The 449,571-nt window shown below is 59.7% G+C and carries 421 protein-coding genes, 1 other RNA gene, 7 pseudogenes and 1 riboswitch (2 of these 430 only partly in view); of the genes and pseudogenes, 250 read left to right on the top strand and 179 right to left on the bottom strand.

Annotated features, from left to right (window positions below; all coding sequences use genetic code 11):
• On the bottom strand, positions 1–1,359 hold the 5' portion of the coding sequence (gene aspA, locus ACMXYJ_RS01755) for an aspartate ammonia-lyase (protein WP_046044988.1). 66 nt of this gene lie to the left of the window's left edge; only the first 1,359 of its 1,425 coding nucleotides appear in the window; the start codon lies at positions 1,357–1,359; the stop codon falls past the left edge of the window.
• 180 nt (positions 1,360–1,539) lie between these two features.
• Here aspA and ACMXYJ_RS01760 point away from each other — a divergent pair, with 180 nt between their 5' ends.
• The 5 genes from ACMXYJ_RS01760 to ACMXYJ_RS01780 all read left to right on the top strand — a co-directional run bounded on the left by ACMXYJ_RS01760 (position 1,540) and on the right by ACMXYJ_RS01780 (position 5,351).
• Positions 1,540–2,457: a LysR substrate-binding domain-containing protein gene (locus ACMXYJ_RS01760; RefSeq protein ID WP_415758580.1), complete on the top strand. Its 918-nt coding sequence runs from the start codon at positions 1,540–1,542 to the stop codon at positions 2,455–2,457.
• 331 nt (positions 2,458–2,788) lie between these two features.
• Positions 2,789–3,280, top strand: coding sequence for a 5-(carboxyamino)imidazole ribonucleotide mutase (gene purE / locus ACMXYJ_RS01765; protein WP_046044990.1), 492 nt, complete (start codon positions 2,789–2,791; stop codon positions 3,278–3,280).
• 11 nt (positions 3,281–3,291) lie between these two features.
• Positions 3,292–4,374 carry a 5-(carboxyamino)imidazole ribonucleotide synthase gene (locus tag ACMXYJ_RS01770; protein ID WP_033059270.1) on the top strand — a complete coding sequence of 361 codons (1,083 nt, stop codon included), beginning with the start codon at positions 3,292–3,294 and terminating at the stop codon, positions 4,372–4,374.
• 105 nt (positions 4,375–4,479) lie between these two features.
• Positions 4,480–4,725: a GlsB/YeaQ/YmgE family stress response membrane protein gene (locus ACMXYJ_RS01775; protein ID WP_010465333.1), complete on the top strand. Its 246-nt coding sequence runs from the start codon at positions 4,480–4,482 to the stop codon at positions 4,723–4,725.
• Positions 4,726–4,814: 89 nt separating this feature from the next.
• Positions 4,815–5,351 carry a DUF3299 domain-containing protein gene (locus tag ACMXYJ_RS01780; protein ID WP_415758581.1) on the top strand — a complete coding sequence of 179 codons (537 nt, stop codon included), beginning with the start codon at positions 4,815–4,817 and terminating at the stop codon, positions 5,349–5,351.
• 117 nt (positions 5,352–5,468) lie between these two features.
• On the opposite strand, the gene ACMXYJ_RS01785 is transcribed toward ACMXYJ_RS01780, so the two are convergent.
• Entirely contained in the window at positions 5,469–6,368 is a 900-nt protein-coding gene (locus ACMXYJ_RS01785; protein WP_415758582.1) for a D-hexose-6-phosphate mutarotase, read from the bottom strand.
• Positions 6,369–6,425: 57 nt separating this feature from the next.
• Positions 6,426–6,830, bottom strand: a complete 405-nt coding sequence (locus ACMXYJ_RS01790; protein ID WP_003177184.1) for an acyl-CoA thioesterase — start codon at positions 6,828–6,830, stop codon at positions 6,426–6,428.
• 363 nt (positions 6,831–7,193) lie between these two features.
• On the opposite strand from ACMXYJ_RS01790, the gene ACMXYJ_RS01795 reads away from it, so the two are divergent.
• The 8 genes from ACMXYJ_RS01795 (at position 7,194) to ACMXYJ_RS01830 (ending at position 17,953) form a co-directional block, all read left to right on the top strand.
• Complete coding sequence (locus ACMXYJ_RS01795; RefSeq protein WP_415758583.1) at positions 7,194–8,492, top strand: MFS transporter; 1,299 nt, start codon at positions 7,194–7,196, stop codon at positions 8,490–8,492.
• Positions 8,493–8,735: 243 nt separating this feature from the next.
• Positions 8,736–9,734 carry a phosphate ABC transporter substrate-binding protein PstS family protein gene (locus tag ACMXYJ_RS01800; RefSeq protein ID WP_415758584.1) on the top strand — a complete coding sequence of 333 codons (999 nt, stop codon included), beginning with the start codon at positions 8,736–8,738 and terminating at the stop codon, positions 9,732–9,734.
• Between the two features lie 230 nt (positions 9,735–9,964).
• Positions 9,965–12,247 (top strand): ABC transporter permease subunit, encoded by a 2,283-nt coding sequence (locus ACMXYJ_RS01805; RefSeq protein WP_415758585.1) that lies wholly within the window; start codon positions 9,965–9,967, stop codon positions 12,245–12,247.
• Positions 12,248–12,262: 15 nt separating this feature from the next.
• The gene (pstA, locus tag ACMXYJ_RS01810) at positions 12,263–13,933 is read left to right on the top strand and encodes a phosphate ABC transporter permease PstA (RefSeq protein WP_415758586.1); all 1,671 of its coding nucleotides are present in this window, start codon (positions 12,263–12,265) and stop codon (positions 13,931–13,933) included.
• A 130-nt stretch (positions 13,934–14,063) separates the two neighbouring features.
• Complete coding sequence (gene pstB / locus ACMXYJ_RS01815) at positions 14,064–14,897, top strand: phosphate ABC transporter ATP-binding protein PstB (protein ID WP_046044998.1); 834 nt, start codon at positions 14,064–14,066, stop codon at positions 14,895–14,897.
• A gap of 71 nt (positions 14,898–14,968) precedes the next feature.
• Positions 14,969–15,730: a phosphate signaling complex protein PhoU gene (gene phoU / locus ACMXYJ_RS01820; protein ID WP_008150055.1), complete on the top strand. Its 762-nt coding sequence runs from the start codon at positions 14,969–14,971 to the stop codon at positions 15,728–15,730.
• Between the two features lie 167 nt (positions 15,731–15,897).
• Positions 15,898–16,848: a response regulator gene (locus tag ACMXYJ_RS01825; RefSeq protein ID WP_415758587.1), complete on the top strand. Its 951-nt coding sequence runs from the start codon at positions 15,898–15,900 to the stop codon at positions 16,846–16,848.
• A gap of 208 nt (positions 16,849–17,056) precedes the next feature.
• Positions 17,057–17,953 carry a peptidoglycan DD-metalloendopeptidase family protein gene (locus ACMXYJ_RS01830; protein ID WP_415758588.1) on the top strand — a complete coding sequence of 299 codons (897 nt, stop codon included), beginning with the start codon at positions 17,057–17,059 and terminating at the stop codon, positions 17,951–17,953.
• A 116-nt stretch (positions 17,954–18,069) separates the two neighbouring features.
• Here ACMXYJ_RS01830 and ACMXYJ_RS01835 read toward each other — a convergent pair whose 3' ends face one another.
• The 3 genes from ACMXYJ_RS01835 to phoB all read right to left on the bottom strand — a co-directional run bounded on the left by ACMXYJ_RS01835 (position 18,070) and on the right by phoB (position 21,591).
• Entirely contained in the window at positions 18,070–19,410 is a 1,341-nt protein-coding gene (locus ACMXYJ_RS01835) for a hemolysin family protein (RefSeq protein ID WP_415758589.1), read from the bottom strand.
• A gap of 123 nt (positions 19,411–19,533) precedes the next feature.
• Positions 19,534–20,820, bottom strand: coding sequence for a phosphate regulon sensor histidine kinase PhoR (gene phoR, locus ACMXYJ_RS01840; RefSeq protein WP_415760666.1), 1,287 nt, complete (start codon positions 20,818–20,820; stop codon positions 19,534–19,536).
• Between the two features lie 81 nt (positions 20,821–20,901).
• Positions 20,902–21,591, bottom strand: coding sequence for a phosphate regulon transcriptional regulator PhoB (gene phoB, locus ACMXYJ_RS01845; protein WP_046045002.1), 690 nt, complete (start codon positions 21,589–21,591; stop codon positions 20,902–20,904).
• Between the two features lie 151 nt (positions 21,592–21,742).
• Between phoB and ACMXYJ_RS01850 the strand changes: the two genes are divergently transcribed.
• A complete protein-coding gene (locus ACMXYJ_RS01850) occupies positions 21,743–22,129 on the top strand; it encodes a COG4315 family predicted lipoprotein (protein WP_415758590.1) in 387 nt (128 codons plus the stop codon).
• An 83-nt stretch (positions 22,130–22,212) separates the two neighbouring features.
• On the opposite strand, the gene ubiA is transcribed toward ACMXYJ_RS01850, so the two are convergent.
• Complete coding sequence (ubiA, locus tag ACMXYJ_RS01855; protein ID WP_056738620.1) at positions 22,213–23,103, bottom strand: 4-hydroxybenzoate octaprenyltransferase; 891 nt, start codon at positions 23,101–23,103, stop codon at positions 22,213–22,215.
• The gene (locus tag ACMXYJ_RS01860; RefSeq protein ID WP_415758591.1) at positions 23,103–23,666 is read right to left on the bottom strand and encodes a chorismate--pyruvate lyase family protein; all 564 of its coding nucleotides are present in this window, start codon (positions 23,664–23,666) and stop codon (positions 23,103–23,105) included. Before ACMXYJ_RS01860 ends, ubiA begins: the two co-directional genes overlap by 1 nt.
• 200 nt (positions 23,667–23,866) lie before the next feature.
• On the opposite strand from ACMXYJ_RS01860, the gene ACMXYJ_RS01865 reads away from it, so the two are divergent.
• From ACMXYJ_RS01865 to ACMXYJ_RS01875, 3 genes are all read left to right on the top strand, one after another.
• A complete protein-coding gene (locus ACMXYJ_RS01865) occupies positions 23,867–24,034 on the top strand; it encodes a rubredoxin (RefSeq protein ID WP_007954349.1) in 168 nt (55 codons plus the stop codon).
• Between the two features lie 29 nt (positions 24,035–24,063).
• On the top strand, positions 24,064–25,212 hold the full coding sequence (locus ACMXYJ_RS01870; protein ID WP_415758592.1) for an NAD(P)/FAD-dependent oxidoreductase: 1,149 nt from the start codon (positions 24,064–24,066) through the stop codon (positions 25,210–25,212).
• Positions 25,213–25,404: 192 nt separating this feature from the next.
• A complete protein-coding gene (locus ACMXYJ_RS01875; protein WP_003213368.1) occupies positions 25,405–25,680 on the top strand; it encodes an HU family DNA-binding protein in 276 nt (91 codons plus the stop codon).
• Between the two features lie 89 nt (positions 25,681–25,769).
• On the opposite strand, the gene ACMXYJ_RS01880 is transcribed toward ACMXYJ_RS01875, so the two are convergent.
• Positions 25,770–26,165, bottom strand: coding sequence for a DUF6124 family protein (locus tag ACMXYJ_RS01880; RefSeq protein WP_415758593.1), 396 nt, complete (start codon positions 26,163–26,165; stop codon positions 25,770–25,772).
• A gap of 903 nt (positions 26,166–27,068) precedes the next feature.
• Here ACMXYJ_RS01880 and tssA point away from each other — a divergent pair.
• The 30 genes and pseudogenes from tssA to ACMXYJ_RS02030 all read left to right on the top strand — a co-directional run bounded on the left by tssA (position 27,069) and on the right by ACMXYJ_RS02030 (position 58,399).
• Complete coding sequence (tssA, locus tag ACMXYJ_RS01885) at positions 27,069–28,625, top strand: type VI secretion system protein TssA (RefSeq protein WP_415758594.1); 1,557 nt, start codon at positions 27,069–27,071, stop codon at positions 28,623–28,625.
• Between the two features lie 32 nt (positions 28,626–28,657).
• The gene (gene tssB, locus ACMXYJ_RS01890; RefSeq protein WP_415758595.1) at positions 28,658–29,173 is read left to right on the top strand and encodes a type VI secretion system contractile sheath small subunit; all 516 of its coding nucleotides are present in this window, start codon (positions 28,658–28,660) and stop codon (positions 29,171–29,173) included.
• A 26-nt stretch (positions 29,174–29,199) separates the two neighbouring features.
• Complete coding sequence (gene tssC / locus ACMXYJ_RS01895) at positions 29,200–30,675, top strand: type VI secretion system contractile sheath large subunit (RefSeq protein ID WP_046045013.1); 1,476 nt, start codon at positions 29,200–29,202, stop codon at positions 30,673–30,675.
• Positions 30,676–30,688: 13 nt separating this feature from the next.
• A complete protein-coding gene (gene tssE, locus ACMXYJ_RS01900; protein WP_415758596.1) occupies positions 30,689–31,096 on the top strand; it encodes a type VI secretion system baseplate subunit TssE in 408 nt (135 codons plus the stop codon).
• A 10-nt stretch (positions 31,097–31,106) separates the two neighbouring features.
• Positions 31,107–31,376 (top strand): annotated as a pseudogene (locus ACMXYJ_RS01905) (PAAR domain-containing protein); the annotation flags it as partial.
• Positions 31,377–31,523: 147 nt separating this feature from the next.
• A complete protein-coding gene (locus tag ACMXYJ_RS01910) occupies positions 31,524–32,309 on the top strand; it encodes a hypothetical protein (protein ID WP_415758597.1) in 786 nt (261 codons plus the stop codon).
• Complete coding sequence (locus ACMXYJ_RS01915) at positions 32,300–32,653, top strand: hypothetical protein (protein ID WP_415758598.1); 354 nt, start codon at positions 32,300–32,302, stop codon at positions 32,651–32,653. The genes ACMXYJ_RS01910 and ACMXYJ_RS01915 overlap by 10 nt, the downstream gene beginning before the upstream one ends.
• A complete protein-coding gene (locus ACMXYJ_RS01920; RefSeq protein WP_415758599.1) occupies positions 32,650–33,036 on the top strand; it encodes a hypothetical protein in 387 nt (128 codons plus the stop codon). Before ACMXYJ_RS01915 ends, ACMXYJ_RS01920 begins: the two co-directional genes overlap by 4 nt.
• The gene (locus tag ACMXYJ_RS01925; RefSeq protein ID WP_415758600.1) at positions 33,033–33,428 is read left to right on the top strand and encodes a hypothetical protein; all 396 of its coding nucleotides are present in this window, start codon (positions 33,033–33,035) and stop codon (positions 33,426–33,428) included. The genes ACMXYJ_RS01920 and ACMXYJ_RS01925 overlap by 4 nt, the downstream gene beginning before the upstream one ends.
• Positions 33,425–33,646 carry a hypothetical protein gene (locus ACMXYJ_RS01930; RefSeq protein ID WP_123720195.1) on the top strand — a complete coding sequence of 74 codons (222 nt, stop codon included), beginning with the start codon at positions 33,425–33,427 and terminating at the stop codon, positions 33,644–33,646. Before ACMXYJ_RS01925 ends, ACMXYJ_RS01930 begins: the two co-directional genes overlap by 4 nt.
• Positions 33,643–34,065 (top strand): hypothetical protein, encoded by a 423-nt coding sequence (locus tag ACMXYJ_RS01935; protein ID WP_415758601.1) that lies wholly within the window; start codon positions 33,643–33,645, stop codon positions 34,063–34,065. The genes ACMXYJ_RS01930 and ACMXYJ_RS01935 overlap by 4 nt, the downstream gene beginning before the upstream one ends.
• Positions 34,058–34,486: a hypothetical protein gene (locus ACMXYJ_RS01940; protein ID WP_415758602.1), complete on the top strand. Its 429-nt coding sequence runs from the start codon at positions 34,058–34,060 to the stop codon at positions 34,484–34,486. Before ACMXYJ_RS01935 ends, ACMXYJ_RS01940 begins: the two co-directional genes overlap by 8 nt.
• Positions 34,487–34,510: 24 nt before the next feature.
• A complete protein-coding gene (gene tssF / locus ACMXYJ_RS01945) occupies positions 34,511–36,298 on the top strand; it encodes a type VI secretion system baseplate subunit TssF (protein WP_415758603.1) in 1,788 nt (595 codons plus the stop codon).
• On the top strand, positions 36,262–37,269 hold the full coding sequence (tssG, locus tag ACMXYJ_RS01950) for a type VI secretion system baseplate subunit TssG (RefSeq protein WP_033059313.1): 1,008 nt from the start codon (positions 36,262–36,264) through the stop codon (positions 37,267–37,269). The genes tssF and tssG overlap by 37 nt, the downstream gene beginning before the upstream one ends.
• Positions 37,270–37,282: 13 nt before the next feature.
• The gene (tssH, locus tag ACMXYJ_RS01955; RefSeq protein ID WP_415758604.1) at positions 37,283–39,937 is read left to right on the top strand and encodes a type VI secretion system ATPase TssH; all 2,655 of its coding nucleotides are present in this window, start codon (positions 37,283–37,285) and stop codon (positions 39,935–39,937) included.
• 10 nt (positions 39,938–39,947) lie between these two features.
• Positions 39,948–41,468 carry a sigma-54 interaction domain-containing protein gene (locus tag ACMXYJ_RS01960; RefSeq protein ID WP_415758605.1) on the top strand — a complete coding sequence of 507 codons (1,521 nt, stop codon included), beginning with the start codon at positions 39,948–39,950 and terminating at the stop codon, positions 41,466–41,468.
• Between the two features lie 93 nt (positions 41,469–41,561).
• Positions 41,562–41,702 carry a hypothetical protein gene (locus tag ACMXYJ_RS01965; protein WP_008150087.1) on the top strand — a complete coding sequence of 47 codons (141 nt, stop codon included), beginning with the start codon at positions 41,562–41,564 and terminating at the stop codon, positions 41,700–41,702.
• A 17-nt stretch (positions 41,703–41,719) separates the two neighbouring features.
• Positions 41,720–42,916 (top strand): type VI secretion system-associated FHA domain protein TagH, encoded by a 1,197-nt coding sequence (gene tagH, locus ACMXYJ_RS01970; RefSeq protein ID WP_095126894.1) that lies wholly within the window; start codon positions 41,720–41,722, stop codon positions 42,914–42,916.
• A 5-nt stretch (positions 42,917–42,921) separates the two neighbouring features.
• The gene (gene tssJ / locus ACMXYJ_RS01975; protein ID WP_008150089.1) at positions 42,922–43,422 is read left to right on the top strand and encodes a type VI secretion system lipoprotein TssJ; all 501 of its coding nucleotides are present in this window, start codon (positions 42,922–42,924) and stop codon (positions 43,420–43,422) included.
• Between the two features lie 2 nt (positions 43,423–43,424).
• Positions 43,425–44,756 carry a type VI secretion system baseplate subunit TssK gene (gene tssK, locus ACMXYJ_RS01980; protein WP_415758606.1) on the top strand — a complete coding sequence of 444 codons (1,332 nt, stop codon included), beginning with the start codon at positions 43,425–43,427 and terminating at the stop codon, positions 44,754–44,756.
• Positions 44,757–44,761: 5 nt separating this feature from the next.
• Positions 44,762–45,637 (top strand): type IVB secretion system protein IcmH/DotU, encoded by an 876-nt coding sequence (gene icmH, locus ACMXYJ_RS01985; protein ID WP_046045023.1) that lies wholly within the window; start codon positions 44,762–44,764, stop codon positions 45,635–45,637.
• A gap of 13 nt (positions 45,638–45,650) precedes the next feature.
• Positions 45,651–49,190, top strand: coding sequence for a type VI secretion system membrane subunit TssM (gene tssM / locus ACMXYJ_RS01990; protein ID WP_415758607.1), 3,540 nt, complete (start codon positions 45,651–45,653; stop codon positions 49,188–49,190).
• Positions 49,190–49,918 carry a PP2C family protein-serine/threonine phosphatase gene (locus tag ACMXYJ_RS01995; RefSeq protein ID WP_309675623.1) on the top strand — a complete coding sequence of 243 codons (729 nt, stop codon included), beginning with the start codon at positions 49,190–49,192 and terminating at the stop codon, positions 49,916–49,918. The genes tssM and ACMXYJ_RS01995 overlap by 1 nt, the downstream gene beginning before the upstream one ends.
• Positions 49,915–50,916: a serine/threonine-protein kinase gene (locus ACMXYJ_RS02000; protein WP_415758608.1), complete on the top strand. Its 1,002-nt coding sequence runs from the start codon at positions 49,915–49,917 to the stop codon at positions 50,914–50,916. Before ACMXYJ_RS01995 ends, ACMXYJ_RS02000 begins: the two co-directional genes overlap by 4 nt.
• 28 nt (positions 50,917–50,944) lie before the next feature.
• Positions 50,945–53,305, top strand: coding sequence for a type VI secretion system tip protein TssI/VgrG (tssI, locus tag ACMXYJ_RS02005; RefSeq protein WP_415758609.1), 2,361 nt, complete (start codon positions 50,945–50,947; stop codon positions 53,303–53,305).
• A gap of 14 nt (positions 53,306–53,319) precedes the next feature.
• A complete protein-coding gene (locus ACMXYJ_RS02010) occupies positions 53,320–55,506 on the top strand; it encodes a phospholipase D-like domain-containing protein (protein ID WP_415758610.1) in 2,187 nt (728 codons plus the stop codon).
• On the top strand, positions 55,487–56,359 hold the full coding sequence (locus ACMXYJ_RS02015; protein ID WP_415758611.1) for a tetratricopeptide repeat protein: 873 nt from the start codon (positions 55,487–55,489) through the stop codon (positions 56,357–56,359). The genes ACMXYJ_RS02010 and ACMXYJ_RS02015 overlap by 20 nt, the downstream gene beginning before the upstream one ends.
• Positions 56,346–57,212 (top strand): tetratricopeptide repeat protein, encoded by an 867-nt coding sequence (locus ACMXYJ_RS02020; protein ID WP_415758612.1) that lies wholly within the window; start codon positions 56,346–56,348, stop codon positions 57,210–57,212. Before ACMXYJ_RS02015 ends, ACMXYJ_RS02020 begins: the two co-directional genes overlap by 14 nt.
• Positions 57,199–58,065 carry a tetratricopeptide repeat protein gene (locus ACMXYJ_RS02025; protein WP_415760667.1) on the top strand — a complete coding sequence of 289 codons (867 nt, stop codon included), beginning with the start codon at positions 57,199–57,201 and terminating at the stop codon, positions 58,063–58,065. Before ACMXYJ_RS02020 ends, ACMXYJ_RS02025 begins: the two co-directional genes overlap by 14 nt.
• Before the next feature lie 118 nt (positions 58,066–58,183).
• The gene (locus ACMXYJ_RS02030) at positions 58,184–58,399 is read left to right on the top strand and encodes a hypothetical protein (RefSeq protein WP_415758613.1); all 216 of its coding nucleotides are present in this window, start codon (positions 58,184–58,186) and stop codon (positions 58,397–58,399) included.
• A gap of 52 nt (positions 58,400–58,451) precedes the next feature.
• On the opposite strand, the gene ACMXYJ_RS02035 is transcribed toward ACMXYJ_RS02030, so the two are convergent.
• Positions 58,452–58,838 carry a DUF6124 family protein gene (locus ACMXYJ_RS02035; RefSeq protein WP_415758614.1) on the bottom strand — a complete coding sequence of 129 codons (387 nt, stop codon included), beginning with the start codon at positions 58,836–58,838 and terminating at the stop codon, positions 58,452–58,454.
• 560 nt (positions 58,839–59,398) lie between these two features.
• Here ACMXYJ_RS02035 and ACMXYJ_RS02040 point away from each other — a divergent pair.
• Positions 59,399–59,782 (top strand): hypothetical protein, encoded by a 384-nt coding sequence (locus ACMXYJ_RS02040; RefSeq protein ID WP_038980709.1) that lies wholly within the window; start codon positions 59,399–59,401, stop codon positions 59,780–59,782.
• Positions 59,783–59,860: 78 nt separating this feature from the next.
• On the opposite strand, the gene ACMXYJ_RS02045 is transcribed toward ACMXYJ_RS02040, so the two are convergent.
• From ACMXYJ_RS02045 to exbB, 6 genes are all read right to left on the bottom strand, one after another.
• Positions 59,861–61,261 carry an aminoacyl-tRNA deacylase and HDOD domain-containing protein gene (locus ACMXYJ_RS02045; protein WP_415758615.1) on the bottom strand — a complete coding sequence of 467 codons (1,401 nt, stop codon included), beginning with the start codon at positions 61,259–61,261 and terminating at the stop codon, positions 59,861–59,863.
• A gap of 78 nt (positions 61,262–61,339) precedes the next feature.
• Entirely contained in the window at positions 61,340–63,415 is a 2,076-nt protein-coding gene (recG, locus tag ACMXYJ_RS02050) for an ATP-dependent DNA helicase RecG (RefSeq protein ID WP_415758616.1), read from the bottom strand.
• Between the two features lie 9 nt (positions 63,416–63,424).
• A complete protein-coding gene (locus ACMXYJ_RS02055; RefSeq protein WP_008150125.1) occupies positions 63,425–64,354 on the bottom strand; it encodes a hydrogen peroxide-inducible genes activator in 930 nt (309 codons plus the stop codon).
• Positions 64,355–64,631: 277 nt separating this feature from the next.
• Entirely contained in the window at positions 64,632–65,381 is a 750-nt protein-coding gene (locus ACMXYJ_RS02060) for a TonB family protein (protein WP_415758617.1), read from the bottom strand.
• Positions 65,378–65,806, bottom strand: a complete 429-nt coding sequence (gene exbD, locus ACMXYJ_RS02065) for a TonB system transport protein ExbD (protein WP_008150131.1) — start codon at positions 65,804–65,806, stop codon at positions 65,378–65,380. Before exbD ends, ACMXYJ_RS02060 begins: the two co-directional genes overlap by 4 nt.
• A 6-nt stretch (positions 65,807–65,812) precedes the next feature.
• On the bottom strand, positions 65,813–66,787 hold the full coding sequence (exbB, locus tag ACMXYJ_RS02070) for a tonB-system energizer ExbB (RefSeq protein WP_415758618.1): 975 nt from the start codon (positions 66,785–66,787) through the stop codon (positions 65,813–65,815).
• Between the two features lie 189 nt (positions 66,788–66,976).
• On the opposite strand from exbB, the gene ACMXYJ_RS02075 reads away from it, so the two are divergent.
• Positions 66,977–67,846: an SDR family oxidoreductase gene (locus tag ACMXYJ_RS02075; RefSeq protein ID WP_415758619.1), complete on the top strand. Its 870-nt coding sequence runs from the start codon at positions 66,977–66,979 to the stop codon at positions 67,844–67,846.
• A 34-nt stretch (positions 67,847–67,880) separates the two neighbouring features.
• Here ACMXYJ_RS02075 and ACMXYJ_RS02080 read toward each other — a convergent pair whose 3' ends face one another.
• The 7 genes from ACMXYJ_RS02080 to ACMXYJ_RS02110 all read right to left on the bottom strand — a co-directional run bounded on the left by ACMXYJ_RS02080 (position 67,881) and on the right by ACMXYJ_RS02110 (position 73,986).
• Entirely contained in the window at positions 67,881–68,615 is a 735-nt protein-coding gene (locus tag ACMXYJ_RS02080; protein WP_415758620.1) for a hypothetical protein, read from the bottom strand.
• A gap of 80 nt (positions 68,616–68,695) precedes the next feature.
• Positions 68,696–69,436, bottom strand: coding sequence for a hypothetical protein (locus tag ACMXYJ_RS02085; protein ID WP_415758621.1), 741 nt, complete (start codon positions 69,434–69,436; stop codon positions 68,696–68,698).
• Between the two features lie 55 nt (positions 69,437–69,491).
• The gene (locus ACMXYJ_RS02090; RefSeq protein ID WP_003229509.1) at positions 69,492–69,872 is read right to left on the bottom strand and encodes a RidA family protein; all 381 of its coding nucleotides are present in this window, start codon (positions 69,870–69,872) and stop codon (positions 69,492–69,494) included.
• Positions 69,873–69,896: 24 nt separating this feature from the next.
• On the bottom strand, positions 69,897–72,002 hold the full coding sequence (spoT, locus tag ACMXYJ_RS02095) for a bifunctional GTP diphosphokinase/guanosine-3',5'-bis pyrophosphate 3'-pyrophosphohydrolase (RefSeq protein WP_033059343.1): 2,106 nt from the start codon (positions 72,000–72,002) through the stop codon (positions 69,897–69,899).
• Positions 72,003–72,058: 56 nt separating this feature from the next.
• Positions 72,059–72,322 (bottom strand): DNA-directed RNA polymerase subunit omega, encoded by a 264-nt coding sequence (gene rpoZ, locus ACMXYJ_RS02100; RefSeq protein ID WP_007894670.1) that lies wholly within the window; start codon positions 72,320–72,322, stop codon positions 72,059–72,061.
• A 167-nt stretch (positions 72,323–72,489) separates the two neighbouring features.
• On the bottom strand, positions 72,490–73,110 hold the full coding sequence (gmk, locus tag ACMXYJ_RS02105; protein ID WP_033059345.1) for a guanylate kinase: 621 nt from the start codon (positions 73,108–73,110) through the stop codon (positions 72,490–72,492).
• A 12-nt stretch (positions 73,111–73,122) separates the two neighbouring features.
• Positions 73,123–73,986: a YicC/YloC family endoribonuclease gene (locus ACMXYJ_RS02110; protein WP_033059347.1), complete on the bottom strand. Its 864-nt coding sequence runs from the start codon at positions 73,984–73,986 to the stop codon at positions 73,123–73,125.
• A 269-nt stretch (positions 73,987–74,255) separates the two neighbouring features.
• On the opposite strand from ACMXYJ_RS02110, the gene rph reads away from it, so the two are divergent.
• Both rph and ACMXYJ_RS02120 read left to right on the top strand, forming a co-directional pair.
• Positions 74,256–74,978, top strand: coding sequence for a ribonuclease PH (gene rph / locus ACMXYJ_RS02115; RefSeq protein WP_010465211.1), 723 nt, complete (start codon positions 74,256–74,258; stop codon positions 74,976–74,978).
• Between the two features lie 28 nt (positions 74,979–75,006).
• Positions 75,007–75,375: a DUF4870 domain-containing protein gene (locus tag ACMXYJ_RS02120; protein WP_415758622.1), complete on the top strand. Its 369-nt coding sequence runs from the start codon at positions 75,007–75,009 to the stop codon at positions 75,373–75,375.
• Between the two features lie 60 nt (positions 75,376–75,435).
• Here ACMXYJ_RS02120 and ACMXYJ_RS02125 read toward each other — a convergent pair whose 3' ends face one another.
• On the bottom strand, positions 75,436–76,215 hold the full coding sequence (locus ACMXYJ_RS02125) for an exodeoxyribonuclease III (RefSeq protein WP_007934608.1): 780 nt from the start codon (positions 76,213–76,215) through the stop codon (positions 75,436–75,438).
• 82 nt (positions 76,216–76,297) lie between these two features.
• On the opposite strand from ACMXYJ_RS02125, the gene pyrE reads away from it, so the two are divergent.
• A complete protein-coding gene (gene pyrE, locus ACMXYJ_RS02130; protein WP_007894680.1) occupies positions 76,298–76,942 on the top strand; it encodes an orotate phosphoribosyltransferase in 645 nt (214 codons plus the stop codon).
• Positions 76,943–77,014: 72 nt separating this feature from the next.
• Here pyrE and ACMXYJ_RS02135 read toward each other — a convergent pair whose 3' ends face one another.
• The 7 genes and pseudogenes from ACMXYJ_RS02135 to coaBC form a co-directional block, all read right to left on the bottom strand.
• Positions 77,015–77,398 carry a hypothetical protein gene (locus tag ACMXYJ_RS02135; RefSeq protein ID WP_415758623.1) on the bottom strand — a complete coding sequence of 128 codons (384 nt, stop codon included), beginning with the start codon at positions 77,396–77,398 and terminating at the stop codon, positions 77,015–77,017.
• On the bottom strand, positions 77,385–77,957 hold the full coding sequence (locus ACMXYJ_RS02140) for a hypothetical protein (protein WP_415758624.1): 573 nt from the start codon (positions 77,955–77,957) through the stop codon (positions 77,385–77,387). The genes ACMXYJ_RS02135 and ACMXYJ_RS02140 overlap by 14 nt, the downstream gene beginning before the upstream one ends.
• A gap of 17 nt (positions 77,958–77,974) precedes the next feature.
• Positions 77,975–78,187, bottom strand: a complete 213-nt coding sequence (locus ACMXYJ_RS02145) for a hypothetical protein (protein ID WP_074871958.1) — start codon at positions 78,185–78,187, stop codon at positions 77,975–77,977.
• 190 nt (positions 78,188–78,377) lie between these two features.
• Positions 78,378–79,283 (bottom strand): acetylglutamate kinase, encoded by a 906-nt coding sequence (gene argB, locus ACMXYJ_RS02150; protein ID WP_008007602.1) that lies wholly within the window; start codon positions 79,281–79,283, stop codon positions 78,378–78,380.
• A 25-nt stretch (positions 79,284–79,308) separates the two neighbouring features.
• Positions 79,309–80,685: pseudogene (locus tag ACMXYJ_RS02155) on the bottom strand (phosphomannomutase/phosphoglucomutase); the annotation flags it as partial.
• A 327-nt stretch (positions 80,686–81,012) separates the two neighbouring features.
• Complete coding sequence (gene dut / locus ACMXYJ_RS02160) at positions 81,013–81,468, bottom strand: dUTP diphosphatase (RefSeq protein ID WP_415758625.1); 456 nt, start codon at positions 81,466–81,468, stop codon at positions 81,013–81,015.
• 5 nt (positions 81,469–81,473) lie between these two features.
• Positions 81,474–82,682 (bottom strand): bifunctional phosphopantothenoylcysteine decarboxylase/phosphopantothenate--cysteine ligase CoaBC, encoded by a 1,209-nt coding sequence (coaBC, locus tag ACMXYJ_RS02165; RefSeq protein WP_008150165.1) that lies wholly within the window; start codon positions 82,680–82,682, stop codon positions 81,474–81,476.
• A 136-nt stretch (positions 82,683–82,818) separates the two neighbouring features.
• Between coaBC and radC the strand changes: the two genes are divergently transcribed.
• Positions 82,819–83,493 carry a RadC family protein gene (gene radC / locus ACMXYJ_RS02170; RefSeq protein ID WP_415758626.1) on the top strand — a complete coding sequence of 225 codons (675 nt, stop codon included), beginning with the start codon at positions 82,819–82,821 and terminating at the stop codon, positions 83,491–83,493.
• Positions 83,494–83,626: 133 nt separating this feature from the next.
• Here the strand turns inward: radC and ACMXYJ_RS02175 are convergent, their stop codons facing one another.
• Complete coding sequence (locus ACMXYJ_RS02175; RefSeq protein ID WP_415758627.1) at positions 83,627–85,213, bottom strand: ABC transporter substrate-binding protein; 1,587 nt, start codon at positions 85,211–85,213, stop codon at positions 83,627–83,629.
• 446 nt (positions 85,214–85,659) lie between these two features.
• Between ACMXYJ_RS02175 and rpmB the strand changes: the two genes are divergently transcribed.
• Both rpmB and rpmG read left to right on the top strand, forming a co-directional pair.
• Positions 85,660–85,893 (top strand): 50S ribosomal protein L28, encoded by a 234-nt coding sequence (gene rpmB, locus ACMXYJ_RS02180; RefSeq protein ID WP_007894701.1) that lies wholly within the window; start codon positions 85,660–85,662, stop codon positions 85,891–85,893.
• A gap of 11 nt (positions 85,894–85,904) precedes the next feature.
• Complete coding sequence (gene rpmG / locus ACMXYJ_RS02185) at positions 85,905–86,060, top strand: 50S ribosomal protein L33 (protein WP_008150173.1); 156 nt, start codon at positions 85,905–85,907, stop codon at positions 86,058–86,060.
• A 189-nt stretch (positions 86,061–86,249) separates the two neighbouring features.
• On the opposite strand, the gene ACMXYJ_RS02190 is transcribed toward rpmG, so the two are convergent.
• Positions 86,250–86,612 carry a cupin domain-containing protein gene (locus tag ACMXYJ_RS02190; RefSeq protein WP_415758628.1) on the bottom strand — a complete coding sequence of 121 codons (363 nt, stop codon included), beginning with the start codon at positions 86,610–86,612 and terminating at the stop codon, positions 86,250–86,252.
• Between the two features lie 238 nt (positions 86,613–86,850).
• Here ACMXYJ_RS02190 and ACMXYJ_RS02195 point away from each other — a divergent pair, with 238 nt between their 5' ends.
• The gene (locus ACMXYJ_RS02195) at positions 86,851–88,344 is read left to right on the top strand and encodes an aldehyde dehydrogenase (protein WP_415758629.1); all 1,494 of its coding nucleotides are present in this window, start codon (positions 86,851–86,853) and stop codon (positions 88,342–88,344) included.
• Positions 88,345–88,530: 186 nt separating this feature from the next.
• The gene (locus ACMXYJ_RS02200; protein WP_415758630.1) at positions 88,531–89,676 is read left to right on the top strand and encodes an MFS transporter; all 1,146 of its coding nucleotides are present in this window, start codon (positions 88,531–88,533) and stop codon (positions 89,674–89,676) included.
• Here the strand turns inward: ACMXYJ_RS02200 and ACMXYJ_RS02205 are convergent.
• Together ACMXYJ_RS02205 and ACMXYJ_RS02210 are read right to left on the bottom strand one after the other, a co-directional pair.
• Positions 89,673–91,241, bottom strand: a complete 1,569-nt coding sequence (locus ACMXYJ_RS02205) for a phospholipase D family protein (protein ID WP_415758631.1) — start codon at positions 91,239–91,241, stop codon at positions 89,673–89,675. The genes ACMXYJ_RS02200 and ACMXYJ_RS02205 overlap by 4 nt on opposite strands.
• A 60-nt stretch (positions 91,242–91,301) precedes the next feature.
• Positions 91,302–92,735, bottom strand: a complete 1,434-nt coding sequence (locus tag ACMXYJ_RS02210) for a PLP-dependent aminotransferase family protein (protein WP_415758632.1) — start codon at positions 92,733–92,735, stop codon at positions 91,302–91,304.
• A 179-nt stretch (positions 92,736–92,914) separates the two neighbouring features.
• Here ACMXYJ_RS02210 and ACMXYJ_RS02215 point away from each other — a divergent pair, with 179 nt between their 5' ends.
• Positions 92,915–93,160 (top strand): DUF1127 domain-containing protein, encoded by a 246-nt coding sequence (locus ACMXYJ_RS02215; RefSeq protein ID WP_415758633.1) that lies wholly within the window; start codon positions 92,915–92,917, stop codon positions 93,158–93,160.
• Positions 93,161–93,268: 108 nt separating this feature from the next.
• Here the strand turns inward: ACMXYJ_RS02215 and ACMXYJ_RS02220 are convergent, their stop codons facing one another.
• Positions 93,269–94,582 (bottom strand): NAD(P)/FAD-dependent oxidoreductase, encoded by a 1,314-nt coding sequence (locus ACMXYJ_RS02220; RefSeq protein WP_415758634.1) that lies wholly within the window; start codon positions 94,580–94,582, stop codon positions 93,269–93,271.
• 147 nt (positions 94,583–94,729) lie between these two features.
• On the opposite strand from ACMXYJ_RS02220, the gene ACMXYJ_RS02225 reads away from it, so the two are divergent.
• Positions 94,730–95,083 carry a YkgJ family cysteine cluster protein gene (locus ACMXYJ_RS02225; RefSeq protein ID WP_415758635.1) on the top strand — a complete coding sequence of 118 codons (354 nt, stop codon included), beginning with the start codon at positions 94,730–94,732 and terminating at the stop codon, positions 95,081–95,083.
• 64 nt (positions 95,084–95,147) lie between these two features.
• Here the strand turns inward: ACMXYJ_RS02225 and ACMXYJ_RS02230 are convergent, their stop codons facing one another.
• Entirely contained in the window at positions 95,148–95,636 is a 489-nt protein-coding gene (locus ACMXYJ_RS02230) for an Lrp/AsnC ligand binding domain-containing protein (protein WP_003206849.1), read from the bottom strand.
• 157 nt (positions 95,637–95,793) lie between these two features.
• On the opposite strand from ACMXYJ_RS02230, the gene dadA reads away from it, so the two are divergent.
• The 6 genes from dadA (at position 95,794) to ACMXYJ_RS02260 (ending at position 101,921) form a co-directional block, all read left to right on the top strand.
• Entirely contained in the window at positions 95,794–97,098 is a 1,305-nt protein-coding gene (dadA, locus tag ACMXYJ_RS02235; RefSeq protein WP_074880408.1) for a D-amino acid dehydrogenase, read from the top strand.
• Positions 97,070–97,423: a RidA family protein gene (locus tag ACMXYJ_RS02240; RefSeq protein ID WP_008150191.1), complete on the top strand. Its 354-nt coding sequence runs from the start codon at positions 97,070–97,072 to the stop codon at positions 97,421–97,423. Before dadA ends, ACMXYJ_RS02240 begins: the two co-directional genes overlap by 29 nt.
• A 96-nt stretch (positions 97,424–97,519) precedes the next feature.
• Positions 97,520–98,593: an alanine racemase gene (gene alr / locus ACMXYJ_RS02245; protein ID WP_415758636.1), complete on the top strand. Its 1,074-nt coding sequence runs from the start codon at positions 97,520–97,522 to the stop codon at positions 98,591–98,593.
• Between the two features lie 127 nt (positions 98,594–98,720).
• On the top strand, positions 98,721–99,269 hold the full coding sequence (locus tag ACMXYJ_RS02250) for a cupin domain-containing protein (RefSeq protein ID WP_008150195.1): 549 nt from the start codon (positions 98,721–98,723) through the stop codon (positions 99,267–99,269).
• A gap of 181 nt (positions 99,270–99,450) precedes the next feature.
• Positions 99,451–99,864: a c-type cytochrome gene (locus tag ACMXYJ_RS02255; protein ID WP_415760668.1), complete on the top strand. Its 414-nt coding sequence runs from the start codon at positions 99,451–99,453 to the stop codon at positions 99,862–99,864.
• A gap of 134 nt (positions 99,865–99,998) precedes the next feature.
• Complete coding sequence (locus tag ACMXYJ_RS02260; RefSeq protein WP_415758637.1) at positions 99,999–101,921, top strand: acetyl-CoA hydrolase/transferase C-terminal domain-containing protein; 1,923 nt, start codon at positions 99,999–100,001, stop codon at positions 101,919–101,921.
• 128 nt (positions 101,922–102,049) lie between these two features.
• On the opposite strand, the gene ACMXYJ_RS02265 is transcribed toward ACMXYJ_RS02260, so the two are convergent.
• Together ACMXYJ_RS02265 and rep are read right to left on the bottom strand one after the other, a co-directional pair.
• Positions 102,050–102,622 (bottom strand): xanthine phosphoribosyltransferase, encoded by a 573-nt coding sequence (locus ACMXYJ_RS02265; RefSeq protein WP_020799401.1) that lies wholly within the window; start codon positions 102,620–102,622, stop codon positions 102,050–102,052.
• 56 nt (positions 102,623–102,678) lie between these two features.
• The gene (gene rep, locus ACMXYJ_RS02270; RefSeq protein WP_201184711.1) at positions 102,679–104,688 is read right to left on the bottom strand and encodes a DNA helicase Rep; all 2,010 of its coding nucleotides are present in this window, start codon (positions 104,686–104,688) and stop codon (positions 102,679–102,681) included.
• A 263-nt stretch (positions 104,689–104,951) separates the two neighbouring features.
• Here rep and ACMXYJ_RS02275 point away from each other — a divergent pair, with 263 nt between their 5' ends.
• On the top strand, positions 104,952–106,625 hold the full coding sequence (locus tag ACMXYJ_RS02275; RefSeq protein ID WP_415758638.1) for a putative bifunctional diguanylate cyclase/phosphodiesterase: 1,674 nt from the start codon (positions 104,952–104,954) through the stop codon (positions 106,623–106,625).
• Positions 106,626–106,732: 107 nt separating this feature from the next.
• Here ACMXYJ_RS02275 and ACMXYJ_RS02280 read toward each other — a convergent pair whose 3' ends face one another.
• Positions 106,733–108,127 carry a NorM family multidrug efflux MATE transporter gene (locus tag ACMXYJ_RS02280; RefSeq protein WP_415758639.1) on the bottom strand — a complete coding sequence of 465 codons (1,395 nt, stop codon included), beginning with the start codon at positions 108,125–108,127 and terminating at the stop codon, positions 106,733–106,735.
• Between the two features lie 159 nt (positions 108,128–108,286).
• Here ACMXYJ_RS02280 and ACMXYJ_RS02285 point away from each other — a divergent pair, with 159 nt between their 5' ends.
• The 3 genes from ACMXYJ_RS02285 to ACMXYJ_RS02295 all read left to right on the top strand — a co-directional run bounded on the left by ACMXYJ_RS02285 (position 108,287) and on the right by ACMXYJ_RS02295 (position 112,844).
• Positions 108,287–109,207, top strand: a complete 921-nt coding sequence (locus ACMXYJ_RS02285; protein ID WP_046045061.1) for a LysR substrate-binding domain-containing protein — start codon at positions 108,287–108,289, stop codon at positions 109,205–109,207.
• Positions 109,208–109,390: 183 nt separating this feature from the next.
• Complete coding sequence (locus tag ACMXYJ_RS02290) at positions 109,391–111,367, top strand: methyl-accepting chemotaxis protein (RefSeq protein WP_415758640.1); 1,977 nt, start codon at positions 109,391–109,393, stop codon at positions 111,365–111,367.
• Between the two features lie 262 nt (positions 111,368–111,629).
• The gene (locus ACMXYJ_RS02295; RefSeq protein WP_415758641.1) at positions 111,630–112,844 is read left to right on the top strand and encodes an aldose 1-epimerase family protein; all 1,215 of its coding nucleotides are present in this window, start codon (positions 111,630–111,632) and stop codon (positions 112,842–112,844) included.
• Positions 112,845–112,849: 5 nt separating this feature from the next.
• Here ACMXYJ_RS02295 and ACMXYJ_RS02300 read toward each other — a convergent pair.
• Together ACMXYJ_RS02300 and ACMXYJ_RS02305 are read right to left on the bottom strand one after the other, a co-directional pair.
• Positions 112,850–114,333, bottom strand: a pseudogene (locus tag ACMXYJ_RS02300) (YifB family Mg chelatase-like AAA ATPase).
• A 150-nt stretch (positions 114,334–114,483) separates the two neighbouring features.
• Positions 114,484–114,678: a hypothetical protein gene (locus ACMXYJ_RS02305; RefSeq protein WP_046045075.1), complete on the bottom strand. Its 195-nt coding sequence runs from the start codon at positions 114,676–114,678 to the stop codon at positions 114,484–114,486.
• Positions 114,679–114,927: 249 nt separating this feature from the next.
• On the opposite strand from ACMXYJ_RS02305, the gene ACMXYJ_RS02310 reads away from it, so the two are divergent.
• On the top strand, positions 114,928–115,206 hold the full coding sequence (locus ACMXYJ_RS02310; RefSeq protein ID WP_080932510.1) for a type II toxin-antitoxin system RelE/ParE family toxin: 279 nt from the start codon (positions 114,928–114,930) through the stop codon (positions 115,204–115,206).
• Positions 115,207–115,214: 8 nt separating this feature from the next.
• Positions 115,215–115,520, top strand: a complete 306-nt coding sequence (locus ACMXYJ_RS02315) for a HigA family addiction module antitoxin (RefSeq protein WP_046045076.1) — start codon at positions 115,215–115,217, stop codon at positions 115,518–115,520.
• 51 nt (positions 115,521–115,571) lie between these two features.
• Here the strand turns inward: ACMXYJ_RS02315 and ACMXYJ_RS02320 are convergent, their stop codons facing one another.
• Positions 115,572–116,093, bottom strand: a complete 522-nt coding sequence (locus ACMXYJ_RS02320; protein WP_415758642.1) for a BRO-N domain-containing protein — start codon at positions 116,091–116,093, stop codon at positions 115,572–115,574.
• 437 nt (positions 116,094–116,530) lie between these two features.
• The gene (locus ACMXYJ_RS02325; protein ID WP_283182164.1) at positions 116,531–116,791 is read right to left on the bottom strand and encodes an accessory factor UbiK family protein; all 261 of its coding nucleotides are present in this window, start codon (positions 116,789–116,791) and stop codon (positions 116,531–116,533) included.
• Positions 116,792–117,210: 419 nt separating this feature from the next.
• Between ACMXYJ_RS02325 and glnK the strand changes: the two genes are divergently transcribed.
• The 4 genes from glnK to sutA all read left to right on the top strand — a co-directional run bounded on the left by glnK (position 117,211) and on the right by sutA (position 119,989).
• Positions 117,211–117,549, top strand: coding sequence for a P-II family nitrogen regulator (glnK, locus tag ACMXYJ_RS02330; protein ID WP_002555808.1), 339 nt, complete (start codon positions 117,211–117,213; stop codon positions 117,547–117,549).
• A 35-nt stretch (positions 117,550–117,584) separates the two neighbouring features.
• Positions 117,585–118,922, top strand: a complete 1,338-nt coding sequence (locus tag ACMXYJ_RS02335) for an ammonium transporter (RefSeq protein ID WP_415758643.1) — start codon at positions 117,585–117,587, stop codon at positions 118,920–118,922.
• A gap of 215 nt (positions 118,923–119,137) precedes the next feature.
• Positions 119,138–119,563 carry a secondary thiamine-phosphate synthase enzyme YjbQ gene (locus ACMXYJ_RS02340; protein ID WP_008030499.1) on the top strand — a complete coding sequence of 142 codons (426 nt, stop codon included), beginning with the start codon at positions 119,138–119,140 and terminating at the stop codon, positions 119,561–119,563.
• Between the two features lie 102 nt (positions 119,564–119,665).
• On the top strand, positions 119,666–119,989 hold the full coding sequence (sutA, locus tag ACMXYJ_RS02345) for a transcriptional regulator SutA (RefSeq protein ID WP_415758644.1): 324 nt from the start codon (positions 119,666–119,668) through the stop codon (positions 119,987–119,989).
• A 199-nt stretch (positions 119,990–120,188) separates the two neighbouring features.
• Here sutA and ACMXYJ_RS02350 read toward each other — a convergent pair whose 3' ends face one another.
• The 6 genes from ACMXYJ_RS02350 to lptM are packed head-to-tail and all read right to left on the bottom strand — an operon-like array spanning position 120,189 to position 124,793.
• Positions 120,189–120,893, bottom strand: a complete 705-nt coding sequence (locus tag ACMXYJ_RS02350) for an HAD family hydrolase (RefSeq protein WP_415758645.1) — start codon at positions 120,891–120,893, stop codon at positions 120,189–120,191.
• The gene (gene xerC / locus ACMXYJ_RS02355) at positions 120,890–121,789 is read right to left on the bottom strand and encodes a tyrosine recombinase XerC (RefSeq protein ID WP_008150257.1); all 900 of its coding nucleotides are present in this window, start codon (positions 121,787–121,789) and stop codon (positions 120,890–120,892) included. The genes ACMXYJ_RS02350 and xerC overlap by 4 nt, the downstream gene beginning before the upstream one ends.
• Positions 121,790–121,791: 2 nt before the next feature.
• Positions 121,792–122,517, bottom strand: coding sequence for a DUF484 family protein (locus ACMXYJ_RS02360; protein ID WP_415758646.1), 726 nt, complete (start codon positions 122,515–122,517; stop codon positions 121,792–121,794).
• Positions 122,518–122,530: 13 nt separating this feature from the next.
• Entirely contained in the window at positions 122,531–123,361 is an 831-nt protein-coding gene (dapF, locus tag ACMXYJ_RS02365; RefSeq protein WP_415758647.1) for a diaminopimelate epimerase, read from the bottom strand.
• A gap of 4 nt (positions 123,362–123,365) precedes the next feature.
• Positions 123,366–124,613, bottom strand: a complete 1,248-nt coding sequence (gene lysA, locus ACMXYJ_RS02370; RefSeq protein WP_046045084.1) for a diaminopimelate decarboxylase — start codon at positions 124,611–124,613, stop codon at positions 123,366–123,368.
• Between the two features lie 9 nt (positions 124,614–124,622).
• Positions 124,623–124,793: an LPS translocon maturation chaperone LptM gene (lptM, locus tag ACMXYJ_RS02375; protein WP_074871901.1), complete on the bottom strand. Its 171-nt coding sequence runs from the start codon at positions 124,791–124,793 to the stop codon at positions 124,623–124,625.
• Between the two features lie 345 nt (positions 124,794–125,138).
• Here lptM and cyaY point away from each other — a divergent pair, with 345 nt between their 5' ends.
• The 3 genes from cyaY to rnk all read left to right on the top strand — a co-directional run bounded on the left by cyaY (position 125,139) and on the right by rnk (position 126,271).
• Entirely contained in the window at positions 125,139–125,471 is a 333-nt protein-coding gene (gene cyaY, locus ACMXYJ_RS02380) for an iron donor protein CyaY (RefSeq protein ID WP_309676550.1), read from the top strand.
• A gap of 4 nt (positions 125,472–125,475) precedes the next feature.
• Positions 125,476–125,694: a DUF1289 domain-containing protein gene (locus ACMXYJ_RS02385; RefSeq protein ID WP_415758648.1), complete on the top strand. Its 219-nt coding sequence runs from the start codon at positions 125,476–125,478 to the stop codon at positions 125,692–125,694.
• Positions 125,695–125,860: 166 nt separating this feature from the next.
• Positions 125,861–126,271 carry a nucleoside diphosphate kinase regulator gene (gene rnk, locus ACMXYJ_RS02390; protein ID WP_415758649.1) on the top strand — a complete coding sequence of 137 codons (411 nt, stop codon included), beginning with the start codon at positions 125,861–125,863 and terminating at the stop codon, positions 126,269–126,271.
• 5 nt (positions 126,272–126,276) lie between these two features.
• On the opposite strand, the gene ACMXYJ_RS02395 is transcribed toward rnk, so the two are convergent.
• The 3 genes from ACMXYJ_RS02395 to ACMXYJ_RS02405 form a co-directional block, all read right to left on the bottom strand.
• Complete coding sequence (locus ACMXYJ_RS02395; RefSeq protein ID WP_415758650.1) at positions 126,277–129,123, bottom strand: class I adenylate cyclase; 2,847 nt, start codon at positions 129,121–129,123, stop codon at positions 126,277–126,279.
• A 205-nt stretch (positions 129,124–129,328) separates the two neighbouring features.
• Entirely contained in the window at positions 129,329–129,574 is a 246-nt protein-coding gene (locus ACMXYJ_RS02400; RefSeq protein ID WP_008150272.1) for a TIGR02647 family protein, read from the bottom strand.
• Positions 129,575–129,953: 379 nt separating this feature from the next.
• Positions 129,954–130,250 (bottom strand): hypothetical protein, encoded by a 297-nt coding sequence (locus tag ACMXYJ_RS02405; protein ID WP_415758651.1) that lies wholly within the window; start codon positions 130,248–130,250, stop codon positions 129,954–129,956.
• Positions 130,251–130,374: 124 nt separating this feature from the next.
• Here ACMXYJ_RS02405 and ACMXYJ_RS02410 point away from each other — a divergent pair, with 124 nt between their 5' ends.
• Positions 130,375–131,034, top strand: a complete 660-nt coding sequence (locus ACMXYJ_RS02410; protein ID WP_415758652.1) for a glutathione S-transferase family protein — start codon at positions 130,375–130,377, stop codon at positions 131,032–131,034.
• A gap of 127 nt (positions 131,035–131,161) precedes the next feature.
• Here the strand turns inward: ACMXYJ_RS02410 and argH are convergent, their stop codons facing one another.
• Positions 131,162–132,556, bottom strand: coding sequence for an argininosuccinate lyase (argH, locus tag ACMXYJ_RS02415; protein WP_010465079.1), 1,395 nt, complete (start codon positions 132,554–132,556; stop codon positions 131,162–131,164).
• A 459-nt stretch (positions 132,557–133,015) separates the two neighbouring features.
• On the opposite strand from argH, the gene ACMXYJ_RS02420 reads away from it, so the two are divergent.
• The 7 genes from ACMXYJ_RS02420 to ACMXYJ_RS02450 all read left to right on the top strand — a co-directional run bounded on the left by ACMXYJ_RS02420 (position 133,016) and on the right by ACMXYJ_RS02450 (position 139,553).
• The gene (locus tag ACMXYJ_RS02420) at positions 133,016–133,762 is read left to right on the top strand and encodes a LytR/AlgR family response regulator transcription factor (protein ID WP_046045093.1); all 747 of its coding nucleotides are present in this window, start codon (positions 133,016–133,018) and stop codon (positions 133,760–133,762) included.
• Positions 133,763–133,899: 137 nt separating this feature from the next.
• Entirely contained in the window at positions 133,900–134,841 is a 942-nt protein-coding gene (hemC, locus tag ACMXYJ_RS02425; protein WP_415758653.1) for a hydroxymethylbilane synthase, read from the top strand.
• The gene (locus ACMXYJ_RS02430) at positions 134,838–135,605 is read left to right on the top strand and encodes a uroporphyrinogen-III synthase (RefSeq protein ID WP_415758654.1); all 768 of its coding nucleotides are present in this window, start codon (positions 134,838–134,840) and stop codon (positions 135,603–135,605) included. The genes hemC and ACMXYJ_RS02430 overlap by 4 nt, the downstream gene beginning before the upstream one ends.
• A 16-nt stretch (positions 135,606–135,621) precedes the next feature.
• Positions 135,622–136,776: a uroporphyrinogen-III C-methyltransferase gene (locus ACMXYJ_RS02435; protein ID WP_415758655.1), complete on the top strand. Its 1,155-nt coding sequence runs from the start codon at positions 135,622–135,624 to the stop codon at positions 136,774–136,776.
• Positions 136,773–138,011 (top strand): heme biosynthesis protein HemY, encoded by a 1,239-nt coding sequence (locus tag ACMXYJ_RS02440; protein ID WP_415758656.1) that lies wholly within the window; start codon positions 136,773–136,775, stop codon positions 138,009–138,011. Before ACMXYJ_RS02435 ends, ACMXYJ_RS02440 begins: the two co-directional genes overlap by 4 nt.
• Positions 138,012–138,396: 385 nt before the next feature.
• On the top strand, positions 138,397–138,915 hold the full coding sequence (locus tag ACMXYJ_RS02445) for a disulfide bond formation protein B (RefSeq protein ID WP_415758657.1): 519 nt from the start codon (positions 138,397–138,399) through the stop codon (positions 138,913–138,915).
• 179 nt (positions 138,916–139,094) lie between these two features.
• Entirely contained in the window at positions 139,095–139,553 is a 459-nt protein-coding gene (locus ACMXYJ_RS02450; protein ID WP_046045098.1) for an Rsd/AlgQ family anti-sigma factor, read from the top strand.
• A 62-nt stretch (positions 139,554–139,615) separates the two neighbouring features.
• On the opposite strand, the gene ACMXYJ_RS02455 is transcribed toward ACMXYJ_RS02450, so the two are convergent.
• Positions 139,616–140,281, bottom strand: a complete 666-nt coding sequence (locus ACMXYJ_RS02455) for an FKBP-type peptidyl-prolyl cis-trans isomerase (protein ID WP_046045099.1) — start codon at positions 140,279–140,281, stop codon at positions 139,616–139,618.
• Positions 140,282–140,473: 192 nt separating this feature from the next.
• Between ACMXYJ_RS02455 and ACMXYJ_RS02460 the strand changes: the two genes are divergently transcribed.
• A complete protein-coding gene (locus tag ACMXYJ_RS02460) occupies positions 140,474–141,586 on the top strand; it encodes an AlgP family protein (protein ID WP_415758658.1) in 1,113 nt (370 codons plus the stop codon).
• Here ACMXYJ_RS02460 and ACMXYJ_RS02465 read toward each other — a convergent pair.
• Positions 141,583–142,047 carry a TIGR02444 family protein gene (locus ACMXYJ_RS02465; protein ID WP_415758659.1) on the bottom strand — a complete coding sequence of 155 codons (465 nt, stop codon included), beginning with the start codon at positions 142,045–142,047 and terminating at the stop codon, positions 141,583–141,585. The genes ACMXYJ_RS02460 and ACMXYJ_RS02465 overlap by 4 nt on opposite strands.
• A gap of 50 nt (positions 142,048–142,097) precedes the next feature.
• Between ACMXYJ_RS02465 and ACMXYJ_RS02470 the strand changes: the two genes are divergently transcribed.
• From ACMXYJ_RS02470 to ACMXYJ_RS02490, 5 genes are all read left to right on the top strand, one after another.
• Positions 142,098–144,008 carry an ATP-binding cassette domain-containing protein gene (locus ACMXYJ_RS02470; protein WP_415758660.1) on the top strand — a complete coding sequence of 637 codons (1,911 nt, stop codon included), beginning with the start codon at positions 142,098–142,100 and terminating at the stop codon, positions 144,006–144,008.
• Positions 144,008–144,589 (top strand): mechanosensitive ion channel domain-containing protein, encoded by a 582-nt coding sequence (locus ACMXYJ_RS02475; protein WP_415758661.1) that lies wholly within the window; start codon positions 144,008–144,010, stop codon positions 144,587–144,589. Before ACMXYJ_RS02470 ends, ACMXYJ_RS02475 begins: the two co-directional genes overlap by 1 nt.
• A gap of 252 nt (positions 144,590–144,841) precedes the next feature.
• Positions 144,842–145,474: a LysE family transporter gene (locus tag ACMXYJ_RS02480; protein ID WP_415758662.1), complete on the top strand. Its 633-nt coding sequence runs from the start codon at positions 144,842–144,844 to the stop codon at positions 145,472–145,474.
• Positions 145,475–145,624: 150 nt separating this feature from the next.
• Entirely contained in the window at positions 145,625–147,523 is a 1,899-nt protein-coding gene (locus ACMXYJ_RS02485) for an FTR1 family protein (RefSeq protein ID WP_415758663.1), read from the top strand.
• 106 nt (positions 147,524–147,629) lie between these two features.
• Positions 147,630–148,085, top strand: coding sequence for a YaiI/YqxD family protein (locus ACMXYJ_RS02490; protein WP_415758664.1), 456 nt, complete (start codon positions 147,630–147,632; stop codon positions 148,083–148,085).
• A gap of 117 nt (positions 148,086–148,202) precedes the next feature.
• On the opposite strand, the gene elbB is transcribed toward ACMXYJ_RS02490, so the two are convergent.
• A complete protein-coding gene (gene elbB, locus ACMXYJ_RS02495) occupies positions 148,203–148,871 on the bottom strand; it encodes an isoprenoid biosynthesis glyoxalase ElbB (RefSeq protein ID WP_415758665.1) in 669 nt (222 codons plus the stop codon).
• A gap of 115 nt (positions 148,872–148,986) precedes the next feature.
• Here elbB and ACMXYJ_RS02500 point away from each other — a divergent pair, with 115 nt between their 5' ends.
• Positions 148,987–150,222: a sterol desaturase family protein gene (locus ACMXYJ_RS02500; protein ID WP_415758666.1), complete on the top strand. Its 1,236-nt coding sequence runs from the start codon at positions 148,987–148,989 to the stop codon at positions 150,220–150,222.
• On the opposite strand, the gene ACMXYJ_RS02505 is transcribed toward ACMXYJ_RS02500, so the two are convergent.
• The gene (locus ACMXYJ_RS02505) at positions 150,203–150,826 is read right to left on the bottom strand and encodes a DedA family protein (protein WP_415758667.1); all 624 of its coding nucleotides are present in this window, start codon (positions 150,824–150,826) and stop codon (positions 150,203–150,205) included. The two genes, ACMXYJ_RS02500 and ACMXYJ_RS02505, sit on opposite strands and share 20 nt — an antisense overlap.
• Positions 150,827–151,034: 208 nt before the next feature.
• Between ACMXYJ_RS02505 and hemB the strand changes: the two genes are divergently transcribed.
• On the top strand, positions 151,035–152,048 hold the full coding sequence (gene hemB, locus ACMXYJ_RS02510) for a porphobilinogen synthase (RefSeq protein WP_008150323.1): 1,014 nt from the start codon (positions 151,035–151,037) through the stop codon (positions 152,046–152,048).
• Positions 152,049–152,066: 18 nt separating this feature from the next.
• Positions 152,067–154,289 carry a polyphosphate kinase 1 gene (ppk1, locus tag ACMXYJ_RS02515; protein WP_415758668.1) on the top strand — a complete coding sequence of 741 codons (2,223 nt, stop codon included), beginning with the start codon at positions 152,067–152,069 and terminating at the stop codon, positions 154,287–154,289.
• A 108-nt stretch (positions 154,290–154,397) separates the two neighbouring features.
• Here ppk1 and ppx read toward each other — a convergent pair whose 3' ends face one another.
• From ppx to ACMXYJ_RS02540, 5 genes are all read right to left on the bottom strand, one after another.
• Positions 154,398–155,900 (bottom strand): exopolyphosphatase, encoded by a 1,503-nt coding sequence (ppx, locus tag ACMXYJ_RS02520; RefSeq protein ID WP_415758669.1) that lies wholly within the window; start codon positions 155,898–155,900, stop codon positions 154,398–154,400.
• Between the two features lie 235 nt (positions 155,901–156,135).
• The gene (locus tag ACMXYJ_RS02525; protein ID WP_415758670.1) at positions 156,136–156,873 is read right to left on the bottom strand and encodes an amino acid ABC transporter ATP-binding protein; all 738 of its coding nucleotides are present in this window, start codon (positions 156,871–156,873) and stop codon (positions 156,136–156,138) included.
• Positions 156,860–157,510, bottom strand: a complete 651-nt coding sequence (locus ACMXYJ_RS02530; protein ID WP_134098563.1) for an amino acid ABC transporter permease — start codon at positions 157,508–157,510, stop codon at positions 156,860–156,862. The genes ACMXYJ_RS02525 and ACMXYJ_RS02530 overlap by 14 nt, the downstream gene beginning before the upstream one ends.
• The gene (locus tag ACMXYJ_RS02535; protein WP_415758671.1) at positions 157,507–158,175 is read right to left on the bottom strand and encodes an amino acid ABC transporter permease; all 669 of its coding nucleotides are present in this window, start codon (positions 158,173–158,175) and stop codon (positions 157,507–157,509) included. The genes ACMXYJ_RS02530 and ACMXYJ_RS02535 overlap by 4 nt, the downstream gene beginning before the upstream one ends.
• A 21-nt stretch (positions 158,176–158,196) precedes the next feature.
• Positions 158,197–158,982, bottom strand: coding sequence for a transporter substrate-binding domain-containing protein (locus ACMXYJ_RS02540; RefSeq protein ID WP_123365100.1), 786 nt, complete (start codon positions 158,980–158,982; stop codon positions 158,197–158,199).
• A gap of 256 nt (positions 158,983–159,238) precedes the next feature.
• Here ACMXYJ_RS02540 and ACMXYJ_RS02545 point away from each other — a divergent pair, with 256 nt between their 5' ends.
• From ACMXYJ_RS02545 to ACMXYJ_RS02570, 6 genes are all read left to right on the top strand, one after another.
• A complete protein-coding gene (locus tag ACMXYJ_RS02545; RefSeq protein ID WP_415758672.1) occupies positions 159,239–159,946 on the top strand; it encodes a FadR/GntR family transcriptional regulator in 708 nt (235 codons plus the stop codon).
• A 120-nt stretch (positions 159,947–160,066) separates the two neighbouring features.
• The gene (gene trxA, locus ACMXYJ_RS02550; RefSeq protein ID WP_008150340.1) at positions 160,067–160,396 is read left to right on the top strand and encodes a thioredoxin TrxA; all 330 of its coding nucleotides are present in this window, start codon (positions 160,067–160,069) and stop codon (positions 160,394–160,396) included.
• A 248-nt stretch (positions 160,397–160,644) separates the two neighbouring features.
• Complete coding sequence (rho, locus tag ACMXYJ_RS02555) at positions 160,645–161,904, top strand: transcription termination factor Rho (RefSeq protein WP_007942421.1); 1,260 nt, start codon at positions 160,645–160,647, stop codon at positions 161,902–161,904.
• A 142-nt stretch (positions 161,905–162,046) separates the two neighbouring features.
• Positions 162,047–163,513, top strand: coding sequence for a 4-hydroxy-3-polyprenylbenzoate decarboxylase (gene ubiD, locus ACMXYJ_RS02560; protein ID WP_046045118.1), 1,467 nt, complete (start codon positions 162,047–162,049; stop codon positions 163,511–163,513).
• Positions 163,513–164,481: a CDP-6-deoxy-delta-3,4-glucoseen reductase gene (locus ACMXYJ_RS02565; protein WP_415758673.1), complete on the top strand. Its 969-nt coding sequence runs from the start codon at positions 163,513–163,515 to the stop codon at positions 164,479–164,481. Before ubiD ends, ACMXYJ_RS02565 begins: the two co-directional genes overlap by 1 nt.
• A 234-nt stretch (positions 164,482–164,715) precedes the next feature.
• Entirely contained in the window at positions 164,716–165,384 is a 669-nt protein-coding gene (locus ACMXYJ_RS02570) for a gamma-glutamylcyclotransferase (RefSeq protein WP_095126985.1), read from the top strand.
• Here the strand turns inward: ACMXYJ_RS02570 and glpT are convergent.
• Positions 165,360–166,709 (bottom strand): glycerol-3-phosphate transporter, encoded by a 1,350-nt coding sequence (gene glpT, locus ACMXYJ_RS02575; protein ID WP_415758674.1) that lies wholly within the window; start codon positions 166,707–166,709, stop codon positions 165,360–165,362. The genes ACMXYJ_RS02570 and glpT overlap by 25 nt on opposite strands.
• A 328-nt stretch (positions 166,710–167,037) precedes the next feature.
• On the opposite strand from glpT, the gene ACMXYJ_RS02580 reads away from it, so the two are divergent.
• Positions 167,038–167,652: an energy transducer TonB gene (locus ACMXYJ_RS02580; protein WP_415758675.1), complete on the top strand. Its 615-nt coding sequence runs from the start codon at positions 167,038–167,040 to the stop codon at positions 167,650–167,652.
• Between the two features lie 61 nt (positions 167,653–167,713).
• Here ACMXYJ_RS02580 and ACMXYJ_RS02585 read toward each other — a convergent pair whose 3' ends face one another.
• Positions 167,714–168,691: an NADPH:quinone oxidoreductase family protein gene (locus tag ACMXYJ_RS02585; RefSeq protein ID WP_415758676.1), complete on the bottom strand. Its 978-nt coding sequence runs from the start codon at positions 168,689–168,691 to the stop codon at positions 167,714–167,716.
• Between the two features lie 150 nt (positions 168,692–168,841).
• Here ACMXYJ_RS02585 and ACMXYJ_RS02590 point away from each other — a divergent pair, with 150 nt between their 5' ends.
• Positions 168,842–169,249 carry a flagellar basal body-associated protein FliL gene (locus tag ACMXYJ_RS02590; RefSeq protein ID WP_415758677.1) on the top strand — a complete coding sequence of 136 codons (408 nt, stop codon included), beginning with the start codon at positions 168,842–168,844 and terminating at the stop codon, positions 169,247–169,249.
• 106 nt (positions 169,250–169,355) lie between these two features.
• Here ACMXYJ_RS02590 and ACMXYJ_RS02595 read toward each other — a convergent pair whose 3' ends face one another.
• Positions 169,356–169,805: an EVE domain-containing protein gene (locus tag ACMXYJ_RS02595; RefSeq protein WP_415758678.1), complete on the bottom strand. Its 450-nt coding sequence runs from the start codon at positions 169,803–169,805 to the stop codon at positions 169,356–169,358.
• A 201-nt stretch (positions 169,806–170,006) separates the two neighbouring features.
• On the opposite strand from ACMXYJ_RS02595, the gene ACMXYJ_RS02600 reads away from it, so the two are divergent.
• Positions 170,007–170,159 carry a hypothetical protein gene (locus ACMXYJ_RS02600; protein WP_008024268.1) on the top strand — a complete coding sequence of 51 codons (153 nt, stop codon included), beginning with the start codon at positions 170,007–170,009 and terminating at the stop codon, positions 170,157–170,159.
• A 34-nt stretch (positions 170,160–170,193) separates the two neighbouring features.
• On the opposite strand, the gene ACMXYJ_RS02605 is transcribed toward ACMXYJ_RS02600, so the two are convergent.
• From ACMXYJ_RS02605 to ACMXYJ_RS02620, 4 genes are all read right to left on the bottom strand, one after another.
• Positions 170,194–170,799: a 5-formyltetrahydrofolate cyclo-ligase gene (locus tag ACMXYJ_RS02605; protein WP_046045124.1), complete on the bottom strand. Its 606-nt coding sequence runs from the start codon at positions 170,797–170,799 to the stop codon at positions 170,194–170,196.
• An 86-nt stretch (positions 170,800–170,885) separates the two neighbouring features.
• A non-coding RNA gene (gene ssrS, locus ACMXYJ_RS02610) (6S RNA) lies at positions 170,886–171,064 on the bottom strand.
• A gap of 30 nt (positions 171,065–171,094) precedes the next feature.
• Positions 171,095–171,412: a cell division protein ZapA gene (locus ACMXYJ_RS02615; RefSeq protein ID WP_403143905.1), complete on the bottom strand. Its 318-nt coding sequence runs from the start codon at positions 171,410–171,412 to the stop codon at positions 171,095–171,097.
• Positions 171,409–171,618, bottom strand: coding sequence for a TIGR02449 family protein (locus ACMXYJ_RS02620; protein ID WP_415758679.1), 210 nt, complete (start codon positions 171,616–171,618; stop codon positions 171,409–171,411). Before ACMXYJ_RS02620 ends, ACMXYJ_RS02615 begins: the two co-directional genes overlap by 4 nt.
• 128 nt (positions 171,619–171,746) lie before the next feature.
• Between ACMXYJ_RS02620 and ACMXYJ_RS02625 the strand changes: the two genes are divergently transcribed.
• The 10 genes from ACMXYJ_RS02625 to gcvP all read left to right on the top strand — a co-directional run bounded on the left by ACMXYJ_RS02625 (position 171,747) and on the right by gcvP (position 185,775).
• A complete protein-coding gene (locus ACMXYJ_RS02625; RefSeq protein WP_056738790.1) occupies positions 171,747–172,307 on the top strand; it encodes a YecA family protein in 561 nt (186 codons plus the stop codon).
• 27 nt (positions 172,308–172,334) lie between these two features.
• Positions 172,335–173,669: a Xaa-Pro aminopeptidase gene (gene pepP / locus ACMXYJ_RS02630; RefSeq protein ID WP_415758680.1), complete on the top strand. Its 1,335-nt coding sequence runs from the start codon at positions 172,335–172,337 to the stop codon at positions 173,667–173,669.
• Positions 173,666–174,853 (top strand): 2-octaprenyl-6-methoxyphenyl hydroxylase, encoded by a 1,188-nt coding sequence (ubiH, locus tag ACMXYJ_RS02635; RefSeq protein WP_046045127.1) that lies wholly within the window; start codon positions 173,666–173,668, stop codon positions 174,851–174,853. The genes pepP and ubiH overlap by 4 nt, the downstream gene beginning before the upstream one ends.
• Before the next feature lie 66 nt (positions 174,854–174,919).
• On the top strand, positions 174,920–176,137 hold the full coding sequence (locus ACMXYJ_RS02640) for a 2-octaprenyl-3-methyl-6-methoxy-1,4-benzoquinol hydroxylase (protein WP_415760669.1): 1,218 nt from the start codon (positions 174,920–174,922) through the stop codon (positions 176,135–176,137).
• Positions 176,138–176,312: 175 nt separating this feature from the next.
• Positions 176,313–177,317: an extracellular solute-binding protein gene (locus ACMXYJ_RS02645; RefSeq protein WP_046053772.1), complete on the top strand. Its 1,005-nt coding sequence runs from the start codon at positions 176,313–176,315 to the stop codon at positions 177,315–177,317.
• Between the two features lie 139 nt (positions 177,318–177,456).
• Positions 177,457–179,073, top strand: coding sequence for an ABC transporter permease (locus tag ACMXYJ_RS02650; protein WP_415758681.1), 1,617 nt, complete (start codon positions 177,457–177,459; stop codon positions 179,071–179,073).
• Positions 179,074–179,229: 156 nt separating this feature from the next.
• Positions 179,230–180,312 (top strand): glycine cleavage system aminomethyltransferase GcvT, encoded by a 1,083-nt coding sequence (gene gcvT, locus ACMXYJ_RS02655; RefSeq protein WP_415758682.1) that lies wholly within the window; start codon positions 179,230–179,232, stop codon positions 180,310–180,312.
• A gap of 50 nt (positions 180,313–180,362) precedes the next feature.
• Positions 180,363–180,746: a glycine cleavage system protein GcvH gene (gene gcvH, locus ACMXYJ_RS02660; protein WP_074871817.1), complete on the top strand. Its 384-nt coding sequence runs from the start codon at positions 180,363–180,365 to the stop codon at positions 180,744–180,746.
• A gap of 476 nt (positions 180,747–181,222) precedes the next feature.
• Entirely contained in the window at positions 181,223–182,644 is a 1,422-nt protein-coding gene (ltrA, locus tag ACMXYJ_RS02665) for a group II intron reverse transcriptase/maturase (RefSeq protein ID WP_415756498.1), read from the top strand.
• A 257-nt stretch (positions 182,645–182,901) separates the two neighbouring features.
• Positions 182,902–185,775, top strand: coding sequence for an aminomethyl-transferring glycine dehydrogenase (gene gcvP, locus ACMXYJ_RS02670; protein ID WP_415758683.1), 2,874 nt, complete (start codon positions 182,902–182,904; stop codon positions 185,773–185,775).
• Between the two features lie 179 nt (positions 185,776–185,954).
• On the opposite strand, the gene ACMXYJ_RS02675 is transcribed toward gcvP, so the two are convergent.
• The 3 genes from ACMXYJ_RS02675 to ACMXYJ_RS02685 form a co-directional block, all read right to left on the bottom strand.
• Positions 185,955–186,272: a DUF2388 domain-containing protein gene (locus ACMXYJ_RS02675; protein WP_283182111.1), complete on the bottom strand. Its 318-nt coding sequence runs from the start codon at positions 186,270–186,272 to the stop codon at positions 185,955–185,957.
• Positions 186,273–186,340: 68 nt separating this feature from the next.
• A complete protein-coding gene (locus ACMXYJ_RS02680) occupies positions 186,341–186,790 on the bottom strand; it encodes an NfeD family protein (RefSeq protein ID WP_415758684.1) in 450 nt (149 codons plus the stop codon).
• An 8-nt stretch (positions 186,791–186,798) separates the two neighbouring features.
• Positions 186,799–187,719: an SPFH domain-containing protein gene (locus tag ACMXYJ_RS02685; protein ID WP_008150402.1), complete on the bottom strand. Its 921-nt coding sequence runs from the start codon at positions 187,717–187,719 to the stop codon at positions 186,799–186,801.
• 188 nt (positions 187,720–187,907) lie between these two features.
• On the opposite strand from ACMXYJ_RS02685, the gene ACMXYJ_RS02690 reads away from it, so the two are divergent.
• A complete protein-coding gene (locus ACMXYJ_RS02690; protein WP_415758685.1) occupies positions 187,908–188,888 on the top strand; it encodes a hypothetical protein in 981 nt (326 codons plus the stop codon).
• Positions 188,889–188,893: 5 nt separating this feature from the next.
• Here ACMXYJ_RS02690 and ACMXYJ_RS02695 read toward each other — a convergent pair whose 3' ends face one another.
• Entirely contained in the window at positions 188,894–190,678 is a 1,785-nt protein-coding gene (locus ACMXYJ_RS02695; RefSeq protein ID WP_415758686.1) for a GspE/PulE family protein, read from the bottom strand.
• Positions 190,679–190,768: 90 nt separating this feature from the next.
• Entirely contained in the window at positions 190,769–191,107 is a 339-nt protein-coding gene (locus ACMXYJ_RS02700; RefSeq protein WP_046045136.1) for a hypothetical protein, read from the bottom strand.
• 126 nt (positions 191,108–191,233) lie between these two features.
• On the opposite strand from ACMXYJ_RS02700, the gene ACMXYJ_RS02705 reads away from it, so the two are divergent.
• Positions 191,234–191,704: an Lrp/AsnC family transcriptional regulator gene (locus ACMXYJ_RS02705; RefSeq protein ID WP_415758687.1), complete on the top strand. Its 471-nt coding sequence runs from the start codon at positions 191,234–191,236 to the stop codon at positions 191,702–191,704.
• An 86-nt stretch (positions 191,705–191,790) separates the two neighbouring features.
• Here the strand turns inward: ACMXYJ_RS02705 and ACMXYJ_RS02710 are convergent, their stop codons facing one another.
• A complete protein-coding gene (locus ACMXYJ_RS02710; protein ID WP_415758688.1) occupies positions 191,791–193,158 on the bottom strand; it encodes an inorganic triphosphatase in 1,368 nt (455 codons plus the stop codon).
• A gap of 318 nt (positions 193,159–193,476) precedes the next feature.
• On the opposite strand from ACMXYJ_RS02710, the gene argE reads away from it, so the two are divergent.
• Positions 193,477–194,646, top strand: a complete 1,170-nt coding sequence (argE, locus tag ACMXYJ_RS02715) for an acetylornithine deacetylase (RefSeq protein ID WP_415758689.1) — start codon at positions 193,477–193,479, stop codon at positions 194,644–194,646.
• A 268-nt stretch (positions 194,647–194,914) separates the two neighbouring features.
• Entirely contained in the window at positions 194,915–196,213 is a 1,299-nt protein-coding gene (gene argA / locus ACMXYJ_RS02720) for an amino-acid N-acetyltransferase (protein WP_008150423.1), read from the top strand.
• A 48-nt stretch (positions 196,214–196,261) separates the two neighbouring features.
• Here argA and tauA read toward each other — a convergent pair whose 3' ends face one another.
• Positions 196,262–197,251, bottom strand: coding sequence for a taurine ABC transporter substrate-binding protein (gene tauA, locus ACMXYJ_RS02725; protein ID WP_415758690.1), 990 nt, complete (start codon positions 197,249–197,251; stop codon positions 196,262–196,264).
• Positions 197,252–197,600: 349 nt separating this feature from the next.
• Between tauA and ACMXYJ_RS02730 the strand changes: the two genes are divergently transcribed.
• From ACMXYJ_RS02730 to ACMXYJ_RS02770, 9 genes are all read left to right on the top strand, one after another.
• Positions 197,601–198,938: an OprD family porin gene (locus tag ACMXYJ_RS02730; protein WP_415758691.1), complete on the top strand. Its 1,338-nt coding sequence runs from the start codon at positions 197,601–197,603 to the stop codon at positions 198,936–198,938.
• A gap of 350 nt (positions 198,939–199,288) precedes the next feature.
• On the top strand, positions 199,289–200,659 hold the full coding sequence (locus ACMXYJ_RS02735; protein WP_415758692.1) for an OprD family porin: 1,371 nt from the start codon (positions 199,289–199,291) through the stop codon (positions 200,657–200,659).
• A 295-nt stretch (positions 200,660–200,954) separates the two neighbouring features.
• Positions 200,955–201,593: a peroxiredoxin gene (locus ACMXYJ_RS02740; RefSeq protein WP_415758693.1), complete on the top strand. Its 639-nt coding sequence runs from the start codon at positions 200,955–200,957 to the stop codon at positions 201,591–201,593.
• A gap of 303 nt (positions 201,594–201,896) precedes the next feature.
• A complete protein-coding gene (gene ssuE / locus ACMXYJ_RS02745; RefSeq protein ID WP_415758694.1) occupies positions 201,897–202,490 on the top strand; it encodes an NADPH-dependent FMN reductase in 594 nt (197 codons plus the stop codon).
• 89 nt (positions 202,491–202,579) lie between these two features.
• On the top strand, positions 202,580–203,545 hold the full coding sequence (locus ACMXYJ_RS02750) for a sulfonate ABC transporter substrate-binding protein (RefSeq protein WP_415758695.1): 966 nt from the start codon (positions 202,580–202,582) through the stop codon (positions 203,543–203,545).
• A gap of 25 nt (positions 203,546–203,570) precedes the next feature.
• Positions 203,571–204,719 (top strand): FMNH2-dependent alkanesulfonate monooxygenase, encoded by a 1,149-nt coding sequence (gene ssuD, locus ACMXYJ_RS02755; protein ID WP_415758696.1) that lies wholly within the window; start codon positions 203,571–203,573, stop codon positions 204,717–204,719.
• An 8-nt stretch (positions 204,720–204,727) separates the two neighbouring features.
• Complete coding sequence (gene ssuC, locus ACMXYJ_RS02760; protein ID WP_415758697.1) at positions 204,728–205,510, top strand: aliphatic sulfonate ABC transporter permease SsuC; 783 nt, start codon at positions 204,728–204,730, stop codon at positions 205,508–205,510.
• Positions 205,507–206,313, top strand: coding sequence for an aliphatic sulfonates ABC transporter ATP-binding protein (ssuB, locus tag ACMXYJ_RS02765; RefSeq protein WP_150657603.1), 807 nt, complete (start codon positions 205,507–205,509; stop codon positions 206,311–206,313). The genes ssuC and ssuB overlap by 4 nt, the downstream gene beginning before the upstream one ends.
• A gap of 33 nt (positions 206,314–206,346) precedes the next feature.
• Positions 206,347–206,562, top strand: coding sequence for a TOBE domain-containing protein (locus ACMXYJ_RS02770; protein WP_003229256.1), 216 nt, complete (start codon positions 206,347–206,349; stop codon positions 206,560–206,562).
• Positions 206,563–206,625: 63 nt separating this feature from the next.
• Here ACMXYJ_RS02770 and ACMXYJ_RS02775 read toward each other — a convergent pair whose 3' ends face one another.
• The 3 genes from ACMXYJ_RS02775 to ACMXYJ_RS02785 form a co-directional block, all read right to left on the bottom strand.
• Positions 206,626–207,390 (bottom strand): hypothetical protein, encoded by a 765-nt coding sequence (locus tag ACMXYJ_RS02775; protein WP_415758698.1) that lies wholly within the window; start codon positions 207,388–207,390, stop codon positions 206,626–206,628.
• 15 nt (positions 207,391–207,405) lie between these two features.
• Positions 207,406–208,038: a TetR/AcrR family transcriptional regulator gene (locus tag ACMXYJ_RS02780; RefSeq protein WP_415760670.1), complete on the bottom strand. Its 633-nt coding sequence runs from the start codon at positions 208,036–208,038 to the stop codon at positions 207,406–207,408.
• A gap of 241 nt (positions 208,039–208,279) precedes the next feature.
• Positions 208,280–209,656 (bottom strand): glutamine synthetase family protein, encoded by a 1,377-nt coding sequence (locus ACMXYJ_RS02785; protein ID WP_008150449.1) that lies wholly within the window; start codon positions 209,654–209,656, stop codon positions 208,280–208,282.
• Between the two features lie 278 nt (positions 209,657–209,934).
• Between ACMXYJ_RS02785 and ACMXYJ_RS02790 the strand changes: the two genes are divergently transcribed.
• The 8 genes from ACMXYJ_RS02790 to ACMXYJ_RS02825 all read left to right on the top strand — a co-directional run bounded on the left by ACMXYJ_RS02790 (position 209,935) and on the right by ACMXYJ_RS02825 (position 219,173).
• The gene (locus ACMXYJ_RS02790; protein WP_415758699.1) at positions 209,935–210,711 is read left to right on the top strand and encodes a gamma-glutamyl-gamma-aminobutyrate hydrolase family protein; all 777 of its coding nucleotides are present in this window, start codon (positions 209,935–209,937) and stop codon (positions 210,709–210,711) included.
• A 37-nt stretch (positions 210,712–210,748) separates the two neighbouring features.
• The gene (locus ACMXYJ_RS02795; RefSeq protein WP_134098607.1) at positions 210,749–212,107 is read left to right on the top strand and encodes a glutamine synthetase family protein; all 1,359 of its coding nucleotides are present in this window, start codon (positions 210,749–210,751) and stop codon (positions 212,105–212,107) included.
• 58 nt (positions 212,108–212,165) lie between these two features.
• The gene (locus tag ACMXYJ_RS02800; RefSeq protein WP_415758700.1) at positions 212,166–213,530 is read left to right on the top strand and encodes an aspartate aminotransferase family protein; all 1,365 of its coding nucleotides are present in this window, start codon (positions 212,166–212,168) and stop codon (positions 213,528–213,530) included.
• Positions 213,531–213,712: 182 nt separating this feature from the next.
• Positions 213,713–214,810 carry a polyamine ABC transporter substrate-binding protein gene (locus tag ACMXYJ_RS02805; protein ID WP_415760671.1) on the top strand — a complete coding sequence of 366 codons (1,098 nt, stop codon included), beginning with the start codon at positions 213,713–213,715 and terminating at the stop codon, positions 214,808–214,810.
• A gap of 242 nt (positions 214,811–215,052) precedes the next feature.
• Positions 215,053–216,150: a polyamine ABC transporter substrate-binding protein gene (locus ACMXYJ_RS02810; protein WP_415758701.1), complete on the top strand. Its 1,098-nt coding sequence runs from the start codon at positions 215,053–215,055 to the stop codon at positions 216,148–216,150.
• Positions 216,151–216,223: 73 nt separating this feature from the next.
• Positions 216,224–217,366, top strand: coding sequence for an ABC transporter ATP-binding protein (locus tag ACMXYJ_RS02815; RefSeq protein WP_309674364.1), 1,143 nt, complete (start codon positions 216,224–216,226; stop codon positions 217,364–217,366).
• A 35-nt stretch (positions 217,367–217,401) separates the two neighbouring features.
• Positions 217,402–218,283, top strand: a complete 882-nt coding sequence (locus tag ACMXYJ_RS02820) for an ABC transporter permease subunit (RefSeq protein WP_415760672.1) — start codon at positions 217,402–217,404, stop codon at positions 218,281–218,283.
• Entirely contained in the window at positions 218,280–219,173 is an 894-nt protein-coding gene (locus ACMXYJ_RS02825; RefSeq protein ID WP_415758702.1) for an ABC transporter permease subunit, read from the top strand. Before ACMXYJ_RS02820 ends, ACMXYJ_RS02825 begins: the two co-directional genes overlap by 4 nt.
• 142 nt (positions 219,174–219,315) lie before the next feature.
• Here the strand turns inward: ACMXYJ_RS02825 and ACMXYJ_RS02830 are convergent, their stop codons facing one another.
• On the bottom strand, positions 219,316–219,957 hold the full coding sequence (locus tag ACMXYJ_RS02830; protein WP_415758703.1) for an HD domain-containing protein: 642 nt from the start codon (positions 219,955–219,957) through the stop codon (positions 219,316–219,318).
• 214 nt (positions 219,958–220,171) lie between these two features.
• On the opposite strand from ACMXYJ_RS02830, the gene ACMXYJ_RS02835 reads away from it, so the two are divergent.
• The gene (locus tag ACMXYJ_RS02835) at positions 220,172–221,137 is read left to right on the top strand and encodes a GlxA family transcriptional regulator (protein ID WP_415758704.1); all 966 of its coding nucleotides are present in this window, start codon (positions 220,172–220,174) and stop codon (positions 221,135–221,137) included.
• A gap of 118 nt (positions 221,138–221,255) precedes the next feature.
• Here the strand turns inward: ACMXYJ_RS02835 and ACMXYJ_RS02840 are convergent, their stop codons facing one another.
• Positions 221,256–223,667 carry a penicillin acylase family protein gene (locus ACMXYJ_RS02840; RefSeq protein ID WP_415758705.1) on the bottom strand — a complete coding sequence of 804 codons (2,412 nt, stop codon included), beginning with the start codon at positions 223,665–223,667 and terminating at the stop codon, positions 221,256–221,258.
• Between the two features lie 108 nt (positions 223,668–223,775).
• Positions 223,776–224,357 (bottom strand): DUF6436 domain-containing protein, encoded by a 582-nt coding sequence (locus ACMXYJ_RS02845; protein ID WP_415758706.1) that lies wholly within the window; start codon positions 224,355–224,357, stop codon positions 223,776–223,778.
• A 97-nt stretch (positions 224,358–224,454) separates the two neighbouring features.
• Between ACMXYJ_RS02845 and ACMXYJ_RS02850 the strand changes: the two genes are divergently transcribed.
• Positions 224,455–225,402: an alpha/beta hydrolase gene (locus tag ACMXYJ_RS02850; protein ID WP_415758707.1), complete on the top strand. Its 948-nt coding sequence runs from the start codon at positions 224,455–224,457 to the stop codon at positions 225,400–225,402.
• A 117-nt stretch (positions 225,403–225,519) separates the two neighbouring features.
• Here the strand turns inward: ACMXYJ_RS02850 and ACMXYJ_RS02855 are convergent, their stop codons facing one another.
• On the bottom strand, positions 225,520–226,272 hold the full coding sequence (locus ACMXYJ_RS02855) for a DUF2059 domain-containing protein (RefSeq protein WP_201184836.1): 753 nt from the start codon (positions 226,270–226,272) through the stop codon (positions 225,520–225,522).
• A gap of 108 nt (positions 226,273–226,380) precedes the next feature.
• Between ACMXYJ_RS02855 and ACMXYJ_RS02860 the strand changes: the two genes are divergently transcribed.
• Complete coding sequence (locus tag ACMXYJ_RS02860) at positions 226,381–227,013, top strand: 2OG-Fe(II) oxygenase (protein WP_415758708.1); 633 nt, start codon at positions 226,381–226,383, stop codon at positions 227,011–227,013.
• Between the two features lie 2 nt (positions 227,014–227,015).
• Positions 227,016–227,501: a DUF523 domain-containing protein gene (locus tag ACMXYJ_RS02865; RefSeq protein WP_415758709.1), complete on the top strand. Its 486-nt coding sequence runs from the start codon at positions 227,016–227,018 to the stop codon at positions 227,499–227,501.
• Positions 227,502–227,638: 137 nt separating this feature from the next.
• Here ACMXYJ_RS02865 and ACMXYJ_RS02870 read toward each other — a convergent pair whose 3' ends face one another.
• Positions 227,639–228,223: a transporter substrate-binding domain-containing protein gene (locus tag ACMXYJ_RS02870; RefSeq protein WP_415758710.1), complete on the bottom strand. Its 585-nt coding sequence runs from the start codon at positions 228,221–228,223 to the stop codon at positions 227,639–227,641.
• A gap of 135 nt (positions 228,224–228,358) precedes the next feature.
• On the opposite strand from ACMXYJ_RS02870, the gene ACMXYJ_RS02875 reads away from it, so the two are divergent.
• Complete coding sequence (locus ACMXYJ_RS02875) at positions 228,359–228,784, top strand: DUF4399 domain-containing protein (RefSeq protein ID WP_056738851.1); 426 nt, start codon at positions 228,359–228,361, stop codon at positions 228,782–228,784.
• 63 nt (positions 228,785–228,847) lie between these two features.
• Here ACMXYJ_RS02875 and serA read toward each other — a convergent pair whose 3' ends face one another.
• Positions 228,848–230,077, bottom strand: a complete 1,230-nt coding sequence (gene serA, locus ACMXYJ_RS02880; protein WP_415758711.1) for a phosphoglycerate dehydrogenase — start codon at positions 230,075–230,077, stop codon at positions 228,848–228,850.
• A gap of 204 nt (positions 230,078–230,281) precedes the next feature.
• Between serA and ACMXYJ_RS02885 the strand changes: the two genes are divergently transcribed.
• The 4 genes from ACMXYJ_RS02885 to ACMXYJ_RS02900 all read left to right on the top strand — a co-directional run bounded on the left by ACMXYJ_RS02885 (position 230,282) and on the right by ACMXYJ_RS02900 (position 234,614).
• Positions 230,282–231,676, top strand: a complete 1,395-nt coding sequence (locus ACMXYJ_RS02885) for an FAD-binding oxidoreductase (protein ID WP_415758712.1) — start codon at positions 230,282–230,284, stop codon at positions 231,674–231,676.
• Between the two features lie 36 nt (positions 231,677–231,712).
• Positions 231,713–232,378, top strand: coding sequence for a fumarylacetoacetate hydrolase family protein (locus ACMXYJ_RS02890; protein WP_046053735.1), 666 nt, complete (start codon positions 231,713–231,715; stop codon positions 232,376–232,378).
• A 259-nt stretch (positions 232,379–232,637) separates the two neighbouring features.
• Positions 232,638–233,567 (top strand): SdiA-regulated domain-containing protein, encoded by a 930-nt coding sequence (locus ACMXYJ_RS02895; RefSeq protein WP_415758713.1) that lies wholly within the window; start codon positions 232,638–232,640, stop codon positions 233,565–233,567.
• Between the two features lie 129 nt (positions 233,568–233,696).
• Positions 233,697–234,614 (top strand): SdiA-regulated domain-containing protein, encoded by a 918-nt coding sequence (locus ACMXYJ_RS02900; protein ID WP_415758714.1) that lies wholly within the window; start codon positions 233,697–233,699, stop codon positions 234,612–234,614.
• Positions 234,615–234,742: 128 nt separating this feature from the next.
• On the opposite strand, the gene rpiA is transcribed toward ACMXYJ_RS02900, so the two are convergent.
• Entirely contained in the window at positions 234,743–235,417 is a 675-nt protein-coding gene (rpiA, locus tag ACMXYJ_RS02905; protein ID WP_415758715.1) for a ribose-5-phosphate isomerase RpiA, read from the bottom strand.
• A gap of 147 nt (positions 235,418–235,564) precedes the next feature.
• On the opposite strand from rpiA, the gene ilvA reads away from it, so the two are divergent.
• Together ilvA and ACMXYJ_RS02915 are read left to right on the top strand one after the other, a co-directional pair.
• Complete coding sequence (gene ilvA / locus ACMXYJ_RS02910; protein ID WP_008150508.1) at positions 235,565–237,079, top strand: threonine ammonia-lyase, biosynthetic; 1,515 nt, start codon at positions 235,565–235,567, stop codon at positions 237,077–237,079.
• Between the two features lie 39 nt (positions 237,080–237,118).
• Positions 237,119–237,544 carry a DUF2269 domain-containing protein gene (locus ACMXYJ_RS02915; RefSeq protein WP_415758716.1) on the top strand — a complete coding sequence of 142 codons (426 nt, stop codon included), beginning with the start codon at positions 237,119–237,121 and terminating at the stop codon, positions 237,542–237,544.
• Between the two features lie 103 nt (positions 237,545–237,647).
• On the opposite strand, the gene ACMXYJ_RS02920 is transcribed toward ACMXYJ_RS02915, so the two are convergent.
• Complete coding sequence (locus ACMXYJ_RS02920) at positions 237,648–238,304, bottom strand: HAD family hydrolase (protein ID WP_415758717.1); 657 nt, start codon at positions 238,302–238,304, stop codon at positions 237,648–237,650.
• A gap of 143 nt (positions 238,305–238,447) precedes the next feature.
• Here ACMXYJ_RS02920 and ACMXYJ_RS02925 point away from each other — a divergent pair, with 143 nt between their 5' ends.
• Together ACMXYJ_RS02925 and ptsP are read left to right on the top strand one after the other, a co-directional pair.
• Complete coding sequence (locus ACMXYJ_RS02925) at positions 238,448–238,927, top strand: RNA pyrophosphohydrolase (protein ID WP_008150514.1); 480 nt, start codon at positions 238,448–238,450, stop codon at positions 238,925–238,927.
• Between the two features lie 22 nt (positions 238,928–238,949).
• Entirely contained in the window at positions 238,950–241,229 is a 2,280-nt protein-coding gene (gene ptsP, locus ACMXYJ_RS02930; protein ID WP_415758718.1) for a phosphoenolpyruvate--protein phosphotransferase, read from the top strand.
• Positions 241,230–241,438: 209 nt separating this feature from the next.
• Here the strand turns inward: ptsP and ACMXYJ_RS02935 are convergent, their stop codons facing one another.
• Complete coding sequence (locus ACMXYJ_RS02935; RefSeq protein ID WP_415758719.1) at positions 241,439–242,185, bottom strand: NRDE family protein; 747 nt, start codon at positions 242,183–242,185, stop codon at positions 241,439–241,441.
• A gap of 120 nt (positions 242,186–242,305) precedes the next feature.
• Here ACMXYJ_RS02935 and ACMXYJ_RS02940 point away from each other — a divergent pair, with 120 nt between their 5' ends.
• The 3 genes from ACMXYJ_RS02940 to ACMXYJ_RS02950 all read left to right on the top strand — a co-directional run bounded on the left by ACMXYJ_RS02940 (position 242,306) and on the right by ACMXYJ_RS02950 (position 244,998).
• Positions 242,306–243,088 carry a sulfite exporter TauE/SafE family protein gene (locus ACMXYJ_RS02940; protein WP_415758720.1) on the top strand — a complete coding sequence of 261 codons (783 nt, stop codon included), beginning with the start codon at positions 242,306–242,308 and terminating at the stop codon, positions 243,086–243,088.
• Positions 243,089–243,171: 83 nt separating this feature from the next.
• Entirely contained in the window at positions 243,172–243,978 is an 807-nt protein-coding gene (gene lgt / locus ACMXYJ_RS02945; RefSeq protein WP_415758721.1) for a prolipoprotein diacylglyceryl transferase, read from the top strand.
• Positions 243,979–244,026: 48 nt separating this feature from the next.
• Positions 244,027–244,998, top strand: coding sequence for a thymidylate synthase (locus ACMXYJ_RS02950; RefSeq protein WP_415758722.1), 972 nt, complete (start codon positions 244,027–244,029; stop codon positions 244,996–244,998).
• A gap of 125 nt (positions 244,999–245,123) precedes the next feature.
• On the opposite strand, the gene cadR is transcribed toward ACMXYJ_RS02950, so the two are convergent.
• Complete coding sequence (cadR, locus tag ACMXYJ_RS02955; RefSeq protein WP_046045180.1) at positions 245,124–245,573, bottom strand: Cd(II)/Pb(II)-responsive transcriptional regulator; 450 nt, start codon at positions 245,571–245,573, stop codon at positions 245,124–245,126.
• 85 nt (positions 245,574–245,658) lie between these two features.
• On the opposite strand from cadR, the gene ACMXYJ_RS02960 reads away from it, so the two are divergent.
• The 8 genes from ACMXYJ_RS02960 (at position 245,659) to ACMXYJ_RS02995 (ending at position 255,224) form a co-directional block, all read left to right on the top strand.
• A complete protein-coding gene (locus ACMXYJ_RS02960; RefSeq protein ID WP_415758723.1) occupies positions 245,659–247,932 on the top strand; it encodes a heavy metal translocating P-type ATPase in 2,274 nt (757 codons plus the stop codon).
• A 16-nt stretch (positions 247,933–247,948) separates the two neighbouring features.
• On the top strand, positions 247,949–248,812 hold the full coding sequence (locus ACMXYJ_RS02965) for a LysR family transcriptional regulator (RefSeq protein ID WP_415758724.1): 864 nt from the start codon (positions 247,949–247,951) through the stop codon (positions 248,810–248,812).
• Positions 248,813–249,022: 210 nt separating this feature from the next.
• A complete protein-coding gene (locus tag ACMXYJ_RS02970; protein WP_415758725.1) occupies positions 249,023–250,099 on the top strand; it encodes a putative 2-aminoethylphosphonate ABC transporter ATP-binding protein in 1,077 nt (358 codons plus the stop codon).
• On the top strand, positions 250,099–251,823 hold the full coding sequence (locus ACMXYJ_RS02975; RefSeq protein ID WP_415758726.1) for a putative 2-aminoethylphosphonate ABC transporter permease subunit: 1,725 nt from the start codon (positions 250,099–250,101) through the stop codon (positions 251,821–251,823). The genes ACMXYJ_RS02970 and ACMXYJ_RS02975 overlap by 1 nt, the downstream gene beginning before the upstream one ends.
• 40 nt (positions 251,824–251,863) lie before the next feature.
• Positions 251,864–252,889, top strand: coding sequence for a putative 2-aminoethylphosphonate ABC transporter substrate-binding protein (locus ACMXYJ_RS02980; protein ID WP_415758727.1), 1,026 nt, complete (start codon positions 251,864–251,866; stop codon positions 252,887–252,889).
• 127 nt (positions 252,890–253,016) lie between these two features.
• Entirely contained in the window at positions 253,017–254,150 is a 1,134-nt protein-coding gene (locus tag ACMXYJ_RS02985) for a TIGR03364 family FAD-dependent oxidoreductase (RefSeq protein WP_415758728.1), read from the top strand.
• Positions 254,150–254,716, top strand: coding sequence for a phosphonate degradation HD-domain oxygenase (locus ACMXYJ_RS02990; RefSeq protein WP_415758729.1), 567 nt, complete (start codon positions 254,150–254,152; stop codon positions 254,714–254,716). The genes ACMXYJ_RS02985 and ACMXYJ_RS02990 overlap by 1 nt, the downstream gene beginning before the upstream one ends.
• 85 nt (positions 254,717–254,801) lie before the next feature.
• Positions 254,802–255,224, top strand: a complete 423-nt coding sequence (locus ACMXYJ_RS02995) for a hypothetical protein (RefSeq protein ID WP_415758730.1) — start codon at positions 254,802–254,804, stop codon at positions 255,222–255,224.
• Between the two features lie 128 nt (positions 255,225–255,352).
• Here ACMXYJ_RS02995 and ACMXYJ_RS03000 read toward each other — a convergent pair whose 3' ends face one another.
• Positions 255,353–256,729, bottom strand: a complete 1,377-nt coding sequence (locus ACMXYJ_RS03000; RefSeq protein WP_415758731.1) for a GTPase/DUF3482 domain-containing protein — start codon at positions 256,727–256,729, stop codon at positions 255,353–255,355.
• Complete coding sequence (locus ACMXYJ_RS03005; protein ID WP_415758732.1) at positions 256,722–258,101, bottom strand: DUF2868 domain-containing protein; 1,380 nt, start codon at positions 258,099–258,101, stop codon at positions 256,722–256,724. The genes ACMXYJ_RS03000 and ACMXYJ_RS03005 overlap by 8 nt, the downstream gene beginning before the upstream one ends.
• Before the next feature lie 85 nt (positions 258,102–258,186).
• On the opposite strand from ACMXYJ_RS03005, the gene ACMXYJ_RS03010 reads away from it, so the two are divergent.
• Entirely contained in the window at positions 258,187–258,699 is a 513-nt protein-coding gene (locus tag ACMXYJ_RS03010; protein WP_415758733.1) for a dihydrofolate reductase, read from the top strand.
• 122 nt (positions 258,700–258,821) lie between these two features.
• Here ACMXYJ_RS03010 and ACMXYJ_RS03015 read toward each other — a convergent pair whose 3' ends face one another.
• On the bottom strand, positions 258,822–260,213 hold the full coding sequence (locus ACMXYJ_RS03015) for an L-cystine transporter (RefSeq protein WP_046045195.1): 1,392 nt from the start codon (positions 260,211–260,213) through the stop codon (positions 258,822–258,824).
• 255 nt (positions 260,214–260,468) lie between these two features.
• Here ACMXYJ_RS03015 and ACMXYJ_RS03020 point away from each other — a divergent pair, with 255 nt between their 5' ends.
• Complete coding sequence (locus ACMXYJ_RS03020; RefSeq protein WP_415758734.1) at positions 260,469–261,524, top strand: haloacid dehalogenase-like hydrolase; 1,056 nt, start codon at positions 260,469–260,471, stop codon at positions 261,522–261,524.
• A gap of 190 nt (positions 261,525–261,714) precedes the next feature.
• On the opposite strand, the gene ilvD is transcribed toward ACMXYJ_RS03020, so the two are convergent.
• A complete protein-coding gene (ilvD, locus tag ACMXYJ_RS03025; protein WP_008150549.1) occupies positions 261,715–263,556 on the bottom strand; it encodes a dihydroxy-acid dehydratase in 1,842 nt (613 codons plus the stop codon).
• Positions 263,557–263,898: 342 nt separating this feature from the next.
• Here ilvD and ACMXYJ_RS03030 point away from each other — a divergent pair, with 342 nt between their 5' ends.
• Positions 263,899–265,596 carry a DUF4153 domain-containing protein gene (locus ACMXYJ_RS03030; RefSeq protein WP_415758735.1) on the top strand — a complete coding sequence of 566 codons (1,698 nt, stop codon included), beginning with the start codon at positions 263,899–263,901 and terminating at the stop codon, positions 265,594–265,596.
• A gap of 16 nt (positions 265,597–265,612) precedes the next feature.
• Here the strand turns inward: ACMXYJ_RS03030 and ACMXYJ_RS03035 are convergent, their stop codons facing one another.
• The 4 genes and pseudogenes from ACMXYJ_RS03035 to ACMXYJ_RS03050 all read right to left on the bottom strand — a co-directional run bounded on the left by ACMXYJ_RS03035 (position 265,613) and on the right by ACMXYJ_RS03050 (position 270,486).
• Positions 265,613–266,818: a multidrug effflux MFS transporter gene (locus ACMXYJ_RS03035; RefSeq protein WP_415758736.1), complete on the bottom strand. Its 1,206-nt coding sequence runs from the start codon at positions 266,816–266,818 to the stop codon at positions 265,613–265,615.
• The gene (locus ACMXYJ_RS03040) at positions 266,811–267,788 is read right to left on the bottom strand and encodes a diiron oxygenase (RefSeq protein WP_415758737.1); all 978 of its coding nucleotides are present in this window, start codon (positions 267,786–267,788) and stop codon (positions 266,811–266,813) included. The genes ACMXYJ_RS03035 and ACMXYJ_RS03040 overlap by 8 nt, the downstream gene beginning before the upstream one ends.
• Positions 267,785–268,865 (bottom strand): annotated as a pseudogene (locus ACMXYJ_RS03045) (SagB family peptide dehydrogenase). The gene ACMXYJ_RS03040 and the pseudogene ACMXYJ_RS03045 overlap by 4 nt, the downstream one beginning before the upstream one ends.
• 424 nt (positions 268,866–269,289) lie before the next feature.
• A complete protein-coding gene (locus ACMXYJ_RS03050) occupies positions 269,290–270,486 on the bottom strand; it encodes a class I SAM-dependent rRNA methyltransferase (RefSeq protein WP_046045202.1) in 1,197 nt (398 codons plus the stop codon).
• 234 nt (positions 270,487–270,720) lie between these two features.
• Here ACMXYJ_RS03050 and ACMXYJ_RS03055 point away from each other — a divergent pair, with 234 nt between their 5' ends.
• Genes ACMXYJ_RS03055 through ACMXYJ_RS03065 form a run of 3 tightly spaced genes read left to right on the top strand, consistent with a single transcriptional unit; the run spans position 270,721 to position 272,754 of the window.
• Complete coding sequence (locus tag ACMXYJ_RS03055) at positions 270,721–271,536, top strand: HDOD domain-containing protein (RefSeq protein WP_415760673.1); 816 nt, start codon at positions 270,721–270,723, stop codon at positions 271,534–271,536.
• A 28-nt stretch (positions 271,537–271,564) separates the two neighbouring features.
• Positions 271,565–272,377, top strand: coding sequence for a bifunctional DNA-formamidopyrimidine glycosylase/DNA-(apurinic or apyrimidinic site) lyase (mutM, locus tag ACMXYJ_RS03060; RefSeq protein WP_008150567.1), 813 nt, complete (start codon positions 271,565–271,567; stop codon positions 272,375–272,377).
• A gap of 53 nt (positions 272,378–272,430) precedes the next feature.
• Positions 272,431–272,754 (top strand): hypothetical protein, encoded by a 324-nt coding sequence (locus tag ACMXYJ_RS03065; protein ID WP_046045205.1) that lies wholly within the window; start codon positions 272,431–272,433, stop codon positions 272,752–272,754.
• A gap of 127 nt (positions 272,755–272,881) precedes the next feature.
• Here ACMXYJ_RS03065 and ACMXYJ_RS03070 read toward each other — a convergent pair whose 3' ends face one another.
• The 5 genes from ACMXYJ_RS03070 to ACMXYJ_RS03090 all read right to left on the bottom strand — a co-directional run bounded on the left by ACMXYJ_RS03070 (position 272,882) and on the right by ACMXYJ_RS03090 (position 277,559).
• The gene (locus ACMXYJ_RS03070; protein ID WP_010466792.1) at positions 272,882–273,133 is read right to left on the bottom strand and encodes a YfhL family 4Fe-4S dicluster ferredoxin; all 252 of its coding nucleotides are present in this window, start codon (positions 273,131–273,133) and stop codon (positions 272,882–272,884) included.
• A 102-nt stretch (positions 273,134–273,235) separates the two neighbouring features.
• Positions 273,236–273,715: a pantetheine-phosphate adenylyltransferase gene (gene coaD, locus ACMXYJ_RS03075; protein ID WP_008150570.1), complete on the bottom strand. Its 480-nt coding sequence runs from the start codon at positions 273,713–273,715 to the stop codon at positions 273,236–273,238.
• Between the two features lie 115 nt (positions 273,716–273,830).
• On the bottom strand, positions 273,831–275,426 hold the full coding sequence (locus ACMXYJ_RS03080) for a GMC family oxidoreductase (protein WP_415758738.1): 1,596 nt from the start codon (positions 275,424–275,426) through the stop codon (positions 273,831–273,833).
• A gap of 128 nt (positions 275,427–275,554) precedes the next feature.
• Entirely contained in the window at positions 275,555–276,100 is a 546-nt protein-coding gene (locus tag ACMXYJ_RS03085; protein WP_415758739.1) for a twin-arginine translocation pathway signal protein, read from the bottom strand.
• A gap of 28 nt (positions 276,101–276,128) precedes the next feature.
• Positions 276,129–277,559: a coniferyl aldehyde dehydrogenase gene (locus ACMXYJ_RS03090; protein WP_129440305.1), complete on the bottom strand. Its 1,431-nt coding sequence runs from the start codon at positions 277,557–277,559 to the stop codon at positions 276,129–276,131.
• A gap of 146 nt (positions 277,560–277,705) precedes the next feature.
• On the opposite strand from ACMXYJ_RS03090, the gene ACMXYJ_RS03095 reads away from it, so the two are divergent.
• Together ACMXYJ_RS03095 and ACMXYJ_RS03100 are read left to right on the top strand one after the other, a co-directional pair.
• A complete protein-coding gene (locus ACMXYJ_RS03095) occupies positions 277,706–278,377 on the top strand; it encodes a TetR/AcrR family transcriptional regulator (RefSeq protein WP_056738925.1) in 672 nt (223 codons plus the stop codon).
• 33 nt (positions 278,378–278,410) lie between these two features.
• Positions 278,411–279,265 carry a sulfurtransferase gene (locus ACMXYJ_RS03100; RefSeq protein ID WP_415758740.1) on the top strand — a complete coding sequence of 285 codons (855 nt, stop codon included), beginning with the start codon at positions 278,411–278,413 and terminating at the stop codon, positions 279,263–279,265.
• Positions 279,266–279,351: 86 nt separating this feature from the next.
• On the opposite strand, the gene ACMXYJ_RS03105 is transcribed toward ACMXYJ_RS03100, so the two are convergent.
• The 5 genes from ACMXYJ_RS03105 to ACMXYJ_RS03125 all read right to left on the bottom strand — a co-directional run bounded on the left by ACMXYJ_RS03105 (position 279,352) and on the right by ACMXYJ_RS03125 (position 284,695).
• Positions 279,352–280,179, bottom strand: coding sequence for an AraC family transcriptional regulator (locus tag ACMXYJ_RS03105; RefSeq protein ID WP_415758741.1), 828 nt, complete (start codon positions 280,177–280,179; stop codon positions 279,352–279,354).
• 4 nt (positions 280,180–280,183) lie between these two features.
• Entirely contained in the window at positions 280,184–281,182 is a 999-nt protein-coding gene (locus tag ACMXYJ_RS03110; RefSeq protein WP_415758742.1) for a hydrolase, read from the bottom strand.
• Positions 281,183–281,245: 63 nt separating this feature from the next.
• Positions 281,246–281,857, bottom strand: coding sequence for a 16S rRNA (guanine(966)-N(2))-methyltransferase RsmD (gene rsmD / locus ACMXYJ_RS03115; protein ID WP_415758743.1), 612 nt, complete (start codon positions 281,855–281,857; stop codon positions 281,246–281,248).
• Positions 281,857–283,347, bottom strand: coding sequence for a M16 family metallopeptidase (locus tag ACMXYJ_RS03120; RefSeq protein ID WP_415758744.1), 1,491 nt, complete (start codon positions 283,345–283,347; stop codon positions 281,857–281,859). The genes rsmD and ACMXYJ_RS03120 overlap by 1 nt, the downstream gene beginning before the upstream one ends.
• Positions 283,340–284,695, bottom strand: coding sequence for a M16 family metallopeptidase (locus tag ACMXYJ_RS03125; RefSeq protein WP_095127071.1), 1,356 nt, complete (start codon positions 284,693–284,695; stop codon positions 283,340–283,342). Before ACMXYJ_RS03125 ends, ACMXYJ_RS03120 begins: the two co-directional genes overlap by 8 nt.
• A 344-nt stretch (positions 284,696–285,039) precedes the next feature.
• On the opposite strand from ACMXYJ_RS03125, the gene ftsY reads away from it, so the two are divergent.
• The 4 genes from ftsY to rpoH all read left to right on the top strand — a co-directional run bounded on the left by ftsY (position 285,040) and on the right by rpoH (position 289,227).
• Positions 285,040–286,572: a signal recognition particle-docking protein FtsY gene (gene ftsY / locus ACMXYJ_RS03130; RefSeq protein ID WP_415758745.1), complete on the top strand. Its 1,533-nt coding sequence runs from the start codon at positions 285,040–285,042 to the stop codon at positions 286,570–286,572.
• Entirely contained in the window at positions 286,569–287,240 is a 672-nt protein-coding gene (gene ftsE / locus ACMXYJ_RS03135) for a cell division ATP-binding protein FtsE (protein WP_008152655.1), read from the top strand. The genes ftsY and ftsE overlap by 4 nt, the downstream gene beginning before the upstream one ends.
• Positions 287,237–288,259 (top strand): permease-like cell division protein FtsX, encoded by a 1,023-nt coding sequence (gene ftsX / locus ACMXYJ_RS03140; RefSeq protein WP_008152652.1) that lies wholly within the window; start codon positions 287,237–287,239, stop codon positions 288,257–288,259. Before ftsE ends, ftsX begins: the two co-directional genes overlap by 4 nt.
• A gap of 113 nt (positions 288,260–288,372) precedes the next feature.
• Complete coding sequence (rpoH, locus tag ACMXYJ_RS03145) at positions 288,373–289,227, top strand: RNA polymerase sigma factor RpoH (protein ID WP_033060492.1); 855 nt, start codon at positions 288,373–288,375, stop codon at positions 289,225–289,227.
• Between the two features lie 210 nt (positions 289,228–289,437).
• Here the strand turns inward: rpoH and mtgA are convergent, their stop codons facing one another.
• Positions 289,438–290,160 (bottom strand): monofunctional biosynthetic peptidoglycan transglycosylase, encoded by a 723-nt coding sequence (mtgA, locus tag ACMXYJ_RS03150; RefSeq protein WP_415758746.1) that lies wholly within the window; start codon positions 290,158–290,160, stop codon positions 289,438–289,440.
• A gap of 74 nt (positions 290,161–290,234) precedes the next feature.
• Here mtgA and ACMXYJ_RS03155 point away from each other — a divergent pair, with 74 nt between their 5' ends.
• From ACMXYJ_RS03155 to trmB, 4 genes are all read left to right on the top strand, one after another.
• Complete coding sequence (locus tag ACMXYJ_RS03155) at positions 290,235–290,606, top strand: DUF423 domain-containing protein (protein ID WP_415758747.1); 372 nt, start codon at positions 290,235–290,237, stop codon at positions 290,604–290,606.
• Positions 290,607–290,696: 90 nt separating this feature from the next.
• The gene (gene thiS / locus ACMXYJ_RS03160; RefSeq protein WP_008026157.1) at positions 290,697–290,897 is read left to right on the top strand and encodes a sulfur carrier protein ThiS; all 201 of its coding nucleotides are present in this window, start codon (positions 290,697–290,699) and stop codon (positions 290,895–290,897) included.
• A gap of 60 nt (positions 290,898–290,957) precedes the next feature.
• On the top strand, positions 290,958–291,752 hold the full coding sequence (locus ACMXYJ_RS03165) for a thiazole synthase (protein WP_008068101.1): 795 nt from the start codon (positions 290,958–290,960) through the stop codon (positions 291,750–291,752).
• A 9-nt stretch (positions 291,753–291,761) separates the two neighbouring features.
• The gene (gene trmB / locus ACMXYJ_RS03170; RefSeq protein WP_415758748.1) at positions 291,762–292,487 is read left to right on the top strand and encodes a tRNA (guanosine(46)-N7)-methyltransferase TrmB; all 726 of its coding nucleotides are present in this window, start codon (positions 291,762–291,764) and stop codon (positions 292,485–292,487) included.
• A 131-nt stretch (positions 292,488–292,618) separates the two neighbouring features.
• On the opposite strand, the gene ACMXYJ_RS03175 is transcribed toward trmB, so the two are convergent.
• The 10 genes from ACMXYJ_RS03175 to ACMXYJ_RS03220 form a co-directional block, all read right to left on the bottom strand.
• Complete coding sequence (locus tag ACMXYJ_RS03175; RefSeq protein WP_008152641.1) at positions 292,619–292,942, bottom strand: DUF3392 domain-containing protein; 324 nt, start codon at positions 292,940–292,942, stop codon at positions 292,619–292,621.
• Positions 292,943–292,964: 22 nt separating this feature from the next.
• A complete protein-coding gene (hemW, locus tag ACMXYJ_RS03180) occupies positions 292,965–294,170 on the bottom strand; it encodes a radical SAM family heme chaperone HemW (protein WP_415758749.1) in 1,206 nt (401 codons plus the stop codon).
• A complete protein-coding gene (rdgB, locus tag ACMXYJ_RS03185; RefSeq protein ID WP_056738946.1) occupies positions 294,167–294,763 on the bottom strand; it encodes an RdgB/HAM1 family non-canonical purine NTP pyrophosphatase in 597 nt (198 codons plus the stop codon). Before rdgB ends, hemW begins: the two co-directional genes overlap by 4 nt.
• The gene (locus ACMXYJ_RS03190; RefSeq protein WP_415758750.1) at positions 294,760–295,194 is read right to left on the bottom strand and encodes a DUF4426 domain-containing protein; all 435 of its coding nucleotides are present in this window, start codon (positions 295,192–295,194) and stop codon (positions 294,760–294,762) included. Before ACMXYJ_RS03190 ends, rdgB begins: the two co-directional genes overlap by 4 nt.
• 26 nt (positions 295,195–295,220) lie before the next feature.
• Positions 295,221–295,841: a methionine biosynthesis protein MetW gene (gene metW / locus ACMXYJ_RS03195; RefSeq protein ID WP_415758751.1), complete on the bottom strand. Its 621-nt coding sequence runs from the start codon at positions 295,839–295,841 to the stop codon at positions 295,221–295,223.
• 7 nt (positions 295,842–295,848) lie between these two features.
• A complete protein-coding gene (metX, locus tag ACMXYJ_RS03200) occupies positions 295,849–296,988 on the bottom strand; it encodes a homoserine O-succinyltransferase MetX (protein ID WP_415758752.1) in 1,140 nt (379 codons plus the stop codon).
• 181 nt (positions 296,989–297,169) lie between these two features.
• Positions 297,170–297,466 (bottom strand): DUF167 domain-containing protein, encoded by a 297-nt coding sequence (locus ACMXYJ_RS03205; RefSeq protein WP_415758753.1) that lies wholly within the window; start codon positions 297,464–297,466, stop codon positions 297,170–297,172.
• 4 nt (positions 297,467–297,470) lie between these two features.
• Positions 297,471–298,061, bottom strand: coding sequence for a YggT family protein (locus tag ACMXYJ_RS03210; RefSeq protein ID WP_415758754.1), 591 nt, complete (start codon positions 298,059–298,061; stop codon positions 297,471–297,473).
• 10 nt (positions 298,062–298,071) lie between these two features.
• Positions 298,072–298,890, bottom strand: a complete 819-nt coding sequence (gene proC, locus ACMXYJ_RS03215; RefSeq protein ID WP_415758755.1) for a pyrroline-5-carboxylate reductase — start codon at positions 298,888–298,890, stop codon at positions 298,072–298,074.
• A gap of 35 nt (positions 298,891–298,925) precedes the next feature.
• Positions 298,926–299,624 (bottom strand): YggS family pyridoxal phosphate-dependent enzyme, encoded by a 699-nt coding sequence (locus tag ACMXYJ_RS03220; protein WP_415758756.1) that lies wholly within the window; start codon positions 299,622–299,624, stop codon positions 298,926–298,928.
• A gap of 55 nt (positions 299,625–299,679) precedes the next feature.
• On the opposite strand from ACMXYJ_RS03220, the gene ACMXYJ_RS03225 reads away from it, so the two are divergent.
• Complete coding sequence (locus ACMXYJ_RS03225; RefSeq protein WP_056738953.1) at positions 299,680–300,714, top strand: type IV pilus twitching motility protein PilT; 1,035 nt, start codon at positions 299,680–299,682, stop codon at positions 300,712–300,714.
• A gap of 103 nt (positions 300,715–300,817) precedes the next feature.
• Here ACMXYJ_RS03225 and ACMXYJ_RS03230 read toward each other — a convergent pair whose 3' ends face one another.
• Positions 300,818–301,438 (bottom strand): C40 family peptidase, encoded by a 621-nt coding sequence (locus ACMXYJ_RS03230; protein WP_415758757.1) that lies wholly within the window; start codon positions 301,436–301,438, stop codon positions 300,818–300,820.
• Between the two features lie 250 nt (positions 301,439–301,688).
• Between ACMXYJ_RS03230 and ACMXYJ_RS03235 the strand changes: the two genes are divergently transcribed.
• The gene (locus ACMXYJ_RS03235; protein WP_415758758.1) at positions 301,689–302,108 is read left to right on the top strand and encodes an NINE protein; all 420 of its coding nucleotides are present in this window, start codon (positions 301,689–301,691) and stop codon (positions 302,106–302,108) included.
• A 91-nt stretch (positions 302,109–302,199) separates the two neighbouring features.
• On the opposite strand, the gene ACMXYJ_RS03240 is transcribed toward ACMXYJ_RS03235, so the two are convergent.
• From ACMXYJ_RS03240 to gshB, 7 genes are all read right to left on the bottom strand, one after another.
• Complete coding sequence (locus tag ACMXYJ_RS03240) at positions 302,200–303,471, bottom strand: dihydroorotase (protein ID WP_140675035.1); 1,272 nt, start codon at positions 303,469–303,471, stop codon at positions 302,200–302,202.
• Positions 303,468–304,472, bottom strand: coding sequence for an aspartate carbamoyltransferase catalytic subunit (locus ACMXYJ_RS03245; RefSeq protein ID WP_074871640.1), 1,005 nt, complete (start codon positions 304,470–304,472; stop codon positions 303,468–303,470). Before ACMXYJ_RS03245 ends, ACMXYJ_RS03240 begins: the two co-directional genes overlap by 4 nt.
• A gap of 27 nt (positions 304,473–304,499) precedes the next feature.
• Positions 304,500–305,003: a bifunctional pyr operon transcriptional regulator/uracil phosphoribosyltransferase PyrR gene (gene pyrR / locus ACMXYJ_RS03250; protein ID WP_008152613.1), complete on the bottom strand. Its 504-nt coding sequence runs from the start codon at positions 305,001–305,003 to the stop codon at positions 304,500–304,502.
• Between the two features lie 84 nt (positions 305,004–305,087).
• Positions 305,088–305,525: a Holliday junction resolvase RuvX gene (gene ruvX / locus ACMXYJ_RS03255; protein WP_005792259.1), complete on the bottom strand. Its 438-nt coding sequence runs from the start codon at positions 305,523–305,525 to the stop codon at positions 305,088–305,090.
• Positions 305,525–306,097 carry a YqgE/AlgH family protein gene (locus ACMXYJ_RS03260; RefSeq protein ID WP_046045231.1) on the bottom strand — a complete coding sequence of 191 codons (573 nt, stop codon included), beginning with the start codon at positions 306,095–306,097 and terminating at the stop codon, positions 305,525–305,527. Before ACMXYJ_RS03260 ends, ruvX begins: the two co-directional genes overlap by 1 nt.
• Positions 306,098–306,278: 181 nt before the next feature.
• A complete protein-coding gene (locus ACMXYJ_RS03265; protein WP_415758759.1) occupies positions 306,279–307,178 on the bottom strand; it encodes a TonB family protein in 900 nt (299 codons plus the stop codon).
• A 77-nt stretch (positions 307,179–307,255) separates the two neighbouring features.
• Positions 307,256–308,209 carry a glutathione synthase gene (gene gshB, locus ACMXYJ_RS03270; RefSeq protein ID WP_415758760.1) on the bottom strand — a complete coding sequence of 318 codons (954 nt, stop codon included), beginning with the start codon at positions 308,207–308,209 and terminating at the stop codon, positions 307,256–307,258.
• A 234-nt stretch (positions 308,210–308,443) separates the two neighbouring features.
• Here gshB and pilG point away from each other — a divergent pair, with 234 nt between their 5' ends.
• From pilG to ACMXYJ_RS03300, 6 genes are all read left to right on the top strand, one after another.
• Complete coding sequence (gene pilG, locus ACMXYJ_RS03275) at positions 308,444–308,848, top strand: twitching motility response regulator PilG (protein ID WP_008152601.1); 405 nt, start codon at positions 308,444–308,446, stop codon at positions 308,846–308,848.
• Between the two features lie 57 nt (positions 308,849–308,905).
• Entirely contained in the window at positions 308,906–309,271 is a 366-nt protein-coding gene (pilH, locus tag ACMXYJ_RS03280) for a twitching motility response regulator PilH (RefSeq protein ID WP_008068134.1), read from the top strand.
• A 10-nt stretch (positions 309,272–309,281) separates the two neighbouring features.
• On the top strand, positions 309,282–309,815 hold the full coding sequence (locus ACMXYJ_RS03285) for a chemotaxis protein CheW (RefSeq protein WP_415758761.1): 534 nt from the start codon (positions 309,282–309,284) through the stop codon (positions 309,813–309,815).
• A gap of 139 nt (positions 309,816–309,954) precedes the next feature.
• A complete protein-coding gene (locus tag ACMXYJ_RS03290; RefSeq protein ID WP_415758762.1) occupies positions 309,955–312,012 on the top strand; it encodes a methyl-accepting chemotaxis protein in 2,058 nt (685 codons plus the stop codon).
• Between the two features lie 52 nt (positions 312,013–312,064).
• Positions 312,065–317,971 carry an Hpt domain-containing protein gene (locus ACMXYJ_RS03295; protein ID WP_415758763.1) on the top strand — a complete coding sequence of 1,969 codons (5,907 nt, stop codon included), beginning with the start codon at positions 312,065–312,067 and terminating at the stop codon, positions 317,969–317,971.
• Entirely contained in the window at positions 317,964–318,419 is a 456-nt protein-coding gene (locus tag ACMXYJ_RS03300) for a chemotaxis protein CheW (RefSeq protein WP_046053659.1), read from the top strand. Before ACMXYJ_RS03295 ends, ACMXYJ_RS03300 begins: the two co-directional genes overlap by 8 nt.
• A gap of 114 nt (positions 318,420–318,533) precedes the next feature.
• On the opposite strand, the gene ACMXYJ_RS03305 is transcribed toward ACMXYJ_RS03300, so the two are convergent.
• Positions 318,534–318,908, bottom strand: a complete 375-nt coding sequence (locus ACMXYJ_RS03305; RefSeq protein ID WP_056738974.1) for a DUF6124 family protein — start codon at positions 318,906–318,908, stop codon at positions 318,534–318,536.
• Between the two features lie 261 nt (positions 318,909–319,169).
• Between ACMXYJ_RS03305 and ACMXYJ_RS03310 the strand changes: the two are divergent.
• From ACMXYJ_RS03310 to madM, 11 genes and pseudogenes are all read left to right on the top strand, one after another.
• Positions 319,170–319,768 (top strand): annotated as a pseudogene (locus tag ACMXYJ_RS03310) (transcriptional regulator); the annotation flags it as partial.
• A gap of 16 nt (positions 319,769–319,784) precedes the next feature.
• Positions 319,785–320,123, top strand: a complete 339-nt coding sequence (locus tag ACMXYJ_RS03315; RefSeq protein ID WP_415758764.1) for a hypothetical protein — start codon at positions 319,785–319,787, stop codon at positions 320,121–320,123.
• Positions 320,124–320,345: 222 nt separating this feature from the next.
• Positions 320,346–322,016: a malonate decarboxylase subunit alpha gene (gene mdcA, locus ACMXYJ_RS03320; protein WP_415758765.1), complete on the top strand. Its 1,671-nt coding sequence runs from the start codon at positions 320,346–320,348 to the stop codon at positions 322,014–322,016.
• The gene (locus tag ACMXYJ_RS03325; protein WP_415758766.1) at positions 322,016–322,891 is read left to right on the top strand and encodes a triphosphoribosyl-dephospho-CoA synthase; all 876 of its coding nucleotides are present in this window, start codon (positions 322,016–322,018) and stop codon (positions 322,889–322,891) included. The genes mdcA and ACMXYJ_RS03325 overlap by 1 nt, the downstream gene beginning before the upstream one ends.
• A complete protein-coding gene (locus ACMXYJ_RS03330) occupies positions 322,891–323,190 on the top strand; it encodes a malonate decarboxylase subunit delta (RefSeq protein WP_008026217.1) in 300 nt (99 codons plus the stop codon). The genes ACMXYJ_RS03325 and ACMXYJ_RS03330 overlap by 1 nt, the downstream gene beginning before the upstream one ends.
• Positions 323,183–324,025 carry a biotin-independent malonate decarboxylase subunit beta gene (locus ACMXYJ_RS03335; RefSeq protein WP_415758767.1) on the top strand — a complete coding sequence of 281 codons (843 nt, stop codon included), beginning with the start codon at positions 323,183–323,185 and terminating at the stop codon, positions 324,023–324,025. The genes ACMXYJ_RS03330 and ACMXYJ_RS03335 overlap by 8 nt, the downstream gene beginning before the upstream one ends.
• Positions 324,022–324,825, top strand: coding sequence for a biotin-independent malonate decarboxylase subunit gamma (mdcE, locus tag ACMXYJ_RS03340; RefSeq protein ID WP_415758768.1), 804 nt, complete (start codon positions 324,022–324,024; stop codon positions 324,823–324,825). The genes ACMXYJ_RS03335 and mdcE overlap by 4 nt, the downstream gene beginning before the upstream one ends.
• Positions 324,819–325,439 (top strand): malonate decarboxylase holo-ACP synthase, encoded by a 621-nt coding sequence (locus ACMXYJ_RS03345; protein WP_415758769.1) that lies wholly within the window; start codon positions 324,819–324,821, stop codon positions 325,437–325,439. The genes mdcE and ACMXYJ_RS03345 overlap by 7 nt, the downstream gene beginning before the upstream one ends.
• Complete coding sequence (mdcH, locus tag ACMXYJ_RS03350) at positions 325,436–326,347, top strand: malonate decarboxylase subunit epsilon (protein ID WP_415758770.1); 912 nt, start codon at positions 325,436–325,438, stop codon at positions 326,345–326,347. Before ACMXYJ_RS03345 ends, mdcH begins: the two co-directional genes overlap by 4 nt.
• Before the next feature lie 65 nt (positions 326,348–326,412).
• Positions 326,413–326,841 carry a malonate transporter subunit MadL gene (madL, locus tag ACMXYJ_RS03355; protein WP_415758771.1) on the top strand — a complete coding sequence of 143 codons (429 nt, stop codon included), beginning with the start codon at positions 326,413–326,415 and terminating at the stop codon, positions 326,839–326,841.
• Between the two features lies 1 nt (position 326,842).
• The gene (madM, locus tag ACMXYJ_RS03360; RefSeq protein ID WP_150658389.1) at positions 326,843–327,607 is read left to right on the top strand and encodes a malonate transporter subunit MadM; all 765 of its coding nucleotides are present in this window, start codon (positions 326,843–326,845) and stop codon (positions 327,605–327,607) included.
• A gap of 184 nt (positions 327,608–327,791) precedes the next feature.
• Here madM and ACMXYJ_RS03365 read toward each other — a convergent pair whose 3' ends face one another.
• Positions 327,792–328,712 (bottom strand): LysR family transcriptional regulator, encoded by a 921-nt coding sequence (locus ACMXYJ_RS03365; protein ID WP_415758772.1) that lies wholly within the window; start codon positions 328,710–328,712, stop codon positions 327,792–327,794.
• A gap of 232 nt (positions 328,713–328,944) precedes the next feature.
• On the opposite strand from ACMXYJ_RS03365, the gene trhA reads away from it, so the two are divergent.
• The gene (gene trhA / locus ACMXYJ_RS03370; RefSeq protein WP_415758773.1) at positions 328,945–329,562 is read left to right on the top strand and encodes a PAQR family membrane homeostasis protein TrhA; all 618 of its coding nucleotides are present in this window, start codon (positions 328,945–328,947) and stop codon (positions 329,560–329,562) included.
• 58 nt (positions 329,563–329,620) lie between these two features.
• Here trhA and ACMXYJ_RS03375 read toward each other — a convergent pair whose 3' ends face one another.
• A complete protein-coding gene (locus ACMXYJ_RS03375) occupies positions 329,621–330,583 on the bottom strand; it encodes a LysR family transcriptional regulator (RefSeq protein WP_415758774.1) in 963 nt (320 codons plus the stop codon).
• Positions 330,584–330,690: 107 nt separating this feature from the next.
• Here ACMXYJ_RS03375 and ACMXYJ_RS03380 point away from each other — a divergent pair, with 107 nt between their 5' ends.
• The 3 genes from ACMXYJ_RS03380 to ACMXYJ_RS03390 are packed head-to-tail and all read left to right on the top strand — an operon-like array spanning position 330,691 to position 333,231.
• Complete coding sequence (locus ACMXYJ_RS03380; protein WP_415758775.1) at positions 330,691–331,932, top strand: D-amino acid dehydrogenase; 1,242 nt, start codon at positions 330,691–330,693, stop codon at positions 331,930–331,932.
• An 18-nt stretch (positions 331,933–331,950) separates the two neighbouring features.
• Positions 331,951–332,301: a RidA family protein gene (locus ACMXYJ_RS03385; protein WP_415758776.1), complete on the top strand. Its 351-nt coding sequence runs from the start codon at positions 331,951–331,953 to the stop codon at positions 332,299–332,301.
• Positions 332,302–332,328: 27 nt separating this feature from the next.
• Entirely contained in the window at positions 332,329–333,231 is a 903-nt protein-coding gene (locus ACMXYJ_RS03390) for a transporter substrate-binding domain-containing protein (protein WP_095127106.1), read from the top strand.
• Positions 333,232–333,335: 104 nt separating this feature from the next.
• On the opposite strand, the gene ACMXYJ_RS03395 is transcribed toward ACMXYJ_RS03390, so the two are convergent.
• Positions 333,336–334,055 (bottom strand): 16S rRNA (uracil(1498)-N(3))-methyltransferase, encoded by a 720-nt coding sequence (locus ACMXYJ_RS03395; RefSeq protein ID WP_056738997.1) that lies wholly within the window; start codon positions 334,053–334,055, stop codon positions 333,336–333,338.
• A gap of 173 nt (positions 334,056–334,228) precedes the next feature.
• Complete coding sequence (locus ACMXYJ_RS03400; protein ID WP_033060427.1) at positions 334,229–335,635, bottom strand: adenosylmethionine--8-amino-7-oxononanoate transaminase; 1,407 nt, start codon at positions 335,633–335,635, stop codon at positions 334,229–334,231.
• Positions 335,636–335,858: 223 nt separating this feature from the next.
• Here ACMXYJ_RS03400 and ACMXYJ_RS03405 point away from each other — a divergent pair, with 223 nt between their 5' ends.
• From ACMXYJ_RS03405 to ACMXYJ_RS03415, 3 genes are all read left to right on the top strand, one after another.
• Complete coding sequence (locus tag ACMXYJ_RS03405) at positions 335,859–337,610, top strand: flavin monoamine oxidase family protein (RefSeq protein WP_415758777.1); 1,752 nt, start codon at positions 335,859–335,861, stop codon at positions 337,608–337,610.
• Positions 337,611–337,873: 263 nt separating this feature from the next.
• Positions 337,874–338,425, top strand: coding sequence for a cytochrome b (locus ACMXYJ_RS03410; RefSeq protein ID WP_415758778.1), 552 nt, complete (start codon positions 337,874–337,876; stop codon positions 338,423–338,425).
• Between the two features lie 32 nt (positions 338,426–338,457).
• A complete protein-coding gene (locus tag ACMXYJ_RS03415; protein ID WP_415758779.1) occupies positions 338,458–339,042 on the top strand; it encodes a YceI family protein in 585 nt (194 codons plus the stop codon).
• A 275-nt stretch (positions 339,043–339,317) separates the two neighbouring features.
• On the opposite strand, the gene ACMXYJ_RS03420 is transcribed toward ACMXYJ_RS03415, so the two are convergent.
• The 4 genes from ACMXYJ_RS03420 to ahcY all read right to left on the bottom strand — a co-directional run bounded on the left by ACMXYJ_RS03420 (position 339,318) and on the right by ahcY (position 344,780).
• Positions 339,318–341,201, bottom strand: coding sequence for a DEAD/DEAH box helicase (locus ACMXYJ_RS03420; RefSeq protein WP_415758780.1), 1,884 nt, complete (start codon positions 341,199–341,201; stop codon positions 339,318–339,320).
• Positions 341,202–341,424: 223 nt separating this feature from the next.
• Complete coding sequence (locus ACMXYJ_RS03425) at positions 341,425–342,240, bottom strand: substrate-binding periplasmic protein (RefSeq protein ID WP_415758781.1); 816 nt, start codon at positions 342,238–342,240, stop codon at positions 341,425–341,427.
• 195 nt (positions 342,241–342,435) lie between these two features.
• Positions 342,436–343,281, bottom strand: coding sequence for a methylenetetrahydrofolate reductase [NAD(P)H] (gene metF, locus ACMXYJ_RS03430; protein WP_415758782.1), 846 nt, complete (start codon positions 343,279–343,281; stop codon positions 342,436–342,438).
• An 89-nt stretch (positions 343,282–343,370) separates the two neighbouring features.
• Positions 343,371–344,780 carry an adenosylhomocysteinase gene (gene ahcY / locus ACMXYJ_RS03435; protein ID WP_046045260.1) on the bottom strand — a complete coding sequence of 470 codons (1,410 nt, stop codon included), beginning with the start codon at positions 344,778–344,780 and terminating at the stop codon, positions 343,371–343,373.
• A gap of 23 nt (positions 344,781–344,803) precedes the next feature.
• Positions 344,804–344,906, bottom strand: a riboswitch (S-adenosyl-L-homocysteine riboswitch).
• A 198-nt stretch (positions 344,907–345,104) separates the two neighbouring features.
• Between ahcY and ACMXYJ_RS03440 the strand changes: the two genes are divergently transcribed.
• Positions 345,105–345,506, top strand: a complete 402-nt coding sequence (locus ACMXYJ_RS03440) for an acyl-CoA thioesterase (RefSeq protein WP_415758783.1) — start codon at positions 345,105–345,107, stop codon at positions 345,504–345,506.
• 109 nt (positions 345,507–345,615) lie between these two features.
• Positions 345,616–346,503, top strand: a complete 888-nt coding sequence (locus ACMXYJ_RS03445) for a formate/nitrite transporter family protein (protein WP_415758784.1) — start codon at positions 345,616–345,618, stop codon at positions 346,501–346,503.
• On the opposite strand, the pseudogene ACMXYJ_RS03450 reads toward ACMXYJ_RS03445, so the two are convergent.
• Positions 346,504–347,766, bottom strand: a pseudogene (locus ACMXYJ_RS03450) (cation:proton antiporter). It lies immediately after the preceding gene.
• A gap of 176 nt (positions 347,767–347,942) precedes the next feature.
• Positions 347,943–349,112, bottom strand: coding sequence for an MFS transporter (locus ACMXYJ_RS03455; protein WP_415758785.1), 1,170 nt, complete (start codon positions 349,110–349,112; stop codon positions 347,943–347,945).
• A gap of 219 nt (positions 349,113–349,331) precedes the next feature.
• On the opposite strand from ACMXYJ_RS03455, the gene ACMXYJ_RS03460 reads away from it, so the two are divergent.
• Together ACMXYJ_RS03460 and ACMXYJ_RS03465 are read left to right on the top strand one after the other, a co-directional pair.
• On the top strand, positions 349,332–350,165 hold the full coding sequence (locus ACMXYJ_RS03460; RefSeq protein ID WP_415758786.1) for an EamA family transporter: 834 nt from the start codon (positions 349,332–349,334) through the stop codon (positions 350,163–350,165).
• Between the two features lie 40 nt (positions 350,166–350,205).
• The gene (locus tag ACMXYJ_RS03465) at positions 350,206–350,589 is read left to right on the top strand and encodes an MAPEG family protein (protein WP_415758787.1); all 384 of its coding nucleotides are present in this window, start codon (positions 350,206–350,208) and stop codon (positions 350,587–350,589) included.
• A 45-nt stretch (positions 350,590–350,634) separates the two neighbouring features.
• Here the strand turns inward: ACMXYJ_RS03465 and mltA are convergent, their stop codons facing one another.
• On the bottom strand, positions 350,635–351,810 hold the full coding sequence (gene mltA, locus ACMXYJ_RS03470; protein ID WP_415758788.1) for a murein transglycosylase A: 1,176 nt from the start codon (positions 351,808–351,810) through the stop codon (positions 350,635–350,637).
• A gap of 128 nt (positions 351,811–351,938) precedes the next feature.
• Here mltA and ACMXYJ_RS03475 point away from each other — a divergent pair, with 128 nt between their 5' ends.
• Complete coding sequence (locus tag ACMXYJ_RS03475; RefSeq protein WP_415758789.1) at positions 351,939–352,388, top strand: c-type cytochrome; 450 nt, start codon at positions 351,939–351,941, stop codon at positions 352,386–352,388.
• A 61-nt stretch (positions 352,389–352,449) separates the two neighbouring features.
• Here the strand turns inward: ACMXYJ_RS03475 and ACMXYJ_RS03480 are convergent, their stop codons facing one another.
• The 4 genes from ACMXYJ_RS03480 to ACMXYJ_RS03495 form a co-directional block, all read right to left on the bottom strand.
• A complete protein-coding gene (locus ACMXYJ_RS03480) occupies positions 352,450–352,845 on the bottom strand; it encodes a DUF1090 domain-containing protein (RefSeq protein WP_150658410.1) in 396 nt (131 codons plus the stop codon).
• A gap of 99 nt (positions 352,846–352,944) precedes the next feature.
• Positions 352,945–354,618, bottom strand: a complete 1,674-nt coding sequence (gene ligB, locus ACMXYJ_RS03485; protein WP_415758790.1) for an NAD-dependent DNA ligase LigB — start codon at positions 354,616–354,618, stop codon at positions 352,945–352,947.
• 252 nt (positions 354,619–354,870) lie between these two features.
• On the bottom strand, positions 354,871–356,061 hold the full coding sequence (gene metK, locus ACMXYJ_RS03490) for a methionine adenosyltransferase (protein WP_046045269.1): 1,191 nt from the start codon (positions 356,059–356,061) through the stop codon (positions 354,871–354,873).
• Between the two features lie 18 nt (positions 356,062–356,079).
• Complete coding sequence (locus ACMXYJ_RS03495) at positions 356,080–357,075, bottom strand: ArsR/SmtB family transcription factor (RefSeq protein ID WP_415758791.1); 996 nt, start codon at positions 357,073–357,075, stop codon at positions 356,080–356,082.
• A 273-nt stretch (positions 357,076–357,348) separates the two neighbouring features.
• Here ACMXYJ_RS03495 and tkt point away from each other — a divergent pair, with 273 nt between their 5' ends.
• The 9 genes and pseudogenes from tkt (at position 357,349) to ACMXYJ_RS03540 (ending at position 364,947) form a co-directional block, all read left to right on the top strand.
• The gene (gene tkt, locus ACMXYJ_RS03500; RefSeq protein WP_415758792.1) at positions 357,349–359,346 is read left to right on the top strand and encodes a transketolase; all 1,998 of its coding nucleotides are present in this window, start codon (positions 357,349–357,351) and stop codon (positions 359,344–359,346) included.
• 150 nt (positions 359,347–359,496) lie between these two features.
• On the top strand, positions 359,497–360,549 hold the full coding sequence (gene epd, locus ACMXYJ_RS03505; RefSeq protein WP_415758793.1) for an erythrose-4-phosphate dehydrogenase: 1,053 nt from the start codon (positions 359,497–359,499) through the stop codon (positions 360,547–360,549).
• A gap of 17 nt (positions 360,550–360,566) precedes the next feature.
• Entirely contained in the window at positions 360,567–361,730 is a 1,164-nt protein-coding gene (locus tag ACMXYJ_RS03510; RefSeq protein WP_008151980.1) for a phosphoglycerate kinase, read from the top strand.
• 34 nt (positions 361,731–361,764) lie between these two features.
• Positions 361,765–361,986: a hypothetical protein gene (locus tag ACMXYJ_RS03515; protein ID WP_046045274.1), complete on the top strand. Its 222-nt coding sequence runs from the start codon at positions 361,765–361,767 to the stop codon at positions 361,984–361,986.
• 56 nt (positions 361,987–362,042) lie between these two features.
• Entirely contained in the window at positions 362,043–362,375 is a 333-nt protein-coding gene (locus tag ACMXYJ_RS03520) for an MliC family protein (protein ID WP_008151977.1), read from the top strand.
• 129 nt (positions 362,376–362,504) lie between these two features.
• A complete protein-coding gene (fba, locus tag ACMXYJ_RS03525) occupies positions 362,505–363,569 on the top strand; it encodes a class II fructose-bisphosphate aldolase (RefSeq protein WP_046045276.1) in 1,065 nt (354 codons plus the stop codon).
• Between the two features lie 149 nt (positions 363,570–363,718).
• Positions 363,719–363,970, top strand: coding sequence for a helix-turn-helix transcriptional regulator (locus ACMXYJ_RS03530; protein ID WP_415758794.1), 252 nt, complete (start codon positions 363,719–363,721; stop codon positions 363,968–363,970).
• A gap of 366 nt (positions 363,971–364,336) precedes the next feature.
• Positions 364,337–364,420: pseudogene (locus ACMXYJ_RS03535) on the top strand (class II fructose-bisphosphate aldolase); the annotation flags it as partial.
• Positions 364,421–364,635: 215 nt separating this feature from the next.
• Positions 364,636–364,947: a hypothetical protein gene (locus tag ACMXYJ_RS03540; protein ID WP_415758795.1), complete on the top strand. Its 312-nt coding sequence runs from the start codon at positions 364,636–364,638 to the stop codon at positions 364,945–364,947.
• Positions 364,948–366,024: 1,077 nt separating this feature from the next.
• On the opposite strand, the gene ACMXYJ_RS03545 is transcribed toward ACMXYJ_RS03540, so the two are convergent.
• Both ACMXYJ_RS03545 and ACMXYJ_RS03550 read right to left on the bottom strand, forming a co-directional pair.
• Positions 366,025–366,318, bottom strand: a complete 294-nt coding sequence (locus tag ACMXYJ_RS03545; protein WP_415758796.1) for a fructose-bisphosphate aldolase — start codon at positions 366,316–366,318, stop codon at positions 366,025–366,027.
• 521 nt (positions 366,319–366,839) lie between these two features.
• Complete coding sequence (locus ACMXYJ_RS03550; protein WP_415758797.1) at positions 366,840–367,508, bottom strand: polysaccharide lyase family 7 protein; 669 nt, start codon at positions 367,506–367,508, stop codon at positions 366,840–366,842.
• Positions 367,509–367,833: 325 nt separating this feature from the next.
• Here ACMXYJ_RS03550 and ACMXYJ_RS03555 point away from each other — a divergent pair, with 325 nt between their 5' ends.
• The 3 genes from ACMXYJ_RS03555 to ACMXYJ_RS03565 are packed head-to-tail and all read left to right on the top strand — an operon-like array spanning position 367,834 to position 370,822.
• Complete coding sequence (locus ACMXYJ_RS03555) at positions 367,834–369,957, top strand: putative bifunctional diguanylate cyclase/phosphodiesterase (RefSeq protein ID WP_415758798.1); 2,124 nt, start codon at positions 367,834–367,836, stop codon at positions 369,955–369,957.
• 45 nt (positions 369,958–370,002) lie between these two features.
• A complete protein-coding gene (locus ACMXYJ_RS03560; RefSeq protein WP_008151965.1) occupies positions 370,003–370,494 on the top strand; it encodes a M48 metallopeptidase family protein in 492 nt (163 codons plus the stop codon).
• Positions 370,495–370,525: 31 nt separating this feature from the next.
• Positions 370,526–370,822 carry a winged helix-turn-helix domain-containing protein gene (locus ACMXYJ_RS03565; RefSeq protein ID WP_008151963.1) on the top strand — a complete coding sequence of 99 codons (297 nt, stop codon included), beginning with the start codon at positions 370,526–370,528 and terminating at the stop codon, positions 370,820–370,822.
• A gap of 108 nt (positions 370,823–370,930) precedes the next feature.
• Here ACMXYJ_RS03565 and ACMXYJ_RS03570 read toward each other — a convergent pair whose 3' ends face one another.
• Entirely contained in the window at positions 370,931–371,383 is a 453-nt protein-coding gene (locus ACMXYJ_RS03570) for a GNAT family N-acetyltransferase (RefSeq protein ID WP_415758799.1), read from the bottom strand.
• A gap of 257 nt (positions 371,384–371,640) precedes the next feature.
• Here ACMXYJ_RS03570 and ACMXYJ_RS03575 point away from each other — a divergent pair, with 257 nt between their 5' ends.
• Positions 371,641–372,378, top strand: coding sequence for a substrate-binding periplasmic protein (locus tag ACMXYJ_RS03575; protein ID WP_415758800.1), 738 nt, complete (start codon positions 371,641–371,643; stop codon positions 372,376–372,378).
• 125 nt (positions 372,379–372,503) lie between these two features.
• Here ACMXYJ_RS03575 and yccS read toward each other — a convergent pair whose 3' ends face one another.
• The 12 genes from yccS to betI all read right to left on the bottom strand — a co-directional run bounded on the left by yccS (position 372,504) and on the right by betI (position 388,571).
• Entirely contained in the window at positions 372,504–374,687 is a 2,184-nt protein-coding gene (gene yccS / locus ACMXYJ_RS03580) for a YccS family putative transporter (protein WP_415758801.1), read from the bottom strand.
• Positions 374,688–374,918: 231 nt separating this feature from the next.
• On the bottom strand, positions 374,919–376,097 hold the full coding sequence (locus tag ACMXYJ_RS03585; protein WP_415758802.1) for an NAD(P)/FAD-dependent oxidoreductase: 1,179 nt from the start codon (positions 376,095–376,097) through the stop codon (positions 374,919–374,921).
• A gap of 143 nt (positions 376,098–376,240) precedes the next feature.
• Positions 376,241–377,578, bottom strand: coding sequence for an ATP-dependent RNA helicase DbpA (gene dbpA / locus ACMXYJ_RS03590; RefSeq protein ID WP_409201442.1), 1,338 nt, complete (start codon positions 377,576–377,578; stop codon positions 376,241–376,243).
• A gap of 105 nt (positions 377,579–377,683) precedes the next feature.
• Positions 377,684–379,111 (bottom strand): multidrug transporter subunit MdtD, encoded by a 1,428-nt coding sequence (gene mdtD / locus ACMXYJ_RS03595; protein ID WP_415758803.1) that lies wholly within the window; start codon positions 379,109–379,111, stop codon positions 377,684–377,686.
• Between the two features lie 125 nt (positions 379,112–379,236).
• Positions 379,237–380,574, bottom strand: a complete 1,338-nt coding sequence (locus ACMXYJ_RS03600) for a TldD/PmbA family protein (RefSeq protein ID WP_415758804.1) — start codon at positions 380,572–380,574, stop codon at positions 379,237–379,239.
• Positions 380,574–382,016, bottom strand: coding sequence for a TldD/PmbA family protein (locus tag ACMXYJ_RS03605; RefSeq protein WP_415758805.1), 1,443 nt, complete (start codon positions 382,014–382,016; stop codon positions 380,574–380,576). The genes ACMXYJ_RS03600 and ACMXYJ_RS03605 overlap by 1 nt, the downstream gene beginning before the upstream one ends.
• A gap of 229 nt (positions 382,017–382,245) precedes the next feature.
• Entirely contained in the window at positions 382,246–382,590 is a 345-nt protein-coding gene (locus ACMXYJ_RS03610; protein WP_415758806.1) for an AzlD domain-containing protein, read from the bottom strand.
• Positions 382,587–383,312 (bottom strand): AzlC family ABC transporter permease, encoded by a 726-nt coding sequence (locus ACMXYJ_RS03615; RefSeq protein WP_415760674.1) that lies wholly within the window; start codon positions 383,310–383,312, stop codon positions 382,587–382,589. Before ACMXYJ_RS03615 ends, ACMXYJ_RS03610 begins: the two co-directional genes overlap by 4 nt.
• Positions 383,312–384,307 (bottom strand): hypothetical protein, encoded by a 996-nt coding sequence (locus ACMXYJ_RS03620; protein WP_415758807.1) that lies wholly within the window; start codon positions 384,305–384,307, stop codon positions 383,312–383,314. Before ACMXYJ_RS03620 ends, ACMXYJ_RS03615 begins: the two co-directional genes overlap by 1 nt.
• A 235-nt stretch (positions 384,308–384,542) precedes the next feature.
• Entirely contained in the window at positions 384,543–386,246 is a 1,704-nt protein-coding gene (gene betA / locus ACMXYJ_RS03625) for a choline dehydrogenase (protein ID WP_415758808.1), read from the bottom strand.
• A gap of 150 nt (positions 386,247–386,396) precedes the next feature.
• Entirely contained in the window at positions 386,397–387,869 is a 1,473-nt protein-coding gene (betB, locus tag ACMXYJ_RS03630) for a betaine-aldehyde dehydrogenase (RefSeq protein WP_415758809.1), read from the bottom strand.
• 108 nt (positions 387,870–387,977) lie between these two features.
• On the bottom strand, positions 387,978–388,571 hold the full coding sequence (gene betI / locus ACMXYJ_RS03635; RefSeq protein WP_092277012.1) for a transcriptional regulator BetI: 594 nt from the start codon (positions 388,569–388,571) through the stop codon (positions 387,978–387,980).
• Positions 388,572–388,950: 379 nt separating this feature from the next.
• On the opposite strand from betI, the gene ACMXYJ_RS03640 reads away from it, so the two are divergent.
• Complete coding sequence (locus tag ACMXYJ_RS03640; protein ID WP_415760675.1) at positions 388,951–390,900, top strand: BCCT family transporter; 1,950 nt, start codon at positions 388,951–388,953, stop codon at positions 390,898–390,900.
• A 212-nt stretch (positions 390,901–391,112) separates the two neighbouring features.
• Here the strand turns inward: ACMXYJ_RS03640 and choV are convergent, their stop codons facing one another.
• The 3 genes from choV to ACMXYJ_RS03655 form a co-directional block, all read right to left on the bottom strand.
• Positions 391,113–392,291, bottom strand: coding sequence for a choline ABC transporter ATP-binding protein (gene choV, locus ACMXYJ_RS03645; RefSeq protein WP_074871534.1), 1,179 nt, complete (start codon positions 392,289–392,291; stop codon positions 391,113–391,115).
• On the bottom strand, positions 392,288–393,133 hold the full coding sequence (gene choW / locus ACMXYJ_RS03650; protein ID WP_064680189.1) for a choline ABC transporter permease subunit: 846 nt from the start codon (positions 393,131–393,133) through the stop codon (positions 392,288–392,290). Before choW ends, choV begins: the two co-directional genes overlap by 4 nt.
• 77 nt (positions 393,134–393,210) lie before the next feature.
• Positions 393,211–394,161: a choline ABC transporter substrate-binding protein gene (locus tag ACMXYJ_RS03655; RefSeq protein ID WP_415758810.1), complete on the bottom strand. Its 951-nt coding sequence runs from the start codon at positions 394,159–394,161 to the stop codon at positions 393,211–393,213.
• Between the two features lie 435 nt (positions 394,162–394,596).
• Here ACMXYJ_RS03655 and ACMXYJ_RS03660 point away from each other — a divergent pair, with 435 nt between their 5' ends.
• Both ACMXYJ_RS03660 and ACMXYJ_RS03665 read left to right on the top strand, forming a co-directional pair.
• Positions 394,597–395,973: an L-serine ammonia-lyase gene (locus ACMXYJ_RS03660; RefSeq protein ID WP_415758811.1), complete on the top strand. Its 1,377-nt coding sequence runs from the start codon at positions 394,597–394,599 to the stop codon at positions 395,971–395,973.
• 546 nt (positions 395,974–396,519) lie between these two features.
• Positions 396,520–397,623 carry a GlxA family transcriptional regulator gene (locus tag ACMXYJ_RS03665; RefSeq protein ID WP_415758812.1) on the top strand — a complete coding sequence of 368 codons (1,104 nt, stop codon included), beginning with the start codon at positions 396,520–396,522 and terminating at the stop codon, positions 397,621–397,623.
• 86 nt (positions 397,624–397,709) lie between these two features.
• Here the strand turns inward: ACMXYJ_RS03665 and ACMXYJ_RS03670 are convergent, their stop codons facing one another.
• The 6 genes from ACMXYJ_RS03670 to choX form a co-directional block, all read right to left on the bottom strand.
• On the bottom strand, positions 397,710–397,973 hold the full coding sequence (locus tag ACMXYJ_RS03670) for a hypothetical protein (RefSeq protein WP_149416450.1): 264 nt from the start codon (positions 397,971–397,973) through the stop codon (positions 397,710–397,712).
• A 383-nt stretch (positions 397,974–398,356) separates the two neighbouring features.
• On the bottom strand, positions 398,357–399,520 hold the full coding sequence (locus ACMXYJ_RS03675) for a gamma-butyrobetaine dioxygenase (RefSeq protein ID WP_415758813.1): 1,164 nt from the start codon (positions 399,518–399,520) through the stop codon (positions 398,357–398,359).
• A gap of 14 nt (positions 399,521–399,534) precedes the next feature.
• On the bottom strand, positions 399,535–400,011 hold the full coding sequence (locus ACMXYJ_RS03680; protein WP_415758814.1) for a thioesterase family protein: 477 nt from the start codon (positions 400,009–400,011) through the stop codon (positions 399,535–399,537).
• A gap of 144 nt (positions 400,012–400,155) precedes the next feature.
• The gene (locus ACMXYJ_RS03685; RefSeq protein ID WP_415758815.1) at positions 400,156–401,121 is read right to left on the bottom strand and encodes an L-carnitine dehydrogenase; all 966 of its coding nucleotides are present in this window, start codon (positions 401,119–401,121) and stop codon (positions 400,156–400,158) included.
• 129 nt (positions 401,122–401,250) lie between these two features.
• Positions 401,251–402,138, bottom strand: coding sequence for a 3-keto-5-aminohexanoate cleavage protein (locus tag ACMXYJ_RS03690; RefSeq protein ID WP_415758816.1), 888 nt, complete (start codon positions 402,136–402,138; stop codon positions 401,251–401,253).
• Between the two features lie 74 nt (positions 402,139–402,212).
• The gene (choX, locus tag ACMXYJ_RS03695) at positions 402,213–403,157 is read right to left on the bottom strand and encodes a choline ABC transporter substrate-binding protein (RefSeq protein ID WP_309676000.1); all 945 of its coding nucleotides are present in this window, start codon (positions 403,155–403,157) and stop codon (positions 402,213–402,215) included.
• A gap of 208 nt (positions 403,158–403,365) precedes the next feature.
• Here choX and ACMXYJ_RS03700 point away from each other — a divergent pair, with 208 nt between their 5' ends.
• Positions 403,366–404,325, top strand: a complete 960-nt coding sequence (locus ACMXYJ_RS03700; RefSeq protein WP_415758817.1) for a GlxA family transcriptional regulator — start codon at positions 403,366–403,368, stop codon at positions 404,323–404,325.
• A 119-nt stretch (positions 404,326–404,444) separates the two neighbouring features.
• On the opposite strand, the gene ACMXYJ_RS03705 is transcribed toward ACMXYJ_RS03700, so the two are convergent.
• Positions 404,445–404,861: a DUF3010 family protein gene (locus ACMXYJ_RS03705; RefSeq protein ID WP_415758818.1), complete on the bottom strand. Its 417-nt coding sequence runs from the start codon at positions 404,859–404,861 to the stop codon at positions 404,445–404,447.
• 218 nt (positions 404,862–405,079) lie between these two features.
• Here ACMXYJ_RS03705 and ACMXYJ_RS03710 point away from each other — a divergent pair, with 218 nt between their 5' ends.
• On the top strand, positions 405,080–405,376 hold the full coding sequence (locus ACMXYJ_RS03710) for a helix-turn-helix domain-containing protein (RefSeq protein ID WP_415758819.1): 297 nt from the start codon (positions 405,080–405,082) through the stop codon (positions 405,374–405,376).
• Positions 405,373–406,611, top strand: a complete 1,239-nt coding sequence (locus ACMXYJ_RS03715) for a type II toxin-antitoxin system HipA family toxin (protein ID WP_415758820.1) — start codon at positions 405,373–405,375, stop codon at positions 406,609–406,611. Before ACMXYJ_RS03710 ends, ACMXYJ_RS03715 begins: the two co-directional genes overlap by 4 nt.
• A gap of 4 nt (positions 406,612–406,615) precedes the next feature.
• On the opposite strand, the gene ACMXYJ_RS03720 is transcribed toward ACMXYJ_RS03715, so the two are convergent.
• Positions 406,616–407,017 carry a lysozyme inhibitor LprI family protein gene (locus tag ACMXYJ_RS03720; protein WP_415758821.1) on the bottom strand — a complete coding sequence of 134 codons (402 nt, stop codon included), beginning with the start codon at positions 407,015–407,017 and terminating at the stop codon, positions 406,616–406,618.
• Between the two features lie 236 nt (positions 407,018–407,253).
• Between ACMXYJ_RS03720 and ACMXYJ_RS03725 the strand changes: the two genes are divergently transcribed.
• The 11 genes from ACMXYJ_RS03725 to ACMXYJ_RS03775 all read left to right on the top strand — a co-directional run bounded on the left by ACMXYJ_RS03725 (position 407,254) and on the right by ACMXYJ_RS03775 (position 424,700).
• On the top strand, positions 407,254–408,231 hold the full coding sequence (locus ACMXYJ_RS03725) for a dipeptidase (protein WP_008033250.1): 978 nt from the start codon (positions 407,254–407,256) through the stop codon (positions 408,229–408,231).
• 78 nt (positions 408,232–408,309) lie between these two features.
• The gene (locus ACMXYJ_RS03730) at positions 408,310–408,840 is read left to right on the top strand and encodes a DUF5943 domain-containing protein (RefSeq protein WP_008033249.1); all 531 of its coding nucleotides are present in this window, start codon (positions 408,310–408,312) and stop codon (positions 408,838–408,840) included.
• A gap of 15 nt (positions 408,841–408,855) precedes the next feature.
• Complete coding sequence (gene dgcA / locus ACMXYJ_RS03735; protein WP_415758822.1) at positions 408,856–410,916, top strand: dimethylglycine demethylation protein DgcA; 2,061 nt, start codon at positions 408,856–408,858, stop codon at positions 410,914–410,916.
• Positions 410,917–411,084: 168 nt separating this feature from the next.
• Entirely contained in the window at positions 411,085–413,034 is a 1,950-nt protein-coding gene (gene dgcB / locus ACMXYJ_RS03740; RefSeq protein WP_415758823.1) for a dimethylglycine demethylation protein DgcB, read from the top strand.
• The gene (locus tag ACMXYJ_RS03745) at positions 413,034–414,254 is read left to right on the top strand and encodes an electron transfer flavoprotein subunit alpha/FixB family protein (protein WP_415758824.1); all 1,221 of its coding nucleotides are present in this window, start codon (positions 413,034–413,036) and stop codon (positions 414,252–414,254) included. The genes dgcB and ACMXYJ_RS03745 overlap by 1 nt, the downstream gene beginning before the upstream one ends.
• Before the next feature lie 15 nt (positions 414,255–414,269).
• Entirely contained in the window at positions 414,270–415,040 is a 771-nt protein-coding gene (locus ACMXYJ_RS03750; RefSeq protein ID WP_415758825.1) for an electron transfer flavoprotein subunit beta, read from the top strand.
• Between the two features lie 99 nt (positions 415,041–415,139).
• The gene (locus ACMXYJ_RS03755; protein ID WP_415758826.1) at positions 415,140–415,706 is read left to right on the top strand and encodes a GNAT family N-acetyltransferase; all 567 of its coding nucleotides are present in this window, start codon (positions 415,140–415,142) and stop codon (positions 415,704–415,706) included.
• A gap of 79 nt (positions 415,707–415,785) precedes the next feature.
• Positions 415,786–416,985 (top strand): retropepsin-like aspartic protease, encoded by a 1,200-nt coding sequence (locus tag ACMXYJ_RS03760; RefSeq protein ID WP_415758827.1) that lies wholly within the window; start codon positions 415,786–415,788, stop codon positions 416,983–416,985.
• Between the two features lie 978 nt (positions 416,986–417,963).
• Complete coding sequence (locus ACMXYJ_RS03765; RefSeq protein ID WP_415758828.1) at positions 417,964–421,416, top strand: GMC oxidoreductase; 3,453 nt, start codon at positions 417,964–417,966, stop codon at positions 421,414–421,416.
• A gap of 143 nt (positions 421,417–421,559) precedes the next feature.
• Positions 421,560–423,428, top strand: coding sequence for a hypothetical protein (locus tag ACMXYJ_RS03770; RefSeq protein ID WP_415758829.1), 1,869 nt, complete (start codon positions 421,560–421,562; stop codon positions 423,426–423,428).
• A 27-nt stretch (positions 423,429–423,455) separates the two neighbouring features.
• Positions 423,456–424,700, top strand: a complete 1,245-nt coding sequence (locus ACMXYJ_RS03775) for a metallophosphoesterase family protein (protein ID WP_415758830.1) — start codon at positions 423,456–423,458, stop codon at positions 424,698–424,700.
• 107 nt (positions 424,701–424,807) lie between these two features.
• On the opposite strand, the gene gbcA is transcribed toward ACMXYJ_RS03775, so the two are convergent.
• Positions 424,808–426,103 (bottom strand): glycine-betaine demethylase subunit GbcA, encoded by a 1,296-nt coding sequence (gene gbcA / locus ACMXYJ_RS03780; RefSeq protein ID WP_046045311.1) that lies wholly within the window; start codon positions 426,101–426,103, stop codon positions 424,808–424,810.
• A gap of 296 nt (positions 426,104–426,399) precedes the next feature.
• Between gbcA and gbcB the strand changes: the two genes are divergently transcribed.
• Entirely contained in the window at positions 426,400–427,500 is a 1,101-nt protein-coding gene (gene gbcB / locus ACMXYJ_RS03785; protein WP_056739089.1) for a glycine-betaine demethylase subunit GbcB, read from the top strand.
• Positions 427,501–427,638: 138 nt separating this feature from the next.
• Here gbcB and ACMXYJ_RS03790 read toward each other — a convergent pair whose 3' ends face one another.
• Positions 427,639–428,463 carry an SDR family oxidoreductase gene (locus tag ACMXYJ_RS03790; protein WP_415758831.1) on the bottom strand — a complete coding sequence of 275 codons (825 nt, stop codon included), beginning with the start codon at positions 428,461–428,463 and terminating at the stop codon, positions 427,639–427,641.
• A gap of 123 nt (positions 428,464–428,586) precedes the next feature.
• The gene (locus ACMXYJ_RS03795) at positions 428,587–429,627 is read right to left on the bottom strand and encodes a low specificity L-threonine aldolase (RefSeq protein ID WP_415758832.1); all 1,041 of its coding nucleotides are present in this window, start codon (positions 429,625–429,627) and stop codon (positions 428,587–428,589) included.
• Between the two features lie 133 nt (positions 429,628–429,760).
• Between ACMXYJ_RS03795 and ACMXYJ_RS03800 the strand changes: the two genes are divergently transcribed.
• From ACMXYJ_RS03800 to fdhA, 8 genes are all read left to right on the top strand, one after another.
• The gene (locus ACMXYJ_RS03800) at positions 429,761–430,480 is read left to right on the top strand and encodes a TraX family protein (protein WP_415758833.1); all 720 of its coding nucleotides are present in this window, start codon (positions 429,761–429,763) and stop codon (positions 430,478–430,480) included.
• 283 nt (positions 430,481–430,763) lie between these two features.
• Entirely contained in the window at positions 430,764–432,017 is a 1,254-nt protein-coding gene (glyA, locus tag ACMXYJ_RS03805) for a serine hydroxymethyltransferase (protein WP_415758834.1), read from the top strand.
• A gap of 23 nt (positions 432,018–432,040) precedes the next feature.
• Positions 432,041–433,291 (top strand): sarcosine oxidase subunit beta, encoded by a 1,251-nt coding sequence (locus ACMXYJ_RS03810; protein WP_007947735.1) that lies wholly within the window; start codon positions 432,041–432,043, stop codon positions 433,289–433,291.
• Positions 433,292–433,305: 14 nt separating this feature from the next.
• Complete coding sequence (locus ACMXYJ_RS03815) at positions 433,306–433,635, top strand: sarcosine oxidase subunit delta (protein WP_123368610.1); 330 nt, start codon at positions 433,306–433,308, stop codon at positions 433,633–433,635.
• Positions 433,632–436,649: a sarcosine oxidase subunit alpha gene (locus tag ACMXYJ_RS03820; RefSeq protein ID WP_415758835.1), complete on the top strand. Its 3,018-nt coding sequence runs from the start codon at positions 433,632–433,634 to the stop codon at positions 436,647–436,649. The genes ACMXYJ_RS03815 and ACMXYJ_RS03820 overlap by 4 nt, the downstream gene beginning before the upstream one ends.
• 129 nt (positions 436,650–436,778) lie before the next feature.
• Entirely contained in the window at positions 436,779–437,411 is a 633-nt protein-coding gene (locus ACMXYJ_RS03825; RefSeq protein ID WP_415758836.1) for a sarcosine oxidase subunit gamma, read from the top strand.
• A gap of 126 nt (positions 437,412–437,537) precedes the next feature.
• On the top strand, positions 437,538–438,395 hold the full coding sequence (gene purU / locus ACMXYJ_RS03830; RefSeq protein ID WP_008147101.1) for a formyltetrahydrofolate deformylase: 858 nt from the start codon (positions 437,538–437,540) through the stop codon (positions 438,393–438,395).
• A gap of 208 nt (positions 438,396–438,603) precedes the next feature.
• Complete coding sequence (fdhA, locus tag ACMXYJ_RS03835; protein WP_007947729.1) at positions 438,604–439,803, top strand: formaldehyde dehydrogenase, glutathione-independent; 1,200 nt, start codon at positions 438,604–438,606, stop codon at positions 439,801–439,803.
• Positions 439,804–439,854: 51 nt separating this feature from the next.
• Here the strand turns inward: fdhA and ACMXYJ_RS03840 are convergent, their stop codons facing one another.
• Genes ACMXYJ_RS03840 through ACMXYJ_RS03850 form a run of 3 tightly spaced genes read right to left on the bottom strand, consistent with a single transcriptional unit; the run spans position 439,855 to position 441,804 of the window.
• The gene (locus ACMXYJ_RS03840) at positions 439,855–440,529 is read right to left on the bottom strand and encodes an anti-sigma factor (protein ID WP_415758837.1); all 675 of its coding nucleotides are present in this window, start codon (positions 440,527–440,529) and stop codon (positions 439,855–439,857) included.
• Positions 440,526–441,161: a sigma-70 family RNA polymerase sigma factor gene (locus tag ACMXYJ_RS03845; RefSeq protein ID WP_415758838.1), complete on the bottom strand. Its 636-nt coding sequence runs from the start codon at positions 441,159–441,161 to the stop codon at positions 440,526–440,528. The genes ACMXYJ_RS03840 and ACMXYJ_RS03845 overlap by 4 nt, the downstream gene beginning before the upstream one ends.
• Positions 441,162–441,213: 52 nt before the next feature.
• Positions 441,214–441,804: a fasciclin domain-containing protein gene (locus tag ACMXYJ_RS03850; RefSeq protein WP_415758839.1), complete on the bottom strand. Its 591-nt coding sequence runs from the start codon at positions 441,802–441,804 to the stop codon at positions 441,214–441,216.
• A 215-nt stretch (positions 441,805–442,019) separates the two neighbouring features.
• On the opposite strand from ACMXYJ_RS03850, the gene ACMXYJ_RS03855 reads away from it, so the two are divergent.
• Positions 442,020–442,580 (top strand): DUF2780 domain-containing protein, encoded by a 561-nt coding sequence (locus ACMXYJ_RS03855; RefSeq protein WP_415758840.1) that lies wholly within the window; start codon positions 442,020–442,022, stop codon positions 442,578–442,580.
• A 1-nt stretch (position 442,581) separates the two neighbouring features.
• Here ACMXYJ_RS03855 and ACMXYJ_RS03860 read toward each other — a convergent pair whose 3' ends face one another.
• Complete coding sequence (locus tag ACMXYJ_RS03860) at positions 442,582–443,469, bottom strand: acyltransferase (RefSeq protein WP_415758841.1); 888 nt, start codon at positions 443,467–443,469, stop codon at positions 442,582–442,584.
• A 314-nt stretch (positions 443,470–443,783) separates the two neighbouring features.
• Between ACMXYJ_RS03860 and ACMXYJ_RS03865 the strand changes: the two genes are divergently transcribed.
• From ACMXYJ_RS03865 to creD, 4 genes are all read left to right on the top strand, one after another.
• Positions 443,784–444,290 (top strand): ATP-dependent zinc protease family protein, encoded by a 507-nt coding sequence (locus ACMXYJ_RS03865; protein WP_095127169.1) that lies wholly within the window; start codon positions 443,784–443,786, stop codon positions 444,288–444,290.
• A 74-nt stretch (positions 444,291–444,364) separates the two neighbouring features.
• Positions 444,365–445,045: a two-component system response regulator CreB gene (gene creB, locus ACMXYJ_RS03870; RefSeq protein ID WP_008147111.1), complete on the top strand. Its 681-nt coding sequence runs from the start codon at positions 444,365–444,367 to the stop codon at positions 445,043–445,045.
• Entirely contained in the window at positions 445,045–446,463 is a 1,419-nt protein-coding gene (creC, locus tag ACMXYJ_RS03875) for a two-component system sensor histidine kinase CreC (protein ID WP_415758842.1), read from the top strand. Before creB ends, creC begins: the two co-directional genes overlap by 1 nt.
• A gap of 88 nt (positions 446,464–446,551) precedes the next feature.
• A complete protein-coding gene (gene creD, locus ACMXYJ_RS03880; RefSeq protein ID WP_415758843.1) occupies positions 446,552–447,922 on the top strand; it encodes a cell envelope integrity protein CreD in 1,371 nt (456 codons plus the stop codon).
• A 210-nt stretch (positions 447,923–448,132) separates the two neighbouring features.
• On the opposite strand, the gene ACMXYJ_RS03885 is transcribed toward creD, so the two are convergent.
• The 3 genes from ACMXYJ_RS03885 to ACMXYJ_RS03895 form a co-directional block, all read right to left on the bottom strand.
• Positions 448,133–448,762 carry a glutathione S-transferase gene (locus ACMXYJ_RS03885; protein ID WP_415758844.1) on the bottom strand — a complete coding sequence of 210 codons (630 nt, stop codon included), beginning with the start codon at positions 448,760–448,762 and terminating at the stop codon, positions 448,133–448,135.
• Positions 448,763–448,864: 102 nt separating this feature from the next.
• Positions 448,865–449,044 carry a hypothetical protein gene (locus ACMXYJ_RS03890; RefSeq protein ID WP_415758845.1) on the bottom strand — a complete coding sequence of 60 codons (180 nt, stop codon included), beginning with the start codon at positions 449,042–449,044 and terminating at the stop codon, positions 448,865–448,867.
• A protein-coding gene (locus ACMXYJ_RS03895; RefSeq protein ID WP_415758846.1) for a PepSY-associated TM helix domain-containing protein crosses the window boundary here: on the bottom strand, positions 449,041–449,571 show its 3' portion. The gene runs 600 nt beyond the window's last position; the window shows 531 of its 1,131 coding nt (coding positions 601–1,131); its start codon lies off the right edge, out of view — the gene reads right to left on this strand; the stop codon is at positions 449,041–449,043. Before ACMXYJ_RS03895 ends, ACMXYJ_RS03890 begins: the two co-directional genes overlap by 4 nt.

The raw sequence follows: 449,571 nt of genomic DNA on the forward strand, positions 1-449,571 counted from the left end.
TTCGTCGTCGAGCAAGCCTTCTTCGCGCACCAGTTCCAGCACGCCGCGGCCGCTTTCGAGGGCGATACGGGCGATGCGGGTAGCGTTTTCATAGCCGATGTACGGGTTCAGCGCGGTGACCAGACCGATCGAGTGTTCGACCAGTTCGCGGCAGCGCTCTTCGTTGGCGGTGATGCCGACGATGCAGTGCTCGCGCAGCATGTCCATGGCGCGTTGCAGCAGGCGGATCGAGTCGAAGATCTTGAACGCGATCAGCGGCTCCATCACGTTCAGTTGCAACTGGCCGCCTTCGGCCGCGATGGTCAGGGCCAGGTCGTTGCCGATGATCTGGAACGCCACTTGGTTAACCGCTTCCGGGATAACCGGGTTGACCTTGCCTGGCATGATCGAGCTGCCTGGCTGACGCGCTGGCAGGTTGATTTCGTTGATGCCGGTGCGTGGGCCGCTGGACAGCAGGCGCAGGTCGTTGCAGATCTTCGACAGCTTGACCGCGGTGCGCTTGAGCATGCCGGAGAACAGCACGAAGGCGCCCATGTCGGAGGTGGCTTCGATCAGGTCGGCGGCCGGAACCAGCGGTTGACCGCTGATCAGTGCCAGACGCTGAACGGCCAGAAGCTGGTAACGCGGGTCGGCGTTGATGCCGGTACCGATCGCGGTGCCGCCCAGGTTCACTTCGGTCAGCAGTTCAGGGGCCAGCGTTTTCAGGCGTGCCAGGTCTTCGCTCAGGGTCGTGGCGAAGGCACGGAATTCTTGACCCAGGGTCATCGGCACGGCGTCTTGCAGCTGGGTACGGCCCATCTTCAGGACGTGGCTGAACTCAACACCCTTGGCGGCGAACGCCTGGATCAGGCTGTCGAGGCTGGCCAGCAGCGCGTCGTGACCCAGCAGCAGACCCAGACGGATCGCGGTCGGGTAGGCGTCGTTGGTCGACTGCGCCATGTTCACGTCGTTGTTCGGGTGCAGGTATTGGTATTCGCCCTTCTGGTGACCCATGGCCTCCAGCGCGATGTTGGCGATGACTTCGTTGGCATTCATGTTGGTTGAAGTGCCAGCGCCGCCTTGAATCATGTCCACCACGAACTCTTCGTGGAAATCGCCGCGGATCAAACGTGCACAGGCTTCGCTGATGGCAGCGTGCTTGGCTTCGCTCAGGTGACCCAGTTCGCGGTTGGCGTCAGCGGCGGCCTGTTTGACCATGGCCAGCCCGACAACCAGCTTCGGGTAATGCGAAATCGGAACGCCGGAGAGACGGAAGTTATTCACCGCTCGCAGGGTCTGGATGCCGTAATACGCTTGAGCAGGTACTTCGAGTACGCCAAGCAGGTCTTTTTCTGTGCGGAAAGATGCAGCGGAGGACATGATAGAAATCATCTCGATATGGACCCGGTCTGTGCCGGAACACTGCAAATGCTAGGCTTGTGGAGAATTTTGGGCCAATGCTGTTAAACACTAGCCTATGCACATTCGGCATAATGCCCGTGTGACGCCGTGTCTGCGGCGAGCGTGTGACCTAAATTGGTGCGTGTCCGGGAGGCCGTGATGAACCTTGAAAGTAAATGGCTGGAGGACTTTAGTGCTCTGGCCGCCACCCGCAGTTTTTCCCAGGCTGCCGAACGACGCTTCGTGACTCAGCCGGCGTTCAGTCGACGAATCCGCAGCCTTGAAGCCGCGCTGGGGCTGACCCTGGTCAATCGCTCGCGCACGCCGATCGAGTTGACGGCGGCGGGGCAGTTGTTTCTGGTCACCGCGCGGACGGTGGTCGAGCAGCTCGGTGAAGTGTTGCGTCACCTTCATCACCTGGAAGGCGGGCAGGGCGAGGTAATGCAAGTCGCCGCCGCTCACTCCCTGGCGCTGGGTTTCTTCCCGCGCTGGATCGCGCAGTTGCGTAATGAAGGGCTGAACATCGCGACGCGCCTGGTGGCAACCAACGTCGGTGATGCGGTGCATGCCCTGCGCGAAGGCGGTTGCGATCTGATGCTGGCGTTCTACGACCCGGATGCCGCGATGCAGATGGACCCGGAAATCTTCCCGTCGCTGCACCTTGGCGACACCGAAATGCTCCCGGTTTGCGCGGCAGATACCGAGGGCAAGCCGCTGTTCGATCTGGAAGGCGAAGGCAGTGTGCCGCTGCTGGCTTACAGTGCCGGTGCATTTCTCGGGCGTTCGGTGAACATGCTGCTGCGCCAGCGTGCGCTGCGGTTCAGCACTATCTATGAGACCGCCATGGCCGACAGTCTTAAAAGCATGGCGCTGGAAGGATTGGGCATTGCCTGGGTGCCGCGGCTCAGCGTGCGCGCCGAACTGGCTCGTGGTGAACTGGTGGTTTGCGGCGGCCCGCAATGGCATGTGCCGCTGGAGATTCGTTTGTATCGCTGCGCGCTGGTGCGCAAGGCGAACGTGCGGCTGCTGTGGCGCAAGCTGGAAGGCGGCGCAGCGCAAGGTACAACGGGTTCTTGAACCCTGCGAATGTCCAATGTGGGAGCGAGCCTGCTCGCGAATGCGGTACATCAGTCGACATCAATGTTGCCTGACATAACGCTTTCGCGAGCAGGCTCGCTCCCACAGTAGATTTGTGGTGTATTCCGTTGACCTTCAAGTCAATAAAACCGGCACTTTGCGCCGAATGACAGATGGTCGCTATGGGGGCTGTTTATCTGCTTCATTGAGGTATACTGCGCGGCCTTCGGCCGGTTCGTCCGGCCATAATTCGTACAATCAAGCCACGCATTTTGCGTGGTTTGTTGTTTTTTGACGCGCCTGCGGGCGCCCAGAGAGAAGAGGCACGACGATGAGTGCACTGGTTGGCGTGATCATGGGCTCCAAGTCCGATTGGTCCACCCTTAGCCACACCGCCGATATGCTGGAAAAGCTCGGCATTCCTTACGAGGTGAAAGTGGTCTCTGCCCACCGCACCCCGGACCTGCTCTTCCAGTACGCCGAAGAGGCTGAGGCGCGTGGCATCGAGGTGATTATCGCCGGTGCCGGCGGCGCGGCTCACTTGCCAGGCATGTGTGCGGCCAAGACCCACTTGCCGGTACTGGGCGTGCCGGTGCAGTCGTCGATGCTCTCGGGCGTCGATTCGCTGCTGTCTATCGTGCAGATGCCCGCGGGCATTCCGGTCGCCACCCTGGCCATCGGCAAGGCTGGTGCGATCAACGCAGCGCTGCTCTCGGCGAGCATCCTCGGCGCCAAGCGCCCGCAGTTCCACGCGGTGCTGAAAAAATTCCGCGCTGAGCAGACAGACAGCGTCCTGGAAAATCCAGACCCACGCATCGCCTGAGGTTGTTGACGATGAAGATCGGTGTAATCGGTGGCGGCCAGTTGGGTCGCATGTTGGCGCTGGCGGGCACTCCGCTGGGCATGAACTTCGCTTTCCTGGACCCCGCGCCGGATGCTTGCGCAGCCGCATTGGGCGAGCACCTGCGGGCCGATTACGGCGATCAGGATCACCTGCGTCAGCTGGCCGATGAAGTCGATCTGGTGACTTTCGAGTTCGAAAGCGTCCCGGCTGAAACCGTCGCTTTCCTGTCGCAATTCGTCCCGGTCTACCCGAGCGCCGAAGCCCTGCGCATCGCCCGTGATCGCTGGTTCGAGAAGAGCATGTTCAAGGACCTGGGGATTCCCACCCCGGCGTTCGCCGACATTCAATCGCAAGCCGATCTGGACGCGGCCGTGGCTTCCATCGGTCTGCCGGCCGTGCTGAAAACCCGCACCCTGGGTTACGACGGCAAGGGCCAGAAGGTCCTGCGCAAACCTGAAGACGTGGTCGGCACGTTCGCCGAACTGGGCAGCGTAGCCTGCCTGCTGGAAGGTTTCGTGCCGTTCACCGGTGAAGTCTCGTTGATCGCCGTGCGCGCTCGCGATGGCGAAACCAGGTTCTATCCGCTGGTTCACAACACCCACGACAGCGGCATTCTCAAGTTGTCCGTGGCCAGCACCGACCACCCGCTGCAAGCCTTGGCGGAAGACTATTCCAGCCGTGTGCTCAAGCAGCTGAATTACGTCGGCGTGATGGCGTTCGAGTTCTTTGAAGTCGACGGTGGCCTCAAGGCCAACGAGATCGCCCCGCGTGTGCACAACTCGGGTCACTGGACCACTGAAGGTGCCGAGTGCAGCCAGTTCGAAAACCACCTGCGGGCCGTTGCCGGTCTGCCGCTGGGTTCGACGGCCAAGGTCGGCGAGAGCGCGATGCTCAACTTCATCGGTAAAGTGCCGGAGACCGAGAAAGTCCTGGCCATTGCCGATTGCCATCTGCATCACTATGGCAAGGCGTTCAAGGTCGGTCGCAAGGTCGGTCACGCCAACCTGCGCTGCGCCGACAAGGCCACGCTGGAGCAGCAGATCCTCAAGGTCGAAGCGCTCATCGCCGAATAGTTTCATGTGGCAGCGGCGGAACCATTCAGGGGCCGCCGTTCTCTCATGGCAGGATGCCAAAGTCTGACTAGGCTTGGACGTAGCACTTAATCAGAGGGAAATGCCATGGGAATTATTGGAACCATCTTTATCGGCTTGATCGTCGGCCTGCTGGCTCGGTTCCTGAAACCGGGCGATGACAGCATGGGCTGGATCATGACCATCCTGCTCGGTATCGGCGGTTCGTTGGCGGCCACTTATGGCGGCCAGGCTCTGGGCATCTACCACGCGGGTGAAGGTGCTGGCTTCATCGGTGCGCTGGTTGGCGCGGTGGTGTTGCTGGTGATCTACGGTTTGATCAGAAAGAACTGATCCAAAGCGACAAAGCCCCCTCTGCGCCGCACGCAGAGCGGGCTAGAATGCTCGGCGTTGCACCGTCCTCTCCTTTGCCGAGCACCTCCATGCGCCGTCTTCTGTTCACTCTCCTTTTACTGGGCTCGGGCCTCGCCCATGCCGGCGAACTGCCGGAAACCGACTGGCTCGAACTGATGCCCAAGTCGGACCAGAAAGCCCTCGAGGCCATGCCCGAAATCGACCACGACTCCCCCGAAGCCAATGGCACCTTTACCGAAAAGGGTGGCATGAAGCAGAGCAAGGGCTTGCCGGCGGTGATGTATTCGACCAAAACCGTGCCGTCGATGAACGACAAGAACATCCGCATCGGTGGTTATCCGGTGCCACTGGAATCCGACGCCCAGGGCCGCAGCACGCTGTTCTTCCTCGTGCCGTATCCGGGCGCCTGCATCCACGTGCCGCCGCCACCACCTAATCAATTGGTGTTGGTGCGTTATCCGAAAGGTTTGAAGCTGAATGACATCTACACGCCGCTGTGGGTGACCGGCACGCTGAAGGTCGAGAAGGTCAACAACGACCTGGCTGACGCAGCGTATGCGCTGGATGCGGCGAAGGTGCGGGTGGTCAAAGAATCAGATCTGTAGGTGATCAAATGTGGGAGTGAGACTGCTCGCGATGGTGGTGTAACAGTCAACATTGAAGTTGGATGTTATGGCCTCATCGCGAGCAGGCTCACTCCCACAGTTGTTCTGGGGTGTTGCTTACAGGGGTTTGCTGCCGATGCTGACACCCAGGGTATGGCTCGCACCCGGCGCCAACGTCACCACATCATCCATCACGTTCGCCGTTTCAATGCACAGCATGCGCTGCCAGCCATCGTCGGCCATGTCACTGAACGCCGCAGCGCGTTCAATCCACGGATTCCAGATCACCGCCGAGCGTGAACCGCTGCTGGTCAGCTCGATGCGCCGTTCCCAGGCCGGATCGACAATGCTCAGCTTCGCCGGGGTATTGAGGTAGATACGATCGGTCTCGCCGGAAAAATGCAGATCGCCGGTCTGAGTAACAGTTTTCCAGTCGTCCAGGGTTTCGATGTAACTCAAACCATCCAGCCCTTCGACATGCACTTCGCGCACATCGCTGACCGCGAAATAGCTGTGCAACGCCTGGCTGATGGTGACGTTGTCAGCGCCCTGGTTATGGCTGGTCAGGCTGATGTGCAGTTGCTCATCCAGACGAATGCTCAGCTTCAAATCCACTTGATGCGGCCAGCCTGGCAAGCCGTCTTCAGGGTAAGGCAGAACAAACTCCACCTTGAGGCTTTCGCCCTCGGTTTCAATGCCGCCCAGTTCCCAGTCCATCGCCCTTACCAGCCCGTGGGCGGTCGGCGCTTCGTTGCTGACGCGCATGGCCTGAACGCTCTGCGGGTTGCGCGGCAGATTGCCGAACCACGGCCAGCACACCGGAACCCCGGCGCGGATGCTCTTGCCAGTCTTGAACGCTGCCTCGTCGTTGAGCCAGATCAGTGGCGGTTCCCCGGCCACTTGATAACTGAGGATGTGCGCGCCCTGCTGGGCAACCAGCAGTTCGGCCTGACCGTGGCGGATGCGCCAGCAGTTCAGTTCATCCAGTTTCACGGCTTCAACGTTGGGCGTGCTCATGGGGCAACTCTCGATCAGGAACAATGACTGCAATGGACCGCAGAAAGGTCGCAGTGTTTAACGAGCTCTAGGCGGAACCGAGCGGGTGCGGCCGCTGCCGTCGATGGCGACGAACACAAACACGGCTTCAGTCACTTTACGCCATTCGCTGGACAGCGGATCGTCACTCCAGACTTCGACCATCATCTGAATCGAGCTGCGGCCGATTTCCAGCGCCTGGGTATAGAAGGAGAGCTGAGCGCCCACCGCTACCGGAACCAGAAACGCCATGCGGTCGATCGCAACCGTAGCCACGCGGCCACCCGCGACTTTGCTGGCCATTGCGGTACCGGCCAAATCCATCTGCGACACCAGCCAACCGCCGAAAATATCGCCAAAGCCGTTGGTTTCGCGAGGAAGCGCGGTAATTTGCAGGGCAAGGTCGCCTTGCGGGATTGGATCTTCTTGTTCGAGCTCTATCATGCCGGGGGTGCCTCTGACCCGTGACTCTCATTGGTATTTCAGGTGAATAGCCGTCTTCAAGAAAAACGATTCAGCCCCGAACATACTACGTTCGTCACGTTTTTCGTAAGGCGCCTAAAGGGAAACTCTGCGAAATCGGCTGACGGGTGCCAACGACGTTTTCGCACAGCAACCCTTACAAGCAGGTGCAGGATTGCGAGTATATCGATCGGTAGACTCCGAGACGACCGTCCGGTTCTCATTTCGACCGTCAATTACGCACCTCTATGTGCTTTTTCGAACAATTTGCTATCGTGCCGGACCTGCCCAAGCCTCAGCCAGCGTTGTTGGGGTTGCAGATCTGACTATAAGAGAAGCCTTGCCATGACCACAGCGCCTTCGAGCATCGCGCAACCCACCCAGTCCGCACGTCCGCTGACTCGCAACGACTACAAGACGTTATCGCTGTCTGCCCTGGGCGGCGCGCTGGAGTTTTACGACTTCATCATTTTCGTGTTCTTCGCCACGGTGGTCGGCAAGCTGTTCTTCCCGGCCGACATGCCCGAGTGGCTGCGCTTGATGCAGACCTTCGGGATCTTTGCCGCCGGCTACCTGGCGCGGCCGCTGGGCGGCATTGTCATGGCGCACTTCGGCGACCTGCTGGGACGCAAGAAGATGTTCACCCTGAGCATTTTCATGATGGCGGTACCGACCCTGATCATGGGCCTGCTACCGACTTACGCGCAGATCGGCATGTGGGCGCCGATCCTGTTGCTGCTGATGCGGGTGATTCAAGGCGCTGCGATTGGCGGTGAAGTGCCGGGCGCGTGGGTATTCGTTTCCGAACACGTGCCGCAGCGACACATCGGCTACGCCTGCGGCACCCTGACCTGCGGCCTGACGGCCGGTATCCTGCTGGGCTCGCTGGTCGCCACCGCGATCAACAGCATTTACACCCCGGTCGAAGTCTCGGATTACGCCTGGCGGATTCCGTTCCTGCTGGGTGGCGTGTTCGGCCTGTTCTCGGTTTACCTGCGCCGCTGGTTGCACGAGACGCCGGTATTCGCCGAGCTGCAACTGCGCAAGGCCCTGGCAGAAGAAGTGCCGCTGCGCGCCGTGTTGCGCGACCATCGCGGGGCGATCCTGATTTCCATGCTGCTGACCTGGCTGCTGTCCGCCGGCATCATCGTGGTCATCCTCATGACCCCGACCGTGCTGCAGACCGTCTACCACTTCTCGCCAACCACCGCGTTGCAGGCCAACAGCCTGGCGATCGTGTTTCTGAGCCTGGGCTGCGTCGCCTCCGGTGCACTGGCTGACCGGTTCGGTGCAGGTCGTATCTTCGTGTTCGGCAGTGCTGCGCTGCTGATCAGTTCGTGGACCTTCTACCACAGCCTGTTCAACCACCCGGACTGGCTGTTCCCGATGTACGCCTTGACCGGCTTGCTGGTCGGCACCATCGGTGCAGTGCCTTATGTGATGGTCAAAGCCTTCCCGGCAGTGGTGCGCTTCAGCGGGCTGTCGTTCTCCTACAACCTGGCCTACGCCATCTTCGGCGGCCTGACCCCGATGGTGGTCACCTTGCTGCTCAAGGAAAGCCCGATGGGGCCTGCCTATTACGTGGCGATCATCTGCGGTGTCGGGATTCTGGTGGGCGCCTACCTTTGGAAGAAGGGGCGTTAAACCGACCCTCTGTATCGACTGCACCGGCCCCATCGCGAGCAGGCTCGCTCCCACATTGGTTCTGTGTTCACCGCAGATCCCCTGTGGGAGCGAGCCTGCTCGCGATGAAGGCGACGCGAAATATCCTGCAAAAAAGCCGAATGCTGGCCTTTCATCTAATTGTCATATTTCAGCCATAGAGTGTTCACACGGCCTGCTGATACTTGGCCCCGACTTAACACACCTATCTGCTAGGAGTAAGGCATGAAACTGAAGCGTTTGATGGCGGCAATGACTTTTGTCGCTGCTGGCGTTGCGACTGCCAACGCGGTTGCCGCTGTTGACCCTGCTATCCCGAGCTACACCAAGACCACTGGTGTGTCGGGCAACCTGTCCAGCGTCGGCTCCGATACCCTGGCCAACCTCATGACCCTGTGGGCTGAGAACTACAAAAAAGAATACCCGAACGTAAACATCCAGATTCAGGCTGCCGGTTCTTCTACCGCGCCACCTGCGCTGACTGAAGGCACCGCTAACCTGGGCCCGATGAGCCGCAAGATGAAGGACAACGAGCTGCAAGCCTTCGAAACCAAATACGGCTACAAGCCAACCGCTATCCCGGTCGCCGTGGATGCCCTGGCTGTATTTGTACACAAGGACAACCCGATCCAGCACCTGACCATGGAACAAGTCGACGCGATCTTCTCGTCCACTCGTCTGTGCGGCGCTAAAACCGACGTGAAAACCTGGGGCGACCTGGGTGTGACCGGCGACCTGGCCAACAAGCCAGTGCAACTGTTCGGTCGTAACTCGGTATCCGGCACTTATGGCTACTTCAAAGAAGAAGCCCTGTGCAAAGGCGACTACAAGCCAAACGTCAACGAACAACCAGGCTCGGCTTCGGTCGTGCAGTCGATCAGCTCCTCGCTGAACGGCGTCGGTTACTCGGGCATCGGCTACAAGACCGCTAGCGTGAAAACTGTGGCCCTGGCCAAGAAAGGCAGCACCGAGTTCATCGAAGACACCGAAGAAAACGCCCTGAACGGCAAGTATCCGCTGTCGCGTTTCCTCTACGTTTACGTCAACAAGGCCCCGAACAAGCCTCTGGCCCCGCTGGAAGCCGAGTTCGTGAAACTGATCCTGTCCAAACAGGGTCAGGAAGTGGTTGTGAAAGACGGCTACATCCCGCTGCCAGCCAAGGTTGCTGCAAAAGCACTGGCTGACCTGGGTCTGCAAGAAGGCAACAACGTAGCAAAAAAGTAAAACCCTGAGTCCGGGGTAAACCCGGACTCTGTAGGAGCTGTCGAGGGAACCGAGGCTGCGATCTTTTGATCTGGCCTCTAACCGCAAGATCAAAAGATCGCAGCCTCGATTCCCTCGACAGCTCCTACAACCCCCAAATTTTCGGTCCACTGCCAGTTTTCACAGGCGGCGGATTTGTTGCGTCACTGCATTGTCATCTTTCTGTCATACAGGATCGCTAGGGTGTGCGAATGAATGATCTGGCCAATTCCACCATGACTACTAATCCCCCCAAGCGAATTGACTTCAATACGCCTGAGCTGCAACGCAAGCGCCGCATCCGCGCGCTCAAAGATCGCCTGACCCGCTGGTACGTCCTCGTGGGCGGCCTCGCCGTTCTCGGCGCGATCACGCTGATCTTTTTCTTCCTCGCTTACGTTGTCGCGCCCCTGTTTCAGGGCGCCGACCTGACTGCCAAGGACGCCATCACGCCCGCCTGGATGCAAGACGCCGGCAAGCCGTTGATGATTTCCCTGGAAGAACAGAACCAGGTCGCCATGCGGGTTTCCGACAAGGGCCAGGCACTGTTCTTCGATATCGACAGTGGCGCTGAACTCAAACGCGTCGATCTGAAGGTTCCGGCCGGCGTCAGCGTGACTTCTATCGGCGAAGACCAACCAGGCCATCCATTGGTGGCGGTGGGCTTGTCCAACGGCCAGGCACTGGTATTCCGTCACACTTACAAAGTCAGCTACCCGGACGGCAAAAAAACCATCTCGCCGGCCATCGAGTACCCGTATGGCGAAACGCCGATCGTGCTGAACGAGGCGGGCGGAGCCCTTGAGCACGTCAGCCTTAACGCGACCGATTCGACCCTGATGCTGGTTGGTTCCACCGGTTCGCAACTCAATGTTTTGTCGCTGACCAGCGAAGAAAACATGATGACCGGCGAAGTCACCAATGAGCAGAAGCGCATCGATCTGCCGCAGATGACCGAGCCGGTGAAGAACATCTTTGTCGACCCGCGTCAGCAGTGGCTGTACGTGATTAACGGTCGGGCCCAGGCCGATGTGTTCAGCCTGCGCGACAAGAGTCTCAACGGTCGCTACAAACTGCTGGATGATGGCGAAGCGCAGATCACTGCCAGTACTCAACTGGTGGGCGGCATCTCGCTGATCCTCGGCGATTCCAAAGGTGGTCTGGCCCAATGGTTCATGGCGCGCGACCCGGACGGCGAGCTGCGCCTGAAGCAGATTCGCAACTTCCAGATGGGCACTGCGCCGATCGTTGAAATCACCGCCGAAGAACGTCGCAAGGGCTTCATCGCCCTCGATGCGTCCGGCAAGCTCGGCGTCTTCCACAGTACCGCTCACCGCACGTTGCTGGTCGATCAGGTGGTGGAAGGCCAAGGCATTTTCGGTCTGTCGCCGCGTGCCAACCGCATCATCGTCGAGGCCAACGGTAAGGTGCAGCCACTGTTGCTGGACAACCCGCACCCGGAAGTATCGTGGAGCGCGTTGTGGAGCAAAGTCTGGTACGAGAACTACGACGAGCCTAAATACGTCTGGCAATCGACTGCGGCCAACACCGACTTCGAACCGAAAATGAGTTTGTCTCCGCTGACCTTCGGTACCTTGAAGGCTGCGTTCTACGCCATGCTGTTGGCCGCGCCGCTGGCCGTCGCGGCGGCGATCTACACCGCCTACTTCATGGCCCCAAGCTTGCGCCGCAAGGTCAAACCGGTGATCGAGCTGATGGAAGCGATGCCGACGGTGATCCTCGGCTTCTTCGCTGGCTTGTTCCTGGCACCGTATGTTGAAGGACATTTGCCAGGCATCTTCAGCCTGCTGCTGTTGATGCCGATCGGCATCCTGGTCGCCGGTTTCACCTTCAGTCGCCTGCCTGAATCGCTGCGCCTGCGGGTGCCGGACGGCTGGGAAAGCGCGATCCTGATTCCGGTGATCCTGTTCGTGGGCTGGCTCTCGCTGTACATGAGCCCGTACATGGAAACCTGGTTCTTCGGCGGCGACATGCGCATGTGGATCTCTCACGACCTGGGCATCACCTACGACCAGCGCAACGCTCTGGTGGTCGGTCTGGCCATGGGCTTCGCGGTGATCCCGAACATCTACTCCATCGCCGAAGACGCCGTGTTCAGCGTGCCACGTGGCCTGACGCTTGGCTCCCTGGCCCTCGGTGCGACGCCGTGGCAGACCATGACTCGCGTGGTGATCCTCACCGCCAGCCCGGGCATTTTCTCGGCGCTGATGATCGGCATGGGCCGTGCGGTCGGTGAAACCATGATCGTGCTGATGGCCACCGGTAACACGCCGGTTATGGAAATGAACCTGTTCGAAGGCCTGCGCACCCTGGCCGCCAACGTCGCGGTGGAAATGCCCGAATCGGAAGTCGGCGGCAGCCACTACCGCGTGCTGTTCCTCTCGGCGCTGGTGCTGCTGATGTTCACCTTCGTCATGAACACCCTCGCGGAACTGATTCGTCAGCGTCTGCGCAAGAAATACTCGTCGCTTTAAGAAAGGTAGAAGTCTGTGAAACAGAACTCCCTGAAAGGATGGTTCAAGAGCGGCGCCCCGGGCGTCTGGATCAGCGGTGGCGCGGTGTCCATCGCGGTCATCATGACCATTGGCTTGCTGGCAGTGATTGCCGTGCGCGGTCTGGGCCATTTCTGGCCGGCGGACCTGGTGCACGCCAGTTACGACGTGCCGGGCCAGGCAAATCACCTCGTCATCGGCGAAGTGGTGCAGAAAGAAGAAGTGCCACGCGAGCGCCTGAAAAGCGCTGGTTTGCCGGTGCCCGATCAGGGCCCGGAGTTCATGACCCGCGAGCTGATCAAGGTCGGCAACCGTGACCTGAACGGCAACGACTTCACCTGGATCGTCGGCGAGTGGCTGACTAACCAGAAGACGCCGCCAGAGCTGATGGCCATCGAGCGTCGTGAGTGGGGCAACTTCTACGGCTACCTGGTCAACGTCAAACAGGACGGCAAGGTCATCGCCGAAGGCGAAGCCGCCTGGCCTGAGTTGCAGGCACGAGTGGAACGCGTCAACAAGCTCGCCGCGCAGCTCAAGACCCTGGAAAAAACCGACATTGGCGCAATCAACGCAGGGCTGGAGCGCGTCCGTCTGCACGGTCGCAAGCTGGAACTGGCCGGCACGATGGACGCTACCGCGCAAGCGGACATGGAGTCCGAGCGCGCCGAACTGAACGCGCGTTATCAGGACATCGAAGCCCGCCTGAACGACCTGCACGCCCAGTTCAACCGCGACAGCCTGACGGCCCGCGATGCCAACGGCAAAGAGATCGAAATCGGTATCGGCAAAGTGGTTCATGCCTATCAGCCGAACAGCATGAACACCTTCACCAAGATCGGCTTCTACTTCAGCAAGGTCTGGGAATTCCTCAGCGACGATCCGCGTGAAGCGAACACCGAAGGCGGGATCTTCCCGGCGATTTTCGGCACCGTGATGATGACGTTGATCATGGCGATGATCGTGACCCCGTTCGGCGTGTTGGCAGCGGTTTACCTGCGTGAATACGCGAAACAGAACACCATGACGCGCTTGATCCGCATCGCGGTGAACAACCTCGCGGGTGTTCCGGCCATCGTTTACGGCGTGTTCGGTCTGGGCTTCTTCGTCTACGTATTGGGCGGTTCGGTTGACCGGTTGTTCTTCCCTGAAGCACTGCCGGCACCGACCTTCGGTACGCCGGGTCTGCTCTGGGCCTCGCTGACACTGGCGCTGCTGGCGGTGCCGGTGGTGATCGTGGCCACGGAAGAAGGCCTGGCGCGGATTCCTCGCACCGTGCGCGAAGGCTCGTTGGCCCTCGGCGCAACCAAGGCTGAAACCTTGTGGAAGATCGTGCTGCCGATGGCCAGCCCGGCGATGATGACCGGCATGATCCTCGCGGTGGCTCGCGCCGCCGGTGAAGTGGCGCCGCTGATGCTCGTAGGTGTGGTGAAACTGGCGCCGTCGCTGCCGCTGGACGGCAACTACCCGTACCTTCACCTGGACCAGAAGATCATGCACTTGGGCTTCCACATCTATGACGTCGGCTTCCAGAGTCCGAACGTCGAAGCTGCGCGGCCGCTGGTGTACGCCACGGCGCTGCTGCTGGTGCTGGTGATCGCCACATTGAACCTGTCGGCGGTGTACATCCGGAACCACCTGCGCGAGAAGTACAAGGCGCTGGATAGCTGATTTCTTATGTGGGAGCCAGCCTGCTGGCGATGGCATCACCGCGGTTTACAGATTGACCGCGTTGCCTGAATCGCGAGCAGGCTCGCTCCCACAAAAACCGAACCGAATTTGTTAGCACAGGGAGCCTCCCATGCAGCACGAAGCACATACCCACGGCATCAACATGTCTGCCTTGGGCCGCGACAAACAGAGCTTGAGCCTTGAACAGGAAACCGTCGCGATTGAAGTGCCGGGCCTGAGCCTGTTCTACGGCGACAAACAAGCGCTGTACGACGTCAGCATGAACATCCCGAAACAGCGCGTGACCGCCTTCATCGGCCCGTCCGGCTGCGGCAAGTCCACGCTGCTGCGTACGTTCAACCGCATGAACGACCTGGTGGATGGCTGCCGTGTCGAAGGCGAGATCAACCTCTACGGCAACAACATCTACCGTAAGGGCGAAGACGTGGCCGAGCTGCGTCGTCGCGTGGGCATGGTGTTCCAGAAGCCGAACCCGTTCCCGAAAACCATCTACGAGAACGTGGTCTACGGCCTGCGCATCCAGGGCATCAACAAAAAACGCGTACTCGACGAAGCCGTCGAGTGGGCGTTGAAAGGCGCGGCGCTGTGGGACGAAGTCAAAGACCGTCTGCATGAGTCGGCGCTGGGCTTGTCCGGTGGTCAGCAACAACGTCTGGTGATCGCTCGCACCATCGCCGTGGAGCCGGAAGTGCTGCTGCTCGACGAACCGTGCTCGGCACTCGACCCGATCTCCACGCTGAAAGTCGAAGAGCTGATCTACGAACTGAAATCCAAGTTCACCATCGTCATCGTGACCCACAACATGCAACAGGCCGCGCGGGTTTCCGATTACACGGCGTTCATGTACATGGGCAAACTGGTGGAATTCGGCGACACCGATACCCTGTTCACCAATCCGGCGAAGAAGCAGACCGAAGACTACATCACGGGTCGCTACGGCTAGGAAGCTGTTGTTGCTCACTGAACTGACGCTGCGGTCCACCGCACCTTACCGGACGCTCCAAGGACGCCAACATGATTAGTAAAGAAGGCCTTACCCATCACATCTCCGCGCAGTTCAACGCTGAGCTCGAGGAAGTGCGCAGCCACCTCCTGGCCATGGGCGGGTTGGTGGAAAAGCAGGTCAACGACGCGGTGACCGCGCTGATCGAGGCCGACTCCGGCCTGGCCCAGCAGGTTCGCGAGATCGACGACCAGATCAACCAGATGGAACGCAACATCGACGAAGAATGCCTGCGCATTCTGGCTCGCCGTCAGCCGGCAGCGTCGGACTTGCGTTTGATCATCAGCATCTCCAAGTCGGTGATCGACCTGGAGCGCATCGGTGACGAAGCGACTAAGATCGCCCGTCGCGCCATCCAGTTGTGTGAAGAAGGCGAAGCCCCGCGAGGTTACGTCGAGGTTCGCCACATCGGCGACCAGGTCCGCAACATGGTTCGCGATGCGCTGGACGCCTTTGCCCGCTTCGACGCCGACCTGGCGTTGTCAGTGGCCCAGTACGACAAGATCATCGACCGCGAATACAAAACCGCGCTGCGCGAGCTCGCCACCTACATGATGGAAGACCCGCGCTCTATCTCGCGGGTCTTGAGCATCATTTGGGTGCTGCGTTCGCTGGAACGGATCGGCGACCACGCACGCAATATTTCGGAGCTGGTGATTTACCTGGTGCGCGGCACCGACGTGCGGCACTTGGGCCTCAAGCGCATGAAAGAAGAAGTTGAAGGCACAAGTGGTGAAACCGCTAATGTTCCGGGCAAAGCTGACGATAAGTAAGATTGCCTGAGAAAAGCGCCCGGCCTTTTGGCCGGGCGTTTTTGTTTGTGGTTGATGAATTCGAAAGCAGCACCCGCGAACGAAAAGTCCCGGCGTGACTGAAGGTTTTTGGCAATGTGCCATCAGCAAAGCGGTATGCTTGCCGGGATTTTTTAAAGGGGTGATGGATGAGTAAGGTCAGTGTGTTGGTCGTGGACGATGCGTCGTTCATTCGTGACCTGGTGAAGAAGTGCTTGCGCAACTACTTCCCGGGGATCCGGATTGAAGACGCGGTCAACGGCAAGAAGGCTCAGGCCTTGCTGGCTCGGGAAGCGTTCGACCTGGTCCTGTGCGACTGGGAAATGCCGGAAATGTCCGGCCTGGAGCTGCTGACCTGGTGCCGCGAGCAGGACAACCTCAAGACCATGCCGTTCGTGATGGTGACCAGCCGTGGCGATAAAGAGAACGTCGTCCAGGCGATCCAGGCCGGGGTTTCGGGCTACGTCAGCAAGCCATTCACCAACGAGCAACTGCTGACCAAGGTCAAGCAGGCCCTGAACAAGGTCGGCAAGCTCGATACCTTGATGAACAGCGCGCCGACCAAAATGAACTCGGCGTTCGGCAACGATTCCCTGAGTGCATTGACCGGCGGCAAGGCTGCCGTGGTCGCACCCGCCGCGGCACCGGTCAACCCGTTCGCCAAACCTGTCGCCGCCGCGCCAGCCCCGGCTGCAGCGCCGTCTCGCGGTCTGCTCAACAGCCCGCCGATCAAGCCTCCAGCGTCCTCCGCAGCGCCAACGGGCGGACGTGGCCAGGGCCAACTGCGCCTGCCGAACGGCATTGCGCAATGTGTGATCAAGGCCTTGAGTCTCAAGGAAGCCTTGCTGGTGGTGAAACGCACCGACACCCTGCCGCAAGTGCTCGACAGCGCCGTGCTCGACCTGGAGCAGGGCGATAACGCCGAAACCGCCCGTCTGAACGGCTACCTGCACGCCATCGTCGCCCACGAGCAGAAACCCGACAGCGACTGGCTGCAACTGACCTTCCGCTTCGTCGACCAGGATGCGCAGAAGCTCGATTACATCTCGCGGTTGATAGCACGTGGTACGGCGCAGAAGCATTTCATACCCGGCGCTTAAGCCTCGCCTCGCCTGATAGTCCGCCATCGCGAGCAGGCTCGCTCCCACATTGGAATGCATTCTCCTGTGGGAGCGAGCCTGCTCGCGAAGGGGCCATCAGATTCACCACACATCCGATGAACTGCCCATTTTGAAACATCTGCCGACTACCCGGGTCCATTGCAGCTGCTAGGCTCCTACCCAGGACTTACTCGACAGAATCTTGCCCATGCTCGCGCGCCTGCTGTTTTTCTGCGGTCTTTTCATGGCATCCGCCTCGGCGATGGCCATGACGATCTACAAGTCCACCGACACCAATGGCGTGGTCTCCTACAGCGACCGCCCCACGACGGGCTCCAAGGTGCTCGTTTTTCGTGATCGCATGGTCGAGAATCTTGAGCGCCAGGTGTACGTCGTCATCACGAAGAAGAAGGGCGTGGACAGCGTTTACGTGCGCAATGACCTGTATGCGCCGGTAGAAATCGAGTTGAGCTTCGGCGGACTGAAGAACGTCAGCGGTGCGCCGAGCCGACCGATCCGCCGGGTGATGCCGGCACGCAGCAGTATTCGTCTGGCGCTGCTCACGGCCACGCAGCCCGAAAGGCCGCTCGCGTACACCCCAAAATTTGAATACTCCCTGGGCGACCCTTCAGGGGCCGCCATGGCCTATCGATACCCGCTGCCGTGGCGTGGCGGACCGTTTCGGCTGAGTCAGGGCGCCAACGGTCAATACAGCCACTTCGGTCCAAAGAACCGCTACGCCATGGACATCGCCATGCCTGAAGGCACGCCGATCATCGCGGCGCGTGGCGGTGTGGTGGTGAAAACCGAGAATGCCCAGACCGGGCGCGGCACCGATCCGTCGGGTAATTTCGTGCGGGTGCTGCACGATGACGGGACGATGGGCGTGTACCTGCACCTCAAGCAAGGTTCGGTGAGCGTTCGCGAGGGGCAACGGGTGTCGGTGGGGAGTCCGCTGGCCTTGTCGGGCAATACCGGCAACAGCAGCGGGCCGCACCTGCATTTCGTGGTGCAGCGCAATACCGGGTTGGGGCTGGTGTCAATTCCGTACCAGTTCAATCAGCCGGTAGGCAGCCTGCCGAACTTTGCGCTCGGCAAACAGTGAGGCCATAAAGGCAAAAGATCGCAGCCTTCGGCAGCTCCTACATTGGATTGCGATTCCCTGTAGGAGCTGCCGAAGGCTGCGATCTTTTGGGGTCAATGCGGTTTCCCGCATTGCAATCAATCGAGCATCAACACCTTGGCCAGAATGATCTTCGGCCCTTTCATCTTCTTGATGATGATCCGCAAGCCTTCGACTTCCAGCACTTCTTCCTCTTCCGGCACCCGTTTCAGGGTTTCGTAGACCAGCCCGGCGAGGGTTTCGGCTTCAATGTGGTCCAGATCGATGCCCAGCAGGCGCTCGACCTTGAACAGCGGCGTGTCGCCGCGCACCAGCAGCTTGCCCGGCTGGTACGCGAGGATCCCGCGCTCAGCCTTGCGGTGTTCGTCCTGAATGTCGCCGACCAGTACTTCCAGCACGTCTTCCATGGTCAGGTAACCGATGATGTTGCCATCGGCTTCTTCGACCAGGGCGAAGTGCGAGCCGCCTTTGCGGAACTGTTCCAGCAACTGCGACAGCGGCATATGGCGCGAAACCCGCTCCAGCGGCCGGGTCAGTTCGGCGAGGTTGAACGACTCGGGAATGTGATCCAGTGCGGCCAACTCAAGCAGCAAATCCTTGATGTGCAGCAGGCCGACGAACTCCTGGCGCTCGCTGTCGTACACCGGGTAGCGGCTGAACTTGTGGCGACGGAACATCGCCAGAATTTCCTTCAGTGGCGCGTTGAACTCCAGCGTCACCAGGTCTTCCCGGGAATTGGCCCAGTCGACCACTTCCAGCTCGCCCATTTCCACCGCCGAGGCCAAAACGCGCATGCCTTGGTCACTCGGGTCCTGGCCACGGCTGGAGTGCAGGATCAGTTTCAGTTCTTCACGGCTGTAATGGTGTTCGTGATGAGGGCCAGGCTCACCTTGGCCGGCGATCCGCAGGATCGTGTTGGCGCTGGCGTTGAGCAGGTAAATGGCCGGGTACATGGCCCAATAGAATAGGTACAGCGGCACGGCGGTCCAGAGCGACAGCAGTTCGGGTTTGCGGATGGCCCAGGATTTCGGGGCCAGCTCACCGACCACGATGTGCAGGTACGAGATGACGAAGAACGCGGCAAAGAACGACACGCCTTTGATCACTTCGGCCGACTGCACGCCGACGGCTTCAAGGATCGGCTCGAGGATGTGCGCGAACGCCGGCTCACCGACCCAGCCGAGGCCGAGGGAGGCGAGGGTGATACCCAATTGGCACGCCGACAGGTAAGCATCGAGCTGACTGTGAACGGTGCGCAGGATGTGTCCGCGCCAGCCGTTTTTTTCAGCGATGGCTTCGACCCGGGTCGAGCGCAATTTGACCATGGCGAATTCCGCCGCAACGAAAAAGCCGTTGAGCAAAACCAGGATCAGAGCAAAAAGAATCATGCCGAAATCGGCGAAGAGTGTCGCGAGGGTCAAGCCAGGGGATGGGTCCATGATGGAGTTTTGCGGGTTCCGTGTATTCAAAAAAGGGGGAAATGCGGTGCCTGAAGGGCAGGCACAAGTCAGCCAATGTAGCGGCTGACCGTGCGATTGCCTAGTGGCGCGTGCCGGCCGGTATCAGTCGGTGGCGCTGATGACCCGGGATTTGGTGACCTGGGCCGGCGCAAAATGGCAGGTAAAGGTGCTGCCATGGCCCGGCACACTGCTGATTTCCATCCGCGCGCGGTGACGCAGCAGCACGTGTTTGACGATCGCCAGCCCGAGCCCCGTACCGCCGGTGTTGGAGTTGCGGCTGGAATCGACGCGGTAGAAGCGTTCGGTCAGGCGCGGCAGGTGTTTGCTGTCGATGCCGATCCCGGAATCCTGCACGCTCAAGTGTGCGCCTTGCTCATCGCCCCACCAGCGAATGCGGATATTGCCCTCGGCCGGTGTGTATTTCACCGCGTTGAACACCAGATTGGAAAACGCGCTGCGCAACTCGGCTTCGCTGCCCTTGAGCAGAATCGTCGGGTCGGCTTCCAGGGTGATCTTCTGATTGCGCTGGGCGGACAGTTGCTGAGCGTCGCTCTTGATCGATTGCAGCAAGCCGTCGATAGCCACCGGCTGGTTGTCCGACGGGTAATCGGTGGCTTCCAGTTTGGCCAAGAGCAGCAAGTCGTTGAGCAGCGTCTGCATGCGTCCGCCTTGCTGCTGCATCTGTTGCAGGGCACGGGACCAGCGCGGGTTCACGTCCTCGACGTTGTCGAGCAGGGTTTCCAGATAACCGCAGATCACTGTCAACGGCGTGCGCAATTCATGGGAGACGTTGGCGATGAAGTCTTTGCGCATCTGTTCCAGTTGATGGATACGCGTCACGTCGCGCACCAGCATCAAATGTTCGTTGTTGCCGTAGCGGGTGATGTACAGCTGAATGCGCAGGCGATCGTTGATCGGTGAAGGGATTTCCAGCGGCTCGGCGTAGCTGTCCTGCTCGAAGTATTCCTTGAAGCGTGGATGGCGCACCAGGTTGGTCACCGGCTGGCCGCTGTCTTGTGGCGTCTTGAGGCCGAGCAGGGTTTCGGCGGCGCGGTTCCACCATTCGAGGTTGCCGTCGCTGTCGAGCATGATCACTGCGTCTTTCAGCGCAGCGGTGGATTCCTGGACCCGATCGATCACCGCTTGCAGTCGCCCGCGCACACGTTGGTCGCGACGCTGCAGGTGGTAGATGCTGTCGAACACTTCGCCCCACAGGCCAAAGCCATCGGGCGGTGCCTCATCGGGTTTTTGCTGGCGCAGCCATTCGTGCAAGCGCAGCAGTTGCTTGAGGGTCCAGGCCAGGTAAAGGCCCAGGCCCGCGGCGAGGCTCCAGCCGTAATAGCCGGTAATCAGGCCGATCACCAGGCAGCCGGTCACCAGCAAAAGCATGTGGCGGATCAGGGTGCCATGCCAGTTTTGGTTCACTTGAACGCGCGTCCTTGTCAGCTTGTCGGGCGGGAAAGGTCCGGATCAGGCCTTGGTGGAGAACCGGTAGCCGGTACCGCGCACGGTTTGTACCAGATTTTCGTAAGCGTCGCCGAGGGCTTTGCGCAGGCGGCGGATGTGCACGTCGACGGTGCGCTCTTCGACATAAACGTTGCCGCCCCAGACCTGATCCAGCAACTGGCCGCGGGTGTAGGCACGTTCCTGGTGGGTCATGAAGAATTGCAGCAGGCGGTATTCGGTCGGGCCCATCTCGGCGGGTTTGCCGTCGATGGTCACGCGGTGGCTGATCGGGTCCAGCAGCAGGCCGCCGACTTCGATCGGCGTCTCTCCATCGGTAGGGCCGGCACGGCGCAGCACGGCCTTCAGGCGCGCGACCAGCTCACGTGGGGAAAAAGGTTTGGTGATGTAGTCATCGGCGCCGACTTCCAGGCCCTGGATCTTGTTGTCCTCTTCGCCCTTGGCGGTGAGCATGATGATCGGGATGTCCCCGGTCAGCTCATCGCGCTTGAGGCGTCGGGCCAGCTCGATGCCGGACGTGCCGGGCAGCATCCAGTCGAGCAGGATCAGGTCCGGCTTGCGGTCGACAATGATGGCGTGGGCCTGCTGCGAGTTCTCAGCCTCCATGCAGTCATAGCCGGCCATTTCCAACGCAACGGCGATCATTTCGCGAATGGGCGCTTCGTCGTCGACGATCAGAATGCTCCTGCCAACCATGCCTTAATCCTCTTGTCATTTAACTGTCTTGCGCCGCATTAGATAACGGAATTATTGCAGTCGTGTGACAGTATTTTAGTCGCCCGGCGATTGTCATGATCCTGAACTAAGCTCTAAGTCCGAATCCTGACAACCACAAGAGAAGGTTTCCATGACTCAATACACGTTCTCCTTTAAGGCTCTGATGTTGGCCGCTGCTCTGGCTTTGCCGACAATGGCCTTCGCTGCCGACCCGGCCATGATGAAGGGCGGCATGATGGTCGATCACAAGGGAATGACCGTTTACACATTCGACAAGGACGCCGGTGGCAAGTCCATGTGTAACGATGAATGTGCCAAGAACTGGCCACCGATGATGGCGCCGGCGGGCGCCAAGGCCGAAGGCAAATGGAGTGTCATCAAGCGTGATGACGGCATGATGCAATATGCCTATGACGGTAAGCCGCTCTACACGTTTGTGAAGGACGAAAAACCTGGAGAAATGAAGGGTGACGGCATGAAGGATGTCTGGCACGTCGTCCACGAGTCGCAGAAGTAAGCGACCCAAAGCCTGGAGCTGCTGCCGAAACACCTGTTCGGCAGCTGCTACAAAATCGCAGAGTGCTACATAAAGCGTGGAAATCAGCGCAATGCGTAATCCAGCACGATCCCGACAAAAATCGCCAACCCGGCCCAATGGTTGTGCAGAAACGCCTTGAAGCAACGCATCCGGTCCTTGCCACGGGTGTACCAGAACTCCCACGCAAAACACCCCGCTGCCGCCAGCAACCCCAAGTGGAACCAACCACCGAGCTCGAATTTCGACCCGGCCAGCAGCAGGCAACCCAGCGCCAACCCTTGCAGCGTCAGGATGATCACCCGGTCCGCCTCGCCAAACAGAATCGCCGTGGATTTCACGCCGATCTTCAAGTCGTCATCGCGATCAGTCATCGCGTAATAAGTGTCGTAGCCCACCGTCCACAGCAGGTTGGCGATCCACAGCAACCACGCCGCCGCCGGGAGTTCACCGGTTTCGGCGGTGAACGCCATCGGCATGCCCCAAGAGAACGCCGCGCCCAACACCACTTGCGGGTAATAGGTGTAGCGCTTCATGAACGGGTAAGTGAAGGCCAGCGCCAAGCCACCGAACGACAACCAGACCGTGGCCGCATTGGTGCACAACACCAGCAGGAAACTCACGCCCATCAGCAGCGCGAAGAACACCAGCGCTTCTTTGGAGCTGATCTTGCCGCTCACCAATGGCCGCTGTTCGGTGCGTTTCACGTGGCCGTCGACCTTGCGGTCTGCCCAATCGTTGATCACGCAGCCGCCGGCGCGGGTCAGCACCACGCCCAGGACGAAAATCACGATGTTGGCCAGCGACGGCGACCCTTTGCCGGCAATCCACAGTGCCCACAGCGTCGGCCACAGCAGCAGATAAATGCCGATCGGTTTGTCCATGCGGGTCAGTTGAATGAAATCCCAGGCCCGTGGATTCAAGCGATTCAGGGACTTGAGCAGGCTCTGGTACATCAGCAATTCTCCGGATGGGCGCGGGTAGCGTTCCACAAGGTCGGCAAGAAAATTTCGGCCACCAGCACGCTCAAGGCGCCGCGGTCGAAACGCGAACGGCGGCCCCACAGTTCAGGTGCCCGGGACTCCATCGGCAGCCACTCCTGAGGATAGTGACAAACCTCGATAGCGCGGCGCTGGAACGCCTGATCGCAAAACAGCAACTCGCCCAGGGAGCGGCTACCCAATTCGTCCATGTGCAATCCGTCGCCCTGCAACGCACTGCGCGCTGCCACGCTGCGGGCAAACACCCAGGCTTCGCCGTGGCCGTACAGATACACCTCGCGAACCCAACCCTCGCTGCCTTCGGCCAGGTCCAGCGCGGCACATTCGTCGGCGCGAAGCGGTTGCCAGCCTTCGAAGACTGGCGTGACGCTGAAACCGTCATTCGACAAACGGATCAGCCGTCGGGTCAAAGAGCCTTCATCGAACAACCAGTCGAGGGTAGACGTGTCGGGGAGGGGCGTCAGTTGGCTTCGAGGGAGCCAAAGCGGGGTCGCGGCAGGGGATTTTGAGTGCGGCACAGTGAGTCATTATTGGCAGCAAATGAGGCGGCGAGCTTACCATGTCAGCCTGCGATTTTGATTGCTCCGGCCGGCCATTGCGTCGAACAGGCTTGCATCTGTCGGGCACGATCAGTACAAAACGCGCTGAGCCGGACGGCAGCGCTCCAACCATCGACCGTTCGCGCCGGCAAAAGCCTGAATCTTGAGGATGTACGTGAATGAAAAAGTGGCAATGTGTGGTCTGCGGCCTGATCTACAACGAGGCCGACGGCTGGCCGGATGACGGCATTGCGCCGGGCACCCTGTGGCAAGACGTGCCGGAAGACTGGCTGTGCCCGGACTGCGGCGTGGGCAAGATGGATTTCGAAATGATCGAAATCAACTAAGACATTTAAGACATTTAGAGGAGTAAGGAATGAACGCACCTGTCGTGATCGTCGGCACCGGGCTGGCTGGCTACAACCTGGCCCGGGAGTTTCGCAAACTCGATGGCGAAACCCCGCTGCTGCTGATTACTGCCGATGACGGACGCTCCTACTCCAAGCCGATGCTCTCCACCGGTTTCGGCAAAAACAAAGACGCCGACGGCCTGAGCATGGCCGAACCCGGCACCATGGCCGAGCAGTTGAAGGCCGAAGTGCGGACGCACACGCGCATCAGCGGCATCGACCCTGGCCACAAGCGTTTGTGGATCGGTGAGGAAGCGGTGTTTTACCGTGACCTGATCCTCGCCTGGGGCGCGGAAACCGTGCGAGTGCCGATCGAAGGCGATGCGGCTGACGCAGTCTTCCCGATCAACGATCTGGAAGATTACGCACGTTTTCGCGCAGCGGCGGCCGGCAAGCGTCGGGTGTTGTTGCTGGGCGCCGGTCTGATCGGCTGCGAGTTCGCCAACGACCTGATCCTTGGCGGCTACGAGGTGCAACTGGTTGCACCGTGCGAGCAGGTCATGCCGACCCTGTTGCACCCGGCGGCGGCCGCTGCGGTCCAGGCCGGGCTGGAAAGCCTCGGCGCACGCTTCCACCTCGGGCCGGTGCTCAATCGCTTGCAGCGCGTTGCTGACGGACTGGAAGCGCATCTGTCCGATGGCCAGGTGATCCCTTGCGATGTGGTGGTGTCGGCCATCGGCCTGCGTCCGCGCATCGACCTGGCGGCGGCGGCCGGTGTGCAGGTCAATCGCGGCGTGGTGGTCGATCGCCACCTGAAAACCTCCCACGCCAATATCTTTGCCTTGGGCGACTGCGCCGAAGTCGATGGGCTGAATCTGTTGTACGTGATGCCCCTCATGAGCTGTGCGAGAGCGCTGGCCCAGACCCTCGCCGGAAACCCGACGGCGGTCAGTTATGGCCCGATGCCCATCACCGTCAAAACGCCGGTCTGCCCCTTGGTGGTTTCACCGCCGCCACGGGGTTTGGAGGGCGTCTGGACAGTCGAAGGGCAGGGCGCGGACATCAAGGTATTGTGCCGCGATGCCAGCGGCAAACTGCTGGGTTATGCCCTGACAGGCGCGGCGGTGATGGAAAAACTGGCCCTGAACAAAGAGCTTCCGGCACTGCTGGCGTAAATACCGGTCGTTCTGTCGGAATCACCCCTCTTTTGCCCTTACAAAGGTCGCGCCGAGACTGGCGCGGCTCTTCGCTGCGTGCCATCCTCACTCCCGTCTGCCGCAGAGTAGAGCACCTGCGGCGCTTTGGGCGCTGTTCCAACGAGAACAGCACGGACATAACAACAAAAAACCGTCAAAGGGGCTTCACTAATGCGTAAACCAGAACTCGCCGCTGCAATTGCTGAAAAAGCAGACCTCACCAAAGAGCAGGCCAACCGCGTTCTCAACGCCGTTCTCGAAGAAATCACCGGCGCTCTGCACCGCAAGGACAGCGTTACGCTGGTGGGCTTCGGTACCTTCCTGCAACGCCACCGCGGTGCCCGCACCGGCAAAAACCCGCAAACCGGTGAGCCCGTCAAAATCAAGGCCAGCAACACTGTTGCGTTCAAGCCAGGCAAATCGTTGAAAGACAGCGTTAATCCGTAACACGCACCGACTTCCCGCGTAGCGGGTGAGTGGGATAAAAAATGGGCACGCCAACGAGGTTGGGTGCCCATTTTTTTATGCCTGACGAATCAGCTGACTTGATTTTGTTGCTTGGCGAAAATCGCCGCCATCTCGGGTTCATCCAGATGATCCAGCACTCGCTCCACCAACAAATGCACCCCATCGGCCATGCGGCTGAGCGCCAAGGCTACGGAGCGGCGGGAACCGTCCACATCGTCGGCGAGGTTGGCGGCGATGGCGCTGATGGACAACAGATCTTCCGAGGCGTTGGCGAGAAGGGTTTCAGGGTGGATGCCCGAGCAGACGCTGAAGAGCTGGCCGTTGCGTTTTGGTGATTTGGGCTCGGCTGGCGGGAGGTGGTGGTCGAGGGCGTGCTCGGCGGCTTCGTTGAGTTTGTTTGAATCGGGGCTTTCGTAGGGGGAGACTGGATCAGAGTCAGGCGGGTTTGGGGTGACTTTGAACATTTTACTAACTCCTGAAATGGAGCCGTTCACACGTCGCTGCTAAACGAAGGGTGGCGGCTGTGCGCGGGTTAGCAGACCGGGGAGTTAGCAAACCGGCGCGCCCGAGGGCGCCCCACGCACAGCCACCATCAAGTGCAGGGATATAAATACCTGACTGAAGGAAACGCTATGCACCTCACTAACTACCACGGGCTGCTAAACCCGATCACTGATGGGCAGTGACAGGAACCAAATTACCGACCGACCCCAAGGCGCACAAGCCGGCGGATTCTGGCGTAGCCGTTGGCAACGGCGCAAGGTGTTGTAGCTTGCAGGAAGTAACCTTGAGGCGTTTTAAACAAGCGCTATTGAGCGGTGTTTAACCCATCGGAAATGTTGAGACTCCTTAAAACCCGATATGAAATTTCCGCGATACCGAAAGTTCCAATGTGGAACTTTGTTTTGTGAATGGAGTGCCATCACTGTGATGGCACTTTTCATGCGGACTGTTGTCGCCCCAATTTGTTGAAATATGACAGCGCCTTTCGGAAGCCTCCTACATTTAATATTTTTTATTGTTGTCATGATTCAGACGCGTGGCAGCGATTCAATCGGCAGCGACCGCGGTTGATTGCCGCGATAGCTCTAAATCGGTGCTTTCCGATCGATACGCCGGGTGAGGGAATATTAAACTGATATCAGGGAATCCCTTGCGATATATGAGGAGATCTCCTACGAGCAATAGAGACACTTCGTCTTGTTGTTTAACCAGATGCTTGCTAGTGGCCATCATCGTGAGTACGATGCGCGCACTTGAAAGAGCACGAACTCAATTGGATGAGACTCATCGCAGCTCTTTGATTCTGTCTCGCGTCGTTGGAACTCCAATAGACGTATGACTGTAATCCTAACTAAAGGCCATGGATGTCCTACTCAAGCAAACTTTCCGCTCATTACCTCGAACTCGCAAAAGCCTCTGTTTCCAAAGAGAATTTCGCGGGCGAGGACGTTCGCTTTTCAAGCGAATATGAGGCGCTGGAAAGCGAGCTGGGCAAAGCCCAATCCATGCACGAAAGCGGTCAGATCGACTGGCTGAAAATCCGCGAAAACAGCGAAAGCCTCCTGCGCACCCAGTCCAAGGATTTGCGGGTTGGCGCCTGGCTGACCTGGGCGCTGTACCAGCGCGAATCCTTTCAAGGGCTGCTGGCCGGCCTCGGTTTGCTGCACTACCTGTGCGAAAGCCACTGGGCCGAAGTCCACCCGAACAAGGCCCGCACCCGCTCCGCTGCCATCAGTTGGCTGGTACCGCGTCTTGAGCAGGTACTGACCGAAAACGTCGCGATCAAAGAGCAGTTGCCGATGTTCCGGCGGCTGGTCGAACACCTTGAAGGTCTCGATGCCGCTTGCACCGAGTACTTGGGCGACGATGCGCCGTTGCTGCTGCCGATCTCCCGCCGCCTGAAGAACATGGTCCAGCGTGCCGCCGACAATCAGCCGGAACCTGGCGTCGTCGGCGCGGCGGTGGCTCAGGTCAAACAAGCCGCCACGCAACTGTTCACCCCCGGCGCACCGATCGATAACGAGAAAGAAGCCCACAAGGCCCTGCGTGCCCAGCAGGAAAGCGCGCGACCATTGTGTGCCTGGTGGCTCAAGCAGAAAGCCACCGACCTGCGCGCCTTGCGCCTCAATCGCACACTGTTGTGGTTGCCCATCGACGCGGTGCCCGAGCGCAATGCCGAGCAAATCACCGTTCTGCGTGGTTTGCCAGCCGACAAGCTCAAGGCCTATCAGGACCGTTACGACCAGGCCAAATACGCCGATCTGCTGGTGGAACTGGAGGCGAGCCTGGCGAAGGCGCCGTTCTGGTTCGATGGCCAACGAATGGTTTGGGAATGCCTCCAGGGGCTCAACGCCGAGATGGCTATGCGCGAAGTGGAAATCCACTTCGCGCTTTTGATTCAGCGCCTGCCCGGCATCATCGAGTTGCGTTTCCATGACGGCGCCCCGTTTGCTGATCCGGCGACCCGCGCCTGGGTCAGTGCCCACGTCATGCCGCACCTGCAAAGCGCCAGTGCGCCGCGCAAGGTCGAAGTCGCCGACAGCCAGCCGGCTTGGGAAGTAGCCCTGGAAGAAGTCTTGCCGATCCTGCGCAAGGACGGCCTCAAGGCCGCCGTGCAGATCCTCAAGCAAGGCCTGCAAAGCGCCCAAGGTGGACGCGTCCGGTTCTTCTGGCAGTTCGCCCTCGCGCGGCTGTGCTTCTTGGCCAAGAAATACGAACTGGCCAGGACCCAACTCGAAACCCTGGACCAAACATTACAGGACTCAGGCCTGAACGCCTGGGAGCCCGATCTTGCGCTGGAAGTGCTGCATTTACTGCATAGCTGCTGCGAGTTGTTACCGCAGAACCATGCCGTACGTGAACGCAAGGAAGAGATTTATCGCAGGCTGTGCCACCTCGATCTCGAAGTGGTACTCGAATAGGCCCCAGGGCCACAACCGCAAGGAGAATAGCCATGGCCAAAGAAGGCTCGGTAGCCCCCAAGGAACGCATCAACGTCACTTTCAAACCTGCCACCGGTGGTGCTCAGGAAGAAATTGAACTGCCGTTGAAACTACTGGCAATCGGTGACTACACCCACCGCAAGGACGAACGTAAAGTCGAAGATCGCAAGCCGATCAGCATCGACAAGATGACCTTCGACGAAGTGCTGGCCAAGCAAGAGCTGCAGCTGACGTTGAGCGTACCGAACCGTCTTCAGGAAGAAGGCGACACTGAAGAATTGGCCGTGAAACTGCGCGTCAACTCGATGAAGGACTTCAACCCGGCCAGCCTGGTCGAGCAAGTGCCTGAGCTGAAAAAACTGATGGAACTGCGCGACGCGCTGGTGGCCCTCAAAGGCCCGCTGGGTAACGCGCCTGCGTTCCGCAAAGCCATCGAAGGCGTTCTCGCCGACGACGAATCCCGCGGTCGCGTATTGGGTGAGCTGGGCTTGAACGCCGCAGCCCAGGACGCCCCCCAGAACGTCTGAGCCATCATCAGTCAAGGAAGCCAACAATGAGCACTAGCGCAGCACAGCAAAAGAGCAAAGAGAACGGCGAATACAGCATTCTCGACAGCATCATCGCCGAAACCCGCCTGACGCCGGACGACGAAGCCTACGACATCGCCAAGCGCGGTGTGTCGGCCTTCATCGAAGAGCTGCTCAAGCCGCAGAACAACGGCGAGCCAGTCAAGAAGGCCATGGTTGACCGCATGATCGCCGAGATCGATGCCAAGCTCAGCCGCCAGATGGACGAAATCCTGCACCACCCGGCGTTCCAGTCCCTGGAATCGTCGTGGCGTGGCCTGCAGTTGCTGGTCGACCGCACCAACTTCCGCGAAAACATCAAGATCGAAATCCTCAACGTCTCCAAAGAAGACCTGCTGGACGATTTCGAAGATTCGCCGGAAGTGATGCAGGCTGGCCTGTACAAGCACATCTACACCGCTGAATACGGTCAGTTCGGTGGTCAGCCGGTTGGCGCGATCATCGCTAACTACTTCATGTCCCCAAGCTCGCCGGACGTGAAACTGATGCAGTACGTGTCCAGCGTTGCCTGCATGTCGCACGCACCGTTCATTGCAGCGGCAGGCCCGAAATTCTTCGGCCTGGAAAGCTTCACCGGTCTGCCGGACCTGAAGGATCTGAAGGATCACTTCGAAGGCCCGCAATTCGCCAAATGGCAGAGCTTCCGCGAGTCGGAAGACTCCCGTTACGTTGGCCTGACCGTGCCGCGTTTCCTGCTGCGTAACCCGTACGACCCGGAAGAAAACCCGGTCAAATCGTTCGTGTACAAAGAAACCGTCGCCAACAGCCACGAGCACTACCTGTGGGGCAACACTGCCTACGCGTTCGGCACCAAGCTGACCGACAGCTTCGCCAAGTTCCGCTGGTGCCCGAACATCATCGGCCCGCAGAGCGGTGGCGCGGTTGAAGACCTGCCGTTGCACCATTTCGAAAGCATGGGCGAAATCGAAACCAAGATTCCTACCGAGGTTCTGGTTAGCGACCGTCGTGAATACGAACTGGCCGAGGAAGGCTTCATCTCCCTGACCATGCGCAAAGGCTCCGACAACGCGGCGTTCTTCTCCGCAAGCTCGGTGCAGAAGCCGAAGTTCTTCGGCATCAGCGCAGAAGGCAAGGCAGCAGAGCTGAACTACAAGCTCGGCACCCAACTGCCGTACATGATGATCGTCAACCGCCTGGCTCACTACTTGAAAGTGCTGCAGCGCGAGCAACTCGGTTCGTGGAAAGAACGTACCGACCTCGAGCTGGAACTGAACAAGTGGATCCGCCAGTACGTGGCCGACCAGGAAAACCCAAGTGCCGAAGTCCGTGGCCGTCGTCCACTGCGCGCTGCCCAGATCATCGTCAGCGATGTTGAAGGCGAGCCTGGCTGGTACCGCGTCAGCCTGAACGTGCGCCCGCACTTCAAGTACATGGGTGCCGATTTCACCCTGTCGCTGGTTGGCAAGCTGGACAAAGAGTAAGCGGAGCTAACTCATGACTGGATACGGCAGCCTTTTCGAACGCCTGGGTGGCGACGCGGACAAACGCGTCGGCTGGAGCCGCGAGGTCTCCGCCATGGCGTCCGTGGCTGCCCATCTGGCCAAGATGCTCAGCACCCGTGCGGGCAGCGTGCAAACGCTGTCCGATTACGGGCTACCCGATCTCAATGACATGCGTCTGAGCCTGCACGACTCCCTGAGTCAGGCCCGTCTGGCCATCGAAAATTTCATCGAAGCCTACGAGCCACGCCTGAGCAATGTGCGTGTCATTTCCCTGCCGCGTGACCACGATCAACTTCGCCTGTCCTTCAGCATTGAAGGCTTTCTGGAAGTTGATGGTTTCAAGCGTCAGGTCAGTTTCGCCGCGCGCCTGGATGGCAGCGGTCAAGTCAAGGTCAACTAAGGAGACTCCTATGTCCGGTAAACCCGCAGCACGTGTCACCGACCCTACCGCTTGCCCGCTCCCCGGTCACGGCACCAACCCGATTGTCGCCGGTTCCGGCGACGTGTTCTTCGACGGCCTCGCGGCCGCCCGCCAAGGCGATGCCTCGGCGTGTGGTGGTGCGATGGTCGGTGGGTTGTCGGGGACCGTTTTGATTAACGGCAAACCTGCCGCCACCGTGGACTCGGTGGGGACTCATGGCAACAAGGTTACGGCCGGGTCCGGGACCGTGATCATCGGGTAATTGGCATTTGGCGGCGTAGTCCTGCCCATGAAACCGTCGTGCAGGGAGGTATCGAAGTGATCTGGGTAAAACGCCTCCTCATGGCAATGGGTCCGCTTGCCTGCAAGGTTCTACGTTCCGATAAAGCCATGGCTGCGGTTGACCATGAATAGCGAACGAATCATCGGTCTGGTCGTGCATGCGCTGGCCTGCGTGCTCTACATCGTCATGAACAACTATGCCGTGCCTGTCTACAAACAGCTCGTCGGCGGGCTGACGTCTCGCGGTGTCGCCATCGGTATGGGCATGTACTTTATTTTTTACTTTTTCGTCTTCTTGAATTTTGTTTTGGTCTTCATTCGTCGCCTGGCCATCAAGTTTGGCGTGGCGATCTTCATGATGCTGTCGATCCTGTTTTACATGCTGCCGCAGTATCCCGTTCGCGGCATGGCGTATTGCGCCTTGGCGGGCGGTTTGACCGTTTGCGCCATCTTGCTCACCCGCGTTCTCGATGCTGCTTTTACCCGCTGGCGCGCAGCGCGGGGGAGTGGCCAGGTCTTGATTCGCAACCGCCGATTTACCTCGCCCCTAGTATTGATCCCAGCCCTGATGGGCCTCTTCGTGCTGGTTGTCTTCCTTGGCATGAAGATCGTGAGTTCCCTGACGGCGAAGCCCTTGGATAAAGACTGGAGCGAGTCGGGTAAGTGCTATGTCGTCAGATACGCCCCCGGCTACAAAGTGTGGGGTGCGGTCGGGCGGATGATCGAGTTGTACAGCAGCCCGTACTTTTATCGTGTGTACACAAAAGACGACGTGCTGCTCAAATCGTCCGAATGGTATCTGTGGATGAGAGAGGGCAACGCCAGTGTTGCCCCTGAGTTCCTTGGTGAGACGGTTTTGTATCCCGGCACGCAAGGCTGGGAAAGCTGGACGGTGGCCGAATGTCGCTGATGGCCAGGTTGAGCGTGCGCGCATTCGTCATACAGCGTTTGGCCAAGGGGCTGGCTGTGCTCCTGTTGGCAGTCGCGCTCCTTGCCTGGACGACGCCCGTGTTTTCCAACGCCCTGATGTTGCTTATGGACCGGGAGAATTTCATCCCGGCGCAGTCGTCGATCTGGACGTTCGAACCGTATGAAATCAACCAGGGGTCCTCGTCGTACTGGCTCTATGGTGAGGACTGGTTCAACTATTACTACTTTGCCTACACCCCCGAAACACCTTACCGGCTGATCGCCAAAGGCAATCAGTGTGCGGGCTTTGACAAGCGCGATGTCCGCACATGGTGCACGCCATGACGTCTTGGATGCAGGTGTGGAAATGGCTCAATCATTTACTGAGCCTGATTGGCGCGTTGGCCATTATCGGGGTCGTGACATTTTTCATTGCTTCGAGTCCCGCCAACACATCAACGCCGGTATTGCCCGGTCACCCCGATGCGGTATGGCGCGGGGCGCAGGATGGCGGCTTTTTCATCGAGATCACCCGGTCCAATCCGCCGGATTACTTTGCGCAGGTGCGATATGAAACCGGTGATCTCCATAGCGAGGGCTGGATCCGGTTCCAAACCCCTGACGGCAAACCGCTGACGATGGCGCGGGTCAACAGCGCCGATGGCGAGTACCTCTATGTCGACTCGTATCTGCCCATGTCACCGAACAAAGGAGGGGCTCGCCCATGAACCTTCTCTCCTTCGTGGCGTCTGTGTTGGCGGTGGGTTGCCTGTTATTGGTCGGCTGCACGACTCAACTGAAGTACATCTACGAAATTGACCTGTTGAATACCTGCGGCGTGCCGCTGCAGGTCGAATCGCAGAACGCCAGCAACTGGCTGCCGCTGATGGAGCCGCGCGTCCTTGCACCGGGCAAGCAGTTCGCCGTGGCCAGTTACTTGTCCTACGACGAAGACGGCGATATACGGGTCGATGACAACTTCTCGCTGACCGTCAAAGGATCGGAACAAACGCGTCTCTTCAGTGCGGACGACATACGCTACGCCCTGCTTGGCATCAAGCGTGAGCGCGATGGCAGTCGCCGTATCTGGACACTCAAGGATGGAGTCTTTTGCCCATGATCGACGTATCGGACGAGATGCGCATGTACCTGATGTTCATCGCCGACAGCAATCTGTTCGGCGGCATCGCGATCGTGAGTTTTCTGCTGATTGTTACGGCAATCAGCAAGCGACTGCGCCAGTCATGGCTGCATCGCGCGCTGACTTTCATGGTCCTGATTTCGTTGGTGGCCATCGAAATCGCCGGCAGTTGCTACTCATCGGTGCCTCCCGCATGAACATGCCCGCGCGCATCATCTGCTGCCTGTTGATCCACAGTGTTTTCTGTGTGGGTTACACGTTTCTGAATAACTTCGCGGCCGACTGGTACATCTCGACCTACGGCGGCTTGACTTCCCGTGGCGTGAACATTCGTCTCACCAGCAAATTCATCTACGAGTTTTTCCTCGTCTTCAACGCGGTGCTGGCACTGATTCCTGTGCTACGAGTGAAGTTGATCCTGTGGGCGATCTGGGTGGGGCTGATTCTCTTGTGGATGCTGCCGGATCATCCGCTGCGGGCGCTGCTCTATGGCATTGACCAAGGGACATTCACCTTGACGGCGATCCTTCTCAGCACCGGGCTGGATGGCTGGTACAAGCGCAAATTTGCAGGCGCCAAAGCCTCGAAGATCGCGTCGGGGGCCGACCATGCTTAGCCGCGCGCGACTGACTTTCTTCATGGTTGCCTTGTGGTGGCCATTGCTGGCGGTGCTGGTAATTTTTTCCTATGGCCTGTGGATTGGCGAGTACTCCACGTTCGATTCATCCGAGACCCATTGGGTGTACCTGTTGTGGTGGGGCATCCCCGGGCTGTTGATGTTTTCGCTGTGGACTTCTCGATCCGCCAAGAGCCGAAACGAGCAACAAGCACTGCGGATGGTCTGGTTGGCGCCCTTGAAGTTCATTCCGTTCTACGCCGTGCCATGGATGCTTTATGGCTTGTTCAGTCTGGTCGCCGGGCCGCTCAGTGACTCTTACATGGCCTACGGCTGGATCCTGATCGTGCCGTACCTTCTGATCGCCGGCTACGACTGTGCCGGTCTGACGGTTGCGCTCTACAGGACGTTTTATTCATGAGATTCAACACCAGGCAGGTAACCCGTGTCCTTTAACCACTACTACCAAAGCGAACTCACCGCACTTCGCCAGTTAGGTCGTCGATTCGCCGAGCGTAGCCCGGCGCTGGCGCCTTTCCTCGGCCAGGCCGGGCGGGATCCGGACGTGGAGCGGTTGCTGGAAGGCTTTGCGTTCCTGACCGGCCGCCTGCGTCAGAAGCTCGACGACGAGTTGCCGGAGCTCAGCCATTCGCTGATGCATTTGCTGTGGCCCAACTACATGCGCCCGCTGCCGGCGTTCAGCATTCTGCAGTTCGATCCGTTGAAGCGCTCGGGACCTGCGTTAATGGTCGAGCGCGACACGCCGGTCGAGAGTGTGCTGATCGATGACGTACGCTGCCGTTTCCGTACCTGCTACCCGACCGAAGTTTTGCCGCTGGATCTGGCCGCGCTGAATTACTCGGTGAAAGGCGATGGTTCGCTGTTGAGCCTGCGTCTGGAGATGAGCGCTGACGGTCACCTCGGCGAGCTGGAGCTGAGTCGTCTGCGTCTGCACTTCGCCGGTGAGCGCTACATCAGCCAGATGCTGTACCTGAGCCTGTTGCGCAACCTGGAAGGCATCGAGCTGATCCCGCTGGACGGTGCCGGCAAGCCCATCAACGGCGTCAACGGCACGCCAATGGCCTTCAAGATGCCCGGCGACCGCGTGCAGCCGGTGGGTTTTGCCGAAGAAGAGGCGTTGATCCCGTATCCGCTGAACACCTTCCGCGGCTACCGTTACTTGCAGGAATATTTCGCCTTCCAGGACAAATTCCTGTTCGTCGACGTCAACGGTCTGGACATTCTCAAGGCGCTGCCGGAAGACACGCTGAAGCAGATGCGCGGCCTCGAATTGCGCTTCGATATTCGCAAGAGCGGCATCCAGCGTCTGCGTCCGACGCTGGACAACGTGAAGCTCTACTGCACGCCGATCGTCAACCTGTTCAAGCACGACGCACTGCCGATCCGCCTCGACGGTAAACAGGACGAATACCTGCTGCTGCCGGCCGAATACGACCTGGAAAACTGCGGTGTGTTTTCGGTGGAAACCGTCACCGGCTGGAAGCCCGGCGGCCTCGGTTATCAGGAGTACGTGCCGTTCGAATCGTTCGAGCATGACCCGAGTTTCGACGTGCCCAACAGCCGTCCGCACTACAGCATTCGCCAGCGTTCGTCCTCGTTGCACAACGGCCTCGACACGTATCTGAGCTTCGGCATCCGTCACACCGAAGCCCACGAAACCCTGTCGATCGAGCTGATGTGCACCAACCAGAACCTGCCGCGCAAGCTCAAGCTCGGCGACATCTGCATGGCCTGCGAAGAGACGCCGGAGTTCCTCAGTTTCCGCAACATCACCCCGGCCACCCCCAGTTATGCGCCGCCGCTGAACCGTGACTTCCTCTGGAAGCTGATCAGCAACATGTCGCTTAACTATCTGTCGCTGGCCGACGTCAATGCGTTGAAGGTGATTCTCGAAACCTACGACCTGCCGCGCTACTACGACCAACACGCTGAAAAAGTCAGCAAGCGCCTGTTGGGCGGGCTCAAGTCGATCAAACACCAACACGTCGACCGCTTGCACCGAGGGTTGCCGGTACGCGGGTTGCGCACCGAGCTGACCATCGACCCGGAAGGGTATATCGGCGAGGGCGACCTGTTCGTTTTCGCTTCGGTTCTTAACGAGTTTTTCGCGCTTTACGCCAGTCTCAATTCGTACCACGAGCTGCGAGTAAAAAGCACACAGGGAGAGGTGTACCAATGGACACCACGTATGGGTCTGCAACCCCTGCTTTAAGCGGGCTGACCCGGGTAATACGCGAGTACTCGCTGTTTCAGGCCGTGCTGCTGGTGGTTGACCGGCTGCGCGAGGCGCACCCGTACCTGAGCGAAGACGATCTGTACGACCAGCTGGAATTCCAGGCCAACCCGAGCCTGGGTTTCCCCGGCAGTGACGTCGATCGCGTGGAGTTTTTCGAAGAGCACGGGCAGATGCGCGCGCGTCTGCGTTTCAACCTGATCGGCCTGGTCGGTTCCGGTTCGCCGCTGCCGGCGTTCTACGGCGAACAGGCCCTGGGCGATAGCGAAGACGGCAACCCGACCCGCAACTTCCTCGACCTGTTCCACCATCGCCTGCAACGGCTGATGCTGCCGATCTGGAAAAAATACCGCTACCGCGCAAGCTTCCAGAGCGGCGCCCTCGACCCGTTTTCGTCGCAGCTGTTTGCGTTGATCGGCCTCGGTGGCGAAGAGATCCGTCGGGCCCAGGAACTGAACTGGAAACGCCTGCTGCCGTACCTCGGCTTGCTCAGCTTGCGGGCGCACTCGGCGGCGCTGATCGAAGCGGTGCTGCGTTACTACTTCAAACATGCCGAACTGACCATCGAGCAGTGCATCGAGCGCCGCGTCGAAATCCTCGACGAGCAGCGCAATCGCTTGGGCCGCGCCAACAGCCTGCTCGGCGAAGACCTGGTGCTGGGCGAACACGTGCGCGACCGCAGCGGCAAATTCCGCATTCATATCCGCGAACTCGACTGGCAACGCTTCCACGAATTCCTGCCGATCGGTTTCGGCTACCAGCCGCTCTGCGCGCTGGTGCGGTTCACCCTGCGTGACCCGCTCGATTACGACATTCGCCTGGTGCTGCGCCAGGAAGAAATCCGCGAACTGCGCATCGGTGAGCAGAACGCCTGCCGCCTGGGATGGACCAGTTGGCTCGGCCGCGAAAAAGCGGACGGCGTGGTGACCCTGGGCAGCAAAATTCATTAAGGACAGATGACCAATGATCAACGTAGACCTGCAACAACTTATCCAGGCGCTGGACGCCGAAACCCGTCGTGACCTGGAAAGTTCGGCCGAACGCTGCGTCGCCCGTGGCGGCAGCAAGATCCTCGTCGAAGACTTGCTGCTGGGCTTGCTGGAGCGCCCGCAAGGCTTGCTCGCACGCGCGCTGCAAGACGCCGAAATGGATGCCGGTGAGCTGAGCGCAGCCTTGCAATCGCGGGTCGAGCACAGCGCTTCGCGCAACCCGGTGTTCGCCCCGGAACTGGTGCAGTGGCTGCAAGACGCGTTGCTGGTGGCCAACCTTGAATTGGGCCAGAGCCAGGTCGAGCAAGCCGCGTTGATCCTCGCACTGTTGCGCAATCCGATGCGCTACGCCGGCAGCCGCTACCAGTCGTTGCTGGCCAAACTGAACATCGAACGCCTGAAAGAATTCGCCCTGTCGCAGAAAGAACAACCGGCCACCGGTAAACCCGCTGTGCCGGGCGAATCGCTGCTGCAGCGCTTCACTCACAACCTTACCCAGCAGGCCCGCGACGGCAAACTCGACCCTGTGCTGTGCCGCGATGGCGCGATCCGGCAGATGGTCGACATCCTCGCCCGTCGCCGCAAGAACAACCCGATCGTGGTCGGTGAAGCCGGCGTCGGCAAAACCGCCATCGTCGAAGGCCTGGCCTCACGCATCGCCGCCGGTGAAGTGCCGCAAGTCTTGAAAGGCGTTGAGTTGCTGTCGCTGGACATGGGCCTGTTGCAGGCCGGCGCCAGCGTCAAAGGTGAGTTTGAACGTCGCCTCAAAGGCGTGATCGACGAAGTCAAAGCCTCGCCGAAACCGATCATCCTGTTCATCGACGAAGCTCACACACTGATCGGCGCGGGCGGCAACGCCGGCGGTTCCGACGCGGCCAACCTGCTCAAGCCAGCCCTGGCCCGTGGCGAGTTGCGCACCATCGCCGCCACCACCTGGGCGGAATACAAAAAATACTTTGAAAAAGACCCGGCCCTGGCCCGTCGCTTCCAACCGGTGCAACTGCACGAACCGACCGTCAGCGAAGCGGTGACCATCCTGCGTGGCCTGGCTCAGGTTTACGAGAAGAGCCACGGCATCTACCTGCGCGATGACGCGGTGGTTGCGGCGGCCGAGTTGTCCGCTCGTTATCTCGCGGGCCGTCAGCTGCCGGACAAAGCCGTCGACGTCCTCGACACCGCGTGCGCTCGCGTACGCATCAGCCTCGCCGCCGCGCCGGAAAGCCTTGAACGCTTGCGTGGTGAACTGGCTGAAGGTGGCCGTCAGCGTCAGGCCCTGCGCCGTGATGCTGAGGCTGGTCTGCTGATCGATCATGAAGCGCTGGACGCTTTGGAAGATCGCCTGGCCGAAGCCGAAGATGAAAGGGTCGCCCTCGAAGCGCTGTGGACCGAGCAGAAAGAAATGGCCGAGCGCCTGCTGGACCTGCGTCAGCAACTGGCCAAGGCTCGCGAAGCTGCCGCCGTCGATCCTACTGTCACGGTTGAAGAAGATGCCGAAGGCACCGTGATCGAAACCGTTGAAACGGCCGTGGACGAAGCGCAAAGCGTCGAAACGCTGGAAAGCGCACTCAACGAAACTCACAAAGCGCTGACCGAACTTCAGGTCAAAGAGCGTCTGGTGAGCTTCGAAGTCTGCCCGCGTCTGGTGGCCGAAGTGATCAGCGCCTGGACCGGCGTGCCATTGGCGCAACTGGCCCGCGAACACAACGCCAAGGTCGCGAGCTTCGCCACCGACTTGCGCACGCGCATTCGTGGTCAGGAACAAGCCGTTCACGCGCTGGACCGCTCGATGCGCGCCACCGCTGCCGGTCTGAACAAACCTGATGCACCGGTCGGCGTGTTCCTGCTGGTCGGCCCGAGCGGCGTCGGCAAGACCGAAACCGCGCTGGCCCTGGCGGACTTGCTCTACGGCGGTGATCGTTTCATCACCACCATCAACATGTCCGAGTTCCAGGAGAAACACACCGTCTCGCGCCTGATCGGTGCGCCGCCGGGCTACGTCGGTTACGGCGAGGGCGGCATGCTCACCGAAGCCGTGCGCCAGAAACCGTACTCGGTGGTGCTGCTCGATGAAGTCGAGAAAGCCGACCCGGACGTGCTGAACCTGTTCTACCAAATCTTCGACAAAGGCGTGGCCAACGACGGCGAAGGGCGCGAGATCGACTTCCGCAACACGCTGATCCTGATGACCTCGAACCTGGGCAGCGATCGCATTGCCGAGCTCTGTGAAAACGGCGCGCGGCCGTCGGCCGAAGTACTCGAAGAAACCATCCGCCCGGTGCTGAGCAAACACTTCAAACCGGCGCTGCTGGCGCGCATGCGTGTGGTGCCTTACTACCCGGTGGGCGGCCCGGTTCTGCGCGAGCTGATCGAAATCAAACTCGGCCGTTTGGGCGAGCGCCTGAACCGTCGTCAGCTGGATTTCACTTACTCGCAAGACCTCGTCGATCACTTGGCCGAACGCTGCACCCAGAGCGACAGCGGCGCACGCCTGATCGACCATCTGCTGGACCTGCACGTGCTGCCGTTGGTGGCCGACCGCTTGCTCGATGCGATGGCCACGGGCGAAAGCCTCAAGCGTGTCCACGCGACGCTAGACGGCAACGCCAGCGTGACGTGCGAGTTCGTCTGAGGTGGGCGTGATGTTCACTCAAGTGCCGCAACCGCTGGTCTATGCCGAAGCCTTGCTGGCGCAGTTTGCCAGCCTGTCGCGCGCGGCGGACGGTGCTGCGCTGCTGGGTGACTTCGTGCGCGGGTTGGCCGAGCTCAGCGGTTGCGAGTTGACGCAGCTGTATCTGCTGGACGCGACTCACACGTGCCTGGGGATGAACGCCGAATGCCTGAACGGCATCTTGCAACCCCGGGAAGCGGCGAGCCTGCCGGCGGATTACAACGGTGAACAGCTGCTGCAATTCGCCCTGTGCCAGAACCGCGTGGTATGCCTCAGCGAGCTGAGCGGCAGCCTGCACGAAACCAGTTTCCTGCCGCCTCAGGCCATGCCCTGGCAGTCGCTGTTGTGTGTACCGTTGGTCAATCAGCAGAAAGCCGTCGAAGGCTTGCTGCTGTGCGCCAGTCGCCGGCATGTCGACCTGCAAGGCTTTGCCGATTCCCTCGGTCAACTCGGTTCGTTCGTGCTCGGTCAACTGCATTTGCTGCAACGTCTGCGTAAGCCGACCGGTGATGCACGACCGGCGAAGGTCAGCGTTCCCAGCGCCAGCGGTTACGGTTTGATCGGCAAGAGTTCGGCCATGCGCCAGACCTATTCGCTGATCAGCAAAGTCCTGCACAGCCCGTACACGGTGCTGCTGCGTGGCGAAACCGGCACCGGCAAAGAAGTGGTCGCGCGGGCGATTCACGATTGCGGCCCACGCCGTTCCCAGGCGTTCATCGTGCAGAACTGCGCGGCGTTCCCCGAGAACCTGCTGGAAAGCGAACTGTTCGGCTATCGCAAAGGTGCGTTCACCGGTGCTGATCGCGACCGTGCCGGGCTGTTCGATGCGGCTAACGGCGGCACCTTGCTGCTCGATGAAATCGGCGACATGCCGTTGTCCCTGCAAGCCAAGCTGTTGCGGGTTCTACAGGAAGGCGAGATCCGCCCGTTGGGTTCCAACGACACCCACAAGATCGACGTGCGCATCATCGCCGCGACGCACCGGGATTTGTCGGTGCTGGTCAGCGAAGGCAAATTTCGCGAGGACTTGTACTACCGCCTCGCGCAATTCCCGATCGAGTTGCCGGCCCTGCGTCAGCGCGAAGGCGACATCCTCGATCTGGCCCGGCACTTCGCCGACAAGGCCTGCTCGTTCTTGCAACGGGACGCCGTGAGTTGGTCCGATGCGGCGCTGGATCACCTGTCCGGTTATACCTTCCCCGGCAACGTGCGTGAACTCAAAGGCCTGGTCGAACGTGCGGTGCTGCTGTGCGAGGGCGGTGAGTTACTGGCCGAGCATTTCTCTCTGCGCATGGAAGCCATGCCGGAAGACAGCAGCGGCCTGAACCTGCGCGAACGCCTGGAACAGGTCGAGCGCAGTCTGCTGCTCGATTGCCTGCGCAAAAACGACGGCAACCAAACCCTTGCCGCCCGCGAATTAGGCCTGCCGCGCCGCACGCTGCTGTATCGCCTCGGGCGCCTGAATATCAATTTGGGTGATTTCGATGGGTAGGCAAACGACCGTCGATTTCACCTTGTCCGCTTCTAACAGCGCCGCCCAAACGGGTCGGCGCTTTGTCCTTTGTCTACCCCTGGAGACCCTCTGATGTCTGTTCGTCACTGGCAAGCCGTCCTGCTGACCCTCGTCGTTCTATGCGGCCTCGGCGGCTGTAGCGGCAATTACAAATACAACGACAACACCTATCGCCCATTGGGTGATCCGCAGGCGGTCAATCGCGGCAAGTGACCGCAAGGAGTATCACCATGGAACTGGTTTTCGAAATGCTCAACACCAAGCAGTTCGTGCCCACGGATTTGTGCCAGAAGACCTTCAAACAGGCCGGTGGCGTGATCGGTCGGGGTGAGGATTGCGACTGGATCATCCCCGACCGCAAGCGTCACCTGTCCAACCATCACGCGTTGATCAGCTACCGCGAAGGCACGTTTTTCCTGACCGATACCAGCAGCAACGGTATCCAGGACAGCGAAAGCGGCGCGCGCCTGCGCAAAGGCGAAGCGATGCGCATCGAGCACGGCAGTGTCTACGTGTTGGGTGACTTCGAGATCCGTGCGCGGCTGGTGCGCGACCCGGCGACCTTCGACGTTGAAGTCGGCCGCCCGCAAGCGGCGGGCAGCATCATTCCGGACGATGCGTTTCTCGATCTCGACCCGCTCAATGCCCTTGATCAGCAAGAGCGCGTGTACTCGGAAATCGACGAGCTGATCTCCCCGAGCACGACCATCGAGGACACCCGTCAGCGCGCCGACTATGCGCGCATCGACATGGAAAGCCTGATGGTGCCGGAGCTGATCAACGCCCCGGCAGAGCCAGCCCCCGCGCCACCGCCCAAAGCGGTCGAGCGTCAGAGCGAAGGTTTCTGGGAGCACTTCGGTGCGGCGCTGGGCGTGGACCTCAAAGGTCTGGACCACGACGCCCGCGAAGCCCTGGCGCTGAACGCTGCACGCTTGCTCAAGCAAAGCGTTGGCGGTTTACAGCAGAGCCTGCGCACCCGCAGCGAACTGAAAAACGAACTGCGTCTGGCCCAGACCACCGTGCAAGGCACCCAAAAGAACCCGCTGAAATTTGCCGTCGATGCCGGCGAAGCGTTGGGCATTTTGTTGCAGCCGAACAAGCCGGGCCAGTTGCCGGCCGAGCAGGCGATCTCCCGTGCGTTCCGCGATTTGCAGGCGCATCAGGTGGCCTTGCTGACCGCCAGCCGTGCGGCGGTTCGCGGCACGCTGGAGCACTTCTCGCCACAGCAATTGACCCTGCGTTTCGAACGCGACAACAAGCCGTTGCTCGCCACGTCCGGCAGTCGCTGGAGAGCTTACGGTCGTTATCACCAGGCCCTGCGTCAGGACGATGACTGGAGCGAGCGCCTGCTGGCCCGAGACTTCGCTCAAGCCTACGAAGAACAGATCCGCCTGATTTCCACCCTTCACACCGACCACCAAGGATGATGCGCATGTCTCGCTGCTCGACCGCTTTTTTCAAGACGCTGACGGCGTTCGCGGCCCTGGTGCTGCTGGCCGGTTGCTCGTCGCTGTCGCCGTATTCCCACGTCACCAAGCTCAACCTGAAGCTGACCGCCAGCGATCAGCTGAACCCGGACCTCAATGGGCGTCCGTCGCCGATCGTTGTGCGTCTGTTCGAGCTCAAGCATCCGGTGACATTCGAGAACGCTGACTTCTTCAGCCTGTACGAGCGCGCGAAGGAATCCCTTGCCCCGGACCTGGTGGCCAGCGAAGAAATCGAACTGCGTCCAGGTGAAACCGTGGAGATGAAACTCAGCGTGGAGGAGGGCAGCCGCTACGTCGGCATCCTCGCCGCCTACCGCGATCTGCCGGAAACCAAATGGCGCTACACGGTGCAAGTCACCCCGGTGGAAGTCACCGACGCTGATCTGACCCTCGACCAGGCTGGTATTCGCAACAGCAACGAAACGCTCGCCAAGGCGGATGACTGATCATGAATTCCCATAAAGTGATTTGGCAGGAAGGCATGCTGCTGCGTCCGCAGCACTTCCAGCACAACGATCGCTACTACGACCACCAGATGAAGACCCGCACGCAGTTGCTGGGCAGCTACACCTGGGGCTTCCTGAACCTGGACATCGACTTGCAGTTCCTCAACATGGGCAAACTGGTGATCAGCCAGGCCTCGGGGATTCTGCCGGACGGCAGCCTGTTCGAACTCGGTGGCAACACCGAACCGCTGGCGCTCGACGTACCGCCGAACACCGGCAATACGCCGATCTACCTGGCGCTGCCGCTGGTCACCGGTAACCACATCGAGTCGCGTCGTCCGGAGCAATCCGACGTGCTGGCGCGCTACACCGCGTACGAAGCGGAAGTCGCCGACTCTAACGCCGGCGACGACTCCGCCAGCCAGGTCAGCTGCGGCCGCCCGGACTTCAAACTGTTGCTCGGTGAGCAGCAGAGCGACCAGGCCTACGTGAAACTGAAGATCTGCGAAGTGCTCGACACCACGCCCGACGGCGTGATCAGCCTCGACCCGGATTTCGTGCCGACCTACATTCAGGCGCACTCGTCCAGCTACCTGCTGTCGTGCCTCAAAGAAGTGATCAGCATGCTCGGCCACCGGGGCGACACCATCGCCGAGCGCATCCGCTCGAACGGCAAAGTCGGTGGCGCGGAAGTCGGCGACTTCATGATGCTGCAACTGATCAACCGCACCGAACTGCTGCTGCGTCACTACCTCGGCCTGGAGCAGGTTCACCCGGAAGAGTTGTACCGCGCGCTGCTGACCATGCTCGGCGATTTGGCGACGTTTTCCAGCGACAGCAAACGCCCGCGTCTGGACAGCCGTTACCAGCACAGCGACCAGGGCGCGAGCTTCCGCAAGCTGATGGAAGCGATTCGTCAGGTACTGTCGATGGTGCTCGAACAGCACGCCATCGAACTGGTCCTGCAAGCGCGCCAGTACGGGATCATCGTCTCGCCGTTGCACGACCACAAACTGCTGGGCTCGGCCTCGTTCGTGCTGGCGGCCAGCGCCAACTGCGACTCCGAAGAACTGCGCCATCGCTTGCCGGCGCACCTCAAGGTCGGCCCGGTGGAGCGCATCCGCCAACTGGTCAACCTGCATCTGCCGGGCATCAAGGTCAAACCGTTGCCGGTGGCCCCGCGGCAGATCGCGTTCCACTCCAACAAAACCTATTTCATTCTCGAACTCAGTTCCGAAGACCTGGCACAACTCGAGCGCTCCGGCGGCTTCGCGTTCCATGTGTCCGGCGAATTCGCCGAGCTTGAACTGAAATTCTGGGCCATCAGGAACTGACCGACATGATCAAGGACATGGAACATACCCAGGACGATAAAACCGTCCTGCTCGACCGCCAGGGCCACGGCCCTGCTTCGAGCCCGCTGACAGATTTCGCCGCACCGCCGCGTTTTGAACAGCTGGAAGAGCGGATGATCTATGCCGCGCGCTTGCGCCCGGCCGAAGCCTTCAACATCAGCCTCAATTCGCTGGTGGCCGCCGCCTCCGACCTGTTGTCGGAAGTGGTGCGACTCAAGCACAGCGACACCCGCGAAGACATGTACGCGCTCAACGAGCGGCTGACCGCCGGGCTGAAACTGTTTGAAGTGCGGGCGCTGCACAACGGCGCCGAAAGCAGCCAGGTGATGGCCGCGCGTTACGTGCTGTGCACCGTGGTCGACGAAGCCGTCGTGACCACGCCGTGGGGCAACGAAAGCGAGTGGTCGCAGATGAGCCTGCTCAGCAGCTTCCACAACGAAACCTTCGGCGGCGAGAAGTTCTTCCAGCTGCTGGATCGCCTGTCGAAAAACCCGGTCAAGCACCTGCCGATGCTGGAGCTGATGTACCTGTGCCTGTCCCTCGGTTTCGAAGGCAAGTACCGCGTGCAAGCCCGCGGCATGCTCGAGCTCGAAGGCATCCGCGACGCCTTGTATCGCCAGATTCGTCAGTTGCGCGGCGACGTGCCTCGCGAACTGTCGCCGCATTGGGAAGGCTTGAACGATCAGCGCCGCAGCCTGGTGCGCATCGTACCGGCGTGGATGGTGGTGCTGTTCACCGTGGTTTGCCTGGTGGTGATGTATTCGGGCTTCGCCTGGGTATTGGGCGAGCAACGCGAAACCGTTCTGCAACCTTATCAGCAGCTAGATCCGGCCGCGGTCCAGCCGCAGTCGCAGCCGTAAACAGGGACGTGTGATGAAAAAGTTTTTCAAGAAAGTCGGCGCATTCTTGCGTCAGACCTGGGTCTGGACCTTGCTGCTGGTGCTGTTTGTCGCGCTGCTGGTGTGGTTCGTCGGGCCGCTGCTGGCGGTCAATGACTACAAGTTCTGGGAAGGTTCGACCTCCCGCCTGCTGACCATCAGTGTGCTGTTCCTGATTTGGGGCCTGACCATGGTCTTCGTCAGCTGGCGCGCTGGCGTACGCAAGAAAGCCATCGAAGACACCGAAGACGGCCAGGATCGTATCCGCCGTGAAGAGCTGATCGACGAAGAGCAGAAAGAGCTTCGCGTGCGCTTCAAGGATGCGTTGAAAACCCTGAAGACCTCGAGCCTCTATCGCGGTCGCAGCGAACGCTGGCGCAGCGATTTGCCTTGGTACCTGCTGATCGGTCCACAGGGCAGCGGCAAGACCAGCCTGCTGGACTTCTCGGGCCTTGAGTTTCCGATCAACAAGATCGACCGCAAACTGACCCGCGACACCCTCGGCACCCGTCATTGCGACTGGTACTTCGCCGACCACGGTGTGCTGATCGACACCGCCGGGCGTTACCTGACCCAGCCGGATGCCGAAGTCGATGGCAGCGCCTGGAGCACCTTGCTCGACCTGCTGCGCAAGCGTCGCCGCAACCGTCCGTTGAACGGCGTGCTGGTGACCATTCCGGTGGAAATGCTGCTGGGCAACACCGAGCAAGACCTCGACACCCTGGCTCGCCAGGTGCGTGCCCGTCTGCAAGACGTGCATCAAAAACTGCACGTCGATGTGCCGGTTTATCTGGTGCTGAGCAAGGCTGACAAGCTGCTCGGTTTCGACGAGTTCTTCGATCAACTGACCCGCGAAGAAAGCGATCAGGTGCTCGGCACCAGCTTCCGCAAAGAGCAGAGCGGCACCGACGTCGCCGTGCTGCGCGCCGAGTTCGAAGAACTGCTGCGTCGCCTGAACAGCCAAGTGATCATGCGCATGCACCAGGAGCGCGACACCCAGCGCCGTGGTCGCATTCTCGACTTCCCGCATCAACTGGGGCAGATCGGCGAGCGCTTGTGCCTGTTCGTCGACATGGCGTTCACCGGCAACCGCTACCAGCGTGTCAGCCAGTTGCGCGGTTTCTACCTGACCAGCGCACCGCACCTGACTCAAGAGATGGACCAGACCACCGCCGGCATCGGCGCCAATCTGGGGATGAACGCTGGCATGCTGCCGACTTTGCGCAGCGGTCGTTCGCGCTTCATTCACCATTTGCTGAGCCGCGTTATCTTCCCGGAAGCCGATCTGGCCGGTCTGGACAAGCGCGAACGCAGCCGCATCCATTGGGGCCAACGTGCCCTGTACGTAGGCGCATTGGCGGCGCTGGGCCTGTTCGGCATGCTGTGGGCGGGCGGATTCTCGGCCAACTACGAGCGTCTGGAAAACCTGCGTAACCTGGCTACCAACTGGACCCAGCAACGTTCGGCCCTGACCGCGCGTGATGATTCCATGGCCGTGCTCAAGCCCCTCGACACCCGCTACGCGGCGACTCAGGTCTTCCCGAAAAAAGGTGACGTGTCGTACCACGAGCGCGGCGGTCTGTATCAGGGCGAAGAGGTCAATCCGGTGGTCAAGCAGGCCTACGAGCGTGAGCTTGAAGTGCAACTGCTGCCGAAGGTCGCGACGCTGCTGGAAGGGCAGATCCGCGCCAACATGAAGGATCGCGAACGCCTGCTCAACAGCCTGCGTGCGTACCTGATGTTGAACATGAAAGACCGTCGCGACGGCCCGTGGCTCAAGGATTGGGTGGCCACCGAATGGTCCCAGCGTTACGCCGGCAACACCGCCGTGCAGAACGGTTTGAACACGCACTTCGAGCGTTTGCTGAAGCAGCCGTTTATCTATCCGCTGAACGATCAACTGGTAGCGCAAGCGCGTCAGGTACTGCGCAGCGAATCGCTGGCCAACGTGGTTTACCGGATGCTGCGCGAGCAGGCCCGCAACCTGCCGGAATACCGTCTGAGCCAACACATCGGCCCGCAGGCTTCGCTGTTTGTCGGCACGGAATACGTGATCCCGGGTTTCTACACCCAACAGGGTTATCAGCAGTACTTCTCGGTTCAGGGCTCTGCGCTGGTCACCGATATCCTGCGTGACAACTGGGTGCTGGGCGAAGGCTCGGGCATCAGCGGCATGGACTTGCGTCGCCTGATGGTCGAACTGGAGCAACTGTACTTCCGCGACTACGCCAACTTCTGGAGTGAAGCAGTCGGGCAGGTTGCCTTGCCACCGATCAACGATGCGGGCGAGGGCGCCGAGCAATTGGCGGGCCTGACTTCGGCCAATTCTCCAGTGCTGCAACTGCTGGTGGAAGTGCGCGAGAACACCCGGTTCCCGGCAGAAGCCGAACCGGCTGAGCAAGCGGCTGATGCCGCTGGAGCACTGGCCGATCAGAAAGGCAAATTGGGCAAGCTGGGCAAACTGGCGTCTGCCGCAGCGGACCAGGCTTCGGAGATGGCGGCGATCAAAAACCTGCCGGATACCGCAAAGAAATTCCTGCAACGCCGCTTCGAACCGCTGCACCGTTTGCTGGATGACAACAACGGCCCGGCCGCTGATTTGACCCCGGCGCTGACGGCACTCAACGACCTGCAACTGCAACTGGCGAGCCTGGCGCGTGCCAGTGCGCCGGAACAGGCTGCGTTCGAAATGGCCAAGACCCGCATGAGTGGCCAGCGTGATGCGCTGAGCAACCTGCGCAATGCCTCCAACCGTCTGCCGCGTCCGGTCAGCGTGTGGTTCAACGTACTGGCTGAAGACACCTGGCGTCTGGTGCTGAACGATTCCTACCAGTACCTGAACCAGCGTTATCAGAGCGAGCTGTACAGCTTCTATGGCAAGGCGATCAACAAGCGTTACCCGTTCAGCGCCCACAGCACCAGCGACGTTGCGATCAGCGACTTCCGCGAGTTCTTCAAGGCGCAGGGCATCAACGATCGCTTCTTTGAAACCTACATGCGTCCGTTCGTGAGTGGCGATCCAGGCAACTATCGTCTGCGCAGCATCGACGGGCACAGCATGCCGATCTCCAAGGTCTACCTTGACCAGATGGCCGCGGCACAAGTGATTCGCCAGAGCTTCTTCTCGATCAACCCGGCCGAACCGCAAGTGCAATTCAAACTGGAGCCGTACACCCTCGACCCGGCCGTCAGCCGTTCCGAGTTCAAGTTTGGCGACAAGACCATCGAATACCGCCACGGCCCGATCGTGCCGGTGTCGTTCAAATGGCCGACCGATGCTGAAGACGGTCGCACCAGCCTGGTCCTCGACAAAATGGCCGGCCGCCCGATCGGCATCGAGAAGAACACCGGCCCATGGTCGCTGTTCCGTCTGTTCGACCTGATGCAGACCGAGTACCTGAGCGGTCGCGATGTGCTGGTGCTCAAAGCTGACGTTGGCGGCCTGCGCGCCAATTACCTGCTTAGCAGCCAGCGCACACCAAACCCGTTCGACATGGGCGTGCTGCGTACCTTCCGTATGCCGGTGCAGCTCTGATGCTGGTTGCCAGTCCCTGGCGCAGCGCTGCGCGTACCGATCCGGGCAAGGTTCGGGCGCGCAACGAAGATGCTTTTCTCGATTGCCCACAGCAGGGGCTGTGGGTGGTCGCGGATGGCATGGGCGGTCATCAGGGTGGCGACATCGCCAGCCAGTTGATCGTCGCCAGCCTGGCGGAATTGCCGGTGCAGGACGACTTCGACGAACGACTCAAAGGCATCCGCCAGTGCCTGCACTGGCTCAACCGTCGCTTGGGTCAGGAGTTGACCGTCACGGCCGGGCGCCACGACAGCATCATGGGCAGCACCGTGGTGGCGCTGCTGGTGGAAGGTAATCGCGCGGCCTGCATCTGGGCCGGCGACAGCCGTTGCTACCTGTGGCGTGGCCAGCGCTTGTATCAGCTGTCCAAGGACCATTCGCTGCAACAGCAACTCATCGACGAGCAGAACATGAGCGTCGAGGACGCCCGTGCACATCCTTCCGCTCATGCCCTGACCCGTGCGGTCGGGGCAGCCGATGTGCTGACGCTGGACGTGCTCGAACTCGAGGTTTACCCCGGCGATACGTTTCTGTTGTGCAGCGACGGTTTGTACCAGGGGCTGAGCACCGATGCCTTGGGCAACGCCCTGAGCCTGACCGCGCCGCACGTTGCGCTGGAGCGTCTGTTCGACGGTGCTTTGCGTGGCTCGGCCCGGGACAATCTGACTGCTGTGGTGATCCGAAAATGACTCAACTCATGCCGCCGCTCGACGACCTGCTGGTGACTGACGAGGAAGCCAATAACCTGACTTACTTTGCGTTCGCCAAATCGCACAAAGCAGAGCCCGCACTGGCGCCTACAAAGGCCAGCATCGGCGAAATGCCGGACGTACTCGCAGGCCGTTACCGCATCGAGCGCCTGCTCGGTGCCGGAGGCATGGGCGCGGTTTACCGCGCACGGGATCTGCTGAGTGAGCAGTTCGGCGATCCCGACCCTTACATCGCGCTGAAAATCCTCAGCGAAGAATTTGCCGAATCGCCGGACGCCAGTGCCTTGCTCTACAGCGAGTTCGCCCTGACCCGACGCCTGCGCCACGACAACGTGCTGCGTTTGCACAGCTTTGAAGTGGACACCGACTGCCAGCGCGCCTTCATCACCATGGAACTCATGCGTGGGCTGACCCTGGACAAACTACTCTGCGAGCGGCCCCTGGGCCTGCCGTGGAAAGAACTGCGCGACATCGCGCTGCCGCTGCTCGACGCGCTGGCCTTCGCCCACGCTCGCGGCGTGCTGCACGGTGACATGAAACCGAGCAACGTCATGCTCAGCGAAGAAGGCGTGCGCCTGTTCGACTTCGGTCTGGGCCAGGCCGAGGAGGGCATCCTGCCCGGCCTGCCACACCTGAGCCGCAACCGCTTCAACGCCTGGACCCCCGGCTACGCCGCCCCCGAACTGCTCGAAGGCCAGCCGCTGTCAGCCAGAGCGGATGTCTACGGCGTGGCCTGCGTGCTCTACGAATTGGCCGGCGGCAAACACCCGTTCCGCCGCTTGCCCTCGACCGAAGCCCGCGACGGCCACCTCGAACGCGAGCTGCACGCCCCCAGGAATCTCCCGAAACACTGCTGGCCAGCCCTGCGAACGGCGCTGGCATTCAATGCGGCAGATCGAACGATCACTGCCGCCCAACTGCGTGACGCTATGGGCGCCACATCGACTTGGCTGCAACGCCTGCGACTGCGGGCGTAACGGATGATTACCGAACAGGGAGCAAACAATGTTTAACCCTTCCAACGAAACGCATTTCAGCCTGACCGTCGAAGACTACGTCGGCGACCTGCAAGTGCTGTCGTTCACCGGCACCGAAGGCATCAGCCAGCCGTATCGCTTCGACCTGGAACTGGTCAGCGAAAACCCCGACCTCGACCTGGAAAAGCTTTTGCACAAACAGGCTTTTTTGGCGTTCGATCCGCAGGGCAGCGGCATCCACGGCCAGATCTACCGCATCGCCCAAGGCGATGCCGGCAAACGCCTGACCCGCTACAAAATCTCCTTGGTGCCGCAACTGCAATACCTGCATCACCGCACCAACCAGCGCATCTACCAGCAGATGTCCGCGCCGAAAATCATCGCGCTGATCCTCGACGAACACGGCATCAAGGGCAACGCCTACAACTTCCAGCTCAGCCAGCCGTGCCCGGACCGCGACTACTGCGTGCAGTACGACGAAACCGACCTGCACTTCGTGCAGCGCCTGTGCGAAGAGGAAGGCATTCATTACCACTTCCAGCACAGTGCCAAAGGTCATCTGCTGGTGTTCGGCGACGACCAGACCGTGTTCCCCAAACTCGGCCAGCCGACCGCTTATGTGCAAGGCAGCGGCATGGTCGCCGACGAGCCGGTGATCAAAGGTTTCAAACTGCGCCTGGAAACCCGCACCGGCCGCGTCACCCGCCGCGACTACGACTTCGAAAAACCACGCCTGCAACTCGAATCCGCCTACAAGCCCGAGGCCCAAAGTGACGCGCCGGACCTCGAAGACTACGACTACCCCGGCCGCTTCATCGACCGCGCGCGCGGCAAATTCCTCAGCCAACGCGCCCTCGAACGCCACCGCGCCGACTACCGTCAGGCCGAAGGCAAAAGCGATCAGACCACCCTGGTCAGTGGCCACTTCCTGGAAATGTCCGACCACCCGCGCACCGAGTGGAACGACCTCTGGCTGCTGACCGAAATCTTCCACGAAGGCAAACAACCGCAAGTGCTGGAAGAGTCGGTCACCAGCGACACCACCGACCACAAAGACGACTTCCACCAGGGCTACCGCAACCGCTTCCTCGCCACCCCATGGGACGTGTTCTACCGCCCGGCGCTGGAACATCCGAAACCCCGCGTCCTCGGCAGCCAAACGGCGATGGTCACCGGGCCTAAAGGTGAAGAAATCCACTGCGACCAGTACGGCCGCATCAAGGTGCAATTCCACTGGGACCGCGAAGGGTTGGCTGACGACAAAACCAGCTGCTGGATGCGCGTCTCCTCCAGCTGGGCCGGCGATCGCTACGGCGCCATCGCCATCCCGCGCATCGGCATGGAAGTGTTGGTGACCTTCCTCGAAGGGGATCCCGACCAGCCGCTGGTGACCGGTTGCCTGTACCACAAGGAAAACCTCGTCCCCTACGATCTGCCGGCGAACAAAACCCGCAGCGTGTTCAAAACCCTCAGCTCACCGGGTGGCGGCGGGTTTAATGAACTGCGGATTGAGGACAAGAAAGGGGCCGAGCAGATCTTCATTCATGCCCAGCGGGATTGGGATGAAAACATTGAGCATGATCAGAAGATTCGCGTGGGGAATGAACGTCACGATACGGTGGTGAAGAACACCTACACCGAGTTGAAGGCGGAAGAGCATCGGACCACGATTGCGGATCGCAAGACTGAAGCGCGGATGGATGACCACCTGACGATTGGGCAGAACCAGCATGTGAAGCTGGGGACTGCGCAGCTGACCAGTGTTGGGAAAGAGATTCATCTGAAGGCTGGGGACAAGATTGTCATCGAAGCCGGGATGGAGTTGACAGTAAAAGCAGGTGGCAGCTTCATCAAGCTCGATGCCGGCGGCATCACAGTTGTTGGGCCGGTGGTGAAAATTAATGCCGGTGGGGCTGCTGGGAGTGGGACGGGGATTGGGATTAAACCACCGGTGCTGCCGGGGGCTGCGGATGCGGATAAGGCGGGGAGTTTGATGGATCAGGCGTTAGCCAATCCTGTGAAGGAAACGCCCCCCGGACAGCTGCGTCTGCGCATTGCGCCTTTGCCGAACATGCCCGGTTATGCCGATGAGCCCTATCAGCTCTATGCGGATGGCGCGCCGATCAGCAAAGGCTTCAGTGATGAGCAGGGCAACGTGGTGTTTCAGCACATTCCCGGTACCCGCAACTATGTCGTGGAAACCGTCAACGGCCATCGTTTCAGCATGGACATGAGTGAAGAGTCTACCGACCAGACACGTCACCGCACTGAACGGCTGGGGCGCGAAGGCTACCGTGATTTTCCTGAGGGCGCGGCGTCATTGGAATCCGCGAATATCGGCGATGTATTCCGCCAACTGTGGGCAGATCAAAGTGAGCCGAAGGCGTAAATGGAGTTACATGAATGACCTACCTCGATCAGAAATTATCGCTTTCGGTTGAAGAAAGCGCAGCGACCCTGAGTGCTGACTGGTTCGCGCACAAAAATAATCCGCTGAGCCCGCCACGCCCGGCGGGCAACATCGTCACCCCGCTGGTGTGTGGGGAGGAAGCGTTCGGCAAAGTGTATGAGTGCATACAGAAGGCCAAGCGCAGTATCGACCTCATCAGCTGGGGGTTTGACCCAGGTTTACGCCTCAATCGCGGCTCAGCCGACAGTCTTAGTCTCGGCGAATTGCTCAAGAAAAAGGCTAATCAGGGTGTGGAAGTCCGTGTACTGATCTGGAATAACCGACTGGCCCAGCTCGGGGAAAACTCGGTCATCGGTGAAGGCTGGAATGGTTCTGGCGGAACGTCGATGGGCTCGGGCATGACCCAGGGCCAGCCTGCGGACACCAGCGGACGAGATGCCAAACGCCAGAAGCTCCTGCAAAAGCAGAAGGAAGAGCAGACAAAGCTGGCCAAGCTTTCACCCAGCGACGAGAGTGGCAGACGCGCTGCGCGTGACAAGTTGATCAAGATCCAGATTGACCTGGATGCGCTGGACAGCGGCTACACCAAGGGCAGCGATTCGGGCGGAACAGTGCAAGACCCGAACGAACAGATCAACACGCGTGACTGGCACCGCTGGGTGCACAGCAGTGAGGCACGCAACATCGAATTTCGCACGCGCGACTTCAACTGGGCGGGCGAACTGACCTACGACGACGAAAACGGCTTGCGGGTCCATTACGGGCGTCTTGCCATTCTGTGGCGGTTGATGAAAAGCGAGTCCCCGGATGTGCCTTTTATTCAGATGCTCGCACTCGGCCTGTTCCCCAGCCATCACCAGAAAACCCTGGTGATCGACTACATGGACCCGCAAACGGCCGAAGGCTTCGTCATGGGGCACAACCTGCAACGCAACTACTGGGACACCACCGAGCATGCCTTCGACGACCAGGCCGGCAAGCGCGACCAAGGCTTCGGACCTTGGCAGGACCTCTCCCTGCATGTGCGTGGCCCGGTGCTGTTCGACCTGAATCACAACTTTTGCAATGCCTGGGACAAGGGCACCCACTGGATAAAACGTGCCTTCACCGGCACGTTGATCGACCAGCGAAAAGTGATCAAGCCATTGAGCCTCATCTGCAATGGCGGTGAGCCTGCGCAAATCTGCAGAACCCAGCCAGAAGAAGGGCCGGAAACCACCATTCTCGAAGTGTATGAAAAGGCACTGGGCAACGTGCACCAGTACGCCTACATCGAGAATCAGTATTTCCGCTACAAACCCTTGGCCGAACGCCTGAAAAAGACCGCGGCCGACTACACCGCCGCGGGCAAGCTTCAAGATCTGTACCTGTTTGTGGTGACCAACAACCCGGAAAGCGGGCACTTCTCAAGCACCACTCACGAGACGCTGGATACCCTCGGGCAGGGAGAGCTGATGCCCTTGGCTCACCGCGATCTCAAATACGACCAGCGCCAACTCGCCCTCCGCGAACGTGAATTGACGGCCCGCCCCAGCTCGCCTCAGCGCGATCGGGACCTGGCAGACGTGAAAACGCAGATGGCCAAGGAGAACATCGACTCCAGCCGGGCCGACGACCTGATCGAAACGGACCCCAACAAGCACTACAACCAGGCCGCGGCGCGTGAGCTGGAACCCGAACTGATCCCGCCGAAGGGGCTCAAAATCATCGTTGCCACCTTGGTCAGCTGCAAGGACAGTGGCGCTCCGGTGGCCGCAAAAACCAGCACGGAGCGGCAAACGGATAAGGCCATCGAAGAACACCTCGGCCCTGAACAGGGCACGGCGCAGTACAAGTCGATTTATGTGCACAGCAAATTGCTGCTGGTTGATGATCTGTTTTTCACTCTGGGCTCCGCCAATATCAACTTACGCAGCTTGCAGACTGACTCTGAATTGAACATTGCCATGCCTAGTCCGAAAACGACGCGGACCTGGAGAGAGCGGTTGTGGGAGATGCATTCGGGGGCGGGGATAAGCACAGGAAAAGCAACAGTCGTAGAGAACATAGGTGCAGATTACAAAATCTGGGAACGGGTTATAAATAAAAACTGGGAATTTCAAAAGAAAAAAATGCCCCTAATTGGGAATTTAGTTAGATTTTGGGATGTGGTGACACCTTATGCAAAAGCTGTTGATTAAATTATTGGTTCCTCTATTTTTATGTTTTTTTGGAGTGACGGTTATGGCGGGCGAGTTCAAGTGTGTTCACGAACAAGACACTGCTCCAGCTCTAGATCAGAAAGCAGATAGTTTGTTTAAACAAGCTCGTGTTATTGGTAAGGAGAGACTGCCTGATTGGACAAAAGTAGCCGATCTATACCAGCAGGCTGTAGAGAAAGATCACTGGAAGGCTATGCATAATCTTGCTGAGTTATACTTGCGTGGTGATGGCGTAGCGAAAGATACCAACAAAGCTATCGATCTTTATATGCGGATGGTCAAGTTGCAGGTGCCGCTAGGTTATTATGATATGAGTGTGATGACTCAGCGTGGAGTTGGTGTGGTGCAATCGGACAAGGATGCCATGCTCTTCCTAATCAAAGCGGCTGATCTAGGGAGCCCTGAAGCACAAACAAGAATCGGTTACATATATGTATATGATAAAAACAAAGATGCTATCGGCTTAGGCTATATGAAGTGCGCCGCTAAACAAGGGTATGCAGATGCTAATTACAAGCTGGGGACATACTATCAAGGGATAGATAAAAACTATCCGGTCGCCATGCATTATTATCAGCGAGCGGCTGCCCTAGGGGAGGATAAGGGAGCTATGGAGATTAAGGACGTTTTTGAAGAAGGACTGAACGGTTATCCGAAGAATGCCAAATTAGCGAAAGTATATGACGATATATCTAGTCGCTTCTACCGTGATTCTGATCTGCGTTTGCCTAACTTGGCAAAAGACTATCCACTCCCACCGCATCCTATTCAGGGCTATCACGGCGATAAAGATATCAATTGGAAACCTACGGGACGTGATGACGATTATTAAAGCATGGCTGGCGGCAGGCTTATTATGTGCCAATGGACTTGTTGTGGCCGACGAATTCAAGTGTGTCCATGAACAAGAGACTGCTCCGCCTTTGAATCAACAGGCGGAGCAGTGGTTTCAACAGGGACGTTCTATCAGTAAAGAGCGCCTACCGAAATGGACGGAAGTCGCTCGGCTCTATCAACAAGCGGTAGAGAAAAACCATTGGAAGGCCATGCACAATCTTGCCGAGCTTTATTTGCGCGGCGATGGGGTTGACAAGGATACAAATAAGGCTATCGACCTATATATGGAGATGGTGAAGTTACAAGTGCCCTTGGGTTATTACGATATGAGTGTGATGACCCAGCGTGGTGTTGGAGTAGTGCAGTCCGAAAAAGACGCCGTACTTTTTTTGCTTAAGGCCGGAGACATGGGGAGCCCAATAGCGCAGATTAGGCTGGGAAATAAGTACATTTACAACTTGAAAAGATATCAGCTAGGAGTGTCTTATTTGCGCTGTGCAGCGCTTCAGGGCAACGCAGAGGCAAATTATGAACTGGGTAACTACTATGAGTTGTTGGATAGGAATTACCCCGTGGCAATGCATTACTATCAACGCGCTGCTTCCTTGGGGGAACGTAAAGGTGCTATGGAAATCGAAAATACGTTACGGGAAGGCAAGTTTTCTTATGGAAAGGATGGGAGGCTAGCTAAGGCGTACTACGAAGTGTCGAGCCAATTATCAAATAACCCAGAACTTCGTCTTCCCAATCTAGCCAAAGATATTCCTCTTCCACCAAATCTGGTTCAGGGCTATCACGGCGATAAAGATATCAACTGGAAACCTACTGGGCGTGATGACGATTATTAAAGCATTGCTGGCTGCGGGCTTATTAAGTGTCAGTGGACTTGTTGTGGCCGACGAATTCAAGTGTGTCCATGAACAAGAGACTGCTCCGCCTTTGAATCAACAGGCGGAGCAGTGGTTTCAACAGGGACGCTCTATCAGTAAAGAGCGCCCTGCAAACTGGACGGAAGTCGCTCGGTTCTATCAGCAAGCGGCAGAAAAAAGTCATTGGAAGGCCATGCATAATCTCGCTGAGCTTCATTTGCGCGGCGACGGGGTTGTCAGGGATACAAATAGAGCTATCGACCTATATATGGAGATGGTGAAGTTACAGGTGCCCTTGGGTTATTACGATATGGGTGTGATGACCCAGCGTGGCGTTGGAGTAGTGCAGTCCGAAAAAGACGCCATGATGTTTTTGCTGAAAGCTGGAGATATGGGTAGTCCACTAGCGCAGAGTAGGCTAGGCAATATATACATATACGAATTAAAGCGAATCAAGCTTGGTGAGTCTTATCTGCGATGTGCGGCACATCAGGATGATGCGGAAGCAAACTATGAGCTTGCGGCATATTACAAAATAGTTGATAGAAACTACCCGGTCGCCATGCATTACTATCAGCGTGCCGCTTCACTCGGTATGAAAAAAGGCGCGTTGCTAGTTGAAAACACTTTCACGGATGGCGAGTTTGGCTATGCAAAAAACCAAAGAGTAGTGAAAGCTTATAGCAATATCTCTAGTCAGCTATATAAAAATCCAGATCTGCGGTTTCCTGATTTAGCGAAAGATTATCCGCTGCCGCCACACCCTGTTCAGGGCTATCACGCCGATAAAGACATCAACTGGAAACCCACGGGACGTGATGACGACTACTAATCCTGCAACGAAATGAGAGACTCTGCGTCAGAAAAAAGCATCCCGCTCAAACTCGCGGTGCACAGGTTTTCGACTCAAGCATGTCCATGAAGGACTCGACGAATGAAGGAGCACTGTAATGCGTAAAACCTTGGGGATTTTGGCGGCTGTGTTGTTAGCCCTTTCGATATTCAGCGCAGTGCTGGGGCTGGGGGGGATCGCTGCTGGAGCGACTGGCAGCGGAAGCGTATCCAGCGGCCTTGATGTTGCCTTCACCGTGGCGTGGGTGCTGTTGGTCTTGAGCTTGTTAAGCGGCGTAGTCGCTATTTTTTGGCCGAAAGACAGTCGTCCGTAGAGCGGGGAAAGGATGGGTTTTCAGGCTGAACCCATCGCTCCCCCCCTGTTTGCTATTTCGCGTTGGCGCGATGCTCCGCCGGATTCGGTGAATCAATATGATCCAGCGCTCGCTCCACTAACAGATGCACACCGACCGCCATTCTGCTGAGTGCCAGTGCGACGGAGCGGCGTGAGCCTTCTACGCTGTCGGCCAGGTCGGCGGCGATGGCGCTGATGGACAGCAGGTCTTCCGAGGCGTTGGCCAGGACGGTTTCGGTGTGGACGTCGGGAGCGACGATGAAGAGGTCGCCATTGCGACGTTTAGGTTTTTTATCCGCAGGCGTGCCGAGGTGAAGATCGAGGGCGCGTTCGGCGGCTTCGTGGAGTTTTTTTGAATCTAAGGATTCGTAGGGGGATGTGTCTTCGTGTTCGGGGGGATTTGGTGTTGGCTTGATCATTAGGTATCTTCCGGAAATTGGAGCTGACACCGTTTCGCTCGCACTTCGAAAGAGGTGGCAACTGTGTATAGGTGTGCAAGACCGGTCCGGAACTCCGGCAGACCCGAAGGTCTCCCACACACAGTCGCCATAACGATTCGCGAGCATAAGAAAATGCTCGGTCAATAGCCATAACGAATGTGTTCCAGATCGGACTTGCACGTCCGTGTCACCGATTTGCGGCGACCACCAGAGACTATCGGTGATACCGAAGACTGCCTAGTTCACGGACAGCCCGGCGTGTTGAAGGAAATGTCCGAGAGGTTTGAGGGGATCAAGATCAAAAGATCGCAGCCTTCGGCAGCTCCTACAGATTGTGTTTCTTCGGGTGTAGGGAAGGTGACGCGGACGTCATGGGATGCATTCCTTTGCTGCGCGTGGGGACGATCAGGTCGGCGTGACTTGGTAGTCATCAGCGTCAAAAAAACCGGCATCTTCTTCTAACGCAACCAGACAGTGGTGTTCTTGCTTGAAGCCGCTACACTGCGCCGGCCGTTCATTTTCCTTTTGAGGCTGTGCGCATGAAATTTCGTTTTCTTCTGTGGATGCTGGGTTTGTTGATGGGTAAGGCCAGTCGGACTAATCCTGCGTTTCAGCAGCAGTTGGGTGACAAGGAGTTGGTGTTTCAGCTACAGACCCTGGACGGGAAAGTGGCGCGGCATTTCTTTGTGAAGGATCAGCGCATTACCAGCAAGTCGGGCGTGTATGCCGAGCCTGCGTTTGCGATTGCCTTTAAAGATGCAGCGTATGGCTTTGCCACGATGCAGGCGAAGAACAAGCAGTTGGCGTTTATGACGGGGATTCAGGATAAGTCGATTCAGATCAAGGGCAACCCGGCTCTGGTGATCTGGTTCCAGGGGTTGACCAAGTATTTGAAGCCGAGGAAGGCGAAGGCTAAGGCTTGAGTGGGTCAGTTGGACCGAGTTGGATTCTTCGCGAGCAAGCCCGCTCCCACATTTGACCGAGTGTGGGAGCGGGTTTTTTTATACCTGGGTGAATTGCGAAGCCAGTTCGCGTAGCAGCACTTCGGCTTCAAGCACTTTAGTGACGACGTCGTTGGCTTTGTCACGCGTCAAACCCACACGCTCCAACAACGCATCCGGAATGTCTTCATCCGGCCCAGACCCAATCCCGCGGCTACGCAGCAAACGTACCGCCAGGCACACGAGGTTGGGGTACTCGGCGTAATCGCCGTCGTAGCCCGGGTCGTGCTGGAAGCGCAGCGCAGTGGCCAGTTCTTCGGGCATGTCCCAGTAGCGCATCAGCCACGAGCCGATCTGTTCACGGCTGATGCCGAGCAGGTGTTGCTCGACGTAGCTGTGGCACAGGTGCGGGTTGACCTCCAGGTGGCGGCAGATCAGCGAGAAGTGCGGTGGGAACACGTGGGCCAGCAGCAAGTAGCCGAAGTTGTGCAGCAGGCCGGCGAGGTAGGTCAGGCCGGCTTCCGGGCGCTGGGCGCGGGGCATGGCGCGGGTCAGGCCTTCGATGACGGCGGCGGTGTAGATCGATTGCTGCCAGTACGGCGTGGTGTGTTGCGGATGGTCTTTTGGCAGGCTCAGGGTTTTGCCCAGGGCCAGGCCCAGCGCCAGGTTGATCACCAGGTCGAAGCCCAGCACCCGCACGATGGCGTCTTCTACTGAGCGAATCTTGCCCGGCGAGGCGTAGTACGGCGACGCCGCCCAGCTCACGACTTGTGCGGCCAGGGCCGGGTCGGTTTCGACGACGCCGGTGATGTCGTCGATGGTGGCGTTGGGGTCGACGCGCAGTTTGATGATTTTCTGCGCGGTCTCGGCCAGCGGCGGAATCTCGATGGTCTCTTCCAGGCGTTGCTGGATGCGCCGTGCGGTGAACGCTTGAACGGCCTGGGTGATTTCCTCGCGGTCATCGTGGGGGCGGTCGAGGTTCGGGCGAATGCTGATCAGCGCTTCGCCGAAGTTGGCGGCGCTGGCCTTGGTCAGCATGGTCTTGAAGTCTTCGCTGGTGATCTCCAGCAACACGCCCGGCTCGCCCGAGTTGATCAGCAACTTCGGCTCGCACAGCAGGCTTTCTTCATACAGGCACGGTGAGCTGGTGAGCGCCGGCATGCCGGGCAGCAGGCTCAGGTTGTGTTTGCCGAGCATTTTCACCAGGCGTTCGGTGGACACGGCGGTGAGGCGGCGGCCGGTCAGTTCGGCGAGGCGATTGAGGTCCAGCAATTGGCTCTGCGGGAACAGCACCATGAGCGTGCCCACGGCGTCATCAAGCAGAACAGCCTGCACTTTGCGTGCGGCGTTCAGGCCGTGATGGTCGAGGACTTCTTCGTAGGCGATACCCAATTTGCCCAGCATCAGCCGAATAACCGACGGAGCGTGCGGGGTGGCGGGTGCGAGGGCAACTTCGGTCATGGTCTGTATCCGTTTTAAAACAATGGCAGGAGTATAACCAGCTTGCTCAGAACGGTGGTTCAGAAACTGCGACGGTGCTCACACTTGGCCGTATTGCTGCCCATGACGTAGCCAGCGGTCGAGCAGCGGGCTGACGTGATCCGGCCAGCGTTCCAGCAGCGCCTGGGCGGCGTCGCGCACGGCGGGTAGCAGATCGGCGTCACGCATCAGGTCTGCGACCTTGAATTGCAGCAGGCCGGTCTGGCGCGTGCCGAGCATTTCGCCGGGGCCGCGCAGCTCGAGGTCTTTTTCAGCGATGACAAACCCGTCGTTGGTTTCGCGCATGATGCCCAAACGCTGACGACCGATCTGTGACAGCGGTGGATGGTAGAGCAGCACGCAGTGGCTGGCGGCGCTGCCCCGACCCACTCGACCGCGCAACTGGTGCAATTGCGCAAGCCCGAGGCGTTCTGGGTTTTCGATGATCATCAGGCTGGCGTTGGGCACGTCGACGCCGACTTCAATCACCGTGGTGGCGACCAGCAGTTGCAGGTTGCCGGCCTTGAATTCGGCCATGACCGCGGCTTTCTCGACGGGCTTCATGCGGCCGTGGATCAGCCCGACCTTCAACTCGCCGAGGGCGGCGGTGAGGTCTTCGTAAGTGGTTTCGGCGGCCTGGCAGGTCAGCTCTTCCGACTCTTCAATCAGCGTGCACACCCAATAGGCCTGACGCCCTTCGGCACAGGCGCCGCGCACCCGTTCGATGACTTCGACGCGCCGGGTATCGGTGATCAGCACGGTGTTCACCGGGGTTCGGCCGGGCGGTAGTTCGTCGAGGATCGAGGTGTCGAGGTCGGCGTAGGCGCTCATGGCCAGCGTCCGGGGAATCGGTGTGGCGGTCATGATCAGCTGATGCGGACACATCCGCCCGCCGACACCTTTCTGCCGCAACGCCAGCCGTTGCTGCACGCCGAAGCGGTGTTGTTCGTCGATGATCGCCAGTGCGAGGTTTTTGAACTGCACTTCGTCCTGGAACAGCGCGTGGGTGCCGACCACCATCGGTGCGCCGTTGGCAATCTGCTCCAGTGCGGCCACGCGGTTCTTGCCTTTGAGTTTGCCGGCCAGCCATGCGACTTCGATGCCCAGCGGTTCGAGCCAGCGCTTGAAGGTGATGAAGTGCTGCTCGGCGAGGATTTCGGTGGGCGCCATCAGCGCCACTTGATATCCGGCCTCCAAGGCCTGGAGGGCGGCGAGGGCTGCGACCACGGTTTTACCCGCGCCGACGTCGCCCTGAATAAGCCGCAGCATCGGTTCGTGCTGACTGAGGTCGTAGGCGATTTCGTTGCCGACCCGTTGCTGGGCGCCGGTCGGGGTGAAACCGAGGTTGGCCAGATACTGGGCCGGCAGTTTGCTGGCTTTCGGCATCGCCGGGGCGCGCAGGGAGCGCATGCTCTCACGCAGGCGCTGCTGGGACAGTTGATGGGTCAGCAGTTCTTCAAAGGCCAGACGGTGCTGCGCCCAGTGATGACCGAGGGCGAGTTCGTCGACATCGGCATCGGCCGGCGGGTGGTGCAGGTAGCGGATTGCATCGGCCAGCGGCGCCAGTTGATAGTCCCGCGCCAGTTCGTTCGGCAGCCAATCGGGCAGGCTGGTGGGGCCGAGCATCGTCAGGGTTTGCATGCACAGTTGGCGCAGACGCTGTTGGGTCAGGCCTTCGGTGAGCGGGTAAACCGGGGTCAGGGTTTCATCCACCGGCGGCGGCTCGTCGCCGGTGATGGCGCGGTATTCCGGGTGGTAGATTTCCAGCCCCGACGCGCCGGGCCGTGCTTCGCCGTAGCAGCGAATCCGCGTACCGCGTTTGAGGCCTTCTTTCTGGGCGTTGCTGAAATGGTAGAAACGCAGGCTGAGCCCGCCGGTGCTGTCCTGCAGACGAACAACGAGGCTGCGGCGGCGGCCCATGACCACATCGGCGCCGCTGACGGTGCCTTCGATCACGGCGTCTTGCCCGGGTCGTAAATGGCCGATCGGGACCACGCGCGTGCGGTCCTGATAGCGCAACGGCAGGTGAAAAAGCACGTCCTGGAGATTCTCCAGGCCGACCTTGGCCAATTTCTCGGCCATGGCTTCGCCGACACCCTTGAGTGCCGTCACCGACACTTGCGACAACTCGGTCATGGCAGCGACTTAGGCCGCAACCACCGGTGCTTGCGGCTTGGCCACTGAGCACAGGCGAATGGAGTCAGCGAGGATTTCAATCGCCTTCGGCCGCGGGAAGCTCGCGCGCCAGGCGATGGCCACGGTGCGGAACGGCACCGGAGGCGTCAGTGGACGCACTTCGATCACGCCGGGGGCGTAGTGATGGCTGTCGACCGCCGACAGCGGCAGGATCGAGATACCCAGGCCGGACGCAACCATGTGGCGGATGGTTTCCAGGGAGCTGGATTCCACCGTGGTGTGCTTGGCGCCGTCGTTGCCTTTGGCCAGGGTCGGGCAGGCTTCCAGCACTTGATCGCGGAAGCAGTGGCCTTCGCCGAGCAGCAGCAGGCTCTTGTCGTTGAGCAGGGCGGCGTCGATGGATTCTTTTTGGGTCCACGGGTGCTGGGCCGGCATCAGGACGTAGAACGGTTCGTCGTAGAGCTGCAGGGTCAGCACGTCAGCTTCGTTGAACGGCAGGGCGATGATGATCGCGTCGAGCTCGCCGTTGCGCAGTTTGTCGCGCAGCACGTGGGTGAAGTTTTCTTCGATGTACAACGGCATCTGCGGGGCGACCCGGTGCAGTTGTGGAATCAGGTGCGGAAACAGGTACGGGCCGACGGTGTAGATGGCGCCGACTTTCAGCGGTGCGGTCAGCTGGTTCTTGCCGGCCTGGGCCAATTCGCGGATGCCTTGGGCTTGTTCCAGCACTTTCTGCGCCTGGGCGACAATGCCTTCGCCGACCGGGGTCAGGCGCACGGCACTCTTGCTGCGCTCGAAAATCAGCACACCGAGTTCGTCTTCAAGCTTTTTCACGCCCACCGACAGGGTCGGCTGGCTGACATGGCAACGCTCGGCCGCGTGGCCGAAGTGCTGCTCTTGGGCGAGGGTAACGATGTAGCGTAATTCTGTAAGAGTCATAGCAAGCGTCCATGAAGTTGCGAGCCAAGCATACCGGCTGCAATCGATAGACGCACGTTATCAGACTGAGTGTGTTGAGTGACACAGGGCAAAGCAGGTTTGCCGCTGGCGGATATGCAAAAGGCACCTTTTCGGGTGCCTTCCTCGGATGTTGTAGCCGCCGCAGAACCTGTGGGAGCGAGCTTGCTCGCGATGAGGCAATAACATTCAACATCTTCATTGACTGTAACTCCGCCATCGCGAGCAAGCTCGCTCCCACATGGGGATCTGCGGTGGTTTAACGTCGGCGTTTTTCCAGCGAGTAAACAAACGGTGCAACGATTTCGATGGCGCCATTGGTCAACATGTCAGCCGGTGGCTTGGGCAGCGGTTGGGCGCGGCGGATCATTTCCAGGGTGGCCCGGTCCAGATCGGCAGTGCCAGAGGCGCCCACCAGTTCGAACGACAACACGTTACCTTCAGCATCCACCACGAAGCGCAGACGGTTCATGCCTTCCTTGCCCCGCGCCTGCGCACTGGCCGGGTACTTCTTGTACTTGGCCAAGTGAGCGAGCAGGGTGCCTTGCCAGCTGGCCTTCGCCGCTTGCTGCGCCGGTGATGGGCCCGGTGCCGGCTGAGCGGATTTCTCCGTTGGCGCCTGAGTCGGTTGCGCGTCGCTCGGTTTTTCCTCAGACGGCTTCTCTTTAGGCGGTTCCGGCTTTTTCTCCACAGGCTTGGGCGGTTGAGGCTTTGGCTTGGGTTTGACCGGTTTCGGCACGGCGATCTCGGCTTTCGGCACTTCAGCCAGTTTCGGTATCGGCAGTTCTTCCACCGGGGCGGGTGGCTGTGGCGGCGTTATGACCTTCGGCGGTGCCGGCGGTGGCGGTGCCGGAACCGGCGCCAACTCGACCATCATCGCCTGTGGCGGCAGCTCGATCGGTGGGCGCGACGTCCAGTTCAGCGCCAGCGCAATGGCCAGCGCATGGACGCCCAGCACCACGGCCAGGCTCGCGCTGTAACGCGTCAGCTTTTGGCGCGTCGTGATCATTTCTTGACTGCCGTCTCGAGTCCGACCAGGCCCACCTTCAGGTAACCGGCAGAGCGCAGGTTGTCCATCACGCTCATCAGGTCGCCGTAATCCACGCCTTTATCGGCCTGGAAGAAGATCGTCGTGTCTTTCTTGCCTTTGGTCCTGGCGTCGAGGGTGGCGCCGAGTGCTTCGGCCTTCACTTCGTCTTCGCCGAGGAACAGGCGTTGGTCTGCCTTGACGCTGAGGAACACCGGTTTCTCTGGTCGTGGCGCCGGTTTGGCGCTGGAAGCGGGCAGGTCGACCTTGATGTCCACGGTGGCGAGTGGGGCCGCCACCATGAAGATGATCAACAGCACCAGCATCACGTCGATGAACGGTGTGACGTTGATTTCGTGGTTCTCGGCCAGATCGTCGTCTGCGCCTTCTTTCAAATGCAAGCCCATGGCTGATTACCCCACTTTCACCATGTGCGGTTGCGAGCTGCGCTCGGTGGTCGGCAGGTGATCGAGGTCACGGCTGACCAGCAGCAGGACTTCTGCCGAAGCGTCGGACACTTGGGCCTTGTAACCTGCGATGGAGCGGGCAAAGACGTTGTAGATCACGACGGCCGGAATCGCTGCAACCAGACCCAACGCGGTTGCCAGCAGGGCTTCGGCGATGCCGGGAGCCACGACGGCGAGGTTGGTGGTCTGGGTTTTGGCGATGCCGATAAAGCTGTTCATGATGCCCCACACGGTACCGAACAGGCCGACGAACGGCGCGGTAGAGCCGATGGTGGCGAGCACGCCGGTGCCGCTGCTCATATTACGACCGCAGGCTGCAACCAGACGCTCAAGGCGGAAGGCGACGCGTTCCTTGATGCCTTCTTTCTCGCGGCTGTTGACCGACAAGCGCATCTCTTCCAGGGCGTCATGCACCAGCAAATTGGCGAGGGTGCCTTGCTTGGTGGCGGTCACACTGGCTTCTTTAAGGGTGGTGGCTTTTTTCAGGTGGACGATTTCGGTGCGCAGACGACGCTTGGCGCCCATCAGCTCGAAACCCTTGGCGATCCAGATCGTCCAGGTGATGATCGAGGCGATGGCCAGACCGATCATCACGATTTTCACGATGATGTCGGCGTTCTGGTACATGCCCCACGGCGACAGGTCGTGGGCCATGCCCAGAGTGTTGTCGGCTTCGAGGGCTTCCGGAACGTCTTCGGCGGTGGTGTCAACGGCTTGGGCCGGGTCGGTCGCAGCCGGGGTAACGGCCGGTGCGGCGTGATCGGCAGGAGCTGGAGCAACAGTGGCTGCCGGAGCGGCTGGCGCTTGTGCGTCAGCGAAAGCGGCGGTCGGCGCCAGCATCAGGCTGAGCAGCAGGGCGGCCACCGCGCTCCAGGCGCGAGGTCGTTTGGTTGGCGAAGCGGGGAATTGATTGCGTGTCATGCTGGCCGGACCTGAGAGAAAAAGACGGTAAATGTTCTTCCAGGCCTCGTGAGGCCGAGAACAAAAGTGGCAGGCATTATTGCAAGTAATTCTTGTTAACAAAAGTAATAGAGTATCTTTTTTTCCTTCATTGCTAGCCGCTCGTCCTTTGCCGGCGCTAGTCTGTGCCTTTCCAATGGGAGTTTTCTGATGTCCGCGCCTTCTGTTTTGATCGCCGGCTGCGGTGATGTTGGTAGTCGTCTGGCCACGCAATTGCTGGCTGGCGGATGGGAGGTTCACGGCTTGCGGCGTGATGTCTCGCGTCTGCCAAAGGGCGTGATCGGCGTTGCCGGTGATTTGTTCAATGAAGACTGTCCAGAGACCTGGCCAGTCGGTGCGGTGGATTACCTGGTGTATTGCGCGGCCGCCACCGATCACGATGAAGCCGGTTATCGCGCCGCTTATGTGCAGGGCTTGCAGCATGTTCTGGAATGGCTGAACGACTACGGGCAGGTGCCCAATCGCCTGCTGTTCGTTTCCAGCAGCAGTGTGTATGGCCAGCAGGATGGCGAGTGGGTCGATGAGACTTCGCCGACCATTGCAACAGGCTATTCGGGTCGATTGATGCTAGAGGCGGAGCAAGTGGCGCTCGATAGCGGCATCCCGGCCAGCATCGTGCGTTTGACCGGCATTTACGCCCCGGGCCGCGAATGGTTGCTGACACAGGTGCGTCGAGGTTATCGCGTGGCCATCGATCCACCGTTGTACGGCAATCGCATTCACGCCGACGATGCGGCGGGGTTGATGGCGTTTCTGCTTGAGGCTGATCATCGCGGCGTGGCGCTGGATAACGTCTACATCGGTGTGGATGATGCGCCTGCGCCGCTGGCCGAAGTGGTGGGCTGGTTGCGTGAGTATCTGGGCGTGACCGAATGGGCCGAAGACGCGAGCGTGCGTCGCACGGGCAGTAAGCAATGCAGCAATGCTCGGGCGAAAGCCTTGGGCTGGACGCCGAAGTACCCAAGTTACCGCGAAGGTTATGCTGCGATACTTGCCCAGGGGAGCGGAGCGAGTCTCTAAACAACAGGCGCCTGCGGGCGCCTTTGTTTTTGAGTCATTGTTTTACCAGCAGCCACTGGCGTGGGCCGGGGGTGAAGTGGGGGATTTCGTCTGGCCGGGATTGATTGATTGCCAGGAAAATCTCCAGTTGCTTGCCTTTGCGAACGAAAATCCATGTGGCATTCAGGTCGTCCGTGCCCAGGGCCAAGGTGTCATTGCCTGCGCCTTGGCTGGCGCAATCACCGTCCAGGCATAACTCGTATCGATCGGTTCCCGGTAATCCTGAAACATGGCCATCTTCCGTAAACACGACCATTTGGCCTGTTCCGTGACTGTCGATGATTTTCCACTGCCCGCCCATATAAGCAGCGTTCAGGGCTTTCCTGAAGGTGCTACCCCACTTTGCATGCGTTTTGGCGGTCTTGCTGGGGCGACTGAACACCTGCTGGGGGAAGTGCTCCTTGGCCAGTTGAGTCAGTCGCTTGCCATCCAGGCGCAGCCCGTCAGTGCCGTAGCCGTTGTAGTCGACGGTCCAGGCATTGGATGACTTTTGCAGCAGTTGGCCTTCAGCTCTCTCAAAACCGCTGCTCACTTGCGCCTTGCCGGTGCGGGTGTTGATGTCCCATTCCAGATTCCGGCCGTGGGTGTTTAAGGATTCATGTAAAGACTGGCCTTGGGCCGCTGCATCGATGGCCGCCTGATTGATCCAGATACCGCTGATATCCGTTTCTGCGGGCATGGCGGTACAGCCGCCGAGCAGTAATAGGCCAAGGATAAGCAGTGGGCGCATGATCAATCCTTGAACGGGGGGCAAAGAATTCGACGGTGCAGGCTAAAGAAAAAGGAGCCCGCAGGCTCCTGTATTCTGTATCACTGTTTTTCCAGCAACCACTTGCGATCACCCGGCGTGAACGATGGCATCTCGTCCGCCTGAGCGGTGTTCATGGTCTGGAAAATCTCCAGTTCCTTGCCCTTGCGCGCAAAGATCCAGGTGTTGCCCTGGCCGTTGAGTTGCAGCCACATGTTGTCGTTGCCGCCGCTCATCGATGCGCAATCGCCCGCCAGACACAGGGCATAGCGATCCGCCCCCGGCAGGCCGGCAACCTGGCCGTCAGCCTGGAATTGCACGGTATTGCCTTCACCGGGACCGCTGACAACTTTCCAGCTGCCGCCCATGTAGGCCGAATACAGTGCGCGTTCGAAACTGGCACCCATCGGTGCGCCGTCCGGCACCGTAACCTGCGCGCGGTCGAAGACTTGCTCAGGCTCATTGTCGCTGGCGACCTGGCTCAGTTGCTTGCCGTCACGCTTCAACTCGCTGGCGGAGCTGCCATAAAAGTCGACCTTCCAGGCGCCGGAGGCTTCGCCCAGCAGCTTGCCGTCGACGTTTTCAAAACCGTTGGTGTAGCGGGCCTGGCCGGCCTTGGTGTTGACGTCCCATTCCAGGTTCGGGCCATAGGCCTGGAGCGCTTCGCGCAGGGGGCCGCCTTTGGCTGCAGCATCGATCGCCACCTGATTGATCCAGGTGCCGCTGATGTCACGGTCGGCAGGTTTGCTGGCACAACCGCCCAAGAGTAGGGCGACCAGCGAGAGAGCTAGCGCTTGGCGCATGGTGGAATCCTTTCAAAACGAAGACGGCGCAGCCTTTAAAGCTGCGCCGGACGCATTACTCGATGACCAGAATGGCATCCATCTCAACCTGCGAACCCTTTGGCAGGGCTGCTACGCCGATGGCGGCGCGGGCAGGGTAAGGCTGGTCAAAGTACTTGCCCATGATCTCGTTGACCTTGGCGAAGTGGCTCAGGTCGGTGAGAAAAATGTTCAGTTTGACGATGTCTTTGAACGAGCCGCCGGCCGCTTCGGCCACGGCTTTGAGGTTCTCGAACACCTGGACGGTCTGGGCTTCGAAGCCTTCAACCAGTTCCATGGTTTTTGGGTCCAGAGGAATTTGACCCGACATGTAAACGGTGTTGCCGGCCTTGATCGCCTGGGAGTAAGTGCCGATGGCGGCCGGGGCCTTGTCGCTGGTGATAACTGTTTTGGTCATGAATGACTCCTTGTAATGAGTGGCTTACGCACGCATGCGAGTGATGCGAATCACCCCGGTCAGGGCGCGCAGTTTCTTGATCACGCGGGCCAGGTGCACACGGTCGTGCACGCTGACCACCAGTTGGACCACGCTGATGCGACCATCGCGTTCGTCCATGCTGATTTTTTCGATATTGCCGTCGGCCGCGTTGACGCTGCTGGCCAGCAGAGCGATCAGGCCGCGCTGGTGTTCCAGCTCGACGCGCAGCTCGACATTGAATTCGCCGGTGACATCCTTGGCCCACGAAAGCTGGATGCATTTTTCCGGGTTGTGGCGGATTTCGCTGATGTTGCGGCAGTTGTCCAGGTGCACGACCATGCCTTTGCCTGCGGACAGGTGGCCGACAATCGGGTCGCCCGGGATTGGTGTGCAGCACTTGGCGTAACTGAGCACCAGGCCTTCGGTGCCGCGAATTGCCAGCGGACCTTCCGCGCTTGGCAGCTGTTCGCCTTCGCCGAGCAGGCGGCGGGCGACCACGTAAGCCATGCGATTGCCCAACCCGATGTCTTCAAGCAGGTCTTCGATCAATTCCAGGCGGTACTCGGTGAGCATCGCCTTGACGCGCTCGGCTGCGACTTTCTCCAGCGAGCTGTCGAAACCGTTGAGGACCTTGTTCAGCAGGCGTTCGCCGAGGCTGATGGATTCGGAGCGGCGTTGCAGTTTCAGCGCATGGCGGATGTGGGTCCGCGCCTTGCCGGTGACCACGAAGTTAAGCCATGCCGGGTTCGGTCGCGCGCCGGGGGCGCTGACGATCTCGACCGTGGAGCCGCTTTGCAGCGGTTCGGACAGCGGTGCGAGTCGACGATTGATCCGACAGGCAATGCAGCTGTTGCCCACGTCGGTGTGCACTGCGTAGGCGAAATCGACCGCTGTAGAGCCTTTGGGCAGCTCCATGATCCGGCCTTTGGGCGTGAACACGTAGACCTCGTCCGGGAACAGGTCGATCTTCACGCTCTCGATGAATTCCAGCGAGTTGCCGGCCCGTTGCTGCATCTCCAGCACGCCTTTGACCCACTGCCGGGCGCGAGCGTGAGTGCCTTTTGGCTGCTCGTCGCCGCTGGATTTGTACAGCCAATGGGCGGCGATGCCGTTGTTGGCCATCTCTTCCATTTCACGGGTGCGGATCTGAATCTCGATCGGAACACCGTGCATGCCGAACAACGTGGTGTGCAGCGACTGGTAGCCGTTGGCCTTGGGGATCGCGATGTAATCCTTGAAGCGACCTGGCAACGGTTTGTACAAATTATGCACAGCACCCAGTACGCGATAGCAGGTATCGACCTTGTCGACGATGATCCGGAACGCATAGACGTCCATGATCTCGTTGAAGGCCCGACGCTTGCCGCGCATTTTCTTGTAGATGCCGTAGAGGTGTTTCTGACGACCGCTGACCTCGCCCTGAATGCCGTCGATGGCCAGGCAGTGGCTGAGTGATTCTTCGATCTTATTGACGATTTCCTTGCGGTTGCCCCGGGCGCGTTTGACCGCCTGGTTGATCCGTGCGGAACGCATCGGGTGCATCGCCTTGAAGCCGAGGTCTTCGAATTCTATGCGGATGGCGTGCATGCCCAGCCGGTTGGCAATAGGCGCATAGATTTCCAGGGTTTCCTTGGCGATCCGTCGGCGTTTTTCGCCGGACAGGACTTCCAGGGTCCGCATGTTGTGCAGGCGATCAGCCAGTTTGACCAGGATCACGCGAATGTCGCGGGCCATGGCCATGGCCATCTTCTGGAAGTTTTCGGCCTGGGCTTCGGCCTTGGTCTCGAAGTTCATCTGGGTCAGTTTGCTGACCCCGTCGACCAGTTCGGCCACGGTTTCGCCGAATTGCGCTTGCAGCGCTTCCTTGGCAATACCGGTGTCTTCGATCACGTCATGCAGCATCGCAGCCATCAGGCTCTGATGGTCCATGTGCATGTCGGCAAGAATATTCGCAACCGCGAGTGGGTGCGTGACGTACGCCTCACCGCTACGGCGGCGTTGGCCGTCGTGGGCTTGTTCGGCGTAGAAGTACGCTCGGCGGACCAGGTTGACCTGGTCCTTGCCGAGGTAGGTCGATAAGCGATCGGCGAGGGCGTCTATGCTCGGCATGATGAAACCTGCCGTTCGCTGTGACCCCGCGCCGTGCTACGTCGACCAGGCATGGCTTAGACTGCCTCGTTGGACTCGTCCTCGAACGCTGCGAACAGCGGTTCGTCTTCGACGATTTCAGCGTTGGCGATGAACTCGTAGCTCATCAGGCCTTCAGCGATTTCACGCAAGGCTACAACGGTAGGCTTGTCGTTTTCCCACTGAACCAGTGGCTCTTTGCCGCCGGTGGCCAGTTGACGGGCACGCTTGGTAGACAGCATGACCAGCTCAAAGCGGTTTTCCACGTGGTTTAGGCAATCTTCAACGGTTACGCGGGCCATGGTATTCCTCGGAGCGAATGCAATATGCGCGCTGCCCGGTTGGGCGAGCGGACTCAACAGTTTAAAAAATCACCAGCGATTAGGGAAGCGCTGATTTTTTGACCAAGCCCTTCAACGCGCTGCAAGTGCCAATGTAAAGCCCTTGCAACGGTTTTGGGAAGAGCTGTTTAGCCGAGCAATTCGGCCAAAAGTTTTCCGTTACGCTGCTGCTGACGCTTCTGATGCAGCTGATTGGCACGGAAAATCGCCTGCAAATCGCGCAGTGCGTGGGCGAAATCGTCGTTGATGATCAGATAATCGTAGTCGACGTAGTGGCTCATTTCGCTGACGGCTTCGCGCATCCGGCCATCGATGATCTCGTCGCTGTCCTGGCCGCGATTAGTCAGGCGCTGGTGCAAGGCTTGCAGAGACGGCGGCAGAATGAAGATCGAACGAGCCTGGGGCATCAACTTGCGCACTTGTTCTGCACCCTGCCAGTCGATTTCCAGAATCAGGTCGTGGCCTTCGTCCAGGGTCTGCTGCAAATGGCTTTGCGAGGTGCCGTAGAGATTGCCGAACACTTCGGCGCGCTCGAGGAAATCCCCATGCTCGATCATCTTCACGAACTCGCTGCGTTCGACGAAGTGATAGTTCACGCCGTTCACTTCACCGGGGCGCATGGCGCGGGTGGTGTGGGAGACGGAGACGCGGATCTCCTGATCAGCGTCGGTCAGGGCCTTGACCAGGCTGCTCTTGCCCGCGCCCGAAGGTGCGGAAATGATGTACAGGGTGCCGGTGCTGTGGGTCATGTCAGGGTTGCCTTACTCAATATTCTGCACTTGTTCGCGCATCTGCTCGATCAACACTTTGAGGTTGACCGCCGCCTGGGTGCTGCGCGGGTCGAAGGCTTTGGAGCCCAGTGTGTTGGCTTCGCGGTTGAGCTCTTGCATCAGGAAGTCCAGGCGCCGACCGGCAGCGCCACCGGATTTGAGCACCCGGCGAACTTCGATGATGTGAGTGCTCAGGCGATCCAGTTCTTCGGCGACGTCGCTCTTTTGCGCGAGCATGACCATTTCCTGCTCCAGCCGCTGCGGGTCCATCTCGGCCTTCATATCGGCAAAGCGGTCGAGCACTTTCTGGCGCTGGGTGGCGAGCATCTGCGGGACCAGTTCACGCAGGGTCACCACATCTTCTTCAATAGAGGTCAGGCGATCGTTGATCAACCGTGCCAGCTCCGCGCCTTCGCGCTCGCGGCCGGCCTTGAGTTCTTTCAGGCCTTCGTTGAACAGCGCCAGAGCTTCGGCATTCAGCGCTTGCGGGTCAGTCGCATCGCCCACCAGCACACCGGGCCAGGCCAGCACTTCCAGCGGGTTCAGCGCGGCCGGATTTTTGATCAGGCTGGCGATGGTCTCGGCAGCGGCGACCAATTGCGCGGCGCGCTCGCGGTCCACTTGCAGTGGTTTGTCGGTATTTTCTTCGGTGAAGCGCAGGGTGCATTCGAGCTTGCCGCGCGAGATTCCCTGGCGCAGTGCTTCGCGGACCGCGCCTTCGAGGTCGCGAAAGGACTCCGGCAGACGCAGATGCGGCTCCAGGTAGCGGCTGTTGACCGAGCGCAGTTCCCAGCTCAGGGTGCCTTGGGCGCCGGCTTTTTCGACGCGGGCAAAGGCGGTCATGCTGTGCACCATGGAGGTACCTCGCAATGCAGGTTCATGCAATACCAAAGGTTTCGCAGGCCTGATCTATATGAATTTAAGCCCAGAGGCAGCAAAGGCGCAGGATTGTAGCGCAGTGGGGCGAATGCGCCCAAACACACGGTGTGACAAAGGGCTGCAGGTCGTCGGCAAAGCGCTGTTCAGGGCCTTCAGTCGTCGGGGGATTTTTTAGAAGTGCCCACTCGTGGCCCTGCGGCTCTATAATGCTCCGCAGTTTTCCGTCCCCCGTACAGGTATTCCCTATGAAACGTCCAAGTGGTCGCGCTGCCGATCAGCTCCGCTCGATCCGCATTACCCGCAACTACACCAAACACGCCGAGGGATCTGTACTGGTCGAGTTCGGTGATACCAAAGTCATCTGCACCGTCAGCGTCGAGAACGGCGTGCCGCGTTTCCTCAAAGGTCAGGGCCAAGGCTGGTTGACCGCTGAATACGGCATGCTGCCGCGCGCCACTGGCGAGCGTAACCAGCGTGAAGCGAGTCGCGGCAAACAAGGCGGCCGCACCCTGGAAATCCAGCGTCTGATCGGTCGTTCCCTGCGCGCTTCGCTGGACATGTCCAAGCTGGGCGACGTCACCCTGTACGTCGACTGCGACGTGATCCAGGCGGACGGCGGCACCCGTACCGCGTCCATCACCGGCGCCATGGTTGCACTGGTCGATGCCTTGAAAGTGATCAAGAAGCGCGGCGGCCTGAAAGGCGGCGACCCGCTGAAGCAAATGATCGCTGCCGTATCGGTGGGCATGTACCAAGGCGAGCCAGTACTTGACCTCGACTACCTGGAAGATTCGGCCGCCGAGACCGACCTGAACGTGGTGATGACCAGCACTGGCGGCTTCATCGAAGTCCAGGGCACTGCCGAAGGCGCTCCGTTCCAGCCGGAAGAGCTGAACGCTATGCTTGAGTTGGCGAAGAAAGGCATGACCGAAATCTTCGAACTGCAAAAGGCTGCACTGGCCGACTGATTGGACCGCTCCACGCAAGGAGGACGCCATGAGTGACGAGCAACAGCTGCTTCCCACACCGAGCAAAGAGGTTCGGCAGTGGGCAATGTTTTGTCACCTGTCCGCCTTGCTGGGGATCTGGGTTCCATTCGGTACGTTGATCGGACCGCTGATTCTCTGGCAGATGAAGCGCGAGATGGATCCGTTTGTTGATGCTCAAGGCAAGGAGGCGCTGAACTTTCAGATCACCGTCGCCATTGCCTCCGCCATCTGCTTCTTGTTGATGGTGGTGATCGTCGGGTTCTTCCTGTTTGGTCTGTTGGCGATCGGTGCGCTGGTGCTGACGATCATCGGCGGCGTGAAGGCCAATGAAGGGGTGCCTTATCGGTATCCGTTCACCTGGCGGTTGATCAAATAAATCGTTGTCCACAAAAAAGCCGACAGAGATGTCGGCTTTTTTGTGTGTGCGGAACGACGCTTAGATGGTCAGCGTCCAGTCGTAGTCCACGATCAGCGGAGCGTGCTGCGAGAACCGTGGCTGACGTGGCAAGCGTGCGCTGCGTACGAAGCGACGCAGGCCCGGAGTCAGCAACTGATAGTCGAAACGCCAACCGAGGTTGAGCATTTCAGCCTGTTCGTTATCCGGCCACCAGCTGTACTGGTCACCTTCACGGCTGACTTCACGCAGGGCATCGACATAGCCCATGTTGCCGACAATCTCGTCCATCCAGGCACGTTCAGGTGCCAGGAAGCCCGGGGATTGCTGGCTGTCACGCCAGTTCTTGATATCCAGCTTCTGTTGCGCCACGTACAGCGAGCCACAGTAAATGTACTCGCGACGTTTGCGTCGCTGTTTATCCAGATAACGGGCGAAATCGTCCATTAGCTTGAACTTCTGGTTCAAGTCTTCATCGCCGTTCTGCCCCGAAGGGAGCAGTAAGGTCGCGATGCTGACCTTGTCGAAATCGGCTTGCAGGTAGCGCCCGTAGCGGTCGGCTGTCTCGAAGCCGAGACCGCTGATGACTGCCTTCGGTTGCAGCCGCGAATACAAAGCCACGCCACCTTGGGCGGGAACTTCGGCTTCGCAGGCATAAAGGAAGTAGCCATCCAGTTGGAAAGCTGGATCGTCCAGTTCAAAGGCGGAGGCGCGGGTGTCCTGCAGGCAGATGACGTCGGCATTCTGTGCTTGCAGCCAACTGAGCAACCCTCGCTCCACTGCAGCCTGAATACCATTGACGTTCACACTGATGATCCGCATAAATGGCCCCAAAAATCGCGTGCGTGTATGATACACGGCGTCAACCTAATTAGCTAAAGCCGTGGTATTTGGGGTTTTTTTCATGCAAGCGTATCAGCGCGATTTCATTCGTTTTGCCATCGATCGCGGCGTTTTGCGCTTCGGCGAGTTCACCCTGAAGTCCGGACGCACCAGTCCTTACTTCTTCAATGCCGGCCTGTTCAACTCGGGTTCGGCCCTTGCACAGCTGGGTCGTTTCTACGCGGCGGCCATCGTCGAGAGCGGCATTTCGTTCGACGTACTGTTCGGCCCGGCCTACAAAGGCATCCCTTTGGCGGCGACCACCGCAGTGGCCCTGGCCGAACATCATGGCCGTGATTTGCCATGGTGCTTCAACCGCAAGGAAGCCAAGGCTCACGGCGAAGGCGGCAGTCTGGTCGGCGCACCGTTGACCGGCGACGTGCTGATCATCGACGACGTGATCACCGCAGGCACTGCCATCCGTGAAGTGATGCAGATCATCGCTTCCCAGGACGGCGCCAAAGCTGCGGGCGTGCTCATCGCCCTGAACCGTCAGGAGCGTGGCAACGGCGAGTTGTCGGCCATCCAGGAAGTGGAGCGTGACTTCGGCATTCCGGTGATCAGCATTGTTTCGCTGAACCAGGTGCTCGAATTCCTGGCTGACGATCCGCAGCTCAAGCAACACCTGCCGGCGGTTGAAGCCTACCGCGCGCAGTTCGGCGTCTAACCACAATCCCACAGGGTTGTGTAGGCCAAAAAGACCCCGCTCAGTCGGCCTGAGCGGGGTCTTTTTTTGTCGTCAGTGCAGTCTTCGCCATTTTCCGATTAGTTTTAGTACCAATCCCAGGTTGAACAGCGCAAACACCATGAGTGCGAACGCAACCATCACGTAAAGCGTGCGATCCACGTCAAAGTCCCAAAGATTCAGTGTGCTGCTGCCCATGATCCTCACGGCAGCAGGCAAGTTGACGTAAAACAGCGCCAGGAAGGCGCTGGTCAGAGGGAGGGCACAGGCGAACAAAACGTTCGTTACCTTTTTTCGGCTTCGTTTTCTGGCGAGCGGACCAGATTGGCTTTCATCCAGCTCCAGTGCTTCATGCAGCCTCGGCCACGCCAGGTTGAACATGAAGGTGGTCAAGGTCAGCAGCAATCCACTGACCGCCACGATGTCACTGAACGGCATTGATCCCCAGCGTGGCGCAGAGCAGGTCGTGGGAATCCTCACTGATCTCGAACTGCCCGGCGCTGCCTTTACGTTTTGTGATGGGTTTGAAGGTCGGTTGGTTCTGTGTGATCAGCATGTTCAGCTCATCACGAATGACGTCCGAACTGATCACCACCAGGTACACCGTCTGCGCATGTTCCGCAGACTCGATCACGGCTCGCATGCTGTGCTGCAGAATATCGTCCAGCTGATTACGAAAGCGCGAAACCGTGTTTTTCAGCAGGGTTTTGCTTTGGCTCTGGGTCAGTTGAAAAATCGTCGATATCTGAGATTCGGTCGGCAATGTCTGCCCGAAGTAGCTTTGAATCAGATACAGCAAGCGGTCCTGTTTCGCTTCATCGGCCCGACTCGGCATGCCGCCCTCTACCAGCATTTTCAAGTATTCGGTCAGGCTCGCCTTGGCGATACGTTGCAGGGCGTGGGCGATTTCGTGGTCGGTGATCCTCAAGGTCTTTTTGACCGGCTCCCTTTGCTCAAGGTCGAATACCTGGGCGTCAATCGTGAACGAGATCTGCATGGTTCAAACCCCCGCGATTACTTGGAAGGCTTGTTTGGATACGGATCTGCCACGGCGTCACCTTGGCCAGTCAGGATATTCCAGCCATTAAGTACGTGGGTGCTGGGTTTGAAGTCTGGGCACGGCGGAAGCGAAGTCTTTGACTGATTGGTGTATTCGCGCCCGCAATCTGCGCACTCGTAAGTGCCTGCTGAAACATCACTGCCGTAGGGAACGTGGTCTTTTTTCATGGGGAAGATCTCCTGTGGATACAGGGAAGATCCTATGCGGACTAATGCTGGCTGGATGTCGGATGTTTCGCTTAGTCAGGTCAGACATTTCCTGCGCGCATAAAAAAGATCGCAGACTTCGTCAGCTCCTACGGAATATTCGTACATCCGTAGGTGCCGCAGAAGGGTGCGATCTTTTGACGTTCTTGAATCAGTGACGCTTGCGATTGCTGATCAAGGTACCCACACCGGTGTCGGTGAAGATTTCCAGAAGAATCGCATTCGGCACACGACCATCGATGATCAACGAACTGCCCACGCCACCTTGCACGGCTTCCAGCGCGCAACGGATCTTCGGCAGCATGCCGCCGTAGATGGTGCCGTCGGCGATCAAGTCGTCGACCTGTTGGGTGGTCAGGCCGGTCAGGACCGTGCCCGACTTGTCCATCAGGCCGGCGATGTTGGTCAGCAGCATCAGCTTTTCAGCTTTCAGCGCTTCGGCAACTTTACCGGCCACCAGGTCGGCGTTGATGTTGTAAGACTCGCCGTTGGCGCCGACACCGATTGGCGCGATCACCGGGATGAAGTCACCTTTGACCAGCAGGTTCAGCAGGTCGGTGTTGATTCCGACCACTTCGCCCACCTGGCCGATGTCGATGATTTCCGGTTGGGTCATCTCCGGCGTCTGGCGGGTCACGGTGAGCTTTTTCGCACGAATCAGCTCGGCGTCTTTACCGGTCAGGCCGATGGCGCTACCGCCATGACGGTTGATCAGGTTGACGATGTCCTTGTTCACCTGGCCGCCGAGGACCATTTCCACCACGTCCATGGTTTGCGCGTCAGTGACGCGCATGCCATCGATGAAGTGGCTCTCGATCGACAAACGCTTGAGCAGGTCGCCGATTTGCGGGCCGCCGCCGTGAACCACTACCGGGTTTATGCCGACAGCCTTCATCAGCACGATGTCGCGGGCGAAGCCGGTTTTCAGCTCCTCGCTTTCCATCGCGTTGCCGCCGTATTTGATCACCAGCGTCTTGCCGACATAGCGGCGAATGTAAGGCAGCGCTTCGGACAGGACCTTGGCGGTGTTGGCGGCGGCTTCGCGTTCGAGGGTCATTCAGGGCTCCGGGTACTTCAGAAGATCAAAACGGTAATTGGAGATCAGGTGCAACACGCTTCAACTGGACTTTGAATACGTCCTTGATGCGCTGCAGTTCAGCCTCGTCATCAGCCTCGAAACGCAGCACCAGCACCGGTGTGGTGTTGGACGCGCGAACCAGGCCCCAGCCTTTGGCGTAGTCGACTCGCACGCCGTCGATGGTGGTCAGGTCGGCGCCTTCGCCCCACTTCGCGTCGTGCAGAGCATCAATGATGCTGAATTTGCTCTCTTCGGTCACATGGATATTGATTTCCGGCGTAGAAATATCGTTCGGGAAGGTCGCAAACAGCTCTTCCGCGTTGGATTTTTCTTTGCTGAGGATCTCCAGCAGACGCGCGGCGCTGTAAATGCCGTCGTCGAAACCGAACCAGCGCTCCTTGAAGAAGATGTGGCCGCTCATTTCGCCGGCCAGCAGGGCGCCGGTTTGTTTCATTTTCTTTTTGATCAACGAGTGACCGGTCTTCCACATTAGCGGACGGCCGCCATATTCCTTGATCAGCGGCGTCAGGCGACGGGTGCATTTGACGTCGAAGATGATTTCCGCGTCAGCGTTGCGCGCCAGTACGTCACGGGCGAACAGCATCAGCAGGCGGTCCGGGTAGACGATGCTGCCAGTGTTGGTCACCACGCCGACGCGGTCGCCGTCGCCGTCGAAGGCCAGGCCCAGGTCAGCGTTGGTTTCCTTGACCTTGGCGATCAGGTCCACGAGGTTTTCAGGCTTGCCCGGGTCCGGGTGGTGATTAGGGAAGTTGCCGTCGACCTCGCAGAACAGCGGGATGACTTCGCAGTTCAGGGCTTCGATCAGTTGCGGGGCGATCACGCCGGCCGCGCCGTTGCCGCAGTCGACCACGACTTTGAGGCGGCGAGCCAGTTTGATGTCCTGGACGATTTCGGTGTTGTAGCGGTCGAGGATCTCGACCTGGGTGATGCTGCCCTTGCCGCTGCTCAGGTTGTTGGTCTTGAGGCGTTCGTGCAGGGCCTGGATCTGTTCGTTGGCCAGAGTGTCGCCGGCAATGACGATTTTGAAGCCGTTGTAGTTTGACGGGTTGTGGCTGCCGGTGAGCATCACGCCGGATTTGCCGGCCAGCACGTTGGCGGCGTAGTACAGCGCAGGCGTTGGCACCAGGCCGACGTCGCTGACGTGGCAACCGCTGTCGGCGAGGCCTTTGATCAGTTGTTCGACCAGTTCTGGGCCGGACAGGCGACCGTCACGGCCGACGGACACATTAGGTTCGTCCTGGGCCAGGCTCTGGGAGCCGATGGCGCGACCGAGCCAATAAGCGGTTTCAGCGTTCAAGAATTCCGGGACGGTGCCGCGAATATCGTAGGCGCGGAAGATGCTGTCGGGGAACTTGGGTGCGACTTGGGCTGGGGTGCTCATCTGTAGAAATGCTCCATCTCGAAAGTGGCTGGACCTGCCGCGAAGAACTCGTCGGCCGGCTCAAACTGAAGGGTATGACGGCGTTTTCCACTGAGAGTTCGTGGTGTGTAAAGGCCATGCCATCTGCGTTTGTGGGGTAATCACCGGTCAATGCCTTGATTTTGGACGGTAAACCTTCCAGATGAACGTTGTACGAATTGTGGCGAGGGAGCTTGCTCCCGCTTGGGTGCGCAGCGCCCACAAAATCTTGGGGCCGCTTCGCAGCCCAGCGGGAGCAAGCTCCCTCGCCACAGGTTCTTTATCGGATCAATGGCTGCCGGAGTGTCCGAAACCGCCAGTGCCGCGCTCGGTTTCAACGAACTCTTCAACCATCTCGAAGTGCGCTTGAACCACTGGCACCAGAACCAGCTGAGCCAAACGCTCGCCAACGACCATGGTGAATTCGGTCTGGCCACGGTTCCAGCACGACACCATCAGCGGGCCCTGGTAATCGGAGTCGATCAGGCCGACCAGGTTGCCCAGCACGATGCCGTGCTTATGGCCCAGGCCGGAGCGCGGGAGAATCAGCGCCGCCAAGCCCGGGTCGCCAATGTAGACGGACAGGCCAGTCGGGATCAGCAGGGTTTCGCCTGGCTTGATGACGGTGTCTTTTTCCAGCATGGCGCGCAGGTCGAGGCCGGCGGAGCCTGGCGTGGCGTACTGTGGCAGCGGGAAATCGGTGCCGATGCGAGGGTCGAGGATCTTGGCTTGCAAAGCGTGCATGTAAATTAAACCTGGTTCAGACGTTCGGCGATAAAAGTGATCAGCTGGCGAGCAATCTTGCTCTTGCTGGTCTGGGCGAAAAGTGTGGCGTGTAGCTGGCGGTCGATCACGCTGCAGGCGTTTTCTTCACTGTTGAAGCCAATACTCGGGTTGGCGACGTCGTTGGCGACGATCAAATCGAGGTTCTTGTCTTTCAACTTGCGGGCAGCGTAGTCGAGCAGGTGTTCGGTTTCGGCGGCGAACCCGACACTGAACGGACGGTCGGGGCGTGTGGCAATGGTGGCCAGGATGTCCGGGTTACGCACCATCTGTAGCAACAAGCCGTCGCCGTTCGTAGGGTCTTTCTTGAGTTTTTGTGGGGCGACGACTTCCGGGCGGTAATCCGCGACCGCTGCCGAGGCGATGAACAGGTCGCAAGGGATCGCGGCTTCACACGCGGCGAGCATGTCGCGGGCGCTGACCACGTCGATGCGCGTGACGCGATCCGGGGTCGGCAGATGCACCGGGCCAGTGATCAGCGTTACGCGGGCGCCGGCTTCCACTGCGGCCTCGGCCAGGGCAAAGCCCATCTTTCCGGAGCTGTGGTTGGTGATGTAACGCACCGGGTCGATGTTTTCCTGGGTCGGGCCGGCGGTGATCAGCACGTGTTTGCCGGTCAGTGCCTGACGCTGGAAGCAGTCCGCCGCGCACTGGGCGAGGTCGGTGGCTTCGAGCATGCGACCCATGCCGACGTCGCCGCAGGCCTGGCTGCCGGAGGCTGGGCCGAAGGTTTTCAAGCCACGGCTTTCGAGGGTTTGCAGGTTGGCCTGGGTGGCCGGGTCGCGCCACATGGCCTGGTTCATCGCCGGGGCAACGGCGACCACGGCGTCGGTGGCCAGCACCAGCGTGGTCAGCAGGTCGTCAGCAATGCCTTGGGCCAGGCGGGCGATGAGGTCCGCGGTGGCGGGAGCGATCAGCACCAGGTCGGCCCATTTGGCCAGCTCGATGTGGCCCATGGCAGCTTCGGCCGCCGGGTCGAGCAAATCGAGGTGGACCGGATGCCCGGACAAGGCCTGCATGGTCAACGGTGTGATGAACTCGCTGCCGCCGCGGGTCATGACCACGCGCACTTCGGCGCCCTGGTCGATCAGGCGGCGAACCAGGTCGGCGCTCTTATAGGCAGCGATGCCGCCGCCGACGCCCAGAACGATGCGTTTCCGATACAGCCGCTGCATAGGTCTGCCTTTCATTTCGTTGATGACTGCATGGCGATACCCCCTCCCCAGGGATGAAATCGCCCGCAAAAAAGATGGGCTAAGATATCACAGCGCCCGCTATGGAACAGCGGCGCCCACAGACCAGGGAGGTGCTATGAGTATTCGCGATTGGCCAGCGGCGGAACGGCCGCGGGAGAGATTGCTTGAGTTGGGCTCGGGGAGCCTTTCGGACGCCGAACTGCTGGCGATTTTTTTACGAACGGGCGTGTCGGGTAAAAGCGCGGTAGATCTGGCGCGACACCTGTTGAGTCAGTTTGGCAGCCTGCGCTTACTGCTCGAGGCCGATCAGGCAGCATTCAGCAGGCAGTTGGGGCTCGGGCCGGCGAAATTCGCTCAGTTGCAAGCGGTTCAGGAAATGAGCCGGCGGCATTTGGCCGAACGTGCGCGCCAAAAATCGGCGCTGGAAAATCCGCAGGCGGTTCGTGATTACCTGAAGTCAATGCTGCGCCATGAGCCTCACGAGGTGTTCGGCTGTCTGTTTTTGGATTCCAGGCATCAAGTGCTGACCTTTGAAGTGCTGTTTCGCGGCTCCATCGACAGCACCAGTGTCTATCCGAGGCAAGTGGTTAAACGCGCGTTGGCCCACAACGCCGCAGCCCTGATCCTCTGCCATAACCATCCGTCGGGTAATACCAACCCCAGTCAAGCCGACCGAACGCTGACCAAGCGCCTGCAAGAGGCGCTGGACCTGATCGATGTGCGGGTGCTCGACCATTTCATCATCGGTGACGGCGATCCGCTGTCCATGGCCGAGTATGGGTGGATGTAGCTCTGGAGGGAGAATACAAACCCACTGTAGGAGCGAGCCTGCTCGCGATGGCGTCGTGTCAGTCACCTTGCCCGGTAACTGAAAGATTGCAATCGCGAGCAGGCTCACTCCTACAGGTTTTGTGTATGGCGGGTTATTTGAGGATGACCTTCGAGTAATCCTGACGACCAAACGGGCTGACCTGATAGCCCTCAACGTCCTTGCGCGTCAGCGCGAAGGCGGTCGGGTGGGCCAGCGGCAGCCACAGCGCCTGCTGCTGGATCTGTGCCTGGGCCTGTTCGTAGAGCTTGGTGCGCACACCTTGCTCGCCGGTGGTCTTGCCGGCGCTGATCAGCTTGTCCAGGTCCTGATTGCAATAGCGGGCGAAGTTGGTGCCGGATTTGACCGCGGCGCAGGAAAACTGCGGCGTGAGGAAGTTGTCCGGGTCACCGTTGTCGCCCGCCCAGCCCATGAACAACAGATCGTGTTCACCGGCCTTGGCGCGGCGAATCAGTTCGCCCCATTCGATCACCCGAATCTCGGCCTGAATACCGATTTCCGCGAGGTCCGATTGCAGCATTTGAGCGCTGAGGCTCGGGTTCGGGTTCAGCAGGCTGCCGGAAGGTCGGGTCCAGATGGTGGTCTGGAAACCATCCTTGAGCCCGGCCTTCGCCATGAGTGCTTTGGCTTTTTCGACGTCATGCGGGTAACCCGGCAGGCCTTTGGCATAGCTCCAGGTGTTCGGCGGGTATGGACCGTTGGCAGGTTCGGCGGTGTCTTCGAACACGGCTTTGACGTAGTTGGCCTTGTCGAACGCGAGGTTGATCGCCTGGCGCACTTCAGGCTTGTCCAGCGGCGGATGCTGGCTGTTGATGCCGACGAACGCGGTCATGAAGGCGTCAGTCTTTTCGACTTTCAGGGTCGGTTCTTTCAGCGCTGCCTGTACGTCCAGAGGCTTGGGCGACAGGGCGATCTGGCACTCGTTGCGGCGCAATTTCTGCAAACGCACATTAGCGTCAGGGGTGATGGCGAAAATCAGTGGATCCACCGAAGGCTTGCCGCGGAAGTAGTCCGGGTTGGCCTTATAGCGGATCGAAGCATCTTTCTGGAAGCGCGTGAAGATGAACGGCCCGCTGCCGATTGGCTGGCTGTTGAGCTTTTCCGGGGTGCCGACCTTCAGCAGTTTGTCGGCGTATTCGGCGGAGTAGATCGAAGCGAAGCCCATGCTCAGTGTCGCGAGGAAGGTCGAGTCCGGGTGGTCGAGGGTGAACCGTATGGTCAGCGGGTCCAACGAGTCGATCTTCTTGATCAGCGCCGGTAATTGCATCGACTGGGCGTGCGGGAAGCCACTCTGGGCGACCTTGTGCCACGGGTTTGCCGGGTCGAGCATGCGGTCGAAGCTGAACTTCACGTCCTCGGCGGTCAGGTCACGCGTCGGACTGAAGTATTCGGTGCGGTGGAATTTCACCTGCGGGTGCAGTTTGAATACATAGGTCAGGCCGTCGGGCGTGACTTCCCAGCTGTCGGCAAGGCTGGCGACCACTTTGCCGCTGGCGGTATCGAAGTCCACCAGACGGTTCATCAGCACGTCGGCCGAGGCGTTGGTGGTGGTCAGCGAGTTGTATTGCACCACGTCGAACCCTTCCGGGCTTGCCTCAGTGCAGACGCTTAGCGCGGCGGCATGGGCCAATGGGCTCAGCAGAAGAGGGGCGAGCAACAGCGGTAGGGCAGCGAGGCGCATGGTCGGATTCCTTTACAGATCGAAGGCCCATCTGCAAGTGCAGTCTGGAAAAGGCTTACCCTAGTGGGCTCTTTTGTAAATGACTATCCCCTTTTTCATTTTAAGGGGACTATAGGCGATTGTTTTCGGTGAGTACCGGTTGAGCAAAACCCTGGATTGGCCTGTTGGCCGATTCTCTGCGACGAGCGGTCTTCATCGACGATAGCCTTTATCCAAGGCGCTCAGAGCCAGAAAAACGGGGTTTTTATTAAGTCTGTGCGCACGGAATGTTGTTGCTCTCCAGTCTTTCTGGTATAAAGCAGCGCTCTTTTCTAGGGGCCCGGTTCCTTCACTGTAGGTGTAGCCGGTAAGACCTCTAAAGAAACGCGGCGCCTGGCGCCAAATGACTGAGAGATTAAGCGGCCAACCCATGCCGGGTTGGGCATGTGGTTTTAGAGGGCTGAGGCATGTCGAGAGTATGTCAAGTTACCGGTAAGGGTCCGGTGACTGGGAATAACATTTCCCACGCAAACAACAAAACCCGTCGTCGTTTCCTGCCGAACCTGCAGCATCACCGCTTCTGGGTTGAAGAAGAGAAACGTTTCGTGCGTCTGCGCGTATCTGCCAAAGGCATGCGTATCATCGACAAGCGTGGCATTACTGTCGTGCTGGCCGAAATTCGCAAAGCTGGCAAGATCTAAGGGAGCTAATCATGCGTGAATTGATTCGAATGATTTCTAGCGCCGGTACTGGTCACTTCTACACTACCGACAAGAACAAGCGTACTACTCCGGACAAGCTCGAAAAGCGCATGTTCGATCCGCGCGTTCGCAAGCACGTGATGTACAAAGAAGGCAAAATCAAGTAATTGATTTTTCCGACTTACAAAAAAGGCCTGTATCGCGAGATACGGGCCTTTTTTGTGGCCTGCAGGTTTTGTGTTGGCTGTCAGGCCCTCATCGCGAGCAAGCTCGCTCCCACAGGTTTTGTGATCGACGCAAACCCCCTGTGGGAGCGAGCTTGCTCGCGATGAGGCCAGCCCAGGCAGCAAAAATCTTCAGGCTTTCTGTTCAAACACCACATAGATCTTGCGGCACGGCTCCAGCACCTCCCAGGTGCCTCTGAACCCGGCCGGGATCACGAAGCGATCGCCCACGCGCAGGGTCTTGCCGTTGCCTTCGTTGTCGCGCAGCACTGAAACGCCCTGAACGATTTCGCAGTATTCATGCTCGGTGTAGTTCACATGCCACTGGCCGACTTCGCCTTCCCACACACCTGCGCTCATCTGGCCGCAAGGGCTGTTGTAGTGGTTGTACACTGCTTGTTCAGGGTCGCCCTTGAGGACTTTCGCCGGGTCTGGTCGATAGCGATCGGGCTGGGTGGTGGCCTGGTTGAAGTCGACGATGTCCTGGATGCTCATTCTTGTAATCCCCCGTGATTGCGGCGCGAGTGGTTGGAAAGTCCAAAGTCTATGTTTATTAAAATGAACACTGCAAGGCCGTTTGCCGACCTTGTGTCAAATATATTGAAACAACCCCGGCCACTGGTTTAGGGTGGCAGTTGCCTTGGGCCGAAAAAGCAGGCTGGCCAGGCAGAATTCCTGACAGCGCCCGCGAAGACCGTGGAGCGTTCGTATTCAATAAGAGGAGGACACTCGTATGACCACCCTGACTCGTGCCGATTGGGAACAACGGGCTCGCGATCTGAAGATCGAAGGCCGCGCCTACATCAATGGCGAATACACCGATGCTGTCTCCGCCGAGACCTTCGAGTGCATCAGCCCGGTCGATGGCCGTCTGCTGGGCAAGATTGCCAGCTGTGACGCCGCCGACGCCCAGCGCGCTGTTGAAAACGCTCGCGCCACCTTCAATTCCGGCGTCTGGTCGCGCCTGGCGCCGACCAAACGCAAAGCCACCATGATCCGTTTTGCCGGCCTGCTAAAGCAGCACGCCGAAGAGCTGGCCCTGCTTGAAACCCTGGACATGGGCAAGCCAATCAGCGATTCCCTGTACATTGACGTTCCCGGCGCGGCGCAAGCCCTGAGCTGGAGCGGTGAAGCCATCGACAAGATCTACGATGAAGTGGCCGCGACGCCCCATGACCAGTTGGGTCTGGTGACCCGCGAACCGGTCGGCGTCGTCGGCGCGATCGTGCCGTGGAACTTCCCGCTGATGATGGCGTGCTGGAAACTCGGCCCGGCGCTGTCCACCGGTAACTCGGTGATCCTCAAGCCATCCGAAAAATCCCCGCTGACCGCCATTCGCATCGCTGCGCTGGCCGTTGAGGCCGGCATCCCGAAAGGCGTGTTGAACGTCCTGCCAGGTTACGGTCACACCGTCGGCAAGGCCCTGGCGCTGCACAATGATGTGGACACCCTGGTGTTCACCGGTTCGACCAAAATCGCCAAGCAACTGCTGATCTACTCCGGCGAATCGAACATGAAGCGCGTCTGGCTCGAAGCCGGCGGCAAGAGCCCGAACATCGTGTTCGCCGATGCGCCGGACCTGCAAGCTGCCGCTGAATCGGCTGCCGGTGCCATCGCCTTCAACCAGGGCGAAGTCTGCACCGCCGGCTCGCGCCTACTGGTGGAGCGTTCGATCAAGGATACATTCCTGCCGCTGGTGATCGAGGCCCTCAAAACCTGGAAGCCGGGCAACCCGCTGGATCCGGCGACCAACGTCGGCGCGCTGGTGGATACTCAGCAGATGAACACCGTGCTTTCCTATATCGAATCCGGCCACACCGACGGCGCCAAACTGGTAGCGGGCGGCAAGCGCATTCTTCAGGAAACCGGTGGCACCTACGTTGAGCCAACGATTTTCGACGGCGTCAGCAACGCGATGAAAATCGCTCAGGAAGAAATCTTCGGCCCAGTGCTGTCGGTGATCACTTTCGATACCGCCGAAGAAGCCATTGCGATTGCCAACGACACCCCTTACGGCTTGGCCGCAGCAGTGTGGACCAAGGATATTTCCAAGGCCCATCTGACTGCCAAGGCACTGCGCGCGGGTAGCGTGTGGGTCAACCAGTATGACGGTGGCGACATGACGGCTCCGTTTGGTGGCTTCAAGCAGTCCGGCAACGGTCGCGACAAGTCGCTGCATGCGTTCGACAAGTACACCGAGCTGAAGGCGACCTGGATCAAGTTGTAAGTCGTTAAAGGAGGCTTGTCGCAGTAACAGGCCTCCCAAACGACTCAGATCCTATGTGGGAGCGAGCCTGCTCGCGATTGCGGTGTGACAGTCGACGGAAATGTTGAATGTTGTACCGTCATCGCGAGCAGGCTCGCTCCCACAGTGTTTTGTGCTGTACAAAAAGTATCCACAGGAGCGTGGGAAATGCGTTGGGCGACTTATTTCGCCGTGTTGGCGTCTGTCTTGAGTGTCGGCCTGGCCTTGGGCGTCAGCATGCCGTTGGTGTCGTTTCGCCTGGAAGGCTGGGGTTACGGCTCGTTCGCCATCGGTGTGATGGCAGCAATGCCTGCCATTGGCGTATTGCTGGGGGCAAAGATCTCCAGCCATCTGGCCGCGCGTCTGGGCACGGCCAATCTGATGCGCTTGTGCCTGTGGGCCGGGGCGTTGTCCATCGGTTTGCTGGCGCTGTTGCCAAGCTATCCGATTTGGCTGGTATTGCGACTGATGATCGGGGTGATCCTGACCCTCGTCTTCATCCTCGGCGAAAGCTGGATCAACCAGTTGGTGGTCGAACAATGGCGCGGTCGATTGGTGGCGCTGTATGGCAGCAGTTATGCGCTGAGTCAGCTGGCCGGGCCGTTGCTGCTTGGCGTTGTGGGCACCGAACACGATTACGGATTCTGGGTCGGCGTCGGTTTGCTGATGGCGGCACCGCTCCTGTTGCTGGGCCGCAGCGGCGCACCGACCAGTGAAGCCTGCAGTGTGACCTTCAGCGACTTGCTGGTCTTCTGTCGTGGCCTGCCGGCGATTGCCTGGGCGGTGTCGCTGTTCGCAGCGTTCGAAGCGATGATCCTGACGTTGTTGCCGGTGTATTGCCTGCGTCAGGGCTTTACGACGGACATTGCGTTGGCGATGGTCAGCACGGTGGTGGTGGGTGATGCCTTGCTGCAATTGCCGATTGGCGCGCTGGCTGATCGCTTGTCGCGACGTACGTTGTTCACCGGGTGTGCGGTGGTCCTGCTGATATCGAGCCTGGCCATCCCGTTGTTGATCGACACGTTGCTGATCTGGCCGTTGTGGGTGTTGTTCGGTGCCAGTGCCGGCGGCTTGTTCACCTTGTCACTGATCCTGATCGGCGAGCGCTATCGCGACGATGCGCTGGTGCGCGCCAATGCGCATATCGCGCAGCTGTGGGGTATCGGTTGCCTGATCGGACCGCTGGCGGCCGGTGCCGGCAGTCAGTGGATCAGCGGGCATGCGTTGCCACTGCTGATGGCGGCCGGTGCGCTGGGGTTGGTGATTCTGCTGTCGCGGCAAGGAGCATTTGGCACTGTGGCCGAACCTGCCTAGAGCATCCGCTCAAGGCCAACGGTGGTGCTCATCCACGAATTAAAGCGACGCCACCAAGTCCCCGGCTCCTTGGTTAGCGTGTGCAGTTTTCCGTCGTCCTCGGTAACCCAGACGACCTGGCCATTTTCCAGTTTCGCCTGATAACTCAGGGCCGGAGCCATGCCTTGAAACGCCAGTTCACGCACGCGTGCGGCGAGTTCCGGGCTGTCCACCAGCACTCCGACTTCGGTGTTCCACAGCACTGAGCGCGGGTCGAAATTGAACGAGCCGATGAAAGACTTCTGCTGGTCGAAAATCATTGCCTTGCTGTGCAGGCTGGAGTCGGAGCCGCGGTAGGACTTGCTGTAAAACAGATGGGGTCCGCTGCCGCCACCTTCGCCAGGCTGGCGACGCATTTCGAACAGCTGCACGCCATGCTCCAGCAGTGCCTTGCGATACGGCGCGTAACCGCCATGCACCGCCGGGACGTCAGTGGCTTCCAGTGAGTTGGTCAGCAGGCTCACCGACACCCCGGCATCGGCGCGCCCGGTCAGGTACACCAGCCCCGGCTGGCCGGGTACGAAGTAGGCCGAAACCATGATCAGCTCTTTGCTGACGCCATTGAGCTCGGGCGCCAACTGCGTGGTCAGCAGCAACTGCGGGTCGGGCTCGCCGTCGGCCAGCACCTTGCTCGGCGCGTCCCACAGTGCCTGGTTCCAGGCCCAGATCAACTCCCGACGCCAGATTGCCAGGCGCGGGTGCGTGGTGTAGGTCATCAACTGCTGGTAGAGCGCGTGATTCTGTTTGCGTGTTTCCTCAAGCGATTCTTCCAGTCGGGTCCGGGTGTTTTCCAGGTCCCGGGCCGTCGGTTTGCTCGAGAGGAACTCGTCGATCGGCTTGCTCAGCGCACTGTTCCAGTATTGGTCGAAACTGTGCCCCAGCTGTTCGGCGACCGGGCCGACGCTGAGCATGTCGATGTCAGTGAAATTCAGGTTGGGTTCGGCATCGAAGTACTCATCCCCCAGATTGCGTCCACCGACGATGGCGATGCTGTTGTCGGCCAGCCACAGCTTGTTGTGCATGCGTCGGTGTTGCTGCGACAGGTTGAGCAACCGTCCCGCCGTTCGTGTCACGCCGGTACTGCGGCCAAGGTGCAATGGGTTGAACACACGGATCTGGATCTGCGGATGCGCCGCCAGCGTGGCGATGATCCGGTCCAGGCCATCGCTGGTGGTGTCGTCGAGCAGAATGCGCACGCGCACGCCGCGGTCGGCGGCCTTGAGCAGTTCGTCCACCAGCATCCGTGTGCTGATGCCGTCATGCACGATGTAGTACTGCAAATCCAGGCTGCTTTGGGCGTTGCGGATCAGCTCTGCGCGGGCCGTGAAGGCTTCGGTGCTGTCGGACAGCAGGCGAAAGCCGGATTGCCCCTCGTGGGGCGCAGCCTGAGCTTGAATCGAGCGACCGAACGCCGAGTCACTGGCGGGCAGCGCCTGGCTCGGTTCGCGCGGAACGTTGAGCGTCGCACAGCCGCCGAGGAACGAGGCGAGTAACAGAAGAGCGAGCAGGGGCTGTCTGACTCTCACGTGGGATCGTTCCGATTGGCGGCAGGTGTCGGCATATGGACGCTGGGTTCCCGAGAAAGGTCAGTCGGTGAAGCAGTCGGTTTCCGCGAGCAGTTTGATCGCGGCGGCGCCGACCTTGCGCACCGCTTCTTCAATTTGCGGCGTAGGCTTGGCAGCGTAGTTCATCCGCAGGCAATTGCGGTATTTGCCCGAGGCGGAAAAGATACTGCCGACGGCAATCTGTACGCCTTGATCGTGCAGTGCACGATTCAGTTTCAGGGTGTCGAAACCCTCCGGCAGTTCGACCCAGAGCATGAAACTACCCTGAGGGCGACTGGCTCGGGTACCGGCCGGAAAATAGCGGCTGACCCAATCGATCATCACGTCGCGATTGCGCTGGTATTGAGTGCGCATCCGCCGCAAATGCGGTTCGAAGTGTCCGCCCTTGAGGAATTCTGCAATGGCAATTTGCGGTTGCGGCGCGGTGGAGCCGGTGCTGATGTATTTCATGTGCAGCACCCGTTCCAGATACCGTCCCGGCGCCACCCAGCCAATACGCAGCCCCGGTGCCAGGGTCTTGGAAAAGGAACTGCAGAGCAGGACGCGGCCGTCTTCGTCGAAGGATTTGATCGTGCGCGGGCGCGGATAGGTGTAGGCCAGTTCGCCATACACATCGTCCTCGATGATCGCTACGTCGAAACGCTGTGCGAGCGTCAACAGCGCGCGTTTGCGCGACTCCGGCATGATGTAGCCCAGCGGGTTGTTGCAGTTGGGGGTCAACTGTATGGCCTTGATTGGCCATTGTTCCAAGGCCAGTTCGAGGGCATCTAGGCTGATCCCGGTGAGCGGGTCGGTGGGGATTTCCAGGGCTTTCATGCCCAGGCCCTTGAGGGTCTGCATGGCGCCGTGAAAGCTTGGCGAGTCCACGGCTACGATGTCGCCCGGGTCGCATATGGCGCGGATGCTGGTGGAAAGCGCTTCGTGACAACCGGTGGTGATCACCAGGTCGTGGGCCGTCAATTGGCAACCGGAATCGAGCAGCAGACGGGCAATCTGTTCGCGCAGTTCGAGGGTGCCGTAGATGTTGTCGTAATACAGACCGGGCATGTCCTGCCGCCGGCTGATTCGCGCTAGGTTGCGCAGCAGCGGTTTCATGGTCGGCGTGGTGATGTCCGGCATGCCGCGACCCAGTTGCACCACATCCTTGCGTGGCACCGCGCGGATCAGTTCCAGCACCTGATCCCACTGGGAAATATCCACCGGCCGCTGCGCCGGGCGACCAATGGCCGGAAGCTCCGGCAGTTCGCGACCCACTGGTACGAAGTAGCCCGACTTGGGTTTAGGTGTCGCCAGGCCGCTGTCTTCCAGCACGCGATACGCCTGCTGCACCGTGCTCAAGCTGACGCCGTGTTCAACACTCAACGCCCGCACTGACGGCAGCCGGTCACCGGGGCGATAGAAGCCCTGTTCGATACGCGTGCCGAGCAGTTCGGCGAGGTTGACGTAAAGGGGCATGGTGCAGTCTCGGTCTGGGTGATTCGGTTAACCAGTACAGATGGGGCGAAAATATAGGATTCAGACGCTGAAATGCAAAATCTGTATGGAGTTAATACGGTCTTGTTGAATCTGTAATGCTTTTTGCCGTCCGCGCATCATGAAAGCTCTGGCTACCCAAGTAAACAGGAGCAATCAAAATGAACGGCTTGAGCGATGTGCGGCTGACGTTACACAGTCAGGAATTGGCGGCAGGGCAAATCAACGGCGCACGCGAGGCGGTCATGCGCAACGCACCGTCCGGCCTGAGTCGCTGGGCTCTGTTCTGGCATCGTTTGCACACGCGCAAGGCGTTGCTGGAGCTCACGACTGAGCAACTGAGGGATGTGGGGCTGAGTCGGGAGCAGGCGCGGGAGGAGGGGCTTAAGCCCTTCTGGCGGATCTAGTCACGATCGTTCACTCCGCGTGGGAATGCCGCCTCGGACGCTCCGCGTCCGCTGTGACGCAGAGCGTCACGGGATGCATTCCCACGCAGGAGCGTGGGAACGATCAGGTCAGACCAACTCTTTAAGCCGATGCCACAACATCCCCAACGCCAACAACGGCGAGCGCAAATGCTTGCCGCCAGGGAACGTGATATGCGGCACCTTGGCAAACAGATCAAACCCACCACCCTGCTGACCACTGATAGCCTCAGCCAACAGTTTCCCCGCGAGGTGCGTGGCATTTACGCCATGACCGGAATAAGCCTGGGCGTAATACACATTCGGCTGGTCCTTGAGCCGCCCGATCTGCGGCAGACGGTTGGCGCCGATGCCGATCATACCGCCCCATTGATAGTCGATCTTCACCCCGGCCAGCTGCGGGAAAACCTCCAGCATCTTCGGCTGCATGTAGGCGGCGATGTCCTTCGGGTCGCGACCTGAATAATGACAGGCGCCGCCAAACAGCAAGCGTCGGTCCGCCGAGAGCCGGTAGTAATCCAGTGCCACCCGTTGATCGCAGACCGCCATGTTCTGCGGCAGCAGCGAGTGAGCCAGTTCTTCGCTCAAGGGTTCGGTGGCGATGATGTAGCTGCCGGCGGGCAGCACCTTGCCGCCGAGATCGGGATTGAGTTCATTGAGGTAGGCGTTGCAGCCCAGCACCAGCGTCTTGGCGCGAACCGAGCCCTGGGCGGTATGGACCTTGACCTCGGGGCCATAATCGATGCGGGTGACCGCCGATTGTTCGAACAGCTTCACCCCCAACTGCAGCGCAGCGGCCGCTTCGCCCAGTGCCAGGTTCAGCGGATGCAGATGCCCCGAGCCCATGTCGATCAAACCGCCGACGTAGCGGTCGGAACCCACAACGGAATGCATTTCACTGGCTTGCAGCAGACGGGTTTCGTAACGGTAACCGAGGCTGCGCAGCTCTTCGGCGTCCTCGGCAAAACCTTCGAGGTCCCGGGGTTTGTTGGCCAGATCGCAATAGCCCCACGTGAGGTCGCAAGGGATCTGAAAACGCTCGACGCGCTGTCGGACGATTTCCACCGCTTCCAGGCCCATGAGTTTCATCTGACGCACGCCGTCCGCACCGATCACGTTGGCGAACTGATCGAGACCATGACCGACGCCACGAATCAACTGCCCGCCGTTGCGTCCGCTGGCGCCCCAACCAATTTTGTGGGCTTCGAGCAGGATCACACTGAAGCCGCGTTCGGCCAGTTCGAGCGCCGTGTTCAACCCGGAGAACCCGCCACCGACCACGCACACGTCCGCCACCAGGTCGGCTGTGAGCACCGGATGTTCGGGCTGCGGCAGGCTGCTGGCGGCGTAGTAAGAAGCAGGATGCTGGTGGTTCGGGGCCGGTTGCTGAGCACGGGCATTCATGTGCGTGTACCTGATTCTTGTGTTTAGAAAATTTGACGGAGCATAAGCCGGACCTTCGGGCACGGGCAACACTGGTCGGTTGGTGCTGTCTGGATCGGGGCTTTTACGTCAGAATCCCGCTCTATTCCGCTTTTGGTTACCGCTTCGATGAGCTGCAACAGTCAGAAAATTCGCACGTTACGGCAGCAGATTCCCTTGTTCGAGTGCGTGCCCGGCTGCCATGACTGCTGTGGGCCGGTCACCACCTCACCGGAAGAAATGTCCCGACTGCCGCGCAAGACCCGCGCCGAGCAGGACGCGGCGATGGATGAGCTCAACTGTGTGCATCTCGGACCTAACGGCTGCACCGTGTATGACGAGCGGCCGCTGATCTGCCGGTTGTTCGGCACCACCAAGACCTTGCCGTGCCCGAATGGGCGGGGACCGGTGGAGCTGATTCATCCGCGGGTCGAGAAGCAGATTCACGAGTACATGGCCAGCACCCGGCAGGTGTTGGTCTAGTAGACCTAGTCGCCGCCATCGCGAGCTTGCTCGCGATGGGGCCCTAACCGGCACCGAAAAATGCTCAGTCGGGAATCGGCAGATTCAAGCTCTCTTTTACTTCTTCCATCACGATATAGCTCTTGGATTCGCGCACATGCGGCAGCTTGAGCAGGATGTCGCCCAGCAGTTTGCGGTACGAGGCCATCTCGGAAATCCGCGCCTTCACCAGATAGTCGAAATCTCCTGACACCAAATGGCACTCCAGCACGTGGGGAAGTTTCAGGACCGCGCGTCGGAACTCTTCGAAAGTATCGCCGGATTTATAGTCGAGACTGATCTCGACGAACACCAGAAGACTACCCTTGAGGTGCTGCGGATTCAGCCGGGCGTTGTAGCCCATGATGATTCCTTCGCGCTCCAGCCGCCGGACCCGCTCGGTACACGGCGTGGTCGAGAGCCCGACCTTTTCCCCCAGTTCGGTGAAGGAGATACGCCCGTCCGCTTGCAGGATCCGCAGGATGTTGCGGTCGATCTTGTCCAGCTCACGTTTGGTCTGAGTGTTGGTACGCATAGGGGATGCGCCTCCGTGAAAAGCGTTTTTGCCGAGAATTCTCGCCAAATATAGGCACTTATATAGTGAAAAGCACTGCCTAATCTTTTTTACACTGCGCACATCAATGCTCGACAACTACGAACGTCAGCGGCAAGCCGCGATGAGGGATATGAAAATGCGCGTTATGGTCTTGGGTAGCGGCGTCATCGGCACCACCAGTGCTTACTATCTGGCGCGTGCCGGGTTTGAAGTGGTGGTCGTGGACCGTCAGCCGGCCGCTGCCATGGAGACCAGTTTCGCCAACGCCGGGCAGGTTTCGCCGGGTTATGCCTCGCCGTGGGCTGCACCGGGTGTTCCGCTTAAAGCCATCAAGTGGTTGTTGCAGCGCCACGCGCCGCTGGCGATCAAGGCCACCGCTGACATCGACCAATACCTGTGGATGGCGCAGATGCTGCGCAACTGCACCGCCAGCCGTTATGCGGTGAACAAGGAGCGCATGGTCCGCCTGTCCGAGTACAGCCGTGACTGCCTCGACGAATTACGCGCCGAAACCGGTATTGCCTACGAAGGCCGTAGCCTCGGTACCACCCAACTGTTCCGCACCCAGGCTCAACTCGACGGCGCCTGGAAAGACATCGCCGTGCTGAAAGAATCCGGCGTGCCGTTCGAACTGCTCGACCGCGCCGGCATTGCCCGCGTTGAGCCAGCGCTGGCCAGCGTCACCGACATCCTCGCCGGTGCCCTGCGCCTGCCGAACGACCAGACCGGCGACTGCCAGATGTTCACCACCCGCCTGGTCGAAATGGCGACCAAACTGGGTGTGGAATTCCGCTTCGACCAGGACATTCAACGCCTCGATTACGCTGGCGACCGCATCAATGGCGTGTGGATCGACGGCAAGCTGGAAACCGCTGATCGCTACGTGCTGGCGCTGGGCAGTTACTCGCCGCAGCTGCTTAAGCCGCTGGGTATCAAGGCGCCGGTGTATCCGCTCAAGGGTTACTCCCTGACCGTGCCGATTACTAACCCGGCGATGGCCCCGACTTCGACTATTCTCGACGAGACCTACAAGGTCGCGATCACCCGTTTCGACAACCGCATCCGCGTCGGTGGCATGGCTGAAATAGCCGGTTTTGACCTGTCGCTGAACCCGCGTCGGCGCGAAACCCTGGAGATGATCGTCAACGACCTCTATCCTCAGGGCGGCGATCTGGCCCAGGCGAGTTTCTGGACCGGTCTGCGTCCGACCACTCCGGACGGCACGCCGATCGTGGGTGCTACGCCGTTCAGCAATCTGTTTTTGAACACGGGTCACGGCACGCTTGGTTGGACCATGGCGTGCGGTTCCGGTCGCTTGCTGGCCGATCTGATGGCGAAGAAAACGCCGCAGATCAGCGCCGAAGGCCTCGATATTTCCCGTTATGGAAAAAAACTTCAGGAGTCTGCAAAACATGTCAATCCAGCGCCAGCTCACCAATGAGCGCATGAGCCAGATCGTAGTCCACAGCGGTACCGTGTATCTGGCAGGGCAGGTCGGCGACGATATGAACGCCGGGATTGAACAGCAGACCCGTGAAACGCTTGCCAACATCGAGCGTTTGCTGGATCTGGCCGGGACCGACAAGAGCCGTTTGCTGTCGGTGACGATTTACTTGAAAGACATCGATGCTCACTTTGAAGGCATGAACGCGGTCTGGGACAAGTGGCTGCCAAAAGGCGTCGCACCGGCCCGTGCCACTGTTGAATCGAAGTTGTGCGAACCGGAAATCCTGGTTGAGCTGTCGGTTGTCGCCGCTCTGCCATAAACCCGTCTGAAAAATCCCTCTCCCGGTGCTACTGGTGGTTCACGCCGTCAGCCAGCGCCGGTTTTTCTTCCCATGACCGCCTAGAAGTCTGCCGCCATGCGTCCAGCCCGTGCCCTGATCGACCTTCAAGCCCTGCGTCACAACTACCAAATCGCCCGTGAAGTCACGGGGGCCAAGGCCCTCGCGGTGATCAAGGCCGATGCCTACGGTCATGGCGCGGTGCGTTGCGCCCAAGCGCTGGAAGCTGAGGCGGACGGGTTTGCCGTGGCCTGCATCGAAGAAGCGTTGGAGCTGCGAGCCGCGGGCATTCGTGCGCCGGTGTTGCTGCTGGAAGGTTTTTTCGAGGCCGATGAGCTGTCGCTGATCGTCGAGCATGACTTCTGGTGCGTGGTGCATTCGCTGTGGCAGCTCGAAGCCATCGAGAACGCTGCACTGAGCAAGCCGATCACGGTCTGGCTCAAGCTCGATTCGGGCATGCACCGGGTGGGCTTGCATCCAAAGGATTATCAGGCGGGCTATCAACGGCTGCTGGCCAGCGGCAAGGTCGCGAAGATTGTACTGATGAGCCACTTCGCCCGAGCCGATGAGCTGCACAGTCAGGCCAGTGCCGAGCAGGTCGCGGTGTTCGAAGCGGCGCGCCAGGGTTTGTCGGCCGAGGTCAGCCTGCGCAACTCGCCGGCAGTGCTCGGTTGGCCGCAGATTCCAAGTGATTGGGTGCGCCCGGGCATCATGCTCTACGGCGCGACTCCGTTTGAAGAAGCCAATGCCGTGGCGTCCCGCCTGCAACCAGTGATGACCCTCGAATCGAAAGTGATCTGCGTGCGTGAACTGCCGGCCGGCGAGCCGATCGGTTACGGCGCCACCTTCATCACCCAGAAACCAATGCGCGTGGGCGTGGTGGCCATGGGTTACGCCGACGGCTATCCGCGCCAGGCACCGACCGGTACGCCCGTGATGGTTGCCGGGCAGCGCAGCCAGTTGATTGGCCGGGTGTCGATGGACATGCTCTGCATCGACCTGACCGATGTGCCGCAAGCCGGCCTCGGTTCGACCGTCGAGTTGTGGGGCAAAAACATTCTCGCCAGTGATGTGGCCGCCGCCGCGGGCACGATTCCTTACCAGATCTTCTGCAACCTGCGCCGGGTGCCAATGCTCTATTCCCGGGCTTAGGTTAAAGCGCTCCGACCGAAAGTCGCTTCGCCGAACAGGATTCAGGTCCAAGTGTTGTAAATACTGAACGCTGTCGCCATGATAACGCTCATTATTCCAACAACCTGAATCCCTGGAGGCTCCAGCATTGGACGTCGGTGAACGACTGCAATCCATCCGTAAGCTCAAAGGACTTTCCCAGCGTGAACTCGCCAAACGCGCGGGCGTCACCAACAGCACCATTTCGATGATCGAGAAGAACAGCGTCAGCCCCTCGATCAGTTCGCTGAGGAAAGTACTGGGCGGGATTCCCATGTCCATGGTCGAGTTCTTTTCCGAAGAGATCCTGCAGGAAAAACCGACTCAGATCGTCTACAAAGCCAACGAGCTGATCGATATTTCCGATGGCGCAGTGACCATGAAACTGGTCGGCAGGGCTCATCCGAGCCGGGCCATCGCGTTCCTCAACGAAATCTACCCGCCTGGCGCCGACACCGGTGACGAGATGCTCACCCATGAGGGCGAGGAAACCGGGATTTTGCTCGAAGGTCGACTTGAACTGGTGGTAGGGCTTGAAACTTTTGTGCTGGAAGCCGGCGACAGCTACTACTTTGAAAGTACTAAACCGCACCGTTTCCGTAATCCGTTCGATGCGCCAGCGCGACTAATCAGCGCAGCGACTCCAGCGAATTTCTAAGAAAAGAGGCGCCCCGCCAGCATTGCGCAGGTGCCCGAGTTGTTTTTCCGCCACGCACAAGACCCCTTCGACTTTAGGGTTGTTTCAGTGTGGCGGGCTTACCGTTATACTTGCGCCCGCCTGCGAACCGTGGCCGTGGGCGTGACTAGCCACCATTGAGGGTGAACGCGTGAATCTAATTATGAAAATGCTGGCCGTACCAGCAACCGTATTGGCCCTTTGGGCAGTCAGCGCACAAGCTGCGACCAACGACGATATTGCTAAACGCCTTGAGCCAGTCGGCCAGGTCTGTGTGACGGGTAAAGAGTGCAAGGGGATGGAAGTCGCTGCTTCTGCGGGTGGTGGAGATGCCAAAACCCCAGACTCAGTGATTGCAAAACATTGCAACGCTTGCCACGGTACTGGCCTGTTGGGCGCGCCAAAAATCGGTGACACGGCGGCGTGGAAAGAACGTGCCGATCACCAGGGCGGCCTCGATGGCATCCTGGCCAAAGCCATTACCGGTATCAATGCGATGCCGCCTAAAGGCACCTGTGCAGATTGCACCGACGCCGATCTCAAAGGCGCCATCCAGAAGATGTCCGGCCTGAAGTAAGCCTTCATCTTCATCAAAAAACCGCTTACGAGCGGTTTTTTTGTGCCTGCGATTTGCGCCTGAGACTGTTCATTGCAGCAAAGACCCGGCAAGCTCGGTCCAACCCCAGTTCACGGAATGTAAGGGAGGATCAGATGGTGCAGCTGTGTTCTATCGAGCAAGCGGTCGATGATGTCCTGGCACGGTTGCCGGCGCATATCCACATGGGCCTGCCCCTCGGTCTGGGCAAACCCAACCATTTCGTCAACGCGCTGTTCCAACGCATCGCGCAGTTGCCCGAGCGGCAGCTGACGATCTACACCGCCCTGTGCCTGGGCCGTCCTTCCTTGGGCGACGGTTTGCAAAAGCGCTTTCTTGAGCCCTTCATCGAGCGGGTTTTCGGCGATTATCCGGAACTGGATTTCCTGGCCGACCTGCATCGTGACAGCCTGCCGTCCAACATCCATGTTCAGCAATTCTTCATGCAGCCTGGCAGTCTGCTCCACAGCGCACAGGCCCAGCAGGATTACATCAGCAGCAATTACAGCCACGCCGCTCGAGACATCAACACCGCCGGATTGAACCTGGTGGCGCAATTGGTGGCCAGCCACAGCGAGCATCCCGACCGCCTGAGCCTGAGCTGCAACCCGGACATCACCCTTGACCTGTTCCCGATGATCGCCAAACGCCGGGCGGCGGGGGAGACGATCCTGCTGGTGGGGCAGGTGCACAACGATTTGCCGTACATGCCCGGTGATGCCGAAATCGGTATCGACACGTTCGACCTGCTGATCGACGAGAAGGACAACACCACGCTGTTCTCCACGCCGAACATGCCGGTGGGTTTCCAGGATCACTTCATCGGGCTGCACGCCAGCACGCTGGTGCGCGACGGCGGCACCTTGCAGATCGGCATCGGTGCCATGGGCGATGCGCTGACCGCTGCGCTGCTGGCGCGGCAGGCCGACAATGACGGTTACAAGGCGTTGCTGGCGGACGTGAATCTCAGCCAGTGGGCGCAGCTCATCGACCGCGAAGGCGGCGTCGAACCTTTCGCCAAAGGCCTTTATGGTTGCAGCGAAATGTTCGTCAACGGCTTGCTGGTGCTGGCTGATGCCGGGATCGTGCGGCGCAAGGTCTATCCCGATGTGCCGACCCAGCAACAGGCGAATGCCGGTACGCTGGACGAAGCCGCGCAGACTGACGGCATCTCGGTGCATGGCGGCTTCTTCCTTGGGCCGCGCAGTTTCTATGAACGCCTGCGCGAGCTGCCGCACAGCAAGCGGCTCGAGTTCAACATGACCCGCATCAGTTACATCAACGAGCTCTACGGTCAGGAAGAACTCAAACGCTTGCAGCGCCTCGATGCGCGTTTCATCAACACCGCTTTCACGATGACCCTGCTTGGAGCAGCCGTATCGGATCAGCTTGAAGACGGGCGAGTACTCAGCGGTGTCGGCGGGCAATACAACTTCGTCGCCCAAGGCCATGCACTGGAAGGCGCGCGTTCGGTGCTGCTTCTGCGCAGCTGGCGCGAGTCGGGCGGTGAGGTGAGTTCGAACATCGTTTGGGAGTACGGCCATTGCACGATCCCGCGGCATTTGCGCGACATTGTGGTCACCGAGTACGGCATCGCCGATCTGCGGGGCAAGACCGATGCGGCGGTGATCGAGGCGTTGCTGAACATCAGCGACTCGCGTTTCCAGCCGGGGTTGATCGAACAGGCTCAGGCCGTTGGCAAGCTGCCGAAGCATTTCCGTATTGATCCACGGTTCGCCGACAACAGTGCGCAGCGCTTGCAGGCCATTCAGGCGCTGCATCCGCAGCTGTTTCCGGAGTATCCGTTGGGCTGTGATTTCACCGCCGAGGAGAAGGATCTGCTGCGGGCGCTGAACTGGTTGAAGAGCAAGTTCAAGCTCACGGAGATCCTGGAGCTGGGCAAAGCAGCGCTGGATGCGCCGGAGCCTTCATCGTTTCCCGAACATCTGGAACGGATGAAGCTGACGAAACCGGAAGGGCTGAAAGAGGATTTGTTTCAGCGACTATTGCTCACCGGCCTCAAAGCCACCACGCAGTAACAGCCAGCCGAAAACAACTGTAGGAGTGAGCCTGCTCGCGATTGCGGTGTATCAGCCAACGAAAATGTCGACTGATACACCGCAATCGCGAGCAGGCTCACTCCTACAGGGGGTGTTGCGGTGTGGCGTTATTCGATGAAGGTCACGACGCCGCCAGCCAGCGACTGCACGCGAGCCAGGGACTCAACGCGATAACCCTGGGCATCCAGTTCCGCACGGCCACCCTGGAACGACTTCTCGATCACGATACCCAAACCCGCGACGGTAGCGCCGGCTTGTTTGATGATCGAGATCAGCGCTTGCGACGCCTTACCGTTGGCCAAAAAGTCATCGATGATCAGCACGCGGTCGCTGCTGGTCAGGTGGCGCGGGGAGATCGCCACGGTGCTTTCGGTTTGCTTGGTGAACGAGTAAACGGTCGCCGACAGCAGGTTTTCGGTCAGGGTCAGGGACTGATGCTTGCGCGCAAAAATCACCGGCACGCCGAGGTTCAGGCCGGTCATGATCGCCGGAGCAATGCCCGAGGCTTCGATGGTGACGATCTTGGTGATGCCCGAATCCTTGAACAGCGTGGCGAATTCGTCGCCGATCAGCTTCATCAGGGCCGGGTCGATCTGGTGGTTCAGAAAGGCGTCAACTTTCAGGACCTGGTCGGAAAGCACGATGCCTTCTTCGCGAATTTTCTTGTGCAGTGCTTCCATGAAGCGTTCCTCTAAGGACGGCTATGCGTCTAAGGCTGGTTAAAAAGTAGTCGATTCTAGCGCTTTAACATCGCGCGTATATCCGCCAATGCGGTATTGCCGCGAACGGCTTTGACTTCAACGGGTGTGTCGTCGGTGCCTTCCCAGGCCAGGTCGTCCGGTGGCAGTTCATCGAGGAAGCGGCTCGGCGCGCAGTCGATGATCTCGCCGTATTGCTTACGCTTGGCGGCGAAGGTGAAGGCCAGCGTCTGACGCGCCCGGGTAATTCCGACGTAGGCCAGCCGACGTTCTTCTTCGATGGTGTCGGCTTCGATACTGGAACGGTGCGGGAGAATTTCCTCTTCCATGCCCATGATGAACACGTAGGGAAACTCCAGGCCCTTGGAGGCGTGCAAGGTCATCATCTGCACACCTTCGGCACCGTCTTCCTCTTCCTGCTGACGTTCCAGCATGTCGCGCAGGACGAGTTTGCCGATGGCGTCTTCGACGGTCATCTCGCCTTCTTCGTCTTTTTCGAGGGTGTTCTTCAACGCCTCGATCAGGAACCAGACGTTACCCATGCGGTAATCGGCGGCCTTGTCGCTGGAGCTGTTGGTGCGCAGCCAGTTCTCGTAGTCGATGTCCATGACCATGCTGCGCAGCGCCGAGATCGGGTCTTCGCCGGCGCACTGCTCACGGACCTTGTCCATGAAGCGCTTGAAGCGCGACAGACGATCGGTGAACCGCGTATCCAGATGCTCGCCCAGACCGATTTCGTCGGTGGCGGCGTACATCGAGATTTTGCGTTCGGTGGCGTAGTTGCCAAGCTTTTCCAGCGTGGTCGAACCGATCTCCCGGCGTGGGACGTTGATCACCCGCAGGAAGGCGTTGTCGTCGTCCGGGTTCACGATCAAGCGGAAGTAGGCCATCAGGTCTTTTACTTCCTGACGTCCGAAAAAGCTGTTGCCGCCGGACAGGCGATACGGAATCTGGTGGTGTTGCAGCTTCAGCTCGATCAGCTTGGCCTGGTAGTTGCCGCGGTACAGGATCGCAAAATCGCTGTAGGGCCGATCCGTGCGCAAGTGCAGGGTCAGCAGTTCCACGGCCACGCGTTCGGCTTCGGCGTCTTCGTTGCGGCAACGGATCACGCGGATCTCGTCGCCGTGGCCCATCTCGCTCCACAGCTGCTTTTCGAATTCGTGCGGGTTGTTCGAGATCAGCACGTTGGCGCAGCGCAGGATGCGGCTGGTGGAGCGATAGTTTTGCTCCAGCATCACCACTTTCAGGGACGGGTAATCGTCCTTGAGCAGCATCAGGTTTTCCGGACGCGCGCCGCGCCAGGCATAGATCGACTGATCGTCATCGCCCACCACGGTGAACTGGTTGCGCGTACCGATCAGCAACTTCACCAGCAAATACTGGCTGGCGTTGGTGTCCTGGTATTCGTCCACCAGCAGGTAGCGGACTTTGTTCTGCCATTTTTCCAGGATGTCGGCGTGTTCCTGGAACAGCTTCACCGGCAGCAGGATCAGGTCGTCGAAGTCCACCGCGTTGAACGCCTTGAGCGTGCGCTGATAGTGGGTGTAGACGATGGCGGCGGTCTGTTCCTTGGGGTTGCGTGCGTTTTCCAGGGCTTCGGGCGGCAGGATCAGGTCGTTCTTCCACGATCCGATCATATTCTTGATCTCGTCGACGCCGTCGTCGCCCGAGTATTCCTTCTGCATGATGTCGGTCATCAAGGCTTTGACATCGGTCTCGTCGAAGATCGAGAAACCTGGCTTGTAGCCCAGCCGCACGTGTTCCTTGCGGATGATGTTCAGGCCCAGATTGTGGAAGGTGCAGACGGTCAGGCCGCGGCCTTCGCCGCCCTTGAGCAGGGTGCCGACCCGTTCCTTCATCTCGCGCGCGGCCTTGTTGGTAAAGGTCATGGCGACGATGTACTGGGCGCGAATGCCGCAGTTCTGGATCAGATGCGCAATTTTGCGGGTGATCACGCTGGTCTTGCCGGAGCCTGCACCGGCGAGCACCAAAAGAGGGCCGCCGACGTAGCTCACGGCTTCTTGCTGCCGGGGATTGAGTCGGGACATACGAAATCAGGGAGTCGTTTGCGAAATGGGCCGGCATTTTAACAGGCTCAGCGAATTGTGCTGCTCTCTCCGACTTGTGACGCAGCACGCTATCTATATTTGCCGGTTTTGATACTTTCACGCAGGATGCGCGATGAATGTGCGTCTATTGTTCGTTATTCAAGATACAAAGCCGCGTTGGATAACCGAGGTCATTTGGTCATTGGTTACCGGCGCTGCATAATGCCCGCCGCCTACATCTTTGCAGAGTCTAGGGAGCTAGCTTGTCTACGCCTGTCGAACCCTTGCGTTTGCTGCTACTGGCCGAAGAGCCAGCGTGGGCAGCGTTGTTGCGCGAGTGTCTGGCTCCGATGGGGAGCTCGACCGTGCTGATCAGCGCGCCGAGCTGGGAGTCGGTCAGCAGTCTGTTCGATGACAACCGCGGTGCGGTGTTGTTGACGATTCCAGCGCTTCAACCTCTACCTGGCCGTTGCAGCCTGCCGACGGTATTGCTGCTCGAACATGAGCCGCTGTCGCCACCCGATGGGGTGAGTGACTGGCTGGTACGCGATCACCTCGATCCCGGCATGTTGCGCCGGTGCCTGCGGCATGTGCGCGAGCGTGGCGTGCTGGAAAACACCCTGCAGCGCCTGGCCGAGCAAGACCCGCTGACCGGCATCGCCAACCGCCAGGGTTTCCAGACCTTGCTGGCGGCACGCCTGGCGGAAAACGACGGCCGTGGTCTGGCCCTCGGTCACCTCGACCTCGACAACTTCCGTCACGCCAACGATGCCCTTGGCCATCAGGCGGGTGACCGGTTGATCCTGCAAGTGGTCGCGCGGCTGAAAAGCCAGCTTGAGGCCAGCGATCAGTTGGCCCGACTGGGCAGTGATGAGTTCGCCCTGCTGATCGACACCCGCCGCGCGCCTCAGCGTGCCGAATGGATGGCCGAACGGATCACCGAAGCGCTGGCCGAGCCTTACTGGGTCGACGGCGAAAGCCTGTTGATCGGTTCCAGCCTGGGCATCGCCCACGCCCGGGCCCAAGCCGGCGCCGACCCGCTGATGTGGCACGCGCACATCGCCATGCAACAAGCCAAAAGTACGCAGGGCTGCACTTTTCACATCTTCAATGAACGCATCAATCGCAATGCCCGCAGCATGGCCGACCTCGAAAGCGAGCTGCGCCGGGCGTTGCGTCGGGATGAACTGGAACTGCATTACCAGCCACGTCTGAACCTCGAGGACGGGCAGATCGTCGGCCTCGAAGCCTTGGTGCGCTGGCGTCATGGCGAGCGCGGTTTGCTGCCACCCAGCGAATTCGTGCCGCTGGCCGAGCAAAGCGGCTTGATTGTGCCGCTGGGCTACTGGGTGATTTCCCGGGCCTTGCGCGACATGCAAGCTTTGCGCGAACGGGGTTTGCCGGCGTTGCACATGGCGATCAACCTGTCGTTCCGGCAGTTTCAGGACAGCCAGTTACTCTCGACACTGAGTCGGCTGATTGCCGAGCGCGGCGTCGAGGCGCAATGGCTGGAATTCGAACTGACTGAAACCGCGGTGATGCGCCGCAGCGATCTGGTCAAGCAGACCATGGATGCGTTGGGGCGTCTGGGTGTGCGCTTTTCCCTGGACGACTTCGGCACCGGTTTCTCTTCGTTCGTGCACCTCAACAGCCTGCCGATTACCTTGCTGAAGATCGATAAGAGCTTTGTCGGCGGCATGGAACAGCGCGAAGAGAATCGCAAACTGGTGCACGCGATGATCAATCTGGCGCACAACCTCAATCTTGAAGTGGTCGCCGAAGGCGTAGAAACGCCGGAGCAACTGGATCTGTTGCGCGGGTTTGGTTGCGATCAGGTGCAGGGATATTTGATCAGCAAACCATTGCCGTTGGCGGAGTTGGTTGAGTACCTGACCTTTGGCAGCAGTCAGCAGCCATCACTGGAAGTCGTGAGCTAACCCCGCCCCCTGTAGGAGTGAGCCTGCTCGCGATAGCGGTGTATCAGTCAGTATCGTTGTTCACTGACAGACCGCTATCGCGAGCAAGCTCGCTCCCACAGGGAATTTCACTCGGTCTGGGCGATGTCGAAACGCTGTGACGACGGCTCCTGCCGAATCATCCGCTTCATCTTCCACTCAAACGCCCACGTCAGGCTCACCGCCGCGCACGCCAGCCCCAGCGCCAATCCCCACCAGACACCTGTCGGCCCCCAATTCAAATGGAAGGCCATCCACCAGGCGGCTGGCGCGCCAATCAGCCAATAGCAACCCAGCCCCACCAGGAACGTGGTCTTGGCATCCTTGAGCCCGCGAATGCAACCCATGGCGATGGTTTGCGTGCCGTCGAACAGCTCGAACCACGCGGCGACCGCCAACAGGCTCACGGCCAGGTTGATGACGTCGCGAAACGCCGGGTCGTTGTGGTCCAGGAACAAACCGATCAACTGATTCGGCAGCAACCAGAAGACCATGGCGAAGGCCAGCATCGCTGCCGCGCCAAAAGCGATGCCGACCCGTCCAGCCAGCCGTGCATTCAGCAGCTGCCCGGCGCCGTAGTGCTGCCCGATGCGCATGGTGATCGCATAGGAAATCCCCGCCGGAACCATGAACGCTACCGAGACGATCTGCAGGGCAATCTGGTGTGCGCCCATTTGCGTACTGCCCATGGTGCCCATGCACAGCGCGGCGAACGCAAACAGCCCGACTTCCACCGCGTAGGTGCCACCAATCGGCAGGCCCAGGCGCCACAGTTCCTTGAGGTATTGACGGTTAGGTCGCGACAGGCCCTGACGCAAGGGATAAGCGTCGTAGGCCGGATGCCGACGGATGTACCAGGCCAGCGCGAGCGCCATGCAGTTGGCGACAACAGCGGTAACCAGCCCGATGCCCATCAACCCCAGTTTCGGCAGGCCGAACATGCCGGTAATCAATGCGTAATTGAGCAGGAAGTTAGCCACGGTGCCGCCGAGGCTGATGACCATCACTGGCGTCGCCCGGCCAATGGCGCTGGTGAAGCCGCGCAGGGCCATGAAACTCAGGTAACCGGGCAGGGCGAACGGCAGGATCAGCAGGAACTGCCCGGCCGCGTGGACGTTGGTTTCGGTCTGGCCGAACAGCAGCAACACCGGTTTGAGGTTCCACAGCAGCAGCCCGGCCACCAACGCCATCAACCACGCCAGCCATAACCCTGCCTGGGTCAGCCGGGTGGCGCCGACGATGTCGCCGGCACCCTGGCGGATGGCCACGAGGGTGCCGACCGCGGCGATCACCCCAATGCAGAAAATCGACACGAACGAGTAAGTCGCTGCGCCCAGGCCGCCACCGGCCAGCGCCTCTGGACTCAGGCGCGCCATCATCAAGGTGTCGGTGAGGACCATCAACATGTGCGCCAACTGCGAGGCAATCAACGGCCCCGCCAGCCGCAGGATGGCCCAGAGTTCGGTACGTGCTGGATGCTGCATGGTCATCACGCTCGATAATTAAAGAGGGACAGGAAAGCGTCGATTCTCGGCGCTCTACAGGGTTTGCACAAAGGGATAAAAAGGATGGGTTGCATGATTCAAACTCATGCTGGAGAGTTTCTGCTAGGTTGACCGAATCCCGCTATAGGAGCTTTCCGAATGTCTCGTCGTCTTCCTCCCTTGTATGCTCTGCGCGCATTCGAAGCGGCGGCGCGGCACAGTTCGTTTACCCGTGCGGCCGAAGAATTATCGATCACCCAAAGCGCGGTCAGCCGGCACATTCGTACGCTCGAAGAGCATTTTGCCTGTCGGCTGTTTCACCGCAGTGGGCGCAATTTGCAACTGACCGAGTCGGCGCGGCTGATCCTGCCCGGCATTCGCGAAGGCTTCACCGCCCTGGAGCGGGCCTGCAATACCTTGCGCGCCGAAGATGACATCCTGCGCATGAAAGCGCCGTCGACCCTGACCATGCGCTGGCTGCTGGCACGGCTCAGCCGCTTTCGGCACCTGCAACCGGGTAACGAGGTGCAATTGACCAGCGCCTGGATGGACGTCGACTCGGTGGACTTCAACCATGAACCGTTCGACTGCGCCGTCATCCTCAGCAACGGAAATTTCCCGCCGGACTGGGAGGCGAGTTTCCTGTTCCCGGAAGAGCTGATTCCAGTCGGCGCGCCGAATCTTCTGCAGGATCAACCGTGGGATGTTGCACGGCTGGCCAACGCCGAACTGCTGCACCCGACGCCGGACCGACGTGACTGGCGCAGTTGGCTGGAACGCATGGGGCTGGCGGATCAGGTGTCGCTCAAGGGCGGGCAGGTGTTCGACACGCTGGAACTGGGCATGATCGCCGCCGCCCGAGGTTATGGCGTGTCCATGGGCGATCTGCTGATGGTGGCGGAAGATGTGGCTCAGGGACGTCTGAGTCTGCCGTGGCCGACGGCCGTCGCCAGCGGTGAGAAATATTACCTGGTCTGGCCGAAAACTCGCCCCGGTGGTGAACGTTTGCGCAGGCTCAGCGACTTCCTGCAAGGCGAAGCCCGAGCAATGGAATTGCCCGACGTTCAACACTTGGGCTGAATCGATAGAGCCGCCGCAATAGCGGCCTTGAGCCATATCCCGGTTAATTACTCAAGTATTCAGATTTTCCGCCGAAAATGCAGGTGGAACCTTCGTGCAGGTTCGACGCAATTCCCATTATTAGAATTTTGCTGAGTGTGCAACCAGATCAAGGAGGATCCGGTCGCTCGGCCAGGAGCTGTCATGTCTCAACCACGTGCCCGGATCGCCTCACAGCTTGGTCTTGCGCTTGCCGTGATACTGGCGATTGTCATCAGCGGCAGTACCGTGTTCGCCCTGCGTTCGCTGGACACCGCCAACCTCGCCACCCGCGAAGAGCACCTGGCCAGTGAAGCCCGGCTGCTGGCGGATCAGCTGAGCACCTTTCACGGCACGTTGCGTGAAAGCACCCAACGCTTGGCCGGTCTGTTCGAGAAGCGCTTCAGCGCCGGGTTGAGCGTGCACCCGGACGAGCCGGTGGCCGTGGCGGGCACCCAGACCCCGGGCCTGCACCTGGGTAGCGAAGTGTTGAACAACAATTTCAAGGAAGTGGACGAGTTCAAGCAAATGACCGCCGGCGTGGCGACGGTGTTTGTGCGCAGCGGCGAAGACTTCATTCGGGTCAGCACGTCCCTGAGCAAACAGGACGGCAGCCGAGCCATCGGTACGCTGCTCGATCACGCCAATCCGGCGTATGCCCGCTTGATGGCAGGGCAGGCCTACGTCGGTCGCGCCTTGTTGTTCGAACGCTCCTACATGACTCAGTACACCCCCGTACGTGACAGCGGCGGTAAGGTGATTGCTGTTCTGTTCGTAGGATTCGATTACACCGACGCTCAGAACGCGCAGTTCGCCAACCTCAAACGCTTCCGTATCGGCCAGACCGGTTCCTTGGCGTTGCTCGATGACCAAGGCAAATGGCTGGTGCCAATCGCGGGCGTACAAGCGCTGGATCAGGCGACGCCGACCATCGTTGGCTTGGCGAAAACGCCGGGCAAGGGCGAGTTCTGGAGCGACAAGTCCGAAGATTTCTACAGCATTGCCGTACCGTTTGAAGGCGGCCCATGGTCGGTCGTAGCGAGCATGCCGAAAACCGAAATCCGTGCCGTGACCTGGAGTGTCGGCATTCAATTGGCGATTGGCAGTCTGCTGGCGATGTTGATCGCTGTAGGTTCAGCGGTCTGGTTGCTGCGCAGCAAACTCGCGCCTTTGGGTGATCTGGTGCGTCAGGCGGAAGCCTTGGGTGCCGGTGATTTGAGCGTGCGGCTGAACGTATCGAGCAACGACGAGATCGGTCAACTGGCCCGTGCGTTCAACCAGATGAGCCAAGCGCTGTCGACCATGGTCGAGCACATCCGCAAGGCCTCGCAAGAGGTCAACAGCCGCGCCCAGGCCTTGTCCGGTCTGTCCGGTGGCGCCTATGAAGGCATGGAGCAGCAGTCAGGCGAAATCACCAGCATGGCCGGCGCCGTTGAAGAGTTCAGCGCCACCTCCCTGAACATCGCCGACAACATGGGCAACACCCAGCGTCTGGCCCAGGAAAACGCACAGCAAACCCAGATCGGTCGTACGTCGATGGACGAAGCGTCCTCGTCCCTGGAGCAAATCGCTGGCGCGCTGAACAGCACGGCGACGGTGATCAATACCTTGGGTCAGCGCTCCCAGGAAATCGGCGGCATTGTCGGTGTGATTACCTCGATTGCCGATCAAACCAACCTGCTGGCGCTCAATGCCGCCATCGAAGCCGCACGTGCCGGCGAGCAGGGTCGTGGTTTTGCGGTCGTGGCCGATGAAGTTCGCAACCTGGCGTCACGTACTCGCCAGGCGACGGACGAGATTTCCGGGATGATCCAGAGCATTCAACTGGAAACCGGTAACGCCATCAGCACCATGGAACAGGGCAACGTTTTGATGCAGGAAGGCCTGTCGCGCAACGCCAATGTCGCCAGTGCCCTGGCACGGATCGATGAGCAAAGCCGTTCTGCCGGTCAGCAATTCGCGGCGATCACCACCGCGACTCAGGAGCAGAGCAGCACCGCCACCTTGCTCAGCAGCAACCTGCAAAGCATTGCTCTGGCGAACAGTGAGCAGCGTGAAGTGGTGTCCAATCTGGCGATCACCGCCAAAGAGCTGGAGAAGCTGGCGGCGGACTTGCGGCATGAGGTTGACCGGTTCCGCTGAGGCACCTTTGGAATAGCTATCGGTAGCAAGCTCGCTCCCACATTGGATCGGTGGAAACACAGAGTTTGTGAACACCCGAGATCAATTGTGGGAGCGAGCTTGCTCGCGATGGGATCACCTGCATTTTCGTGTTTACCTCATCTTTCGCATCAACCCGCTCCCAGTCCGTAGGCAGCACTTCTTGTCATTCACCATTTTTAAGCTTGATGAATCGTTTCAGCAAGTCTATAAAAATGGCACAACTCCAAGAAAGGCTCCTGTCATGACTCCGCTCAAACTCATCATCGCTCTCGGTGCGCTGTCGGCTACCTCCCACGCCATGGCCTGGGACTACGTGCTGCTCGACACCGACAAAGCGGCCCAGAACTGGCAGATCACCAGTCAGCAGCTCGGCATCAAAACCGACAAACCCTTCTCGGTCACCCTGCGCACCTTGCACGGCGGTCGGCAGGAGGGCGTCAGCATCGTCGACATCGATAACGGCACGATGAAACTCTCGGTGGTCCCCACCCGCGGGATGAACGTCCTGCAGGCGTCGGTCGGTGATGTGCGCATGGGGTGGGACTCGCCGGTCAAAGAGGTGGTCAATCCATCCTTCATCGAGCTCAATGGTCGTGGCGGTCTGGGCTGGCTGGAAGGTTTCAATGAACTGGTCACCCGCTGTGGCTACGAATGGGTCGGCCACCCCGGCATAGACAACGGCGAACTGCTGACCCTGCACGGCCGCGCCGCTAACATCCCTGCGAACAAAGTCACGCTGCACATCGATGAAAAACCACCTTACGCCATCAGCTTGCGCGGCGAGCTGAAAGAGCAGGCGTTCAAGAAAGTCGACTTCACGGTGAAGACCGAACTGGTCACCGAACCCGGCAGCACAGCGTTCGCCCTCAACGACACCCTCACCAACAACGGCGATTATCCGAAGGAATACCAGGCGCTGTACCACAGCAACTTCAGCACCCCATTCCTGGAGCAGGGCGCTCGTTTCGCCGCACCGGTGAAACAGGTCTCGCCGTTCAATGACAAGGCCAAGGGCGATCTGCCGGACTGGCAAACCTACCGCGCGCCGACCAAGGACTACGACGAGACGGTTTACAACGTCGTGCCATATGCCGATGCCAAGGGTGACACGTTGACCGTGCTGCATAACAAGGCGGGGAGCCTTGGGGTTTCGGTGGGTTTCAATACTCAGCAGTTGCCGGTGTTCTCCCTGTGGAAAAACACGGACACCCAAGGGCAGGGCTATGTCACGGGTCTTGAGCCAGGAACGAGCTTTTCCTACAACCGCCGGTATCAGCGGCCACTGAATCTGGTGCCGACGATTGCGGCCAAGGAGCAAAAGCAGTTCCAGATCAGCTACAGCTTGCTGGCGGACAAGGGGGCTGTGGATAAGGCGTTGAAGCGAGTGAACGAGATTCAGGGCGGGCGGGAGACTGAGGTGCGGCAGACTCCGTTGGTGGATCTCACCAAGGAGTAAACCGATCAATTGGCGCTCGGCCGATACTGCAGCGCTTCCGCCAGATGTTCACGGGTGATGCCATCGACTTGCTCAAGGTCCGCCAGGGTGCGCGCCACTTTGAGCAGTCGATGGGCTGACCTCAGCGACAAAGTCAGTCGTTCACACGCAGTTTCCAGCCAGGTTTCGTCGACTGTGGATAAGTTGCAATGGCGACGCAGGCCTGGCAGATCGAGGAAGGCGTTGGCGCAGCCCTGGCGTTTGTGTTGCCGCTCTCGTGCATCGGCGACCAGAACCGCGGCGGTGGCCGTGTCGTCGCCGGCCTTCAACGCGGGGTTCAATGCCGTAGCTTCACGGGCGACGGTCAAGTGCAGGTCGATTCGGTCCAGCAACGGGCCGGAGAGTTTGTTGCGGTAGCGTTGGACCATGTCAGGTGTACAACTGCATTTGCCGCTGGGTTCGCCAAGATACCCACAGGGGCACGGGTTCATCGCCGCCACTAATTGAAAGCGAGCCGGAAATCTCACGCGATCCTTGGCGCGGGAAATCACGATGTGACCGGATTCCAGGGGCTCCCTTAAGACTTCCAACACCTAAGCTTGAGTTCATCAAGGAACAGAACGCCATGGTGGGCGAGGGTGATTTCACCGGGTTGCGGCTTTGAACCACCGCCCACCAATGCCGGGCCGGAGGCCGAGTGATGGGGCTGGCGGAATGGTCTTTGCGGCCAGTGGCTCAAGGGCACGCAACTGGTGACGGATTGAATGGCTGCGACTTCCAGCGCCTCGTTTTCGGCCAAAGGAGGGAGCAGCCCCGGCAAACGACTCGCCAACAGCGTTTTCCCGGTCCCGGGTGGTCCGCTGAACAGAAGGTTATGAGCGCCCGCCGCCGCAATCAGCAATGCGCGTTTGGCCGAAAGTTGTCCCTGCACTTCATTCAGGTCCGGATAGGGTTTGCTGGCGTAGAGCAACCCGTTGGAAACGTAGGGCTCGACCGGCGTATGTCCGTTGAAGTGCGCAACGGCTTCCAGCAGGTGATCCACGGCAAACACCTTCAATCCCGACGCCAGGCACGCCTCCTCGGCATTCGCCCGCGGCACCATAAGCGAACGCCCGGCCTTGCGTGCTGCTAGCGCAGCTGGCAACACGCCTCTCACCGCACGTACCGCGCCTGACAGCGCCAATTCTCCCAGGCATTCAATGTCATCCAGCGTCAACGTCGGCACCTGCACACTGGCGGACAGAATCCCCAGGGCAATCGCCAGATCAAACCGTCCGCCATCCTTAGGCAAGTCCGCAGGCGCGAGATTCAAGGTGATACGCCGTGCCGGGAATTGCAGCCCTGAATTGATGATCGCACTGCGTACTCGATCCTTGCTTTCCTTCACGGCCGCTTCGGGTAAACCGACCATTGTCAGCGAAGGCAAGCCGTTGGCGAGATGGACTTCGACGGTGACGGCGGGCGCATCCACGCCAATCTGGGCGCGGCTGTGGACGATGGAGAGGGACATGGTCGTTCCTTGAGCTGAAGTAGCACCGCTTCCTGCGGTTTTTGAAGGGTAGTCGGGAGGTGGTGATTTCGCGTGGCGATGGAGGCGCCAAACTTTCGCAGGATGTTGCGAGTGCTGATGAGCTAATTCGGAGGCGAAAGGAAACGCGAGTCAGACGGTTTCTTTGGGGAGCTTAGTCAGGCTCGTGCCTGCAAGCCAGCCACTCGGCTCAAGTTCTTTGCCGTGAGCAGCGGCGACATCGAAAAAGCGGCGTTGATTCGCCGATACGTTCCCGGCTAACCGGAGAGCCTCAGCATGATGTTCAGCGACCAGGAGCAGTTTGGCTTTTCGTTTTCTTGGTTTCATAGCGACCTCTTTTGGATTTGAAGACTGCTTTTTAGGTCTGTCAGCTTAAGAGGTGAGCGTGGTTGGGGCGCAATAAGAATTGGCACTTATTTTTGTAGGATTCGGCTTCAATTCAAAGTCCTTCTGAAGGACGTAGGTAGTCTATTTCTTAAAGTTTTGAAAGGAGGGCCCAAACTGGAAGCGGTGGGTTGGAATTCATGAGTTCAGCTTCTACACTCAGGATTAATGCATAACGTTAAGCTTTAAATTATGATCGTTAGCTTTAAGTGTTCTGAGACTGAGTACCTGTTTCGCAACGGTAAGACCCGTATGTGGTCAGCCATTCTGAGTGTCGTGGAACGAAAGCTGACGATGCTTGATGCTGCTGCCGTACTGATTGACCTTCGATCACCACCGGGCAATCGTCTGGAGGCATTGGAGGGGGATCGAAGAGGTCAGCACAGCATCCGCATCAACGCTCAATGGCGAATTTGCTTTGTTTGGGGTCCTAACGGACCAGAGAATGTCGAAATCGTCGATTATCACTGAGGTGAGTAATGACTAAGAATGGTATGCGCCCGGTGCACCCTGGCGAGATCCTCAAAGAGGAATACCTGGAGCCTCTGAGCCTTACGGCTGCTGCTCTGGCCAGAGCATTGCGCGTTTCGACCCCCACGGTGAACGACATCGTGCTTCAGCGTCGGGGCGTCAGTGCTGATATGGCTCTCAGGCTTTCTATTTGTCTGGATACGACCCCTGAATTTTGGTTGAACTTGCAATCGACTTACGATTTGCGCAAAGCCGAGATTGAACGAGGGGCTGCGATCCGGGATCAGGTTGAGCGTCTTTCGCACTGCGCCTGATCCTCTGCTCCTGAACAAACCCCACGTTACAAGCGTGGGGTTTTTTGTCGTTCAGATTGCCAGGAGTATTCGGGAAGCACGCTTCCACCACGGCGCATTGACTGCGCGCTGTGGCCGTTCTCCCTCTGGAAGCATTTGCGGAACATCCTGCAGCCGAATCCACGGCTGGTTATTCCAGTGCAGCAAACTCAGCGACATCTCTGGCCAGTTCAGCAGGCTCAGAATCGGGCGTTCGCTGGAAGGTGGTTGTTGAGCGTCTCTGAGGGCTGGAACGACGTCGTGGGTTAGCCATTCGCGCAGCGCCCGGTATTCGGGGCAGTAGTGGTAGACGAGTAGGGCGTAGACGCCGGACTCGCTGATCAGCAGGGTGTTTTCGATGGTGCCGTGGATGACGACTCGCGCGGATTGATGTTGATCGGGATCGAGTTTGCGGACGGCGCGTTCGTCGAGGAAAAGACGAAGCAGACGGCCTAAGTCTCGGGCGCTGAACCAAGGCTGGTTTTCGATCAAAAGCGCGTGAAGGTGGAGTTTATGGCGGATGAAGACGTGAGGGATTAGATAGTTTTCATTCATGGTGCATTCTCGGGGTCGAGTGAAGAAAACTGCTTCTGATCGTCGCCAAACGAAAAGGGTGGCAGCCATGCGCGGGTTGGCGAACCGGTGACTCCCGAAACCCGGCAGACCCGAAGGTCTCCCACGCATAGCCGCCATAATTCGAGGTGGGAATAAATTCCTCGGTCGAATGTGGTCGCGGTGCGTCGGGGTCTTCCGGGTCGCCAAACCCAGAGCTGAATATTCAGCTGAGGATGAGCTTAGGAACCTGGGCTTCGCGGCGCTATCGGACGGCGGTGGTGATCTTTGTAGGACGTTGCCGGGATTTTTGAGGGCTTAAAGATCAAAAGATCGCAGCCTTCGGCAGCTCCTACAGTTGAATCTGAAGGTCGTTCCGACCTTATCGCGAGCAGGCTCGCTCCCACAGTGGATTGGGTTTCACCGTGGGATCTGCGGTGTTACTCGACGGGTGGATTCAGCTTCGCTTCAAGCTCGGCAACCTTCGCCTCAAGACTCTCCAACCGTGCCCGCGTCCGCGCCAGCACAACCATCTGGCTATCAAACTCTTCCCGGCTCACAAGATCCAGCTTGCTGAAGCCGCTCTGCAACAGAGCCTTGAACTGGCTTTCGATTTCGCTTTTCGGCAGTGGGGTGTCGCCGCTGAAGAGGCGGGAGGCGGTGCCGCTCAGGGCATCGAGGAAGTCTTTGGGTGCGAGCATGGGAAATGTCCTGTCAACAATGGCGGGCAGTGTATCACGCAGTGTCTATAGTCAATCCCGACAGGAGGCCGTGCACGTTTTTCGCGCATGCGGACGGATGGCATCGCACTGTTGTTGTGCGTAACGCAGCGGGAGTTGCGGTGAAGTGGCAGGGATCAGCGGCTAAAGGCCTGAAAACAGGGAGCTTTGTGGAGATGGCAAGCTTTCTGCTTAGTCGGTAGTGACCCATGCACTGATGCAGTCGCTGTGACGAATGCAGTGCGCCAAGCGGAACGGGGGAAGTGTTTCGTGCGGAGTGGTTAGCAGGCGTCGGACGGGCAGGTAAGGCCGACGATGCGTTACAAAGCCAGGCACTGCGCTTAGACTTGAGTCGGGTTTGTTTTCCTGGGGCAAGTCCACCAATTCGGGAGAGAGTTTTCATGAAGCTAGTCACTGCCATCATCAAGCCGTTCAAACTGGACGACGTACGCGAGTCGCTGTCCGAGATCGGCGTGCAGGGCATTACCGTTACTGAAGTCAAAGGCTTCGGTCGGCAGAAGGGTCACACCGAGCTGTATCGCGGCGCGGAATACGTGGTCGATTTCCTGCCAAAGGTGAAGATCGATGTCGCCATTGACGACAAGGATCTTGACCGGGTTATCGAGGCGATAACCAAGGCTGCCAACACCGGCAAGATCGGGGACGGCAAGATCTTCGTGGTCAATCTGGAACAGGCGATTCGCATCCGTACCGGCGAAACCGATACCGACGCAATCTAAGCCGCCACAAACCCAACGCCCCAGGAGAAAACAATATGACTCTGCGTAAATTCGCAGGGCTAGGAGCCCTGTTGTCCCTCGTAATGCCCGGCCTGGTTATGGCGGCAGACGAAGTGGCGGCCCCAGTCCTCAATTCCGGCGACACTGCCTGGATGATGACCTCGACAGCCCTCGTGCTGTTCATGACCATTCCCGGCCTCGCGCTGTTCTACGGCGGTATGGTTCGCTCCAAAAACATTCTTTCCGTGATGATGCAGTGCTTTGCCATTACCGGTCTGATCAGCATCCTGTGGGTCATTTATGGCTACAGCATCGCGTTCGACACCACCGGCATGGAACAGGGCGTCGTCAACTTCAACTCATTCTTCGGCGGCATGGGCAAGGCTTTCCTCGCCGGTGTCACGCCATCGAGCCTGACCGGTCCCGCGGCGCTGTTCCCTGAGGCGGTGTTCATCACCTTCCAGATGACCTTCGCCATCATCACCCCTGCGCTGATCGTCGGTGCCTTCGCCGAGCGGATGAAGTTCTCCGCGATGCTGATCTTCATGGGCGTCTGGTTCACCCTGGTTTATGCACCAATTGCGCACATGGTCTGGTCCGGCAACGGCGGCCTGATGTGGGACTGGGGCGTGCTGGACTTCGCCGGCGGCACCGTGGTGCACATCAACGCCGGTGTGGCCGGTCTGATTGCCTGCCTGGTACTGGGCAAACGCAAAGGCTTCCCGACCACCCCGATGGCGCCGCACAACCTCGGTTACACCCTGATGGGTGCTGCCATGCTGTGGGTTGGCTGGTTCGGCTTCAACGCCGGTTCCGCCGCAGCCGCCAACGGCACGGCCGGTATGGCGATGCTGGTGACCCAGATCGCAACCGCCGCTGCTGCAATGGGCTGGATGTTCGCCGAGTGGATTACTCACGGCAAACCAAGTGCCCTGGGTATCGCTTCGGGTGTTGTGGCCGGTCTGGTGGCAATTACGCCAGCCGCTGGCACCGTGGGCCCGATGGGCGCTCTGGTCATCGGTCTGGCAGCCGGCGTGGTGTGCTTCTTCTGCGCCACCACCCTGAAACGCAAGCTCGGCTATGACGACTCCCTGGACGCCTTCGGCGTGCACGGTATCGGCGGTATCCTCGGCGCGATCCTGACCGGTGTCTTCGCTGCACCGTCGCTGGGTGGCTTCGGCACCGTGACCGACATCGCCGCACAAGTCTGGATTCAGTGCAAAGGCGTGGGCTTCACGGTGATCTACACCGCGATCGTCACCTACATCATCCTCAAGGTGCTGGACGCTGTCATGGGTCTGCGTATCACTGAAGAAGAAGAGGCGGTCGGCATCGATCTGGCACTTCACAACGAACGCGGCTACAACTTGTAAGTACGCGCACAAAAAAACTTGCCCGGCTTGCCGGGCATTTTTTTGTCTGGAATTTGTCAGTGAAGGAATTGCTGAAAGGTTTTTTCGTACACGTTTGGAGGCGTTTACGACGGGCGTTTTTCTGCGGCCAATGTCTTACATGATAGAAGGAATATTAGGGCCTTTGTTTTTTCCCAGAGCGCGCTAGAATGCGCCCCGAACGTGCGGAGAACTGTATGTGGCAACAGACTCTGATTACCCTGCGGGCAAGGCCCCGGGGCTTTCATCTGGTAACGGACGAGTTACTCGCCGGCCTGCCTGAACTCAAGGCATGTCGGGTCGGTCTGTTGCATTTGTGGCTGCAGCATACCTCGGCGTCGTTGACCATCAACGAGAACGCCGATCCGGCGGTACGTCGCGACTTCGAACGATTTTTCAATCGTCTGATCCCACAAGGAACAGACGGCTATGAGCATAACGACGAAGGCCTGGACGACCTCCCGGCGCACTTCAAGGCCAGCGTGCTTGGCTGTCAGCTCAGTTTGCCGATTTCGGCAGGCCGACTGGCGCTGGGAACCTGGCAAGGCGTTTATCTGGGCGAGCACCGTGATTTTGGCGGTGCCCGTAAAGTCCTCGCCACCGTGCACGGTGAAGAGGCATAAGCCGCTGGTTACCAGCGGTTGTAGAATTTTTTCCGGCGGCCTTCGACAGACGGCGAAGCTGGGCTATAACTAATCTGCTTTTCGCAAGTCATGAGGTAGAACATGAGCGACGATGATCTGGAAAACGACGACCTCGAAGTAGGCGACGACGACGAAACCGAAGAAGGTCTGGAAACAGCAGCGGAAGACGTTGCTGACGACGATGGCGGTGAAACGCCCGTTCCGACCGCCAAAGGCAAAGCCAAGGCAGCGGTATCGGTCGATGAGCTGCCGAGCGTCGAAGCAAAAAACAAGGAGCGTGATGCTCTGGCGCGGGCCATGGAAGAGTTCCTGGCCAAGGGCGGCAAGGTGCAGGAAGTGGAGGCCAATGTGGTCGCCGATCCGCCCAAGAAGCCTGACAACAAGTATGGCAGCCGGCCTATCTAAGGCCGCCGCTTGCTTGCTGAAAAAGCCCGCCGTCGCTGCGGGCTTTTTCATGGGTAAAACAAAACTTTTGAGCCTGCATCGATCCCCTGTGGGAGTGAGCCTGCTCGCGATAGCGGTGTGTCAGGCAATATAAATACTGAATGTCACTCCGCTATCGCGAGCAGGCTCACTCCCACAATGGGAATCGGTGATCTCAAGGTTAGTGTTGGGCGTTCCAGAGGGCCAACAACGCCGGCAACTCGCTCAGGCTGCGAATCTCGGCATCCGGTGCCGTCCGTGCTTCCCAAACCTTGCCCGCCGGGTTAAACCAGATCGCCCGCAATCCCGCCTGCTGGGCGCCGGCAATGTCGTCACCCGGATGATCGCCGATATGCACGGCCGTCTCGGCCGTCGCACCACCCCGTTGCAACGCCTCATGAAACAGTCGCGCATCCGGCTTGCCGATGCCGATGTCTTCGGCGCACAAGGCAAACTTGAAGTAATCCGCCAGCCCTAACCGACGCACATCGGCGTTGCCATTGGTGACCACGCCGAGAGCATAGTGATTGGCCAGCGTCTCCAGGGTCGGTTGCACCTCCGGGAAGATTTCCAGCTGATGCCGCGCATGCAGAAACACTTCAAAGCTCTGATCGGCCAGGTTTGAGGCCTGATCATGGTCGTAACCGGCCTCTTCCAGTGCATGGAACAAGACTCGGCGGCGCAGGGCGCTGATGCGGTGCTTGAGGCCCGGCTCACTGCTCAGGATCCGCTCGCGAATCGCCCACAAATGCTCCACCGGCACGGCGCCCAGATTCGGTGCATGCTCGGTCAGCCATTCACGCAATATGGCTTCGGCGCTGACGATCACCGGGGCGGTATCCCACAGGGTGTCGTCGAGGTCGAAGGTGATCAATTGAATTCTCATGACTCATCGCCTTTGATGCGTTTGGCCCTTGGATGGGCGCTGTCGTAAACCGTCGCCAGGTGCTGGAAGTCCAGATGAGTGTAGATCTGGGTGGTTTTGATGTCCGAGTGGCCGAGCAACTCCTGAACCGCCCGCAGGTCCTGGGAAGACTCCAGCAAATGGCTGGCAAAGGAGTGCCGCAGCATGTGCGGGTGCAGGTTCTGCCCCAGTTCGCGCTCGCCAGCGGCTTTAACCCGCACCTGAATCGCCCGTGGGCCGAGGCGCCGGCCTTGCTGGCTGACAAACACCGCGTCGTCCGCCGGGTTGGTCATGGCGCGTAGCGGCAGCCACAGCTCTAGCGCTTCGCGAGCTTTTTTGCCGACCGGCAGCAGTCGGGTCTTGCTGCCCTTGCCGAGCACTTGAACCATGCCGTCGGCCAGGTCCAGCTGATCCAGATTGAGCCCGGTCAGTTCCGAAAGGCGCAAGCCCGAGGAATAGAACAACTCCAGGATCGCTTGATCCCGACGTGCCAGAAAGTCATCTTCCACCGCGCCCTCAAGCAGTTGCAGCGCACGGTCGGTGTCGAGGGTTTTTGGCAGACGACGTTCGCCCTTCGGCGGCGCCAGACCGTTGGCCGGGTCGTGGTCGCAGAGGCCTTCTCGGTTCAGATAGTGGTAGAGCCCGCGCACCGCCGACAGCAGCCGCGCCAGGCTGCGCGAAGATTGGCCCTGTGAATGCAGGCGAGCGATCAGGCTGCGCAGGCGCTGGATGTCCAGGGCTGCCCAACTGCTGATGTTCTGTTTGACGCACCAGCCCAGCACTTTGTCGAGGTCGCGGCGGTAGGCGTACAGCGTGTGAGGCGACACCTGCCGCTCACTGCGCAGGTGTTCGCAGTAAGCGTCCAGTTGCCGTTCCATCATCAGCGTACCGAGCGCAGGGAGGTATTGACCCGTGGCAGCACGCGACCCATGACTTCGGCGATGTAGCTGAGGAACAGCGTGCCCACCGAACTCTTGTAGTGCTGCGGGTCACGGCTGGCGATGGCCAGGATGCCGTGGATGCCTTGGTAGCTGATGGCGACGACGGCGGTGGAGCCGATCTGCTTGCGCTGTTCTTCGCCAAACAGGAAGTCCAGCTCGTGTTCACGCAGGCTGCCACTGACGCTTTTGTCTTCCGAGAGCAAGCCGCCGATGGCCGTTTGCGCGTCGGCATGAGTGACCCAGCGGCCCACTGGCATCGGGTTGTCACCCAGCAGGATCAGGCTGACGAAGGGCACCTGGAAGTCCTGGCGCAGACTGTCTTCGACGCTGATCACCACATCTTCCAGGCTGGTGGCGTCCATCAGCGCGAGAATCAGGCGGCGGGTCTTGTCGAAGAGGCGGTCGTTGTCGCGGGCCACGTCCATCAAGTGCGAGAGGCGATGACGCAACTCGATATTGCGGTCGCGCAGGATGGTCATCTGGCGTTCGACCAGCGAGATGGTGTCGCCGCGCTGGTGCGGAATGCGCAAGGTTGCGAGCAGGTCTTCATGCTCGACGAAGAAATCCGGATGAGCCTCCAGGTACGCGGCAATCGCCGCCGCCTCAAGGCTTTCGGAAGGGGATTCGTCGGGCTGTAGGGCGGGAACCTGGGGCTTATCTTTCATGGATTCGACTCTCTCAAAGACGCACTTGTCCTTCATAAACGCGCACTGCCGGGCCGGTCATCATGACCGGTTGGCCAGGGCCTGCCCATTCAATGGACAAACGCCCGCCGGGCAGGTCGATCAATAGCGGCGAATCCATCCACCCCTGGCTGATCGCGGCCACTGCGGCAGCGCAAGCGCCGGTTCCGCAAGCCTGGGTTTCCCCGGTCCCGCGTTCCCAGACGCGCAGCTGCGCACGGCTCCGGTCGATGACCTGGAGAAAACCGACATTGACCCGCGCCGGGAAGCGCGGATGGTTTTCGATTTTCGGCCCCAGTTCACGCACCGGTGCATTGTTGATGTCGCTGACCCGCAGCACGGCATGGGGGTTGCCCATGGACACGGCGGCCAGGTCGACCAGGGTGCCGTCGACGTCAACCTGATAGCTCGTGGCCTGCTCCGGCGCTTCAAATGGAATCTCGGCCGGCACCAGGCGCGGTGCGCCCATGTTGACGCCGATCTGCCCGTCGCTGCGGATATCCAGTTCGATGATGCCGCTTTTGGTCTCGACGCGGATCTGCCGCTTCGCGGTCAGGCGCTTGTCGAGCACGAAGCGCGCGAAACAGCGCGCACCGTTGCCGCACTGTTCCACTTCGGAGCCGTCGGCGTTGAAAATCCGATAGCGGAAATCCACGTCCGGGTTGCTGGGCGCTTCGACGATCAGCAACTGGTCGAAACCAATACCCGTATGCCGATCGCCCCATTGCTTGGCGTGTTTGGGCAGGATGTGCGCATGCTGGCTGACCAGGTCAAGGACCATGAAGTCATTGCCCAGGCCGTGCATCTTGGTAAAACGCAGCAGCATGGTTTTACTCCGGCAGCAGGCTTTCGCCAGCAAACAACTCGGCTACCGTCTCACGGCGACGCACTTCAAATGCCTGATCACCGTCCACCAACACTTCAGCGGCACGGCCGCGGGTGTTGTAGTTGGAACTCATGACAAACCCGTAGGCACCGGCCGAATGCACGGCCAGCAGGTCGCCTTCTTCCAGGGCCAACTCACGATCCTTGGCCAGGAAGTCGCCGGTCTCGCAGATCGGCCCGACGATGTCGTAGGCGCGAGCTGCGGTAGTGCGTGGGCGCACGGCGGTGACGTCCATCCAGGCCTGGTACAGCGCCGGGCGGATCAAGTCGTTCATGGCCGCGTCGACGATGGCAAAGTCTTTGTGTTCGGTGTGCTTGAGGTATTCGACCTGGGTCAGCAGCACGCCGGCGTTGGCGACGATGAAGCGGCCCGGCTCAAACACCAACGCCAGGTCACGACCGTCGAGACGCTCGCGCACGGCTTTGATGTAGTCGGCAGCCAATGGCGGCTCTTCATCGCGATAACGCACGCCCAAACCACCACCGAGATCGATGTGGCGCAGGTAAATGCCGCAATCGCCGAGACGGTCGACCAGGCCCAGCAGGCGGTCGAGGGCATCGATGAACGGCGGCAGGGTGGTCAGTTGCGAACCGATGTGGCAATCGACACCGACCACTTCCAGGTTTGGCAATTGGGCGGCGCGGATGTACACGTCTTCGGCGTCGGCGATGGCGATGCCGAACTTGTTCTCTTTAAGACCGGTGGAAATGTACGGGTGGGTGCCGGCGTCGACATCCGGGTTCACGCGCAGCGAGATCGGCGCGCGAACGCCCAGCTCGGCAGCCACCACTTGCAGACGTTCCAGCTCATCGGTGGATTCGACGTTGAAGCAGTGCACGCCGACTTCCAGGGCGCGACGCATGTCGTCACGGGTCTTGCCGACACCGGAGAACACGATCTTGTCGGCGCTGCCGCCAGCGGCCAGTACGCGTTCCAGCTCGCCACGAGAGACGATGTCGAAACCGGCGCCCAGACGTGCCAGGACATTCAGTACACCCAGGTTGGAGTTGGCCTTGACCGCAAAGCAGACCAGGTGTGGCATGCCGGCCAGCGCATCGGCGTAAGCCAGGTACTGGGCTTCGATGTGCGCACGGGAGTAGACGTAGGTCGGTGTGCCAAAGCGTTCGGCGATGGCGGACAGGGCAACACCTTCCGCGAACAGCTCACCGTCACGGTAGTTAAAAGCGTCCATAGCGTTCCCTTAGTAGACGTCGTGCTTGTGTGCTTTCGACGGAGTCTGCTGCGACGATTTGGCTTGTTCTGCAGGATCCTGATTTTCATCAGGCAGGTACAGCGGGCCTTTTTGACCACAGGCCGATACAAGGCAGGCGACCGCGACGAGCGCAGCAAGGGAAGAGATCAGGCGCTTCATGGCGAAATCCTTGAAAATGCGTTAATTGCGCCGGAGTATACCGGCCACCTGGCAGCTTGCCTATGCGACGCACCTCCCGTCCGGCGGGGCTTCGCCTGATGCCGGTAAGTTATGTGCAATCCATTGTGGGGGCGGGCTTGCTCGCGAATGCGGTGGTTCAGCCAACAAACATGTTGGATGTGCTGGCCCCTTCGCGAGCAAGTCGGGTCGCCGCATCGCCGCTCCCACAGGTACAGCGCTGAACGTATCGAAATCGGCTCTTGGTCGTTATCCTTTGCAATCACCGGGGCTCGCCCGTATCTTGCGGCGCTTGAGCGTGAGTAGACACTTTCTGAGGTTCCCGCAATGAGTTTGACTGAAGCCCGTTTCCACGATCTGGTCGATGCCACCCAGCAGATGCTGGAGGATATTTTTGACGAGTGTGACCTGGATATCGATCTGGAGAGCTCGGCCGGTGTGCTCACCGTCAAGTTCGAAAACGGCAGCCAGTTGATTTTCAGCCGTCAGGAACCCCTGCGGCAGCTGTGGCTGGCGGCCGTGTCTGGCGGGTTCCACTTCGATTACGACGAAGAGAGCAAGCGCTGGATGTGTGACAAGAGCGACGAACAACTCGGCGAGATGCTCGAGCGCATCGTCAAGCAGCAAGCTGACGCCGAGCTCGATTTCGAAGGTCTGTGAAATCGTGACCCAGCCTGCGCCCGTTCGTCTGCCCAAACCGCTCTACAGCAATGTCAGCCCGGCGGTGGCTTCGCCGTGCAGCGGCGTGTGTCGGCTGGATGAGCAGAAGGTCTGCCTTGGGTGTTTTCGCCATGTCGAAGACATCCGCGAATGGCGCTCGGCCGATGACGATCGGCGTCGTGTCATCTGCGCCCAGGCGGCACAGCGCAAAACCGACACCTGACACCTTCACGCGACCTACAAAAGTGTGTCGTCGCCCCTCACTTGTATATTTATTGAGCTGTGATAGTGTCGAGAAACGCCTCAACCCATCGAGGCTCGTGAAAACCCCGCCTTATTCTGGCGGGGTTTTGCTTTTTCTGTGCAGAAGAAAGGAGTCTGCCTCTATCATGACCTCACCTTCCATCACCCTTACCCGTCTGGACGTTCAACGTCTGGAGCGCCTGATCGACAGCCTGGATGACACGCTGCCGGGCGTTGTCGCGCTGCAAACCGAACTGGACCGCGCCGATACCCTGGTCGGTCACGATGAAGTGCCCGCCGATGTCGTGACCATGAATTCCCGAGTGCATTGCCGTGAAGAAATCAGCGGCAAGGACTATCACCTGACGCTGGTTTATCCGAAGGATGCCAATGCCGACGAAGGCAAGATTTCCATTCTGGCGCCAGTCGGCAGCGCACTGCTCGGTCTCAAGGTTGGTCAGCACATCGACTGGCCGGCTCCGGGCGGCAAGACACTGAAACTGACCCTGCTGGAAGTCGAATCGCAGCCAGCTGAAGGCGGCCACTTTCCGGAATAAACCCCTTAAACCTGCTCGAGCGCCTCGTTCAATGAGCGCTCCAGGTCAGCCTTGTAGCGCAAATACAAAATACTTGAACTCTGACCATCACCGAGCAGGCCCGACAGGTCCAGGTCGGTGATGTAGCAGCGATAGCGTTCGGTTTCACGGCGCTGCTCGACGATTTCCCGGGCGACCACGCTGAACAATCGGTCGCCATGTTCCAGCTCTGAAAATTCCCGCTGATTGCAATACAACGTGACCTGCACCTGTCCCGGTGCGGCTTTGCCGACAATCGCCTGCACGTCGTAGAACGGTTTGTTGACCGGGGTTTGCGGCGCTGGCCGAGCTTCGACCCGACGTGCCCGCACGGGGCCGGAGGGCAGCAGTTGGTAATACAAGGTGTCCAGGCTCAGCGGCTGGGCGACGTCCATCGGCAGCAAGGCGTCGCGCCGGTACTGGATTGATTGCAGGAAACGTTGCAGCGGCACCAGCAGGCTTTGCTCGTCGTGGTAGGGCAAGCGCTGCTGCCACAGGGCATTGAATTCATCCAGCACGTACAGGTCGGCGTGGTATTCGTTGATCCGGTAGAACACCTGAATGCAATCGGGCTGGCCCATCGGCAGGACCAGCGCCAGATCGTGGTCTTCCAGTGCCATCGGGTCCAGGTGCAGTGGGCTGTAGCTTGCCCGCTCTTCGCCCAGGTAATCGACCAGCGCCGGCAGCGTGGTGAGGGCGACATGATTGACCTGGCCGGGCACCAGTTCCAGTACGTGGTAGTGCTGCTGGACCTGAATCAGGTAGCGATGATTGAGTTTGCTCAACAGCAGGTTCTGCGCGGTGTCGAGGATCTCTTCGACCCGCCGGGCGATGAACTGTGCGCGGTTGTGGCAGAAGCACCGAACCCGCAACGTGGGTTGTTGTAGCCCGTCGGGCAGGTTGTTGAGGTAATCGCGCACGCAGTCGAGCAATGCGTGGGGGCCGTCGAAGCGGCTGACCAGCACTTCGTTCCAACTATTGAGCGTGACCTGATCCAGGGTCAGCACCAGGTTTTCCCGGACGCCGGCGTAACTGAGGGAATCGGTGCGCTCGGTGGTCATCAGGATGTTCAGGTCGCGGTGGTGCTTGAGTGGATCGACGCCGACATTCACCAGGATCAGCACTTCACTCGGCACACTGGCGCGCAGTAACGGTTCTTCAGCGACGGTCGTCAGTGGCAGGACGATGCTCTGTTGCAGGCTGCCGAGCAGGTTGAACAGCTCGAACTCGCTCAGGTCGCTGCTGCCGGGGTGCAAGGCCAGGCGGGTGCTGCTGTCGATCACGCCGTTGCGGTGGCACCAGGTCAGCAGTTCCAGCAATTGGCGGCTGCGCTTGATCGGTGCGAAATGCTCCCATTCGAGAGCCGTCAGGCTGCCGTTGTACAAACCCCACTGAGTTTGACCCGATTCTTTTTTGTTCGGCGCGTGCACCAGCGTGAGGGTGTCTTCGGCCAGATCCGGGGCGATGCCAGGGTTGATGAACTCGACTTTGTCGGCCTTGCGCTCGAAGGCCGCGTACAACCGTCGACCCAGCACGTTGAGGTCGCGCTTGTTGATCAGGCTGACGGTCTGTTCGTTGCGGGCGAACTGGGTCAGGAAGCGGTAGCTGTAATTGAGCTCGTTGACCAAGGCCCTGCGTTCAGAGCCGACCTGACGGACTTTCCACTGGCTGCGGCTATCGAGCAGGGCCAGTTGACGATGATCCCACTGCCATTCGTGGGCCAGGCGTTTGAGCAACGAACGCTGCCAGCTCTGAGTGCGACTGTTGCTACCGGTGAGTTTGCGATTGACCTTCAGATACAACGCCCGGCGTACCAGCTCCAGTCGTTCCGGCTCGCCACGGGCGGTCAGGTATTCCTCGATGCGCCGGTAGACCACGACGTACGGGTCCAGCTCATCAAGGTCGAGCCGATTGGCAAACACCGCTTGCTTGAAGCGCAGGCTCAGGCAATGAACCTTGGGGTGTTCGCTGGCGTAGACCTCAATCAGCAGCAGTTTGAGCACCGATTTGTACGGCGACTCGATGCCCTTGAACAACTGCCAGAGCCCTGCGCCGATGAACTCCCCTGGCGGGATACAGGCCAGATGTCCCAGGTCCAGGGTTTCGTCGGCACGGATGAAGCGCTTGGACATCAGCGTGTGGGTGTAACGGTCGTAGCTCGCTTCTTCATAGACCGGCACCAGCCACCAGACGGGCGTGCGTCCGGCCAGCCAGATTGCGGTGCGATAAAACTCGTCCAGCAGCAGATAGTGCTGGGTGGTGCCGCAGTCTTCCGAGCTCAGTTGCGTATCACGTTCGCCGCGTACGAAACGGGTCGGGTCGATCAGGAAAAAATGCGCCTCGGCGCCCTGGCTGGCGGCCCAGATTTCGAGGAGTTGGCATTTTTTGCGCAGCTCGGCGAGCTCGCTTTCGCTCAAGTCCGGTCCATGACAAACCCACACGTCCATGTCGCTCTGGTCGGCCTGGGCGAGGGTGCCGAGGCTGCCCATCAGGAACAGGCCGTGAATCGGTCGCGGCGGATTGCTGCCATGGCGGGGCTTATAGGAAAACGAGCGGGTCAGGCGCTGGGCTTCGGCGAGGGTGTTGGCGTCGGGTTCGTAATTCGACAGCCCGGCCGGCGTGCTGCCCGAAACATACCCTGGCAACAGCGGATGATTGACGTGGAAAAACAGCGGCAACAAGGTCAGCACCGCTTGCTGGCGGGTCGACAACCCTTCCATGGCGCGGGCCATACGGCCTTCATTGAGCTTCAGAAAACGTGCGCGCAGCTGGCTGAGAACCTTGCGGTCGATTCCCTCGTCCAGATCGGGGCGGATTTCATGGTGGCGGGTCATGTCAGCTCAAACCGGCTCGCGGGGCTCAGACGTGGGTGTCTGCGGATGAGGGCAGTTTAGCGCCTCGGCTCCAGGACTTTTAAGCTGATTTTGTTTTTCTGACGTCAGATTTTTATCGCGGGGCGGCGGCAGGCAGCGGGGCAGGTAACGAAATGTGCCCGCGGAAATCCCATAGCAGGGGTTTCCGTGGGCGCTACGGTAATGCTCAGGCAGTTTCCCGGACGTTGAGAATGGTCAGAACGGTTTGCACATTTTGCGCGGCGTCACGGCCCAGGCTGGTCAGGTAACCACCATCTGGCTGGGTGATCAGTTCTTTGTCGAACAGTCTTTGGGCGGCGGCAATGGCTTTCGGGGCAGCGGTCTGATGAATTTTCAAACCTTCCTGGGAACTGTCCAGGTTGAAGAGTGCGAGGATTTCCAGTTCGGCAACCAACTCAGGGGTAAGCGACATAAGGACTCCAGACTTTCTAGGAATTGGACGACAGCGCCCCTAAGGTGATCCGACTCGGGCGGCATGTCCAGTGCTCGCGACAGGGTTTTTTCGCCTTGGGAAGCATTCCCCGGTGGGTGGTGCGGAAGCGGGGTGGATTCAGTGTAGTCAGGGGCTGGGGGAAGGCGGGATTGATGGGTGACAATTTGTGTGGAATGAGCGAATGGCACTGTGGAGCTTACTGTGGCGAGGGGATTTATCCCCGTTGGGTCGCGAAGCGACCCTAAAACCTGTAATCGCGGTGTTTCTAGTAAGCCGCGCTCACAGGTTTTACGACTGCTGCGCAGCCGAGCGGGGATAAATCCCCTCGCCACAGAAGCACTCGCCGCAGGTGTCGGGGTTACTTCTTTTCCGGCGGCAACTCTGGCAATGCACGCAACGCAGCTTCATACCATTCGGTGTTGAACGCGCGGTCTTCTTCGAGGATCGCGTCGATTTCCACCGCCAGAACGTGAGCCATCAGATTGAGGATTTCCTCACGCTCGTAACCCACCAATGTCAGCTTGTTGAAGGTCGCCTTGGCGGCTGGCGGGTTGTCGCTTTCGATCTGGTTTTCGATGGCTTCAACCAGGGTGTTTTCGGCGAACTCTTCTTCGTCGATGTCGTCGTCGTTGATGCCGGGGGTTGGCTCGCTCATGGCAGGCTCCTCAAGTTAAGGCGGCCAGTTTACCTGCATTCAGCGCTGTGATGCTGCTGGCAAGAAACGTCGCGGCGTTCTATAAAAGGCACCTGCCAACCCCGCACGGCCTGGAGGCTATGTGATGCTCAAGCTTTATGGATTCTCCGTCAGCAACTACTACAACATGGTCAAGCTGGCGCTGCTCGAGAAGGGACTGCCGTTTGAAGAGGTAACGTTTTACCCGGGGCCGAGCCCTGAGGCATTAGCCATCAGCCCGCGCGGGAAGGTGCCGGTGCTGGGCGTCGAACAGGGTTTCGTCAACGAAACCAGCGTGATTCTCGAATACCTCGAACAAAGCCAGAAAGGCACGCCACTGCTGCCGAGTGATCCCTTTGAGCGGTCGCAGGTCCTGGCACTGGCCAAGGAAATCGAGCTGTACATCGAATTGCCGGGGCGAGCCTGCTACGCCGAAGCATTTTTCGGCATGACTGTGCCGGATGCGATCAAGGACAAGACCAAAGCCGAGTTGCTGCTGGGGTTTGCCTCACTGGGCAGGCACGGCAAGTTCGCCCCTTTTGTGGCAGGCGACAGCCTGAGCATTGCGGATTTGTATTTCCTCTACAGCGTGCCATTGGCCTGCGCGGTGGCGCAGAAGCTGTTTGACCTGGATTTGCTGGCTGAGATGCCGGCGGCCAAGGCGCTGCTGGAGCGTCTGGGGCAAAATCCGAATGTACAGCGGATTGCAAAGGACAAGGAGGCGGCGATGCCAGCGTTTTTGGCGATGGTTGCCAGCAAGAAGTAGGTTTTTGTAGCGTTTTCAAGACCGCTTTCGCGAGCAAGTCGAATCGTCGCACCGCCGCTCCCACAGGGATTCCAAATGTGGGAGCGGCGGTGCGACGATTCGACTTGCTCGCGAAGCTTTTGACGGTTTAGCGGCTGGCGAGCAATGCCTGGCCGCGAGCCACAGCCTTCTTGACCTGTGCCGGCGCAGTCCCGCCGATGTGGTCACGGGCATTCACCGAGCCTTCCAGGGTCAACACGGCAAACACGTCCTGATCGATCTGGTCGCTGAACTTGCGCAGCTCTTCCAGGCTCATTTCCGCCAGGTCTTTACCGCTTTCCACGCCGTACTTCACGGCATGGCCAACGATTTCGTGGCAGTCACGGAACGGCAGACCGCGGCGAACCAGGTAGTCGGCCAGGTCGGTGGCGGTGGAGAAACCGCGCAGGGCTGCTTCACGCATCATCGCGTGCTTGGGTTTGATCGCCGGGATCATGTCGGCAAAGGCCCGCAGCGAATCGCGCAATGTGTCGGCGGCATCGAACAGTGGCTCTTTATCTTCCTGGTTGTCCTTGTTGTAGGCCAGTGGCTGGCCTTTCATCAGGGTCAGCAGGCCCATCAGCGCGCCGAATACGCGACCGGTCTTGCCACGCACCAGCTCCGGAACGTCCGGGTTTTTCTTTTGCGGCATGATCGAGCTGCCGGTGCAGAAACGGTCTGGCAGATCGATGAACTGGAACTGCGCGCTGGTCCATAGCACCAGCTCTTCGGAGAAGCGCGACAAGTGCATCATCGCGATGCTCGCGGCCGAGCAGAACTCGATGGCGAAGTCACGATCGGACACGTTGTCCAGCGAGTTGCCGCCCACGGCGTCGAAGCCCAGCAGTTGAGCGGTGAATTCGCGGTCGATCGGGTAGGTGGTGCCGGCCAGTGCGGCGCTGCCCAGCGGCATGCGGTTGGTACGCTTGCGGCAGTCGACCAGGCGCTCGTAGTCGCGGCTGAGCATCTCGAACCAGGCCAGCATGTGGTGCCCGAAGGTCACCGGCTGCGCGGTTTGCAGGTGAGTGAAGCCCGGCATGATGCTGCCGGCTTCGCGCTCGGCCTGCTCCAGCAAGCCTTTTTGCAGGCGGGTGATTTCGCTCAGGATCAGGTCGATCTCGTCACGCAGCCATAGGCGGATGTCGGTGGCGACCTGGTCGTTGCGGCTGCGGCCGGTGTGCAGCTTTTTACCGGTGACGCCGATGCGGTCGGTCAGACGCGCCTCGATGTTCATGTGCACGTCTTCGAGGTCGATGCGCCAGTCGAACTGGCCGGCCTCGATTTCACCCTGGATGGTCTTCAGGCCATCGGTGATGCTGTCGCGCTCGGCATCGGTCAGCACGCCGACCTTGGCCAGCATCGTGGCGTGAGCGATCGAGCCCATGATGTCGTGGCGATATAGGCGCTGGTCGAAAGTGACGGAGGCGGTGAAGCGGGCGACGAAGGCGTCGACGGGTTCACTGAAGCGGCCGCCCCAGGACTGATTGGTCTTGTCAGTGCTCATGAATTCGCTCGTGTCGGCTGAAGAAAGATGGCGTAGAAAGCTGTCGCGGATAATAACAGGGTTGCCAATCCTGTCGCTGACACTGGTCGAGACGTTTTTTTCTCATGCGCCGGTCCATACTCGAGTCAACGCCGAGGGGATTTACGCAACGATATTTTTCAATTGAGCAATATCGTGCCGGCAACCGTCTACAGTTGGACAGTAGGATCAGCGCACTTCCAGACGCTGCAGCTGACTATAAGAAGAGGGGGTGTTCATATTGTGTATCAACAAACCCTACGGCGATGCCTCGCCAACGCGGGCCAGGGCCTCCAAACGCGCGACAGATGAAAATTTAACCGTCGGTCGGGCGGCACTTTTTGGCCCTCGCGCTAGTCTTAGCGTGGATCGCGGTGACGGACGTCACTTCACCTGTCTACGCTATCCTTGTGCGAGACTCACGCAGGAATCCAGCGCAATATGAATGTCCTGATCGTTGATGACGAACCCCTTGCCCGCGAGCGCCTGAGCCGAATGGTTGGCGAACTCGAGGGATACAGTGTCCTGGAGCCTAGCGCCACGAACGGCGATGAGGCGTTGGCTCTGATCGACAGCCACAAACCCGATATCGTGCTGCTCGATATCGGCATGCCGGGCCTCGATGGCCTGCAAGTGGCTGCACGATTGTGCGAACGCGAAACCCCGCCCGCCGTGGTGTTTTGCACAGGGCCCGATGAATTTGCCGTGGAAGCCTTACAGGCCAGCGCCGTAGGCTATCTGGTGAAACCTGTGCGTACAGAACAATTGCATGAAGCGTTGAAAAAAGCCGAGCGACCCAATCGTGTCCAGCTCGCGGCCCTGACCCGCCCCGCCGCCGAAAGTGGCAGCGGCCCGCGCAGCCACATCAGCGCCCGTACCCGTAAAGGTATCGAACTGATCCCGTTGGGTCAGGTGGTCTACTTCATTGCGGATCACAAATACGTGACCTTGCGCCACGAAGGCGGCGAAGTGCTGCTGGATGAGCCGCTCAAGGCCCTTGAAGATGAATTCGGCGACCGCTTCGTGCGAATCCACCGCAACGCGCTGGTCGCTCGCGAGCGCATCGAACGCCTGCAACGCACGCCTCTTGGGCATTTTCAGCTGTTCCTCAAAGGCTTGAACGGCGACGCCCTGATCGTCAGCCGACGGCATGTGGCCGGCGTGCGCAAGATGATGCAACAGCTTTAATCCGCCATTTACCGGCGGATTTCATCCCGATTGCTGGACGTCTGAGGCCAGGGAGGCCACGCGTTTTCTGATACAAGTCAAAGTGGATTTGGTTGAGCTGTTATTATCCGCCGTATCTATTCAGTACGGATTGATCCATGTCCTCTCGCGAAATCCGCATCGCCACCCGTAAAAGTGCACTCGCCCTGTGGCAGGCCGAATACGTCAAAGCCCGTCTGGAAGAGGCCCATCCGGGTCTGCTCGTGACGTTGGTGCCCATGGTCAGTCGCGGTGACAAGTTGCTCGACTCGCCACTGTCGAAAATCGGCGGCAAGGGCCTGTTCGTCAAAGAACTGGAAACCGCGCTGCTGGAAAACGAAGCCGACATCGCCGTGCACTCGATGAAAGACGTGCCGATGGACTTTCCTGAAGGCCTCGGTCTGTTTTGCATCTGCGAGCGAGAAGACCCGCGTGATGCCTTCGTTTCCAATACCTACGCCAGCCTGGATGAATTGCCGCAAGGCAGCATCGTCGGCACCTCCAGCCTGCGCCGCCAGGCTCAGTTGCTGACCCGTCGTCCGGACCTGGAAATTCGCTTCCTGCGCGGCAACGTCAACACGCGCCTGGCCAAGCTCGATGCCGGCGAATACGACGCCATTATCCTCGCTGCCGCCGGCCTGATTCGTCTCGGCTTTGAAGATCGGATTACCTCGGCCATCAGCGTCGACGACAGTCTGCCGGCCGGTGGCCAAGGCGCGGTGGGTATCGAATGCCGCAGCGTCGACAGCGAAATTCACGCGCTGTTGGCACCGCTGCACCATCGGGACACCGCCACTCGCGTGACCGCCGAACGTGCTCTCAACAAACATCTGAATGGCGGCTGCCAAGTGCCGATCGCCTGCTATGCCGTGCTTGAAGGCGAGCAGATCTGGTTGCGTGGTCTTGTCGGTGACCCGAACGGCGGCCTGCTGCTCAGCGCCGAGGCTCGTGCGCCACGCAGCGACGCCGAAGCCCTGGGCGTGCAAGTGGCTGAAGACCTGCTGAGTCAAGGCGCCAACGACATCCTGAAAGCAGTCTACGGCGAGGCAGGTCACGAGTGACGGGCTGGCGACTGCTGCTGACGCGTCCCGCGGATGAGTCGGCGACGCTGAGCAGTCTTTTGGCCGAAAAGGGGATTTTCAGCAGCAGTTTGCCGCTTTTGGAGATCGAGCCTATTCCTGCCTCTGACACAATGCGCGAGGTGATTCAGGGTCTGGATCGCTATTGTGCGGTGATCGTGGTCAGCAAGCCGGCCGCCAGAATTGCTGTGGAACTGCTCGACCGGTATCGGCCGCAACCCCCTTGTTTGAAGTGGTTCAGCGTGGGCGCAGCCACCGCGCAGATCCTCGAGGATCGCGGGTTGGACATCAGCTTTCCGGTGGATGGCGATGACAGCGAAGCCTTGCTTGAACTTCCTCAGTTGCGCGAGGCAATCGCGCGGCCCGGCCCACGTGTGCTGATCATGCGCGGGGAGGGCGGGCGCGAGTTGCTGGCTGAGCGTTTGCGCGAGCTTGGTGCTAGTGTCGAGTATCTGGAGTTGTACCGCCGCGACCTGCCGCAGTACCCACCGGCAGCGCTGCCTGACCGGATCGAAGCGGAACGCTTGAACGGGCTGGTGGTCAGCAGTGGACAGGGTTTTGAGCACCTGCATCAATTGGCCGGCGATGCCTGGCCGCAATTGGCGCGGTTGCCGTTGTTTGTTCCAAGCCCCAGGGTCGCCGAGCTGGCACGTGCCGCCGGGGCCCAAACAGTTGTGGATTGTCGTGGCGCCAGTGCCGCGGCTTTGCTGACGGCGTTACGGGAGCATCCCGGACCCGTTCTCTAATGCAAAGGATGGATACGTGAGCGAAACAGCCTTGCCTAAAGATGACGTCAAGCCAGTGCTCGATGCACCGGTTGAAGCACCGGTTGAAACCGGGCCACCTGCTGCAGCGCAGCGCCGAGGCAATGGGCTGGCAATCGTCGCGCTATTGCTGGGCGCCGCCGGTGTTGCGGTGGGCGGTTGGGGAGTCTGGCAGGTGCGTCACCTGCAAGCCAATACTCAACAGCAGTTGAGTCAGGTCCAGGCATTGAACGATCAGGCGCAGGACCTGAAGCTCAATGAACAACGCCTGACTGCCCGCCTGGAACAAATGCCTGCCGCCGCCGAGCTCGACGCGCGCAGTCGTTTGGTCACTCAGCTTCAAGGCGATCAGCAACGCTTGAATCAACGCCTGGAAACCGTTCTCGGCGCCAGTCGCAAGGATTGGCGTCTGGCGGAGGCCGAGCACCTGCTGCGCCTGGCCAGCCTGCGTCTTTCCGCGTTGCAGGACATCAGCAGTGCGCAGGCTTTGGTGCAGGGCGCCGATGAAATTCTGCGCGAACAGAACGACCCGGGCTCTTTTGCCGCTCGCGAGCAAGTGGCCAAAACGTTGGTGGCATTGCGTAGCACCCAACAGCCGGATCGCACCGGTCTGTTCCTGCGACTTGGGGCGCTGCGCGATCAGGTGATCAGCCTCACCGAGCTGGCACCCGAGTACAAGGACCGTGGCGAATCCCTATTGGGTCTCACCGCCGATGGCGACGGCGCCAGTCGCTGGGCGCAATGGTGGGATCAGGTCTCGCGCTACATCCGCATCGACTTTAACGCCGACAAGAATGTGCGTCCGTTGCTGGCCGGGCAGAGCCTGAGCCAGGTGCGCCTGGCCCTGAGCCTGGCGCTGGAGCAGGCTCAATGGGCCGCGCTCAATGGCCAGGCCGCGGTTTATACCCAGGCGCTGGCCGAAGCGCGGGACGTGCTCAAGGGCAACTTCAACCCGGACAACCCTCAGAGCAAAGTGATGCTTGAGCAGGTTGGCGAGTTGAGCAAGCAACCGGTCACCGTTGTCACGCCAGACCTGACTGGCACGCTGAGTGCGGTTCAGGGGTATCTGGAGCGGCGTAATGTCAACGCCGAGGACTCGATCAAACCGATGGCCAAACCTGCCGCGGACACCGCTCAGGAGGCGACGCCATGAAACGCCTCTATGTGATCGTGTTCCTGGTGATCGCCGCTGCTGCCGCGCTCGGGCTGGCGATTGCCGAGCATTCCGGTTACGTGCTGATCGCCTACAAAAGCTTTCGCTATGAGTCGAGCCTGTGGGCAACCCTGGCGTTGGTCGCCGTACTGTGGCTGGTGTTCTGGGGCATCAAGGCGTTGATCGAATTGGTGACGACCTCCAGCGGCGTGGTCAATCCCTGGTCGCGGCGCAATCGCAGTCGCCGGGTGCAGGTGGCGATTGAACACGGTCAGCTGGATCTGGCCGAAGGTCGCTGGGCCAGTGCGCAGCGTCATCTGCATCGGGCAGCGGAAGCCGAGCGCCAGCCTTTGCTTTACTACCTCGGCGCTGCCCGGGCCGCGAACGAACAAGGTCAATACGAGGAGAGCGACAACCTGCTGGAGCGCGCTCTGGAGCGACAGCCCCAGGCAGAGTTGGCAATTGCCCTGAGCCACGCGCAATTACAGACTGACCGCGGCGATACCGAAGGCGCCCTGGTGACCCTGCAAGCCATGCACGAGCGTCATCCTCATAACGTCCAGACCTTGCGCCAGTTGCAGCGCTTGCACCAACAGCGGGGCGACTGGTCAGCCGTGATTCGTCTGCTGCCGGAGCTGCGCAAGGACAAAGTCCTGCCGTCGGCCGAACTGGCCGAACTGGAACGCCGGGCCTGGGGTGAGAACCTGTCCCTGGCGGCGCATCAGGAAGAAGACGGGACGGTCGGCTTGCAATCGCTCAATCGCGCCTGGCAGCAGTTGACCTCAGCTCAGCGTCAGGAGCCGCAACTGGTGCTCGCTTATGCCGAGCAACTTCGGCAACTGGGTGCTCAGGTCGAGGCCGAAGAGATCCTGCGAACGGCGCTCAAGCGCAACTACGACAGTCATCTGGCGCGCCTCTACGGACTCGTTCGCGGCAGCGATCCGGCACGTCAACTCCACACCGCCGAGGGCTGGCTCAAGGACCATCCGGCTGACCCAAGCCTGTTGCTGACCCTGGGGCGCTTGTGTCTGCAAAGCAGCCTTTGGGGCAAGGCCCGGGACTATCTGGAAAGCAGCCTGCGAGTGCAGCGCAACCCGGAAGCCTGCGCGGAACTGGCGCGGCTGCTGGCGCAGCTGGGTGACACAGAACGCAGCAATCAGTTGTTCCAGGAGGGCTTGGGCTTGTTGGACGAGCGCTTGTTGGCGGCACCGTTGCCGGTTCCTGTCCACGCTTGATTCCTGCCCCTGTAGCTGGCGCAGCCTGCGTTCGGCTGCGCAGCAGTCGTCCAAGTTTATGCGACTCGCCTGACCAAACTGTGGTGTCTGTTTAGACTGCCACGGTGGCGCATTGACGCCTCGGCTTGGGCGAGTCCATCCAATTACAAGGGGCGGGAATCGCTTTGAATCCGCCACTGTTTCAGCGTTGTAATCCGTTAACGGCAGAGTCCTACAGAGGACTACACCTAATCCTCTCGTTCCTGTCGGGATTTCCCTACACTTCTGTTGAAGTGTCCCCGCTGGCCCGCCTTGAAAGGCTGGCGCGCTTTCCTCTACCGTAACCGCCTGTCTCTACTGTTACGGAAATGCCATGTCTTTGGCCTGCTCACGCTCCTAGTTTTTCATGGCTTTCATTGCAGGTGCCCTGGCCCTGGGCGTGTCCTATTACCTGGAATATGCGGTCGGCCTCAAGCCTTGCGGGTTGTGCCTGTTGCAGCGCTTTTGCCTCGCGTTGCTCACAGGTGTCTGCCTGGCGGCTTCGGTGCATGGGCCGGGCCGCTTCGGGTCTTTCCTGTATTGGATGCTCGGGCTGTTTTGCAGTTTGGCGGGTACGGTCACGGCGTGGCGGCAGGTATTGCTGCAGAGCGATCCCATGCATCAGCTGTTGACGTGCTCGCCCAATCTGGCAGTTCAGTACAAGGATATGCCTTGGTTGTGTCAGGCCACGCAGATGTTTAAAGGGGAGGCTGAATGCGCGGAGATTTCCTGGACACTGTTCGACCTGAGTATTCCTGAATGGAGTCTGCTGTTCTTCATGGCAATGACAATTCTGGGAATTTATCAGCTGCTGCGCGTTGTCTGGAAAGCCTGTCTGCGACCGCTCAGCGGCGGTTCGTCGCACCGGGCGCTGGCGGGTGATTAAACACTTGTATGAACTTTATCTCCTGCGTACCTTGAAGCCATTGTCGCGCGGGCATAATCTGGCCCGCACGTGTCATTGGAATTATGTTGCTCGAATGACGCTCTGCCTGGCCGATACTTGACCTTCAAGTGTGGCGACGGGTGTAGGGCAGCATGACCCACAAGGGAAGAGAGATCACCATGCTCGAAAGTTGTCAGAATGCTCAGGAACGTTGGGGTGGAGTGCATCTGCTGATCGATCGCTGGTTGCAGGAGCGTCACGAACTGGTTCGGGCCTATGATGCTCTCGGCGCCAAGCCTGAGGCACTGGGTGAGAACCGCAAGCCGTTGCAGGAATTCTGCGGTGTGCTGGTCGATTACGTGTCTGCAGGGCACTTCGAGATCTACGAACAGCTGACCGGCGAAGCCAAGGCGTTTGGTGATACTCGCGGGCTCGAGTTGGCCGAGACCATCTACCCTCGCATCGACGTCATTACCGAGAAGCTGCTCGCGTTCAACGACCTGTGTGATGCAGGTCAATGCGTGGCAGAGAAATTCAAAGAGCTGGGTGGCCTGTTGCACGAACGCTTCGAGCTGGAAGACTGCCTGATCGAAGTGCTGCACACCGCTCACAAGGAAGAGGATTCGGTTCAGGCCTGAACCCCTTCCCGCAAGACCTCCAAAAACGGTGCGCTATGCGCGCCGTTTTTCGTTTCCGGTATTCAGCCTGTGGCACCGCGCAATTCGACTTCGAATACCAGCGGTGTGAATGGCGCAATCAGGTCGCCGGCACCCTCTGCGCCATAGGCTTCGGCCGATGGAATCACCAGGCGCCATTTCGCACCGACCGGCATTTGCTGCAACGCGCTGCGCCATCCGCTGATCACGCTGTCGAGACTGAACCACTGCGGCTGACTGTTCTGATCGAACACCGTGCCGTCGGGAAGGCGACCGATGTACAGCACCTGGACTTTGCCGTTGGGGCCGGCTTTGGCACCCGTGCCTGGCGTCAACTCAGTTAGCAATATTCCATCGGCCAGCTCACGAACGCCCGGTCTGGCTTTTTCCTCGGCGAGAAAAGCCTGCTCTTTTTCGAGGGCGACTTCGCTTTGCGGCATGCTCGGTTGCAAGGCGACTTGGGCTTCGTGCTCGGCAAGAATCTGTTCGATCTGCTCATCTTTCAGCGCCAGGGGTTTGCCTTGATAGGCTTGTTGCAAGCCTTGGATCAGCGCCTGAAGCTGCAGATCGGGAACCTCTTGGCGCAGGCGTTCGCCGAGGCTTGCGCCTAGGCTGTAAGAGAGATCATGAGTGTCATTTTCTTTGGTTTTTTCGGCGGCGTGGGCCACGGAAAAAAACACGCACAGTGATAAAAAAAGGTAGCGCGACATGGGCACTCTCCAACCTGAGATGCGGGGGATTATGCCAGTGTGAATGCGCTCGACGGTGAACTGGTTTTGCGCAAGCGCAGAAGAATTTCAATCCGTTGCAACGCAGCGCTTTGGATACTGTCAACATGCCCTAGCGGCGGTAGCTGCAGAGGTCTAGTATGAGCCGCACCCACGTCAGCCAGGAGGTAAACCATGTCGGCCACCAAGAAGCCAGTAAATACTCCGTTGCACTTACTCCAACAACTCTCGGGCAGCTTGCTCGAGCATCTGGAAAACGCTTGTTCCCAAGCCTTGGCTGATGCTGAAAAACTGCTCGCCAAACTGGAAAAGCAACGCGGCAAAGCGCAAGAAAAACTGCACAAGTCCCGTACCAAATTGCAGGACGCTGCGGCGGCCGGCAAGGCCAAGGCACAAGCCAAAGCCAAGGGCGCGGTGAAGGAGCTTGAGGACTTGCTCGATGCCCTCAAGGATCGTCAATCCGAAACTCGCAGCTACATTCTGCAACTCAAGCGCGATGCTCAAGAAAGCCTGAAACTGGCCCAGGGCGTCGGTCGTGTACAAGAGGCTGTCGGCAAGGCGTTGTCCCTGCGTTCGGCCAAGCCTGCTGCGGCTCCTGCCAAGAAAGCCGCTGCCAAACCGGCTGCTGCAAAAGCACCGGCCAAGCCTGCTTCCAAACCGGCTGCCAAAGCACCGGTGAAAGCCGCAGCAAAACCTGCCGCTAAACCTGCGGCAAAAAAACCAGTCGCTGCTAGTGCTGCAAAACCGGCTGCTAAAACAGCCGCCGCCAAACCTGCCGCCAAGCCAGCCGCTGCCAAAACAGCTGCCGCTAAACCGGCTGCAAGAACCGCTGCTGCCAAACCTGCGGTAGCGAGAACTGCATCGGCTAAACCAGCTGCCAAACCGGCCGCAAAACCAGCGGCTAGAACTGCCGCTGCGAAACCTGCTGCCAAGCCTGCCGCGAAACCAGTCGCGACTAAAACTGCTGCCAAGCCAGCTGCAAAACCAGCGGCAAAAGCTGCAGCTAAACCGGCTGCCAAAACTGCTGCTGCAAAACCTGCCGCAGCGAAACCAGCAGCCAAGCCTGCCGCTGCCAAACCGGCTGTAAAACCAGCCGCCAAGCCAGCTGCAAAACCAGCCGTGAAAAAACCGGTTGCCGCCAAGCCGGCCGCCGCGCCAGTTGCCAAGCCAGCCAACCCGGCTCCGGCAGCAACGTCTGCTTTAGCAGCAGCCACCTCGACAGCCACGCCAGCGCCAACGCCGGCCGCCGCATCGATCGCAGCAACCACCCCAACCAGCGCTTCCTAAGTGCTGCTTACCGCGACGCGCAGCTGATGCAGCGCGTCGCGGTCCAGGTGGGCGGCGCCTGCCGTTACACCTTCCAGCCAGGCCGATAGATCGGTCGCCTCAGCTTGCGGCCAACTCAGCGCCGATCGTTCCAGTCGTACCAACAGATGTCGCTCGGCTTCCAGCTCGAGTGCCTTCACTTGCTCGCGCAAAGCATTCAGTTCGCCATCGCCGGCGGCGACGACTTTCCAATTCACCCGCAAGGCTCGCAGCGGTCGCACCACGTCTGCGTCCCACGGCTCGGCCACGCTACGCAGTTGCTGCAATCGGTGTTCGTTACAGGCGACGCCACGTTCGCCCAGCCACAGCCCGCAGAGCAGCAAGCACACATTGATACCCGCCGACTGTAATTGCAGGCAGGCGGGTTCAACGCCGGGACAGGCGTAAGTACTAAGGGAAAAGCTCCACAGGTCAGAGGACATAGTGCTACTCGCGCCAGTTGCGAGCGAAGCTGGTAGACTCCGCCGCCATTATGATTCGACTTCAGAACCTGACTTTACAGCGTGGCCCTCAACGTCTGCTAGAAGACGCTGAGCTGACCCTGCACGCCGGCCACAAAGCCGGCCTCATCGGTGCCAACGGCGCCGGCAAATCGAGCCTGTTCGCCTTGCTTCTGGGTGACCTGCACCCGGACTCGGGTGATTGCTTCTTGCCGGCCGACTGGCGCATCGCCCACATGCGCCAGGAGATCGACACCCTTGATAGGGTGGCGGTCGACTATGTGCTCGATGGCGACCTGCGCCTGCGTGAGGTGCAACGCGACCTCGCGGCAGCCGAAGCGGCCCATGACGGTACCGCCCAGGCCCGCCTGCACTCGGAACTCGACAGCGCCGACGGTTACACCGCCGATGCCCGGGCCCGAAAGCTGCTGGCCGGCCTTGGGTTTACCAATGAACAGATGGATCGCCAGGTAGGAGATTTCTCTGGTGGTTGGAGGATGCGTCTGAACCTGGCGCAGGCTTTGATGTGCCCTTCGGACTTGTTGTTGCTCGACGAACCGACCAACCACTTGGACCTCGACGCCATCATCTGGCTCGAAGAATGGCTCAAAAGCTATCCCGGCACCTTGATGCTGATTTCCCACGACCGGGACTTCCTCGATGCCGTGGTCGATCATGTGGCCCACGTCGATCAGCGCAAGATCACCCTGTATCGCGGTGGCTACAGCGCCTTCGAACGCGCCCGTGCCGAACGTCTGGCCCAGCAACAACAAGCCTACGAGAAGCAGCAGGCGCAACGTGCGCACATGGAAAGCTACATTGCCCGCTTCAAGGCCCAGGCCACCAAGGCCCGTCAGGCCCAGAGCCGGATCAAGGCGCTGGAGCGGATGGAAGAGCTGTCCGCCGCCCACGTCGATTCGCCATTCGATTTCGTTTTCCGCGAATCAGTGAAAATCTCCAGCCCGTTGATTGACCTCTCCGACGCCCGACTGGGTTACGGCGAGCGAGCCGTGCTGGAGAAGGTCAAGCTGCAACTGACCCCCGGTGCGCGGATCGGATTGCTCGGCCCGAACGGTGCCGGTAAATCGACCCTGATCAAAAACCTTGCCGGTGAACTCGAGCCGCTGTCCGGCCGACTGACCCGTGGCGAGAACACCGTCGTCGGTTACTTCGCCCAGCATCAACTGGACTCACTCGACTCCAAGGCCAGCCCGTTGCTGCACATGCAGCGCCTGGCGCCGACCGAGCGCGAGCAGACGCTGCGCGACTTCCTCGGTGGTTTCGACTTCCGCGGTGCGCGGATCGATGAGCCGGTGCTGAATTTCTCCGGTGGCGAAAAGGCTCGTCTGGCGCTGGCGTTGATCGCCTGGGGCCGCCCGAACCTGCTGCTGCTCGACGAACCGACCAACCACCTGGACCTGGAAATGCGCCTGGCGCTGACCATGGCCCTTCAGGAATTCAGTGGCGCGGTACTGGTGGTCTCTCACGATCGTCATTTGCTCAAAAGCACCACTGACAATTTCTATCTGGTGGCGGACGGCAAAGTCGAGGAATTCGACGGCGACCTGGAAGACTACACCCGTTGGCTGGTGGACTACCGCCAGCGCAACGCCCCGGTCAGCAATACGCCGGTCAATCCGGACAAGACCGACAAAAAGGCCCAGCGCCAGGCGGCGGCCGCGTTGCGTCAGCAACTGGCACCGCACAAGCGCGAGGCCGACAAGCTCGAAGTCGAACTGGGCAAGCTGCATGAGAAACTGGCGAAGATCGATACCAGCCTCGGCGACAGCGACATTTACGAGCCGGCGCGCAAGAACGATTTGCGTGATCTGCTGGCCGAACAGGCCAAGCTGAAGGTCCGTGAAGCCGAGCTGGAAGAAGCCTGGATGGAAGCGCTGGAATTGCTTGAAAGCATGCAGGCGGAGCTGGAGGCGCTGTCTTGATGGAAGCGTTCAAGCTGCCATTGTCTGCCGTGTGGATTGAGCCTCTGTGGCTCTTTGGGCAAATCCTGCTGATCTTGTTGGCGGGCTACATCGCTCAGCGCTTCGTGGCCAAGTGCCTGACACGTCTGGGCGAGCGCTATCCGTTGCCGCCGCAGTTGCTGATGCCGCTGCGCGGAGGTCTGCGCTGGCTGATTATGGGCAGCGCGCTGATCTTCGTGCTGGAACGCCTCGGGGTGTCGGCGACGGTGCTCTGGACCGCATTGTCCGGGTTTGTCGCGGTAGCGGCAGTGGCGTTCTTCGCCATGTGGAGCGTGCTCTCGAATCTGTTGTGCGCAATCCTGATCTTCACTGTCGGCCCATTCCGTATCGGTGACGTGGTCGAATTGGTGGACACCACCGACAAGCCTGGCGTCAAAGGCCGGGTCGTTGCGATCAATCTGCTCTACACCACGCTGATCGAAGCCGAAGAGCTCGGCACCGGCAGCGCCATGGTGCAAGTGCCCAACAGCCTGTTCTTCCAGCGCTCGGTTCGACGCTGGCGCGGCAGCGATGTATTCCCTTCCAATGGGTTTGAAAAGTAGGCTCTGAATTCCTGCATTGATGTCGTCTGATACACCGCTTTCGCGAGCAAGCCCGCTCCCACACTAGATTGATGAGGATCACAAATGTTGTGTCCACTGGAGATCCCATGTGGGAGCGGGCTTGCTCGCGAAGGGGGCCTCAAGCCATAAACGCTGGTCGGCAGTCCACCCTGTCCTGCAAAAAATCGGTAGTCATCGGCCCAAAGCCGCATTAGCTTAGACATCTGTCACGAGTCTGAGTCGAGGTGTGCGATGGTGCTTGAAACATGGCTGGCGTTTTTTGCCGCCTGCTGGGTGATCAGTCTGTCTCCCGGTGCCGGCGCCATTGCGTCGATGTCCAGCGGTCTGCGATACGGTTTCTGGCGCGGTTATTGGAACGCCCTGGGCCTGCAACTGGGTCTGGCGCTACAGATTGCGATTGTCGCCGCCGGTGTCGGTGCAATCCTCGCGGCTTCGGCTACCGCTTTCTACGCGATCAAATGGTTTGGCGTGGCCTATCTGGTTTACCTGGCGGTCAAGCAATGGCGCGCGCTGCCCAATGACATGAGCGACGACGCGGCCGTCCGTCAAATCGGCAAGCCGATGGCGCTGGTGTTCCGGGGTTTCCTGGTGAACGTCAGCAACCCCAAGGCGTTGGTGTTCATGCTCGCGGTGCTGCCGCAATTCATTGATCCGCATGCACCGCTGGTGGCGCAGTACCTGATCCTCGGTGTGACCATGATCTGCGTCGACTTGATCGTCATGGCCGGTTACACCGGACTTGCATCGAAGGTGCTGCGGATGTTGCGCACGCCCAAGCAGCAGAGACGCATGAACCGCACGTTTGCCGGGCTGTTCATCGGTGCGGCGGCGTTCATGGCGACATTGCGTAAAACCGTGGTTTAAACGCACTCAGGTGCAAAAAAGGCGACCCTCGAGGTCGCCTTTTTCATGTCCGGACCCGCACAGAATCAGCAGTGCATGCGAACAAAACTTGAGTGAAAGTCATTGGAAGTGAACAATGTGTTACTTCGTATTTCCAATTGAGATTCATTCATGACTGCCCCGTCCCGTTTCCTGGCCTGGCTGATGTTGCCGTTGTTTGCCCTGTGCAGTTTCAACCTGCTGGCCGACACCGTGGAAGGCGCGCCACAAGCGCTGCATTTGCTCGATTACATCGGTGCGGATTACCCGGGAACGGTGCAAGCGGGCAAGGTCATCAATGAGTCCGAATACCAAGAGCAGCTGGAATTTATCAAGGTGCTGCAAGGCTTGATCGCCGCGATGCCGGCTAAACCGGAAAAAGCCGGGCTGGAGCAGGGCGTCAGCACGCTACGCAGCGCGATCACTGCGCGACAAGACGGCACTGACGTCGCCCGTCAGGCATGGCAACTCGGCGCGAAGCTGGCGGTGACCTATGAAGTCAGCCAGGCGCCGATCATTACGCCGGATCCGACCCGTGGTGCGCCGCTGTACGCTCAGCATTGTTCGGTGTGCCACGGCGACGCGGGTGCCGGGGATGGCCCGGCGGGTGTCGGTCTGACGCCGCCGCCAGCCAATCTGAGTGATGCGGCGCGGCTGGATCACCTGAGCCTCTACGCGATCTACAGCACCCTGGGCCTCGGTGTCGAAGGCACCGACATGCCGGCCTTCGCCGATCAGCTGGACGATCGTCAGCGTTGGGACCTGGCGACCTACATCGCCAGCTTCAGCGCCGATCCGGCTGCTGCAAAATCTGAAAAGACCTACAACATCGCTGACCTGGCCCGCCAGACTCCCGCAGAAGTGCAGGTTGCCGAGGGGCCGCAAGCGGCGGCGACCTTCCGTGCGCAGCGGGCGCAACCGCCGCAGGTCAAGCGTGGTCCGGCGCAGTTGCTCGACTACACCGCCGCGACCCTGGACAAGAGCATCGCCGCCTACCGTGCCGGTTATCACGATCAGGCGTATGACTTGTCGGTGGCGGCTTATCTGGAGGGTTTCGAGCTGGTCGAAAGTTCTCTGGATAACGTCGACGCCAATGTGCGTAAAGACACTGAAAAATCGCTGATGGCTTACCGTCAGTCGTTACAGGACGGTTTGCCGGTGGCTCAGGTCCAGCAGCGTCTGGACGCAGCCAAGACCAAATTGAAGGAATCCGCCGGCCTGCTGGGCAGCGATGGTTTGAGTTGGTCCCTGAGTTACATCTCCGGTTTGTTGATTCTGTTGCGCGAAGGCCTGGAAGCGATTCTGGTGTTGGCGGCAATCGTCGCGTTCCTGCGCAATACCGGCCAGCAATCGGCGGTGCGCAGCGTCAACGTCGGCTGGGGGCTGGCGCTGCTGGCGGGTCTGGCGACCTGGGCGCTGGCGGCGTACGTGATCGATGTCAGCGGTTCGCAGCGTGAATTGCTGGAAGGTGCGACGGCGTTGTTTGCCGCCGTCATGGTGCTTTGGCTCGGCGTGTGGATGCACGACCGTCGTCACGCGGCGGCCTGGCAGGATTACATCAAGAGCAGCCTGGTGGGCGGCGGTGGGCGTTTCGGGTTTGCGACGCTGGCGTTCTTCTCGGTGTATCGCGAACTGTTTGAAGTGATTTTGTTCTACGAGACCTTGTGGCTGCAGGCAGGTCCAGCGGGCCATAACGCGGTGCTCGCTGGCGGTGCGACGGCGTTGGTGTTGTTGGTCGGTCTGGCTTGGGTGATTCTGCGTGGATCGGCGAAGCTGCCGCTGTCGCTGTTCTTCAGTATCAACGCCGGTCTGTTGTGTGCGTTGTCGGTGGTGTTTGCCGGGCATGGCGTGAAGGCGTTGCAGGAAGCCGGGATTTTCGGCACCCGGCCGGTGCCGTTCTTTGACTTCGACTGGCTGGGGATCCACGCTGACGCGTATTCGCTGAGTGCGCAGGCGGTGGCGATTATCGCGATCATCGTGCTGTATAGCCGTAGTCGGCTGGCTGAGAAGCGGCGGGTGCCGGCTTCTTAAACAGCATTCGCTTCGCTCACAATCGCGAGCAAGCTCGCTCCCACAGGATTGCGTATAACCTGTGGGAGCGAGCTTGCTCGCGATGCTTTCAAGAGGAATAAACACAATGCGTGTCTGGATCGATGCCGACGCCTGCCCCCGGGCGGCCAAGGATCTGGTGGTGAAGTTCGCCCTCAAGCGCCAGTTCGAAGTGGTGCTGGTGGCCGGACAGCCGCAGATCAAACCGGGTTTGGCCCTGGTGAAGCTGATCGTGGTGCCAAGCGGTCCGGATGCCGCCGACGACTACCTGGTGGAATACGCGGTCCCCGGCGAACTGGTGATCTGCAGCGATGTGCCGCTGGCCGACCGTCTGGTGAAAAAGGGCGTTGCGGTGCTTGATCCTCGGGGCAAAGAGTTCGATGCGCAGAACATGGGCGATCGGTTGGCGGTGCGTAACCTGTTCACCGATTTGCGTGAACAGGGACAGATGAGCGGCGGGCCCGCGCCGTTTGGCGAGCGCGAGAAACAGGCGTTTGCCAATGCGCTGGACCGGATCCTCACGCGGCTATCGCGCAAGTCTTAAGCATGACGGTGATCCCTGTGGGAGCGAGCCTGCTCGCGATGGGGTCGGCACATTCAACATTGATGTCGACGGTTAGACCGCTATCGCGAGCAGGCTCGCTCCCACATTTGAACAGTGTCAGGCGTCGTTTTCGTGGGTCAGTTCCAGAACGCGGTCGACCAGTTTGTTGATGCCGGACGCCGCTTCGCTGATCGATTGCGCCAGCATGTACGCCGGGGTGCTGACCAGTTTGCGTGCTTTGTCTTCAACGATGTCGGTTACCGCGCAGTCGGCGTGTGTAGCGCCCATCTTGTTCATGGCGGCGGCAGTATCGGCGTCGTTGCCGATGGTGCAGGTCACGCCCGGTCCATAGATCTTCGCCGCGAGCGCCGGTGAAATGCAGATCAGCCCGACGGGTTTGCTGGCCTCGGCAAAGGCTTCAGCCAGCGCCAGGACTTCCGGTTGCACGGTGCAGCCGGCGCCTTCGACGGCGAAGTTCGACAGGTTCTTGGCCGCTCCGAAACCGCCCGGAACGATCAGCGCATCGAAGTCTTCAACGTCCGCTTCGCGGATATCCTTGATATTGCCCCGGGCGATCCGCGCCGACTCCACCAGTACGTTGCGCGACTCGGGCATTTCTTCGCCGGTCAGGTGATTGATCACATGCAACTGCGCGATGTTCGGTGCGAAACACTGCACCTGAGCCCCCCGCTGGTCCAGACGCAACAGGGTGATCACGCTTTCGTGGATCTCGGCGCCGTCGTACACGCCACAGCCGGATAGGATCACTGCAATTTTTTTGCTCATGGGCTTTTCTCCAGATTCATGGCGTTAAATGTCCACTAATTTGTCACTCGTTGCCATAGGGTAAATTCGCGGCTACACCTAGGATCTGACCTCAAGATTCCGATCAGGGCGCGTCATGGACTTCATTCTGTATGCGGTGCCGTTTTTCTTTGTGCTGATTGCTGTCGAACTGCTGGCTGACCGTTGGCGCGGGGTGAGCAATTATCGCGTGGCGGACGCGATCAACAGCATGAGTACCGGCGTGCTGTCGACCACCACCGGCCTGCTGACCAAAGGCATCGGCCTGGTGACGTATGCGTTTGCCCTCAAGCACCTGGCGCTGTTCGAACTCTCGGCTGACAGCGTTTGGGTCTGGGTTTTCGCCTTTGTCCTCTACGACTTCTGCTACTACTGGCTGCATCGCATGGGCCATGAACGCAACATCCTCTGGGCGGCACACTCGGTACATCACCAGAGCGAGGACTACAACCTGTCCACGGCGCTGCGCCAGACCAGTACCGGCTTCCTGCTGAGCTGGATCTTCTACCTGCCGATGGCGGTGCTCGGTGTGCCGCTGCTGGTGTTCATCAGCGTCGCCTCGCTGAACTTGCTGTACCAATTCTGGGTGCATACCAAACACATTCCCAAGCTCGGCTGGTTCGAGTGGTTCTTCGTCACGCCGTCCAATCATCGGGCTCACCATGCACAGAACGCTCTCTACATGGATCGCAACTACGGCGGGGTGTTCATTATTTGGGACCGTCTATTCGGCTCGTTCCAGGAAGAGGACGATAACGAACCGGTGATTTTCGGCGTGACCACGCCGCTGGCGAGCTGGAATCCGTTGTGGGCGAACGTGCAGTTCTACGCGCAGCTGTGGGATGACGCGCGGCGTGCGCAAAGCAAATGGGACAAGCTGCGCATCTGGTTCATGCGCACCGGTTGGCGGCCGGCGGATGTGGCCGCCAAATACCCGATGAACAAGCCAGACTTGAGTCAGTTCCGTAAATTCGAGGTGCCGCTGGACGGGCGTCAGCAGGTTTACGTGGTGTTGCAGTTCTGCGTCTACATCGCGCTGGGCAGTTACTTGATGAACCTGGAGCAGAGTTTGCCAACCGCCGCGCTGGTACTCGGCTGGAGTGCCGTGGCGCTGGGTTTGTTTACGTTGGGCGTGGCCCTGGAGAATCGCCCGTGGGCGCTGAAGCTGGAGCTGCTGCGCCTGGCGTCGAATGTGCCGCTGGTGTGGCTGGCGCCGGTCGTTGGGCTGTGGCCGGCCAGCGCGGTGGGCTGGGTCGGCCTGCTGAGTTACAGCCTGCTCAGTGGAATCGGTCTCTACTGTTGCAGAAACCGTTTCACTCGGCTGGCGTCTTAGTCTCGGCAGATTTGGCCAGTTCAGCCTGCTCGTCGGCGTAGATCTTCTTCGCCAGACGGGCGTTCTTGAGGCGGCGGCGCAACCACAGGAAAAAGCCCAGGATCAGCAGGGCGCCGAGCACCCACAGCTCGTACTTCTTGACGCTGCCGAGCATGCCTTCGAGGACCGCACCGAAGTGATAGGCGGCGGCAGCCAGCGCGGTGGCCCAGATCGCGGCACCAATCCCGTTGAGCAGCAGATAACGTCCCGGCGGATAGCCCGACAGGCCGATCGCCACCGGCATCACCGTGCGCAGGCCATAAACAAAGCGGAAGCTCAGTACCCAGATGTCCGGGTGCCTGCGGATGTGTTCCAGCGCCCGGTCGCCCATCAATTGCCAGCGCGGTTTGCGCGCCAGCAACTTGCGGCCGTGCTTGCGCCCCAGGAAATACCACAGCTGATCACCGGCATAACTGCCGAGGAACGCCACGATCATGACCACTTTGAGGTCCATGTATCCGCGGAACGCGAGGAAGCCCGCGAGCACCAGAATGGTTTCGCCTTCGAAAAACGTGCCGAGAAAGAGGGCGAAGTAGCCGAATTCCTGAAGAAATTGTTGGAGCATTGTCTGGATGCTGGCGAAATGAACGCGCAGCCTAACCCTTCGGGAACATTCATGAAAGTGTCCAAATGTGTCTCGACGTGAACATTTCCTACAAGGACAATGGAATGCGGCTACGTGACGCAGGGATGCACACAACTGTCATACGTTGGTCATAATGGCCGCTTATAACTGTCACGCTCGCCCGCCAGCGCGGGCTCAGGAGTCTGCCGTGAGCTTTACCCCCGCCAACCGTTTGTTTCCAGCAACCCGCCTGCGTCGCAATCGCCGTGATGATTTTTCGCGTCGACTGGTCCGTGAAAACGTTCTGACCGTCGACGATCTGATCCTGCCGGTGTTCGTGCTGGACGGTGAAAACCGTCGCGAAGCGGTGGCGTCGATGCCAGGCGTCGAGCGCCTGACCATCGATCTGTTGCTTGAAGAAGCGGCCAAGTGGGTCGAGCTGGGGATTCCGGCGCTGGCGTTGTTCCCGGTAACGCCGCCGGAGCTCAAGTCTCTGGACGCCGCCGAAGCCTGGAACCCGAACGGGATCGCCCAGCGCGCTACCCGCGCGTTGCGTGCGCAATTCCCTGAGCTGGGCGTGATCACCGATGTCGCCCTGGACCCGTTCACCACCCACGGTCAGGATGGCATTCTCGACGAAGAAGGCTACGTGCAGAACGACATCACCGTCGACGCACTGGTCAAGCAGGCGCTGTCCCACGCCGAAGCCGGCGCTCAGGTGGTGGCCCCGTCGGACATGATGGACGGTCGCATCCAGGCGATCCGCGAAGCGCTGGAACTGGCCGATCACGTCAACGTGCGGATCATGGCCTACTCGGCGAAGTACGCCAGCGCCTATTACGGCCCGTTCCGCGATGCGGTCGGTTCGGCGCTGAACCTGGGCAAGGCCAACAAAGCCTCCTATCAGATGGACCCGGCGAACAGCAACGAAGCCTTGCACGAAGTGGCGGCGGACTTGTCAGAAGGCGCGGACATGGTCATGGTCAAGCCAGGCATGCCATATCTGGACATCCTCTACCGGGTCAAAGAAGAATTTAAAGTGCCGACCTTTGTTTATCAGGTCAGCGGTGAATACGCCATGCACATGGCGGCGATCCAGAATGGCTGGTTGAGCGAAGGGGTTATCCTCGAATCCCTGACCGCTTTTAAACGTGCAGGCGCTGATGGCATCCTGACTTACTTTGCCGTCCGTGCTGCTCAATTGTTACGAGAGCAAAAATAGCCCTCCCAGGAACATTCGATGAATACCGAAGGACTCACTGAAGTTGCCGTAAAAGATGCTCAACCTGTGGTGGAGCAAATCGCCGAAACCCCGCCGGAACTGGAGCCTGCTGCTCCCGCGGTGGTGGCCGAGCCCGCAATAGCGGCGCCAGCGATTGCCATTCCCGGCCTGGATGACAGCAGCCTGTACATCCATCGCGAGCTCTCGCAACTGCAGTTCAACATCCGCGTGCTGGAGCAGGCGCTGGATGAGTCCTACCCGTTGCTGGAGCGGCTGAAGTTTCTGTTGATCTTCTCCAGCAACCTGGACGAGTTCTTCGAGATTCGTGTGGCCGGCCTGAAGAAGCAGATCACCTTCGCCCGTGAACAGGCGGGCGCCGATGGCCTGCAACCGCACCAGGCCCTGGCGCGCATCAGCGAACTGGTACACGGTCACGTCGACCGCCAGTACGCCATCCTCAACGACATTCTGTTGCCGGAACTGGAGAAACATCAGGTCCGCTTCATCCGCCGGCGTCACTGGACCACCAAGATCAAAACCTGGGTGCGCCGCTATTTCCGCGACGAGATCGCGCCGATCATTACCCCGATCGGCCTCGACCCGACGCACCCGTTCCCGTTGCTGGTGAACAAGAGCCTGAACTTCATCGTCGAGCTCGAAGGTATCGATGCCTTCGGCCGCGATTCCGGTCTGGCGATCATCCCGGCGCCACGTCTGCTGCCGCGGGTCATCAAGTTGCCGGAAGAAGTGGGCGGCTCGGGCGACAACTACGTGTTCCTGTCGTCGATGATCCACGCTCACGCCGATGACCTGTTCCAGGGCATGAAGGTCAAGGGCTGCTACCAGTTCCGTCTGACCCGAAACGCCGACCTCGCCGTCGACACCGAAGATGTAGAAGACCTGGCCCGCGCCCTGCGCGGCGAGTTGTTCTCGCGTCGCTACGGTGACGCGGTGCGCCTGGAAGTCGCGGACACGTGCCCGAAACACCTGTCCGACTACTTGCTCAAACAGTTCAACCTGCACGAGACCGAGCTGTATCAGGTCAACGGTCCGGTCAACCTGACCCGCCTGTTCAGCATCACCGGTCTGGACAGTCAGCGAGCGCTGCAATACACGCCGTTCACTCCGCAGATCCCGAAACTGCTGCAGAACAGCGAGAACATCTTCAGCGTGATCAGCAAGCAGGACATCCTGTTGCTGCACCCGTTCGAGTCCTTCACTCCGGTGGTCGACCTGCTGCGCCAAGCGGCCAAGGACCCGCATGTATTGGCGGTCCGTCAGACCCTGTACCGCTCCGGCGCCAACTCGGAAATCGTCGATGCGCTGGTCGATGCGGCGCGTAACGGCAAGGAAGTCACTGCGGTGATCGAATTGCGTGCACGGTTCGACGAAGAGTCCAACCTGCAACTGGCCAGCCGTCTGCAAGCGGCCGGTGCGGTGGTGATTTACGGCGTGGTCGGCTTCAAGACCCACGCCAAAATGATGCTGATTTTGCGTCGCGAGGCCGGCGAGATTGTCCGTTACGCCCACTTGGGGACCGGCAACTACCACGCGGCCAACGCCCGTCTGTACACCGACTACAGCTTGCTGACCTCGGATGACGCCTTGTGCGAAGACGTTGGCAAACTGTTCAGCCAACTGATCGGCATGGGTAAAACCCTGCGCATGAAGAAGCTGCTGCACGCGCCGTTCACGCTGAAGAAGGGCATGCTCGACATGATTGCCCGCGAAACCCAGTTCGCCCTCGACGGCAAGCCGGCGCACATCATCGCCAAGTTCAACTCGCTGACCGATCCGAAGATCATCCGCGCGCTGTACAAGGCCAGTCAGTCCGGGGTGCGTATCGATCTGGTGGTGCGCGGCATGTGCTGCCTGCGTCCGGGCATCGCCGGGGTTTCGCACAACATCCACGTGCGCTCGATCATCGGGCGTTTCCTGGAGCACACCCGGGTCTTCTACTTCCTCAATGGCGGCGAAGAGCAGATGTTCCTGTCCAGCGCCGACTGGATGGAACGCAACCTCGACAAGCGCGTCGAGACTTGCTTCCCGGTCGAGGGCAAGAAGCTGATCATGCGGGTCAAGAAAGAGCTGGAGCTTTATCTCACCGATAACACTCACAGCTGGAGCCTGCAGGCGGACGGCCGTTACATCCGCAACACGCCGACCGGCAACCAGAACCCGCGCAGCGCCCAGGCGACTTTGCTGGAACGTTTGGGTAGCCCGATTCTGGCTGTTCGTTAACGCGTAAACCCTGTGGGAGCGAGCTTGCTCGCTTCCACAGGGGGCAATGCGTCGTTTGCTGAATTTTGGACACAAAAAAAGGCCTTCCGAAGAAGGCCTTTTTCAATTTCAGCGGACGTTAAGCGTGAAGCCCACCCGGGTCAGCCATTCCGCCTCCAGGCCGAAGTCGGCCTGGGTCAGCTGGTTTTCGTCCAGCCAGTTTTTCGGGAACAACACATCCAGGCTGTCGCCATTGGCCTGCAGCACGACCTGAGGCATTTCCTGGGTGCCGCGGATGTGATGGAACAGAATCGCAAAGCGCAGCAGCACGCACAGGCGAATCAGCTTGATGCCTTCATCGCCGAAATCGGCAAACTTGTCCCGGGGAATGTTGCGGCGGTGGCCACGCACCAGTAACGCGAGCATCAGTTGGTCTTCACGGGAGAACCCGGCCAGGTCCGAGTGCTCGATCAGGTAGGCGCCGTGCTTGTGGTAGTGATAGTGGGCGATGTCCAGGCCCACTTCATGGACCTTGGCCGCCCAGCCGAGCAATTCGCGCCAGACGCCGTCATCCAGATCCCAATCCTCAGCCACTTGATCGAAGGCATGCAACGCCTTGCGCTCAACCCGCGCCGCTTGTTCCAGATCGACGTGATAACGCTCCATCAACGAGCTGAGGGTGCGCTCACGGACGTCTTCGTGATGATGACGGCCCAACAGGTCATAGAGCACGCCTTCGCGCAGGGCTCCTTCACAGTGGTCCATGCGTTGCAGTTCGAGTGCGTCGAAGATCGCTTCGAGAATCGCCAGGCCCGCAGGGAAGATCGCCCGGCGGTCAGGCTTGATGCCTTCGAAGTCGATCTTCTCGATGTCGCCAAGTTTGATCAGCTTGCGCTTGAGCCAGGCCAGGCCTTGGGCGTTAACCTCGCCCGTGCCATGCCCGCCGGCCTTCAGCGCCAGCCCGATGGCGCGGATGGTGCCCGAGGAGCCGATGGCTTCATCCCAGGTCAGGCGGTGCAGGGCGTGTTCGATGCTCATGATCTCCAGCCGCGCCGCCGTGTACGCCTGGGCGTAGCGGGCCGGGGTGATCTTGCCGTCCTTGAAATAGCGCTGGGTGTAGCTGACGCAGCCCATTTGCAGGCTTTCGCGCAGCAGCGGTTCGAAGCGCTGGCCGATGATGAATTCGGTACTGCCGCCGCCGATGTCGGCCACCAGGCGTTTGCCCGGGGTGTCGGCGAGGGTGTGGGACACGCCGAGGTAAATCAGGCGTGCTTCTTCTCGGCCGGAGATGACTTCCACCGGATGGCCAAGGATTTCTTCAGCGCGGCGGATAAATTCGCCGCGGTTACGGGCTTCACGCAGGGCGTTGGTGCCAACGATCCGCACGGCGCCGGTCGGCATACCGTTGATCAGTTGGGCGAAACGCTTCAGGCAATCGAGCCCGCGTTGCATGGATTCTTCACTGAGCTGACGCTCATCGTCGATGCCCGCGGCCAGCTGAACCTTCTCCCCGAGACGCTCGAGAATACGGATTTCGCCGTTCTGGGCCTTGGCCACGACCATGTGAAAGCTGTTGGAGCCCAGGTCGATTGCGGCGATCAGGGACAGATTCTTGGCTTGGGATTGCGGCATGGTCAGGGGGTCTCGGTCGATAACCTCGACATCGTGCCACGATCAAACGCTGACGCCAACGCGTACGGTTCAAAGCCTTGATCCTGAGCAGTAATGCCGGTGACCGCTGCGCGGTCAATCGCGAGCAAGCTCGCTCCCACATGGATTTTATGTCGTTCACGGAATCGCGGCGCACACCGAACCCTGTGGGAGCGAGCTTGCTCGCGATGGCGGTCTCACGGGCACTGAAGATCGATCAGCCCGCCGCCTCAACCGTCCCGATAAAATTCGCCAGCTCCGCCGTCTGCGGACTGGCAAACAACACCTTCGGATCCCCAACCTCATGCACCTTGCCCTGATGCATGAACACCAACTTATCCCCAACCTCCCGGGCAAAGCGCATCTCATGGGTGACCATAATCAACGTCATCCCTTCCTTGGCCAGTTGCCGGACCACGCTCAGCACTTCATTGACCAATTCCGGGTCCAGCGCCGAGGTAATCTCATCGCACAGCAAGACCTTCGGCGACATCGCCAGCGCCCGGGCAATCGCCACCCGCTGTTGCTGCCCGCCAGACAATCGATCCGGGAAGGCATCGAATTTTTCCCCCAGCCCGACCCGCTCCAGCATCTCCCGCGCCAGTTCGGCCGCTTTGGCTTTCGGCACTTTCTGCACTACTTGCGGGGCGAGCATCACGTTCTCGCCGACCGTCAGGTGCGGGAACAGGTTGAACTGCTGAAACACCATCCCGACTTTCTGTCGCAAGCTGCGCAGATCGGCACGGGCGGCGTCGAGGTATTCGCCGTCGACTTCGATCACGCCGTCGTTGATCGATTCCAGACCATTGAGGGTGCGCAACAAGGTGGATTTTCCCGAGCCGCTGCGGCCGATGATCGCCACCACCTGGCCTTCCTCGACGCTGAGGTCGATGCCTTTGAGCACGTGGTGGTCGCCGTAATATTTATGCAGGGCCGAGATTCTAAGCAGAGGCATGCAGTCTCCTTTCCAGGTAGCGGGCACTGAGGGACAAGGGGTAGCAGAGCAGGAAATAACCGAGGGCCACGAGGCCGTAGACCATGAACGGTTCGAAGGTCGCGTTCGCGAGCATGCCGCCGGTCTTGGTCAGTTCGGTGAAGCCGATGATCGAGGTGACGGCGGTGCCTTTGACCACTTGCACCGAGAAACCCACGGTCGGTGCCACGGCGATCCGCAGCGCTTGCGGCAGGATCACGTAGCGCAGTTGCTCCAGAGGATTGAGCGCCAGGCTTGATGAAGCTTCCCACTGACCGTTGGGAATCGATTCGACGCAACCACGCCAGATCTCCGCCAGGTAGGCGCTGGTGAACAGCGTCAGGGCAATCGCCGCGGCCATCCACGGCGAAATCTCAATCCCCGCCAACGCCACACCGAAGAACACCAGAAACAGCTGCATCAACAGCGGCGTGCCCTGGAACAGCTCGATGTAGGTGCGGGCAAAGCTGCGTGGCAGGGATTTTTTCGAGATGCGCATGACCATGATCAGCAAGCCGATCAGTCCACCACCGATAAACGCCACCAGCGACAGCGCCAGGGTCCATTGCAGGCCGGTGAGCAGATTGCGTACAACGTCCCAGAAGGTGAAATCGCTCATTGGCTGCTCCTTGCTATGTACCGCCGACCGATCCAGTTCAGTAGCTGGCGGATCAACAAAGCCATGCACAGGTAAAGCAGCGTGGTCAGGGCGTAAGTTTCAAACGCACGGAAGTTGCGCGACTGAATGAAGTTGGCGGCGAAGCTCAGCTCTTCGGTGGCGATCTGCGAGCAGACCGCCGAACCCAGCATGACGATGATGATCTGGCTGCTCAATGCCGGCCAGACCTTGCCCAGCGCCGGCAGCAGCACCACGTGGCGAAAGGCTTCGAAGCGCGTCATTGCCAGTGCCGCAGCGGCTTCAAGCTGTCCTCGAGGGATTGCTTGAATGCCGGCGCGGATGATCTCGGTGGAATAGGCGCCCAGGTTGATCACCATCGCCAGCACCGCCGCCTGCCATTCCGAAATCTGCACACCCAGTGACGGCAGGCCGAAGAAGATGAAAAACAACTGCACCAGAAACGGCGTGTTGCGGATCAACTCGACGTAGACCGAAAAAATGCCGGCGAACGGGCGGATGTTCCACGCCCGTACCAGCGCCCCGACGATGCCCAGACCCACCCCGAGCACTGCGCCGATGGCCGTCAGTTCAAGGGTGAACAGCGCACCGCGCAGCAGCAGGTCGGTGTTTTGCACCACCGGTATGAAATCGAACTGATAGGCCATGTTCCGTCTCCGCAACGATGATCAGAGATCGGCCGGCAGCGGCTCTTTGAGCCAGGTCCGGGAGTTCTTCTCCAGCGCGCCGTCGGTCTTGGCGGTGGCGAGGATCTGGTTGACCTTGTCCAGCAGCGCCGGCTCGTTTTTGTTCACGCCGACGTAGACCGGCGAATCCTTGAGCTTCACTTTCAGCGCCGGAATGCGTTTCGGGTTGCGCTCGCTGATGGTCACCATCACCACGTTGCCACTGGCGATCAGATCAACTTGCCCGGCGAGGTAAGCGGCGATGGTCGAGTTGTTGTCTTCGAAGCGCTTGATGGTCACGCCTTCGGGCGCGACTTTGGTCAGCTCGATGTCTTCGATGGCGCCACGGGTGACGCTGATGGTTTTGCCCTTGAGGTCGTCCAGGCCTTTGATGTCGGCATCCGGCGGACCGAATACGGCGAGGTAAAACGGCGCGTAGGCACGGGAGAAGTCGATGACCTTCTCGCGCTCGGGGTTCTTGCCGAGGCTGGAGATCACCAGATCGACCTTGCCGGTGGTCAGGAACGGGATGCGGTTGGTGCTGTTGACCGGCGTCAGCTCGAGTTTGACCTTGAGTTGGTCGGCCAGCAGCTTGGCGGTGTCGATATCGAGGCCGCGCGGTTTCATGTCAGGGCCGACCGAGCCGAAGGGCGGGAAGTCCTGAGGCACGGCCACCTTGAGGACGCCGCGCTTGACCACATCCTCCAGACCGTCGGCGTGGGCGGGCGCCTGGCTCAGCATCAGGCTGGCAAACAGGGCTGCAAGGAGGGCGCTGTAACGCTGGGTCATGGCAAATCTCCGAATCGGCGAGGAATGAATTCTGCGGATCGACAGAGCACGGGCCATGCCAACATCGGGTTTTGGGGGCGCAAGGCCACGGTTTTGCTGGTGTCTCTCGGTCTTACTGGTCTGAACAGTTGGGCGATGTTTCGCACCCCGATAGCGCATCCATGAAAATCTCCGAACCCCCATGGGGCACGACTTGCCGGGCGTCGCGAATAGCTTTACAACTGACCGATCATTGGCCTGGTTCGTCTGAAAAACCATGAACTCGATCTCTCGCGCCGTACCTGAAGTGGCGCTGCAAGCCATCCGTAAACTGATTGCCGAGCAAGGTTTCGGGCCGGGCGATGCCTTGCCCTCGCAACGGGATTTGGCGGTGCAATTGGGGGTCAGTCGGGCGTCGCTGCGCGAAGCGTTGTCGTCATTGAGTGCGTTGGGGGTGATCAGCATCCAGCCGGGCAAAGGCGTGTTCGTGCAGTCACCGGTTGATTTGCCGCGAGGTGATGCGGCGCTGAGTTGGCCGTTCGCGGCCCAGGCCTCGCCGCTGGACATCTTCCAGTTGCGCTATGCCCTGGAAGGCTTTGCCGCCGGTTTGGCGGCGGTGACCCTGAGTACTCAGGAGCTCGATGCTCTGGAGGATAACGTCGCCGCCATGCGCATCGAATTGAAGGCCGGCGACTTCGAGGCTGCGGCGCGACTGGACTTCGAGTTTCACCGGCGCATCCTGCTGGCTAGCGGCAATCAGGCGATGCTGAGCATTCTGACCGCCAGCGCCGACATCTTTCTGGAGAGCCAGAAGCTACCGTTCATCCGGGCCGAGCGGGCCATGGAAACCTGGCAGGAACACCGCAAAATCCTCCGCGCACTGGCCCGGCGGGCGTCCGGCGCAGCGCAGAAGGCCATGCACGAACATGTGCGTAACGCGGCACTGCGCACAGGAATTGCCTTCGTCGCTTCCGCCACCTCGTGACTTGGGCTATACCCAAACTCATGCGGCACCATAGCGAGACTCAATCATCTGCACCTTCCTGAACGAGGGAAGGGCAGCTATGATGGGCCACGTTTTTTTGCTTACAACCTGGAGACTTCCATGAGCAGCGATCTTATTAAACACGTCACCGACGCTAGCTTCGACGTCGACGTCCTCAAGGCCGAAGGCGCTGTACTGGTCGACTACTGGGCTGAATGGTGCGGCCCTTGCAAAATGATCGCTCCTGTTCTGGACGAAATTGCTGAAACCTACAAAGGCAAGCTGACCGTTGCCAAACTGAACATCGACGAGAACCAGGAAACCCCGGCCAAGCATGGCGTGCGTGGTATCCCGACTCTGATGCTGTTCAAGAACGGCAACGTTGAAGCGACCAAGGTTGGCGCGCTGTCGAAGTCGCAACTGGCTGCTTTCCTCGACGCCAACATCTAAGCGTCGTTTAAAGTGTCATCAAAAAGGCCCCGCACATTGCGGGGCCTTTTCGTTATTGAGGGCTAGACGCTCCGAAACTCAGGTGGTACATTCGGCCCCGCACTGGTTTCTCCACTGCCCCCTGCTAGCCGTCGCCGACGCACTCCTTTTCGAATAAGTACGCGATCCTGTCGCCTTCTCTGCGGCGCGGCCTCATTAAGCCAAAAGCTTAATTTCCCCCCCTCCATAAATGATTACGTCATTCCTATATGAATCTGACTGAACTCAAGCAAAAGCCGATTACCGAACTGCTCGAATTGGCCGAACAGATGGGCATAGAAAATATGGCCCGTTCGCGCAAGCAGGACGTGATTTTCTCCCTGCTCAAAAAGCACGCTAAAAGCGGCGAGGAAATCTCCGGTGATGGCGTGCTGGAGATTCTCCAGGACGGCTTCGGCTTCCTTCGCTCCGCTGACGCTTCCTATCTCGCCGGCCCAGACGATATCTACGTCTCGCCGAGTCAGATCCGTCGCTTCAACTTGCGCACCGGTGACACCATCGTTGGCAAGATCCGTCCTCCAAAGGAAGGCGAGCGTTATTTCGCGCTGCTCAAGGTCGACACGATCAACTACGATCGTCCCGAGAACGCGAAAAACAAGATTCTCTTCGAGAACCTGACCCCGCTGTTCCCGACCGTGCGCATGAAGATGGAAGCCGGCAACGGTTCCACCGAAGACTTGACCGGTCGTGTTATCGACCTGTGCGCCCCGATCGGCAAAGGCCAGCGCGGTCTGATCGTTGCACCGCCGAAAGCCGGTAAAACCATCATGCTGCAGAACATCGCAGCCAACATCGCTCGTAACAACCCTGAAGTTCACCTGATCGTATTGCTGATCGATGAACGTCCGGAAGAAGTGACCGAAATGCAGCGCACCGTGCGCGGCGAAGTGGTTGCCTCGACGTTCGACGAGCCGCCAACCCGCCACGTGCAGGTTGCCGAAATGGTGATCGAGAAGGCCAAGCGCCTGGTCGAACACAAGAAAGACGTGGTGATCCTGCTCGACTCCATCACCCGTCTGGCTCGCGCCTACAACACCGTGATCCCGAGCTCCGGCAAAGTGCTCACCGGTGGTGTCGATGCCCACGCCCTGGAGAAACCGAAACGTTTCTTCGGCGCCGCGCGGAACATCGAAGAAGGCGGTTCGCTGACCATCATCGCCACCGCGCTGGTTGAAACCGGCTCGAAGATGGACGAAGTGATCTACGAAGAATTCAAAGGCACGGGCAACATGGAACTGCCGCTGGATCGTCGTATCGCTGAAAAACGCGTCTTCCCGGCCATCAACATCAACCGTTCCGGCACCCGCCGCGAAGAGTTGCTGACAGCCGACGACGAGTTGCAACGCATGTGGATCCTTCGCAAGCTGCTGCACCCGATGGACGAAATCGCTGCCATCGAGTTCCTGGTCGACAAGCTGAAAACGACCAAGACCAACGATGAGTTCTTCCTGTCGATGAAACGCAAGTAAATCGCAGAAAGTCAGCAAAAGCCGGGGAAACCCGGCTTTTTGCTATCTGATTTTTGATGAACCGGCAGTTCGTGGTTCTGAATAGAGGGGTTCGGCGCTAAACTGCCACCCCCGAACGGCACGGCCAACACGAGGCTCACGCATGCAGTATCGCGACTTGCGCGACTTTATCAGCGGCCTGGAAAAGCGCGGCGAACTCAAGCGCATCCAGGTTCCGGTGTCCCCAGTGCTCGAAATGACCGAGGTCTGCGACCGCACCCTGCGTGCCAAAGGTCCGGCCCTGCTTTTCGAAAAGCCCACGGGTTATGACATCCCGGTGCTCGGCAACCTGTTCGGCACCCCTGAGCGCGTGGCGCTGGGCATGGGCGCAGAAGCGGTCAGCGAGCTGCGCGAGATCGGCAAGCTGCTGGCGTTCCTCAAGGAACCCGAGCCGCCGAAAGGCCTGAAGGATGCCTGGTCCAAGCTGCCGATCTTCCGCAAGATCATCGCCATGGCGCCGAAAGTCGTCAAAGACGCGGTGTGCCAGGAAGTGGTCATCGAAGGCGACGACGTCGACCTCGCCATGCTGCCGGTGCAGACCTGCTGGCCGGGCGACGTCGGCCCGCTGATCACCTGGGGCCTGACCGTCACCAAAGGGCCGAACAAGGACCGCCAGAACCTCGGCATCTACCGTCAGCAAGTGATTGGCCGCAACAAGGTCATCATGCGCTGGCTGAGCCACCGTGGCGGCGCGCTGGATTACCGCGAATGGTGCGAGAAGCATCCTGGTCAGCCGTTCCCGGTGTCCGTGGCGCTGGGTGCTGACCCGGCGACCATTCTTGGTGCGGTAACGCCTGTGCCGGACAGCCTCTCCGAATACGCTTTCGCCGGCCTGTTGCGCGGCAACCGCACCGAGCTGGTGAAGTGCCGTGGCAACGACTTGCAGGTCCCGGCAACCGCCGAAATCATCCTTGAAGGCGTGATCCATCCGGGCGAAATGGCCGATGAAGGCCCGTACGGCGACCACACCGGTTACTACAACGAAGTCGACAGCTTCCCGGTGTTCACCGTCGAGCGCATCACCCATCGGATCAAACCGATCTACCACAGCACCTACACCGGCCGTCCACCTGATGAGCCGGCTATTCTTGGTGTGGCGTTGAACGAAGTGTTCGTGCCGATCCTGCAGAAGCAGTTCCCGGAGATCACCGACTTCTACCTGCCGCCCGAAGGCTGCTCGTACCGCATGGCCATCGTGACCATGAAGAAGTCGTATCCCGGCCATGCCAAGCGGGTAATGCTGGGTGTCTGGTCGTTTTTGCGACAGTTCATGTACACCAAGTTCGTTATCGTCTGTGATGACGATATCAACGCACGCGACTGGAACGACGTGATCTGGGCCATCACCACGCGCATGGACCCCAAGCGCGACACGGTGATGATCGACAACACGCCGATCGACTACCTCGACTTTGCCTCGCCGGTTTCCGGCCTGGGTTCGAAGATGGGGCTCGATGCCACGCATAAATGGCCGGGCGAAACCACTCGCGAGTGGGGCCGGGTGATCGTCAAGGACGAAGCCGTTACCCAGCGGATCGATGCCATCTGGAATCAGTTAGGAATAGATTGATGCGTGTAACCTTGCAGCCCTCCGGAGCAGTGCTACAGATTCTGCCCGGCGAGCGGATTCTCGATGGCGCGCGGCGTCTGGGCTATGAATGCCCGCAAAGCTGTCGAAACGGCAATTGCCATGTGTGCGCCGCATTGCTCGTGGAAGGGCGGGTCGAACAGGAAGGCGGTGTGCGCGACCATGGCGAGTTCTACACTTGCATTGCAGAGCCGCTGGAAGACTGCATCGTGCTGTGGGATGGCGTGCTCGCGCTGGGAGAATTGCCGGTGCGCAGCTTGTCGTGTCAGGTCATTGAATGCAGGGACGTCGGCGGCGATACCTGGCGTGTGCGTCTGCGAGCGCCAGCCGGCAAACCACCGCGTTATCACGCCGGTCAGTACTTGATGATCGAGCGCGAGAACGGTGAGAAATCCGCGTTCTCCCTGGCCTCGGCACCGCATGGCGGGCGTGATCTGGAAATCCATGTGCTGGCGCGCGAAAGCAGTGCGCTGAGCCTGATCGACCAGTTGCAACGCAACCCGATGGTGCGGATCGAAATGCCGTTTGGCGACACCCATCTGGCGGAACTGCCGGAGGGGCCGCTGGTGCTGATCGGTGCGGGCACCGGAATGGGCCAGATCCATAGCCTGATCGAACATTGCCGCGCCAAGGGCTTCAAACATCCGGTGCACCTGTATTGGGGCGTGCGTCGTCCTGAAGATTTTTATGCCATCGAACATTGGGATGAATGGCTGAAGCTGCCCAATCTGTTCCTGCATAAAGTCGTCAGCGATCAATGCGGCTGGCAGGGGCGTTGCGGGATGTTGCATGAGGCGGTGTGTGAGGACTTCCCGAATCTGAAACCCTTGCATGTCTACGCCAGCGGCTCTCCGGCCATGGTCTACGGCACGCTGGATGCTTTGGTCGAAGCCGGGATGGACGCTCATCAAATGCGTGCGGATGTATTTGCGTACGCGCCTCGATCTTGATCCGCGATTTTGATCCTCGATCTTGATCCCCGCTCTTAATCGTTATAACTCCCTATATAGCCGATCGGTATTTATACATTTATATAAATGCCGGTAGGTTATATGTCATCCAGGTAAATATTTAAGAACTGTGCCATGGCACTTAAATTGCCTTGAAACATATGTGCCTTATTGTTACAGCGGTGCGTTCTATTAAGTAATTCTTCACCCGCGGGGAGCTGAACGCTAATCGCCATGAGCGCCATTGAATCTGCTTTTTTGAATCTGGCTTACCCTCCGCTGCTCGATCTGGGGCCGCAGCTCACGCACGAACAATTGCTCAGCTCAATGCAGTCGACGATGGCGCGCCACAAGGGCGGGCCGGTGTGGCTGTTCGCTTACGGTTCGCTGATCTGGCGTCCCGAATGTGCAGCGGTGGAACGAGTGCGTGGTCGTGTGCATGGCTACCATCGCGGTTTGTATTTGTGGTCCCACGAACACCGAGGCACACCGGAAGTACCTGGGCTGGTATTCGGCCTGGATCGCGGTGGTTCTTGCAGCGGCTTCGCCTATCGCTTGCCTGAAGAACAACTTGAAGCATCCCTTTACGCACTTTGGCAGCGCGAAATGCCATTCCCGTCCTATCGCCCACACTGGCTCAACTGCCGTCTTGAAGACGGAAGTCAGGTTCAGGCGTTGGGGTTTGTATTGGAGCGGCATCTGCCCAGCTATGCGGGCAACTTGCCGGATCACGTGCTGAGCCACGTGTTCGAAAACGCTTGCGGGCGTTACGGCACTACTCGCGATTATGTCGAGCAGACCGCCCACGCCCTGCGTAGCCACGCCATGCCAGACCGGAATCTGGAGGCGCGGCTCAAGCGCTGCAAATCAAAGGCCGATCAGGCGATTGCTTCGCGGCTCTGACTGGCGACTTGTTTGTGCCACAAGGTTGGCGCAAGGAACGCCATCGCTAGCAGGCACGCGCCGATCAGCAAGACAAAACCGCCGTCCCAGCCGAAATGGTCCACGGTATAGCCCATGGCTGCACTGGCCGCGACTGAGCCACCCAAGTACCCGAACAGACCGGTGAAGCCCGCTGCAGTACCGGCGGCTTTCTTCGGCGCCAGTTCCAGCGCTTGCAAGCCGATCAGCATCACCGGACCGTAGATCAGGAAGCCAATCGAGATCAGCGCGATCATGTCGACAGTCGGGTTGCCGGCCGGGTTGAGCCAATATACCAACGTCGCCACGGTCACCAGCGCCATGAACACCATGCCGGTCAGGCCACGGTTGCCACGGAAGATCTTGTCCGACATCCAGCCACATAACAGTGTCCCGGGAATACCTGCCCACTCGTAGAGGAAATACGCCCACGAGGTTTTGTCCACGCTGAATCCTTTGGCTTCCTTGAGGTAGGTCGGTGCCCAGTCCAGCACGCCGTAGCGCAGCAGGTAGACAAAGACGTTAGCCATTGCGATGTACCAGAGCATTTTGTTGCGCAGCACGTATTTGACGAAGATTTCCTTGGCGCTGAATTCTTCTTCGTGGCTGGCGTCGTAGCCTTCCGGGTAGTCGTTCTTGTACTTCTCGATGGGCGGCAGGCCCACCGATTGCGGGGTGTCGCGCATGGTGGCGAAGGCAAACACCGCCACCGCCAGGGCGACCGCTGCCGGCACGTAAAACGCTGCGTGCCAGTCATTGAACAAGCCCATCCCGAGCAGGAACAGCGGGCCGATCAGGCCGCCACCGACGTTATGCGCCACGTTCCACAAGGACACTACGCCACCGCGTTCCTTCTGCGACCACCAGTGCACCATCGTCCGTCCACTCGGTGGCCAGCCCATGCCTTGGGCCCAGCCGTTAATAAAGAGCAGGATGAACATGATGGTCACGCTGGACGTCGCCCAGGGCGCGAAGCCGAAAACGAACATCACACCGGCCGATACCAACAGGCCGAAGGGCAGGAAGAAACGCGGATTGGAACGGTCGGACACGATGCCCATCAGGAACTTGGACAGGCCGTAGGCAATGGCAATGGCCGACAGCGCCAGGCCCAGCTCACCGCGGGTATAGCCCTCTTCGATCAGATAGGGCATGGCCAGGGAGAAGTTTTTGCGCAGCAGGTAATAGCCGGCGTAGCCGATAAAAATCCCGGCGAAGATCTGCCAGCGAAGGCGTCGGTAGGTGTTGTCTATTTGTTCTTCAGGCAATGGAGCCTGATGTGCGGCAGGACGAAAGAAAGCAAACATTCAAGAGCTCCAGATTTCTTGTTTTGACTGCGGATGCGAATGTTACAGTTTCGTTACCGAAAATAGCACCGCTTCGCATCGGCCAAATAGCGGAAATGCTGGGGATTGCATGTTCTTTTATGAACATGTCGCTCAGGTATAAATGTAGGGCGTTGTGGGAATCGTTACTTGCAGGTCTACGTGCCGCATTTCGGTCCAGGGTAGGACGAGGCTTTGGGAAATGTCCTTCGTATGAATGGGAGGTCGTGGCGTTCTGTTCCCGGTCGTCGAGCCTTAACCTTTACGCAACTGCCAGCTCTGGCATTTCAGCTGTGTAGGGGGAGGGGTTATGCGGTGGTTGGCGTGTGTGCTTTTGTTGGTTGTGTCGGTCGGTGTTCGGGCCGAGGAAGTGTTGCTGATGCCGGAAAACAATCCCAAGCCGATTTACCCCAGGGCGCTTTTCAGGGCAGGCATAACGGGTGAAGTTCGGGTCAGGTTCGCTGCCAATGCCGATGGCTCGGTCAGCAATGTGAACATTTTGCAAAGCGACCATCCTGATCTGGCCGAAGCGACCCGGAAGGCGATAGCGCAGTGGCGCTTTAAACCGTGGACGGCAGGAGGCGACAATCCCCCCGAACAGGACGTGACTGCGCCGATGGTTTTTAGACTGGATCTGGACACGCCCATTCATACCAACCAGTGGCTCAAACAATTGAGATGTCGTGACCTCAACGAGGCGCTGGTCGATTTTCCGGAGTATGCGTGGGTTGATGCAGCGGTGTTTGAGTACACTCGTGCTTATCTGTCGAACGTGATTTATACGACTCAGTTGCAGAACGAGCAGCGTCTGGCCTTGATTGCCAAACTGAATAAGCAGGTACCCAGAATCGTCAGGGAATGCCGGACGAGCCCCGTCCGCAAATACATGAGTTTGCTTCCAGTGGATATTCGGAAGTTGCTTTAGTCCCGGACAATAAAAAGCGGTCTGAACAACTTCATTTGAAGTCCAGACCGCTGTATTGGGCTCAGCGAACCTGAACCACCACTTTCCCAACCGCTTTGCGCTGGCCAAGATCATTGATCGCCTGCGCCGCATTGCTCAGCGGATAAACCTGCGACACCAACGGCTTCAACTTGCCCTGGGCAAACCAGCCAAACAATTGCTGGAAGTTCGCCGCGTTGTCTTGAGGCTGGCGCTGGGCGAACGAACCCCAGAACACGCCGACCACGGCTGCGCCTTTCAGCAGCGCCAGGTTCACGGGGAGTTCGGGGATGCGTCCGCTGGCGAAGCCGACCACCAGCAGGCGGCCGTTCCAGGCAATGGCGCGGATGGCTTGGTCGAACAGGTCGCCACCGACCGGGTCGTAGATCACATCGGCACCCTGGCCATCGGTCAGGCGCTTGATTTCGTCCTTGAGACTGGTTTCGCTGTAGTTGATCAGCTCATCGGCGCCGGCAGCTTTGGCCACCGCGAGTTTTTCAGCGCTGCTGGCGGCGGCGATCACGCGGGCGCCCATGGCTTTTCCGATTTCTACAGCGGCCAGGCCGACACCACCGGAAGCACCGAGTACCAGTAAGGTTTCACCCGGTTGCAGGTTGCCCCGTTGCTTGAGCGCGTGCATCGACGTGCCGTAGGTCATGCTGAACGCGGCGGCGGTGTTGAAGTCCATCGATGGCGGGATGGGCAGCACGTTGTAGCCCGGCACCGCGACCTGTTCGGCAAAACTGCCCCAGCCGGTCAGCGCCATGACCCGATCGCCGACCTTGAGGTGGCTGACCTTTTCGCCTACTTCGCTGACCACGCCAGCCGCTTCGCCACCCGGGGAAAACGGGAAGGGCGGTTTGAACTGATATTTGCCCTCGATGATCAGCGTGTCCGGGAAATTCACCCCGGCGGCGTGCACGTCCAGCAGGATTTCATTCTTCTTCGCGACAGGGCTGGCGACGTCTTCCAGCACCAGCGATTCGGCAGGGCCGAAGGCTTTGCACAGCACGGCTTTCATCAGGGCTATTCCTTTGGGAGTGATGGCCGATAAGTGTAGGTGTGTGAGTCGATGGGTCAACGAGCATGCCCGGCCCTGATAGTCAGCCATAAGCTTGTGCTTGAGCGGCGGGTCGTTATGCTAGGCCGCAAACCGGATAAGGAGCGAATTGTGAAAGCGTGGATCATGTTGTTGCTGGCCCTGTCTCTGCCTGTGGCAGCGATGGCCGAAGAAGCCAAAGAAGGTGCAGCGCCGAAGGTCAATTACATCACCCTGAGCCCGCCGTTCGTGGGCAACTACGGGCTGGACGGGACGCCGAAGCTCAAGGTCTACAAGGCCGATGTGGCATTGCGAGTGACCGGTGATGAGGCGACCAAACTGGTGAAAGCCAATGAGCCGTTGATTCGTAATCAACTGGTGGCGTTGTTTGCCCAGCAGACCATTGAAGCGATGAACAACGTCGAGGCCAAGGAAAAGCTGCGTCAGGAAGCCCTGAAGCAGACCCAGCAAATCATGAATGACGAAACCGGTAAGCCGGTGGTTGAGGATCTGTTGTTCAACAACCTCATTATCCAGTGAGTCTTGGTTTGTCTGATTGATTGCCAAGATCGCAGCCTTCGGCAGCTCCTACAGGGAACCGCGCTCGGCGTAGGAGCTGCCGAAGGCTGCGATCTTTTGGCGTCCGTCAGCGCAACGCAATAACAGCAGCCCACTGCTCGGCCGTCACCGGCATCACCGACAGTCGCGAGCCTTTCTGCACCAGCGGCATCTCGGCCAGCGCCGCCTGCTGTTTCAGGTAATCCAGCTTAAGCACCTTGGGAAGCGTCTCGACATGCGCGACATCGATCGCGCTCCAGGCGTTTTTCTCTGCCGTGGCCTTCGGATCGTAGTAATGACTCTCCGGCTCCAGCGCCGTCGGGTCCGGATACGCGGCTTCGACGATCTTTCCTATCCCTGCGATCCCTGGTTCGGGGCAACTGGAGTGATAGAAGAAAAACTCGTCGCCCACGGCCATGGCCCGCAGAAAATTACGTGCCTGGTAGTTGCGAACCCCGTCCCAGCGCGCTTTGCCAAGCGTCTCCAGGTTCTTGATCGAGAGCTCGTCGGGCTCGGATTTCATCAGCCAATAAGCCATGGTTTTTGCTCCTTGCGAGATGAGTGGGCAAGTTGTCGGGGAATTTTATGACAAACCGACGGTCGGTTGACGCCAGCGTTTGCGTGTCGGTTCACGTTGCCGCAAAATGCCGGCCTTCTAAGCTTGACGCTGCTGCACGGCCTACACCTACAACGGAAACCGCTGCTGTCATCGTGTTGATGTGCCTTTGGGGGGCAATCGATGAAACGCAAACCGGATTTACTATGGATTTTGGTTATTTTGTTCGGCCTCGGCGTCGTGACCACCGGCTATGCCCAAAGCCTGTGGAGCAACAAGACCGACGCTCCGATCGAAATCGCGCAGCAACAACAGCCGTCGGCCTTCAAACGCTGAATCTGTCTTCGGACGTCGCTGATTCCAGTGGCGTCTAGCCGGCGAAATACCACGCCTTGTCTGTCACCGTTCCCTGTAACGGCACATCCCAGCTCGCTTGAGCCAATCGTTCGACCTTCTGACATTCATGGGCCAGCCCCAATAGCGTCGGCTTGCGCCAGTTTTTACGTCGTGCCAGGTACGCCAGGCTTCGATCATAGAAACCACCGCCCATGCCCAGGCGTCCGCCGACATCGTCAAACCCCACCAATGGCAACAACACCAGATCGAGCGCCCAGACTTTGCGTTGTCGGGCGAGGTTGTGCCGGGGTTCGAGAATACGAAAGCGGTTGGGTTTGAGTTTTTCGCCGGGGCGAATTCGCTGGAACACCATTTTGGTTCGTGGCCAGGCGCTGAGCACCGGCAGATACGTTGCCTTGCCCCGACGCTGAGCGGCACGCAGCAAAACGCGCGGATCGATTTCACCGTCGGTGGGTAGATAAAGGGAGATATGTTTTGCGCGGCGAAACAGCGGTTGCTGGGCCAATTGCTTGTACAGCCCGCGAGCGGCCTGGCGTTGCTGACTGGGAGTCAGTGCGCGACGGGCCTTGCGCAGCATGCGTCGAAGTTGCGGGCGGGGCAGCAGCGCAGGTTCGGTCATGAATTCGGGCTTCGGCAGTGCGGGTACACAAAGCGTACCCGTAAAAAAGCCGATGCCGGTATTTAAACCGGCATCGGACTGGAATCAGGCTCCCCGGATGTACCGCTGTCAACTTAGCCCTTGAACCCGAAAGTTCAAGGTGGAAGATGCAGTAGGCTTTAAGGCTTTCCGTCTAGCGGACATGCACACCAGCCCAACGTGCAACCTCCAGGGTATAGCAAATCGGCTCAGGGACATCGCCAACTGGCAAGCACCCCAGGGAGTGATGCGAGTATACCCCAAGCGGTTTCGCGTTTCAGCCCTTGGTGACGTCCGGATCGGTAGCGAGCACCAGATCGACGCGGTCCAGCAGGTCGCGAACCTGCTCACGGGTCGAACCGCTGGCCTGCACATCCCGGCGTTCTTCCTTGTGCAGAAGGTCGTGCGTGATGTTCAACGCGGCCATCACGGCGATGCGATCGGCGCCGATGACTTTGCCGCTGCTGCGGATTTCGCGCATCTTGCCGTCCAGGTAACGGGCGGCGCTCACCAGGTTGCTGCGCTCTTCCTGGGGGCAGATGATCGAATATTCTTTATCGAGGATCTGCACGGTAACGCTATTGCTTGAACTCATGAGTCTTGCTCCAGGGCCTTGAGGCGCGAAATCATTGATTCGACCTTACGCCGGGCGATTTCGTTCTTTTCAATGAGGTGAGCGCGTTCCTCGCGCCAGGTCTTTTCCTGAGCTAATAGGAGTCCGTTTTGACTCTTTAGTTGCTCGACGCGGCTAATTAGCAGTTCGAGTCTGGACATCAGCGCTTGCAGGTCGGTGTCTTCCATTGTGTCCACTGAATTTGAGTCTGATGAGTGGTAGCTGGCGGACAGCCTTTAATAGTCTTGGCGAGTCTGTCGATGTAGGATACAAGGCCTTCATTCTAGACATAGCGCCGTCTGGCGCCTAGCTGCCCATGCCCATTCAGAATTCCCCGTACCAAGCCTTCGCCAAACTGCTGACTTCCAGCGGTCATAATGTCTCGCCTGCCGAACTGCATGGCCTGCTGCTCGGCCGCAGTTGCGCCGGTGCCGGCTTCAATGCAGAAGAATGGTTGATCGATGCCGCCGAGCTGCTCGAAAGCGAGCCGCAGGATAATGTCCGCAACGCCTTGATCGGCTTGCAGGAGATGGTCAAGGGCGAGCTCACCGGCGACGACGTGACCGTCGTTCTGCTGCTGCCGACCGATGACGAGCCACTGGCCGACCGCGCCGCCGCACTGGGCCAATGGTGCCAGGGTTTCCTCAGCGGTTTCGGCCTGAACTGCCGTGACAGCAGCATGCTGAGCACCGAGGCCACCGAAGTACTTCAGGACCTGGCGGCTATTTCACAGGTGCAAGACGCCCTGGAAGAGTCCGACGACGGCGAAAGCGATTACATGGAAGTGATGGAGTACCTGCGCGTCGCGCCGCTGCTGCTGTTCACCGAAAACAAAAAGCCGGACGCGCCGGCTGCCGCCAAACCGTCGTTGCATTAATCGCGTGCCAGGGAAAGCCATCTGCCCATGATTCATATCCCGAAATCGGAATACAGCCGTCGCCGCAAGGCCCTGATGGCGCAGATGGAACCCAACAGCATCGCCATCCTGCCCGCCGCCGCCGTTGCGATCCGCAACCGCGACGTCGAGCACGTCTACCGTCAAGACAGCGACTTCCAGTACCTCAGCGGCTTTCCCGAGCCTCAGGCGGTCATCGTTTTGATGCCTGGGCGCTTACATGGCGAATACATACTGTTCTGCCGTGAACGCAATGCCGAACGGGAGTTGTGGGACGGCCTGCGCGCCGGGCAGGAAGGCGCGATTCGCGACTTTGGCGCCGATGACGCTTTTCCCATCACCGACATCGACGACATCCTGCCGGGCCTGATCGAAGGTCGCGACCGGGTGTATTCGGCCATGGGCAGCAACCCGGAATTCGACCGGCACCTGATGGACTGGATCAACGTGATCCGCTCTAAAGCGCACCTCGGCGCCCAGCCACCGAACGAATTCGTTGCCCTGGATCATCTGCTTCACGACATGCGCCTGTATAAATCGGCGGCAGAAGTGAAAGTGATGCGCGAAGCCGCACGGATTTCCGCCCAGGCCCACATCCGCGCGATGCAGGCCAGCCGTGCAGGATTGTATGAGTTCAGCCTCGAAGCCGAGCTCGACTACGAGTTCCGCAAGGGCGGGGCGAAAATGCCGGCCTACGGTTCGATCGTTGCCGCTGGGCGCAACAGCTGCATCCTGCATTACCAGCAGAATGACGCGGTGCTCAAGGACGGCGACCTGGTGCTGATCGATGCCGGTTGCGAGATCGACTGCTACGCCAGCGACATCACCCGCACCTGGCCGGTCAACGGCAAGTATTCAGCGGAACAGAAGGCGATCTACGAGTTGGTGTTGGCGTCGCAAGAAGCTGCATTTGCCGAAATCGCCCCGAATAAACACTGGAATCAGGCCCATGAAGCCACAGTCCGGGTGATTACCGCCGGTCTGGTGAAGTTGGGCCTGTTGCAGGGCGACGTCGACGAGTTGATCGCCAGCGAAGCCTATAAAGCGTTTTACATGCACCGCGCCGGCCACTGGCTGGGCATGGATGTGCATGATGTCGGCGAATACAAGGTCGGCGGCGAATGGCGCGTGCTGGAAGTCGGTATGGCGCTGACTGTGGAACCGGGCATCTACATTGCCCCGGGCAACCAGAACGTGGCGAAGAAATGGCGCGGCATTGGCGTGCGCATCGAGGACGACGTAGTGGTCACCAAAAGCGGCTGTGAAATCCTGACCAAAGGCGTACCGAAAACGGTCGCCGAAATCGAGGCCTTGATGGCCGCCGCGCGGACACAAGCGGCATGAGTCGAGTCAACCTGGCAATCATCGGTGGTGGCCTGGTCGGCGCCAGCCTGGCGTTGGCACTGCAGGCCGGAGCCAAGGCTCGTGGCTGGAAGATCGTGCTGATCGAACCGTTCGCCCCCGGGGACACTTATCAACCGAGCTACGACGCCCGTTCTTCGGCGTTGTCCTACGGCGCCAAGCAGATTTATCAACGGTTGGGCGTGTGGCAGGAAATCTCCCGCCGCGCCGAGCCGATCAAGCAAATTCATGTGTCCGACCGTGGCCGCTTCTCCACCGCGCGATTGTCGGCGATGGAAGAGGGCGTTCCGGCGCTGGGTTATGTGGTGGAAAACGCCTGGCTCGGCCAATGCCTCTGGCAGGGTCTGGACAAGGACGTGATCAGCTGGCGTTGCCCGGCGGAGGTCACGCGCATGGAGCCGCTGATCGATGGCTATCGTCTGACCCTCAATGACGAAACCACCCTGGAATGCGATCTTGCGGTGCTGGCTGATGGCGGCCGTTCCGGCCTGCGCGAGCAACTGGGGATCGGCATCAAAAAGCGCCCGTACAACCAGAGCGCGTTGATTGCCAACATCACGCCGAGTGAAGCGCACAACGGCATGGCCTTCGAGCGTTTCACCGATGACGGGCCGATGGCCTTGTTGCCGTTGCCGGAAAACCGCTGCGCACTGGTCTGGACCCGATTGGGCATGGACGCGCAACGGCTGGCGGCCCTCGATGAAAAGAGCTTCCTCAGCGAGTTGCAAGGCGTGTTCGGTTATCGCCTCGGCACTTTGAAGCAGGTTGGCGCGCGGCATTTGTACCCGCTGACATTGATCGAGGCCGAAGAGCAGGTGCGCCCGCATCTGGCGATTCTCGGCAATGCTGCTCACAGCCTGCACCCGATTGCAGGGCAAGGTTTCAACCTGTCCTTGCGCGATGCTCAAGCGCTGGCCGATGCGTTGTTGACCAGCGAAACATCTCCCGGAGACTTTGCGACCTTGCAGGCTTACCGCGAGCGTCAGCGTCTGGATCAGAACCTGACCGTGGGTTTCTCCGATCAGGTCACCCGTTTGTTCGGCAGCACTCAACCGCTGGTTTCCCTGGGCCGTAACATCGGTCTGCTCGGGCTGGATCTGTTGCCGCCGGCCAAGCGCTGGTTCGCCCGGCAGGCCATGGGTTTGGGTACGCGTCCCGATGCTTGAGTGGCGGTCGGAAAATCCCTTTTTATGCGGCTCAAGCCGCAAGCGAGACAGGCTTAAAGCATGGAAATGCGCGCAGATCTGCTGATTGTCGGGGCCGGAATGGTCGGCAGCGCCCTGGCGCTGGCGTTGCAGGACAGCGGGCTGGAAGTCCTGCTGCTGGACGGCAGCCCCATGAGCGTCAAACCCTTCAATGCCCAGGCTTCGTTCGAACCGCGAGTGAGTGCCTTATCGGCTGCCAGCCAGCGGATTCTTGAACGTCTGGGCGTTTGGGATGGCATCGCCAATCGACGCAGCAGCCCCTACACCGACATGCAGGTTTGGGATGGCAGTGGCACCGGGCAGATTCATTTCTCGGCAGCCAGTGTGCATGCCGATGTACTGGGGCATATCGTCGAGAACCGCGTGGTTCAGGACGCCTTGCTCGACCGTTTGCACGACTGCGACCTCGGAATGCTGGCCAATGCGCGTCTGGAACAGATGCGTCGCTCCGGCGACGACTGGCTGCTGACCCTGGCCGATGGCCGCACTTTGCGTGCACCTTTGGTGATCGCAGCGGATGGCGCTAATTCCGCCGTTCGGCGTCTGACCGGCATGGCGACGCGCGAGTGGGACTATATGCACCACGCGATCGTCACCAGCGTGCGCAGCGCCAAACCTCATCAACTGACCGCGTGGCAGCGTTTCACCGACAACGGTCCGCTGGCGTTTCTGCCGCTGGAGCGTGACGGTCAGCAGGATTGGTGTTCGATCGTCTGGTCGACCACCCCGAGCGAAGCCGAAAGCCTGATGGCGCTGGATGACGAGGGTTTCTGCAAAGAGCTGGAGCGGGCCTTCGAAGGCCGACTGGGCACCGTGCTCAGCGCCGACCCGCGTCTGTGCGTACCGCTGCGGCAGCGTCATGCCAAGCGTTATGTGGCTGAAGGTTTGGCGTTGATCGGCGATGCGGCGCACACCATTCACCCGCTGGCCGGGCAGGGCGTGAACCTCGGTTTCCTCGATGCCGCCGTGCTGGCCGAAGTGCTGTTGCAAGCGGCCACGCGTGGCGAGCGTCTGGCGGATGTGAAAGTGCTCAGCCGTTACGAACGTCGGCGCATGCCTCACAACCTGGCATTGATGGCGGCGATGGAAGGCTTCGAACGCTTGTTCCAGGCTGATACGTTGCCGGTGCGCTGGTTGCGCAATGCCGGGTTAAAGGTGGTCGACCAGATGCCCGAGGCCAAGGCGCTGTTCGTGCGTGAGGCGCTGGGGTTGACCGGGGATCTGCCCTCGTTGGCCAAAGCCTGAATATTCACTGCTTCTGATGGCCCCATCGCGAGCAAGCTCGCGATGAGGCCGGTACATTCACCGCAAATTTCCAACGGTGCAACATCTGGTAACGCCTCCGCGAACTGTTCGATTGAGAACGTAAATGTGAGTCCATATCATTTGGCTTCAATTTTTTAATCGAGAGATCGCTCCCATGCTGGTACCGAAGCGTCTACTGACCGCACTCGCCCTGACCCTGATTGGCAGCACCGCAGCCCAGGCCGCTGACGAGGTGGTGGTTTACTCCTCGCGTATCGACGAGCTGATCAAACCGGTCTTCGATGCCTACACCGCGAAAACCGGCGTGCAGGTGAAATTCATCACCGACAAGGAAGCGCCGCTGATGCAGCGGATCAAGGCCGAGGGCGAAAACGCCACCGCGGACCTGCTGCTGACCGTCGATGCCGGCAACCTCTGGCAGGCTGAGCAAATGGGCATCCTGCAACCGTTCACTTCCAAGGTGATCGACGCCAACATCCCGCTGCAATACCGCTCATCCGCCCATGCCTGGACTGGCCTGAGCCTGCGGGCGCGGACCATCGCTTACTCCACCGACCGGGTGAAACCCGGTGAGTTGACCACCTACGAAGGTCTGGCCGACAAGAACTGGGAAGGCCGCCTGTGCCTGCGCACAGCGAAAAAGGTCTACAACCAGTCCCTCACCGCCACCATGATCGAAGTCCATGGCGCCGACAAAACCGAGAAGATTCTCAAGGGCTGGGTGAGTAACCTGTCCACCGACGTGTTCTCGGATGACATCGCGGTGCTGGAAGCCATCAACGCGGGTCAATGCGACGTCGGCATCGTCAACACGTACTACTACGGTCGCCTGCACAAGCAGAAACCTGATCTGGCGGTGAAGCTGTTCTGGCCGAACCAGGGCGACCGTGGCGTTCACGTTAACCTGTCGGGCATCGGCCTGACCAAACATGCTCCGCACCCGGAAGCGGCCAAGGCCCTGGTGGAATGGATGACCACGCCTGAAGCACAGAAGATCTTTGCTGACGTGAACCAGGAATTCCCGGCCAACCCTGCGGTTCAGCCTTCTGCAGAAGTGGCGAGCTGGGGCAAGTTTGTGGCTGATACCTTGCCGGTGGAAATTGCCGGCAAGCGTCAGGCTGAAGCGATTCGCATGATGGATCGGGCGGGTTGGAACTGAATCTGTCGCTTTAAAGATCAAAAGATCGCAGCCTGCGGCAGCTCCTACGTTGGGATGATGTACACCCTGTAGGAGCTGCCGCAGGCTGCGATCTTTTTGCGGTCTCCCCCCTCTTCACGATTCTCGCGAGAGCTTTTCCTTGGCCCACCCCGCCCAACGCCGCTGGTACCCCCTGGTCTTCGCCATCGCTGCGCTGGTCCTGCTGCCACTTAGCGTTTTGCTGTTGTCATGGCAAACCATCGATCATCAAATCTGGTCCCACCTCTGGGATACCCAGATGCCGCGCCTGCTGGGCAATACCCTGACCCTGGTGCTCGGCGTCGGCATCGGCGTGACGCTTTTGGGCGTGAGCCTCGCTTGGCTCACCAGCCTCTGCGAGTTCCCCGGTCGGCGTTGGCTGGATTGGGCGCTGATGCTGCCATTCGCCATTCCCGCCTATGTGCTGGCATTCGTCTTCGTCGGCCTGTTGGATTTTGCCGGCCCTGTGCAAACCCTGTTACGCGAATGGTTCGGTACGGGCTTGAGGTTGCCGCGCGTGCGCTCCACCGGCGGCGTGATTCTGGTCCTGGTGCTGGTCTTCTATCCCTACGTTTACCTGTTGGCGCGGACCGCGTTCCTGGCTCAGGGCAAAGGCTTGATGGAAGCGGCGCGAGTCCTGGGGCAATCCCCGTGGCAAGCGTTCTGGCGAGTCGCGCTGCCCATGGCGCGCCCGGCCATCGGCGCTGGCGTGGCGCTGGCACTGATGGAAACCCTGGCGGACTTCGGTGCGGTGTCGGTGTTCAATTTCGACACGTTCACGACCGCCATCTACAAGACCTGGTACGGTTTTTTCAGCCTCTCCACCGCCGCGCAACTGGCCAGCCTGTTGCTGCTGGTGGTGATGGTCGTGCTGTACGGCGAGCGTCGTGCTCGCGGGGCCAACCGGGCGAGTAACGAACGACCTCGGGTCAAGGCGCTGTATCACCTGCGCGGTTTCAAGGCGCTGGCGGCCATGAGTTGGTGCGGTCTGGTGTTCGCCTGCGCTTTTGTCATTCCAATGCTTCAACTGGTGGTGTGGTTCTGGCAGCGCGGGCGCTTCGACCTGGATGAGCGTTACGCGGGGCTGATCGTCCATACCCTGTACCTGGGCGGCATGGCGGCGCTGATCACTGTCAGTGTTGCTTTAGTGCTGGTGTTTGCCCGACGTCTGGCCCCGACCCGAGCGATCCGCTCCGGCATCAGCCTGGCCAACCTCGGCTACGCCTTGCCGGGTTCGGTGCTGGCGGTGTCGATCATGCTGGCGTTCAGTTACCTGGACCGCGAACTGGTGATCCCTTTATCGGGTTGGTTAGGCGGCGCAGGCAAGCCATTGCTGCTGGGCAGCCTGTCGGCGTTGTTGCTGGCCTATCTGGTGCGTTTCATCGCGGTGGCTTATGGGCCGCTGGAAAGCAGTCTGGCGCGAATACGGCCATCTTTGCCCGAAGCGGCACGTAGCCTTGGCGTCAGTGGGCCACGACTGTTTTTCAAAGTGTATCTGCCGTTATTGCTGCCAGGAACGTTGAGCGCTGCGTTGCTGGTGTTCGTCGATGTGCTCAAGGAAATGCCCGCGACCCTTCTGATGCGCCCGTTTGGCTGGGATACGCTGGCGGTACGCATCTTCGAAATGACCAGCGAAGGCGAGTGGGCGAGGGCCTCTTTGCCGGCCTTGACTCTGGTTTTGGTCGGGCTGTTACCGGTCATCGGATTGATTCGACGTTCGGCGCATCGAAACGCCTAGGTGCCAGTCCTACACCTTGAGGCTACAATGCGCCGCATTCGGTGCGGTCCGTCCTACAGACCAGGTAGCTGAAATCGGCTGAAAGCCTTTTATTTCAAGGCTTTCACCCCGTGCAGCACCGGCCCGCACCTTCGCCACGCCCGGAAGGAGAAACCCATGGGACAGCGCACGCCTCTGTATGACCTTCATCTCGCCCTCGGCGCGAAGATGGTCGATTTTGGCGGTTGGGATATGCCTTTGCATTACGGCTCGCAGGTCGAGGAACACCATCAGGTGCGTCGCGATTGCGGGGTTTTCGATGTATCCCACATGACCGTGATCGATGTCAGCGGCCCTCAGGCCAAGGCCTGGCTCCAGCATTTGCTGGCCAATGACGTCGAACGTCTGCACAGCCCTGGCCGTGCCTTGTACAGCACCATGCTCAACGAGCGTGGCGGCATCGTCGACGACATGATCGTCTACCGTCTCGAGGACGGTTATCGTTTGGTGGTCAACGCCTCCACCCGTAATCAGGACCTCGCCTGGATGCAGGCTCACCTCGATGGTTTCGATGTGCAGCTCAACGAGCGCTCCGAGCTGGCGATGCTGGCCATTCAAGGCCCCCAGGCCCGGCACAAAATCTCCGAACTGGTGACCCAGTCCCGCGGCAACCTGATTCAGATGCTCAAGCCCTTCGAAGGCCAGGCCGATGGGGACTGGTTCATCGCGCGCACCGGTTACACCGGCGAAGATGGCCTGGAAATCGTTCTGCCGGCCAATCAAGCGCCAGGATTCTTCAACGATCTGGTGGGCGCGGGCATCTCGCCTATCGGCCTCGGCGCGCGCGATACGCTGCGGGTCGAAGCCGGCATGAATCTCTACGGTCAGGATATTCATCAAGACGTTTCACCACTGGCCTCCAACATGGCCTGGAGCATTGCCTGGGAACCGGCCACTCGCCAGTTCATCGGTCGCAGCGCTCTGGAAGCCGAGCGGGCGGGTGGCGTGCAGCACAAACTGGTCGGTCTGGTCCTTGAGGAGCGAGGGGTTTTGCGCGCTCATCAAGTGGTCCGCATCGCCAATGTTGGCGAAGGGGAGATCACCAGTGGTAGTTTCTCTCCTACGCTTAGCAAGTCGATAGCACTGGCGCGCGTGCCGATGGCGACCGCCGACCGCGCAGAAGTGGAAATCCGTGGCAAGTGGTACCCGGTCCGAGTGGTCAAACCGACCTTCGTACGCCATGGCAAAACCTTGATCTAACCTTTTCTGGCGGGCAACGACCGCTGACAATTCTCTTGAGGACACAGAACATGAGCGATATTCCTGCCGACCTGCGTTTTGCCGAAAGTCACGAGTGGGCCCGTCTCGAAGCCGATGGCAGCGTCACCGTGGGCATCAGCGATCACGCTCAGGAAGCCTTGGGCGACGTGGTGTTCGTTGAGCTGACTGAAGTCGGAACAGTCTTCGCTGCCGGTGATCAATCCGGTGTGGTGGAGTCGGTTAAAGCCGCTTCGGACATCTACTCCCCGGTTGCCGGTGAAGTGATTGCCATCAACGAAGAACTGAGCGCCAACCCTGAGTTGCTCAACTCCGACCCGTACGGTGCCTGGATCTTCAAGCTCAAGCCAAGCAACGCTGGCGATCTGGACAAGCTGCTTGATGCAGCGGGCTACAAGGCCGCCATCGGCGAGTAAGCGTTAAGCGTCATCCCCAAAGCCCCGACTAGTCGGGGCTTTTTTATTCGTGCGCCAGGCATGGCGCGTTGCGCGCAAGCGCAACCAGCTTGGCTGTGGTGGCCTCGCTGGTGACTTGGAGGTGAAAGTCCTCTACACACCCGGCAAGGGGAAGTGTTAGCCAGAGGCAAGGGTGTCGCGGGTGACCGCGAATCTGAAGGAAGCCCGAGGCAAAATGCTGGCCTGACGAACAGCAAGCGGATAGAGGCGGCGCAGCGGGGTAAAGGGGCGTGTTTCCCTAAAGCCCGATACTTGCACGGAACGCTGTGACGTAGATCCGACAGGCATAAGCAGGAAGGTCGCGCGAATTACCCTGGGAGATCTGCACGTTTGCCACTGTGCTACCGAGCGTCGAGAGGCGACGGGATGAACGTGCAGAAGTCAGCCGAGGCCGTAGTAAGTGACGAATGACCCCGTCACCAAGGGCTGAACAGGTTATGCCGCCAGTAGGCGTCAGAGTCTCGTCGAATGTTGAAACGCAGAATATTCTCCAAGAGAAAACTGTTACCCCCATTCCCGGACGGTATCCGAAGATGACGGCTGACAGGGCGCAAGCATCGGCGGCGTCTGTGACGTGGACGAACGCGGAGCCGGACACGCTGATGGAGCGGGTGCTTGCACCCGCCAACCTCAAGCGTGCATATCAACGCGTGGTCAGCAACAAGGGCGCACCGGGTGCCGATGGCATGACGGTCGAACAATTGGCAGGCTACGTGAAACAGTATTGGCCGATTCTCAAGAACCGGTTGCTGGCCGGCGAATATCACCCGCAAGGTGTGCGTGCTGTCGACATCCCTAAACCCAAGGGCGGTACAAGACAACTGGGCATTCCCAGCGTCGTGGATCGCCTGATCCAACAGGCGCTGCTGCAACAGCTCACGCCAATCTTCGATCCTCTGTTCTCGGACTACAGCTACGGCTTTCGTCCGGGTAGAAGCGCTCACCAAGCCATCGAAACCGCTCGCGGCCACGTGGCAGCGGGTCACCGCTGGTGCGTGGAACTTGATCTCGAGAAGTTCTTTGATCGGGTCAACCACGATGTCCTAATGGCCTACGTGGCGCGTCAAATCGAAGACAAGCGTGTGCTCACGCTGATCCGTCGTTACCTCGAAGCGGGAACGATGTCGGGCGGACTCGTCAGCCGACGGCAGGAAGGGACGCCGCAAGGCGGCCCGCTCTCGCCGTTGCTGTCGAACATCCTGCTCAACGAACTCGACCGCGAACTGGAACGGCGAGGCCATCGCTTCGTGCGTTATGCCGACGACGCGAACATTTATGTGCGCAGTCAGCGAGCTGGCACACGGGTGATGGTCGGTGTTGAGCGTTTCCTGAATCAGCGCCTGAAACTGACGCTGAACCGGGAAAAGAGCCACGTAGCACGGCCTTGGGTCTGCGACTATCTGGGTTATGGGATGAGCTGGCATCAGCAACCGAGGCTGAGAGTGGCGATGATGAGTCTGGGTCGATTGCGTGATCGATTAAGAGACCTGCTGCGCGGGGCGCGGGGCCACAAGATGGCGAATGTCATCGAACGGATAAACCCTGTGCTGCGCGGGTGGGCAGGCTACTTCAAGCTCAGTCAGAGCAAACGGCCACTTGAGGAAATTGACGGCTGGGTGCGGCGCAAACTCCGCTGCGCCGTCTGGCGTCAATGGAAGCGGCCCTCAACGAGGGCACGTAGCTTGATGCGCCTGGGGCTTAGCGAAGCTCGCGCCTGCAAATCAGCCTTCAATGGCCGAGGCCCATGGTGGAGCTCGGGAGCATCTCATATGAATCAGGCGCTGCCGAAGAAGCTATGGGATCAACTTGGGTTGGTCTCGCTACTGGATACGATAAACCGGCTTAGCCGCATAGCTTGAACCGCCGTATACGGATCCGTACGTACGGTGGTGTGAGAGGACGGCGGCTGCAAAGCCGCCTCCTACTCGATTCAAGATCAAAAGATCGCAGCCTCGTTTCACTCGACAGCTCCTACAGGGATCGCATTCCAATGTAGGAGCTGTCGAGTGAAACGAGGCTGCGATCTTTTGATCTTCAAGGACACAGGAACATCGACTGCTATGCTGGTTTGACCGTGTTGCATCGACGTTGAGCGCCAGTCAAGAGAGAGCCCGTCATGTCCCAGTTGCCGTCCTTGAGCCAGTTACGCGACCCCAATGCCTTCCTTCGCCGCCACCTCGGGCCCGATGCCGCCGAGCAACAGGCGATGCTCGACAGCCTCGGCCTCGGCAGCCGGGTCGAGTTGATCGAGCAGACGGTGCCGCCGGGAATCCGCCTGAACAGGCCGCTCGACCTGCCACCTGCGCTCGACGAAGAAGCGGCGTTGGCCAAACTGCGCGGTTACGCCGAGCAAAACCAGGTCTGGACCAGCCTGATCGGCATGGGTTACCACGGCACCCTCACGCCGACCGTCATTGTGCGCAACGTGCTGGAAAATCCCGGTTGGTACACCGCGTACACACCGTATCAACCAGAGATCGCCCAAGGCCGGCTCGAAGCGCTGCTGAACTTCCAGCAATTGACCATCGACCTCACGGGCCTGGAACTGGCCAACGCCTCGCTGCTGGACGAAGCCACGGCGGCGGCGGAAGCCATGGCATTGGCCAAGCGTGTCGCCAAGTCCAGAAGCAATCTGTTCTTCGTTGACGAAAACTGTCATCCGCAAACCATTTCCGTGGTGCAGACCCGGGCAGAAGGGTTCGGCTTCGAGCTGATCATCGACTCTGTGGATAACTTGAAACAGCACCAGGTGTTCGGCGCGCTTCTGCAATATCCCGACACCCACGGCGAGATCCGCGATCTTCGTCCGTTGATCGATCATCTGCATTCACAGCAAGCCTTGGCGTGTGTCGCAACCGATCTGCTGAGTCTGCTGTTACTGACGCCGCCGGGGGAGTTGGGCGCCGACGTGGTGTTCGGTTCATCCCAACGTTTCGGCGTACCCATGGGTTACGGTGGGCCTCACGCGGCGTTTTTTGCCAGTCGCGATGAGTACAAACGGGCAATTCCCGGGCGGATCATCGGTGTGTCGAAAGATGCTCGCGGCAACGTCGCTTTGCGCATGGCCCTGCAAACCCGCGAGCAACATATTCGCCGGGAGAAAGCCAATTCGAACATTTGCACCGCTCAGGTGCTGCTGGCCAACATTGCCAGTTTCTATGCGGTCTACCACGGTCCGGAAGGGCTCAAACGCATTGCCCAGCGCGTCCATCGACTGACCAGCATCCTCGCCGTTGGCCTGGAGCGCCACGGCATCACCCGCCTCAACACACACTTTTTCGACACGCTGACGCTGGAGGTCGGTGGTACTCAGACGGCAATCATCGAAAGTGCCCAGGCGGCGCAGATCAACTTGCGAATCCTCGGGCGTGGGCAGTTGGGGCTGAGCCTCGACGAAACCTCTGACGAGTCCACCGTCGCGAAGTTGTTTGATGTGTTCCTCGGTGCCGATCATGGGCTCAACGTCGATGAACTGGACGCTGAAACCCTTGCTTCCGGCATTCCCGCAGGTCTTTTGCGTACCTCGCCTTATCTGCGCCACCCGGTGTTCAGCGCCCATCACAGCGAAACCGAGATGCTGCGCTACCTCAAACAACTGGAGAACAAGGACCTGGCGCTCAATCAATCGATGATCCCGCTGGGCTCCTGCACCATGAAGCTCAACGCTACCAGCGAGATGATCCCGATCACGTGGCCGCAGTTCGCCAACCTGCACCCGTTTGTGCCGAAAGAGCAGGCGGTCGGTTATTCGCTGATGATCGAAGAACTGGAGCGCTGGCTCTGCGCGATTACCGGTTTCGACGCGATCTGCATGCAACCCAACTCCGGGGCCCAAGGCGAATACGCCGGGTTGCTGGCGATTCGTAAATATCACGAGAGTCGTCATGAGGGCGCTCGGGATATTTGCCTGATCCCGTCCTCGGCCCACGGCACCAACCCGGCTTCGGCGCAGATGGCCGGCATGCGGGTGGTGATCGTCGAGTGCGACGAGGCGGGCAACGTTGATCTGGATGACCTCAAGGGCAAAGCCGCAGAGGCCGCAGACAAACTCGCCTGCCTGATGGCGACGTATCCTTCGACCCACGGCGTATACGAGGAAGGCATCAGCGAAATCTGCGAAGTTATCCACAGCCACGGCGGCCAGGTGTACATGGATGGCGCCAACCTCAACGCTCAGGTCGGACTGGCGCGCCCGGCGGACATTGGCGCCGACGTGTCCCACATGAACCTGCACAAGACTTTCTGCATTCCCCATGGTGGCGGCGGGCCGGGCATGGGGCCGATTGGTGTGCGGGCGCATCTGGCGCCGTTCGTGGCCAATCATCCGGTGGTACCGATCGAAGGGCCGCTGGCGCAAAACGGCGCGGTCAGCGCGGCGCCTTGGGGCAGTGCGAGCATCCTGCCGATCAGCTGGATGTACATCGCGATGATGGGACCGCAATTGGCGGATGCCAGTGAGGTGGCGATCCTCGCCGCGAATTATCTGGCGCAGCACTTGTCCGGTGCGTTTCCGGTGCTTTACACCGGGCGCAACGAGCGGGTGGCGCACGAATGCATTCTTGACCTGCGGCCACTCAAGGCGCTGACCGGGATCAGCGAGGAGGACGTGGCCAAGCGGCTGATGGATTATGGCTTCCATGCGCCGACCATGTCGTTTCCGGTGCCGGGGACGTTGATGGTGGAACCCACCGAAAGTGAATCGAAGGCAGAGCTGGACCGGTTTATCGGGGCGATGCTGAGTATCCGCGCGGAAATCACCGAGGTGCAGAATGGCAACTGGCCGGCAGATGACAACCCGCTGAAACGTTCGCCGCATACCCTGGCGGATATCACCGGGGTTTGGGAGCGGCCCTACAGCATCGAGCAGGCCGTGACGCCGGATGCTCACACCAAGGCGCATAAGTACTGGCCGGTGGTGAACCGGGTGGACAATGTTTACGGTGACCGCAATCTGTTTTGCGCGTGTGTACCGGTGGACGACTACCGCTGACCTCACGGGAAACACACAATCCAATGTGGGAGCGAGCTTGCTCGCGATAGCGGTGGATCAGTCGAAATCATCCATGACGGTCACACCGCTATCGCGAGCAAGCTCGCTCCCACAGGATTTTGTATTGGGCAAAAAAAAATGCCGCTCATGGGAGCGGCATTTTTGTTCAGCAGTAAATCTTAATTCGACGCGACGGCATTCTTCGCCAGGATCGCGTTCGCCAGTTCCATGTCCGTGGCCTGCAGGCCAGGGTTGTCGGCGCGGACTTTCTGCATCGCGGCCTCCAGGTATGGACCGCGAATGCCGCCGTCACTGGCGACAAAGCTGCCAGCATCGTCCTGGGCGGCAACGATCAGCTTGTGATCCTTGAAGGTCAGGTAGGTCGAACCGGTGGTCGCACCGGATGAGATGACGTTACGCCAAAAGCTATCGGCCATCGCCGAACCGACAGGAAGGGACAACAAGGCGATGGTAGCGACAGCAAGTTTGAGACGCATATTAGGTGACTCCACTGGGTTAACTACGGCGTTTGATTGCCAATCCCCCAATCGAGTTCCATAACGGCTCATTCAGCCGGTTCAACCAACAAAATAGCCCCTTGCTGCTCGACCACCCGAACGCGGCTACCCGCTGCGGCATCGGGCCCTCGGGCCATCCACACACCGTCGGCGACCTTGATCTTGCCGCTGCCGTCGACAATCGCTTCATGCACTACAAAGGTTTTACCAATCAGTTCCTGACCGCGCAGATTGAGGTTTGGCTGATCACTCATCCGCACCGCGCTGCGCTGGCGTCTCCACCAGTACAGGGCGGTGGCGATCGAAAGCAGGCCAAACAGCAGGAACTGCAACTCCCAGGACATGTCCGGCATTACAAAGGCCAGCACGCCAACGGCAGCGGCTGCCATGCCGATCCACAGCAAATAGCCGCCGGCGCCGAACACTTCGAGAATCAGCAGCACCGTGCCAAATGCCAGCCAGTCCCAGAACGAAAGATGCTGCAGGAATGCCCACATAACGTGCCTCAGGCTTTCTTGTTATCGAACGTGGCCTTGACGATTTCGCCGATGCCGCCGACTGCGCCGATCATCGAGCTGGCCTCGAGCGGCATCAGAATCACTTTACTGTTGTTGGCCGAGGCCAGTTTGCCCAGCGCATCGATGTACTTTTGCGCAACGAAGTAATTGACCGCCTGCACGTTGCCGCCTGCGATGGCTTCGGACACCACTTTGGTGGCCTGGGCTTCGGCTTCGGCTTGACGTTCACGGGCTTCGGCTTCGAGGAACGCTGCCTGACGACCCCCTTCGGCCTCCAGAATCTGCGCCTGCTTCTTGCCTTCGGCAGTCAGAATCGCCGCGGCACGCAGACCTTCGGCTTCAAGGATTTGCGCGCGCTTGATCCGCTCGGCTTTCATCTGCCCCGACATCGCAGCCATCAAGTCAGCCGGCGGGCTGATGTCCTTGATCTCGATCCGGGTGATCTTGATGCCCCACGGCGCCGTGGCTTCGTCGACGGTGCGCAGCAGTTTTTCGTTGATCCCGTCACGCTGGCTGAGCATCGCGTCCAGCTCCATGGAGCCGAGTACGGTACGAATGTTGGTTTGCAGCAGGTTGCGGATCGCGTGTTCGAGGTTGTTGACCTCGTAGGCAGCCTGGGCGGTGTTGACCACCTGGAAGAAGCACACGGCGTCGATCTGCACCGTGGCGTTATCGGCGGTGATGACTTCCTGGGGCGGAATATCCAGCACGCTTTCCATCACGTTGATCTTGCGACCGATGCGGTCCATCACCGGAATGATGATGTTCAGGCCGGGCTTGAGCGTGTTGGTGTAACGGCCGAAACGCTCGACGGTCCACTGGTAACCCTGAGGTACGACCTTGAAACCCATGAACAGAATGGCGACCACCAGGCCGACAAAAAGTAAAAGCACGCTTCCGATCTGCATAACGATTCCCTGTTAATCAATGAAATTTCGATCGCGGGAGTTTAGCGGCGTGAGTCGGGGATAAGAACAAGTTAGTCACCCCTGGCATCATCAGGAGACATAAAAGGTTTCATTTCTGCAATTGCCCCCTGTGGGCTGGAGCCGCGAGGGGTTGTTTGACACCATGGCCGATTGTTCTCGATGCACGGATGCTTCCCTTGGCTATTGGCGCAATACTTTATGTGGCTGTGTGGAATGTGGTGTTCCTGTCGTTTCTCGGCTTGCCCGCACTGTTGTTTGCGCTGTGCGTTCCCGCCTGGCGCCGACACATGTTGCGCCAGCCTCGCCGGTTCGGTGCGCTTGGGCTGGTCTGTTTGAGCGTTGTTGGCGCCATGTCATGCAAATACTGGCTCGACGCTGCCGACGATCGGGAGCGAAACCCGACACTTGAACAGGACGTTCAAGTCGAAGGCCTGCCGCTGCCAGCGGGCGCCAGGCTGCATCTGCGTACGGTCGACCCGCTGGATCAATACGACCAGCCACAAAGTCATGGTCTGCCCAGCCTCTTTGCCGCCGAGTTTTCTGCCCCGCACCCGATCAAGGGCGTCCACGTCACGGCGCTGGAAATGTATGGCGCCCCATATGTGAAACTGCGGCTGGCCAGCGATCAAGTCGTGGATGGCTGGCCTTGTGCGGGTGATACCTGGGTGACTTTCGACATCGACGACGAGACTCGCCTGCAACCTGAACGCTGGCGTTTCGAGTCCTGCACGCTGGTGGCGAACACCGAGCTGGGCGGGTTGACATGGCCGTCCGGCAGTCACGTTCGCCGTTACGGCGAGGAATACGAACTGAGGCCGTGGGGGGAACGCGAGCGGGTTGTCCTTCAAGGTATGCCGTTGTCCAGCCCGACCCTGACCGTGAAGCTGGATAAACAACAAAAAGCCGTGGGTTGGGAGGCGCAGCTAGACGAGAGGACAACCTTTGGTGATTGGCAATACCTGCGTCTGACGAGGGTGCGCCAAGACGCGCCGCACACGCTGATGTTCAGCCCGAACAAAGGAGATCCCGCCTACAACCTGCGCACGGGCGAAACGCAGAGTGCGGGTCACTCGATCCTGCAGCGCAGTCCGGACGGTGCAGTGTTATGGATCAAGCCCAATACCGGATTGGGCCTGGCCGACTGGTAGCGCAGCTATTTCTGCTCGCTCTGTGGTGTCACCCGCAGCACCTCCTCAATCGTCGTCAAACCCGCCGCCACTTTTTGCGCCCCTGACAATCGCAAACTGCGCATGCCTTCCTTGAACGCCTGACGCCGCACCGCCAGCAAATCGGTGTCGGGGTTGATCAGCGCTTTGACGCCGTCCGTCAGCTGCATGATTTCGTAGACCCCGGCGCGGCCGCGGTAACCGGTATCGCGGCATTCAAGGCAGCCGATGGCGCGATGTGCGTTGTTCGGCAACGGTGCCTGCCAGGGCCGGGTCAAGGTTTGCCAGTCTTCTTCACCCAGGGTCAGCGGCGCCTTGCAATGCGGGCACAAGGTGCGGACCAGGCGCTGGGCCATGACGCCGAGCACCGTGGCTTTGATCAGGTAATGCGGCACGCCCAGCTCCAGCAAGCGGCTGATCGCGCTCGGCGCATCGTTGGTGTGCAGCGTCGACAGCACCAAGTGGCCCGTGAGCGCAGCCTGGATTGCCATTTCAGCGGTTTCCAGATCACGGATCTCACCGATCATGATGATGTCCGGATCCTGTCGCATCAGCGCGCGCACACCGGCGGCAAAGGTCAGGTCGATGTTGTGCTGGACCTGCATCTGGTTGAACGCCGGCTCGACCATTTCGATCGGGTCTTCGATGGTGCAGAGGTTGACCTCCGGCGTCGCCAGTTTTTTCAGGGTGGTGTACAGCGTGGTGGTTTTGCCGGACCCGGTCGGGCCGGTGACCAGAATGATGCCGTTGGGCTGGGACGTCATGTCTTGCCAGCGGCGCAGGTCGTCGGCGGAGAAGCCCAACTGATCGAAATCCTTGAGCAGTACTTCCGGGTCGAAGATCCGCATGACCATTTTTTCGCCAAAAGCAGTAGGCAATGTCGACAGCCGCAGCTCGACTTCGCCACCGTCCGGGGTTTTGGTCTTGACCCGGCCATCCTGGGGTTTGCGTTTTTCCGCGACGTTCATCCGCCCGAGGCTTTTCAGGCGGCTGACGATCGCCATGGTCACTTGCGGCGGGAATTGATAGACGTTGTGCAGCACGCCGTCGATGCGAAAGCGCACCGTGCCTTGTTCACGTCGGGGTTCGATGTGGATGTCACTGGCGCGCTGCTGGAACGCGTACTGGAACAACCAGTCGACGATGTTGACGATGTGCGCGTCGTTGGCGTCCGGTTCCTGGTCGCTGGCGCCGAGGTTAAGCAGCTGCTCGAAATTGCCCAGGGTGTTCATCTGCTGATCAGCGTTGGTCGCGCCGCTGACCGATTTGGCCAGGCGGAAAAACTCCACGCTGAAGCGCTGGATGTCGACCGGGTTGGCGACCACACGCTTGATCGGCAGTTTCAGCACATGGGTCAGGTCGGCTTCCCAGCCGGTGACATAGGGCTGGGCGCTGGCCACGGTGACTGCGTCGCGGTCGATGGACACCGCAAGAATCTTGTGACGCTGGGCGAAGGCGTAGGACATCAGCGGCGTAATCGCCGCCACGTTGATTTTCAGCGGGTCGATGCGCAAGTAAGGCTGACCGGCCTGCTGCGACAGCCAAAGCGTCAGGCTTTCCAGGTCGAGGTGTTTACCGGGACGGCTGAGGTCGTCCAGGTGTTGGCTGGCGATGAATTCCAGCGGGTGCATCTGGCCATTGGCAGCGTGACGGCGTCGAGCATTGAGCGCGTGTTCGGCCGAGTCCTGACTAATAAAACCTTGGGCGACCAGTTCACGCAGCAAATCATTGAGATCCAGCCAGCGGTCCTGAATGGCAAGTTGAACGGACATGCGGGCTCCTCATGAACAACAGTTCGCAAAGGATAGTCGCGGACCCGCAGACCGTTGGGCCACTACCCGACGAAGCCGTGTCGAGTTTTTTCAGCCCGCCGCCTGAGCCGGTTCATCCCACGCGCAATCAGCTGCTTGCAGCTCAACCGAACAGACGCTGATCAGGTTACGTAATTTTTCCGCAATCACTTGGGCGCGGTGCCAGCTCAGGCCGTCCATCACGATGTCGATCGACAGCAGATCGTCCATCCGCTGCACGTTGACCTGTTGCGGCGTCAGAAACTGCAAAGCGAACAGGTTGAGCGCCCGGCACAGCAGATCCGGTTCGGCCTCGGCCAGCATTTGATAGTGAACGCGGCAGTGGGCGTTGCTGACGTTCCAGACATCGGCGCGGGTGTGTGGGGTGTTGACGGCTTCTAGATGCGGCATGGTAGGTCTCCAAAATCACTGGAGGAATTTTTACATTCGGTGCGGGGCATTTCTTATCTATTATTGGGCTTATTGGCGATTGTTTGAATTGCTTTATTCGGTAAGTTATCAATCAAAGGTTTTTTTATGCATAGCGCGCTGGATGGCTACGACCGCAAGATTCTCGCGTTGCTGCAAGAGGACGCTTCGCTCTCCAGTGCGCAGATTGCGGAACAGGTGGGGTTGTCGCAGTCGCCGTGCTGGCGGCGGATTCAGCGGATGAAGGAGGAGGGGATCATTCGGGGGCAGGTGACCTTGCTCGACCGGAAGAAAATCGGGCTCAACACGCAGATCTTTGCCGAAATCAAACTCAACGCTCACGGGCGTTCGAACTTCACCGAATTCACCGAGGCGATTCGCGGTTTTCCCGAAGTGCTGGAGTGTTATGTGCTGATGGGGTCGGTGGATTTCTTGCTGCGGATTGTGACGGCGGACATTGAGGCGTATGAGCGGTTTTTCTTCGAGAAGCTGTCGATGGTGCCGGGGATTCAGGAGGTGAATTCGATCGTGGCTTTGTCCGAAATCAAGTCCACGACGAGTTTGCCGGTGTTGCGGTAAAGCAAAAGATCGCAGCCTGCGGCAGCTCCTACAAGGAAATGCGTACACCTGTAGGAGCTGCCGCAGGCTGCGATCTTTTAGCTGTATTACATACGCAGCAGCATCTTCCACGCACGATTCTGATACACCGCAATCGCCTGCTGCTTGCGCGCATCCAGCGATTCATCGGTGATCGGCTCGTTCGCCAATTGAGCAAGCTGTTTGAGCTCGCCGTACAGGCGATCCATTTCCGGGATTTCCAGCACGCTGCGGGCGTGGTGCAACCAAGCCTGGATGCGCTCGATGCGCGGCAGTTGCTCGGCCAGGTCTTCCGGCTGTTGCTGGTAACGCTGCAGTTGCAGGGAGGTCGCTTCTTCACCCAGCAAGCGCGGCAACCAGCTGCCCAATTGCGCAGCGCCCTGGCGATTGCCACGGACGTTGCGATCGGCAGCCCAGGTGCGGGCCAGCAACCAGCGTGAAGTGTTCAGCGAGAACAAGCCCCAACGCGGATCTTCCAGTTCTTCGAGGAACTGCTCCGGCGCGGCTTTGCGCACGTCTTCGTCGTCGACACCGGCTTGCACCAGCGGACGCCAGTCTTCGAGCAAGGCATCCAGCGCGACGCGCAGATCGTGCGTCGACTGACGTGGCGCGGCTTGGCCCAGGCTGCTCAGCAACGCGCGCAACTCAGCCAGGTTTTCGACCCAGTCTTGCAACAGGCGCCAGTGGCCATTGAAGCGATACTGCTCGGCCAGACGCTGGCTGCTGCTCAGCAAGTGCCAGCTCAGCGCGGCGAAAGCGTCGTCCAGCGGGGTTTCAGCGGTGATCTGTGGCGCTGGCAGGCTCAACGAGTAGCTGTTGGCGTCGTACAAGCGATAACCGCGCTCGGCCTTGCTGATGTCACACGGCATCAGGGCCAGGGTCGCGGCCAGTTCGGCGGCCAGTTCCAGCAGAGCGGCCGGCTCGCCTTCGCGCAGTTCAAGTTCCAGCTCGCAGATTTCTTCTTTCTGCTTGCCGACCACCACGTGGCCGAGGTCCAGTGCAGCTTCGATGACCACTTTGGTCTTGCCACGGCCCCAGGCGATTTCAGCGCGTTCGCGGACGAAATCGGTGGTGAAGATCGCCTTCAGGGTTTTCTTGTCCAGCTCGGCCAACTCTTCAGGCCAGCATTCGCCGTCGAGTTTCTTCACGTCGAGCTTGGCTTTGGGCAGGTTCCAGTCGTATTCGTTACGCACGGACAGACCGGCAACGCTCTGGCCGCGGGTCTTGAGGGTCTGAATCACTTCTTCGCCATCGCGGCGCAGGCGCAGGGCAACCTTGGCGCGGGCCAGGTCGCGCTCAGGCGTGTCGAAGTACTGGTTCATCAACTCACGGCGTTCCCAGCCACTTTTGTTGCGTTTTTTCAGGAGCGGGTGCTCGCGCAGGGCAGCGAGAGTTTCTCGGCTGACGCGGAGTTTGATTTCGGTTTCTTTCTGCATGGCCGGAAAATCCAGGATCGGGAGCGCAGCCGGGGGGAATGTGTGGCTGCCAAGGTCGTGCAGTGTACAGGACTCATCCGAGATAGGGTCTGTTGACGCTTGGTGACTGCCGCGACAGGCCCACCTTGGCGCAGGGCTGCGTTGCTCGGAACTCATTTGGGACAACCAAACCACGTTCCTCGCGCCTTGCCCTGCACCAAGGGGGGCTCCGTCTCGGCAGTCACCAAGCGTCAACAGACCCTACCCGCGCCGCGGCGGTTTATTCCTGTCGCCGGATGGTTCTATGATGGAGTTCAAATCGGGATTTGGGAGTCAGCGATGCCTTTGCCGTCCATGAAAGATCAGTTCGCTGCGCTGATCGCTGCGCCGTCCGTCAGCTGTACGCAGGCCAGCCTCGATCAAACCAACCGTCCGGTGATTGATTTGCTGGCGACGTGGCTCGGCGATCTGGGTTTCACCTGCGACATCCAGCAGGTCAGCCCCGGCAAATTCAACCTGCTGGCCAGTTTCGGTTCCGGCCCCGGTGGCCTGGTGCTGGCCGGTCACAGTGACACGGTGCCGTTTGATGGCGCGCTGTGGCAGACCGATCCTTTGAAGCTGACCGAAGTCGACGGCCGCTGGGTGGGGCTGGGCAGTTGCGACATGAAGGGCTTTTTCGCGCTGGCCATCGAAGCCGTCATACCTCTGCTCGATCAGCCGTTCAAGCAGCCGCTGTTGATCCTCGCCACTTGCGATGAAGAAAGCTCGATGTCCGGCGCCCGCGCCTTGGCCGAAGCCGGGCGTCCGTTGGGTCGTGCGGCGGTGATCGGCGAGCCGACCGGGCTGAAGCCGATCCGCATGCATAAAGGCATCATGATGGAGCGCATCGACATCCTCGGTCAGAGCGGCCACTCCTCTGATCCGCGCCTTGGCCACAGCGCTCTTGAAGCCATGCACGATGCCATCGGTGAACTGCGCGGTTTGCGGTTGGCGTGGCAGCGCGAATTCCGTAATCCACAGTTCAGCGTGCCGACGCCGACCCTGAATTTCGGCTGCATTCATGGCGGCGATAATCCCAACCGTATTTGCGGCCAGTGTTCGCTGGAGTTTGATCTGCGCCCGTTACCGGGCATGGACCCCAATGCCCTGCGCGCGGAGATTCTGCAGAAGCTCAAGCCCATTGCCGAGTGGCATCAGGTGAAGATCGATTACGCACCGCTGTTCCCCGCAGTGCCGCCGTTCGAGCAGGCCGAGGATGCAGAATTGGTCCGGGTCGCGGAAAAGCTCACCGGCCATCGTGCCGAAGCAGTGGCGTTCGGCACCGAAGCGCCTTATCTTCAGCGTCTTGGCTGCGAAACCCTGGTGCTCGGCCCTGGCGACATCGCCTGTGCGCACCAACCGGGGGAATACCTCGAAATGTCACGTTTGCAGCCTACGGTGCATCTATTACGTCAACTGATTGAACATTACTGCCTGACACCGGCCAATACGCCAATGCCAGTCAATTGAGCACAGATCCATGTGGGAGCGAGCTTGCTCGCGATGGCGATAGGTCAGTCAACATCGATATTGACTGTGATGGCCTCATCGCGAGCAAGCTCGCTCCCACAGGTTCTGTGTTTTGACTAACTAACCGTATAAATTGCCGGTGTCCCAACCCGTATTCATGAGGAGAGCGCGCGTGTCGCCAAGCCTGTTCCGACGATAACCATCAGCCCGCTGTGCGTTTTTCTGTTTCGCCCATTTTTTGGCTGCTATTTATTACAGGCCCAGGTTCATGCCCGAATACGTTAATTGGCTTCGTCACGCTTCGCCTTACATCAACGCCCACCGCGATTGCACCTTCGTCGTCATGTTGCCCGGCGACGGCGTGGAGCACCCGAACTTCGGCAATATCGTCCACGACCTGGTGCTGTTGCACAGCCTGGGCGTGCGATTGGTGCTGGTTCACGGTTCCCGTCCGCAAATTGAAACCCGCCTGGCTGCGCGCGGCCTGACCCCGCATTACCACCACGGCATGCGCATCACCGATGCCGCAACGCTGGAGTGTGTGATCGATGCGGTTGGCCAGCTGCGCATCGCCATCGAAGCGCGGCTGTCCATGGACATGGCTTCATCGCCGATGCAGGGCTCGCGTCTGCGGGTGGCCAGCGGTAATTTGGTGACCGCACGACCGATCGGCGTGCTCGAAGGCGTCGACTATCACCACACCGGCGAAGTCCGTCGGGTCGATCGCAAGGGCATCAATCGTCTGTTGGATGAACGCTCCATCGTGCTGCTGTCGCCGCTGGGTTACTCGCCGACCGGTGAGATTTTCAACCTCGCCTGTGAAGACGTCGCCACCCGCGCGGCTATCGATCTGGGAGCGGACAAGCTGCTGTTGTTCGGCGCCGACCTGGGTTTGATCGATGAAAACGGTCGCCTGGTTCGTGAGTTGCGTCCGCAACAGGTGCCGGCGCATCTGCAGCGCCTGGGCAGCAACTATCAAGCTGAGCTGTTGGATGCGGCCGCTGAGGCCTGTCGCGGCGGCGTGGCTCGCAGTCATATTGTCAGCTACGCCGAAAACGGCGCGCTGCTGACCGAACTGTTCACCCGTGACGGTGGCGGTACGCTGGTGGCCCAGGAACAATTCGAGATTGTGCGCGAAGCGGCGATTGAAGACGTCGGAGGTTTGCTGGATTTGATCAGCCCGCTGGAAGAGCAAGGCATTCTGGTGCGCCGTTCCCGCGAGGTGCTGGAGCGTGAGATCGAGCAGTTCAGTGTGGTCGAACGCGAAGGCATGATCATCGCGTGTGCGGCGCTGTATCAGATTGCTGATTCGGATGCGGGGGAGTTGGCGTGTCTGGCGGTGAACCCGGAATACCGCCATGGCGGTCGTGGTGATGAGCTGCTGGAGCGCATCGAAACCCGCGCCCGGGCGCAGGGGCTGAAAACTTTGTTCGTACTGACGACCCGGACCGCTCACTGGTTTCGCGAGCGTGGGTTTGTGCCGAGCAGTGTTGAACGTCTGCCATCAGCGCGGGCGTCGCTGTACAACTATCAGCGTAATTCGAAGATCTTCGAAAAAACCCTCTGACCCGGCTCTGACCGTTCCTACGCAAAGCGTGGGAACGGTCAATGATCATTAATCCTGCACAAACTTCGCGCTGACATACGGCGAATAATCCGGCAACACCGTTTCAACCTTCCCTTGTTCCTTCAAGAACTTTGCCGTCTCGCCAATCGCCTTGGCCGTGCCGCCGTCCAGCATCGCGGTGGTCTGTTGGGCTTTAGCATCCGGGAAGGTGGAACCGGCCAGCAACTCCGGCACATCAACGGCATTGGCACCGGTCAGTTTGGCGATTTTTTGCACCGGTACCGAGTCAGCAGTCCAGCTGTCTTTATGCGCGGCATAGTCGGCGAACGAGTCCAGTGTGACCTTGGCAAATTTGGCCACAACTTCCGGGTGCTTCTCGGCGTAATCCTTGCGTGCGACCCAGACTTCGAAGGTCGGTGCACCCCATTGGCCGACCTGTGCCGCGTCGGTCAAGGTCTTGCCGGTCTTGCGAATTTCCCCCAGCGCGGGTGACCAGACAAACGCACTATCGATGTCACCACGCTTCCACGCCGCCGCGATTTCCGCCGGTTGCAAATTCACCACTTTGACTTTCGAGGCGTCCAGGCCCCAGTGCTTCAACGCACCCAGCAAACTGTAGTGGGAGGTTGAAACGAAGGGTGTGGCGATGGTCTTGCCGATCAGATCTTCCGGTTTATCGATGCCGCTGCCGTTACGCACCACCAGTGCTTCAGCGGCATTGATCTGGGCGGAAACAATGAACGCAACGATCGGCAGATTGCGCGAAGCAGCGGCTGCCAGCGGACTGGAGCCGAGGTTGCCAATCTGCACATCGCCGGAAGCAATGGCCGTAACCACTTCCGGGCCACTATTGAAACGACGCCAGTCAATTTTCTGGCCTAGGGTTTTCTCGTACAGTCCGTCTGCCTGGGGGACTTTGCTGGGGTCGATACCGGTTTGATAGCCGATCGTGAGGTTCGCCGCGTGAGCGCTAAAAGATATTATTAGCGATACACAAACTGTAACAATTGGACCGGATAGTGCGCGTTTGGTTGTCATGCCGCTGCCTTCGATAGGGATTGATCGTGAATTGCATCAAAGCTAATCGATCTAAAAAAAGGCTAACAAATACCATTTAGGAATTAGCTTATGAGCCGGCACCCGTGTCCCGGCTGAAGGGGAAATGCGGAGCTAAATTCCTAAACGGTATGAAAAAGAATTGGGTGATTCTTTTTGGGTTTATGGCCCGGCAAGGAAGGAATTTATTGGGGATTAGACCATGGTCGTAGACACACAAAGTTACGATTGACTTGTGGGTCACGGTCTGGCGCTAATCGCGGATCTTAGGAGCCCGGGCATACGACCCAGGACCAGGAACACAAGAATTAGAAACGATAGGAGCGAAACAATGAACAAGTCCACCTTGGCTCTGGGCGTGGCTGTGGCCGTCGGGGTTCTGGCGCAGCAAGCAGGCGCCGCAGGTTTCATCGAAGACAGTAAAGCTTCCGTCAGCTCTCGCACCATGTATTACAACGACGATAACCGCGATGCCGGTGGCACCGATCAGAGAGAGACCGCTGAAGGCCTCAAGTTCGATTATCTGTCCGGTTTCACCCAAGGTACTGTCGGCTTCGGTATCGACGCCCAGGCCCTCGTAGGTATCCATCTGGACGGCGGCAAGGGTCACCACCCAGCCAACAACAACACGTTCTTCCCAAGCGACACCGATGGTTCGGCTGTGGACGAGTGGAGCCGTGCGGCGGCTAACGTCAAGGCCCGCTTCTCGAAGACCGAAGCCCACCTGGGTGGCGCTTTGCAACCGAACATGCCGATTCTGGTAGCGAACGACAGCCGCCTGCTGCCGCAGACCTTTGACGGTGGCACCATCACCTCGAAGGAAATCGACAACGTGACCCTCAACGCGGGTCAGTTGGAGCACTCGGCGGGGCGCGCCTCTTCAAACTCCACCGGCCTGGCAGTGGCTGGCGGTACTCAGGACAGCAACCAGTTCCGTTACGCCGGTGCTGACTGGAAGGTCACCAAAGACCTGACCCTGCAGTACTACCACTCGAATCTGAAGGATTACTACAAGCAGGACTTCCTGGGCTTGATTCACGTTTTTCCGATCGACGCCAAACAGTCCTTCAAGACAGACCTGCGCTATTTTGACAGCAGCTCCGATGGCAAGAACGGCGACCTCGGGTACCGCTTCAACAACAACGGTGGTTTCGCCAAGAACCCGGGCGAGGTCGATAACAAGACCTGGAGCGCCATGTTCACCTACACCCTGGGTGGTAACGCCTTCCTGCTTGGTCACCAACGGGTCAATGATGACGGCGGTTTCGTCTATCTGAACCAGGGCAACGTGGTTGACGGCAATGGTCGTCCAGAAGCGAACGGAGGCGCGAGCTTCTACCTGTTCACTGACTCCATGATCAATGGTTTCGTCCGTGCCGGTGAAAACACCACTTTCGGTCAGTACTCCTACGATTTCGCCGCTGCAGGTGTACCGGGTCTGAAAGCGTCCGTGGCTTACTTGAAGGGCGAAAACATCAAATCCGCAACCGGTGGCAGCGATGCGTCCGAGTGGGAGCGCGATATGCGGGTGGACTACACCATTCAGCAGGGCGCGCTCAAAGGCTTGGGTGCAACGGTGCGTCATGGCGTCTACCGTGGCGACGCAGCCGGTCTTGCCGACAAGGACCAGACTCGTCTGATCTTCAACTACACCTACAGCTTCCTGTAAAAGCCACAAGGAAAAGCCTCGCCAGCAAGCGAGGCTTTTTTATGGTTTTCAATATTCCAAATAGAGCTTACATGGTAATTTTTTATTCTTTTTGGCTTTTAGGCCAAACGCCTAAAGTGGCCAGCTTACGAGCCGATACCTTGTGTCCCGACTCAGAGTAATAGCACGAAGCTATATTCCTGAATGGCATGAAAAATAATGAAATAATTCTTTTTGTGTTTATTATGCGGGCCAAAATCACAGGGGTCAGGCCATCGCTGTAGTCATACGGTCTGGCACTCAAAGAGCATTTCAGGATCCAGGGCATTCGACCCGGGACCTCAAAAATTAGAAACGATAGGAGCGAACCAATGAACAAGTCCACCTTGGCCCTGGCTGTGGCCGTAGGGGTTTTGGCGCAGCAAGCAGGCGCCGCCGGTTTCATCGAAGACAGCAAAGCTACTTTGGGGCTGCGTAACTTCTACATCAACACCGATAACCGTAGCGGTGCTGCCGATCCAAGCAGAAACGAAGAATGGGGCCAAGGCTTCGATCTGCGCTTCATCTCCGGCTACACCCAAGGTACCGTCGGCTTCGGTATCGATGCTATCGGCCTGCTGGGTGTGCGTCTGGATTCGGGTGGCGGCACTAATGGCAACGTTAACGCCGATGGCTCCGCTGGTAACGCTTATGGCGGCACTGTGTTCCCGAGCAAGTCCAACGGCGAAGCGGTTGATAATTTCTCCAGCCTGGGCCTGACTGCCAAAGCCAAGATCTCCCAGACTGAACTGAAGCTGGGTACCTTGCAGCCAAAACTGCCGGTGATCGTGACCAACGACGGTCGTCTGCTGCCACAAACCTTCCAGGGCGGTCAGATCACTTCGGGCGAGATCAAGGACCTGACACTGGTCGGTGGTCAGATCGAACACGCCAAGGGTCGTAACTCCAGCAACAACGAAGAGTTGTCGATTGTTGGTGCGAACGCTCGCACGGCTGCTGGTCGTGACAGCAACAAGTTCATCTACGGTGGTGGCGACTACAAAATCACCAAAGACCTGACTGCCCAGTACTACTACGGCAACCTGGAAGATTTCTACAAACAACACTTCCTGGGTCTGGTTCACAACTGGTCAATCGGTCCTGGTGTATTGAAGTCTGACTTGCGTTACTTCAACAGCTCCGATGATGGTGCCAACGGCCACGACCCGGCTTACTTCAGCGCCGGTAACTACCAAGGCTTCAGAGCGGGTAAAGGCAAGGTCGACAACAACCTGTACAGCGGCTTGTTCCTGTACACCGTTGCCGGTCACACCTTCGGTGGCGGTTACCAGGTCAGCAACGGTAGCAGCGATTTCCCTTACTTGAACCAGGGTGACGGCGCGTCGGCTTACCTGACTACCGACATGCAGATCCAGAAGTTCGCCCGTGCCGGCGAACGTACCTGGCAAGCTCGCTACTCGTATGACTTCGCCAAGGTTGGCCTGCCAGGCGCTACTGCCGGCATCGTTTACCTGCGCGGTGACAACATCGACACCATCGCCAACACCGCCGCTCACCCGGTTTCCGGTAGTGGCCGCTCCGAGTGGGAACGCGACCTGACCCTGGCGTACGTAGTCCAGGAAGGCCCACTGAAAAACCTGGGCCTCACGTGGAAAAACGCCATGTGGCGCAGCGACGTCCCAGGCCAACGCGACCAGGACGAAAACCGTCTGATCGTCAGCTACTCGATCCCGCTGTTGTAATAGCACTCGCGTAACTGAGGTAAAAAAAGCCCCGCCCGGCATCTCGCCGGGCGGGGCTTTTGCGTTTTCAAGTCAGGCTCACCCCCGTAAACCCTCCTCGAAGTTTCCCTCTTTGTGCAGCAACTCAAGGCCTTCTCGAACCTTGTGGGCGATGGTCGTCCTGACCGCTGCCGACGTCCAGTGAACACATTTTTAATATTCATTTACGATCTAAACAAATCGATATTTATTCTTTTTAATGAATAAGAAATGCAGGCACAGTTGACCTCAACAAGCACTCATCAGGAGCAGCACCATGAGCCTCAGACTGGGCGATATCGCCCCCGACTTTGAACAGGATTCCAGCGCCGGCACCCTCCGTTTCCACGAATGGCTGGGCGATAGCTGGGGCGTGCTGTTTTCCCACCCGGCGGACTTCACCCCGGTATGCACCACGGAGTTGGGCTTCACTGCCAAGCTCAAGGACGAATTTGCCCAACGCGGTGTGAAAGCCATTGCCCTGTCCGTAGACCCGGTGGACTCGCACCACAGGTGGATCGAAGACATCAACGAAACCCAGAACACCCTCGTCAACTTCCCGATCCTGGCCGACGCCGACCGCAAGGTTTCGGACCTCTACGACCTGATCCATCCAAATGCCAACGACACCCTGACCGTGCGTTCGCTGTTCGTGATCGACCCGAACAAAAAGGTTCGGCTGACCATTACCTACCCGGCGAGCACCGGCCGTAACTTCCATGAAATCCTGCGAGTGATCGACTCGCTGCAACTCACCGACAATTACAAGGTGGCCACCCCGGCCAACTGGCAGGACGGTGATGAAGTAGTGATCGTGCCGTCACTCAAGGACGAAGACGAAATCAAGAAACGCTTTCCCAAGGGCTATCGCGCGGTGAAACCGTACCTGCGTCTGACGCCACAACCGAATCGTTGAAGGACGATCGTTCCCACGCTCCGCGTGGGAATGCCTCTAGGGACGCTCCGCGTCCAGTGACGCGGAGCGTCACGGGCTGCATTACCACGCGGAGCGTGGGAACGATCACCACAAAGCAGGGGATTTCAGGTCGTTTTTACGGCCTGTTTTTTTGCCCGGCAAAAGCCATTTCATATAGAACTACAACGAATAACCAAATGAATAAATATGATTTATAGATATAACAACCACCTGTTAAGGTCACTTCCATCAAAGCGAGATCGCAAACTGCGAATCGCCAACACCGTTCAAGGAATCGTCTGAATGCTGGTCGTCTCACTCGGTGGCAGTCCCAGCCAACGCTCCCGTTCCGGGGTGCTGCTGGAGCGCTCCCAATGCTGGTTGCAGGAGCAAGGTGTGGAAGTGGTGAGTTACCAGGTACGGGACTTCCCGGCCGAGGACTTGCTGCATGCACGCTTCGACAGCCCGAAGGTGATCGACCTGCTGCAGCAGATTGAAAACGCCGATGGCTTGCTGATCGCCACGCCGGTCTACAAAGCGTCGTTCTCCGGCGCATTGAAAACCGTGCTGGACCTGCTGCCCGAGCGTGCCCTGGCCCACAAGGTGGTTTTGCCAATGGCCACCGGTGGCAGCATCGCCCACATGCTGGCGGTGGATTACGCGCTCAAGCCGGTGCTGTCGGCGTTGAAAGCCCAGGAAATGCTCCACGGGATTTTCGCCGTAGACAGCCAGATCGCCTACGGCGAAGGCAGCGTCCAGGCGCAGTTGGCGCCGGAGCTGGAACAACGACTGAATGAATCACTGGAGCTGTTTTTCAGCGCCATGGCCCGACGGCCCAAGCCGATCGATCCGAACCTGTTGAATGAACGTTTGTTGAGTGCTCGCTGGAGCATTTAAGCCTTACCCCAATTTGAAGTACTCACCTTACTCAGCCGCCAACGGCCAAGCAGGTGCAGCCAAAACCCAACTGCAAAAAGGAGAGCGCCATGCGCACTGTCATTTTGCGTCGTGGTCTGGTCGCTCTGTTTGCTGCGGCTGTAACCTTCGGCGCCATTACTCAAGCTCAGGCCGAGACGCTTCGGATCGGTTATCAAAAGTACGGCACTTTGGTGTTGCTCAAAGCCAAAGGGACTTTGGAAAAACGCCTCGCCGCCCAAGGCGTGGACGTGCAATGGACTGAATTTCCCGGTGGCCCGCAACTGCTCGAAGGCCTGAACGTCGGCTCCATCGACTTCGGCGTTACGGGTGAAACTCCCCCCGTATTCGCTCAAGCAGCCGGCGCCGACCTGCTCTATGTCGCCTACGAACCGCCAGCGCCGCACAGCGAAGCGATCCTGGTGCCGAAGGACTCGCCGATCAAATCGGTACAGGACCTCAAGGGCAAGAAAGTCGTCCTGAACAAAGGCTCCAACGTGCATTACCTGCTGGTCCGCGCATTGGAAGATGCCGGCCTCAAATACACCGACATCCAGACCGTATTCCTGCCGCCAGCCGATGCCCGCGCCGCATTCGAACGTGGCAGCGTCGATGCCTGGGTGATCTGGGACCCGTACCAGGCCGCCGCCGAACAACAGCTGCAGGCACGCACCCTGCGTGATGGCCAAGGCATCGTCGACAACCATCAGTTCTACCTCGCGACCAAGCCATACGCGCAGAAAAATCCTGAGGTGATCAAGACTCTGGTGGAAGAAGTGCGCGCCGTCGGCGAATGGTCCAAGGCCAATCCCGAAGACGTGACTAAACAAGTCTCGCCACTGATTGGCCTGCCGGCGGACATCACCCTGACCTCGATGAAACGCCAGGGTTACGGTGCGCTGTTCCTCACGCCTGAAGTGGTCGCCGCCCAACAGAAAATTGCCGACACCTTCTTTCAGCTCAAGCTGATTCCAAAGCCGCTGAGCATCAAAGACGTGATCTGGACGCCTCCGGCGGCCGTTGCCAAAGCTCAGTAATTCGAATCCCTAAGGAGACCACTCCATGAGCCTCAATATCTTCTGGTTCCTGCCTACCCACGGCGACGGCCATTACCTTGGCACCGCCGAAGGCGCTCGCGCCGTCGACCACGGTTATCTGCAACAAGTCGCGCAAGCGGCGGATCGTCTGGGCTTCGGCGGGGTGCTGATTCCTACGGGTCGCTCTTGCGAAGACTCGTGGCTGGTGGCCGCGTCGCTGATCCCGGTGACCCAGCGTTTGAAATTCCTCGTCGCACTGCGCCCCGGGATCATTTCCCCGACGGTGGCCGCGCGTCAGGCCGCGACGCTGGATCGCCTGTCCGGTGGCCGTGCGTTGTTCAACCTGGTAACCGGCGGCGATCCGGAAGAATTGGCCGGCGACGGTTTGTTCCTGACTCACGAAGAGCGCTATCAAGCCTCGGTGGAATTCACCCGCATCTGGCGCCGCGTGCTGGAAGGCGAAACCGTCGATTACGACGGTCAGCACATCAGCGTGAAGGGTGCGAAGTTGCTCTACCCGCCGATCCAGCAACCGCGTCCGCCGCTGTACTTCGGCGGTTCTTCGGAAGCGGCGCAAGACCTCGCGGCAGAACAGGTCGACATGGTCCTGACCTGGGGCGAACCACCGGCCGCCGTTGCCGAGAAGATCGAACAAGTACGCGCCAAAGCCGCGAAGCTCGGGCGCACCGTGCGCTTCGGCATTCGCTTGCATGTGATCGTTCGTGAAACCAATGCCGAAGCCTGGCAAGCGGCGGATCGACTGATCTCTCATCTGGACGACGACACCATCGCTCGCGCCCAGGCTTCTCTGGCGCGCTTCGACTCGGTTGGTCAGCAACGCATGGCCGCATTGCACGGAGGTAGCCGTGACAACCTGGAAGTCAGCCCCAACCTGTGGGCCGGTGTCGGTCTGGTGCGTGGCGGTGCCGGTACAGCATTAGTGGGCGACGGTCCGACCGTGGCTGCTCGCGTGAAGGAATACGCGGACCTGGGCATCGACACGTTCATCTTCTCCGGTTACCCCCACCTGGAAGAGTCGTACCGCGTCGCCGAATTGCTGTTTCCGCACCTGGACATCGAACGTCCGGAATTGCCGAAAAGCGCCGGTTACGTCAGCCCGTTTGGTGAGATGGTCGCCAACGACATCCTCCCCAAAGCCGCGTCGCAGAGCTGAGGCGCGCCATGAAGAGACTCATCCATAACCTCGCGCCCTGGGCGTTGCCGGTGTTGCTGCTGGCGGTGTGGCAGTTGTCAGTGTCGGCGGGCTGGTTGTCGACACGGATTCTGCCGGCGCCAATCGCCGTCATCGAAGCCGGCGTCAGCCTGGTGCGCAGCGGTGAAATCTGGACGCACCTGGCGATCAGCGGCTGGCGCGCCGCGCTGGGCTTCGCCATCGGCGGCAGCATCGGCCTGACCCTGGGCTTCATCACCGGCCTGTCGAAATGGGGCGAGCGCCTGCTCGACAGTTCGGTGCAGATGATCCGCAACGTACCGCACCTGGCGCTGATTCCACTGGTGATCCTGTGGTTCGGCATCGATGAGTCGGCGAAGATTTTCCTGGTGGCGTTGGGCACGTTGTTCCCGATCTACCTCAACACGTATCACGGCATCCGCAACGTCGATCCGGCGCTGGTGGAAATGTCCCGCAGTTATGGCTTGTCCGGTTTCAGCCTGTTCCGTCAGGTGATCCTGCCGGGTGCGCTGCCTTCGATTCTGGTCGGCGTGCGGTTCGCGCTGGGCTTCATGTGGCTGACGTTGATCGTCGCGGAAACCATTTCCGCCAGCTCCGGCATCGGCTACCTGGCGATGAATGCCCGGGAGTTCTTGCAGACCGACGTGGTGGTACTGGCGATTCTTTTGTACGCCGTGCTCGGCAAACTTGCCGACCTCGCGGCCCGTGGACTTGAACGCGTGTGGTTGCGCTGGCATCCGGCCTATCAGGTTGTTAAAGGAGGTGCGGCATGACGGCTCAACAACCTCCACGCTTGCTGCGCGGGATTCCGCTGGCAGTGCGCAAACTGCAAAAAACCTTCGGCGCGCGGCAAGTGCTGCGCGAGATCGATCTGCATATCCCGGCCGGTCAGTTTGTCGCCGTGGTCGGTCGTAGCGGTTGCGGCAAAAGTACGTTGCTGCGCTTGCTCGCCGGTCTCGACAAACCCACGGGCGGTGAACTGCTGGCCGGTTCCGCTCCGCTGAGTGAGGCGCGGGAAGACACCCGATTGATGTTCCAGGAAGCACGTCTGCTGCCATGGAAAAAGGTCATCGACAACGTCGGCCTCGGGCTCAAGGGCAACTGGCGTCCGCAAGCGCTGGAAGCGTTGGAGTCGGTCGGTCTGGCCGACCGCGCCAATGAATGGCCAGCGGCCCTGTCCGGCGGCCAGAAGCAACGCGTGGCCCTGGCCCGCGCGCTGATCCATCAACCGCGTTTGCTGTTGCTGGACGAACCGCTGGGCGCGCTGGATGCCCTGACCCGAATTGAAATGCAGCAGCTGATCGAACGGCTCTGGCAGAAGCACGGTTTCACCGTGTTGCTGGTCACCCACGATGTCAGTGAAGCGGTGGCGATTGCCGATCGGGTGATCCTGATCGAAGAGGGCGAAGTCGGCCTCGACCTGCACGTTGAGCTGCCGCGCCCTCGGGTTCGTGGCTCCCATCGGCTGGCGGCGCTGGAAACCGAAGTCCTCAATCGCGTGCTGGCGTTGCCCGGCGAACCGCCGGCACCGGAACCTGTTTCACCATTGCCTACGCAATTGCGCTGGGCTCAATAACCCAAGCCTTATCCAATGACAGGAATCAACATCATGACAATCAAAGCCATCAACGTTCGTAACCAGTTCAAAGGCTCGATCAAGGAAATCGTACTGGGTGACGTGTTGTCCGAAATCGACGTTCAGACCGCTTCCGGCATCGTCACCTCGGTGATCACCACTCGCTCGGTGAAAGAGCTGGAACTGGTGGTCGGCAGCGAAGTGATCGCGTTTGTGAAATCCACCGAGGTGTCGATCGCCAAGTTGTAAGCGCGTGCATTGCGCTCAACCCCGAAGGGTTTGAACCCTCCGGGGTTTTTTATGCGCGGGTGTTCAAGGCTCGGGTGCGCAGCGCCAACCGGCGGCGGGCGCGTAGGTGCCGAGTGAAGACAGCAGGCGAGGGTCGCTGAATAGCAAGCTGGCGTTTGGATCGATGTCTGCCGGCAACAGTGGCTGGCCGACCTGCATCGGCAGTGTGGAATAGTCGATGTGCCACGGGTTTTGTCCGGCGTGGTGACGACCAAAGGACAGTTCGCAGGCGAGCCGTTCCTGTGCGGTGGTCAAGTCGATGTGTTCGCGCAAATGTCCGCCAGGTGTCAGCGCAACGGCGCGGCTGGCGGCGAACAGAAAGTAATCACCGGCCAGCACCAGGCAGGCAAATCGCGCCGGATCATCGACCGCCTGCAACCACTGACCGCGACAGGTGCCGCGAGAGTCTGGCAGTCGCTCCCAGATCTCGTAGTAGCTGTCGTCCAGGGCGGTTTCGATCAGGCGTTCGCTGGTTTCGAAATGCATGCGCCCGATGTCTTCTTCGGTGCTGACGGGCTGGTAGTCGAGTTTGCGATGCCACTGGCAAATGTCGCCGTTGACCTCGGTTACGCCGGCGAAGCCTTTTTGTTCGCTCAGGGTCAGCAGGTCAGCGTGACTCAGTTGCTCGAGCGGCAGCGCGGGAAGCGTTGTCGGCGGGATGCGCAGGTCAGCAAACAAACGCGGGGTTTGCAGCCAGTACACGGCTGTTTCGCTGTCGACGCGCCCCGACTGGAATTTGATCAGGCGTCGTTGCCACACGCCAAGGTAGTTGTCTGGAACGTGTGCCATGAACACCTCGTTGCGTTATACGCCGCGCTTGGGCAGGTAGGGCGGCAAATACAGCCCTAGGTAGGCGTCGAATACCCGCATCCCTTCCTCGGCCATGCGCGGCGTGATCTGCCCATGTTGCTGCACCGAGCGCGCATAGACGCGGTCGCCGAGCTCCATGGCCAACGCAAACACATCAACGTCGCTCGGCAGTCTCGGCAGCTCGAAGTGGTGATCGAAGAGTTTGTGCATCAGGTCGCCGAGTTCGATGTCGTGCTGACGGTCGGCCTGGGTGACTTCGGTCAGCCCGTGCTGGGCAAGAATGAGCTGGCGGGCGGCGGCGTCTTCGCTGTAGATCGCGAGCATGCGTTGTTCCACCAGTCGCGACAGATCGCGCCAGCCGTTGAGGGCGTCATGGTCGATGGGCGCTTGCAGGCAGGCACGGAACGCGGCATGGACGTCGGCCGTCAGGGCTTCGAGCAGCGCCGGGACGCTGGCAAAGAAGTGGTAGACGGAGGAGGGCGGGATCTCCGCGCGTTCGGCGACGCTATAGATCGACAGACTGGCCACGCCCTCGGCAGCCAGCAGCGTGCGGGCGGCATCGAGTATCGAATCGATCCGGGCCTGGCTGCGGGCGCGGGGTTTGCGTGGGGTGGCGAGTCGGGTCATTGGAGTCTCCTGCGGGGCAGCGGGCATTGTACGAGCAGGCATCTATGTTGTCTGCCCGGCCGCCATCGCGAGCAGGCTCGCTCCCACAGTTGATCTCCAGTGAGCATAAATTCTGTGTGCACAGAAAATCCCCCTGTGGGAGCGAGCCTGCTCGCGATGAATCCAACTCGGTCAACTTTATGAACCCATAAAAAAACGCCGCAAGCTGTGAGGCCGGCGGCGTTGTTTTTACTGCAACCGCTTACACGGTATGCAGGTACCAGTTGTACTCGAGGTCGGAGATGGAGTGTTCGAACTCCTCCAGCTCGCTCTCTTTACACGCGACGAAGATATCGATGTATTTCGGATCGATGTACTTGGCCATGACTTCGCTGTCGTCCAGCTCACGCAATGCATCGCGCAGGTTGTTCGGCAGGCTTTGCTCGTTCTGCTCGTAGGAGTTGCCTTCCACGGGTGCGCCCGGCTCGATCTTGTTGGTCAGACCGTGATGCACGCCTGCCAGGACCGAAGCCATCAGCAGGTACGGGTTGGCATCGGCGCCGGCAACGCGGTGTTCCAGACGGACCGCGTCGGCGGAACCGGTCGGCACACGCACCGCAACAGTACGGTTGTCCAGACCCCAGCACGGTGCATTCGGCACGTAGAACTGTGCGCCGAAACGACGGTAGGAGTTGACGTTCGGGCAGAGGAAAGCCATCTGCGCCGGTAGGGTCTCGAGCACACCGCCGATCGCGTGACGCAGTGCGGCGTTCTGCTCGGGATCCTCACTGGCAAAAATGTTTTTGCCGTCTTTATCAAGAATCGAGATATGTACGTGCAGACCGTTGCCTGCCTGGCCCGGGTAAGGCTTGGCCATGAACGTGGTGTCCATTTCATGGTCGTAGGCGATGTTTTTGATCAGACGCTTGAGCAGGACCGCGTAGTCGCAGGCCTTGATCGGGTCGGCAACGTGGTGCAGGTTCACTTCAAACTGCGCCGGGGCACTTTCCTTGACGATCGCGTCGGCAGGGATGCCTTGCTCTTTCGCACCTTCCAGAATGTCCTGGAGGCAGTCGACGTATTCGTCGAGGTCGTCGATCAGGTAAACCTGTGTCGAATGCGGGCGTTTGCCGGAGATCGGCGAGCGAGGCGGTTGTGGACGACCGTTCACGTTCTCCTGGTCGATCAGGTAGAACTCCAGTTCGAACGCGGCGCAGATGGTCAGACCCATCTCGTCGAACTTGGCAACAACTTGACGCAGAACTTCACGGGGATCCGCGAAGAAAGGTTCACCTTCGAGTTCGTGCATGGTCATTAACAGTTGCGCGGTAGGGCGCTTCTGCCAAGGCTCGTTGCACAGGGTGTCAGGGATTGGATAGCAGATTCGGTCAGCATCGCCGATGTCCAGGCCCAGGCCGGTGCTTTCCACCGTCGAGCCATTGATATCCAGAGCAAATAGAGAGGCCGGCAGGTTGATGCCTTTCTCGTAAACCTTGTGGAGGCTGGTGCGTTCAATGCGCTTGCCGCGCACCACACCATTCATATCCGCAATCAGAAGGTCAACGTACAGAACCTCAGGATGTTCCTTAAGGAACGCGTTCGCTTCGTTAAGCTGAACGGCACGCGGGGGTACCGACATGATGCAACACCTTTGTTGTTAAAAATATCAATCATTGATCTCTTCGGATTCCAGTCAACCCGAACGGCATGCCGAAGTCAAGCGAGGCCTTTTTTGCCCTAAAAAAGCACCCGTGGGGCTTTTTTGAGGCACTTTGGGGCGTTTTTATGCCTTTGAGCGATTTAGCGCCTGCGGGCTTGAGCGGGCCGTGTTGTATTTTTTACGGGGGTGTTGTGTAAAAAAATGAACAAGGCTAAGCTCGATTCAAACCCATAACACCAATAATACCGGGGTGCTTCATGTCTCGCCTGCCGTTAATCGGCGTCACCGCCTGCTCTAAGCAGATCGGTCTGCATGCTTATCACATCAGTGGCGACAAGTACGTCCGCGCCGTGGCCTCAGCAGCTAAGGGTCTGCCGGTGATTCTTCCGTCCCTGTCCGATTTGCTGGCACCGTCCGATATTCTGGACGGTCTGGATGGCATCCTCTTTACAGGCTCTCCTTCCAATATAGAACCGTTTCACTATAGCGGCCCAGCCAGCGCGCCGGGCACTGCTCATGATTCTGCACGCGATGCCACCACTCTTCCGTTGATCCGCGCCGCCGTCGAGGCCGGTATTCCCGTGCTCGGTATTTGCCGCGGGTTCCAGGAAATGAATGTGGCGTTCGGCGGCAGCCTGCATCAAAAAGTCCACGAAGCCGGTCCATTCATGGATCACCGTGAAGACGATAGCCTACCGCTTGAAGGACAGTATGCGCCCAGTCACCCGGTGCACATTCAATCGGGTGGTGTGCTCGCAGGCCTGGGCCTGGCGAGCGAGATACAGGTCAATTCGATTCATGGCCAGGGCGTTGAACGTCTGGCGCCGGGTCTTTGCGTCGAGGCCTTGGCGCCTGACGGGTTGATCGAGGCAGTCTCGGTCCCGCAGGGCAAGAGTTTTGCTTTGGGAGTGCAATGGCATCCCGAATGGCAGGTAAGCTCAAACCCGGATTACCTTGCGATCTTCCAGGCATTTGGCGATGCCTGCCGTAAGCACGCATTACACCGCGACGCCGATGCGTCAAACAACGCCTGACTTATAAGAGTCAGGAAACTCAGCCTAAGAGGCATTTATGAGTAACAACCTCGACCAGCTCACCGATTGGTTGAAAGACCACAAGATCACAGAAGTCGAATGCATGATCGCCGACTTGACCGGGATCACCCGGGGCAAGATTTCGCCGACCAACAAGTTCATTGCCGAAAAAGGCATGCGCCTGCCCGAGAGCGTTCTGTTGCAGACCGTGACCGGCGACTATGTCGAAGACGACATCTATTACGAACTGCTCGACCCGGCCGACATCGACATGATCTGCCGCCCCGACCAGAACGCGGTATTCCTTGTGCCCTGGGCCATCGAGCCCACCGCTCAGGTGATCCACGACACCTACGACAAGCAAGGCAACCCGATCGAGCTGTCGCCGCGCAACGTGCTCAAAAAGGTGCTGAAACTCTATTCCGACAAGGGCTGGCAGCCGATCGTGGCGCCAGAAATGGAGTTCTACCTGACCAAGCGCTGCGAAGACCCGGACTTCCCGCTGCAACCGCCGATTGGCCGTTCCGGTCGCCCGGAAACCGGTCGTCAGTCCTTCTCGATCGAAGCGGCTAACGAATTCGATCCGCTGTTCGAAGACGTCTACGACTGGTGCGAATTGCAGGAACTGGACCTCGACACGCTGATCCACGAGGACGGCACGGCGCAGATGGAAATCAACTTCCGTCACGGCGATGCCCTGTCCCTGGCCGACCAGATCCTGGTGTTCAAACGCACCATGCGCGAAGCCGCGCTCAAGCACGACGTGGCAGCTACCTTCATGGCCAAGCCCATGACCGGTGAGCCGGGCAGCGCGATGCACTTGCACCAGAGCATCATCGACATTGAGACCGGCAAGAACGTCTTCTCCAACGAAGACGGGAGCATGAGCCAGCTGTTCCTGCACCACATCGGTGGTTTGCAGAAACTGATCCCCGAGCTGTTGCCGTTGTTCGCACCTAACGTCAACTCGTTCCGCCGCTTCCTGCCGGACACTTCGGCACCGGTGAACGTGGAGTGGGGCGAAGAGAACCGCACCGTGGGCCTGCGGGTTCCGGATGCCGGGCCGCAAAACCGTCGGGTGGAAAACCGCCTGCCGGGCGCCGACGCCAACCCGTACCTGGCGATTGCCGCGAGCCTGCTCTGCGGTTACATCGGCATGGTCGAAGGCTTGAACCCGAGTGCGCCGGTGGTGGGTCGTGGTTATGAACGCCGCAACCTGCGCCTGCCACTGACCATCGAAGACGCGCTGGAACGTATGGAGCACAGCGCGACTATCGAGAAATACCTGGGCAAGAAATTCATCACTGGCTACGTCGCGGTCAAGCGGGCCGAGCATGAAAACTTCAAGCGCGTGATCAGTTCGTGGGAGCGGGAATTCCTGCTCTTCGCCGTCTGATGCGCCGGGCGCCGCTGATGTGGGCGGCGCTCTCACTGAAAATCTTAGGAGAATTCGCATGACCAGCAACAACCCGCAAACCCGTGAATGGCAAACCCTGAGCAACGATCATCACCTGGCCCCGTTCAGCGACTTCAAACAGCTGAAAGAGAAAGGCCCACGGATCATCACCAACGCCAAGGGTGTTTACCTCTGGGACAGCGAAGGCAACAAGATCCTCGACGGCATGGCCGGCCTGTGGTGCGTAGCCATCGGCTACGGCCGCGATGAACTGGCCGATGCCGCCAGTAAACAAATGCGCGAACTGCCTTACTACAACCTGTTCTTCCAGACGGCTCACCCGCCGGTGCTGGAACTGGCCAAGGCCATCTCCGACATCGCGCCGCAAGGCATGAATCACGTGTTCTTCACCGGTTCCGGTTCCGAAGGCAACGACACCATGCTGCGTATGGTTCGTCACTATTGGGCGATCAAGGGCCAGCCGAAGAAGAAAGTCATCATCAGCCGCAAGAACGGCTATCACGGTTCCACCGTGGCCGGCGCGAGCCTGGGTGGCATGACGTACATGCACGAACAAGGCGACTTGCCGATCCCGGGCATCGTCCACATCGCGCAGCCGTACTGGTTCGCTGAAGGCGGCGAGATGACGCCGGAAGAGTTCGGTATCTGGGCGGCCAATCAGCTGGAAGAGAAGATTCTGGAAGTCGGCGTGGACAACGTCGGTGCCTTTATTGCCGAGCCGATCCAGGGTGCCGGTGGCGTGATCATTCCGCCAGACACCTACTGGCCGCGCATCAAGGAAATCCTCGCCAAGTACGACATTCTGTTCGTGGCTGACGAAGTGATCTGTGGTTTCGGTCGTACCGGTGAGTGGTTCGGTAGCGATTTCTACGACCTCAAACCCGACATGATGACCATCGCCAAAGGCCTGACATCCGGCTACATCCCTATGGGTGGCCTGATCGTGCGTGACGAAGTGGTTGCGGTGCTCAATGAAGGTGGTGATTTCAACCACGGCTTCACCTATTCCGGGCACCCGGTGGCCGCTGCGGTGGCACTGGAAAACATCCGCATCCTGCGCGAAGAAAAAATTATCGAGCACGTTCATGCAGAAACGGCACCCTATTTGCAAAAGCGTCTACGGGAACTGAGCGATCACCCGTTGGTGGGGGAAGTGCGTGGGGTGGGTCTGCTGGGGGCGATCGAGCTGGTGCAGGACAAGGCCACTCGCAAGCGTTACGAAGGCAAGGGCGCCGGCATGATTTGCCGCACGTTCTGCTTCGAAAACGGCCTGATCATGCGCGCCGTCGGCGACACCATGATCATCGCTCCGCCACTGGTGATTACACCGGCAGAAATCGATGAGTTGGTGACCAAGGCACGCAAGTGTCTGGACCTGACCCTGAGTGCGTTGCAGGGCTAAGTGCTAGGCTCTGAGCGGGGTGCGAAGTTCGCATTTCGCTCAGAGCAAACAAAGGATGGGTCTTTCCTTGAAAGCCTGCCTTGGATCTTGCCAGACTACCGGTTGTTTCAGATGCCCAGGAAAGGCCGCTGAGCACGTGGTTAAAAAGAAAAATTGGAGCATTACCCATGAAGGCATTAGGTATGAAGATAGCTGGCAAGACCCTCCTCGCCATGTCCCTGATGGGCGTGATGGCGGGCGCAGTTCAGGCGGACGACAAGGTTCTTCACGTGTACAACTGGTCCGATTACATCGCACCGGATACCGTCAAGAAGTTCGAAGCCGAGTCGGGGATCAAGGTTGTTTACGACGTATTCGACAGTAACGAAACCCTGGAAGCCAAGTTGCTGGCAGGCAAGTCCGGCTACGACATCGTCGTTCCGTCGAACAACTTCCTGGCCAAGCAGATCAAGGCCGGCGTTTACCAGAAGCTCGACAAGTCCAAGCTGCCTAACTGGGACAACCTGAACAAAGACCTGCTCAAAGCGGTATCGGTGAGCGACCCGGGCAACGAACACGCGTTCCCGTACATGTGGGGTTCGATCGGTATCGGCTTCAACGCCGAGAAGGTCAAGGCTGCACTGGGTGCCGATGCGCCAACCAATTCCTGGGACCTGCTGTTCAAACCTGAAAACGCCGCCAAGTTGAAGTCGTGCGGTATCAGCTTCCTCGATTCGCCAACCGAGATGATTCCGGTGGCGTTGCACTACCTGGGCTATCCAACCGACAGCCAGGACAAAAAACAACTGGCCGAAGCCGAAGCACTATTCCTGAAAATTCGTCCTTCGGTGGGCTACTTCCACTCGTCCAAGTACATCTCCGACCTGGCCAACGGCAACATCTGCGTCGCCGTGGGTTACTCGGGCGACATCTACCAGGCCAAGTCCCGCGCGGCTGAAGCCGGTGACAAGGTGAAAGTCAGCTACAACATTCCGAAAGAAGGTGCAGGCAGCTTCTACGACATGGTCGCCATCCCTAAAGATGCCGAAAACGTCGAAGGCGCCTACAAGTTCATGACCTTCCTGCAGAAGCCGGAAATCATGGCTGAAATCACCAACGCCGTACGCTTCCCGAACGGTAACGCGGCGGCCACCGCATTGGTCGATAAAGAAATCACCAGCGACCCAGGCATCTACCCGCCAGCGGACGTGCTGGCCAAGCTGTACGCGATTGCCGACTTGCCGGCCGCGACCCAGCGGATCCTGACTCGCAGCTGGACCAAGATCAAATCCGGTAAGTAAGTAAAACCCTGTAGCAGCTGCCGCAGGCTGCGTCCAACTGCGAAGCAGTTGTGTTGTTGAACACGCGGGAAGGTCCTTCGGACCTTAACGCAGCCTTCGGCAGCTGCTACAGGTATCTGCATAAAAGTTTTGCTGGAACGGTTTTTCGAGGGTAAGTTGCGCGCCGGTTTTGTTGCCAGGCAGCCATGGCTGTCATGTAACGCGGGGCAACTTGGGCCCAACTAATTTTAGAGGACCTCCACGTGCCTATTTTTTCTTTGTTGCGCAATGCACTGCTGGTCGGCGCCGGACTGACGCTTGCCGTTAGTGTCCAGGCCGCTGGCACTGTGCATATTTATAACTGGTCGGACTACATCGGTTCGACGACCCTGGCCGACTTCCAGAAAGAGACCGGCATCAAACCGGTTTATGACGTCTTCGACTCTAACGAAACCCTGGAAGGCAAGTTGCTGGCCGGGCGTACCGGTTACGACGTGGTCGTGCCGTCCAACCACTTCCTCGGCAAGCAGATCAAGGCGGGCGCTTTCCAGAAGCTCGACAAGTCCAAGCTCACTAACTATTCCAACCTCGACCCGGTGCTGCTCAAGCGCCTGGAGCAAAACGATCCGGGTAACCAGTACGCCGTGCCGTATCTGTGGGGCACTAACGGCATCGGTTACAACGTCGACAAGGTCAAGGCTGTGCTCGGCCTCGACAAGATCGATTCCTGGGATGTGGTGTTCGAACCGGAAAACATCAAGAAACTGCACAGTTGCGGCGTGGCGTTCCTCGACTCCGCCGATGAAATGATGCCCACGGTCCTCAACTACATGGGCCTGAACGCCAACAGCACCAACCCCGAAGACTACAAAAAGGCCGAAGCCAAGTTGCTGGCGGTGCGGCCTTACGTGACCTATTTCCACTCGTCCAAATACATCGCGGACCTGGCCAACGGCGATATCTGCGTGGCGATCGGTTTTTCCGGCGACATGTTCCAGGCCAAGGCCCGCGCGGCTGAAGCTGGCAAAGGCATGAACATCGCCTACTCGATTCCGAAAGAGGGCGGCGCGCTCTGGTTCGACATGCTGGCGATCCCCAAGGATGCGGCCAACGTCAAGGAAGCCCATGCCTTCATCAACTATTTGCTGAAACCCGAGGTGATCGCCCAGGTCAGTGATTACGTGGGTTACGCCAACCCTAATCCAGGGTCGGACACACTGATGGAACAGTCCATTCGCACCGACGAATCGGTTTATCCACCGCAAGCAGTTATCGACAAGACTTACGTATCTATCGAGTTACCACCAAACATTCAACGTTTGATGACCCGCAGCTGGACCAAGGTCAAGTCGGGTAAATAGCTTCAAGGCACAAACTATCCAAGGTTGGCTCACCTTGAGCGAACTGCACTCTTTTTTTCTGGGAGTTTCGTAAATGGCAGTTGCCTCCGGCGCCTATAAGAAAGCCCTCGAGGGCGACCAATCACCTAAACAGGTGTTGGTCAAAATCGACCGGGTCACGAAGAAGTTCGACGAGACGATTGCCGTGGACGATGTGTCCCTGGAAATCAAGAAAGGCGAGATTTTCGCCCTGCTCGGCGGTTCGGGATCGGGCAAATCCACGTTGCTGCGCATGCTCGCAGGCTTCGAACGGCCCACGGAGGGGCGGATTTTCCTCGATGGCGTAGACATCACCGACATGCCGCCGTACGAGCGGCCGATCAACATGATGTTCCAGTCGTACGCCTTGTTCCCGCACATGACCGTGGCGCAGAACATCGCGTTCGGCCTCAAGCAGGACAAAATCCCTGCAGCTGAAGTCGATGCTCGCGTAGCCGACATGCTCAAGCTGGTTCAGATGACGCAATACGCCAAGCGTAAGCCGCATCAGTTGTCCGGCGGCCAGCGTCAACGTGTGGCCTTGGCGCGTTCCCTGGCCAAGCGACCGAAGCTGTTGCTGCTCGACGAACCGATGGGTGCTCTGGACAAGAAGCTGCGTTCGCAAATGCAGCTTGAGCTTGTCGAGATCATCGAGCGGGTCGGCGTAACCTGCGTCATGGTGACCCACGACCAGGAAGAGGCCATGACCATGGCCGAGCGCATCGCGATCATGCACCTGGGCTGGATCGCCCAGATCGGCAGCCCGATCGATATCTACGAAACCCCGACCAGCCGTCTGGTCTGCGAGTTCATCGGCAACGTCAACATCTTCGACGGTGAAGTGATCGATGATGCTGAAGGCCACGCAACCATCACCTGCAAGGACCTGGACCGCCAGATTTATGTGGGCCACGGCATCAGCACCTCGGTGCAGGACAAATCCGTGACCTACGCGATCCGTCCGGAAAAACTGCTGGTGACGCCGATCATGCCGACCTGCGAATACAACTGGTCCAGCGGCAAGGTGCACGACATCGCCTACCTCGGTGGCCACTCGGTGTTCTACGTCGAACTGCCGAGCGGCAAGATCGTCCAGTCTTTCGTCGCCAACGCCGAGCGCCGCGGTCAGCGCCCAACCTGGGGTGACCAGGTCTACGTGTATTGGGAAGACGACAGCGGCGTGGTACTTCGCTCATGAACATGCGCAAATTCAAACGCCGCCTCAATCGAATAATTCCCGGTGGCCGCCAGCTGGTCATCGGGGTTCCGTTTATCTGGCTGTTCCTGTTCTTCATGTTGCCGTTCTTCATCGTTCTGAAGATCAGCTTCGCCGAAGCCGACGTGGCCATTCCGCCGTACACCGAGATCTACAGCTACCTCGACCAAAAAGTGCAGTTGCTGCTTAACCTGAGCAACTACGCGATGCTGGCCGGTGACGAGTTGTACATCGCTGCTTACCTCGGCTCGTTGAAGATGGCGCTGATCAGCACCGTCCTCTGTTTGCTGATCGGCTACCCGATGGCCTACGCCATTGCCAGTGCCCGCAAAGAGATGCAAACGGTGCTGGTGCTGCTGATCATGATGCCGACCTGGACCGCGATCCTGATCCGCGTTTACGCGTGGATGGGCATCCTCAGCAACAACGGCCTGCTCAATGGTTTCCTGATGACCATGGGCTGGATCGACGAACCGCTGCAGATCCTCAACACCAACCTCGCGGTGTACATCGGCGTCGTTTATTCGTACCTGCCGTTCATGATCCTGCCGCTCTACGCCAACCTGGTGAAACACGACAACAGCCTGCTGGAAGCCGCGTCCGACCTGGGTTCGAGCACCTTCAACAGCTTCTGGAAAATCACCATTCCGCTGTCCAAGAACGGCATCGTCGCGGGCTGCATGCTGGTGTTCATTCCGGTGGTGGGCGAGTTCGTGATCCCGGAACTGCTCGGCGGCCCGGAAACCCTCATGATCGGTAAAGTGCTCTGGCAAGAGTTCTTCAACAACCGTGACTGGCCGGTGGCGTCTGCCCTGGCGGTGGTGATGCTGTTGATCCTGATTGTGCCGATTATTCTGTTCAACCGCAGTCAGGCCAAAGAAATGGAGGGTAAAGAATGAAACGCTTCCGTTTCTCAAGTTTCATGCTGGTTGCGGGTTTGCTGTTCATCTACGCGCCGATGCTGATCCTGGTGATCTACTCGTTCAACGCCTCGAAACTGGTGACGGTGTGGGGCGGCTGGTCGATCAAGTGGTACGTCGGTTTGATGGACAACACCCAACTGATGGGCTCGGTGGTGCGCTCGCTGGAAATCGCCTGCTACACGGCGGTGGCGGCGGTGGCACTGGGTACGTTGGCGGCATTCGTGCTGACCCGTATCACCCACTTCAAGGGGCGCACGTTGTTCGGTGGCCTGGTCACCGCGCCGCTGGTGATGCCCGAAGTGATCACCGGTCTGTCGCTGTTGCTGCTGTTCGTGGCGATGGCGCAGATGATCGGTTGGCCGCAGGAACGCGGCATCATCACCATCTGGATCGCCCACACCACGTTCTGTGCGGCGTATGTGGCGGTGGTGGTCTCGGCGCGCTTGCGTGAGCTGGACCTGTCCATCGAAGAAGCGGCCATGGACCTCGGGGCGAAGCCGTGGAAGGTGTTCTTTCTGATCACCATTCCGATGATCGCGCCATCCTTGGGTGCCGGCGGCATGATGTCCTTCGCCCTGTCGCTGGATGACCTGGTGTTGGCGAGCTTCGTGTCCGGTCCGGGTTCCACGACCTTGCCGATGGAAGTGTTCTCGGCGGTGCGCCTGGGCGTGAAACCCGAGATCAACGCCGTGGCCAGTCTGATTTTGCTGGCGGTATCGCTGATGACCTTCCTGGTCTGGTTCTTCAGCCGCCGTGCCGAAGAAGCACGCAAGCGTGCGATTCAGCAGGCGATCGAAGAAAGCGCAGCCGACTCCTGGAAACAACCGGACGTGCGTCGCGCCCAGCAGGCGCCGGAAGCGGCTTGAAGTAATGCCGGGTTGACCACAACAGTGTGGCCAACCCAGATCCATTGTGGGAGCGGGCTTGCTCGCGAAAGCGGTGTGTCAGTCAACATGGATGTTGAATGTCAGTCCGTCTTCGCGAGCAAGCCCGCTCCCACATTTGGTTCTAGGCAATCCAAGGGGATTTGCGGATGATCTCGACAAAGTTCATCGGCTTGAACCCCGGCTCGCTGTCGACCAGCACATCCGCGTTCACAGTGCCGAAAGTGGTGTCCGGCTTGTGTTTGAAGCCATTGGCAAACGCACACAGGATGCACTCCTTGAACCCTTCGCCACGCGGGTGGGCGTGCACCACTTCTTCGCGTTGCGCGCTGGGGAACGCTGCGTAATCGATGCCCAGCACATCCATTTCAACGCCCGCGGTGACCAGCGCCACATTAGGTCGCAGGTGTTGGGGCACGCCCGGTGTGGTGTGCAGGGCAATCGACAACCACACTTGCTCGATATCATCGTCGGACAAACCGTAAGGCTTGAGGAACGCTTTGGCAGCGTTGGCGCTATCGACTTCGAAGCGCTCATCGTCAGTGCGATGCCCTTCCACCAGACCCAAGTCATGGAACATCGCGCCGACGTACAACAGTTCGGGGTTGTAGGCCAGTTGCTTGCGTTCACCGCTCAACGCACCGAACAGAAACACCCGACGCGAGTGGTGATACAGCAGGTCTGATTCGACGTCGCGAATGTATTCCGTGGTGGCCTTGGCCAACGCGCTGTCGGGGATTTTGATACCGGCGATGGTGCTGCTCATGGTGCTTTCCTCATGGGGAACGCCGTGGCGGCGCTGATGGGTTCAGTCTGTCCGCGCACCCGAAACCGGACAATCGATCCATGGCTGCAATCCCGGCCAATGAGCATGCATATCGCGCCAACCTCGCTTGTTGCGCGCGGATTGGCTAAGTTTGGTCTCGGCGAATACGCCACAGATTAGTGTTGGCCCTGATCCATTGAGAGCGATTCCTGCCATGAGTAAAACCGTTGCCATCGTGGTCTTCGCCGGCGTCCAGTCCCTGGACGTCACCGGTCCCATGGATGTGTTTTGCGAAGCCAATCGTTTCCTTGAGCCACCAGATCACTATCGACTGGAGGTGATCGGCGTCGAGCGCGGGGTGATGGCGTGTTCCAACGGTTTGTCACTCAATGCCCATCGGCATTTCAGCGAAGCGCTGGAGGCCTATGACTTGCTGCTGGTGGCCGGTGGACCGCAGTTGCCGTTCATGGATTTCGGTGCGGCATTCGATGCCTGGCTGCGCGATGCCTGCGCACGGGCGCAACGCTTTGGCTCGATCTGCAACGGCGCGTTCATGCTCGCCCGGGCCGGGTTGCTGGAAGGACGAACGGTGACCACCCACTGGGGCGACGCCGCGGCGCTGGCGCAGTTGTGCCCGTCGACTCAGGTCGAGGCGGATCGTCTTTACGTGGAGGATGGCGAGCTCTACACCTCGGCGGGTGTCACGGCCGGGATTGATCTGTCGCTGTACTTGCTGGCCAGGGATCACGGGCCGGAAGTAGCGCTGAGTGTGGCAAAACGATTGGTGGTGTTCACTCAGCGCTCGGGCGGGCAATCACAGTTCAGCCCATTCCTCACGCCACACACCCAACCCACTTCTGCCGTGGCGTTGGTGCAGCTCTACGTGTTGGCCAACCTGACGGGCGACCTGGCAATTGCCGACCTGGCCAACGCCGCCAACATGAGCGCCCGCAACTTTTCACGGGTGTTTGCCAAAGAGGCGAAAGTCACCCCGGCGGAATTCGTTGAGCGGGCCAGGGTGGATGCGGCGCGGGTGCTGCTTGAAAGCACCCAGTCACCGCTGAAGACCGTGGCGTATCAGTGCGGATTTCGCGATGCCCAGCACATGCGCAGTGTGTTCAACCGCAGGCTGGGCGTGACGCCGCAGCAGTTCAGGCTGAACTTTGCGGCGATGGTTTGAGCTGACATTTTTGTCGCTTGTCAGGGCCTTATCGCGAGCAAGCTCGCTCCCACAAGAGAATGCATTCCAATGTGGGAGCGAGCTTGCTCGCGATGGCGTCAGCCCGGCCACTAAAAATCTACTGCGCAGCCCGCGCTGGCAACAGCTTCAACGTACTGCGCGTATTAGCCGTGACTTCTTCGTCGTTGAGGTGCGCCTGGTAGTAGATCCCTTCGATATACGCCTCAGCCTGGTCGTCATAGTGACTGTCGAACGGTACGCCACTCTGGCCAACCGGGTTGACGGTCAGGCTGTGGGTCGGGTCGGCGAAGTCGATCAGACGGCGAGTCGACGGACCATAAGTTACTGGCCACGGCGCCGGCCCGATTTTCGCCGAAAGGTTGTTCGGTACTTCGTGAGTGCCCGGTGCCGCGAACGGGCCGACATTGAAGATCCGGTCCAGCGGCTTTTGCTGCCCCAGCGGATGGCCATGGGTCAGCGTGTGCGCCTTGCCCCATTGCCATTGCGCGAAATCGGCGCCGAGGGTGGTCTTGAGGTGAGCAATGCTCGCCTGCCACGCAACCTTGACCGTATCGGCGCGGGTTTCCTTGCCGAGGGTGTTGCGGTTGTCCCACCACGGTGAATCGACGGTCGCGGCCAGGCGAGGCAGTGCGGAATCAATCACCCGGGTCGACAGCAAAGTCTCGAAGAAGTCATTGCCCAGTTCATCGTGCATCGTCGCGTCAGCCAGGATGAACAGGAACTGGTTGAACAGCGTGGCGCTGGTGGAATCGAGCGGGTAGTCGCCTTTCCACTGGACCAATTGCTCAACCAGTTTGAGTTCGGCGGGATCGCTCACTACTTCACGCAGTACGGGCAACAACGGCGCCAGCAAGCGCGGGCCGTAGGCGGTGGTGGTGCCCAGTTGCAGCTTCTGGCTGGCGTCCAGATCCCACTTGATGGTTTTGTCGCTGAGCTGGCGATTGAGCTGCTGACCGCGATCGGCCAGGTTGTAGTAACCGGGAATCTCCATGCCAGTCGGCGACACCGGCTGGAAGTTGGCCGAGACGATGTAACCGCGAGCGGGGTTCTCTTCCTGTGGGTTGGCGCTGAACGGGTAGAAACCCTCCTTGTCCGCGTCAGCGGTGCTGCCGTCGAGGATGAACCCCGGACGCACACCCGCCGGACGTTTTGGCAGCTGCGCCGCTGCCCACCAGCCGATGTCGCCCTTGGCGTTGGCCCAGACGATGTTCAGGCCCGGTGCCTGGATCTTTGCGCAGGCACTGCGCGCCTTGGCCAGGGTGTCGGCGCGGTTGAGCTGGTAGAAGCCCTCAAGGATAGGATTCTGGCTTTCGAGAAAACCCCACCACATGGCGATCGGCGTTTTGCCGACGCTGCTGCCCAGCGCATCGTTGACGATCGGCCCGTGGGGCGACTGGCGCAGCACCAGGGTTACCGGCGCCTGGCCCTTGACCGCGATCTGCTGTTCGCTGGTCACCATGTCCACCCACTTGCCGCGATACCAGACCTGATTGGGATTGTCCGGGTTGACCTTCTCGGCGATCAGGTCGAGATCGTCGTTCTGGAACATGGTGATGCTCCAGCCGAAGTCGCGGTTCATTCCGAGGGAGGCGAACGGCATCAATGCCTGATAGTGGCCGTAGAGCTCAAAACCCGGCGCCGAGAGCTGCGCTTCATACCACACCGACGGCGCGGAAAAGCGGATATGCGGGTCGCCGGCCAGCAGCGGTTTGCCGCTTTTGGTCCGACTGCCGGAGACAACCCAGGCGTTGCTGCCCTCGAACTGCGGCAAGCCGTTGTCGGCCAGTGCCTGTTCGCTGAGGCGGGCGAGGGCGTTGAGGTCTTTCCAGTCGGTACTGGCGAGGGGTGGCATGGCGCCGCTGCGGTTTTTCGCCAGCACGCCCTTGGGCTGCCAGTCGAGATCGAAGACGTTCAGGTAGTTGGCGCCCAACTGATCGCGCACGTAAGTCAGCAACGGTTCGGTGCGAAACGCCGCAGCAAAACTGTAGGCCATGTAACCGGCAATGCTGATGGTGTCCTGGGCGGTAAAGGGGCGTTTGGGGATGCCCAGTACATCAAACTCTGCAGGTTTTGGATGGCTGTCCTGATACTGGTTGATGCCATCCAGATAGGCTTGCATGGCGATAAAGGCCGGCGACTGTTTGTCCATGTTCGCCAGGTAAGTGTCGGCGCGTTCGCGAATGCGCAGGCTGCGCATCAGCTTGTCGGTGTCGAGCAGTTTCGGGCCCAGGACTTCGGCCAGCTCACCACGGGCGAGGCGACGCAGGACTTCCATTTGAAACAGCCGGTCTTGGGCGTGCACGTACCCGAGGGCACGGTACAGGTCGGTTTCGTTCTCGGCGCGGATGTGCGGGATGCCTCGCTCGTCGTAGCGCACGGTGACCGAACCTTGCAGGTGTTGCAGCTCCACCATGCCCTGGCGTGTCGGCTGCTTGCTGTAGACGTACCAACCTGCACCTGCGGCGAGCGCAACAATCAGCAGGGCGAGAACGGTCAGGCTACGTTTCATGGTGATTCCTTGTTGTTATCAGTGGCTGCAGTTCCCTGGCGCCACTGTTTAACACGGCTTGCCGACATGGCCATCGCACTTAGGAGGGATTCGCGTCTCCTGTCAGCTCTACTTCACTGCGTCGATGGGCCACGGGCAGTAACAACCCACGGCCAGTGTGTGCGTGGCATTCACCGCGCGGCCTTCATTCAACGCTTGCAGAATCGGTTCGATAAAGCTGTTGTTCGAATTGCAGGTCAGGCCTTCGCTGTACGGGCCGAAATACGCCAGTTTGCCGCTGCGATCCCAGATCGCCACGGCCGGGCTGGCGGGGATCTGTTCGGCGCCTGGCAGGACGGCGATGCTTTTCAGGCTGCTTAAGGTGCTCGGTAACTGCCCGTGGCTGCCAGGCTTTTGTACCGCAGAAAATTCCACGCCTTGCGGTACATAGCGCTCAACCAGTTCGCTCAGGTGTTGTTGGTTACCGACGTTGCACGGGCAGGCCGGGTCCCAGAAGTGCACGAGGCGGATGGCGCCGGGGCCGGCGAGGTTGTCGGGCAGGCGCAGCGGGTCACCGGAGAACACTGCGGTGTGCTCGCTGAACGCTCGCAGGTAGCGCCCCTCAAACCAGTCGTAAGCAGCCCACAGCACGCCGGCACACACGAGGGCGAGCAGGCTGGCAAGCAGTGTGGCGCGGTAGGGCGAGCGCATGGATTTCAGTCCTCGAAGGTGCGCTAGCTTGCCATGCTTGCCCCAACAGATGAATATCGCAGGCCCATAAAGTCCGTTTCACGTTCTGGAATTGCTCATGTCTGCCACTTTCGACTCCGATCATCTGCGTGCCAGCCTGCGGCCGCTGGCCGACTGGCAGCCTCTGTCGGAGGAAGCGCTGGCTTACCAGCATTTCTACGGGCTGGATTTTGCGGGGCGACACGTGCGCAGTGGCCTTGGGCGTTTCGCGGTCGATGGTTATGACGTGGTCAGCCAGGTCTGGTGGCCCGAGCGGGCGAAGGCGACGCTGTTTTTGTTCCACGGTTTTTACGATCACACCGGGCTTTACCGGCATGTGATCGAATGGGCGCTGGATCAGGATTTTGCGGTGATTGCCTGCGACCTGCCGGGACACGGGCTGTCCAGTGGCGAACGGGCCAGCATCAAGGATTTCACCGAGTACCAGGACACGCTGCAAGGGTTGTTTACCGAAGCGCAATCCCTGGATCTGCCGCAGCCGTGGCACCTGTGCGGGCAAAGCACTGGCGGCGCGATCGTGATCGATCATGTGCTCAATCAGGGCGCCAGCAGTCCGGCCCAGGGCCAGGTCATTCTGCTGTCGCCGTTGGTAAGACCACGGGCCTGGGGCTGGTCGCAACTCAGCTATTACCTGCTCAAGCCTTTCGTCAAAGCCATCGCCCGGCGCTTCAGCGAGAACTCCAACGACCCGGATTTTCTGCCCTTCCTTCAAGCGGACCCGTTGCAGCCGCTACGTCTGCCGACCGCCTGGGTCGGTGCGCTGGCGCGCTGGATCAAACGCATCGAAGCCGCACCGTACAGCATGCGGCGACCGCTGATTGTGCAGGGGCAGGCGGACATGACCGTGGACTGGGAGCATAACCTTGAAGTGTTGCGGGGCAAGTTCGATCGGCCGCAGGTGCTGATGTTGCCTGAGGCGCGGCATCACCTGGCGAATGAGACGCTGGCGTTGCGACGGGAGTATTTCGGGTTTTTGACGAAGCGGATCAAGGGCAGGAATCTTTAGCGTCTGTCAGGGCCTCATCGCGAGCAGGCTCACTCCCACATTGGAATGCATTCTCCTGTGGGAGCGAGCTTGCTCCGGGCGGCGTTCCGACGATAGCGATCTATCAGGCACCGAAGATTATTGGGTGAGGCTCGGCGTATCCTGCCCCACCGCCAGCCCTGCGCGAATCGCCGCCAATGCGGCCTGGTAATAAGCCTTGCCCTCGGTGGACTCGGCGAAGGTCGCGAACTCTTCCAGTTCTTCATCCGACAGGTCGCGATAGACATACAACAGCGTGTTGTTCAGGTCGTTACCGATCTGGTCCATCAAGCGCTGACGCTGACCATTCAACATGCCTTGAGCCTGACCACCGCCGAGCAAGCCTGGGATCATCGAACTGAGGCTATCAGCCGCGACGCCGGCAATCGCCAGGCTGACTTCCGCGCCAGCTTCGCGAGCGGGCAGGGCCTGGGCCAGATGGCCGATGATCAGCATGCGGCTGTCGCTGGCCTGGATCTTGGGCAAACCCTTGGCGTTTTTTGCCAACTGATCGCGACGGGTCGCGAGCAATTCGGCGGCCACGATTTTCTTGCCCAAGGGTGACTGAAAGAACGTCAGCGCGGGTTTCGGATCGGCGAGGGTCTTGCGCAATTGCGCTTCGGCGCGCTGGTCCACGGCCTGGGGGGCAAAGCGCTGATTGCTGTTATTCACCAGCGCCTGGAACACTGCCGGCGGCAGGCTGTTCTGGTACCGCTGCTGAGCGGCCGAGAGTGCGTCGTTGAAATGCGCGCGTTGTTCTGGCCAACCGGCGACCTTGTACAACTGGTCGTGGCCGTCTGCCCAAGCGGGCAATACACAGAACATCAACAGTGAAAAAAGCAAACGGCGCATAGGGACTCCTGTCAGCAGGCGACTATTCTCCGTGTGGCATTCGTCCTTGTCGAGAATTCGTATCAACCCGCTGCGCGGCTCTGTCGGATTTTCAGGCACAGGAATACTATGCGCGGCATGCGAATACCCTCTGATCACCCGCTGCTGTTACGTATCGTCGACGACCTGGCCGAACACGGCTGGTCGCAGCAGAATATTTTCCTTCCTCTGGGTCTGACCCAGGAACTGGCGGCTGAGTGCCGTAAACGTGCTGCCGAGGGCGAATTGGCCCCGGCCGCCGTGGGTCGAGGGGCAACATCCGAGATTCGCGAGGGGATTCGCGGCGACCATATCCAGTGGGTCGAGCCCGCCCAGGCGTTGGCGTGCGACAGCTATCTGGATTTGATGGACAGCCTGCGCGAGGCGATGAATCGCGGTTTGTTTCTGGGCCTGGAAGATTTCGAAAGCCATTTCGCGCTGTACCCGCCCGGCGCGTTCTACCTCAAGCATGTCGACCGTTTCCGCGACGATGACCGGCGCATGGTGTCGGCGGTGGTCTATCTCAATGACGACTGGCTGCCCGAGCACGGCGGCCAGTTGCGTATGTACCTGGGTGACGGCGTCGAGCGCGATGTAGTGCCTGCCGGCGGATGCCTGGTGGTGTTTCTGTCGGGTGAAGTGCCCCACGAAGTCCTGCCCGCGATCCGGGATCGCCTGTCGTTGACCGGCTGGTTCCGGCGGCGTGGCAACGAGCCGTTCTGATCATGCAAAAAATTCTGGTAAGCCGCTGTCTGCTGGGTCATCGCGTACGTTATGACGGCGGGGCCAGTGGGCCGTTCGATCGGCTTCAGCAGTGGCTTGATGAAGGTCGGGTGGTGCCGCTGTGTCCGGAAGTTGCTGGCGGGTTGCCGACGCCAAGGGCGGCGGCGGAAATTCCGGGTGGGCAGGGTGGTGAAGTGCTTGATGGCCATGCCTCAGTGATCACCACCGAGGGCGAGGACGTCAGCGCCGAGTTTCTCTCGGGGGCGTATCAGGCGTTGGAACTGGTGCAAAAGCACGGCATCCGCATTGCCGTGCTCAAGGCCAACAGCCCGTCTTGCGGGAATTTGTTGACCTATGACGGGACGTTCAGTGGTGTGAAGGTGAGTGGCGAGGGAGTGACTGCGGCGTTGCTCAGGCGCCATGGCGTGCAAGTCTTCAGTGAGCTCGAGTTGCCGCAAGCGGCGGCAGCCCTGAAAATCTTGGTCTGACGGCCAACACAAAACTAAATGTGGGAGCGGGCTTGCTCGCGAAGAGGGAGTATCAAGCAACATTGATGTCGACTGACACCCCGCCTTCGCGAGCAAGCCCGCTCCCACATTAGATTTCCAACAGTCGTTCTGATTGATCAGGGTTTCGGCGCCACACTCGTATCCGCTCCCAACCACTTCTGTTCCAGTGCCTCCAATCGCCCATCCGCCTTGATCCGCTGCAACGCATTCTCCAGGCTGGCATGAAACGCCGGGTTACCCTTCTGAAACGGAATCGCCAGGCTAACCGGCGAGCTGTCTTTTGGCTTTTCTTCAGTCAGCGATTGCACCAGCAGGATTGAACGTGGCTCTTCCTTCTGCGCGATCAATTGCGCGTTGGTGTGAATGTAAGGTTCGCTGAAGTCGAAACGATCCTTGAGGTCCGGGGTCACTGCTATGTGGTTGATGGCGACGTCGTACTTGCCGGTTTCAACACCTTGCAACAGATCGCTGGAATCGGTAACGACGAAGTCGGCCCGTACGTCCAGTTCGTTGGCCAGCAGTTGCCCCAATTCGACTTCGAAGCCCGTAAGTTTGCCGTCTTCCTTGAAATTAAAGGGCGGTGTATTAGCCTCAAGGGCAATACGCAATTCGCCTCGGTCGTTTACATCGTCAATCAGTTCGGCATGAGCCAAAGGGCTCAAAAGGGGTAGCACGCAGATCAGGCCAGGCAAAAAACGCATGGTCACTCCTTTGAATTCATTATCGCGATGCTCTGATTCAGGCTCGCTTTGCTATGGTTGTCGAGTGCCTTCGACAACGATTGGCCGTGAAGTTGTCATGGCCACACGGATTTTACGGAAAAACTGGAGAAGAGAATGAAAACCTTTATGTCACGAGCAGCATTGGCTGGCCTGTTGATGGGTGCTTCGATGCTGGCAACGGCTGCTACACCGGCTCCCAAAGGTGCAGAAGTGTCCATCGTCTCTCCTGCGGATGGAGCCACGGTTCCGCAAACCGTCGTCGTCAAGTTCGCGGTCGAGAACATTGCGCTGGCGCCAGCGGGCGATGTCACCAAGAACACCGGCCATCACCACTTGCTGATCGATGTCGATCAACTGCCAGCCGCCGGTGCGCCGATCCCCAACGATGCCAACCACCTGCATTTCGGCAAGGCGCAGACCCAGGCTGAAGTAAAACTGACGCCGGGCAAACACACCTTGCAGCTGGAGCTGGGCGATAGCGGCCACATGCCGTTCGATCCGCCGATCGTGTCGGAGAAAATCACCGTCAACGTTAAGTAACATTAGTCACGCCCATGAAAAAGGAGACCCGAAGGTCTCCTTTTTTTGTCGCTCAAGTCACTATCAGAACAACACGCGGCAACGAATGGTGCCGTTGATGTGCTGCAGCTTCTCTTGGGCAATTTCCGAGTAATCGGCGTCGACGTCGATCACGACGTAACCGACTTTCTCGTTGGTTTGCAGGAACTGACCGGAAATGTTGATACCGTTTTCGGCGAAGACCTTGTTGATCTCGCTCATCACACCCGGAATGTTCTCGTGGATGTGCAGCAGGCGGTGCTTGCCAGGGTGAGCCGGCAGGGCCACTTCCGGGAAGTTGACCGAGGACACCGACGTACCGTTGTCGCTGTACTTGACCAGCTTCTCTGCCACTTCCAGACCGATGTTGGCTTGCGCTTCAGCGGTGGAACCGCCGATGTGCGGGGTCAGGATGACGTTGTCCAGGCCACGCAGCGGGCTTTCGAACTCTTCGTCGTTGGAGCGAGGCTCCACCGGGAACACGTCGATGGCCGCGCCGATCAGGTGCTTGTCCTTGATCGCGTCCGCCAGCGCTTGCAGTTCAACTACAGTGCCGCGAGCCGCGTTGATCAGAATGCCGCCCTTCTTGATCGCACGGATTTCTTTCTCGCCGATCATCCACTGGGTCGCAGCGGTTTCCGGAACGTGCAGGGTAACGATGTCGGACATGCCCAGCAGCTCGGTCAGGTTACCGACCTGAGTCGCGTTGCCCAATGGCAGCTTGGTCACGGTGTCGTAGAAGTACACCTGCATGCCCAGGCCTTCAGCCAGGACCGACAGTTGAGTACCGATCGAGCCGTAACCGACGATGCCGAGCTTCTTGCCGCGGATTTCGAAGGAGTTGGCTGCGCTCTTGATCCAGCCGCCACGGTGGCAGGAAGCGTTCTTCTCAGGGATGCCGCGCAGCAACAGGATCGCTTCGGCCAGCACCAGCTCGGCAACGGAGCGAGTGTTGGAGTACGGAGCGTTGAACACTGCGATGCCGCGTTCGCGGGCAGCATTAAGGTCAACCTGGTTGGTGCCGATGCAGAAACAGCCGACAGCGACCAGTTTCTTCGCGTGATCGAAGATCTCTTCGGTCAGTTGAGTGCGGGAGCGAATGCCGATGAAGTGCGCATCAGCGATCTTTTCCTTCAACTGGGCTTCCGGCAGAGAACCTGTGAGGTACTCGATGCTGGTGTAGCCCGCCGACTTGAGGACGTCGACAGCCGATTGGTGGACGCCTTCGAGAAGAAGGAACTTGATCTTGCTCTTATCGAGAGAAGTCTTGCTCATCTGCGTAAACCTGTATCCCGGAGAAAAATGGCAGGAAATGGTCAACAGATGCTGACCCGGACGGCAAGAAGGCCGTCGCCACAGAATAGCCGTTGGGCACTATCCTGCGGGGTCGGTATGCTAGCATATGCACCCCGCTAAACACTCATTCCTGCGACGTGAAGCGTTCTCAGGATGACCATGAATTGTTCGAGAGTTCTGTCGATGACCAATCCTGCCCTGATTGAAGAGCTGAAGACCCTGGTTGAGCCTGGCAAGGTGTTGACCGATGCCGACTCCCTGAATGCTTACGGTAAGGATTGGACCAAGCATTTCGCCCCGGCCCCGACTGCCATCGTGTTCCCCAAGACCACCGAGCAGGTCCAGGCCATTGTCCGTTGGGCCAATGAGCACAACATCGCGCTGGTGCCGTCCGGCGGTCGCACCGGGCTGTCCGCCGCGGCGGTGGCTGCCAATGGCGAAGTCGTTGTGTCCTTCGACTACATGAACCAGATCCTCGACGTGAACATGACCGACCGTACCGCGGTCTGCCAGCCGGGTGTGGTGACCGAACACCTGCAGAACGTCGCCGAAGAAAAAGGCCTGTACTACCCGGTGGATTTCGCATCGGCAGGGTCCAGCCAGATTGGCGGCAATATCGGCACCAATGCCGGCGGGATCAAGGTGATTCGCTACGGCATGACCCGTAACTGGGTCGCTGGCATGAAAGTGGTCACCGGCAAAGGCGATCTGCTGGAGCTGAACAAAGACCTGATCAAGAACGCTACCGGCTACGACCTGCGTCAGCTGTTCATCGGCGCTGAAGGCACCCTCGGTTTTGTGGTTGAAGCGACCATGCGTCTGGACCGTGCCCCGAAAAACCTCACCGCGATGGTCCTTGGCACCACCGATTTCGACTCGATCATGCCGGTACTGCACGCGTTCCAGAGCAAGCTCGACCTGACCGCCTTCGAATTCTTCTCCGACAAAGCCTTGGCAAAGGTCATGGGCCGAGGCGACGTACCCGCGCCATTCGAAACAGATTGCCCGTTCTACGCGCTGCTGGAATTCGAAGCGACCACCGAAGAAGTGGCCAACCACGCCCTGGAAACCTTCGAGCACTGCGTTGAGCAGGGTTGGGTGCTGGACGGCGTGATGAGCCAGAGCGAAACCCAACTGCAGAACCTCTGGAAGCTGCGTGAATACATCTCCGAGACCATTTCCCACTGGACGCCGTACAAGAACGACATTTCGGTCACTGTGTCGAAAGTCCCGGCGTTCCTGAAGGAAATCGACGCGATCGTCGGCGAACACTACCCGGATTTCGAAATCGTCTGGTTCGGCCACATCGGCGACGGCAACCTGCACTTGAACATCCTCAAGCCGGAAAACCTGAGCAAGGACGAGTTCTTCGCCAAGTGCGCGACCGTCAACAAGTGGGTGTTCGAAACCGTTGAGAAGTACAACGGTTCGATTTCCGCCGAACATGGCGTGGGCATGACCAAGCGTGACTACTTGACCTACAGCAGATCAAAGGTCGAGATCGAGTACATGAAAGCCGTCAAAGCGGTGTTCGACCCGAACGGCATCATGAACCCGGGCAAAATTTTCGCTGTTTGACTTTTGAATTTAAGAGCAACGAAACAGGAGTCGGTAATGAGCTATCAGCACCAGTATGTCGACGGTACGCGTATTCACTTCCCGCTGGGGAAAGTGGTGTGCATCGGCCGTAACTACGCCGAACACGCCAAGGAACTGGACAACCCGGTGCCTACAGAACCGCTGCTGTTCATCAAGCCGGGCAGTTGCGTAGTGCCGCTGGAAGGTGGTTTCAGCATTCCGACTGAACGTGGCTCGGTGCATTACGAAGCGGAAATCGCGGTGTTGATCGGCAAGCCTTTGTCGACCAAACCGAGCCGTGAAGAAGTGCTCGATGCTATCTCCGGCTTCGCCCCGGCCCTGGACCTGACCCTGCGCGACAAGCAGGCCGAGCTGAAAGCCAAGGGCCTGCCGTGGGAAATCGCCAAGTCCTTCGACGGTGCTGCGGTGATTGCGCCATTCGTGTCCGGCAGCACGTTCGCTGACCTGACCGACATCGGCATCCGCCTGACCATCAACGGTGAAGTGCGCCAGGACGGCAACAGCAGCGCGATGCTCAACCCGATCGTGCCGATGATCCAGCACATGGCCGGCTGCTTCTCGCTGCAGGCCGGTGACGTGATCCTGACGGGTACGCCGGTTGGCGTTGGCCCGCTGAATGTCGGTGACGAACTGGTGATCGAATTGCCAGGCGCCAGCAGCTTCACCAGCAGCGTCCGCTAGTCGCATCACCGCAAAAAAAACTGTGGGAGCGAGCCTGCTCGCGATAGCGGTCTGTCATTCAACATCATTGTTGGATGTACTGGCCTCATCGCGAGCAGGCTCGCTCCCACATTGGTTTTTGTGTTCAGCCACAAAAGGGCTTTCCCGCCATTTCCCGTTTTTTTCACATCTCGTCCGGATAATTCCGGGACTTGCGGCGTCTGAGCCGGTCCCAATTGTGCTATTACCCTTAGCCTGAATTTCTGGAACGCATCCCTCGATGGTCACCCAACCACTGCCCAAGCTTAAAACTGCCCGCCGCTCGCGCTTTGTCATGCGTTGGTATTCCTGGCTTTTGCTGGTAGCCGCCGCCGCGTATGGCCTCGCATTTGCGATGCATTGGGATGACCGTGGTGTGCTCTGGGTGCTGGAGCGTTTCGAAAGCCCCGCCGAACGCCAGGAGAGCATCTGGCTGCCGGATTACCGGGCAGTGATCGATGCCAAGGTGCTGCCGGGCATGGAGAAGGACGAAGCCTCGGACCTGGCCTACGATCCGCAGTCCAAAACCCTGTTTTCAGTCATGGGCAATAAACCGTTCCTGGTCCAGCTGACGTTGCAGGGTGACGTGCTGCGCAAGATGCCGCTGGTGGGCTGGAGCAACCCGGAAGGCGTGACTGTAATGGGCAACGGTCTGCTGGCCATCGTCGATGAGCGCAAACACATGCTTTCCATCGTCAAGGTCGATGCCGATACCCGCGAGCTGAACATCGCCGACTTCCCGAAATACGACCTCGGCCCTTCGAAAGACCAGAACAAGGCGTTCGAAGCCATCGTCTGGGATTCGCGCAATCAACAAATGTTGCTGGGTGAAGAGCGTCCTCCGGCGTTGTTCACCTGGAAAAGCAACGATGGCCAGACACTCACCGGTGACAAGCAGAAACTCACCAGTGATGAACTGGACATCCGCAACCTCTCGGCGCTGGCCATCGACCCGCACACCGGGCACACCCTGGTGCTGTCTGCCGACTCCCATTTGTTGCTGGAGCTGGACGAGAAGGGTGAGCAGGTTAGCTTCATGACCTTGCTGGGCGGCTTCAATGGTTTGAAGAAAACCATTCCTCGCGCCGAAGGCGTGACCATGGACGATGCGGGCACGCTGTACCTGGTGAGCGAGCCGAACCTGTTCTATCGCTTCGAAAAGCAGAAATAAGCCTGCCGTGAGGGTGGCGCGCGGTCACCTGTTGGGGTACACCTGCGGGGCCGCGGCCACTGGCCATTAAGCTTCAGTTCAGACAGCCGTGGTATTTCATCCGCCCGCCCTGATTCCGAGCTTGCCCGAATGCGCCGACTTGCCCGCCCCAAACCCCTGATTCTGATCCTGTCGGTCATTGCGTTGATCGCGCTGGTTGCGGCCGGCCAGTACCTGCGCCTGTTCGAACGCGCCTGGTTCAACCTGCATACCCTTTGGCAGCCTATGAATAGTCAGTCCATCGCTCTGGATCAGTACCAGGTAGCGGTCGAGGCGCGAGTCATTGAGGGGCTGGACGACGATGTTTCGGCGCTGACCTTCGATCCGGTGCGCAAAAGCCTGTTCACCGTCACCAACAAAAACTCAGAGCTTATCGAACTGTCGCTGGACGGCCAGATTACTCGACGCATTGCGTTGGTCGGGTTTGGCGATCCGGAAGCCGTGGAATTCATCAGCGCCGACACGTACGTGATCACTGACGAGCGCGAGCAGCGGCTGATCAAGATTCACCTGGAAAAGGACACAACGTTCCTCGACGCAGCGGATGCCGAGCAGATGACCCTTGGCGTGCACATGAGCGGCAACAAGGGCTTCGAAGGCCTGGCCTACGACTCGGTGGGCAAACGGTTGTTCGTCGCCAAGGAGCGCGACCCGATGTTGATCTACGAAGTGCAGGGCTTTCCCCATTACAACCCGGAAAAATCTTACGCGGTGCACGTAGTGAACAACCCCAAGCGCGATGCCGGGATGTTCGTGACGGACCTGTCGAGCCTGCAATACGACGAGCGCAGCGGCCATTTGCTGGCGTTGTCGGATGAGTCGCGGTTGATTCTGGAACTCGATGTCGACGGGCGACCGCTGAGCACCCTGTCACTGAGCAAGGGGCGTCAGGGGTTGCAGAAGACAGTGCCGCAAGCGGAAGGGATCGCCATGGATGACGACGGTACGATGTACCTGGTGAGCGAGCCGAACCTGTTCTACGTCTTCAAAAAACCAGCACAACCCTAACAAACACCCCAAAACACTGTGGGAGCGAGCTTGCTCGCGATAGTGGTCTGTCATTCAACATCTCTGTCGACTGACATGGCCTCATCGCGAGCAAGTTCGCTCCCACAGGTTTTGCAGTGTTCTTGGGTTTACAGGGCGCGCAGGGTTTTCACGCCTTCGCTGGTGCCCAGCAGCAGCAAATCCGCCGGACGAGCCGCGAACAAACCGTTGGTGACCACGCCGACGATCGCATTGATCTGGGTCTCCAGCTCCACCGGGTTGGTGATCTGCATGTTGAACACGTCGAGGATGATGTTGCCGTTGTCGGTCAACACGCCTTCACGGTAAACCGGGTCGCCACCGAGCTTCACCAGCTCGCGGGCCACGTGGCTGCGGGCCATCGGGATCACTTCCACCGGCAGCGGGAACGCGCCGAGCACCGGCACCAGTTTGCTGGCGTCGGCGATGCAGATAAAGGTCTTGGCCACGGCCGCCACAATCTTCTCGCGGGTCAGGGCTGCGCCACCGCCCTTGATCAGGTTCAGGTGCTCGTCGCTTTCATCGGCGCCGTCGACGTAGAACTCCAGGTCGCTGACGGTGTTCAGCTCATACACCGGAATGCCGTGGCCCTTGAGGCGGGCAGCGGTGGCTTCGGAACTGGCGACCGCGCCGTCGAACGCGCCTTTGTGCTTGGCCAGTGCATCGATGAAGCAGTTGGCGGTGGAGCCGGTGCCGACCCCGACGATGCTCTTGTCGTCGAGTTTCGGGAGGATGAAGTCGACGGCGGCCTGAGCCACTGCCTGTTTGAGTTGATCCTGGTTCATGCGGGCTCCGAAGCGGGCAAGGGGGGAACGGAAAGGCCGGCATTATAGCCCCATGCCGAGTTAAAACCTCTTGATTCGTGTGGTCGCTCAGGCAAAAGCCGGGTTAGACTCCTTGGCCCTGCCCAACCCGCTCAGTGATGCTTTCCGATGCTCGAACAGTACGTCAAAAAGATCCTCACCTCGCGCGTTTATGACGTTGCCGTAGAAACCCCATTGCAGACTGCCCGCCAGCTCTCCGAGCGGCTGGGCAACAGTATTTGGCTCAAGCGCGAAGACTTGCAGCCGGTGTTCTCGTTCAAGATTCGTGGCGCCTACAACAAGCTGACTCAGCTCAGTGATGAAGAGCGCGCTCGCGGCGTGGTCACCGCTTCAGCGGGTAATCACGCACAAGGCCTGGCCCTGGCGGCGAAAGTGTTGGGCGTGAAAGCGACCATCGTGATGCCCAAGACCACCCCGGAAATCAAAGTCGAAGGCGTGCGTTCCCGTGGCGGCAAAGTGGTGCTGCACGGGGATTCGTTCCCGGAAGCCCTGGCCTACTCGCTGAAACTGGTCGACGAAAAAGGCTACGTCTACATCCACCCTTACGACGATCCCCACACCATTGCCGGGCAGGGCACGGTGGCGATGGAGATTCTGCGCCAGCACCCTGGCCGTCTGGACGCGATCTTCGTCCCGGTGGGCGGTGGCGGATTGATCGCCGGGATCGCGGCGTACGTGAAGTACTTGCGACCTGAAATCAAAATCATCGGCGTCGAGCCGGACGATTCCAATTGCCTTCAAGCCGCCATGGCGGCCGGCGAGCGTGTGATCCTGCCGACCGTGGGCCTCTTCGCTGATGGCGTCGCAGTGGCGCAGATTGGTCAGCACACCTTTGATATCTGCAAAGACTATGTCGATGAAGTGATCACCGTCAGCACCGATGAAATCTGTGCGGCGATCAAGGATATCTACGACGATACCCGCTCGATCACTGAACCTGCCGGCGCATTGGGCGTGGCAGGGATCAAGAAATACGTCGAGCAACGCGGCGTCACCGGTCACACCTTTGTGGCCATCGACTCCGGCGCCAACGTCAACTTCGACCGCCTGCGCCACGTCGCCGAGCGCGCTGAACTGGGCGAGGGCCGCGAAGCGATTATCGCTGTGACGATTCCCGAGAAGCCGGGCAGCTTCAAGGCGTTCTGTGAAGCCATCGGCAAGCGTCAGATCACCGAATTCAACTACCGCTACAACACCGGCAGCGAGGCGCACATCTTTGTTGGCGTGCAGACGCACCCGGAAAACGATCCGCGCAGTGCGCTGCTGGCCAGCCTGACCGAGCAGGGTTTCCCGGTGCTCGACCTGACCGACAACGAGTTGGCCAAGTTGCACATCCGCCACATGGTTGGCGGCCGTGCGGCTCATGTGGTTGATGAAGTGATTCTGCGCTTCGAATTCCCGGAGCGTCCGGGCGCGCTGTTCAACTTCCTCAACAAGCTCGGCGGGCGCTGGAACATCTCGATGTTCCACTACCGCAACCATGGCGCCGCGGATGGTCGTGTGGTCGCGGGCCTGCAAGTGCCTCACGATGAACGCCACCTGGTGCCCGCAGCGCTGGAAGAAATCGGCTACCCGTACTGGGACGAAAGTGACAACCCGGCCTATCAGCTGTTTCTCGGCTGAGCGGCTACGCTGATGGCCAAGCCATAAGGAAATTGAACAATGGAAACGTTAACCGCCCTGAAAGTCGCTCATATGGTGGCGACGGTGTTGCTGCTGGTCAGCGCACTGGGTCTGGCGATCTGGGTCTGGCGTACACGCCGTAATGGTGACGCAACGGCTCACGCACGCACGTTGCAGCGCCCGCGGGTGTTTATCTGGCTGGTGATGGGGCTGGCGCTACTGAGCATGCCGTTTACCGGCTGGTGGATGGTGCATCTGGTGGGCTGGCCGTTGGGGCAGACCTGGTTGTTGGCGTCCAGTGTGCTTTACACCGTCGCGGCGTTGGGCTGGTTCTGGTTGCTGGTGCGGCTTAACAAACTGCGCATCGTTCCGGGTGGCAACGGCAAGTTCACCTTTGCCTTGGCGTTGTTCAGTTTTGTCTGCTTTATCGCCATTGCGGGGTTGATGGGCGCCAAGCCTGTTTAAGGCTTTGGACCGAGTCGGCCCCATCGCGAGCAAGCTCGTTCCCACATTGGATTTGTGATCGACGCGAATCCCTGTGGGAGCGAGCTTGCTCGCGATGGCGATTTCAATCGCGCAACGACATCACCGGCCAACTACGCTTCTCGGCTTCGGCACGCAGATTCGGGTCCGGATCGACAGCCACTGGATGCGTCACCCGCTCCAGCAACGGAAAATCATTCATCGAGTCGCTGTAGAAATAGCTGTCCTCCAACGAATACCCGGTCTCTTCCAGCCAGCGATTCAACCGCGTCACCTTGCCTTCACGGAAGCACGGCACGTCGGTGCTGCGCCCGGTGTAGCGGCCATCAACCATTTCACATTCCGTGGCGATCAGGGTTTCGACGCCCAGACGCTGGGCAATCGGCCCGGTGACAAAACGGTTGGTCGCGGTGATGATCACCAGTTTGTCGCCGGCCTCGCGGTGCTTGGCCAGTAGTTCGAGACCCTTGGGCAACACAATCGGCTCAATGCAGTCGCGCATGTAATCCTGGTGCCATTGATCCAGTGTGGCCATCTCGGTGCGGCCGAGGACTTCCAGGCAGAAGTTCAGGTAGGCGTCGTTATCCAGCTTGCCGGCCAGGTAATCCTGATAGAACTCATCGTTGCGCGCCTTGTAGGCGACGGCGTCGAGGAAGCCGCGTTCGCACAGGTAATCGCCCCAGGCGTGGTCACTGTCACCGCCCAAGAGCGTGTTGTCCAAGTCGAATAAAGCCAGCCGCATTGCAGTTACTCGCTGAAAAGTCTGTAGAAAGGCGTCCAGAATACGGACTTTTCACAAGAGTGCACATAAGGTAGGTCGGCTCGTTGCTGCTTTCACAACCTTTGTGGAACAATGCGGCGACATGCGTTTGCGAGGTTGTTGCCGTGATCGACCCCGATGGTTTCCGCCCCAATGTCGGGATCATTCTCACGAATGATGCCGGACAGGTGCTATGGGCTCGCCGTATCAATCAAGATGCCTGGCAGTTTCCACAGGGCGGGATCAACCCCCAGGAGACGCCGGAAGACGCCTTGTACCGCGAGTTGAACGAAGAAGTGGGGCTTGAGCGCGAAGATGTTGAAATTCTCGCCTGCACCCGGGGCTGGTTGCGCTATCGTTTGCCGCAACGTCTGGTCCGCACGCACAGCCAACCGCTGTGCATCGGCCAGAAACAAAAATGGTTTCTCCTGCGCCTGGTCTCCAACGAGCAGCGGGTGCGGATGGATTTGACCGGTAAACCGGAATTCGATGGCTGGCGCTGGGTCAGTTATTGGTATCCGTTGGGCCAGGTGGTGACATTCAAGCGCGAAGTGTATCGACGCGCTCTCAAAGAGCTTGCCCCGCGCCTTTTATCGCGCGACTGACGACGGAGTTCGACCCCGAGCCATGCTCAATACGCTGCGCAAGATCGTCCAGGAAGTTAACTCCGCCAAGGATCTCAAGGCGGCGTTGGGGATTATTGTGTTGCGCGTCAAAGAGGCCATGGGCAGCCAGGTCTGCTCGGTCTACCTGCTTGATCCTGAGACCAACCGCTTCGTGCTGATGGCCACCGAGGGCTTGAACAAGCGCTCGATCGGCAAAGTCAGCATGGCACCCAACGAAGGTCTGGTCGGCCTGGTCGGCACGCGTGAAGAACCCCTGAACCTCGAAAACGCCGCGGATCACCCGCGCTACCGCTACTTCGCCGAGACCGGTGAAGAGCGCTATGCCTCATTCCTCGGGGCTCCGATCATTCACCACCGCCGCGTCGTCGGCGTGTTGGTCATTCAGCAAAAAGAACGTCGCCAGTTCGACGAAGGTGAAGAAGCCTTCCTCGTGACCATGAGCGCGCAGCTCGCCGGCGTTATCGCCCACGCCGAAGCCACCGGTTCGATCCGGGGCCTGGGCCGTCAGGGCAAGGGCATTCAGGAAGCCAAGTTCATCGGCGTACCGGGTTCGCCGGGTGCGGCGGTCGGTACCGCGGTGGTCATGCTGCCGCCAGCCGATCTGGACGTGGTGCCCGACAAGACCATCACCGACATCACCGCCGAACTTGGGTTGTTCAAGACCGCCATCGAAGGCGTGCGCGCCGACATGCGCGCCTTGTCCGCCAAGCTGGCGAACCAGTTGCGCCCGGAAGAGCGTGCGCTGTTCGATGTCTACTTGATGATGCTCGACGATGCCTCGCTGGGCAGCGAAATCACCACCGTGATCAAGACCGGTCAGTGGGCCCAGGGCGCGTTGCGTCAGGTGGTCACCGAACACGTCAACCGTTTCGAATTGATGGACGACGCCTACCTGCGTGAGCGCGCTTCCGACGTCAAAGACCTCGGCCGGCGTTTGCTGGCTTATCTGCAGGAAGAGCGTCAACAGACCCTGGTTTACCCAGACAACACCATCCTGATCAGTGAAGAACTGACGCCGGCGATGCTCGGCGAGGTGCCGGAAGGCAAGCTGGTCGGTCTGGTCTCGGTACTCGGTTCCGGCAACTCCCACGTGGCGATCCTGGCGCGAGCCATGGGTATCCCGACGGTGATGGGCCTGGTCGACCTGCCGTATTCGAAAGTCGACGGCATCCAGATGATCGTCGACGGCTACCACGGGGAGGTCTACACCAACCCGAGTGACGTGCTGCGCAAGCAGTTCGCCGAAGTGGTCGAGGAAGAGAAACAACTGTCCCTCGGGCTGGATAAGCTGCGCGACTTGCCGTGCGTGACCCTCGATGGCCACCGCATGCCGCTGTGGGTCAACACCGGCCTGCTGGCGGACGTGGCGCGAGCGCAGAAGCGTGGCGCTGAAGGCGTTGGCCTGTACCGCACCGAAGTGCCGTTCATGATCAACCAGCGCTTCCCGAGCGAAAAAGAGCAACTGGCGATTTATCGCGAGCAGCTCGCCGCTTTCCACCCGCAACCGGTGACCATGCGCAGCCTGGACATCGGCGGTGACAAGTCGCTGTCGTATTTCCCGATCAAGGAAGACAACCCGTTCCTCGGCTGGCGCGGTATTCGCGTCACGCTCGACCACCCGGAAATCTTCCTGGTGCAGACCCGCGCCATGCTCAAGGCCAGCGAAGGCTTGAACAACCTGCGGATTCTGCTGCCGATGATCTCCGGCACCCACGAGCTGGAAGAAGCCCTTCACTTGATTCACCGGGCCTGGGGCGAAGTCCGCGACGAAGGCTGCGATGTGCCTATGCCGCCGATCGGCGTGATGATCGAAATTCCGGCGGCGGTTTATCAGACCAAGGAACTGGCGCGGCAAGTGGATTTCCTGTCGGTCGGCTCCAACGACCTGACCCAGTACTTGCTGGCCGTGGATCGAAACAACCCGCGGGTAGCCGACCTCTACGACTACCTGCACCCAGCGGTGCTGCAAGCCCTTCAGAGCGTGGTGCGTGATGCCCATGCCGAAGGCAAGCCAGTGAGTATCTGCGGTGAGATGGCCGGCGATCCGGCAGCGGCGGTGCTGTTGATGGCGATGGGCTTCGACAGTCTGTCGATGAACGCCACCAATTTGCCGAAAGTGAAGTGGATGTTGCGTCAGATCAACCTGAGCAAGGCCAAGGAATTGCTCGCCGAGCTGATGACCATCGACAACCCGCAAGTTATCCACAGCTCGCTGCAACTCGCGCTGAAGAACCTTGGGTTGGCGCGGATGATTAATCCGGCTTCGGTTAAGACCCTCTAAACCTGGTGCGACTCTAAAATCGACCCCTCACCCCAGCCCTCTCCCCATGGGGGAGAGGGGGAAAGGGAGCCGATCTCCATGCTGTTCAAACCTGAGTTCGGCTCGATATCTCAGGTCGATGTAGCTCGAAAAAACACCTCGGTCAGTCCCCTCTACCCCTTGGGGAGAGGGTTAGGGTGAGGGGTGGTTCTAACTGACACCCCACAAATCTAAACTCGTACTTCCACCTCCCCCAAATGCCCCCCATACGGCCCAAAACTCCGCTCAACCATCCACCGCGTCCCATCCGCCTGAACAATCAACGCCGTACTCGCTCGCGTCCCATAAGTCGGACTGGCAATAAACACACTCGACAGCAACGTCTCGGTGGCCAACCCGACCCCGGTATCCGGCAGTTCGGCAAATGGCGCCGTCAGCGGATCATTCAGCAACGCCAATAAAGCCTGGGGTTGCGGATCGTCCAGCACTTCCTCCAGCGCTGCCCGCGCCTTGAGCAGTTTCGGCCACGGCGTATCCAGCCCCGCGTTCGACAACCCGTAAACCCCCGGTGGCAGCATCACCGCCTCAGTCTCCCGGGCATTGAAGTGCCACAGTTCGTTGGCGTTACCGATCAGCAGATTAAATCCGGAATATTCCAGCGAACGTGCAACAACGTCGCTCAAATAGTCATCTATCGGCATATCCCCGCCAAGAAATCGCGCCACCAGATCCCCTCGCGACTTGCGTGCGGGAGGCTGATGCGGATCGCGGATATTGGTCAGCGCGGCGAAGCGTCCATTGGCGCCAACACCGAGCCAGGTGCCCCCGGCCTCCAGGTCGCGACCGGCATGCACGTGCGGTGCTTCGGGCCATTGCGCCAGCGGCAGGCTGGGCCGGGCATAGAATTCGTCGCGGTTGGCCGCCACGATCAGCGGCTGGGCGTGACCCGGTCGCCAAGCGAAAACAATCAGGCACATAAGGTAGTCCTTGTGTGTTTTCTGCCCACTCTACTCAGTCATCGTGTGGGTATCCATCGCCATCCAGTGGAGCTTGAGGCCATGCATCCGTTACCATGCCGCTCTCATTTGGGGATGCGCATGGAATTTCTGCTCTATCTGGCGCTCGGCGCCTGTGCAGGTGTGCTGGCCGGGCTGTTCGGGGTCGGCGGCGGGATCATTATCGTTCCGGTGCTGGTCTACAGTTTCAAGCTGCAAGGGTTCGATCCGTCGATCCTCACGCACCTGGCGGTCGGCACGTCCCTGGCGACGATCATATTTACCTCGGTCAATGCGATCCGCGAACATCACCGTCGCGGTGCCGTGCGTTGGCCGATTTTTGCCTGGATGACGCTCGGTATTCTCATTGGTGCCGGTTTCGGCGCGCTGACGGCTGAAGCGATCTCCGGCCCCAACTTGCAGAAAATCATTGGCGTCTTCGCGCTGGTCATCGCTGCGCAACTGGCACTGGATTTCAAACCCAAGGCCAGCCGAATGGTGCCGGGTAAAGTCGGTCTGACCGTGGCCGGCAGTGTGATTGGCTGGGCCTCGGCGATTTTCGGGATTGGCGGCGGCTCGCTGACGGTGCCGTTCCTGACCTGGCGCAGCGTACCGATGCAGCAAGCCGTGGCGACTTCATCCGCCTGCGGTCTGCCGATTGCGTTGTCCAGTGCGTTATTTTTCATGATTCTGGGCTGGCACGATCCATCGCTGCCGGCCCATAGTCTCGGTTTTATTTATTTGCCGGCGTTGCTGGGGATCGCCCTGACCAGCATGTTCTTCGCCCGCCTCGGCGCACGACTGGCCCACAGCCTGTCGCCGAAGTTGCTGAAAAGACTGTTCGCCGCTTTGCTGTTCTGCGTGGGCCTGAATTTCTTGCTCTGACGTGTACCGCAATCCTGACTTAATCCTGGCGTGACAGCGTCGCCCGGGAATTTTGAAAGTTTCAACTCTAACAAGGAGTCGCAATGCTGCCTTACCCGCAGATCGACCCGGTGGCCTTGGCCATCGGTCCGCTGAAAATCCACTGGTACGGCTTGATGTACCTGATCGGCATCGGCGGCGCCTGGCTGCTGGCATCGCGTCGGCTGAACCGCTTCGACCCGACCTGGACCAAGGAGAAACTCTCCGACATGGTGTTCTGGATGTCGATGGGCGTCATCGTCGGTGGTCGCTTGGGTTATGTGCTGTTTTACGACCTGAGCGCCTACATCGCCAACCCGCTGTTGATCTTTGAAGTGTGGAAGGGCGGCATGTCGTTCCACGGCGGGTTCATCGGCGTGATGTTGGCCGCGTTGTGGTTCGGTAAAAAGAACGGCAAGTCGTTCTTCCAGCTGATGGATTTCGTCGCGCCAATGGTGCCGATCGGTCTGGGCGCCGGACGTATCGGCAACTTCATCAACGCTGAGTTGTGGGGCAAGGCCACCGATGTGCCGTGGGCGATGGTCTTCCCGACCGATCCGGCGCAACTGGCGCGTCACCCGTCGCAGCTGTACCAGTTCGCCCTCGAGGGCGTCGCGCTGTTCGCCATTCTCTGGTTGTACTCGCGCAAGCCGCGGCCGACCATGGCGGTGTCCGGGATGTTCGCGCTGTTCTATGGCATCTTCCGTTTCATCGTCGAATTCGTCCGGGTGCCGGACGCGCAACTGGGCTATCTGGCCTGGAACTGGCTGACCATGGGTCAGGTACTGTGCGTACCGATGATCGTCGGCGGTTTGTACTTGATCTGGCTGGCGTATCACCGTGCACCGGCGGCTCCAGCGGCGGCCGTATAAATTCGAACCCCGGGGCGACGGTCCCGGGTTCAAGGACACAGGTAACTCATGAAGCAATATCTCGAACTGGTCGCCCACGTCATCAAGAACGGCACCAAGCAAGCCAACCGCACTGGCGTGAACACCATCAGCTTCCCTGGCGCGATGCTGCGTTATGACCTGAAGGAAGGTTTCCCGGCGATCACCACGCGCAAGATGGCCTTCAAATCGGCCGTCGGCGAGATGTGTGGTTTTCTGCGCGGGGTGAACAACGCTGCCGAGTTCCGTGCCTTGGGCTGCAAGGTCTGGGATCAGAACGCCAACGAAAACGCCCAGTGGCTGGCCAACCCGTTCCGTCAGGGCGAAGACGACCTCGGCGAGATCTACGGCGTGCAATGGCGCAAATGGCCGGCGTACAAGCAGATCCCGGTCAGCAACCAGGCGGCCATCGAGCAGACCCTGAGCCAAGGTTATCGTCAGATTGCCGAAGGCGAAGAAGACGGCCAGGCCTACGTGGTGCTGTACAAGGCGATCGACCAGATCCGCCAGTGCATCGACACCATCATCAAGGATCCGGGCAGTCGCCGTATCCTGTTCCACGGCTGGAACGTGGCTCAACTTGATGAAATGGCCCTGCCGCCGTGCCACTTGCTGTACCAGTTCCACCCGAATGTGGAGACCAAAGAGATCTCTTTGACTCTGTACATCCGCTCCAATGATTTGGGCCTGGGCACGCCGTTCAACCTCACCGAAGGCGCCGCGCTGCTGAGCCTGATCGGTCGCCTGACCGGTTACACGCCGCGCTGGTTCACCTATTTCATCGGTGATGCACACGTCTACGAAAACCACTTGGACATGCTGAATGAACAGCTCAAGCGCGAGCCGTTCCCGATGCCGAAACTGGTGATTAGTGATCGTGTGCCGGAATTTGCCAAGACCGGTGTGTATCAGCCGGAGTGGCTGGAGTTGATCGAGCCGAGCGATTTTTCGCTGGAAGGCTACGAGCACCACGCCCCAATGACCGCGCCGATGGCGGTCTGAAGAACCACGCAATACCCCTGTAGGAGTGAGGCTGCTCGCGATGACGTCGGCACATCCAATATCGATGTGACTGAACAATCGCTATCGCGAGCAGGCTCACTCCTACATTTTGATTTGTGGTGTTCTTAATGCCCGTGACTGCGGCCGACATGGGAATGCTCAACCTCCGTCGCCACAACCCCGCCACTCACCTCCAATCGCTGCAAAATCCCGCACTGATCGATATCCGGCCCTTCGCTGCAACGTTGGCGCAGGTCGAGCAGTTGTGTCTGCAACGCCAGCAACCCATCAATCCGCGCCTTCACGTGATGAATGTGTTCGTCGATCAGCGCATTCACGCTTTCGCACTGATCCTGCGGGCTGTCGCGCAGGGCCAGCAGGCTGCGGATTTCTTCCAGAGTCATGTCGAGGGTTCGGCAGTTGCGGATGAAGGTCAGGCGCTCGGCGTGGGCCTGGGTGTAGACGCGGTAGTTGCCGTCGCTGCGGGCCGGCTCCGGCAGCAGGTTTTCACGCTCGTAGTAGCGGATGGTTTCCACGGCGCAGTCGGTGAGTTTGGCCAGTTCTCCGATCTTCATGACGGCAATCTCCAAATAGGTGCTTGACCCTATAGTGGCTACAGGGTCTTTACTTGGCAACAGGCACCTTTCCGGACGCGACCCAATGAGCGATTCCCTTCACACGAACAAACCCGAGGCTGATCACGATCACGATCACGATCACAGCCACAAGCTGCAGCCTGTACAGAAGCATGACCACAGCGGCCACGGGGATTCCTGCTGTTCGTCCAAAGTGGCGGCGCCGTCGCTGATCAAGTTGAGCGAAACCCCAACGGCCGGTGCGCGACTGAGCAGCTTCCGCATCGACGCCATGGATTGCCCGACCGAGCAGACGCTGATCGAGAACAAACTCGGCAAGCTCGTGGGCGTGCAGCAACTGGAATTCAACCTGATCAACCGCGTGCTGGGCGTCACCCATGACCTGCCGAGCACCGCGCCGATCATCGACGCCATCAAGTCCCTCGGCATGCAGGCCGAGCCGCTGGAGCAGGGCGTTGAACCGCCAGCGCCGGCCCCCGAGAAAAAGCCCTGGTGGCCCTTGGCGCTGTCCGGTATCGGTGCACTCGCCGCCGAAGTGATCCACTTCACCAACGCCGCGCCGAACTGGGTGGTGGCGGTTATCGCGCTGATCTCGATCCTCAGCGGCGGCCTCGGCACCTATAAAAAGGGTTGGATCGCACTTAAAAACCTCAACCTGAACATCAACGCGCTGATGAGCATCGCGGTGACCGGCGCGATCCTGATCGGTCAGTGGCCGGAAGCGGCGATGGTGATGTTCCTGTTCACCGTAGCCGAGTTGATCGAAGCCAAGTCGCTGGACCGGGCACGCAACGCCATTGGCGGTCTGATGCAGATGACCCCCGAACAGGCCACGGTGCTGCAGGCCGATGGCAGTTGGGTCGAGCGGGACGTCAAAGCGATCGAGTTGGGCGCGCGAGTGCGGGTGCGTCCCGGCGAGCGAATCGGTCTGGACGGTGAAGTGGTATCGGGCAGTTCAACCATCGATCAGGCGCCGATCACCGGTGAAAGCCTGCCAGTTGAGAAGACTGTCGGTGATAAGGTTTTCGCCGGCACCATCAACCAGGCCGGTTCCCTGGAGTACTCGGTAACCGCAGCGGCCAACAACTCGACCCTGGCGCGAATCATCCACGCCGTGGAACAGGCTCAGGGCGCGCGGGCACCGACCCAGCGTTTCGTCGACAGCTTCTCGAAGATCTACACCCCGGCGGTGTTCATCCTGGCCCTCGCGGTGGCGGTGATTCCTCCACTGTTTATGGGTGCGCTGTGGTTCGACTGGATCTACCGGGCATTGGTGTTGCTGGTGGTCGCTTGCCCATGTGCACTGGTGATTTCTACGCCAGTGACCATCGTCAGCGGCCTCGCGGCAGCGGCGCGCAAAGGCATTCTGGTGAAGGGCGGCGTTTATCTGGAGGGCGGTTACAAGCTCGATTACCTGGCTTTGGACAAGACCGGCACGATCACGCACGGCAAACCGGTGCAGACCGATTACCTGTCGCTTGATCCAACCGCTGACGAGTCGGCCCCGGCGATTGCAGCGGCGCTGGCCGGTCGCTCCGATCACCCAGTGTCCTTGGCCATCGCCAACGCGGCTGTGGATAAACAACTCGCACCGCTGATTGTGGATAACTTTGAGGCGCTGGCCGGTCGCGGTGTACGCGGCGAAATCAATGGTCAGGTTTACCACTTGGGCAACCACCGGTTAGTGGAAGAACTGAACCTGTGCTCGCCCGAACTGGAAGAGAAGCTGTTCGCGCTGGAGAAGCAGGGCAAGTCCGTGGTGCTGCTGCTCGACAAGTCCGGTCCATTGGCGCTGTTCGCCGTGGCCGACACCGTGAAAGAGTCCAGCCGCGAAGCAATCCAGCAACTGCACGACCTGGGCATCAAAACCCTGATGCTGACCGGCGATAACGTCCACACCGCTCAGGCGATTGCCGCGCAAGTCGGCATCGACGAGGCCAAGGGCGATCTACTGCCGACCGACAAGCTGCAAGCCATCGAAGCCCTTTATGCACAGGGCCATAACGTCGGCATGGTCGGCGACGGCATCAACGACGCCCCGGCGCTGGCGCGAGCCGAGATCGGTTTTGCCATGGCGGCGGCGGGCACCGATACCGCCATCGAAACCGCCGATGTCGCCCTGATGGACGACGATCTGCGCAAGATCCCGACCTTCATCCGGCTGTCACGGCAAACCTCAAGCATCCTCAAACAGAACATTGCCCTGGCATTGGTCATCAAAGCGATCTTTCTTGGGGTAACCTTCGCCGGGATCGCCACCATGTGGATGGCGGTGTTCGCCGACATGGGCGTGAGCCTGTTGGTGGTGTTTAACGGTTTGCGCCTGTTGCGCAAATAAGCGATGAGGAAAGGGCGTGCTGAGTGCCGAGCTGAAGGCGTTTTACATGGTTGCCCGTCTGGGCAGCATTACCCTGGCGGCGAAAAAACTCGGCCTGAGCCAACCCACGGTGACGACGCAGATTCGCAATCTGGAAAGTCAGTACTCGGTCGAGCTGTTCTACCGTGGCGGCCGCCGCCTCAGCGTCAGCGATGAAGGCGCGCGGTTGCTGCCGATGGTCAAGGTGCTGTTGCAGCAGGAAGCCGACATCGAGTTTTTCCTGCGCAACAGCGGCCAGGTTCAAGGCACGTTGCGCATTGCGGCCACGGCGCCTTATTACATCCTCGATCTGGTGAAGACCTTTCGCGAGCGCTTGCCACAGGTGGAAGTGTCGGTGGAAATCGGCAACTCCCAGCAGGTGCTTGAAGCGCTGGAGGATTACCGGGTCGATGTCGCGGCGTCGTCGCAGTTACTGGAGGATGCGCGGCTGATTCGTCGGGTGCTCGGCAGCGATCCGCTGGTGCTGGCGGTGCATCGCAATCATCCGCTGGCGGTCCACGACCATGTGCCGCTCAGTGCATTGGCCGGGCATACGTTATTGATGCGCGAAACGGGTTCGACCACTCGACGTCTGACCGAAGAATTGCTGGCCAGCGCCGGGGTGAGTTTCGGTCCGCTGCTGGAGATTGGCAGCCGTGAATCGATCCGTGAGGCGGTGTTGCGCAACATCGGCATCAGCATCATTGCCCGACAGGAAGTGCCGCATGATCCGCAACTGCGCGTGCTGACCATCGAGAATGCGCCGCAGATCCCCGAGTATTTGTACTGCCTCAAAGAGCGAAAAGGCGCGCGGCTGCCGGCGGCGTTTCTCGGCCTGGCGCAGGAAATGGCCCCAGCCTGAAGTCTTGTGCTGACTGAACTGACGCCATCGCGAGCAGGCTCGCTCCCACAGGTGACCGCATTCCCCTGTGGGAGCGAGCCTGCTCGCGATAGCGTCAGTCCGGGCAACCCAAATCCTTGAATACCACTATCAACCGTTTTTGCCTCACTGCCACATGACGGACGCATTACAAATCTAGGATGGCCTTCATCTGCTTGATGAGGCCTGTCCATGAACCACTCGATCGCAACTGCCCTGACCAACCCCGGCGCCCCGATGAAAGTGCGCGGCGTGCAGAAACGCTTCGGCGCCTTCACCGCGCTGGATAACGTTTCCCTCGACGTGGCGGCCGGTGAACTGGTGTGTCTGCTTGGTCCGTCGGGCTGTGGCAAAACCACCTTGCTGCGCTGCATCGCCGGTCTTGAGAAGCAGGACAGCGGCGAGTTGTACCTCGGCGATCGCGACGTTTCCCACCTGGCACCCCAGGCTCGGGACTACGGCATTCTGTTTCAGTCCTACGCGCTGTTCCCCAATCTCACCGTCGAAGCGAACATCGGCTACGGCCTCGCCGGCAGTGGTCGCGATGAAGTGCGCAAGCGTGTCGGTCAGATGTTGGAACTGGTCGGCCTGATCGGCAGTGAGAAAAAGTACCCCGGCCAATTGTCCGGCGGCCAACAGCAGCGCGTCGCACTGGCGCGGGCCCTGGCGCCGGCGCCTTCGTTGTTGCTGCTGGACGAACCGATGTCGGCCCTCGACGCCCGGGTTCGCGAGCATCTGTGCACCGAACTGCGCCAACTGCAGCGCAACCTCGGCATCACCACCCTGATGGTCACGCACAATCAGGACGAGGCCATGCTGATGGCCGACCGCATCGCCGTGATGAACAACGGCAAGGTCGAGCAATATGCTACGCCACAGGAAATCTACGACCGCCCGGCGACACCGTTTGTGGCGGAGTTCGTCGGTCAGGGCAACTGGCTGCCATTCCAGCGCAGCAGCGACAGCCATGCGCAAGTTGGCGGAATGAACGTGCGCCTGGCCGCCGATTCGGGCAACGCCGCATCGGGTCGTCTGTTCTGCCGCCCGGAAGCGATCAACGTCAACCCGCCCGTGCATGAAGAAAACCTGTTTCCGGCCAAGGTTCGCGAAATCACCTTCCTCGGCAACCGCTGCCGCATGAGCTTCGAACTCGATCAACTGCCGGGCCACGCATTGCTGGCGGAACTCGCGCCCGAAGCCATGCCGCGCCTTGGCGCGCAGCAGATCATGGTCGCCTTGCCACCGCGCAGCCTGCAGGTGTTTGCCTGATGAGCGCGAACCTCGCGCTGCCGATACCGCACAAGCAGGTTCGGCAGACCTCCCGTGCCGAGATCGGCGACCGGGTGTTCGTGGTCGGCGGCAAGGTCCTGTTGCTGGTGTTGCTCGGCCTTGCGGTGCTGATGCCGTTGCTGGCGATCTTCTGGCGCGGTTTCAGCGCTGAAGCCGGGCAGGGCGGCGGTCTGGTGGCCGCCCGTGAATTGGTGACCAGTGCCAATTTCCACTGGTTGCTCGGCAATAGCCTGAAAGTTTCCCTCAGCGTTGCGGCGATTGTCGTACCGCTGGCCTACCTGTTTGCCTACGCGCTGCAACGCACATTGATACCGTGCAAGGGCATCTGGCGCGGCATGTCGCTGTTGCCGCTGATGGCGCCGTCGATGTTGCCGGGCATTGCGCTGGTTTATCTGTTCGGCAACCAGGGCATGTTGCGCGGTTTGCTTTCGGACAATATCTACGGCTTCTGGGGGATTGTTCTCGGTGAGGTCATCTACACCTTCCCACACGCCTTGATGATTCTGCTGTCGGCGCTGTCCCTGGCGGATGCGCGACTGTTCGATGCCGCCTCCAGCATGGGCGCCAGTCCGGCGAAAGCTTTCCGCAGCATCACCTGGCCGGCAACCCGTCAGGCTGTGTTCGCGGCGTTCTGTCTGGTGTTCACCCTGACCATCACCGACTTCGGCGTACCCGTGGTGGTCGGTGGCGATTATCAGGTGCTGGCGCTGGAAGCCTACAAAGCCGTGGTCGGCCAGCAACAGTTCGGTCGCGGTGCGTTGATCGGCATGGTCCTGCTGCTGCCGGCGCTGTTCAGCTTCGGTGTCGACGCCTGGTTGCGTCGCCGTCACGGCGACTCCATGAGCGGCCGGGCGCAGGTCTTTCAACCGGCGCCGTCGAAACTGCGGGACGGCTGCTACCTGGCCATCGTGTTGCTGATCTGCGCGGTGTTGCTGCTGGTGTTCGGCATGGCGGTGTATTCGTCACTGGTGAAATTCTGGCCGTACAACCTGTCGCTCTCGCTCAATCATTACCAGTTCAACGACACGGCGGGCGGTGGCTGGCTGGCCTATGGCAACAGCGTGAAGATGGCGTTGTGCACGGCGCTGATTGGCAGCGTGCTGATCTTCACCGGCGCGTACCTGATGGAAAAAACCAAGGGCCAGCGCGGGCTGAATCTGACACTGCGCATGCTCAGTTTCGTACCGATGGCGGTGCCGGGGCTGGTGCTGGGCCTGGGTTACGTCTTCTTCTTCAACCTCACCGGCAACCCGCTGCATGTGCTCTACGGGACCATGACCCTGCTGGTGGTCTGCACCATTGCTCACTATTTGACCACCGCGCAAATGACCGCGACCACGGCGCTGCGCCAACTCGATGCCGAGTTTGAAGCCGCCGCGCTGTCGCTCAAGGCGCCGCTGTATCGGCATTACCTGCGCGTCACCGTGCCGATCTGCCTGCCGGCGCTGCTGGACATCGTGCGCTACCTGTTCGTCTCGGCCATGACCACCGTTTCGGCGGCGATCTTCCTCTACAGCCCCGACACCATTCTCGCGGCGGTGGCGGTGCTGAACATGGACGACGCTGGCAACGTCGGCGGCGCCGCAGCGATGTCGACCCTGATTCTGTTCACCTCGGCGGGCGTTTCCCTGCTGCTGGCCTGGGCCTCGCGCGGTTTGTTGCGTCGCTCCCAGGCCTGGCGGCAGACCGCGCCTGGCAATTGATTTCCAATCCCGCAAACCTCAACTCAAACAGGAAAAGATCATGTTCAAGCCTATGGCCCTGGCCGCTGCTGTCCTCACCGCTTTCAGCCTGAACGCCTTCGCGGCGAAAACCGAGTTGACGGTGTACACCGCCCTCGAAGCCGAACAACTGAAGACCTATAAAGAAGCCTTCGAAAAGGCCAACCCGGACGTCGAGATCAAGTGGGTGCGCGATTCCACCGGCATCATCACCGCCAAACTGCTGGCCGAAAAAGCCCGTCCGCAGGCTGACGCGGTGTGGGGCCTGGCGGCTTCAAGCCTGGCGATCCTCGACCAGCAAGGCATGCTGCAAAGCTACGCGCCGAAGGACCTGGGCAAAATCGGCGGTAACTACCGCGACGCCGCCAACCCGCCAGCCTGGGTTGGCATGGACGTCTGGGCCGCGACCATTTGCTTCAACACCGTCGAAGCCGAAAAGCAGGGCTTGAGCAAACCCGTGAGCTGGCAGGACCTGACCAAGCCTGAGTACAAAGGCAAGATCGTCATGCCGAACCCGGCCTCGTCTGGCACCGGTTTCCTCGACGTCAGCGCCTGGTTGCAAACCTTCGGCGAGAAGCAGGGCTGGCAGTACATGGACGACCTGCACCAGAACATCGGCCAGTACGTTCACTCCGGTTCCAAGCCGTGCAAGCTGGCGGCTTCGGGTGAGTTCCCGATCGGTATTTCTTTTGAATACCCGGCTGTTCAGCTGAAACGCCAAGGCGCACCGCTGGACATCATCCTGCCGAAAGAAGGCCTGGGCTGGGAGATCGAAGCCACCGCAGTAATCAAGGGCACACCGCACGAAGAAGCGGCGAAGAAACTGGCTGACTTCTCCGCCAGCCCCGCGGCGATGGAGCTTTATAAAGAGAACTTCGCCGTCCTCGCGCAACCGGGTATTGCCAAGCCGCAGACCGAATTGCCGGCAGATTACGAGCAGCGTTTGATCAAGAACGACTTTGCCTGGGCGTCGAAGAATCGCGACGAAATCCTCACCGAATGGCGCAAGCGCTATGACGGCAAGTCCGAGAAAGTGGCTGCCAAGTAAATCTTCGTAGGCTGACAGGGCCTCATCGCGAGCAAGCTCGCTCCCACAGGGGATGTGCGTCGATCACAAATCCAATGTGGGAGCGAGCTTGCTCGCGATAGCGGTCCTGAGTTCAGGACAAAACCCCATGACACAACACAACGACATGCTGATCGTAGGCGCCGGCATTCTCGGCCTGTCCCACGCTTACGCCGCCGCCAGGCGCGGTCTGAAAGTCACCGTTTTCGAGCGCAGCGAAACGCCCTTAGGCGCATCGGTGCGCAATTTCGGTCAGGCACTGGTCACCGGCCAACCACCGGGCCCGATGCTCGAACTAGCCAAAGCCAGTCGCGAGATCTGGGGCCAATGGGCGCAGCTCGCCGGTCTGCAACTCAAGCGCAACGGCTCGTACCTGTTTGCCCGCACCGAAGCCGAAGAACAGCTGCTGGAAGCCTTCTGCGCCGGTCGTGCCGTGGAGCACGGTTACCGCGTCGACCTGCTACGCGGCGCTGCATTGCGCGATTTGTACGGCGGCCAGTTCAGACATCATCGCGCGGCGTTACACGGTTTGGACGATCAGCAACTGTATTCCCGTGAAGCGATTCCAGCGCTGATCGACTACCTGCGCCGCGAACTCGGCGTCGCGTTTCACTTCTCCACACTCGTGCGCGACATCGAGCCCGGCCGCTTGCACAGCACCGCCGGCACCTTCAGTGCCGAACAGATCATCGTCTGTTCCGGCCACGATTATCAGACGTTGCTGGCCGAGCCGATCGCTGAACTCAACCCGCAAATCTGCCGCCTGCAAATGCTCCGCGCTCGACCGCAAATCAACCTCAACCTGCAACACGCGCTGCTCACCGGTTTGAGCTGCGTGCATTACGGCGCCTTCGCCGATCTGCCGGAAGCGGCGGCGGTGCAGGCGCAGATTCTGCGAGACGAACCGCACCTGCATGAAAACGGCATTCACCTGCTGATCAGCCCGACGCCTTACGGTGAGTTGATCATCGGCGATTCCCACCATTACGGTAGCGATCCATCACCGTTCAATGCTGAGCAGGTAGATGACTGGATGATTGAACTGGCCGAGCAGACATTGGGCTGCAAGGTACAGGTGGTCGAACGCTGGCAGGGCGTCTATGGTTCACGGGGACCGGGGCCGTTCTCCTTCCTGCGTCCGATGCCGGGTGTGAGCGTGGCACTGATGCACACCGGTGTCGGCATGAGCGTCGGGCCAGCGATGGCCGAACGTAACGTTGTGACCTTATTAGGAGACAGTTGATGGACCGCCATGAGCAAGTGATCGCCGAGGTGTTCGCGCTGTACGAGCGCTTTGGCGACAGCGATTACATCGGCGAGCCGGTGTCGCAGATCGAGCACATGTCCCAGGCCGCCGAACTGGCCATGGCCGAGGGCTTTGATGACGAAGTGGTGTTGGCCGCGTTCTTCCACGACATCGGCCATATCTGCGCCGAGAGCGCCGAGAACATGGGCGGCTTCGGCGTGGTCAGCCACGAACGCCTGGGCGCTGACTATTTGCGCCGCGCAGGTTTCAGCGAGCGGATGGCGCGGCTGGTGGAATACCACGTTCAGGCCAAGCGTTATCTGACACTTAAAGAACCGGGGTACTACGAGCGCTTGAGTGAAGCCAGTCGTCGAACCCTGGAATATCAGGGCGGTGTGATGACCGCGGAAGAGGCTGAAACCTTCGAGCAGGATCCGTTGTGCGAGGTCAGTCTGCGCATGCGCCAGTGGGATGAGTTGGCGAAGGAGATGGAGGTGCCGGTGATGGATCTGGAGGTGTTGAAGCGCAAAGCGGTCGGTCTATTGTCCCGCGAGGCGCAATGAGTTGTCTCACAGGCAATTGAGAAACGGCGGATGGATGGGCTTGCGATAACGGGTCAATCTGGGCTTTTCGCAAGGAAGCGCACGGATGCGTTATTTGAAAGTGATTGCACAGGATCGAAGCGGTCAGGGGGCGGCAGATACCGTTCATTTCCAGTTCTATGAAGATGAACAGTTGCAGCGTGAGGCGACGGAGTCGGATCGACAGCGGCTCAAGTCTTTCAGCAAAACCTATTTGAAATGCGCCTGGTTCAACGAGGGTGAAGGTGAGGAGCGGCACTTGCGCATCTTCTCGCAGAATCGTTCCGCTGATGGCAGCCCGGAAACAGTGCGGCTGCATTTTCACGAGGGACCGCTTATTGCCTATAAGGCTGCGGCCCACGATCTGGATAACGATGGTGGACTAGAGGTGATACTGAGTTCGGATGTGGACAATGACGGACGCTCGGATCGCACGGATCGAAGTCGTGTGACGGCGCTGGTGAAACAGTTTTTGAAGGTGGGGTGGTAGCGATCACTCCATGAAACCGGGTTGCGGCCTTCGCGAGCAAGCCCGCTCCCACACTGGATCTCGATACACCCCGGATCCCCTGTGGGAGCGGGCTTGCTCGCGAAGAGGCCGGCCCCGACACCACAGATCTAAAGCTGCTGTGCCAACACCTCAACCTGTTCCTGCCTTTCCGCCTGATTCAACTTCGGATGCGGATTAAGCGACGACCACTGCGGATGCGCCCGAGCCTTGTTCAGTGCCTCGGGCAGTTTGCCTTCGCGCCAGGATTTGTCCTGGGGTGTGGCGACCTGAATGCTGTCCATCGCCGCATGCCCACGCGCATTGAGCGCTTGCAGCAGTTGTCGCTGACGCAATGCCAACAGCCGCAGCACGCTGTCATCGACGGTCAGCTCTCGCTGGCCTTTGATCTTGCCCAGCAAGCGGCTGCCATAACTGCGCGCGGTTTGCAGGGCGCCGCCGGCAATTGCGCCGGCAAGTGCCGCTGCGCCGAGGGTCAGCCCGCCCACCAACAAATCGACCCCGGCCCCGGCTGCCGCGCCGGCCGCGATACCGCCACCGACTCGCACGCCGAGCTGTTTCAGGGTTTCCGGGTTGAACAGGTCGTCACCCCAGCGGCCATCGAGCAATGGCAGATCACTGGCCGCCGCGTCCTGCGGACGGAAGGCGTAGAGCTTGAGCAGCGCTTCGACGCAGCGTTGTTCCCGTTGTCGAACCGCTTTGCGCAGTTCGTTGATGGCTTGCTGTTCTTGCTCCGCTTCGCTGACCACGCTGCGTCGGCACGCGGCACAGTCGATCAATAATTCGGCAATCAGCCGCGCCGCACTTTGTTGCCGGGCCTGGCGTTGGGCTTGCTGATCGGCGATCAGGCGTTCCAGTTGCGGGCGGGCGTTTTCCAGCAGCAGGGCGAGGCTTTCATAGAGTCGACGTTCACCATCCTCCGGCGGTGCGACGCTGTCGAAACGCACCAAGGCGTGCAAGCCCAGACGCGCCAATGCTTCGCGCCAGTCCGGCTCGCGGTGGTTGGCGCTGCTGACAAAATTCAGCACCGGCAGCAGCGGTTTGCCGCAGCTGGCCAACACTTCCAGCTCGTCGCGGTACTTGGCCAGCACCGGTTCCCGGGCGTCGATCACGTAGAGACCGGCATCGCAGGTCAGCAATTGCCGCAGTACCTTGGCTTCCTGTTCGAAACGCTGCCGGGCTTCGCTGCCCTCAAGGAAACGCGCCAGACGCGCCGGGCCGTCGAGGCGTTCACCCGGTCGTTCCAGACGTTCGAGGTAGTCGAGCAGGGCGATGGCGTCTTCCAGGCCGGGAGTGTCGTAGAGGTCGAGCAAGGGCTCGCCGTCCACCGACAACCGCGCGCCTTCGACGTGTCGTGTGGTGCTGGGGCGATGGGAGACTTCGCCGAAACCGACATCGCGGGTCAGGGTGCGCAGCAATGAGGTTTTGCCGACGTTGGTGTGGCCGACTACCGCGAGCTTCAAGGGCGCTTTCCATGGATTAGTCATGACCGCTCTCCAGCCAGTTCAGCGGCGCGCAATCGGCGAACGGCAAGTCCAGCTGTTGCAGCGCCACGTGCCAGTCACCCAGCCTTTCGGCATCCAGCGCTTCGCCCGGCGGAGCTTGCAGCAGCCAGACGCGAGTGGCGCTGGCGCTGCGAGCCAGTTCGGCGATCAGTGCCAGACTGCCGCGGTCCGGCGAGCGGCGTGGATCGCAGGCGATGGCCAAACGGGCCGGGGGAAAGCGGCTCAGCTGTTCGAGAAGTTTGTTGCGCGATTCGCGACTGTCGAGAATCCCGGCGTTGCCCACGGTTTTCGGTAATTGCGGCGGCCAGGGGCGTTGATCGTCCAGCTCGATGGCGACTAACAACGCGCCATCGCTTTGCAGGTCGCTGACAGCGCTTTCAATACGATGCAATTGCTCTGGTGCAGCGTCGCTGATGCCGAGGCGTTCACTGGTCGGCATCAGCCGTTCGCGCAGTTGGGCATAACCGGGCAGGTTCAAATCCAGATGTAATGCCGCTTGCCCGGTTTTCCAGCGCCACAGGCAAAACAGCGCCAACAACAGTCGCGGCAAAACGCCGTAGACCACCAGCACGCCGACCAGCCATGTTGCCCAGGCCTGACGGGCGCTTTCGATGTTCAGCGCGGCATCGCCGCTGGCGCGAATCATCTCCACGGTCGGTACGTTGAAACCAAGCATGGCCGGCAGGGCGCCGAGGGCCTGGGTCATGGCGACGAAGGTGTCGCCGCCGAGGAGGGTGGTTTCCCAGACGAAGCCGTAACGCCGGGTCGCCATCAGCATCAACAGCATCACCAGCGCGCTGAGCATTGCGAGCAACCACAAACCGTTGACCAGCACGCCGACCGCCCAGCGATTGAGTTTCTGTCGTTGCAGCAGCAAGAGCAGGGCCGGCGCGAGTTGCGCGGCTTTGGCATCGCGAGCGAGTTTTTCGCTGAGCCATAACCATAAGCGGCCGAGGGTGGTGCCGTGTTCGCCAGCGAAGGCCAGGCCCAATGCCCAGCTCAGCAACAGAATCAGGTTCAGCCCGAGCAGACTGCCCAAGGCCCAGAACACATTCACTGGAGTTTGTCCGTCGCCCAACGCGGCAAACGCCAGGCCGGCGCCGCTGGCGAGGGCGAGAACAGCCAGCACCAACAGCGCCAGTCGCGCACCTTGCAGCCAATGTTTGAGGGCGCTGGTCAGCCCATCGCGCTCGGCCAGCCACAGGGCGCGGCGTTGAATGCGTGTCGGCAGATCGCCGCCCGCGCTGCGGGCCAGTCGGTTGGCTTCCAGATCATCCAGGGGGCCGGCGTGTTCTTCGCGCAGGCGCACCGTCTCGGTCAGCCAGAGGTTTTGCAGTGGAGTCAGTTCAGTCACGCGGCATCCCGTCGCTTAATTCAGTGGTGAGCATAACCGCTGTGGCGCTTATCGGGGTACGGGAGGCTCTGGTATCCTCGCCGGCATGACTAAATCACTCCCCCTCAGCCTGATTGCAGCCCTCGGTGAAAACCGTGTGATCGGCGTCGACAACAGCATGCCCTGGCACTTGCCGGGGGACTTCAAATACTTCAAGGCCACCACCCTCGGCAAGCCGATCATCATGGGTCGCAAGACCTGGGATTCCCTCGGTCGCCCGTTGCCGGGCCGGTTGAACATCGTGGTCAGCCGTCAGGTGGATCTGGCGTTGGAGGGCGCGGAGGTTTATCCGTCGCTGGAGGCTGCCGTTGTTCGCGCAGAAGAGTGGGCGCGGGAACAGGGCGTTGATGAGCTGATGCTGATTGGTGGGGCGCAGTTGTATGCGCAAGGGTTGGCTCAGGCGGATCGGCTGTATTTGACGCGTGTGGCGCTGAGCCCGGAAGGGGATGCGTGGTTTCCGGAGTTTGATTTGAACGAGTGGAAACTGGTGTCGAACACCGAGAATCCGGCCGAGGGGGATAAGCCGGCGTACAACTTTGAAGTTTGGGAAAAGGCCTAAAAGCATCGCCAGCAGGCTGGCTCCCACAGTGGGTTTGAGGTGAAACACGGATTGTGTGAACACGCAAAACCCCTGTGGGACCCAGCCTGCTGGCGATGAGGCCAGATCAGACGCTAAAAAATCTAAGCGTGAGCCAACTCCGAATGCTCATCCGCATCCAGCAGCTCTTTATCCGTCTGCTGCATGATCTGGCTGGTAATCGCACCCGCCGTTATCGAACCGCTGACGTTCAACGCCGTACGCCCCATATCAATCAACGGCTCAACCGAAATCAGCAACGCCACCAGTGACACCGGCAAGCCCATCGCCGGCAACACGATCAACGCCGCAAACGTCGCGCCACCGCCCACGCCGGCCACACCGGCCGAACTCAGCGTCACAATCGCCACCAGCGTCGCGATCCACAGCGGGTCCAGCGGGTTGATGCCCACGGTCGGCGCAACCATCACCGCCAACATCGCCGGGTACAGACCGGCACAGCCATTCTGGCCAATGGTCGCGCCGAACGATGCGGCGAAACTGGCGATGGACTGTGGAATACCCAAGCGGCTGGTCTGGGCTTCGATGCTCAGCGGAATGGTCGCCGCGCTGGAACGGCTGGTGAAGGCAAACGTCAGCACCGGCCAGATCTTGCGGAAGAAGCGCAGCGGATTGATCCCGGCGGCCGACACCAGCAGGCCATGGACCACAAACATCAGGCCCAGCCCGATGTAGGAAACCACCACGAAACTGCCGAGTTTAATGATGTCTTGCAGGTTGGAGCCGGCGACCACTTTGGTCATCAGCGCCAATACACCGTACGGGGTCAGCTTCATCACCAGTCGCACCAGACGCATCACCCAGGCTTGCAGGGTGTCGATGGCGTTGATCACTTTCTGACCTTTTTCGACGTCATCTTTCAGCAGTTGCAGCGCCGCGACCCCAAGGAACGCAGCAAAAATAACCACGCTGATGATCGAAGTCGGCTTGGCGCGAGCGAGGTCGGCGAACGGGTTTTGCGGAATGAACGACAGCAACAGCTGCGGCACATTCAGGTCGGCAACCTTGCCCGCGTAGTCGGTCTGGATGGTTTGCAGACGCGCCATTTCTTGAGTGCCGGCCACCAGGCCTTCGGCGGTCAGACCAAACAGGTTGGTCAAACCGATACCGATCAGCGCCGCGATGGCGGTGGTGAACAACAGTGTGCCGATGGTCAGGAAGCTGATCTTGCCCAACGACGAGGCGTTGTGCAGACGGGCCACGGCGCTGAGGATCGAGGCGAACACCAGCGGGATCACGATCATTTGCAGCAACTGCACGTAACCGTTGCCTACCAGATCGAACCAGCCGATCGAGGCTTTCAGTACCGGGTTGCCGGCACCGTAAACGGTGTGCAGAGCCACACCGAAGACCACGCCCAGCACCAACGCGAGCAGGACTTTTTTCGCCAGGCTCCAGGTGGTGTGACGGGTTTGCGCCAGGCCAAAGAGCAGGGCGAGGAACACCAGCAGATTGAGGATCAGCGGCAGATTCATTGGAACTCCGATAAAGACTTGTGCCAGCTACCTTCCGGGGCAGCCGCGAACCGGCAAGCCTAACAGCTTGAAAACTAATGATTTAATATCAAAAAGGTCTGTTAACTGTCGTTTTTGGAATAAGAGGGTGTCGTTGTTGGAGATGCAGCTGGCGCGAAAGGGACGCGGGCGGTCGCAGGCAGACGGGGACTGTCACACTAATTTGTTAGCGTCGATCTCTTTGAATCAGGGTCTTTTAATAAGGGAAGCATGCCAATGAAGCTCGCACCGAAATTTCTGGTCGCTGCACTCTGCCTGGGCCTTGCCGGCCAGGTATTCGCCACGGATTTGAAGCATTGGCCTGCCGATCAGGCCAAGGCGCTGGACGCAATGATTGCCGCCAACGCCAACAAAGGTAACTACGCGGTGTTCGACATGGACAACACCAGTTACCGCTACGACCTCGAAGAGTCGTTGCTGCCGTTCATGGAAAACAAGGGCCTGATCACCCGCGAGAAACTCGACCCCTCCCTGAAGCTGATGCCGTTCAAAGACACCGCCGACCACAAGGAAAGCCTGTTCAGCTACTACTATCGCCTCTGCGAAATCGACGACATGGTCTGCTATCCATGGGTCGCCCAAGTGTTCTCCGGCTTCACCCTCCAGGAACTCAAAGGCTACGTCGATGAGTTGATGGCGTCCGGTAAACCGGTGCCGGCGACGTATTACGAAGGCGACGTGGTCAAGAAACTCGACGTCAACCCGCCGAAAATCTTCACCGGTCAGAAAGAACTCTACAACAAGCTGATGGAGAACGGCATCGAGGTCTACGTGATGACCGCCGCCTCCGAAGAATTGGTGCGGATGGTCGCCGCCGATCCGAAGTACGGCTACAACGTCAAACCGCAGAACGTGATCGGCGTGAGCTTGTTGCTCAAGGACCCGAAGACCGGCGAGCTGACCACGGCGCGTAAGCAGATCACCGCGGGCAAGTATGACGAGAAAGCAAACCTGGGCCTCGAACTGACCCCGTACCTGTGGACCCCGGCGACCTGGATGGCGGGCAAGCAGGCGGCGATCCTGACTTACATCGATGAGTGGAAAAAACCGGTGCTGGTCGGCGGTGATACGCCAACCAGCGATGGCTTCATGTTGTTCCACAGCGTCGATGTGGCCAAGGGCGGCATCCACTTGTGGGTCAACCGCAAGGACAAATACATGACCCAGATTAACGGCATGATGGCCAAGCACGCAGCGGCTCAGGCCAAGGAAGGGTTGCAGGTTACGGCGGACAAGAACTGGGTGATCGTGAAGCCGGAAGAGATTCAGTAAAACCGAGGCGCTCCCATCGCGAGCAAGCTCGCTCCCACAGGGGATTTGTGAACGACGCAAATCCAATGTGGGAGCGAGCTTGCTCGCGATGGGGCCAAAATGTTCACCCATCAATCGATTGTTAATCCGGCTTCGCAAGCAAAAAAATGCCCCGCACTTGGCGGGGCATTTTTATTTCTGCGACTGACGCTTACAGCCCGTCGAGCATTGCCTTGTTACGCACGGCACCCTTGTCGGCGCTGGTCGCCAACAGAGCGTAGGCCTTCAGTGCGGTGGTCACCTTGCGTGGACGTTTTTCCACAGGCTTCCAGCCTTTCTGATCCTGCTCGGCACGACGCCCGGCCATTTCTTCGTCGCTGATCAACAGGTTGATCGAGCGGTTCGGAATGTCGATCAGCACTTTGTCGCCATCCTGCACCAGGCCAATCGCGCCGCCCGCTGCCGCTTCCGGGGAAGCGTGGCCGATGGACAGGCCCGAGGTGCCGCCGGAGAAGCGACCATCGGTGAGCAGGGCGCAAGCTTTGCCCAGGCCTTTGGATTTCAGGTAGGACGTCGGGTACAGCATTTCCTGCATGCCCGGGCCGCCTTTCGGGCCTTCGTAACGAATGATCACGATGTCGCCGGCCTTCACTTCGTCAGCGAGGATGCCGCGTACGGCGCTGTCCTGGCTTTCGAAGATCTTCGCGTTGCCTTCGAAGACATGAATCGACTCGTCGACGCCGGCGGTTTTCACCACGCAGCCATCCAGCGCGATGTTGCCGTAGAGAACGGCCAGGCCGCCTTCTTTCGAATAAGCGTGTTCGACACTGCGGATGCAACCGTTTTCACGGTCGTCGTCCAGGGTTTCCCAGCGGGTCGACTGGCTGAACGCGGTTTGCGTCGGGATGCCCGCCGGACCGGCCTTGAAGAAGTGATGCACCGCTTCGTCGTCAGTCTGGGTGATGTCCCACTTGGCGATGCCTTCGGCCAGGGTCTTGCTGTGCACGGTCGGCAGGTCGGTGTGCAGCAGGCCGCCACGGGCCAGCGAGCCGAGGATGCTGAAGATCCCGCCGGCACGGTGCACGTCTTCCATGTGGTACTTCTGGATGTTCGGCGCAACTTTGCACAGTTGCGGCACGTGACGGGAGAGACGGTCGATGTCGCGCAGGTCGAAATCGATCTCGGCTTCCTGGGCCGCGGCCAGCAAGTGCAGGATGGTGTTGGTGGAACCGCCCATGGCGATGTCCAACGTCATGGCGTTTTCGAACGCCTTGAAGTTGGCGATGTTGCGCGGCAATACCGACTCGTCGTTGTCGCCGTAGTAACGCTTGCACAGCTCGACGATGGTGCGGCCGGCCTGCAGGAACAGCTGTTCGCGGTCGCTGTGGGTGGCGAGGGTCGAACCGTTGCCCGGCAATGCCAGGCCCAGGGCTTCGACCAGGCAGTTCATCGAGTTGGCGGTGAACATGCCGGAGCACGAACCGCAGGTCGGGCAGGCGCTGCGCTCGTACTCAGCGACTTTCTCGTCAGAAGCGCTGGAGTCGGCGGCGATCACCATGGCGTCGACGAGGTCGAGACCGTGGCTGGCCAGTTTGGTCTTGCCGGCTTCCATCGGGCCGCCGGAAACGAAGATCACCGGGATGTTCAGGCGCAGGGCAGCCATCAGCATGCCTGGGGTGATCTTGTCGCAGTTGGAGATGCAGACGATGGCGTCGGCGCAGTGGGCGTTGACCATGTATTCGACGGAGTCGGCGATGATCTCGCGGCTCGGCAGCGAATACAGCATGCCGTCGTGGCCCATGGCGATGCCGTCATCCACGGCAATGGTATTGAATTCTTTGGCTACACCGCCGGCGCGTTCGATTTCGCGGGCGACCAGTTGGCCCAGGTCCTTGAGGTGGACGTGGCCCGGTACGAACTGGGTGAAGGAGTTGGAAATGGCGATGATCGGCTTTTTGAAGTCGTCATCTTTCATCCCCGTGGCGCGCCACAGTGCGCGGGCGCCGGCCATGTTGCGGCCATGGGTGGATGTTTTCGAGCGGTAATCAGGCATGAAGCACTCCGGGCGGCTAATCAGGTATCAAAAGGGAAGTGAGCTTCTATTGACGTCTGGAACACTCAGAAATGGCCGTGTGTCCGGAAGTTGCCGATAACTTTGCGGGATCGCCGCGCGCTTCAGCTTGAGCTCATAAACCCGCCGGGGGATGACTGGCGATGAATGTCGCGATTCTACACGGCTGGCGTCAGGAGGGAATGCCGGAAAAGGGTGATCCAGCGCTGACGGAACGTGTGGGATGACCATCGGTAGGTGAGCAATCGCCTCGTGGGGATATCACCGCGCCGGACGCTTGGCTAAACTGCCCGGCCTCGCGCAACCCCACCAAAAGGAATTGGAATGTCGCTGTTGAATCGTTCGTTGTGGTTTTACCTGCTGACCGGCCTGTGCCAAGGGTTAGTGTTCTGGCAGTTCGAAACACTCAAGACATTGGGTGCGGGGGGGCTGGCGGCAAGCCTGACGCTGGTGTTGGTGGGTGGCGTGTTTTTGCAATTGCTCGGCCCTAAACTCAGAAACCCGCGGGTTCTGGCGCTGACGCTGGTTTTTTGTGTGTTGACGATGTCAGTCAGTAGTTGGGTCGTGGTGTCCGCGATGGAGCATGGCAATCGCTGGCTAACGAACACTTGGCTGCTGACCTGCGTGCCGCTGTCTTACGTGGTGTGTGCGTTTCTGGCGAGTTGGCCTTCCGGTGAAGGCCGCAGCTGGCGCTACGACGATCTGTTCCAGTACGCCTGGAGTCATGTGTTCGTGGTGTTTTTTGCACTGACGCTGACCAGTGTATTTGGTTTGCTGCTTCTGCTCTGGAGCAAGCTGTTTCTCATGCTGGGCATCGAGTTCTTTGCCGAGCTGTTCAGTTCCCCGATGTTTTTTTGCCTGAGTGGGCCGGTGGTGTTTTCCCTGACCATACGCCTGGGGCTGAACAACGAAAAAGTCATCGGCATGCTGCGGGGTGTCTTCCTCGCGGCGTGTCATTTTCTGTTGCCGATGATCACGCTCATTACCGTTTTGTTTACCGTGACGCTTCCCTTTACCGGCTTGCAACAGATCTGGGCCACCGGCTACTCGACCCCGATTTTGTTGTGTTTGGTGGGGACTTATCTTTTTTTGCTCAATGGGGTATTTCAGGACGGGCATCAGGCTCAACCTTATCCGGCGTGGCTGATGCGCTGTGTCGAGGCAGGTTTGGTTTGCTTGCCGGTGCTGGTGGTGGTGGCTGGGTACTCAAGCTGGCTGCGGATTGAACAGTACGGCCTGTCGCCCCGGCGGTTTGTCAGCCTGTTGTTGGTCGTGGTCATCGCGGCGTATAGCCTGGCCGCGACGTGTGCCGTGGTGCAACGCCAGACCCAATGGCTGGAGGGGCTGCGGCGCAGTAACCCGGCCCTTGCCCTGGCAGTGTGCGTGGTGTTGGTGCTGATCAATACGCCTTGGCTCAATGCGCAATCGTTCAGTGCACGGGATCAGGTGCAACGCTTGCTCGATGGCCGCACGTCGGTGTTGACGTTCGATACCAACTACTTGCGCAACGGGCTCGGCGTGTCCGGACGGCAGCAATTCGAGGCATTGTCCGAGCGGCTTGAACGCAATGAAATTCTCGATGCGCCCTCGCGCGAGGTGCTGCGCACCCAGATGAAACAAACGCCCGGCGAAACCACCTTTAAGTACCCGCCGGCGGAGCCGACACCCGTGAACATTGAATGGGTGGGGCCGAAAGTGGACGGCAGCGAGCAATTTGTCAGCCTCAACAGCAAAAAGCGTCAGTGCCAGGATGACGGGTGCGTGATGTGGGCGGCCGACCTGGACGGCGATGGCCAAGTCGAAGTGCTGCAATTCAATCAACAGCCGTGGGACCACAGGACGTTCCTCTATAAACGCGCAGCCGACGGTGAGTGGAAATATGTCACCGTGCTCCAGGGCGCGAATGTCACGCCGCAGCACCTTGACCATCTACGTGCGGGCGAAGTGAAACTCATCGAGCCGCGCTTCAAGAACGTTCAAATAGGTACGCTTTCGCTGGTTCCCGAACCTGAGGACCAATAACACTGCACCCACTGCCTCAGGCTTCGCGCAAGGCCGGATTGCGCAGTCGGATGCGATAGATCATGACCAGACCGACGCTGCTCAAGGCGATGAAGCTGAGGGCCAGCGTCAGTTGCAGTTCGAAGGGACTCAGGTTGATCAGGGCGCTGATCAGGCCACCGGAGATGAATATCAGTGTGTTCCCGGCCGACGCCGAGGTACCGGCCATGTCCGGGAATACCTCCATCGCCTTCGAGGTAGCGACCGGCCGGGCGATGGTGGTACCGGCGGTGCAAACAATCATCGGGATCAGCACCGTCAGGGTCGACAGCCCTATCGCGTTTGAGAGCATGAGCATGACCAGCCCCGAAAAGAAGATCAGGCTCAAACCAACAATGATCTGTGTATTGGGTGCGATCCGCCCAGCGAGGACTCGAGCGACAATGCCGCCGATGATGTAGGCCACGCCATATAGCAGCAGTGTCAGGGAAAACTCGTAGGCCGAAAGCTGCAACTGCTCCATGAAGATCAGGGGCGAGATGACAATGAAGGAAAAGTGGCAGGTGAAGGCGATTGCGGCGATCAGCCAATAGCCGAGGAAACCCGCATCGCGACAGACGCGCCGGTAGGACTGAAGAATGCTTCGGCGCGGGGTTGTGGCGGTGTGTCGGTTTTCAAGAAAGAAGCAGGCCTTCAGGAACACGGCGGCGGCGAGGGCAATAAAGACAATGAAGCTTGCGGGCCAGTCCAGTGCCTGTTGCAACAGGGTGCCAGCCAGTGGCGAGACGGAAATGAAGATCCCGCTGGCGGTGACCATCAGAATCCGCAGTTGATCCCGCTCCTTGCCGTCGAACAGGTCCTGGACCAGCGCCTGCGAGAGTACGAAGCAACCGCAGCCGATGGCCTGCACCACCCGGAACATCAGGAACCAGGCGTAGTCGGTGGACAGCACGCAACCCGTCGCACCGACAATCGAGACCGCCATTCCCGCCAGCAGCAGACTTTTGCGCCCGATGACATCCGAGAGCGGCCCGACCAGTAGTTGGGAAAGTGCGATCCCGATGGCAAACAGGCTGATGGAAAACGCGATCTCGCCTGGCGTGGTCCGGAAGTGTTCGGCCAGCGCCGGGAACGATGGCAGCAGAACATCCAGAGGGAAGACCCCGAGCATCACCATGGTCATTAATAGGGTGATCGCAGAGCGGCGGTGTTTGACACTGACCGCAGATTTTCCTTCATCCATCGACAAGTTCTGCCTGTGCGAAGAGCTGCTGGTTAAAAGGCAGGTCGAAAAAACCTGCCTTTTCCATTGCCTGTAGCGTCGCGCCTGCACCTGATCGGGCGCGCTGAAGGCAGGCTTGCGGGCCGGTCAGGGCGCTGAGGATTTCTGCGACGCAATTCTCCCCAAGATCCACGCTGTTCAGGCTTTCCTTCAGCCATCGCTCATCGACCTCAAAGAAAATCAGGAGGATGTCCACCAGCAGCTTCGCGGCGAACGTGCGTTGGCTGCTGTTCAGGGTCAGCCACAGATAATGGAACACTTCGCAAAAGTAACGACTGTGTCGGGCCTCGTCGGTGAGGTGGTCCCTGAGCATTTCCTGGACGCTGGACACCAGTTCGTTGCGGCAAACCTCGAGCAGTTCCCTGGCAATGATGGTCTCGGACACGAAGCCGACGAGAAACCAGGCCAGCGCCTTATGCCTGTCAGGTGCGTGGTCAAGCAGGGCGTTCAGTCGGGTAATGCGGTGCGGCATCACCGGGCGTTGGGTCATGCCGTAAAGGTCGGCTATCTGCTCGGCGAGACTATTGGAGAACAGCGCGTGATAACCCTCATCGGTATAGAGCTGGAGGGCAGCCGTTTTCATCCGTCGAGGGATGGACGCACCGAGCTCATCGTGGACGATGGTTTCCACGGAGCGGTTGACGATCCGATGTTCGAGCCGGGTGGTGTAGTCGAGGAAATACACCAGATGGTTGGCCGATAGTCGATGAGTGATCGCGCTGCCGGCTGCTTCGATCGCCGGGTGACTCAGGTAGGGCAAGAAGGCGGGCGGGAACCAGTGTCGTGTTTCCAGTTGCCGTTCCAGATCTGATGGCAATTGATAGGTGTGCTCGCTGGTTCGTACCGAGGCCCGGGTGTTCCAGTCACCGAGGGTGAAGCGCTGTGCCCAGGCGTCGGGCAGGGACAGGTCGTCTGTGCGGGGCTCGGTCATTGTTGTGAGCCTCGGCTGCTTAGCAGTGCTTTTAATTCCTTGCACATCACTTGTCCGTCACTCTGGCCACAGCCAACAAAGAACAACGCTTGTTCGGCGCTGTCCTCGATTCCCAGCAATCGTTTCGACCTGATCGTCGGCCAACGCACCGGTCAGCCAGGTGCTTAACCCAAGTGCGGTGGCCACCAGTTGAAAGGTCTGGGAAATATGACCGGCCTCGACGTAAGCCATTCGGTAGGCCCGCGAGTGTTCATATTTCCACCACAGTTTGTCGAAGCGAGCGGTGATGAACAGGCCGACTGGCAGGTTGTTGATGAAATGCTGCCCACACAACAACTGGCCCAAGGGCGAGTCAGGCACCGGATTGACGAAGCTCAACGCATGTTCGTCGGGGTGGTAGGCGTAGAGCCCGGGATTCAGGCCGCTGACGTTCTGAACATGCAGAAAACCTTCGCAGGCATTCAGCCCGCCACCGGATGGACTGCTGCGCCGGGCGCCAAGACCTTCCGCGATGGCTTCGTCGATGTCGTTGTCGCGCTCACGCAGATAGCCAAGGGACAAATACAAAAGAGTGCCCACATCGTCGAGGGAGACTTCTTCGCCCGTGAAGGCGCGACAGGTCTTTCGGTCGATCAACGTCTTTGCAAGTGCGCTTTGCGGCAGACAGGAAGGTTGGGGCAGGGCAATCCGTTCGCTCGTCGGGCGTTCTGTGAGGCTGACCTCCGGGGCAGGAGTGGCCAGTACTTCGGCGCAATGGTCCAGATAATGTCTCGACCATTCATTGATATCTTGGGGGACATATTCACAAGGAATGTTCTTGGTGCCGATATGAAATATCTTCGACAGCTCATCCCAGCCCCATTCAAGGGTGTCTTGTATTGAAGTTGTGAGTATTCCCGCGCTCAGTAGTTGCGCGTCTATTATGTTGTTGTCATCAAACTTTTCAGGGGTGTCGATAAGGTGTGCAAGGCGGGTTGAATACTCAAGGTTCAATTCGAACTGTTTGTGGTTCTTGTAATCCCAGACTATTTGTTCGGGCGAACGAGGAAGTATGAATATATAAGGGCTTATCTGCATGATTGGCGATTCACTCTGGTCTTTGCCATAGAAAACGCTGGGTAGCCGGCACTCCCCAGCGTTTTATTTACTTAGCGGACTTTTGACGCAACCAGAAAAGCCAGGTTAGCGATTTTGTTGGTTTCCAGAGTAATTGCTTTCATGTTTTGAACTCCTTGTAATTGATAGTGAGTGTCACTCCTGTGTGACGACTTAATCATAGTTTGTAATGAGTTCTTATCAAGGGGAGATTAGGTAGGACTGTTCCAGTAATTTTGTCGGATCGATCTGAGGGTTGGATAAATCTTGTAAGTTCTTTCCGCTAAAATAAAAGACACAGCGAAACTTCCTGCAAGTCATTAAGACTGCTGGGGTAGGAAGTTGGAGAGTTCAATAACAGAAAACAGAACGGGGAGCCGGCTGGCTCCCCGTCAAACCGGCGAAATCAGCTGTTTGGCAGCAGACGGCAGGTGATGCTCTTGATGTAGCGGGTTTCGGCGATGGCCGGGTGAACCGGGTGATCCGGGCCCTGACCGCCGCGCTCCAGCATCTGGATGTTGCGGTCCAGGTGACGGGCGCTGGTCAGCAGGATGTTCTGCAGATCGTCTTCCGGCAGGTGCATCGAGCACGAAGCGCTGACCAGGATGCCGTCCTTGCTGAGCAGGCGCATGGCTTGCTCGTTCAGGCGACGGTAGGCACCTTCACCGTTTTTCATGTCTTTCTTGCGTTTGATGAACGCCGGAGGATCGGCAACGATCACGTCGAAACGCTCTTCGCTGGCTTTCAGCTCTTTCAGGGCTTCGAACACGTCACCTTCAATGCAGGTCATCTTGTCGGCGAAACCGTTCAGCGCGGCGTTGCGCTCGACGCCGTCGAGGGCGAAGGCCGACGCGTCGACGCAGAACACTTCACTGGCGCCGAAGGCAGCCGCTTGCACGCCCCAGCCGCCGATGTAGCTGTACAGGTCCAGCACGCGTTTGCCTTTGGCATAAGGTGCCAGGCGTGCGCGGTTCATGCGGTGGTCGTAGAACCAGCCGGTTTTCTGTCCCTGGATGACGGGTGCTTCGAATTTCACGCCGTTCTCTTCCAGGGCAACCCACTCCGGCACCAGGCCGAACACGGTTTCGACGTAGCGATTGAGGCCTTCGGCATCACGGGCAGCGGAGTCGTTCTTGAACAGAATGCCGCTAGGCTTGATCACTTGGGTCAGCGCTGCGATCACGTCTTCTTTATGGGCTTCCATGGTTGCCGAAGCGATCTGTACCACCAGGATGTCGCCGAAACGGTCGACCACCAGACCTGGCAACAGGTCGGAATCGCCGTAGACCAGGCGATAGAACGGCTTGTCGAACAGGCGATCGCGCAGGGACAGCGCAACGTTCAGGCGATGCACCAGCAGCGACTTGTCCAGCGGCAACTTGATGTCGCGCGACAAGAGACGGGCGCAGATCAGGTTGTTCGGGCTCATGGCAACGATGCCCAGCGGCTTGCCGCCGGCTGCTTCGAGGATCGCCTGGTCGCCGGCCTTGAAACCGTGCAAAGGAGTAGCGGCTACATCGATTTCGTTGCTGTAGACCCACAAGTGGCCGTTTCGCAGGCGACGGTCGGCGTTGGCTTTGAGGCGCAGGCTAGGCAGGGACATGACGTCGCTCCGGAAAAAAGAGCGGGAGTATAGCGTGTTGCGCACGGCCACGGTTTGGCGGATGGACATGCGGTGAGGAAGGGGCAGGCATTTGATGAAACTTCATGCGAAGAACCGGCCAGGGTGTCGGATCCAACTTTATAAGGGTTAGAATCGCCGCCTGTCCCAGAGTGTGTACTTATGTCCCCAGAGCTGACTTCCGAACAGATTCAACAGTCCCTGCAAGGCATCAGCGTGCCGGCCCAGCCGCAAATCATGGTGGATTTGCAGATGGAACAGTACATGCCCGATCCGGATCTGGAGGTGATCGCGAAGCTGATCTCCCAGGACCCGGGCCTCTCTGGCGCCTTGTTGAAAATCGTCAACTCGCCGTATTACGGCTTGAGCAACAAGATCGCCTCGATTCAGCGTGCAGTGAATCTGCTGGGCAGCCGCTCGATCATCAACCTGATCAACGCGCAGTCGATCAAGAGCGAGATGAACGACGATACCATCGTCACCTTGAATCGTTTCTGGGACACCGCTCAGGACGTGGCGATGACCTGCCTGACCCTGGCCAAGCGCATTGGCACCCAGGCCGGCGATGAAGCGTACGCGTTGGGCCTGTTCCATGACTGCGGCGTGCCGCTGATGCTCCAGCGCTTCCCCAACTACATGACCGTTCTGGAAGAGGCCTACGCCAGTGCCAGCGCCGAATGCCGGGTGGTGGATACCGAGAATCGGGTGTTCAATACCAATCATGCGGTGGTGGGTTATTACACCGCCAAATCCTGGCGCCTGCCGGAGCATGTGACTGCCGCCATCGCCAATCACCACAATGCGTTGGCGATCTTCAGCGATGAGTCGTCGCGCAACAGCCAGCTGAAAAACCTGCTGGCGATCCTGAAGATGGCCGAGCACATTTGTGCATCTTTCCGGGTGCTGGGTAACCAGCGTGATGACCACGAGTGGGACAGCATCGCGCCGCTGGTTCTCGATTATGTCGGCCTCTCGGACTACGACTTCGACACCCTCAAACAAACGATTCGTGACCTTGGCGCTCACCGCTGAACGTTGCACAGCCTGATTCGAGAGCACCATGCCGGAATTGCCTGAAGTCGAAACCACCCGCCGCGGGATTGCGCCGCACCTGGAAGGCCAGCGCGTCAGCCGGGTGATCGTGCGTGAGCGGCGCTTGCGCTGGCCGATTCCCGAAGACCTGGATGTGCGGCTGTCCGGCCAGCGAATCGTGCTGGTGGAGCGACGCGCGAAGTACCTGCTGATTAATGCCGAAGTCGGCACGCTGATCAGTCATTTAGGGATGTCGGGAAATCTGCGATTGGTGGAAATCGGCACGCCGGTGGCCAAGCATGAGCATGTGGACATCGAACTGGAGTCCGGCCTGGCCTTGCGTTACACCGACCCGAGACGGTTTGGCGCGATGCTCTGGAGCCTTGATCCACTCAACCACGAATTGTTGATTCGCCTGGGGCCGGAGCCGTTGACCGACCTGTTCGACGGCGAGCGCTTGTTCCAGCAGTCCCGCGGGCGATCCATGGCGGTCAAACCGTTCATCATGGACAACGCAGTGGTGGTCGGCGTGGGCAATATCTACGCCACCGAAGCGTTGTTCGCGGCAGGTATCGACCCGCGTCGTGAGGCCAAGAGCATCTCTCGGGGGCGGTATCTGAAGCTGGCAATCGAGATCAAACGCATCCTGGCGGCCGCTATCGAGCGCGGCGGCACCACACTGCGGGACTTTATCGGCGGTGACGGTCAACCGGGTTATTTCCAGCAGGAACTGTTCGTGTACGGCCGTGGCGGTGCGCCCTGCAAGGTCTGTGGCACAGAGTTGCGGGAAGTGAAGCTGGGGCAGCGCGCCAGCGTCTTTTGCCCGCGTTGTCAGAGCTGATACGCCTACGGTCTATAGTCAGTGTTCTGACTGCCTAGCCCAAGGACCGTGCCATGAACCTGTTTCGAACCGTTGTCGTCGTTTTGCTGCTGAGCGTCGGTGCGCCAGCGCTGGCAGCAAACACCGGCAGCGGCGACCCGCGTTACACCATCCAGAATCCCCCGGCGTACGCCATGCTCGGCGATTTGCTGATAGCCCGACCCTTGCTGGTCGTGGCGACGGTGATCGGTGCGGGAGCGTTTGTGGTGTCGTTGCCGTTTACCGCGTTGGGCGGCGGCGTCGGCGATGCGGGGCAGGCGTTGGTGGTCGACCCGGCGAAAGCGGCGTTTGTGCGGTGTCTGGGGTGTATCGGGGAGGGGTTTGAGCAAAGGGAGTGAAGTTTTTGTGTGGCTGATGGCCTCATCGTCGGAACGCCGCCCGGAGCAAGCTCGCTCCCACAGTTGATCGCGGTCTAATGTGGGAGCGAGCTTGCTCGCGATGGCGTCAGGGCAGGCGCCAAACGAATCAAGCCTTACCGGTAATGATCCGGTACTTCGCCATCAACTGCTCTTCAGTCTCCGGATGCGCTTCGTCCAGCGGAATGCAATCCACCGGGCACACTTGCTGGCACTGAGGTTCGTCGTAGTGGCCGACGCACTGGGTGCACAGGTTCGGGTCGATCACGTAGATCTCTTCGCCCTGGGAGATGGCGGCGTTCGGACACTCGGGTTCGCAGACGTCGCAGTTGATGCAATCGTCGGTGATGATCAGGGACATGCTAACTCCAGCCAGGGCGGAAAGCCCGGGCGCAATAAACCAATGCGCACAATTGTGCCGCATTGGCGCCCGCAGTGCACGCGGACGCCGCTTGAGCGGTTGTTACTTCTTGAAGCGTTCGTTCAGGGCATCCGCCACCGCAGGGTGGACGAACTTGGTGATATCGCCGCCCAGGGCTGCGATTTCACGGACCAGCGTCGAGGAAATGTACGAATAACGTTCGGACGGGGTAAGAAACAGGCTTTCCACATCCGGCGCCAGCTGACGGTTCATGTTGGCCAGCTGGAATTCGTATTCGAAGTCCGACACCGCACGCAAACCACGCAGGAACACGTTGGCGTTCTTCTCTTTGGCGAAGTGCGCCAGCAACGTCGAGAAGCCGACGACTTCAACGTTGGGCAGATGTTTAGTGACCTCGCGGGCCAGCGCCACACGCTGTTCCAGGGGAAACAACGGGTTTTTCTTCGGGCTGGCGGCGACGGCAATGATCACATGATCGAACAGGCGCGCGGCGCGTTCGACCAGATCGCCATGGCCCTTGGTAATAGGGTCGAAGGTACCTGGGTACAACACTCGGTTCATCGCGTCGTCCTGGCGGGAGTCCGTTGGGGAGTCGGATGGTATCGCAGCCTTCCCGGTCGGCCAAGTCGCCTTTTGGGTAAGAAAGCACTATAGACGATTGGAATATTCTCCCTTTTCATGGGTTTTTCAAACGTTCGGCCAAAGAAGTTGCCAGCTGCGCCGTCAGCCCGTAGACCGACAATTGCGGGTTCGCGCCAATGCTGGTGGGGAACAGCGAGCCGTCATGAATGGACAGGTTGCCTAGCTGATGATGCCGGCCGAGGCTGTCGGTCACGGCGTTTTTCGGGTCTTCACCCATGGCACAACCGCCCATCACATGGGCGCTGCCCAGGCGTGTGCGATACAGCTCCAGGTTCAGGCTGTCGATCAGCGTGCGCGCTTCGGCCAGGGTTTTCACGTACCGAGCGTCGGCATGCATTGGCATCACCGCATTGGCACCGCCCGCGAACTGGATCTCGGCCATGCTGTGGAACGCCCGGCGCAACCCGTCCCAGGCATACGGTGAAACCGGATAGTCGAGCACCGGCGTGCCGTCACTGCGCAACTCGACGCTACCGCCGGGGCTGTCCGGGTGAAAGCCGTCCCGCAGCAACGCCAGCATGGCGTGGGTGTGGGGCAGGTTTTCCATGTGTTGGGCGTTTTCCTTGCCGAAACCGCCGAGCAGAGTGGTCGCGAGCGCCGGGTGCAGCGGCGGCACTTCGAGTTTGTAAGACATTTTTCCGGTGGTGCCGTCCTGCCATTGGAAATGGTCGGAATAGATCGACTGTGGCGCGCCATAAAACGGGTTGATCACCTCGTCGAACAGCCCGGCCGACATGTTCACCAAGTGTAGAAAAGTCCGTTTACCCAGTCGTTTGTGTGGGTCCGGCGCCTCAGAGCGCATCAGCAGCGCCGGGCTGTTGATCCCGCCGCCAGCCAACACGTAATGCCGCGCCTTGACCGTGATCGTGTGTCCGGTAGGCGCGACGCAGCGGTCGTCCATCGCTACGCAGTGCAAGCCCGTGACCTTGTCGCCGCTGATCAAGAGCTTTTCGGCACGAGCCAGATAGAGCAACTCCCCACCTTTTTCCAGGGTCGCCGGGATGGTCGTGACCAGCATCGATTGTTTGGCGTTGGTCGGGCACCCCATGCCGCAGTAGCCCAGGTTCCAACAGCCACGCACGTTGCGCGGGATCACATGCCAGGCGTAACCGAGCTTTTCGCAGCCTTTGCGGATCACATCGTTGTTGGCGTTGGGCGGGATCATCCACGGGGCGACGCCCAGGCGTTGCTTCATTTTCTCGAACCACGGCGCCATCTCGGCCGGCGTGTGGCCTTTGACGTCGTGTTCCTTGGCCCAGTGGTCGAGGGTCGGATCCGGCGTGCGAAAGCTTGAGGTCCAATTGATCAGCGTGGTGCCGCCCACCGCCCGGCCCTGAAGGATGGTGATCGCGCCGTCCTTGCTCATGCGGCCGATACCTTCCTGATAGAGGCTGGTGTAGGCCTGGTCTTCGAGCATCTTGAAGTCGCTGCTGGTCTTGAGCGGGCCTTCCTCGATCAACAATACCTTGTAGCCCGCGGCGCTGAGGATTTCGGCGGTGGTGCCACCGCCCGCGCCGCTGCCGATAATCGCCACGTCCGCTTCGAGGGTCAGGTCCTGGGTCAGTTGTGAGCCGTTATAGGTTTTCCAGCCACGGGCCAGGCCTTCGCGGAACGGATCGGGTACGGGCATCTTCAGGTTCTCTTTTTATTTTGATTTCTGTGGTGAGGCAGCAGACGCTATCGCGAGCAGGCTCACTCCCACATGGATCGCGTAACCCCTGTGGGAGCGAGCCTGCTCGCGATAGGGTCAACTCGGTTTTAAACCGTGGGCGGCCCGGGATACCCGCAATGCGCCCACGACTCCGCCCGGCTGTACCACGCCATCATCACCAGTTGCAGCAGCGAGCTGTGGCCCATACGCAGCAGACTTAACGAGCTGTTTTCCCAGCGATCGAGAAAGTGCCGGATATCGTCGGTGCTGGCGTTTTCCCAACTGCCCCAGATCCCGGTCAGTGGTCCGCGGGTGATGCTCATTCCCAGCACATCGAATAACTGCCGGGTCAGCTTGAGCATTTCCGGCGACAGGTGATTCAGGCCGTTATCCAGGCAGTGCAGGGTTTCACCGACAGCCGTCGGCATTGTTTCGACGGCCACAGCGCCGTCGAGCATTACCGGAATCAGTGCCCGCAGAAACAGCAAGTCACCGCTGCGCAGAATCGCGAAACCGCTGGCCGGAATGCTCGATGAGCAGCCGCTGAGGCTCGCGCCCAAACCGGCGGTGGCGAGAAACGCGCTGGCGCCCAGGCTGAATTTCAGCAAGCCGCGCCGTGACAATGTGGGTGTATCGGACAGACTTGGGCTCATTCTTGTTATTACCCGAAGGGGACGATCGTTAGCGGATAAACAGCTTCTGAATCAGCTTCTGAATGGATTTTCCGTACGGCGGGTAGATCAATTTCGCCGCATTGAACCGCTGTTTGATCAGCACGCCTTTGGCTTTACTGAAGGTCAGAAAACCTTCGTGGCCGTGGTAATGGCCCATGCCCGAGGCGCCGATGCCGCCGAATGGCATGTCGTCCTGAGCGACGTGCAGCAGGGTGTCGTTCAGGCACACGCCGCCGGAATGGGTTTCGTGAAGTACGCGGTGTTGCTCACGCTTGTCATAGCCGAAGTAATACAGGGCCAGCGGACGAGGTCGTTCATTGATGTAGGCAAAGGCCTGATCCAGATCCTTGTAGGGAACGATCGGCAACAGCGGGCCAAAGATTTCGTCCTGCATCACCATCATGTCGTTGCTGACGTTGAGCAGCAGGCTGTGGCTCATGCGGCGACCCTGGCCCTTGTCGAACAATGGAATCAGCAGCGCGCCCTTGCTGGTGGCGTCGCTGATGTAGCCGTTGAGACGCGCCAATTGTCGGTCATTGATGATCGCGGTGTAGTCCGGGTTATCGGTCAGGGTCGGATAAAACCCGCGAACCGCCTGACGATAGGCTTCGACGAAAGCGCCTACGCGATCTTCCGGTACCAGCACATAGTCCGGGGCCACGCAGGTCTGCCCGGCGTTGAGCGTCTTGCCGAAGGCGATGCGTTCGGCGGCATCCTTGAGCGGCACGTCGCGGGACACGATGGCCGGGGATTTGCCGCCGAGTTCGAGGGTCACCGGGGTCAGGTTCTCGGCCGCCGCACGCATCACGTGTTTGCCGATGCTGGTGGCACCGGTGAACAGCAGGTGATCGAAACGCAATCTGGAGAACGCTACGCCGATATCGGCTTCGCCCAGCACCACGCAGACCAGGTCTTGCGGGAAGATTCGGCCCAGCAGTTCCTTGAGCAACAATCCTGTGGCAGGGGTCGATTCGCTGAGCTTGAGCATCACCCGATTGCCTGCCGACAACGCGCCGACCAATGGCCCGATGGCCAGGTACAGCGGGTAGTTCCACGGCACGATCACCCCGACCACACCCAACGGTTGATAAACGACTTTGGCCGCCGCGGGTTGAAAGGCAATCCCGACCTTGCGTTTCGACGCCTTCATCCAGCCTTTGAGGTGCTGACTGGCGTAGTGAATGCCGTGCAGGCTGGGCATCAGTTCGGCGAGCAGGGTTTCATCGGCGCTGCGGTGGCTGAAATCCTGGCTGATGGCATCGATCAGTGCCTGACGCTCATTGCTCAGCAGATCGCGCAGGGCTTTCAGCCATTGCTGGCGCTGTGCGGCGGGCGGCATCGGGTTGGCGGCATACGCCGCGCGTTGGGCGTCGAACAGGGTTTGGAGTTCTTCCAGGGGCTGCTGCAGGTTCTGCAAGTAGGCGATGTCAGCAGTCATGGTCGACTCCGGATTTATTGTAATTAGGGACTTTTTAGAGTCTATGCTCTAGAAAGTCAAATGACATCCTGGCGCAGCTTTGTTTTATCCGCTCGCAGATAGGTCGTAAGATGCCGGTCAACGCACTTTGAATTAAAGCCCAAGCCATGGCCCCTCGGATCAAAACCAGCGAGCGCATCGTGCAGAACAGCCTGGAGCTGTTCAATCAGCAGGGTGAGCGCAGCATCAGCACCAACCACATTGCTGCCCACATGGAGATTTCCCCGGGCAACCTGTACTACCACTTCCCCAACAAGCAGGCGATCATCGCCGTGTTGTTCAGTGAGTACGAAAGCCTGGTGGACAGCTTCCTGCGCCCGCCCCAGGGTCGTGCCGCCACGGTCGAAGACAAGCGCTTCTACCTTCAGGAATTGCTGGCCGCCATGTGGCGCTACCGGTTTTTGCACCGCGATCTGGAGCACCTGCTCGACAGTGATCCGGAGCTGGCCGCCCGTTATCGGCGCTTTTCCCAGCGCTGTCTGATCCACGGCACGCACATCTACGCGGGCTTCGTCGAGGCCGGCATCCTGCAAATGGACAAGGTTCAGATCGAATCCCTGACGCTCAATGCCTGGATCATCCTGACGTCCTGGGTGCGTTTTCTGTGCACCACGCGTGAAAATTCCAATCACCTGAGCGAGCAAGCCATTAAACGTGGCGTGTATCAGGTGCTGGTGCTTGAGGCTGGTTTCGTCACGGATCAATCTCGCGACGCGGTAAACGCGTTGTTCGAGGAGTTTTACGTGCCGCTGGCCCAAGCGCTGGAAGAAGTGCAGTAGGATTCAAAACAGACTTAATCACAGGAGCCCGTTATGCCCATTGCGCAACTGATCAGCCCGCAAGCGTTGGACCTGAAAAAGGAGCAGCCGGGGCTGGTGATTCTGGATTGTCGTTTTGCCCTCGAAGACCCGGATTACGGTCAACGCAGTTATGCCGAAGGGCATATCGCCGGGTCGAGCTTTGCCGATCTTGAGCGTGATTTGAGCGGGACAGTGGTCAAGGGGGTGACCGGGCGCCATCCGTTGCCTGAACCTGAAGACTTGATCGAACGTCTGCAAGCCTGGGGCGTCAACGCCGACAGCGATGTGATTTTGTACGACGACGGTCCGGGTGCCTACGCGGCGCGGGCCTGGTGGTTGCTGGCCTGGCTGGGCAAACGTGACGGCGTGTTTATTCTGGATGGCGGACTCAAGGCCTGGCACGCGGCCGGTTTGCCCCTGAGTCTTGATGCGCCGCAGATTGAGCGGGGCACCTTTACGGGGGCGCCGGACAATGCGCTGGTCTTGAGCGCCGAACAGCTCCAGCAACGTCTCGGCCAGCCCGCGCTGACCCTGCTTGATGCCCGCGGCTTGCCACGCTTCAAGGGCGAAGTAGAACCGATCGACCCGATTGCCGGACACATCCCTGGCGCGCAATGTGCGGCGTTCACCGACAACCTGGGCAGCGACGGGCGTTTTCTGCCGGCGGATCAGCTCAAACAGCGTTTTGACGAGAAGCTCGGTGATCGTTCGCCGAGCGATCTGGTGGCGTATTGCGGTTCTGGCGTGACAGCCTGTCACAACCTGTTCGCGCTGTGCCTGGCGGGTTATCCGTTGGGCGCGTTGTATGCCGGTTCATGGAGCGAGTGGATCAACGATCCTGCGCACGGCATCGCCATCGGTGAATGAAGATCAAAAGATCGCAGCCTGCGGCAGCTCCTACAGTGGAATGTGTACACCTGTAGGAGCTGCCGCAGGCTGCGATCTTTTTGATTCTAAAGCCGGGCGCTGCGGTACGCGCCCGGTCCCACGCCGTAAACCTGCTTGAATTGCCGACTCAGATGACTCTGGTCTGCAAACCCCAGCTGCGTCGCCACTTCCAGCGGCAAACAACCGCTCTGTAACAGCGCCCGCGCCCGAGCAATGCGCTGCTGCATCAGCCAGGTGTGCGGCGGCATGCCTGTGGCGCGGCGGAACACCCGGGCGAAGTGGAAGGGCGAAAGATTGACCGCTGCTGCCAGTTCTTCCAGCGAAGGCGGCGTCGCCAATTGTGCTTGCAGCAGATCCTTGGCCAGCGTCACCGCGCGATGTTCCTTGCCCGGCTTGCCAGCAATCGGCACGGCCGCGTGCCGTTGCAGCAGCGACAGCATCATTTCCCGCCAGACCGTTTGTTGTTGCAAGGCAGTGGACGGACTTTCCAGTAGACGATGCAGTTGGCAGAAACCCTTCACCAGATCCGGATCGCGATACAGCGTCGCGCCGAACGCCGGCAAGTTGTTGGTCGGCAATTCCAGCTCCGCCAACAGCGACAGAATCTGACCGCTGTCCGGATAGAACGCCCGATACAACCAGCCATCCTCCGTGCCTTTATGGCCGGTGTGCAGTTCGTCCGGATTGATCAGCACCAGCGTGCCGCTGCCCGCCAGGTGTTCGGCGCCGCGATAGCGATAACGCTGGGCGCCGGCCATGATCATGCCGATCACGTAACCGTCGTGAACATGGGGCGCGAAACGGCGTTCGATATAGCGCGCGGACAATAACTCGACGCCGGCCAACGGTGCTGTTTGCCAGAATCGGATCGACTCGCCCTGATCGACGTCCATGGCCTTACTCGCGACCCACGGCGGTCAGCCACTGCGGGATGCGGCGTTCCAGGTAGTAACCCGGTTGCCGGAACGAACCATCGACGAAGCCGACATGCCCACCCTTGGTCTGTAACTCGAATTGAGTGCAGGCAGACAATTCGTCGTCTTGCGGCAGGCTATGAGGAAATATAAACGGGTCATCGGCAGCTTGAATGATCAGGGTTGGCGTACGAATTTCGCCAAGGAAATAGCGACTTGAGGCGCGGTCATAGTAATCCTTGGCATCGGCAAACCCGTTCAGCGGCGCGGTGACCCGGCCATCGAAATCCCAGAACGTGCGCATGTTCTCCAGCGAGCCCAGCGCGGCCAATGCCGCCAGTCCTTCCTCGCGCCCATCGTGCTGGAACTGGCGCTGCTTGTTTTTAATGTAGGCCACCATCTCGCGCATGAAATGCGCCTGATAGACCTTGGAGAAACCCTGGCCGATACGGTCGGCGCATTGATCGAGACGAAACGGCACCGACACCGCCACCGCACCGACCACGCCACTATTGCTGCCGGATTCGCCCAAGTGCTTGAGCAACACATTGCCGCCCATGGAATAGCCGACCGCATACAACGGTGCGAGCGGTCGTTGGGCCTTCAGGTGTTTGATGGTTTCGGCCAGGTCTTCGCTGGCGCCGGAATGGTAGCTGCGCGGCAACAGATTTGGTTCGCCCGAACAGCCGCGCCAGTTCAGTGCGACGCTGGCCCAGCCTTGGGCACCCAGTGCTTTCTGCACGCCGGCCACGTAAGGCGAATTGGAAGAACCGGTCAGGCCGTGCAACACCAGCACCAGTGGCGCATCGACGCTGTGCGGGCCGTGCCAGTCGAGATCGAGAAAGTCGCCATCCTCAAGCCACAAGCGTTCGCGCTGGCGTTCGATGTGCGTGGTTTTGCGCCACAGCGGTCCCCACAAGGTTTGCAAGTGCGGGTTGCCAAGGCCGAAGGCGGGGGTGAAGCGTTCTGGCGTTTGGGGCACGATGGTTCTCGACGCAGCGGTGCGAGCCTCGCTTGAGGCGCGCACCTTTTTCAGGCCGGTTGGTTAACCGGCAATCTCTGCCATACGTTGCCACAGCGCGTAATACACCCGCCCGGATTTCTGCTCCCGGTGCAGGCGCCAGTTGCCTGGTAAGTCAAGGCTCGATGGCGCATTCTCGCTTTCAGTGTAGATCCAGGCTTCATCAGCCAGCCACTGACGCTCTTCAAGTAATGCGCAAACACCCGGCAACAGGTTCTGGTTGAACGGCGGATCGAGGAACACCAGGTCGTAAGCGGTCGCTGTCTGGGTTTCCAGGTAGCGCAGGGCATCGGCGGTCTGAATCTGGCCGGTGGTGCAGCGCAGCGTGCCCAGATGCTCCTTGATGCTGGCAACCGCGATGTTACTGGCGTCCAGCGCCTGACCCATGGCCGCACCACGGGACAAGGCTTCGAGGAACAACGCGCCGCTGCCGGCGAACGGGTCCAGCACCTTGGCGCCAGCGACATAAGGCGCGAGCCAGTTGAACAGGGTTTCACGCACCCGGTCCGGGGTAGGGCGCAGGCCCGGTGCGTCCGGGAAGCTCAGCTTCCGGCTGCCCCATTCGCCGCCGATGATGCGCAGTTGGTTCACGCCGTTATGGACGTTGTGAACAGGTTTTTTTGGACGAGTGGCCATTAATGCTCCGGAACCCCGAGCGGTTGCTCGGCAGGTTTATCAGTTGGGGCCGGTAACGGCTTTTGCGGCACGGTCGGGCCAGCGCTGACGATGACCATTTTGTCCGTGCTCAAGTGTTTGTTCAGTGCGGTTTTGACCTGTTCGACCGTCAGGCTCTGGGACTCGCGCATAAAGTCATCCAGATAGCTCAGCGGCAGGTTGTAGAAACCCATGGCGCCGAGTTGGCCGACGATATCGGCGTTGCTGGCGGTGGACAGCGGGAAGCTGCCGGCCAGTTCACGCTTGGCGTCGTCGAGTTCTTTCTGGGTCGGGCCGGTTTTAAGGTAGTCGGCGAGCACGTCCTGCACCAGTTTCAGCGTGCCTTCGCTCATCTCGGCGCGGGTTTGCAGGTTGATCATGAACGGGCCGCGAGCCTGCATCGGGGTGAAGCCCGAATACACGCCATACGTCAGGCCGCGCTTCTCGCGCACTTCGCTCATCAACCGCGTGCCGAAGCCACCGCCGCCAAGAATCTGGTTGCCCATGGACAGTGCCGCGTAGTCCGGGTCGTCACGGTCGATGCCCAATTGCGCGAGCATCAGGTTGGTCTGCTTGGACGGAAACTCGATGTGACCGATGCTGGCTTTCGGTTCCTCCGGTTGCGGGATTTTCGCCAGCTCCGGGCCTTTTGGCAGCGCGCTGGAGACTTGCGCAGCAATCGCCTCCGCCTCGGCACGAGACAGGTCGCCCACCAGCGCAATCACCACGTTGCCAGCCGCGTAGGCCTTCTCATGGAACGCTTTCAGTTGAGTCAGTGTGATCGCTGGAACGGTTTTCGCCGTGCCATCGCTGGAGTGCGCGTACGGGTGATCGCCGTACAGACGGTTCATCAGCTCCAGGCTCGCGAGTTTGCCGGGGTTTTGCTTCTGGTACTCGAAACCGGCGAGCATCTGGTTCTTGATGCGTGCAAAGGAGTCGGCCGGGAAGGTCGGTTTGCCGACGACTTCAGAGAACAACTTCAGGGCCGGTTCGCGTTTGTCCGCGGCGCTGAGGCTGCGCAGGGACGCCAATGCCATGTCTTTAAACGCGCCGTTGCCAAAGTCTGCGCCCAGGCCTTCGAAGCCCTGAGCGATGGCGCCGACATCTTTGCCGGCCACACCTTCATTGAGCATGGCGTTGGTCAGCACGGAGAGGCCAGGTGCGTCGCCGTCCTGGCTGCTGCCGGCGGCGAAGATCAGGCGCATGTCGAACATCGGCAGCTCCCTGGCTTCAACGAACAGCACCTTGGCGCCCTCGGCGGTTTTCCAGGTCTGCACGTCCAGGGTGCGGTGGCTTGGCGCCTTGCCGTCGAGTTCGGCCAGCGATTGCAGCTTCTGACTGGCCTTGGCCTTGTCGAGGGCTTCGCTGGCCTTGGATTCGTCGGTCTTTGAAAAGTAAAACGCGGCAGACCCGATCAATGCCACGGCGATCAGGCCCATCAGGACCAGGCGCGGTTTTTTACGCTCACTCATGAGTCGTCTCCTCCGGCAATACATGGGCGACGCTGAGACGTTCGCGGGTGAAATACAGCTTGGCGGCTTTCTGGATGTCTTCCGGAGTCACGCTTTCCAGCTCGGCGAGTTCGGTGTCCATCAGCTTCCACGACAGGCCGACCGTTTCCAGTTGGCCAATGGCGGTGGCCTGGCTGGTGATCGAGTCACGCTCGTAAACCAGGCCGGCAATGACCTGCGCGCGGACGCGTTCGAGTTCTTCAGCGGACGGCGCGGTGGTTTTTAGCTGTTCGAGCAGCTTCCACAGACCCGCTTCGGCCTGGGCCATGGTTTTCTTTTTCTGGGTATTGGGCGTTGCCGACAAGGTGAACAGGCTGTCGCCACGGGTATAGGCGTCGTAACTCGACGAACCGCCGGAGACCAGCTCTTCGCCGCGCTCCAGTTGTGTCGGGATACGTCCGCTGTAGCCGCCGTCGAGCAGGGCGGAGATCAGGCGCAAGGCGTTGACCGAGCGTTTGTCTTCAGCGGTGGCGATGCTTGGCACGTTGAAACCCAGCATCAGGCTCGGCAATTGGGTCTTCACATGCAGAGTGATTTGCCGTTCGCCGGGTTCGGCCAGTTCCAGCGGGATTTTCGCCGATGGCACATCACGTTTGGCGATCGGGCCGAAGTAACGCTGGGCGAGGGTTTTGACCTCGTCCGGGGTCACGTCACCGACCACCACCAACGTGGCGTTGTTCGGCACGTACCAGGATTGGTACCAGTGGCGCAGCTCTTCGACTTTCATGCGGTCCAGGTCAGCCATCCAGCCGATGGTCGGCGTGTGGTAACCGCTGGCCGGGTAGGCCATGGCCTTGAAGCGTTCGTAGGCCTTGGACATCGGCTTGTCGTCAGTGCGCAGGCGACGTTCTTCTTTAATGACTTCGATCTCGCGGGCGAACTCGTCGGCCGGCAGACGCAGGCTGGCCATGCGGTCGGCTTCCAGCTCGAAGGCCACACCGAGGCGGTCGCGGGCCAGCACCTGGTAATACGCCGTGAAGTCATCGCTGGTGAACGCGTTCTCTTCGGCGCCGAGGTCGCGCAGGATCAGCGAAGCTTCGCCGGGGCCGACTTTTTCGCTGCCCTTGAACATCATGTGTTCCAGGGCGTGGGACAAACCGGTCTGACCCGGGGTCTCGTAGCTGGAGCCGACCTTATACCAGACTTGGGAAACCACCACCGGCGCACGATGGTCTTCGCGCACGACGACCTTCAGGCCGTTATCGAGGGTGAATTCGTGGGTGGGTTGTGGATCGGCAGCCAGGGCCGAGAGGGGCAGACAAACTGTGCTGAGCAGCAGGCCTGCAGCGCGGCGGGCTAGAGCATTCATTCGTTTTTAAACCTGTTGAGCTGCCCGCTTGTTCTTAGCGTCAGCGGGCGAGAGGGTGCTAGGATACTGATCCGTTTTACTGGCGGCCACGCCTATCAGGCCTTTGATCGGTCAGCAGGTTGTTTGGGTTGGCGGCTGAAGCTTTGAGTTTGTCAGCTAAACTCTGCGTTTTCGCCGACGATGCCGTTCCAGTCCTTCGTATTAGTCGACCTTTGAGGTGCTGTTTGCACCTCGACAAAATGTTGCGCGTGAACAAGCTGGGTCAATCGCAGTCTGTTCTGCATCGAATATTTATTTGCCGAGGCGCCCTTTGGCGCGTCGCTACCGTGAGATAGCCGTCCTCCATGTTTGGTTCCAACGACGACAAGAAAGCCCCAGCTGCGGCTGGTGAGAAGAAAAGCCTGTTCGGATGGCTGCGCAAAAAGCCGCAGGAACCCGTCGTCGAACAGCCACAGCCACTTCCTGAGCCCACGCCTGCGCCGGTAATAGAAGAAGAGCCCGCGCCGGTTGTCCTGCCGATCGCTGAACCGGTGCTGCAAACGGCCATCGAGCCTGAGCCTGATGTTGTCGCCGAAGTCGTGACCCAGGTGCCGCTCACGCCCAGTGCCGAGCCATGGCTGACGTTGCCTGTGGCAGAAGAGCCGGTGGCATTGGTTGAAGATGAGCTGGCGCCACACATTACTCCGCCGATTCCAGCGCCGACTGCCTTGGCTCCTGAGCCCGTTCAAGCGCCAGTGGTTGAGCCGGTTGTCGCGCCAGTGGTGGTGGCCGAGCCTGAACCGGTTGTTCCGGAACCTGTGGTACCCGCTTTTGTTGCTCCGGCTGCTCCGGTTGCTCCGGTTGTCCAAGCGCCGGCACCGGTCGTCGCTCCCGTCGCCCCTGTTGCCGCTGCACCTGTCGTTCCCGTCGAAGCGCCTGCCGAGCCTGTGCGTACAGAAGAAACCAAGGCCGGTTTCTTTGCTCGCCTGAAACAAGGTTTGTCCAAGACCAGCGCCAGCATCGGCGAAGGCATGGCCAGCCTGTTCCTGGGCAAGAAGCTCATCGATGACGAGCTGCTTGAAGACATCGAAACCCGCCTGCTGACCGCCGACGTGGGCGTCGAGGCGACTTCGGTGATCATTCAGCGTCTGACCCAGAAGGTCGCCCGTAAAGAACTGGCCGATGCCGACGCGCTGTACAAGTCCCTGCAAGCGGAACTGGCGGCGATGCTCAAACCCGTCGAGCAACCGCTGAAAATCACCTCGCAGAGTAAGCCGTTCGTAATCCTGGTCGTCGGCGTCAACGGTGCTGGCAAGACCACCACCATCGGCAAACTGGCGAAGAAGCTGCAGCTCGAAGGCAAGAAAGTCATGCTTGCGGCCGGCGATACCTTCCGCGCCGCCGCCGTCGAGCAATTGCAGGTCTGGGGCGAGCGCAACAAGATCCCAGTCATCGCCCAGCACACCGGCGCTGACTCGGCTTCGGTTATCTTCGATGCCGTGCAAGCCGCCAAGGCCCGAGGCATTGACGTGCTGATCGCCGACACCGCCGGTCGCTTGCACACCAAAGACAACTTGATGGAAGAGCTGAAGAAGGTTCGCCGGGTGATCAGCAAGCTCGACGCCGACGCGCCTCACGAGGTGCTGTTGGTGCTCGATGCCGGCACTGGCCAGAACGCGATCAGCCAGGCCAAACAATTCAACCAGACCGTCGAACTGACCGGCCTGGCGCTGACCAAGCTCGATGGCACCGCCAAAGGCGGGGTGATTTTCGCCCTCGCCAAGCAGTTTGGCTTGCCGATTCGCTACATCGGCGTCGGTGAAGGCATCGATGATTTGCGTACTTTTGAAGCAGAACCCTTTGTCCAGGCACTGTTTGCCGAGCGGGAGCGTTCATGATTCGTTTCGAACAGGTCGGTAAGCGCTACCCGAACGGTCACGTCGGCTTGCATGAGCTGAGCTTTCGAGTCCGTCGGGGCGAGTTTTTGTTTGTGACCGGCCACTCTGGCGCCGGTAAAAGCACCTTGTTGCGCCTGCTGCTGGCGATGGAGCGTCCGACCACCGGCAAATTGCTGTTGGCCGGGCAAGACCTGAGCACCATCAGCAATGCGCAGATCCCGTACTTGCGGCGGCAGATCGGCGTGGTTTTCCAGAATCACCAGCTGTTGTTCGATCGCACGGTGTTCAACAACATCGCGCTGCCCTTGCAGATCCTTGGGCTGTCCAAGGCCGAGATCGCCAAGCGCGTGGATTCGGCCCTGGAGCGCGTCGCGCTCTCGGACAAGACCGACTTGTACCCTGGCGACCTGTCCACCGGTCAGCAGCAGCGCGTCGGCATCGCCCGCGCCATCGTTCACCGCCCGGCCTTGCTGCTGGCGGACGAACCGACCGGTAACCTCGACCCGCGTCTGGCGGCAGAAATCATGGGCGTGTTCGAAGACATCAACCGTCTGGGCACCAGCGTGCTGATTGCCAGTCACGACCTGGCACTGATCGCCCGCATGCGCCACCGCATGCTGACCCTGCAGCGCGGCCGATTGATCGGTGACGGGGAGGCCGGCGTATGAGTGCGACACGCAGCCCCAAGGTTTCCGAGCGCGTGGCCCCCAAGGCCGCCGACCAGCAGCCGCAGAAGAAAAAACGCGACGATGATGACGGTCCGGATTTCGCCACGCTGTTCCGCGCTTGGGTTGAGAGTCATCGCGCCAGCCTGCTCGATAGCTTGCGTCGTTTGGGCAAGCAGCCCATCGGTAGTTTCTTCACCTGCATGGTGATGGCGGTTGCCCTGAGTTTGCCGATGGGCCTGTCACTTTTGCTAAGTAACGTCGAGCGTCTCGGCGGTTCCTGGCAGCGTGCGGCGCAAATTTCCCTGTACCTGCAAATCGAGGCCAGCCCTGCGGAGGGTGAGTCGTTGCGTGAGCAGATCAAAGGCATGCCTGGTGTAGCTGATGCTGAATATGTCGGCCGCGATCAGGCGCTGGAAGAGTTCCAGCAGCAATCAGGTCTGGGTGAGGCGCTCAAGGAACTGCCGGAAAACCCGCTGCCGGGCGTGGTTTTGGTGACGCCGAACGAAGTCGACAAGCCCGCGCTTGAAGCATTACGACAAAAACTTTCCGAGTTGCCGAAGGTACAACAGGCGCAACTTGATCTAGTCTGGGTCGAGCGTCTGGCAGCCATCCTCAAGCTGGGTGACCGTTTTGTCTTCGGTCTGACCGTGCTTCTGGTTTCTGCATTACTTTTGGTGATAGGCAATACCATTCGTCTTCATATTGAAAACCGCCGCACAGAGATAGAAGTGATTAAACTCGTCGGCGGCACTGACAGCTATGTGCGCAGACCCTTTCTGTATATGGGCGCGCTTTATGGCTTTGGTGCGGGGATTCTTTCCTGGGGCGTATTGGCGTTCGGCCTTGATTGGCTGAACGATGCGGTGGTTGGGCTGGCCGGCCTGTACGGCAGTGATTTTGCGCTGGCCGGAGTGCCAGTTGCCGACGGTCTGTCTCTCTTGCTTGGCGCGGTGCTGTTGGGGTATATCGGTGCATGGATTGCAGTCGCACGCCACCTGCGGGAGCTTGCGCCAAAGTAATATCATTTTGCTCGTATTGACCTTTCAGCGTTTATGGGAACTTGTCTTTCGGTTTCCGGTCAATTTTCGCAGTGCTGAACTGCACGAGTTATGTAAGTCGGAGGTTTTTTCGTATGACCAATTCTTTGCAACCTGCATATGCTCTGGTCCCGGGTGCGAACCTGGAGGCCTATGTGCACACCGTGAACAGCATTCCATTGCTGACGCCGGAGCAGGAGCGTGAACTGGCCGAGAGTCTCTATTATGAGCAGGATTTGGGGGCGGCTCGGCAGATGGTGCTCGCCCACCTGCGTTTTGTTGTACATATCGCCCGTAGCTATTCCGGCTACGGTCTGGCTCAGGCTGACCTGATCCAGGAAGGCAACGTCGGCCTGATGAAGGCGGTGAAGCGCTTCAACCCGGAAATGGGAGTGCGCCTGGTTTCGTTCGCTGTGCACTGGATCAAGGCGGAAATCCACGAGTTCATCCTGCGCAACTGGCGCATTGTGAAAGTCGCGACCACCAAGGCCCAGCGTAAGCTGTTCTTCAACCTGCGCAGCCAGAAGAAACGTCTGGCGTGGCTGAACAACGAGGAAGTCCACCGTGTGGCGGAAAGCCTCGGTGTAGAGCCTCGGGAAGTGCGTGAGATGGAAAGTCGCCTGACCGGCCATGACATGGCCTTCGACCCGGCCACGGAAGCGGACGACGACAGTGCTTTCCAATCCCCGGCCAACTATCTGGAAGACCACCGGTACGACCCGGCCCGTCAACTGGAAGATGCCGACTGGAGCGACAACTCCAACCACAACCTGCACGAAGCGCTTGAAGTGCTGGACGACCGCAGCCGTGACATCCTCTATCAGCGCTGGCTGGCGGAAGAAAAAGCCACGCTGCACGACCTGGCGCAGAAGTACAACGTGTCGGCCGAGCGTATTCGTCAGCTCGAGAAGAGCGCGATGAACAAGCTCAAGTTGTCGATTGCCGCCTAACCGCAGCTCCGGCATAAAAAAACGCCCCGATCATTGATCGGGGCGTTTTTGTTTGTGGCCAGTTTGTCTAGCTGACACCGGACACCTGGGGGAGCGAGCCTGCTCGCGATGGCGTCAGGTCAGGCACTGTAAATGTTGTTTGATCCACCGCCATCGCGAGCAGGCTCGCTCCCACAGGGGGGGCTTCAGTGTTCATAAGATAGTGATCGGCTACTGAGCCCAAGGTGCGCGGCGTGAATCATTGATTCCTACAAGGTAGCTATCGCCACCGAGCTGGCTCATTTGCTGTCGAATCCATCCCGCTCGCCGTGCGACGTAGTTAGTTGGATGACTGGCGCTCCACACCCGCGGGTTAGGCAGCACCGCAGCCAGTAAACTGGCCTGCTGCCGGGACAGCGAACGAGCGCCGACGCCAAAGTGATGCCTGGCGGCTGCTTCAGCGCCAAACACACCGTCATCCCACTCAACGCTGTTGAGGTACACCTCGAGAATTCGCTGCTTGGGCCAGAACACTTCGATCAGCCCGGTAAACCAGGCTTCCAGGCCTTTGCGCAACCAGCTGCGGCCGGACCACAGAAACAGATTCTTCGAGACCTGCTGGCTCAAGGTGCTGGCGCCGCGAATCGTTCCGCCGAGTTCGTTGTGGGCCAGTGCGGCCTGGATCGCGCCAAAGTCAAAGCCCCAATGCTCCGGGAATTTCTGATCTTCGCCGGCAATCACCGCGACTTTCAGGTCATCGGAGATTTCATCCCAGGGTTTCCAGGTGCGTTGCAGGTCAATGGGCTCGCCGTCGAACCAGGATTCGACCTTGCGCTCGACCATCAGCGCGGTTCCCGGTGGCGGTACCACGCGAAAGATCAGCACCAGCAATACGCTGCCGCCCGCGAACCAGAGCAGGGCCTTCGTGAATCGTCGCAAAAATAAACGCAGCATAGAGATGGCTTGGCCGAACCCGTTGAGCGGGCCATTATACAGACCCTGTGGATCGAGTCTGACTGGAGTTCTTCATGCTGCGTGGCTTTCTGATGCTGGCCGCTTTTTTCGGCTTCACCGGCGTTGCCCTTGGCGCGTTCGCCGCCCATGGCTTGAAAAGCCGTCTGACGCCCGAGTACCTGGCAGTTTTCCACACCGGCGTGACCTATCAGCTGGTGCACACATTGGCATTGCTGGGCGTTGCACTGCTGGCCACGCAGATTCCCGGGCGCCTGATTACCTGGGCGGGAGCATCGTTTGTCGTCGGCATCCTGCTGTTTTCCGGCAGTCTGTACCTGTTGACCATGACCGGCGTCAGCAAGCTCGGGATCATCACCCCCTTCGGCGGCCTGGCATTTCTGGTCGGCTGGTTCTGCCTGGGGCTTGCCGCCTGGCGGTTGAGCTGACCGAGCAGTCCATTTCATGACGAATGGCTTGGGTCACCAAGACTGATCGGGCTAGAATGCCAGCCCCTAAAAATGATGGCGGCATTCGGCATGCGCATTCAGTTGAACGGCGAATCCCTTGAACTGCCCGACGGTGAAACCGTTGCGGCCCTGCTGACCCGTCTGGAACTGACCGGGCGCCGGGTGGCGGTCGAACTCAATCTGGATATCGTCCCGCGCAGCCAGCATGCCGACACCACGCTGAACGACGGCGATTCGGTCGAAGTCGTTCACGCCATCGGCGGCGGCTAGTCGCCCGGCCCGCAAGGGCACAGAATTCTGCAAGAACCTCACCCCTACAGAGGATTTCCCATGAGCATCGTTCGTAGCGACAAGCCCTTCGTCCTGGCCGGTCGTACTTACCAGTCGCGTTTGCTGGTAGGCACCGGCAAGTACCGTGACATGGAAGAAACCCGCCTGGCTATCGAAGCCTCGGGTGCCGAGATCGTCACCTTCGCCGTGCGTCGCACCAACCTCGGCCAGAACCCGGGCGAACCGAACCTGCTCGAAGTCCTGTCGCCGGACCGCTACACCTTCCTGCCTAACACTGCCGGTTGCTTCGACGCTACCGAGGCTGTGCGCACCTGCCGCTTGGCCCGTGAGCTCCTCGGTGGTCACAACCTGGTGAAGCTGGAAGTGCTGGCGGACCAGAAAACCCTGTTCCCCAACGTGATCGAAACCCTCAAGGCCGCCGAAGTGCTGGTCAAAGAAGGCTTCGACGTGATGGTTTACACCAGTGATGACCCGATCATCGCCCGTCAACTGGCGGAAATCGGCGTTATCGCGGTGATGCCGCTGGCTGGCCTGATTGGCACGGGCCTGGGGATCTGCAACCCGTACAACCTGCAGATCATCCTCGAAGAAGCCAAGATTCCGGTACTGGTGGATGCCGGTGTCGGTACCGCCTCCGATGCCACCATCGCCATGGAACTGGGTTGCGAAGCGGTGCTGATGAACTCGGCCATCGCCCATGCCCAGCAGCCGATCATGATGGCTGAAGCCATGAAACACGCCATCGTTGCAGGTCGCTTGGCCTACCTCGCCGGCCGCATGCCGAAAAAACTCTATGCCAGCGCCTCCTCGCCGCTGGATGGTCTGATCAAGTAAGAGCCATTGATGACTGAATCAAACGAAACGCCTATCCAGCCGGAAGAAGGCGAAGAGCGCCAGCACCGCCGCATCAAGAGTTTCGTGATGCGCGCCGGGCGCATGACCGAAGGCCAGCAACGCGGTCTGGATCAGGGCACGCCGCTGTTCGTGTTGCCTCTGGCCGACGCGCCGGTGGACTTCGATAAGGTGTTCGGCCGTTCGGCGCCGCGCTCGCTGGAAATCGGTTTCGGCATGGGCCATTCGCTGCTGGAAATGGCCGCGGCCTCGCCGGAGCAGGACTTCATCGGCGTGGAAGTGCACCGTCCGGGTGTTGGTGCTCTGCTCAATGGCGTGCTGACTCAGGGCCTGACCAACCTGCGGGTCTACGATTGCGACGCGATCGAAGTGCTCAACCGCTGTGTAGCCGACAACAGCCTCGATCGCCTGATGCTGTTTTTCCCGGATCCATGGCACAAGAGCCGTCACCACAAGCGCCGTATCGTTCAGGCGTCGTTCGCTGAACTGGTGCGCAGCAAGTTGAAGGTCGGCGGTGTGCTGCACATGGCCACCGACTGGGAACCGTACGCCGAGTACATGCTGGAAGTGATGAACGTTGCGCCGGGTTATCGCAACCTGGCCGAAGACGGCAAATGCGTCCCGCGCCCGACTGAACGCCCGATCACCAAGTTCGAACGCCGCGGCGAACGTCTTGGGCATGGCGTGTGGGACCTGAAGTTCGAAAAACAGTCCTAAGCCCTACGCAATACCCACTGTGGGAGTGAGCCTGCTCGCGATAGCGGTCTGACAGTCAACGAAGATGTTGAATGTCAGACCGCTATCGCGAGCAGGCTCACTCCCACAGTTGTTTTGTATGTGCCGCAGGATCAGCGGCGGTCGGCGACGACACCGATCAGCACCAGCACCACCAACAACACCGGCGCCAGGCTGTAGTTGTTGAACTGGCTCAGGCCTTTGATGATCCACGGCGTGGCGTAGATCAGCGCGACGCCGCTGCCGATCATGCACAGCAGGGCCATCAGCGGGACGCGCAAGGCGCCGGCGATGCTGCCCAGACGTGCGTCGACCCAGCCTTTGATATCGGCGCCAAACAACACCAGCAGGCAGCCCACCAGTGCCAGAGCGATTTCAGACAGGTTGCTACGGCTCCAGCGGGATGCGGTGGCGAGCAGGTCGAGTATCAAATCCATTCGTTTTCCCTTAAGGCTGAAATCAGCTCAGAAATGTCTGCAGCAAGTCATTGAGAAACAGTTGTCCGCGCTCGGTGGCCGCCAGACGTGACGGTTCGACCTGCAACAAGCCACTTTGTTCGGCTTCGCGGCGGTGTTCGGCGAGGCTTTCCAAGGTCATCCCGGTGCGTTCCGGATACAGCCGCGATTCCACGCCCTCGGTCAGGCGTAGCGCGTTCATCAGGAACTCGAACGGCATCTCATCATTGGTCAGCGCTTTCTCGCCGGCCTTGAAGCTTTTCGCCGGGTTGAGGTAATCCTTGGGCAGGCGGGTCTTCCAGGTGCGGACGATGCGTCCATCCGGGTGGCTAAGTTTGCCGTGAGCCCCGGCGCCGATGCCGATGAAGTCGCCGAAACTCCAGTAATTCAGGTTATGCCGCGCCGGACGACCGGGTTGGGCATACGCCGAGACTTCGTATTGCGCGTAACCGTGCTCGGCCAACAACGCCTGACCAGCCTCCTGAATGTCCCACAGCGTGTCGTCTTCCGGCAGCGTCGGCGGCTGGTTCCAGAACACCGTGTTCGGTTCCAGGGTCAGCTGATACCAGGACAAGTGGGTCGGTTTCAGGGCGATGGCCTGGTGCAGGTCGCTCAGGGCGTCGTCCAGGGACTGATCGGGCAAACCGTGCATCAGGTCCAGATTGAAGTTGTCGAACCCGGCCTGACGAGCCATGCCGGCGGCACGTACCGCTTCGTCACCGTTGTGAATCCGCCCCAGCGCCTTGAGTTTCTCTTCCTGAAAGCTCTGGATGCCGATCGACAGGCGATTGATGCCCAGCGCCCGGTAGGCGACGAACTTCTCTTGTTCGAACGTCCCGGGATTCGCTTCCAGGGTGATTTCGATGTCGCTGGCGAACGGAATGCGCAGCTCGACGCCTTTGAGCAAGCGGCCCAAAGCCTCGGCGCTGAACAGGCTCGGCGTGCCGCCACCAAAGAAGATCGAACTCAGCTCACGGCCGTAAACCGCATGCAGGTCCTGATCGAGGTCGGCCAGCAGCGCGTCCACATACTCTTCTTCTGGCAGCACCGGGCTGGCGGTGTGGGAATTGAAGTCGCAGTAAGGGCATTTGCGCACACACCACGGGATGTGGATGTACAACGCCAGGGGCGGCAGCACAGGCAGGGCCGCGCGAGGCGATTGCGCGGCGCCACCGAAAATCAGCGGCGATGCGGACGATTCATGGGTCATTTCAAGCCCAGACGCTGGCGCAGCAGATCCATTGCACGGGCGCGGTGGCTGATGAGGTTCTTGTCGCTCGGGCTCAACTCGGCGCTGGAGCAATCGCGCTCCGGCACCCAGAACAGCGGATCGTAACCAAAACCGTGTTCGCCGCTGGCCGCTGGCAGGATTCGCCCGTGCCAAAGACCTTCACAGAGGATCGGCAACGGATCGTCGGCATGACGCACCAGAGCCAGCACACAGACGAACTGCGCGCCGCGTTCAGCTTCCGGCACGTCCTTCAATACGTCCAGCAGCTTGGCGTTGTTCGCCGCATCGCCCTGACCGTCGGCATAACGAGCCGAGTAGATTCCCGGCGCACCGCCGAGAAAATCCACGGCCAACCCCGAATCGTCGGCCAGTGCCGGCAGGCCGGAGATGCGCGCGGCATTGCGGGCCTTGAGGATGGCGTTCTCGACGAACGACAGGCCGGTTTCTTCAGGCTCGACACTGCTGAACTCGCCGATCGAGCGCAGTTGCACCGATTCGCCGAGCATGGCCTGAAGTTCCTTGAGTTTGCCGGCGTTGTGGCTGGCCAGTACGAGTTGCGTGAAGTTGATCATTCGCCGGGGAAGAGCTCTTGGTTGAAATTGATGGTGTTGATTTTATCGCCGCTCTTCACGTTGATCTGGAAGGTACGGGTTTCCTGCTGATCGACCGGATATTGCGCGATGTAGTAGATAGCGCCCTGTTCGGTGATCTGTTTGAATTTCAACGAGACGCTCTGGCTGGTGAGGTCTTTGACCGTACCGTTGACCTCGGCGGTCAGAGGCTTGCCATCCTTGAGCACGGAGACGTTGATCACACCCTGGTTCTTGCTTCGCGTCAGCCCGGCCGCTTTGGCGATGTCGGGTGTCAGGAAGGTGGAGTTGAAGGTGTTGTAGTGCACCGTTACATCGCCAAAGGTTTCCTTGCGCTCGCCTTTGATGACGTCGGCGGCCATGGCGGTGACGCTCAGGCAGGCAGTGAGTAAAAACAGTGCTAGACGACCCATGTTCGTTCTCCTTGGAATGGCGTGGTTCAGACAGCGATCTTGTGATCCTGCAGCCCGGGGCTGCTGACACGGTAAATACCGATCTCACCTAACAGATTAGGCCATAGCTTACTGGCCCACCCGTGCCGATGCTGTTGATCCACGGCAAGCCGATCAATGACCCTGGCTTCACGTTCGCGACACAACGCTTCAAAGTCTTCGAAGGTGCAAAAGTGGATGTTCGGCGTGTTGTACCAGGTGTACGGCAGAAAATCGGACACCGGCATCCGGCCCTTGCTCGCCAGGTACCAGCGGCAGCGCCAGTGACCGAAGTTGGGGAAGGTGATGATGCACTGGCGACCGACGCGCAGCATTTCGTCGAGGATTCTGTCCGGGTAGTGCACGGCTTGCAGTGCCTGGGTCATGACCACGACGTCGAAGCTGTTGCTGGCAAAGTTGCCCAGGCCCTTGTCCAGGTCCTGCTCAATCACGTTGATGCCCTTGGCCACGCACTCGGCGATGTTGTCCGGGTCGTTTTCCAGGCCATAGCCGGTGACTTGTTTGTTATCGCGCAGCCAGGTCAGCAATTCGCCATCGCCGCAACCGAGGTCGAGTACGCGGCTGCCGGCGGGGATCCATTCCTGGATGATTTCCAGATCAGCTCTCATGGCTTTCTCACAACGTAATTCGGTTCATGTAGTTGCTGAACGCCTGCAGGTAGCGCGGGATCGGAATCAGGAAGGCGTCGTGGCCTTGCGGAGCGTCGATCTCGAGGTAGCAGACGTCTTTCTTGGCCGCCATCAGCGCGTCCACCAGTTCCCGCGAGCGGGCAGGGGAGAAGCGCCAGTCGGTGGTGAAGGACATCACGCAGAACTTCGCCTGGGCGTTGGCGAAGGTTTTCGCCAGGTCATCGTCGAAGTTCGCCGCCGGATCGAAGTAATCCAGCGCCTTCGTCATCAGCAGGTACGTGTTGGCGTCGAAACGTCCGGAAAACTCTTCGCCCTGATAACGCAGGTAGCTCTCGACCTGGAACTCGACGCTGTGGAAGTCGTAGTTGAGCTTTTCACTCTTCAGGCCCCGGCCAAATTTCTCGCCCATGGAGTCATCGGACAGGTACGTGATGTGCCCGACCATCCGCGCCAGCATCAAGCCACGCTTGGGGATCACGCCAGCTTCCTGGAACGAACCGCCGTGGAACTCGGGGTCGGTCAGGATCGCCTGGCGCGCCACTTCGTTGAACGCGATGTTTTGCGCCGACAGCTTGGGAGCCGAGGCGATGGCCAGGCAGTGGCGAATGCGATCCGGGTACGTGATGCTCCACTGCATGGCTTGCATGCCACCGAGACTGCCGCCAATCACGGCGGCCCATTGGCCGATGCCGAGCAGGTCAGCCAGGCGCGCCTGGCTGTGAACCCAGTCTTCCACGGTCAACACCGGGAAGTCGGCGCCGAACGGCTTGCCGGTTTCCGGGTTGGTGCTGCTCGGGCCGGTAGAGCCGTTGCAACCGCCGAGGTTGTTCAGACTGACCACGAAGAATTTGTTGGTGTCGATCGGTTTGCCGGGGCCGATGCAGCTGTCCCACCAACCGGGTTTGCGGTCGTCGGGGCTATGGAAACCGGCAGCGTGATGATGACCCGACAAGGCGTGGCAGATCAGCACGGCGTTGCTCGCCGCGGCGTTCAGCGTGCCGTAGGTTTCGTAGATCAGGTCATAAGCTGGGAGCGAACGGCCGCAGGCCAAGGCCAGGGGTTCACTGAAGTGCGCCACTTGCGGCGTCACCAGACCAACAGAATCGGGGGGGAAGGCAGCTGGCATCGACCCTGCTCTCGTTGAAATGAGGCGTAAGTCTAAAGACCGCTGCCTTTAGCAGCAAGCAAAGGCCGGGCCTGATTTCATTCAGTCAGACCGAGGCGTGGCAATCGCGAGCAGGCTCACTCCCACATTGGATTGCATTCCCCTGTGGGAGCGAGCCTGCTCGCGATGAACGATGACGCGGTCAGCCTGCCGGACGCAGCAGGTCCGGCAAATCCGGCAGCTTCTTCGGCGAACAAATGCGAACCCGCTTCTGCCGGTTTAGTTCGCCGCTAATCAAGCTCACCTGACTCTTGGACACCCCGAACGCCTTGGCCAGAAACGCTATCAAATACGCATTGGCCTTGCCTTCAACCGGCGGCGCCGTCAGGCGGATTTTCAATCGATCACCATGCAGCCCGCAGAAATCATCGCTGCGGGCCGCCGGTTGCAGGTGACACTCCAGAATCAGGTCATCACCGTCCCACCGAAAGTAGCTCACCGGGTCAGATCAGCAGACGCAGGATTTCCGGCATCATCGTCATGGCGGCGAGGTTGTTGATCACCAGCATGTCGATCAGCTTGAGCACCATGAACGCCAGGATCGGCGAGATATCCAGGCCGCCAAGGCTTGGCAGAATCTTGCGAAATGGCGCCAGGGCCGGTTCGCAGATCTGGTTCACCAGCTCGGCGCCAGGGTTATGGCTGCCCGGTGCGACCCAGGACAGGATCACGCTGATGATCAGGGCAAAGAAGAAAATCTTCAGGAACAGCGCGGTCACGCCGATCAGCGACCAGATCAGCAATTGCAGCGGGTTACCGATGGTGCCGTAAGTCAGCAGCAGGGTCAGGGCCATCAGCGCCAGTTGCACGAGGATCGCCAGCACTAGCGAGGACATGTCCAGGCCGAACATGCTCGGGATGATCCGGCGCAATGGCTTGAGCAGCGGCTGGGTGGCTTTCACAGCGAACTGGCAGAGCGGGTTGTAGAAGTTTGCGCGTACCAGTTGCAGTACGAAGCGCAGCAGCACGATCAGCAGGTACAGGCTGCCGAGGGTTTGCAGCACGTAGACCGCTGCAGTGTTCAATCCAATCATGTAAGGCTCCTTATTGACCCAATTGTTCGGCCATCTCGGCCGAGCGGTGCGCAGCGGCGCCGAGTGCTTTTTCTACCAGGGCTTCGAAGCCGCCGGCCTGGAACGACTTGATCGCCGCTTCTGTCGTGCCCGCAGGCGACGTCACGCGGCGACGCAGTTCCGCAGCATCGACGTCACTGGCCACGGCCATGTGAGCAGCGCCCAAAGCGGTTTGCAGGGTCAGTTGTGCGGCGATGTCTGCTGGCAGACCGAGCTTCACGCCAGCGGCGGTCATGGCTTCGATCAGCAGGAAGAAGTATGCAGGGCCCGAGCCGGAGACGGCGGTGACCGCGTCCAGTTGCTGTTCTTCATCCAGCCACAGTGCGATGCCGACGGCGGACAGCAGTTCTTGTGCCTGTTTGCGTTGCTCGGTGTTCACTTCGGCTGTGGCGAACAAACCACTCACGCCCTGGCGCAGCAGCGCCGGGGTGTTGGGCATGCAACGCACGATCGGCTGGGCGCCGAGCCAGTTGTTCATGCTGGCGCAGGTGATGCCGGCCGCAATCGAAACCACCAATTGATTCGGCTTGAGGCTAGGGCGAAGCGCTTCGCAGACGGTTTTCATCGCCTGCGGTTTGACCGCCAGCACGATCACGTCCACGCCCTGAATGGCGTCGGCGTTGTCGGCAAACACTTCGATGCCGTGTTCGGCGCTCACGCGGGCACGGGTTTCTTCACCCGGATCGCTGGCGCGGATCTGCGCGGCGTCCAGACCTTTGGCGCGCAGGCCGCCGATCAGGCTGGCCGCCATGTTGCCGGCACCGATAAAGGCAATACGAGTCTTGCTCATGTCAGGTCCTTATAAAGAGAGGCGTCAGCCATTTTTCATGGCTGACCATGCATTTGTTGAGAGTCGCGAGCGCCAAACAGGGCCGTACCGATGCGTACCCACGTGGCGCCCATGGCGATGGCAGACTCAAGGTCGTGGCTCATGCCCATGGAAAGTGTGTCGAGCGGCAGGTTCAGGCTGGCTTGCAGGCTTTGTACGGCGGCAAAAGCAGCATCCTGGGCGGCGCGATCTTCGGTTGGCTCGGGGATTGCCATCAACCCGCGCAGCTTGATGCGCGGCAGTTCGCTGATGGCATTGGCCAGGGCCGGAAGATCAGCCGGAGTGCAGCCGGACTTGCTGGCTTCACCGCTGACGTTGACCTGGATGCAAATGTTCAGTGGCGGCAAATCGGCAGGACGTTGTTCGGACAGGCGTTGTGCGATTTTCAAACGATCCACGGAGTGCACCCAAGCGAAGTGCTCGGCGATAGCGCGAGTCTTGTTCGATTGAATGGGGCCGATGAAGTGCCAGATCAAGGGCAGGTCGGCCAATTCGAGCTGTTTGCTCAGGGCTTCCTGCAGGTAGTTCTCGCCAAAGTCGCGGAGGCCGGCGGCATACGCTTCGCGCAGGGCTTCGGCGGGCTTGGTCTTGCTCACAGCCAGTAGCTGGACGCTGTCTTCGTCGCGTTTTGCGGCAAGGGCGGCAGCGTGGATGCGTGAACTAACCTGAGCAATGTTGTCTGCTATCGTGGACATCAAGAGGCGCCGGCGGCTGAAGGTTCGCGGCATTCTACTGGAATTGAGGAACGCTATGGATATCACTGAGCTGCTGGCTTTCAGCGCGAAACAGGGCGCGTCCGACTTGCATCTGTCTGCCGGCCTGCCACCGATGATTCGGGTCGACGGCGATGTGCGGCGCATCAACCTGCCAGCCCTGGACCACAAACAGGTGCAGGCGCTGATCTACGACATCATGAACGACACGCAACGGGTGGACTTCGAGAAGCACCTGGAGACCGACTTTTCCTTTGACGTGCCCGGCGTGGCGCGTTTTCGGGTTAACGCATTCAACCACAATCGCGGTGCTGGCGCGGTGTTCCGGACCATTCCGTCCAAGGTCCTGAGCATGGAAGATCTCGGTATGGGGGAAGTGTTTCGCAAGATTACCGAAGCGCCGCGAGGGCTGGTGCTGGTGACCGGTCCGACCGGTTCCGGCAAATCCACCACCCTGGCAGCGATGATCGATCACCTGAACACCCATCGCCATCAGCATATTCTCACGATCGAAGACCCGATCGAGTTCGTCCACGAGTCGCGCAAATGCTTGATCAATCAGCGTGAAGTCCATCGTGATACGCGCAGCTTCGCCACGGCTCTACGCTCGGCCCTGCGGGAGGACCCGGACGTGATTCTGGTGGGGGAGATGCGGGATCTGGAGACCATTCGCCTGGCGTTGACCGCCGCCGAAACCGGTCATCTGGTGTTTGGCACGCTGCACACGACATCGGCGGCGAAAACCATCGACCGGGTGGTGGACGTGTTTCCGGGGGACGAGAAATCGATGGTTCGTTCGATGCTGTCCGAGTCGTTACTGGCGGTGGTATCGCAGACGTTGGTCAAGAAGATCGGTGGCGGGCGGATTGCGGCCCACGAAATCATGCTCGGCACGTCAGCGATCCGTAACCTGATCCGCGAAGACAAGGTGGCGCAGATGTACTCGTCGATTCAGACCGGGGGAAACCTGGGGATGCAGACGCTGGATATGTGCTTGAAGGAGCTGGTGAGCAAGGGCTTGATCAGTCGCGAGCATGCGCGGGAGAAGGCGCGCACGCCGGATGGGTTTTGAGGTTTAAAAGCAAAAGATCGCAGCCTGCGGCAGCTCCTACAGGGAAATGCATAGTCCCGTGTAGGAGCTGCCGCAGGCTGCGATCTTTTGATCTTGCTTCAAATCAGCGCTGAACAACCTGCAGGGTGTTCTTCTCTTTCGGCATAACCCGCTTGGCAACCACGTAGTGGCTTTCCCAGTAGGGTTTTTTCAGCGTGTCGATGGTCACCGACTTGCCACGACGTGGTGCGTGGATGAAGCGGTCGTTGCCCAGATAGATGGCAACGTGATTGACCCGACGGCTCTTGATGTTGAAGAAAATCAGGTCGCCAGGCTTCAGATCCTTGCGATCGACTTTCTCCCCATGACCGCTGGCCATGGCGTTGGAAGTGCGCGGCAGGTCAAACGTGGCGTCGTTGAACGCGTATTTCACCAGGCCACTGCAGTCGAACCCTTTACTTGGGCTGCTGCCGCCCCAACGGTACGGAGTACCCAGGACGTTTACGGCGCGGCTCAGCACGTTGCTGCTTTCCTTGCTCGCCATCGGCGGTACAAGGCTGCTTTTGCTGCTGCTCAACTGGGGAGCGCGTTTTACGGATTGTTTGTTTTTGCTCGAAGGAGCAGAAACATGGGATTTCTGGGTGTAACCATTAACGTTAGGAAGACGTTGCTCACGATTGGTGGCGTGGGCGGCCAGTGGCATCAAAAGGCAAATGGTTAGCCATGTCTTGAAAAATGGACGCATTAGGCAAGGCTCATATAAGTTAGCGCGCAACTTTATAACAGCTTTTTTGGCCCTTCCGCGGCCGTTGGTCGATTCAACCTTGGGGGCAACGGAACCAAATAAGCAGAAAATAGACGCGATTGTCGGACACAACGCTTGTGCTACAAGGGTTTGACGGGACACAAGGTAGCATTTGCCATACGTCGGCCACCTGTAAAAAAGTCACAAAGATTTAAAGAATATTTATCTATCGTGTGAATCGAGGTCCTTCATGAACACCTATCAACAGTCCGATCCGCATCAAGACACGCACAGCAAAGTGATTGGTTACCTGCTGTGGATTTTCGGTTTTACCGGCGCTCACCGCTTCTATTACGGCAAGCCGGTGACGGGGACGATCTGGTTCTTCACCTTCGGTTTGTTGGGTATCGGCTGGCTGATCGACCTGTTTCTGATCCCGGCCATGGATCGTGAAGCGGACCTGCGTTTTACCGCCGGGCCCATTGAGTACAACGTGGCGTGGATTCTGCTGACGTTTCTGGGGATATTCGGCGTACACCGGATGTATCAGGGGAAGTGGATCAGCGGATTGCTGTACCTGGTGACGGGCGGGTTGTTCTTTCTGGGGGTGCTGTATGACTTCTGGACGCTGAATGACCAGGTGTCGATTCGCAACGCACAGAGTCGTTAAGCAAAGATCAAAAGATCGCAGGCTTCGCCAGCTCCTACACTGGAATATGCGTTTCCCTGTAGGAGCTGCCGCAGGCTGCGATCTTTTGATTTTAGGCTTGGTGGCTAATGCGTCCATCCACCAAGGTGTAACGCACCACGCCCGGCAGACTGTGGCCAATGAACGGGCAGTTTTCGCCTTTGGACAGCCAGGTCTCACCAGCCACGGTCGATGCCGCCGGATCGAACAGCACGATGTCCGCCGGTCCACCTACCGCCAGTTTGCCCGCCGGCAGGCGCAACGCCTCGGCAGGTCCGGTGCTCAAGCGCGCCAACAGCGTCGGCAGATCCAGCAAACCATCCTCCACCAGCGTCATCGCCAACGGCAGCAGCAGTTCAACGCTGCTGATGCCCGGTTCGGTGGCCCCGAACGGCGCCAGTTTGGCGTCCCGCTCGTGGGGTTGGTGATGGCTTGAGATGGCCGAGATCACACCCGATTTCACCGCTTCACGCAGGCCATCGCGGTCAGCGCGGGTGCGCAGCGGCGGCTGGACGTGATAGAGGCTGCTGAAGTCGATCAGCGCTTCGTCGGTCAGGATCAGCTGATACAGGGCGACATCGGCCGTCACTGGCAGGCCGCGAGCCTGGGCCTGAGCGATCAGGGCCACGCCACGTGCACTGGTGAGCTGGCTGAAGTGCGCGCGTACGCCACTTTGCTCGACCAGCAGCAGATCCCGCGCGAGAGCCACGGTTTCAGCGGTTTCGGGAATGCCCGGCAAACCAAGGAAGCTGGCGGTCGGGCCTTCATGAGCCAGGCCACCTTCGGCCAGGTCATGGTCCTGAGAGTTGAAAATCACCGTCAGGTCGAATGTTGCGGCGTATTCCAGCGCCCGGCACAGCGTGCGGGTGTTGCGGAAGCTGTCCAGGCCGTTGCCGAAGGCCACGCAACCGGCATCGCGCAAGGCGACCAGCTCGGCCAGCTGTTCGCCGTCCAGGCCTTTGCTCAGGGCGCCGATCGGGAACACCTTGGTGTTGCCGGCCTCGCGGGCGCGGTCGAGGATCAGTTCGGCCACGGCCGAGGTGTCCAGCACCGGTTTGGTTTTCGGCGGGCAGCACAGGCTGGTGACGCCACCGGCCGCGGCGGCGCGGGTTTCGCTGACGATTGAACCTTTACGGCTGTAGCCCGGTTCGCGCAGGGCGACGTTCAGGTCAACCAGCCCAGGGGCGGCGACCAGGCCTTTGGCGTCGAGGGTGTCGACGGCGACAAAACCGGCCGGCGCGGCGCCAAGGGCAATGATCTTGCAGGCTTCAATATGGATATCGGTAACTTGATCTAGGCCGCTGGCCGGATCGATGACGCGGGCGCCGAGAATGCTGAGCTTCACTGGGCGTTCTCCTGCTCGAATTGGCGCTGGGCTGTTTGCCCGCTCATGGCCATGGACAGCACGGCCATACGAATCGCGATGCCGTAGGTCACCTGATTGAGGATCACCGAGTGCGGACCGTCGGCCACCGCCGACTCAATTTCCACCCCACGGTTGATCGGCCCCGGGTGCATGACGATGCAATCCGGTTTGGCCCCGGCCAGGCGCGCGGTGGTCAGGCCGAACAGGCGGTAGAACTCACCTTCGCTCGGCAGCAGGCCGCCGGTCATGCGTTCACGTTGCAGGCGCAGCATGATCACCACGTCGACGTCTTTCAGGCCTTCGGTCATGTCGGTGTAGACCTTCACGCCGTACTGCTCGACGCCGATTGGCAGCAGGGTTTTCGGCGCGATCACGCGGATGTCCGGGCAGCCGAGGGTTTTCAGCGCGAGCATGTTCGAGCGCGCCACCCGCGAGTGCAGGATGTCGCCGACGATGGCTACGGAAAGGTTTTCGAAGCCTCCCTTGTGCCGACGAATCGTGAGCATGTCGAGCATGCCCTGGGTCGGGTGGGCGTGACGGCCGTCACCGCCGTTGATGATCGCCACCTGCGGGCAGACATGTTCGGCGATGAAGTGTGCCGCGCCGGAGTCACCGTGACGCACGACGAACATGTCGGCGGCCATGGCTTCCAGGTTGCGCAGGGTGTCGAGCAGAGTTTCGCCCTTGCTCGCCGACGATGTGGACACGTTCAGGGTGATCACGTCCGCCGACAGCCGCTGGGCCGCCAGTTCGAAGGTGGTGCGGGTGCGGGTGGAGTTCTCGAAGAACACGTTGCACACGGTCTTGCCGCGCAGCAACGGGACTTTCTTCACCGCCCGGGCGCCGACTTCAAGGAACGAGTCGGCGGTGTCGAGGATTTCCGTCAACAGCTCGCGGCGCAAACCGTCGAGCGAGAGGAAGTGGCGCAGCTGGCCCTGATCATTGAGCTGCAGCGGGCGCTTGGTTTCTAGAGGCGTCATCGCGAGGGGGACTCTCAATAGGGCGAATTAAAGGGCGAGGTCTTGCAGTTCGAGCTTGAGTTCCGGGCCGGACAGTTTCACCCGTTCGTGGGCGGCCAGCGACAGCGTCGCGCCGACCACATTCGGGCGGATCGGCAGCTCACCGGCGTCCAGGTCCAGCAGGCACACCAATGTCACGCTGGCCGGGCGGCCGTAGTCGAACAGCTCATTGAGGGCGGCGCGGATGGTCCGGCCGCTCATCAGCACGTCATCGATCAGCACCAGGTGCTGGCCTTCGATCTCGAACGGCAGCGCCGAAGGGCGCACTTGTGGGTGCAGGCCGTTCTGGCTGAAGTCGTCGCGGTAGAAGGAGACGTCCAGGGTGCCGAGCGGCGAGTCGCTGCCCAGTTCATCGAGCAACGCCTGGGCGACCCAGACGCCACCGGTACGAATACCGATGTAGCGCGGCTCGCTGATGCCGCGGTGTTCCAGGTGCGCCTTGAGACGGGTCGCCATCTGGCTGATCAGTTCGGCGGGATTGGGCAGGCTCATGGTTGCTCCTTCTTGGGCCCGAGCCTGGTTCTGCTGGAGAGGTGGCTCGGGTTGTCGCTAAGTAGAGACGCGTGTTGCGGCTCTTCAGGATTCGAACAGTGCGGTGTTTTCGTCGAGCCAGCCTTGCAGCAGCAGGGCGGCGGCGATGGCGTCCACCGGGTTGTCGCGGTAGCTGCCCTTTTGTCCGCCGCGATCACGTCGTTCACCCTTGGCTTCGAAGGTGGTCAGGCGTTCATCGTGGGTATAGAAGGGCAGGTTGTAGCGGCCGTTGAGGCGGCGGGCGAATTTCTCGGCGCGCAGGCACATGTCGCTCGGCGTGCCGTCCATGTTCAAGGGCAGGCCCACCACCACGGCATCGGGTTTCCACTCTTTAATCAGGGCTTCGACCTGATTCCAGTCGGGAATACCGTTTTGTGCTTTCAAGGTGCACAGCTCGCGGGCCTGGCCGGTAATCACCTGGCCGACCGCGACGCCGATCTGTTTGGTGCCGTAGTCGAAACCCAAAATCAGGCGCAGGGCCATCAGGCGTGTCCCGCCTGGCTGGTCAGCAGGCTGAGGTTGACGCCCAGGTGCTTGGCCGCTGCTTCCAGGCGCAGTTCGCTGCTGGTGTTGAACAAAATATCGGCATCGAACGGGCAGGTCAGCCAGGCGTTCTGAGCCAGTTCGGCTTCCAGCTGCCCGGCTTCCCAGCCAGCGTATCCGAGGGCGATCAGGCTTTTCGCCGGACCGACGCCGTCGGCGATGGCGAACAGCACGTCCTGGGAGGTCGACAGGGCCAGTTTCTCATCAAGCTCAACGGTGGCCTGATAACTCTGCCCCGAGGGGTGCAGGACAAAACCGCGATCGGTCTGCACCGGGCCGCCGATGAAGATCGGCACATGCTGGCAGAGCACCGGCGGTTCGATGTCGGGGCGCAGTTGTTCGAGGATATCGGCCAGGTTGAGGTCTTGCGGACGATTGACCACCAGGCCCATGGCACCATTGGCCGTGTGCTCGACGATGTAGGTCAAGGTGTGCGCAAAGTTCGGGTCGACCATGTGAGGCATGGCGATCAGGAATTGATGCTTGAGGTAGCTGGGGCTGACGTTCTTCATGAGCGCTAGTGTGGCGTTGGAGGGGCGAACTGACAAGCTGGGGATGGCGCAATTTGGCAGTCGGCACCCATCAAATGTGGGAGCGGGCTTGCTCGCGAAGGCGTCGTGTCAGTCGACATCAATGTTGAATGATTGACCGCATTCGCGAGCAAGCCCGCTCCCACAAGGGGTTCTGTGGTGGTCAGTTGCTGGAGAGTCTGTCGCCGCGGGCAAACTTCCAGGTCCGGATGATTTCCAGACGGTCGATATCCGACAGATCCCCGGTAAACGGTGAAAACGGCGCCGCCAGCCGCACGATGCGCTGCGCCGCCTGATCCAGCAGCGGTTGCCCGGACGACTCCAGCACCAGCACTTCAAAGAGCGAGCCGTCCCGGTTGATCGAAACCAAAAGGCGCAAATTGCCGTAGATCTGCTTGCGTCGCGCTTCGTCGGGGTAATTCAGGTTGCCGATGCGCTCGACCTTCTTGCGCCACTCGTCCTTATACCAGGCGCCTTTATCGCGCATGGTCGACGCGGCGCTCAGGCGATGGATGCGCGGGCGCTTGGCATACAGCTGTTGTTCGTTGGCCAGTTCCGCTTCCAGGCTGGCGATGTCGCTGGACAGCTGTTCACTGTCGAACGTCGGCGCGGCGACGGCGGGTTTGGTGACGGGCTTGGGTTCTTCGGTTTTGGCCGGGGCCTTTTTCGGCTTGGGCGCGACGGTCGTCACGGCTGCCTTCGGTGCGGCTTCCTTCACTTCAGGCTTGGCCGCTGGCGGTGGCGTGACTTTCTGCACCTTGTTGTCCTGGAAAGGCGCGACCTCGGTGGTCTTGGGAATTGCCTTTTTATCCAGGGTGCCGCTGCCTTCCTGATTCTCTTGAGCGAGGAAATCGGCTTTCTCAGGCTTCTTTTCGCTTTTGAAGGTGGCGAGGGTGATTTCCAGGGTTTTGCTGATTTGCTTGGGTTCAACCATCGTAAAGCCGACGCCCAACAGCAAGGCCAGGTGAATCAGCGCCGCGAGAAACAGGGTAAAACCGAGGCGATCAGCCGGGCGCACGCCACGATGGGCGAGTTCAGCGGGCAGATCGGACGGGAGCGTCATGACAAAAAAACCAACATCGCGTTTTTCACAGGCCGCGGATGATAACGCAATGTTGGTCGTTTCTTGGCTGTTCTATATCAACGGGCCTTGAGCTTCTGATCGATGGCATCCATCAGCAGGCCGCCGATGTCGGTGCCAAACGCATTATCAATCTCGCGAATGCAGGTCGGGCTGGTGACGTTGATTTCCGTCAGATGCTCGCCGATCACGTCCAGACCGACGAACAACAGGCCTTTTTCGCGCAGGGTCGGGCCGACTTGTGCGGCGATCCAGCGATCCTTGTCGGTCAGCGGTCGGGCTTCGCCACGGCCACCGGCGGCGAGGTTGCCACGGGTTTCGCCAGCAGCTGGAATCCGCGCCAGGCAGTAATCCACTGGTTCGCCGTCGATCATCAGGATGCGCTTGTCGCCATCGACGATCGCCGGCAGGTAACCCTGGATCATGATCTGCTGTTTGCCATGCAGGGTCAGGGTTTCGAGGATCACCGACAGGTTCGGGTGGCCAGCGGTGTGACGGAAGATCGATGAACCGCCCATGCCGTCCAGCGGCTTGAGGATCACGTCGCCGTGGTGATCGGCGAATTCACGCAGTACGTCCGGGCGACGGCTGACGATGGTCGGCGGCGTGCACTGCGGGAACAGCGTGGCGAACAGCTTTTCGTTGCAGTCACGCAGGCTTTGCGGCTTGTTGACCACCAGCACACCAGCGCGTTCGGCTTGCTCCAGCAGGTAAGTGGAGTAGACGAATTCCATGTCGAACGGCGGATCCTTGCGCATCAGGATCACGTCCAGATCGCTCAGCAGCGCGTCGGTCTCGGCTTCCAGTTCGAACCATTTTTCCGGGTTGGCGAAGACTTTCAACGGACGCATCCGCGCCCGCGCTTCACCTTCGCCCTGGTACAAATCCTTCTGTTCCATATAGAACAGTTCCCAACCGCGCTTCTGTGCGGCCAGCAGCATGGCCAGCGAGCTATCCTTTTTATAGGAGATGCTGGCAATAGGATCCATGACAATCCCGACGCGAACGCTCATGGGTTTTTCCTCGAAATTGGGTGGTCCGAATGGACACGAAAAAGTGGCGTCAGAGTGGCGCTGAGTGTGTTCCCGGTCAAGGAAAAACCACTGCCAGGGTCGGCCGATAGATTGGTTTTGGAGACTGTGCTAAAAAGGCTGCCATATCGCGCTGGCCCTTGAACATCAAGGGTTTCGAGCCTCCGGTTATCGGAAATGGACAATTTGATTCGCAAAGGCGACGGCAGAGCATTTATGGAACAGCATTCCAGCGCCTTGAAGGTCATGGTGATCGACGATTCGAAAACGATTCGCCGTACCGCCGAAACGCTTTTGAAAAACGTGGGGTGTGAAGTGATCACGGCCATCGATGGTTTCGATGCTCTGGCCAAGATTGCCGACAATCACCCCGGCATCATCTTTGTCGACATCATGATGCCGCGTCTGGATGGTTATCAGACCTGCGCTTTAATCAAGAACAACAGTGCGTTCAAGTCCACGCCAGTGATTATGCTGTCGTCCAAGGACGGGCTGTTCGACAAGGCCAAGGGGCGCATCGTCGGCTCCGACCAGTTTTTGACCAAGCCTTTCAGCAAGGAAGAACTGCTGAACGCGATCCAGGCCCATGTACCGGGCTTCGCCGCCGTTTTGCCGCAGTAGGACACGCACAGTGACGCTCGGCCAACGGGCCCGGCGTCGACAAGAATGGGGAAGACCATGGCACGTATTCTGATCGTCGATGATTCGCCGACCGAAATGTACAAACTGACCGGCATGCTGGAAAAGCACGGTCATGAAGTGTTGAAAGCCGAAAACGGCGCCGACGGCGTGGCCCTGGCCCGTCAGGAAAAACCCGACGCCGTTCTGATGGACATCGTCATGCCTGGCCTAAATGGTTTCCAGGCGACCCGTCAGCTGACCAAAGACCCGGAAACCGGGCACATCCCGGTGATCATCATCACCACCAAGGATCAGGAAACCGACAAAGTCTGGGGCACGCGCCAGGGCGCCAAGGATTACCTGACCAAACCGGTCGACGAAGAAACCCTGATCAAGACCCTGAACAACGTGCTGGCCGGTTGATCGTCCGGCCATGACCGAGTCGCTGACGGCTTTCGAACTGCTGCTGCAGATCGACCAGCGTTGTCGTCTGCTGGCGGCAGACTTGCCGTCCCAGCCGACCCGACAAGACAGTTGGAGCGGTATCGGCTTCCGTCTGGGCGAGCACTGGTACGTCGCGCCGATGGGCGAGGTCAGCGAAGTGTTGCATGAGCCGCGGTTCACCCAGCTGCCGGGGGTCCGGCCCTGGGTCAAGGGGGTGGCCAATCTGCGCGGGCGTCTGTTGCCGATCATCGACTTGTGCGGCTTCTTCGGGCATGAGCTGTCAGCCGTGCGCAAGCAGCGCCGGGTATTGGTGGTGGAGCATAACGAGGTGTTTACCGGGTTGATGGTCGATGAGGTTTTCGGCTTGCAACACTTTGCCCAGGACAGCCTGGAACCGGTAGATACCTTGAGCGGCCCGATTGCACCGTTCATCAAAGGCCGGTTTCAGCGTGAGCAGACCTGGCAGGTGTTCAGCCCGTTTGCGTTGGTGCAGTCACAAAGCTTCATGCACGTCGCGCTGTAATCCATGTGGGAGCGAGCCTGCTCGCGATTGAACGATAACGCCTGTTCCCTGATGTACCGCGGCGCCTGAATCGCGAGCAGGCTCGCTCCCACAGGGTTCTCGGCATGGTTCACAGGTGTTGGTTAACAGGCGAGGACCGATGATAAAAGCAAAAACAGGCAAGCCAGAAGGGTCGCGCAGCCGGTCACAGATCATCGCGCTGTTCATCGCGCTGATCGTCTTCATCATGCTGCTGTTCGCCAACTTCGCGTACCTCAACACCCAGGCCTCGTACGACAAACAGTACATCGGCCACGCCGGTGAGCTGCGCGTGCTGTCCCAGCGCATTGCCAAGAATGCCACCGAAGCCGCTGCCGGCAAGGCGGCGGCGTTCAAGCTGCTGAGCGATGCGCGTAATGACTTTGCCCAACGCTGGGGCTATCTGAAGAAAGGCGACCCCGCCACCGGCCTGCCGCCGGCGCCGTCCACCGTGCGCCCGGAAATGCGTGCCGTGCAGCTGGACTGGGAACGCCTGCTGAAAAACACCGACGCGATTCTCTCCAGCGAACAGACCGTGCTGTCGCTGCATCAAGTCGCCGCGACCCTGGCCGAAACCGTGCCGCAGTTGCAGGTCGAGTATGAAAAAGTCGTCGAAACGCTCCTCCAGCGCGGTGCCCCGGCCGCGCAGGTGGCCATGGCCCAGCGCCAGTCGCTATTGGCTGAGCGGATTCTCGGCGCGGTGAACACCGTGCTGTCCGGTGATGAAAATTCGCAGCAGGCCGCCGACGCCTTCGGTCGTGATGCGGCGCGATTCGGCCAGGTGCTCAACGGCATGCTCCAGGGCAATCCGTCACTGAAAGTCAGCCAGGTTGAAGACCGCGATGCGCGCGCGCGGTTGATCGAGATTTCCGAGCTGTTCGAGTTTGTCTCGGGTTCGGTGGATGAAATCCTCGAAACCTCGCCGGAGCTGTTCAAGGTCCGCGAATCGGCCACCAGTATTTTCACCCTGTCGCAGACCCTGCTCGAGGAAGCCTCGCACCTGGCCGGCGGTTTTGAAAACCTGGCCGGCGGGCGCAACACCGACACCATTGGCGGCTACGTGCTGGGCCTGTTGGCGCTGATGTCGATCATCCTCATTGGTCTGGTGATGGTCCGTGAAACCAACCGTCAGCTGCGCGAAACGGCCGAGAAGAACGAGCGTAACCAGAACGCGATCATGCGCCTGCTCGACGAGATCGAAGACCTGGCGGACGGCGACCTGACCGTGACCGCCTCGGTGACCGAAGACTTCACCGGGACCATCGCCGACTCGATCAACTATTCCGTGGACCAACTGCGCGACCTGGTGGCGACCATCAACCTCACCGCTGGCCAGGTCGCTGCCGCCGTGCAGGAAACCCAGGCCACCGCCATGCACCTGGCCCAGGCTTCGGAGCATCAGGCGCAGCAGATTGCCGAAGCTTCCACCGCGATCAACGACATGGCCCAGTCCATCGATCAGGTCTCGGCCAACGCCGCCGAATCCTCGGCGGTGGCCGAACGTTCGGTGGAAATCGCCAACAAGGGCAACGAGGTGGTGCACAACACCATCCACGGCATGGACAATATTCGCGAGCAGATTCAGGACACCGCCAAGCGCATCAAGCGTCTCGGCGAGTCCTCTCAGGAAATCGGCGACATTGTCAGCCTGATCGATGACATTGCCGACCAGACCAACATCCTTGCGCTCAACGCGGCGATCCAGGCTTCCATGGCCGGTGATGCCGGGCGCGGCTTTGCGGTGGTCGCCGATGAAGTCCAGCGGTTGGCCGAGCGCTCGTCTGCCGCCACCCGGCAGATCGAAACCCTGGTGCGGGCGATTCAGACCGACACCAACGAAGCCGTGATTTCCATGGAGCAGACCACCACCGAAGTGGTGCGCGGCGCGCGTCTGGCGCAGGATGCCGGAGTGGCCCTGGAAGAAATCGAAGGCGTGTCGAAGACCCTCGCCGCGTTGATCCAGAGTATTTCCAACGCGGCGCAGCAACAGACGTCTTCGGCCGGTCAGATTTCCCTGACGATGAACGTGATCCAGCAGATCACCACGCAGACCTCGTCCGGCTCCACCGCCACCGCCGAGAGCATTGGCAACCTGGCGAAAATGGCCAGCCAGCTGCGGCGTTCGGTGTCCGGTTTCACCTTGCCGGCCGCCAAGGCTGAGGTTGCGGATAAAGTGTGAAACGCCTGCGAGCGAATGCTTTTTTTGAGTAGAGCAGTGATTTGGAGTGGTTATGGGTGATCGGCACGACTATGTGGCCCTCGAGTGGGTCAAAGGCGAGATTGCCGAAACGCTGAAAGTGGCTCACCAGGCGATTGAAACGTTGCTTGATGACCCGCAGGCGACGCACGCGCTCAGTGAATGCCTGGCGTGCATCCATCAGGTTCACGGCAGTTTGCAGATGGTCGAATTCTACGGCGCGGCGCTGCTCGCCGAAGAGATGGAACATCTGACCACGGCGTTGCAACAGAACCGCGTCAGTCATCGCGACGAGACGCTCCACCTGTTGCTGCAAGCCCTTGGGCAGCTGCCGATTTACCTCGACCGGGTGCAAGGTGCGCGCCGCGACCTGCCGCTGGTGGTGTTGCCACTGATCAACGACCTGCGTAGCGCCCGTGGCGAAAGCCTGTTGTCGGAAACCAGCCTGTTCAGCCCGCAATTGCCGGACCTGCCGCCACTGGACGAAGAGTCGCTGGCACTGCTGGAGCCGGCGGATTTACCCAATGTGCTGCGCAAGTTGCGGCAGATGTTGCAGATGGCCCTGGTCGGATTGCTGCGTGAGCAGGACGGCGAAACCAATCTCGGTTACCTGACCAAGGTTTTTGCGCGCCTCGAAGGGCTGTGCGGCAACGCACCCTTGAGCCCGTTATGGCAAGTCGCCTCGGCGCTGGTCGAAGGCATGCGCGGTGGCTCGATTGCTAACAGTCCGGCGTTGCGCAGTTTGTTCAAGGAGGCCGACAAAGAACTGAAGCGCCTGCTCGAACAGGGAATATCCGGAATCAATCAGCCGGCACCGCTGGAGTTGCTCAAGAGTTTGCTGTTCTACATTGCCAAGGCCGAACATCCCACCGGGCAGATGCTGACCATGAAAGATCGCTACGGACTGGACGACGCGCTACCTGACAGCGCGATGGTCGACGAAGAACGAGCACGGCTGGCCGGTCCCGACCGCGATGCCATGCGCTCGGTGTTGGCCGCTTTGTGTGAAGAGCTGGTGCGGGTCAAGGAACGCCTGGACCTGTTCGTGCGCAGTGACCGTCAACACACCTCGGACCTCGAAAGCCTGCTGGCGCCTCTGCGGCAAATCGCCGACACCCTGGCGGTGCTCGGTTTCGGCCAGCCGCGCAAGGTCATCATCGACCAACTGGCGGTGGTGCTCAGCCTCGCCCAGGGCCAGCGTGAGCCCAACGACGCGATCCTGATGGACGTCGCCGGTGCCTTGCTCTACGTCGAAGCGACGCTGGCCGGCATGGTTGGCACCGTCGAGCCGGAAAGCCAGGAAGAAAGCCGCCTGCCGACCACCGACCTGACCCAGATCCATCAGATCGTGATCAAGGAAGCGCGCATCTGCCTGCAACAGGCCAAGGACATGATCGTCGACTACATCGACGCCGACTGGGACCGCCAGCACTTGCAGCCACTGCCGGCCTTGCTGACCCAGGTGCGCGGTGCGCTGGCGATGATTCCGTTGAGCCGTGCGGCGAGCCTGATCGAAACCTGCAACCATTTCATCCGCGAGCACTTGCTGCTCGACCCGGATCATCCCGGCTGGCAGGAACTGGACAGCCTGGCCGACGTCATCACCAGCATCGAGTATTACCTGGAGCGCCTCAGCGACGACCCCGAAGCGCCGGGCGAAAAGTTGCTCGACGTCGCGGAAAAAAGCCTGGCCGCACTCGGCTTTTTCCCCAGCGAGCAGCAGGTGCCGGTGCTTGAAGATGTGCTCAGCCCGAGTGAAGCGCAGGTCATGCAGGATCTGCAGGAACTGAACGACCCTGAGACCGTCCAGTCACTGGCCGATGTATTGGCCAGCCCCGTGTCCTCCGTCAACCCGCCCGCCCTGACCACCCCGGGAAGCCTGTTGCCGCCGCCCACCGGTGAAGAGCCGGTGGACGATGAGCTGCGGGAAGTGTTCCTCGAAGAAACCGATGAAGTCCTGGAAATCCTCCGCGAGTACCTGCCGCGCTGGTCGGTTAATCCCGACGATAAATCGGCCCTGAGCGAACTGCGCCGGGCCTTCCATACGCTCAAGGGCAGTGGCCGGATGGTCCGCGCTTTGGTGCTGGGCGAACTGGCCTGGGCGGTGGAAAACCTGCTCAACCGCGTACTGGAACGCAGCGTTCCGCCGGGGGCGGCGGTGCAACAACTGCTGGGCGATGCGCTGAATCTGCTGCCGGAACTGGTGGCCGAGTTCGCCCTCCATGCCCAGCGCCAGCGCAACGATGTCGACCAATTGGCCGCGCGCGCCCACGCCTTGGCCAAGGGCAATGAGCCGATACCCGACGAGGATGCACAAGACGTCGCCGCCCTCGATCCGCTGCTACTTGAGATCTTCCGCAACGAAGCTGAAACCCATTTGGGCAGCCTCAACCGCTTCCTCGATCAAGCCGCCGAGCACGTGCCGTTGCAGGCCAGCGACGAGTTGCAGCGGGCGCTGCACACCCTCAAGGGCAGCGCCTCCATGGCCGGTGTATTGCCGATTGCCGAACTGGCGAAGCCACTGGATCATTTGACCCGGGAGTACAAGGCGCACCTGCTCGCCCTCGACCTGGACGAAGTCGAGCTGTTACTCGAAGCCGAAGGACTGTTCCGTCTCGGCTTGCGACAACTCAAAACCGACCCGCTGGCCGAGATTCCTGGCGCCCGCTCATTGATCGAGCGAACCCAGACGTTGCTGGCCGAGCGGCTGGAAACGCTCCTGAGTGCACCGAATTCCGGGTTGCGCATCAAGCGTGATCCGCAACTGATCAACAACTTCCTCGCGCAAGGCATGGACATCCTGCTGGACGCCGAAAGCCTGTTGCAGCGCTGGCAGCAACATCCCGGCGAGCGTCAGGAACTCAGCGCATTGCTGGACGAATTGACCACCCTCGGCGAAGGCGCGCACCTGGCGGATCTGCATCCGGTGGATGAGCTTTGCGAAGCCTTGCTCGACCTCTATGGCGCGGTGGAAGAAAGCAGCCTGGCGGTCAGCGAGGCGTTTTTCCATGAAGCGCAAAGTGCCCATGAAGCGCTGATCAACATGCTCGACGAACTGGCCGCCGGCCAGGAAGTCAGTCCGCAACCGGAACGCATCCGGGCCTTGCGCGGCTTGCTCGATGAGAGCCTTGATCCGTCGGCCATGGGCCTGATTCGCAGCGATGGCAGCCGCACGTTGAGCATCCGGGAACTGGGCAGTGCCACGGCCGAACTGGAACAGACCGCGACCCAGGTTGAGCTGGACGATGAGATCGTTTCGATCTTCCTCGAAGAGGCGGTGGATATCCTCGAAAGCGCCGGCCAGGCCTTGCAGCGCTGGCTGAGCGACCCGGACAACGCCGCGCCGCTGTTGTCGTTGCAGCGAGATTTGCACACCCTCAAGGGTGGCGCGCGGATGGCCGAGGTCGAGCCGGTCGGTGATCTGGCTCATGAACTGGAAAGCCTTTACGAAGGGCTGGTGGACCGCCGTTACGCCTACAGCGAAGCCTTGGCGTACCTGCTGCAACACAGTCATGACCGGCTCGCGCAGCTGCTTGACCAGTTGCAGAACCAGCGGCCATTGGGTGATCCGAGTGAGGTGATCGAGGCCATTCGAGAGTTTCGCCAAGGCAATGCCAGCGCTGCCGACACGGTCGAACCGGCACGGGCCGAGGATTCACCGGGCCATGATCCAGAGCTGCTGGAGATCTTCCTCGAGGAAGGTTTCGACATCATCGAAAACTCCGGTGCGGCGCTGGTGCGCTGGCAGGCCGAGCCGTCGAATCGTCAGGAGGTGGAAACCCTGCTGCGTGACCTGCACACCCTCAAGGGTGGCGCGCGGATGGTGGAAATCGCGCCGATTGGCGACCTCGCCCATGAGCTGGAATTTCTCTACGAAGGTCTGTCGGCTGGCGTACTGCAACCCACCGCCGCGTTGTTCGGCTTATTGCAAAGCAGCCACGACCGACTGGCGCAGATGCTCGACGCGACCCGTGCCGGTCAGCCATTGCCGCCCGCCGATCAACTGATCGACGCGATCAAGAACTTCAGTCATCCGGCAGTGCCCGAAACACCGGCACCGGCCGTGGTGTCAGCAACGCCGAAAGTCGAGGCGCCCGCAGCACAACCCGATGCTGGCGCAGACATGGTCAAGGTCTCGGCAGAACTGCTCGACGATCTGGTGAACCTGGCCGGAGAGACGTCGATCTTCCGTGGCCGGATCGAACAACAGGTCAACGATGCGCGCGTGACCCTGAGCGAGATGGAAACCACCATCGAGCGCATGCGCGACCAGTTGCGTCGTCTCGATACTGAAACCCAAGGGCGGATTCTCAGCCGTCAGCAAGTCGAAGCCGAACGCCTGGGCTACGAAGAATTCGATCCGCTGGAAATGGACCGTCACTCACAGTTGCAGCAACTGTCGCGCGCGCTGTTCGAATCCGCCTCCGACTTGCTCGACCTCAAGGAAACCCTCGATCGACGCAATCAGGATGCGGAAAACCTGCTGCAACAGCAGGGCCGCATCAACACCGAATTGCAGGAAGGCCTGATGCGTACGCGCATGGTGCCGTTCGAACGGATGATGCCGCGCTTGAAACGGATCGTCCGCCAAGTCTCCAGCGAGCTGGGCAAAGATGTGGAATTCATCGTCGGCAATGCCGAAGGCGAGATGGACCGCAACGTCCTCGAACGCATGGCTGCGCCGTTGGAACACATGCTGCGCAATGCCGTGGATCATGGGCTGGAATCCGCCGAGGTGCGTGTCGCGGCGGGTAAACCCGCTCAGGGTCGAATCACCCTCGACCTGTCGCGAGAGGGCGCCGACATCATTTTCGACATCCGCGACGATGGGGCCGGCGTGCCGCTGGATGCGGTGCGGAGCAAGGCGATCAAGCGCGGATTGCTGGCCCCGGACAGCGACATCAGCGACCGCGATGTCCTGCAATTCATCCTGCAACCGGGGTTCTCCACCGCCGAGAAAATCACCCAGATTTCCGGGCGCGGCGTCGGCATGGACGTGGTGCATGAAGAGGTTCGGCAGCTCGGCGGCAGCATGAGCATCGACTCTGTGGCCGGGCAGGGCGTGCACTTCCGCATACGCCTGCCGTTCACCGTGTCGGTCAACCGGGCGCTGATGGTGCAGTGTTTTGATGATCAGTACGCGATCCCGCTGAACACCATCGACGGCATCGTTCGCGTGCTGCCCAACGAGCTTGAAGGGCATTACCGGCTCGATCCGCCGACCTACAAATACGCCGGGCAACACTATGAACTGTGCTACCTCGGTGAACTGCTGAAAACCAGCCACCGCCCGAAACTACTCGGCCAGAGCCTGCCGCTGCCGGTGTTGCTGGTGCAGTGCAACGAGCGGCACATCGCGGTGCAAGTCGACTCCATGGCCGGCACTCGCGAGATCGTGGTCAAAAGCCTCGGCCCGCAGTTTGCAGCGGTGCAGGGTTTGTCCGGGGCCACGATTCTCGGCGATGGGCGGGTGGTGCTGATTCTCGATTTGCTGGCACCAATCCGCGCCATGCAGGCCCGAGTGCCGCAACAGCCAGTGACTCAGGAGGCGGAGGTCGAGCCGCATAAACCGCTGCTGGTGTTGGTGGTCGACGATTCGGTGACGGTGCGCAAAGTCACCAGCCGTCTGCTGGAACGCCACGGCATGAACGTGCTGACCGCCAAGGACGGTGTCGACGCCATGCTGCTGCTTGAGGATCACCTGCCCGACGTGATGCTGCTGGACATCGAAATGCCGCGCATGGACGGCTTCGAAGTCGCCACCCAAGTCCGCGCCGACGAACGTCTGCAGCACCTGCCGATCATCATGATCACCTCCCGCACCGGGCAAAAACACCGCGACCGCGCCATGGCCATCGGCGTCAATGACTACCTCGGCAAGCCGTACCAGGAATCGGTGCTGCTCGAAAGCATCACCCTGTGGAGCAAAACCCATGCTTGAGCACCGCACCAGCAACCTCACCGGGCTGCTGTTGCCCTTGGCTGACCGCAACCTGATCCTGCCCAACGTCGCGGTTGCGGAGCTGATCGATTACCAACCCAGCGCCTTCGACCTCGACACGCCGCCGTGGTACCTCGGGCGGGTCATGTGGCGGAACCGGCAGATTCCGTTGCTGAGTTTCGAGTCGGCGTGTGGGCAGAAAATCGTCATCGGTGAGCGGGCGCGTATTGTCATTCTCAATGCTCTCGGTGGGCGGCCCGATCTGAAATTCATTGCGTTGCTGGTGCAGGGGATTCCGCGGTCTTACAAGCTTGATAGCCAGTTGAGCTATGTGGACGTGCCGTTGTGTTCGCTGGAACAGGCGGCGGTGCAGGTGGGGGAGCAAGTGGCCAAGGTGCCGAATTTGTTGGCGTTGGAGGAGTTACTTGTGAGTGCAGGGTTGGTCTGACGGACCCCTTCGCGAGCAGGCTCGCTCCCACATTGGATTTGCGGCGTACACAAAACCCCTGTGGGAGCGAGCCTGCTCGCGATGGCGGCCGTCAATTCACCGAATACTTCACTGCTAAACCCCGGCCCGAGCCTTCATCTGCAACGACTCATGATGATCCAGCGCCCGCTCCACCAACAACTGCACCCCATCCGCCATACGGCTGAGCGCCAAAGCTACAGAGCGGCGTGAGCCCTCCACATCGTCCGCCAGATCGGCAGCAATGGCGCTGATGGACAGCAGGTCTTCGGAGGCATTGGTCAGAAGGGCTTCGGTATCGATATCGGGGGAGACGCTGAAGAGGTGATGTTTGCGGCGCTTGCCCGGTTTTTCATGGGGTGGGAAGTAGTAGGAAAAGACGCGGTCGGCGGCTTCCTTGAGTTTTTCGGCTTCGAGGGAGGCTTCGGAACCGGTGTCGGTTTCCGGCGGGTTGGGAGTTGGTTTGAACATGGCAAAGATCCTTGTAGTGATGGAGCTGCCATTTTTCGTTTTCCAGACGAAAAGGGTGGCAGCTGTACGCGGACTGGAAAAACCGAGTAAGGATCAAACCCGGCAGACCCGAAGGTCTCCCACGCACAGCCGCCATAACTTGGAACTACGGAGCAAAAAAAGCGCCGCATTATGTCATGTGCATTGATCCTGTCCTTCGGGTTTTCCAGGCCCGGTCGCTGAATTGGCGCGTTCCCTTTTTGGGACTCATCGGTTGCCACTGTGAAAAACCTTTCCCTCAGCGAAGCCCTGTTCACGACTACTCAGCAAAAAGTGCTGGGCTTGTTGTTCGGCAAACCCGACCGCAGTTTTTACGCCAACGAGATCGCTCGCTGGGCTCAAGTAGGTAAAGGCAGCCTCATGCGCGAGCTGGATCGGTTGCAGCGGGCAGGCGTGCTGACCATGACCCGTCAGGGCAACCAGACCCACTATCAAGCCAATCCCGATTGCCCGATCTATGCCGAACTGCTGGGCATCGCCCGTAAAACCTTTGGTATTGCCGAGCCTCTGCGCCAAGCGCTCCAACCCTTTGCCGAACAGATCACCTGGGCATTTGTGTACGGTTCAATCGCCAAGGATTCGGCAAACGTATCCAGTGACATTGATCTCATGCTGATCGGCGAAAGCCTCCACTACAGTGAAGTGATGGAGCGGCTCATGCCTATGGAGGAGCAACTGGGCCGCACCCTCAACCCGACGCTCTACACCCCGACGACTGGGCCGCCAAACTGGCCGCTGAAAATAGTTTCGTCGTGCGGGTAGCGCAGCAGGACAAGATCAATCTGATGGGGGGAAACCCTGTAGGAGCTGCCGGATCGCAAGGAATGCGAAGGGCTCATGCGTTCGGCTGTGGATCGATTGAAAGACGCGCAAACGTCTTCGCTTTCCTTCGCGAGCCGTTTCGACCTGGCTTACAACGCTGCCCATGCCCTTGCACTGACGGCCCTTCGCTTGTGCGGCTACCGTTCAGACAAGCGATATCTGGTGTTTCAGTGCCTGGTTCATACCGCTGATATTGGCAAAGTCCAGGTTCGGCTATTCGCCCTGTGTCATGAGCGACGAAACCTGGCGGAGTACGAAGGCTATATGGATGAAGATCCGGGGTTGTTGGCGCAGTTGTTGGAAAGTGCTGAGCAGCTTCTGATTCGAGTGCAGCAGCAGATGACGAGGCTGTAATGCTGAAATCTGCGGTGAATGTTCTGGCCCCATCGCGAGCAGGCTCACTCCCACAGGGTTTTGTGTTCGCCGCCGATCCAATGTGGGAGCGAGCCTGCTCGCGATGGCGTCGGCATGGCCAACCATTACCCTGACCGTAACGATCCGTCTCTCTGCTTGATTGATGCCCCCCACCCAACACTCCTAAGGTGACTCCCACGACAGCGAACCCGTGGAGTGGTCATGACAACAACAATATCCCCCGACTCGCGATGGACGCGGCGGCGCAGCGAAAAGCAGCGGCGTCTCGAGCTGGTACGGGGTCTCGCCGACGGTGTGGTCTTACCCACCGACAAAATCGTTGCGGCGCTGGAGGCGTTGATCCTGCCCGGCGACCGTGTGGTGCTGGAAGGCAATAACCAGAAGCAGGCGGATTTCCTGTCCCGCTCCCTGGCCAAGGCTGATCCCGCGAAGCTGCATGATCTGCACATGATCATGCCCAGCGTCGGACGCTCCGAGCATCTGGACCTGTTTGAACGCGGCATCGCCCGCAAGCTCGACTTCTCTTTCGCCGGCACCCAGAGCCTGCGCATCAGCCAGTTGCTGGAAGATGGCCTGCTGGAAATCGGTGCGATTCACACCTACATCGAGCTCTATGCTCGGCTGGTGGTCGATCTGATTCCCAACGTCGTGCTCTCGGCCGGTTTCATGGCCGACCGCGCCGGCAACATCTACACGGGCCCAAGCACCGAAGACACCCCGGCATTGATCGAACCGGCCGCCTTCAGCGACGGCATCGTCATCGTTCAGGTCAATCAGTTGGTGGACGATGTCAGCGAGTTGCCCCGCGTCGATATCCCGGCCTCTTGGGTGGATTTCGTGGTGGTGGCCGACAAGCCGTTCTACATCGAACCGCTGTTCACCCGTGACCCGCGCCACATCAAGCCTGTGCATGTGTTGATGGCGATGATGGCGATCCGTGGGATCTACGAAAAACACAACGTCCAGTCCCTGAACCACGGCATCGGTTTCAACACCGCTGCTATCGAATTGATCCTGCCGACCTACGGCGAATCCCTCGGTCTGAAGGGCAAGATCTGCCGCAACTGGACGCTCAATCCGCATCCAACCTTGATCCCGGCCATCGAAAGCGGTTGGGTCGAAAGCGTGCATTGCTTCGGCACCGAATTGGGCATGGAAAACTACATCGCCGCCCGGCCCGACGTGTTCTTCACCGGTCGCGATGGCTCCCTGCGTTCCAACCGGATGTTCTGCCAACTGGCCGGGCAATACGCGGTGGACCTGTTCATCGGCGCCACCCTGCAAGTCGACGGCGACGGCCATTCCTCGACCGTGACGCGCGGCCGCCTGGCCGGTTTCGGTGGTGCGCCGAACATGGGTCACGACCCGCGCGGTCGCCGCCACGGCACACCGGCCTGGCTCGACATGCGTCACGACGATGCGCCCGAAGCGCTGCTGGAGCGGGGCAAGAAACTCGTGGTGCAAATGGTCGAGACCTTCCAGGAGGGCGGCAAACCGACCTTCGTCGAAACCCTCGACGCGGTAGAAGTGGCGAGAAAAAGCGGCATGCCGCTGGCACCGATCATGATCTACGGCGACGACGTCACTCACCTGCTGACCGAAGAAGGCATCGCCTATCTCTACAAAGCGCGTTCGCTGGAAGAACGTCAGGCGATGATCGCGGCCGTGGCCGGCGTCACCGTTATCGGCTTGCGCCACAACCCGAAAGACACCGCGCGCATGCGCCGCGAAGGCCTGATCGCCTTCCCCGAAGACCTCGGCATCCGCCGCACCGACGCCACCCGCGAATTGCTGGCGGCGAAAAGCGTGGCCGATCTGGTCGAGTGGTCCGGTGGCCTCTACAACCCGCCCGCCAAGTTCAGGAGCTGGTAATGCACGCATTCAACCTGCAACCGAAAACCCTGTCCCTGGCTGAGCGGCTGGCGGATCTGGCGGTAGACGCGCTGATCGACGAAGCGGACCTGTCGCCGAAACCGGCGCTGGTCGACCGTCGCGGCAATGGCGCTCACACCGATTTGCACCTCGGGCTGATGCACGCTTCGGCGCTGTCCCTGTGGCCTGCGTTCAAGGAAATGGCGGAAGCCGCCATCGAATTCGGCGAAGTCGGAGTGCCGCTGCGCGAAGCCATTGGCCTGATCGGGCGTGAAGGCGAGGAAGTGATGCTCGCCACCACGGGCGGCGTGAATACCCATCGTGGCGCCATCTGGGCCTTGGGCCTGTTGGTCGCTGCTGCCGCGCTGGAATCCACGAATACCAAGGCAAGCGCCATTACCTTGCGCGCCGCACGTCTGGCCTTGCTCGACGACCGTTACGCGCCGCGTCCGCTGAGCCACGGTGCGCAAGTCGCCCAGCGTTACGGCGCTCGCGGTGCCCGTGAAGAAGCCCAGCTCGGTTTCCCGGCGGTGATTCAACGGGCGCTGCCGCAACTCAAACGCAGCCGCGCCGCCGGTCATGGCGAGCAGAACGCCCGGCTCGATGCCTTGCTGGCGATCATGACGAATCTGGCCGACACCTGCGTGCTCTACCGCGCGGGCGAACAAGGCCTGCAGACCATGCAACTCGGCGCCCAAGCCGTGCTCGATGCGGGCGGCAGTGCCAGCCTCGCCGGCCGCCGCCGTTTGCATGAGCTGGACCAACAACTGATCGCGTTGAATGCCTCGCCCGGCGGTGCTGCCGACTTGCTCGCAGCCTGCCTGTTCATCGACCGCATCGAGTCTGGCGACGGCCTCATCCAGGGAGCTTTCTGATGGAAACCTTATCTTTTGAATTCCCCGCCGGGCAGCCGCCACGCGGCCGGACGCTGGTGGGCTGTGTGGGCTCGGGCGATCTGGAAGTGCTGATTGAGCCAGGCCAGGCCGGCAAACTGACGATCAAGGTGCAGACCTCGGTCAACGGCGCCGAACAACGCTGGCAGCATTTGTTTGCGCGGATGTTCGACGGTCAGACACCGCCGGCGATGGCAATCGATATCCACGATTTCGGCGCGACGCCGGGTGTGGTGCGCTTGCGTCTGGAACAAGGCTTTGAGGAGATCGGTCATGACTGATCTCTTACGCAAACATAGCTTCGTCGAACTCGGCGCCCGGCAACGTGCCAAGGCCTTGCTCGACGCCGGCACCTTCCGCGAATTGCTCGACCCGTTTCAACGTGTCATGTCGCCGTGGCTGTCGCGTCAGGGCGTGGTGCCGCAAGCCGATGATGGCGTGGTGATCGCCAAGGGCAGCATCGGCGGTTTGCCGGTGGTGATCGCCGCCATTGAAGGTGCATTCCAGGGTGGCAGCCTCGGTGAGGTCGGCGGGGCGAAGATTGCCGGTGCGCTGGAACTCGCCGCCGAAGACAACCGCAATGGCATTCCGACCCGCGCCGTGTTGCTGCTGGAAACCGGTGGTGTGCGTTTGCAGGAGGCCAACCTTGGGCTGGCGGCGATTGCCGATATTCATGCGGCGATTGTCGACCTGCGCCAATACCAGCCTGTTGTGGGTGTGGTGGCGGGCAGCGTCGGCTGCTTTGGCGGGATGTCGATTGCCGCCGGGTTATGCAGCTATTTGCTGGTGACTCAGGAAGCGCGGCTTGGCCTCAACGGTCCGCAAGTGATCGAACAGGAAGCCGGGCTTGAGGAATACGACTCCCGTGATCGTCCTTTCATCTGGAGCCTGACCGGTGGCGAGCAACGTTTTGCCAGTGGTTTGGTGGATCGTTTTGTCGCTGACGACGTGGCGCAGGTTCAGCAGCAGGTCAGCGAATTGCTTAAGCAAGGTTTGCCGGAACAGCAACGCAGCCGTCAGGCCGAGCTGTTCCTGCAACGGCTGGCCCGTCTGGACGCCGAGCCGCAAATCGAGCCGTCGACGGTTCGCGATCTGTATCAAGGAGAGCGCTCATGAGTTCGTATTCCCTGAGAGGTTTGAACTGGTTCAACGCCTTGAGTGCGGGCGCGAAACCGGTGGATGGTTTGCCCGCTTCCTTGAAGGTTGCCGACGGTGTCTTGGGTGACCGGCCCGTTCGTTTTATCGCGGTGGTGGCTGATCCCGACAACCGCTTCGTCCGCGCCCGCAATGGCGAGGTCGGTCTGCTGGAAGGTTGGGGACTGGCCAAAGCCGTGGATGACGTCATCGCAGCGGATCTGGATAAATCGCAGAAACGCGCCTTGATCGCCATCGTCGACGTGCCGAGTCAGGCCTACGGTCGGCGCGAAGAAGCGCTCGGCATTCATCAGGCTTTGGCCGGTGCCGCAGACAGTTATGCCCGCGCCCGACTGGCCGGCCATGCCGTGATCGGTTTGCTGGTGGGCAAGGCGATGTCCGGGGCGTTTCTGGCTCATGGGTATCAGGCCAATCGGCTGATCGCCCTGCGCGATCCCGGCGTGATGGTTCAAGCGATGGGCAAGGCTTCGGCGGCGCGGGTGACGTTGCGCAGCGTCGAAGAACTCGAAGCACTGGCCGCCAGCGTGCCGCCGATGGCGTATGACATTGACAGCTACGCGAGCCTTGGACTGCTTTGGGAAACCTTGTCGGTGGAACAGATCGAGCAGCCGACGGCGGCGGATCTGTCGCGCGTGACTGAATGCCTAAGCCAGGCGATTGGCGATGTCGCCGCCAGTGGCCGAGACCTGAGCAGCCGCTTGGGCGCGAGCAACCGTGCGGCGTCGAGTCAGGTTCGGCAATTGCTGAGAGCGCAGTGGTGAACACGCTTCTGGCCCACGACCTGCTCTGGGGGCTGACCCCGGAGCAGTTGCCTGCGGATGCACCTTCGTGGGTGATCGAGTCGATCAGTGCGGGTCAACCGGTGGTGGTTCGGCGTGCGTTGAGCGCGGCGGATCACATCGCGGTCGGGGTGCGTGGGCGTTTGCGTGAGCAGCGGTTTGCGACGGTGATGTCGGTCGATGCGATCCAGCGTCAAGTTCGGCCGGAAGCGCTTTGCCATGTCTCGATTGATCGGGATTTGCCGGCAGTGCGCGCCCTCACTCAACTGCGGCCGATGCTCGATTCCTGTGAGTGGGTGTGGGGTGTCAGCGGCAGCGCCGGGTTTGAATTGGCCAGCGGTTTTCAGGCATTGCATGAGGGCAGCGATCTCGACTTGATCCTGCGTACACCGCAGCCGTTGGATCGTGTGCAGGCGCAGGCACTGGTGAAGCTTCTCGATGCTGCTGTCTGCCAGGTGGACATGCAGTTGCAGACTCCATTCGGTGCAGTCGCCTTGCGCGAATGGGCCAGCTCTGCACGTCGGGTTTTGCTGAAAAATGAGAGTCAGGTTGTTCTGGTGATTGACCCGTGGAACCCACAGGAGCAAGCAGCGTGAGCAGTTTGCTGGTGTTCCCCGGCCAGGGCGCGCAGCAGTCGGGCATGCTGCATCGTTTGCCTGTGGAAACAGTGATCGAGGCAAGTGAAGTCCTCGGGGAAGACGCTTTTCTTCTGGATTCTGCCGAGGCGCTGAAGTCGACAAGAGCGGTTCAGCTCTGCCTGCTGATCGCCGGCGTCGCGGCTTCACGACAGTTGTTAATGACGGCGGATTACGTGGCGGGGTTGTCCATCGGCGCCTACCCGGCGGCCGTGGTTGCCGGTGCCTTGAGTTTCAGCGATGCGCTGCATCTGGTCAGCCTGCGCGGTGAGCTGATGCAACAGGCTTATCCGCAAGGCTATGGAATGACGGCAATCATCGGTCTGGATCTGGCCACGGTGGAAGGTTTGCTGGCGCAGATTCACAGCGATGCAACGCCGGTTTACCTGGCCAACATCAACGCCGAAAACCAGGTGGTCATTGCCGGCAGCGATGGCGCGATGAAAGCGGTGGCCGAGTTGGCGAAAGGTCGCGGTGCAGGTCTAGCGAAACGTCTGACCGTCAGCGTGCCGTCTCACTGCCCGCTGCTGGAAGCCCCTGCGAAAACCCTGGCCGAAGCCTTCGCCAAGGTGCAGCTGAAAACACCATCGGTGGGCTACCTGAGCGGCAGTCGCGCCCGGCCCGTTATCAGCACGGAAGCCTTGCGCGACGACCTGGCGTTCAACATGTGCCGCGTGGTGGATTGGCGCGGCACGGTACAAAGCGCCTACGAGCGCGGCGTACGTCTACAGATCGAACTGCCGCCCGCTGCGGTGCTGACCGGGCTGGCGCGCCGGGTGTTCGAGCAGGGCACCGTGATTGCCTTCGACGGTGCGCGGCTCGATACCTTGCAGGCGCTGTTGCGTGAGGAGGGAAGCCGCCAACCCTAGAACACCGACTCAGGCCTTCGAACAACAAAAACAACATTCGACGATGCACTTTGAGGACAACAACAATGATTATTTACGGTGTGGCGCTGTTGGCGATTTGTACGCTGGCAGGGGTGATCGTGGGCGACATGCTCGGCGTGTTGCTGGGTGTGAAATCAAACGTCGGCGGGGTCGGGATCGCGATGATCCTGCTGATCTGCGCGCGGTTGTGGATGCATAAACACGGCGGCATGACCAAGGATTGCGAGATGGGCGTCGGTTTCTGGGGCGCCATGTACATTCCGGTGGTGGTCGCGATGGCTGCGCAGCAGAACGTCGTCACCGCCCTGCATGGTGGGCCGGTGGCGGTGCTGGCGGCGATCGGTTCGGTGGTGATTTGCGGCTGCACCATTGCCCTGATCAGCCGGACTCACAAAGGCGAACCGTTGCCCGATGAACCGGCGGACGCTACCCCGAACATCAGGCCGGTTGGCACTCCAGTAGGAGGTCGCTGATATGTGGGATCTCATTGAAAAAGGTCTGGAACATAACGGTCTGGTGACGGCGTTTGCGTTCGTCGGCGTGATCATGTGGGTGTCGGTGGTGCTGTCCAAGCGCCTGACGTTTGGGAGGATTCATGGTTCGGCGATTGCCATCGTCATCGGGCTTGTTCTGGCCTGGGTCGGCGGCACGATGACGGGCGGGCAAAAAGGCCTGGCGGACCTGACGCTGTTTTCCGGCATCGGTCTGATGGGCGGCGCGATGCTGCGGGACTTTGCGATCGTCGCCACGGCATTCGAAGTGCAAGCCACCGAAGCGAAAAAGGCCGGTTTGATCGGTGTGATTGCGCTGCTGCTGGGCACGATCCTGCCATTCATTGTCGGGGCGAGCATGGCCTGGGTGTTCGGTTATCGCGATGCGATCAGCATGACCACCATCGGCGCGGGGGCGGTGACCTACATCGTCGGGCCGGTGACCGGGGCCGCGATTGGCGCGAGTTCCGATGTGGTGGCGTTGTCGATTGCCACCGGGTTGATCAAGGCGATTTTTGTGATGGTCGGCACACCGATGGCGGCACGCTGGATGGGGCTGGATAACCCGCGCTCGGCGATGGTGTTTGGAGGGCTGGCCGGGACGGTGAGCGGTGTGACGGCGGGGTTGGCGGCGACGGATCGGCGGTTGGTGCCTTATGGGGCGTTGACGGCGACGTTCCACACCGGGCTTGGGTGCTTGCTTGGGCCTTCGCTGCTGTACTTCATTGTTCGCGGGATTGTGGGGTAGGACTCAAAAACCACCCCTCACCCCAGCCCTCTCCCCAGAGGGGAGAGGGGGAAAGGGAGCCGATCTCCATGGTTTCAAAACCTGAGTTCGACTCGATATTTCAGGTCGATGTAGCTTGAAAGAACAACTCGGTTAGCTCCCTCTCCCCTCTGGGGAGAGGGCTGGGGTGAGGGGTGGTTCTTAGTCACACCGCAGCATTCCGATTGGCATACATCCGACACTCCGCCAGCAACGCCAACAGATTCGGATCCCGCTCCTTGGCCTTCAAAAACACCACCCCAATGTGCTGCTGCAACCGATACTTTTCCTGCAACGGAATCAGCTTCACCCGGTTCTCATACACCGCCGCAATCCGCCCCGGCAGCAACGCATAACCCACGCCAGAGCTGACCATGCTCAGCAGGGTGAAGATGTCGTTGACCTGCATCGCCACCTTCGGTTCGAACCCCGCCTGCTTGAACACCCGATTACCGTCCTGGTGCGTGGCAAAGCCCTGGGTCAGCGTAATGAACGTCTCATCGCGCACTTCGGCAAGGTCGACTTCGCTCCGTTGGGCAAACTTTGAATCCGCCGGTGTGGCGAGAAAGATGTCGTCGGAAAACAGCGGGATCTGCTCGCAGTCCGGGTCGTTGACGCTCTCGTCCAGCGACACCAGGATCGCGTCGACTTCCATGTTCTTGAGCTTGTACAGCAGGTCGAAGTTCGAGCCGAGGATCAGGTCGATGTTGAGTTCGCTGCGGCGGATCTTCAGGCCCATGATCAGCTGCGGCACGGTCTTCACCGTCAGCGAATACAGCGAGCCGAGCTTGAAGCGCTCGGCGGAGAACCCGGCGGCTTCGCGGGTCAGGCGCACGGTTTCGACCACGTCCTGAATCAGCTTCTGTGCGCGTTCTTCCAGCACATAAGCGCTTTCCAGCGGCGTGAGATTGCGGCCTTCGTGCTTGAACAGCGGGCAGCGCAGGGCGCTTTCCAGGGAATGGATCGCCCGGTGCACGCTGACGTTGCTGGTCTGCAACTCGGCGGCGGCCCGGGCCAGGTTGCCGGTGCGCATGAAGGCCAGGAACACCTCGAGTTTTTTCAGGGTCAACTCTTCATCGATCAGCATGATGCAGACTCTTATTCGAATGGCTCGATTGTGCCCAATTCCTCCGGAGCACGCAGGCCTTTGTAGGAGCTGCCGAAGGCTGCGATCTTTTGATCTTCGGCGTCAGGCAAATCGCCAAAAGATCGCAGCCTTCGGCAGCTCCTACGGGGATTTGTGTTTTGAAACATTGCGCTTTTAACCTTCAGGCCTGAGCCTTGCGCGATGTTGCAACGAATCTTGAGGTGAGCAACACATGTATCACGGGGAAAGATTGAACGCCTGGACGCATCTGGTCGGGGCGGTGGCAGCGGTTGTTGGCGTGGTGTGGATGCTGGTGATCGCCAGCATGGATGGCAGCCCGTGGAAGATCGTCAGCGTGGCGATTTACGGGTTTACCTTGCTGGTGCTTTACAGCGCGTCGACCGTTTACCACAGCGTACGGGGGCGCAAGAAAGCGATCATGCAGAAGGTCGATCACTTTTCGATCTACCTGCTGATTGCCGGCAGCTACACGCCGTTCTGTCTCGTGACACTACGCGGGCCGTGGGGCTGGACGCTGTTCGGGATTGTCTGGGGATTGGCGCTGATCGGCATCCTGCAAGAGATCAAACCGCGCTCGGAGGCGCGGATTCTGTCGATCGTGATCTATGCGGTGATGGGCTGGATCGTGCTGGTGGCGGTCAAACCGTTACTGGCGGCGTTGGGCAGTACAGGTTTCGCCTGGCTGGCGTCGGGCGGCGTGCTGTACACCGTGGGCATTATCTTTTTTGCCCTCGATCATCGCCTGCGCCATGCCCACGGGATCTGGCATCTGTTCGTGATCGCCGGGAGTTTGCTGCACTTCGTGGCGATTCTGTTTTATGTCTTGTAGATCGCACTGCTGCTATTGCAAAACCTGTGGGAGCGGGCTTGCTCGCGAAAGCGTCAGGTCAGTCGACATCATCGCTGACTGATCCACCGCTTTCGCGAGCAAGCCCGCTCCCACAGGGATAGAGGTGATCCAGTTGCGCCTGTGCCCGTCGGCTGAACACCTGCAACAAGTCGCTCAAGGTGTGGGGCGGCGGTTCGTCGGCGCGGGTGACCGCATACAGGGTAATCGGTAGTGCTGGCGCCAGAGGTCGAATCGCGGTGGCGGCGGGGGATGCGCCGAGCGCGGTAAACGGGTCGATCACCGCCAGCCCGGCACCGGATTCAACCATCGCCCGCGCCAGCGAATAGGTCTGCACGGCGATGCGAACCCGTGGCGGCGGATCGACCGCTTCAAGGTAGCTGTCGAGCCTGGCCGCCAACGGGTCGGCGCTGGACAGGCCGATCAGCGGCGCACCGGCCAGTTCGATCAATGGCAACGGTTGGCTCAAGGCGTCGTCGGTCCAATAGCCCAACGGTGCCAGCGCCACCAAAACCCCGCAGGCCAGGGCTTGCGCCTTCAGGCCCGGATGATCCGGCGGCTGCAAGGTCAGCGCGACATCCACTTCGCGCATCAACAAATTCTGCATCAGCTCACGGCTGTGGGCGCTGGACAGTTCGCAGACGATGTCCGGGTAGCGTTGCGTCCACTCGTTGATGGCCGGCGGCAGCAGCGACAAGGCCAGCGCCGGGATCGCACCGATCCGTACGCTGTGACCCGGCTCGCGCCGCAGGCTCTGGGCCAGGCGTCGCACGCCTTGCAGGCTTTCGGTGACCTTGTCGACCTCGCGCTCAAGCTCCAGCGCTTCGGGCGTAGCCTGCAATTTACCGCGCACCCGCAGGAACAACGGGAAGCCCAGTTGCTGCTCGGCGTGTTGCAGCACTTTGCTCACCGCCGGCTGCGACACGTGCAGCAACTGCGCGGCGCCACTAACCGAACCGGTCTGGCGAATGGCCTGGAAGATCTCGATGTGTCGCAGTCGCATGGCAAGTCCATAACCTTTGTTTATGGGTCAGGCATCTTTAAGCATTGTTCAAGGTCTGTCACCTGGTCCTAACCTGAAGCCTGTTTCAACAACGGTTAAGGACAGACATGGCTCAGCGGGTTTGCATCATCGGTGGCGGCGTCATCGGGCTGACGACAGCTTACGCACTGGTTCGCGACGGCATCGACGTGACGCTGATCGAGGCCCGGGATTCGCTGGGCAGCGAGACCAGTTTCGCCAACGGCGGCCAGTTGTCCTACCGTTACGTCGCGCCACTGGCCGATGCCGGCGTACCGTTGCAGGCACTTGGCTGGATGCTGCGCGGTGACTCACCGTTGAAGCTGCGCCCACGCCTGGACCCGGCACAATGGCGCTGGATGGCGTCCTTCCTGGCGGCCTGCCGCCGTTCGGTGAATCAGCGCAACGGTGCGCACCTGCTGCGTCTGGCGCTGCTCAGCCAGTCCACGCTGCAAGGTTGGCGCGACGAAGATCGCCTCGACGGTTTCGACTGGCGGCGCAACGGCAAACTGGTGACGTTTCGTGAAGCCGCGAGTTTTGAGCATGCGCGCCATGGCCTGGCCGATCCGCAACAGCAGCACGTGCTGTCGCGGGCCGAATGCGCGCAGCTGGAGCCTGCGCTCGCCGAGGCGCCGTTTGTGGGCGCGATTTATACCCCCGATGAAGAAGTCGCCGATTGCCATGCTTTCTGCCAGCAACTGCTGGCTCGACTCCAGGCATCGGGACGTTGCGAGTTTTTACTTGGGCGCAAGGTCACCGGCATTCGCCACGCGGACGGCGCGGTGCAGGCCGTCGAAATGGGCTCGCAAGTGCTGCCGGTCGAGCAACTGGTGATTGCCGCCGGTCATCGCAGTCCGGCGCTGGCGCTGCCCGGCATGAACCTGCCGCTGTATCCCCTAAAAGGCTACAGCCTGACCTTGCCGATCCGCGCCGAACATCGCGCGCCGGAGCTGAGCATCACCGATTACAACCGCAAGATTGTTTACGCCCGCATCGGTGATCAACTGCGCGTGGCGGCGATGGTCGACATTGTCGGTTTCGACCCGGCGCTCGACCCCAAACGCCTGGCGCTGATCAAGCGTCAGGCGCAGGAAACCTTGCCCAATGCCGGCGATTACGACGCCGCCATCAAATGGGCCGGCATGCGCCCGGCCACCCCCAGCGGCGTGCCGTTGATCGGCGCCACGGCGTACCGCAACCTGTGGCTCAACCTCGGCCATGGCGCCCTGGGTTTTACCCTGGCCTGTGGCAGCGCCCGGGTGCTCAGCGAGTTGATCGCCCGGCGCATACCTTCAATCGAAATGCAGGGCCTCGCCCCCCGCGTCGCCTGACTTGAAAAGGAAGATCGAATGAACATCAACCGAATCAACAGCAACAGCCGACTCTCTGGCGCGGTGACCTTTGGCGATCTGGTGTTTCTCTCGGGACAGGTTCCGGGCGACAGCACCGACGTCACCGGCCAAACCGCTGAGGTGCTGGCGAAAATCGATGTGTTGTTGGCCGAAGCTGGCAGCGACAAGGATCATCTGCTCAACGCGACCATCTACCTGAACGACATTGGCCGCGATTTCGCCGCCATGAACGAGGTCTGGTCGCAGTGGCTGTCACCGGGCAAAGCGCCGACCCGCACCACCTTGCAAGCGCAACTGGCCCGTCCAGAAGTTCTGGTGGAAATCACCGTGATCGCCGCCCGCCGCTAATCGCTCTACCCACAACGGAGAATAACAATGCAAAAAATCACGTTGATCGGCTGCACCCTCGGCCTGCTGCTCGCCAGCCAGGTCCAGGCCAACGAAGCGCCACTGACCGGCACGCTGAACAAGGTCGCCAATGCCAAGAGCATCACGCTGGGTTATCGCGACGCGTCGGTGCCGTTCTCCTACGTGGGTGATCACACGGGGCAGCCGATGGGTTATTCGGTGGACCTGGCGAGCAAGATTGTCGAGCGCATCAAGCAAAAGCTTGAGCTGCCGGATCTGCAGGTGAAGTACAACCTGGTGACCTCGCAAACGCGCATTCCACTGGTGCAGAACGGCACGGTCGACCTTGAATGCGGCTCCACCGGCGTGACCGCCGAGCGCATGCAGCAAGTGGCGTTTTCCTACGGGTTTATCTACGTGAAGGGGCAGTTGCTCACGGCGAAGGACAGCGGCATCAAAAGCTTCGCCGACCTGCGCGGCAAGAACGTCGTGACCACTGCGGGCACCACCAACGAACGGTTTCTGAAGAGCTACAACATCGATCACAAGATCGATATGTTCGTGATCAGCGCCAAGGACCACGGCGAAGCGTTCCAGATGCTGCAGTCGGGTCGGGCGGCGGCGTTCTATATGGATGACGCGCTGCTTTACGGTGAACGCGCCAAGGCCCGCGATCCGCATAACTGGGTGGTGGTGGGTGAGGAGCAGTCACGGGAAATCTACAGCTGCATGGTGCGCAAGGATGATCCGCAGTTTCTTGCGTTGGTGAACTCGACCCTCGCCGATCTGTACAGCTCGGGCGAGATCAACGGCATCTACCAGCGCTGGTTCCAGCAACCGATTCCGCCCAAGGGCTTGAACCTTGAGTTCCCGATGACCAGCGAACTCAAGGCGATCATTGTCAAGCCGACGAGCGATCCGGTTCAGTAGCAGCCAGATCGATCGCTAGGCTGCGTCGCGGCCAATCGCGAGCAGGCTCGCTCCCACAGGGGAATGCATTTCAATGTGGGAGCGAGCCTGCTCGCGAAAGGGCCCTAGAAGTCACCCCAAAGCTGCTGGGCCACAGCCAACGCCACCACCGGCGCGGTCTCGGTGCGCAACACCCGAGGACCGAGGCGGGCAGCATGGAACCCCGCCGATTTAGCCTGATCGACTTCAGCGTCGGACAACCCACCCTCCGGGCCAATCAAAAACGCCAGCGTCGCCGGTTTCGCATGGCTCACCAATGGTTCGGCCACCGGATGCAGTACCAGTTTCAATTCGGCCTCCGTCTGCTTCAGCCAATCCGCCAACAGCAGCGGCGGATGAATCACCGGCACCCGTGAACGCCCGCACTGCTCGCAAGCGCTGATCGCCACCTGGCGCCAGTGCATCAGGCGTTTGTCGGCGCGTTCATCTTTCAGCCGGACTTCACAGCGGTCGCTGAAGATCGGAGTGATTTCAGTCACACCCAGTTCGGTGGCTTTCTGAATCGCCCAGTCCATCCGCTCGCCACGGGACAAGCCCTGGCCGAGATGGATCGACAATGGCGACTCAACCTGCCCGGCGAAGCTTTCATCGATCTGCACGACGACGCGCTTCTTGCCGACCTCCACCAGCGTGGCGCGAAACTCATGGCCCGAACCGTCGAACAGTTGCAACGCATCACCCTCGGCCATGCGCAGCACGCGGCTGATGTAATGGGCCTGGGCCTCGGGCAACTCGTGTTCGCCGGTGCTCAAGGGGGCGTCGATAAAGAAGCGGGACAGTCTCATCTTGGATCTCTGAAAAGGGTGTTAATCATCTGAATCATTGTCGGCTTCTGTGCGCGAACCTTTGTGGGAGTGAGCCTGCTCGCGATAGCGGGGTGTCAGTCGACATCAATTTTGACTGTTACACCGCAATCGCGAGCAGGCTCACTCCCACATGGACCGCATCGTTCGATGCATCAGCCCGGATCGCGGAAGCCCGGGTGAAAGTCTTTCGGCACCGACACGCTGACGCTGTCACGGGTCGCAATGTCGATCCCTTCGCTGGCCACTTCGGCCAGGAAGTCGATCTGTTCAGGCGTGATCACGTACGGCGGCAGGAAGTACACCACGCTGCCCAACGGTCGAAGTAAAGCACCACGCTCCAGCGCATGCTGGAACACTTTCAAGCCGCGACGTTCCTGCCACGGATACGCTTCCTTGGTGGCCTTGTCCTTGACCATCTCGATGGCCAGCACCATGCCGGTCTGACGCACTTCCGAAACGTTCGGGTGATCGGCCAGATGCGCGGTGGCGCTGGCCATGCGCTGAGCCAGCGCCTTGTTGTTCTCGATGACGTTGTCTTCTTCGAAGATATCCAACGTCGCCAATGCCGCCGCGCACGCCAGCGGATTGCCGGTGTAGCTGTGGGAGTGCAGGAAGGCGCGCAGGGTCGGGTAGTCGTCGTAGAACGCGCTGTAGACATCTTCGGTGGTCACGCAGGCCGCCAACGGCAGGTAACCGCCGGTCAGGGCCTTGGACAGGCAGAGGAAGTCCGGGCGGATGCCGGCCTGTTCACAGGCGAACATTGTCCCGGTGCGGCCGAAGCCGACGGCGATTTCGTCGTGGATCAGGTGCACGCCATAGCGGTCGCAGGCTTCGCGCAGCAGTTTCAGATAAACCGGATGGTACATGCGCATGCCGCCGGCGCCCTGGATCAGCGGCTCGACGATCACTGCGGCGACGGTGTCGTGGTTCTCGGCCAGGGTCTGTTCCATGGCGGCGAACATGTTGCGCGAATGTTCTTCCCAGCTCATGCCTTCCGGGCGCAGGTAGCAATCGGGGCTCGGCACCTTGATGGTGTCCAGCAGCAGGGCCTTGTAGGTTTCGGTGAACAGCGGCACGTCGCCCACCGACATCGCCGCCATGGTCTCGCCGTGGTAGCTGTTGGTCAGGGTGACGAATCGCTTCTTGTTCGGCTGGCCACGGTTGAGCCAATAGTGAAAGCTCATTTTCAGCGCGACTTCGATGCAGGACGAACCGTTATCGGCGTAGAAGCACCGGGTCAGGCCTTCCGGCGTCATCTTCACCAGGCGCTCGGACAACTCGATCACTGGCTGATGACTGAAACCAGCAAGGATTACGTGCTCCAGCTGATCAACCTGGTCCTTGATGCGCTGGTTGATCCTCGGGTTGGCGTGACCAAACACGTTGACCCACCAGGAGCTGACGGCGTCGAGGTAGCGTTTGCCTTCGAAGTCTTCCAGCCAGACGCCTTCACCGCGTTTGATAGGAATCAGCGGCAGCTGTTCGTGGTCTTTCATCTGGGTGCAGGGATGCCACAACACCGCGAGATCGCGTTGCATCCACTGATTATTCAGGCCCATTTTCAGTCTCCTCGAGGCGGCTCGCGACGTGCGCGGGCAAACAATCGCGCAAGCCTATGCAATGCGTGACGTGGGGACAACCCATTGTGTCGATTGAGCTACTTTGTATAGGTGGATAGACGTCGCTGGCGGCCTTTTGATGGCTGACGTATTCTTCGCGGTTCTTTGAGTCGTCTGACTCGCAAAACCGCTTTTTCCTACGTGTATTTCCGGAGTTCGCTGAATGTCTGCTGGTTGGCTGCGCGCCTGTGCGCTGGTGATGTTGGGGCTGTTCAGCGTGTCTGCGCTGGCCAAGGATAAAACGGCGATCGTGATCGGCGGAGGGCTGTCTGGCCTCACCGCGGCTTACGAACTGCAAAGCAAAGGCTGGCAGGTTACCCTGCTGGAAGCCAAATCGAGCATGGGCGGTCGCTCCGGCATGGCCACCAGTGAGTGGATCGGCAACGACAAGACCCAACCGGTTCTGAACAAGTACGTATCGACGTTCAAGCTGAGCACCACGCCGGCCCCAGAGTTCGTGCGGACCCCGGGCTACCTGATTGACGGTGAGTATTTCACCGCCGCCGATCTGGCCACCAAGCAACCGGCCACCAGCGACGCGCTTAAACGCTACGAAAAGACCCTGGACGATCTGGCGCGCTCGATCGAAGACCCGCAGAACCCGGCGGCCAACAGCACACTGTTCGCCCTGGACCAGATCAACGTGGCCAACTGGCTCGACCGTCTGAATCTGCCGGCCACGGCACGTCAGTTGGTGAATCAGCAGATTCGTACCCGTTATGACGAACCATCGCGCCTGTCGCTGCTGTACTTCGCACAGCAAAGCCGCGTTTACCGAGGCGTTGCCGACCGTGACCTGCGCGCTTCACGTCTGCTCGGCGGTAGCCCGGTGTTGGCTCAGGCCTTCGTCAAACAACTGAAAACCATCAAGACCAGTTCCCCGGTCTCGGCGATCACCCAGGACAAGGACGGCGTGACCGTCAAAGTCGGCAGCGTTGGCTACCAAGCTGATTACGTCGTTGTGGCCGTGCCATTGCGCGCCCTGAACAAGATTCAGATGACTCCGTCGCTGGATGCCCAGCACATGGGCGCGATCAAGGGCACCAACTACGGTTGGCGCGACCAGATCATGCTGAAGTTCAAGACGCCAGTGTGGGAAAGCAAGGCGCGGATGACCGGCGAGATCTACAGCAACACCGGTCTGGGCATGTTGTGGGTTGAGCCGGCGCTGAAGGGCGGCGCCAATGTGGTGATCAACCTGTCCGGCGACAACGCGCGCGTGATGCAGGCCTTCGGCGACAAGCAGATCGCCGATCAGGTACTGATCCGTCTGCACGCCTTTTATCCACAGGCACGTGGTTCGTTCACCGGTTATGAGATCCGCCGTTACAGCAACGACCCATCGATGGGCGGCGCTTACCTGGCCTTCGGCCCTGGCCAGATCAGCAAGTACTGGCGTCTGTGGGAGCGTCCGATTCAGCGTGTAGCCTTTGCCGGCGAACACACCGACACCTTGTACCCGGGCACGCTGGAAGGCGCATTGCGCACCGGTCAGCGGGCAGCCAGTCAGGTAGAAGACCTGGCGGCCGGCAAGTCGTTTGAACCGGCGAAGGTTGTTCCGGCAGCGACCGTTGCGGCGGCCGGCGCGGTGGCGGCGAAGAAAGGTAACTTCTTCACCAACCTGTTCGGTGGTTCTGACGACAAACCGGCACCGGTCAAGGCGCCAGAGCCAGTGGCTCCGGTTGCTCCGGCACCGGCTCCAACACCTGCGCCGGCGCCAGCTCCGGTCGAAGCGCCGAAACCAGTCGTGCCAGCCAAAGCAGAGCCGGCCAAAAAAGCCCCGGCCAAAGCAGCGGCGAAAAAACCTGCGGCCAAAGCCGAGGCTAAAAAGGCCCCGGCGAAGAAGGCTGAACCGGCGAAGAAAGTAGCGGCCAAGCCCGCTGCGACTCCGGCGACGGATACCAAAGCGCAGTAAGCTTTGGGATTAAAAAAACGCGGCAGAAATGCCGCGTTTTTTTATGCCCGAAGAGAACCAATATCAAGAATCGAATAAATCCCGGGGCGCAGGTGTTCTTTAGTTGGACTTCATTTTTACTTACACATGGGTCTTTAATCTTTCCTTAACTCACCTATTTCAGACTCTTGATCGTATTTCTCGATATTTCAAAGCGAAATTTTCCGCTTTAACTCGATAGATAACTCGATAGTCTTGTTCGCAGTTCTCACAGGATTTGAGCAATGCAGCTACGTAATTCTTCTTCGCGCTACGGTTGGGTCAGCATCTTCATGCACTGGGGCGTGGCGCTGGCGGTCTTCGGTCTGTTTGCGTTGGGCTTGTGGATGGTCGGTCTCGACTACTACAGCACCTGGCGCAAAGACGCGCCCGACTTGCACAAGAGCATTGGCCTGGTGTTGTTAGCCGTCATGGTTCTACGGGTGCTGTGGCGTTTCATCAGCCCGCCGCCGCCAGTACTGGAAAGCTACAACCGCATGACGCGCATTGGCGCCAAGTTCGGGCACTCGTTCCTGTATCTCAGTCTGTTCGCTGTGATGATTGCCGGTTACCTGATTTCCACCGCAGACGGTGTCGGGATTCCGGTGTTTGGCCTGTTTGAAGTTCCTGCACTGGTTTCCGGGCTACCGGATCAGGCAGACACCGCCGGTGTGATTCATCTGTATCTGGCGTGGGCACTGGTAATTTTTTCCGGTCTCCATGCGTTGGCAGCACTGAAGCACCATTTTATCGATCGTGATGCGACCCTGACGCGAATGCTGGGCCGCAAAGCTTGAAGTTCAACCTCGACTCCAAAGGAATAGAAAGCATGTTGAAAAAGACTCTCGCCGCTCTGGCAATCGGTTCTGCCCTGCTGTCCGCCAACGTGATGGCGGCTGACTACGTTGTCGACAAGGAAGGCCAGCACGCCTTCGTTGACTTCAAGATCAGCCACTTGGGCTACAGCTTCATCACCGGTACCTTCAAGGACATCGACGGCAAGTTCAGCTTCGACGCTGCCAAGCCTGAAGACAGCAAGATCGAGTTCAACGTAAACACCGCCAGCGTGTTCACCAACCATGCCGAGCGCGACAAGCACATCGCCAGCAAAGACTTCCTGAACGGGTCTAAAGCCAAGTTCGTCTCCACCAGTGTCAAATCCACCGGCAAAAACGCCGCTGGCAAAGACACTGCCGACGTGACCGGCGACCTGACTATCCTTGGCGTGACCAAGCCGGTTGTGGTCAAGGCTACCTTCCTGGGTGAAGGCAAGGATCCATGGGGCGGCTACCGTGCCGGCTTCGAAGGCACCACCAGCATCAAGCGTTCCGATTTCGGCAAGCAGAAAGACCTGGGCCCACAGTCCGACGCGGTCGAGCTGTATGTTTCGTTTGAAGGTGTGAAAGCGAAGTAATTTTCGCCGCTATACAAAAGCGCCCCCGGTCTCACGATCGGGGGCGTTTTTTATTGCCTGGCATAATCTGCGTGGCCACCGCAAATCTACTGTGGGAGCGAGCTTGCTCGCGATAGCGGTAGATCAGTTAGTGGAGATGTTGAATGTTAAACCCCCATCGCGAGCAAGCTCGCTCCCACAGGGGTTCTTTGGTCAGTTGAGGATTTGTACCTATTCCGGAAAACAAAAATGCCCCTGATCTCGCGATCAGGGGCATTTTTTGTTACTGCGTTAAATCAGCGATTGCGGGTCAGCAACGCTGGTTTCTCGCCGCGCGGACGGCCTGGCAGTTGATCAAGTTGCTCAGGAGTCGGGAAACGATCGGTTTTCGACTCCTTGTGAATGATCTTCGGTGCCGGGCCGCGCGGGTTTTGCACGGCCGGTTCCGAACGCGGCTGGTCGTCGGTACGAGCCGGGCGCCGGTTGCGGGACTCTTCGCGACGGGCCTGGCCGTCACGTGGAGCGCCATTGCGTGGGCCGCTGCGCTTGGCCGGCGGAGTGCCGGTGGTAGCGCCATCGCTGCTGCGTGGGCCGCTTTGACGACCCTGAGGCTTGGCGCCGCCGGTGCGGGGAGTACCTGCGCCAGCTGTCGTGCCTTGTGCCGGAGCACCCGGACGGCGGCCACGACCTTGAGCCGGTTTGGCTTGAGGGACGTAGTCGACGCGGTTACCGAAATTATCGATATCGTCGTCCAGGAACTCGTCCGGAGCACGGTCTGCAGCAGCAGCGCGTGGCGCCGGACGCTGTTGCTCGCGAGCCGGAGTGCCTTCGCGTGGCTTGTGTTCACGCGCCGGGCGATCACCGCGGCCAGTGGCTGCAGGTTTTTCCTTGCCGCCCTTGTCCTTGCCTTTGTCTTTACGACCGCCGCCACCGCCGGTGCCGTTCGGACCGTCGCCGCGCGGGCCACGTGGGTTGCGCGGGTTACGCACATCCGGACGCTCGCGGACTTCAGGCTTCTCGGCTTCTACAGCGCTGGAATCGAAGCCCATCAGGTTGCCGTCGGCAATCTTCTGCTTGGTCATGCGCTCGATGCTTTTCAGCAGCTTTTCTTCGTCCGGAGCGACCAGCGAGATCGCCTCGCCCGAACGACCGGCACGGCCAGTACGGCCGATACGGTGAACGTAGTCTTCGTCGACGTTCGGCAGTTCGAAGTTGACCACGTGTGGCAGTTGGTCGATATCGAGGCCGCGAGCGGCGATGTCGGTGGCGACCAGGATGCGCACTTCGCCAGCCTTGAAGTCGGCCAGGGCTTTGGTGCGAGCGTTCTGGCTCTTGTTACCGTGGATCGCGACGGCGCTGAGGCCGTGTTTGTCCAGGTACTCGGCCAGGCGGTTGGCGCCGTGCTTGGTGCGGGTGAACACCAGCACCTGTTCCCAGGCGCCTGCGGTGATCAAGTGCGCCAGCAGCGAACGCTTGTGGTTGGCTGGCAGACGGAATACGCGCTGTTCGATACGCTCGACCGTGGTGTTCGGCGGCGTGACTTCGATGCGTTCCGGGTTGTGCAGCAGCTTGCCGGCGAGGTCGGTGATGTCTTTGGAGAAAGTCGCCGAGAACAGCAGGTTCTGGCGTTTGCTCGGCAGACGGGCGAGGACCTTTTTCACGTCATGGACGAAGCCCATGTCGAGCATGCGGTCGGCTTCGTCCAGCACGAGGATTTCCACGTGGGACAAATCGACGCTGCCTTGACCAGCGAGGTCGAGCAGGCGGCCGGGGCAGGCCACCAGCACGTCAACACCGCGGGACATGGCCTGAACCTGTGGGTTCATGCCGACGCCGCCGAATATGCAGGCGCTGACGAACTTCAGGTCACGGGCATAGACCTTGAAGCTCTCGTGTACTTGAGCCGCGAGTTCGCGGGTAGGGGTCAGGACCAGTACGCGCGGTTGGCGCGGGCCGTGACGCTGGGATTTGTCCGGGTGACCGTTGGGGAACAACCGCTCCAGAATCGGAAGGGCGAAGCCGCCGGTTTTGCCAGTACCTGTCTGAGCCGCGACCATCAGGTCGCGACCTTGCAACACGGCGGGAATGGCCCGCTGTTGCACCGGAGTAGGCTCGGTATAGCCCGCTGCCTCGATGGCGCGGACTAAAGCCTCGGAGAGACCGAGGGAAGCAAAGGACATGAGTAATCCTGTTTTAGTTAGGGCTTGGCCCAATGGGAGTCTTGCCTGGCGCGAATGGCGTTTAAGAGGAACGCAATCCCGTCCGGTCCTGCTGGGTCAAGAAGGCTCATCTGGAGTGCTCGCGCGGGCTGAAAAGCTGCGCTGTAGCGGGGTCGAGATGCCTTGAACAAGTCCGAGCGTCCGGGCGTGAGCCTGGCGGGAAGGCCGGAGTATAACAGAGCAATCACTGCGCGCCGCTTTCCTGCTGCTCAACGGTTTTTCCGCTGGTGGCGGTGGCTCTGGTGGCTTTGACCTCGGCCGCCGGTTCGGCGCCATAACGGGCGCTCAATTCAGCGTACGCAGGCTCGCGCTTGAAGCGTTTGAGTTCGGCGCCGAAGCGCTGCACCAACAAGTCCATGCCGGCGTTGCGGCGCACTGCCAGAAACTGGCTCTGGTGGCTGATGACGGTTGGGTTCTCGGTAATCTTGTCGCGGATGCCCAATTCGTCGAGCAAGTGCTGACCGACCCTGCGATCGGTGATCAGCAGGTCGATCCGCCCGCGCACCAGTTTGCCGAAGTTGGCTTCATGGGTCGGCGCCGGCTCGCGAGTGAACAGGGTCGATTCGCTGAAGTCCTGGCTGTACAGATAGCCCGGGGAAGTGCCGATGGTCAGCCCTTTCAGGTCGGCCAGGGTGTGAAAAGGGTGGGGCCGCTCATTGGCGTAGAACATCACGAACTCCACTTCCGAGAGTGGCTCGCCGGGGTAGAGCAGGGTGGCGTCGCGCTCATCGCTGTGGAAGATGTCCAGCGCGCCGTCTGCCTGGCCTGTTTCGAGCATCGACAGGCAGCGTTTCCATGGCAGGAACTGCCATTCCACTTCGATGCCCAGGCGTTTGAAGACGATGGCGGTGGTTTCGTAGTCCAGTCCCAGGGATTTGCCGTTTTCCTCATACACGTACGGCGCCCAGGGTTCGGTGACAATGCGCAGCTTCTCGCCCCGAGCGGCGAAGCTCAGGCAAGTAAAAAGAAACAGGGTCAGTAACTGCGCGATCAAAGGCATGGCTTGAGATTACGACGAGAAACCGGAAAGAGCCAGAAGCGGGATCCAGAAGCTCTAACTCAGTGTGTTGCTGCACAAAAAAAGGGCGTTAATAGCAAAAGATCGCAGCCTGCGGCAGCTCCTACAGGGATTAAACACGCCCAAATGTAGGAGCTGCCGCAGGCTGCGATCTTTTGATCTTACTGGTAACGACTATTAGCGCGGCAACTTCAGGTTGTTCCACACCGCCAGGCTCGGTTCGGCCTGGTTCAGCGTGTAAAAGTGCAGCCCTGGAGCGCCACCCTGCAGCAGGCGTTCGCACATCTCGGTGATGACTTGCTCACCAAAGCCTTGAATGCTTTGGGTGTCGTCGCCGTAGGCTTCCAGCTGCTTGCGGATCCAGCGCGGGATTTCCGCACCGCAGGCATCCGAGAAGCGCGCCAGCTTGCTGTAGTTGGTGATCGGCATGATCCCCGGAACGATCGGGATGTTCACGCCCATCGCCCGTACACGCTCGACGAAGTAGAAGTAGCTGTCGGCGTTGAAGAAGTACTGGGTGATCGCACTGTTGGCGCCAGCGTTGGCCTTGCGCACGAAGTTGTTCAGATCGTCTTCGAAATTGCGCGCTTGCGGATGCATTTCCGGGTAGGCGGCGACTTCGATGTGGAAATGATCGCCGGTTTCTTCACGAATGAATTCAACCAGGTCATTGGCGTGGCGCATTTCACCACTGGCCATGCCCATGCCGGAAGGCAGGTCACCGCGCAGGGCAACAATACGGGTGATGCCGGCCGCCTTGTATTGGGTCAGCAGGCCGCGCAAGTCGTCCTTGCTGTCGCCAACGCAGGACAAATGCGGTGCGGCAGGGACTTTGACTTCGCTTTCGAGCTGCAACACGGTGTTGAGGGTGCGATCACGGGTCGAACCACCGGCGCCGTAGGTGCAGGAGAAGAAGTCAGGGTTGTAGGTCGCCAGATGACGGGCAGTGGCGATCAGTTTTTCATGCCCAGCGTCGGTCTTCGTAGGGAAGAACTCGAAGCTGTAGCGACGTTCTTGGGACATGGGAATACCCTTTGCAATCGCAAAAGGCGGGCCGGTGATGGCCGGTCCGCCTGGTCAGGATCGGCGGGCGCAAAGCCCGCCGGGTCCAATCAGTAGCGGTAAGCGTGCGGCTTGAACGGACCTTCAACGGTCACGCCGATGTAGTCGGCCTGGGTCTTGGTCAGTTGAGTCACAACGCCGCCGAAACCGCGGACCATTTCCAGGGCCACTTCTTCGTCGAGTTTCTTCGGCAGTACTTCAACGGTCAGGCGCTCGGCTTTCTGGGCTGGCGACAGGTCGGCGTACTTTTGGCCGAACAGGAAGATCTGAGCCAGAACCTGGTTGGCGAACGAACCGTCCATGATGCGGCTTGGGTGACCGGTGGCATTACCCAGGTTAACCAGACGGCCTTCGGCCAGCAGGATCAGGTAGTCGTCGTTCTGAGCGTCGAATGCGCCAGGGCCGGTACGGTGGATCTTGTGAACCTGTGGCTTCACTTCTTCCCATGCCCAGTTCTTGCGCATGAAAGCCGTGTCGATTTCGTTGTCGAAGTGGCCGATGTTGCAGACAACAGCGCGCTTCTTCAGGGCTTTGAGCATGTTTGCGTCGCAAACGTTGACGTTACCGGTGGTGGTCACGATCAGGTCGATCTTGCCCAGCAGCGCTTTGTCGATGCTTGCTTCAGTACCGTTGTTGATACCGTCGATGAACGGCGAAACCAGCTCGTAACCGTCCATGCAGGCCTGCATGGCGCAGATCGGGTCGACTTCGGAGACTTTAACGATCATGCCTTCCTGACGCAGGGACTGGGCCGAACCCTTGCCCACGTCACCGTAACCGATGACCAGCGCTTGCTTGCCGGACAGCAGGTGGTCGGTACCGCGCTTGATCGCATCGTTCAGGCTGTGACGGCAGCCGTACTTGTTGTCGTTCTTGCTCTTGGTCACCGAGTCGTTGACGTTGATGGCCGGGATTTTCAGCTCGCCCTTGGCCAGCATGTCCAGCAGGCGGTGAACGCCCGTGGTGGTTTCTTCGGTGACGCCGTGGACGCGGTCCAGGATCGCCGGGTATTTCTTGTGCAGCAGCTCGGTCAGGTCGCCGCCGTCGTCGAGGATCATGTTGGCATCCCAAGGCGCGCCATCTTTGAGGATGGTTTGCTCCAGGCACCACTCGTACTCTTCTTCAGTTTCGCCTTTCCAGGCGAAAACCGGGATGCCGGCAGCGGCGATAGCGGCAGCGGCCTGGTCCTGAGTCGAGAAAATGTTGCAGGACGACCAGCGTACTTCGGCACCCAGGGCAACCAGGGTTTCGATCAGCACGGCAGTCTGAATGGTCATGTGGATGCAGCCGAGGATCTTCGCGCCTTTGAGCGGCTGCTCACCGGCGTACTTGCGACGAAGACCCATCAGGGCTGGCATTTCGGATTCGGCGATGATGGTTTCGCGACGGCCCCAGGCAGCCAGGGACATGTCGGCAACTTTGTAATCGTTAAAATCTGCAGGCGTGATAACAGCGCTCATGATGAGCCTCCATTCGTAATGTATGCGAATGGGCGCCGTTGTGCGTTTAGTGTCTGACCGATAACGGTCAAGCAACGCCCCATCCGAGCCTGACAGGTCGAACCTGCTGCAGCGCCCCTCGGACAGGTGGCGGGAAAACGGTATCAATGGAACGTTACCGTTTTGAAACGGTGGCGATTATAGCCGTGTGAGCGATACTTCCAAAGCGTTTCTGTTGGTCAATGTCTGAACGGTAATCGAGGCCATAGTCGATGCTTGATAGAGCTCTAGGTCGGGCTCTGCCATGATGGCCACCATCATTCGGCAAGACGCTCAGGAGTGAATATGAATTTCCACACCCGCAAATGGGTAAAACCCGAAGACCTCAACCCCAACGGCACGCTGTTCGGCGGCAGCCTGTTGCGCTGGCTCGACGAAGAAGCGGCGATCTACGCCATCGTCCAATTGGGCAATCAGCGTGTGGTCACCAAGTACATTTCCGAGATCAACTTCGTCAGCGCCTCGCGCCAGGGCGACATCATCGAACTGGGCATCACCGCCACCGAGTTCGGTCGCACCTCCATCACCCTGAAGTGCGAAGTGCGTAACAAGATCACCCGCAAAAGCATCCTGACGGTGGAGAAGATTGTCTTCGTCAATCTGGGCGAAGACGGCTTGCCTGCGCCGCACGGCCGGACCGAGATCACGTACGTCAAAGACCAGTTCAAGGATGACGACGCCCCGTAGGAGCAAAGCTTGCTCGCGATGGGCTCACCTCGGTTTCTGATGAGGGAAGTGAACAGCGCCGAACCCTGCGTGTCGTACCTACATGACACACCACAGGTTCCGGAGCTTTATGGACACGCAAAAAGACGGCAAGACCCCGAACCTCTCGCCTGAAGAACAGCACGACGTCGACAAGAGCCAGCCGCCTCGAGCGGCGGTGCTGCACGAAATCATCCGCACCCAGGGCGATCAGGAACTCGAGCGCAGTGTCGCCGCCTTGTGGTGGTCGGCGCTGGCCGCCGGCCTGACCATGGGGCTGTCTCTGATGGCGATGGGGCTGCTCAATTCCCGTCTGCCGGACGGCGAAGGCTTCAAGGTGATCGCCAGTTTCGGTTACTGCGCAGGCTTTCTCGCGGTGATCCTCGCCCGTCAGCAATTGTTCACCGAGAACACCCTGACGGCGGTGCTGCCGATCATGACCAAACCCACACTGAACAATTTCGGCCGGTTGCTGCGCCTGTGGTCGGTGGTGCTGGTGGGCAACCTCTGCGGCACGTTGCTGGTGGCATACGTGATGCTGAATCTGCCGATTTTCGACAGCAAGACCGATCTGGCTTTCCTCGATATCGGTCGCAAGATCATGGAGAACAGCGCCAGTCAGATGTTCGCCAAGGGCATTGTGTCAGGCTGGATGATCGCCACCATGGTCTGGATGATTCCGTCCATGGAGAGCGCGAAGATGTGGATCATCATCCTTATCACCTACCTCATGGCGCTGGGGGATTTCACCCATATCGTGGTCGGTTCGGCGGAGGTCTCGTACCTGGTGTTTGCCGGCGAGTTGCCGTGGAAGGATTTCTGGCTGGTGTTCGCCGGGCCGACGCTGGCGGGGAACATCATCGGTGGCAGCTTCATCTTTGCGCTGATCAGCCATGCGCAAATTCGCAGCGAGAGCGGCCCGCCGAAGAAGTCTACGGATCAAGGCCCGGAGCCCGACCCGCAGAAGACCAAAAAATAATCAGTGATGCTCGGCCTGTGCCGCTGGCGCAGGCTCATCCTTGGTCACGTGCTTGACCAGTTTGCCAATGCTCAAACCCTGCAACAGGATCGACGACAGCACCACGATGTAGGTGATGCTCAGCAGCAAGTCACGCTCCGGACCCAGCGGCAAGGCCAGGGCCAGAGCCACCGAAACACCGCCGCGCAAACCACCCCAGGTCAAAATCCGGATCGTCCCGCGCGGCACTGTGCGCCAGCGCCGAAGAAGTACGATGGCCGGCGCCACCGTCAGCAGGCGCGAGAGCAGAATCGCCAGCGCCAGCAAACTCGCCGCCAGCACGTGCAACCAGTTGAACGGCAGCAGCAACAACTCCATGCCGATCAGGGCGAATAGCAGCGCATTGAGCATGTCATCGAGCAATTCCCACATTTTGCCATTCGCATTTTTTTGTCAGTTCATCGCCAGATTGCGGCCCAGATTGCCGATGATCAGGCCGGCGACCACCATCGCGATCGGCGCGGAGACGTGCAGTTCCGCGGCCATGGCCGAGCCGCCGATCACCAGTGCCAGGGTCAGCATCACCTCGATCTGGTGTTGTTCGATGCTCTTGATCATCAGGTACACCAGGTATCCGATCAGCCCACCAAACAGCACACCGCCAATCGCCTCATGGGCGAACAGCATGGCCGTGGCGCCGACGGTCGGGGTGTCGCCGAGTTGCGCGATGCCGAGCAGCACGGTGAACACCACCACAGCGGTGCCATCGTTGAACAGCGACTCGCCGACGATGGTGGTTTTCAGGGGCTTGGATGCGTTGGCGGTCCGCAGCACACCGAGCACCGCAATCGGGTCGGTGGGGGAAATCAGCGCGCCGAACAGCAGGCAATAGAGGAAGCTCACGTGCCAGCCGAACAGGGCAAAAATGTAGTAGGCGAGGCTGCCGATCACGGCGGTGGCGATCAACACCCCGAAAGTCGCCAGCAAACCGATGGGCCAGCGATGGCTGCGCAGGTCATTCAGGTTGACGTGCAGGGCGCCGGCAAACAGCAGGAAGGACAGCATCCAGTTCATCAGCAGGTCGCCGAAGTCGATCTGGCCGATCAGCTGTTGCACGCGTTCTTCGAGACCGGGGTAGCCGATGAAACTCAAGCCTTGCAGCAGCAGGGAAAACATCAGCGCGGTGACCATGACGCCGATGGTCGGGGGCAGGCCGATGAAGCGGAAGTTCACGTAGGTGAGGAGCGTGGTGAGGCAGATAAACGCAGCGACAAGTTCAAGCATCCGGGGTCCTTGGATGGGAGTTGGAGAATAGGTTTGGGCAGGTGCACCGCGTCAGCTTCTTCGCGAGCAAGCCCGCTCCCACACTGGACCTCAGTCGTTTACAAATTTTGTATTCACTGAAGATCAACTGTGGGAGCGAGCCTGCTCGCGATCGGTTTCAGCCACGATGCAATCTTTCAGCTGGACACATTGACCGCAGCAACACCGCGACGTTGCAGATAGATGTAGAAAAGCGCCGTCAGCACCGTCAAGCCGCTGACCAGCGCGCCGGTCCACGGCAAGTCCGCCAGATCTGCTCCACTGGCGACGACCAGTCCACCAATCCACGCACCGGCTGCGTTGCCGAGGTTGAACGCGCTCTGGTTCAACGTTGAACCCAGATTCGGTGCCTCATGCGCCTGGTCAATGATCAGCAATTGCAAAATCGGACACAGGGCAAACGCGAAGATGCCCCACAACACCAGCGTGATCGCTGCCGGGATCACCGAGTGACTGGTCTGTGTGAACGCGGCGAGCACAACCAGCACGGCCAACGCCATACCCACCAGCGACGGCAACAATCGACTGTCAGCCAGGCGGCCGCCGAGCATGCTGCCCGCGGTCAGGCCGACCCCGAACAGCAGCAGCATGATGGTGATTCCATGCGGGCTGACACCGGTGATGTCTTGCAGGATGGGGGCAATGTAAGTGAACACGCTGAACAGGCTGGTCGACGCCAGCACACTCATGCCCAGCGCCAGCAACACGTTGACCTTGCCCAGCACTTTGAACTCGCTGGCGAGGTTGGCCTTGTCCATGGCGATATCCTTCGGCAACCAGACCCACTGCGCAATCGCAGCAATCACGCCGATCACCGACACTGCCCAGAACGTCGAGCGCCAGCCGGCGTATTGCCCGAGCGCGGTGCCCAAAGGCACGCCCAGCACATTGGCTAGCGTCAGGCCGGTGAACATCATCGCAATCGCTTGGGCGCGTTTGTTTGGTGCAACCAGTCCAGCGGCAACCACCGAGCCGATGCCGAAGAACGCACCATGGCAGAGCGCAGTGACCACTCGTGCGGCCATCAGCGTGGCGTAGTTCGGCGCCAATGCGCAAAGAATGTTGCCGAGGATGAACATCAACGTCATGCCCAGCAGCGTGGCTTTGCGCGGCATGTTGGCGGTGCCGACTGCGAGGATCGGTGCACCGAACACCACGCCCAGGGCGTAGCCGGTGATCAGCAGACCCGCATGAGGAATACTCACGGCGAGGTCGCGGGCAACGTCGGGCAGCAAGCCCATGATGACGAATTCAGTGGTGCCGATGCCGAACGCGGCAACAGCGAGGGCAAGCAAGGCGAGTGGCATGCGCAAGGTCTCTGTCGGTAGTCTTGACGCTCTGATCAGGCATACGCATGCCGACGCCCGTTCTTGGGGAGAGCGGGCGGTGGCAAAAATTTATTGGAATTAGTCTGTGCGCAACTGAGTGCGGCGTGGTCGCTTGCAGTATAAACAGCTGCTGACATATGGCGAATCAATTATCTGGGTGCTTCCCGCAGGGAACAAAAATAAATAAAGGAGTGTGCCGTGCTTGCAACAGTATTGGTGTTAGTCGCGGCGCTGTTGCACGCGGCGTGGAATACCCTGATCAAATTCAGTGCGGAGCGGCTGCTGGTGGTGGCCTGTATGGACAGCGTTGCAATGCTGTTTGTCGCGCTGATGCTGCCGTTCGTGGCGTTGCCACCCCTGGACATCTGGCCGTGGATTCTGGCGTCGGCGGCGTTTGAATTGCTCTATCGCTATTTGCTGATCCAGGCCTATAGGGTCGGTGATCTCGGGCTGGTTTATCCGCTGATGCGTGGCTTGTCACCGCTGGTGGTGCTGGCACTGACGCTGATCTTTGCCGGGGAGGTGCTGACGAACCAGCAGATCTTCGGGATTCTGCTGATCCCGTTCGGCATGCTGTGCCTGCTCTGGCAGGGCGGCGGCGGTGCGCGATTGCCGTGGTCGATGCTGCCGGTGGTGGCGTTGATCGGCCTGTGTATCGGCTGCTACACCTACATCGATGGCCAGGCGTTGCGGCGCTGGTCGCATCCGCTGGATTACCTGGTGTGGGTCACGTTGCTCAGCGCCTGGCCGTTCCCGTTACTGGCGCTGGTGCGTAAGCGACCGGCCTTCATGTTGTTCTGGCGTGAACAATGGCGACTGGGGTTGGCGGTCGGGTTTTGCGTGTTGTTCAGCTACGCTCTGGTGCTGTGGGCCATGCAGCTGGGCTCGATTGCCGAAGCGGCGGCATTGCGCGAGATCAGCGTGATTCTGGTGGTGCTGTTCGGCATGCGTTACCTGAAAGAACCTTTCGGCAGGCCGCGACTCTTAGCCTGTGGGCTGGTGCTGATCGGCATACTGGTGATGAAGTTTTGACTGGAACTCGACTCTTGAAACTTGAAGAAGGGATTGCGTTATGACGGTTGCTCTGTGGTGCATTTTGATCGCGATTTTCCTGCCCTATATCTGCACGAGTATCGCCAGGGTCAGTGGCGGGTTCAGGCCGAAAGACAACCATGACCCTCGTGACTTTCTCGAGTCACTGAATGGTTTTGGCCGACGCGCGTATGCGGCGCATCTGAACAGTCTTGAAGTGATTCCCGCGTTCGCTGCGGCGGTGATCGTTGCGCACCTGGCCGGCAATGCCGAACTGGTGACGATCAATGTGCTGGCGGTGTTGTTCATCACCAGTCGGCTGCTGTACATCATTTGCTACTTGGCGGACTGGGCGATTTTGCGGTCGTTGGTGTGGTTGGTGGGGCTGGGGTTGATCGTCAGTTTTTTTGTGGTTTCTGTGTAAGAGCAAGCTCAAAAGATCGCTGGCTAAGCCAGCGATCTTTTGACTTTAAAGCTTGTCGGTCACTTGCGGCACTTGAGGCAGGGCCGCGCCTTTAGGCCAGAGCATCCAGATTTGCCCCTGCTGTTTCATGTCACCAGCCAATTGCCCGGCCGCCTCGCCTGTGCCCCAGAACAGGTCTGCACGGACTTCGCCGGCAATTGCGCCGCCGGTATCCTGAGCTGCAACCGGGCGTACCAGTGCGGTACCGTCCGGTTTAGTGGTCGATAACCACAACAGGCTGCCCAGCGGAATCACTTTGCGATCCACCGCCGCGCTATAGCCGGCGGTCAGCGGTACGTTCAACGAGCCGCGAGGTCCTTCGTTGCTGTCCGGGTTGCGGGTGAAGAATACGTAGCTGGGGTTGCTGCCCAGCAGTTCCGGAATGCGCGTCGGATTGGCCTTGGCCCAATTGCTGATGGCGCCCATGGTTACTTCTTCTTTTTTCAGCTCACCCTGGTCCACCAGCCAGCGGCCGATCGGTCGATACGGGTGACCGTTCTGGTCGGCATACGCAATGCGCAACTGGCGGCCATCATCGAGCTGGATACGACCTGAACCCTGGATTTGCAGGAATTGCAGGTTCATCGGATCGGTCAGCCAGGCAACAACCGGTGCCTTGACCCCTTTGGTTTCAATCGCGGCCGCATCGTCGTAAGGCTTGAGCACGCGACCTTCGAGTCGTCCGCGCAGGCGTTTGCCTTTGAGTTCCGGGTAGATGCTGTCCAGCGAGACGATGATCATGTCCTCGGGCACACCGTACACCGGGATGTTTGCCACTTCGGTCTGGGTCAGGCTGCCGGGGTAGACCGGCTCGTAATAGCCGGTGATCAAGCCGTTGGGATTGTCATTGGCGGCGCGCAACCCGTAGACGTCGAGGTTCTGCTTGAGGAAGCCACGAATGTCGCTGGCGGTTTGCGGCACGTTGGCGGCAGCCGCACACGTCGAGCCCCACACCGGGTCGGCTTTGAGTCGGGTGCAGGCGCTGCGCCACGAACCGAAGCCGGCGACCAGGTCGTTGTCGGACACCGTCGGAAGCGCTTCCCATGTGGCGCTGGAGTAGGTCGCCAGGGCGTGGGTTTTCGGTGTGTTGTTGTTGTCGCCACCGGTGCAGCCCGCAAGCACGGCTACCATCGGAAGGGTCCAGGCGAGGTTGTGACGCCATGCCTTGAAACGGCTGTTCATGGAGTAATTCCTTTGTCGGTTGCCTGAGTGCTCCATGCGCTCAAACAACCCGTATTGATAATAGGGCTATTGGTCTTTGCCGATGACGCGAGGATACTGGCCGCCGTTTCCCGTGACCTGAAGCCACCATGACTCTTAAAAGACTTTCTGTTGTATTGCTGGCCTGCCTGACGTTGTCCGCCTGCGGTGGTGTCGACCCCAACTCGCCGCTGGGCCAGCGCAAGGCAATCTTCAAGCAAATGCTCAAGACCGGCGAAGACCTGGGCGGCATGTTGCGAGGTCGCATCCCGTTTGACGGTCCGAAATTCGCTGACGGTGCCGTGAAGCTCGATGCGTTGTCCCGTGAGCCCTGGAAACATTTTCCGCAGGTGCGCGAAGAAGATCACACCAGCGCCAAGAGCGATGTCTGGCAGAAGCAGGAACACTTCCAGAACATGGCCCGCACCCTTGAAGCCGCCACCGGTGAATTGGTGATTGCCAGCAAGGTCCAGCCTTACAAGGTCAGTAACCTTGGGCCCGCGGTGCAGAAAGTCGAAGATGCCTGCAGTGCCTGCCATAAAGAGTTCCGGGATCATTGATTCCTGAGCTGATCGATCGTTCCCACGCAGAGCGTGGGAACGATCAGTCCTGAACTGATCCTTACTTATCCAGCTCATCAAGTGCGTTTTGCAATTCCTTGCGGGACTCGGCGAGTTTGTCTTTGCGCTTGTTGATCTTCTCGGCGTCGCCTTTCTTCATGGCCTTGTCCAGATCAGCCTGACGCTTGCTGACTTCATGCTTGGCGTCGAGCACCTTGTTCTCCCGTTCTTTCTTCAGGGAAGCATCGGTGCAATGAGCAGTGACTTCGCTCAGGGCCGTTTCAAGGCCTGCCTGCTGATCGGCGTTACCGTGAGACTTGGCCAGTTCAATCTGATTGATGATGCCCTGCTTCTTTGCGGCGCAGCCGGTCAGGCCCGGAGCTTCTTCGGCGGCCATCAGTGGAGCGGCCAGCACGCTGCAAAGGGTCAACAGGGCGAGCGGTGAAAGAAGTTTCATAAAGGCTCCATGTGAAAAGGTAATCGGGTCGATGTGACGATGGGGTGTTTGAGCCCGGCGGCACCATTGGGTTCCCGGGTTGGCGGGCATCGCCGGCCGCTAAAAACCGTCAATCCCTGCAACACGTAATGTTTCACTCAAGGCCAGGACCTGCGGGTCGCGAAAAAATGCGCTCAATTGCGCTGCGCGTCCCGGGCCGATGCCGGTTTCTGCCTGCCATTGTTCGATATTTCGTTGTGCCAGTTCCTGCCATGAATCGGCAAGCCGTGCCTGGCCGGTCGGCGGTAAACCCAGGGCTTTGAGCCAGCGAGCGAAAGGGCGTTGTCGGGCACTGTTGAGACTGTCCAATAGCCGAGCGCTGCTGCGTTCGCCGAAGCCGTCGATGTTAGCAAGCTCTTGAGCATCGAGGGTCAACCAATCCAGCAGGCCATTCAGGCGGCCTGTTTCGAAAAGTTTCTCCCAAGTGCCAGGACCGACATGCGGCAAGGCCAGTCCCTGCTTGCCGCTGAGCCAGGTCAGTCGGGCGAGGAATTGGCTTTCGCACCCCGGTGTCGGCTGCCAGCAACTCAAATGATGAAAGTCTTCCGCCAGCGGTACGCTCAATTCAGCGCGTTGGGTGCTGCGCAGCATGACCCCGTCAAGCCTGGGAATGGTCAGGCCTGCCAGGCTGATGGCGACCTGATCTCCGGGCCGGATATCAAGTGCTTCCCAGCGTTGCAGCGAGCTCACACTGACGCGCTTGATCTGCCGGTCATCAAGCATTACCGGTGTCAGTTCCAGCACCGGGGTGATTCGTCCGGTCCGTCCAATCTTGAAATGGACCTTACGCACCTCGGCCAAGGCCTGGGCAAAAGGGTATTTCCAGGCGACGCTCCAGTAAGGCGGTTTAGCCTGCCAGCGCTCGGCGGGTGGGCGCTGATCCTGGCGCAGGACGATGCCGTCACTGGTGAAAGGCAGGGGCGAGCGATACCAGTGATCGCGCCAGCGTTCTGCGTCGGCAAATACCTTGATCGAGTGACTGTAAGCTGCGGTGCTCGGGAAACCCAATTCATCGAGGACTGCGATGCGGGCGGGCAAACTGGCCGGGCCTTGGGGCCAGTCCCAGACAAACAGGCCGATCCCGGCGGCTTGCTCAGTGCTCAAATTTTTGCGGGCCATCAAGCCGGCCACTGTGGCGCGTGCATTGAGGCTGCCGGCACGGGCCTGTACGTGGTCGGTCAGGCGCCAATAGAGTTCACCTTGCAGCAGCAGGTCCAGTGGCTCTGGCAATTGTTGGGGGATGGCGGCTATCTGGCGTGCCGAAGCCGTCCAGTCCTGGCCATTTACTCCGTCACCGCGGCTGATTGCCTGAGTCAGCAGGCCTTTGCGGTAGATCAGCGTCACCGCCACGCCGTCGATCTTGGGTTGAATCCAGACATCGCTCCGTCCTTTTAGCCAGGCTTCGACGGCGCGACCATCGCGCAGTTTTCCCAGGCCCGTGTGGGCGATGGGATGAGGCATCGTGCCGCCGGCGGTACGTAGCGGCTCCGCGGATGGGTCCAGGTCGAAACAAGTGCGCCATTCGGTCAATCGCGCACGGGACTGATCATAGAGTTCATCGGCGACCAATGAACGGCCGCCCCGGTGATAGCTGTCGTCCCAGAGGTCGATTTGTTTCTGCAGTGACGTGATTTCGTCCAGAGCGCGTGCGGGTGGCCAGTCGGGGCACTCGGCAGCGTTTGAACTCAGGCAAAGAAAGGTCAGGAAAAAACAGAAAAACAGGCGCAGAAACATCGTGAGCGTCCTTGCTCAGGGAGAATGCTTTCAAGGCTAGTCAGCTTTCGGGCGTCGGTAGCGAGGATGTTTTTCGGTGTGTTTCGAGAGGCAGGAAGATCAAGAGATCGCAGCCTCGTTCCACTCGACAGCTCCTACACAAATCTCTGTAGGAGCTGTCGAGTGGAACGAGGCTGCGATCTTTTGATTTTCGCGCAATAAAAAGCCCCACACGGCGAACCGTGCAGGGCTTTTGGTACCGCCGGGGAAGTCTTACAGGCCGGCAGCAGCGCGCAAGGAATCGGCGCGGTCGGTCTTTTCCCAGGTGAAGGTGGTGAAAGTGTCTTCGCCCACAGTCTTGGTTGCCGGGGTGCGACCGAAGTGGCCGTACGCAGCGGTTTCCTGGTACATCGGGTGCAGCAGGTCGAGCATGGTGGTGATTGCGTATGGACGCAGGTCGAACACTTCGCGAACCAGTTTGACGATTTTGTCGTCGCTGATCTTGCCGGTGCCGAAGGTGTTCAACGAGATCGACGTCGGCTGAGCAACACCGATCGCGTAGGAAACCTGAATCTCGCAACGCTCGGCCAGGCCGGCTGCCACGATGTTCTTGGCGACGTAACGACCGGCGTAGGCGGCCGAACGGTCAACCTTCGATGGATCCTTGCCGGAGAACGCGCCGCCGCCGTGGCGGGCCATGCCGCCGTAGCTGTCAACGATGATCTTGCGACCGGTCAGGCCGCAGTCGCCTACCGGGCCACCGATGATGAACTGGCCAGTCGGGTTGATGTGGAACTGGGTGTCTTTGGACAGCAGCTCGGCAGGCAGTACGTGCTTGACGATCAGCTCCATCACGCCTTCGCGCAGGTCTTTGTAGGACACGTCAGGGTTGTGCTGGGTCGACAGTACAACGGCGTCGATACCGACAACCTTGCCGCCTTCGTAACGGCAAGTCACTTGCGACTTGGCGTCCGGGCGCAGCCAAGGCAGCAGGCCGGATTTACGGGCTTCGGCCTGACGCTGAACCAGCTGGTGCGAGAAGGTGATCGGTGCTGGCATCAGCACGTCGGTTTCGTTGCTGGCGTAGCCGAACATCAGGCCCTGGTCGCCGGCGCCCTGATCTTCAGGCTTGGCACGGTCGACACCCTGGTTGATATCAGGGGACTGCTTGCCGATGATGTTCATCACGCCGCAAGTGGCGCCGTCGAAGCCGACATCGGAGCTGTTGTAGCCGATGTCGAGAATCACGTTACGCACGATCTCTTCCAGGTCGACCCAGGCCGACGTGGTGACTTCACCTGCGATGATTGCCACGCCGGTTTTTACCAGGGTCTCGACCGCTACACGGGCGAATTTATCTTCAGCAATGATGGCGTCCAGCACCGCATCGGAAATCTGGTCGGCGATTTTGTCCGGATGCCCTTCGGACACGGACTCGGAGGTGAAGAGGGAGTATTCGCTCATCTCGATTTTTTCCTGAATTTACCGATGGTGAGTGTCGCCAGCCGGTCGCTGAAAATGGCGGACCTGGATCTGGAAACCATTACGTAAGCCTACATAGAGGCTTTCCCCGGGAACGAGTCCCGCAGCGGTGGCCCAACGGGCCAAATCGTCCTGTTCAAACCCCAACCAAAGATCACCGCAGGCCTCCCTGGCCCAACTCTGGTTGTGGCTACATAACTCTGTCACGAGCAGGCTACCGCCCGGTTGCAGCAAGTCGGCCATGTGCTTGAGAGCTTCGGCCGGCGCGGCGAAATGGTGCAGCACCATGTTCAGTACAACGCAGTCAGCCTTGAGGCGGACGCCGTTCAATGCATCGGCCAATTGCAGGCTGACGTTAGCCAGCGTTTCTCGTTCGCAAACCTGGCGCGCCAGTTCGAGCATCGCCGGGCTGTTGTCCAGCGCCGTGACCTGGGTGAAGCGGCGCGCCAGTTCCGGCAAAAATGCGCCATCTCCGGGGCCGACTTCGATGGCCGTGGCGCCTTCGCTGAAACTCAGCTTGTCGAGCAATGCCACCACGCTTTCGCGGTATTGCGGCAGACCGGCGATCAAGTCTTGCTGGGCGCGAAACTTCTCCGCAACCCGTGAGAAAAAGTCCTGGCTGGCCGCCGCTCGTTGTCCATGGACTTGAGCGATCCGCGACTGCACCTCGGCAGGCAGGGTCAGGTTGTCCACTTCTTCCAGTAGCGCGGTATGCAGCTTGCCGCCCAGCAGGTCGGTGTGGGGCAGGGCGCGACGGTAGAAAATCGCGTTGCCTTCACGGCGCGTCGCCACCAGCTCGGCCTGGGCCAATACCTTGAGGTGATGGCTCATGCCGGACTGGCCGATGCCAAAGATCTGCGCCAGCTCCAGTACGCCAAACGAGTCGTTGGCCAGCGCGCGCAATACATTCAGCCGCAGAGGATCGCCGCCGGCCTTGCACAGGGCCGCCAGCTCATCGCAATCGTCATGTCGAATGGAAGGCACACGTAAATTCATAAGGCCAGCAGTCTAGTGACGGTCTGAAAACACCGCAAGAGCAATATCAAAAAGTTTTGATATTGCTCGATAGATGGCACTTCTCGGGAAAAGGGTCACTCTACAAATCGTCAGCGGAAAGGTTTCATCAGGCGAATGCGACTTTATCCACCGGAAAAACGCCTTCAGATGACTATCTGTCATTGCCCCGAGGCGGGTGGGTGAGGGAAAATGCTCGCCTTTTTTCCGTTTCGTTTTATTCACTCTCGATTCAATATCCGCAGGAGAACAGCGATGCCCAGCCGTCGTGAGCGTGCCAACGCCATTCGTGCCCTCAGCATGGATGCCGTGCAAAAAGCCAACAGCGGCCATCCCGGTGCCCCTATGGGTATGGCGGATATCGCCGAAGTACTTTGGCGTGACTACCTGAAGCACAACCCGAGCAATCCATCGTTCGCCGACCGAGACCGCTTCGTGCTGTCCAACGGTCACGGCTCGATGTTGATCTACTCGCTGCTGCACCTGACCGGCTATGACCTGTCAATCGATGACCTGAAGAACTTCCGCCAGCTGCACAGCCGCACTCCGGGTCACCCGGAATTTGGCTACACCCCGGGCGTTGAAACCACCACCGGCCCACTGGGCCAAGGCCTGGCCAACGCCGTTGGTTTTGCCCTGGCAGAAAAAGTCCTGGCGGCGCAGTTCAACCGTCCGGGCCACAACGTTGTCGACCACCACACCTACGTGTTCCTGGGTGATGGCTGCATGATGGAAGGCATTTCCCACGAGGTCGGCTCCCTGGCCGGTACTTTGGGCCTGAGCAAACTGATCGCCTTCTACGATGACAACGGCATCTCCATCGACGGCGAAGTCGAAGGCTGGTTCACCGACGACACGCCCAAGCGTTTCGAAGCCTATAACTGGCTGGTGATCCGCAACGTCGACGGTCACGATCCTGAAGAGATCAAGATCGCGATCGAAACTGCGCGCAAAAGCGATCAGCCAACCCTGATCTGCTGCAAGACCACTATCGGTTTCGGTTCGCCGAACAAGCAAGGCAAGGAAGACTGCCACGGCGCCCCACTGGGTGACGCGGAAATCGCTCTGACCCGTGCTGCGCTGAAATGGAACCACGGTCCGTTCGAAATCCCGGCCGACATCTATGCCGAGTGGGACGCCAAGGAAACCGGTCGCGCGGCCGAAGCCGAATGGGATCAGCGTTTCGCTGCCTACTCTGCTGCCTTCCCTGAGTTGGCCAACGAGCTGATTCGTCGTCTGAGCGGCGAACTGCCGGAAGACTTCGCTGAAAAAGCCTCGGCTTATATTGCTGAAGTCGCTGCCAAAGGCGAAACCATCGCCAGCCGTAAAGCCAGCCAGAACGCATTGAATGCCTACGGCCCGCTGCTGCCTGAACTGCTGGGCGGCTCCGCTGACCTGGCCGGTTCCAACCTGACCCTGTGGAAAGGTTGCAAAGGTGTTACGGCTGAAGACGCCAGCGGCAACTACATGTACTACGGCGTTCGCGAGTTCGGCATGAGCGCGATCATGAACGGCGTGACCCTGCACGGCGGTCTGGTGCCTTACGGCGCGACCTTCCTGATGTTCATGGAATACGCCCGCAACGCCGTGCGCATGGCCTCGCTGATGAAGCAGCGTGTGGTGTTCGTCTACACCCACGACTCCATCGGTCTGGGCGAAGACGGCCCGACTCACCAGCCGATCGAGCAACTGACCAGCTTGCGCAGCACGCCGAACCTCGACACCTGGCGCCCAGCCGATGCCGTTGAATCGGCGGTGTGCTGGAAACTGGCTCTGGAACGCAAGGACGGCCCTTCGGCGCTGATCTTCTCGCGTCAGAACCTGCAGCACCAAACCCGCAATGCGTTCCAGATCGCCGACATCGCCCGTGGCGGTTACGTGTTGAAGGACTGCGACGGCGAGCCTGAGCTGATCCTGATCTCTACCGGTTCGGAAGTCGGCCTGGCGGTTCAGGCTTACGACAAGCTGACCGAACAAGGTCGCAAAGTACGTGTTGTTTCGATGCCTTGCACCAGCGTGTTCGATGCTCAGGACGCTGGCTACAAGCAAGAGGTTCTGCCGTTGCAGGTCAGCGCCCGTATCGCCATCGAAGCCGCCCACGCGGACTACTGGTACAAGTACGTGGGCCTGGAAGGCCGCGTGATCGGCATGACCACCTACGGCGAGTCGGCGCCCGCGCCTGCCTTGTTCGAAGAGTTCGGCTTCACCCTGGAAAACATCCTGGGTCAGGCTGAAGAGCTGCTGGAAGACTGATCCAGAAGTTGCTTTGTCTGGACTGCCGCTTTCGCGAGCAAGCCCGCTCCCACATTGGAATGCATTCTCCTGTGGGAGCGGGCTTGCTCGCGAAGGCGGCAGTCCGGCCAACACTGCAATAACGGATTCACAACGGTAATCGAGAACCCCATGCCTCAACCGCGTCCTTACAAAGTTGCACTCAACGGCTACGGCCGGATTGGTCGTTGCGTCTTGCGTGCGTTGTTTGAGCGAGGCGATAAGGCCGGGTTTGAAATTGTTGCAATCAACGATCTGGCTGACATGGCCAGCATCGAATACCTGACACGCTTCGACTCCACTCACGGGCGTTTTCCCGGGGAAGTGAAAGTCGACGGCGATTGTCTGCATATTAATGGCGACTGCGTGAAGGTCCTGCGCAGTGCCACCCCCGAAGGCATCGATTGGGCGTCCCTGGGCGTCGATCTGGTGCTGGAGTGCTCCGGCGCTTACCACACCCGTGAAGACGGCCAGCGTTTCCTCGATGCCGGTGCGCCGCGCGTGCTGTTTTCCCAGCCGATGGCCAGCGAGGCGGATGTCGACGCCACCATCGTCTACGGCGTGAACCAGGATTGCCTGACCGGTGATGAGTTGCTGGTGTCCAACGCGTCCTGCACCACCAACTGCGGCGTGCCGCTGTTGCGCCTGCTGGATCAGGCCATTGGTCTGGAATACGTGTCGATCACCACCATTCACTCGGCGATGAACGATCAGCCAGTGATCGACGCCTATCATCACGAAGACTTGCGCCGCACCCGTTCGGCGTTTCAGTCGGTGATTCCGGTGTCCACTGGTCTGGCACGTGGCATCGAACGCCTGTTGCCGGAACTTGCCGGGAGAATTCAGGCCAAAGCCGTGCGGGTGCCGACGGTTAACGTGTCTTGCCTCGACATTACGATGCAGACCGTGAGCGACACCGACGCCACTGAGGTCAACCGGATTTTGCGCGAGGCTGCCACCAGCGGCCCGCTCAAGGGCCTTCTGGCCTACACCGAGTTGCCTCACGCCAGTTGTGATTTCAACCATGACCCACATTCGGCCATCGTCGATGCCAGTCAGACCCGAGTTTCCGGCCCTCGGCTGGTGAACATCCTGGCCTGGTTCGACAACGAATGGGGTTTTGCCAACCGAATGCTGGACGTTGCAGAGCACTATTTGCAAACAGCTATTTCCACAAAACAGTAATCCAGGAATTGCGACCCATGACCGTGTTGAAGATGACCGACCTCGATCTGCAAGGTAAGCGCGTACTGATCCGCGAAGACCTCAACGTCCCAGTCAAGGACGGTGTTGTCACCAGCGATGCGCGAATCCTGGCCTCGCTGCCGACCATCAAGCTGGCCCTGGAAAAAGGCGCGGCCGTGATGGTCTGCTCGCACCTTGGTCGTCCGACCGAAGGCGAGTTCTCGGCCGAGAACAGCCTCAAGCCAGTCGCTGACTACCTGAGCAAGGCTCTGGGGCGTGAAGTGCCGCTGGTGGCCGATTACCTGAACGGCGTTGACGTGAAGGCCGGCGACATCGTGCTGTTCGAAAACGTGCGCTTCAACAAGGGCGAGAAAAAGAACGCTGACGAATTGGCCCAGCAATACGCCGCCCTGTGCGACGTGTTTGTGATGGACGCCTTCGGCACCGCTCACCGCGCCGAGGGTTCGACCCATGGCGTGGCCAAGTTCGCCAAAGTCGCTGCTGCTGGTCCGTTGCTGGCTGCCGAACTGGACGCACTGGGCAAAGCCCTGGGCGCCCCGGCTCAGCCAATGGCTGCCATTGTTGCGGGCTCCAAGGTCTCGACCAAACTTGACGTGCTGAACAGCCTGAGCCAGATCTGCAACCAGCTGATCGTCGGCGGCGGCATTGCCAACACCTTCCTGGCCGCTGCCGGTCACCCGGTCGGCAAGTCCTTGTACGAGCCGGATCTGCTGGACACCGCTCGCGCCATCGCCGCCAAGGTCAGCGTGCCGCTGCCGGTCGACGTCGTGGTTGCCAAGGAATTCGCTGAAAGCGCGACCGCTACCGTCAAGCTGATCGCTGATGTGGCCGCAGACGACATGATTCTGGACATCGGCCCACAGACCGCGGCGAATTTCGCCGAGCTGCTGAAGTCGTCCAAGACCATCCTGTGGAACGGCCCGGTGGGCGTGTTCGAATTCGACCAGTTCGGTAACGGCACCAAAGTGCTGGCCCAGGCTATCGCCGAAAGCTCGGCATTCTCCATCGCGGGCGGTGGCGACACCCTGGCCGCCATCGATAAATATGGCGTTGCCGATCAGATCTCCTACATTTCTACCGGTGGCGGCGCGTTCCTCGAATTTGTCGAAGGCAAGGTTCTGCCAGCCGTTGAGGTCCTGGAAAGCCGGGCCAAGGCCTGAGGCCGCCCATTTGACCAGGCAAAGGAGTGTTCAGATGGTCAAAACATTAGCGCTGTTGATTATCGCGGGGTCGCTGGCCGCTTGCGGGAGTAACCCGAAAGCTCCGAAGGTACCCGAGACGCCTGAACAGGACAAAGGCTGCTACCAGGCCGACTGGCAGGCCGAAACCAACCCGGTGATCAACAAGCGTTCCGGGCCTGATGGCCTGGACAAATACGAGACACAGACCCCGGCCAAGGAACATGGCTGCCCTTGACGGGTCTGACACTTTACTCAGGGCTGGCGGCGTGCGTCGTCAGTCGAGGAACATGGATGAAAGGTTTTATCGCCGTTACGGCACTGGCTCTGCTGGCAGGCTGCGCTAATTTGAACCTGTTCAAGCCTGCCGAATCGACGGACAGCTGGACCACCTGGACCTGCGACAGTCAGGCCAAAGTGCTCTGGCGCTACACCGACGAAAGCCGCAAGGAAGTCGACGTTCGCCTGGGCGGTGCCGATCAGGTCTACCGCTTGAAGCATGAGCCGGGCGCCGAAGGTTCGCTGTACAGCAATGACATGCTGGCGTTTCACATAAAAGGTGAGGAAGGCCTGGTGTACTGGGTCGCCACCAATGATTTGATCGGCCGCGGTTGCAAAGCGCAGTAACGCCACAAGATTGAGGCAACACCGAATTGGCAGGCCGGGCTGACCCCCGATCTGCAATAACTTGAATAGCCGCCGCCGCTACGGCAGGCTGGCACGATTAACGACCCTCAACCGGGAGATACACACACAATGGCACTTATCAGCATGCGCCAGATGCTGGACCACGCAGCCGAGTTCGGCTACGGCGTTCCAGCCTTCAACGTCAACAACCTTGAGCAGATGCGCGCCATCATGGAAGCCGCTGACAAGACTGACTCCCCGGTGATCGTCCAGGCTTCGGCCGGTGCTCGCAAATACGCCGGCGCACCGTTCCTGCGTCACCTGATCCTGGCGGCAATCGAAGAATTCCCGCACATCCCGGTGTGCATGCACCAGGATCACGGCACCAGCCCTGACGTCTGCCAGCGCTCCATCCAACTGGGCTTCAGCTCGGTGATGATGGACGGTTCCCTGGGCGAAGACGGCAAGACCCCGACCGACTACGACTACAACATCCGCGTCACCCAACAAACTGTAGCCCTGGCTCACGCCTGCGGCGTATCGGTAGAAGGCGAGCTGGGCTGCCTGGGTTCGCTGGAAACCGGCATGGCCGGTGAAGAAGACGGTATCGGCGCCGAAGGCGTTCTGGATCACAGCCAAATGCTGACCGACCCGGAAGAAGCCGCTGACTTCGTCAAGCGCACCCAGGTCGACGCCCTGGCCATCGCCATCGGCACCAGCCACGGCGCGTACAAGTTCACCAAGCCGCCTACCGGCGACGTACTGGCCATCGACCGCATCAAAGAAATCCACAAACGCATCCCGAACACCCACCTGGTGATGCACGGTTCGTCTTCGGTTCCGCAAGACTGGTTGGCGATCATCAACCAGTACGGCGGCGACATCAAAGAAACCTACGGCGTACCGGTTGAAGAAATCGTCGAAGGCATCAAGCACGGCGTGCGCAAGGTCAACATCGACACCGACCTGCGTCTGGCGTCCACCGGTGCGATGCGTCGCCTGATGGCTACCAACCCGAGCGAGTTTGACCCGCGTAAGTTCTTCGGCGCGACTGTTACTGCCATGCGTGATGTGTGTATCGCACGTTATGAAGCGTTTGGTACGGCGGGTAATGCTTCGAAGATCAAACCGATCTCTCTGGAAGCGATGTACCAGCGTTACCTGAAAGGTGAGTTGAACGCCAAGGTCAACTAAGCCTTTGGTGTTTGAATCGCATTAATAAACCCGCCGAGAGGCGGGTTTTTTAATGCCTGGGAGTTCTTCCAGGCTTAAGGTGCTTGAAATGTTCAACATAGCGGACGTAATCAGCCTTTAATCTGTAAAAGTCCGATATAGGTAACATTGTGCTGATTCTGAATCCCCCAGCCCTCGGCGAGAGAATACGCCTGCTGCGCCGTGCTAAAGGCTATAGCCAGCAACAGCTGGCGGACAAAGCCAAGTGCAATCGTAAAACGATTATTGACTTGGAAGCCGGTGAAAACGTGGCGGTCTACACCTTGTTCAGGGTCATTGCGGCGCTGGGAATGGCACTCGAAATCGTGGATAAACGAATCGACCTCAAATCTCTCTCTGATTTGGTAGAGCACGATGAGTAAAGTCAAATTGCTTGAGGTCATGACTCCGCAAGGGCTGTCGGGCGAGTCAGCAACGTGCTGCATCCAATATTCGATATGAACGTGCCAGAAGGATTTCTGGCGGACCAGATCAAGCGCCGGATGGCCAAGCATATGCAGGTGGATGAAATGCGCCTGTGTGAAAAGTTACCCTGACCGCCAGCAATTGATTGAATTTGGTCGCAAGCATTGTGTTGTGGATAGGCCCGCGTTAATCATCGAGCGGATTGCCGAGGCGATGACTGAGGCGCTCGCGAACAATCAACATCGCACAGACGGTGAGCTGTTTTCGGGTATGCAGACTGAATGGGATGCGGGGCGGCTGATGGCGCTTAATGATTCGATAACAATGCTTCGAAGATCAAACCGATCTCGTTGGAAGCGATGTATCAACGGTATTTGAAGGGTGAGTTGAACGCGAAGGTTAACTAAGCCTGGGTGTTAAACAGCGTTGACAAAGAACCCGCCGAGAGGCGGTTTTTTTGTAGGCGAAGGCTTTTGTCATTCTTTATCGCCAAATCTTATAAAAAACTGTCAAATGTAACAGGTGTTTTGATTGTAGGAGTTCGGCTACTCTACTGTGTCGCTACAGACTATATAAGTAGTTGGTTCCTTTATCTGAGATTTTGACTTGAGGGTTTTATAAAATGACCAATGCCAAGACTGTGCCGCGTTATGCAATTCAGGGTAGGTTAGGAATGAATCTTCACCTTAATGATATTGGCCCGGAAGGATCAAGGGTAACGTTCGAGCCTGGGGAGATCACTCATAGAATTGCAGTTGAAGTTACTGGTGCCGGTGGCGAATATGTAAGCCTGTCGGGTAGTGTGATGGCAGTTTCCGGTGGGCTGGTAATTCCTCTTGCGTTATTAAGTCTGAGTAAGGGTGAAAAGATTTCCATCGTGGTGCGGGAACTGCCTGGTGAATTTGAGGAGATAGTTCTAAATGTGACTGATTAATATGGCTAAAAGTGTTCAGTTTGGTATAGCGAGAAAGGCACTCGGTATGGGTTTTACCGAGTTCGTTAAAGCAAAGGTCTTCATCCAGCCAATGGTTTTCTGCAGTTCCGTTGAGGCGCAGGTGCAAGCTCGACGAGGGGTAATCTTGTGCCTGCCGAACCATTTGCACTCGCACCGGGTTTAGCTCGATGTATCGACTGCAGGCCGTGCTCCTGCCGGAAAAGCCGTTTCCAGCATTTTTTCCTTGAAGTTATATCAGTTATCGCAAAGACGTATTAAAAACTGTCATTTATTACAGGTGACTTAATGCTGGTTGTTACCTATCGTTGAAGGCGCAACCCGAAAAGAAAGAGTTAGGATTAAATAGATCTGGCCACTTTCTTGTCCCTGTATGATATGTATTGGTCTCGAGATTAAGGTGAATTATGAAAAAAATAACTGCAACGTTATTTGTAGTCATGAGTTTGTCCAGCGCGTGTGGATCGGTTCTTGCTAATGATACAGCTCAGCGCACATCTTATGACGCACTAGGGCGTTCTTCAAAAACCGTGATTGCTGCTGAGTGCACCAAGGAGAATTATGATCCTGAAAAATGTAATAAGAAGTAGTGGGCTAATTGATCTGCCCCACGCTGAGAGATACAAAGCCCGAATACAAGTCAAAGTCTCTTACCATTCCTGCTGGTGAGACGACAGTTCTGGGTGGTAATGAAAATGGTAAGGGTCCTAAGAAGGTGCGGGTCGATCCGGATAGGCTCTAAAAGCATCTCGCAGCGAACTAGGCGCTAAAAGTGTACCGGTCCTGGAATTTAATGGATCTGTCCACTTTATTATTTGCTATTGTTTTCATCTAAAAATGAATACATAAAAACAACCAAGTGATGGAGTGCGCAATTATGAGTACGAAGGATCTAAAGCCAGATGGTAAAAAGCCTGCGCCTTACACAGTGCCTGTACCATCCCCTTTGGGTGATAGCGGAAACGGAAAAAGACATGCCCCCTTCACACTTCCGAAAGAATCCAGGTAGAAGTTCGTCAAAAAACCCGCAGTAAATGCGGGTTTTTTATTGCCTGTCGGCTACTGGGCAGTAGGTGTTTCAAACCCACGCTGCTCAATCACCCGAAACACATCATGCACATCTCGGATCAGGATCAAGGCGATGTTGGTGACGGTGTTGATGTCGTTCTCGGCGTAGTCCGGCAGGCTGGTGCAGGCCATGAGATTGAGGTATTTGAGGACGGCGTTGAGGCGTTCGCTGACGCAGTTGTGGAGTTCGCGGATGGGGGCGTCGCTGTCGATAAGGAGGACGGGGTAGTCGGTGGCGAATTGGGACATGGGGGTGAAGCGGCGGGGCGGATTGTTCATTGTCATAAGTAAATCTTCCTTGTATCTAAAAGGAGAGCTACTCGTACCGTAAGGGCTGCGAAACCCTATCGCCAACGATGTCAGCGACAGGCCAACTTTAGGCAGCGATTCGGGTGGCCGCAACCGGGCTGTAGGACGCCTTTGCGGTCATGTGGCGAGGGAGCTTGCTCCCGTTCGGCGGCGCAGCCGTCGTAAAACCGGGCACTGCGGTGTGTCTGAGGAAATTGGGGGGAGGGTTTGGGGCTGCTTCGCCGCCCAGCGGGAGCAAGCTCCCTCGCCACGGTCGGAGTGGTCCTACGAGTTTTGCAGACGCTGGGGTTTTGTAGCAGCTGTCGAGCGAGCGAGGCTGCGTTCGGCTCGGGCCGCGTTCGGACGTAGCAGTCGTAAATCAGGCAACGCGTTTATTCCGGTAGACCGGTTGCGAGGACTTCGTCCTCGGGCGCAGCCTCGCAGGCTCGGCAGCTGCTACAGAGATCGAGTTGTTCTTGGGAGGGTTGGGACGCGGAGCGTCCCGATCTGGGGTGAGGCTACTTATCGTGATCAATATCGAGTTTGCTGAACGTCACTTTCCCGCCTTCACTGGTGTACCCGGTGTGGTCCTGCACATAAACACCGGCCTTGAAGTACAGCGGCTTGTCGCGCCAGGTCTTGCTGATGTCGGTGTCCCACTGGTAGCCCGCCGCACTGATGCCCAGCGCGCCGCCCGGGCTCAGGTGGATGAGGTAGGAAAACTCCCGATCCAGTTTCACCCCGGTAGCAATGGTGATTACCCGTCCTTCACCGTCATCGGGGCGCATGCGAACCTTGGCGACGATGTTGCCCGACTGCGAGCTGGTCGAGTACTGATACTCGAGCTTCACCATGGGCTTCTGGCTTTCATAGGCGTGGATCTGGCCAATGACGATCTTGCCCGAGCTCGGTACCTGGTTCACCGCCAGGGTGGCACGCAGGGAGTTGTCGGCGTCCGGGTAGAGCCAGTTTTTCAGGGTGCCATTGCTGTAGGTTTCGCGAAGTTCAGTGCGGGGGTACTTTGCGTTTTCAGTTTTGGAACCGGTGACCGGGGCCCAGAAAAACAAGGTGCCGGTGTCGGAGTGGAAGTATTGGTCCTTGAAGCCATTCACCAGTTTTGACGTTTCAACGGTGTACGGCGGATTGCCGACGGGAACGCTCAGGTTCCAGGTTGCGAGATCGATCATAGACAAAAGCTTCCACGGTTTTTTTTGCTGCACGCACGTGCCAGAAGCTCTAGCACGCGCCTTGGAGGGCAGTCTTTATAAGCGCAGAAGGGGTATTTGTTAATGCCCGTCTGGCAGATCGTTGACGCCAACATCCTGTCGAAATGCCATCTTTCCCGGTTTCAGGGGCCTGTGGCGCTGACCGTTAGTCGGCAAATGGACGCTTTGGTTAAATGATGGCGTACTGATAGCTTCTGCTTTTGCGGAACCCGGTCTAGAGTGAAGGCTTAGTATTTGTCCGGTTTTCACGAGAAACCGGCCTGACGTCCCGCATAAGAGAAGCAGCATGGAATGCGCGCAACCCACGCCAGCTGAAGGCAACTCAATTCTTTTAATCGTTGATGATTACCCTGAAAACCTGATCAGCATGCGCGCGTTGTTGCAGCGCCAGGACTGGCAGGTCATGACCGCCGCCTCGGGCTTCGAGGCGCTCAGTCTGTTACTCGAGCACGATGTCGACCTGGTGCTGCTGGATGTGCAGATGCCGGGCATGGACGGTTTTGAAGTGGCACGCCTGATGCGCGGCAGCCAGCGAACCCGCCTCACGCCGATCATTTTCCTTACCGCCAACGAACAGTCCCAGGACGCCGTGCTCAAGGGCTATGCCAGTGGAGCGGTGGATTACCTGTTCAAACCGTTCGACCCGCAAATTCTCAAGCCCAAAGTCCAGGCGCTGCTCGAACATCAGCGCAATCGTCGTGCATTGCAGCGCCTGAGCCGCGATCTGGAGGTCGCACGCGCGTTTAATGCCTCGGTGCTCGACAATGCCGCCGAAGGCATTCTGGTGGTGGGTGAGGACGGTCTGATCCGGTTTGCCAATCCGGCGATGTCGCGGCTGCTCAATGCCACGGTGCAAGATCTGCAAGGCAAAGAGTTCCTGGATTTCCTGCAACATCCGCACATCCCGATCTGGGCTGACTCCGAGCTGTTCGCCGGTTATAAACGCGGCGAGATCCTGCGCCTGCATGATGCATTGCTGCGTACGGCGCCCGGCCAACAGGTGCCTGTGGCGCTGTCCTGCGCGCCGTTGCCCAGCGAGCAACATGCGATGGTGGTGACGGTGCTGGACATGTCGGTGGTGCGCCATCTGCATCAGCAACTGGAGTTCCAGGCGGTCACTGATCCATTGACCGGGCTGCTCAATCGTCGCGGCTTTTACCAGACGGCGGAAAACCTGCTGCTGCGTGGCGACCGCTCTGACAGCGCCTGGGTGCTGCTGTATCTGGACCTCGACGGCTTCAAACGGGTCAACGATTCCCTCGGTCACGATGCCGGCGACCGGGTGCTGCGGTGGGTGTCCGAGCAGTTGAAGGCCTGTCTGCGGCCCTTCGACATTCTGGCGCGCATGGGCGGTGATGAGTTCACTGCGTTGCTGGATCTGGAATTCCCCGAGCAAGCGGCAAAGATTGCCGAGAAGCTGATTGAGCGGGTGTCGATCTGTCAGCAGATCGATGGTCTGGATATCGCGTTGGGCGCCAGCATCGGCATTGCGACGTACCCGGATTGCGGTTCCAATCTCGACGGTTTGTTGCGCGCGTCAGACATCGCCATGTACGAAGCCAAGCGCGCCGGCCGTCAGCAATATCGTTTCTACGATCACGAAATGAACGGCCGGGCGCGCTCGCGGCTGATGCTCGAAGAAAGTGTGCGCGCGGCGATCGAGAACCGTGATTTCAATTTGGTGTATCAACCGCAGGTGGCCATTGCCAGTGGGCAGACTCGCGGGTTCGAAGCGCTGATCCGCTGGCAGCACCCGAGCGTCGGTGATGTACCACCGGGGCTGTTTTTGCCATTGCTGGAAGAGGCGCGGTTGATCAGTCACCTGGGCAGCTGGATCTATCAGCAAGGGGCGAGCCAGCGAAAAGCCTGGGAAACCGTGTTTGCCGACGACCTGGTGCTGGGTGTCAGTTTGAGCAGCACGCAGTTCGGCATGCCCAATCTGGTCACCGAGTTGCGCCAGGTGCTGGAGCGCCATGGGTTGCAGGCGCGCCATCTGGAAGTCGAGGTCACTGAAGAGGCCTTGATGCAAAACCCCGAGGAAACCCGTAAACAGCTTCGCCTGCTGCGTAATCTGGGTGTGCGAGTGGCCCTGGATGACTTTGGTTCCGGGCCGTGTTCGCTGTCTCATCTGCGGGATCTGGAGTTGGACACGCTCAAGTTCGACCGGCATTTGATTGCGCGGCTTCTGGAGTCCTCACGCGATGCGGCGCTGGTGCGCAATGTGATCGGGCTGTGCAAGGAGTACGGGATGCTGGTGATTGCCGAGGGGGTGGAAACCGTTGCGCAATATCGATGGCTGCAAGCCAATGGTTGCGAGTACGTGCAAGGGTTTCTGGTCGCACGGCCGATGATGGCCGAGGACGTCGGCGACTTCGTGCGGCCGTTCGACTGGAACACGCTGACCGGCTGAATTCGCTACACTGGCGACCTTTTCGTGAATCGTGTTGCCGCCCCAATGACCGCGTTGAAATACCTCCAGGCCTATCCTGCTGCACTGCAGGACCAAGTGCGCCAGCTGATCGCCGACGGTCGGCTGGGCGATTACCTGAGTCAGCGTTACCCGGAAAAACACCGGGTACAGAGCGACAAGGCGTTGTACACCTATACGCTGGACCTCAAGCAGGAATACCTGCGAAATGCCCCGGCCATCGATAAGGTGTTGTTCGACAACCGCCTGGACCTGACCCACCGCGCCCTCGGATTGCACACCGCGATATCCCGGGTGCAGGGCGGCAAGCTCAAGGCCAAGAAAGAAATTCGTGTTGCTTCGTTGTTCAAGGATGCACCTGCCGAGTTTCTGAAAATGATCGTGGTGCATGAGCTGGCGCACTTCAAAGAGTCGGATCACAACAAGGCGTTCTACAAGCTTTGCGAACACATGTTGCCGGGGTATCACCAGGTGGAGTTCGATGTGCGGGTGTACCTGACGTGGCGGGATATGCAATAGAGATCAAAATATCGCAACCGGGAGTGTTTAGATGGATGTAAGCAAGACCAAGAGCAGCTTCTATCGTCGGTTGTACGTGGCGTACCTGATTGATAGCGGGCTGGCCAGTAGCGTCCCGGCGCTGACCGAAGTGACCGGCATGCCCCGGCGCACGGCGCAGGACACCATCGCGGCGTTGGCGGATCTGGATATTGTTTGCGAGTTCCAGCAGGAAGAGGGTGCGCGCAATCATGCCGGGCGCTATCGGATTCGCGAGTGGGGGGCGATAGATAGGGGATGGATCGAGCGCAATCTTCGGCAGATCAAAGCGGTGCTGGAGTATCCCTGAGATTTTGTGGTGAATGGACTGACGCCTTCGCGAGCAAGCCCGCTCCCACATTAGATATCCATTGCGCCGCAGATCAATGTGGGAGCGGGCTTGCTCGCGAAGGGGTACTTAAAGGCGGCGCATTCCTATGTGGGGAATGTCATCTTCGAGAAACTCCTCGCCCGCCACCACAAATCCATATTTAGCGTAATACCCCTGCAAATGCGCCTGGGCCGAGAGATAGATCGGTACTTCAGGCCAGCGCTTTTCCGCCTGTTTCAACGCCTGCGCCATCAACTCATGACCAAGCCCTGTACCGCGCGCTTGAGGGGCAATGATCACCCGCCCGATGACCACGTCGCCACCCTGTAACTCCGGGTCGAGCAACCGCAGGTACGCCACCAGCCGATCCCCGTCCCAAGCCATTAAATGGCAGGTGTCACCTTCCAGATCCTGGCCATCGATGTCCTGATAGACGCATTTCTGCTCAACGACAAACACCTCGGCACGTAGCTGCAGAATGGCGTACAGCTGTTCTTTGCCTAGATCGCTGTGGTGTTTGCAGACCCAATCGATTGTCATCTTCACACTCCTTGAACATCGTCGCTCCGATACTAAGCGCCCAGGCGAAAGATGTCTGTATGGCAGAGAAATCTGTGACAAAGGCCAAAATGCCATCATTCATTTCGCGCGGCCTTGTCTTGTTTGTGTAATCTGAGGTGAAGCGCTGTGCAGTGGCTTCGATGAGCTAATGTTGGTACTTGGGTTTGGCAGTACGGGGACCTTGGAGTTTTGGCTGAAAACACGTCGGGCGTCCCGCCCGCTAAGGATTTTCTAGCATGCCGCGATTGCATCGAGCCTTTGCTTTGATTGGATTGCTGTTGCTGACTCAAAGCGCGGCAGCGGAAAAGCTGCGATTGGTCGCCGATGCCTGGCCGCCCTTTACCGACTCCTCGCTGGTCAACGGTGGTTTGGCCACGGACATCGTCAGCACCGCACTGGCCCGGGCCGGATATGCCAGTGACTTTGAACAAGTGCCTTGGGCGCGGGCCTTGCTGGGGGTTGGCGAGGGTCGATACGACGTGTTGGTCAACGCCTGGTACACCGACGATCGTACAAAGCTTGGCCAGTTTTCCGGCGAATACCTGCTCAACCGGGTGCGCTTTCTCAAGCGCAAAGACACGCCGATCGAATACAACAACCTGCAACAACTGCATACCTACCCGATTGCGGTGGTGCGCGGTTATGCCTATTCGCCAGAGTTCGATGACGACGTATCGCTGCAGAAAGTCCCGGTGCACAGCTTCTCCATGGCTGTGCGCATGGTCGCCGCCAACCGGGTCAAATTGACCCTGGAAGACGAATACGTCGCGCGTTACTACCTGGCCCGGGAATCAAGCAAGGTGCGCAATGCCGTGGAGTTTTTGCCCAAGCCATTGAGCGAGAACAGCCTGCACATCCTGGTCAGCTTGAAGAACCCCAGGCATGAACAGATCGTCGCCGGTTTCGACCGCGAGATCGCGGCGATGAAGGTGGATGGCAGTTATCAGCGGTTGATGAAACAGCATGGGATGTGAGTTTTGTGGTGTGGCTGATGGCCTCATCGCGAGCAAGCTCGTTCCCACATTTGATCTTCATTGCGCCACAAATCAGTGTGGGAGCGGGCTTGCTCGCGAAGGGGCCCGCTCAGCCACCGCAGATCTCAATCCTCACTCGTTTCCTTGATGAGGTGCGCTGCCAACGTCCGCAATGGCCCAAGCTGACGGCACATCAATGCCAATTGCGTCTGCACCAGCCGTTGGCCTTCATCAAGTTCGTCCGGCATCTGTTCGAGCGTATTGGCCAGTGCCTCTTCCTCATCGCTTTGAATCGCAATCGGCAGTTTGCTCGCCAACCCTTGGGCAATCTCATCAATGCTGGTGGCCAGTCTCACGCCGGCACCGTCGATCAAATGCTCGCGCACGTCGGGCGGTAGCTGGGTTTCCCGGTGTGCGCCCAGTCCGGACAAATAACTGAGCAAGGTGTGCGACAGCACCAGGAAGCGGAACCCGACATCCGCCTCCTTACGGAAATGCCCCGGTTCCATCAGCATGTTGGCGAGCGTCGTCGACAGTGCCGCGTCAGCGTTGTGCGCATTGCGTCGGGCCAGGCGATACGCCAGGTCGTCGCTTTTGCCGGCGGCGTATTGCTGCATGATCTGGCGCAGGTAAATGCTGTTGCAGGTCAGGGTGTTGGCCAGCACCTTGTTCAGGCGTCGGCCCTGCCAGTCCGGCAGGAAAAGGAACACCGTCAGCCCGGCGATCAGGCTGCCGAGCAAGGTATCGAACAACCGCGGCAGGAACAGCCCATAACCATCCCCGACCTGGTTGAAGCAGAAGAGCACCATCAAGGTGATCGCGGCCGTCGCCAAGGTGTAGCGGGTGGTGCGGTTGATAAAGAACACCACCCCGGCGGCGATTGCGAAGCACGATTGGACCAAGGGATTCGGAAACAGATCGAACAGCGCCCAGGCCACGGTCAGGCCGATGGCGGTGCCGATGATCCGTTGGCCGAGTTTGCGGCGGGTGGCGCCGTAGTTTGGCTGGCAGACAAACAGCGTGGTGAGGATGATCCAGTAACCCTGGGACGGGTGGATCAAATGCACCATCCCGTAGCCGATGCTCAAGGCCAGGGGCAAACGCAGTGCATGACGGAACAGCAATGACGTCGGTGTCAGCTGCGTGCGTAACCGAATCCACACATCCTTGAGGCTACGGGGCGAACGGTCGAGCAGGCTGCTGTCGGTGGCATCGGCCAAGGCGTCGGGGTTGCTGGCATCGCTGAGCAAACGGTCGAGCGTGCCGAGGTTGGCCGCCAATGCCCGCAACGAACGCAGCAATCCGCGCCACGCCGGGTTGCTCTGAATGCGCAAATGTTCGAGGGAGGCGTGCAGGTCGCTCAGGGCTTCGGCGAAGCTCGCGTCATAGATGAACGGCTGGCGCATCTGGATCGACTCGGCTAGCGCCCGGCAGGCCTTGCCTTGCTGGCGCAGCAAGCGCTGGCAGCGGAACATCACGTCGCTGTGAAAGAAGGCATCGGCGAGGGCGTTGTAAGGGTAGTGCGAGGAACTGGCGCGCTCGTGGATGTCCTGAGCGAGGAAGTACAGCTTCAGGTAACGGCTGAGTTTCGAGCCCGGTCGACCGTTGCCGACCCGGTGCAGGATGATTTCCTTGGCGGCGTTCAGGGCGGCCACGACACGACCGTTTTGCTGCGCCAGTTCCAGTCGACGCGCTTCCACGTCCATCTGCCGGATCGGCTCGAACAGCGACGATTTCAGCTTCAGGTAGTAACCCAACTCGCGGAACAACCGCGCCAGGCTTTGCTGCACCGGCTGATTGGAAAACATCGCCTGCCACAGCACCGAGAGCAAACCGTACCAGGCCGCACCGGCCACCAGCAGCACTGGCTCGTGCCAGAAATCGGTGACTGCACCGCCGCGCTGGTCCACGCCGATCATGGTGTAGACCGACAGAATCAACGTCGCTGACGCAATCGCGCCATAGCGTTCACCCAAGGCGCCGAGCATGGTCAGGCCGAAACTGGCCAGGGCCAGGGCGATGACAAAAACGATGGGGTAGGGGAAGAGCAACTCGACGGAGAGGGCGGCGACGCTGAAGCACACCAGCGTCACGGCCAGTGCGTTGAGGCGGCCTTGCCAACTGTCGTCGGTCTCGGCCAGGGCGCTGGCGATGATCCCGAGGAACAGCGGGATCAGCAGCCCCATTTCATCCTTGTACCAACACAGCGCCATGCTGCCGGTCAGGGCGATGAACACCCGCACGCTGTAGCTGAATTTATCCAGCGCCCAGAGGCGACGCAGAGACTGACTAAACGGGGTCGATGACATGAAGTGCGAGGGCCTTCCGAGGCAATGACGCTAAATTGAGCCAGTAATGACGTCGACGCAATGGCGCCGATCACATCTGACAGCAAAATCTGTTCCTTACTTATCAACACATAACCAATGTGGGAGCGAGCCTGCTCGCGAAGAGGCCAGTACATTCAACATTGAAGTTGTCTGTCAGGCCGCTTTCGCGAGCAGGCTCGCTCCCACATTTTGTTTTGTGTACGGCTTTGGTCAGACGTACTGCGCAGCAGCGTAGCCGGAGGCCCAGGCCCACTGGAAGTTGAAACCACCCAGATGCCCGGTCACGTCGAGCACTTCGCCGATGAAATACAGGCCGGGGCTTTTCAGTGATTCCATGGTCTTGGACGACACCTCGTTGGTGTCGACGCCGCCCAATGTCACTTCAGCGGTGCGATAACCTTCAGTGCCGGCCGGCACCACTTTCCAGCTCGCCAGTTTTTCGGCGATGTCGGCAATTTCCGCGTGGGTGTACTGCTTCATCGGTTTGGAGACGAACCAGTTGTCCGCCAGCAGGTTGGCCATCTTCTTGGTGAAGATTTCCCCGAGCAGGGTTTTCAGCTCGCTGTTCGGACGTTCGGCTTGCTGCTGTTGCAGCCAGCTCGGCACGTCATGGTCCGGCATCAGATTGATCTCAACCGTATCGCCGGATTCCCAGAACGAAGAGATCTGCAAAATCGCCGGACCACTGAGGCCGCGGTGAGTGAACAGGATGTTCTCGCGGAAACTCTGGTCATTGCAGCTCACCAGGCAATCCACCGACGTACCAGACAGTTCGGTACAAAGCTCCTTGAGCTGATCGGTGATGGTGAACGGCACCAAACCTGCCCGGGTCGGCAGCAGGTCGTGGCCGAACTGCTTGGCCACTTGATAACCGAAACCAGTGGCGCCCAGCGTCGGGATCGACAAGCCGCCAGTGGCGATCACTAACGATTCACAGGTGATCTGATCGAGGGTGGTTTGCAGCAGGTAGCCGCTTTCCATTTTCTCGATGTGCTGGATCGAGGTGTCCAGGTGCAGGCTGACGCCGACTTGGTCGCACTCGTTGAGCAGCATTTCAAGGATGTCGCTGGATTTGTTATCACAGAACAACTGACCGAGTTTCTTCTCGTGGTACGGCACGCCGTGTTTGGCAACCATCCCGATGAAATCCCACTGGGTGTAGCGCGCCAGGGCGGATTTGCAGAAGTGTTCGTTCTGCGAGAGGAAATTGCTCGGTTCGGTGTACATGTTGGTGAAATTGCAGCGGCCACCGCCCGACATCAGGATTTTCTTGCCGGCCTTGTTCGCATGGTCGAGCAACATCACCTTGCGCCCGCGCCCGGCGGCGGTCAGCGCACACATCAAACCTGCGGCGCCAGCGCCAATGATCACGACTTCGGTAGAGCGCAAAACGGTGTCCTCTTGATGTGTCACCACAAAACAAACTGTGGGAGCGAGCCTGCTCGCGAAAGCGGTGTGTCAGTCAGCCTATAGGCCGACTGACAAATTGCATTCGCGAGCAGGCTCGCTCCCACAGGGGAGTTGCGTTGTTCTTACAGAATACGCACGCGCAGCGAACGGCCTTTGATCTTGCCGTCGTTCAGGCGCTGCAAGGCTTGCTTGGCGATCCCGCGTTCCACAGCCACATAGGCCTGGAAGTCGAAAATCGCGATCTTGCCAACCTGAGCGCCCGGAATACCGGCATCGCCCGTCAGTGCGCCCAGAATGTCGCCCGGACGCACCTTGTCTTTACGGCCAGCGCCGATGACCAGCGTGCTCATCACCGGCAGCAGCGGTGCGCCGCCCTGGGATTTGAGGTTGTCCAGCTGATCCCAGCTCAACGGCGACTTCTGCAGTAGCTCGATGGCTTGGGCGCGGTGCGCTTCGGACGGTGCGACCAGGCTGATCGCAATACCTTTCTCGCCAGCACGACCGGTACGGCCAACACGGTGGATGTGGATTTCCGAATCACGGGCCAGTTCGACGTTGATCACCATGTCCAGCGCATCGATGTCCAGACCGCGAGCGGCGACGTCGGTGGCAACCAGCACCGAAGTACTGCGGTTGGCGAACATGGCCAGTACCTGGTCACGGTCACGCTGTTCCAGATCGCCATGCAGGCCGACGGCGGAGATGCCTTTGGAGGTCAGGTGATCGACGGTTTCCTGAACCTGCTGCTTGGTGAAGCAGAAGGCTACACAGGAGGCTGGACGATGATGCGCGAGGACTTTGACCACGGCGTCCATGCGCTCTTCCGGGGAAATCTCGTAGAAGCGCTGCTCGATCTGCGTGTCGTCGTGGAACGCCTCGGCCTTCACGATCTGAGGGTTGCGCATGAACTTCGCGGCCAACTGCTTGATGCCCGTCGGGTACGTGGCGGAGAACAGCAGGGTCTGGCGACGCTCCGGGCACTGGGCAATGATTTCTTCGATGGAATCGTAGAAACCCATGTCGAGCATGCGGTCGGCTTCGTCGAGGATCAGCGTGTTCAGGCCATGGAGAATCAGCGAACCCTTGCGCAGGTGCTGCTGAAGGCGGCCCGGGGTGCCGACGATGATGTGCGCGCCATGCTCCAGAGAGCCGATCTGCGGGCCGAAGGACACGCCGCCACACAAGGTCAGGATCTTGATGTTGTCTTCGGCTCGGGCCAGACGACGGAGTTCCTTGGCGACCTGGTCAGCCAGCTCACGTGTCGGGCAAATGACCAGCGCCTGGCAACCGAAGAAGCGCGGATTGATCGGGTTCAGCAGGCCGATACCGAAGGCGGCGGTCTTGCCGCTGCCGGTCTTGGCCTGGGCGATCAGGTCCATCCCCTTGAGGATCACCGGCAAGCTTTGCGCCTGGATCGGCGTCATCTCGGCATAACCCAAAGAGTCGAGGTTAGCCAGCATGGCGGCGGACAGCGGCAAAGTATTAAAAGCGGTGGCGATGGTGGTCACGGGACTGGCCTGCAAAACAAAATGTCGCGCAGTGTACCAGTCCGGTGGCCATTCGCCCTAAGGCTCTATGTGCTCTTCCGGACGCTTGACGCGCCGTCCGTCTTCCTTTGAGAGCTGAGAAAAGATCGTTGCAGCCAGCATCGCCATGATCCCGACCGTTACGAAGGTCAGCTGGAACGCGCCCAGAACCGTGTCCACTCCGTCGTTGCCGATCTCCGCCGTGAAGCCGCCGAGCAGCGCACCGGCACAGGCAACGCCAAGGCTCAGGGACAATTGCGCGACCACCGACAGCAAGCTGTTGCCGCTGCTGGCGCTGGCGTCGTCGAGGTCGATCAGGGTTACGGTGTTCATCGCGGTGAACTGCAAGGAGTTGATCGCCCCCAGAATCGATAGCATCACCAACAGCAGCCAGTACGGCGTTTGCTCGCTGACCAGGCCCATGCTCGCCAGCATCAGCCCCAGCGCCAACGTATTGCCGGTCAGCACGATGCGATAGCCCAAACGTTCGATCAGCGGTCGCGCCACCGACTTGGCGACCATCGCTGCCGCCGCCAGCGGCAACATGCTCATCCCGGCCTGGGACGGCGAGTAACCCAGCGCCACTTGCAGCAGCAACGGCACGAGAAACGGCAGGGCGCCGCTGCCCAGTCGGGCGAACAGGTTGCCGAGAATGCCCACGGCAAACGTCCGGGTCTTGAACAACGACGGTGCGAACAGCGGATTTTCGATGTGCCCGGCCCGCAACCAATACGCCGCCAGACAGGCCATGCCGCCGAACAGCAGCAGCATCACGCGCAAGTGCGGCAGGTGCAGCTCGCCGAGGCCTTCCATGGCGATGGTGATCAGCACCATCGCCGCGCCGAACAGTAAAAAGCCCAGGCTATCGAAGCGGGTACGTTCGGTGCCGCGCAGGTCGGGGATGAATTTCCACACGGCGTAGCAACCGACGGCGCCCACCGGCAAGTTGATCAGGAAGATCCAGTGCCAGGTCAGGTATTCCACCATCCAGCCGCCCATGGTCGGGCCGATCAACGGGCCGAGCAATCCGGGAATGGTGATGAAGCCCATGATTCGTACCAGCTCCGAGCGCGGGTAGGCACGCAGCACCACCAGCCTTCCGACCGGCAACATCAGCGCACCGCCCAGGCCCTGAATCACCCGTGCGCCAATCAGCTGGCTCAGGGTGCTCGACAGTGCGCAGAGCAACGAGCCGAGGCTGAACAGCAGGATCGCGCTGAAGAAGATTTTCTTGGTACCGAAACGGTCGGCGATCCAGCCCGAGGCAGGGATCAGCAAGGCGACGGTGAGCATGTAGGCGATGATCACGCCCTGCATGCGCAACGGGTCTTCGGCCAGGTCTCGGGCCATGGCGGGCAGGGCGGTGTTGAGGATGGTCCCGTCGAGGGATTGCATGAAGAACGCGATGGCGACAACCCACGGCACCCAGCGGGCGGTGACAGCGTCGAGAGGCGGGCGGTTGGGCATGGGACCTCTTGTGGGTGTGATTCAGGGAGTCCGCGGTGACTTCATCGCGAGCAAGCTCGCTCCCACAGGATGTTCGCTGTCCATGTGGGAGCGAGCTTGCCCCGGGCGGCGTTCCGACGATGCTTTTACAGGGTCAAGGTCAGTTTGCTGACCAGCGCCCCCGGCAACAATGCCGAAGCGGTGGCCCGCTGGCTGTAGGTGCTGGCCGACAACATCAGCTCGCGCTCCTCGGTCAACGCTTCCAGCTGCGATCCAAGCAAACTGTACGCACTGTCATCAAACCGCATCGTACTCACCGGCGCCTGAATCTCGCCGTTCTCGACCCAGAAGGTCGCAAATCGCGTCATGCCGGTCAGGCGTGCTGCCGGTTGGTCCGAGTAGTTCAGGTACCACAGGTTGCTGATGTACAGCCCCGTGCCCAGTTGCTTGAGAATCTCTGCATCAGGCAACGTACCGGCCGCCATGTTCACTGCGCTTGGCATTTCACCACCGCTGGCGCCATTGGCGGTCAGGCCGTATTCGGCCGCACTGCGTGAACTGACCATCTGCGCGCCGGCCTTGCCGTTGACGATCAACCCCAGATCGCTGCGCGGATAACCTTCGCCAGAGAATGCCGGGCTCAATGAACCGCTGACCTTTTCATCCACCGACACCAGCGGGCTGAACGCACTGTCGCCCGCGTAAAGCTTCTGCAGCGGACTGTTTTTGCTGGCAATCGACTGCGCCGAGAAACCGCCCCAGCCCAGCATGTCCATGATTTCTCCCAAGGCTGCCGGCGCCAGATAGGCGCGGTACTGACCGGGCGCCAGGGTGTGTTGCGGTCTGCCGAGAAACGCCAACTGCTCGCGTGCCTGCGCAAAGCGCTTGGCAAACCCTTCGCTGTTCCAGTCGTGCCCGGCGTAACTGGCTTTCACTGCTTGGCCGTTTTCATGGACCAGACTGAAATCAAAGTTGAAGCTGTTGGCCTGATGCCAGCCGAACGCGCCCGAAGAACTGGCGAAACCACGACTGATCGGGCCCGCGGCGTAGAAACCCACCAGGTCCAGCCCTTCGGCCGCCTGGGTGATTTCAGCGACCACCTGCTCGGTGTCCGGCAGCGGGTGATCCTGCACGTTCTTGCTTTGCCAGCCGTTGTAGTTGAGCAGCAGGTACGGATCCTGCGGCAGCAACGGCAAGGTTTCGCGCAACTGTTGCAGACCTTCGACCAGACGCTGAACGTCGACTTCAGCATCACCGGAAAGGGTGATGTTCAGGTCGGCATGCCGGCCATCATCGATCAGTTTGAAACCGACGCTCGCCTGCTGCACCTGACCGGCCTGACGCACCTTGGCGTGGTTGAAGCGCACGAAGGCCGACGATTCCGCGGCGTAACTGAGGGTGAACTGTTCCGGCTCGTGAATCGCCTCGCGCAGCCAATTGACCAAGGCCTTGAACGCATCAGCCTGACTTTTTGAAGTACTCATCAGGCATCTCCCCCAAACACATCAACGTTGCTGAATACACAGGCCGGCGACGCATGGCCGACGCGGATCACCTGGTTCGGTTCGCCCTTGCCGCAGTTCGGTGTGCCCAGGACCTTGACGGAGTTGGCATCACCAACGGCGCTGAGGCTTTTCCAGAACTGCGCGGAAATCGCCCGATAGTTCGGGTTCTTGACCACGCCTTTGAGTTCGCCGTTTTCGATCAGTTGGCCCCATTCACAGCCGAACTGGAATTTGTTACGGGCATCGTCGATGGACCACGAGCGGTTGGTGCTCATCAAGATGCGGTGCTCGATGTTGCCGATCATCTGCTCCAGCGGTTGATCGCCGGCCTCGATGTTCAGGTTGGCCATGCGATCGATCGGCGGACGGTTCCAGCTGCAGGCGCGGCTGTTGGCCACGCCATCCATGCCGGCACGGAATTGCGACAGCGCACCGCCCAATGGGCGCAGCAGCAAGCCTTCTTTGATCAGGAATTGTTTGCTCGCGGCAGTACCGTCGTCGTCATGCCCGTAGCTGGCAAGTTGTTCGGGGATGTCCGGGTCGAAGGTCACGTTGAGCAGTTTGGAGCCGTACTGCAGGCTGCCAAAGTCTTCGGCCTTGACGAAACTGGTGCCGGCGTAATTGCGCTCGTCACCGAGGATGCGGTCCAGTTCCAGCGGGTGACCGATGGACTCGTGGATCTGCAGCATCATCTGGTCCGGCATCAACAGCAGGTCACGCGGGCCTTTCGGGGTGTTCGGCGCCAGCAGCAATTGCAACGCCTGATCGGCGACTTTCGGGCCGGCACCGACCAGGCCGCAGCGGCTGATCACATCAAAGCCGCCTTGTTGGCCGAAATTTTCGCGGCCCAGGGTTCGGGTCTGGCTGTCGTTGCCGTCGTAGGCGGTGACTTCCAGGCTCGGGTAGACGAAACGCTGGGCCTGGCGCAGTTCGGCGCCGGCGCTGTTGAGGTAGATCTGCTCGACGTTAGTGATGCCGATGCTCACCTGCCAGTTCACCAGTCGCTCGTCCTTGGGCACGGATGCGGATTCTGCACCGAGCAGTTGGTAGCAATCACTCAGGGACGGGAAGGGCTGGTCGAGGTTCGGCGAAAAGTAATCGGCGCGGTCGCTGGAAACGGCTTGCTCGCGCAGGTCGAGCAGGGCGTGGGGCTTGAGTCGACGGGCTTGCTGCTCGGCTCGCTCCAGCGCGGCTTGCAGGCCGGATTGCGACAGGTCATTGGTCGCGGCGTAGGCTTCGACGCCGTTGATCCGAACGGTCAGCATCGCGCCTTCGTCACGGCTCAGGCTGGGAGGTTCGGCGACATTCTTGCGTACCGACAGGTATTGGCCGGACTCGCGCACATAACGCAGCGAAAAGAATTCAGCGCCCGTGCGCAAAGCAGCAAAACGCTGCTTGAGCTGGGGGTGGAAATCGAACATTCGGGAACCTCCTTGGTATGGAGTGGCGGTGTATCGATGTTGCGAGGGGGTGAAACGTTTGCGTGGCGCTAGATTAGGCCTGCGCGGGGGGTAGGATCAAGCGCGGAGCGGTGTAGGAAGGGATTACGCAGTGCAGAACGCGCGTGACGAGTAGGCTTTTGATTGAAGTTCGCGAACATCCCATTGCGGCTTGCTCGCGATCAATCCCTCTGTCAGGCAAAGAGCTGCTTCAGGCGTTCAGATAGACAAGCGCTGCCAGATAAATGGATAGGCTTGCAAAGAAAGCAGGCAGGATTTTCTTTGTTTTGGCGACCATGATGAAGGTGCCCACAAGCAAGGACAGCTTCAGCGCATCCAGCATTTGAAACTGCTGTATCAGCGTTAGCGCATCCATTTTGTTGAACGCAGTGTCGTAAATGATGACCCCCAACATGGCTTGCGCGCTGTAGCTGATAAACCGATAAAAGGAACCCTGGGTTTGTGTGAGTGCAGCACTGTTTTTGAAGGCAAAAGGCAGGGCACGAAATGCAAAGGCAGTAAGGGCGGAAAAGGCGATAAGAAGCCAGATTGTCATGAAGTTACAGTGCCTCGTTTTTTGTAATTGTTTTCAATCAGTACGATCAATCCGCCGATTATAAAAGGCGTGCAGAGCAAGCTGTAATCCTTGAATAGATAGACCAGCAGTGGCGCACCGACAAGACCCAGCCAGTAACTCGATACTTCCGCATAATGAGGCCAGTGCTTGCCGGCCAGGGCTGTGAATTGAAGCGGTAACAAGAGTGTCATGACGGCATAGATGACCGGTGAGGCCAGTTCTGCACCGGCGATGAAACCGATATAGGTGCAGATAATCGATACAGCGAATATCGGAAGACCAATGCCGACCAAGTAAGTGAAGGGGTGGTCGGTTCGCCGTTTGAATCGAGTGACGCACCCGGTGAATATCGATGGCGTAATGAGAATCAAGGAGGCCATGATTGTCAGGGTCGAGGTGTTTCTTATATAAGGTGCAAGTGTCGCGGAGAGCAGTACGAAGCGAGCGTTGAGTGCCAAGATTATGGGGAGTAATATCCATCCATCGTTATAGTTTTGTATCAGCAGAAACTGCAGTGGAGTGGAGAATATTAATAGGGTTGTTGCAAGAGCTTGGCCTAAGGATAACGATTGCGCGGCACTTAAAATACCAATTGATAAGTACAGAAAAATAAACGCGACGCCAAACGTGATTGCGTCGCGAACGCCTTCTCTAAATACGTCAGCGGCCGAAGATCGAACGGATGTGCCCGCGGTAACCATCAACGGGCTGCTCGTGTGTAAGTTGTTTCATCCAGTGGGTAGTATTGCTTTCTAGGACCCTTGCTTCGGAATAAAAGCCGAGGCGTTGTATTGAACGTCGAAGTGTTCGCTTGTTGGCGAACCTCATTGGCATCGATATTCAGCATCGGACGTGCATGCAGTATCTTGTGGTTGGCTACGATCAGGAACGTACCGGTTTCAGCCGTTGAAACATGATTTTTTGCGTTGGGCAGGCCGGCCCGGATTTTGTCCAGCACGTGCTGGCCGCCATTTATTGCACGCATCCGTTCACCGTTCTGCGAATCAATGCGGAAATCCAGCGCAAACTGAAAGCCGTAGATGTCGGAAAACTCAACCACATGACGGACCCGCTCTTTTAAACCGTTGACGTTTTTGCCGGAAACAAACACGGCTTGCATCGTCAGTAATTCGCGTATCTCTTCATCGTTCAACTCGCAAAGTAAGTCGCTTGGGAAATAGTAGGCGGTGGGGGTATTTGTGATGTCGCGGCAAACGGTCAGGGCCAGGTAGTCAACATTCAGATTTTCATATAAATCATCGGAGTGCGGTGTGATATCACCATGCCCGTTGCCCCATTCCCGATATTTTTCTGCAGAAGGTTTTAGATACAAAGCTTTGTGTTCTTCGTATTCGTAATTTATGTCAGTGAGGTGAAACAGGTCGGCCAAAGCTTCGTGTACCGTTAAGGCCAGTTTGGGAGAGTCCAGGCTGAATACATTTTTTATACAGACGGCGGCGGCGCCTTCATTTGCCAGGCCTACTTTGTCAAAGTGGAAAGTGTCTTCGGTGCGAAGGTAAGTTAGAAAAAGGTTAACCAATTGTATTTTTAGGACGTGTGTATCTTGATTGTTATTTTTTTTCCACCAGGACTCAATGACGCCAGTCAGATAACTAAAGTCCAGAATAATTGTTTTTTCTTTGGATATTTTTTCTCGAAATAAGCTCGCGTCCGTGATCAGCTCATTGTTATGCATGTTTTGGGTTTTCATTAAGATTATTTGGCGTTCGGCTTGAGCGCGGTGCGGATAGTAATGGAAGTTTTTAAGTGCGTGGCAATGCAAGTGTTGCCAGTTTTGTTGGGTGTTTATAATGAAGGTGTAGTTGCTTGGTGTAATGATTATTGTTTGATGTTATGAGCTTGTGCCAGGCGAAAAAAAACCGCCAACCTAGGAAGGTTGACGGTTTTGTTTGAATCAAATGTGTTAACTATTACTGTGCGGTCAGGCTCACATCACGCAACGGCTTATTACGCACCGGTGCATCACCGGCGACGAAGTAAGCAGCCTTGCTACGCGGCAATGGCTGGCGACCACGGATCTTGTCGGCGATTTTCTCGGCGATCATGATCGTCGGCGCGTTCAGGTTGCCGGTGGTGATGATTGGCATGATCGAGGCATCGACCACACGCAGGCTCTGCATGCCATGCACACGACCTTCAGCGTCAACCACCGCCATTTCGTCGGTGCCCATCTTGCACGAGCAGGACGGGTGGAACGCAGTTTCGGCGTGTTCGCGGATGAACGTGTCGAGCTGCTCATCGGTTTGCACGTCGATGCCCGGGCTGATTTCGCGGCCACGGAAAGCGTCCAGTGCAGGCTGTTGCATGATTTCACGGGTCAGGCGGATGCCGTCGCGGAATTCCTGCCAGTCCTGCTCGGTGGCCATGTAGTTGAACAGGATGCTCGGGTACTCGCGCGGATCCTTGGACTTGGCCTGGATGCGACCACGGCTTGGCGAACGCATGGAGCCCATGTGCGCCTGGAAGCCGTGCTCTTTCACACCGTTGCTGCCGTTGTAGTTAATCGCGACCGGCAGGAAGTGGTACTGGATGTTCGGCCAATCGAATTCGGGACGGGTACGGATGAAACCGCCGGCTTCGAACTGGTTGCTGGCGCCGATGCCGGTGCCGTTGAACAGCCACTCGGCACCGATGGCCGGCTGGTTGTACCAGAGCAGCGACGGGTACAACGAGACCGGTTGGGTGCAGGCGTATTGCAGGTACAACTCGAGGTGATCCTGCAGGTTTTCACCCACGCCCGGCAGGTCGTGGACCACCGGGATGTCGAGTTTTTTCAGCAGCTCGGCCGGGCCGACGCCGGAGCGTTGCAGAATCTGCGGTGAAGCGATGGCGCCGGAGCACAGCAGCACTTCTTTGCGGGCGCGGGCTTCAACGCGCTCTTCTGCGGCGCCGATCAAGTAACGCACGCCGACTGCACGCTTGCCTTCGAACAGAATCTTGTCGGTCAGGGCGTGGGTGACGATGGTCAGGGTCGAGCGCTTCTTGGCGATGTCCAGGTAACCGCGAGCGGTGCTGGCGCGACGGCCGTTCGGCGTCACGGTACGGTCCATCGGACCAAAGCCTTCCTGCTGGTAACCGTTCAGGTCTTCGGTGCGCGGGTAACCGGCTTGTACGCCGGCTTCAACCATCGCATTGAACAGCGGGTTGTTGCCGGCTTTCGGCGTGGTCACGCTGACCGGACCGTCGCCACCGTGGTAGTCGTTCGGGCCGATGTCGCGGGTTTCGGCTTTGCGGAAATACGGCAGGCAGTTCAGGTAATCCCAGTCTTCCAGACCTGGCAGTTTGGCCCAGTTGTCGTAGTCCATCGCGTTGCCGCGGATGTAGCACATGCCGTTGATCAGCGAGGAACCACCCAGGCCCTTGCCGCGACCGCATTCCATCCGGCGACCGTCCATGTGTGGTTCTGGATCGGTTTCGTAACCCCAGTTGTAGCGACGACCTTGCAGCGGGAACGCCAAAGCAGCCGGCATTTGCGTGCGGAAATCCATACGGTAGTCCGGGCCGCCAGCTTCGAGCAGCAGGACGGTGACGCCTTCGTCTTCCGTCAGACGGGTCGCCAGGGTGTTACCGGCCGAGCCGGCACCGATGATGATGTAATCGAATTCTTGGGACATTGAATGCACCCTCTTTGAAGTTGGTCAGGTCAGGCCTGACGAGTGCTGCGCACTCGATCGCCAGCAGCCTGGCTCCCACATTGGAATGCGTACTCCTGTGGGAGCCAGCCTGCTGGCGATGACGGCCTCGCAGGCGAAGCGGATATCGCCTTAGAAAACCGAGGCGTAATCGCCCAGTTCGACCTGTACCGATTTGATGCGTGTGAAGTTGTTCAGCGAGCTGATGCCGTTTTCACGGCCCACACCCGACTGCTTGTAGCCGCCGACCGGCATCTTGGCGTCGGATTCGCCCCAGGCGTTGATCCAGCAGATACCGGCTTCCAGTTGATGAATCACGCGGTGGGCGCGGTTCAGGTCTTTGGTGACGACGCCAGCGGCCAGACCGAAATCGGTGTCGTTGGCACGACGGATCACTTCTTCTTCGGTTTCGTAAGTCAGGATGCTCATCACCGGGCCGAAGATTTCTTCGCGAACGATGGTCATCTCGTCGGTGCAGTCGGTGAACACGGTCGGTGCCACGAATGCGCCTTTGGCGAATTCGCCTTCGGTTAGACGGTTGCCGCCGCACAGCACGCGAGCGCCTTCTTCCTTACCTTTGGCGATGTAACCCAGCACGCTTTCCATGTGGGCGAAGCTGACCAGCGGGCCGAAGTTGGTGTTCTCGTCTTCCGGGTTGCCGACGCGGATGCGCGCAACGCGTTCAACGATCTTGGCTTCGAAAGCGGCTTTCAGGTGGCTTGGCACGAACACGCGAGTGCCGTTGGTGCAGACCTGACCGGAGCTGTAGAAGTTGGCCATCATCGCGGTGTCGGCGGCGCGATCGAGGTCGGCGTCGTCGAAGATGATCAGCGGGGATTTGCCGCCCAGTTCCATGGTCACGTCTTTCAGCGACGAAGCGGAAGCGCTGGCCATCACCTTCTTGCCGGTGTCGGTGCCGCCGGTGAAGGAGATTTTTTCGATGCGTGGGTGCTCGGTCAACCAGGTGCCGACTTCACGGCCGCTGCCGGTCAGCACGTTGAACACGCCCGCCGGAACGCCAGCTTCGGTGTAGATCTCGGCCAGTTTCAGCGTGGTCAGGGAAGTGACTTCGCTTGGCTTGAAGATCATCGCGTTACCGGCCGCCAGGGCTGGTGCGGATTTCCACAGGGCGATCTGGATCGGGTAGTTCCACGCGCCGATACCGGCCACGACGCCCAGTGGCTCGCGACGGGTGTAGACGAACGAAGTGGTGCGCAGCGGGATTTGCTCGCCTTCGATGGCCGGAACCAGACCTGCGTAGTACTCCAGCACGTCAGCGCCGGTGACGATGTCGACGTACTTGGTTTCGGAGAACGACTTACCGGTGTCCAGGGTTTCCAGGGCAGCCAGTTCATCGTTGCGCTCGCGCAGGATGTCGACGGCACGACGCAGGATGCGCGAACGCTCCATGGCGGTCATCGCGGCCCAGATTTTCTGGCCCTTTTCGGCGCTGACCACAGCACGCTCAACGTCTTCCTTGGTCGCACGTTGTACGGTTGCGAGGACTTCACCGTTAGCCGGGTTGATGGCTTCGAAGGTGGCGTCGCTGCTGGCGTCGGAGTAGCCGCCATCGATGTAAAGTTTTTGCAGTTCGAAACGGGCCATAAAGTCCTCGCAAGAGCATAAGTTGGTTGGCGGTAACCACTGGGCGTGCCTAATAGCTTGGGCAACGCTGGTCAGTGGCAGTTCAGGTGCTGAGCGGTTCTGTGTGCTCTAACTCACCTGCTTGGCCAGTTGGAAATCCATGTATTCGTAAGCGATGCGGTGCGCTTGCTCAGTGTCGAAAGCATCTCCCGACAGGGCGCCGCGCAACCACAAACCGTCGATTAGGGCTGCCAGGCCGCGAGCTGCACTGCGCGCATCATTGAGCGGCAATACACGGCGGAACTGGCAACACAGGTTGGAATACAGGCGGTGATCGTTGATCCGCTGCAACCTGTGCAAAGACGGGTGGTGCATGCTGGTGGCCCAGAAGGCCAGCCAGGTTTTCATTGCCGGGCCATTGACCTGGCTGGCGTCGAAGTTGCCTTCGATAATCACCTGAAGGTGCGCCCGTGGGCTGCTGTCTTCCAGCGCCTGACGACGCGCGGTGACGTTCTCGCTGAGGACACTCATCAGATACTGCGCGGTGGCCGCGATCAGGCCGTTCTTGTCCTGAAAATAGTGACTGATGATGCCATTCGAGACACCGGCCAAACGGGCGATCAGCGCAATGCTGGCGTCCCCCATTCCGACCTGATCTACCGCCTGCAATGTGGCTTCGATCAACTGCTGACGGCGGATGGGTTGCATACCGACCTTGGGCATCTTGCACATCTCCTTAGGCCTTCCGGCGGACGTGAAACGTCTATCGGATTGAAGGCCAGTCTATTTTGTTTTGATTGAACGTTCAATCAACAAAGAATAAGATCTGCGACAATTCGTCGCTGCCTACAGGTTTTTCCTACATGTAGTGGGCGGAAAAACGACATCCGAAAACGCTCGAAACCCACGCGCACTGGCGCTCCCGGGCTTCGGGCTTTTTTCGGGGTGTCTTTATATCACCCGCCGGTCGGCTGCCAACTAACCGATTAGTCGGGTACCGCGTTGCCTTGTGTTCTTCTCTCGCACTGCCTGGAGCATCTGTGCCATGAGTTCTGCCTCTCTAATAAAGACCCCACCCGAGAAGGTGACGGTCAACGGTTGGGTGTTCTACACCTCTACCGCGTTGATCCTGTTGTTGACCGCCATTCTGATCATCGCCCCGCAAGAGGCCGGCAGATTGCTCGGTATTGCCCAGGCCTGGTTGTCCCGCAGCTTCGGCTGGTACTACATGGTGGTGATTGCCGCTTACCTGGTGTTCGTGGTCGGCCTGGCGTTTTCGTCCTACGGCAAGCTCAAACTGGGCAGCAAGGACGACACCCCGGACTTCAGCTACGGCGCCTGGGCGGGGATGCTGTTCTCGTCGGGTATCGGTATCTCGCTGCTGTACTTCGGTGCTTCCGAACCGCTGGACCACTACTTCAATCCGCCGGAAGGTGTGGCGGCCAGCAACATGGCCGCACGTCAGGCGGTTCAGCTGACGTTCCTGCACTGGGGCCTGCATGGCTGGGCGATCTACGCATTGGTCGGCCTGGCCGTGGCGTACTTTGCTTACCGTCATAACCAGCCGCTGGCGTTGCGTTCGGCGCTGTATCCGCTGGTCGGCGAGCGTTGGGTCAAAGGCGCGGCCGGTCATGCGGTGGACGGCTTCGGCATGTTCGTGACCCTGCTGGGTCTGGTGACGAACCTGGGGATTGGTTCGCTGCAAGTGTCGTCGGGGCTGGAAAACCTGTTCGGCATGGAGCACAGCAACACCAACCTGCTGATCGTGATCATCGTGATGAGCACCGTGGCGACCATCGCGGCCGTGTCCGGCGTGGAAAACGGCATTCGCCGTCTGTCCAACCTGAACATCGTGCTGTTCAGCGGCCTGCTGATTTTCGTCCTGCTGTTCGGCCCGACTCTGCACCTGCTCAACGGCTTCGTGCAGAACATCGGCGACTACCTGAACGGCGTGGTGCTGAAGACTTTCGACCTCTATGTGTACGAAGGCGACAGTGAGAAGTCTGACCGCTGGTTGGGCCTGTGGACCCTGTTCTACTGGGCCTGGTGGATTTCCTGGGCCCCATTCGTAGGGATGTTCATCGCGCGTATTTCCCGTGGTCGCACGGTGCGTGAGCTGGTGGCCGGCGTGCTGCTGATTCCGCTGGGTTTCACCCTGGCGTGGCTGTCGATCTTCGGTAACTCGGCCCTGGACCTGGTGATGAACCATGGGGCGGTGGAGCTCGGGAAGACGGCGCTGGAACAGCCGTCCATGGCGATCTACCAGTTGCTGGAGCATTACCCGGCGTCGAAGGTTGTGATCGGCGTGTCGATTTTTGTCGGTTTCGTGCTGTTCCTGACCCCGGCGGATTCCGGCGCGGTGATGATGGCCAACTTGTCCTGCAAGGGCGGCAACGTTGATGAAGATGCGCCGCACTGGTTGCGGATCTTCTGGTCGGCGGTGATCACCCTGGTGACCATCGGTCTGTTGTTTGCCGGTAACTTCGAAGCCATGCAAACCATGGTGGTGCTGGCCGGTCTGCCGTTCTCGGTGGTGCTGGTGTTCTTCATGTTCGGTTTGCACAAGCAGATGCGCCAGGATGTGCAGGTCGAACAGGAGCAAGCGGAGCTCGCAGCCCGTGGTCGTCGTGGTTTCAGCGAGCGTTTGACGCAGCTGGACTTGCAGCCGAACCAGTCGATTGTTCAGCGTTTCATGGACAAGCAAGTCAGCCCGGCGCTGGAAGATGCGGCTGTGCAATTGCGTGCTCAGGGTCTGGATGTGCAGACGTTGCTGGGCAAGTCGAAACGCTGCATGGGCGTGCGGATCGAGATGGAAGAGGGCAACCCTTTTGTCTACGAAGTGAGCCTGGACGGCTATCTGGCGGCGGCGAGCGACACGGTGTCGGCGGAAAGTGCTGATGAGCCCCGCGCACGTTACTACCGCGCCGAGGTGTACCTGCACAACGGCAGCCAGGACTACGACTTGATGGGCTTCACTCAGGATCAGATCACCCGTGACGTGCTCGATCAGTTTGAAAGCCATCGGCAGCTCCTTGGCCGGGTTTATAGCTAAGAGGTGAGGGGCGCGGTGTTTCAGTTGCACCGCGTCGTATCCTTCGCGAGCAAGCCCGCTCCCACAGGTGACCGAGTTCTATCAGGGACATGCGGTCGAATGTGGGAGCGGGCTTGCTCGCGAAGGGGCCATCAGCCGCAATACTGTTTGACCCGATATCTCTATAAACAAAAACGCCGCGATCCTTTCGCGGCGTTTTTGTGTGTGTTGCCTTACCCCAGGTTCTTGCCGAGCAGTGCGTGATACAGCTCGCTGTCCCCGAGAATCCCGACAACCTTGTTGTTGTCGTGCAGCACCAGCTTATTACCCGTTTGATAACGAATCTGCAGCGCATCGCGCATGCCGATATTCGAATCCACCAGCGTTGGACGACGGCCCAAGCCTTCAACCGCTTGCCCGGGAATCCAGTTCTGCAGGTCCAGGCTCGCGCCGTTCTGACGGGCGCCTTTGATGGTGTTGCCTTCGGCCAGGTCCAGCCAGGAATCGCCGCCCGGATCGAGGCATACCGAACCGTTGATGCGTTTGCAGTTGTCCAGGGTGCGCATCAGGCTGCGACCGCACAGTACGTTTAGCGGGTTGGTGTGGGCGACGAAGGTCCGCACGTAGTCGTCCGCAGGGTTCAACACGATCTCTTCAGGTTTGCTGTACTGAATGATCCGACCGTCTTTCATGATTGCAATACGGCTGCCGAGCTTCAGGGCTTCATCGAGGTCGTGGCTCACGAAAACGATGGTCTTGCTCAGCTTGCGTTGCAGTTCCAGCAGTTCGTCTTGCAGGCCTTGGCGGATCAGTGGGTCGAGGGCCGAGAACGGTTCGTCCATCAGCAGGATGTCGGCGTCCATCGCCAGGGCACGGGCCAGGCCCACGCGTTGTTGCATACCACCGGACAGCTCGTTGGGTTTCTTGTTGCGCCATTGGGTCAGGCCCACCAGCTCAAGTTTTTCATCGACCAGTTTTTTCCGCTCTTTCTCCGGACGACCCTGCATTTCCAGACCGAAGCTGATGTTCTCGCGAACGGTCAGCCAAGGCATCAGGGCGAACTTCTGGAACACCATCGCAATGCGCTTGGTGCGCATCATTTTCAGTTCCGCCGGGGTGCAGGAAGCGATGTCGATCTGCTTGCCTTCGTGCTCGACGAACAACTTGCCGCGGCTGACGGTGTTGAGGCCGTTGATGCAACGCAGCAAGCTGGACTTGCCGGAGCCGGACAGGCCCATCAGTACGCAGATTTCACCTTTTTCGACATCCAGGCTGGCCTTTTCGACGCCAACAATCTGCCCGGTCTTTTTCAGGATCTCGTTACGGGTCATGCCTTGATCCAGCAGCTTGAGTGCCTCGCGTGGATCCTTGGAGAAGATTACGTCGACGTCTTCGAAGCGAATAATGCTCATGCGTCACCCCCTACTTTGGCTTCGGGTTGTTTGCAGATACGGTCGAGCATGATCGCCAGCAGTACGATCGCCAGGCCGGCTTCGAAGCCCAGGGCGATATCAGCAGTGTTCAGTGCGTTGACCACGGGTTTGCCCAGGCCATCGGCGCCCACCAGTGCCGCGATCACCACCATCGACAACGACAGCATGATGCACTGGGTGATACCGGCCGCGATGCTTGGCATGGCGTGGGGCAGTTCGATTCGCGAGAGCAGCTGACGTCGCGAGCAGCCAAAGGCCTTGCCAGCGTCCATCAATTCTTCCGGGACATCGCGAATACCCAGGTAAGTCAGGCGGATAGGTGCGGCAATCGCGAACACCACCGTAGAGATCAGACCCGGGACCACACCCAGACCGAAGAGGGTCAGGGTAGGAATGAGGTACACGAAGGTCGGCACGGTCTGCATCAGATCGAGCACCGGCCGCATCACTGTGTAGAACATCGGTTTGTGCGCGGCGACGATGCCCAACGGCACGCCGATCAACACGCAGACCAGGGTGGCGAACAACACCTGGGCAAGGGTTTCCATGGTTTCCTGCCAATAACCCAGATTGAGGATCAGCAGGAAGGAGGCGATGACAAAAACGGTCAGGCCCCACTTTCGTTGAATGAAGTGTGCCAGTAGCGCGATGAGGCCGATCAATGCCAGCGGGTTGAACCAGGTCAGCGCAAAAGTCACACCGTGGATCATCGTTTCCAGTGACACGGCGATTGCGTCGAAGGTGCTGGCGCCGTTTTGCGTCAACCATTCAACGAAGCCCGCGATGTACTGGCCTAAAGGTATTTTCTGATCAATCAGCATGGTAGTGAACGTCCGCATGCAAGGAAATAAACAGCCCGGGCGAGCGAACTCGCCCGGCGTAAGCGATGCTTCCTAATTCAAGGCTGCGCGAGCTTGGCTTTCACGGCCTCCAGGCCTGGTTTACCGTCAATGGTGGTCACGCCAGCGAGCCAGGTATCGAGCACCTGTGGATTCTTTTTCAGCCAGGCCTTGGCGGCCGCGTCAGGCTTCATTTTGTCGTCCAGGACGTTGCCCATCAGGGTGCTTTCCATGTTCAGCGTGAACTGCAGGTTTTTCAGCAGCTGACCGACGTTGCTGCATTCCTGCGCATAGCCCTTGCGGGTGTTGGTGTAGATGGTTGCCTGGCCGAAGTTCGGGCCGAAATAGTCGTCGCCGCCGGTCAGGTACTTCATCTTGAAACGTGTGTTCATCGGGTGTGGTTCCCAGCCCAGGAACACCACGGCGGTGTTGCGGCGCTGGGCGCGATCGACTTGCGAGAGCATGCCTGCCTCGCTGGACTCGACCACCTTGAAGCCGGCATCTTTCAAGCCGAAGGCGTTCTTGTCGATCATGCTCTGGATCAGGCGGTTGCCGTCGTTGCCTGGTTCGATACCGTAGATCTTGCCGTCGAGTTCTTTCTTGAACTTGGCGATGTCGGCGAAATCTTTCAGACCTTTGTTATACAACTCTTCGGGGACGGCGAGTGTGTATTTTGCGTTTTCCAGGTTGGCGCGCAGGGTGTCCACGGTGCCGGCATCGCGGTAGGCCTTGATGTCGTTTTCCATGGTTGGCATCCAGTTACCCAGGAATACGTCCATGTTCTTGCCGTCGGCCAGGGACTTGTAGGTCACCGGTACGGAAATCATCGTGGTTTTGGTCTTGTAGCCGAGGGCATCGAGAACGACGCTGGTGGTGGCGGTGGTGACGGTAATGTCAGTCCAGCCGACATCGGAGAAGTTTACGGTACTGCATTGAGCCGGTTCGGCGGCTTGAGCCAGTAACGGCAGACTCAGCATGGCGGCCAACAACAACGACGGGGAACCTTTCATGGATGGACTCCTTGGTGTTTTTTTTGGCAGTGTTCCGACTGGACCACCGCACTTATAGGTTGCGGTTGGATGGCGTTTTGGAGACATCTCTACCACGGCGCCTTGCAATCGAGTCGATACGATCATGTACCACTGAAAATCTGACGCCTACAGGGTGCGTCGTATCCAGTACAGGGATGGTCGCATCCAGTGTCGGTGACGTCGTTTACAGATTTTTTCGGCCCTCTTTGCCCCTCTGATCCGCAAAAAAACGGCGAAAACGCGACGTAAAAGACACGCGGCGTTAGTGAGCATGAGTGCGTCGGTGTGAGACGTCGAACGACATGACAAAAGCCTGATGATGCGGCCATCTCGGCGGATTGCAGCTTGAGCGTAGCAGCTCCGTCACTGGGCGCTTTTGCGTCTGGAGTTGGCACATCCAGGAGTTCGGCAGTAATGGCTATCAGTGTTTTCGACCTGTTCAAAATCGGCATCGGCCCTTCCAGTTCGCACACCGTGGGGCCTATGCGCGCCGCGGCGTTGTTCGTGCAAGGTTTGCGTGAGCAGGGTCTTTTGGAACAAGTACGGCGCGTCGAAGTTCAGCTTTATGGTTCGTTGTCGGCCACCGGCATCGGTCACGGCAGCGACAACGCAGTGATCATGGGCCTGATGGGCGAGTGGCCGGACGCGATCGATCCGTCGCAAATCGGTCTCCACATCGAAACCCTGCGCGAAACTCACACACTGTTGCTCGACGGTCGTTTGTCGGTCCCGTTCATCTGGGCCCGGGACATGCGCCTGATCGACGAGAACCTGCCGTTCCACCCCAACGCGATGACGCTGATCGTCGAAGGCGATGACGGCGAGCTGCATCGCGACACCTACTATTCCATCGGCGGCGGTTTTGTCGTCGATGAGGCACAGGCTTCCAGCGGTGTGGTCGATCTGGACCGCACCGTGCTGCCTTACGACTTCTCCAGCGCCGTCGAACTGCTGAGCCTCTGCAAGCAGCACAACTTGCGCGTTGCAGAGTTGATGATGGCCAACGAGAAAGTCTGGCGCAGCGAAGAGGAAATTCGCGCCGGCCTGATGACACTCTGGCGCGCCATGCAGGATTGCGTGGAGCAAGGCCTCAAGCACGAAGGCATTCTGCCCGGTGGCCTGAATGTGCGTCGTCGCGCGGCCAAACTGCATCGCAGCCTTCAAGAACTGAACAAGCCCAACGTGATCGGCTCGACCTTGAGCGCCATGGAGTGGGTCAACCTGTTCGCCCTGGCGGTCAACGAAGAAAACGCCGCTGGCGGGCGCATGGTGACGGCGCCGACTAATGGCGCGGCGGGGATCATTCCGGCGGTGTTGCACTACTTTATGAAGTTCAGCGAGGTGGTGACCGACGCCAACGTGGTCGACTATTTCCTCAGTGCGGCGGCGGTAGGGATTCTGTGCAAGAAGAACGCTTCGATTTCCGGTGCCGAAGTCGGTTGCCAGGGCGAAGTCGGTTCGGCTTGCGCCATGGCGGCGGCCGGGCTGGCGGAGATTCTGGGTGCGACACCGGAGCAGCTGTGTAACGCGGCGGAAATCGGTCTGGAACACAACCTCGGCCTGACCTGCGACCCGGTGGGCGGGTTGGTGCAAGTGCCGTGCATCGAGCGCAATGCGATTGCCGCGGTGAAGGCGATCAACGCGGCGCAGATGGCGCTGCGTGGCGACGGTCAGCACTTTATCTCGCTGGATCGGGTGATCCGCACGATGCGTGATACCGGCGCGGACATGCATGACAAATATAAAGAGACATCGCGGGGTGGATTGGCGGTAAGCGCGGTGGAGTGCTGATTCAGTAAGACCGAGTTGTCTGCTTCGTCGGATCGCCGCCCGGAGCAAGCCCGCTCCCACACTGGATTTGTGCACGACGCGGATCAAATGTGGGAGCGGGCTTGCTCGCGAAGGCGTCAGACCAGTCAAAACTGCGCACTAAGTGAACACCCGATTCAAAATGCGCCACGTTTTGGAGCGTCGCTTACAGATAAGCGACTTACCCGAGATCCGGGATCCAAGTTGGCCATTACCGCCTGTCACCTGTGCTTGCGGTGACACTCTCCCTCAGGTCGCTGTAGCCCTGTTCCCACAAGTGCTACCGATTTGCTCACGCCCAACGGGGCAGAGCGCCTACCGCCGATAATGGCACTTATAACCCCCACTCGTGACGCGGCTTACATAGACACGGCGCGACGTCGTTTTCAGGAGTTATTGAACAGCCATTCAACTTTAGGCATGGCATTTGCTCTGTCATTACAAAGCCCGTCTCCCACGCGAGAACGATGGCAATAACAAGAGCCTCCGCCTGAGGCCATCACCCGCTTTGTGTGAGGAGATACCGCGATGACGACGTTCAACTCCGGGGCCCAACCCCAGAACCGTGCGCCTCAATCCATCGGCTTTCTGCTGCTGGACAATTTCACGCTTATTTCTTTGGCCTCCGCAGTAGAACCCCTGCGCATGGCCAACCAGTTGTCCGGTCGTGAGCTGTATCGCTGGACCACGATTACAGTCGATGGCGGTCAGGTCTGGGCCAGTGATGGCCTGCAGATCACTCCCGACTGTTCCATGCACAAAGCACCCGCCATGGACACCATCATTGTCTGTGGCGGTATCGGTATCCAGCGCACTGTTACCCGTGAACACGTTTCATGGCTGCAAAGCCAGGCGCGTCAGTCGCGCCGTCTCGGTGCGGTCTGCACCGGCAGCTGGGCCCTGGCGTGCGCCGGCCTGCTGGATGGTTTCGATTGCAGCGTGCACTGGGAATGCCTGGCCTCGATGCAGGAAGCTTTCCCGCGTGTGGCCATGAGTACCCGTCTGTTCACCCTCGACCGTAACCGTTTCACCAGCTCCGGTGGCACCGCGCCGCTGGACATGATGCTGCACCTGATCAGCCGCGATCACGGCCGTGAACTGTCCGCCGCGATTTCGGAGATGTTTGTCTACGAGCGTATTCGCAACGAGCAGGATCACCAGCGTGTGCCGCTCAAGCACATGCTCGGCACCAACCAGCCGAAGTTGCAGGAAATCGTCGCGCTGATGGAGGCCAACCTGGAAGAGCCGATCGACCTCGACGAACTGGCGGTTTATGTCGCCGTGTCGCGTCGTCAGCTGGAGCGGTTGTTCCAGAAATACCTGCACTGCTCGCCGTCGCGTTATTACCTGAAGCTGCGCTTGATCCGCGCCCGGCAGCTGCTCAAGCAAACGCCGATGTCGATCATCGAAGTGGCGTCGGTGTGTGGATTCGTGTCTACGCCGCACTTCTCCAAGTGCTACCGCGAATACTTCGGCATTCCGCCGCGTGACGAGCGCGTAGGTTCCAACACCACGCAACAAGTGGCGATGATGCCGCTGCCGCAAGCACTGGTGCTGTCGCCGTTGTCCGGGCCGTTGTCGGCGTTGAGTCAGGCGCGTAACGAGTCGACGTTTGCCAGCGTAAGGCTCTAAACCGAGGCGCTTTCATCGCGAGCAAGCTCGCTCCCACAGGGATATGCGATTCCCTGTGGGAGCGAGCTTGCTCGCGATGGGTTCTATCAGGCGCTACGGCTCTGCTGATACTCCGCCAACGCGGGCAGCAATTGCCTGTCGATGGCCTGGCGCACGGCCGGCAGAATGGTCGCGCTGCTGGTGTACATCTGCTTGACCATCGTGCGCAGTTCCGTTGCCCGTTCGTTGTTTAAACCCCGTACCGCGCATTCGCAGGCTTGCTCAGCGGTTGCACCAGGGGGCACTGCGAATCCCAACGCCTTGAGCTGGCCCAACAGGTCTTCCTGGTCAATCAAATCGGCGTACATCATGACGCAATCCTTCTTCAGGGAACGGTGTCGTGGATCGATTCTCGTAGGGGTACGGAGTGGCGGCAAGGACGATTTGTCGCAATGGCCGCAATACCTATGAACAGGTCGTTTTCGGCTAACTTGCTGCGGATAGGAGTGGGCACACTGGAGTCAGCTGGCTTCACGAAGGTTTGGTCACCCTCGCGCAACGGCTCCTCAACAGTACCCACCTCTGCCCCGATCCTGTCACGGCTTGATCGGGGTTTTTTTGCCTGTGAATCAGGGAGATATGAGGTGTATGGACTGGCGCCATCGCGAGCGAGCTCGCTCCCACATGGGATCGCATAACCCTGTGGGAGCGAGCTTGCTCCGGGCGGCGTTCCGACGATGAACGATGACGCGGTCTAGCGTTGCAGCACCAATATCCGCGACAACAATTCATCACGGTCGACATAGCAACCCTGAAAATGCCGGGCGCCGGTGGCGGGATCAAACGCATTGCGCGCATGTAGGGTGCGGCGATTGTCGAAACACCACATTTCACCGGGATTTAACCGCGTCATCACCCGGAATCGCGTTTCCCGGGTCATCGCAATAAAGCGGCGGTAGGCGTGATAGAGAGCGGGCATCTGCTCGACCGACGCATCGAATGGACCGCGTAGAAAATTCGCCATGCGAATTTCCGAAACCAGCCCAAAGGCATCCAGCGCGATGATCGGCGCGAGACGGCGGTAGTCGCTGTGGCGGTCTTTGTTGCGGAACTCCACAGGTATTTCGCAAAGGCTTTTGAACGCCTCGGGATCTTCATCGCGCAAGGCTTCGGCAATGGCAAAACCGTCGACGAAAATACTCTCGCCACCTTCGGCGTCATTCACCAGGCAATGCAGAAACTGCAGCCCCGGTTGCAACTCCCGGGTCGGCAGGTCGCTGTGCAGCGGCAGGTTGAAAGCGGTGTAGGCATTGCTGTCGGCATCGGCCTTGGATTGCACGTTGAACAGCACGCCAAAATTGCTCTCGCGGATGAAGGAAATCCGCTGGGCAATCAACTTCAGCGAGCCCGGCTCGGTGGGCACACCGCGGACCTGGGTCAGGCCGATGTCGCGCACGGCCAGCAGCCATTGCAGCAAGGCATCGTTGTCGTTCATCAACGCCTGATAGTCGAACACCGGCAGCGTCAGGTCGCTGTTCCAGAGCTGGCTTTTGGGCTTGGCAGCCCGGCGTTCGGCGCGGGACTCATCGTCGTAGGCGTGGGCCCGTAACCAGCCAGGATCGAAGCGGCTGAGATGGCCGTCCTGCCAATCGACACGCAGGCAGCCTTCGGCATCAATGCTGACGTACGAGGGCTTCAGGTTTTCGGCGACGTCGACGATTTCCAGCACTTGCTCGCGGGTCACGGTGTAGACGCACAGCGGGCACGGGCAGTTGTCCCGCAGCCACTGATGATGAAACGGGCTGACACGGTCATCAGCCCATTTCACTTGAATTCGATCCGCCAGGGTGTGTACGGCGGTCAACGCGCTGATCAACGGGTAGGTACGGAAGTCGGCAAAAGCGGCGGCGGTGTTCAATGGCGATCTCCTTGTTATTTTTTAGGGGGTAATGCGATCACTCGGCCGATGTAGGCGGGGGCGGGCAGGTCGGTTTGCTCGGCGACGATGGCTTGCAGCTTGCTCAAAGTGTCTTCGCTAAACGGTGCGGAGCGCGGCCCGGCGAGGTCAACGTGCAGCAGCATTTGCTCGTTACCCGCCAGCTCCTTGTCATCGCCTGCCAAATGCAGGCTGTGATAGAGGTGCAGGCGTTTGCTGTCGTGGCCGATGATTTGGGTGTGCACTTCGACGTCGGCGTCGAGCTTCACTTCGTGCAGGTAATTGAGGTGCAGTTCGAGGGTGAACAGTGAGTTGCCGCTGGCTTCGCGGTTGTTGCTGTCCATGCCCAGCCGATCCATCAGCGCGTCGGTGGCGTAGCTGAAGATGAGCAGGTAGAAGGCGTCGCGCAGGTGGCCGTTGTAGTCGACCCAGTCGGGGATGATTTTGGTTTGGTAGGTGGTGAGGGGGGGCATGATTCTCTCCAGGCATGATCGGGGATGATCGTTCCCACGCTCCGCGTGGGAATGCAGCCCGGGACGCTCCGCGTCCCAAGAGCTGACGCAGAGCGTCCATTGAGGCATTCCCACGCAGAGCGTGGGAACGATCAGAGGGGAGGTTTACTCGCTGAAGGCCATCCCATGCTTCTCTTTGGTGGTCTTCACCGCTTCCAGCACTGCCAGCAAGCAATCATCACGATAGCGCTCCAGCGCCGAAATGCTGTGCGTGCCCAGCTGATCGCTGGTGCCATCCACCACATCATCGATCAACTTGTCGGTCAGCTCCGGTGCCGGCAGATACGTCCACGGCAACTGCAACGCCGGCCCGAATTGCGCCATGAAGTGCCGCATGCCCGCATCGCCACCCGCCAGGGTGTACGTCAGGAAAGTACCCATGAACGACCAGCGCAGACCCGCACCAAAGCGGATCGCATCATCGATTTCACCGGTGGTCGCCACACCGTCGTTGACCAGGTGCAGCGCCTCACGCCACAGCGCTTCGAGCAAGCGGTCGGCGATAAAACCGGGTACTTCCTTGCGCACATGCAGCGGACGCATGCCCAAGGATTCATAGACTTTCATTGCCGCTTGAACAGCTTCCGGCGCGGTGTTTTTGCCACCAACCACTTCCACCAGCGGCAGCAGATAAACCGGGTTGAACGGGTGGCCGACCACGCAGCGTTCCGGGTGCGTCGAACTCTCGTAGAACTCGCTCGGCAACAGGCCGGAAGTACTGGAGCCGATCAAGGCATTGGGCTTGGCTGCCGCGCTTATTTTGGCGTGTAGTTCCAGTTTCAGGTCCAGACGCTCAGGGGCGCTTTCCTGAATGAAATCCGCATCGCGAACGCATTCTTCAATGGTGGCGACAAAGCGCAGCCGCTCCTGCGATGCACCCGGCGCCAGGCCCTGTTTCTCCAACGCGCCCCAGGCATTGGCGACGCGTTTGCGCAGCGCGGCTTCGGCACCGGGCGCCGGGTCCCAGGCCACCACGTCGAGGCCGTGGGCGAGGGCGCGGGACACCCAACCGCTGCCGATGACACCGCTGCCCAAGGCTGCGAAGGTTTTGATTTCGGTGATAAAGCTCATGGCGACGTCCTAAAGAATTTTGGTGATCCCTGTAGGAGCTGCCGAAGGCTGCGATCCTTTGATTCTGTTTTAAAAGCAACATCAAAAGATCGCAGCCTGCGGCAGCTCCTACAGGTTTTGTGTGTGGGGTTAGCCGCGCTTGGTCAGGCCCATTTTTGCCCGGCCTTCCGCCGGGGTCAGAACGCGGGCGCCGAGACGGCTGAGGATTTCCGAGGCGCGTTCGACCAGTTGGCCGTTGGTCGCCAGTACGCCCTTGTCCAGCCAGATGTTGTCTTCCAGACCGACCCGCACGTTGCCGCCGAGCAGCACCGCTTGCGCCGCCATCGGCATTTGCATGCGACCGATGCCGAACCCGGCCCAGACCGCATTGGCAGGCAGGTTATCGACCATGGCTTTCATGGTGGTGGTATCAGCCGGCGCGCCCCACGGAATGCCCAGGCAGAGCTGGAACAGCGGGTCGTCGAGCAACCCCTCCTTGATCAACTGCTTGGCGAACCACAGGTGACCGGTGTCGAAAATTTCCAGCTCGGCCTTCACGCCCAGCTCTTGAATGCGTTTGGCGCCAGCGCGTAGCTGGGCCGGGGTGGACACGTAGATGGTGTCGCCGTCGCCGAAGTTCAGGGTGCCGCAATCGAGGGTGCAGATTTCCGGCAGCAGTGCTTCAACGTGGGCCAGACGGGTCAGTGGGCCGACCAGGTCGGTGTTCGGGCCGAACGCCATCGGGTTCTCGCCGGCGCCGATTTCCAGGTCGCCGCCCATGCCGGCGGTGAGGTTGACGATGATGTCGACGTCCGCCTCGCGGATGCGCTCCATCACTTCGCGATACAGCTCGACATCACGGCTGAATTTGCCGGTTTCGGGGTTACGAACGTGGCAGTGAACGACCGTGGCGCCGGCCTTGGCGGCTTCCACGGCGGCCGCGGCGATTTGTTTCGGGGTGACCGGCACGTGTGGGCTTTTGCTGGTCGTGTCGCCAGCACCGGTGAGTGCGCAGGTGATGATGACGTCGTGGTTCATGAGGCGGGTTCCTTGCAGGCGTGATGATTCCGTTCGCAGCCCGGTCGGGCTGCGAGTCGGTGGTTCAATCGGGTTTATTTGGTGGTCAGTTGCAGGTTTTCAGCGGCTGGCTTGCCATCGAAGGTGGTCACGCCTTCGAGCCAGCGTTGCTTGTCTTGCGGGTGATCTTTCAGCCATTGCTTGGCCGACTCGAAGGCGTCCTTGTGATCCAGCAGCGGCTGCATCATCCGGCTCTCGTCTTCGGCGGTGTAGGTCAGATTACTGAGCAAACGACCGATGTTCGGGCATTGTTCGGCGTATTTCGGTGCGGTGACGGTCCAGACCGTGGCCATGCCTTCGTTCGGGCCCAGAGCGTCTTCGCTGCCGGTGAGGTAAGTCATTTGCACGTTGACGTTCATCGGATGCGGCGCCCAGCCGAAGAACACCACGGCCTCTTTGCGTCGCACGGCGCGATCCACCGCCGCGAGCATGCCGGCCTCACTGGACTCGACCAACTGGAACTTGCCGAGGCCAAACTGGTTCTTGGCGATCATCGCCTTGATCTGGGTGTTGGCGCCCGAACCTGGCTCGATGCCGTAGATTTTGCCGCCCAGTTCCTTTTCAAACTTGGCGATGTCGGCAAAGGTTTTCAGGCCCTTGTCGGCGAGGTAAGTCGGTACCGCGAGTGTGGCGCGGGCATCTTTCAGGCTTGGCGCCTCAAGCACCTTGACCTGATTGGCCGCGACGAACGGGGTGATGGTCTGGGTCATCAACGGGTTCCAGTAGCCCAGGAACAAGTCCAGGCGCTGGTCGCGGATCCCGGCGAAGATAATTTGCTGGGACGCGCTGGTTTGTTTGGTGTTGTAGCCGAGGCCATCGAGCAGGACTTGGGTCATGGCACTGGTGGCGATCACGTCGGTCCAGTTCACGACGCCCATGCGCACGTTCTGGCATGAAGCAGGTTCGGCCGCCATGACGCTGGCGCTCAGGAAAGCGGTACCGCTGAGTGCAAGAACACAGCTGCTGATCAGTCGTTTCATCTCAGGTTCCTCGGCAGACGTTATTGTGGGTTCCGGCATCTTTGTGCGCCGGTGATGCCAAGTTACGCAGCTTAGGGCCCGCTAAAGCGCACTGCGGCGACCAGCTCTTGCACTGCAGCGACCTGCGCTCTTGAATGCCGCCGGCAAGTGGCGTATCAACGTCCACACGCTACCCGCCCTCTCGTTACCTGCCAGTCGAGTGCGCTCCATGTCCCAGGATTTCTACTTCATGTTGATGCCGGGTTTCTCGGCCATCGGTTTCATCTCGGCCATCGAGCCGCTGCGGGTCGCCAATCGCTTTCGTGGCGAGCTTTACCGCTGGCATGTGCTCAGCGCGGACGGCGGGGCGGTATTGGCCAGCAACGGCATGTCGGTCAACGCCGATGCGGCGCTGGAACCGCTGAAGAAAGGCGCAACCTTGCTGGTGGTCGCCGGTTTCGAGCCGCTGAAGTTCGCCACCCCGGCGCTGGAACACTGGCTGCGCCGCCTGGACAACGAAGGCGTGACCCTCGGCGCCATCGACACCGGCAGTTTCGTCCTCGCCGAAGCCGGCCTGCTCGACGGCCATCGTTTGACCCTGCACTGGGAAGCCATCGACGCCTTCAAGGAGTCCTATCCACAGCTCAGCGTCACCCAGGAGCTGTTCGAGATCGACCGCCGACGCATTACCTCCGCCGGCGGCACCGCTTCCATCGACCTGATGCTCGACCTCATCAGCCAGGCCCACGGCCCGGAACTGGCGATCCAGGTCAGCGAACAATTCGTACTCGGCCGCATCCGCCCGCGCAAAGACCACCAGCGTATGGAAGTCGCCACGCGTTATGGCATCAGCAACAAGAAACTGGTGCATGTGATTGGGGAGATGGAACAGCACAGCGAACCGCCGCTGAGCACGCTGGAACTGGCGGAATCGATCAAGGTGACCCGGCGGCAACTGGAGCGATTGTTTCGCCTGCACTTGAACGACACGCCGAGCAATTTCTACCTGCGGTTGAGGTTGGAGAAGGCGCGCCAGTTGCTACGCCAGACCGATATGAGCGTGCTGGAGGTAAGCATTGCTTGCGGGTTTGAATCGCCGTCGTATTTCACCCGCAGCTATCGGGCTCGATTTGCGCGGTGTCCGCGCGAAGATCGCCGACGGTTGGGGGATGGGCGGGAGCTGGTTTGATCACAGGCCCTGTAGGAGTGAGCCTGCTCGCGATGGCGGTCTGTCATACAAGTTGATGTCGACTGATCCACCGCTATCGCGAGCAGGCTCGCTCCCACAGTTTTGATCTGCTTTGGACGTTACTTCTTCATTAAGGCCGAGCAGGCTGCTTTATAGGCTTCATGCTGATACTTGTTCAGCGTGCCCGGCAGTGCAAAGTCGAACTTCTTGTTCTGCGCATTAATCGTCTGTGGCGACAGCAGCGTCACTTCGCAATTTTCCAACAGCTGGAAAACACCCTCGATCTTGAACGTGGTCGGCCCACCGGCGAACTCGCCTTTCTTGCTGCGCTTCTTGATCGCAATCCTGTCGATGGAGTTCTCGCGCACAAACGACGCCACCTGAGCGGCAAAGACTTTGACGTTCGCGGCTTCGTCGTCATCGTCGAGGGCGATTTTCTTGGTGGCTAGAGCGACGTGGCTCAGCACCTGATCGTCGAGGGAGGCCACGGCGATGATCGCTTCGCTGCCTTTGATTTCGATGCCGCAGATTTTCATTTGAGTCTCTTTCCCAGTGAATGATGTGCAGCTTATAGCGCAAGGCCTAAACGTAGCTTGTACACGATATGTCCAAGTGGCATTTAACTCGTGCACATAAAGGTCTAAATATTATCTGTTAATAATGAATTTAAGAGTTAAAAGGTAAAATGTAGCCTATTAAATTAATTAAACTATAGCGCTGCTACACTTGCTCACATTCCTTTTGAGGTCGACTCATGGCCCTTACCCATATCCTCTACTCCCCCGGAGAGGTCGCTTTACAGATAGCCGGGAACGCCAAGCGTCTGAGGCTCAGCAAAAACCTTTCGCGGCGCACGCTCGCGCAAAAGTCAGGCGTCCCCGAGTCGAATATCAAGCGCTTTGAAACCACCGGCAAAATCTCTCTGGATGGATTGTTACTCATCGCGATCTGCCTCGGGGCAGAAGAACCACTGACGAATTTGTTCGCCTCGGCTCAATCGCTGACACTCGAACAACTGAAAAACTACGAAAGGGCTCGTGGCCGACAATGAAATCCGTTAAGGCACTCAGCGTCATGCTTCAGGAATCAAGGGTCGGCGAATTGGTTGCGATTCCTCGTCAAGGCCTGTTTTTTTCCTATGATCCCGGGTGGCTGGCGAAAGGATTCAACCTCGCTCCGTTGCACATGGATTTCTCTATCACCCCCCAGAAGGCTGCCGACTCGTTGCTGTTTGATGGCCTGCACGGCGCTTTCAGCGATTCGTTGCCCGATGGCTGGGGGTTGTTGCTCATGGATCGATTTTTCCGAAGTCGGTTGGGAGTCGAGCGCCACGCAATCGGCCCGCTGGATCGTCTGGCCTATATGGGCAACCGAAGCATGGGGGCGCTCGAGTATGTGCCGATGTTCGAGACCGTTGACGCCGACGAAGACCTTGATTTGGCCGCGCTCTATGAGGCATCACAAACGATACTTTCAGGCAGTGCTGATGAGGTCATCACATCCCTGCGCCTGGCGGGAGGGTCCCCAGGTGGTGCTCGGCCCAAAGCAGTGATTGGTCTGTCGCCGGACAAATGCCGCGCAGTTTCGTCATTCGGTGAAATGCCCAAAGGTTATGAGCACTGGTTGATCAAGTTTCGCTGCGAAGAAGAGCATCGTGATAGCGGCGCTATTGAGCAGGCTTATGCTCTGATGTCCCATCGGGCAGGGGTCGAAATTTCTGAGTCGAAGCTTTTTCAGGTAGAAACCACCAAGGGGGTCGAGCAATTCTTCGCCACGAAACGTTTCGATCGAGAAGCAGGTTCCAAGCGCCACATGCTTACCGCTGCGGCGATTCTATATGCTGACTTTCGTGCGCCAAGCCTCGATTACAGTGATTTGCTGCGAGCGACCTGGACAATGACCAAGGATGCGACCGAGGTCGAGAAAATGGCTCGATTGATGGTCTTCAACGCTCTCGCTCATAACCACGACGATCACGCGAAGAACTTCTCGTTTTTTGGCGGCCAGGACGGCTGGAAAATGGCTCCGGCTTACGATCTGACCTTTTCCAGCACCGCAGGGCGCGGCAACGAGCACACCACAGCCTTCGCGGGAAGAGGCAAACCCACACGCAAGGCACTCATTGACGTGTGCAAACCGTTCAGTTTCCTTGACCCCGAACGCTACATCGAACAGACGCTGGATGCTTTTTCCGGGTGGGTTATCTGTTGCGACGATCTGGAGATCGATAAAGCGGCGAGCAAAAAAATGCTGACCGCTCTTGAGTCAGTGTGGCAGGCGCTCTGACGCCTCACTCCTGCCCAATCGACTCCAAAAACTCCGACCGCTCATCACTCATCCGCGCCACGCAATCATTCTGCGCAATCGTGAATGCCTTGCTACCGCTCGTCGCCGGAAACGCTTCAACCGCGCAATCCGCATCCCGGGTCTTCAGCCACTGCTGTTGAGCGGCTTTGAGTTTGGCGGTGATGTCGGTCAGTTGCGCCGGGTTCTTGCCGTAGAGCGTTTGCATGCGCTCGGTCAGGCTTTGGTAGTTGTCTTTCAGCAGGTCTTCGGCGGTGGTTCTGCTGTAGGTCGAGCATTCCAGGGTCTGGACTTCGTTTTCGACTTTGTCGCAGGGGTTGTCGTCGGCCTCTTCAGCCGCGTGTACGCCGGTCGCTATCAGTGCCAAAGCCAGGAAGATCGATTTCATTGCGCCGCCGCCCCTTATTCCAGTAAAGCATCCAGTAATGGCGCGAATTCTGGCCCATGCGCAGGCCCTTGAACAGGTGGCCCATGACGTTCGGCGACGACCCTTTGTCGCGGATTGACGCTTTCGGCAAACCCCCTGTCGTTTTTGCACCCGGCTGCCCCCTCCCTCAGGCATATGCTGGCCCCAAAGCGCCGGCACACGATTCGGCGCATGAATCGCTAATAGGGGACAGCCTGATGAGCCCAGCCGAATTGCACGCCGACAGCATCGTTATCGACGGTCTGATTATTGCCAAGTGGAACCGTGAGCTGTTCGAAGACATGCGCAAGGGCGGTCTGACCGCGGCCAACTGCACCGTGTCGGTGTGGGAGGGCTTTCAGGCCACCGTCAACAATATCGCCGCCAGCCAGAAGCTGATCCGCGAAAACAGCGACCTGGTGATTCCAGTGCGCACCACCGCCGATATCCGCAAGGCCAAGGAGCAGGGCAAGACCGGCATCCTCTTCGGCTTCCAGAATGCTCACGCCTTTGAGGACCAGATCGGTTACGTCGAGGTCTTCAAGCAGCTGGGCGTCGGTATCGTGCAGATGTGCTACAACACCCAGAACCTGGTCGGTACCGGTTGCTACGAACGTGATGGCGGCCTGTCGGGTTTCGGTCGCGAAATCGTCGCCGAGATGAACCGCGTCGGCGTCATGTGCGACCTGTCTCACGTAGGTTCGAAAACCTCCGAAGAAGTCATCCTCGAATCCAAGAAGCCGGTCTGCTACTCCCATTGCCTGCCGTCGGGTCTGAAAATTCACCCGCGCAACAAATCCGATGAAGAACTGAAGTTCATCGCCGATCACGGCGGTTTCGTCGGCGTGACCATGTTTGCGCCATTCCTGGCCAAGGGCATCGATTCGACCATCGACGATTACGCCGAAGCCATCGAATACACCATGAATATCGTCGGCGAAGACGCCATCGGTATCGGCACCGACTTCACCCAGGGCCATGGCCAGGATTTCTTCGAATACCTGACCCACGACAAGGGCTACGCCCGCCGCCTGACCAGCTTCGGCAAGATCATCAACCCGCTGGGCATCCGCACCGTCGGCGAGTTCCCGAACCTGACCGAAACCCTGCTCAAGCGCGGCCATTCCGAGCGCGTGGTCCGCAAGATCATGGGCGAGAACTGGGTCAACGTCTTGAAGGACGTCTGGGGCGAGTAAGCCACAGCACCTCTGAATCCTTTCCCCCGGCCGTCCGTGCCGGGGGCAACACCAAAATTTTTCTGGAGTTAAGTTTCCATGGCCAAGATCGCCCCGCAATTGCCAATCGAAGTCGACAGCGAAACCGGTGTCTGGACCTCCGACGCCCTGCCAATGCTGTACGTACCGCGTCACTTCTTCGTGAATAACCACATGGGCATCGAGGAAGTGCTGGGCGCCGACGCCTACGCCGAAATCCTCTACAAGGCCGGCTACAAGTCCGCCTGGCACTGGTGTGAAAAAGAAGCTGAATGCCACGGCCTGGAAGGCGTTGCGGTGTTCGAGCACTACATGAAGCGCCTGTCGCAGCGCGGCTGGGGCCTGTTCAAGATCCAGGACATCGACCTCGACAAAGGCACTGCCAGCGTCAAGCTCGAACACTCGGCGTTCGTCTACGTGTACGGCAAGGTCGGGCGCAAGGTCGACTACATGTTCACTGGCTGGTTTGCCGGTGCCATGGACCAGATTCTGCAAGCCCGTGGCAGCAAGATCCGCACCGTTGCCGAACAGGTTTACGGTGGCTCCGAAGAAGGCCACGACGACGGCCTGTTCACCGTCAAGCCGTTGTAAGTCGAGGAACCCGCCATGGCTTTCGAAGCAATGTTCCAGCCGATCCAGATCGGCAAACTGACCATCCGCAACCGCGTGCTCAGCACCGCGCACGCCGAGGTCTATGCCACCGACGGCGGCATGACCACCGACCGGTACGTCAAGTATTACGAAGAGAAAGCCAAGGGCGGAATCGGCCTGGCGATTTGCGGCGGTTCCTCCAGTGTGGCCATCGACAGCCCGCAAGGCTGGTGGAAGTCGGTCAACCTGGCCGACGACCGGATCATCCCGCACTTCCAGAACCTGGCCGATGCCATGCACAAGCATGGCGCCAAGATCATGATCCAGATTACTCACATGGGTCGTCGTTCCCGTTGGGACGGTGAGCATTGGCCAACCCTGCTGTCGCCGTCGGGCATCCGTGAGCCGGTGCACCGTGCGACCTGCAAAACCATCGAGCCGGAAGAAATCTGGCGGGTGATCGGCAACTACGCCAGCGCTGCGGCACGGGCGAAGGCCGGTGGCCTGGACGGCGTCGAGCTGTCCGCCGTGCACCAGCACATGATCGACCAGTTCTGGAGCCCACGCGTTAACAAACGTACCGACGAATGGGGCGGCAGTTTCGAGAACCGCATGCGTTTCGGCCTGGAAGTGATCAAGGCTGTGCGGGCTGAAGTCGGCCCGGATTTCTGCGTCGGCATTCGTCTGTGCGGTGACGAATTCCACCCGGACGGCTTGTCCCACGAGGACATGAAACAGATCGCCAAGTACTACGACGACACCGGCATGATCGACTTCATTGGTGTGGTGGGTTCGGGTTGCGACACCCACAACACCCTGGCCAACGTTATCCCGAACATGAGTTATCCACCGGAGCCGTTCCTGCACTTGGCGGCCGGTATCAAGGAAGTGGTGAAGGCCCCTGTACTGCATGCGCAGAACATCAAGGACCCGAACCAGGCGACGCGGATTCTGGAAGGCGGCTACGTGGACATGGTCGGCATGACCCGCGCCCACATCGCCGACCCGCACCTGATCGCCAAGATCAAGATGGGCCAGGTCGACCAGATCAAACAATGCGTCGGTGCCAACTACTGCATCGACCGTCAGTACCAGGGGCTGGACGTGTTGTGCATCCAGAACGCCGCGACCTCCCGTGAATACATGGGCGTGCCGCACATCATCGAGAAATCGACCGGTGTGAAGCGCAAGGTTGTGGTGGTCGGTGCCGGTCCTGCCGGGATGGAAGCCGCTCGCGTGTCGGCCGAACGTGGCCACGACGTGACCCTGTTCGAGAAGAAAGAGTTCATCGGCGGCCAGATCACCACCGCCTCGAAAGCCCCGCAACGGGACCAGATCGCCGGTATCACTCGCTGGTTCCAACTGGAGTTGGCGCGGTTGAAAGTTGACCTGCGCCTGGGCGTGGCGGCCGATGCGGCAACCATTCTCGACCTGCGTCCGGACGTGGTGGTACTCGCCGTCGGCGGCCATCCATTCCTGGAGCAGAACGAGCACTGGGGCGCGGCTGAAGGCCTGGTGGTCAGCAGCTGGGACATCCTCGACGGCAAGGTAGCACCAGGCAAAAACGTGCTGGTCTACGACACCATTTGCGAGTTCACCGGGATGTCCACCGCGGACTTCCTCGCCGACAAGGGCAGCCAGGTCGAGATCGTCACCGACGACATCAAACCGGGCGTTGCGATTGGCGGCACCTCGTTCCCGACGTACTACCGCAGCATGTACCCGAAAGAAGTGATCATGACCGGGGACATGATGCTGGAGAAGGTCTACCGCGAAGGCGACAAGCTGGTGGCGGTGCTGGAAAACGAATACACCGGCGCCAAAGAGGAGCGGGTGGTGGACCAGGTCGTCGTCGAAAACGGCGTGCGTCCGGACGAAGAAATCTACTACGCCATGAAGGAAGGCTCGCGCAACAAAGGCCAGATGGACATCGAAGCTTTGTTCGCGATCAAGCCGCAACCTTCGCTGAGCCAACCGGGCGACGGCTACTTGCTGTTCCGCATCGGCGACTGCGTGGCGCAGCGCAACACCCACGCGGCGATCTACGACGCGTTGCGGTTGTGCAAGGATTTCTAAGAGCTTGTGGATAACCCTGTGGGAGCGGGATTGCTCGCGATGAACGATAACGCGGTTTGCCTGAGGCACCGCGGCGCCTGAATCGCGAGCAGGCTCACTCCCACAGGAATCGAGCAAGGCATCCAGGTCGTCAGGCCTGCAAGACCCGAGGTCTTTGGGAGCTCCACCATGTTGAACACCCTTCTTCCAATCCTGTTGTTCGCAGCCCTGGGTCTTGCCGTCCTCGGCGCGTTGCGGCGGGTGGCTATGTGGCGCCGAGGCCGGGCTTCGAAAGTCGACCTGATCGGCGGCCTGTTCGCCATGCCCAAGCGTTACATGGTCGATTTGCACCATGTGGTCGCGCGGGACAAATACATCGCCAACACTCACGTTGCCACGGCTGGCGGTGCGGTGGCGTCCATTGTGCTGGCGATCCTGGTTCACGGTTTCGGCCTGCAGAGTCGCATTCTCGGGTTTGCCCTGTTGATTGCCTCGGCGGTGATGTTCGTCGGTGCGATTTTCATGTTCCTGCGTCGTCGCAACCCACCGGCTCGCCTTTCCAAAGGGCCGTGGATGCGTCTGCCGAAAAGCCTGTTGGCGTTCTCTGCAAGCTTCTTCCTGTTGACCCTGCCGGTCGCCGGCATCCTCCCGGAAAACTTCGGCGGTTGGGTGGTGGCTGCGATCCTCGGCGTCGGTGTGCTGTGGGGCGTATCGGAATTGTTCTTTGGCATGACCTGGGGCGGGCCGATGAAGCACGCCTTCGCCGGGGCTTTGCACCTGGCCTGGCACCGTCGCGCCGAGCGCTTTGGTGGCGGCCGTTCCACCGGTTTGAAACCGCTGGACCTGAGCGATCCAAACGCGCCACTGGGCGTGGAAAAACCCAAGGATTTCACCTGGAACCAACTGCTCGGCTTCGACGCCTGCGTGCAGTGCGGTAAGTGCGAAGCCGCGTGCCCGGCGTTCGCCGCCGGCCAGCCGCTGAACCCGAAAAAACTGATTCAAGACATGGTCGTCGGCCTGGCCAGTGGCACCGATGCCAAATTCGCTGGCAGCGCGTATCCAGGCAAGGCGATCGGCGAACACGCCGGTAACCCGCATCAACCGATCGTCAACGGTCTGGTGGACGCTGAAACCCTCTGGTCCTGCACCACCTGCCGCGCTTGCGTTGAGGAGTGCCCGATGATGATCGAGCACGTCGATGCCATCGTCGACATGCGCCGTCACCTGACCCTGGAAAAAGGCGCGACCCCGAACAAGGGCGCCGAAGTCCTGGAAAACCTGATCGCCACCGACAACCCTGGCGGCTTCGCCCCGGGCGGGCGGATGAACTGGGCGGCGGACTTGAACCTCAATCTGATGAGCGAGAAGAAATCCGTCGACGTGCTGTTCTGGGTCGGCGACGGTGCCTTCGACATGCGCAACCAGCGCACCTTGCGCGCCTTCGTCAAAGTGCTGAAAGCGGCCAAGGTCGACTTCGCGGTGCTGGGCCTCGAAGAGCGTGACAGCGGTGACGTGGCCCGACGTCTGGGCGACGAAGCCACCTTCCAGTTGTTGGCCAAACGCAACATCCAGACCCTGGCCAAGTACAGCTTCAACCGCATCGTCACCTGCGACCCGCACAGCTTCCACGTGCTGAAAAACGAGTACGGCGCCTTCGACGGCAACTACCTCGTGCAGCACCACAGCACCTACATGGCGGAAATCATCGGTGCTGGCGCCCTGAACCTCGGCCAGCACAAAGGCAGCAGCGTGACTTATCACGATCCGTGCTACCTCGGCCGTTACAACGGCGAATACGAGGCGCCGCGTGAAGTGCTGCGCGCCCTGGGTATCGAGATCAAGGAAATGCAACGCTCCGGTTTCCGCTCGCGCTGCTGCGGCGGTGGCGGCGGTGCGCCGATCACCGACATCCCGGGCAAGCAGCGGATCCCTGATATGCGCATGGAAGACATCCGCGAAACCGGCGCCGAACTGGTGGCCGTGGGTTGTCCACAGTGCACCGCGATGCTCGAAGGAGTGGTCGAACCCCGGCCGCTGATCAAGGACATCGCCGAACTGGTGGCGGACGCGTTGCTCGAAGACGCTGCCCCGAGCAAGCCGACCAAGCCGGCCCAACGTGAACCTGCGGAGGCCCACTGATGAGCGACATTATCCGCCGCGACCCACGCGCCGAATGGATCGCCCGTAACCGTTTGCACCCGCTGCACGCGGCCATGCAGCCGGCGCAACACAGCTGGATGGGGCCTAACGGCGTCATCCGCAAGAATCCCCATGGCATCGGATTTATCGGTCCCAATGGCATCAAGCGAATCGACCGCAGCGGCGCTCAACAGGGCGGGGCGAGCAAACGCTCGGCCGCGGTTGAAGTGCAATTGCCGCTGCATCAAGTGCCGCAACCGGCGTTCTACATCAGCGTGGTGCCGGACATGGTCGGCGGCCGCTTGAGCAGCCAGGACCGCGACTTGCTGGGGCTGGCGCATCAGTTGGCCGGCCAGGACGGCGCGGTATTGGCCGTGGTCTTCGGCGAACACAAAGAGAATGCCTTCGCCACCGCTGGCGTTGATCGCTTGCTGGTGCTCGATGGCGACGAATTCAGCGGTTATGCACCGGAACAACGGGTCCAGGGCTTGCGGGCTGTGGATAACCAGTTCAGCCCGCGTCACTGGTTGCTGCCGGACAGCCGCAGCGGCGGTGGTGAACTGGGTCGACGCTTTGCCGCCGCGCTGGGCGAACGCCCGGCCACGCGGGTCTGGCAGGTCAAGGATCAGGAATGCATCGGCCGCGCCGGGGCCGGTTTGCAGGACCTTGCGCGCCCGGTGGCACGCTTGATCCTGGCCGCCGTCGAATGCGCCGAACCGGTCAGCGAAACCCGTCACGAAGCGTTGCCGGTGGAGTTATCCACAGCGGTGGCGCGCAGTCTCTCGCGCATCGAGGATTTGGGCGCGGTGGCAGTGGATCCGGCGGCGATTCCGATGGCCGAGGCCGAGTTCATCTTCTCCGGCGGCAACGGGGTCAAGGACTGGGGACTTTTCCACAGGACCGCCGAAGCGCTGGGCGCTACCGAAGGCGCCTCCCGTGTGGCGGTGGACGATGGCTTTATGGCTCGCGACCGTCAGGTCGGCGCGTCCGGCACCTGGGTCACCGCGCGGGTTTACGTGGCGGTAGGGATTTCCGGGGCGATCCAGCACCTGCAAGGCATCGGTGCCTGCGACAAGGTGGTGGCGATCAACCTCGATCCTGGCTGCGACATGATCAAACGGGCCGACCTGTCGGTGATCGGCGAGAGTGCCGGGATTCTTCAAGCCTTGATCGATGCGGTAGCGGCTTACCGCAACGAAGCCAAGCGCGATGCGGCTTAAGGAAAGGAAAGGGTTATGAGCACGAAAATCATCAGCCTGGTGTCCATCGGCGCCCACCCGACCTCCGGCCGGCCACGTCGCGCGGAGCAGGATGCGCGGGCGGTGGAGCTGGGCCTGCAACTGGCTGGGGATAACTTGCAAGTGCTGCATGCCGGCGATGTCGCGGAACCGGCGTTGCGTGCGTATCTGGGCATGGGCCTTGAACAGCTGCATGTGCTTGAGCAGCCGGAAGGCGCCGATGCACTGCCGGCATTGACCGCGTATTTGCGTGACGCCGGGGCTCAGGTCGTGCTGACCGGTAGCCAGGCGGAAACCGGCGAAGGCTCGGGCATGCTGCCGTTCCTGCTGGCGGAAAATCTGGGTTGGCCGCTGGTGGTAGGGCTGGCTCAAGTTGAATCCATCGACGGTAATTCAGCACTGGTGCTGCAAGCCTTGCCTCGAGGTCAGCGTCGTCGCCTGAAAGTGCGGCTGCCGTTCCTCGCGACTGTGGATAACGCCGCGCCGAAGCCTCGGCAGAGCGCTTACGGCCCGGCCCGACGCGGTGTGTTGCAGGCGGATGAAGTCGAAGTGATCGACGATGAACTGCTGGCGGTCGCCACCCTGCAACCGGCCAAGCCACGGCCTAAACGCTTGAAGGTGATCAAGGCCAAGAGCGGCGCAGACCGGATGAAAGCCGCGACGGCGAAGGCCAGTGGGGGCGGCGGGCAGGTGCTTAAAGGCGTGACGGCGCAAGCCGGGGCTGAGGCCATCCTCAAATTGCTGATCGAAGAAGGCGTGGTTCGCTGACGCTGTAACAACCGGATATATAACCGTCCCTCCGGTGCGTTGTCGCGCCTCAAGTGCCCGGGTTAAAACGGGCGCTCAATGTCCTGTGGAGTCAGGTAAATGGCAGTTGAATTTCGTTCGGCCCTGCGCGCGGATGCGCGGGAGATTGCTCGTTTGTTTCAGATTTCATCGGAAGGCGCGGCGGATTACATCTGGAGCCAACTCGCGCAGCCCGGTCAGGATTTACTGGACGTGGGCGCCAGTCGTTACGCCCGTGACGACGTAGATTTTTCTTATCAAAACTGCCTCATCGCCGAGGTTGATGGAAACGTCATTGGCATGATGCACAGCTACGTGATGCGTCACGATCCTCTGGCAGAGCCGACGACCGATCCAGTCCTGGCGCCGTACGCCAAGATGGAAATCCCCGACACCCTCTATATATCCAGCCTGGCGCTCCATGAAGGCTGGCGAAACCAGGGCCTGGGCAAGCAATTCCTCGCCTACGCTTACGACCGTGCCAACCAGCTGGGGCTCAATGGCTTGAGCCTGATCGACTACGCCGTGAACACCGGCGCCCGTCGGTTTTACGAGCGACATGGCTTTCGTATCGTCGATACCTGCCAGATTACGCCCCATCCGATGATTCGGGTCACGGGTGAGGCTTATCTGATGTATCGGCCGTAGTGAGCTACATTTCTCTATGAGCTGCTCAGGGTTGCCGCAGCGCTAGTTCATAAAACTCGTTTTCAAGAATGGGTTGAATATGAGGGCGGTCAGTCGGCGTGAGGCAAGTCTGATCGGCGGCGTGAGTTCAAAGTCGTCTCCGGTGCTGCTTGCATTTTTTATCTGTGCAGCAACAAGTTCGATGGCAGATACCCGGCAGGCAGCTCCGGATTTCTACACATGGTTAGCGTCCGAACAGGGACAAAAAGCGTCCTTGGTGCAGCTGAAACAGCAATGCGCCAAGGTGTTGGATGCTGAAAAAAACCTGAATTGTTCAGTGTCCGTTCTCGCCCGAATGTTCGAGACCAAAACCGCAAACCAGATCCCCGAATACTATCTGGCGATCAAGCGTCGTCACGCTCAGGCCATCGCGGATGATCCTGAACTCAACGCAATGTTTTCCATGTTCGGCAGCGAATCCCTCGCGACCCTGCGGGCGGTCGGCGATTTTTCGGTGACAAGAGCGAAGCGGCACGAGGTACTTGTTATCCATCCTTACGCCAGTGACGGTCACGCGACTGACGAGGTGCTGCCCTACCTCGATGTTAAAGCGGCGAATGGTGTCTCGTCACGCTTCATTCTGGACACCGGCGCGCCGCAAACCCGGGTCAACCACGACACCGCGAAGCTGATGGGAGTCAGGTTGTTAACCGACTCTCACTATGGCTACAGCACGTTTTACGGTGAACGCGATCTGTCTGCCAAACTCGGGATCTTTGAGTCTTTAAAGATAGGCTCAAGCGAGTTCAGAAACGTCCTGGTGTTTGTCAGCGACCGGGAAAACCTGTTGGGGCTTGATCTGATCGGTAAGTTGGGGCGTTTGAAGGTTACCAAAAACACCCTTGAACTTAACGCCGAACCTCCCGCGCGATGTGATTCGCCCATTACCTATGCGCGTCTCGACATCAATCAACGACTGATCATTGCCGCACGCCTGGATCGTCGGGCCACGCCGGCGATTATCGACACTGGCAATGTTGATTACCTGACGTCGTCCTCGCCGGGCAACTCACCCATTCAAGTCACCGATAAGCCGCGTTCCCAAACCTTCAAAGGTGAATTGAGCCTGGCGGGACATATCCAACGGATCACCTACAACTACTACCCGGACTTTACGATTCCACCGTCGTTGTTGCTGGGTGAGTACGTGCCTTCGCTTTTGCTTGGGTGGGGTGCATTCAATGACTATGAGTTGAATCTGGACATCGACTCGGGTCGGTCATGTTTCAACAGGACCTGATCGCGGTTACCCACAATCCCTGTTAGCGCTTCTGTGGATAACGTGTTCGCCCATCGCTACACCCCATACAAATCAAGCCCTGCAACCCTTCGTACAAAAAACAACCAGCCTAACTTGCGGTTTTTTCAGGCTTTTTCCAGAGGATAACTTTCTACGCGAGCCAATACTTGCCCCCAATCTCTGTTAGCGCATCTGTGGATAAGATGTTCGCTGTCCTCTACAGGCCATATAAACCGGGCTTATCAGGCGCGTGATCAAAAAACGATCAAATCGTCGTTTTAGACCGATAAACTTCGCGCAAACCCCGATTTATCGCGGCTTCCAACGGTTTTCCACAGATCCGCCCAAGTTGCCCCCAAAGTCTGTTGGCGCTTCTGTGGATAAGGTGTTCGCCATCCTCTGCAAGCCACGTATAACGTGCCTTACAAGCTTCCGATCAAAAAACAACCAATCCTTGCTCAAAACCCTGCTTCTGGATAAGTCACGGATTTTCTTCAGTTTCTGTGGAGAAAGTTTCCACGAAATCCACACTTGCCCCCATTAACTGTGGGTGGAGGTGTGGATAACTTGTTCGCTAAACCCTGTAAGCCACGTACCGTATAGGCCTGAACGGAATAGATCAGATTTCATACAGTTCTAGGTGGGATCCTTGACTTCGATCTGTCGGCTGTCTTCACTCACAGGGCACAAGGACAGCCGTCACTTATCCACATCTGGTTCAGGGAGAACGCGTGATGGATAGCCAGCCACATTGCTCACCCCCCATTCTCTGCGCGACCTGCGTGCCCACACCGGCGGCTTTGTTGCGCAGACGCATTCACCGACACGCCACCAATCAGCGCGCTCGTCTATAGCGCCTGACATTTCCAATGCCCCCGCTGGCTGCCGCTGAGTTCACTCAGTGGCCAGGTGTTCGTTCGCCCATCGATTGCAGGCAACCGCAGAGTTGCCCCATCTGCCTGAGAGAGGAATAGACCCATGACACGGATCGCAACGCCCATCAGCGACATCAAGGAACATTACGACGTGATCGTTATCGGCTCGGGTTATGGCGGCGGGATCGCTGCGTCGCGCCTGTCCCGCGCCGGCAAACGAGTCTGCCTGTTGGAACGCGGTCGCGAAATGCAGCCCGGCGAGTATCCCAACACGATGTTGGCGGCGACCGAGGAGTTGCAGGTGCATGACCCGGATGGCCACATCGGCTCGCGCACCGGCTTATTCGACCTGCACGTCAACGCCCAGCAGAACGTGGTGGTCGGTTGCGGCCTGGGCGGTACATCACTGATCAACGCCAACGTCGCCCTGGAGCCGGAGCCCGGTGTATTCGACGATCCGCGCTGGCCACTGGCGGTGCGTGAACATCGCGACACCTTGCTCAAGGACGGTTACGCCCGGGCTCGGGAAATGCTCAAGCCCATGCCGTACCCCAGCACTTCGCCGGTGTTGCCCAAACTCGAAGCCAACAAAAAGTCGGCGGATTACCTCAAGCAAGGCGCGCATTTCTACAGGCCGCCGATCAACGTGACGTTCGACAAACTGCCGAACAACCTCAACCACGTCGGCGTCGAGCAGCTGCCTTGCAATCACTGCGGCGACTGCGTGTCGGGCTGTAACAACAAGGCCAAGAACACCACGCTGATGAACTACCTGCCGGACGCCTGGAATCATGGTGCGGAGATTTTCTGCCAGGCCCAGGTGCGTCATCTGGAGCGCGACGGCGATGGCTGGATTGTGCATTTCCAGTACCTGGACAGCGGTCGCGAGAAGTTTTCGGCGCCGACGCTGTTCGTCAAAGCCGACATTGTGGTGGTCTCCGCCGGCACCCTGGGCTCTACTGAAATTCTCCTGCGCTCCCGAGATAAAGGCCTGTCGATGTCCGGCCAGCTCGGGGAAAACATGAGCGGCAACGGTGACATCCTCGGTTTCGGCCACAACTGCGAGCAACCGATCAACGGCATCGGTTTCGGCGCGCACCCGGCCAAGGAACTGCAACCGGTCGGCCCGTGCATCACCTCGGTCATCGACATGCGCACCGAAGGCGACTGGCGCAGCCGCATGGTCATCGAAGAAGGTTCGATCCCCGGCGCCCTCGGCCGGCCGATGGTGCCGAGCATGGCCGGGTTCGCCGAGCTGATCGGCAAACCCGCCGACGACAGTTTTACCGGCATGTTGAAGTACAAGGAGCGCGAAGCCGAAAGCTTTCTACGTGGCCCGTACTATGGCGCTCTGCACAACATGCAGACGTACCTGATCATGAGCCACGATAACGGCAAGGGGCGCATGGTGCTGGATAGCAAGGATCAGCTGCGCATCGACTGGCCGGGCGTCGGCGAGCAGGAAAACGTCAAGATCGGCAACGAACGCCTGCACCAGAGCACCAAGGCGTTGGGCGGGATCTGGGTCGAGAATCCGATCTGGACCAAGCTGCTCAAGCACAGCATCGTTTCGGTTCACCCGCTGGGCGGTTGCGTCATGGGCGAGGACGCGGAGCAGGGCGTGGTCAATCACAAGGGCCAGGTGTTCAGCGGGGCCAACGGCACCGACGTGTATGCGAGCTTGTACGTGACTGACGGCGCGGTGATTCCGACATCCCTGGCTGTTAATCCTCTGCTGACCATTTCGGCGGTGAGCGAACGCAATATGGGCCTGCTGGCCGCCGATCGCGGTTGGCAGATCGACTACACACTGCCCTCGGCGCCGCGCAAACAAGTGGCGCCACCGACCCTTGGCGTGCAATTCACCGAAACCATGAAAGGCTACTTCTCCCGGGCCTTCACGGCGGCCCAGAGCACTGACCTGAAGGTCTACGAAGCCGCGGCCAAACGCGGTGAGGCGGACAACTCGCCCATCGACTTCACCCTGACCATCACCGCCAACGACCTCAATCGCATGATCAAGGAACCGGAACATGCGGCCACTCTGGTTGGCACCGTCAACGCACCGGGTCTGTCACCGCAGCCGCTGACCGCCAGCAATGGCGTGTTCAACCTGTTCGAGCAGTATCAGGAACAGGTCGGCGTGCGGCACATGAAGTACGACATGAAACTGACCGCCGAGGACGGTAACGACTATTTCTTCAGCGCCTTCAAAACCGTGCCCGAAGACAACGGCGTGCTGAACATCTGGCACGACACCAGCACGCTTTACGTGACGCTTTATCGCGGGGCGGACAAGAGCGGTGAGGTGATCGGCTCCGGGGTGATGCATATCCATCCGACCGATTTCGCCAAGCAAATGACCACCATGAAGGTGCTCAACGCCCGCAACGAGCGCGAGCGCATTGAGGGCCTGGCGCGATTCGGCAAGTTCTTCGCCGGGATTCTCTGGGAAAGTTACGGCGGTGTGTTCGCTGGCGACATTTACTTCAACCCCGACGCACCACCACGGCTGAAGCGACCGCTGGATGCGCCGACACCGGCGGTGCATTTCTTCCAGACCGAAGACAGCGTCGAACTGCGCCTGACCCGTTATCAGGGCGGCAATAAAGGGCCGGTGATGCTGGTTCATGGCTTGGGTGTGGGCTCGAATATTTTCTCCACCGACACCATCCAGACCAATCTGTTGGAGTATTTGTGCAAGCACGAGTACGACGTCTGGTTGCTGGATTTGCGGGTGAGCATCCTGCTGCCGGCGAGCAAGAAGGAATGGAATGGCGACCAGATCGCCCAGTACGATTTCAAGGCTGCCATCGCGCAGATCCAGCAGGAAACCAAAGCGCCAGACGTGCAATGCCTGGTGCACTGCTACGGCGCGACAACCTTCTTCATGTCATTGCTGGCCGGGTTGCAGGGCGTACGTTCGGTGGTCTGCTCGCAGATCGCGGCAGATGCCGTTGTTGCCACGGCGACCGGCCTCAAGGCCGGTTTGCACCTGCCCGGCATGCTCGACGCCATTGGCATCAAATCCCTCACGGCGTACGCCGACAACAAGGAAAACTGGTTCAACAAACTCTACGACAAGGCTCTCAATGGCTACGCCCGGATCGAGGCCCAGGGTTACTGCACCAACCCGGTGTGCCATCGCATTACCTTCATGTACGCGTCGCTGTACCGCCACGACACCCTCAACGAAACCCTGCACGACAACCTGCACGAGCTGTTCGGCGAGTCGAACATGCACACCTTCGAGCACCTGGCGCTGATCGTGCGCAAAGGGCATCTGGTGGACTTCAAGGGCGAGGACGTCTACATGCCGCACTTCGACAGGCTCAGCATGCCGATCTGCTTTATTAGCGGGGCGGAGAATCAGTGCTACCTGCCGGAAAGCACGCTCAAGACCTACGAACGCGTGTGCAAGGTGCATGGGCCGGAGCGCTATAGCCGGCATGTAGTGCCGGGTTATGGACACATCGACTGCATGTTCGGCAAGGATGCGGTGGTCGATGTGTACCCGATCATCTTGCAACACCTGGAGAAAACCGCTCAGGGCTGAAATCACGCTATCCCCGTAGGAGCTGCCGCAGGCTGCGATCTTTTGATCTTGTTTTTAAAAGGCAACGTCAACAGATCGCAGCCTGCGGCAGCTCCTACGGGGGCGGTGTCTCGCTCGGGATGAACGACAAGGAAATGGATGATATGGACAGTTACATCCGCTGGTTTCAACGCTTCATCTGGCTAGGCATCGTGATGAACATGGTCTTCGCAATCCCGGCGCTTTTTGCTCCGGCGCTGCTGACCTCGATGCTCGGGATGCCACCGCAACTCTCCGATCCGTGGCTGGAAAACGCGGGCATGCTGTTGGTGGGGATCAGCCTGTTCTACATGCCATCAGGCTTCAACGCACCAAGATACGTCGTGCATTCGTGGCTGTGCGTGTTGTCGCGACTGGTCGCCGTGGCGTTCTGGATCTACCTGATCAATACCAGCAATCAGGCCCAGGTGTTCGTGCCGATGCTGCTGGGCGATCTGAGCATGTTCCTGATCCTCGGGATCCTGCTGTACCTGGGCAGCGCGCCGGCCAATCGGCCCTTGGCGTTGCTTCGCGACGGCTGGCTTGAGTGGCGTGCAGCGTGGACGCGACGCTGGCAGCGGCACAGCTTCAAGGTCGCCACGCTGGTCGTGGTGCTGGCGCTGGGATTCATCGGTTACCAGACCTGGTACCAGATGCTGCGGGTGGTGCCGGCAGAGCAATACGCCTCCGATGAAGATCACTACAAGTACGCCGCCATCGGCCTGGGCATCGAAGCGCGGATTCCCTATTACCTGTTCGCCGTATTGCCGCAGATGTGCCCGGAGAAAATGCCGAAACCCGGCGGCTACGAAGTCTTTGGTTTCCTCTACGAGAATGGCAACGATTTGCCCATCGGCATGGCCAAGCGGCAGATCGGCTACCCGACCGTGGAGCCCAACTGCGCCTTGTGCCACACCGGCTCCTATCGGGCCAATACCAGCGACGTCGCCATCCCGGTGGCCACTGCACCGGCCAATACCCTGCAACTGCAGGCCTTCCAGTGGTTCGCCTACGATTGCGCCAGCGACCCGAAATTCACCACCGACGCGGTGATGACCGCGATCAACAGCAAGTTCCAGCTCGGGTTCTTCGAGCGCTTGTACAACCGCTACCTGATCATCCCGATGGCCACGAGCGCGCTGATCAAACAGAAACAGGCCTATGCCTGGCAGCAACTGCGCGCACCGCAAGGGCCGGGGCGCACCGATACGTTCAACCCGACCAAAATGGTGGTGTTCGGCTTCCCGGATGACTCGACCATCGGCACCGTCGACTTGCCGCAAGTCTGGAACCAGAAGCCCCGGGAGTCGCTGTACCTGCACTGGGACGGCAATAACAATGATATTCATGAGCGCAACTACGCCGCGGCCATGGCCGTGGGCGCGACGCCGGAGTCGGTGCTGCCGGCCAGTTTCAACCGGGTGACCAACTGGCTGCTGGGCCACAAATCCCCGGCCTGGCCGTTCACGCTGGATCAGGCCAAGGTCGCCCAAGGCAAGCCAGTCTGGGAAACGAACTGCGCCAGTTGCCATGATTTCGGCCGCGCCGACACCGGTCAGGTCACCACCAACATTGATGAGCTGGGCACCGATCCCCATCGGCTGAACTCGTTCACCACCGGTTTAGTGACGGCCTTCCACGGCTTCAAGACATCGCCGTTCGATTTTGGCGCCTACCGCAAGACCCAGAGTTACAGCAACACGCCGACCGACGGTGTCTGGTTGCGTGCGCCGTATTTGCACAACGGTTCGGTGCCGACCCTGTGGGATTTGCTGCAACCACCGGAACAGCGGCCGCAGGTGTTCTTCACCGGCTCCGATGTGTACGACCAGGACAAGGTCGGCTTCGTCACCAGCGGTGAACAAATGAAAGCCTCGGCGGACTTCAAATACGACACGCGCCTTGAGGGCAACCACAACGGTGGCCACCTGTACGGCACGCAGCTGTCGGAACTCGATAAACGGGCGCTCATCGAGTTCATGAAAACCCTGTAATCCCACTACGGATGGAGGAATACCGACATGTCACTCGTCACTCATTGGGAACATGAATACGACAAGGTCAAGCTGCGCGTGCACGGGCTGTTCACGCGGCTGGAAATGTCCTGGAAGAAACTCGTCAGCGAGCTTGAGCCGGAGGAGTTCGAGGCCATCGTCGCGTTGCTGCAGCGCGGTCACGACCAGGCGCAGTACGTGCTCAAACACGGCGACTTGCCGGACGATCAGCCGAGCGTGCCGTGGGAGTTGTCCCACGGTTTGTCGATCCTGCACATCGGCAACGCCACGCCCTTGCCGCAATCGGTAGACGAGTTGCAAACCCGGGTACTCAAGGACGGCAGTTTGCTGGGTTGTCGCAAATGGGAGCTGCTGGATCTGCTGTGGAGCGAAGCGCTGCTGAAGTGGATCGAGAACCTGCGGCATCACGCCCCTTTCGCCACCAACCCGGCGCTGATGAAGATGGACAGCGACGTGGTGCTGGCAATCGCCGGGGACTGGGGCACCGGGCCGTTCGACAGTCATGCACCGGCGGTGGCGGTAGCCAATCAGATGCAACTGGCTCAGGCCGATTTCACCATTCACCTCGGCGATGTGTATTACGCCGGCACCCACTCTCAGGAAGACGTCGACATGGTCGGTTGGCCCATGGGCAAGCACGGTTCGTTCACCCTCAATTCCAACCACGAGATGTACAGCGGCGCCCACGGTTACTTCAAGGAACTGGCCAAACGTTTTCCGGCGCAGCAAGGCACCAGTTACTTCGCGTTGTACAACGACGACTGGCTGGTGGTCGGGCTCGACAGCGCTTATGCCTCTGATGCGATCAATCTGTACATGGACGGCACGTTGAACAAGGAGCAGATCGCCTGGATGAAAGACCTGCCTCAGCGCAAGAAGCTCATGGTGCTCAGTCACCATCAGGGTTTTGATATCTCCGGGCACAACAAGACTGCGCTGTATCAAACAGTGTGTGATGCCTTGGGGCGTGAGCCGGATTACTGGTATTGGGGGCATTTGCACAATGGCATTTGCTACGCCGCTCAGGGTGGCTTGCATGCGCGCTGCGCCGGGCACGGAGCGATTCCGTATGGCAATGCCAGCGAACTGGACGGGCATTCGCGGGTGTTGTGGTCGGAAACTCAAAATGCGCGGGATGAAGCGTACCCGGACAGGGTGCTGAACGGTTATGTGAAGGTGCGGCTGGTGGGAGAGAACATCGAGGAGACGTTTATTGGCGAGGATGGCAGCGTGAGGTGGTCTTCAAGCTGATCAGGTGAATGTGAGGCCGCCATCGCGAGCAGGCTCGCTCCCACATTTGATCTTCGGCGCACCAAAGATCCCCTGTGGGAGCGAGCCTGCTCGCGATGCTTTTGTTGTTAGCCCTGAACCGGAACCCCTTTGAGGTAAGGCGCAGGTTCCGCGCCCAGGTTGTTCAGCAAACGCTCGCTGTACCAGTCCACGAAGTTGACCACGCCAAACTCATAAGTCTTGGAGTAAGGCCCTGGCTGGTAAGCGGTGGAGTTGATGCCGCGCTGGTTCTCTTCGGCCAGACGACGGTCCTGATCGTTGGTCGCATCCCAGACCTGGCGCATGCGTTCCACGTCGTAGTCCACGCCTTCGACGGCGTCCTTGTGGACGATCCACTTGGTGGTGACCATGGTTTCCTGCGCGCTGATCGGCCACACGGTGAACACGATGATGTGGTCGCCCATGCAGTGGTTCCACGAGTGCGGCAGGTGCAGGATGCGCATCGAGCCCAGGTCCGGGTTTTTGATGCGGCCCATGAGTTTGGCGCAGCCTTGTTTGCCGTCCAGGGTCATCGACACGGTGCCCTTGAGCAGCGGCATGCGCACGATGCGGTTACGCAGGCCGAAGCTGGCGTGGGCGTAAGGGATCTTCTCGGCTTCCCAGGCAGCGGCGGAGGCGGCGACGTGGTCCTTGAAGGCCTGGTCGGCGCGCGGGTCGGTGACGTCGTCCCATTCCAGCAGGGTTTTCAGCAGTTCCGGGTGCGACGCGTTGCAGTGGTAGCACTCGCGGTTGTTTTCCAGCACCAGTTTCCAGTTGGCCTTTTCCATCAAGGTGGTGGTAATCGCCACCTTGGTGTTCTCCATATCGTACGGTTCCATGTAATGGTTCAGCGTCGACAGGAAGTCATCAATGGCTGGCGGATTTTCCGACAGGCTGATGAAGATGTAGCCGCCGGCGGTCTTCACGTTCACCGGTTTGAGGCCGTACTCCTTCATGTCGAAGTCGGCGCCCATCTCGGTGCCGGCGAACAGCAGGCGACCGTCCAGTTCGTACGTCCACTGGTGGTAGTGGCAGACCAGTTTGGCAACTTTGCCTTTTTCACTGGTGCACAGCCGCGAACCACGGTGACGGCAGACGTTGTGGAACGCATGGATCACGCCTTCGGCGCCGCGAATCACGATGATCGGGTTCTTGCCGACTTGCAGGGTCAGGTAGTTGCCCTTGGTCGGGATTTCGCAGGCCATGCCGGCGATCAACCACTCTTTCTGGAAGATCTCCTGCATATCGATATCAAACAGCCGCTCGTCAGAGTAAAACGGCTGCGGCAGCGAGAAAGTGCGCTCGCGTTCTTGCAGCATCTGCGCGGTGGCCTTGCGTGCGGGTTCCAGCGGATCGCCCAGGCTGATTTTTGCGGTGACGTCCATCGATTTGATCCTCAAGGCCATTCTGTGTGGCCGGCGAAAAGTGGCTAATCAGGTTTGCTACGCAAGGTGTAAAGCATGGTGTAAAGATTGTGTCTTGGTATGGAGCGAGTGTGGGGCCGGCGCTGGGCAGAACCTTATCCATGGGCGACATGGCCCAATCTGTTCCCGACGCGTAACCCCCGGTAGATGCGGGCTGGTCGCGATAAGTATGTGAATGTCGCAGATAGGTAAATGGGTGGTTCGCACGTTACGCAGAATCGCCAACATAAGGCCGACCATCGGCGGTGGAGAACAGCATGTCCAACAGCTTCCTGAATCCGGTAACCACCCAGACCTGGGCCAATGGTCGACACATCGTCCGTTGCGTCAAAGTCATCCAGGAAACCTGGGATGTGCGCACCTTCTGCTTTATGGCTGACCAGCCGATCCTGTTCTTCTTTAAGCCGGGGCAGTTTGTCACCCTGGAGCTGGAAATCGAAGGCGTGCCGATCATGCGCTCCTACACCATTTCCAGCTCGCCATCGGTGCCGTACAGCTTTTCCGTAACGATCAAGCGCGTCCCGGGCGGCAAGGTCTCCAACTGGCTGCACGACACGCTGCATGAAGGCCAGGAGCTGGCGGTGCACGGGCCGGTCGGGCTGTTCAACGCCATGGACTTCACCGCGCCGAAGGTGCTGTACCTCAGCGGCGGCGTTGGCATCACGCCGGTGATGTCGATGGCGCGTTGGTTCTACGACACCAACGGCAACGTCGACATGGTGTTTATCCACAGCGCCCGTTCGCCTAAAGACATCATTTACCACCGCGAACTGGAACACATGGCGTCGCGGATCGACAACTTCAGCCTGCACCTGATCTGCGAGAAGCATGGTCTGGGCGAGCCGTGGGCCGGTTATCGCGGTTACCTGAACCACAAGATGCTGGAGCTGATGGCGCCGGACTTCATGGAGCGCGAAGTCTTCTGCTGCGGCCCGACGCCGTATATGAACGCGGTCAAGCGCATGCTGGAAGCGGTCGGCTTCGACATGTCGCGTTATCACGAGGAATCTTTTGGTGCTACGCCAGCGGAAGCCCGTGCCGATGCGGTGGAGCAAGCCGAAATCGCCGCCGACGCTCCGGACATCGACGTGGCGGACCTGCATCAGGTGGAATTCACCGCGTCCGGGAAAAGCATTCGTGTGGCGCCGGGGGAAACTGTTCACGCTGCCGCTGCCAAGTTGGGGTTGTTGATTCCAAAGGCGTGCGGGATGGGGATTTGCGGGACGTGCAAGGTGATGAAGCTGGGTGGCGAGGTCGAAATGGACCACAACGGCGGGATCACCGAGGAAGACGAAGCCGAAGGATTCATTCTTTCGTGCTGCAGCGTGCCGAAGGGCGACGTGCGCATCGAGTTCTGATACACGCCACACAACCTGGGGGAGCGAGCTTGCTCGCGATAGCGGTAGGTCAGCCAACATCGATGTTTGATGTGCCGCCGTCATCGCGAGCAAGCTCGCTCCCACAGGTTTTGTGTCTCTTCTGATCGATTGTTTTCTTCAGTCGACAAATAGGTCCGGCATCAGCTTGTCGTTGGTGCCGGGCTCAAAGCGGTAGTGATCGAATTCGGTCACGCCATGCTCCCGTAGAATCTCTTCATCAATCAACAGCCGACCGGTAATGCTACGTCCGTTGCTGCTCAGAATCGCGTAAGCAGCATCCGCCATGATCGCCGGCGTACGCGCATGCTTGAACGACTCACGTGATCCGAGCTGAAACTCGATCGCTGCCGTCGCAATCATCGTCTGCGGCCACAGCGAATTAACGCTGATGCCATAACTGGCAAATTCCTCGCTCATGCCCAGGGTCAGCATGCTCATGCCGTATTTGGTCACCGTGTAGGGGCTGTATTGGGCGAACCATTTCGTCGCCAGGTTCAACGGTGGCGACAGGTTAAGAATGTGACCATTGGTTTTCTTCAGATAGGGCAGGGCAGCCTGGCTGCACAGCAGCACGGCGCGGGTATTGATCTGATGCATCAGGTCGAAGCGTTTGAGTTCGATGTGTTGAACCCCGGTCAATTTGATCGCGCCGGCATTGTTGATCAGCGCATCAATGGCGCCGAAATGTTCGTGGGCCTGGGCCAGCGCCTCACGCACCGCGACTTCGTCACGCACATCCACCTGCAAGGCCAACGCCTTGCCGCCCGCAGCTTCGACTTCCTTCGCCACGCTGAAAATAGTGCCCGGCAACTTGGGGTGCGGCTCGGCGCTTTTAGCGGCAATCACAATGTTGGCCCCATCCCGCGCAGCCCGCAGTGCGATCTCACGACCAATCCCGCGGCTGGCGCCGGTAATGAACAGGGTTTTGCCTTTCAATGACATGCGTGCGCTCCTGATTATTATTGTCTGAGCAGATCAAAACAGCTCGCAGTCAAATGTAGACCAACTCTCCAGCCGCCACTGATCGTTCCCACGCGGAGTGAACGATCAGCAGGCTGGCGGGTGTTAGCGGGACATGACTTCGCGAATATCCGCCGCCAATTCCCGTACGCGTTCTTCTTCGGTGTCCCACGAGCACATGAAGCGTGCGCCGCCGTTGCCGATAAAGGTGTAGAAGCGCCAGCCCTTGGCTGTCAGTGCGGCGATGGCCGGTTCCGAGAGTTGCAGGAACACGCCGTTTGCCTGCACCGGGAACATCAGTTCCACGTCTGGAATGTCGCTCACCAGTTCAGCCAACAGTTGCGCGCAGTGGTTGGCGTGTTTGGCGTATTTGAGCCAGGCGTCGTTTTCCAGAATCCCGACCCAAGGCGCCGACAGGAAACGCATTTTCGAGGCCAGTTGCCCGGCCTGTTTGCAGCGGTAGTCGAAGTCTTCAGCCAGCTTGTGGTTGAAGAACAGAATCGCTTCCCCCACCGCCATGCCGTTTTTCGTGCCGCCGAAGCACAACACGTCGACGCCGGCCTTCCAGGTCAGGTCGGCCGGCGAGCAGCCGAGGAAAGCGCAGGCGTTGGAGAACCGCGCGCCGTCCATGTGCAGGTTCAGGCCCAGCTCTTTGCAGGTGGCGCTGATGGCGCGGATTTCTTCCGGGGTGTAGACGCTGCCGACTTCGGTGGCTTGGGTCAGGGTGACTACGCGCGGTTTCGGGTAGTGGATGTCCTGGCGCTTGAGCGCGATTTCGCGGATCGATTCCGGGGTCAGCTTGCCGTTTTCAGTGCGGGCGACGAGCAGTTTGGAACCGTTGGAAAAGAATTCCGGTGCACCGCATTCGTCGGTTTCGACGTGAGCGGTTTCCGAGCAGATCACGCTGTGGTAACTCTGGCACAGCGACGACAGGGCCAGGGAGTTGGCCGCGGTGCCGTTGAAGGCGAAGAACACTTCGCAGTCGGTTTCGAACAGTTTGCGGAAATCGTCGGACGCGCGTGCCGTCCATTCGTCGTCGCCGTAGGCGCGTTGGTGGCCGTGGTTGGCCTGTTCCATGGCCGCCCAGGCTTCAGGGCAGATACCGGAATAGTTGTCGCTGGCGAATTGTTGGCTCTTATCGGTCATGGCCCTGCTTTCCGTGGTCGAGACTCTTATGGTGAAGAACCTCGTGGTCAATGATGGTGCGCACTTTACCGAAGATCATCCGGAGAGCACACGCGATGTGTCTGACAGAAAAATACAAAGACGACGGGCAATTATGCACATGACGCAAAGGGATGGGGCACTGGATCTGCTCAAGTGGCTGGCGCTGTTGAGCATGGTGCTCGATCACCTGCGATATGTCGGTTATTCCGTCGATATTCTGTATGTTCCGGGTAGGCTGGCCTTTCCGTGGTTCTGTCTGGCGATGGCGGCAAACCTGGCGCGGGTCCGCGTCGTGGCGACCGACGGCCAGTGGCGCTATCTGGGCTGGTTGCTGCTGTTTAGCGCCATCAGCGAAATTCCCTACCGAATGTACATACCTGATCCCGACACCTTGAACGTGCTGCCCACGTTGGCGCTGGGGTTGCTAATAGCCCGTGGCTGGCAGGACCGAACCCTGCAAGCGCGACTGTTGGCGGCAGGCGCCTTGCTGCTGGCGGCGCTGTTCCCGGAGCGACTGATGTTCGGCTTCTTCGGCGTCCTGTTGCCGCTGGCGATGTTGCTGGTGATCAAGCGTCCCTGGTACTTCAGCCTGTTGCCGGGGCTGGTCTGCCTGGCGGCCAATCAGTGGCCAGTGCTTTATTCCTCCGCGCAGTTTCACAATGTTGAAGCCATCCTCGGCATCGCCACTTGTCTGATCGCGCCACTGGCCGGCCTGCTTTTGCTGCGCCACGCCGGCCAGTTCAAACCTCCGCCACCGATGCGTCGCTGGGCGTATGCGCTGTATCCGCTGCATTTTCTACTGTTGCTCGCAGTGCGACAGATCATCGCCTAACCCCTGTGGGAGCGAGCCTGCTCGCGAATGAGGGAGTGTCAGGCGACATCAATGTTGCTGACTCACCGTCATCGCGAGCAGGCTCGCTCACAGGGGATCTCTGTTGGTTTGGAGAGTGTGTTCGGCATGCCATTTCCCGCCATGTCGTAAACGCACCTTTGCGTGGCGTCCGTAGGCATTTGGCCTGTCTGCGCCGGTCATACCATCGCATTCAAAGGGCACTGTCGAAACACCAGTGCCTTACCGAGACGAATGGCGCATAGATGCCGCTGGGAGAGACGCGATGTTCAGCAAGCAAGACCAGATCCAGGGTTACGACGATGCACTGCTGGCGGCGATGAATGCCGAGGAGCAACGCCAGGAAGATCACATCGAGCTGATCGCGTCAGAGAACTACACCAGCAAACGCGTCATGGAAGCGCAAGGCAGTGGCCTGACCAACAAATACGCCGAAGGCTATCCGGGCAAGCGCTACTATGGTGGCTGCGAGCACGTCGATAAAGTTGAAGCGCTGGCCATCGAACGCGCCAAGCAGCTGTTCGGTGCTGATTACGCCAACGTGCAGCCGCATTCCGGCTCGTCGGCCAACAGCGCCGTGTATCTGGCCCTGATCCAGCCTGGCGACACCATCCTCGGCATGAGCCTGGCTCACGGTGGTCACCTGACCCACGGCGCCAAAGTGTCGTCCTCGGGCAAGCTGTACAACGCCGTGCAGTACGGCATCGACACCAAAACCGGTCTGATCGACTACGACGAAGTCGAGCGCCTGGCCGTCGAGTGCAAGCCGAAGATGATCGTTGCCGGCTTCTCTGCCTACTCCAAGACCCTCGACTTCCCGCGTTTCCGTCAGATCGCTGACAAGGTCGGTGCACTGCTGTTCGTCGACATGGCCCACGTCGCCGGTCTGGTCGCTGCCGGCCTGTACCCGAACCCGCTGCCTTACGCTGATGTGGTCACCACCACCACCCACAAGACCCTGCGCGGTCCACGTGGCGGCCTGATCCTGGCCAAGTCCAACGAAGAAATCGAGAAAAAGCTCAACGCTGCCGTGTTCCCGGGTGCCCAGGGCGGTCCGCTGATGCACGTGATCGCTGGTAAAGCGGTGTGCTTCAAGGAAGCGCTGGAGCCGAGCTTCAAGGCTTACCAGCAACAAGTGATCGACAACGCCCAGGCCATGGCCGGCGTATTTATCAAACGCGGCTACGATGTAGTGTCCGGCGGCACCGATAACCACCTGTTCCTGGTCAGCCTGATCCGTCAGGGCCTCACCGGCAAAGAGGCGGACGCAGCACTCGGTCGCGCCCACATCACCGTGAACAAGAACGCTGTCCCGAACGATCCACAGTCGCCGTTCGTGACCTCCGGCCTGCGCATCGGCACCCCGGCGGTGACCACGCGCGGCTTCAAGGTTACCCAGTGCGTCACGCTTGCCGGCTGGATCTGCGACATCCTCGACAACCTCGGCGACGCCGATGTAGAGGCCAATGTTGCGCAGCAAGTTTCGGCCCTGTGCGCGGACTTCCCGGTTTATCGCTGAGCGCGGTTTTGGAGTAAATGACTATGCAACGCTACTCAGGCTTCGGCCTCTTCAAACACTCCCTCAGCCATCACGAAAACTGGCAGAAGATGTGGCGCACGCCGACCCCTAAAAAGGTCTATGACGTGGTCATCGTCGGCGGTGGCGGGCATGGTCTGGCGACCGCCTACTACCTCGCCAAAGAGCACGGCATCACTAACGTGGCCGTGGTCGAAAAAGGCTGGCTGGGCGGCGGTAACACCGCGCGCAACACCACCATCGTTCGCTCCAACTACCTGTGGGACGAGTCGGCGCACCTGTACGAACACGCAATGAAATTGTGGGAAGGCCTGTCCCAGGACCTGAACTACAACGTGATGTTCTCCCAGCGCGGCGTTTACAACCTGTGTCACACCCTGCAAGACATCCGTGATTCCGAACGTCGTGTCAGCGCCAACCGCCTCAACGGCGTCGATGGCGAACTGCTCGATGCCAAACAAGTGGCTGACGAGATTCCGTACCTCGACTGCTCGAAAAACACTCGCTACCCGGTGATGGGCGCTACCGTCCAGCGTCGCGGCGGCGTGGCCCGTCACGACGCCGTGGCCTGGGGCTTTGCCCGTGCCGCCGACGCCTTGGGCGTGGACCTGATTCAACAGACCGAAGTGATCGGTTTCCGCAAGGAAAACGGAGTGTGCATCGGTGTTGAAACCAACAAGGGCTTCATCGGCGCCAAGCGCGTCGGTGTGGTGACCGCCGGTAACTCCGGGCACATGGCCAAGCTCGCCGGTTTCCGTCTGCCGATCGAATCGCATCCGCTGCAAGCGCTGGTGTCCGAGCCGATCAAGCCGATTATCGACAGCGTGATCATGTCCAACGCCGTACACGGTTACATCAGCCAGTCCGACAAGGGTGACCTGGTGATCGGCGCCGGTATCGACGGCTACAACGGCTACGGCCAGCGTGGTTCGTACCCGGTGATCGAGCACACCATTCAGGCCATCGTCGAGATGTTCCCGGTGTTGTCCCGCGTTCGCATGAACCGTCAGTGGGGCGGCATCGTCGACACCACGCCGGACGCATGCCCGATCATCTCGAAAACCCCGGTCCCGAACATGTTCTTCAACTGCGGTTGGGGCACCGGTGGCTTCAAGGCAACACCTGGCTCGGGCAACGTGTTTGCCGCGAGTCTGGCCAAGGGTGAAATGCACCCATTGGCTGCACCTTTCTCCATCGACCGTTTCCACAACGGTGCGTTGATCGATGAACACGGCGCTGCTGCGGTTGCCCACTAACAGGAGAAATCCCCATGTTGCATATCTTCTGTCCTCACTGCGGCGAACTGCGCTCCGAAGAGGAATTCCACGCATCCGGCCAGGCGCACATTCCGCGTCCACTGGATCCGACCAACTGCACCGACGAGGAGTGGGGCGACTACATGTTCTTCCGCGATAACCCTCGCGGTCTGCACCATGAGCTGTGGGATCACGTCGCCGGTTGCCGTCAGTACTTCAACGCCACCCGTGACACCGTGACCTACGAGATCCTCGAGACTTACAAGATCGGTGCAAAGCCACAATTCACCGACAAGACCGATAGCCCGAAAGCGGCCGCCACGGCTCTGGGAGAGAAGGTATGAGCCAGATCAATCGCCTGTCCAACGGCGGACGGATCGACCGCAACAAAGTGCTGAGCTTCACCTTCAACGGCCAGACCTACAAAGGCTTTGAGGGCGACTCCCTGGCCGCCGCTTTGCTGGCCAACGGTGTCGACATCATCGGTCGCAGCTTCAAGTATTCCCGTCCGCGCGGCATCTTCGCCGCTGGCGCCGAAGAGCCGAACGCTGTGCTGCAAATCGGCGCGACCGAAGCCACGCAGATCCCGAACGTACGCGCCACGCAACAAGCGCTGTATCAAGGTCTGGTCGCCACCAGCACCAACGGCTGGCCGAGCGTGAACAACGACATGATGGGGATTCTCGGCAAGGTCGGCGGCAAGCTAATGCCGCCGGGCTTCTACTACAAAACCTTCATGTACCCGCAATCGTTCTGGATGACGTACGAAAAGTACATTCGTAAGGCCGCCGGTCTTGGCCGCTCGCCGACCGAGAACGATCCGGACACCTACGACTACATGAACCAGCACTGCGACGTGCTGATCGTCGGCGGTGGCCCTGCTGGCCTGGCCGCTGCACTCGCTGCCGCGCGCAGCGGTGCCCGTGTGATCCTCGCTGATGAACAGGAAGAGTTCGGCGGCAGCCTGCTCGATTCCCGCGAAAGCCTCGACGGCAAGCCTGCTGCCGAATGGATCGCCAGCGTCATCGCCGAACTGAAAGACACCCCGGACGTGCTGCTGTTGCCGCGCGCCACGGTCAACGGTTACCACGACCATAACTTCCTGACCATTCACGAGCGCCTGACCGATCACCTCGGCGACCGCGCCCCGATTGGCCAGGTCCGTCAGCGCATCCACCGCGTTCGCGCCAAGCGTGTAGTGCTGGCGACCGGTGCTCACGAGCGTCCGCTGGTTTACGGCAACAACGACGTGCCGGGCAACATGCTCGCCGGCGCTGTGTCGACTTATGTGCGTCGTTACGGCGTGGCACCGGGCAAAAAACTGGTGCTGTCGACCAACAACGATCACGCCTATCGCGTGGCTCTGGATTGGCTCGACGCCAGCCTGCAAGTCGTCGCCATCGCCGATGCGCGCAGCAATCCGCGCGGTGCGCTGGTTGAAGAAGCGCGCGCCAAAGGCATCCGCATCCTGACCGGCAGCGCCGTGATCGAGGCCCGTGGCAGCAAGCACGTGACCGCCGCTCGCGTTGCCGCGATCGATGTCAAAGCGCACACCGTGACCAGTCCTGGTGAATGGCTTGAATGCGACCTGGTTGCCAGTTCCGGCGGTTACAGCCCGGTGGTTCACCTGGCGTCGCACTTGGGTGGCAAGCCGATCTGGCGTGAAGACATCCTCGGTTTCGTACCGGGCGAAGCACCGCAGAAACGCGTGTGCGTCGGTGGCATCAACGGCGTTTATGGCCTCGGCGATTCCCTGGCCGATGGTTTTGAAGGCGGCGCTCGCGCAGCCAGCGAAGCCGGTTTCAGCGTGGTCGAAGGCACCTTGCCGAAAGCCCTGAGCCGTCTGGAAGAGCCGACACTGGCGCTGTTCCAGGTGCCGCACGAAAAGAACACCGCACGTGCGCCGAAGCAATTCGTCGACCTGCAAAACGACGTCACTGCGGCCGCCATCGAACTGGCGACCCGCGAAGGCTTCGAGTCGGTCGAGCATGTCAAACGCTATACCGCACTGGGCTTCGGTACTGACCAGGGCAAGCTCGGCAACGTCAACGGTCTGGCCATCGCCGCCCGTTCGCTGAACGTGACCATCCCGCAGATGGGCACCACCATGTTCCGTCCGAACTACACGCCGGTGACCTTCGGTGCTGTGGCCGGCCGTCACTGTGGGCACATCTTCGAGCCTGTGCGTTTCACCGCGCTGCATCACTGGCACGTGAAGAACGGCGCCGAGTTTGAAGACGTCGGTCAGTGGAAACGTCCGTGGTACTTCCCGAAACACGGTGAAGACCTGCACACCGCCGTGAAGCGCGAATGCAAAGCCGTGCGCGACAGCGTCGGCCTGCTGGACGCTTCGACCCTGGGCAAAATCGACATCCAGGGCCCGGATTCGCGCGAGTTCCTCAACCGCATCTACACCAACGCCTGGACCAAGCTCGACGTGGGCAAGGCGCGCTACGGCCTGATGTGCAAAGAAGACGGCATGGTGTTCGACGACGGCGTAACCGCCTGCCTCGCCGACAACCACTTCGTGATGACCACCACCACCGGCGGCGCTGCACGCGTGCTGCAATGGCTGGAAATCTACCACCAGACCGAATGGCCAGACCTGAAGGTGTACTTCACGTCCGTGACGGATCACTGGGCAACCATGACCCTGTCCGGGCCGAACAGCCGCAAGCTGCTCAGCGAAGTCACCGACATCGACCTGAGCAACGAAGCCTTCCCGTTCATGACCTGGAAAGAAGGTCTGGTCGGCGGTGTACCGGCGCGGGTGTTCCGGATTTCGTTTACCGGTGAACTGTCGTACGAAGTCAACGTTCAGGCCGACTACGCCATGGGCGTGCTCGAGAAAATCGTCGAGGCCGGCAAGCAGTACAACCTGACCCCGTACGGCACCGAAACCATGCACGTGCTGCGGGCCGAGAAGGGTTTCATCATCGTCGGTCAGGACACCGACAGCTCGATGACCCCGGACGACCTGAACATGGGCTGGTGTGTCGGTCGCACCAAACCGTTCTCGTGGATTGGCCAGCGTGGCATGAACCGCGAAGACTGCGTGCGTGATCAGCGCAAACAGCTGGTTGGTCTGAAGCCGATCGATCCGACCAAATGGCTGCCGGAAGGTGCGCAACTGGTGTTCAACACCAAGCAAGCGATCCCGATGACCATGGTCGGTCACGTCACCTCCAGCTACTTGCACAACTCCCTGGGCTATTCGTTTGCCATGGGCGTGGTCAAGGGCGGCTTGAAGCGCATGGGTGAGCGGGTGTTCGCACCGCTGGCCGATGGCAGCGTGATCGAGGCGGAAATCGTTTCTTCGGTGTTCTTCGATCCAAAGGGTGATCGCCAGAACGTGTAAGTCGATCGTTCCCACGCTCTGCGTGGGAATGCATCCCGGGACGCTCCGCGTCCCAAGAGCGGACGCAGAGCGTCCATGGCGGCATTCCCACGCAGAGCGTGGGAACGATCAACAAAAGAAAGGTGCTTTATGACCGCAGCCAATGTTTACCAACAACGCCCAACCACTGGGGCCAAGGCCGAGTCGTCGCTGCATCACGCAGGCCTGCCAAGCCTGGTGGGCAAGGGCCGCAAAAGCGCCGGCGTGATCGTGCGTGAGAAAAAACTCCTCGGCCACCTGACCATTCGTGGCGATGGTCATGATGCGGCGTTCGCTGCCGGGGTGCACAAAGCCCTCGGTATCGAATTGCCGGGCGCGCTGACCGTCATCGTCAAAGGCGAAACCAGCCTGCAATGGATGGGGCCGGATGAATGGCTGCTGATCGTGCCGACCGGTGAAGAATTCGCCGCCGAGCAGAAACTGCGTGAAGCGCTGGGCGACCTGCACATTGCGATCACCAACGTCAGCGGCGGCCAACAGCTCCTCGAACTGAGCGGCCCGAACGTGCGCCAGGTGCTGATGAAGTCCACCAGCTACGACGTGCACCCCAACAGCTTCCCGGTGGGCAAGGCTGTGGGCACCGTGTTTGCCAAGTCGCAACTGGTGATTCGCCATACTGCCGAAGACACTTGGGAACTGCTGATTCGTCGCAGCTTCTCGGATTACTGGTGGTTGTGGTTGCAGGATGCTGCCGCTGAATACGGCCTCAGCGTCCAGGCGTAACGATCGTTCCCACGCTCTGCGTGGGAATGCATCCCGGGACGCTCCGCGTCCCAAAGCGGACGCAGAGCGTCCATGGCGGCGTTCCCTCGCAGAGCGTGGGAACGATCAGATAGGAGTCACCGCATTATGAGCCGCGCCCCAGACACATGGATTCTGACCGCCGACTGCCCAAGCGTCCTCGGCACCGTGGACGCGGTGACCCGCTTTCTGTTCGAGCAGGGCTGCTACGTCACCGAACACCATTCCTTTGATGATCGGCTTTCGGGCCGTTTCTTCATTCGTGTGGAATTCCGTCAGCCCGACGGCTTCGACGAACAAGCCTTCCGCGCCGGCCTCGAAGAACGCGGCCAAGCCTTCGGCATGATCTTCGAACTCACGGCGCCGAACTACCGCCCGAAAGTGGTGATCATGGTTTCCAAGGCCGATCACTGCCTCAACGATTTGCTCTACCGCCAGCGCATCGGCCAATTGTCCATGGACGTGGCCGCCGTGGTCTCCAACCACCCGGACCTCAAGCCGTTGGCGGACTGGCACCAGATTCCGTATTACCACTTCCCGCTGGACCCGAACGACAAACCGTCGCAGGAGCGTCAGGTCTGGCAGGTGATCGAAGAGTCCGGCGCCGAACTGGTGATCCTTGCCCGCTACATGCAAGTCCTGTCGCCAGAGCTGTGCCGCAAACTCGACGGCAAGGCGATCAACATCCATCACTCCCTGCTGCCCGGTTTCAAGGGCGCCAAGCCCTATCACCAGGCCTACAACAAGGGCGTGAAGCTGGTCGGCGCCACGGCGCATTACATCAACAACGACCTGGACGAGGGGCCGATCATTGCCCAGGGCGTTGAGGCGGTGGACCACAGTCATTACCCGGAAGATTTGATCGCCAAGGGGCGGGATATCGAAGGGCTGACCCTGGCCCGGGCCGTTGGTTATCACATTGAACGAAGGGTTTTCCTGAACGCTAATCGCACTGTCGTTCTTTAGATCGCCATCGCGAGCAGGCTCGCTCCCACAGGGATTTGTGTCAGTGCACAAATCCCGGACACACCAAAGATCCATTGTGGGAGCGAGCCTGCTCGCGATGAGGCCCTTACAAACAACACAAGACACACAAGCAATAACCCGAGCAATCAACGCGCCGCCGTTCCATGGCGACGCGACCGCTACATAAAAACAACAGCGAGGTGAAAGCATGTCTGGCAATCGTGGTGTGGTGTATCTCGGCAATGGCAAAGTCGAAATACAGAAAATCGACTATCCGAAAATGCAGGACCCGCGCGGCAGGAAGATTAACCACGCTGTCATCCTGCGTGTGGTTTCCACCAACATCTGTGGTTCCGACCAGCACATGGTGCGCGGCCGTACTACCGCTCAAACCGGCCTGGTGCTGGGCCATGAGATCACCGGTGAAGTGATCGAGAAGGGCAGCGACGTCGAAAACCTGCAAATCGGCGACCTGGTGTCCGTACCGTTCAACGTGGCTTGCGGGCGCTGCCGTTCCTGCAAGGAAATGCACACGGGTGTTTGCCTGAGCGTTAACCCGGCGCGTCCGGGCGGTGCTTACGGTTATGTCGACATGGGCGACTGGACCGGCGGCCAGGCTGAATACGCGATGGTGCCGTATGCCGACTTCAACCTGCTGAAACTTCCGGATCGCGATCGCGCGATGGAAAAAATCCGCGACCTGACCTGCCTCTCCGACATCCTGCCGACCGGTTACCACGGTGCAGTGACGGCCGGCGTTGGCCCAGGCAGCACCGTGTACATCGCGGGCGCTGGCCCGGTCGGTCTGGCCGCCGCCGCTTCCGCTCGCCTGTTGGGCGCAGCGGTGGTGATCATCGGTGACGTCAACACCGTGCGCCTGGCGCACGCCAAGGCTCAGGGTTTCGAAATCGCCGACCTGTCCCTGGACACCCCGCTGCACGAACAGATCGCTGCACTGCTGGGCGAACCAGAAGTGGATTGCGCCGTCGACGCCGTGGGCTTCGAAGCGCGTGGTCACGGCCATGACGGCGTGAAACACGAGGCTCCGGCCACCGTGCTCAACTCGCTGATGGGCGTGGTTCGGGTTGCCGGCAAAATCGGTATCCCAGGCCTGTACGTGACGGAAGATCCGGGTGCAGTCGATGCAGCCGCGAAAATGGGCAGCCTGAGCATCCGCTTCGGTCTGGGCTGGGCCAAATCCCACAGCTTCCACACCGGTCAGACGCCAGTGATGAAGTACAACCGCCAGCTGATGCAGGCGATCATGTGGGACCGTATCCACATTGCCGACATCGTGGGCGTGGAAGTCATCAGCCTGGATGACGCGCCACGCGGTTACGGCGAGTTCGACGCGGGCGTGCCGAAGAAGTTTGTGATCGATCCGCACAAGTTGTTTAGTGCGGCGTAAGGCTTCACGCAAAACAAAACGGCGACCCGAGGGTCGCCGTTTTTTGTTCGATTAAAGGGCCGCCAACGCTCCTTGATATAGAACGGGACCCGTCGGTTGCCCCGTCGGCGACCCACCCTTCGGTTCAAGACTGACCGCCAACGCAATCGGTTTGCCAATCAGCGCCTTCTGCACGTCGCTCAGTTGAACCTTGCCTTTACCGCCCGCCGGGATCACACCAAGGGAAATCGGTTTGCCATCCGCCGGAATCGCCCACAGCTCCAGACTTTGCCCCGGATCAACCGCCGCCAGTGTCAGCGGCTCAACGTTCAAATAATCCTCATGCGCTTCAACCTTCAGCGCAGGCTGCGCGTCGGCGGTCAGCAACGTGGCGCTGTAACGCGCGCTGTCGCGGTTATAGATCACACCCAACGTCACGGCGATCACTAGCGAGCAAACCGCAGCCGATACTCGCAACCAGTTCCAGAACCGACGTTTTTCCGGCATGTGCAGCACTTGCGGCTCAATCCGTGCCGTAATTCCCTGCCACACCCGCTCCGGCACCGGCTGCTCGGGCAGTGCTTCGGTCAAACTGGCCAGGCTTTCCTGCCACTGCGCCAATTCCGCACGAAGCGCCGCGTCTTCCAGCAACAGCTGTTCGAAACGCCGACGAGCGGCAGAGGGCATCAAGCCAATGGCGTAATCGGCGGCGAGGGCGCGGCGCAGGGGCGGGGTTTGATAGTTCATGATTCAAGGCACCTGCGCAGTCGCTCCATACCGCGGCGGATCCAGGATTTCACCGAGCCCAGCGGCGCGGCCAGGTGTTCGGCGAGCTCAGAGCAGGACAGCCCCTGAAAGTAAGCCACGGTGATCGATTGGCGCTGCATGCCGTCGAGGCTTTCCAGGCAGCGGTTCAAGGCGTTGGCCTCACGGGCACTGCTTAGCTGTTCGTGGGCCGATGGGCTTTCGTCCACCAGCGCCTGTTCTTCAAGGTCGCTCAACGGCCGGTCGCGGTGTTTGCGCAACTGATCGATGGCCTGATGACGGGTGATGTTGATCATCCAGGTCAGCGGCGCCGACAGATGCGCTTCATAACGCGAGGCGTTGTTCCAGATGCGCACGAAGCTTTCCTGCAACACTTCTTCAGCCAGATCCGGCCGCCCCATGAAACGCAGCGCTACGCCATGCAGCCGTGGGCCGACGCTGCGGTAAAGCGTCTCGAAAGCGCGGCGGTCGCCCAGTGAACACTGGGCCAGAAGCTGCCTGAGCTGATCGGCGTCGGCGATGGGAATGGCAGTTCTCCGGGCAATCGAAGTGAGCTGGGTGAGGTGCCGGTTGCAGGCAGAGGTTAGTTCACGGTGCGCGGTTGTTCCATTCACGGGTGCCACCTCGGAAACCGCCGACCCTGATGCGCAGGGTCGGCGGCACGCTTCAGCTTTTCGGCATCAGTACTTTGTCGATGACCTGAATCACGCCGTTGGACTGATACACGTCATAGGTGGTGATGTCGGCGACGTCACCTTTTTCATCCTTGATGGTGATGTTGTGCGGGCCGTTCATCATCGCCCACAGCTTGCCGCCTGCGACGGTGGTCAGTTCGGCTTTGCCGCCACCAGCCTTGATCTTCTCGGTCAGGGTCATCATGTCGAGTTTCCCGGCGACCACGTGGTAGGTGAGGACGTGAGTCAGGGTCGCCTTGTTGGCGGGTTTGAGCAGGGTATCGACAGTCCCGGCCGGCAGGGCGGCGAAGGCCGAGTTGACCGGGGCGAACACGGTGAACGGACCTTTGCCCTTGAGGGTGTCCACCAGGCCTGCGGCTTTCACGGCGGCGACCAGGGTGGTGTGGTCGGCGGAGTTCACCGCGTTATCGATGATGTCCTTGCTCGGCATCATGCTCTGGCCGCCGACAATGACCGCGTGGCCCGTGTCTGCCGCTTGCACAGTGTTCAGGACGAATCCGCCGCCAAGGGCCAGGGTCAGCAGGCTGGCAATCAACGGCGTTTTGATCGAAGTGCGTTTCATGGTGATGATCCTCGTGCAGGGAATCGGCCAGGAATGTCTGTCCGTGCTTGATATACGCGGGCGGGGCCAGACTGGATGCAGCGCCGGTCAATTCTTTTTCGACTGTTCGTCGGGGGCTCGCCAAGACTCGGAACAATCCCCTGGGATGCCAGTCCAACACACGGTTTTTCGCCGCCCATTGCCGGGCGGTTTTCATGGCCCATGAGGATGTCTGGATGAAGATTTCACGCGGTTTTGCACTGGCTTCGCTGATGTGCCTGGCGGCCAGTCCGGTCTTTGCTCAGTTCAGCCTGTTCGATGCGGCCAATGCTCTCTCCGGCGCGGAGGACGATGACGCCGCCGTGTCCGCGCCGACCGCTACGACCGCGCAGACCGCCGGTCTGCTGAGTGCGCTCAGCCAATTGAACGTGACGCCAGAACAAGCCATTGGCGGTGCCGGGGCGATGCTCGGTCTGGCGAAGAATCAATTGAGTTCGACCGACTACTCGGAGTTGTCCAAAAGCGTGCCCGGAATCGACTTACTGTCCGGTGGCGGTGGACTGGGTGTCCTCAGCGGCTTGCTTGGCTCGTCCGGTCAAGCGGCAGGTCTGGGCAACGTCTTGGGCAACCTGAATAACACCAACGACCTGAACAGTGCCTTCAACGCACTGGGCATGGACACTGGCATGATCGGCCTGTTTGCCCCCGTGCTTCTGCAATTTTTCGGTCAGCAGGGCGTCGGCGGGTCGCTGCTGACAAATCTGGGCGGGATCTGGGGCGCAGGCACCGGTACCTGATTCAGCGGCGCTCGGCGCGCAACGCGTCGATGCGCTGGTCCTTCTCGATCCAGAGCTGGTTGACCCAGTTCTGGATGGTTTCGCGAAACTGCGGGTCATTTTCGTAATCGCCCTGCCACAGCGCCGGGTCGAGTTCGCGGGTCTTGATGTCGATGATGACCCTCGGCACGTTGCCACTGAGCAAATCCCAGAACCCCGGAATCGTCTGCTGCGGATACACCACCGTCACATCAAGGACGGCGTCCAGCTGTTCGCCCATTGCCGCCAGAACAAACGCCACGCCGCCGGCCTTGGGCCGGAGCAGGTGGGTGAAGGGTGATTGCTGCTGGGCACGTTTCGCGGCGGTAAAGCGTGTGCCTTCCAGGTAATTGACCACCGTCACCGGCTGACGCTTGTACAACTCGCACGCCGCTTGGGTGATCTCCAGATCCTTGCCGGCCAGCTCAGGGTGCTTCGCCAGGAATGCCTTGGTGTAGCGTTTCATGAACGGATAATCCAGCGCCCACCACGCCAACCCCAGGAACGGCACCCAGATCAGCTCTTTCTTGAGGAAGAACTTGAAGAACGGCGTGCGGCGATTCAGTGTCTGGATCAGCGCCGGGATATCGACCCAGGATTGATGGTTGCTGATTACCAGATACGACGTGTCGACCCGCAGGTCATCGCCGCCACGGATGTCCCATTGCGTGGGGATGCACAGGCGGAAAATCAGCTTGTCGATTTCGGCCCAGGTCTCGGCGATCCCCATCACCGTCCATGAGGCGTAATCACGCAAGCGCCCGGGCAGGACCAGTTTGAGCAAGGCGAACACCATCAGCGGCCCGAACAGGACCAGGGTGTTGAGCAACAGCAGCAGGGTAACGAAACAGCCGGTGAGCAGGCGGCGCATAAATAACTCTTGAAAGCCTTTGGGCGCGCAATGATAAGCAGCTTCGGACGGCAGGCCAAATCGGTGACGACGAATGTTTCACCTTTTCGGCGGTATGCTTGAGCAGATTTGAACCTGTCAGGCATTTGTGGGGACTGTTCCGGCCTCTTCGCGGGCAAGCCCGCTCCCACAGTAGATTGGGGTGTACCCAAGGTTTGTGAACGACACGAAACCCTGTGGGAGCGTGGCTTGCCCGCGAAGCGATTTCAAGAACGAACGAATTGCTCACCCACGGTCTAAAATTCCGCTGCCCACTCCTCAAGGAAGCCCATTACGTGAAATCCCTCCTTGCACTGCTTTCCCTCGTGGCCCTGCCGGTCCTGGCCGCTGAGCCGACCCTGTACGGGCGCTACGAATACATCGCGCTGCCGGAAATCGGTGGCGAAGTCCTCAAGGCCAAGATGGACACCGGCGCCCTGACCGCGTCGCTGTCGGCCAAAGACATCGAAACCTTCACCCGCGATGGTGACGAGTGGGTACGCTTCCGCCTCGCCACCAAAGGCGCGAGCAACAAGGTCTACGAACATAAGGTCGCGCGGATCAGCAAGATCAAGACCCGCTCCGAAGAAGACGAGGACGACAACGAAGCGGTCGAACCCACCAAGCGTCCGGTGGTCGATCTGGAACTGTGCCTGGGCAACGTCAAGCGCACCGTTGAGGTCAACCTCACCGACCGCAGCAGCTTCAACTACCCATTGTTGATCGGTGCCAAAGCCTTGCGTGAGTTCGGCGCGGCGGTGAACCCGGCACGGCGCTTTACCGCGGACAAACCCGACTGCTGATTTCCAGTGGTCTCATTGACGTGACGTGAGCCTTGGGGCACCGTTCGCCCACTTAACTCCCGGGCTCGGACGCCATGCCTCATATCCTGATAGTCGAAGACGAAGCGGCGATTGCCGACACCCTGATTTTCGCCTTGCAGGGCGAGGGCTTCACCACCACCTGGCTGAGCCTTGGCGCCGCTGCGCTTGAGCATCAGCGCCAGACTCCGGCCGACCTGATCATTCTCGACATTGGTCTGCCGGACATCAGCGGCTTCGAGACCTGCAAGCAATTGCGGCGTTTCAGCGAAGTGCCGGTGATTTTCCTCAGCGCCCGTGATGCCGAAATCGATCGCGTCGTGGGCCTGGAAATCGGTGCCGACGATTACGTGGTCAAGCCGTTCAGCCCACGCGAAGTGGCGGCGCGGGTCCGGGCGATCCTCAAACGCATGGCGCCGCGCGCGACCGCCGAGGTTGCATCGGCGCTGTTTCGAATCGACAGCGAACGGGTGCAGATCAGCTACCGCGGTCAGCTTTTAACCCTGACCCGCCATGAGTTTCGTCTGCTGCAATGCCTGCTGGACCAACCCGAACGCGTCTTCAGTCGCGAGCAATTGCTCGATGCGCTGGGCGTCGCCGCTGATGCCGGGTACGAGCGCAGCATCGACAGCCACATCAAGAGCGTGCGCGCCAAACTGCGCCAGGTGAAAGCCGACGCGGAACCGATCCAGACCCATCGCGGCCTCGGCTACAGCTACAGCCCGGGGCGTAGCTGATGCCTCTGGGGATCCGGATTTTTCTCGTCTATGTGCTGTTTATCGGACTGACCGGTTACTTCGTGCTGAACACCGTGATGGAAGAAATCCGTCCCGGCGTGCGCCAGTCCACCGAAGAAACGCTGGTCGACACCGCAAACCTCATGGCCGAAATCCTGCGCGACGACTTCAAGGCCGGCACCCTGAATCAGAACCGCTGGCCCGAGCTGCTCAAGGCTTATGGCGAACGGCAACCGAAGGCGAGCATCTGGGGCTTGCCGAAGAATCAGGTCAACCACCGCATCTACGTCACCGATGCCAAGGGCGTTGTGGTGCTGGACTCCAGCGGTGTGGCAGTGGGGCAGGATTACTCGCGCTGGAACGACGTTTTACTGACCCTGCGGGGTGAATATGGCGCTCGTTCCAGCCGCAGCGATCCGGCCGATCCGAACTCCTCAGTGATGCACGTCGGCGCCCCGATTCGCGACAACGGCCAGATCATCGGCGTGGTCACCGTGGCCAAACCCAACAGTTCGTTGCAGCCATACGTTGATCGCACCGAACGGCGATTGCTTGCCTGGGGTGCCGGGCTGATCGGCCTCGGTCTGCTGTTCGGCGCGTTGTTGTCGTGGTGGTTGAGCGCGGCGCTGCGACGGCTGACGGCTTACGCTCAGGCAGTCAGCGAAGGCCGGCGGGTCGAGGTTCCGCACTACCGTGGCGGCGAACTGGAACAACTGGCGACAGCGGTGGAGCAGATGCGCACGCAGCTAGAAGGCAAAGCCTACGTCGAGCGTTACGTGCACACATTGACCCACGAACTGAAAAGCCCGCTGGCGGCCATTCGCGGCGCGGCGGAGTTGCTGCAAGGCGAGATGCCGCTGGCTCAGCAACAGCGTTTTGTCAGCAACATCGACAGCGAAAGCGCGCGGATGCAGCAGTTGATCGAGCGCCTGTTGAATCTGGCACTGGTCGAGCAACGCCAAGGGCTGGAAGAGCGGGTGGCGGTGCCGCTGGCGAAGTTGGTCGATGAATTACTGAGCGCCCAGGCAGCGCGCATCGAAGGTAAGCAGTTGCGCGTGGAACAAACTATTGCAGCGGATCTGGTGCTGACCGGTGAACCGTTCCTGTTGCGTCAGGCGCTGGGCAATCTGCTGGAGAATGCGTTGGATTTCACCCCGGCTCAGGGCTTGCTGCGATTCAGTGCCGAACGCATTGGGGAGCAAATTGAGTTCAGGTTGTTCAATCAGGCTGAGGCGATTCCCGACTATGCGTTACCGCGGTTGAGCGAACGCTTCTATTCATTGCCGCGGCCGGACAGCGGGCGCAAGAGCACGGGGTTGGGGCTCAACTTCGTTGAAGAAGTGGTCAAGTTGCATGGTGGAGCGGTGAGCATCGGTAATGTCGACGACGGCGTAGAGGTCATGTTGCATCTGCCTTAGCATCAGTCTCCACACACTCTCCACATTTCTCCCATAAATTACCCACACACCCATCCCAGACTCGCCCCATCCAAACAGGGAGAGTCCCATGAACCGCAGCCTGACCATAAAACTCGGGGCAATTGCCCTTCTGATTCTGTTGTTGCTGATCCCGCTCCTGATGATCAACGGCGTGATCCAGGACCGTCAGCAGCTGCGCGACGGTGTCCTCGAAGACATCGCCCGCAGTTCCAGCTACAGCCAGCAACTGAGCGGGCCGCTGATGGTGGTGCCGTATCGCAAAGTGGTGCGCACCTGGAAACTCAACGAGAAAACCAACGAGCGTTACCAGGAAGTGGGTGAAGAGCGCGGCCGTTTGTATTTCCTCCCGGAACGCTTCGAACTCGACGGCCAGGTCCAGACCGAACTGCGTTCCCGGGGCATTTATGAGGCGCGTCTGTTTCATGCGGACAACCGCATCAGCGGGCACTTTTCGGTCCCGGCTCAATTGGGTATCAAGGAGGATTTCGCCGATTACCAGTTCGACCAGCCGTTTTTGGCGGTCGGGATCAGCGACATTCGCGGCATCGAAAATGCCCTGAAACTCGAACTCAATGGCCAGAAACTCGACTTTGTTCCCGGTAGCCAAGTGGGCTGGTTGGGGGAGGGTGTGCATGTAACCCTGCCGGCGCTCGATGTGAAGCAAGCCACGGAACTGGCCTTTGGTTTCGACCTGCGTCTGCAAGGCACTGGCCAGTTGCAGATTCTTCCGGTGGGCAAGACCAGCAAAGTATCGCTGGCCGCCAATTGGCCGCATCCGAGTTTCATCGGCAACTACCTGCCGGCCCAGCGTGAAATCAGCGATCAGGGTTTCACCGCCAATTGGCAGACCTCGTTTTTCTCCACCAACCTGCAAGAAGCCTTGAGCAGCTGTGTGTCCGGCGGCGGTTGCGAAGCCTATACCGGCCGCAGTTTCGGCGTGAGCTTCATCGACCCGGTGGATCAGTACCTGAAGAGCGATCGGGCCATCAAATATGCGTTGCTGTTTATCGTCCTGACCTTCGCCGGTTTCTTCCTCTTCGAAGTGCTGAAAAGCCTGGCGGTACACCCGGTGCAATACGCGCTGGTGGGCGTGGCCCTGGCGTTTTTCTACCTGCTGTTGCTGTCGCTGTCCGAGCACATCGGCTTTGCCCTGGCGTACCTGTTGTCGGCGGGCAGCTGTGTGTTGTTGATCGGTTTTTATGTCTGCCATGTGCTGCGCAGCGTGCGTCACGGCTTGAGTTTTTCGGCGGGATTGGCGGCGTTGTATGGCTTGCTCTATGGCTTGCTGAGTGCCGAGGATTACGCGTTGTTGATGGGTTCGCTGCTGTTGTTCGGGTTGTTGGGCGTGTTTATGGTGCTGACCCGCAAGCTGGACTGGTATGGGATTGGGCAGAAGTCGGCCAAGCCGTTGGTGTTTGATATGGGAGCGGTGGAATGAGCCGGTCGTTGGGGTTGCGCGAGGATCAGCGGGAGGGCGAGGTGTTGGCGACGCTGATATTCGGGTTGTTTCCGTTAGATCCGGTGTGGTGCCATCGCGAGCAGGCTCGCTCCCACAAGGGATCTCCAGTGAACACAAAATTCGTGCACACAACCGATCAAATGTGGGAGCGAGCCTGCTCGCGAAGAGGCCCGGGCAACCAGTGAAAATCTAAACCTTGGGCATCGTCGCCAGCATCGAAGCCCGCTGACTCACCTCAAAGTACCAGTTCGCCAGCTTCGGATTCGTCGTGCGCCATTCCAGATCCGGATGGCGCAAATCCAGGTAACCCAACGCACAGGCAACACTGATCGCCGCGACATCGAAATGGCTGGTCAGCTCGGCAATCGCGTCCACTTCCAGCAATGCCAGGCCGCGACGAATCTTCTCGCGCTGGCCATCGAGCCACTCGTCCCAGTGTTTTTCCGGGGCACGCAGGGCGACTTCATAACGAATCAGCACCGCAGCGTCCATGATCCCGTCGGCGAGGGAGGCCAGGGTCAGGCGCCGCCAACGGGCCGAGCCGTTACGCGGGATCAGCGGGTTGCCGACGTGCTGGTGGTCGAGGTAATCGAGGATCACCCGGCTGTCATGGATGACGTTGCCATCGGCCAGGCGCAAGGCCGGGATTTTACCCAGCGGATTGTCTTCGTTGAGTATCAGGTCCGGGCTGACCGGCGTGAGCACGCAGTCTTGCAGCGCCACGCGGTCTTGTTGACCGGTTTCGTGCAGCAGCACCATGACTTTGCGAACGAAGGGCGACAACGGGTTGTGGAACAGGGTCATGCTGGGGGCGGACATGGCAGCGTCTCGGTGTGGGACAGTGCTGGGCAGCATAGCGCGTTGGTCCGAGAGCTCAAGATTAACCCATGTGGGAGCGAGCAAGCCCGCTCCCACAGGGTTTTAGTGGCGTTGCAGCAGGCCGCGCAGGGCGAGGATTGCGGGAATGCCCAGGCCAAGCCAGCTCAGGGCGTCCCACACGCCATCCCCCAGCAACGCGGCAAACAACCCCGCGGCGCTGAGCAGGGCGATTACCGTGGGGGTGGAGAACACCTTCCAGAAATTCGACTGCCTCGGCCTCATGCTGGACTCTCCACGCTCTTGAGCACCGGTTTCGCAGCTTTGCGCCGCACCACCCACAGGTAAACCCCGCTACCGAGGACGATGATGGTCAGTCCATCCAGCGTCGCCCAGAGGATCTTCATCGGCATGCCGCCGTAATCACCGAAGTGCAACGGTTGAGACATGCCCATGGCGTCCATGTACCAAGGGCGCTCGGCCACGGCGGTGACTTGCAGGGTACTGGCGTCGATCAGCACCGGTGTCAGCAGGTGCGAGGTCAGTTGGGTGCTGCCTTTCATGAACACCGCGTAATGGTGTTCGCTGGAGAAGCGTGTGCCGGGGAAGGCGATGAAGTCCGGCTGCATGCCCGGTGCGACCTCCTTGGCGATGTCGAGCAAACGGGTCGCGGGCGCCAGATGTGTCAGCGGCGGTGCGTCGCGATACGGCGCGACCATCGCGCTCAGACTGTCGTTGCGCCACGCGGCGATCAACAGGTCGGCGCAGGCGCTGATGACGCCGGTGACACCGACCACCAAGGCCCAGGTCAG

The organism is Pseudomonas arabinosi (assembly GCF_047758675.1).
In the GTDB taxonomy this organism is placed as follows: Bacteria; Pseudomonadota; Gammaproteobacteria; order Pseudomonadales; family Pseudomonadaceae; genus Aquipseudomonas; species Aquipseudomonas arabinosi.

Excerpts from the sequence above, each read along its gene's own strand:
- rpmG (WP_008150173.1), top strand. The coding sequence starts at position 85,905 with ATGCGTGAATTGATTCGAATGATTTCTAGCGCCGGTACTGGTCACTTC.
- tagH (WP_095126894.1), top strand. The coding sequence starts at position 41,720 with ATGGAACTGGTTTTCGAAATGCTCAACACCAAGCAGTTCGTGCCCACG.
- ACMXYJ_RS02290 (WP_415758640.1), top strand. The coding sequence starts at position 109,391 with ATGTCTCAACCACGTGCCCGGATCGCCTCACAGCTTGGTCTTGCGCTT.
- ACMXYJ_RS02960 (WP_415758723.1), top strand. The coding sequence starts at position 245,659 with ATGAGCGATTCCCTTCACACGAACAAACCCGAGGCTGATCACGATCAC.
- rpmB (WP_007894701.1), top strand. The coding sequence starts at position 85,660 with ATGTCGAGAGTATGTCAAGTTACCGGTAAGGGTCCGGTGACTGGGAAT.
- trmB (WP_415758748.1), top strand. The coding sequence starts at position 291,762 with ATGACTGAATCAAACGAAACGCCTATCCAGCCGGAAGAAGGCGAAGAG.
- mdtD (WP_415758803.1), bottom strand. The coding sequence starts at position 379,111 with ATGCCCAACCGCCCGCCTCTCGACGCTGTCACCGCCCGCTGGGTGCCG.
- ACMXYJ_RS02790 (WP_415758699.1), top strand. The coding sequence starts at position 209,935 with ATGTCTCGCCTGCCGTTAATCGGCGTCACCGCCTGCTCTAAGCAGATC.
- coaBC (WP_008150165.1), bottom strand. The coding sequence starts at position 82,682 with ATGCAGCGGCTGTATCGGAAACGCATCGTTCTGGGCGTCGGCGGCGGC.
- ACMXYJ_RS02320 (WP_415758642.1), bottom strand. The coding sequence starts at position 116,093 with ATGAATGAAAACTATCTAATCCCTCACGTCTTCATCCGCCATAAACTC.
- ACMXYJ_RS02865 (WP_415758709.1), top strand. The coding sequence starts at position 227,016 with ATGCAAAAAATTCTGGTAAGCCGCTGTCTGCTGGGTCATCGCGTACGT.
- ACMXYJ_RS03155 (WP_415758747.1), top strand. The coding sequence starts at position 290,235 with ATGCTGCGTGGCTTTCTGATGCTGGCCGCTTTTTTCGGCTTCACCGGC.
- trhA (WP_415758773.1), top strand. The coding sequence starts at position 328,945 with ATGTATCACGGGGAAAGATTGAACGCCTGGACGCATCTGGTCGGGGCG.
- ACMXYJ_RS02145 (WP_074871958.1), bottom strand. The coding sequence starts at position 78,187 with ATGAAAAAAGACCACGTTCCCTACGGCAGTGATGTTTCAGCAGGCACT.
- ACMXYJ_RS02980 (WP_415758727.1), top strand. The coding sequence starts at position 251,864 with ATGTTCAAGCCTATGGCCCTGGCCGCTGCTGTCCTCACCGCTTTCAGC.
- ACMXYJ_RS02025 (WP_415760667.1), top strand. The coding sequence starts at position 57,199 with ATGACGATTATTAAAGCATTGCTGGCTGCGGGCTTATTAAGTGTCAGT.
- ssuB (WP_150657603.1), top strand. The coding sequence starts at position 205,507 with ATGACGGCTCAACAACCTCCACGCTTGCTGCGCGGGATTCCGCTGGCA.
- ACMXYJ_RS03000 (WP_415758731.1), bottom strand. The coding sequence starts at position 256,729 with ATGACTAATCCATGGAAAGCGCCCTTGAAGCTCGCGGTAGTCGGCCAC.
- ACMXYJ_RS02525 (WP_415758670.1), bottom strand. The coding sequence starts at position 156,873 with ATGCCTCTGCTTAGAATCTCGGCCCTGCATAAATATTACGGCGACCAC.
- ACMXYJ_RS02315 (WP_046045076.1), top strand. The coding sequence starts at position 115,215 with ATGACTAAGAATGGTATGCGCCCGGTGCACCCTGGCGAGATCCTCAAA.
- rep (WP_201184711.1), bottom strand. The coding sequence starts at position 104,688 with ATGTCCCGACTCAATCCCCGGCAGCAAGAAGCCGTGAGCTACGTCGGC.
- ACMXYJ_RS02405 (WP_415758651.1), bottom strand. The coding sequence starts at position 130,250 with ATGAGCGAGCCAACCCCCGGCATCAACGACGACGACATCGACGAAGAA.
- fba (WP_046045276.1), top strand. The coding sequence starts at position 362,505 with ATGGCACTTATCAGCATGCGCCAGATGCTGGACCACGCAGCCGAGTTC.
- ACMXYJ_RS03285 (WP_415758761.1), top strand. The coding sequence starts at position 309,282 with ATGACCGAGTCGCTGACGGCTTTCGAACTGCTGCTGCAGATCGACCAG.
- ACMXYJ_RS02730 (WP_415758691.1), top strand. The coding sequence starts at position 197,601 with ATGAACAAGTCCACCTTGGCTCTGGGCGTGGCTGTGGCCGTCGGGGTT.
- ACMXYJ_RS02195 (WP_415758629.1), top strand. The coding sequence starts at position 86,851 with ATGACCACCCTGACTCGTGCCGATTGGGAACAACGGGCTCGCGATCTG.
- ACMXYJ_RS03515 (WP_046045274.1), top strand. The coding sequence starts at position 361,765 with ATGGTCAAAACATTAGCGCTGTTGATTATCGCGGGGTCGCTGGCCGCT.
- ACMXYJ_RS03375 (WP_415758774.1), bottom strand. The coding sequence starts at position 330,583 with ATGCGACTGCGACACATCGAGATCTTCCAGGCCATTCGCCAGACCGGT.
- ACMXYJ_RS03085 (WP_415758739.1), bottom strand. The coding sequence starts at position 276,100 with ATGAGCCCAAGTCTGTCCGATACACCCACATTGTCACGGCGCGGCTTG.
- ACMXYJ_RS02075 (WP_415758619.1), top strand. The coding sequence starts at position 66,977 with ATGTCCGCGCCTTCTGTTTTGATCGCCGGCTGCGGTGATGTTGGTAGT.
- spoT (WP_033059343.1), bottom strand. The coding sequence starts at position 72,002 with ATGCCGAGCATAGACGCCCTCGCCGATCGCTTATCGACCTACCTCGGC.
- ACMXYJ_RS01780 (WP_415758581.1), top strand. The coding sequence starts at position 4,815 with ATGCGCCGTCTTCTGTTCACTCTCCTTTTACTGGGCTCGGGCCTCGCC.
- hemW (WP_415758749.1), bottom strand. The coding sequence starts at position 294,170 with ATGACCCATGAATCGTCCGCATCGCCGCTGATTTTCGGTGGCGCCGCG.
- sutA (WP_415758644.1), top strand. The coding sequence starts at position 119,666 with ATGAGCGACGATGATCTGGAAAACGACGACCTCGAAGTAGGCGACGAC.
- ACMXYJ_RS02055 (WP_008150125.1), bottom strand. The coding sequence starts at position 64,354 with ATGACTCTTACAGAATTACGCTACATCGTTACCCTCGCCCAAGAGCAG.
- ACMXYJ_RS03465 (WP_415758787.1), top strand. The coding sequence starts at position 350,206 with ATGACGGTTGCTCTGTGGTGCATTTTGATCGCGATTTTCCTGCCCTAT.
- ACMXYJ_RS02475 (WP_415758661.1), top strand. The coding sequence starts at position 144,008 with ATGGAAGCGTTCAAGCTGCCATTGTCTGCCGTGTGGATTGAGCCTCTG.
- ACMXYJ_RS03120 (WP_415758744.1), bottom strand. The coding sequence starts at position 283,347 with ATGAGTGAGCGTAAAAAACCGCGCCTGGTCCTGATGGGCCTGATCGCC.
- ACMXYJ_RS03335 (WP_415758767.1), top strand. The coding sequence starts at position 323,183 with ATGACTGATCTCTTACGCAAACATAGCTTCGTCGAACTCGGCGCCCGG.
- ACMXYJ_RS01920 (WP_415758599.1), top strand. The coding sequence starts at position 32,650 with ATGACGTCTTGGATGCAGGTGTGGAAATGGCTCAATCATTTACTGAGC.
- ACMXYJ_RS02710 (WP_415758688.1), bottom strand. The coding sequence starts at position 193,158 with ATGCAGAAAGAAACCGAAATCAAACTCCGCGTCAGCCGAGAAACTCTC.
- choV (WP_074871534.1), bottom strand. The coding sequence starts at position 392,291 with ATGAGCATTATTCGCTTCGAAGACGTCGACGTAATCTTCTCCAAGGAT.
- ACMXYJ_RS01930 (WP_123720195.1), top strand. The coding sequence starts at position 33,425 with ATGATCGACGTATCGGACGAGATGCGCATGTACCTGATGTTCATCGCC.
- ACMXYJ_RS02030 (WP_415758613.1), top strand. The coding sequence starts at position 58,184 with ATGCGTAAAACCTTGGGGATTTTGGCGGCTGTGTTGTTAGCCCTTTCG.
- ACMXYJ_RS03705 (WP_415758818.1), bottom strand. The coding sequence starts at position 404,861 with ATGAAAATCTGCGGCATCGAAATCAAAGGCAGCGAAGCGATCATCGCC.
- rnk (WP_415758649.1), top strand. The coding sequence starts at position 125,861 with ATGACCTCACCTTCCATCACCCTTACCCGTCTGGACGTTCAACGTCTG.
- ligB (WP_415758790.1), bottom strand. The coding sequence starts at position 354,618 with ATGTTTCTGCGCCTGTTTTTCTGTTTTTTCCTGACCTTTCTTTGCCTG.
- ACMXYJ_RS02920 (WP_415758717.1), bottom strand. The coding sequence starts at position 238,304 with ATGCGGCTGGCTTTATTCGACTTGGACAACACGCTCTTGGGCGGTGAC.
- ACMXYJ_RS02450 (WP_046045098.1), top strand. The coding sequence starts at position 139,095 with ATGCTCGAAAGTTGTCAGAATGCTCAGGAACGTTGGGGTGGAGTGCAT.
- ACMXYJ_RS02815 (WP_309674364.1), top strand. The coding sequence starts at position 216,224 with ATGGCAGTTGCCTCCGGCGCCTATAAGAAAGCCCTCGAGGGCGACCAA.
- ACMXYJ_RS02565 (WP_415758673.1), top strand. The coding sequence starts at position 163,513 with ATGCGTGTAACCTTGCAGCCCTCCGGAGCAGTGCTACAGATTCTGCCC.
- ACMXYJ_RS01825 (WP_415758587.1), top strand. The coding sequence starts at position 15,898 with ATGAGTAAGGTCAGTGTGTTGGTCGTGGACGATGCGTCGTTCATTCGT.
- mdcE (WP_415758768.1), top strand. The coding sequence starts at position 324,022 with ATGAGTTCGTATTCCCTGAGAGGTTTGAACTGGTTCAACGCCTTGAGT.
- ACMXYJ_RS02190 (WP_415758628.1), bottom strand. The coding sequence starts at position 86,612 with ATGAGCATCCAGGACATCGTCGACTTCAACCAGGCCACCACCCAGCCC.
- exbB (WP_415758618.1), bottom strand. The coding sequence starts at position 66,787 with ATGACACGCAATCAATTCCCCGCTTCGCCAACCAAACGACCTCGCGCC.
- dgcA (WP_415758822.1), top strand. The coding sequence starts at position 408,856 with ATGGCTTTCGAAGCAATGTTCCAGCCGATCCAGATCGGCAAACTGACC.
- ACMXYJ_RS02460 (WP_415758658.1), top strand. The coding sequence starts at position 140,474 with ATGTCGGCCACCAAGAAGCCAGTAAATACTCCGTTGCACTTACTCCAA.
- ACMXYJ_RS03305 (WP_056738974.1), bottom strand. The coding sequence starts at position 318,908 with ATGTTCAAACCAACTCCCAACCCGCCGGAAACCGACACCGGTTCCGAA.
- ACMXYJ_RS01770 (WP_033059270.1), top strand. The coding sequence starts at position 3,292 with ATGAAGATCGGTGTAATCGGTGGCGGCCAGTTGGGTCGCATGTTGGCG.
- dbpA (WP_409201442.1), bottom strand. The coding sequence starts at position 377,578 with ATGCTGGCTAACCTCGACTCTTTGGGTTATGCCGAGATGACGCCGATC.
- ACMXYJ_RS02260 (WP_415758637.1), top strand. The coding sequence starts at position 99,999 with ATGGTGCAGCTGTGTTCTATCGAGCAAGCGGTCGATGATGTCCTGGCA.
- tssM (WP_415758607.1), top strand. The coding sequence starts at position 45,651 with ATGAAAAAGTTTTTCAAGAAAGTCGGCGCATTCTTGCGTCAGACCTGG.
- ftsX (WP_008152652.1), top strand. The coding sequence starts at position 287,237 with ATGAGTGCGACACGCAGCCCCAAGGTTTCCGAGCGCGTGGCCCCCAAG.
- ACMXYJ_RS02740 (WP_415758693.1), top strand. The coding sequence starts at position 200,955 with ATGAGCCTCAGACTGGGCGATATCGCCCCCGACTTTGAACAGGATTCC.
- ACMXYJ_RS03790 (WP_415758831.1), bottom strand. The coding sequence starts at position 428,463 with ATGTCATTGAAAGGCAAAACCCTGTTCATTACCGGCGCCAGCCGCGGG.
- ACMXYJ_RS02615 (WP_403143905.1), bottom strand. The coding sequence starts at position 171,412 with ATGAGTTCAAGCAATAGCGTTACCGTGCAGATCCTCGATAAAGAATAT.
- ACMXYJ_RS02280 (WP_415758639.1), bottom strand. The coding sequence starts at position 108,127 with ATGCAGCATCCAGCACGTACCGAACTCTGGGCCATCCTGCGGCTGGCG.
- mltA (WP_415758788.1), bottom strand. The coding sequence starts at position 351,810 with ATGAACAGCCGTTTCAAGGCATGGCGTCACAACCTCGCCTGGACCCTT.
- phoB (WP_046045002.1), bottom strand. The coding sequence starts at position 21,591 with ATGGTTGGCAGGAGCATTCTGATCGTCGACGACGAAGCGCCCATTCGC.
- ACMXYJ_RS03265 (WP_415758759.1), bottom strand. The coding sequence starts at position 307,178 with ATGACGCTCCCGTCCGATCTGCCCGCTGAACTCGCCCATCGTGGCGTG.
- ACMXYJ_RS02110 (WP_033059347.1), bottom strand. The coding sequence starts at position 73,986 with ATGGTGCACAGCATGACCGCCTTTGCCCGCGTCGAAAAAGCCGGCGCC.
- ACMXYJ_RS02900 (WP_415758714.1), top strand. The coding sequence starts at position 233,697 with ATGCGCCGACTTGCCCGCCCCAAACCCCTGATTCTGATCCTGTCGGTC.
- ftsE (WP_008152655.1), top strand. The coding sequence starts at position 286,569 with ATGATTCGTTTCGAACAGGTCGGTAAGCGCTACCCGAACGGTCACGTC.
- ACMXYJ_RS03235 (WP_415758758.1), top strand. The coding sequence starts at position 301,689 with ATGAACACCTATCAACAGTCCGATCCGCATCAAGACACGCACAGCAAA.
- argB (WP_008007602.1), bottom strand. The coding sequence starts at position 79,283 with ATGACCCTCGAACGCGAAGCCGCCGCCAACACCGCCAAGGTCCTGTCC.
- ACMXYJ_RS02485 (WP_415758663.1), top strand. The coding sequence starts at position 145,625 with ATGACTGCCCCGTCCCGTTTCCTGGCCTGGCTGATGTTGCCGTTGTTT.
- ACMXYJ_RS03410 (WP_415758778.1), top strand. The coding sequence starts at position 337,874 with ATGCAGCTACGTAATTCTTCTTCGCGCTACGGTTGGGTCAGCATCTTC.
- ACMXYJ_RS02860 (WP_415758708.1), top strand. The coding sequence starts at position 226,381 with ATGCGCGGCATGCGAATACCCTCTGATCACCCGCTGCTGTTACGTATC.
- ACMXYJ_RS02835 (WP_415758704.1), top strand. The coding sequence starts at position 220,172 with ATGAGTAAAACCGTTGCCATCGTGGTCTTCGCCGGCGTCCAGTCCCTG.
- gcvH (WP_074871817.1), top strand. The coding sequence starts at position 180,363 with ATGAGCGATATTCCTGCCGACCTGCGTTTTGCCGAAAGTCACGAGTGG.
- ptsP (WP_415758718.1), top strand. The coding sequence starts at position 238,950 with ATGCTCAATACGCTGCGCAAGATCGTCCAGGAAGTTAACTCCGCCAAG.
- ACMXYJ_RS03495 (WP_415758791.1), bottom strand. The coding sequence starts at position 357,075 with ATGAATTTACGTGTGCCTTCCATTCGACATGACGATTGCGATGAGCTG.
- ACMXYJ_RS02265 (WP_020799401.1), bottom strand. The coding sequence starts at position 102,622 with ATGGAAGCACTGCACAAGAAAATTCGCGAAGAAGGCATCGTGCTTTCC.
- ACMXYJ_RS03400 (WP_033060427.1), bottom strand. The coding sequence starts at position 335,635 with ATGGGCCTGAATAATCAGTGGATGCAACGCGATCTCGCGGTGTTGTGG.
- ACMXYJ_RS03750 (WP_415758825.1), top strand. The coding sequence starts at position 414,270 with ATGAGCACGAAAATCATCAGCCTGGTGTCCATCGGCGCCCACCCGACC.
- ACMXYJ_RS02340 (WP_008030499.1), top strand. The coding sequence starts at position 119,138 with ATGTGGCAACAGACTCTGATTACCCTGCGGGCAAGGCCCCGGGGCTTT.
- ACMXYJ_RS01875 (WP_003213368.1), top strand. The coding sequence starts at position 25,405 with ATGCGTAAACCAGAACTCGCCGCTGCAATTGCTGAAAAAGCAGACCTC.
- betI (WP_092277012.1), bottom strand. The coding sequence starts at position 388,571 with ATGCCCAAGGTCGGTATGCAACCCATCCGCCGTCAGCAGTTGATCGAA.
- tauA (WP_415758690.1), bottom strand. The coding sequence starts at position 197,251 with ATGACAACCAAACGCGCACTATCCGGTCCAATTGTTACAGTTTGTGTA.
- ACMXYJ_RS02305 (WP_046045075.1), bottom strand. The coding sequence starts at position 114,678 with ATGAAACCAAGAAAACGAAAAGCCAAACTGCTCCTGGTCGCTGAACAT.
- ACMXYJ_RS02805 (WP_415760671.1), top strand. The coding sequence starts at position 213,713 with ATGAAGATAGCTGGCAAGACCCTCCTCGCCATGTCCCTGATGGGCGTG.
- ACMXYJ_RS02335 (WP_415758643.1), top strand. The coding sequence starts at position 117,585 with ATGACTCTGCGTAAATTCGCAGGGCTAGGAGCCCTGTTGTCCCTCGTA.
- mdcA (WP_415758765.1), top strand. The coding sequence starts at position 320,346 with ATGACAACAACAATATCCCCCGACTCGCGATGGACGCGGCGGCGCAGC.
- ACMXYJ_RS03220 (WP_415758756.1), bottom strand. The coding sequence starts at position 299,624 with ATGTCCACGATAGCAGACAACATTGCTCAGGTTAGTTCACGCATCCAC.
- ACMXYJ_RS02310 (WP_080932510.1), top strand. The coding sequence starts at position 114,928 with ATGATCGTTAGCTTTAAGTGTTCTGAGACTGAGTACCTGTTTCGCAAC.
- ACMXYJ_RS02010 (WP_415758610.1), top strand. The coding sequence starts at position 53,320 with ATGACCTACCTCGATCAGAAATTATCGCTTTCGGTTGAAGAAAGCGCA.
- ubiH (WP_046045127.1), top strand. The coding sequence starts at position 173,666 with ATGAGTCGAGTCAACCTGGCAATCATCGGTGGTGGCCTGGTCGGCGCC.
- ACMXYJ_RS02645 (WP_046053772.1), top strand. The coding sequence starts at position 176,313 with ATGCTGGTACCGAAGCGTCTACTGACCGCACTCGCCCTGACCCTGATT.
- ACMXYJ_RS02705 (WP_415758687.1), top strand. The coding sequence starts at position 191,234 with ATGCATAGCGCGCTGGATGGCTACGACCGCAAGATTCTCGCGTTGCTG.
- ACMXYJ_RS03015 (WP_046045195.1), bottom strand. The coding sequence starts at position 260,213 with ATGAATCTGCCGCTGATCCTCAATCTGCTGGTGTTCCTCGCCCTGCTC.
- ACMXYJ_RS03210 (WP_415758754.1), bottom strand. The coding sequence starts at position 298,061 with ATGATTGGATTGAACACTGCAGCGGTCTACGTGCTGCAAACCCTCGGC.
- ACMXYJ_RS03570 (WP_415758799.1), bottom strand. The coding sequence starts at position 371,383 with ATGACAATCGATTGGGTCTGCAAACACCACAGCGATCTAGGCAAAGAA.
- ACMXYJ_RS03095 (WP_056738925.1), top strand. The coding sequence starts at position 277,706 with ATGGCCCCTCGGATCAAAACCAGCGAGCGCATCGTGCAGAACAGCCTG.
- ACMXYJ_RS03365 (WP_415758772.1), bottom strand. The coding sequence starts at position 328,712 with ATGCTGATCGATGAAGAGTTGACCCTGAAAAAACTCGAGGTGTTCCTG.
- ACMXYJ_RS03545 (WP_415758796.1), bottom strand. The coding sequence starts at position 366,318 with ATGACAATGAACAATCCGCCCCGCCGCTTCACCCCCATGTCCCAATTC.
- ACMXYJ_RS03700 (WP_415758817.1), top strand. The coding sequence starts at position 403,366 with ATGTCCCAGGATTTCTACTTCATGTTGATGCCGGGTTTCTCGGCCATC.
- ACMXYJ_RS03765 (WP_415758828.1), top strand. The coding sequence starts at position 417,964 with ATGACACGGATCGCAACGCCCATCAGCGACATCAAGGAACATTACGAC.
- ACMXYJ_RS03100 (WP_415758740.1), top strand. The coding sequence starts at position 278,411 with ATGCCCATTGCGCAACTGATCAGCCCGCAAGCGTTGGACCTGAAAAAG.
- ACMXYJ_RS02175 (WP_415758627.1), bottom strand. The coding sequence starts at position 85,213 with ATGCGCCTCGCTGCCCTACCGCTGTTGCTCGCCCCTCTTCTGCTGAGC.
- ACMXYJ_RS03445 (WP_415758784.1), top strand. The coding sequence starts at position 345,616 with ATGGACACGCAAAAAGACGGCAAGACCCCGAACCTCTCGCCTGAAGAA.
- ACMXYJ_RS03810 (WP_007947735.1), top strand. The coding sequence starts at position 432,041 with ATGCAACGCTACTCAGGCTTCGGCCTCTTCAAACACTCCCTCAGCCAT.
- ACMXYJ_RS02125 (WP_007934608.1), bottom strand. The coding sequence starts at position 76,215 with ATGCGGATCATCAGTGTGAACGTCAATGGTATTCAGGCTGCAGTGGAG.
- ACMXYJ_RS03710 (WP_415758819.1), top strand. The coding sequence starts at position 405,080 with ATGGCCCTTACCCATATCCTCTACTCCCCCGGAGAGGTCGCTTTACAG.
- gcvT (WP_415758682.1), top strand. The coding sequence starts at position 179,230 with ATGGGACAGCGCACGCCTCTGTATGACCTTCATCTCGCCCTCGGCGCG.
- ACMXYJ_RS02440 (WP_415758656.1), top strand. The coding sequence starts at position 136,773 with ATGAAACGCCTCTATGTGATCGTGTTCCTGGTGATCGCCGCTGCTGCC.
- ACMXYJ_RS02795 (WP_134098607.1), top strand. The coding sequence starts at position 210,749 with ATGAGTAACAACCTCGACCAGCTCACCGATTGGTTGAAAGACCACAAG.
- ACMXYJ_RS03690 (WP_415758816.1), bottom strand. The coding sequence starts at position 402,138 with ATGAACCACGACGTCATCATCACCTGCGCACTCACCGGTGCTGGCGAC.
- ACMXYJ_RS02500 (WP_415758666.1), top strand. The coding sequence starts at position 148,987 with ATGGACTTCATTCTGTATGCGGTGCCGTTTTTCTTTGTGCTGATTGCT.
- ACMXYJ_RS02085 (WP_415758621.1), bottom strand. The coding sequence starts at position 69,436 with ATGCGCCAAGCGCTAGCTCTCTCGCTGGTCGCCCTACTCTTGGGCGGT.
- tkt (WP_415758792.1), top strand. The coding sequence starts at position 357,349 with ATGCCCAGCCGTCGTGAGCGTGCCAACGCCATTCGTGCCCTCAGCATG.
- ubiD (WP_046045118.1), top strand. The coding sequence starts at position 162,047 with ATGCAGTATCGCGACTTGCGCGACTTTATCAGCGGCCTGGAAAAGCGC.
- choX (WP_309676000.1), bottom strand. The coding sequence starts at position 403,157 with ATGAAACGACTGATCAGCAGCTGTGTTCTTGCACTCAGCGGTACCGCT.
- mtgA (WP_415758746.1), bottom strand. The coding sequence starts at position 290,160 with ATGCTGCGTTTATTTTTGCGACGATTCACGAAGGCCCTGCTCTGGTTC.
- glnK (WP_002555808.1), top strand. The coding sequence starts at position 117,211 with ATGAAGCTAGTCACTGCCATCATCAAGCCGTTCAAACTGGACGACGTA.
- ACMXYJ_RS03660 (WP_415758811.1), top strand. The coding sequence starts at position 394,597 with ATGGCTATCAGTGTTTTCGACCTGTTCAAAATCGGCATCGGCCCTTCC.
- ACMXYJ_RS03720 (WP_415758821.1), bottom strand. The coding sequence starts at position 407,017 with ATGAAATCGATCTTCCTGGCTTTGGCACTGATAGCGACCGGCGTACAC.
- ACMXYJ_RS03885 (WP_415758844.1), bottom strand. The coding sequence starts at position 448,762 with ATGTCCGCCCCCAGCATGACCCTGTTCCACAACCCGTTGTCGCCCTTC.
- ACMXYJ_RS03065 (WP_046045205.1), top strand. The coding sequence starts at position 272,431 with ATGAACCTGTTTCGAACCGTTGTCGTCGTTTTGCTGCTGAGCGTCGGT.
- alr (WP_415758636.1), top strand. The coding sequence starts at position 97,520 with ATGCGTCCAGCCCGTGCCCTGATCGACCTTCAAGCCCTGCGTCACAAC.
- ACMXYJ_RS02230 (WP_003206849.1), bottom strand. The coding sequence starts at position 95,636 with ATGCGTACCAACACTCAGACCAAACGTGAGCTGGACAAGATCGACCGC.
- ACMXYJ_RS03840 (WP_415758837.1), bottom strand. The coding sequence starts at position 440,529 with ATGAACTATCAAACCCCGCCCCTGCGCCGCGCCCTCGCCGCCGATTAC.
- ACMXYJ_RS02600 (WP_008024268.1), top strand. The coding sequence starts at position 170,007 with ATGAAACGCAAACCGGATTTACTATGGATTTTGGTTATTTTGTTCGGC.
- ACMXYJ_RS03020 (WP_415758734.1), top strand. The coding sequence starts at position 260,469 with ATGAAGCTCGCACCGAAATTTCTGGTCGCTGCACTCTGCCTGGGCCTT.
- thiS (WP_008026157.1), top strand. The coding sequence starts at position 290,697 with ATGCGCATTCAGTTGAACGGCGAATCCCTTGAACTGCCCGACGGTGAA.
- ACMXYJ_RS03425 (WP_415758781.1), bottom strand. The coding sequence starts at position 342,240 with ATGCCTTTGATCGCGCAGTTACTGACCCTGTTTCTTTTTACTTGCCTG.
- ubiA (WP_056738620.1), bottom strand. The coding sequence starts at position 23,103 with ATGTACCAGAGCCTGCTCAAGTCCCTGAATCGCTTGAATCCACGGGCC.
- pilH (WP_008068134.1), top strand. The coding sequence starts at position 308,906 with ATGGCACGTATTCTGATCGTCGATGATTCGCCGACCGAAATGTACAAA.
- ACMXYJ_RS02285 (WP_046045061.1), top strand. The coding sequence starts at position 108,287 with ATGTCTCGTCGTCTTCCTCCCTTGTATGCTCTGCGCGCATTCGAAGCG.
- ACMXYJ_RS02890 (WP_046053735.1), top strand. The coding sequence starts at position 231,713 with ATGAGCTATCAGCACCAGTATGTCGACGGTACGCGTATTCACTTCCCG.
- ACMXYJ_RS03230 (WP_415758757.1), bottom strand. The coding sequence starts at position 301,438 with ATGCGTCCATTTTTCAAGACATGGCTAACCATTTGCCTTTTGATGCCA.
- ACMXYJ_RS03820 (WP_415758835.1), top strand. The coding sequence starts at position 433,632 with ATGAGCCAGATCAATCGCCTGTCCAACGGCGGACGGATCGACCGCAAC.
- gshB (WP_415758760.1), bottom strand. The coding sequence starts at position 308,209 with ATGAGCGTTCGCGTCGGGATTGTCATGGATCCTATTGCCAGCATCTCC.
- ACMXYJ_RS02480 (WP_415758662.1), top strand. The coding sequence starts at position 144,842 with ATGGTGCTTGAAACATGGCTGGCGTTTTTTGCCGCCTGCTGGGTGATC.
- tssH (WP_415758604.1), top strand. The coding sequence starts at position 37,283 with ATGATCAACGTAGACCTGCAACAACTTATCCAGGCGCTGGACGCCGAA.
- ACMXYJ_RS02700 (WP_046045136.1), bottom strand. The coding sequence starts at position 191,107 with ATGCCGCATCTAGAAGCCGTCAACACCCCACACACCCGCGCCGATGTC.
- argE (WP_415758689.1), top strand. The coding sequence starts at position 193,477 with ATGCCTTTGCCGTCCATGAAAGATCAGTTCGCTGCGCTGATCGCTGCG.
- gbcB (WP_056739089.1), top strand. The coding sequence starts at position 426,400 with ATGTCCAACAGCTTCCTGAATCCGGTAACCACCCAGACCTGGGCCAAT.
- ACMXYJ_RS03475 (WP_415758789.1), top strand. The coding sequence starts at position 351,939 with ATGACTCTTAAAAGACTTTCTGTTGTATTGCTGGCCTGCCTGACGTTG.
- phoR (WP_415760666.1), bottom strand. The coding sequence starts at position 20,820 with ATGCTTTTGCTGGTGACCGGCTGCCTGGTGATCGGCCTGATTACCGGC.
- ACMXYJ_RS02020 (WP_415758612.1), top strand. The coding sequence starts at position 56,346 with ATGACGATTATTAAAGCATGGCTGGCGGCAGGCTTATTATGTGCCAAT.
- ACMXYJ_RS03480 (WP_150658410.1), bottom strand. The coding sequence starts at position 352,845 with ATGAAACTTCTTTCACCGCTCGCCCTGTTGACCCTTTGCAGCGTGCTG.
- ACMXYJ_RS03300 (WP_046053659.1), top strand. The coding sequence starts at position 317,964 with ATGCTTGAGCACCGCACCAGCAACCTCACCGGGCTGCTGTTGCCCTTG.
- betB (WP_415758809.1), bottom strand. The coding sequence starts at position 387,869 with ATGGCCCGTTTCGAACTGCAAAAACTTTACATCGATGGCGGCTACTCC.
- ACMXYJ_RS02035 (WP_415758614.1), bottom strand. The coding sequence starts at position 58,838 with ATGATCAAGCCAACACCAAATCCCCCCGAACACGAAGACACATCCCCC.
- ACMXYJ_RS03070 (WP_010466792.1), bottom strand. The coding sequence starts at position 273,133 with ATGTCCCTGATCATCACCGACGATTGCATCAACTGCGACGTCTGCGAA.
- ACMXYJ_RS03315 (WP_415758764.1), top strand. The coding sequence starts at position 319,785 with ATGCGTTCGGCTGTGGATCGATTGAAAGACGCGCAAACGTCTTCGCTT.
- tssC (WP_046045013.1), top strand. The coding sequence starts at position 29,200 with ATGAGCACTAGCGCAGCACAGCAAAAGAGCAAAGAGAACGGCGAATAC.
- ACMXYJ_RS02690 (WP_415758685.1), top strand. The coding sequence starts at position 187,908 with ATGCTTCCCTTGGCTATTGGCGCAATACTTTATGTGGCTGTGTGGAAT.
- rpiA (WP_415758715.1), bottom strand. The coding sequence starts at position 235,417 with ATGAACCAGGATCAACTCAAACAGGCAGTGGCTCAGGCCGCCGTCGAC.
- ssuC (WP_415758697.1), top strand. The coding sequence starts at position 204,728 with ATGAAGAGACTCATCCATAACCTCGCGCCCTGGGCGTTGCCGGTGTTG.
- ACMXYJ_RS02535 (WP_415758671.1), bottom strand. The coding sequence starts at position 158,175 with ATGGCCTATCAGTTCGATTTCATACCGGTGGTGCAAAACACCGACCTG.
- glpT (WP_415758674.1), bottom strand. The coding sequence starts at position 166,709 with ATGTTTGCTTTCTTTCGTCCTGCCGCACATCAGGCTCCATTGCCTGAA.
- ftsY (WP_415758745.1), top strand. The coding sequence starts at position 285,040 with ATGTTTGGTTCCAACGACGACAAGAAAGCCCCAGCTGCGGCTGGTGAG.
- ACMXYJ_RS01795 (WP_415758583.1), top strand. The coding sequence starts at position 7,194 with ATGACCACAGCGCCTTCGAGCATCGCGCAACCCACCCAGTCCGCACGT.
- pepP (WP_415758680.1), top strand. The coding sequence starts at position 172,335 with ATGATTCATATCCCGAAATCGGAATACAGCCGTCGCCGCAAGGCCCTG.
- ACMXYJ_RS02420 (WP_046045093.1), top strand. The coding sequence starts at position 133,016 with ATGAATGTCCTGATCGTTGATGACGAACCCCTTGCCCGCGAGCGCCTG.
- pilG (WP_008152601.1), top strand. The coding sequence starts at position 308,444 with ATGGAACAGCATTCCAGCGCCTTGAAGGTCATGGTGATCGACGATTCG.
- ACMXYJ_RS03550 (WP_415758797.1), bottom strand. The coding sequence starts at position 367,508 with ATGATCGATCTCGCAACCTGGAACCTGAGCGTTCCCGTCGGCAATCCG.
- ssuD (WP_415758696.1), top strand. The coding sequence starts at position 203,571 with ATGAGCCTCAATATCTTCTGGTTCCTGCCTACCCACGGCGACGGCCAT.
- ACMXYJ_RS03610 (WP_415758806.1), bottom strand. The coding sequence starts at position 382,590 with ATGACAATCTGGCTTCTTATCGCCTTTTCCGCCCTTACTGCCTTTGCA.
- ACMXYJ_RS03380 (WP_415758775.1), top strand. The coding sequence starts at position 330,691 with ATGGCTCAGCGGGTTTGCATCATCGGTGGCGGCGTCATCGGGCTGACG.
- ACMXYJ_RS02870 (WP_415758710.1), bottom strand. The coding sequence starts at position 228,223 with ATGCGTTTTTTGCCTGGCCTGATCTGCGTGCTACCCCTTTTGAGCCCT.
- ACMXYJ_RS01790 (WP_003177184.1), bottom strand. The coding sequence starts at position 6,830 with ATGATAGAGCTCGAACAAGAAGATCCAATCCCGCAAGGCGACCTTGCC.
- ACMXYJ_RS03090 (WP_129440305.1), bottom strand. The coding sequence starts at position 277,559 with ATGACTGCTGACATCGCCTACTTGCAGAACCTGCAGCAGCCCCTGGAA.
- ACMXYJ_RS02215 (WP_415758633.1), top strand. The coding sequence starts at position 92,915 with ATGAACGGCTTGAGCGATGTGCGGCTGACGTTACACAGTCAGGAATTG.
- rsmD (WP_415758743.1), bottom strand. The coding sequence starts at position 281,857 with ATGGCCACTCGTCCAAAAAAACCTGTTCACAACGTCCATAACGGCGTG.
- tssI (WP_415758609.1), top strand. The coding sequence starts at position 50,945 with ATGTTTAACCCTTCCAACGAAACGCATTTCAGCCTGACCGTCGAAGAC.
- ACMXYJ_RS02470 (WP_415758660.1), top strand. The coding sequence starts at position 142,098 with ATGATTCGACTTCAGAACCTGACTTTACAGCGTGGCCCTCAACGTCTG.
- ACMXYJ_RS02585 (WP_415758676.1), bottom strand. The coding sequence starts at position 168,691 with ATGAAAGCCGTGCTGTGCAAAGCCTTCGGCCCTGCCGAATCGCTGGTG.
- ACMXYJ_RS03815 (WP_123368610.1), top strand. The coding sequence starts at position 433,306 with ATGTTGCATATCTTCTGTCCTCACTGCGGCGAACTGCGCTCCGAAGAG.
- ACMXYJ_RS02785 (WP_008150449.1), bottom strand. The coding sequence starts at position 209,656 with ATGTCGGTACCCCCGCGTGCCGTTCAGCTTAACGAAGCGAACGCGTTC.
- ACMXYJ_RS02295 (WP_415758641.1), top strand. The coding sequence starts at position 111,630 with ATGACTCCGCTCAAACTCATCATCGCTCTCGGTGCGCTGTCGGCTACC.
- phoU (WP_008150055.1), top strand. The coding sequence starts at position 14,969 with ATGATTAGTAAAGAAGGCCTTACCCATCACATCTCCGCGCAGTTCAAC.
- ACMXYJ_RS03030 (WP_415758735.1), top strand. The coding sequence starts at position 263,899 with ATGTCGCTGTTGAATCGTTCGTTGTGGTTTTACCTGCTGACCGGCCTG.
- ACMXYJ_RS02830 (WP_415758703.1), bottom strand. The coding sequence starts at position 219,957 with ATGAGCAGCACCATCGCCGGTATCAAAATCCCCGACAGCGCGTTGGCC.
- ltrA (WP_415756498.1), top strand. The coding sequence starts at position 181,223 with ATGCCGCCAGTAGGCGTCAGAGTCTCGTCGAATGTTGAAACGCAGAAT.
- ACMXYJ_RS03560 (WP_008151965.1), top strand. The coding sequence starts at position 370,003 with ATGACCGCGTTGAAATACCTCCAGGCCTATCCTGCTGCACTGCAGGAC.
- ACMXYJ_RS02940 (WP_415758720.1), top strand. The coding sequence starts at position 242,306 with ATGGAATTTCTGCTCTATCTGGCGCTCGGCGCCTGTGCAGGTGTGCTG.
- ACMXYJ_RS02800 (WP_415758700.1), top strand. The coding sequence starts at position 212,166 with ATGACCAGCAACAACCCGCAAACCCGTGAATGGCAAACCCTGAGCAAC.
- ACMXYJ_RS03245 (WP_074871640.1), bottom strand. The coding sequence starts at position 304,472 with ATGACGCCTCTAGAAACCAAGCGCCCGCTGCAGCTCAATGATCAGGGC.
- ACMXYJ_RS01785 (WP_415758582.1), bottom strand. The coding sequence starts at position 6,368 with ATGAGCACGCCCAACGTTGAAGCCGTGAAACTGGATGAACTGAACTGC.
- tssB (WP_415758595.1), top strand. The coding sequence starts at position 28,658 with ATGGCCAAAGAAGGCTCGGTAGCCCCCAAGGAACGCATCAACGTCACT.
- rph (WP_010465211.1), top strand. The coding sequence starts at position 74,256 with ATGAAACGTCCAAGTGGTCGCGCTGCCGATCAGCTCCGCTCGATCCGC.
- ilvA (WP_008150508.1), top strand. The coding sequence starts at position 235,565 with ATGCTCGAACAGTACGTCAAAAAGATCCTCACCTCGCGCGTTTATGAC.
- ACMXYJ_RS01850 (WP_415758590.1), top strand. The coding sequence starts at position 21,743 with ATGACTCAATACACGTTCTCCTTTAAGGCTCTGATGTTGGCCGCTGCT.
- ACMXYJ_RS01760 (WP_415758580.1), top strand. The coding sequence starts at position 1,540 with ATGAACCTTGAAAGTAAATGGCTGGAGGACTTTAGTGCTCTGGCCGCC.
- ACMXYJ_RS02970 (WP_415758725.1), top strand. The coding sequence starts at position 249,023 with ATGAACCACTCGATCGCAACTGCCCTGACCAACCCCGGCGCCCCGATG.
- ssuE (WP_415758694.1), top strand. The coding sequence starts at position 201,897 with ATGCTGGTCGTCTCACTCGGTGGCAGTCCCAGCCAACGCTCCCGTTCC.
- ACMXYJ_RS02990 (WP_415758729.1), top strand. The coding sequence starts at position 254,150 with ATGGACCGCCATGAGCAAGTGATCGCCGAGGTGTTCGCGCTGTACGAG.
- ACMXYJ_RS03600 (WP_415758804.1), bottom strand. The coding sequence starts at position 380,574 with ATGAGTACTTCAAAAAGTCAGGCTGATGCGTTCAAGGCCTTGGTCAAT.
- ruvX (WP_005792259.1), bottom strand. The coding sequence starts at position 305,525 with ATGGCCCTGCGCCTGATTTTGGGTTTCGACTACGGCACCAAACAGATC.
- rdgB (WP_056738946.1), bottom strand. The coding sequence starts at position 294,763 with ATGATCAACTTCACGCAACTCGTACTGGCCAGCCACAACGCCGGCAAA.
- proC (WP_415758755.1), bottom strand. The coding sequence starts at position 298,890 with ATGAGCAAGACTCGTATTGCCTTTATCGGTGCCGGCAACATGGCGGCC.
- hemC (WP_415758653.1), top strand. The coding sequence starts at position 133,900 with ATGTCCTCTCGCGAAATCCGCATCGCCACCCGTAAAAGTGCACTCGCC.
- ACMXYJ_RS02210 (WP_415758632.1), bottom strand. The coding sequence starts at position 92,735 with ATGCCCCTTTACGTCAACCTCGCCGAACTGCTCGGCACGCGTATCGAA.
- ACMXYJ_RS02680 (WP_415758684.1), bottom strand. The coding sequence starts at position 186,790 with ATGTGGGCATTCCTGCAGCATCTTTCGTTCTGGGACTGGCTGGCATTT.
- ACMXYJ_RS02625 (WP_056738790.1), top strand. The coding sequence starts at position 171,747 with ATGCCCATTCAGAATTCCCCGTACCAAGCCTTCGCCAAACTGCTGACT.
- ACMXYJ_RS03190 (WP_415758750.1), bottom strand. The coding sequence starts at position 295,194 with ATGGGTCGTCTAGCACTGTTTTTACTCACTGCCTGCCTGAGCGTCACC.
- ACMXYJ_RS03440 (WP_415758783.1), top strand. The coding sequence starts at position 345,105 with ATGAATTTCCACACCCGCAAATGGGTAAAACCCGAAGACCTCAACCCC.
- ACMXYJ_RS02775 (WP_415758698.1), bottom strand. The coding sequence starts at position 207,390 with ATGGCACACGTTCCAGACAACTACCTTGGCGTGTGGCAACGACGCCTG.
- rho (WP_007942421.1), top strand. The coding sequence starts at position 160,645 with ATGAATCTGACTGAACTCAAGCAAAAGCCGATTACCGAACTGCTCGAA.
- tssG (WP_033059313.1), top strand. The coding sequence starts at position 36,262 with ATGGACACCACGTATGGGTCTGCAACCCCTGCTTTAAGCGGGCTGACC.
- ACMXYJ_RS03125 (WP_095127071.1), bottom strand. The coding sequence starts at position 284,695 with ATGAATGCTCTAGCCCGCCGCGCTGCAGGCCTGCTGCTCAGCACAGTT.
- ACMXYJ_RS02395 (WP_415758650.1), bottom strand. The coding sequence starts at position 129,123 with ATGACCCGCCACCATGAAATCCGCCCCGATCTGGACGAGGGAATCGAC.
- ACMXYJ_RS02140 (WP_415758624.1), bottom strand. The coding sequence starts at position 77,957 with ATGCAGATCTCGTTCACGATTGACGCCCAGGTATTCGACCTTGAGCAA.
- ACMXYJ_RS03605 (WP_415758805.1), bottom strand. The coding sequence starts at position 382,016 with ATGTTCGATTTCCACCCCCAGCTCAAGCAGCGTTTTGCTGCTTTGCGC.
- ACMXYJ_RS01940 (WP_415758602.1), top strand. The coding sequence starts at position 34,058 with ATGCTTAGCCGCGCGCGACTGACTTTCTTCATGGTTGCCTTGTGGTGG.
- ACMXYJ_RS02595 (WP_415758678.1), bottom strand. The coding sequence starts at position 169,805 with ATGGCTTATTGGCTGATGAAATCCGAGCCCGACGAGCTCTCGATCAAG.
- elbB (WP_415758665.1), bottom strand. The coding sequence starts at position 148,871 with ATGAGCAAAAAAATTGCAGTGATCCTATCCGGCTGTGGCGTGTACGAC.
- ACMXYJ_RS02975 (WP_415758726.1), top strand. The coding sequence starts at position 250,099 with ATGAGCGCGAACCTCGCGCTGCCGATACCGCACAAGCAGGTTCGGCAG.
- ACMXYJ_RS02360 (WP_415758646.1), bottom strand. The coding sequence starts at position 122,517 with ATGAAAGATAAGCCCCAGGTTCCCGCCCTACAGCCCGACGAATCCCCT.
- argH (WP_010465079.1), bottom strand. The coding sequence starts at position 132,556 with ATGAGCACTGACAAGACCAATCAGTCCTGGGGCGGCCGCTTCAGTGAA.
- ACMXYJ_RS02000 (WP_415758608.1), top strand. The coding sequence starts at position 49,915 with ATGACTCAACTCATGCCGCCGCTCGACGACCTGCTGGTGACTGACGAG.
- ACMXYJ_RS03510 (WP_008151980.1), top strand. The coding sequence starts at position 360,567 with ATGACCGTGTTGAAGATGACCGACCTCGATCTGCAAGGTAAGCGCGTA.
- ACMXYJ_RS02200 (WP_415758630.1), top strand. The coding sequence starts at position 88,531 with ATGCGTTGGGCGACTTATTTCGCCGTGTTGGCGTCTGTCTTGAGTGTC.
- ACMXYJ_RS02240 (WP_008150191.1), top strand. The coding sequence starts at position 97,070 with ATGTCAATCCAGCGCCAGCTCACCAATGAGCGCATGAGCCAGATCGTA.
- ACMXYJ_RS03685 (WP_415758815.1), bottom strand. The coding sequence starts at position 401,121 with ATGAGCTTTATCACCGAAATCAAAACCTTCGCAGCCTTGGGCAGCGGT.
- madL (WP_415758771.1), top strand. The coding sequence starts at position 326,413 with ATGATTATTTACGGTGTGGCGCTGTTGGCGATTTGTACGCTGGCAGGG.
- ACMXYJ_RS03295 (WP_415758763.1), top strand. The coding sequence starts at position 312,065 with ATGGGTGATCGGCACGACTATGTGGCCCTCGAGTGGGTCAAAGGCGAG.
- ACMXYJ_RS03775 (WP_415758830.1), top strand. The coding sequence starts at position 423,456 with ATGTCACTCGTCACTCATTGGGAACATGAATACGACAAGGTCAAGCTG.
- yccS (WP_415758801.1), bottom strand. The coding sequence starts at position 374,687 with ATGTCATCGACCCCGTTTAGTCAGTCTCTGCGTCGCCTCTGGGCGCTG.
- ACMXYJ_RS01830 (WP_415758588.1), top strand. The coding sequence starts at position 17,057 with ATGCTCGCGCGCCTGCTGTTTTTCTGCGGTCTTTTCATGGCATCCGCC.
- ACMXYJ_RS02605 (WP_046045124.1), bottom strand. The coding sequence starts at position 170,799 with ATGACCGAACCTGCGCTGCTGCCCCGCCCGCAACTTCGACGCATGCTG.
- pyrE (WP_007894680.1), top strand. The coding sequence starts at position 76,298 with ATGCAAGCGTATCAGCGCGATTTCATTCGTTTTGCCATCGATCGCGGC.
- ACMXYJ_RS03395 (WP_056738997.1), bottom strand. The coding sequence starts at position 334,055 with ATGAGACTGTCCCGCTTCTTTATCGACGCCCCCTTGAGCACCGGCGAA.
- pstB (WP_046044998.1), top strand. The coding sequence starts at position 14,064 with ATGCAGCACGAAGCACATACCCACGGCATCAACATGTCTGCCTTGGGC.
- ACMXYJ_RS03760 (WP_415758827.1), top strand. The coding sequence starts at position 415,786 with ATGAGGGCGGTCAGTCGGCGTGAGGCAAGTCTGATCGGCGGCGTGAGT.
- ACMXYJ_RS03420 (WP_415758780.1), bottom strand. The coding sequence starts at position 341,201 with ATGTCCTTTGCTTCCCTCGGTCTCTCCGAGGCTTTAGTCCGCGCCATC.
- argA (WP_008150423.1), top strand. The coding sequence starts at position 194,915 with ATGCCCGAATACGTTAATTGGCTTCGTCACGCTTCGCCTTACATCAAC.
- trxA (WP_008150340.1), top strand. The coding sequence starts at position 160,067 with ATGAGCAGCGATCTTATTAAACACGTCACCGACGCTAGCTTCGACGTC.
- metX (WP_415758752.1), bottom strand. The coding sequence starts at position 296,988 with ATGCCAGCTGCCTTCCCCCCCGATTCTGTTGGTCTGGTGACGCCGCAA.
- ACMXYJ_RS03165 (WP_008068101.1), top strand. The coding sequence starts at position 290,958 with ATGAGCATCGTTCGTAGCGACAAGCCCTTCGTCCTGGCCGGTCGTACT.
- ACMXYJ_RS02570 (WP_095126985.1), top strand. The coding sequence starts at position 164,716 with ATGAGCGCCATTGAATCTGCTTTTTTGAATCTGGCTTACCCTCCGCTG.
- metF (WP_415758782.1), bottom strand. The coding sequence starts at position 343,281 with ATGTCCCAAGAACGTCGCTACAGCTTCGAGTTCTTCCCTACGAAGACC.
- betA (WP_415758808.1), bottom strand. The coding sequence starts at position 386,246 with ATGTCCCAAGAATTCGATTACATCATCATCGGTGCCGGCTCGGCCGGT.
- mutM (WP_008150567.1), top strand. The coding sequence starts at position 271,565 with ATGCCGGAATTGCCTGAAGTCGAAACCACCCGCCGCGGGATTGCGCCG.
- ACMXYJ_RS02090 (WP_003229509.1), bottom strand. The coding sequence starts at position 69,872 with ATGACCAAAACAGTTATCACCAGCGACAAGGCCCCGGCCGCCATCGGC.
- serA (WP_415758711.1), bottom strand. The coding sequence starts at position 230,077 with ATGAGCAAGACTTCTCTCGATAAGAGCAAGATCAAGTTCCTTCTTCTC.
- ACMXYJ_RS02060 (WP_415758617.1), bottom strand. The coding sequence starts at position 65,381 with ATGATCACGACGCGCCAAAAGCTGACGCGTTACAGCGCGAGCCTGGCC.
- ACMXYJ_RS02220 (WP_415758634.1), bottom strand. The coding sequence starts at position 94,582 with ATGAATGCCCGTGCTCAGCAACCGGCCCCGAACCACCAGCATCCTGCT.
- dgcB (WP_415758823.1), top strand. The coding sequence starts at position 411,085 with ATGTTGAACACCCTTCTTCCAATCCTGTTGTTCGCAGCCCTGGGTCTT.
- dut (WP_415758625.1), bottom strand. The coding sequence starts at position 81,468 with ATGCACGCTTTGCAAGCCAAGATCCTCGACCCTCGCATCGGCACCGAT.
- ACMXYJ_RS03040 (WP_415758737.1), bottom strand. The coding sequence starts at position 267,788 with ATGACCGAGCCCCGCACAGACGACCTGTCCCTGCCCGACGCCTGGGCA.
- ACMXYJ_RS01915 (WP_415758598.1), top strand. The coding sequence starts at position 32,300 with ATGTCGCTGATGGCCAGGTTGAGCGTGCGCGCATTCGTCATACAGCGT.
- ACMXYJ_RS03105 (WP_415758741.1), bottom strand. The coding sequence starts at position 280,179 with ATGGACGTCGATCAGGGCGAGTCGATCCGATTCTGGCAAACAGCACCG.
- ACMXYJ_RS03290 (WP_415758762.1), top strand. The coding sequence starts at position 309,955 with ATGATAAAAGCAAAAACAGGCAAGCCAGAAGGGTCGCGCAGCCGGTCA.
- ACMXYJ_RS01995 (WP_309675623.1), top strand. The coding sequence starts at position 49,190 with ATGCTGGTTGCCAGTCCCTGGCGCAGCGCTGCGCGTACCGATCCGGGC.
- ACMXYJ_RS03795 (WP_415758832.1), bottom strand. The coding sequence starts at position 429,627 with ATGACCGATAAGAGCCAACAATTCGCCAGCGACAACTATTCCGGTATC.
- tssJ (WP_008150089.1), top strand. The coding sequence starts at position 42,922 with ATGTCTCGCTGCTCGACCGCTTTTTTCAAGACGCTGACGGCGTTCGCG.
- icmH (WP_046045023.1), top strand. The coding sequence starts at position 44,762 with ATGATCAAGGACATGGAACATACCCAGGACGATAAAACCGTCCTGCTC.
- ACMXYJ_RS01805 (WP_415758585.1), top strand. The coding sequence starts at position 9,965 with ATGAATGATCTGGCCAATTCCACCATGACTACTAATCCCCCCAAGCGA.
- dapF (WP_415758647.1), bottom strand. The coding sequence starts at position 123,361 with ATGCTGCTGCGTTTTACCAAGATGCACGGCCTGGGCAATGACTTCATG.
- ACMXYJ_RS01800 (WP_415758584.1), top strand. The coding sequence starts at position 8,736 with ATGAAACTGAAGCGTTTGATGGCGGCAATGACTTTTGTCGCTGCTGGC.
- ACMXYJ_RS01960 (WP_415758605.1), top strand. The coding sequence starts at position 39,948 with ATGTTCACTCAAGTGCCGCAACCGCTGGTCTATGCCGAAGCCTTGCTG.
- ACMXYJ_RS02915 (WP_415758716.1), top strand. The coding sequence starts at position 237,119 with ATGGAAACGTTAACCGCCCTGAAAGTCGCTCATATGGTGGCGACGGTG.
- ACMXYJ_RS03405 (WP_415758777.1), top strand. The coding sequence starts at position 335,859 with ATGTCTGCTGGTTGGCTGCGCGCCTGTGCGCTGGTGATGTTGGGGCTG.
- ACMXYJ_RS01925 (WP_415758600.1), top strand. The coding sequence starts at position 33,033 with ATGAACCTTCTCTCCTTCGTGGCGTCTGTGTTGGCGGTGGGTTGCCTG.
- ACMXYJ_RS01935 (WP_415758601.1), top strand. The coding sequence starts at position 33,643 with ATGAACATGCCCGCGCGCATCATCTGCTGCCTGTTGATCCACAGTGTT.
- ACMXYJ_RS03080 (WP_415758738.1), bottom strand. The coding sequence starts at position 275,426 with ATGCCCGTACCCGATCCGTTCCGCGAAGGCCTGGCCCGTGGCTGGAAA.
- ACMXYJ_RS03565 (WP_008151963.1), top strand. The coding sequence starts at position 370,526 with ATGGATGTAAGCAAGACCAAGAGCAGCTTCTATCGTCGGTTGTACGTG.
- ACMXYJ_RS03755 (WP_415758826.1), top strand. The coding sequence starts at position 415,140 with ATGGCAGTTGAATTTCGTTCGGCCCTGCGCGCGGATGCGCGGGAGATT.
- creC (WP_415758842.1), top strand. The coding sequence starts at position 445,045 with ATGCCTCTGGGGATCCGGATTTTTCTCGTCTATGTGCTGTTTATCGGA.
- madM (WP_150658389.1), top strand. The coding sequence starts at position 326,843 with ATGTGGGATCTCATTGAAAAAGGTCTGGAACATAACGGTCTGGTGACG.
- ACMXYJ_RS02985 (WP_415758728.1), top strand. The coding sequence starts at position 253,017 with ATGACACAACACAACGACATGCTGATCGTAGGCGCCGGCATTCTCGGC.
- ACMXYJ_RS03680 (WP_415758814.1), bottom strand. The coding sequence starts at position 400,011 with ATGCCCCCCCTCACCACCTACCAAACCAAAATCATCCCCGACTGGGTC.
- tssE (WP_415758596.1), top strand. The coding sequence starts at position 30,689 with ATGACTGGATACGGCAGCCTTTTCGAACGCCTGGGTGGCGACGCGGAC.
- ppx (WP_415758669.1), bottom strand. The coding sequence starts at position 155,900 with ATGCCGCAATCCCAAGCCAAGAATCTGTCCCTGATCGCCGCAATCGAC.
- ACMXYJ_RS02935 (WP_415758719.1), bottom strand. The coding sequence starts at position 242,185 with ATGTGCCTGATTGTTTTCGCTTGGCGACCGGGTCACGCCCAGCCGCTG.
- ACMXYJ_RS02545 (WP_415758672.1), top strand. The coding sequence starts at position 159,239 with ATGAACTCGATCTCTCGCGCCGTACCTGAAGTGGCGCTGCAAGCCATC.
- ppk1 (WP_415758668.1), top strand. The coding sequence starts at position 152,067 with ATGAATACCGAAGGACTCACTGAAGTTGCCGTAAAAGATGCTCAACCT.
- radC (WP_415758626.1), top strand. The coding sequence starts at position 82,819 with ATGAGTATTCGCGATTGGCCAGCGGCGGAACGGCCGCGGGAGAGATTG.
- ACMXYJ_RS03730 (WP_008033249.1), top strand. The coding sequence starts at position 408,310 with ATGGCCAAGATCGCCCCGCAATTGCCAATCGAAGTCGACAGCGAAACC.
- ACMXYJ_RS02505 (WP_415758667.1), bottom strand. The coding sequence starts at position 150,826 with ATGCTCCAACAATTTCTTCAGGAATTCGGCTACTTCGCCCTCTTTCTC.
- ACMXYJ_RS03415 (WP_415758779.1), top strand. The coding sequence starts at position 338,458 with ATGTTGAAAAAGACTCTCGCCGCTCTGGCAATCGGTTCTGCCCTGCTG.
- ACMXYJ_RS02620 (WP_415758679.1), bottom strand. The coding sequence starts at position 171,618 with ATGGAAGACACCGACCTGCAAGCGCTGATGTCCAGACTCGAACTGCTA.
- ACMXYJ_RS02840 (WP_415758705.1), bottom strand. The coding sequence starts at position 223,667 with ATGAAACGTAGCCTGACCGTTCTCGCCCTGCTGATTGTTGCGCTCGCC.
- ACMXYJ_RS03325 (WP_415758766.1), top strand. The coding sequence starts at position 322,016 with ATGCACGCATTCAACCTGCAACCGAAAACCCTGTCCCTGGCTGAGCGG.
- ACMXYJ_RS03330 (WP_008026217.1), top strand. The coding sequence starts at position 322,891 with ATGGAAACCTTATCTTTTGAATTCCCCGCCGGGCAGCCGCCACGCGGC.
- cyaY (WP_309676550.1), top strand. The coding sequence starts at position 125,139 with ATGAGTTTGACTGAAGCCCGTTTCCACGATCTGGTCGATGCCACCCAG.
- ACMXYJ_RS03575 (WP_415758800.1), top strand. The coding sequence starts at position 371,641 with ATGCCGCGATTGCATCGAGCCTTTGCTTTGATTGGATTGCTGTTGCTG.
- ACMXYJ_RS02225 (WP_415758635.1), top strand. The coding sequence starts at position 94,730 with ATGAGCTGCAACAGTCAGAAAATTCGCACGTTACGGCAGCAGATTCCC.
- ACMXYJ_RS01965 (WP_008150087.1), top strand. The coding sequence starts at position 41,562 with ATGTCTGTTCGTCACTGGCAAGCCGTCCTGCTGACCCTCGTCGTTCTA.
- ACMXYJ_RS02895 (WP_415758713.1), top strand. The coding sequence starts at position 232,638 with ATGGTCACCCAACCACTGCCCAAGCTTAAAACTGCCCGCCGCTCGCGC.
- gbcA (WP_046045311.1), bottom strand. The coding sequence starts at position 426,103 with ATGGACGTCACCGCAAAAATCAGCCTGGGCGATCCGCTGGAACCCGCA.
- gcvP (WP_415758683.1), top strand. The coding sequence starts at position 182,902 with ATGTCCCAGTTGCCGTCCTTGAGCCAGTTACGCGACCCCAATGCCTTC.
- ACMXYJ_RS03850 (WP_415758839.1), bottom strand. The coding sequence starts at position 441,804 with ATGAAACGCACTTCGATCAAAACGCCGTTGATTGCCAGCCTGCTGACC.
- ACMXYJ_RS02780 (WP_415760670.1), bottom strand. The coding sequence starts at position 208,038 with ATGACCCGACTCGCCACCCCACGCAAACCCCGCGCCCGCAGCCAGGCC.
- exbD (WP_008150131.1), bottom strand. The coding sequence starts at position 65,806 with ATGGGCTTGCATTTGAAAGAAGGCGCAGACGACGATCTGGCCGAGAAC.
- cadR (WP_046045180.1), bottom strand. The coding sequence starts at position 245,573 with ATGAAGATCGGAGAACTGGCCAAACTCACCGACTGCGCCGTGGAAACC.
- ACMXYJ_RS01865 (WP_007954349.1), top strand. The coding sequence starts at position 23,867 with ATGAAAAAGTGGCAATGTGTGGTCTGCGGCCTGATCTACAACGAGGCC.
- ACMXYJ_RS01775 (WP_010465333.1), top strand. The coding sequence starts at position 4,480 with ATGGGAATTATTGGAACCATCTTTATCGGCTTGATCGTCGGCCTGCTG.
- metW (WP_415758751.1), bottom strand. The coding sequence starts at position 295,841 with ATGAGAGCTGATCTGGAAATCATCCAGGAATGGATCCCCGCCGGCAGC.
- ACMXYJ_RS02400 (WP_008150272.1), bottom strand. The coding sequence starts at position 129,574 with ATGTCGCTTACCCCTGAGTTGGTTGCCGAACTGGAAATCCTCGCACTC.
- choW (WP_064680189.1), bottom strand. The coding sequence starts at position 393,133 with ATGCTGATTGATCAGAAAATACCTTTAGGCCAGTACATCGCGGGCTTC.
- ACMXYJ_RS03670 (WP_149416450.1), bottom strand. The coding sequence starts at position 397,973 with ATGATGTACGCCGATTTGATTGACCAGGAAGACCTGTTGGGCCAGCTC.
- ACMXYJ_RS02735 (WP_415758692.1), top strand. The coding sequence starts at position 199,289 with ATGAACAAGTCCACCTTGGCCCTGGCTGTGGCCGTAGGGGTTTTGGCG.
- ACMXYJ_RS02045 (WP_415758615.1), bottom strand. The coding sequence starts at position 61,261 with ATGACCGAAGTTGCCCTCGCACCCGCCACCCCGCACGCTCCGTCGGTT.
- ACMXYJ_RS02040 (WP_038980709.1), top strand. The coding sequence starts at position 59,399 with ATGAAATTTCGTTTTCTTCTGTGGATGCTGGGTTTGTTGATGGGTAAG.
- ACMXYJ_RS02490 (WP_415758664.1), top strand. The coding sequence starts at position 147,630 with ATGCGTGTCTGGATCGATGCCGACGCCTGCCCCCGGGCGGCCAAGGAT.
- pyrR (WP_008152613.1), bottom strand. The coding sequence starts at position 305,003 with ATGAGCCTGCCCAATCCCGCCGAACTGATCAGCCAGATGGCGACCCGT.
- metK (WP_046045269.1), bottom strand. The coding sequence starts at position 356,061 with ATGAGCGAATACTCCCTCTTCACCTCCGAGTCCGTGTCCGAAGGGCAT.
- ACMXYJ_RS02580 (WP_415758675.1), top strand. The coding sequence starts at position 167,038 with ATGCGGTGGTTGGCGTGTGTGCTTTTGTTGGTTGTGTCGGTCGGTGTT.
- dadA (WP_074880408.1), top strand. The coding sequence starts at position 95,794 with ATGCGCGTTATGGTCTTGGGTAGCGGCGTCATCGGCACCACCAGTGCT.
- ACMXYJ_RS03745 (WP_415758824.1), top strand. The coding sequence starts at position 413,034 with ATGAGCGACATTATCCGCCGCGACCCACGCGCCGAATGGATCGCCCGT.
- gmk (WP_033059345.1), bottom strand. The coding sequence starts at position 73,110 with ATGACCCACAGCACCGGCACCCTGTACATCATTTCCGCACCTTCGGGC.
- epd (WP_415758793.1), top strand. The coding sequence starts at position 359,497 with ATGCCTCAACCGCGTCCTTACAAAGTTGCACTCAACGGCTACGGCCGG.
- ACMXYJ_RS03540 (WP_415758795.1), top strand. The coding sequence starts at position 364,636 with ATGACCAATGCCAAGACTGTGCCGCGTTATGCAATTCAGGGTAGGTTA.
- ACMXYJ_RS03050 (WP_046045202.1), bottom strand. The coding sequence starts at position 270,486 with ATGTCCCTGCCTAGCCTGCGCCTCAAAGCCAACGCCGACCGTCGCCTG.
- creB (WP_008147111.1), top strand. The coding sequence starts at position 444,365 with ATGCCTCATATCCTGATAGTCGAAGACGAAGCGGCGATTGCCGACACC.
- ACMXYJ_RS03010 (WP_415758733.1), top strand. The coding sequence starts at position 258,187 with ATGACTAAATCACTCCCCCTCAGCCTGATTGCAGCCCTCGGTGAAAAC.
- ACMXYJ_RS02750 (WP_415758695.1), top strand. The coding sequence starts at position 202,580 with ATGCGCACTGTCATTTTGCGTCGTGGTCTGGTCGCTCTGTTTGCTGCG.
- ACMXYJ_RS02950 (WP_415758722.1), top strand. The coding sequence starts at position 244,027 with ATGAAGCAATATCTCGAACTGGTCGCCCACGTCATCAAGAACGGCACC.
- ACMXYJ_RS02325 (WP_283182164.1), bottom strand. The coding sequence starts at position 116,791 with ATGCTCGCACCCAAAGACTTCCTCGATGCCCTGAGCGGCACCGCCTCC.
- ACMXYJ_RS02255 (WP_415760668.1), top strand. The coding sequence starts at position 99,451 with ATGAAAATGCTGGCCGTACCAGCAACCGTATTGGCCCTTTGGGCAGTC.
- ACMXYJ_RS02850 (WP_415758707.1), top strand. The coding sequence starts at position 224,455 with ATGTCTGCCACTTTCGACTCCGATCATCTGCGTGCCAGCCTGCGGCCG.
- ACMXYJ_RS03860 (WP_415758841.1), bottom strand. The coding sequence starts at position 443,469 with ATGCGCCGCCTGCTCACCGGCTGTTTCGTTACCCTGCTGCTGTTGCTC.
- ACMXYJ_RS03855 (WP_415758840.1), top strand. The coding sequence starts at position 442,020 with ATGAAGATTTCACGCGGTTTTGCACTGGCTTCGCTGATGTGCCTGGCG.
- ACMXYJ_RS03260 (WP_046045231.1), bottom strand. The coding sequence starts at position 306,097 with ATGAAGAACGTCAGCCCCAGCTACCTCAAGCATCAATTCCTGATCGCC.
- ACMXYJ_RS01880 (WP_415758593.1), bottom strand. The coding sequence starts at position 26,165 with ATGTTCAAAGTCACCCCAAACCCGCCTGACTCTGATCCAGTCTCCCCC.
- creD (WP_415758843.1), top strand. The coding sequence starts at position 446,552 with ATGAACCGCAGCCTGACCATAAAACTCGGGGCAATTGCCCTTCTGATT.
- ACMXYJ_RS03715 (WP_415758820.1), top strand. The coding sequence starts at position 405,373 with ATGAAATCCGTTAAGGCACTCAGCGTCATGCTTCAGGAATCAAGGGTC.
- ACMXYJ_RS03385 (WP_415758776.1), top strand. The coding sequence starts at position 331,951 with ATGAACATCAACCGAATCAACAGCAACAGCCGACTCTCTGGCGCGGTG.
- ACMXYJ_RS03620 (WP_415758807.1), bottom strand. The coding sequence starts at position 384,307 with ATGCATAACAATGAGCTGATCACGGACGCGAGCTTATTTCGAGAAAAA.
- ACMXYJ_RS02855 (WP_201184836.1), bottom strand. The coding sequence starts at position 226,272 with ATGCGCCGTTTGCTTTTTTCACTGTTGATGTTCTGTGTATTGCCCGCT.
- ACMXYJ_RS02410 (WP_415758652.1), top strand. The coding sequence starts at position 130,375 with ATGCTCAAGCTTTATGGATTCTCCGTCAGCAACTACTACAACATGGTC.
- purE (WP_046044990.1), top strand. The coding sequence starts at position 2,789 with ATGAGTGCACTGGTTGGCGTGATCATGGGCTCCAAGTCCGATTGGTCC.
- ACMXYJ_RS02695 (WP_415758686.1), bottom strand. The coding sequence starts at position 190,678 with ATGTCCGTTCAACTTGCCATTCAGGACCGCTGGCTGGATCTCAATGAT.
- ahcY (WP_046045260.1), bottom strand. The coding sequence starts at position 344,780 with ATGAGCGCTGTTATCACGCCTGCAGATTTTAACGATTACAAAGTTGCC.
- coaD (WP_008150570.1), bottom strand. The coding sequence starts at position 273,715 with ATGAACCGAGTGTTGTACCCAGGTACCTTCGACCCTATTACCAAGGGC.
- ACMXYJ_RS02675 (WP_283182111.1), bottom strand. The coding sequence starts at position 186,272 with ATGCGTCTCAAACTTGCTGTCGCTACCATCGCCTTGTTGTCCCTTCCT.
- ACMXYJ_RS03390 (WP_095127106.1), top strand. The coding sequence starts at position 332,329 with ATGCAAAAAATCACGTTGATCGGCTGCACCCTCGGCCTGCTGCTCGCC.
- ACMXYJ_RS02080 (WP_415758620.1), bottom strand. The coding sequence starts at position 68,615 with ATGCGCCCACTGCTTATCCTTGGCCTATTACTGCTCGGCGGCTGTACC.
- tssA (WP_415758594.1), top strand. The coding sequence starts at position 27,069 with ATGTCCTACTCAAGCAAACTTTCCGCTCATTACCTCGAACTCGCAAAA.
- ACMXYJ_RS03615 (WP_415760674.1), bottom strand. The coding sequence starts at position 383,312 with ATGGTTACCGCGGGCACATCCGTTCGATCTTCGGCCGCTGACGTATTT.
- rpoH (WP_033060492.1), top strand. The coding sequence starts at position 288,373 with ATGACCAATTCTTTGCAACCTGCATATGCTCTGGTCCCGGGTGCGAAC.
- ACMXYJ_RS02445 (WP_415758657.1), top strand. The coding sequence starts at position 138,397 with ATGGCTTTCATTGCAGGTGCCCTGGCCCTGGGCGTGTCCTATTACCTG.
- ACMXYJ_RS03890 (WP_415758845.1), bottom strand. The coding sequence starts at position 449,044 with ATGAGGCCGAGGCAGTCGAATTTCTGGAAGGTGTTCTCCACCCCCACG.
- ACMXYJ_RS02135 (WP_415758623.1), bottom strand. The coding sequence starts at position 77,398 with ATGCCGTTCAGTGACATCGTGGCGGTCAGTGGATTGCTGCTGACCTTG.
- ACMXYJ_RS03725 (WP_008033250.1), top strand. The coding sequence starts at position 407,254 with ATGAGCCCAGCCGAATTGCACGCCGACAGCATCGTTATCGACGGTCTG.
- ACMXYJ_RS02455 (WP_046045099.1), bottom strand. The coding sequence starts at position 140,281 with ATGTCGCGCTACCTTTTTTTATCACTGTGCGTGTTTTTTTCCGTGGCC.
- ACMXYJ_RS03455 (WP_415758785.1), bottom strand. The coding sequence starts at position 349,112 with ATGCCACTCGCCTTGCTTGCCCTCGCTGTTGCCGCGTTCGGCATCGGC.
- ACMXYJ_RS02640 (WP_415760669.1), top strand. The coding sequence starts at position 174,920 with ATGCGCGCAGATCTGCTGATTGTCGGGGCCGGAATGGTCGGCAGCGCC.
- ACMXYJ_RS02465 (WP_415758659.1), bottom strand. The coding sequence starts at position 142,047 with ATGTCCTCTGACCTGTGGAGCTTTTCCCTTAGTACTTACGCCTGTCCC.
- ACMXYJ_RS03035 (WP_415758736.1), bottom strand. The coding sequence starts at position 266,818 with ATGGATGAAGGAAAATCTGCGGTCAGTGTCAAACACCGCCGCTCTGCG.
- fdhA (WP_007947729.1), top strand. The coding sequence starts at position 438,604 with ATGTCTGGCAATCGTGGTGTGGTGTATCTCGGCAATGGCAAAGTCGAA.
- ACMXYJ_RS03770 (WP_415758829.1), top strand. The coding sequence starts at position 421,560 with ATGGACAGTTACATCCGCTGGTTTCAACGCTTCATCTGGCTAGGCATC.
- ACMXYJ_RS02770 (WP_003229256.1), top strand. The coding sequence starts at position 206,347 with ATGACAATCAAAGCCATCAACGTTCGTAACCAGTTCAAAGGCTCGATC.
- ACMXYJ_RS03175 (WP_008152641.1), bottom strand. The coding sequence starts at position 292,942 with ATGGATTTGATACTCGACCTGCTCGCCACCGCATCCCGCTGGAGCCGT.
- ACMXYJ_RS02875 (WP_056738851.1), top strand. The coding sequence starts at position 228,359 with ATGAAAACCTTTATGTCACGAGCAGCATTGGCTGGCCTGTTGATGGGT.
- tssK (WP_415758606.1), top strand. The coding sequence starts at position 43,425 with ATGAATTCCCATAAAGTGATTTGGCAGGAAGGCATGCTGCTGCGTCCG.
- ACMXYJ_RS03655 (WP_415758810.1), bottom strand. The coding sequence starts at position 394,161 with ATGAAAGGTTCCCCGTCGTTGTTGTTGGCCGCCATGCTGAGTCTGCCG.
- ACMXYJ_RS02845 (WP_415758706.1), bottom strand. The coding sequence starts at position 224,357 with ATGCGCTCGCCCTACCGCGCCACACTGCTTGCCAGCCTGCTCGCCCTC.
- ACMXYJ_RS02530 (WP_134098563.1), bottom strand. The coding sequence starts at position 157,510 with ATGAGCGATTTCACCTTCTGGGACGTTGTACGCAATCTGCTCACCGGC.
- ACMXYJ_RS02350 (WP_415758645.1), bottom strand. The coding sequence starts at position 120,893 with ATGAGAATTCAATTGATCACCTTCGACCTCGACGACACCCTGTGGGAT.
- ACMXYJ_RS03555 (WP_415758798.1), top strand. The coding sequence starts at position 367,834 with ATGGAATGCGCGCAACCCACGCCAGCTGAAGGCAACTCAATTCTTTTA.
- ACMXYJ_RS02540 (WP_123365100.1), bottom strand. The coding sequence starts at position 158,982 with ATGACCCAGCGTTACAGCGCCCTCCTTGCAGCCCTGTTTGCCAGCCTG.
- ACMXYJ_RS01870 (WP_415758592.1), top strand. The coding sequence starts at position 24,064 with ATGAACGCACCTGTCGTGATCGTCGGCACCGGGCTGGCTGGCTACAAC.
- ACMXYJ_RS02995 (WP_415758730.1), top strand. The coding sequence starts at position 254,802 with ATGCGTTATTTGAAAGTGATTGCACAGGATCGAAGCGGTCAGGGGGCG.
- ACMXYJ_RS03520 (WP_008151977.1), top strand. The coding sequence starts at position 362,043 with ATGAAAGGTTTTATCGCCGTTACGGCACTGGCTCTGCTGGCAGGCTGC.
- ACMXYJ_RS02885 (WP_415758712.1), top strand. The coding sequence starts at position 230,282 with ATGACCAATCCTGCCCTGATTGAAGAGCTGAAGACCCTGGTTGAGCCT.
- ACMXYJ_RS02825 (WP_415758702.1), top strand. The coding sequence starts at position 218,280 with ATGAAACGCTTCCGTTTCTCAAGTTTCATGCTGGTTGCGGGTTTGCTG.
- lptM (WP_074871901.1), bottom strand. The coding sequence starts at position 124,793 with ATGAAGCGCCTGATCTCTTCCCTTGCTGCGCTCGTCGCGGTCGCCTGC.
- ACMXYJ_RS03665 (WP_415758812.1), top strand. The coding sequence starts at position 396,520 with ATGACGACGTTCAACTCCGGGGCCCAACCCCAGAACCGTGCGCCTCAA.
- lgt (WP_415758721.1), top strand. The coding sequence starts at position 243,172 with ATGCTGCCTTACCCGCAGATCGACCCGGTGGCCTTGGCCATCGGTCCG.
- ACMXYJ_RS02015 (WP_415758611.1), top strand. The coding sequence starts at position 55,487 with ATGCAAAAGCTGTTGATTAAATTATTGGTTCCTCTATTTTTATGTTTT.
- ACMXYJ_RS03225 (WP_056738953.1), top strand. The coding sequence starts at position 299,680 with ATGGATATCACTGAGCTGCTGGCTTTCAGCGCGAAACAGGGCGCGTCC.
- ACMXYJ_RS03825 (WP_415758836.1), top strand. The coding sequence starts at position 436,779 with ATGACCGCAGCCAATGTTTACCAACAACGCCCAACCACTGGGGCCAAG.
- purU (WP_008147101.1), top strand. The coding sequence starts at position 437,538 with ATGAGCCGCGCCCCAGACACATGGATTCTGACCGCCGACTGCCCAAGC.
- glyA (WP_415758834.1), top strand. The coding sequence starts at position 430,764 with ATGTTCAGCAAGCAAGACCAGATCCAGGGTTACGACGATGCACTGCTG.
- xerC (WP_008150257.1), bottom strand. The coding sequence starts at position 121,789 with ATGGAACGGCAACTGGACGCTTACTGCGAACACCTGCGCAGTGAGCGG.
- ACMXYJ_RS03800 (WP_415758833.1), top strand. The coding sequence starts at position 429,761 with ATGCACATGACGCAAAGGGATGGGGCACTGGATCTGCTCAAGTGGCTG.
- rpoZ (WP_007894670.1), bottom strand. The coding sequence starts at position 72,322 with ATGGCCCGCGTAACCGTTGAAGATTGCCTAAACCACGTGGAAAACCGC.
- lysA (WP_046045084.1), bottom strand. The coding sequence starts at position 124,613 with ATGGACGCTTTTAACTACCGTGACGGTGAGCTGTTCGCGGAAGGTGTT.
- recG (WP_415758616.1), bottom strand. The coding sequence starts at position 63,415 with ATGACCGAGTTGTCGCAAGTGTCGGTGACGGCACTCAAGGGTGTCGGC.
- ACMXYJ_RS01835 (WP_415758589.1), bottom strand. The coding sequence starts at position 19,410 with ATGGACCCATCCCCTGGCTTGACCCTCGCGACACTCTTCGCCGATTTC.
- ACMXYJ_RS02685 (WP_008150402.1), bottom strand. The coding sequence starts at position 187,719 with ATGCAGATCGGAAGCGTGCTTTTACTTTTTGTCGGCCTGGTGGTCGCC.
- ACMXYJ_RS02120 (WP_415758622.1), top strand. The coding sequence starts at position 75,007 with ATGAGTGACGAGCAACAGCTGCTTCCCACACCGAGCAAAGAGGTTCGG.
- ACMXYJ_RS01910 (WP_415758597.1), top strand. The coding sequence starts at position 31,524 with ATGAATAGCGAACGAATCATCGGTCTGGTCGTGCATGCGCTGGCCTGC.
- ilvD (WP_008150549.1), bottom strand. The coding sequence starts at position 263,556 with ATGCCTGATTACCGCTCGAAAACATCCACCCATGGCCGCAACATGGCC.